276 protein-coding genes and 11 pseudogenes (1 of these 287 cut by a window edge) are annotated in these 390,132 nt (G+C 71.4%); 152 read left to right on the plus strand and 135 right to left on the minus strand.

Annotated features, from left to right (window positions below):
* Window positions 1-2,071, minus strand: partial view of an nSTAND1 domain-containing NTPase gene (locus A6A06_RS32080; RefSeq protein WP_073766178.1) — the 5' portion only. The gene continues 1,610 nt to the left of window position 1, outside the view; only the first 2,071 of its 3,681 coding nucleotides appear in the window; it begins with the start codon at window positions 2,069-2,071; the stop codon falls past the left edge of the window.
* 798 nt (window positions 2,072-2,869) lie between these two features.
* Here A6A06_RS32080 and A6A06_RS32085 point away from each other — a divergent pair.
* On the plus strand, window positions 2,870-3,388 hold the full coding sequence (locus A6A06_RS32085; protein ID WP_079194494.1) for an RICIN domain-containing protein: 519 nt from the start codon (window positions 2,870-2,872) through the stop codon (window positions 3,386-3,388).
* Window positions 3,389-3,543: 155 nt separating this feature from the next.
* Window positions 3,544-4,059, plus strand: coding sequence for a 2,4'-dihydroxyacetophenone dioxygenase family protein (locus A6A06_RS32090; RefSeq protein WP_073766182.1), 516 nt, complete (start codon window positions 3,544-3,546; stop codon window positions 4,057-4,059).
* Window positions 4,060-4,110: 51 nt separating this feature from the next.
* Here the strand turns inward: A6A06_RS32090 and A6A06_RS32095 are convergent, their stop codons facing one another.
* Together A6A06_RS32095 and A6A06_RS32100 are read right to left on the minus strand one after the other, a co-directional pair.
* Window positions 4,111-5,307 carry a serine hydrolase domain-containing protein gene (locus A6A06_RS32095; protein ID WP_073766184.1) on the minus strand — a complete coding sequence of 399 codons (1,197 nt, stop codon included), beginning with the start codon at window positions 5,305-5,307 and terminating at the stop codon, window positions 4,111-4,113.
* Between the two features lie 228 nt (window positions 5,308-5,535).
* Window positions 5,536-6,291 carry a TetR/AcrR family transcriptional regulator gene (locus tag A6A06_RS32100; protein ID WP_338015972.1) on the minus strand — a complete coding sequence of 252 codons (756 nt, stop codon included), beginning with the start codon at window positions 6,289-6,291 and terminating at the stop codon, window positions 5,536-5,538.
* A 97-nt stretch (window positions 6,292-6,388) separates the two neighbouring features.
* Here A6A06_RS32100 and A6A06_RS32105 point away from each other — a divergent pair, with 97 nt between their 5' ends.
* Together A6A06_RS32105 and A6A06_RS32110 are read left to right on the plus strand one after the other, a co-directional pair.
* Window positions 6,389-7,609, plus strand: coding sequence for a cytochrome P450 (locus A6A06_RS32105; RefSeq protein ID WP_073766188.1), 1,221 nt, complete (start codon window positions 6,389-6,391; stop codon window positions 7,607-7,609).
* 31 nt (window positions 7,610-7,640) lie between these two features.
* Window positions 7,641-7,835, plus strand: a complete 195-nt coding sequence (locus A6A06_RS32110; RefSeq protein WP_073767108.1) for a ferredoxin — start codon at window positions 7,641-7,643, stop codon at window positions 7,833-7,835.
* A gap of 180 nt (window positions 7,836-8,015) precedes the next feature.
* Here A6A06_RS32110 and A6A06_RS32115 read toward each other — a convergent pair whose 3' ends face one another.
* The 5 genes from A6A06_RS32115 to A6A06_RS32135 form a co-directional block, all read right to left on the minus strand.
* Entirely contained in the window at window positions 8,016-9,311 is a 1,296-nt protein-coding gene (locus A6A06_RS32115) for a sensor histidine kinase (protein ID WP_073766190.1), read from the minus strand.
* 360 nt (window positions 9,312-9,671) lie between these two features.
* Window positions 9,672-10,502 (minus strand): DUF6042 family protein, encoded by an 831-nt coding sequence (locus A6A06_RS32120; RefSeq protein ID WP_073766192.1) that lies wholly within the window; start codon window positions 10,500-10,502, stop codon window positions 9,672-9,674.
* A gap of 214 nt (window positions 10,503-10,716) precedes the next feature.
* Complete coding sequence (locus A6A06_RS32125) at window positions 10,717-11,997, minus strand: FUSC family protein (protein ID WP_079194496.1); 1,281 nt, start codon at window positions 11,995-11,997, stop codon at window positions 10,717-10,719.
* Between the two features lie 324 nt (window positions 11,998-12,321).
* Entirely contained in the window at window positions 12,322-13,248 is a 927-nt protein-coding gene (locus A6A06_RS32130) for an aminoglycoside phosphotransferase family protein (protein ID WP_073766194.1), read from the minus strand.
* Window positions 13,249-13,485: 237 nt separating this feature from the next.
* Window positions 13,486-14,835 (minus strand): cytochrome P450, encoded by a 1,350-nt coding sequence (locus A6A06_RS32135; RefSeq protein ID WP_242441063.1) that lies wholly within the window; start codon window positions 14,833-14,835, stop codon window positions 13,486-13,488.
* A 389-nt stretch (window positions 14,836-15,224) separates the two neighbouring features.
* On the opposite strand from A6A06_RS32135, the gene A6A06_RS32140 reads away from it, so the two are divergent.
* On the plus strand, window positions 15,225-16,601 hold the full coding sequence (locus A6A06_RS32140; protein ID WP_073766198.1) for a cytochrome P450: 1,377 nt from the start codon (window positions 15,225-15,227) through the stop codon (window positions 16,599-16,601).
* A gap of 80 nt (window positions 16,602-16,681) precedes the next feature.
* Here A6A06_RS32140 and A6A06_RS32145 read toward each other — a convergent pair whose 3' ends face one another.
* The gene (locus A6A06_RS32145; RefSeq protein ID WP_073766200.1) at window positions 16,682-18,022 is read right to left on the minus strand and encodes a cytochrome P450 family protein; all 1,341 of its coding nucleotides are present in this window, start codon (window positions 18,020-18,022) and stop codon (window positions 16,682-16,684) included.
* 613 nt (window positions 18,023-18,635) lie between these two features.
* Between A6A06_RS32145 and A6A06_RS32150 the strand changes: the two genes are divergently transcribed.
* The gene (locus tag A6A06_RS32150; protein ID WP_073766202.1) at window positions 18,636-18,977 is read left to right on the plus strand and encodes a hypothetical protein; all 342 of its coding nucleotides are present in this window, start codon (window positions 18,636-18,638) and stop codon (window positions 18,975-18,977) included.
* A 188-nt stretch (window positions 18,978-19,165) separates the two neighbouring features.
* On the opposite strand, the gene A6A06_RS32160 is transcribed toward A6A06_RS32150, so the two are convergent.
* The gene (locus tag A6A06_RS32160) at window positions 19,166-20,254 is read right to left on the minus strand and encodes a helix-turn-helix transcriptional regulator (RefSeq protein ID WP_073766204.1); all 1,089 of its coding nucleotides are present in this window, start codon (window positions 20,252-20,254) and stop codon (window positions 19,166-19,168) included.
* Between the two features lie 62 nt (window positions 20,255-20,316).
* Here A6A06_RS32160 and A6A06_RS32165 point away from each other — a divergent pair, with 62 nt between their 5' ends.
* Window positions 20,317-21,888, plus strand: a complete 1,572-nt coding sequence (locus tag A6A06_RS32165; RefSeq protein ID WP_079194564.1) for an MFS transporter — start codon at window positions 20,317-20,319, stop codon at window positions 21,886-21,888.
* 404 nt (window positions 21,889-22,292) lie between these two features.
* Entirely contained in the window at window positions 22,293-22,469 is a 177-nt protein-coding gene (locus A6A06_RS42310) for a hypothetical protein (protein WP_199931320.1), read from the plus strand.
* Between the two features lie 223 nt (window positions 22,470-22,692).
* Here the strand turns inward: A6A06_RS42310 and A6A06_RS32175 are convergent, their stop codons facing one another.
* The gene (locus A6A06_RS32175; RefSeq protein WP_242441064.1) at window positions 22,693-23,331 is read right to left on the minus strand and encodes a nucleotidyltransferase domain-containing protein; all 639 of its coding nucleotides are present in this window, start codon (window positions 23,329-23,331) and stop codon (window positions 22,693-22,695) included.
* 175 nt (window positions 23,332-23,506) lie between these two features.
* On the opposite strand from A6A06_RS32175, the gene A6A06_RS32180 reads away from it, so the two are divergent.
* The gene (locus A6A06_RS32180) at window positions 23,507-23,908 is read left to right on the plus strand and encodes an STAS domain-containing protein (protein ID WP_073766208.1); all 402 of its coding nucleotides are present in this window, start codon (window positions 23,507-23,509) and stop codon (window positions 23,906-23,908) included.
* 74 nt (window positions 23,909-23,982) lie between these two features.
* Here A6A06_RS32180 and A6A06_RS32185 read toward each other — a convergent pair whose 3' ends face one another.
* From A6A06_RS32185 to A6A06_RS32195, 3 genes are read right to left on the minus strand one after another with little or no spacing between them, the layout of a single operon-like run.
* Window positions 23,983-24,621 carry a 2OG-Fe(II) oxygenase gene (locus A6A06_RS32185; protein WP_073766210.1) on the minus strand — a complete coding sequence of 213 codons (639 nt, stop codon included), beginning with the start codon at window positions 24,619-24,621 and terminating at the stop codon, window positions 23,983-23,985.
* A complete protein-coding gene (locus tag A6A06_RS44045) occupies window positions 24,618-25,088 on the minus strand; it encodes a zinc finger domain-containing protein (protein ID WP_443333809.1) in 471 nt (156 codons plus the stop codon). The genes A6A06_RS32185 and A6A06_RS44045 overlap by 4 nt, the downstream gene beginning before the upstream one ends.
* Window positions 25,089-25,094: 6 nt before the next feature.
* On the minus strand, window positions 25,095-25,682 hold the full coding sequence (locus A6A06_RS32195) for a dihydrofolate reductase family protein (protein WP_073766214.1): 588 nt from the start codon (window positions 25,680-25,682) through the stop codon (window positions 25,095-25,097).
* 70 nt (window positions 25,683-25,752) lie between these two features.
* Between A6A06_RS32195 and A6A06_RS32200 the strand changes: the two genes are divergently transcribed.
* Window positions 25,753-26,328, plus strand: a complete 576-nt coding sequence (locus A6A06_RS32200) for a TetR/AcrR family transcriptional regulator (protein WP_073766216.1) — start codon at window positions 25,753-25,755, stop codon at window positions 26,326-26,328.
* A gap of 131 nt (window positions 26,329-26,459) precedes the next feature.
* Here A6A06_RS32200 and A6A06_RS32205 read toward each other — a convergent pair whose 3' ends face one another.
* Window positions 26,460-27,518, minus strand: a complete 1,059-nt coding sequence (locus A6A06_RS32205) for an SDR family NAD(P)-dependent oxidoreductase (protein WP_079194497.1) — start codon at window positions 27,516-27,518, stop codon at window positions 26,460-26,462.
* Between the two features lie 193 nt (window positions 27,519-27,711).
* Between A6A06_RS32205 and A6A06_RS32210 the strand changes: the two genes are divergently transcribed.
* From A6A06_RS32210 to A6A06_RS32225, 4 genes are all read left to right on the plus strand, one after another.
* On the plus strand, window positions 27,712-28,518 hold the full coding sequence (locus A6A06_RS32210; RefSeq protein WP_073766218.1) for an alpha/beta fold hydrolase: 807 nt from the start codon (window positions 27,712-27,714) through the stop codon (window positions 28,516-28,518).
* Window positions 28,515-29,789, plus strand: a complete 1,275-nt coding sequence (locus tag A6A06_RS32215; protein WP_073766220.1) for a PP2C family protein-serine/threonine phosphatase — start codon at window positions 28,515-28,517, stop codon at window positions 29,787-29,789. The genes A6A06_RS32210 and A6A06_RS32215 overlap by 4 nt, the downstream gene beginning before the upstream one ends.
* A gap of 40 nt (window positions 29,790-29,829) precedes the next feature.
* Window positions 29,830-30,174 carry an STAS domain-containing protein gene (locus A6A06_RS32220; RefSeq protein ID WP_073766222.1) on the plus strand — a complete coding sequence of 115 codons (345 nt, stop codon included), beginning with the start codon at window positions 29,830-29,832 and terminating at the stop codon, window positions 30,172-30,174.
* 145 nt (window positions 30,175-30,319) lie between these two features.
* Entirely contained in the window at window positions 30,320-32,275 is a 1,956-nt protein-coding gene (locus A6A06_RS32225) for a hypothetical protein (protein ID WP_073766224.1), read from the plus strand.
* A gap of 88 nt (window positions 32,276-32,363) precedes the next feature.
* Here the strand turns inward: A6A06_RS32225 and A6A06_RS32230 are convergent, their stop codons facing one another.
* Both A6A06_RS32230 and A6A06_RS32235 read right to left on the minus strand, forming a co-directional pair.
* Entirely contained in the window at window positions 32,364-32,981 is a 618-nt protein-coding gene (locus tag A6A06_RS32230; RefSeq protein ID WP_079194498.1) for a GNAT family N-acetyltransferase, read from the minus strand.
* A 121-nt stretch (window positions 32,982-33,102) separates the two neighbouring features.
* Window positions 33,103-33,519 carry an ATP-binding protein gene (locus tag A6A06_RS32235; protein ID WP_079194499.1) on the minus strand — a complete coding sequence of 139 codons (417 nt, stop codon included), beginning with the start codon at window positions 33,517-33,519 and terminating at the stop codon, window positions 33,103-33,105.
* 420 nt (window positions 33,520-33,939) lie between these two features.
* Here A6A06_RS32235 and A6A06_RS32240 point away from each other — a divergent pair, with 420 nt between their 5' ends.
* Complete coding sequence (locus tag A6A06_RS32240) at window positions 33,940-34,509, plus strand: STAS domain-containing protein (protein ID WP_073766226.1); 570 nt, start codon at window positions 33,940-33,942, stop codon at window positions 34,507-34,509.
* A gap of 221 nt (window positions 34,510-34,730) precedes the next feature.
* Window positions 34,731-35,144: an STAS domain-containing protein gene (locus A6A06_RS32245; protein ID WP_073766228.1), complete on the plus strand. Its 414-nt coding sequence runs from the start codon at window positions 34,731-34,733 to the stop codon at window positions 35,142-35,144.
* A 20-nt stretch (window positions 35,145-35,164) separates the two neighbouring features.
* Here A6A06_RS32245 and A6A06_RS32250 read toward each other — a convergent pair whose 3' ends face one another.
* From A6A06_RS32250 to A6A06_RS32275, 6 genes are all read right to left on the minus strand, one after another.
* Window positions 35,165-35,530, minus strand: coding sequence for an STAS domain-containing protein (locus A6A06_RS32250; RefSeq protein ID WP_073766230.1), 366 nt, complete (start codon window positions 35,528-35,530; stop codon window positions 35,165-35,167).
* Window positions 35,531-35,866: 336 nt separating this feature from the next.
* A complete protein-coding gene (locus A6A06_RS32255; RefSeq protein ID WP_073766232.1) occupies window positions 35,867-36,463 on the minus strand; it encodes a dihydrofolate reductase family protein in 597 nt (198 codons plus the stop codon).
* A 184-nt stretch (window positions 36,464-36,647) separates the two neighbouring features.
* The gene (locus tag A6A06_RS32260) at window positions 36,648-37,037 is read right to left on the minus strand and encodes a hypothetical protein (protein ID WP_073766234.1); all 390 of its coding nucleotides are present in this window, start codon (window positions 37,035-37,037) and stop codon (window positions 36,648-36,650) included.
* 256 nt (window positions 37,038-37,293) lie between these two features.
* Window positions 37,294-39,027 (minus strand): acyl-CoA dehydrogenase family protein, encoded by a 1,734-nt coding sequence (locus A6A06_RS32265; RefSeq protein WP_073766236.1) that lies wholly within the window; start codon window positions 39,025-39,027, stop codon window positions 37,294-37,296.
* A 128-nt stretch (window positions 39,028-39,155) separates the two neighbouring features.
* Window positions 39,156-39,713 carry a PadR family transcriptional regulator gene (locus A6A06_RS32270; protein WP_073766238.1) on the minus strand — a complete coding sequence of 186 codons (558 nt, stop codon included), beginning with the start codon at window positions 39,711-39,713 and terminating at the stop codon, window positions 39,156-39,158.
* A gap of 87 nt (window positions 39,714-39,800) precedes the next feature.
* Window positions 39,801-41,021 (minus strand): PP2C family protein-serine/threonine phosphatase, encoded by a 1,221-nt coding sequence (locus A6A06_RS32275; protein ID WP_073766240.1) that lies wholly within the window; start codon window positions 41,019-41,021, stop codon window positions 39,801-39,803.
* 427 nt (window positions 41,022-41,448) lie between these two features.
* Here A6A06_RS32275 and A6A06_RS32280 point away from each other — a divergent pair, with 427 nt between their 5' ends.
* From A6A06_RS32280 to A6A06_RS32295, 4 genes and pseudogenes are all read left to right on the plus strand, one after another.
* Window positions 41,449-42,210 (plus strand): hypothetical protein, encoded by a 762-nt coding sequence (locus A6A06_RS32280; protein WP_199931321.1) that lies wholly within the window; start codon window positions 41,449-41,451, stop codon window positions 42,208-42,210.
* A gap of 98 nt (window positions 42,211-42,308) precedes the next feature.
* Window positions 42,309-42,491, plus strand: a pseudogene (locus tag A6A06_RS32285) (MarR family winged helix-turn-helix transcriptional regulator); the annotation flags it as partial.
* Window positions 42,472-42,702 (plus strand): hypothetical protein, encoded by a 231-nt coding sequence (locus A6A06_RS32290; protein ID WP_073766244.1) that lies wholly within the window; start codon window positions 42,472-42,474, stop codon window positions 42,700-42,702. The pseudogene A6A06_RS32285 and the gene A6A06_RS32290, both read left to right, overlap by 20 nt.
* Before the next feature lie 383 nt (window positions 42,703-43,085).
* Entirely contained in the window at window positions 43,086-44,267 is a 1,182-nt protein-coding gene (locus A6A06_RS32295; RefSeq protein WP_073766246.1) for a cytochrome P450, read from the plus strand.
* Here the strand turns inward: A6A06_RS32295 and A6A06_RS32300 are convergent.
* Window positions 44,257-46,557 carry an ATP-binding cassette domain-containing protein gene (locus A6A06_RS32300; protein WP_073766248.1) on the minus strand — a complete coding sequence of 767 codons (2,301 nt, stop codon included), beginning with the start codon at window positions 46,555-46,557 and terminating at the stop codon, window positions 44,257-44,259. The genes A6A06_RS32295 and A6A06_RS32300 overlap by 11 nt on opposite strands.
* 242 nt (window positions 46,558-46,799) lie before the next feature.
* On the opposite strand from A6A06_RS32300, the gene A6A06_RS32305 reads away from it, so the two are divergent.
* From A6A06_RS32305 to A6A06_RS32315, 3 genes are all read left to right on the plus strand, one after another.
* Window positions 46,800-47,396, plus strand: a complete 597-nt coding sequence (locus A6A06_RS32305) for a TetR/AcrR family transcriptional regulator C-terminal domain-containing protein (protein ID WP_338015967.1) — start codon at window positions 46,800-46,802, stop codon at window positions 47,394-47,396.
* A gap of 25 nt (window positions 47,397-47,421) precedes the next feature.
* Window positions 47,422-48,201, plus strand: a complete 780-nt coding sequence (locus tag A6A06_RS32310; protein ID WP_073766250.1) for an SDR family NAD(P)-dependent oxidoreductase — start codon at window positions 47,422-47,424, stop codon at window positions 48,199-48,201.
* A gap of 204 nt (window positions 48,202-48,405) precedes the next feature.
* Window positions 48,406-48,822 (plus strand): DUF779 domain-containing protein, encoded by a 417-nt coding sequence (locus tag A6A06_RS32315; protein ID WP_073767122.1) that lies wholly within the window; start codon window positions 48,406-48,408, stop codon window positions 48,820-48,822.
* Between the two features lie 189 nt (window positions 48,823-49,011).
* Here the strand turns inward: A6A06_RS32315 and A6A06_RS32320 are convergent, their stop codons facing one another.
* Window positions 49,012-49,959, minus strand: coding sequence for a hypothetical protein (locus A6A06_RS32320; RefSeq protein WP_073766252.1), 948 nt, complete (start codon window positions 49,957-49,959; stop codon window positions 49,012-49,014).
* A gap of 479 nt (window positions 49,960-50,438) precedes the next feature.
* Here A6A06_RS32320 and A6A06_RS32325 point away from each other — a divergent pair, with 479 nt between their 5' ends.
* Together A6A06_RS32325 and A6A06_RS32330 are read left to right on the plus strand one after the other, a co-directional pair.
* Window positions 50,439-50,969 carry a methylated-DNA--[protein]-cysteine S-methyltransferase gene (locus A6A06_RS32325; protein ID WP_073766254.1) on the plus strand — a complete coding sequence of 177 codons (531 nt, stop codon included), beginning with the start codon at window positions 50,439-50,441 and terminating at the stop codon, window positions 50,967-50,969.
* A gap of 530 nt (window positions 50,970-51,499) precedes the next feature.
* Window positions 51,500-51,967 (plus strand): RICIN domain-containing protein, encoded by a 468-nt coding sequence (locus A6A06_RS32330; RefSeq protein ID WP_073766256.1) that lies wholly within the window; start codon window positions 51,500-51,502, stop codon window positions 51,965-51,967.
* A gap of 110 nt (window positions 51,968-52,077) precedes the next feature.
* Here the strand turns inward: A6A06_RS32330 and A6A06_RS32335 are convergent, their stop codons facing one another.
* Entirely contained in the window at window positions 52,078-53,184 is a 1,107-nt protein-coding gene (locus A6A06_RS32335; protein ID WP_073766258.1) for a Gfo/Idh/MocA family protein, read from the minus strand.
* A 133-nt stretch (window positions 53,185-53,317) separates the two neighbouring features.
* Here A6A06_RS32335 and A6A06_RS32340 point away from each other — a divergent pair, with 133 nt between their 5' ends.
* The 6 genes from A6A06_RS32340 to A6A06_RS32365 all read left to right on the plus strand — a co-directional run bounded on the left by A6A06_RS32340 (window position 53,318) and on the right by A6A06_RS32365 (window position 59,739).
* Entirely contained in the window at window positions 53,318-53,665 is a 348-nt protein-coding gene (locus A6A06_RS32340) for an ArsR/SmtB family transcription factor (protein WP_073766260.1), read from the plus strand.
* 125 nt (window positions 53,666-53,790) lie between these two features.
* Complete coding sequence (locus A6A06_RS32345; RefSeq protein WP_073766262.1) at window positions 53,791-54,798, plus strand: NADP-dependent oxidoreductase; 1,008 nt, start codon at window positions 53,791-53,793, stop codon at window positions 54,796-54,798.
* Between the two features lie 1,096 nt (window positions 54,799-55,894).
* Window positions 55,895-57,214 (plus strand): aminotransferase class I/II-fold pyridoxal phosphate-dependent enzyme, encoded by a 1,320-nt coding sequence (locus tag A6A06_RS32350; protein WP_073766264.1) that lies wholly within the window; start codon window positions 55,895-55,897, stop codon window positions 57,212-57,214.
* Window positions 57,215-57,413: 199 nt separating this feature from the next.
* Window positions 57,414-57,911 (plus strand): hypothetical protein, encoded by a 498-nt coding sequence (locus A6A06_RS32355; RefSeq protein WP_073766266.1) that lies wholly within the window; start codon window positions 57,414-57,416, stop codon window positions 57,909-57,911.
* A gap of 95 nt (window positions 57,912-58,006) precedes the next feature.
* The gene (locus A6A06_RS32360) at window positions 58,007-58,804 is read left to right on the plus strand and encodes an aldolase (RefSeq protein WP_073766268.1); all 798 of its coding nucleotides are present in this window, start codon (window positions 58,007-58,009) and stop codon (window positions 58,802-58,804) included.
* Complete coding sequence (locus A6A06_RS32365; protein ID WP_073766270.1) at window positions 58,804-59,739, plus strand: dihydrodipicolinate synthase family protein; 936 nt, start codon at window positions 58,804-58,806, stop codon at window positions 59,737-59,739. The genes A6A06_RS32360 and A6A06_RS32365 overlap by 1 nt, the downstream gene beginning before the upstream one ends.
* 528 nt (window positions 59,740-60,267) lie before the next feature.
* Here A6A06_RS32365 and A6A06_RS32370 read toward each other — a convergent pair.
* Both A6A06_RS32370 and A6A06_RS32375 read right to left on the minus strand, forming a co-directional pair.
* Window positions 60,268-60,924 (minus strand): response regulator, encoded by a 657-nt coding sequence (locus tag A6A06_RS32370; protein ID WP_073766272.1) that lies wholly within the window; start codon window positions 60,922-60,924, stop codon window positions 60,268-60,270.
* Window positions 60,921-62,063, minus strand: coding sequence for a sensor histidine kinase (locus tag A6A06_RS32375; RefSeq protein WP_073766274.1), 1,143 nt, complete (start codon window positions 62,061-62,063; stop codon window positions 60,921-60,923). The genes A6A06_RS32370 and A6A06_RS32375 overlap by 4 nt, the downstream gene beginning before the upstream one ends.
* Before the next feature lie 162 nt (window positions 62,064-62,225).
* Between A6A06_RS32375 and A6A06_RS32380 the strand changes: the two genes are divergently transcribed.
* The 4 genes and pseudogenes from A6A06_RS32380 (at window position 62,226) to A6A06_RS32395 (ending at window position 65,056) form a co-directional block, all read left to right on the plus strand.
* Entirely contained in the window at window positions 62,226-62,690 is a 465-nt protein-coding gene (locus tag A6A06_RS32380) for a DUF6326 family protein (RefSeq protein WP_073767124.1), read from the plus strand.
* A 358-nt stretch (window positions 62,691-63,048) separates the two neighbouring features.
* Window positions 63,049-63,237, plus strand: a pseudogene (locus A6A06_RS43240) (ABC transporter ATP-binding protein); the annotation flags it as partial.
* Between the two features lie 199 nt (window positions 63,238-63,436).
* Window positions 63,437-63,757, plus strand: a pseudogene (locus A6A06_RS44050) (transposase family protein); the annotation flags it as partial.
* Window positions 63,758-64,657: 900 nt separating this feature from the next.
* The gene (locus tag A6A06_RS32395; RefSeq protein WP_073766278.1) at window positions 64,658-65,056 is read left to right on the plus strand and encodes a hypothetical protein; all 399 of its coding nucleotides are present in this window, start codon (window positions 64,658-64,660) and stop codon (window positions 65,054-65,056) included.
* A gap of 70 nt (window positions 65,057-65,126) precedes the next feature.
* On the opposite strand, the gene A6A06_RS32400 is transcribed toward A6A06_RS32395, so the two are convergent.
* A complete protein-coding gene (locus tag A6A06_RS32400) occupies window positions 65,127-68,000 on the minus strand; it encodes an AfsR/SARP family transcriptional regulator (RefSeq protein WP_073766280.1) in 2,874 nt (957 codons plus the stop codon).
* 877 nt (window positions 68,001-68,877) lie between these two features.
* Here A6A06_RS32400 and A6A06_RS32405 point away from each other — a divergent pair.
* From A6A06_RS32405 to ispG, 7 genes are all read left to right on the plus strand, one after another.
* Window positions 68,878-70,302 (plus strand): family 2B encapsulin nanocompartment shell protein, encoded by a 1,425-nt coding sequence (locus A6A06_RS32405; RefSeq protein ID WP_073766282.1) that lies wholly within the window; start codon window positions 68,878-68,880, stop codon window positions 70,300-70,302.
* A 62-nt stretch (window positions 70,303-70,364) separates the two neighbouring features.
* Window positions 70,365-72,809: a terpene synthase family protein gene (locus tag A6A06_RS32410; protein WP_073766284.1), complete on the plus strand. Its 2,445-nt coding sequence runs from the start codon at window positions 70,365-70,367 to the stop codon at window positions 72,807-72,809.
* A gap of 29 nt (window positions 72,810-72,838) precedes the next feature.
* Window positions 72,839-73,726, plus strand: coding sequence for an SAM-dependent methyltransferase (locus A6A06_RS32415; protein WP_242441066.1), 888 nt, complete (start codon window positions 72,839-72,841; stop codon window positions 73,724-73,726).
* A 56-nt stretch (window positions 73,727-73,782) separates the two neighbouring features.
* Complete coding sequence (locus A6A06_RS32420; RefSeq protein WP_073766286.1) at window positions 73,783-75,051, plus strand: cytochrome P450 family protein; 1,269 nt, start codon at window positions 73,783-73,785, stop codon at window positions 75,049-75,051.
* A gap of 155 nt (window positions 75,052-75,206) precedes the next feature.
* The gene (locus A6A06_RS32425; RefSeq protein WP_073766288.1) at window positions 75,207-76,343 is read left to right on the plus strand and encodes a family 2 encapsulin nanocompartment cargo protein polyprenyl transferase; all 1,137 of its coding nucleotides are present in this window, start codon (window positions 75,207-75,209) and stop codon (window positions 76,341-76,343) included.
* Entirely contained in the window at window positions 76,343-78,265 is a 1,923-nt protein-coding gene (locus A6A06_RS32430; protein WP_079194506.1) for a 1-deoxy-D-xylulose-5-phosphate synthase, read from the plus strand. The genes A6A06_RS32425 and A6A06_RS32430 overlap by 1 nt, the downstream gene beginning before the upstream one ends.
* A 14-nt stretch (window positions 78,266-78,279) precedes the next feature.
* On the plus strand, window positions 78,280-79,449 hold the full coding sequence (ispG, locus tag A6A06_RS32435) for a flavodoxin-dependent (E)-4-hydroxy-3-methylbut-2-enyl-diphosphate synthase (RefSeq protein WP_073766290.1): 1,170 nt from the start codon (window positions 78,280-78,282) through the stop codon (window positions 79,447-79,449).
* Window positions 79,450-79,515: 66 nt separating this feature from the next.
* On the opposite strand, the gene A6A06_RS32440 is transcribed toward ispG, so the two are convergent.
* A complete protein-coding gene (locus A6A06_RS32440; RefSeq protein WP_073766292.1) occupies window positions 79,516-79,935 on the minus strand; it encodes a MarR family winged helix-turn-helix transcriptional regulator in 420 nt (139 codons plus the stop codon).
* A gap of 56 nt (window positions 79,936-79,991) precedes the next feature.
* Here A6A06_RS32440 and A6A06_RS32445 point away from each other — a divergent pair, with 56 nt between their 5' ends.
* Window positions 79,992-80,516, plus strand: a complete 525-nt coding sequence (locus A6A06_RS32445; protein WP_073766294.1) for a DUF6790 family protein — start codon at window positions 79,992-79,994, stop codon at window positions 80,514-80,516.
* Window positions 80,517-80,543: 27 nt separating this feature from the next.
* Here the strand turns inward: A6A06_RS32445 and A6A06_RS32450 are convergent, their stop codons facing one another.
* The 10 genes from A6A06_RS32450 to A6A06_RS32495 form a co-directional block, all read right to left on the minus strand.
* Complete coding sequence (locus A6A06_RS32450) at window positions 80,544-81,026, minus strand: nitroreductase family deazaflavin-dependent oxidoreductase (protein ID WP_073766296.1); 483 nt, start codon at window positions 81,024-81,026, stop codon at window positions 80,544-80,546.
* 198 nt (window positions 81,027-81,224) lie between these two features.
* Window positions 81,225-82,130, minus strand: a complete 906-nt coding sequence (locus tag A6A06_RS32455; RefSeq protein WP_073766298.1) for an RNA polymerase sigma factor SigF — start codon at window positions 82,128-82,130, stop codon at window positions 81,225-81,227.
* Window positions 82,131-82,336: 206 nt separating this feature from the next.
* Complete coding sequence (locus A6A06_RS32460; RefSeq protein WP_242441067.1) at window positions 82,337-82,750, minus strand: DUF3662 domain-containing protein; 414 nt, start codon at window positions 82,748-82,750, stop codon at window positions 82,337-82,339.
* 501 nt (window positions 82,751-83,251) lie between these two features.
* Complete coding sequence (locus A6A06_RS32465; RefSeq protein ID WP_073766300.1) at window positions 83,252-84,088, minus strand: ABC transporter permease; 837 nt, start codon at window positions 84,086-84,088, stop codon at window positions 83,252-83,254.
* Window positions 84,085-85,038 (minus strand): ABC transporter ATP-binding protein, encoded by a 954-nt coding sequence (locus A6A06_RS32470; RefSeq protein WP_073766302.1) that lies wholly within the window; start codon window positions 85,036-85,038, stop codon window positions 84,085-84,087. The genes A6A06_RS32465 and A6A06_RS32470 overlap by 4 nt, the downstream gene beginning before the upstream one ends.
* 56 nt (window positions 85,039-85,094) lie before the next feature.
* Entirely contained in the window at window positions 85,095-89,525 is a 4,431-nt protein-coding gene (locus A6A06_RS32475) for a non-ribosomal peptide synthetase (protein ID WP_073766304.1), read from the minus strand.
* Window positions 89,510-97,060 (minus strand): non-ribosomal peptide synthetase, encoded by a 7,551-nt coding sequence (locus A6A06_RS32480; RefSeq protein WP_079194507.1) that lies wholly within the window; start codon window positions 97,058-97,060, stop codon window positions 89,510-89,512. Before A6A06_RS32480 ends, A6A06_RS32475 begins: the two co-directional genes overlap by 16 nt.
* A complete protein-coding gene (locus A6A06_RS32485) occupies window positions 97,048-108,024 on the minus strand; it encodes a non-ribosomal peptide synthetase (RefSeq protein WP_079194508.1) in 10,977 nt (3,658 codons plus the stop codon). The genes A6A06_RS32480 and A6A06_RS32485 overlap by 13 nt, the downstream gene beginning before the upstream one ends.
* A 213-nt stretch (window positions 108,025-108,237) precedes the next feature.
* Window positions 108,238-109,401, minus strand: a complete 1,164-nt coding sequence (locus tag A6A06_RS32490) for a sensor histidine kinase (RefSeq protein WP_073766311.1) — start codon at window positions 109,399-109,401, stop codon at window positions 108,238-108,240.
* Between the two features lie 100 nt (window positions 109,402-109,501).
* On the minus strand, window positions 109,502-110,155 hold the full coding sequence (locus tag A6A06_RS32495; protein ID WP_073766313.1) for a response regulator transcription factor: 654 nt from the start codon (window positions 110,153-110,155) through the stop codon (window positions 109,502-109,504).
* A gap of 169 nt (window positions 110,156-110,324) precedes the next feature.
* Here A6A06_RS32495 and A6A06_RS32500 point away from each other — a divergent pair, with 169 nt between their 5' ends.
* Together A6A06_RS32500 and A6A06_RS32505 are read left to right on the plus strand one after the other, a co-directional pair.
* Window positions 110,325-110,849, plus strand: coding sequence for a hypothetical protein (locus A6A06_RS32500; protein ID WP_073766315.1), 525 nt, complete (start codon window positions 110,325-110,327; stop codon window positions 110,847-110,849).
* A gap of 455 nt (window positions 110,850-111,304) precedes the next feature.
* A complete protein-coding gene (locus A6A06_RS32505; RefSeq protein WP_073766317.1) occupies window positions 111,305-113,350 on the plus strand; it encodes a transglycosylase domain-containing protein in 2,046 nt (681 codons plus the stop codon).
* Window positions 113,351-113,477: 127 nt separating this feature from the next.
* Here the strand turns inward: A6A06_RS32505 and A6A06_RS32510 are convergent, their stop codons facing one another.
* Window positions 113,478-114,752, minus strand: a complete 1,275-nt coding sequence (locus tag A6A06_RS32510) for a hypothetical protein (RefSeq protein WP_073766319.1) — start codon at window positions 114,750-114,752, stop codon at window positions 113,478-113,480.
* A 149-nt stretch (window positions 114,753-114,901) separates the two neighbouring features.
* On the minus strand, window positions 114,902-116,035 hold the full coding sequence (locus A6A06_RS32515) for an amidase domain-containing protein (protein ID WP_242441068.1): 1,134 nt from the start codon (window positions 116,033-116,035) through the stop codon (window positions 114,902-114,904).
* Window positions 116,036-116,321: 286 nt separating this feature from the next.
* Between A6A06_RS32515 and A6A06_RS32520 the strand changes: the two genes are divergently transcribed.
* Window positions 116,322-118,712 (plus strand): ATP-binding cassette domain-containing protein, encoded by a 2,391-nt coding sequence (locus A6A06_RS32520; RefSeq protein WP_073766323.1) that lies wholly within the window; start codon window positions 116,322-116,324, stop codon window positions 118,710-118,712.
* Window positions 118,713-118,797: 85 nt separating this feature from the next.
* Here A6A06_RS32520 and A6A06_RS32525 read toward each other — a convergent pair whose 3' ends face one another.
* Window positions 118,798-119,901 (minus strand): NHL domain-containing protein, encoded by a 1,104-nt coding sequence (locus A6A06_RS32525; RefSeq protein WP_073766325.1) that lies wholly within the window; start codon window positions 119,899-119,901, stop codon window positions 118,798-118,800.
* Window positions 119,902-120,110: 209 nt separating this feature from the next.
* Window positions 120,111-121,796, minus strand: coding sequence for a glycoside hydrolase family 13 protein (locus tag A6A06_RS32530; RefSeq protein ID WP_073766327.1), 1,686 nt, complete (start codon window positions 121,794-121,796; stop codon window positions 120,111-120,113).
* A gap of 262 nt (window positions 121,797-122,058) precedes the next feature.
* Here A6A06_RS32530 and A6A06_RS32535 point away from each other — a divergent pair, with 262 nt between their 5' ends.
* On the plus strand, window positions 122,059-122,523 hold the full coding sequence (locus tag A6A06_RS32535; protein ID WP_073766329.1) for a cupin domain-containing protein: 465 nt from the start codon (window positions 122,059-122,061) through the stop codon (window positions 122,521-122,523).
* 84 nt (window positions 122,524-122,607) lie between these two features.
* On the plus strand, window positions 122,608-123,177 hold the full coding sequence (locus A6A06_RS32540; RefSeq protein WP_073766331.1) for a DinB family protein: 570 nt from the start codon (window positions 122,608-122,610) through the stop codon (window positions 123,175-123,177).
* A 30-nt stretch (window positions 123,178-123,207) separates the two neighbouring features.
* On the opposite strand, the gene A6A06_RS32545 is transcribed toward A6A06_RS32540, so the two are convergent.
* From A6A06_RS32545 to A6A06_RS32555, 3 genes are all read right to left on the minus strand, one after another.
* A complete protein-coding gene (locus A6A06_RS32545; RefSeq protein ID WP_073766333.1) occupies window positions 123,208-124,425 on the minus strand; it encodes an RNA polymerase sigma factor in 1,218 nt (405 codons plus the stop codon).
* Between the two features lie 8 nt (window positions 124,426-124,433).
* Complete coding sequence (locus A6A06_RS32550; protein ID WP_073766335.1) at window positions 124,434-124,841, minus strand: YciI family protein; 408 nt, start codon at window positions 124,839-124,841, stop codon at window positions 124,434-124,436.
* A gap of 240 nt (window positions 124,842-125,081) precedes the next feature.
* Window positions 125,082-125,699, minus strand: coding sequence for an HAD family hydrolase (locus tag A6A06_RS32555; RefSeq protein WP_073767132.1), 618 nt, complete (start codon window positions 125,697-125,699; stop codon window positions 125,082-125,084).
* Window positions 125,700-125,908: 209 nt separating this feature from the next.
* Between A6A06_RS32555 and A6A06_RS32560 the strand changes: the two genes are divergently transcribed.
* The 3 genes from A6A06_RS32560 (at window position 125,909) to car (ending at window position 131,559) form a co-directional block, all read left to right on the plus strand.
* Entirely contained in the window at window positions 125,909-126,619 is a 711-nt protein-coding gene (locus tag A6A06_RS32560; RefSeq protein ID WP_073766337.1) for a FadR/GntR family transcriptional regulator, read from the plus strand.
* Window positions 126,620-126,699: 80 nt separating this feature from the next.
* A complete protein-coding gene (locus tag A6A06_RS32565; RefSeq protein ID WP_242441069.1) occupies window positions 126,700-127,863 on the plus strand; it encodes a CynX/NimT family MFS transporter in 1,164 nt (387 codons plus the stop codon).
* 123 nt (window positions 127,864-127,986) lie between these two features.
* Complete coding sequence (gene car, locus A6A06_RS32570; RefSeq protein ID WP_073766368.1) at window positions 127,987-131,559, plus strand: carboxylic acid reductase; 3,573 nt, start codon at window positions 127,987-127,989, stop codon at window positions 131,557-131,559.
* Between the two features lie 94 nt (window positions 131,560-131,653).
* Here car and A6A06_RS32575 read toward each other — a convergent pair whose 3' ends face one another.
* Complete coding sequence (locus tag A6A06_RS32575) at window positions 131,654-132,343, minus strand: phosphoribosyltransferase (protein ID WP_073766370.1); 690 nt, start codon at window positions 132,341-132,343, stop codon at window positions 131,654-131,656.
* 310 nt (window positions 132,344-132,653) lie between these two features.
* Here A6A06_RS32575 and A6A06_RS32580 point away from each other — a divergent pair, with 310 nt between their 5' ends.
* Window positions 132,654-133,646 (plus strand): GlxA family transcriptional regulator, encoded by a 993-nt coding sequence (locus A6A06_RS32580; RefSeq protein ID WP_073766372.1) that lies wholly within the window; start codon window positions 132,654-132,656, stop codon window positions 133,644-133,646.
* Between the two features lie 95 nt (window positions 133,647-133,741).
* Entirely contained in the window at window positions 133,742-134,365 is a 624-nt protein-coding gene (locus A6A06_RS32585) for a cysteine hydrolase family protein (RefSeq protein ID WP_073766374.1), read from the plus strand.
* A 47-nt stretch (window positions 134,366-134,412) separates the two neighbouring features.
* Here A6A06_RS32585 and A6A06_RS32590 read toward each other — a convergent pair whose 3' ends face one another.
* Both A6A06_RS32590 and A6A06_RS32595 read right to left on the minus strand, forming a co-directional pair.
* Window positions 134,413-134,931, minus strand: a complete 519-nt coding sequence (locus A6A06_RS32590; protein WP_199931323.1) for a hypothetical protein — start codon at window positions 134,929-134,931, stop codon at window positions 134,413-134,415.
* 51 nt (window positions 134,932-134,982) lie between these two features.
* Window positions 134,983-135,555: a class I SAM-dependent methyltransferase gene (locus A6A06_RS32595; RefSeq protein ID WP_079194511.1), complete on the minus strand. Its 573-nt coding sequence runs from the start codon at window positions 135,553-135,555 to the stop codon at window positions 134,983-134,985.
* Window positions 135,556-135,609: 54 nt separating this feature from the next.
* On the opposite strand from A6A06_RS32595, the gene A6A06_RS32600 reads away from it, so the two are divergent.
* Entirely contained in the window at window positions 135,610-136,374 is a 765-nt protein-coding gene (locus tag A6A06_RS32600; RefSeq protein ID WP_073766378.1) for an AraC family transcriptional regulator, read from the plus strand.
* Window positions 136,375-136,415: 41 nt separating this feature from the next.
* Here A6A06_RS32600 and A6A06_RS32605 read toward each other — a convergent pair whose 3' ends face one another.
* Window positions 136,416-139,052 (minus strand): SpoIIE family protein phosphatase, encoded by a 2,637-nt coding sequence (locus A6A06_RS32605; protein WP_073766380.1) that lies wholly within the window; start codon window positions 139,050-139,052, stop codon window positions 136,416-136,418.
* Window positions 139,053-139,254: 202 nt separating this feature from the next.
* Window positions 139,255-140,031: an ANTAR domain-containing protein gene (locus tag A6A06_RS32610; protein ID WP_073766382.1), complete on the minus strand. Its 777-nt coding sequence runs from the start codon at window positions 140,029-140,031 to the stop codon at window positions 139,255-139,257.
* Between the two features lie 136 nt (window positions 140,032-140,167).
* Here A6A06_RS32610 and A6A06_RS32615 point away from each other — a divergent pair, with 136 nt between their 5' ends.
* Window positions 140,168-140,536 (plus strand): helix-turn-helix transcriptional regulator, encoded by a 369-nt coding sequence (locus A6A06_RS32615; protein ID WP_073766384.1) that lies wholly within the window; start codon window positions 140,168-140,170, stop codon window positions 140,534-140,536.
* A gap of 63 nt (window positions 140,537-140,599) precedes the next feature.
* On the opposite strand, the gene A6A06_RS32620 is transcribed toward A6A06_RS32615, so the two are convergent.
* From A6A06_RS32620 to A6A06_RS32650, 7 genes are all read right to left on the minus strand, one after another.
* Window positions 140,600-141,199: a TetR/AcrR family transcriptional regulator gene (locus A6A06_RS32620; protein ID WP_073766386.1), complete on the minus strand. Its 600-nt coding sequence runs from the start codon at window positions 141,197-141,199 to the stop codon at window positions 140,600-140,602.
* Between the two features lie 279 nt (window positions 141,200-141,478).
* On the minus strand, window positions 141,479-145,318 hold the full coding sequence (locus tag A6A06_RS32625; protein WP_079194513.1) for a type I polyketide synthase: 3,840 nt from the start codon (window positions 145,316-145,318) through the stop codon (window positions 141,479-141,481).
* Entirely contained in the window at window positions 145,311-150,893 is a 5,583-nt protein-coding gene (locus tag A6A06_RS32630; protein ID WP_073766390.1) for a type I polyketide synthase, read from the minus strand. Before A6A06_RS32630 ends, A6A06_RS32625 begins: the two co-directional genes overlap by 8 nt.
* A gap of 27 nt (window positions 150,894-150,920) precedes the next feature.
* Window positions 150,921-152,183: a cytochrome P450 gene (locus A6A06_RS32635; RefSeq protein ID WP_073766392.1), complete on the minus strand. Its 1,263-nt coding sequence runs from the start codon at window positions 152,181-152,183 to the stop codon at window positions 150,921-150,923.
* Window positions 152,184-152,186: 3 nt separating this feature from the next.
* A complete protein-coding gene (locus A6A06_RS32640; RefSeq protein WP_443333810.1) occupies window positions 152,187-161,765 on the minus strand; it encodes an SDR family NAD(P)-dependent oxidoreductase in 9,579 nt (3,192 codons plus the stop codon).
* 346 nt (window positions 161,766-162,111) lie between these two features.
* On the minus strand, window positions 162,112-163,278 hold the full coding sequence (locus A6A06_RS32645) for a cytochrome P450 (protein WP_199931325.1): 1,167 nt from the start codon (window positions 163,276-163,278) through the stop codon (window positions 162,112-162,114).
* Between the two features lie 323 nt (window positions 163,279-163,601).
* The gene (locus A6A06_RS32650) at window positions 163,602-164,564 is read right to left on the minus strand and encodes a quinone oxidoreductase family protein (RefSeq protein ID WP_073766396.1); all 963 of its coding nucleotides are present in this window, start codon (window positions 164,562-164,564) and stop codon (window positions 163,602-163,604) included.
* Between the two features lie 484 nt (window positions 164,565-165,048).
* Here A6A06_RS32650 and abc-f point away from each other — a divergent pair, with 484 nt between their 5' ends.
* The 3 genes from abc-f (at window position 165,049) to A6A06_RS32665 (ending at window position 169,222) form a co-directional block, all read left to right on the plus strand.
* Window positions 165,049-166,683 carry a ribosomal protection-like ABC-F family protein gene (abc-f, locus tag A6A06_RS32655; protein ID WP_073766398.1) on the plus strand — a complete coding sequence of 545 codons (1,635 nt, stop codon included), beginning with the start codon at window positions 165,049-165,051 and terminating at the stop codon, window positions 166,681-166,683.
* Between the two features lie 81 nt (window positions 166,684-166,764).
* On the plus strand, window positions 166,765-168,594 hold the full coding sequence (locus tag A6A06_RS32660) for an ABC-F family ATP-binding cassette domain-containing protein (RefSeq protein WP_073766400.1): 1,830 nt from the start codon (window positions 166,765-166,767) through the stop codon (window positions 168,592-168,594).
* Between the two features lie 43 nt (window positions 168,595-168,637).
* Entirely contained in the window at window positions 168,638-169,222 is a 585-nt protein-coding gene (locus A6A06_RS32665; RefSeq protein ID WP_073766401.1) for a CGNR zinc finger domain-containing protein, read from the plus strand.
* Here A6A06_RS32665 and A6A06_RS44055 read toward each other — a convergent pair.
* Both A6A06_RS44055 and A6A06_RS32675 read right to left on the minus strand, forming a co-directional pair.
* Entirely contained in the window at window positions 169,156-170,097 is a 942-nt protein-coding gene (locus A6A06_RS44055; RefSeq protein WP_443333811.1) for a methyltransferase domain-containing protein, read from the minus strand. The two genes, A6A06_RS32665 and A6A06_RS44055, sit on opposite strands and share 67 nt — an antisense overlap.
* Window positions 170,040-170,756, minus strand: a complete 717-nt coding sequence (locus tag A6A06_RS32675; protein ID WP_073766403.1) for a hypothetical protein — start codon at window positions 170,754-170,756, stop codon at window positions 170,040-170,042. Before A6A06_RS32675 ends, A6A06_RS44055 begins: the two co-directional genes overlap by 58 nt.
* 31 nt (window positions 170,757-170,787) lie before the next feature.
* Between A6A06_RS32675 and A6A06_RS32680 the strand changes: the two genes are divergently transcribed.
* Window positions 170,788-171,276, plus strand: a complete 489-nt coding sequence (locus A6A06_RS32680; protein WP_073766404.1) for a cytochrome P450 — start codon at window positions 170,788-170,790, stop codon at window positions 171,274-171,276.
* 292 nt (window positions 171,277-171,568) lie between these two features.
* Window positions 171,569-171,775: a hypothetical protein gene (locus A6A06_RS32685; RefSeq protein WP_073766405.1), complete on the plus strand. Its 207-nt coding sequence runs from the start codon at window positions 171,569-171,571 to the stop codon at window positions 171,773-171,775.
* A gap of 54 nt (window positions 171,776-171,829) precedes the next feature.
* On the opposite strand, the gene A6A06_RS32690 is transcribed toward A6A06_RS32685, so the two are convergent.
* The 6 genes from A6A06_RS32690 to A6A06_RS32715 form a co-directional block, all read right to left on the minus strand.
* Window positions 171,830-172,678: a hypothetical protein gene (locus tag A6A06_RS32690; protein ID WP_073766406.1), complete on the minus strand. Its 849-nt coding sequence runs from the start codon at window positions 172,676-172,678 to the stop codon at window positions 171,830-171,832.
* Window positions 172,675-173,484 carry a MerR family transcriptional regulator gene (locus A6A06_RS32695; RefSeq protein WP_073766407.1) on the minus strand — a complete coding sequence of 270 codons (810 nt, stop codon included), beginning with the start codon at window positions 173,482-173,484 and terminating at the stop codon, window positions 172,675-172,677. Before A6A06_RS32695 ends, A6A06_RS32690 begins: the two co-directional genes overlap by 4 nt.
* A gap of 85 nt (window positions 173,485-173,569) precedes the next feature.
* The gene (locus A6A06_RS32700) at window positions 173,570-174,139 is read right to left on the minus strand and encodes a 2'-5' RNA ligase family protein (RefSeq protein ID WP_073766408.1); all 570 of its coding nucleotides are present in this window, start codon (window positions 174,137-174,139) and stop codon (window positions 173,570-173,572) included.
* On the minus strand, window positions 174,139-174,936 hold the full coding sequence (locus A6A06_RS32705; protein ID WP_073767137.1) for an aminoglycoside adenylyltransferase family protein: 798 nt from the start codon (window positions 174,934-174,936) through the stop codon (window positions 174,139-174,141). Before A6A06_RS32705 ends, A6A06_RS32700 begins: the two co-directional genes overlap by 1 nt.
* 79 nt (window positions 174,937-175,015) lie before the next feature.
* Window positions 175,016-176,251 (minus strand): multidrug effflux MFS transporter, encoded by a 1,236-nt coding sequence (locus A6A06_RS32710; protein WP_073766409.1) that lies wholly within the window; start codon window positions 176,249-176,251, stop codon window positions 175,016-175,018.
* 127 nt (window positions 176,252-176,378) lie between these two features.
* Window positions 176,379-177,401, minus strand: a complete 1,023-nt coding sequence (locus A6A06_RS32715) for a helix-turn-helix transcriptional regulator (RefSeq protein WP_073766410.1) — start codon at window positions 177,399-177,401, stop codon at window positions 176,379-176,381.
* A gap of 151 nt (window positions 177,402-177,552) precedes the next feature.
* Between A6A06_RS32715 and A6A06_RS32720 the strand changes: the two genes are divergently transcribed.
* On the plus strand, window positions 177,553-177,978 hold the full coding sequence (locus A6A06_RS32720; protein WP_073766411.1) for a hypothetical protein: 426 nt from the start codon (window positions 177,553-177,555) through the stop codon (window positions 177,976-177,978).
* Window positions 177,975-180,368, plus strand: coding sequence for an ATP-binding protein (locus A6A06_RS32725; protein ID WP_073766412.1), 2,394 nt, complete (start codon window positions 177,975-177,977; stop codon window positions 180,366-180,368). The genes A6A06_RS32720 and A6A06_RS32725 overlap by 4 nt, the downstream gene beginning before the upstream one ends.
* Window positions 180,369-180,456: 88 nt before the next feature.
* Here A6A06_RS32725 and A6A06_RS32730 read toward each other — a convergent pair whose 3' ends face one another.
* The 5 genes from A6A06_RS32730 to A6A06_RS32750 all read right to left on the minus strand — a co-directional run bounded on the left by A6A06_RS32730 (window position 180,457) and on the right by A6A06_RS32750 (window position 185,793).
* Window positions 180,457-181,461, minus strand: a complete 1,005-nt coding sequence (locus tag A6A06_RS32730) for a zinc-dependent alcohol dehydrogenase family protein (protein WP_073766413.1) — start codon at window positions 181,459-181,461, stop codon at window positions 180,457-180,459.
* Window positions 181,462-181,472: 11 nt separating this feature from the next.
* Entirely contained in the window at window positions 181,473-182,273 is an 801-nt protein-coding gene (locus A6A06_RS32735) for a HisA/HisF-related TIM barrel protein (RefSeq protein ID WP_073766414.1), read from the minus strand.
* Window positions 182,270-183,532, minus strand: coding sequence for an FAD-dependent oxidoreductase (locus A6A06_RS32740; protein WP_073766415.1), 1,263 nt, complete (start codon window positions 183,530-183,532; stop codon window positions 182,270-182,272). Before A6A06_RS32740 ends, A6A06_RS32735 begins: the two co-directional genes overlap by 4 nt.
* A 56-nt stretch (window positions 183,533-183,588) precedes the next feature.
* Entirely contained in the window at window positions 183,589-184,254 is a 666-nt protein-coding gene (locus tag A6A06_RS32745) for a hypothetical protein (protein WP_073766416.1), read from the minus strand.
* A gap of 1,098 nt (window positions 184,255-185,352) precedes the next feature.
* Window positions 185,353-185,793, minus strand: a complete 441-nt coding sequence (locus A6A06_RS32750; protein ID WP_073766417.1) for an SRPBCC family protein — start codon at window positions 185,791-185,793, stop codon at window positions 185,353-185,355.
* Between the two features lie 261 nt (window positions 185,794-186,054).
* On the opposite strand from A6A06_RS32750, the gene A6A06_RS32755 reads away from it, so the two are divergent.
* From A6A06_RS32755 to A6A06_RS32765, 4 genes are all read left to right on the plus strand, one after another.
* Window positions 186,055-186,915, plus strand: a complete 861-nt coding sequence (locus A6A06_RS32755; protein ID WP_073766418.1) for a helix-turn-helix domain-containing protein — start codon at window positions 186,055-186,057, stop codon at window positions 186,913-186,915.
* A 374-nt stretch (window positions 186,916-187,289) separates the two neighbouring features.
* Window positions 187,290-188,087, plus strand: a complete 798-nt coding sequence (locus A6A06_RS32760; protein ID WP_073766419.1) for an alpha/beta fold hydrolase — start codon at window positions 187,290-187,292, stop codon at window positions 188,085-188,087.
* A gap of 224 nt (window positions 188,088-188,311) precedes the next feature.
* Window positions 188,312-188,602, plus strand: coding sequence for a hypothetical protein (locus A6A06_RS44060; RefSeq protein WP_079194518.1), 291 nt, complete (start codon window positions 188,312-188,314; stop codon window positions 188,600-188,602).
* Window positions 188,603-188,929: 327 nt separating this feature from the next.
* The gene (locus A6A06_RS32765) at window positions 188,930-190,948 is read left to right on the plus strand and encodes an ATP-binding cassette domain-containing protein (protein ID WP_073766420.1); all 2,019 of its coding nucleotides are present in this window, start codon (window positions 188,930-188,932) and stop codon (window positions 190,946-190,948) included.
* 633 nt (window positions 190,949-191,581) lie between these two features.
* Here A6A06_RS32765 and A6A06_RS32775 read toward each other — a convergent pair.
* On the minus strand, window positions 191,582-193,690 hold the full coding sequence (locus A6A06_RS32775; protein ID WP_079194519.1) for a Gfo/Idh/MocA family protein: 2,109 nt from the start codon (window positions 193,688-193,690) through the stop codon (window positions 191,582-191,584).
* Window positions 193,691-193,814: 124 nt separating this feature from the next.
* On the opposite strand from A6A06_RS32775, the gene A6A06_RS32780 reads away from it, so the two are divergent.
* Window positions 193,815-194,507 carry a class I SAM-dependent methyltransferase gene (locus A6A06_RS32780; protein WP_073766423.1) on the plus strand — a complete coding sequence of 231 codons (693 nt, stop codon included), beginning with the start codon at window positions 193,815-193,817 and terminating at the stop codon, window positions 194,505-194,507.
* Window positions 194,508-194,518: 11 nt separating this feature from the next.
* On the opposite strand, the gene A6A06_RS32785 is transcribed toward A6A06_RS32780, so the two are convergent.
* Genes A6A06_RS32785 through A6A06_RS32800 form a run of 4 tightly spaced genes read right to left on the minus strand, consistent with a single transcriptional unit; the run spans window position 194,519 to window position 198,854 of the window.
* Window positions 194,519-195,418 (minus strand): hypothetical protein, encoded by a 900-nt coding sequence (locus tag A6A06_RS32785; protein WP_073766424.1) that lies wholly within the window; start codon window positions 195,416-195,418, stop codon window positions 194,519-194,521.
* A 15-nt stretch (window positions 195,419-195,433) separates the two neighbouring features.
* Complete coding sequence (locus A6A06_RS32790) at window positions 195,434-196,417, minus strand: TauD/TfdA dioxygenase family protein (protein WP_073766425.1); 984 nt, start codon at window positions 196,415-196,417, stop codon at window positions 195,434-195,436.
* A gap of 33 nt (window positions 196,418-196,450) precedes the next feature.
* Window positions 196,451-197,710, minus strand: coding sequence for a hypothetical protein (locus A6A06_RS32795; RefSeq protein WP_073766427.1), 1,260 nt, complete (start codon window positions 197,708-197,710; stop codon window positions 196,451-196,453).
* A 10-nt stretch (window positions 197,711-197,720) separates the two neighbouring features.
* Complete coding sequence (locus A6A06_RS32800; protein WP_073766429.1) at window positions 197,721-198,854, minus strand: amidohydrolase family protein; 1,134 nt, start codon at window positions 198,852-198,854, stop codon at window positions 197,721-197,723.
* Window positions 198,855-199,120: 266 nt separating this feature from the next.
* Here A6A06_RS32800 and A6A06_RS32805 point away from each other — a divergent pair, with 266 nt between their 5' ends.
* On the plus strand, window positions 199,121-201,103 hold the full coding sequence (locus A6A06_RS32805) for a B12-binding domain-containing radical SAM protein (RefSeq protein ID WP_073766431.1): 1,983 nt from the start codon (window positions 199,121-199,123) through the stop codon (window positions 201,101-201,103).
* Between the two features lie 16 nt (window positions 201,104-201,119).
* Here A6A06_RS32805 and A6A06_RS32810 read toward each other — a convergent pair whose 3' ends face one another.
* The 3 genes from A6A06_RS32810 to A6A06_RS32820 all read right to left on the minus strand — a co-directional run bounded on the left by A6A06_RS32810 (window position 201,120) and on the right by A6A06_RS32820 (window position 204,177).
* Complete coding sequence (locus A6A06_RS32810; RefSeq protein ID WP_242441070.1) at window positions 201,120-202,268, minus strand: amidinotransferase; 1,149 nt, start codon at window positions 202,266-202,268, stop codon at window positions 201,120-201,122.
* A gap of 104 nt (window positions 202,269-202,372) precedes the next feature.
* The gene (locus tag A6A06_RS32815) at window positions 202,373-203,131 is read right to left on the minus strand and encodes an SDR family NAD(P)-dependent oxidoreductase (RefSeq protein WP_073766435.1); all 759 of its coding nucleotides are present in this window, start codon (window positions 203,129-203,131) and stop codon (window positions 202,373-202,375) included.
* A gap of 32 nt (window positions 203,132-203,163) precedes the next feature.
* Window positions 203,164-204,177 carry a cupin-like domain-containing protein gene (locus A6A06_RS32820; protein WP_242441071.1) on the minus strand — a complete coding sequence of 338 codons (1,014 nt, stop codon included), beginning with the start codon at window positions 204,175-204,177 and terminating at the stop codon, window positions 203,164-203,166.
* Window positions 204,178-204,671: 494 nt separating this feature from the next.
* Here A6A06_RS32820 and A6A06_RS32825 point away from each other — a divergent pair, with 494 nt between their 5' ends.
* From A6A06_RS32825 to A6A06_RS32835, 3 genes are all read left to right on the plus strand, one after another.
* A complete protein-coding gene (locus A6A06_RS32825) occupies window positions 204,672-205,538 on the plus strand; it encodes a hypothetical protein (RefSeq protein WP_073766437.1) in 867 nt (288 codons plus the stop codon).
* 75 nt (window positions 205,539-205,613) lie between these two features.
* Complete coding sequence (locus tag A6A06_RS32830; protein WP_073766439.1) at window positions 205,614-206,756, plus strand: glycosyltransferase family 4 protein; 1,143 nt, start codon at window positions 205,614-205,616, stop codon at window positions 206,754-206,756.
* Window positions 206,756-207,685 carry an NAD-dependent epimerase/dehydratase family protein gene (locus A6A06_RS32835; protein WP_073766441.1) on the plus strand — a complete coding sequence of 310 codons (930 nt, stop codon included), beginning with the start codon at window positions 206,756-206,758 and terminating at the stop codon, window positions 207,683-207,685. The genes A6A06_RS32830 and A6A06_RS32835 overlap by 1 nt, the downstream gene beginning before the upstream one ends.
* 19 nt (window positions 207,686-207,704) lie before the next feature.
* Here the strand turns inward: A6A06_RS32835 and A6A06_RS32840 are convergent, their stop codons facing one another.
* Window positions 207,705-208,706 (minus strand): TauD/TfdA dioxygenase family protein, encoded by a 1,002-nt coding sequence (locus tag A6A06_RS32840; RefSeq protein ID WP_073766443.1) that lies wholly within the window; start codon window positions 208,704-208,706, stop codon window positions 207,705-207,707.
* Between the two features lie 273 nt (window positions 208,707-208,979).
* Here A6A06_RS32840 and A6A06_RS32845 point away from each other — a divergent pair, with 273 nt between their 5' ends.
* From A6A06_RS32845 to A6A06_RS32915, 15 genes are all read left to right on the plus strand, one after another.
* The gene (locus tag A6A06_RS32845; protein ID WP_073766445.1) at window positions 208,980-209,906 is read left to right on the plus strand and encodes an aldo/keto reductase; all 927 of its coding nucleotides are present in this window, start codon (window positions 208,980-208,982) and stop codon (window positions 209,904-209,906) included.
* Between the two features lie 488 nt (window positions 209,907-210,394).
* Entirely contained in the window at window positions 210,395-211,360 is a 966-nt protein-coding gene (locus A6A06_RS32850) for an NAD-dependent epimerase/dehydratase family protein (RefSeq protein WP_199931326.1), read from the plus strand.
* On the plus strand, window positions 211,360-212,376 hold the full coding sequence (locus A6A06_RS32855) for a radical SAM protein (protein ID WP_073766447.1): 1,017 nt from the start codon (window positions 211,360-211,362) through the stop codon (window positions 212,374-212,376). The genes A6A06_RS32850 and A6A06_RS32855 overlap by 1 nt, the downstream gene beginning before the upstream one ends.
* A 3-nt stretch (window positions 212,377-212,379) precedes the next feature.
* A complete protein-coding gene (locus tag A6A06_RS32860) occupies window positions 212,380-213,336 on the plus strand; it encodes a GNAT family N-acetyltransferase (RefSeq protein WP_073766449.1) in 957 nt (318 codons plus the stop codon).
* Window positions 213,336-214,754, plus strand: coding sequence for a glycosyltransferase family 4 protein (locus tag A6A06_RS32865; RefSeq protein ID WP_079194521.1), 1,419 nt, complete (start codon window positions 213,336-213,338; stop codon window positions 214,752-214,754). The genes A6A06_RS32860 and A6A06_RS32865 overlap by 1 nt, the downstream gene beginning before the upstream one ends.
* Window positions 214,751-215,455 carry a PIG-L deacetylase family protein gene (locus A6A06_RS32870; protein WP_073766451.1) on the plus strand — a complete coding sequence of 235 codons (705 nt, stop codon included), beginning with the start codon at window positions 214,751-214,753 and terminating at the stop codon, window positions 215,453-215,455. The genes A6A06_RS32865 and A6A06_RS32870 overlap by 4 nt, the downstream gene beginning before the upstream one ends.
* Window positions 215,452-216,435 carry a UDP-glucose 4-epimerase GalE gene (gene galE, locus A6A06_RS32875; RefSeq protein ID WP_073766453.1) on the plus strand — a complete coding sequence of 328 codons (984 nt, stop codon included), beginning with the start codon at window positions 215,452-215,454 and terminating at the stop codon, window positions 216,433-216,435. Before A6A06_RS32870 ends, galE begins: the two co-directional genes overlap by 4 nt.
* Before the next feature lies 1 nt (window position 216,436).
* Window positions 216,437-217,063, plus strand: a complete 627-nt coding sequence (locus A6A06_RS32880; protein ID WP_073766455.1) for a histidine phosphatase family protein — start codon at window positions 216,437-216,439, stop codon at window positions 217,061-217,063.
* Window positions 217,060-218,610: an alkaline phosphatase family protein gene (locus A6A06_RS32885; RefSeq protein WP_242441072.1), complete on the plus strand. Its 1,551-nt coding sequence runs from the start codon at window positions 217,060-217,062 to the stop codon at window positions 218,608-218,610. The genes A6A06_RS32880 and A6A06_RS32885 overlap by 4 nt, the downstream gene beginning before the upstream one ends.
* Window positions 218,611-218,612: 2 nt before the next feature.
* Window positions 218,613-219,527, plus strand: a complete 915-nt coding sequence (locus A6A06_RS32890; RefSeq protein ID WP_073766459.1) for an ABC transporter ATP-binding protein — start codon at window positions 218,613-218,615, stop codon at window positions 219,525-219,527.
* Complete coding sequence (locus A6A06_RS32895) at window positions 219,511-220,341, plus strand: ABC transporter permease (RefSeq protein ID WP_073766461.1); 831 nt, start codon at window positions 219,511-219,513, stop codon at window positions 220,339-220,341. The genes A6A06_RS32890 and A6A06_RS32895 overlap by 17 nt, the downstream gene beginning before the upstream one ends.
* Window positions 220,338-220,583 (plus strand): acyl carrier protein, encoded by a 246-nt coding sequence (locus A6A06_RS32900; protein ID WP_073766463.1) that lies wholly within the window; start codon window positions 220,338-220,340, stop codon window positions 220,581-220,583. The genes A6A06_RS32895 and A6A06_RS32900 overlap by 4 nt, the downstream gene beginning before the upstream one ends.
* Window positions 220,580-221,266 (plus strand): phosphatase PAP2 family protein, encoded by a 687-nt coding sequence (locus A6A06_RS32905; RefSeq protein WP_073766465.1) that lies wholly within the window; start codon window positions 220,580-220,582, stop codon window positions 221,264-221,266. The genes A6A06_RS32900 and A6A06_RS32905 overlap by 4 nt, the downstream gene beginning before the upstream one ends.
* 7 nt (window positions 221,267-221,273) lie before the next feature.
* On the plus strand, window positions 221,274-221,960 hold the full coding sequence (locus A6A06_RS32910) for a class I SAM-dependent methyltransferase (RefSeq protein ID WP_073766467.1): 687 nt from the start codon (window positions 221,274-221,276) through the stop codon (window positions 221,958-221,960).
* A complete protein-coding gene (locus A6A06_RS32915) occupies window positions 221,957-222,439 on the plus strand; it encodes an NUDIX hydrolase (RefSeq protein ID WP_242441073.1) in 483 nt (160 codons plus the stop codon). The genes A6A06_RS32910 and A6A06_RS32915 overlap by 4 nt, the downstream gene beginning before the upstream one ends.
* A gap of 44 nt (window positions 222,440-222,483) precedes the next feature.
* On the opposite strand, the gene A6A06_RS32920 is transcribed toward A6A06_RS32915, so the two are convergent.
* Entirely contained in the window at window positions 222,484-223,287 is an 804-nt protein-coding gene (locus A6A06_RS32920; RefSeq protein ID WP_199931327.1) for an RICIN domain-containing protein, read from the minus strand.
* Window positions 223,288-223,385: 98 nt separating this feature from the next.
* The gene (locus A6A06_RS42325; protein ID WP_199931328.1) at window positions 223,386-223,856 is read right to left on the minus strand and encodes a hypothetical protein; all 471 of its coding nucleotides are present in this window, start codon (window positions 223,854-223,856) and stop codon (window positions 223,386-223,388) included.
* Between the two features lie 227 nt (window positions 223,857-224,083).
* Between A6A06_RS42325 and A6A06_RS32930 the strand changes: the two genes are divergently transcribed.
* Window positions 224,084-224,608 (plus strand): YceI family protein, encoded by a 525-nt coding sequence (locus A6A06_RS32930; protein ID WP_073766473.1) that lies wholly within the window; start codon window positions 224,084-224,086, stop codon window positions 224,606-224,608.
* A 264-nt stretch (window positions 224,609-224,872) separates the two neighbouring features.
* On the opposite strand, the gene A6A06_RS32935 is transcribed toward A6A06_RS32930, so the two are convergent.
* On the minus strand, window positions 224,873-225,724 hold the full coding sequence (locus tag A6A06_RS32935; RefSeq protein WP_073766475.1) for a calcium-binding protein: 852 nt from the start codon (window positions 225,722-225,724) through the stop codon (window positions 224,873-224,875).
* Window positions 225,725-225,975: 251 nt separating this feature from the next.
* Between A6A06_RS32935 and A6A06_RS43250 the strand changes: the two are divergent.
* Together A6A06_RS43250 and A6A06_RS32945 are read left to right on the plus strand one after the other, a co-directional pair.
* Window positions 225,976-226,175: pseudogene (locus A6A06_RS43250) on the plus strand (ISAzo13 family transposase); the annotation flags it as partial.
* A 222-nt stretch (window positions 226,176-226,397) separates the two neighbouring features.
* On the plus strand, window positions 226,398-228,272 hold the full coding sequence (locus A6A06_RS32945) for a serine/threonine-protein kinase (RefSeq protein ID WP_199931329.1): 1,875 nt from the start codon (window positions 226,398-226,400) through the stop codon (window positions 228,270-228,272).
* A 7-nt stretch (window positions 228,273-228,279) separates the two neighbouring features.
* Here the strand turns inward: A6A06_RS32945 and A6A06_RS32950 are convergent, their stop codons facing one another.
* Window positions 228,280-228,756, minus strand: coding sequence for a hypothetical protein (locus A6A06_RS32950; RefSeq protein WP_073766479.1), 477 nt, complete (start codon window positions 228,754-228,756; stop codon window positions 228,280-228,282).
* A 153-nt stretch (window positions 228,757-228,909) separates the two neighbouring features.
* On the opposite strand from A6A06_RS32950, the gene A6A06_RS32955 reads away from it, so the two are divergent.
* Window positions 228,910-229,740: an FHA domain-containing protein gene (locus A6A06_RS32955; protein ID WP_073766481.1), complete on the plus strand. Its 831-nt coding sequence runs from the start codon at window positions 228,910-228,912 to the stop codon at window positions 229,738-229,740.
* Window positions 229,741-230,653: 913 nt separating this feature from the next.
* On the opposite strand, the gene A6A06_RS32960 is transcribed toward A6A06_RS32955, so the two are convergent.
* Both A6A06_RS32960 and A6A06_RS32965 read right to left on the minus strand, forming a co-directional pair.
* Window positions 230,654-230,848, minus strand: coding sequence for a hypothetical protein (locus A6A06_RS32960; RefSeq protein ID WP_073766483.1), 195 nt, complete (start codon window positions 230,846-230,848; stop codon window positions 230,654-230,656).
* A gap of 61 nt (window positions 230,849-230,909) precedes the next feature.
* Window positions 230,910-232,172 carry an MFS transporter gene (locus tag A6A06_RS32965; protein WP_073767143.1) on the minus strand — a complete coding sequence of 421 codons (1,263 nt, stop codon included), beginning with the start codon at window positions 232,170-232,172 and terminating at the stop codon, window positions 230,910-230,912.
* A gap of 26 nt (window positions 232,173-232,198) precedes the next feature.
* Between A6A06_RS32965 and A6A06_RS32970 the strand changes: the two genes are divergently transcribed.
* On the plus strand, window positions 232,199-232,723 hold the full coding sequence (locus A6A06_RS32970; protein WP_073766485.1) for a CGNR zinc finger domain-containing protein: 525 nt from the start codon (window positions 232,199-232,201) through the stop codon (window positions 232,721-232,723).
* Between the two features lie 18 nt (window positions 232,724-232,741).
* Here the strand turns inward: A6A06_RS32970 and A6A06_RS42330 are convergent, their stop codons facing one another.
* Window positions 232,742-232,891, minus strand: a complete 150-nt coding sequence (locus A6A06_RS42330) for a hypothetical protein (protein ID WP_199931330.1) — start codon at window positions 232,889-232,891, stop codon at window positions 232,742-232,744.
* Between the two features lie 281 nt (window positions 232,892-233,172).
* On the opposite strand from A6A06_RS42330, the pseudogene A6A06_RS43255 reads away from it, so the two are divergent.
* A pseudogene (locus A6A06_RS43255) lies at window positions 233,173-233,468 on the plus strand (helix-turn-helix domain-containing protein); the annotation flags it as partial.
* 614 nt (window positions 233,469-234,082) lie between these two features.
* Here the strand turns inward: A6A06_RS43255 and A6A06_RS32980 are convergent.
* The 3 genes from A6A06_RS32980 to A6A06_RS32990 all read right to left on the minus strand — a co-directional run bounded on the left by A6A06_RS32980 (window position 234,083) and on the right by A6A06_RS32990 (window position 237,355).
* A complete protein-coding gene (locus tag A6A06_RS32980) occupies window positions 234,083-234,754 on the minus strand; it encodes an HAD family hydrolase (protein WP_073766487.1) in 672 nt (223 codons plus the stop codon).
* The gene (locus A6A06_RS32985) at window positions 234,751-236,250 is read right to left on the minus strand and encodes an MFS transporter (RefSeq protein WP_199931331.1); all 1,500 of its coding nucleotides are present in this window, start codon (window positions 236,248-236,250) and stop codon (window positions 234,751-234,753) included. The genes A6A06_RS32980 and A6A06_RS32985 overlap by 4 nt, the downstream gene beginning before the upstream one ends.
* Before the next feature lie 202 nt (window positions 236,251-236,452).
* The gene (locus tag A6A06_RS32990; RefSeq protein WP_242441074.1) at window positions 236,453-237,355 is read right to left on the minus strand and encodes an alpha/beta fold hydrolase; all 903 of its coding nucleotides are present in this window, start codon (window positions 237,353-237,355) and stop codon (window positions 236,453-236,455) included.
* 7 nt (window positions 237,356-237,362) lie between these two features.
* On the opposite strand from A6A06_RS32990, the gene A6A06_RS32995 reads away from it, so the two are divergent.
* Entirely contained in the window at window positions 237,363-238,313 is a 951-nt protein-coding gene (locus A6A06_RS32995) for a GlxA family transcriptional regulator (RefSeq protein ID WP_073766489.1), read from the plus strand.
* Window positions 238,314-238,466: 153 nt separating this feature from the next.
* Here the strand turns inward: A6A06_RS32995 and A6A06_RS33000 are convergent, their stop codons facing one another.
* Window positions 238,467-239,741, minus strand: coding sequence for an MFS transporter (locus A6A06_RS33000; RefSeq protein ID WP_073767149.1), 1,275 nt, complete (start codon window positions 239,739-239,741; stop codon window positions 238,467-238,469).
* Between the two features lie 100 nt (window positions 239,742-239,841).
* On the opposite strand from A6A06_RS33000, the gene A6A06_RS33005 reads away from it, so the two are divergent.
* The 4 genes from A6A06_RS33005 to A6A06_RS33020 all read left to right on the plus strand — a co-directional run bounded on the left by A6A06_RS33005 (window position 239,842) and on the right by A6A06_RS33020 (window position 242,720).
* Window positions 239,842-240,825, plus strand: a complete 984-nt coding sequence (locus A6A06_RS33005) for a DUF5937 family protein (protein WP_073766491.1) — start codon at window positions 239,842-239,844, stop codon at window positions 240,823-240,825.
* 528 nt (window positions 240,826-241,353) lie between these two features.
* On the plus strand, window positions 241,354-241,629 hold the full coding sequence (locus A6A06_RS33010) for a hypothetical protein (RefSeq protein ID WP_242441075.1): 276 nt from the start codon (window positions 241,354-241,356) through the stop codon (window positions 241,627-241,629).
* 310 nt (window positions 241,630-241,939) lie between these two features.
* A complete protein-coding gene (locus A6A06_RS33015; protein ID WP_073766493.1) occupies window positions 241,940-242,383 on the plus strand; it encodes a glycosyltransferase in 444 nt (147 codons plus the stop codon).
* Between the two features lie 64 nt (window positions 242,384-242,447).
* A complete protein-coding gene (locus A6A06_RS33020; RefSeq protein WP_199931332.1) occupies window positions 242,448-242,720 on the plus strand; it encodes a hypothetical protein in 273 nt (90 codons plus the stop codon).
* A 315-nt stretch (window positions 242,721-243,035) separates the two neighbouring features.
* On the opposite strand, the gene A6A06_RS42340 is transcribed toward A6A06_RS33020, so the two are convergent.
* On the minus strand, window positions 243,036-244,103 hold the full coding sequence (locus A6A06_RS42340) for a hypothetical protein (RefSeq protein WP_199931333.1): 1,068 nt from the start codon (window positions 244,101-244,103) through the stop codon (window positions 243,036-243,038).
* 856 nt (window positions 244,104-244,959) lie between these two features.
* On the minus strand, window positions 244,960-245,607 hold the full coding sequence (locus A6A06_RS33030; RefSeq protein WP_073766497.1) for a TetR/AcrR family transcriptional regulator: 648 nt from the start codon (window positions 245,605-245,607) through the stop codon (window positions 244,960-244,962).
* A gap of 150 nt (window positions 245,608-245,757) precedes the next feature.
* On the opposite strand from A6A06_RS33030, the gene A6A06_RS33035 reads away from it, so the two are divergent.
* Window positions 245,758-246,516, plus strand: a complete 759-nt coding sequence (locus A6A06_RS33035) for an SDR family NAD(P)-dependent oxidoreductase (protein ID WP_073766499.1) — start codon at window positions 245,758-245,760, stop codon at window positions 246,514-246,516.
* Window positions 246,517-246,575: 59 nt separating this feature from the next.
* Complete coding sequence (locus A6A06_RS33040; RefSeq protein WP_073766501.1) at window positions 246,576-247,718, plus strand: DUF317 domain-containing protein; 1,143 nt, start codon at window positions 246,576-246,578, stop codon at window positions 247,716-247,718.
* Between the two features lie 33 nt (window positions 247,719-247,751).
* On the opposite strand, the gene A6A06_RS33045 is transcribed toward A6A06_RS33040, so the two are convergent.
* From A6A06_RS33045 to A6A06_RS33055, 3 genes are all read right to left on the minus strand, one after another.
* Window positions 247,752-248,627 (minus strand): hypothetical protein, encoded by an 876-nt coding sequence (locus tag A6A06_RS33045; protein WP_079194526.1) that lies wholly within the window; start codon window positions 248,625-248,627, stop codon window positions 247,752-247,754.
* Between the two features lie 104 nt (window positions 248,628-248,731).
* Window positions 248,732-249,142 carry a peptidase inhibitor family I36 protein gene (locus A6A06_RS33050; protein ID WP_073766503.1) on the minus strand — a complete coding sequence of 137 codons (411 nt, stop codon included), beginning with the start codon at window positions 249,140-249,142 and terminating at the stop codon, window positions 248,732-248,734.
* Window positions 249,143-249,618: 476 nt separating this feature from the next.
* Window positions 249,619-250,599: a helix-turn-helix domain-containing protein gene (locus tag A6A06_RS33055; protein ID WP_073766505.1), complete on the minus strand. Its 981-nt coding sequence runs from the start codon at window positions 250,597-250,599 to the stop codon at window positions 249,619-249,621.
* Between the two features lie 617 nt (window positions 250,600-251,216).
* Here A6A06_RS33055 and A6A06_RS33060 point away from each other — a divergent pair.
* On the plus strand, window positions 251,217-251,843 hold the full coding sequence (locus tag A6A06_RS33060) for a hypothetical protein (protein WP_073766507.1): 627 nt from the start codon (window positions 251,217-251,219) through the stop codon (window positions 251,841-251,843).
* 200 nt (window positions 251,844-252,043) lie between these two features.
* Here A6A06_RS33060 and A6A06_RS33065 read toward each other — a convergent pair whose 3' ends face one another.
* Window positions 252,044-252,808: an ATP-dependent DNA ligase gene (locus A6A06_RS33065; protein WP_199931334.1), complete on the minus strand. Its 765-nt coding sequence runs from the start codon at window positions 252,806-252,808 to the stop codon at window positions 252,044-252,046.
* A 351-nt stretch (window positions 252,809-253,159) separates the two neighbouring features.
* Between A6A06_RS33065 and A6A06_RS43835 the strand changes: the two are divergent.
* A pseudogene (locus tag A6A06_RS43835) lies at window positions 253,160-253,297 on the plus strand (ScbR family autoregulator-binding transcription factor); the annotation flags it as partial.
* A gap of 262 nt (window positions 253,298-253,559) precedes the next feature.
* Window positions 253,560-253,796 carry a hypothetical protein gene (locus A6A06_RS43840; RefSeq protein ID WP_443333817.1) on the plus strand — a complete coding sequence of 79 codons (237 nt, stop codon included), beginning with the start codon at window positions 253,560-253,562 and terminating at the stop codon, window positions 253,794-253,796.
* 228 nt (window positions 253,797-254,024) lie between these two features.
* On the opposite strand, the gene A6A06_RS33075 is transcribed toward A6A06_RS43840, so the two are convergent.
* The 3 genes from A6A06_RS33075 to A6A06_RS33085 form a co-directional block, all read right to left on the minus strand.
* Window positions 254,025-255,224 (minus strand): cytochrome P450, encoded by a 1,200-nt coding sequence (locus A6A06_RS33075; protein WP_073766509.1) that lies wholly within the window; start codon window positions 255,222-255,224, stop codon window positions 254,025-254,027.
* Between the two features lie 168 nt (window positions 255,225-255,392).
* Window positions 255,393-255,611 carry an MbtH family protein gene (locus tag A6A06_RS33080; protein ID WP_073766511.1) on the minus strand — a complete coding sequence of 73 codons (219 nt, stop codon included), beginning with the start codon at window positions 255,609-255,611 and terminating at the stop codon, window positions 255,393-255,395.
* 4 nt (window positions 255,612-255,615) lie between these two features.
* Window positions 255,616-280,821, minus strand: a complete 25,206-nt coding sequence (locus tag A6A06_RS33085) for a non-ribosomal peptide synthase/polyketide synthase (protein WP_242441076.1) — start codon at window positions 280,819-280,821, stop codon at window positions 255,616-255,618.
* A gap of 486 nt (window positions 280,822-281,307) precedes the next feature.
* Here A6A06_RS33085 and A6A06_RS44065 point away from each other — a divergent pair.
* The 3 genes and pseudogenes from A6A06_RS44065 to A6A06_RS33095 form a co-directional block, all read left to right on the plus strand.
* Window positions 281,308-281,493 (plus strand): annotated as a pseudogene (locus A6A06_RS44065) (hypothetical protein); the annotation flags it as partial.
* Window positions 281,494-281,540: 47 nt separating this feature from the next.
* Window positions 281,541-281,723 (plus strand): hypothetical protein, encoded by a 183-nt coding sequence (locus A6A06_RS43845; protein ID WP_073766516.1) that lies wholly within the window; start codon window positions 281,541-281,543, stop codon window positions 281,721-281,723.
* A 249-nt stretch (window positions 281,724-281,972) separates the two neighbouring features.
* Window positions 281,973-283,214 (plus strand): hypothetical protein, encoded by a 1,242-nt coding sequence (locus A6A06_RS33095; RefSeq protein WP_199931335.1) that lies wholly within the window; start codon window positions 281,973-281,975, stop codon window positions 283,212-283,214.
* A gap of 63 nt (window positions 283,215-283,277) precedes the next feature.
* Here A6A06_RS33095 and A6A06_RS33100 read toward each other — a convergent pair whose 3' ends face one another.
* Entirely contained in the window at window positions 283,278-283,484 is a 207-nt protein-coding gene (locus A6A06_RS33100) for a hypothetical protein (protein ID WP_073766520.1), read from the minus strand.
* 120 nt (window positions 283,485-283,604) lie between these two features.
* Between A6A06_RS33100 and A6A06_RS33105 the strand changes: the two genes are divergently transcribed.
* From A6A06_RS33105 to A6A06_RS33115, 3 genes are all read left to right on the plus strand, one after another.
* Window positions 283,605-286,445 (plus strand): tetratricopeptide repeat protein, encoded by a 2,841-nt coding sequence (locus A6A06_RS33105; RefSeq protein WP_073766522.1) that lies wholly within the window; start codon window positions 283,605-283,607, stop codon window positions 286,443-286,445.
* 1,077 nt (window positions 286,446-287,522) lie between these two features.
* Window positions 287,523-288,257: a TetR/AcrR family transcriptional regulator gene (locus A6A06_RS33110; protein WP_242441077.1), complete on the plus strand. Its 735-nt coding sequence runs from the start codon at window positions 287,523-287,525 to the stop codon at window positions 288,255-288,257.
* Window positions 288,258-288,451: 194 nt separating this feature from the next.
* Window positions 288,452-289,834, plus strand: a complete 1,383-nt coding sequence (locus A6A06_RS33115) for an FAD-dependent oxidoreductase (RefSeq protein WP_073766524.1) — start codon at window positions 288,452-288,454, stop codon at window positions 289,832-289,834.
* Window positions 289,835-289,920: 86 nt separating this feature from the next.
* On the opposite strand, the gene A6A06_RS33120 is transcribed toward A6A06_RS33115, so the two are convergent.
* Window positions 289,921-290,292, minus strand: coding sequence for an ArsR/SmtB family transcription factor (locus A6A06_RS33120; RefSeq protein ID WP_073766526.1), 372 nt, complete (start codon window positions 290,290-290,292; stop codon window positions 289,921-289,923).
* 448 nt (window positions 290,293-290,740) lie between these two features.
* Between A6A06_RS33120 and A6A06_RS33125 the strand changes: the two genes are divergently transcribed.
* Window positions 290,741-291,628, plus strand: coding sequence for a hypothetical protein (locus A6A06_RS33125; RefSeq protein ID WP_199931336.1), 888 nt, complete (start codon window positions 290,741-290,743; stop codon window positions 291,626-291,628).
* A gap of 10 nt (window positions 291,629-291,638) precedes the next feature.
* Entirely contained in the window at window positions 291,639-291,968 is a 330-nt protein-coding gene (locus tag A6A06_RS42350; RefSeq protein ID WP_073766530.1) for a DUF6233 domain-containing protein, read from the plus strand.
* Window positions 291,969-292,016: 48 nt separating this feature from the next.
* On the opposite strand, the gene A6A06_RS33135 is transcribed toward A6A06_RS42350, so the two are convergent.
* Window positions 292,017-293,462 carry a cytochrome P450 gene (locus tag A6A06_RS33135; RefSeq protein ID WP_073767153.1) on the minus strand — a complete coding sequence of 482 codons (1,446 nt, stop codon included), beginning with the start codon at window positions 293,460-293,462 and terminating at the stop codon, window positions 292,017-292,019.
* 80 nt (window positions 293,463-293,542) lie between these two features.
* A complete protein-coding gene (locus tag A6A06_RS33140) occupies window positions 293,543-294,367 on the minus strand; it encodes an SDR family oxidoreductase (protein WP_073766532.1) in 825 nt (274 codons plus the stop codon).
* A gap of 98 nt (window positions 294,368-294,465) precedes the next feature.
* On the opposite strand from A6A06_RS33140, the gene A6A06_RS33145 reads away from it, so the two are divergent.
* Both A6A06_RS33145 and A6A06_RS33150 read left to right on the plus strand, forming a co-directional pair.
* A complete protein-coding gene (locus A6A06_RS33145) occupies window positions 294,466-294,831 on the plus strand; it encodes a hypothetical protein (RefSeq protein ID WP_199931337.1) in 366 nt (121 codons plus the stop codon).
* Between the two features lie 71 nt (window positions 294,832-294,902).
* Window positions 294,903-295,232, plus strand: coding sequence for a hypothetical protein (locus tag A6A06_RS33150; protein ID WP_073766536.1), 330 nt, complete (start codon window positions 294,903-294,905; stop codon window positions 295,230-295,232).
* 364 nt (window positions 295,233-295,596) lie between these two features.
* Here A6A06_RS33150 and A6A06_RS33155 read toward each other — a convergent pair whose 3' ends face one another.
* The 3 genes from A6A06_RS33155 to A6A06_RS33165 all read right to left on the minus strand — a co-directional run bounded on the left by A6A06_RS33155 (window position 295,597) and on the right by A6A06_RS33165 (window position 297,378).
* Window positions 295,597-295,806 (minus strand): DUF6479 family protein, encoded by a 210-nt coding sequence (locus A6A06_RS33155; RefSeq protein WP_073766539.1) that lies wholly within the window; start codon window positions 295,804-295,806, stop codon window positions 295,597-295,599.
* 76 nt (window positions 295,807-295,882) lie between these two features.
* A complete protein-coding gene (locus A6A06_RS33160; RefSeq protein WP_073766541.1) occupies window positions 295,883-296,365 on the minus strand; it encodes a VOC family protein in 483 nt (160 codons plus the stop codon).
* 191 nt (window positions 296,366-296,556) lie between these two features.
* Window positions 296,557-297,378, minus strand: a complete 822-nt coding sequence (locus A6A06_RS33165) for a SigB/SigF/SigG family RNA polymerase sigma factor (protein WP_073766543.1) — start codon at window positions 297,376-297,378, stop codon at window positions 296,557-296,559.
* Between the two features lie 332 nt (window positions 297,379-297,710).
* Here A6A06_RS33165 and A6A06_RS43630 point away from each other — a divergent pair, with 332 nt between their 5' ends.
* Entirely contained in the window at window positions 297,711-299,990 is a 2,280-nt protein-coding gene (locus A6A06_RS43630) for a GMC oxidoreductase (protein WP_073766545.1), read from the plus strand.
* A 6-nt stretch (window positions 299,991-299,996) separates the two neighbouring features.
* Here A6A06_RS43630 and A6A06_RS33175 read toward each other — a convergent pair whose 3' ends face one another.
* On the minus strand, window positions 299,997-301,142 hold the full coding sequence (locus tag A6A06_RS33175; protein ID WP_073766547.1) for an alpha/beta hydrolase: 1,146 nt from the start codon (window positions 301,140-301,142) through the stop codon (window positions 299,997-299,999).
* 147 nt (window positions 301,143-301,289) lie between these two features.
* Between A6A06_RS33175 and A6A06_RS33180 the strand changes: the two genes are divergently transcribed.
* Window positions 301,290-304,253 (plus strand): helix-turn-helix transcriptional regulator, encoded by a 2,964-nt coding sequence (locus tag A6A06_RS33180; RefSeq protein WP_073766549.1) that lies wholly within the window; start codon window positions 301,290-301,292, stop codon window positions 304,251-304,253.
* A 90-nt stretch (window positions 304,254-304,343) separates the two neighbouring features.
* Here the strand turns inward: A6A06_RS33180 and A6A06_RS33185 are convergent, their stop codons facing one another.
* Window positions 304,344-304,727 (minus strand): winged helix-turn-helix transcriptional regulator, encoded by a 384-nt coding sequence (locus A6A06_RS33185; protein WP_073766551.1) that lies wholly within the window; start codon window positions 304,725-304,727, stop codon window positions 304,344-304,346.
* A 100-nt stretch (window positions 304,728-304,827) separates the two neighbouring features.
* Here A6A06_RS33185 and A6A06_RS33190 point away from each other — a divergent pair, with 100 nt between their 5' ends.
* The gene (locus A6A06_RS33190; RefSeq protein WP_073766553.1) at window positions 304,828-305,229 is read left to right on the plus strand and encodes a Rid family hydrolase; all 402 of its coding nucleotides are present in this window, start codon (window positions 304,828-304,830) and stop codon (window positions 305,227-305,229) included.
* Window positions 305,230-305,308: 79 nt separating this feature from the next.
* Here A6A06_RS33190 and A6A06_RS33195 read toward each other — a convergent pair whose 3' ends face one another.
* Together A6A06_RS33195 and A6A06_RS33200 are read right to left on the minus strand one after the other, a co-directional pair.
* Window positions 305,309-306,187 (minus strand): SAM-dependent methyltransferase, encoded by an 879-nt coding sequence (locus tag A6A06_RS33195; protein ID WP_073766555.1) that lies wholly within the window; start codon window positions 306,185-306,187, stop codon window positions 305,309-305,311.
* Between the two features lie 388 nt (window positions 306,188-306,575).
* A complete protein-coding gene (locus tag A6A06_RS33200; protein WP_073766557.1) occupies window positions 306,576-308,099 on the minus strand; it encodes a chitinase in 1,524 nt (507 codons plus the stop codon).
* Between the two features lie 394 nt (window positions 308,100-308,493).
* On the opposite strand from A6A06_RS33200, the gene A6A06_RS33205 reads away from it, so the two are divergent.
* The 9 genes from A6A06_RS33205 to A6A06_RS33245 all read left to right on the plus strand — a co-directional run bounded on the left by A6A06_RS33205 (window position 308,494) and on the right by A6A06_RS33245 (window position 321,305).
* The gene (locus A6A06_RS33205; protein ID WP_079194530.1) at window positions 308,494-310,542 is read left to right on the plus strand and encodes a multicopper oxidase family protein; all 2,049 of its coding nucleotides are present in this window, start codon (window positions 308,494-308,496) and stop codon (window positions 310,540-310,542) included.
* Window positions 310,539-311,885 carry a 3-deoxy-7-phosphoheptulonate synthase gene (locus tag A6A06_RS33210; protein ID WP_242441079.1) on the plus strand — a complete coding sequence of 449 codons (1,347 nt, stop codon included), beginning with the start codon at window positions 310,539-310,541 and terminating at the stop codon, window positions 311,883-311,885. Before A6A06_RS33205 ends, A6A06_RS33210 begins: the two co-directional genes overlap by 4 nt.
* A gap of 2 nt (window positions 311,886-311,887) precedes the next feature.
* A complete protein-coding gene (locus tag A6A06_RS33215; RefSeq protein ID WP_073766559.1) occupies window positions 311,888-313,354 on the plus strand; it encodes a 3-deoxy-7-phosphoheptulonate synthase in 1,467 nt (488 codons plus the stop codon).
* Between the two features lie 116 nt (window positions 313,355-313,470).
* Window positions 313,471-314,862 (plus strand): class I adenylate-forming enzyme family protein, encoded by a 1,392-nt coding sequence (locus A6A06_RS33220; protein ID WP_073766561.1) that lies wholly within the window; start codon window positions 313,471-313,473, stop codon window positions 314,860-314,862.
* Window positions 314,863-314,871: 9 nt separating this feature from the next.
* A complete protein-coding gene (locus tag A6A06_RS33225; protein ID WP_073766563.1) occupies window positions 314,872-316,044 on the plus strand; it encodes an FAD-dependent monooxygenase in 1,173 nt (390 codons plus the stop codon).
* 165 nt (window positions 316,045-316,209) lie between these two features.
* Window positions 316,210-318,243: an ATP-binding protein gene (locus A6A06_RS33230; RefSeq protein WP_199931338.1), complete on the plus strand. Its 2,034-nt coding sequence runs from the start codon at window positions 316,210-316,212 to the stop codon at window positions 318,241-318,243.
* A 7-nt stretch (window positions 318,244-318,250) separates the two neighbouring features.
* On the plus strand, window positions 318,251-319,762 hold the full coding sequence (locus tag A6A06_RS33235) for an ABC transporter substrate-binding protein (protein WP_073766567.1): 1,512 nt from the start codon (window positions 318,251-318,253) through the stop codon (window positions 319,760-319,762).
* Window positions 319,763-320,031: 269 nt separating this feature from the next.
* Window positions 320,032-320,430: a cyclic nucleotide-binding domain-containing protein gene (locus A6A06_RS33240; RefSeq protein ID WP_079194570.1), complete on the plus strand. Its 399-nt coding sequence runs from the start codon at window positions 320,032-320,034 to the stop codon at window positions 320,428-320,430.
* A gap of 203 nt (window positions 320,431-320,633) precedes the next feature.
* Window positions 320,634-321,305 carry a CBS domain-containing protein gene (locus tag A6A06_RS33245; protein ID WP_073766570.1) on the plus strand — a complete coding sequence of 224 codons (672 nt, stop codon included), beginning with the start codon at window positions 320,634-320,636 and terminating at the stop codon, window positions 321,303-321,305.
* 365 nt (window positions 321,306-321,670) lie between these two features.
* Here the strand turns inward: A6A06_RS33245 and A6A06_RS33250 are convergent, their stop codons facing one another.
* Entirely contained in the window at window positions 321,671-322,162 is a 492-nt protein-coding gene (locus A6A06_RS33250; protein ID WP_073766572.1) for a MarR family winged helix-turn-helix transcriptional regulator, read from the minus strand.
* 108 nt (window positions 322,163-322,270) lie between these two features.
* Here A6A06_RS33250 and A6A06_RS33255 point away from each other — a divergent pair, with 108 nt between their 5' ends.
* Both A6A06_RS33255 and A6A06_RS33260 read left to right on the plus strand, forming a co-directional pair.
* Window positions 322,271-323,023, plus strand: coding sequence for a dienelactone hydrolase family protein (locus tag A6A06_RS33255; protein ID WP_073766574.1), 753 nt, complete (start codon window positions 322,271-322,273; stop codon window positions 323,021-323,023).
* Between the two features lie 171 nt (window positions 323,024-323,194).
* Complete coding sequence (locus tag A6A06_RS33260) at window positions 323,195-324,757, plus strand: AMP-binding protein (RefSeq protein WP_073766576.1); 1,563 nt, start codon at window positions 323,195-323,197, stop codon at window positions 324,755-324,757.
* A 13-nt stretch (window positions 324,758-324,770) separates the two neighbouring features.
* On the opposite strand, the gene A6A06_RS33265 is transcribed toward A6A06_RS33260, so the two are convergent.
* Window positions 324,771-325,637, minus strand: coding sequence for an alpha/beta fold hydrolase (locus tag A6A06_RS33265; protein WP_079194532.1), 867 nt, complete (start codon window positions 325,635-325,637; stop codon window positions 324,771-324,773).
* Between the two features lie 214 nt (window positions 325,638-325,851).
* Between A6A06_RS33265 and A6A06_RS33270 the strand changes: the two genes are divergently transcribed.
* Together A6A06_RS33270 and A6A06_RS33275 are read left to right on the plus strand one after the other, a co-directional pair.
* The gene (locus A6A06_RS33270) at window positions 325,852-326,472 is read left to right on the plus strand and encodes a class I SAM-dependent methyltransferase (RefSeq protein WP_073766578.1); all 621 of its coding nucleotides are present in this window, start codon (window positions 325,852-325,854) and stop codon (window positions 326,470-326,472) included.
* A 171-nt stretch (window positions 326,473-326,643) separates the two neighbouring features.
* Entirely contained in the window at window positions 326,644-327,720 is a 1,077-nt protein-coding gene (locus A6A06_RS33275) for a glutamate--cysteine ligase 2 (RefSeq protein ID WP_073766580.1), read from the plus strand.
* A 107-nt stretch (window positions 327,721-327,827) separates the two neighbouring features.
* Here the strand turns inward: A6A06_RS33275 and A6A06_RS33280 are convergent, their stop codons facing one another.
* Entirely contained in the window at window positions 327,828-328,331 is a 504-nt protein-coding gene (locus A6A06_RS33280; protein WP_073766582.1) for a GNAT family N-acetyltransferase, read from the minus strand.
* Between the two features lie 270 nt (window positions 328,332-328,601).
* Between A6A06_RS33280 and A6A06_RS33285 the strand changes: the two are divergent.
* Window positions 328,602-329,287 (plus strand): annotated as a pseudogene (locus A6A06_RS33285) (RraA family protein).
* Window positions 329,288-329,317: 30 nt separating this feature from the next.
* Here the strand turns inward: A6A06_RS33285 and A6A06_RS33290 are convergent.
* The 3 genes from A6A06_RS33290 to A6A06_RS33300 form a co-directional block, all read right to left on the minus strand.
* Window positions 329,318-330,553: a cytochrome P450 gene (locus A6A06_RS33290; protein ID WP_073766584.1), complete on the minus strand. Its 1,236-nt coding sequence runs from the start codon at window positions 330,551-330,553 to the stop codon at window positions 329,318-329,320.
* Between the two features lie 76 nt (window positions 330,554-330,629).
* Window positions 330,630-331,199, minus strand: a complete 570-nt coding sequence (locus A6A06_RS33295; RefSeq protein ID WP_242441080.1) for a TIGR00730 family Rossman fold protein — start codon at window positions 331,197-331,199, stop codon at window positions 330,630-330,632.
* Between the two features lie 140 nt (window positions 331,200-331,339).
* On the minus strand, window positions 331,340-332,911 hold the full coding sequence (locus tag A6A06_RS33300) for an adenylosuccinate synthetase (protein WP_073766586.1): 1,572 nt from the start codon (window positions 332,909-332,911) through the stop codon (window positions 331,340-331,342).
* A gap of 741 nt (window positions 332,912-333,652) precedes the next feature.
* Here A6A06_RS33300 and A6A06_RS33305 point away from each other — a divergent pair.
* The 3 genes and pseudogenes from A6A06_RS33305 to A6A06_RS33315 all read left to right on the plus strand — a co-directional run.
* Window positions 333,653-334,099, plus strand: coding sequence for a pyridoxamine 5'-phosphate oxidase family protein (locus A6A06_RS33305; protein WP_073766588.1), 447 nt, complete (start codon window positions 333,653-333,655; stop codon window positions 334,097-334,099).
* 89 nt (window positions 334,100-334,188) lie between these two features.
* On the plus strand, window positions 334,189-337,476 hold the full coding sequence (locus A6A06_RS43280) for an amino acid adenylation domain-containing protein (RefSeq protein WP_079194572.1): 3,288 nt from the start codon (window positions 334,189-334,191) through the stop codon (window positions 337,474-337,476).
* A gap of 10 nt (window positions 337,477-337,486) precedes the next feature.
* Window positions 337,487-338,359, plus strand: a pseudogene (locus A6A06_RS33315) (adenylosuccinate lyase); the annotation flags it as partial.
* A gap of 91 nt (window positions 338,360-338,450) precedes the next feature.
* Here A6A06_RS33315 and A6A06_RS33320 read toward each other — a convergent pair.
* Window positions 338,451-338,741 carry an acyl carrier protein gene (locus A6A06_RS33320; RefSeq protein ID WP_073766592.1) on the minus strand — a complete coding sequence of 97 codons (291 nt, stop codon included), beginning with the start codon at window positions 338,739-338,741 and terminating at the stop codon, window positions 338,451-338,453.
* Between the two features lie 1,061 nt (window positions 338,742-339,802).
* Between A6A06_RS33320 and A6A06_RS33325 the strand changes: the two genes are divergently transcribed.
* Both A6A06_RS33325 and A6A06_RS33330 read left to right on the plus strand, forming a co-directional pair.
* Window positions 339,803-343,333: a BTAD domain-containing putative transcriptional regulator gene (locus A6A06_RS33325; protein ID WP_073767163.1), complete on the plus strand. Its 3,531-nt coding sequence runs from the start codon at window positions 339,803-339,805 to the stop codon at window positions 343,331-343,333.
* Between the two features lie 355 nt (window positions 343,334-343,688).
* A complete protein-coding gene (locus A6A06_RS33330; RefSeq protein WP_073766594.1) occupies window positions 343,689-344,111 on the plus strand; it encodes a hypothetical protein in 423 nt (140 codons plus the stop codon).
* Window positions 344,112-344,185: 74 nt separating this feature from the next.
* On the opposite strand, the gene A6A06_RS33335 is transcribed toward A6A06_RS33330, so the two are convergent.
* Window positions 344,186-344,827 (minus strand): helix-turn-helix domain-containing protein, encoded by a 642-nt coding sequence (locus A6A06_RS33335; RefSeq protein ID WP_199931339.1) that lies wholly within the window; start codon window positions 344,825-344,827, stop codon window positions 344,186-344,188.
* A gap of 143 nt (window positions 344,828-344,970) precedes the next feature.
* Here A6A06_RS33335 and A6A06_RS33340 point away from each other — a divergent pair, with 143 nt between their 5' ends.
* From A6A06_RS33340 to A6A06_RS33370, 8 genes and pseudogenes are all read left to right on the plus strand, one after another.
* On the plus strand, window positions 344,971-345,957 hold the full coding sequence (locus tag A6A06_RS33340) for an alpha/beta hydrolase (protein WP_073766596.1): 987 nt from the start codon (window positions 344,971-344,973) through the stop codon (window positions 345,955-345,957).
* A gap of 45 nt (window positions 345,958-346,002) precedes the next feature.
* Window positions 346,003-347,013 (plus strand): LacI family DNA-binding transcriptional regulator, encoded by a 1,011-nt coding sequence (locus A6A06_RS33345; protein WP_073766598.1) that lies wholly within the window; start codon window positions 346,003-346,005, stop codon window positions 347,011-347,013.
* Window positions 347,014-347,146: 133 nt separating this feature from the next.
* Entirely contained in the window at window positions 347,147-348,523 is a 1,377-nt protein-coding gene (locus A6A06_RS33350; protein ID WP_073766600.1) for an ABC transporter substrate-binding protein, read from the plus strand.
* Window positions 348,523-349,473, plus strand: a complete 951-nt coding sequence (locus A6A06_RS33355; protein ID WP_073766602.1) for a carbohydrate ABC transporter permease — start codon at window positions 348,523-348,525, stop codon at window positions 349,471-349,473. Before A6A06_RS33350 ends, A6A06_RS33355 begins: the two co-directional genes overlap by 1 nt.
* A complete protein-coding gene (locus A6A06_RS33360) occupies window positions 349,473-350,354 on the plus strand; it encodes a carbohydrate ABC transporter permease (RefSeq protein WP_073766604.1) in 882 nt (293 codons plus the stop codon). Before A6A06_RS33355 ends, A6A06_RS33360 begins: the two co-directional genes overlap by 1 nt.
* A 105-nt stretch (window positions 350,355-350,459) precedes the next feature.
* On the plus strand, window positions 350,460-352,040 hold the full coding sequence (locus tag A6A06_RS33365; protein ID WP_073766606.1) for a glycoside hydrolase family 13 protein: 1,581 nt from the start codon (window positions 350,460-350,462) through the stop codon (window positions 352,038-352,040).
* A 230-nt stretch (window positions 352,041-352,270) separates the two neighbouring features.
* Window positions 352,271-352,534, plus strand: a pseudogene (locus A6A06_RS44070) (discoidin domain-containing protein); the annotation flags it as partial.
* A 399-nt stretch (window positions 352,535-352,933) separates the two neighbouring features.
* Window positions 352,934-354,607 (plus strand): annotated as a pseudogene (locus tag A6A06_RS33370) (glycosyl hydrolase); the annotation flags it as partial.
* Here the strand turns inward: A6A06_RS33370 and A6A06_RS33375 are convergent.
* A complete protein-coding gene (locus tag A6A06_RS33375) occupies window positions 354,594-355,838 on the minus strand; it encodes an MFS transporter (RefSeq protein ID WP_073766608.1) in 1,245 nt (414 codons plus the stop codon). The pseudogene A6A06_RS33370 and the gene A6A06_RS33375 sit on opposite strands and share 14 nt — an antisense overlap.
* A gap of 30 nt (window positions 355,839-355,868) precedes the next feature.
* On the minus strand, window positions 355,869-357,533 hold the full coding sequence (locus A6A06_RS33380) for a hypothetical protein (RefSeq protein WP_073766610.1): 1,665 nt from the start codon (window positions 357,531-357,533) through the stop codon (window positions 355,869-355,871).
* 554 nt (window positions 357,534-358,087) lie between these two features.
* On the opposite strand from A6A06_RS33380, the gene A6A06_RS33385 reads away from it, so the two are divergent.
* Window positions 358,088-361,222 carry an NACHT domain-containing protein gene (locus A6A06_RS33385; RefSeq protein WP_073766612.1) on the plus strand — a complete coding sequence of 1,045 codons (3,135 nt, stop codon included), beginning with the start codon at window positions 358,088-358,090 and terminating at the stop codon, window positions 361,220-361,222.
* A 9-nt stretch (window positions 361,223-361,231) separates the two neighbouring features.
* Here A6A06_RS33385 and A6A06_RS33390 read toward each other — a convergent pair whose 3' ends face one another.
* Window positions 361,232-362,722, minus strand: coding sequence for an MFS transporter (locus tag A6A06_RS33390; RefSeq protein WP_073766614.1), 1,491 nt, complete (start codon window positions 362,720-362,722; stop codon window positions 361,232-361,234).
* Between the two features lie 125 nt (window positions 362,723-362,847).
* Here A6A06_RS33390 and A6A06_RS33395 point away from each other — a divergent pair, with 125 nt between their 5' ends.
* The 3 genes from A6A06_RS33395 (at window position 362,848) to A6A06_RS33405 (ending at window position 366,869) form a co-directional block, all read left to right on the plus strand.
* Entirely contained in the window at window positions 362,848-363,324 is a 477-nt protein-coding gene (locus A6A06_RS33395) for a MarR family transcriptional regulator (protein WP_199931368.1), read from the plus strand.
* 320 nt (window positions 363,325-363,644) lie between these two features.
* Window positions 363,645-366,377 (plus strand): M4 family metallopeptidase, encoded by a 2,733-nt coding sequence (locus A6A06_RS33400; protein WP_073766618.1) that lies wholly within the window; start codon window positions 363,645-363,647, stop codon window positions 366,375-366,377.
* A gap of 252 nt (window positions 366,378-366,629) precedes the next feature.
* A complete protein-coding gene (locus tag A6A06_RS33405) occupies window positions 366,630-366,869 on the plus strand; it encodes a chaplin (protein WP_073766620.1) in 240 nt (79 codons plus the stop codon).
* A gap of 159 nt (window positions 366,870-367,028) precedes the next feature.
* On the opposite strand, the gene A6A06_RS33410 is transcribed toward A6A06_RS33405, so the two are convergent.
* From A6A06_RS33410 to A6A06_RS33440, 7 genes are all read right to left on the minus strand, one after another.
* A complete protein-coding gene (locus tag A6A06_RS33410; protein WP_274535908.1) occupies window positions 367,029-367,493 on the minus strand; it encodes an SDR family NAD(P)-dependent oxidoreductase in 465 nt (154 codons plus the stop codon).
* 144 nt (window positions 367,494-367,637) lie between these two features.
* Window positions 367,638-368,729, minus strand: a complete 1,092-nt coding sequence (locus A6A06_RS33415; protein ID WP_073766624.1) for a glutamate--cysteine ligase — start codon at window positions 368,727-368,729, stop codon at window positions 367,638-367,640.
* A gap of 146 nt (window positions 368,730-368,875) precedes the next feature.
* Window positions 368,876-369,862, minus strand: coding sequence for a 2,3-diaminopropionate biosynthesis protein SbnA (sbnA, locus tag A6A06_RS33420; protein WP_073766626.1), 987 nt, complete (start codon window positions 369,860-369,862; stop codon window positions 368,876-368,878).
* Between the two features lie 79 nt (window positions 369,863-369,941).
* A complete protein-coding gene (gene sbnB, locus A6A06_RS33425; RefSeq protein WP_073766628.1) occupies window positions 369,942-371,060 on the minus strand; it encodes a 2,3-diaminopropionate biosynthesis protein SbnB in 1,119 nt (372 codons plus the stop codon).
* The gene (locus tag A6A06_RS33430; protein WP_073766630.1) at window positions 371,057-372,061 is read right to left on the minus strand and encodes a TauD/TfdA family dioxygenase; all 1,005 of its coding nucleotides are present in this window, start codon (window positions 372,059-372,061) and stop codon (window positions 371,057-371,059) included. Before A6A06_RS33430 ends, sbnB begins: the two co-directional genes overlap by 4 nt.
* Window positions 372,062-372,232: 171 nt before the next feature.
* Entirely contained in the window at window positions 372,233-375,424 is a 3,192-nt protein-coding gene (locus tag A6A06_RS33435; protein WP_073766632.1) for a non-ribosomal peptide synthetase, read from the minus strand.
* Between the two features lie 16 nt (window positions 375,425-375,440).
* A complete protein-coding gene (locus A6A06_RS33440) occupies window positions 375,441-378,053 on the minus strand; it encodes a Pls/PosA family non-ribosomal peptide synthetase (RefSeq protein WP_079194536.1) in 2,613 nt (870 codons plus the stop codon).
* 420 nt (window positions 378,054-378,473) lie between these two features.
* Between A6A06_RS33440 and A6A06_RS43635 the strand changes: the two genes are divergently transcribed.
* From A6A06_RS43635 to A6A06_RS42365, 3 genes are all read left to right on the plus strand, one after another.
* Window positions 378,474-381,197 (plus strand): ATP-binding protein, encoded by a 2,724-nt coding sequence (locus A6A06_RS43635; RefSeq protein WP_073766635.1) that lies wholly within the window; start codon window positions 378,474-378,476, stop codon window positions 381,195-381,197.
* A gap of 353 nt (window positions 381,198-381,550) precedes the next feature.
* Window positions 381,551-382,093, plus strand: a complete 543-nt coding sequence (locus tag A6A06_RS33450; protein WP_073767171.1) for an MSMEG_1061 family FMN-dependent PPOX-type flavoprotein — start codon at window positions 381,551-381,553, stop codon at window positions 382,091-382,093.
* A 606-nt stretch (window positions 382,094-382,699) separates the two neighbouring features.
* Complete coding sequence (locus A6A06_RS42365) at window positions 382,700-382,858, plus strand: hypothetical protein (RefSeq protein ID WP_206780373.1); 159 nt, start codon at window positions 382,700-382,702, stop codon at window positions 382,856-382,858.
* A gap of 90 nt (window positions 382,859-382,948) precedes the next feature.
* On the opposite strand, the gene A6A06_RS33455 is transcribed toward A6A06_RS42365, so the two are convergent.
* The 4 genes from A6A06_RS33455 to A6A06_RS33470 all read right to left on the minus strand — a co-directional run bounded on the left by A6A06_RS33455 (window position 382,949) and on the right by A6A06_RS33470 (window position 386,390).
* A complete protein-coding gene (locus tag A6A06_RS33455; protein WP_073766637.1) occupies window positions 382,949-384,403 on the minus strand; it encodes a glyceraldehyde-3-phosphate dehydrogenase in 1,455 nt (484 codons plus the stop codon).
* Entirely contained in the window at window positions 384,400-384,699 is a 300-nt protein-coding gene (locus A6A06_RS43640; protein ID WP_073766639.1) for a LuxR C-terminal-related transcriptional regulator, read from the minus strand. The genes A6A06_RS33455 and A6A06_RS43640 overlap by 4 nt, the downstream gene beginning before the upstream one ends.
* Before the next feature lie 218 nt (window positions 384,700-384,917).
* Complete coding sequence (locus A6A06_RS33465; RefSeq protein ID WP_073766641.1) at window positions 384,918-385,337, minus strand: SRPBCC family protein; 420 nt, start codon at window positions 385,335-385,337, stop codon at window positions 384,918-384,920.
* Window positions 385,338-385,379: 42 nt separating this feature from the next.
* Window positions 385,380-386,390 carry an aldo/keto reductase gene (locus A6A06_RS33470; protein WP_073766643.1) on the minus strand — a complete coding sequence of 337 codons (1,011 nt, stop codon included), beginning with the start codon at window positions 386,388-386,390 and terminating at the stop codon, window positions 385,380-385,382.
* A gap of 143 nt (window positions 386,391-386,533) precedes the next feature.
* On the opposite strand from A6A06_RS33470, the gene A6A06_RS33475 reads away from it, so the two are divergent.
* A complete protein-coding gene (locus tag A6A06_RS33475; RefSeq protein WP_073766645.1) occupies window positions 386,534-387,448 on the plus strand; it encodes a LysR substrate-binding domain-containing protein in 915 nt (304 codons plus the stop codon).
* A 620-nt stretch (window positions 387,449-388,068) separates the two neighbouring features.
* Complete coding sequence (locus tag A6A06_RS33480; RefSeq protein WP_073766647.1) at window positions 388,069-389,061, plus strand: aldo/keto reductase; 993 nt, start codon at window positions 388,069-388,071, stop codon at window positions 389,059-389,061.
* A 29-nt stretch (window positions 389,062-389,090) separates the two neighbouring features.
* On the opposite strand, the gene A6A06_RS33485 is transcribed toward A6A06_RS33480, so the two are convergent.
* Window positions 389,091-389,498 carry a response regulator gene (locus A6A06_RS33485; protein WP_073766649.1) on the minus strand — a complete coding sequence of 136 codons (408 nt, stop codon included), beginning with the start codon at window positions 389,496-389,498 and terminating at the stop codon, window positions 389,091-389,093.
* A gap of 188 nt (window positions 389,499-389,686) precedes the next feature.
* Here A6A06_RS33485 and A6A06_RS42370 point away from each other — a divergent pair.
* Window positions 389,687-390,132 (plus strand): class I SAM-dependent methyltransferase (locus A6A06_RS42370; protein ID WP_199931341.1); only part of this gene is annotated, 446 nt, incomplete at its 3' end.

Genomic DNA, 390,132 nt, shown 5'->3' on the forward strand with positions numbered 1-390,132 from the left:
TGGCCCGTACCGTGCCGGTGGCGGTGTCCCGCAGTCGTACGGTGCCGTCGCCGCCGGCCGTGGCCAGGATGCGGCCGTCGGGGCTGAAGGCCACCGTGTTCACGCCGGTGTGGTCGCCGGCGGTGGAGGCGGCGAAGACGGTACGGGGACGGCCGGTGTCCGCGTCCCACAGCCGTACGGTGTCGTCGTCACCGCCGGAGGCCATGATGCGGCCGTCGGGACTGAACGCCACTGTCTTCACGTCCTGGGTGTGGCCGTTGAGGCGGCGGCGCGCGGGCAGGGCGGCCGCGGCGAAGACGCTGGCGGCGGCCTCGGCGGTGGGGCGGATGCGGTAGGCGTGGACGGCCAGGAGGGAGGCCAGGTCGGGGTGGTCACTGAGCAGCGTGGCCGACCGGGCGGCCAGTTGCTGCGACAGCGCCGTACGACGCTGGTCCTCGCTGCTGCGGTACTGCACGAAAGCGACCGTGCCCGCGACCAGGGCGAGGACCAGCAGCACGGCCAGCGAAGCGGCCGCCTGGCGCAGACGGCGGGTGGTGCGGGTCGCCGCGCGCTGCTCCTCTTGGTGAGCGGTGATGGCGGCGGTCAGGAACTCCTCTTCCAGCGGGGCGAGATCGCCGTGGGCGCTGGAGGTGGCGAACGCCTCGCGGGCCGTGGCCAGACGGGTTCCGCGGTACAGCGCCCCCGGGTCACGGTCCAAAGCGGTCCACGCGGCGGCGGCCTCGGTCAGGTGGCGGTGTGCGAGCAGGCGTTCGCGGTGATCGTCGACCCACTTCTGCAGCCGGGGCCACGAGGTGATCAGCGCCTCGTGGGACAGGTGGACGCTGCCCTCCTCCGTGGTCACCAGGCGGGCGCCGGCCAAGCGCTCCAGTACCCGGGCGGTGGTGGGGCCATCGGCGTCCAGCTCCGCGCGGGACGCGGGACGGCGGGTGTCCGGGCGCCCCTGCCCCGGGGCGATGAGGCGCAGGAGGATACGGCGGGCCGCACGGGCCTGCACGGGAGTCAGGCCCGTGTAGAAATTCTCGGCACTCTGGGCGACGGCACCGCGGATGCCGCCGGCGGCCTCGTATGCCTCAAGCGTCAGGGTACGACCGCGTCGGCGCCGCCATGTCTCCAGCAGGGCGTGCGAAAGCAGCGGCAGACCGCCCGGCTCCTGGCCCACCTCCTGGATCAGGCGGGCGGTCAGCGGGCGCTCGACGAACAGACCGGCGGCCGCGGCGGGTTTGACGATCACCTGGCGCAGCTCGGCCGGGCTCATCGGAGCGACCGCCACGGTGGACCCGGCCACGGCGGCGGCCAGCTCGGGCAGCTCCAGCAGGCGTCCGTAGAAATCGGCCCGCATGCCCAGCACCACGCGCAGCTTGCTGTCCGCCGACCGGGCGGCCAGCAGCAGGGCGAGGAATCCGGCCCGCTGGCGCGGGTCGTGGCAGAGCGTGAAAAGTTCCTCGAACTGGTCCACGATCAGCCACGTCTCCCCCGGCCCGTCCTCCCCGGCGGCCGGAACGCAGCGGGCACGGTGAGTGTGCAACGGCCGGGGCCCCGGGGTCAGCAGGCGCAGCGCCGCGGGCCGGCCGGCCGGGTCGTCGAGGTGCTGCAGCCGGGGCACCAGACCGGCCCGCAGCAGCGAGGACTTGCCGCTGCCGGACGGGCCCGTCACCATCGTCACGCGGTGCGCGAGCGCGGCGTCCACCAGCGTGGCCACAAGGGCCTGTCGGCCGAAGAACCGTTCCTCGTCGGCTGTCTCGAACCGGGCCAGCCCTCGGTACGGCGGCTCGCCCTCCTCCTGCGCCTGCTCCAGAGGAACGGCCGCCGCCTCGCGCGCGGCCCGCCGCCAGCGCTCCTCCCACTCCCCCTCTTCTCCGCCACAGGCCCGGACATACGCCAGGATCGTGGGCAGCGAGGCGAGTTGCTCGCCGGACGCGGCCCGCGACAGCGTGGGAGCCGAGCATTCGGTCCGCTGCGCCATCGCCCGGTAGGTGATTCCCCCGGCCTCCCGGCGCAGCGTGCGCAGTTCGTGGGCGAAGCGCTGCACCGGGCCCGCCGCCGGATCCAGGGGAAGTTCCCGGCGTCCCATCCGTGCCTGCCCTTCCTCCGCGATCACTGTCCGCCCACCCCAGCACGGGCCGCTCGTTGCACAGAAGACGCCCGTCAGCCAACTGCGGTTTCCGCTCAAGCGCCGTGCGTTTTTGATTCATCGCAGGTGGCGGTCCTGCGCATCAAAGTCGGGCCGCGAGAACCTGGAGACGCGACGCGGCCGGTGGGCCCGGCACGGGTTGCGGCACAGCGCCGGAGGTGTGGAGCGGCACGGGGGTGCGGCACAACGATGGGGGTGTGACGCAACGCGGGCACAGCCCGCCGGCCCGGCGCAACGCGGGGCACGGCCCGCCGACTCGCGGCCGCGCACGGCGGGCAGGGGTGTCCGGCGGTTTGCGTCACCCGGCTGCGGTCGAAGCGGCACTGCGTCAGCGCTGAGACCGACATCCGGTCTCGCACCCGGTCTCGCACCCGGACACAGGCCCTCAGTCGGGCCGCTTCTTCGTACGTCCGGCCCTCGTCCGGCCCTCGTCCAGCCCTCCGCCAGGTCATCACCTGCCGCCCTGCCCGTCCCGTCCGCAGTTGCCAGCGCCCAGGCCGGTCAACGTCGCGCGGCGCCAGCCGACCGTACGCGCGTTTCTGGTCTCTCACTGGACGCCCCGCCTCGTGGCAGCGCGACGCGCTCCCCCATTCATCGTCCGACTGGATCCGACCAGACGATGCATTCAGAGTCACCCATACCGGTGGTAATACTGCGAGGCTCTGGTGTTGATCCAGAATCCTGCATTCTGCTGGTAGCGACTCCAGTCCTGGGGACCATTCAGAAGGAGGGGCAGTTATGCGCCGGATGACGAACTCTTCGACTCTGCGACGCTCGGGGCAAGGTGCCGCAGCTCGCAGTGTTTTCGCTTCTCTGGTTGCGCTGGGCATGGGGTTCATGGGCCCGGTCACGCGCGCGGAAGCTGATTCCCTGGAGGGCGTCACCGTCATGATCAGGAGTAAGGACACCGGCCGATGTCTCTACATGGACAAATCCCATGTAGCCACAGCCGGATGCAACTGGTCGGCCCCGAATCAAAGGTGGCGGATTTTGGACGGGCACAAAGGCCGGTACCACATCAAAAACGTTGACCGTGGAGACTGCCTGGGCGGGTTCCCCTTGAACAACAACGAGGTCTTCGTGGGGTACTGCGACGACCACAACAAATGGTTCATCAACGGGAAGGTGATGGAAGCGTCGATCTTCATGCAGAGCTCATTCTTGAGGGCTTGTTTGGACGGCACCTCGGATGGCTCGGCCTTCACCTGGGCGTGCCACGACACCGATCGTCAGCGATGGGCGCTACTCAAGGTGTAGCGCGTCAAGGACCTGCGGCAACGAGGTGCGCTCCGAGGTGAGCGCGGCGACGAACGAGTACTTGGTCCTGGAAGTCACTGTTGCGACGGGGCGGGCGGAGTCGAACATGGCTGTGCCTGTGCGCCCGCCCCATCACCGCAGGAGGGACATCAGCCATGACGATCAGCTCGGAGCCGAGTGCGGACAGTCTGGCCGCGATCGAAGCGAGGATCGACCAGCGCCGGGACCAGTACGCGCTGCCCGAAGGGCATATCGCGGAGGCGGCCTCACCGTGGCTCCCCTTCGCCCCCCAGGTGATGATCAAACATCTGACGTTCGACGTCCGCGGCAGCTCGGCCGCGAACGTCCTGTGGGTGCAGGCCGGCGGAGCCCTGGGGCGCCACCGCCACCGCGGCCCCGTCTCGGGCTATGTGCTCGACGGCAGCTGGCGCTACCTGGAGTACGACTGGGTCGGCCGGCCCGGCGACTTCATCCGGGAAAGTCCGGGGCGCACCCACACCCTGGTCTCCGACGAGGGCATGAAGACCGTCTTCTGGCTGAACGGCCCGGTGGAGTTCCTGGACGAGCAGGGCAGGGTGACGGAGGTGATCGATGTCTTCTGGTTCATCGACCACTACGAGCGCGGCTGCCAGGAGCAGGGCATCCCGGTCAACCGGGCGCTCTATCTGTGACCCCGGCCCCAAGCGCGGTACGGACGCCCGGCCGCGGCTTCGGAGTTCCGGTCAGCGAACGCCCGCGAAGGCGGAGTTGGCGACGGCCATGACGTAGGGCCGTACGGAGGAGGCGGGGGCGGATGCGGTGTCGGTGGGGTTGAGGGAGTAGACCAGGCGGCGCTTCAGGTCGCGGGTGGCGAAGACGCCGTTGGTCCACCCGGGCAGGGAGCCGGTCTTGCCCCATACGGTGACGCCGCTGTCGAGGGTGAACCGCATCAGGCCACCGGCGCTGAAGCAGCTCGTTCCGCCAACGCAGTTGGTGTTGGTCGGCGCGCTGGGCACATCGGGCACGGCGAACACCAGCTTCTGCTGCGCGGGCCGGAGGAGCCGGCCGCGGAACAGGGCGGTCATGAACCGGTCCAGATCGGCGGCGGTAGAGATCATTCCGCCCTCGGCCCAGGCCCAGGGACTCTGCTCGGTCACCTCGTCGGCGCCGACGTACACACGAGCGCGCGGCGCGGGAACGGACATGTCGTCCCGCGAGGGGAGGCTGGTGTTCCGCAGTCCCAGCGGCCGGATGATGCGGCGGGTGAGTTCGTCCTCGAAGGTTCGGCCGGTCACCTTTTCGACCAGCAGGCCGACCACGAAGGTGTTGACGCCGTTGTACTGCTGGACCGTGCCGGGCGCGGGTGGCGTGCCCGCTCCCTGGTTCCTGGCGGCCGCCGCGAAGGCGTTGCGTACCACCTCGTACGGCGAAAGGCTCTTCCGCCACCAGCCGGGCCCGTCAGCAGGTCCGGGCGTGCCGGCCGGAGCCGGCAGGCCGCTGGTGTGGTCCAGGAGCTGGCGCACGGTGACGGCGCCGTACGCGGCCGGGACGAGGCGGGGCAGGTAGCGCCGGACGGGCGTGTCGACGCCGAGCCGCTGCTCGGCGGCCAACTGGAGCACGACCGTGCTGGTGAACGCCTTCGTCACGCTGCCGATACGGAAGTGAGCGTCACGGGGCACCTGCCCAGCGGTTCCGGTCCACGGCATCCCCTGGCCATGCCCCGTCACCCTGACCAGGGCCCCGGCGACAGCGGGGTCGGGCAGGCGGGCGAGCAGCTTCCGCGTGGGTGCAGGGTCGAACGGGGCAGCAGGGGACGCCTGTGGAACTGGAACCACGGTAGGTGCGGACGCAGCGGGCGCGCCCGCACCGGCTGTGATCGCGGCGAGGAGCACGCCGGTCACGGTCAGGCTGCGTACGCGTAAGGAAGGAAGGTGACGCATCGGGCTGCTCCCAGAGGTGGTGGCCACAGAGCCAGGAAACGGTGAACCGCCCGTAACTCTCCCTGCCGCGGCACCGGATGCCATCCGTGATCACCATGAGCGGTCCCCGAGACACCTCCGAGTCACCCCTGAGAAGCCCCCCTACGCGCACCGCACAGCGCCCGTCCCCCACCTGCGCCTGCCCGCGGGCTTAACCGAGCGCCTCGGCCCGGTACGGCTTCGGGCCCGTTACGCGTCACCGGCGGCGGCACCGGAGCGCGGCACCGTCCTCGAAGCCGAAGCTGGAGCCGGGGCCGGGCCCGAAGCTGGAGCCGGGCCCGAAGCAGGAGCCCAAGCCGGAGCCACGACCAGCGGCAGATATACGTCATCGATGATCTCGATGATGGTCTCGTCCTCGACGGGAGCCCCGAACAGCAGGAACTCGTTGCGCAGCAGGTCGGTGGCGACGGAGGCCCGCCGCGAGCCCGGCACCCACTCCTCGATCTCGCCGCGCTCGACGGCCCGCCGCAGGATGGACCGGCCCACCACCGGGCCGACGGTGTGCAGGCGCTCGCGGATCAGCCTGGCGAACTCCGGGTCGCGGGTCATCTCCGCGAGCAGGCCGCGCAGGATGCCGCCCATCGGTGTGGCCATCTTGGCGGACATCTGCCGCAGCAGGGCGATCATGTCGCCGCGCAGCGTGCCGGTGTCGGGCACGTCCATCTCGGAGATACCGCGCATTTTGCAGGCGTCCAGGACCAGTTCGGCACGGCCGGTCCATCGGCGGTAGAGGGCGGCCTTGCTCGTACGGGCGCGGGCGGCGACGCGTTCCATGGTCAGCGCGGCGTAGCCCACCTCGGCCAGTTCGTCCAACGCCGCGTCCAGGATGGCGTTTTCCAGCTCCTCGCCGCGGCGCCGCGGCCCTTTGCGGTGGTCGGCGGCCGGTGGGGAGGTCCGGTCGTCGGTGTTCGGTGACAGCGTGACTCCTCGAAGTGGGAACAGTATGCCGAGAGAACGTTGCGTTCCCTAAAGGGACACTCTAGCCTGCCAGTTAGAGAACTGACCGTTCTTTAAGAGGCTGTCAGAACCTTCGAGGGGACCGATGACCGAGACCACCGCAATGCTCCCCACCACCGACGCCCCCGCCTTCCCCAGCAACCGCACCTGCCCGTACCAATTGCCCGACTCCTACAAGCGGCTGCGCGACGAGCAGGACGCGCTGCGGCCGGTCACCCTTTACGACGGCCGCCAGGCCTGGGTGGTGACCACCCACGAGACCGCCCGCAAGCTGCTCGCCGACCCCCGGCTGTCCTCCGACCGCACCCACCCGGGGTTTCCGGCCACCTCCCCCCGCCTGGAAGCGCTGCGCGACCGCCGTCCCGCCTTCATCGGCATGGATCCGCCCGAGCACGGCACTCAACGCCGGATGACGATCAGCGAGTTCACCGTCAAACGCATCAAGGGGATGCGCCCCGACATCGAGCGCATCGTCCACGGCTTCCTCGACGAGATGCTCGCCGCGGGCCCGCCCGCCGACCTGGTCAGCCAGTTCGCGCTGCCGGTGCCCTCCATGGTGATCTGCCGGCTGCTGGGCGTCCCGTACGCCGATCACGACTTCTTCCAGAGCGCCAGCGGGCGTCTGGTGCAGTCCACGGACGTGGCGGAAACGACCGGAGCACGCGACGAACTGGAGCGCTACTTCGACGAACTGATCACCGGTCTGGAGGCCGATCCCGGAACCGGACTGCTCGGCGCCCTGGTCAGCCGGCAGCTCGCACAGCGCACGACCGACCGCGAAGAACTGATCTCCAACGCGATGCTCCTGCTCGTCGCCGGCCACGAGACCACCGCGTCGATGACCTCCCTCAGCGTCATCACCCTGCTCGAACACCCCGAGCAGCACGCCGCCCTGCGCGCTGATCCGAGCCTCGTCCCCGGCGCCGTCGAAGAACTGCTGCGCTACCTCGCCATCGCCGACATCGCGGGCGGCCGCGTCGCCACCGCCGACATCGAGATCGGCGGGCAGCTCATCCGGGCCGGTGAGGGCGTGATCGTCATGAACTCCATCGCCAACCGTGACGCGGACGTCTTCGAGGACCCCGACACCTTCGACATCCGTCGCTCGGCCCGGCGCCACCTCGCCTTCGGCTACGGCGTCCACCAATGCCTGGGCCAGAACCTCGCCCGTCTCGAACTCGAAATCATCCTGACCGCGTTGTTCGAGCGCATTCCCACCCTGCGGCTGGCCACCCCGGTCGAGCGCCTGGACCTGCGCCCCGGCACCACCATCCAGGGCGTCAACGAACTCCCCGTCACCTGGTGACCCCGGCGTGACCCCGGCGGAGGAGGAAACCATGAAGGTAACCGCCGACCGAACGGTCTGCGTCGGCGCCGGCATGTGCGCACTGTCCGCGCCCGCCGTCTTCGACCAGGACGAGGACGGCCTGGTCACGGTACTCGTCACCGAGCCCCCCGACGAAGGCGGCCGGGCCGCTGCCCTCGAAGCCAAACTCCTGTGTCCGTCCGGCGCCGTGAAAGTGGAGAGGTGATCCGGTAGGCCCGCCAGGAGTCGCGGACCGGGGCGGTCATCCGCCCCGGCTCCAGGCACCGGGAGGACACGATCGGGGTGGTGCTGACACCACCCCGATCAGTCGCGCGTCACGAGCACTCACAACGGATCACGGCGGATCACATCGGACCACGGCGGGCCACAACCGGATCACAACGGATCACAACGGCAGAACGACCCGTACGGTCAGGCCGCCGCCCTCGCGGGGCTGGGCGGTGGTGGTCCCGTCGTGGGCCCGTACCGCCGACCGCACGATGGTCAGACCGAGGCCGACGCCCTTGTCGCTGCCGGTGCGTTCGGTACGCAGGCGCCTGAAGGGCTCAAAGAGGTTTTCCACCTCGTAGGCCGGGACCGCCGGACCGGTGTTGGAGACCACCAGCACCGCACAGCCCTGCTGCAGCTCGGTGGTCACCTCCACCCAGCCCACCCGTCGCCCGCCGCCACCCTCCGCCGGAAGCGCTTCGCGCTGCCCCTCTTGCGGCACGTTGTAGCGCACCGCGTTCTGTACGAGGTTGAGCGCGATGCGTTCCAGCAGGACGCCGTTGCCCTGGACGAACGCCTGCTGGCGTGCGCCGCGGATCTCCACGCCCTTGGCCTGGGCCTCGGTACGGGTCTGCTCGACGGCCTGCGAGGCCACCTCGGCCAAATCGACCGGCTTCTTGTCGACGATCTTGTTCTCGCTGCGGGCGAGCAGCAGCAGGCCCTCCACCAGCCGCTCGCTGCGCTCATTGGTCGCCAGCAGCGTCTTGCCCAGCTGCGTCAGCTCCGCCGAGGCTCCGGGGTCGGCCAGCTGGACCTCCAGCAGCGTGCGGTTGATCGCCAGCGGCGTGCGCAGCTCGTGCGAGGCGTTGGCGACGAAGCGGCGCTGCGACTCGAAGGCCCGGTCCAGCCGGTCGAGCATCTCGTCGAAGGTGTCGGCCAGCTCCTTCAGCTCATCGTCCGGACCGCCCAGCTCGATACGCCGGTGCAGGTCCGAACCGGCCACCCGCTGCGCGGTCCGGGTGATACGGCCCAGCGGCGACAGGACCCGGCCGGCCATCGCATACCCGAAGGCGAACGCGACGACGGTCAGCCCGAGCAGCGCCAGCAGGGAACGGTTGAGGAAGGTCCGCAGCACCGAGGCGCGCTGGTCGCGGAGGCAGTTGCTGAGGGCCGCGTTGACATCGTCGATCGTGACGACCGACGACAGGTCCCGGCAGTTGACGTTGCCCAGGCTGATGGACGTACCGAAGACCCTGATCTCCGGGGTGCTCTCCTTGAGGGTGTTGGCCGCGAACATGTAGATGATCGCGAGCAGCACGACACCGGCCATCAGGAACATGCCGCCGTACAGCAGCGTCAGCCGTATCCGGATGGTCGGCCGGAACCATCGCACCGGTCTGAGCGCGGCTTCGGGACTCGTGGACGGCTTCGGGGGCAGGGTCACCGGCAGGTGCGGCTCGGCGGGGGCAGCCACGGCGGTCAGCCCCGGCGGCCCGGTGAAGCGGGCACGACGACCGGTACCGCGACAGGGAACGAGCCCACTGATGATCCTTCCTCAGGTGCCGCGCAGTGCGCGCCGGATGACAAATCCTGTTCATCCTGCACGCAGGTGTGGTAAATCGGCCGTAAGGGTGGGTGGGCTTCCCGGCTTCTTGGCCGGAACCGGCCTCTCCCCACAGGTCGCCGGTGAGGCTTCGGGGAGCCGGCGGCACCGGGCGGTGAAGGGTTCGCGCGCTACTGATCGACCGGCGGACCGGCGCGGCCCGCGGCAGGTGATGAGCCGGGAACGCGCTCGATACGCACGCCGCACCTGCCTCCTCGCAGGCGCCGGACGTCAGTCGACGTGTACCACCGGGCTGCGGGCCTCATCGATACCGGCCCAGTCCAGGGTGATCTGGAAGCGGCTGTGCACCGTCAGGTCCTTCGCCGCGATGACGGCGGGAGGCTGTCCGCGGTGCAGCTGGATCTCGCCGTCGCGGGAGACCAGGTGGTCCAGGGCGGCCCGCAGTTCGTCCGCGTCGAAGCCGGTGGCACGCTCCAGCCGTTGCAACGACGTGGAGAACTGCGCGGGGCTGCCCAGCGTGTGCGTGGCGTAGTCCAGCAGGGCGCGCTCGACCGGGTCGACGGCCTGGAACTTCCGGAGCCCGAGCAGGCTGTCGGCGATCTCGCCCGACAGCGGCAGCACGTCCTCCGGCCGGGGAAACCGATCGGGCATCGACCAGTACCCGCCACTGCGGTGCGTGATGCCCAGGCGCTCCATGACGGCTGCCAGCTCCCGCACCGTGGCCGGTACCGGGAACCCGGCAGCCCGCAGCGACTCCTCGCACCGCCGGCGGTGGACGCGGGCATCCTCCGTGATCTCCGCCGCTTCCTCCTGGCTGCCCGCGGCTTCGAGGCTCTCCTCGTCCAGCCACGCCACCGGGGACTCCAGCCCCTGGTCGCCGAGTCCGCGCGGGGTACGTCCGGGGTCGTCGCCGAAGACCTGCACGGCGATGGTGTCCAGGTCCCCCTCCAGCTGCCGGACCGTCGCGGTGCTGAACAGCATGGCCATCCACATGGCCTGGTGGGATGGCAGAACGTGCGGCCAGCCACTCTCGAACCAGTCGTTGTGCATGCACAGGTCACCCTCGCCTGGCTGTGGCGGGGCGGTGGTTCCAGCAGACATGTCGCTCTCCTTGTCGGTTCGCTCTCCTTGCCGGTCTGACAAGACCAACGACGGTGGGAGCCGCACGGTGCTGTACCGAAGACGAGGGGCCGGCGTGCGCGTCGGCCGTACGCGCCCTCTCCGGCCGACGCCGAAGATCACCCGGACAGGTCCGCACCTGGGGGAACCGAGGGCGGCCGACGGTCGGTGGGACGCCGGGCACCGGCCGCCGCCGTCACTGGTCGACCTGCCGCTGGAGTACGTCACAGGTGTGCTGGAACTCGTCCATCAGCCGGGTCGCCTCCACCACGAGCACTCCGTAGGGGTAGGCGGGGGCGGTCAGGGGCAGCCCGTCCTGCTCGGCCTGCTCGGTCACCTGGCGGCAGCACTGCTGCGCCTGGTCCGCGAGCCCGCACAGTTCACCGGCCTGGTCGGACAGCGATTCCTCGCTCAGCTCCCCCAGGACCTGGGCGATCCGGGAGATGGATTCCAGGAAGTCGGCGTAGCCGCGCAGGAACCGCCGGTCCCGCTCGCTGCCGTCCTGGCGCCACTGGTCGAGGCTGCGGGTGAGCGAAGCCATCTGGTACATGGTCCGCTCCAGCGCCTCCAGCACCGCGCCGTACCCTTCGAAGCCGGTACGGCCCCGGTGGCGGCCCAGACGGTTGCGCGGGTTGTACCAGAGGCTCTCCCGCGCCGTCCGCAGCCCGTTCTCGGCCTGGGTGATCAGCCCGCCGGTCTGCTCCGCCCGGCTGCGCCAGTGGCTGATGCGCTCCTCCCCCGTCTCGCCCTCCCGCATCGCCGGGTACATGTCGCTGACCAGGTCGCACAGGGCGCGGGCGAGCGTGTGGATGCCGTGTTCGGCGCTGCGGTAGCGCAGCGGCGGCACCAGCGCGACATTGACGACGACGCCGACGCCGCACCCGATGAGGACCAGCAGGATGATCTGTCCGAGGTGAGTGATCTTGCCCAGGCCGGCCGGCGCCGAGACGTAGGTGGAGAAGGCGAAGAACGCCGCCGTCGCCACCTGGGACCCTTGCGACCCCAGGGCGGGCCACCGGCCGATGGTGAGAGCCACCACCGCCACGAGCGCGAAGGTGAGCAGGTCCGGGCCGGCCAGGTAGCCCAGGGCCGCCTGTACGGCGACCCCGGTCGCCACGGCACCCACGTAACGCAGCGACTGCAGCAGGGACTGGTACACCGTCACCTGCATGATCAGAACGGCGGAGAACGGTGCGAAGGCCGGGGACTCCGCGTCGAGCAGGTTGTAGGAGCACACCCAGGCGATGGTCGCCGCCAGCGTGCTCTTGCCGATCAGCAGCAGCGTGTGGCGTTCGTGCCCCGCCGAGCCCCAGGCCCGGCTCCACCACTGCTGCACACGGGCGATGCGCCCCTGCGCCGCGGGCCGCTCGCGGTGCCCGCCGGAGGCCCACCGTTTCCCGGATCGGGCCCCGCGTTCGTCCGTCCGATGGTTCCGCTTGCGCGCCGGAAGCTCCTGCTTCCGCGTCTGACCGGCCATGCACGCTCCGTTCCTCATCCGGTCCGCTTCTGTCGGTGGACCGTACGCTGCTCTCACTCGGTACCCCGTCGGCGCGGCCACACCTCATGCCTCGTCTCATGCTTCGTCAGGGGTGAGGGCCCGAAGGCAGGCCGGAGGCCGGTCCGGATGACGGTCGACAAACGCCTCGGCCGCATAAGGGAAGGGGGCCTACGGTTCCGAAGAACTGACGCCCGTGTGTCCCGGCCGTGGGTCCTTACACCCGGCATTCCGGCGATGCCGCTATGGCGTGAGTCACGGAACGCAGCGGGACGAGAGAGGGCGGAATGGAGCCGAGCAGGCCCGCTACCGGAGCAGCAGAGCTTCCGCGACGGCGATCTGGGACGGGGCGAGCGCCGTCTCCCCGTCCTCGATGTCCCACAGGGAGTTCTGCAGCAGCCGGCCCAGCGTCCAGCCGACCGCCCGCTCGCGGTCCAGGCCGAGCGCATCGGTCAGCAGGTCGAACCGGCGCCGCACCACGCGGTGCGCCTCGCCCGGCGCGGCGATGTCCCACCGGCTGTCCAGAGCGGGCCACAGGTCGAATCCGGGGTCCCCGGCCAGCGGTTCCGGGTCGATGGCGAGCCATGGCTCGCGTTCCCCGGCCAGTACGTTGTCGTAGTGCAGGTCCCAGTGCAGCAGCCGGTCCCCGGGCTCGCCGGACAGGTCGGCCACCGCGGACGCCCAGGTCCGCAGGTGCTGCTGGTCGGCGGGGTCGGACAGGGTGGTCACCGCCGAGGGCACCTGCTCCAGCATCCCGGCGGCGATGTCACCGAGCCCGCGCAGGCCCTCCGGGGCGGGCACGGAGACGAGGCGCCGCAGCAGTCCGGCCAGGACGGTCATCGCGGCGTCGTCGTCCGCTACGGACGCGAGCGACGCGAGGGTACGGGACGCGTCCAGCCGTTCCAGCAGCATGACGCCGCTCGCCCGGTCGTGTGCGATCAGCTGTACGACTCCGTCGCCGTTCCAGGTGCGCAGTCCGACGAGCGCGGCGTCGGTCTCCTCCTTGGGCAGCTGGAACCGCAGTACGGCGCGCGTCCCGTCCGTGCGCAGGACCGGCAGTACGAGCGACGCCATCCCCGATCCGGCTTCGCCGTCCCGCCTCAGCTCCCAGCGGTCGAGGAACTCCGAGACCTGGGCGGGCAGAGCGGCGAGCCACGCCCGTCCGGCGTCGTCCCTGCCGTACGTCGCGGTGAGTGTGTCCGGGACGGCGATGCGTTCCGGTGTGCTCTTCACGGGGCTGTCCTTCGCCGGGGCCGGGGCCGGGTTCCGCGGCGCCGGACTCCACGGGGCCGGGTTCCGCGCCGCGAACCTACCGAACTTCTTCGCGGCGCGATCACATATGACGGCTTTCCGGCCATCGGCGCCCCGGACACAGCACTCCCCGCCTCGGCACTCCCCGCCACGGCTCCCTTCCCCACCCCGGTGCAGCTCGCCGGGCGCACCGGCGAGCTGCCCATGTCCCTGCCCCCGTCAGGGGCGGCGCGCGGTGACGGTCATGGGGATGCGGTCGGCCGCCGCCACCGCCGAGGCGATCTCCTTCGGGGTGTGACCGGGTACGGGGACCAGCTTCCACCGCGGGAGCCAGGTCGCCAGGGCGATGGTCGCCTCGGTGTAGATGAACTGGTCGCCGATGCACTTGCGGTTGCCGGCGCCGAAGGGGATGTACGCCTCGCGTGCCAGGTTGGCTTCCCGCTGCCGTTCGGGCAGCCACCGGTCGGGGTCGAAGCGTTCCGCGTCGGCGTAGACGTTCGGGTCGCGGTGCAGGGCGTAGAGGCTGAAGGCGACCTCGGTTCCGGCGGGCAGGCGCACCCCGCCCAGGACCACCGGCTCGGTGGCCCGGCGCATCAGGAACGTGACGCCGTGCAGGCGGATCACCTCGTCCAGGACCCGGCGGACGGTCTGCAGGCGGGGCACGTCCTCGATGGTCACCGGGCGGTCGCCGACGACCTCCTCGATCTCCGCCACCACCTGCTCCTCCACTTCGGGCCGACCGGCCAGTTCGTGGAAGGCCCAGGCGAGCGTGCCCGCCGTGGTCTCGGCACCGGCGAAGAGGATGGTGCTCAGCTCGTCCCGTACCTCGGTGTCGGTCAGCCCGTCGCCCTCCGCGAGCAGCAGCGACAGCAGGTCGTCGTGGCCGGTGTGCTGTTCGGCGCGCGCGGTTCTGATGACGTCGTCGATGACCTCGCGCAGCTCCCCGACCGCGGCGTCGAACTCGCGGTTGGGCCGGATCGGCACCCGGTCCAGGAATTTCGGGGACGCCGCGCGGACCAGCAGGTTCCGCAGGGCGATCGGCAGGTTTCTGCGGATGGCCTCGACCGCGGGCCGGCCGATGTCCGAGGAGAACATCGTGGAGGCGAGCGTCTCGATGCTGAAGGCGGCCATCTCGTGGGCCACGTCCAGTTCCTGACCCGGCGTCCACCGGTCGGCGACGGCGCGGGCGTTGCGGCTCATCGTGTCGGAGTAGGCCACGATGCGGTCCTTGGCGAACATCGGCTGGATGAGCCGCCGGTGCTTGCGGTGCAGTTCGCCGTTGGCGTTCGCCAGTCCGTTGCCCGCGAGGGGCCGCAGCCGGTCGAAGAATCGTCCCTTCTCGAAGGACCGGGCCTGGCGCACCGTCACCTCGTGGACCAGTTCGGCCGACGTCGCGACGTATATGGGCATCGTGCCGAGTTTCAGGCGTACGAGCTCGCCGTGCGCCCGTAGGGACGTCAGGAAACCGAACGGGTCACGCCACAGACTCACCGCGTGCCCGAGCAGCGGCACCGCCCCGGGCGCGCGCGGGACCGACTCCGAACCGACCGACTGCACCGCTACTGCCACGACTCATCCTTTGCTCAGGCGGAGCGCCGCACCGGGAGGCGCGGCGCGCGTCGGCGGACCGGGGTGGAGGACGCCGTGTCAGGGGTGGTGCGGGCCCGCGGCGTTGTGCCGCGCGTCCCCGCTGCTCCGTTCCCTGCGCCGCTGGCGCCCTGCGTTCCGGTTCGGCCGGCCACCCATCATGATCAATTGTCGGGCAGGTGCCGTAAAGGGGGCGACCCGGGCCGCTTACCGCTCCGTACGGTCCGTTCATCCGCTCCTTCCGTGTCCTTTCCGGCCCGTTCCGCTTGGCCCTCCGGCGCCCCGGCCACCGGGCGCGCGGGCTGGGTTCGGGGGCGCCGCGTCCCGGCGATATGCTGCGCGTTGCCCCGCCGTTGCTTCTCGGAGGACCTGTGACCAGCCCCTTTCCCGGCTCCCCCAGCACCCCGTCCCTGCCGTCCCCGCCCGCGCAGTGCCCCGCTCACGCGCTGGGAACCGGCGGACTGCGGCGGCTGTACGGGCCCGAGGCGGAACGCGCACCGCACGATCTGTACGAGAGGCTCCGCCAGGAGCACGGGACGGTGGCGCCCGTACTGCTGCCCGGCGACATACGGGCGTGGCTCGTCCTGGGACACCAGGAGAACCTGGAAGTCCTGCGCAACCCGCTGCTGTTCTCCGCGGACTCCCGCCGCTGGAACGTCCGCCTCGCGCCCGACTCGCCGCTGCTGCCCATCACCGCGTACCAGCCGGTGATCGCCTTCGCCGACGGCGACGCGCACGCGCGGCTGCGCAGCGCGATCACCGACAGCCTGGCGCGCATCAACCGGCACGGCAACCGCCGCTACGTGGTGCGCTACACCGACCGCCTGCTGCACGCGTTCGCCGCGGCCGGCCAGGCCGACCTGGTGACCGACTTCGCGGAGAAGCTGCCGATCCTGGTGCTGAGCCGGCAGTTCGGCATCGCCGAGCAGGACGCGCTGGCGCTCGGCGAGGCGGTACGCGACCTGGTCCGGCCCACCGAGACCGCCCTGAAGAGCAACCAGACCGTCGTCGAGACCATGCAGGAGCTGATCCAGCGCAAGAAGGCCTCGCCCGGCGACGACCTCGCCAGCTGGCTGCTCCGCCACGAGGCCGGTCTGAGCGAGGACGAGGTGCTGCAGCATCTGCGCCACGCCCTGGTCGCCGCGAACGAGAACACCGCCAACCTGGTGGCGAACACCCTGCGGATGGTGCTCACCGACCGCCGCTTCCGCGGACACCTGGCGGGCGGCCAGATGACCCTGCCGGACGCGCTGGACCAGGTGATGTGGGACCAGCCGCCGCTCGCGCTCATCCCGAACCGCTGGGCCACCGGCGACACGGTGCTCGGCGGCCGGCAGATCAACGGCGGCGACATGGTGATGCTCGGCCTGTCCGCCGGCAACCGCGACCCCGTCGTACGGCCGGACCTGTCCACGCCCGTGCACGGCAACCGTTCGCACCTGGCCTTCGGCAAGGGCCCGCACGAGTGCCCCGGCATGGACATCGGGCGGGCCATCGCCGACACGGCCATCGACACGCTGCTGGCGCGGCTGCCCGACATTCAACTGTCGGTTCCGGAGAGCGAGTTGTCGGTCACCACCTCGCTGGTGTCCAGCCGCCTGAACACGTTGCCCGTGCACTTCACCCCGCAGCGGTCCCGGCAGGAGGCTCCCGCGGGGGCCCAGCCGCAGCCCCTCACCGAGTCCCCGATCACGGCTGCCGCGGAGCCGTCCCGTGCGTCGTGGCGCAAGCGGGTGCTGCCGCGCTAGCCGGGTGACCAAGGCGGGCTGGGGACCGGGGGCCGCGTCACGCCCCCGACCGGTCGTGTCCGCGGCCCCCGGGCGCTCCGTCAGCCGCTCTGCCGGTCCGCCGCGGCGTTCAGGTAGACGGGCAGAGCGGCGACGCCCTGTACGGAGATGGACGCCAGCCGCTCCGGTTCGGCGGCAGCTTCCAGGCCGGGGTAGCGGGTGAAGAGGGCCTTCAGCGCGATCCCGGCCTCCAGGCGCGCCAGACGCGCCCCCAGGCAGTAGTGCGCGCCGTGACCGAACGCCAGGTGGTCACGGCGCGTGGGGCGGGTCAGGTCGAAGGTGTCGGGGTCCGTGTGGCGGCCCGGGTCCCGGCCCGCCGCGTACAGGCCGGCGAGGACGGGTTCGCCGCGGGCCACCCGTACACCGGCAATGTCGACGTCTTTGACGGCGTAGCGCATCAGGGCGTGCCGCACCGGCGAGGAGAACCGCAGCGTCTCGTCGACGAGGGCCGTCCAGATATCGGCGTCCGCCGGGTCCCCGGTGGTCGCGTCCCCGGTGCTGCCGTCCCCGGCGTACGCGTCGGGAGGCGTTCCCTGGGCGTGGGGGCAGGTGCCCGCGCCACCGCCTTCGAGGGCCGCGTCGCGGACGGCCGCCAGCATGCCGGGGTGGTGCAGCAGCGCGTGGACGGCGTTGGTGATGAGGTTGACCGTGGTCTCGTGCCCGGCGATGAGGATCAGGAACAGCGTTTCGACCAGTTCCTCCTCGCTGAGCTGGTCGCCGTCGTCCCGCGCCTGGATCAGGGCGCTGGTCAGGTCGTCGCCCGGCTCCGCCCGTTTCGCGGCGATCAGCGCGGTCAGGGACCGGTGGATCTCCGCCTGCGCGAGGCGGATGTCGTCCGCGCCGTCCTCCTGCGGGGTGACCAGGCGCTCGAAGGCGGCGCGCAGCCCGGCCACCGCGGTGTCCGGCACGCCCAGTACCTCGCATATGACCCGTACCGGCAGCCGGTGGGCGAACCGCTCGCGCAGGTCGACCGGCCCCGGTCCCGCCGCCGCCAGGTCGTCGAGCAGTTGCCCGGCGATCTCGGTGATACGGCCTTCCAGCGCCGCGATCGGCGCCCGGGTGAACGCGCTGCTCGCCAGCTTCCGCAGCCGCCGGTGATCGTCGCCGCCCGCGTGCAGCATGCCGGCGCCGCGGATGACGGCGATCAGTTCCCAGTGGTCGGGGACGCGGCCGGAGACCAGGTCCGGCCAGTACGCGGCGTCCTTGGTCAGTTCCGGGTGACCGAGGACCAGCTGGGCGGTGGTGTGGTCCACAGCCGCCCAGGCCGCCACGTCACCCGGCAGTCTCACCGGTATCAGGCCGCCCTCCGTGTGCAGCCGTCTCGCCTCCTCCGCCGGTTCGGCTTGTGGGACCAACGGGAACAGCGGACAGTGCGTCAGCATCACGACAACTCCATACATTTGAATCATTACGGGCACAGGTGGCGGAACCCGGATCACGAGCCCCACACCACCATCTGCCCACACAATCCCCTGTACAAATCCACCGCGCCAGGAGCCGCCGGACGGCCCCGCGGGCCGGGCGAAGCCGGGCCCGCGCTGCCGTGTCCTCGGTACGGCATCGACGCGGCGCATTCAGTCGGCCCTCCCAAAGCGCGCCGGACACACCGGACACGCCAGATCCGGCCCACAGGGACGGGAGTCGACTGGCCGGAGCCCGACGCTCGTACGTGCTCCCGGGGACCCGGGGGCGCTCCGGTGCGGACGGAATTCCGCCAGTCCGTCCCGCTCCCCAGCGCCGCAACCGGCACAGCGGGCCCCCGCCTCCGACGCAGCGGGCCTCCTCCTCCGGCGCAGCGGCCCCTCTCCTCACACCGGGACCCTTCCCGCGCAAGAAGGCGGCGGAACGCGCCCGGAACCGGCGGGTGGCCGCATCTCCGGCCCGCGCGCCGAGCGATTCAGTCGGCGCGATTGCCCCTGCGGCGCCCGCACCCCGCAGGGCTACGTTGACTGACGGCCCGGGGAGCGGCCCCGCGGCACGGACCGAGGGGACGACATGGCGAACGCGGACTTCCAACCCAGGACGCTGATCCGCCGGAACCAGGCCTGGACATCCGGTGACGGCAACACCCTTCTGCGCCTCCAGGAGGACGGCAACTTCGTCGTCTACCGCAGCGGCAAAGCGGCCTGGCAGGCCGAGAACGTCTACCCGAACGGCGAAACGGCCGCCTTCGAGATGGACGGCGACCTCGTCGTCTACGACTCCGCCGGCCGGCGCATCTGGCACTCCGACACCGCCGGGAACCACGGCGCCACGTTCTCCGTGCAGGACGACGGCAACGTCGTCATCTACAACTCCAACGGCCGCCCGATCTGGCAGACCAACACCGCGGGCTGACCCACGGACGGATACGGAGAGCCGCACCGGAGGCGCACCGTCCCGGACGCGACCCGCCCCAGCCGGCCCGGCACCACCCGGTCCGGCATCTGCGGTCAGGCGCTGGTGCGGAATGGCGTCGATCATTCGCCGTTCGATGGCGTAGACGGCGCCGCGGGCCGCGTCGAGACGGTCGCGGCCCTCTTCGGTCAGATGCACGGGAGGGGCGCGGCCGTGGTCGGTGGTGCGGGGCCGTTCGGCAGACCCGCCGCCGCGGCGTACCGGTGGGCCAGTTCCTCGCACGCCGCGGTGAGTTCCGGTGGGCCGATCACCTCGATATCGCAGCCGAACGTGCCGATCAGGGCTGCCAGCCCCGGCCACGACCACGCGCCGAGGGCGAGCCGGCAGCGGTTCGGGGGGACTTCCGCCACCACGGCGCCGCCGGGCGCCCAGCGGGCGACGACCGCGGCGGGAGCGTCCAGGATCACCTCACCGTGACAGGCCCACTGGCCAGGGGTGTCACCGCGGTCGAACTGGCCGACGACGAAGGCCGTGACGTCCTCGCCGGGCAGCTCCTTCGGTATGAAGCGGTGCCCGGTGGACGTGTGCCGCGTGATCCGGTCGACCCGGAAGGTGCGCCAGCCGCAGCGCGCCAGGTCCCACGCGACCAGGTACCAGCGGCCCGACCACATGACGAGGTGGTGCGGCTCCACACGTAGCGACAGCTCCGGGTCCGCCGCCGTACCGCCGGGCCCGGGACCGTTTATGGCACGGCCGGGTCCGGAGCCGTCGGCCTGACCGGGCCCGTGGCTGCTCGCGTAGTCGCATCGCAGCACCTCGCGGTGGCGGACGGCGCTGCCCACGGCGAGCAGCAGCTGGGAGTCGACCGGCGGCGCCGCGAGGTCCCAGACGTTGTCGATCGACGTCACCCGTACCGCGTCGACCCGTTGTTGCAGCCGCTGCGGCATGACCTGGCGGACGGTGGTCAGTGCGCGTGCGGCCGCTTCCCCGAGACCGGCCACGGTGGAGGGGGCGGTCTGCAGCGCCACGGCGACCGCGATGGCCTGCTCGTCGTCGAACAGCAGGGGCGGGATCTTCGCTCCGGCGTCTAGGCGGTACGCGCTGCCGGGCCCCTTCGTGACGCTTACGGGGTAGCCCAGTTCCCGTAACCGGCCGATGTCCCGGCGCACGGTGCGCGGACTCACCTCCAGGCGCTCCGCCAGTACCGTCCCCGGCCATTGCCGTCTCGACTGGAACAGGGAGAGCAGGAGGAGAAGGCGCGCGGAGGTCTCTGCCATGGCTCAACCGTGTCAGGAACAGCGGCCATCATGTGGCCGGTACTCCTGTGACGCTCGTCTTCATGACCATTCCTTCCGAAGTGGGCGACGGCACGGCGGCCGCCGCCCCGGCCGATCCGCCGACGTCTTCACGTACCCCGCATCCGGCACGCAGTCGGCAGCAGACCGCGCGCAGCCCGCAGCAGAAGGGCGCACCGGCGGTGGTCGCCCTCGTCGTGGTGCTGGTCGCCTCGTTCATGGAACTCCTCGACGCGACGATCGTCACGGTCGCCGCCCCGGCGATTGCCGACGGGCTCGGGGCCGGTGAGGCCACCCTGCAATGGACGGTCGCCGGATACACCCTCGCGCTCGGCGCCGGGCTGATCACCGGTGGACGCGTCGGCGACCAGTTCGGACGGCGGCGCGTCTTCCTGATCGGTCTGGCGGCGTTCGCGGTCGCCTCGGCGGCCTGCGCGCTCGCGCCGGATCCGGCGGCACTCGTCGCCACCCGCGTCGCCCAGGGGCTGGCGGGCGGCCTGATGGTCCCGCAGGTGTTCGGCATCATCCGGTCGTCCTTCGCGCCGGCCGCACGGGCGAAGGCGTTCGGCGCGTACGGTGCGGTGCTCGGCCTCGCCTCCGTCGCGGGCCCGCTGCTCGGCGGCCTGCTCGTCGACGCGGACGCGTTCGGCCTGGGCTGGCGGACGATCTTCTGGGTGAACGTTCCGGTCGCGGCCGTCGGATTCGTGCTCGGCGTGCGGTTCCTGCCCGAATCGAACGCGGCCGGGCGGACCCGGCTGGACCTGCCCGGCGCGGCGCTCGCCGCGGCGGCCGCGGTGTGCGTCCTCCTCCCCCTGGTCCAGGGGCACGAGTGGGGCTGGCCTTGGTGGGGCTTCGTCCTCCTGGCCCTGTCCGTACCGGTCACGGCGCTCTTCCTCAGGAGGGAACGCCGCCTGGTCGCGCGCGGCGATCAGCCCGTCCTCGATCCCGGGCTGCTGCGCGTACGGGCCTTCAGCAGCGGCCTGGCCGCATCCGCGCTGTTCTTCGGCGCCATCGGCTCGTTCTTCCTTCTGCTGTCGCTCTACCTCCAGTACGGCACCGGACGCTCGGCCCTGGAAGCCGGGGCGGTCATCCTCCCGTACGCGGTCGGCTCGACCCTCACGTCCGGAATCGGCGTACAACTGGCCGCGCGCGTCGGCCGCCTGCTGCTCGTCACCGGTTCGCTCGTCCTCGCCGCCTCGCAGCTCCTCCTGCTGTTCGCCGTACGGGGCGGGACCGAACCCGCTTACTGGCACCTGGCGTTGCCGCTGTTCATCGGCGGGCTCGGGCTGGGCCTGACCTCGCCGTCGCTGGTCAACGTCGTCCTCGCCGGAGTCCCCGCGCGGGACGCCGGGGCCGCCGGCGGCGTGCTCACCACCGTCGGCCAGGTCGGCAACGCGATCGGGGTGGCCGTCCTGGGGGTGGGGTTCTTCGCCGCACTGGACGCGTCCTCCTCGGCGGGGGCTCCCCCGCTCACGGCGTACGCGGACGCGTTCTCCTCCGTCCTGCCCTGGCAGATCGCGTTCTACGTCGCGGCGGCAGCGCTGATGCTGCTGCTCCCGAAGCACACGGAGGCCCTGGGAGGTGACCGGGCGACGACGACGGTGCCGGAGAAGTGAAGCGCCGCGGGCGAAGTGCCGCGCCGCGGCGGGAGTTCCGCTGCGCGAGTTGAGCGGTGATGGCCGGGTTCCGGGGGTTCCGGGTGGAGGGAGCGTCCGGAGCCCGGCCGTATGACGGCTTCTGGGACTCCGGACCAGGGGCGGGGTGCGCCGTCGATGATTCCTGCGCCCCCTGGTGAGCACCCGTGCTCCGGTGCGCGCATCGTGCGCCGTCCCCGCGCGTCCATGGCTTCGGCGTAACCGTTCCTAGGGGGTTTTGTGATGTTTTTATAGGCGCACTCTGTCCTTGGGAGAGTCATGGACTTCGGGGGCCAGGGGGAGGGCATCATGTGTGACAGCCGATGCGGCGCCCAGGTCATCCAAGGGCCCGACGGCAGATGGTCATGCAACTGCGGAGCATCCGGATGACAGAAAAGCATCGTGTCCCGACGGAGGAAAGTGCACGGGCGGGCGATCCGCTGCCGGTGTACTTCACCTCCGCCACATGCCCGGAGTGCCAGAGCGCGAACGACGGCCTCAACGGCCGTTTCGCCTGCGGCGCCTGCGGCACCACATACGCCCTGGAGCCGCCGACGCTGTGATTCCCGGCTCCGGTCCTCCCGGAGTACACCGCGCACGCAGGCGTCCTCGGGGAAGCGCATTCCCCTTATCGGGAAGTCGCCACGCCACGCCACAGCTCGGCAGTGAGGCCGAAACCGCCGGGCAGTATGCCGGGGAAGCCGGGCAGCAGACCGTTCATGTGCTGCGGGCCCTCCAGCCCGACGCTCCGGACCACCGCCCGGACGGTCGGGCGTGGCACGCGGGTCAGGACCGCAGACGCCCGGTCCATGGATGAGGTCCGTACGTATCCGTGATCGCGTCGGCGAGCCACCGCCGCTGCCGCTGTGTGAGCACCGGCAGCGCCGCACCGAAGTCCGCTTCGTCCTTGGGACGCGGTGCACCCGCCTTGTAGAAGAGCTGTACCTCCGGCGTCAGGAAGGGAATTCCGTCGGCGGAGGTGTCGCCCAGGGCGCCGATCGGTCTGCGTACGCGGGGGTTCCGGCGCGACACCCATTCCCGGCCCCGGGACTCGTCGAGCATGACCTGGATGCGCCAGGGCGCGTCGGGGCCGGGCCGGCACCAGATGTCGTCCACGCCTGCCGACAGGACCTCACCCGGCGCCCACGGGCGCAGGCTGCCCGGCGGATCGGCCGCCCACCATTGCCAGCCGGCCAGCGCCTCCTGGACCACGAGCTGATCGCGCCGCAGGAGCAGCACGTCGATGTCGTCGTGACTCCGGATGTGCCGGCCCACCGCGAGTTCGATCGCGAAGCCGCCGGCCACCCACCATGCGGAATCCACCCGCGAGAACCGGGCGGCGACTTCGGTCAGTGGGGCGGGGTCCCATCCGCCGAGGAAATCCCCGGCGCTTGCCGTGTTCGTCATCATCTCCTTCGTCGTCATCTTCGCCATCGTGGCGCGCGCTCCCCCGGCCGCCGGTGCGGTCGGCCGTCTCGCGGCGCCACAATGGGAACTAACTTTTGCCTACGTCGGCGGGGGCGTAAAGCGGGCGTTGCCGGAGAACCCGGGAATTCGCGCGACCTACCTCCCGAACCGTTCCGACGAAAGGTGGCCGGCCATGACCTCGCCAGCCGCGGGATCCCACTACCATCTGCTCGCCCTCACCGGACACGCCCCGACGGCCGTGGCACACCTGACCAGGACCGTCCGGTACGGGGCGACGACCCCGACGGTCCTGGTGGACGTGACCGCCGCCGACGAACTGGATGTCGAGGCACTGGGCACGCTGGCCCGCCTGTCGATGCTGCTGCGCTCGACCGGGGGCGGTGTGGTGCTGATCGGCGCCAGTGCCACGGCGCGCCAGCTGACCGCCCGCACCGGCACCGCCTGGCTGCTGCCCGCCCACGGCGACGTCGAGGCCGCGGTGGCCTTTCTGCCCCCGTCCGGACAACCGTGGACGGTCACCGAACTGGCTCCGGGCAGCGGCAGTGCCTTACCCGAGACCGCGGAGGGGGGTTGAGCGGCGGCGGAGGAGACCGGGCCGCGGATCGATGCTCAGCCGGAGGACGGCCGGTGTCCTCGCGTCTCGGATACTCAGCTCTCCCGCAGCCAGAACTCCAGGAGCACGGTGAGCCGGGTGACCTCGTCGGTGTCGACCTTGGACACCGCGTGCCACGACGTGTCACCCGGCGGGAACGCCAGGAGCTGCCCGCCGAGGGGCGGTACGGACTCCACCGGCTTGTCCGTGGACCTGGCCGAGCCGCGGACCTCGAAGTGGCCTCCGCCGTCGACGGGCCACCGCTCGTTGAGGTAGAGGATGGCCGTCAGGGCTTTGGTCGGCTTGTCCCTGTGCGGCGAGACGTAGTCGCCCTTGGTGTAGGTGTAGACGCCGATTTCGGTCGGCAGGCCGTGCAGGCAGATGCCGGTGGCCCGGCTCATCCAGTCGAGGAACCCGTCGCTTTCCAGGTCGTCGAGAAGCGCCTTCCAGCGGGGCGAAAGGCTGTCGGTGGCCGCGGTGCGGATGTTCTGGTCCACCAGCGTCAGCACGTTCATCCTGTAGTGCTTTTCGCGGCGGACCCCCTCGACCACCGCACGCCGGCCGGTGTCCATGGCCGGCCGTTCGCGTTCCAGGTCATTCAACTGTTCCGCGGTCAGCAGGTCGGCGGCGAGGTGCCAGGTGAAGGGCTCGTGGAAGTGCCGTACATCGGGGGTTCGCTTGAGTGTCGTCCTCACAGTTCACTCCTACCCTCACCATCCCACCGGGCATCCGCTATTTCAGGATCCATACCTGACCTCCGCACGGGCGCCGACGGCAGGTGATCTCCGATGCGGCGGCACTGGCGCAAGCCGTGGCCATGGGCCAACTCGCTGATCGCGCTCTCGATGTGCTTCGCCGCGGCCAGAGCAGTGATCACAGCCGCATCAGAAAGCGCTTCTTCCATGCGAGGAACCCGAACAGCAGGCGTCCCGGAGCGCTGGGGTCGTACCTCCCCTGGAGGGGCCCGGCAAGCATGTGCAGGACCAGGCCGTGGGCGGTGAGGTGGTCGGCGAGCGCGGTCGGCTCTGCCGGTGTGGTACGTCCCGGCAACCGCACCGGAGCGCGAGCGGCCGGGTGAACCTGGCGGGGCGTTACAGCGCGGGCAAGGGTGGCGCCCGACGCCGTCCGCTTCGGACGTGAGTGTGGTGTGAGGGCCCGTCACGACGCGTCAACGCCGAGCGAACCACGTGATCGTGACGTCGTTGGCGAACGAGGTGCGATCGGCCACCTTGAAGAGAGTGGGGTCGAACTCCCCGTCGAACACCGGGATCCCGGCTCCCGCGACCACGGGATAGCTCTTGATGATCAGCTCGTCGATCTCCGGCAGCAGTGCGCCGGCGAGACGTCCGCCCCCGCAGAGCCAGATGTCCCGGCCCTCCTCCCGCTTGAGGTCGCGGACCAGGGCGAGCGGGTCTTCGCCGACCACGGTGACCGCCGGGTCGGTGTCGGGTGCGAGCGTGCTCGACACGACGTACTGACGCAGGTGGGCGTAGGGGCTGGTGAAGCCTGCCCGCAGGCCGGGGCGATAGGTGCCGAGTCCCATCAGGACGGTGTCGAAGCGCCGGTTGGGGGTGTCCGACAGGCCGTGGGCGGCGCGCATCGAGGTGGGCACCGTCTCGGGGTAGCGGGCATTGGCCCACTCGGCATACGCGGCGGACTGCTGCTCGTCGCCTTGAGGGTAGAAGTCGAACTCTCCGCCGGGGCCGGCGATGTAGCCGTCGATGGTGACAGCGACGTAGTACACGAGCTTCCGCATCTGGATAACTCCGACCGTAGTACTCTGCTTGAAGTGGTGTGAAAGTAGTACTACGAATGGAGTGGTGTCAATGGTGCGCCGGAACGACGAGCGAAGGGCCGCCCTCGTTGATGCGGCGATCGAGGTGCTGGCCAAGGAGGGAGCGCGAGGCCTGACCTTCCGGGCTGTGGACACTGAGGCCGCCGTGCCCGCCGGCACGGCCTCCAACTACTTCGCCAGCCGCGATGACCTGCTCACCCAAGCGGGCGCTCGGGTCTACGAACGGCTCCAGCCCGACCAGGCGACGATCGCACGACAGCGGGCGAACACACCGGACCGGACGACCTACGCGATCCTGATGCACGAGCTGGTCGGCCGGATCAGCGCTTTCCGCACCGGCTATCTGGCACTGCTCGAACTGCGCCTCGAAGCCACCCGGCGCCCCGAGCTGCGCGCGGTGCTGACCGAGCGTGTCCGCGCCGACGTCGACGCCAATGTGGCCCACCACGAGGAGTCCGGCCTGCCCGGCGACGCGACCGCGGTCCGGCTGCTGTATCTCGCGTTCAACTGGCTCATCGTCGAACAGCTCACCCTGCCCGGGGTGTTCTCGGAGGCCGAGCGCGAACAACTCGTCGAGGCCGCGGTCGAACGCATCGTGACGCCGTAACCCGTCCCGCGAAACGGTCCTGCTCGCTCTGCGGGGTGCGCGGGTCAACCAGGTCCTGCGTACGGGGAAGCCGCAGCCGGCCGCCCGCGCCGCCACTCGGCAGCTGCCGCCGTGACCACCCCCGCCGCCACTCACTCGAAGCCGAGTCCCGGCTCCATTCCGACCAGCTCGCAGCTCGCGTCCCACAGCCGTGCCGCGACACCGGTGTCCTTCAGGTGGTCCCAGACCGGCTCGGTACGGGGTTCCCCGCGCAGCCCGAAGACCCGCGGGCCCCACAGTTCGCCGCCCGTCGCCCCCGGGTCGAGCACCGCCCGCACCACGGGCCACGCGCCGGCGTCCTTGCCCTGGACGAGGAGACCGGCGGGCAGGGCGCGCAGCCGCTCGCCGGAGGTCCGTACGTGCACCGGCGGGCGCGCGGGCGTGAGGGAGTCGAGTGCGCCGCCGGGGTGCGCCACCAGGCTGCGGACGGGGCTGCCGAGGGCGCGCAGGCGGCGGTCGAGGGTGAGGCCGAAGTACATCTGTGCCAGCTTCGACCGGCCGTAGGTCCGCTTCGGCCGGTAGTCGTCCCCGGCGGACTGCAGATCGTCGAGGTCCAGCCACTCCGACTTCGCCGCGAAGCTGCCGACGGTCACGACGCGTGCGGCCGGTGCGGCCGCGAGCAGCGGCGCGAGCCACCGGGTCAGGGCGAAGTGGCCGAGGTGGTTGGTCCCGAACATCAGCTCGTGGCCGTCCTTGGTCACGCGGCGGGGCGGGTCGTCGAGCGCCACCCCGGCGTTGTGGACCACCGCGTCGAGGTGGCCGAGTGCGAGGGTGTCCACCGCTGCTCCGAGGGACGGCAGGTCGGCCAGGTCCAGCCGGATGTGGCGTACGCGGGCGTCAGGGACGCGGGAGCGGATGCAGGCCGCGGCGGCCTCCGCCTTCGTGTGGTCGCGGCTGCCGAGGACGACGGTGGCCCCGGTTCCGGCGAGCTGTTCCGCGACGAAGTAGCCGATGCCCGCGTTACCGCCGGTGACCAGGAAGGACCTGCCTTCGGCGGACGGCAGCCGGTGCACGTCCCACGGGCCGGACGACGGCCGGTGCCGGGTGGGGGACGTGGGCTGGTGCCGGGTCGGGGACGAGCGCCGGGACTCGTGCCGGGGCCGGTGGCGGGCCGGTCGCTGGTCTGTCGGTCGCTGGTCTTCGGAAGGCATGGTGACTCCTCGGTCGCGTGGGGAAGCCGTGGCGGCGGCGGGTGCCCGGCCTGCCGCTCGGCGCCGGGCCATTCCCGTACACCAAGATCGCAGCGACTGCCGACACCCCGCCGACACGGCCCCTACACGCCTCCGGCACCCCGTCGGCGTCTGCTCTCCGGGCCGGTCGCGGCGGAGTGCGAGGATGGGCCGTATGGACATCCTGCGCAGGAACAACGTCACCGTCACCGGTAATCCGGAGGGACCGGCGGTGGTGCTGGCACACGGCTTCGGCTGTGACCAGAACATGTGGCGCCTGACGGTGCCCGCCCTGGCCGATGTCTACCGGGTGGTGCTGTTCGACTACGTCGGCTGCGGCCGCTCCGACCTGTCGGCGTTCCGGGAGGACCGTTACGCCTCCCTCGCCGGCTACGCCCAGGACGTGGTGGAGGTGGCCGAGGCCCTCGATCTGCGCGACGCCGTCTTCGTCGGGCACTCGGTCAGCGCCATGACCGGCGTACTCGCCGCCCGGCGGGCCCCGGAGCGCATCGGTGCCCTGGTGATGATCGCCCCGTCCCCGCGGTACACCGACGACGAGGGCTACCGCGGCGGCTTCACGGCCGAGGACATCGACGAGCTGCTGACCTCGCTGGACTCCAACTATCTGGGCTGGTCGGCCGCCATGGCACCGGCGATCATGGGTAATCCGGACCGGCCCGAGCTGGGCGAGGAGCTGACCAACAGCTTCTGCGCCACCGACCCCGACATGGCCCGGGTCTTCGCCCGTACCACCTTCCTGTCCGACTCCCGCGACGACCTGAAGACGGTCGGGGTGCCGACGCTGGTGCTGGAGTGCGCCCAGGACGTGATCGCCCCGCGCGAGGTCGGCGCGTACGTGCACGCGCAGGTGCCCGGCTCGACGCTGGTCACCCTGGACGCCACCGGCCACTGCCCGCACCTGTCCGCCCCCGGGCCCACCAACGAGGCGATCACCGGCTTCCTGGCGGGGCTGCGGTCATGAGCCGCCCCACCGGACAGGAGGAACCCGACCCGTACGGGACCCGCGGCGCGAGCACCACGGACGTCGCGTTCGCGGCCCTGCTGGAGGACAGCGCCGAAGAGCTCTACGACTCTGCCCCTTGCGGATACGTCTCGACGCTGATGGACGGCACCATCGCGAAGATCAACGCGACGCTGCTGGACTGGCTGGGCCTGGCCCGTGCGGCGGTGGTGGGGCAGCGGCGGTTCACCGACCTGCTCACCGTGGGCGGGAAGCTGTACCACGAGACGCACTTCGCGCCGCTGCTGCGGATGCAGGGCGAGATCAACGGCATCGCGCTGGAGGTCAGGCGTGCCGACGGCACACGGATACCGGTGCTGGTCTCCTCGACCGTCAAGTACGGCAGCGAGGGCGAGCCGCTGCTGATCCGTACCACCCTCTTCGACGCGCGGGACCGCCGTGCGTACGAGGAGGAGCTGCTGCGGCGCCGGCAGGAGGCGGAGGCGGCCCGCAAACGGGCGGAGGCCGACCGGGCCCGGCTGCAGGAGGCGCTCGCCGTCCTCCAGCAGAGCCTGCTGCCCGCCGTGCTGCCCGTCATACCCGGCCTCGAAGTGGCCTCGTACTACCACACCGCCTCTCCCGACCGGCTCGGCGGCGACTTCTACGACCTGTTCCCCCTGGACGGCAAACGCTGGGCGTTCTTCCTCGGGGACGTGAGCGGCAAGGGGCCACGGGCCGCCGCCCTGACGTCGCTGACCCGCTACACCCTGCGCGCCGCCGCCCTGCACGACCCCGATCCGGTGGCCACCCTGGCCACCTTGAACACAGTTCTGCACGAGCAGTACAGCGGCGGCGATCCGCGGTACTGCACCGCCATATGCGGCGTTCTGGAGCCCGACGGGGACAGCGGAGCGGTGACCGTGCGGCTCGCGTCCGGCGGCCACCCTCCGGCGCTGATCCTGCGCGCGGACGGCACGTGCGACTTCCTGCCCACCCCGGGCGGACTGCTCGTCGGCATCCTGCCCGACGCGCGCTTCACCACCGCCACCACCACGCTCACGCCGGGCGACAGTCTGCTGCTCTACACCGACGGCATCACCGAGGCCCGCACCGGCCCCGACCGGGCCCTGTACGGGGACGACGCGCTGCGTACGTTCGCCACCGGCCACACCGGATCGCCGCCGCAGACCGTGATCCAGGAGCTGACCGGACTGCTGGACAGTTTCGGTGACGGCCTGGACGACGACACCGCCCTGCTCGCCCTCGGGGTCCCGGCCGACCCCCGGCCCTGAGCCCCCGCCTCGCCCCTGTTCCTCCGACCCCACCTCCGAGATGACGTCGCTGAAGATAACCCCCCGAGACGCCGCGACCGGTCCCGTACTGGAGATCGTCGGTGACCTCGACTACGACCATGCCGACGGGCTGCGCGCCGTCGTCGCCGACCTCGCCCTGGAGCCGGGCCAGCGCCTGGTCCTCGACCTGGGGGCGATGGAGTTCTGCGATTCCAGCGGCATCACCGCCCTGCTGGCGGCCCGCAACCGCGCGCTCGGCGCCCGGGCGGAGGTCGCCCTGGCCGCCGTACCCCCCAACACGCTGCGGGTCCTGCACTACGTCGGTCTCGACCAGGTCTTCACCTGCCACCCCGACAGCGAGGCCGCGACCGCCCCCGGTATCTGACGGCTGCCCTCCGCCTTCCCGGCCGACGCCTCGCCGCACCGGGCCTGTGACGGGTGTGCGAGCGCGCGGTGACCGCATCGGCGTTCACTCGTTTGATGGAGGTAAGTACCCGGCAGTCGTCAGCCTTTAGGAGGCGCCCCGTTCCATGGTCACGTCGCAGCGCCGTTCTCCGGGCGGCCGTGAACGGATGACGCTCGACGAGGCGGAGGCCGGCCTCGTCGAGCACTACACCGGTCTGGTCCGTCTCGCCTACCTCACGCTCCCGCTCTCGCTCGGCAGGCACCGCAGAGTACTGACCGCCCACGGCCTGGTGCAGTGCGCGCTGCCCGGCTTCCGGCTGCGGAAGGCCACCCTCCGGGTACCGGCCCAGCGGCCGGGGCCGGAGCGGCAAGGGGCGGCGTGGGTACGGGAGCGTGTGCTGCGCGCCGCGCTGGCGTACGAGCGGCGCCCGCGCATGTGGCCGGCGAGTCTGCCGCCGCCGCGGGCGCTGCGGCCCATGCTGCCGGTGGTATGGGGACTGCGGCTGTTCCCGCGCGCGGGCGGGCGGGAGGAGATCGCGCTGGGGCAGGCGCTCTCCGGACTGTCCGCCGACGTCCGCGCGGCCTTCGTGCTCTCCCGCGCGGACCAGCTCCCCGACGCCCAGGTGCGGGCGCTGCTCGGCGCCGCGGGCGTCGGCCACCCGGACCGGGCCCTGCGGGTCGCCCGGCAGCTCGACGCACCGGCCGTCTCCGCCGCGCAGACCCTCTTGCGGTCGGCGGAGTTCACCGCGTGCTCGGTGCAGGCCCGCCCCACGGACCTGCTGCGGCGTCGGCAGCGGTTCCGCCTCGCCTGGGCCGTGACCGCCGTGGTGGCGGTCGGTGCCGTGGTGCTGACCGCCACCGGTTCGACGACGGGCCCGCGGCCCCCGCGCCCGGCCGCCGTCGCCGGGCCGGTCACCGCCGCGAACCTGGTGCGGGCTCCCCTCTCGGAATGGGCCGACACCGCGCGGGTCGACTTCACCGCCTGGCCGCCCCGCGGCGGCCGGACCGAAGACCGGGGTCTGCTCGCCCGCGCCCTCGCCACCTGGGCGAAGCCGCCGCGCGGCACACGCGTCAGCCGTACACCCGGCACCTTCACCGGCCCTCCCCCGCACGGCACGCAGTTGCTGTACGCGGGAGAGGTGGACGGCGATGCCGTGGTCCTCCTCCACGACGGTCTGCGTACCGTCCGCTACAGCGAGCCCCTCTCCCCCGGTGGCCACGCCGCCCTCGGCTTCGCCCGTACGGACGGCAGCGACGTGACGACGGCGGCCGCGCTCGTCGTCAGCCGGGCGCATGGCGCGGCCCGTTACCTGACCGCTCCGTGGATCGCCGGTGCCCAGGTGCGTGACCTGCTGCGTCCCGGCGTACCCGCGCGGCCGGTGCGGGTCTCGGCGGATGGCGTCACCGAGCCCCTGAGCGGTCCCGCCGCGCAGGGTGCCTGTGATTCCTGGCCCGCGCTGCAACTGCGCTCCTCGGCCCGCATCGTCGAGAAGCACGCCTTCGTCGTCGCCGATCTCGGCGGCCTCGTGCCCGCCCACCTCACCTACACGCCCCTGCCCGGCCGCGGCGTCCCGGCGCGGCAGCCTCGCGAAGCCACCGGTACGGCGGCGCTGGTGAGTTGGGCCCGCACGGCCTGCCACCTCGCGGAACTGCCCGTCGGCGTACGCGAGGTCAACGTGTGGGATTTCGCCGAGCAGGCGCTGCCCGAGGACGGCGGCCGGGCCGTGTGGTCCTGTGTACGGGCCGACACCTGGCGCGGCCCGGGTGAGGCCGGTGTGCGGTTCGCTGCGCCCGGCGCGGCGGCGCGGGCGGTGGCCCGCGAGCGGTCGACCGCGGCATGCAGCCGCTTCGGTCAGCACGTCGTCGCGAGCGCCGGGTGGCGGGCGAAGTCCGGGCACGCCTATCTCCTGGCCGCGGGCAGCCGGGCGGTCACCGGGATCGAGGCGTCGGGGGCGGTGCGGGCCTCGAAGAAGGGGCGGTTCCTCGCGGTACGGACTCCCGCGAACGTGCGGGCCCAGGTGGACGCGCGCCTGGCGGGCGGCGGACGGCTGGCCGAGGTCGGCCGCTCGACGGACGACTGACGGCCGGTCGCCTGGCGGGGACGCGGGGTCCGGGGCGGGACACGGGGTCCGGGGCGGCAGCCGTGGCGACCTGCGGACGGACGGCCCCTCAGACGCTGCCCGGGGTGCGGGGATCGCGCCGCATGGCCCACAGCACCGGTCCGCCGCCCGGGAGTTGCTGTTCTCCGAGCACGGTGAAGCCGAAGTGTCCGTACACGGGGAGGTTGGACGGCTTGGAGGACTCCAGGTAGACGGGCAAGCCCGCCGCGTCGGCGCGGGCGAGGCCCGAGCGCAGCAGGGCGGCCCCGTGCCCCTGGCCCTGGGCGGCCGGGTCGGCGCCGATCACCGCGAGGTACCAGTGGGGTTCCCGCGGCGCGTGCTCGGCCGCCGCCTCGACGGCGTCGCGGAACAGCGCGGCCCGTTCGCCGAGGATGTCCTGGAGTTCCTGGACGGTCTCCGCGTCGGGAACGGCCTTCTCCTGTCCCTCCGGCGGTACCCAGAAGGCTGCCGCCGCGCCGGTGCTCTCGCACACGCCGTGGCGGGCGTACTGCCGGGTGAAGAGCGTGGAGAAGTAGCGGCCGAGCCCTGCCTGGCGGGAGGAGTCGTCGGGGAAGAACCAGCGCATCATCGGGTCGTCGTCGAAGGCGCGGGCCAGGGTACGGCTGACCGGTCGGGCGTCGTCGGCCCGTGCCCTCTTCGGGGCGTTCGTTATCGGCACATCGGTCATTCTGTACCCGTGGTGATCTTCGTCCGTCGGCGGGTGGTCCGTTCGCGGAGGCCCGGCCCGGCGAAGGAGCCGTCCGGCCCGTGAGCAGGACGCGGCCGGGGCGGGTGCCCGGCCGTCGCCTTCAGCCACCGCTCAGAGTGGCCCGGATCGTCTTGCCGCCCGCCGGGCCGTCGAGGACGTCGAGGGTGTGCGCGAGGGCGTGGACGATCAGCAGCCCGCGCCCGCTCTCCTGGCCCTCACCGGCCGGGCGGAGCCGGGGGCGGTCCGGGCTGTCGTCGCTCACCTCGACCGTCAGGGTGCCGTCCTGGGCGCACAGGCTCAGCCGGCAGCTGCTGCGGGTGTGGCGGGTGACGTTGGCGACCAGTTCGGTGACGACCAGGGAGGCATCCCCCGGGTCGGCGGCGCAGGACCCGGCGGTACCGTCCCGGGTCAGGAAGGCGGCGGTCAGCCGACGGGCCCAGAAGACGGTTTCGTGGGCGTGGGGTAAGAGGTATTCCGCCCGCGTCGTCCGGACGCGGGCACGACGACGGGTACGCAACGTTCGGCTCACTCCCCCCAAGGGCCAGCCGGCCCCCTCGGGTTACGCCTCGGTGGCCGGATCGCGCGGTTGGTCTGTACCACCCATGCCCCGTACGGGTGAGGGCCACGCACGGTCCGGTCGTGGCGCGGGTCGTACAGCGGTGTGAGATGGCCTACACGAGCGCCGGAGAGCGGCCGGTGACCGGCCTCGTACCGTGACGGGGCGGCCGTCCAGGTGTCCGGGAGCCGCGTGCCTCCGGTGGGACTTCCCCGCACGGCGTGCTTGTCCGTGCGGAATCGGGGGCATCACACCGGATGAGGCCGGCGGACGGGGCCGAGGGACGCCCTGGACAGCATCGGACCGCCCACCGCGTCCGGCCTCGACTGCCCGGCCACCTCCCTTCGGGCCGGGCGCCGTCCACCAACGGAGGAGACGCCCGTGTCCGGTCTCTGCTCACGCTGCTTCCGTGGCCGCGGCGCCACCCGCCGCCTCGTCCGTTCCGGCGCCCGCTGGTGGCGGCACGACGGCGGGCCGCGCAGGCGGCCGTCCAGCTCGTATCCCACGGACGACGGCCCGTGCTGGCGTGCGCGGCGGGACGGGGAGACGCTGGTGCTGTCGGTGTGCGGCGACCTGGACCTGGAGCTCGCCCGGCGTCTGGGCCCCGCCCTGTCCCAGGTGTCCGCGCCGTCCGTACGCGCGGTGGTGCTGGATCTGAGCCGGGTCACCTTCTTCGACTGCAGCGGGCTGCAGTGGCTGTGCGAGGTACGGGCCCGTGCCGCCGCACACGGCGGTGAAACCTATCTGCGCCAGCCGCCCCGCTGCGTGTACCGCCTGTTGCAACTCGTGCCACTGTCACGGCCGTTCGTGCTGCTGCCCGCCGCCGGGGCCGACTCGGGCCGCCTGCCGGGGACAGCGGGAAGCGGCCGCTCGGCGGGAAAAGGTTCCCGCCGCCTCGTGGCACGCCGCCGGAAGGCCGGGTACGGAGCCACGCGGCCGCACGGCAGCTGACGCCTCCTCGGCGGGCGCGCTCCCGGCCGGTGGGCGCGCTCCCGGCCGGTGGGCGCGCTCCCGGCCGGTGGGCGGACCGCGCCCGGCAGCAGGCCCTCCTCCCCGAGGTGGCGCAAGTCGCCGCCTCCGGACCGGGCATGCCTGGCCCCCGTGCCCGCGTACGGATAGCGTGGTCGGCCCGGCTCATGGGTGGTGGGTGCGAACGCACTCGGAGGTGCGACATGCCGCACGCTGACGGGTTGCGGGTCAACATGATCGCCGACTGCGACGCCTGCGCGGTGGTACGCGTCAGCGGAGCTCTCGACCACGCCGGGGAGCAGTTCTTCCGTACGACGATGGGCGGCCACGTCGACGCCGGTTACCGCTATGTGGTCCTGGACTGCTCCGCGCTGGTCTACTGCAACTCCCGGGGCCTGAACTGCCTGCTCGGGCTGCACTGGCTGCTCAGCCGTCGCCGCGGCCGCCTCCTGCTGGCCTGTGTGGGCCGCCGTGTGCTGTGGATGCTGGAGCACACCGGCAGCAAGGAGGTGCTGGCCGTCTTTCCGACCGTGACCCGGGCGCTGGCCAGCCTGCCCGTGGCCCACCGCCCCACCTGGCCGCCCCCGCACCCGGTGAGCGCCGGCCCCGGCGCCTGACCCGGGCGCCGGGCGCACCTTCACCGGCTCAGCAATTCGCCGGAGTCCACGGGGTGGCCGCGCCAGGCGTCCTCGACGCCGGTGTAGCGCGGGAAGTCCTCCGCGTACCCGCTCAGCCGGATCAGCAGGTGGATGGCCTCGTGGTCGTAGACCAGGCGCACCCAGCCGCCGACCGCCTCGCAGCGCGCCTGGGCGGTGCGCAGTTCCTGCAGCCCGCTGCTGTCGATGAAGGTCACGCCCCGGAGGTCGACGACCACGCAGCCCGGAAGTGCAGCATCGTTCCCTCTGAGCTGGTCGCGGAACGCCGGGGCCGTCGCCAGATCGATCTCGCCCACCGGGCAGACCACCCGGCAGCCCTCCCTCAGCTCGGGACACCGGGTATTCATGGCGGCCAACTCCTCGGGGACTGCGCGGCGCGGCCCGCACGACCGGGTCTGCGGCGGGCTGCTGGCAGCTTACGGACACCACACGCGCCGGCGAAGCAGAAGGTTCATGAATCAATGAAACCTTCACGAAAGACTTTTACTGATCGCCCAGAGATCGCCGCCGCTTGCCCGAGGCCGTAATTCGATCAGAAACTCTGAGCCGATCATCCAATAATCCGCGCACCGGTTCGAGAGGCGATACGGGAGGCGGCCCGGACACCGTGGCCGACGCGCGCCGGCCCGCCCCGGCCCGCCCCAGCCCGCCCCAGCCCGCCTCCTTCGAGCGCGCGGCCGGGCTCACCCCGCGGCGGCCACCCGGTAGGTACACACGTTCACGCCCGTACCGCTGGTGACCGTGGAGACCAGTTCGAGCGGGCGCTTCCCGCCGTCGGCGGGGAAGACCGACTTCCCGCCGCCGAGCAGTACGGGCATGATCATCAGCCGCAGCTCGTCGGCCAGGCCCTCGGCCAGAAGCGTCCTCGCGAGCGTCGGGCTCCCCATCACCAGCAGGTCACCCCCCTCCGCGGCGCGCAGCTCCCGGATCCGGGCGACCGCTTCGCCGCCCGGGATGCGGATGCTGTTGCCCCAGGTCAGCCCGTCGTCCTTCAGCGTCCCGGAGACGACGTACTTCTTGATGGAGTTCATCCGGTCGGCGAACGGCTCACCGCCTCTGCCGGGCCAGGCCGCTGCCATCGTCTGCCACGTGCGCCGCCCGAACAGCAGGGCGTCGGCCGCGCCCAGTGCCTGGTCGAAGGCACCGCCCACGACCTCCGGATCGAAGAAGGCCTGCGACCAGCCACCGTGCGCGAACCCGCCGTCGGTGTCCTCCGCGGGACCGCCGGGCGCCTGCACGACACCGTCCAGGCTCATGAACTCGTTGATCGCGATGCGCATGGAATCCGCTCCTCGTGCTCGGTCCGGACGTCCGGGGCCCCGCTCAGCCCGCAGGAGCGGGCCCGTGATGGCGGTGGGCCCGCTCCTGAGGTCGTGCAGCCGACGCGTCAGGTCAGCTTTTATTGTCCGCTCGGCACATGTTGTCCGCTCAGCGCTTGTTGTTCAGTCAGCACTTGTTGTCCGCTCAGCACTTGTTGTCCGGCTTATCGGAACCGCCGTCGTCAAGGTTCTTGTTGTAGACCCAGCCGGTGACCTCAAGGCCGTCGATCCGTACGTGCGTCCACCGGTTGCCCGCGGAGTTCTTCACCCAGCAGTGGTAGAACAGCACGCGGTCGGTTCCGACCGTGGCGACTGCCGGGCACCCCTTGTTCGGGCCGGTGCGAAGCGCGACGGAGCTGCCCTTCGCGGTGCCCTTGCCGGAGGACTTGTTCGACCAGCCGGGGTGGGTACACGCGTCCGCGCTGGTAGGCGCGGCGCTGGCGGCCGGCGCCGCGACGGTGAGCGTGGCTCCTGACAGCAGGAGCGGTGCGGCGATGGCCACGGCGACTCTCGCGCGCCTCTTCAGTGTGCTCATGGACTTCCCCCTTGCTCGGTGGGCCCCCCGTGCGGCCGGCCCGATTGCCCATGAGAATGGCGTGCCGGAGCATGATATGTGAGACGCAAGAGCCATTTGTTCAAAAGTCGCACTGGAGGGACCAGTTCCTGGTTATTCCCGGTGTTCCGCCCATCGCGCCCGCATCCCGCGCCCACATCCCCCGGCCACGGCAGAGCGGCCCCACTCCCCGTCCGGTAGCCGGCGCGGGAGTGAGGCCGCCTTCGTCCACCAGCTGTTACGGCGCCATCTCGTACGCCCCGGAGAGGGCCTCGACACGCTCCCAGACGCGCGCGGAGCGGGCCTCGTCGACGACCGGACGGCGGAGCGCGGACAGGGCCCAGCCCTGCTGGGCCTCGGTGGCGGAGTCCTTGCCGTGCAGTTCGACGGCGTGCGCGGAGAAGTCGCGTACCAGGACGGCGAACAGCTCGTCGAGGACGTCCGTGTCGAGGTCCGTCAGACGTGCCTGCTCAAGGATGAGCTGGCCGTGGACGACCAGCGCGAACAGCTGGCCGACGGCGAGCAGCAGGTCGAGGTCGCGGCTCTGCTCCTCGTCGGGGGCGGCGGTGGCGACGAACTCGCACAGGGCGTCCGCCTGCTCCCGGAAGCGGCGGACGTTGGACACCTCGGCGTACGCGTCGTAGGCGGCGCGCCAGTCGTGGAACCGTACCGATCCCAGGCCGCGGGCCGGTCCCTGGCGGAAGAGGAAGGCGTCGTCGGCCGCGTCGAGGCGGGTCGGCACGGGCGCGTACTCGGCCGGGTTCAGCAGGTGGTTGCCCATGAACTTGAGGATCAGCGCGAGGTTGACGTGGACCGTGCCCTCCAGCTTCGGCAGGCCGCGGATCTCGGTGGCGGCCTGGGCGAAGTAGGTGTCCTTCTCGAAGCCCTTGGCCGCGATGACGTCCCACATCAGGTCGATGACCTTCTCGCCCTCGGTGGTCACCTTCATCTTCGTCATCGGGTTGAAGAGCAGGTAGCGGCGGTCGTCGGGCCCGGCGGAACGGAAGTAGTCGACGGCGCGGTCGCTGAACAGCTTCATGCCGACGAGGCGCACGTAGGCGTCGGTCAGCTCCCGGCGCACGTGCGGGAAGGCGGTGACGGGGCGGCCGTACAGGATGCGGTTGCGGGCGTGGGTGACGGCCTCGTACATCGCGTGCTCGCAGATGCCGATCGAGGCGGTGCAGAGGTTGAACTTGCCGACGTTGACGGTGTTGAGCGCGGCGTCGAAGGCGGCACGGCCGGTGTGCAGGACGTCGTCCGGTCCGACCGGGTAGTTCTCCAGGCGGAACTCGCTGACGTACTTCGAGGAGTCGACGACGTTCTTCACCAGGTGGTACGCCGGGTGGCGGCTGTCGGCCGCGAAGAAGACGTACCCTTCGGGGCCCTCGATGTCGCTGCGGCGGCCGAAGACGGAGACGAGTCCGGCGGCGTTGCCGTTGCCGATGTAGTACTTGGCGCCGCTGGCGAGGAAACCGCCGTTGCCGTCGGGCTCCAGCAGCATGTCGGTGTTGTAGATGTCGGCGCCGTGCGTCTTCTCGGACAGGCCGAAGGCGAACACCTCGCCCTCCGCGAGGAGTTCCGCCGCGCGGGCGCGGGCGGCGGCGTTGTCGCTCTGCCAGACCGGGCCCAAGCCGAGGATGGTGACCTGCCACGCGTACCAGTAGTCGAGCCCGTAGAAGCCGAAGATCTCGTTGAGGGCGGCGATCCGGGCGGTGTCCCAGCGCTTGTCCGGCCGGTCGCCGTCCTGCTCGCCCGCGGCGGAGGCCGGGGTGAGGAAGGTGGCGAACAGCCCCTCCTTGGCCGCGAACGCGAGGAAGTCCGCCAGCCAGGCGCGGGAGCGGTAGTCCTCGATCAGCCGGCGCTTGCCGCGGTCCTCGAACCAGTCGACGGTGGCACGCAGCAGCCTGCGGGTCTCCGGGTCGAAGTGCGCCGGGTCGTAGGTGCGCGGGTTGAAGAGCAGCGGGTCGGCCATGAGGTCCGCCTTTCGGGTTCGGGTGGCTGTGGGAGGTAGCGGGTGAGGGGTGAGGGGAGGTGGGAGGTCCGCGGGGTACGTCGACGGGCGCGCCGCGGAGGGCGGGAGAAGGCCGGAGAGGAGGGCCCTCACCCTGCGGTTTCGAGGCCGTGGAGTGTGGCCAGCACGTCCTCCAGCCAGGCGATCGTCATGCGCTCGTACGCGATGCCGCCGCGCAGTACGACGTGCTGGAGCTGCTGCCCGGCATCGAGGGCGGCGGGCGCTTCGGGGCCGGTGAAGTCGCGCCGCTCTCCCGCCAGGTAGTGCGCGAGCCGGTCGGTGTGCACCTGGTGGTGCCGTTCGACCTCGCGGATCAGCGCGGCCGGGTCGTCGAAGGCCGCGCCGCGGATCTTGACGGCGAGGTCGTGCCGTACGCTCTCGGGCTCGATCGGCTCGTGCAGCCAGGAGGAGAGGGCGGCCCGGCCGAGGGCGGCGACGGAGTACTCCTTCTTGTCCGGCCGCGCCTGCTGCGGCACCTCGCGGACGTCGACCCAGCCGTCGGACTCCATGCGCTTGAGGACGCGGTAGATCTGCTGGTGGGTGGCGGTCCAGAAGTAGCCGATGGACCGCTCGAACCGCCGGGCCAGCTCATAGCCGGAGCCCGGCTTCTCCAGCAGGGAGACGAGGATCGCGTGTTCGAGCGCCATGCCCCGATCCTTCTATGCAACGAGTTGCATAGACAAGCGGCACCGGGCAGGTGAGACACGGGTCACCCGTCCGGCGTTCCGGGCCCCTCAAGGACCGGGAGGACGAGGACCGGGAGGACCGGTCCGGGCGCCCGGCCCCGGCAGCCGCGGGTCACGCCGCTCCCGGCGAAAGAGGCGGAAGGGGTCGTACGAGGCGTTCGCCGCGCCGGCCGCCGGGACGGAGCGCCCCCGCGCGCCCGGCCCGCTCCGGACATCCTGCGAAGGCACCGCCGGACAGGACTCGACCAGGATGAACGCGACATCGTCGGCGAGGGCGCCGTCCGTGTGCCGGAGCAGGGCCTCCTGGACGGCGTCGGCGGCCTCGTCGAGCGCCGCCCGTGAGCAGGCGGACCGCAGGTCGGCGAGGTCGACCATGACGCCCTGGGGGCTGCGGGCCTCGGCCAGTCCGTCGGTGTAGAACAGCATGCGGTCGCCGGGCCCCAGGGCGACATCCTGGACGAGCGGTGTGGGGCGCAGGCCCAGCGGGGTGGTCGGTTCGGCCGGGGCGAGCAGGCGGGGCGGGGCGCCGGCGGGCAGGAGCAGGGGCGGGTGGTGGCCGCAGTTGGCCAGGCGGACCCGGGTGGCATCGGGCTGGGCGGCCGCGGCGAACTCGGCGGCCAGGGCGGTGACGAAATCCTCCGGGCCGAGCAGGGGCACCAGGCGCCGGTCGGTGGCGTCCAGGACGGCGGGCAGATCGGGGTGGGTGTAGGCGCTGTCCCGGAAGAAGGTGATCGCGGCGGCCGACAGGCGCACGGCTTGCAGGCCCTTGCCGCGCACGTCACCGATCAGCAGGCGCAGGCCGGCGGCGGTGTGCGCGAACGCGTACAGGTCTCCGCCGATCAGGGCCTGCGGTGAGGCCGAGTGGTAGCGGGCGCACACCGCCACGCCGCCGAGCCGGAAGGAGGCGGGCTGGAGGATGGCGCGCTGGGCGACCGACGACGTCTCGGTCAGCTCGCCTTCGCGGGACACGCGCTGGGCCGCGCTCCAGGTGGCGTACGCGCCACCCAGCACGAGCACGGTCAGGCGCACCAGCACGTCCCGTTCGCCGAGATCGCCCTCCCACACCGCGACACCGGCGGCCAGCAGCACCACGTAGAGGGCGACGGATCCGGTACGGGGGCCGTCGAGCCGGGTGGCGGCCAGCAGCGTGCAGATCAGCAGCAGTCCGACCAGGCTGTGCGCCGCGCCCAGGGCGAGGTCGCCGGCCGCGATGGGAACGCCTGCGAACAGCGCGAACAGCAGCCATCCGCGGTCGCGGTCCAGGCGCATACGCCCTCCTCGTGCCTCGCGGTGCGGACGGTCACCGTGGGCAGTCGCGCCACCACCCGCACCGCCCGGCCCAGGCGACGGCAATCGAACAGAATCGACGGACACGGATCAGGTGAGGGGCACTACCGACCGGCCTTGACCTCTTCTGCACCCTGCGCAGGAGATATGCCCGCTGGCCAGTCCGCTTGCACATGACGTACGGAGGCACGTACGGACGTACGGAGGCGCGTGCAGGGGAACGTGCGGAGGTCCGACCGTGGGGACCAGCGGAACAGCCAGTAACGCTAAGCACTTGATCTTGGTCCTTTACGGCGGAGGTCCCTAGTGATCCGGCCGTGGGACCATCGGTACAGCCGTTGGCGCTAATCGGGCGGGGGGCCGGGCGCACACCGACCCCGTTCACCGGGTCTACCGGCTCGGAGGCAGAATGGCGGTTTCGACCATAGGGGGCCTGATGTCTCGTTTTCTGCGTACCGTGGTGGCTGCCGCGACGGTCACCGTCTGTCTGGCGGCCACTACATCCTGCGGTTCGGCGAAGTCTTCACGACCGCCGCAACCGCCGCATTCCGAGCCGCTGACCGAGACCGACCTGAAGTCGCTGATGCCGACCGGCAAAACCTTCCAGGGCTACGTCGCCGAGCCTGAGGAACCGTCCGAGACGGCAAGCCCGAACGCCGACGCGGACGATCCGCCCACGCCCTCGGAGCTCCTCTATGACAGCCACCCGGCCTGCGAGGCTCTGCTCGATATCAGAGTGGATCACCTACGGCACCGGCCCGTGGCGGAGGCGCGGACCCGCATCGAGCCGCAGTTCCGCAGGGGCGACGCCATCGACTTCACGAAGTTCCATTCGCTTAAACTGTTCAGTTACTCCGTCGAGGAGGCGAAGGCGGTGATGACGTCCGTCGAAGAGGCACTGCCGAAGTGCCACGAATTCTTCGCCTTCAAAGCCTCGTTCAGTTCCCCGGACTCGCGCTTCGTCACCGGGAAGTGGTCCGCACCGAAGGCCGGGGACGACGCCGTCGCCTTCACTTGGAAAACTATGGACATCGCGATGGAACAGACCATCCCCATGACTGTCATACGCACCGGCGGCGTAATCGCCGTCTACTCCGGCGCAGTCCGCGACGACATCCCGCAGCAGCAGCACCAGAAGATCCGGGATTACCTCTCCGGAACCGGCGGCTGACCGGGGGCCGGCCCGCCCCGCCGTTCCGCCGCCCTCCCATCCCTGCGCTTGCCGACACAGCAAACAAAGTTGTCACTCCGGCATCGGTGTCCCCACTCTGCTCGCCCGCCTCGGCCGGTGTGCTCACCCTGCTCGACCGGTACGGCGAGATGCGGATGAGCAGGCTGGGCGAACTGCTCGCGATCGACATGTCGGACACGAGCCGGCACGTGGCGCACATCGCCGAGCGCGGCTGGATCGAGCGGGAGCCCGATCCGCAGGATGCTGGTCCGCCGCTTCTTCCCGGCCCCGTTCGGCCCGTTCGGCCGTACTGCCGCGGACGCGTTCCTGGACGAGTCGCTGCGCCGGGCCGTCGGCGCCCGCCGTCCCTCCGCTCCCGTACGGGCCCTGGTCGAAAGCGGTATGCGGCTGCGCGCCCGCCGCAACCGGCGCGCCCATGCCGACCCCGGTTACCGGCCGGATCTGCCGCCCGTCGTCCGCGATCTCGCCTGAGAGCCTGCGGGCGCGGACAGGGCGCCGTCCAACGCGGGCAACCACCTGGTTGGACACCATATTTGCCCGCGTGCCCGTCCAACTGGTCGCGGTTGTCCCCGTTCACCGCGGAACGCAAGGTAGGGGCAATCGGCCCGCGAATTCCTGGAATCACCGGGCACCGCTCCGTACGGAACCGGGCACCGCTCCTCTCGGAACCGGTCACCGCTCCATGCGGAACCGGACACCGCCCCATGCGGAATCGCGCGATCCCCTGAAGCGAACGGCCGCCTCCCACCCGTCGCCGTTCCCGGGCGCGCCTCCCGCTGCCGCAGTCGGCGCCGGAGAGACGCCAGGGAGACGCCGGGGAGCCGACGGAGAGACGCCGGAGAAGGGATGTCAGGATGACCCCGCCCCACGAGATACCCGTGCACGTCCGCCGGGACCGCTTCGACCCGGTTCCCGAGCTCCTGCGGCAGACGCGGGAGTCGCCGCTGACCGAGGCGGACATCGACTTCGGGCCCTTCGGCCGGGTGAAGTGGCTCGCCACCGGGGAGGCCGAGGTGCGGGAGGTGCTGGGCGACCTGAAACGGTTCAGCTCCAGGCCCGCCGACACCGGCGAGGACGGTACCGGGACCCCGGCCCTGCCCGGGAACCTGTTGCAGTGCGATCCGCCCGACCACACGCGCCTGCGGAGGATGGTGGCTCCGGAGTTCACCGCGCGGCGGACGCGCAGGCTGGAGCCGCGCATCCACGAGGTCGTGGCGGAGTGCCTGGACACCATGGAGCGCGTCGGGCAGCCGGCCGACTTCATGCGGCAGTTCGCCTGGCCCATGGCGGGGCTGATCACCTGCGAGCTGCTGGGCATTCCTCGGGACGACCGGACCGAACTGTCGCGCTACCTGGATGTTTCCCAGAACGAGTCCGGGTCCCCGGAGCAGCGGGTGGCCATCGGAAAGGCGTACTGGGCGTACATGGTCAAGCTGGCGAAGCGGCAGCGCCGCAGCCCCGGGGACGGCCTGTTCGGCGCGGTGGTGCGCGAGCACGGCGCGGACATCACCGACGAGGAGCTGGCGGGCCTCGGCGCGACCTTCGTGTCCGACGGGTTCCTGCAGGTCTCCAGCATGCTGGGGCTGGGCACCCTGTTGCTGCTGGACCACCCCGGCCAGCTCGGCCTGCTCCGCGAACGGCCGGAGCTGATCGACCGGGCCGTGGAGGAACTGCTGCGCCAGGTCACCGTCATCCACACCGTCTCGCCGCGTACCGCCCTGGAGGACGTGCCCATCGGCGACCAGGTGATCAAGGCCGGTGAGATGGTGGCCTGTTCCCTGTTCGCCGTCAACCGCGCACAGGGCGGGCCCGACGCCTTCGACATCACCCGGGAGGCGGGCCCGCACATGGCCTTCGGGCACGGCATCCACCACTGTGTCGCGGCTCCGCTGGTCAAGATGGAGATGGCCGCCGCCTACCCGGCGCTGCTGCGCCGGTTCCCCGGACTGCGGCTCGCGGTGCCGCCGGACGAGGTCCGCTTCCGGCTCGCGCAGACGCGGCAGTTCAGCCTGGAGTCGCTGCCCGTCACCTGGTGAGGGGAGGCTGCCCGACGTACTCCCGCAGATGCCGTGCCGTCAGCGTGTCGCCACCGGCCACCAGCTCGGCGGGGGTGCCCGTGAAGACCACCTGCCCGCCGTCGTGTCCGGCGCCGGGGCCGAGGTCCACGATCCAGTCCGCGTGTGCCATCACGGCCTGGTGGTGCTCGATGACGATCACCGAGTTGCCGTCGTCCACCAGCCGGTCGAGCAGGGCGAGCAGCTGGTCGACATCGGCCATGTGGAGTCCGGTGGTGGGCTCGTCCAGGACGTACGTCGTGGCCTTCTCGTTCATGTGGATGGCCAGCTTGACGCGCTGCCGCTCGCCGCCGGAAAGGGTGTTGAGCGGCTGGCCCAGCCGCAGGTAGCCCAGCCCCACGTCGGCGAGCCGCCCGAGGACGGCGTGTGCCTGGCCGGAGGGGAAGAACGCGTGCGCCTCGGCCACGGACATCGCCAGCACCTCGCTGATGTCCTTGCCGCGCAGCTTGTACGTGAGCACCTTCGGCGTGAACCGTTTGCCCTCGCACTCTTCGCACACCGACGCCACCCCCGCCATCATCGCGAGGTCGGTGTAGACCAGCCCGATGCCGTTGCAGTGCGGGCAGGCGCCCTCCGAATTGGCGCTGAACAGCGACGCCTTGACGCCGTTGGCCTTGGCGAAGGCGGTACGGATCGGGCTCAGCAGCCCGGTGTAGGTGGCCGGGTTCGAGCGGCGCGAGCCGCGGATCGGCGACTGGTCGGCGACGGCGACCCCCTCGCGCCCCGCGACGTACCCGTGGATCAGCGAACTCTTGCCGGAGCCCGCGACCCCGGTGACGACGGTCAGCACGCCCAGCGGTATCTCCACCTTCACGTCGCGCAGGTTGTGCCGGTCCGCGCCCTCGATCGCCAGGGCGCCGCGGGGCGTGCGTACCGTCTCGCGCAGCCGGGCCCGGTGCTCCAGGTAGCGCCCGGTCAGCGTCCCGGAGGCGCGCAGTCCCGCCACGTCCCCGGAGTAGCAGATGCGCCCGCCGTCCGCGCCGGCGCCCGGACCGAGGTCCACGACATGGTCGGCGATCGTGATGACCTCCGGCTTGTGCTCGACGACGAGCACCGTGTTGCCCTTGTCGCGCAGACACAGCAGCAGATCGTTCATCCGCTGGATGTCGTGCGGGTGGAGCCCGACGGTGGGTTCGTCGAAGACGTATGTGACATCGCTGAGGCTGGACCCGAGGTGCCGCACCATCTTGACGCGCTGGGCCTCACCGCCGGAGAGGGTGCCTGCGGGCCGGTCCAGGCTCAGGTAGCCGAGGCCGATCTCCACCAGGGAGTCGAGCAGGTGCCGCAGGTTGGCGAGGAGCGGCGCCACCGACGGGTCCTCGACCGAGCGCAGGAACACGGCGAGGTCGCTGATCTGCATGGCCGAGCACTGCGCGATGGTGACGCCGTCGATGGTGGAGGACAGGGCCGCGGCGCTCAGCCGGGTGCCGTCGCAGTCGGGGCACCGGGCGAAGGCCACCGCACGGTCCACGAAGGCCCGGATGTGGGGTTGCAGCGCGTCGCGGTCCTTGGCCAGGAAGAGCCGCTGGACCTTGGTGACGAGCCCTTCGTACGTCGTGTTGAGCGCGGCGGCCTTCACCTTCGTCGCGGGCTTGTGGAGGAAGTCCTGCCATTCCCCCTCGGTGTAGTCCTTGAGCTTCTTGTCCGTCGGGAAGAAGCCGGAGCCCGCCATGACCTGCCAGTACCAGGAGCCGACGGCGAAGCCGGGCACCGTGATCGCGCCCTCGTCGAGGGAGAGTTCGCGGTCCACCAGCTGATCGGTGTCGATCGTCGACACCTGGCCGATGCCCTCGCACGCGGGGCACATGCCCTCGGCGCTGTTGAAGCTGAAGGCGCTGGAGGTGCCGATGTGCGGGATGCCGAGGCGGCTGAAGACGATGCGCAGCATGGTGTACGCGTCGGTGGCGGTGCCCACCGTGGAACGGGAGTTGGCGCCCATCCGCTCCTGGTCGACGATGATCGCCGCACTCAGGTTGCGCAGCGCGTCCACGTCCGGGCGGCCGAGGCTCGGCATGAACGACTGGATGAACGCGGTGTACGTCTCGTTGATCAGCCGCTGCGCCTCGGCGGCGATGGTCCCGAAGACGAGTGAGGACTTGCCCGACCCGGAGACCCCGGTGAAGACGGTGAGCCGCCGCTTGGGCAGGTCCAGCGACACATCGGTCAGGTTGTTCTCGCGCGCGCCGCGCACCTCGATGACGTGGTGCAGGTCCGCGGCGGCCGGCTGAGGGCTGGAGGGGGCAGCGGGCATGTCGGTTCCTTCTCCTCTGTACGGCGGGTACGGCGGTACGTGCGGCCGGGCGGTGGCGCCTCGAACGGCCGCGCAGCAGAGGGCGGGCAGCGGACCCGGACCCCCGTCGCGTCGCCGTACTCTCCCACACTTTCCGCGTACGGCGTACGGAGATAATGGCGGCGCCCCGGCCTGCGCCCTGCGCCTGCTGTGGCGAGAGTTGGGCCCCGGCGAGCCGCCCCGGCGGGCTGACCATGCGCGGCGTGGCCCGGCAGCTCGGCGTCACACCGATGACGCTCTACACGTACGTGCCGGGCAAGGCCGAGCTGCTCGACCTGATGCTGGACGCCGCGTACCTGCGGATGCCGCGCACCGCGCACGCGGGGGCGCCGTGGCGGGCGCGGCTGGAGACGGTCGCGCGGGAGAACCGCGAGCTGTACCGGCGCCATCCGTGGGTGGCGGCCCGGCCCGTCACCCACCCGCCGCCGGGTCCCGGGGTGATGGCCAAGTACGAGCACGAGCTGGCCGCGTTCGACGGCCTCGGCCTGGACGACGTGACCACGGACGCCGCACTCGCCTTCCTGCTCGGCTTCGTGGAGTCCGTCGCCCGCGCGGAGTTGCAGGCGCGCGCGGCCGAACGGGACGGCGCACCAACCGGCGAGCAGTGGTGGGCAGCCCACGCCCCCGTACTGGCCACGGTCTTCGCCCCCGGTCGCTACCCCCGCGCAGCCAGGATCGGCGGCAGCGCTGCCGCGGACCGCCGGAGTGCCCACGACACGGAGCGCGCGTTCACGTTCGGTCTCGGACGCGCCCTGGACGGCCTGGCCGTCCTTGTCGAACGAGCGCGGTCGGCGCCCTGATCCCCGCCCCGTCTAAGGTGCGGCAATGACGTCGAACACCTATCTCTCCGAACTCTTCTCCCTGGACGGACTGGTTGCCGTGGTGACCGGCGGCAGTTCCGGAATCGGCCGCGCCGTCAGCGGCGCCCTCGCCCGCGCCGGCGCGAGCGTCGTGATCGTCGCGCGCAAGGAGGCGGAACTCAGGGCCACGGCCGACGAGCTGACCGCCGACGGCTGCCGGGCAGCCTGGGTGAGCGCCGACCTCGGTACGCGCGGTGCCGTGCGCGAAGCGGCCGACCGGGCGGCCGGAGTGTTCGGCGAGCCCGACATCCTCGTCAACTCCGCCGGAGTCAATCTGCGGCCGCCCATGAACGAACTGGACGACGAGGTGTGGGACGCCACGATGGCGGTGAACCTGGAGGCGCCCTACCTCCTGGGGCAGCGCTTCGGCCCCGGCATGGCCGGGCGGGGCTTCGGGAGGATCATCCACATCACGTCCCAGCAGGCGCACCGGGCGTTCGTCCAGAGCGGCGCGTACGGCGTCTCCAAGGGCGCGCTGGAGTCGCTGGCCCGGTCCCAGGCCGAGGCGTGGTCACCGCACGGCGTCACCTGCAACACACTCGTGCCGGGCTTCGTCATGACGCCACTGAACGCCCGCCTGTCGTCCGACCCCGAGAAGGTCGCCGCGCTGGCCGCCCGCACCATGACCGGGCGCAACGGTCTCGCCGGGGACTTCGCGGGTGCCGCGGTCTTCCTCGCGAGCCGCGCCTCGGCGTATGTCACGGGGCAGTCGCTGTTCGTGGACGGTGGTCTCTCCGTCCACTGAGCCGTCCACTGAGCCGTCCACCGAGCCGCCGCCGGCCGTCAGCCGGAGGGCGGCCTGCCCCCGACTACACTTTCGGCAGCACCGCACCTGATCCGGACGAACGGCGAAGGAGTGGCACATGAACCGCTACAGGCCCGAGAACCCGGGAATTCTCCGGTGGACGGGGACGGGGATGCCGACGGGGACGTGGACGTCGACAGGGACATGGCCGTGGACGTGGACGCCATGAGCGCCGGAGCGGAACACCTCACCGAACGCATCGCCCTGACCCCGGCCGCCCAGGAGCTGATCCAGCGGCTGAGCGCGACGCACGGACCGCTGATGTTCCACCAGTCCGGTGGATGCTGCGACGGCAGCTCCCCGATGTGCTACCCGGCGAGCGAGTTCCGTACGGGCGCGGCGGACGTGCTGCTGGGGCGGCTGACCGTACCGGGCGTCGCCGAGGCGGTGGACTTCTGGATGGCGGCGGACCAGTTCGCCCGCTGGCGGCACACCCATCTGACCGTGGACGTCGTGCCGGGGCGCGGCGGGGGCTTTTCCCTCGAAGCTCCGGAGGGAGTGCGTTTCCTCATCCGCTCACGGCTGTTCAGCGAGGAGGAGCGGGCGCGGCTCGGCGACTGAGGCGGGCCGCCCGGAGGGCCTGGGCATGGACATGAGCCTGAGTCTGGGCATGAACATGGTGAGGCCCCGCGCACGGGGGATGACGCGGGGCCTCACCTTATTGAACGAGCGAACCGGGTCCGGGGTTCCCCTCGGTGCCCATTTCATGAAAAGTTTTCGCCTGCCCCGGGTCCCGGCAGGCCGCCGTGCTCACGCCTCGTCCTGCACCAGCCGCTCCAGCATGTCCTGGAAGTCGACGTCCACGACCACCCGCAGCCCGTCCCCGTCCAGCTCGCTCAGCCGCGTCATCACCCCGCGCCGCCACCAGAACACATGCGGGCTGATCGCCCCCGCCGCGTCCTCGTGGCCCGCCACGGCGAACTGCGCCATGGCCTGGAGCGCCGGCACGACCTGCGCGTCATGGATGGGGTGGAAGGCCAGCTGGTGGCGGAAGGGCATCGCGACCAGCGCGCCGTCCCCGGTCAGCGGCGTCCCCATGACCCGCTGCACCAGGTCCTCCAGGACGAGCACCCGGCTGGCGGTGAAGAACGAGTCGCCCAGCACCACCTCGAAGGCCGAACCGTCGCCGCGCCGGACCGTCTCGTGCCCCTCGACCGGCAGTGCGCGCAGGTTGTTCAGGGCCCTGATGCGCAGCTCGGGCACCTCGCCGAGATCGGTCAGCGAGTCCTCGCTGAGCATCTGCACGGCTTCGGGCAGGTCCAGGGCCAGCACCTCGCGCAGCCCGGGGGCCGGCGCGCGTCCGTACCGGAAGGAGTCCGCGGGCGGCAGCGTGTCCTCGGCGACCACCCGCGGGAAGAGCCGGGCCCGGATCTCGTCCTCCGACAGGGTCTCCATCGGCTGCGGCCCGTCCATGGTGCGCAGCACCTTGCCGACGTGGTCGCGGATCATCAGGGGCCACACCCGCTCGCCGCGCCGGTCGCGGTGGCAGACCGCGGCGAGGTTGCCCAGGCCGAACTGGCGGCCGCCGGCGTCGGCGACCACACCCGCGTATACCGTGATCTCCAGGCCCCGTTCGGCGAACGCCTGCCGGACCTGCGACCGGAAGACGCAGCCCTCGCGCTCCGAGAAGAAGGAGAACTCCCCGTCGCGCGGGGCTTCGCGCGGATCCCGCTTCGGTCCACGGCGGAACAGGCCCATCTCTTCCTCCCGGCGACGGCCACGATGCCGCCGATCGTAACGGGTGCGCCGGAGCCCTACGACCCGGTCCCCGGCCCGGTCGCGCCCCGGCTCCCCCGCCTCGGCGCCGTACGGCCGGCCGGGGTCCTACGGGGTCATCCTGCCCAGGAACGGGGCTGGTCATGGCGCCCGCGAGCAGCAGAAACGGCCGACGGGCGGACGGGCGCGGGCAGGTACCGGCCGCACCGCGATACGCTGCGGGGCCCGCAGGGCGGAGCGACCGGCCCGCGGCAGCGCCCACGGCGTCCTCCCGGGCCCCGGACGCTCCCGATACCGGTGCGCAGGACGTCGCCCCCGTCGCCGCGGCCCGGCCGTCACCGGCGGTGACGCGACGTCCGAATCCCGCCAGCCGCCGCACCCTCGCCACGGCACAGTGGAGGAGACGGACGAGCCGGAGAACGGCACGAGAGCACAGAGAAAACAGAGAAAGGGGCCGGACGATGACGGCCACGACGGTGTACACGACGCTCGGCAGCCCGCTGGGCGATCTGCTGCTGGTGGGCGTGCCGTCCGCCACCGCGCCGGGCGGCACGGCGCTGGTCTCGCTGTCCGTACCCGACCAGAAGGGCGGCGCCACGGTCCACGGGACCTGGACCCGCGACCCCGCGGCCTTCTCGGAGATCGCGGCCCAGCTCACGGCCTACTTCGAGGGCCGCCGCACCCGCTTCGGGATCGAGTACGCGCGCGGGGGCACCCCCTTCCAGGGGCGCGTCTGGGAGGCCCTGGACGCCATCCCGTACGGCGAGACGTTCACCTACGGCGACATCGCCACCCGCATCGGCGCCCCGCGCGCCGCGGTGCGCGCGGTCGGCACCGCAATCGGCCGGAATCCGCTGCTGATCGTCCGGCCCTGCCACCGGGTCATCGGCGCCAACGGCACCCTCACCGGTTACGCGGGCGGCCTGCGCCGCAAGGAACAGCTTCTTCGCCTCGAAGGCGCGGCGTGCGTGACAGGGACTCTCCCGGCCTGAGGCCCCACGGGCACGGCCACCCGGAACGGCCTGAGGGCCCACGGACACAATCGCCCGGAACAACCTCAGGCCCCACGGACACAGCCGCCGGGAACAACCTGATGCTCCACAAGCACGGCCGCCCGGAAAAAGAGGAACGGCGCCAAGCCCCCCAGCCCCGGCGCCGTTCCACCCGCCGCTCCTCCCTTCCCCCCACCACCCGCGAACGCGGGCCGGGAGGAGCGGCCGGGCAGTGGCTGAACCCGAGTCGGGCGATCCCCCGCATCACCCAACCCAGGCAGCCCCGACCGGAGCCCGTCCGCGGCGGGACGGGCGTCCGAAGCCCTGCCGAGTATATTGGCTCCGGGCCAGTCAACGCAGCGGCTGCACCATGACCATTTTCGAGCGCCCTCCTCCGCAGGCCCGCCGATCATGAACCGGACCGCCTCACGCGCGCCCTTCCGGCGCGGTGACCACGGCAGCCTCACCCATATTCGTACACTTGAGCGACTCGGCGGCGGTGGGCCGCGACAACGGAAAAAGGGGCGGACGTGAGTGGTGCCGGGAGTCTTGCGGCGGTCGGCGAGGGGGCGTATGTGCTGCGCAATGTGGGCAGCGGCCTGCTGCTGGAGGTCGAGGACGGCCGCAAGGGCAGCGGGGCGAACGTACGGCAGGGCGAGGAGGACGGGTCACCGGCCCAGCTGTGGCGGGTCACCGAGGTCCATCCCGGCAGCGGGCTGCGGCACCTGACCAACGCGGGCAGCGGCAAGCGCCTGGACGTCACCGGGGCCTCCACCGAGAACGGCGCCAACGTCCAGCAGTGGAAGGCCAACAACTACGGCGCGCAGGAGTGGCTGCTGGAGCAGGACACCGCCGCGCCCGGCACGTTCACACTGACCAACTACGCCAGCGGGCTGCTGCTGGAGGTCGCCGACGACAGTACGGAGCCGGGGGCCAACGTCCAGCAGTGGGAGGACCGGGACCGGCCGGGCCAGTGGTGGAGGCTGGAGAGCCGCTGACGTCGCCGACGTACACAGCCGGGTCCGGATCCGTGGCAACCGGCTCCGGATCCGTGGCAGCGGGGTGCGGATCCGTGGCAGCCGGCCCGGCCCCCGGAGTCCCCGTCCACTCAGAAACCGGCGGCGCGCTCGATGCGGTCGAGCAGGCGGTGGCGGCGTACGGCGTGGGCGAAGTCCGGGGCGTGGTGGGTGCCGGCCGTGAGGTCGGCGCGTATCTGCTGGTAGGCGTGGGCCACGGTGTACGCCTCCTCCGTGGTCCGGCCGGCGAGCGCGGGCAGCGTCGAGTACGCGCCGGGGACCGGCAGTTCCGCGAGCGCCGCGTCCTCGCCGCGCGAGCCGTACACGGTGACCTGGCCGAACTGCAGATGCCCCGAGTCGCCGGTGAGCAGCAGGTCGCCGGCGGCGCCGTTGATCTCCCAGTGGAAGTTGGTGGCCCGGGACAGGCCGCCGCGGAAGTGCACCGAGGCCACCGCGCCGCCTTCGAGTACGCCGCTGACGGCGATCTGGTCCGGCACGTCCATCCGCGCCGGCTCACCGGTCGTCTCGTTGTGCACCTTCGGGCGGCGGGTCGCCATGGTGGCGCCGAGGTCGGTGAATTCGCCGAGAGCCATGGTGACGGCGTCGATGGTGTGGCCGAAGGGAATGGTGAGCAGGGAGGCGCCATTGCTCCGGTCCAGGAGGTAGGCGCCGCCCTGATCGAACTCCGCCCCCCAGCGGCGCCCCGAGGCGATGAGGCTGGTGGACAGGACTTCTCCCACGTACCCGTCGGCGATCAGGTCCCGTACGTAGCGGACCGGCGGCGCGGAGCGGGCCTGCAGCCCGACGAAGGTACGGATGCCCCTGGCCTCGGCGACGGCGGCCAGTTCCTCGGTCTCCGCGAGGCCGTTGCCCAGCGGCCACTCGCTGAGCACCATCTTCCCGGCTTCCAGGGCGGCCAGGGCCAGTTCACGGTGGTGCGGGACCTTCACGGCGACGACCACGAGATCGACCTCGTCGCGCCGTACGAGTTCTTCGGCGCTGCCGAAGGCCAGCGGAACGCCGTACTTCTCCCCCGCGGCCCGCGCGGATCGCGGGGTACTGGCGGACAGGGCGCGGACCTCGAACCCGGGTACGGCGGAGAGCGCGGGCAGGTGGGCGCGGGCGGCCCAGCCGCCGGAGGCGCTGAGGCCGATGATGCCGACGCCGACCGTGTCGGCGGAGGGGGTGTGCGCGGGCATGGCGGATTCCTTTCACCGGACATGCGGTGGTGCGCTCGGTCGAGCGGTGATCACGACCGTAAACCATGTTCGCTATAAAGCGAACATAAGTGATGACGGACGCACCTGCGGGGCAGTGGGGGATACTGAGGACATGGCCAGCCGTACGTCCTCCCCCCTGCTCCATCCCGACGAGCGGGACTTCGACCTGTTCGCCGTCATGAGCGCGCTCACCGACCCGGTCCGCCTGAGCATCGTCCTCACCCTCGCCACCGAGTCGGCGGTGCCCTGCGGCACCTTCGACCTGCCCATCGCCAAGTCCGCGCTCAGCCGTCACCTGCGCGTACTACGCGAGGCGGGCGTCATCAGCCAGCGCGACGAAGGCACCCGCCGGGTCAACTCGCTGCGCGCGCAGGAGCTGGACCGCCGCTTCCCCGGCCTGCTCACCCTCGTACTGAAGGAAGGCGCCGAGCGCGCCGCACCGCAGCCCGCGGCCGGCTGAACGCGGCGCCGAAGGCCCGGCAGAGCCGCCCGCCGGGAATGCGGGCGCCCCTCCCGTCGCTGTTCCGGTCGCGGGCACCGCATCCGGCGCCCGCAGGCGCACCCGGCTCGCGAGGGGAACGGCACATGCCGACCACGGCACAGGAATGGCAGCTGGCCGCACGGCCCGTAGGGCGCCCGGCGCGCGGGGACTTCAGGCTGGTGGAACGGGAGTTACCCCTGCCCGCCGAGGGGGAAGTCCTGGTGCGCAACCGATTCCTCTCGGTCGATCCGTACATGCGGGCCCTGATGGGTACGGAGCACTCCGGCGCCCTGGCCTACGGACTGAACCGGCCGATGAGCGGCGGCGCCGTCGGCGAGGTGGTGGAGTCCCGGTCGTCGCGCTTCGCTCCGGGGGACCTGGTGCTCAGCGGCCTCGGCTGGCGCACGGCCGCCGTCGCGTCCGCCGCGCACTTCACGAAGCGGGAACGGATCGCGGACGTACCCGACTCCGCATACCTCGGGGTGCTCGGCATGCCGGGGCTCAGCGCGTACGTCGGCCTCACCGAGATCGCCGGACTGCGGCCGGGCGACACCGTGTTCGTCTCCGGCGCGGCCGGCGCGGTGGGCGGCCTGGCCGGACAGATCGCCCGGCTGCGCGGCGCGAAGGCGGTGCTCGGCAGCGCCGGATCACCGGAAAAGGTCGCGTACCTGACGGACACACTCGGCTTCACCGCCGCCTTCGACTACAAGAACGGCGACGTACGCGGCCAGCTCGCGCGGATCGCGCCGGACGGCATCGACGTCTACTTCGACAACGTCGGCGGCGACCACCTGGAGGCCGCCATCGCCCTGCTGAACCGCGACGGCCGAGCGGCACTGTGCGGCGCCATCTCCGAATACAACGCAACCACAACACCCCACGGCCCACGCAACATGACCGAACTCGTCAAAAAGCGCCTCACGCTGCGCGGCTTCGAAGTCGCCGACCACGCCGCGCTGCGCCCCCGCTTCGAACGCGAGGCGGGCCGGTGGCTGGCCTCCGGACAACTCACGTTCCGGGAGACGGTCGAGAACGGCATCGACCGGGCGGTGGAGGCGTTCCTGGGGATGATGGACGGGCGCAATACGGGGAAGATGCTGGTACGGCTGTGAGTGGGGGCCTGGTCGGCCGCAAGTCCCGTTCCATCCCGGCGCGCGGCCGGGAGAGCATGCAGGGTCTCGACGGCCTTGAGGGCCGGGCCGACCTCCGCCCAGAGGGCGGCCGCAGTACGGGCCCGGCTTCGCCGCCCAACCCCCTCCCCGCGCACGGCAGTTTCCAGCAACTCCTGGCAGAAACTCGTAGCGGCGTGCCGCCCGGTTGTCCCAGCCGTCTCCCAGTTGATCACGGCGAACCGCCTCCGAACCGCCCCTCGCGGCAACGGCCCTGACGGCCCTGAACCACCGTTGGAGCACGCGGTGCGGTACCGCCGGAGCTGAACCTCTCTCAGTCGCGGGGAACAGTCGGCCTTCAGAAGAGCACGAAGGAGCTCAGCGCCTCGAAAGGGACGACCTCTTGCTCGGCTTCTGACGGGCGACACGGGAGAACGGCACTTCCCGAAATCCCTCAGTTCGTCTGCTGGCAGATCAACACGCCACCACCGGTCGCGCAGCAACAGCCGCCCCAGGCCCTGGTGGCTGATACCAAGGGCCGGAGCATGCGCGGACCAACGCTCTCCCAGCGTCCGTAACACCCACCAATGCCGCAGGCCAGCACCGTCGTGAGCGTTGTACCACCAGCAGACGGAGTATCTGTTGGTGTCGTATTCGCCGAAGGCTCCCGGGCTCTTCCGAGCTCACAGGAAAAGGTGCCTGACCTGGTCTTTTGCCTGTCAGGTGCCTTCTTCTCATCCCACTCGGCACGAGGCCCGTTTTGTGTGGTGCTCCCAGTTTCTCCCACCGCTACACCCCTCCTGACGGGTCGCTACGGCTCCGCCGTCCGCCGCGCGAGGGGCTGCGGTTCTTGCGCGACCCAGCAGTCGTCCGTCTCGACGAGGGCGACGGCGACGCGGTGTAGCAGCGCACCGGGTGACTGCCTTGCCCTTGCCTCATCGGACCTCCGGATGCCGTTGCCGGTGAGACAAGGGGGGAGCATGTGCTGGGAGATGCGGGGTCTGGGGTTTCAGGTCGGTGCAGCACAGGGCTTTTTGGCCTAGGACATATTTTCTACGTCCTAGGACTAATGCTATGGTCGGGTCTGGAGGTGGACGACATGCCGATCAGCGGGACGACCGCGGCAGAGATCGCCGGGAGTGTGCGGGACCTGATCGCGTCGGGTGAGCTGGCGCCGCAGGACCTGCTGCCGCCGGTGCGCGCGCTCGCGGAGGAGCTGGGCGTGAACCGCAACACGGTCGCCTCGGCCTACCGGCAGCTGGTGGCCGCAGCTGAGGCCGTGACGCGTGGACGCGGCGGGACAGCGGTGGCGGGGGTGCCGCAACTGGCCAGCGAGGGGGCGTGGTTCGGCGGTCGGCTGACCGATCTGGCCAGCGGCAACCCCGACCCGCAGCTGTTGCCCGACGCGCTCCAGGCTCTGCGCGGCGGCGGGTACCAGCCGGCGTTGTACGGCTCACCGCCGGTCGACGAGCGGCTGGCCGGGTGGGCCGTGCGGCAGTACGCACCGGACATCGGTGACAGCGGCTTCCGTGTCGTAGTCACGCACGGCGCGGTCGACGCGACGGAGCGGCTGCTGAACGCCTACCTGACCCGGGGGGACGCGGTGGCGGTCGAGGACCCGTGCTTCCTGGCGAGCATCGGCACACTGCGGCTGAACGGCTTCCGGACGGTGGCGGTGGCGGTCGACGGGCAGGGGATGCGTCCGGACGCCCTGCGTGCGGCTCTGGAGAGCGGGGTGCGGGCGGTGGTGTGTACGCCGCGCGCGCACAACCCGACCGGCGTGAGCATCACCGGGGAGCGTGCCGCCGAACTCCGGGAGGTCCTCGCGGGTCATCCTCAGGTCCAGGTCATCGAGGACGACCATTTCTGGGCGGTCTCCCGCTCCTCCTATCACCGGATCACGCCTCCGGGCCTCTCGCGGTGGGCGCTGGTACGGTCGGCGTCGAAGTTCCTCGGCCCGGACCTGCGTCTGGCGCTGGTCGCCTGCGACCAGGAGACCGCGAGCCGCCTCGGCACCCGGCTCAACACCGGGGCGACGTGGGTCAGCGGCCTGCTCCAGCACGCCGCTCACGTTCTCCTCACCGACCCCGATGTCATCGCCCTCACCGCGCGGGCGCGCGAGACCTACGTACGACGCGGTGACCGGCTCCTGGCACGGCTCGGCGAACACGGAATCAGGGTCCCGGACGGCTACCGGCCGGACGGCCTGAACGTCTGGGTCCCGCTGCCGTCCCCCGCGCGTCCGGTCGCGGACGCCCTCGCGCGGCGCGGCTGGGCCGTACAGCCCGGCGGCCTGTTCACCTCGGGACCGTCCGAAGCCCAGGCCCTGCGGGTGACGACCTCCACGCTCACCGACGAGCAGGCCACGCAGTTCACCGCCGACCTCGCCGACGTCCTGAACCTCCCCGGTCGCCCCTGACCGACCTGCGGGGCCCTCGCCTACGCAGCCCTGTGCCACCGATGGCGCACTCTCCGCCTCCCTGCGCCACCGACGTCTCTGTCCCCGTCCCCCTTTTCCGTCTTCGTCTCCTGTCCCCGGCCGGGTGCGGCGTGTGCTGCGTGGCGCCGGACCACAACCACAGCGCGCACCCCCGCCTTGCAGAGAGGCAGGCTTCGCCATGCGTACACACTTCGTCGTCCACGAGTCGTTCGAGGCCCCGGGAGCCTACGAGGACTGGGCCCGCGCCCTGCGCTACGAGATCGGCTACTCCCGCGTCTCCGACGGCGACGCCCTGCCCGGGAGCGCGGACGGCATCGACCTGCTGATCGTGCTGGGCGGCCCCCAGCGGCCCAGCACGACCACCAAGGAATGCGGCCACTGGCACAACGACATGCCGGGACTGACCGACGACACCACCGTGCCGGCCACCAGCGAGGGCTGCCCCCGCCAGATCGTCGCCTACAGCCGGTACGTGTACGGCTTCCAGCGCCACCTGGAGTTCACCCCGGACTGCATCGAGGCCCTGATCGCACACGACGAGAAGGAACTGGCCGCGATCACCGACCGCCCCTACGTCCAGCAGCCCGACCAGCTGCGGGCCAACGACTACACCGAGATGAACGCCAAGCTCATGACGTTCCTCGACCGGCTCGCCGCGGACCACGCCGGCTGCTGATCCGAACCGGGCGCCGCCCGGCACCTTCTCCCCACAGACCCCGGACACAGAGCCCGCCGACCCCGGCCGGCCCTGGGAACTGGAGCAGTGAGCACATGGCAACCACCCTGCACGACTCCAAGGACGTCCTTGTCGGACGTGCCGAACAGCAGATGCGCGAGCACTTCGCCGACTCGGAACTGACCGTACGGCAGAAGCTGGCCCTCACCTGCCGCATCGCCTTCGACGGCGGCCACGACTCGGGACTCGCCGGCCAGATCAGCGCGCGCGGCCAGGCGGCCGGCACCTACTACACCCAGCGCCTGGGCCTCGGCTTCGACGAGATCGACGAGGACAACCTCCTCCTCGTCGACGAGGACCTGACGGTCCTGGAGGGCCGCGGCATGCCCAACCCCGCCAACCGCTTCCACTCCTGGATCTACCGGGAACGCGAAGACGTCAACTGCATCATCCACACCCACTCGCTGCACACCGCGGCCCTCGCCATGCTCGAAGTCCCCCTGATGGTCTCCCACATGGACACCACTCCCCTCTACGAGGACTGCGCCTTCCTCAAGGAATGGCCCGGCGTCCCCGTCGGCAACGAGGAAGGCGAGATCATCTCGGCCGCCCTCGGCGACAAGCGCGCCATCCTCCTCGCCCATCACGGCCAGCTCGTCACCGGCGCCACCATCGAAGAGGCATGCACCCTGGCGATGCTCATCGAACGCGCCGCCCGCCTCCAACTGCTCGCCATGGCCGCCGGGACCATCCAGCCGCTCGACCCCGGCCTCGCCCGCGAGGCCCACGACTGGACCTCCACCGACCGTCGCAGCAAGGCCAACTTCGCGTACTACGCCCGCAGGGCCCTGCGCAACCACCCCGACTGCCTCACCAGCGAGGTGGACCTCTGATGTCCCAGCAGCCCCTCAAGGGAATCATCGCCTACCCCGTCACCCCCTTCGACCCGGGCACCGGCGCAGTCGACCACAACGCGCTGCGCCGGCTCACCGACCGCCTGGTGACCACGGGCAGCCACGCCGTCGCCCCGCTGGGCAGCACCGGTGAGAGCGCCTACCTGGGCGAAGCCGAGTGGGACGCCGTCTGCGAAACCGTCCTGAACACCGTGAACGGACGCGTCCCGACCCTGGTCGGCGTCGCGCACCTGACCACCGAGGGCACCGTCCGCCGCGCCCGGGTCGCCGCCCGGCTCGGGGCCGGCGCCGTCATGGTGCTCCCGCAGGTGTACTGGAAGCTGACCGAGGCCGAACTCGCCCGGCACTACGCCGAGGTGGCAGCTGCCACCGACCTGCCGGTCATGCTCTACAACAACCCCGGCACCAGCGGAACCGACCTCCTGCCCGAGACCATCGTCAAACTCGCCCGGGAAGTCCCCAACCTCACCATGGTCAAGGAGAGTTCCGGCGACGTCGCCCGCTTCACCGCACTGCGGGAACTGTCCGAGGGCACCTTGTCGGTCTACAACGGCAACAACCCCGTCGCCCTCGACGCCTTCCGCGCCGGTGCCGCGGGCTGGTGCACCGCCGCCCCCTGCCTTGTCCCCGACTGGACACTCCAGCTCTACACCGCCGCGATCCGCGGACAGGACGAACGGGCCGACGCGATCCTGGCCGAACTCCTGCCGTTCCTGCGGTTCATCGTCGGCCACGGCCTGCCCCGCACCATCAAGGCAGGACTCCAGCTCCATAACCGTCCCGCCGGACCGCCCCGAGCACCCCTGCTGCCCCTGCCCGACAAAGAGACCCAGCAACTCCAGGACCTCCTGGACCGGCTCGGACCCCACCCCTACCTCGACAGCGACGTACTGCCAGGGCCGACCACGCCCTGACCCAGCCGACAGGGAAGAGTTCCGTGCAGGAAGAGGCATCCGCACAGGAGCTGGGCAACGCCCCGCCTCTGTGAGCGCCGTCCGGGAGGCTGCCTACCTCCCGGACGGCACGTGCGCGCGCCCCGAAAGGGCAAGCACTGCGGTCGGCTTCAGGTCATCACCGAGGACATGCTGCACACCGCGCCCCCGCCGAATCGCCTTCCAGGAAACTGTCGCTGTCGCGGTAAATGCCGGATTTACCGCGGTGGCCCCCCTACCGTGATCATCACGACCTGCGGCGGGGCATTCCGGCCGCCAGGCGAGGTGTACGCATTTACTGCGGCAGCGCGAGGAGGACGGGGCAGGCGTGACGATCGAACCAGTGACCGAACTCGGGAGCGGGAGCGGCTCATGCGGCGGCCAGTCGTTGGCTGGTCGACTCCAGGTTCGTCGCCTGAGCTCACCGCCGGCACCAGGGACGACTGCAGGCCGTCGCGCCGCAGCCACCCGGCCGGAAATCAGTCGTCGTGCATGCACGTCAGGTTGGGTTCAGTGCTCCACCCGGCCGGTGTCGTACGCCCACATCGCGATCTCGACCCTGTTTCGAGCGCCGATCTTGGTCAGCAGGCTGGCGACGTGGGTCTTGGCGGTCGTCAAGCCGATGAATAGCTCGTCGGCGATCTCGGCGTTCGTGCGGCCACGGGCGACCAGCGTCAGCACCTCCTCCTCGCGTTCGGTGAGCGGCTCGACCGGTTGGGTCCGTCGGCTCGATGGTTCCCTGGCGGCGAGGGTGGCCAGCAGCCGCCGGGTGATGTTCGGCGCGATCAGCGCATCGCCGACGGCGGCGGCATGGACGGCCTGGACGAGCAGCTCCGGCCCGGCGTCCTTGAGCAGAAAGCCTCGGGCGCCGGCCCGGAGCGCGCCGTGGACGTACTCGTCGAGGTCGAATGTCGTGATCACCACTACCGCGATCGGGTCCGGGACGCCCCGCCCTGCGAGGAGCCGGGTCACCTCGATGCCGTCGAGCCCGGGCATCTGGATGTCGACCAGGCACACGTCGGGGCGGAGCCGATGCGCCAGCTCGACGGCGGCGTGGCCGTCGGCGGCCTGGCCGACGACCTCGATGTCGGGCTGCGCGTCAAGGATCATCGACAGGCCGGTGCGCACCAGATCTTGGTCGTCGGCCACCAGCACGCGCACCGTCATCGGCGTACCTTCGTCGGCAGTTCGGCGTCGACCGTCCACCCGCCCTCGGGCGCCGGCCCGGCACGCAGCGTGCCGCCGAGCAGCTGCACACGCTCGGTCATCCCCAGCAGCCCGAAGCCGTGGTTCACCGACCGTGCCGGGTCGATCTGTCCGTCGTCGGTCACGCGTAATCGAAGCCTTCCCGCGCCCTCTACGACCCGGATCATCACACGCGAGGCGTTGCGGGCGTGCCGCAGGGCGTTGGTCAGCGCCTCTTGCGCCAGCCGGTAGACCGCCGCGTCGACCTGGGGCGGAAGTTCATCCAGGTCATCTGGCAACTCCACGTCGACGGTCGGGACCGGGGCGCGTCGGGCGAGGGACATCAGGTCGGCAATGCCGGGCCGGGGGGCGTACTCCGTCGGCGCTCCGTCGCGCAGCACCCGAACCATCGCCCGCATCTCCGCGAGCGTCCGCGACGCTTCCCCTTCGATGACCGCCAGCGTCTCGAGCGCCGCTTCAGGTCGCTGCCCGGCGATCGCCCGGCCCGCCTGCGCCTGCACAGCGATCGCCGAGACGTGGTGGGCGATCATGTCGTGCAGCTCGCGCGCGAGGCCGACCCGCTCCTGGCTGCGGATCTGGTCCACCGCCCGGCGCCGGCTCTCGGCGCGGTAGCGGAACGCCGCTCCGCCCGCCGCCGCCGCCGCCAGCACGGCGAGCCCGCCGAAGAGCTCGGTCGGCCCGGTGTAGTCGGTCACCATGCCGAATACCGCAGCAACCGCCACCACCGCCATCCCGATCACGATCTCGCGTCCTGAGTCCCAGCGGACCAGCGCGTAGACGAACACCAGGATGTAGGTCATCGTGTTCAGGCCCACGCTCTGGGCCCCGCCCAGCAGGTTCGCCAGTCCCAACGCCGTCGCGGTGCCGAAGGCCACCACGACACAGGCCAACGGGTGGGTACGCCGCCACAGCAGCACCGGTGCAATTCCGACCGCCACGATCGTCGCGAACGGCCGCCAGGCGACGTCGTCCCGGAGGACTCCCTCCAGCAGCGCCGTCACCATCAACACCCCGACCAGCACCCAGTCGCGCGACACCCGTTCGGGAGCGTCCGTGGCGCGGGGCTCGGCCCACAGCGAGCTCAGGGCGTTGGTAAGCACCCACCCAGCCTAGGGACCGCGGAGGCGTCGGGGACCGATCGAAAGAACGAGACGCCGCTCCTCCCGACGGCCGAGGCGGGTCCGGCCTCGACGCCGAGGTGTCCGCCGCCGGGCTCAGCGATCGTGGACCTACCGATCCTCACCACAACAACGGAGCCCATGATGAGAACGCGTCAACCCGCCACCACACTGGATGACCAGCGGATCTCGGTGAGGGCCAAGCTCGCCGCAGCGTGGACAAGCTTCATGTTCCTGTACGCCTACGTGGACATTCTCGCCTTCTTCAAGCCCGGTGTCGTCGATGGCATCCTGGTCGGCGACATCTGGGAGTTCGACATCAGCCAGACGTTGTTGACCGTCTTCCTCGCGCTCATCGCGATCCCGATCCTCATGGTCGTGCTGTCGATGACGCTGCCCGCCCGGGCGAACCGCATCACGAACCTCATCGTGGCCTCGGTACAGGTCCCCTACGCGGCATTCAACGCGGTGGGCGAGTCCTGGACGTACTTCTACGGCCTTGGCGTCGCACTGGAAGTGATCATTCTCGCCCTCATCCTGCGGTACGCCTGGACCTGGCCCCGCACCGTCGGCGACCACGGCGACCATGGCCACCAGCCCGGATCGTGAAACCGTTCGCGGTCAGTAGCAAGCGTGAACCCAAGCTCAGTCCCCGTCCTGTTCGGAGCCGTCTGCCTCGGTGCCGCGGTGTGGGCCTGCTGGCGGTGGGACACCGACTACCACTGGGACGTCGCGTAGGGGCCTTCCAAGGCCCCTACCGGCAGGTCACATCATCGGATGCGCACACGGGCCCACCGCATCGTCGACACCGACCCCAAGCGCGGCAACGTCGTCGTCCGCGGCACTGGCACCCGCCACGACGAGCCGACGTATCAGGTCCGCCAGTCCCCACGAACACCCAGGAGGCCCCGGTCATGATCCAGGCACACCAGCTCACCAAGCACTACGGCGACAAGACCGCCGTGCCCCCGGCCGCAGCGCCCGCCCGCACCTGCGTGCGATGGCCGCCACCCGACAACATCAAGACTTCCCGCGTCAGCGGGTCATCGAGATGCCCAGTCTCGCCGGGGCCGCGACCAAGCGCGTCGGCGGGTTCTCCCTCGGCATGAGCCAACGCCTGGGCATCGCCGCCGCACTCCTGGGTGACCCCCGAACGCCGACGATGGTCTCTGCCCAGTCCAGGCTGAGAACACGTCAACGTCCGCTTCTCGGCATGAGAAGACACCAGCGGCGCCGGCTCACGGGCGTCGCCCGAAGGGTGATTGTTTCGAACGAGGATGCTGGGCACGTCCATCGGATCTTGAAAGATGTCCGTGACGGGGCGACAGTGGGTCACTTCGGTGTCACCGTCATCCGTGTGTGCTGACCTGCTCGGGATCGTATTTCCGCACCTGGATGCGGTGTTGGTGGAACGGGTGTGGGTGGAGAGTGGCACGGTGCGTGTTGCCGCCCGTACCCGTGACGGGGTTGGGCTGGCCCGTCCGGACTGCGGGGAGGTCTCCGCGCGGGTGCACAGCCGGTACGGGCGGGTGGTGGCTGATCTTGCAGTCGGCAGCCGGCCGGTGGAGATCGAGCTCACGGTGCGGCGGTTCTTCTGCGACCGGCCGGATTGCGGTCGCCGGACGTTCGCCGAGCAGGTCGAGGACCTGACCGTGCGCACTGGGCGTCGACGAGTTCGCGCTCAGGCGCGGCCACCGGTATGCGACGCTCCTTCTCGGCCTGGAGGCCCGGCGTCCGGTGGACGGCATCGACCGGGCGGTGGAGGCGTTCCTGGGGATGATGGACGGGCGCAATACGGGGAAGATGCTGGTACGGCTGCGAGCTGGGGGCGGCCACCGTACGAGCCCGGCGTCGCCGCCAAACGCCCGTACACACATGACGTTTTCTCGCTGCTTCAGGGGACTTGCCGTCGTGGTCCCCGCACATGCGGGGCTGATCCCCCGGCCAGCCCGCCGAGGACACCGCGCAGTCCGTGGTCCCCGCACACGCGGGGGCCCGGCCCGCAGATTGAGCTGGGGGTAGCTCTCCTTCGGGGCCTCCTCAACGGGCAGAGTGATTCGATGGGTTCCAACGTTTCCTCCGGGGCGGCGATAGAGGAATGTGCTCCGTTCCGAGAGCCAGGCGATCAGGGTGTCGGGTCTGCCGTCCGTGGCGGGCCGCTTCTTCCCGTAGTGCCTTGCCGAGACCGTGGTCGCGGTGCTCCGGGCAGACATGGTGCGCCGTCCACTCGGTGCACTCGCCCATGAAGAATTCCTCCCCTTGGGGCCAGCGGAGAGCGATGCCGGGGGCTCCGCTTCCGGCGCGGGCTCGGATATCGGGGTGCGGACGGAGTCGGCCTGCCGCGCCACCAGTGACGACGCGTCGTGAAGGGATGATGGTCAAGGGGCTCTTCTCTCTACGGCCGGAAGTGCCGACAACCAGTACCGCCAGGAGAAGAGCCCCACCGTGGAACGCTATGTCCGTGGCCCGGCTTTTCCCAAGGGGGTTGCGTCACCGTCGGCCGGTCGGAAAACATGTGCGGACCGTCGGCGTGAGCAGACCGGCGGAGGTATTTTTCTGATCGACCCAGGGGAAACGTGCGCAAGAAGATCATTCTGCTGGCCACTGCCGCCTTCGCAGCCTCTAGCCTCATCACCGCTCCTGCCGCCTCCGCCACGCCGCGGGGCTGCGGCGATATGGCCAACGGCCAGCTCTGTATCAAGCAGCCCGCCGGTAACCACTACGGCGGGTACTACACGACCGACTATTTCAAGCACAGCGGCAAGGCCGCCAAGGTCAAACTCGGCTATCGGGCCAGGACTCCGAACGGCAAGGACAACGGGATCGTCTGGGACTCGAAGTGGCTTAACGTGAAGGCCGGCAAACCCGTCCAGAAGAAGCGGTACCTCACCATGGACCGCGGATGGTGTATCCGCGGCTACATGAAGTCCGGTGGCAAGACCTACCAGACCAAGTACCTCTGCTGGAAGCCGTAGTAAGCCGGGGTAAGCCGTAGTAAGCTGGCGTGTTCCGTAGTAAGCCGGGGTCGAAAGCGGCGAGGACCCTTTACGTGTCCGCGGCGTTCACCGGTGTCGGCCTGCTTGTGGACAGCAGTCTCCGTACGGTGGGCGCCTCCGGGGAGTCCAGTGCTTCGTACGTCTCCAGGGCTTTCTGCCAGCAGACGCGGCCGCGGTCGGCGTGCCCGGTCCGCCGGAGGGCGTGTCCGAGGACGGTGAGAGCGTTGGCGCGGGCCCACTGGCCACTGGGGCCGTGCAGGATGGCGAGGGCCTCTTCGGCCAGCCCCGCGGCCTGCGCCGGCCGGCCCGCGGCGAGTTGGGATTCCGCCATCCGCCAGTACGCCATCGCCTCCCACAGGCACTGCCTGTTGTCCTGGTAGATGGGTACGGCTTGTTCGAGTTGCCGCAAGGCGTCCTCCGGGCGCCCGGCCTGCGTCAGGGCCACGCCGAGTACGTAGTAGCCGGTGGCCAGCCGTATCGTCGCGCCGATTTCCTGGTACAGGGCCAGGCACTGCTCGGCCAGGTGGACCCCTTCGGCGATGCGGCCGGTGTCCTGGTAGGTACGAGCGAGGTTGGCCAGCACGCTGGCCACACTGTTCTGGTTTCCGTAGCTGCGATAGGCGGCGAGCGCCTGCGTCAGAAGTGCCTCCGCGTCTTCGTGGCGGCCCTGCTGGCTCGCGATGATGCCGCTTTCGTTGAGGGCGTGGGAGGAGAGGACGGGATCGGCGCAGTGGCGCCGGAGCGCCATGGCTGCCTGCGCCTCCCAGTCCGCCTCGGTGAGACGGCCGGCCATGATGTGGACGTGGATCATGAGCAGGCGCAGCCGCCCCTCGGCATGGGGGTCCTGTGCTTCCAGCGCGGCCGTCAGCAGGCGAACGACCGTCTGCTCGTACTGCCGGGCGCCGGTACCCGCATCGGCCAGGTCCTTGATCACCAGCACGAGGTCCGCCGCGCGGCGCAGCGTGGGTCCGCCGGTCGAGCCGCGGGCGCACGCCAGCAGGTTCCCGGCCTCCGCGTACAGCCACTCCAGCGCGCTTTCCCGGTCATCGAAGGCCAGGCCCGGACAGCGGGTGGGCTCAAGGTGGTCCAGCAGGGGGTCTCCGGGCCGGTTCATGGTGTACGCGCGGGCGGCCGTGGCCAGGTAGTGGTCCAGCAACCGTGACCGTGCCGCCTCGCACTGCTCCGGGGCTTCGTCACGTTCGGCACAGGCACGGGCGTAGAGGCGTACGAGGTCGTGGTAGCGGTAGCGGTCCGGCGCGGGGGATTCCAGCAGCGAGGTGTCCACCAGAAACTCCAGCGTCTTTCTGGCCTCTTCGGTGTCCAGGCCGAGTACGGCCGCGGCGGCGCCCAGGGAGATGTCCGGCCCGCACGGCAGAGCCACCAGCCGGAAAGCGCGTGCCTGGCGGGCAGCGAGCTGCCCGTATCCCAGCTCGAAGGTGGCCTCGATCCCGAGATCCCCGGCTTGGAGTTCCTGCAGCCGACGACGTTCGTCAGCCAGTTTGCGTACGAGGTCGGCGGCGGTCCAGGCGCGGCGTGCCACCAGGCGGGCGGCGGCGATCCGGATGGCCAGCGGCAGACCGCCGCACACCGCGACCACCGCCTGGGCGTCCTCCCCTCCTTCACCGGTGATGCGGGCGAACAGGGCAAGCGCCTCCCGTGGCCGCATGACGTCCAGGGCCACCACATGTGTGCCCGCCAGGTGGGCCAGCCGGTTGCGGCCGGTGACCAGGGCGGCACAGCCGTCCGTGCCCGGCAGCAGGGGGCGGACCTGGGCGGCGTCACGGGCGTTGTCCAGCAGGACCAGGACGCGGCGGCCGTCGAGTACGGACCGGTAGAGCGCGGCGCGCTCGCTCACCCCCTCGGGGATGGCACAGTCCGATACCCCCAGAGCCCGCAGGAAGGCCCCCAGTACGGTCTCCGGCTCGACCGGACGCGGTCCGCAGCCCTGAAGATCGACGTACAGCTGCCCGCCCGGGAAGAACGGCCGGACGGCGTGCGCGACATGCACCGCCAAGGCGGTCTTGCCGACGCCGCCGGTCCCTCCGACCATGCACAGGGGCACCCCGCTCCCCTTGCGCGCACCGAGGTGCGCGATCAGTTCCTCGACCAGCGCGGACCGTCCGGTGAAATCCCGGATGTCGAGGGGGAGCTGAGCCGGTCGGCCCCGGGCCGCGCCCGCACCCGCCCCCGCCCGCGCGCCCGCGCCCACTCCCGCGCCCGCGTAGCTCGGGCGCCCCCCTACGGGGGAGGGCAGTTCGAGGGCGGGCAGGCGGGGGACGGCCCGCAGGGTACGTCGATGCGGTTCGGAGAGCCCTGCCGAGGGGGCCACGCCCCGAGCCCCGGCTGTCAGCGCCGTCATTTCCGCCACCACCTCCGCTTGTTGCCCCGCCTCCAGCTCCAGGGCGAGACAGGTTTCCACCAGGCTGAGGCGGCGTTCTGCCAGGCGGGTGCGCCAGGTCGCACCGTACGGGCCCGGCACACCGGTCAGTGGCTCATCGGTCCACAGTTCCAGGGCCCGGACCAGCAGTTCGCGGGCGCGGGCCGGGTCACCTGAACGACGCGCCTGCTCGGCCTCGGCCGCGAGCCGTTCGGCGCGTGCCAGGTCGAGCGCGCCCTCACCGACGCGTAACGCATAGCCATCGGCCCCGCTTACCAGTATGCCGGCGTCCGGCCCCAAGACTCTGCGGAGCCGACACGCGTACTCGTGCAGGTCGGCCATCGCGGTGGGCAGCGGGTTCTCCCCCCACAGGGCACGGATCAACTCCACTGTCGAGATGCCACGCCCGTCCTGCATCAACAGAACGGCGAGCAGAGCCCGCTGTTGCGGCGAACCGGCATCGAGCTGTCGTGGCCCGCGCCAGACCCCGACCGGTCCCAGCACCGTGAACCGCAACTTCCGCCCGTCCCCCGCAGCGCCGGCCATGGACGTCTCACATCCCGCACTTGGTGTTCCGGCCTGCCAGTCTTCCACGCATGCACCCGGAAGGCCACGCAAGGACAGCCAATGCAAGCGGAGCGTGATGAACGGTCCGAGGCATTCGGGCAGGAATGCCGCCGTGCCGTGGTGGGCCGTGAAAGCAGACGTTCGCGTTGCTGTCCGGCCCTATTCGCAGGCGGCGAGGCCGAGTTGCACACGGCTGCTCCCGTTTCCGCACGGCCGGTGCTCTCCTGCGGAGAATCTCGCCTGTGTGAGTAGTGGGGATTTCCAATTTTCAACCACACCCGCGGCGAGCACAGTCCAGTGCCCCCCTTGTTGCTGCCGTGTGGCGGACAGTCTCCTGTACGAGGTGGTGCCTGCGCCGCCGGAGAGGGAGCCGGGCATTCGCGATGTGCGGCGTGACAGCCGCGCACCGAGCGCCGGTTGATTCGAACCGCAGTCGGTATGTGTTCCGGTCGACTTGGCGCCGGAGGCGTCGCATACCGCTCGCCGGTCCGTCCGCCCAGGTGAGCGGCCGTCTTGGGCCAAAGGTTTGTCATGCTCAGAGTTGCGTCCCGGGCTGTCTTCCCGGCGTCACGCGGGAATATCCGCCCGTCGATTCCGCCGGGTCTGTAGACCGGGCGAGCCGGATTGGAGCGCCCAGGTGGCGCCCTCCGCGTGAGCCGGCGCGACTGCGACGCGCCGGCTGCCTCCGGCGGCCATGCTGAGCCAGGGAGACAACTGCGGGACGTAAGTGATTTATGGCTCGAAAGCAATTCATCGTCTTACATACTGGGATTTGCCGCCCCGAGGGTCCTGACGCTCCCCCCGCCCCGTCGCTAGCGTGCGCCGCACAGCCCAGCCCGATGATGGGGAGAGTCGTATGTCGACAGAGACAGGTCACACGGGTTCTGAGGGCACGTCGGAGCAGGTCGCGGCACAGACCGCGCTGAGCACAGCGGCAGCCAGGAATCTGGCGACGACCACGAAGACGCCCCCGCAGATGCAGGGCATCACCTCGCGATGGCTGCTGCGTGTCCTTCCCTGGGCGCAGGTCTCGGGAGGCACCTACCGGGTGAACCGGAGGCTCAGTTACACCGTCGGCCACGGGCGGGTGAGCTTCGTCCAGACCGGCGCGGAAGCACGGCTGGTGCCGCCGAGCCTGGGCGAACTGCCCGTGCTGCGCGGCCTGGACGACCAGGAGCTGCTCGCCGAGCTGGCCGGCCGGTTCACCCAGCGGGACGTCGAGCAGGGAGAGGTGGTCGTCGAACGGGGAGCCGCCGTCGACCAGGTCTTCGTCGTCGCGCACGGCAAGCTCAACCGGATCGGCGAAGGGCCCTTCGGGGACGCCGAGCTGGTACTCGGCGTGCTGGCGGACGGCGACCACTTCGGTGACGAGGCGCTCACCGAGACGGAGAGCACCTGGCCGTACGCGGTGAAGGCGGCCACGGCCGCCACCCTGCTGGCACTGCCCCGGCAGGCGTTCGTCAGCCTGCGCGAGCGCTCCACGGCGCTCCAGGAGCAGGTCGAGCGGTACCTCGCCGACGCCGCGCAGCCGCAGAACAGGAAGGGCGAGGCGGACATCGATCTGGTGGCGGGCCATGTGGGCGAGCCCGCGCTGCCCGGCACCTACGTGGAGTACGAGCTTCGGCCGCGCGAGTACGAGCTGAGCGTCGCGCAGACCGTACTGAAGATCCACACCCGGGTCGCCGACCTCTACAACCAGCCCATGAACCAGACCGAGCAGCAGCTGCGGCTGACCATCGAGGCGCTGCGCGAGCGCCAGGAGCACGAACTCGTCAACAACCGCGAATTCGGGCTGCTGCACAACGCCGACTACGACCAGCGCATCAGCACCCTCACCGGGCCGCCCACGCCGGACGACCTGGACGAGCTGCTCTCCCGGCGCCGCCGGACCAAGGTGCTGCTGGCCCACCCGCGTGCCATCTCCGCCTTCTTCCGGGAGTGCAACCGGCGCGGTGTCTATCCGTCCAACGCCGAGCTGAACGGCCGCTCCGTGGCCGCCTGGCGCGGGGTGCCGCTGCTGCCGTGCAACAAGATCCCGGTCAGCGACGCCGGAACCAGCTCCGTCTTCGCGATGCGTACCGGCGAGGAGGACCAGGGTGTCGTCGGGCTGCACCAGACCGGCATCCCCGACGAGTACGAGCCCGGCCTGTCCGTGCGGTTCATGGGGATCGACGACAAGGCCGTCATCAGGTACCTGGTCAGCGCGTACTACTCGGCTGCCGTGCTGGTGCCCGACGCGCTGGGTGTGCTGGAGAACGTCGAGGTCGCGCGCCACGACTGACCGGTGAGCGGCGAGCGGTCGCCGCTGCGTCGAAGAGCCCACCGCGAGGTACGGAGACAGCGATGGACGATCAAACGGACGCCGGCCCCGGGCCGAAGCCTCCGGAGTTCTACCTGCCGGGCCCGGCGCGGCTCAACCCGCATGTGGAGGAGGCGCGCAGCCACTGCCGGGCCTGGGCCGCGCGCATGGGAATCCTGCGGTCCGACGCGCGCGGCGACGGCGCGGCGGGGGCGGGGCCCGGGGCGCCGGACGGGGCCCCGCCCGAACAGCCTGCGACCGAGGGTGCCGAGGGCGCTGCGGGGCCACCCGCAGACGAGAGCACTGCGGGGCGATCCGCTGACGAGGGCGTGCAGGGCTGGGACGAGGATGCCTTCGCGGCGGCGGACTACGGTCTGCTGGCCGCGCTGGGCCACCCGGACGCCCCGGCCGAACAGCTCGGCCTGCTCGCGGACTGGTACGCCTGGCGGTACTACTTCGCGGACCGCTTCACGGCCGACCATCTGCTCGGGCGGAACACGGAGGCCGCGGCCGTATACGCCGCCCGGCTCCGTGAGCTCGTCACCGAAGCGGCCGGAAGCGGTCACGGGGGTGGCGAGGGCGACGGCGAGGAAGACGGAGACGGCGAAGGAGACGGGGCGCGGGCCGCCGGGGCCGAACCGTCCGAGAGCGACCCGGTGGAGCGCGCCCTGGCCGATCTCTGGGCGCGTACGTCGCGCGACCACGGGACCGAGTGGCGCGAGCGGTTCGCCGAGGCGGTCCTCGGTCTCGTCGACGGCGCCCGCTGGGAGCTGGCCAACCTCGACGCCGGACGGGTGCCCAACCCCCTCGACTACGTCGCGGGCCGGCGCGGCGCGGGCGGCGGACCGTGGTCGGCCCACCTGGTCGAGCACGTCACGGCGTTCGAGCTGCCCCGCAGGGTTCTGCGCACCCGGCCGACGAGGGTGCTGGGGGACGGTTTCGCCGACGCGGCAGGGTTACGTGCCGACATCGTCTCCTACCTCGGCGGGCAGTGGGCCGCGGAGGCGCCGAGCAACGGTGTCCAGGTGGTACAGCACTTCTTGGAGTGCGAGCCACAGCAGGCCGTCGAGGCGGCCAACCGACAACTCACCTCCCGCTTACGACAGTTCGAGCGCACAGAGGTGACGGAACTGCCGTTCCTGTTCGGTGAGCACGGGCTGCTCGTCACAGAGCGCGCCACCGTCCTCCACTACGTGTCCGGGCTGCGCGACTGGCAGGCGGGCTTCCACGAGTGGCTGACACGGACGGCGGATGCCCCGCGTACGGCGCCGGGCGGGCGCGCGGGCGAAGGGTGGCCGCCGCCACCGGGCGGCGCGCGGGGATTCGGCGCCGCCGCCGGGCGGCTGTCCTCGGTACGTGCCGCGGAGCCGGGACCACGGAGCCGGGCAACCGATGACACCGAGGCGGTCCCGCAGCTTCCGGTCTACCGCGTGCCGTTCCGGACAACGGTCAATCCGTACGTGGACGCCGTGCGTGCCCACTCCGCTCAGTGGGCACGCGAGATGGGAATGGTGCGCGACCCCGAAGGCTCCGGTGCCGGGCTGCCGCGTCCGTACGCGACTTTCGACGAGGCGTACCTGGCGGCGGCCGACGTTCCCCTTGTATCCGCGCTGTCGTTCCCCACGGCCTCGCAGGCGCGCCTGGAGCTCGCTGTCGACTGTTCGGTGTGGGGAACGCACGTGGGCGACTACCTCGACAGGTTCAAGCGGGCAAAGGACCTGGCCGGAGCGAGGATCCTGACCGAACGGCTGAAAGGTTTCACCCCGGATACGCCGGCCGCGATCCCCCTCCCGGTCAATCCGGCCGAGCGCGGGCTGGCGGACCTCTGGCGGCGTCTGCTGCCGACCGTGTCCGCACAGCAGCGTCAGCGCTGGCGCGACGACTTCGCCGCGTTCGGTGACGCTCTGCTGTGGCAGGTCGGCAATGCCGTCATGGAACGGCTGCCCGACCCGGTCGACTACCTCGAAATGCGCCGCGCGTCCTTCGGCGGGCTGCTGAACGTCGACAAGGTCGAGTACTGCCTGGAGCTGGAGATCCCGGACGACCTCTGGAACGCCGCCCCCGTCGCCACCCTCCGGGACATCACCAATGACGTCCTCGTCGTGAACAACGACGCGGCCTCGTACGCCAAGGAGATGGCGGCGGAGGGCGCCGTCAACAACATCGTCTCGATCATCCGGGACTTCCTGGGCGGCGGCGACCCGGTCGCGGCCGCCCGGGTCGCCGCCGACCTGCTGGACGCCCGGGTCGGCGAGTTCCGGAGGGTCTCCGACGCACCGCTCACGGCACTCCTGGACCAGCGCCGCTCACCGGATCCGGAAAGGCAGGCCCTCCAGTCCTTCGTGACCGGTCTGAAGTCCCTGATGGCGGGCGTACACCAGTGGGTCGACGACTCCGGCCGCTACGGGAATCCGTCGTCGTCGGGCCGGGGAGCCCGTCCACAGACCGGGGCCGGCCTCCGTCCGGCCGGACACTCCGTTCCCCGGTGAGGAGCGGGCCGAGCATGCCAGGAGGAACCGTGTCCACTCAGCTGACCGCCGAAGAGATCACCGGGTCCGGTGAGGTATTCGACTATTACGCGAAGAAAATGGCCGACGTCATGCGCAAGTACGGCCCGGGACCGCGGGTACATTTCCACCTCGGGCTCTTCCCGGCCGACGCCGTACCCAATACGTCGGTGCCGAGGGAAACGCTGCGCCAACGGCTCGTCGAGGCGCAGGAGAACATGCTCGACTTCGCCGCCGACGTGTGGGGAGTGGCCGCGTCCCCGCCGCGGCGCATTCTCGACGTGGGCTGCGGCCTGGGCGGTGGATCGATCTACTGGGCCCAGCGCTTCGGGTCCGCCGTGACCGCGGTGACGAACATGCCGGGGGATGTGCCGCTGGTCAAGGAACTCGTCGCCAGGGCCGAGATGTCGCATCTGGTGGAACCGCTGCTCATGGACGCCCACGACATGGACCTCCCGATGCGGCACAACGCGGCCGTCGCGTTCGAGAGCGTCTGCCACATGGACCGGCGGCGGGTGTTCCCCGCCGTGGCGCGGGCGCTGGAGCGCGGCGGCTGGTTCGCGCTGGAGGATCATTTCCTGCTCCGCGGCGAATGGGCCGGCACGATCGACGGCTACTACCGGACGAATCTCGGAAGCGTACAGGAATACCAGGACATCGCCGCCTCCTGCGGATTCGTCCTCGAACACAACACGGATATCACCGACCAGGTCGTGGAATTCTGGGTGCAGAGCATGGCGTGGACCGCATCCGAACTCGACCACGCGTATGCGACGCAGCAGTGGTCACTGCCGGAGCGACGGCTGACGGACTCCGCTGTCGCGCACGGCAGGTTTTTCCGCGCCTGGCGTGACAGGGCGGTCGAAACACGACTGCTGCTCTTCCGTCTCCGCGGCTGACCTCCCCTCCCTCCGCACCGGTCCGCCCCGCGATCAACCGAACGACAGAGGACGCGATGAGCCCAGCAGATGCCCCCGTGGACCGCCCGCCGATGGTCGACGACCCGCACTTTCCCGCCGACCCCTATCCGACGTACGCCTGGCTGCGCACACACCGTCCCACCCACCGCATCCCGCTGTCACGCGGCGGACACGGCTGGCTGCTGACCCGGTACGCCGATGTGCTGGCGGCGATGTCCGACGAGCGCCTCAGCAAGAACAACCACTACATCAGCCACGGAGTCAGCGACCCGTACGCGGAGTCCCGGCTCAGTGCCAACCTGCTCTCCCTGGACCCGCCCGACCACACCCGGCTGCGCCGCCTGGTGTCCCGGGCCTTCACCCCCCGGCGCATGGAGCGCATCCGGCTGCGGGTGCACGACATCGCCCGGGAGCTGATCGGGACGCTGCCCTGCGCCGAGCCCGTCGACCTGATCTCCTCCTACGCCCTGCCGCTGCCCTTCCGCGTCATCTGCGAACTGCTGGGTGTGCACGGGCTGATCGACCGGGACGAGTTCCACGCGTGCGTCCTGAGGGTCTTCGCGCCGCCCGCGGGCACCCCGGCCGGCCACCTCACCGGGCATGTCACCCGGCTGGAGCAGTACTTCGCGCACCTGATCGACGCCAAGCGCCACCGGCCGGGAGACGATCTGCTCAGTGCGCTGATCTCGGCCCACGACGCCGAGGACGGCTCCCTGACCGAGGACGAACTGCTCTCCATGACCATGCTGATGCTGGTCGCCGGCTACGCCAACACCGTCAACCTGATCGGCAACAGCGTTCACACCCTGCTCACCGCTCGGCACGCCACGGCCGAACTGCGGGCCGACGCCGCACTGATCCCCGGGGCGGTCGAGGAGATGCTGCGCTACGAGTCGCCCATCGAGCGCGTACCGACCCTCGTGACGCGCGAACCCGTCGTCTACAGCGGGGTACGGATCGACCCGGGCGAAGTGATCTACGCGTGTGTGGCCAGCGCCAACCGCGATCCGGAGCGGTTCGCCGACCCGGACCGCTTCGACCCGCACCGCCGCGACATCGGTCACCACCTCGGCTTCGGCCAGGGCATCCACTACTGCCTGGGCGCGTCACTCGCCCGTATCGAGGGCGAGGTCGCGCTGGCCGAACTGCTGGACGCCTTCGACGACATGACGCAGGCGGTGCCGGAGGCGGAGCTGAACTGGCGCTCCACCTTCCTCTTCCGCAGCCTGGCCGAACTGCCCGTCGCGCTCACACCGAGCCGGACACCGGCGGGGGCCGGGCCCGGCGCGCACACCGGTCCATGAGACCGCGGCCCGGGAGGGGGTCCGGGCCCGGGAGCCGCCGCCGCGCAGGCCGTCCGGTGGCCTGCCGCCGGCCGTCCGGTGGCTTCCGCAGACTGCCCGATGGCTTCCGCAGGCCGTGCAGTGGCTTTCCCTGACATCGACGCTGGGGGACGTTCATGCAGACCAGAGCAGCGAATCAGGACCAGGACACGCCCCGGGCGGCCGAAGTGCTGGCCCGTACCCGCGCGCAGGTGGATCCCGTGCTACGCGCCGCAGTCGGCACCCTGCCGACGCGGATGCGGCACATCGCGGGCTACCACCTGGGCTGGTGGGATGTCCACGGCACCCCCTGTCACGGCGGGAGCGGCAAGGCACTCCGCCCGGCTCTGGTGCTGGCGGCGGCCCGGGCCACGGGCGCGGACGGCCGGGCCGGACGGAACAGAACCGGATCGAACGGGACGGGACCGAACGGGGCCGGACCGACCGAGGCCGGGCTGAGCGGGACCGAACCGCACGGGGCCGGGCTGAGCGCGGCGGCGGCCGTGGAACTCGTACACAACTTCACGCTGCTGCACGACGACGTGATGGACGGCGACCAGCTGCGCCGTCACCGGCCCACCGCCTGGTCCGCCTTCGGCACCCCGGACGCGATCCTGGCCGGGGACGCCCTCCAGGCGCTGGCCCTGCGGCTGCTGGCCCGCGATGCCGGCCGGGAGGCGCAGGCCGCGGGGGCGCGGCTGGCCTGGTGTGTGATCGAGCTGTGCGAAGGGCAGCACGCGGACTGCTCCTTCGAAGAGCGCGCCGATGTCGGCATGGCGGAATGCCTGGCCATGGCGGAGGCCAAGACCGGTTCTCTGCTGGGCTGTGCCTGTGCGCTCGGCGCCCTGTCCGCGGGGGCCGACGAAGAGGTCGTCGACGCCATGGACGCCTTCGGACGCTGCCTGGGGATCGCGTTCCAGCTCATCGACGACCTCCTGGGCATCTGGGGTGATCCCCGGGTCACCGGCAAGCCCGCCGGTTCGGACCTGACCGCCCTGAAGAAGTCCCTGCCCGTGGTGGCGGCCCTGGCCTCCGGCACCGAGGCGGGCCGCGAGCTGGCCGACGTCTACGCTTCCGGCACTCCGCTTTCCGACGTCCAGCTCCCGCACGTGGCAGACCTCGTGGAGCGGGCGGGAGGCCGCGCATGGGCTCAGGGGCGCGCGGACGAGTTCACTCGCCGGGCGCGGGACGGCCTGGCGGAGGCGGTCCCCGATCCGGACGCCGCCGGGGAACTCCTGAGCCTCGCCCGGCTCATCACCCGAAGGGACCGCTGATGACCACCACGCCGCGTTCCCCCGCGTACCCGTCCTCTCCGCTCCCCTCCGCTTCACCCCCGTCCCCCGCGCCCTCGTCCTCTGCGCTCTCCTCCGCCTCACCGGCCCGCTGGCCCCTGCTGGATCGGATCGAAGGCCCCGCCGACCTGCGTGCCCTCCCCCACCACGGGCTCGGGCAGCTCGCCGCGGAGATACGGGACTTCCTGGTGACCAAAGTCTGCGCCACCGGCGGGCATCTGGGCGTGAACCTGGGCGTGGTGGAACTCACCCTCGCCCTGCACCGGGTCTTCGACTCGCCCCGCGACGTACTCCTCTTCGACACCGGCCACCAGACGTACGTACACAAACTCCTCACCGGACGGCAGACCGGTTTCGACCGGCTCCGCCGCGCCGGCGGCCTGTCCGGCTATCCCGCCCGGACCGAATCGGCACACGACTGGATCGAGAGCTCGCACGCCTCGACCGCTCTGTCCTACGCCGACGGCCTGGCCAAGGCCCTCGGCCTGCGCGGCGAGACCGGCCGCCGGGTGGTGGCGGTCATCGGCGACGGGGCGCTGACCGGCGGCCTGGCCTGGGAGGGCCTGAACAACCTGGCCGCCTCCGCACACGCCGGGCCGGTCATCATCGTCCTCAACGACAACGGCCGTTCCTACGCGCCCACCGTCGGCGGCCTCGCCCGCCATCTGGACCGCCTGCGCGGGCACGGCCCGGACGCAGGTGTCGCGGACCCTGCCCCCACCGCCGGGACCCTCTTCGAGCACCTGGGCCTCACCTACCTCGGGCCGGTCGACGGCCACGACACCCGTGCCGTGGAAGCTGCCCTGCGCCACGCCCGTTCGCTCAACGGTCCGGTGCTGGTGCACTGCGTCACGGCCAAGGGCAAGGGGTACGCCCCCGCCGAAGCCGACGAGGCCGACCGGATGCACGGCATCGGCATCCTGGACCCCGTCACCGGGCGGCCGCCCGCCGCCGCCCGGGGCAAGGAGTCGTGGACCTCGGTGTTCGCCGCGGAGATCACCGCGCTCGCCGCCCGGCATCCCGACCTGGTCGCCGTCACGGCGGCGATGCTCCGGCCCGTCGGCCTGCACCGGCTCGCCGAAGCGTTCCCCGGCCGGGTCTTCGACTGCGGCATCGCCGAACAGCACGCGCTGTGCTCGGCGGCCGGCCTGGCGATGGCCGGGCTGCACCCGGTCGTATGCCTGTACGCGACCTTCCTGAACCGGGCCTTCGACCAACTGCTCATGGACGTGGCCCTGCACCGCCTCCCGGTCACCCTTGTCCTGGACCGGGCAGGCGTCACCGGCCCGGACGGCGCCAGCCACCACGGCATGTGGGACACCGCGCTGCTCTCCGCGGTACCCGGCATCCGGCTCGCCGCGCCCCGCGACCCCGCCACCCTGCGCGAACTGCTGCGCGAGGCCGTCGAGTACGCCGACGGACCCACGGCGCTGCGCTTCCCGAAAGCCACCGCCGGACCCGGCATCCGTGCCCTCGGCGCCATGGACGGCATCGACGTACTGCGCCGCAGCCCCCACCGCCCCTTGGACGTCCTGCTGGTCAGCGCCGGAGTCATGGCCACTCCGTGTCTGGAGGCCGCCGCCGCACTGGAGCGGGACGGCCACGGGGTCACCGTCGTCGACCCCCGCTGGACCCACCCCGTCCCCGACGCCCTGCCCGGCCTGGTGGCCCGGCATCGGCTGGCCGTCACCGTGGAGGACGCCCTCGCCGACGGCGGCATCGGCAGCGCCCTGCGCACCGCCTGCGCGGAACGGCACATCACGACACCCGTACGTGCACTGGGCCTGCCCCTGACCTTCATCACCCACGGCGAACGCCCCGAACTCCTGGCCCGCGCGGGACTGGACGCGCAGGGCATCACCCGCACCGTCACCCAGTCCCTCACCCCCCGCTCCACCCCCTGATTCCAGGAGCGCCCATGGCCGCCACCGACCTCGGCATCCCCAGCCCACGCACGCCCGGCGTGTCGGGCTCACCCGGCGCGGCCGCCGACAACAGCGTCCGGCCCCGGCGGCGTCCCTGCCGACGGATCTCCGTGGGCGATGTGGCCATCGGCGACGGCGCCCCCGTGTCCGTCCAGTCCATGACCACCACCCCCACCACCGACATCGACGCCACCCTGCAGCAGATCGCCGAACTCACCGCCGCCGGCTGCCAGATCGTACGCGTCGCCGTCCCCACCCAGGACGACGCCGACGCCCTGCCCGGCATCGTCCGCAAATCCCCGATCCCGGTCATCGCCGACATCCACTTCCAGCCCCGCTACGTCTTCGCCGCCATCGACGCCGGCTGCGCGGCCGTACGTGTCAACCCCGGCAACATCAAGGCGTTCGACGACAAGGTCCGCGACATCGCCCGAGCCGCCGCCGACGCCGCCACCCCCATCCGGATCGGCGTCAACGCCGGGTCCCTCGACGCACGCCTGCGCGCCAAGCACCGGGCGGCCACCCCCGAAGCCCTCGTGGAATCGGCGCTGTGGGAGTGCTCCCTGTTCGAGGAACACGGCTTCACCGACCTCAAGATCTCCGTCAAGCACCACGACCCCCTCGTCATGATCGACGCCTACCGGCGGCTGGCCGACGCCTGCGACTACCCGCTCCACCTCGGCGTCACAGAAGCAGGCCCACCGCCGCAGGGCACGATCAAGTCGGCCGTCGCCTTCGGCGTGCTGCTCGCCGAAGGCATCGGCGACACCATCCGGGTCTCCCTCACCGCACCGCCGGTGGAGGAGGTCAAGGCGGGACAGCAGATCCTCGCAAGCCTGGGCCTGCGGCAACGCACCCTGGAAATCGTCTCCTGCCCCTCGTGCGGACGCGCCCAGGTCGACGTCTACGCCCTCACCGCCCGGGTCCAGGCCGCCTTCGACGGCTTCCCCCACCCCCTGCGTATCGCGGTCATGGGCTGCGTCGTCAACGGACCGGGCGAGGCCCGCGAAGCCGACCTCGGAGTCGCCTCCGGCAACGGCAAGGGACAGATCTTCGTCCACGGCCGGGTCGTCGCCACCGTCCCCGAACACCGCATCGTCGACACCCTCCTGGAACACGCCCTGCTCCTGACCGAAGCCCCGCCGCCCGCCTCCCCGGGCTGACGGTGATCCAGCCGGAACTCTGATCCGGTGGTGAGGGTCGGGCAGGACAGCGGCGCGGTCGAGTTCTCAGGTGGGTTTGAGGAGTTCGGCCAGGCGGAGGGTGTCGTCGAGGTAGCGGTCGTAGGGGAAGCCGGCTTCGAGGAGTTTGGTGCGGAACTCGTCGTAGAGGGGTTTTCCGGCGACCTGGAAGGCTTTGCGGCCGGCGTCGGTGAGTGTGACCAGGCGCCGCCGCGCGTGTGCGGGGTCGATGGTGATCTGCACCAGGCCGTCCGCTTCGAGTGGCCGCAGGGCCCGGCTGACCGCCGGGTCGGACACCGACAGGGCTTGTGCCAGCTGGTGCTGTGTCGCCGGTTCGATGTCTTCCAGTGTTCCCAGCAGTCGTATCTGGCTGTAGGTCAGGCCGTCCCGGTCGTCGGTGCGCTGCCGGGTCGCCTCGCCCAGCAGCATGACCACACGGTGCAGCAGGTCTGCGAGTCCTTCGTCCACGACATCAGCATAGCAGAGTGTTGACGGGTTAATGTTAACGAGGTAAGACTGATGGTATGGACAACGTCAGTTATCTCGCCCGGTCAGCCTTCCCCGTCGTCTGGATCCTGGTCCCCGCCCTCGGCGCCCTCGTGCGGGCCCGCCGTGCCACGTCACCCCGAGAACGGCTGGAGATCTGGCAGCGCTGGTGGGCCATCGGCGCCTTCGGTATCGGCAGCCTGTGGATGACGGTCGCGTTCCTGGCCTTCCCGGACGTCATGGCCACCGCGATCGGCTTCGACCGGACGCCCTTCATGTTCGAGATCGCCTTCGCCAACCTCGGGCTGGCCGTCCTGGGCTTCCGCGCCGCCTCGGCCTCGCCGCGTGAGCGCATCACCATCGGGCTCGGCGGCGGCATGTTCCTGTGGGGAGCCGCCGCCGGCCACGTCTACCAGTGGTTCGCCAACGGCGACCACGCTCCCGGGAACACCGGCGGAGTCCTCGTCAACGACCTCCTGATCCCGGCAGTCATGATCATCCTGGCCGTACGGTCCCGGCGCCTGGCCGCCACGCCCCGCCCGGCCGGCTCACTCGCCGCCTGACACCGCTCGGCGACCGGCAGCCGAAGCTCAGTGCCCCGTCGGCGCCGGGGCATTCGCCGGCCCGGCCAGGTGCTCGGGTTCGAGTACGAAGACGGGGATCACGCGGTCGGCCTTCTCCTGGTATTCGGCGTACGGCGGATACGCGGCGACCGCGCGCTGCCACCACTGGGCCTTCTCTTCCCCAATGACCTCACGGGCCGTCATGCTCCGGCGTTCGGGGCCGTCCTGGAGATCCACCTGCGGGTCGGCCTTGAGGTTGAAGTACCAGACCGGGTGGCGCGGGAAGCCGCCCTTCGAGGCCACCGCCGCGTACCGCCCCTCGTGCTCCACGCGCATCAGCGGAATCTTGCGGATCCTGCCGCTCCTCGCGCCGCGCATCGTGACGATGACGACCGGCAGGCCCGTGTCCCAGAGCGTTGTGCCCTGTGTGCCACCCGAACTCTCGTACAGCTCGACCTGCTCGCGTATCCACTGCGCCGGACTCGGGTCGTACTCGCCCTCAAGAGGCATCGCATGCACCCCCATTGCCGTGTACGGACTATGTCAGGACAGTCCAGCACAAGCCTCGCGTGAACGGGAGGAGACCGCCGTTCCCGTTCTGCCGACGGCAGCAAGCGAGCCCCCTCCCGGTGACATTCCGGGAGGGGGCTCGTAAGCACTCACGGAGGGGGCTCGCAAGCGCTCACGCCATGGTGTTCCGGCAGTCCCTCAGGCTTCGACGCACAGGCCCGTGCGGAGCTTGCCGAGGGTGCGGGCCAGGAGGCGGGACACATGCATCTGGGAGATGCCGAGCACCTCCCCTATCTTGGACTGGGTCAGTTCCTGGCCGAACCGCATCTCGATGATCTGGCGTTCCCGGTCGTCCAGTTCCTGCAGCAGCGGGGCGAGGGCGTGCAGGTTCTCGACCGTCTCGATGGCGGGGTCGGTCTCGCCCATGGTGTCGGCCACCGTGCGGGCCTTGCCGCTCGCCGGGCCGTCGTCCGACTGGTCGTTGGGCGAGTCCAGGGAGCCGGCGGCGTAACCGTTGGCGGCGACGAGGCCGTCCAGCACCTCTTCCTCGGTGATCTTCAGATGGGTGGCCAGGTCCTTGACCGTGGGGTCGCGGTCGAGCGCGCCGGCGAGCTGCTCCTTGGCCTTGGCTATCTCCACCCGCAGCTCCTGGAGGCGGCGCGGGACGTGCACCGCCCAGCTGGTGTCGCGGAAGAAGCGCTTGATCTCACCGACGATGTACGGCACCGCGAAGGAGGTGAACTCCACCTCGCGCGACAGGTCGAACCGGTCGATCGCCTTGATCAGGCCGATCGTGCCGACCTGGATGATGTCCTCCATCTCGCCGCTGCCGCGGTTGCGGAACCGGCTCGCGGCGAAGCGCACCAGGGACAGGTTCATCTCGATGAGGGTGTTGCGCGCGTACTGGTATTCGTGTGTGCCTTCTTCGAGGTGGAGAAGCTCTTCGAAGAAGAGCTTCGACAGCTCCCGCGCGTCCTTGGGAGCGACCTTCCCCGCGTCCTCGACCCACGGCAGTCCCTCGGCAACGCCCCGTGTTTCGCTCGACGGCCGGTCCGTACCGGTCGTCTGCCCGAGCTCCACAGTCTGCACTGCTGCCGTTGTCATGACTCGCCCTTTCCTGCGTCGACGACGATGTGAGGGATCGGGTTCCCAGATCCACAGCGCTCATTCCTCACAGATCAAAAACAGTCGACGCAGGTCGTGCCATCAGTAGCGCAATACAGACCAACAGACGGGGCAATGCTGCCTATTAGCCGCATATGCCGCAATCAGGGCAAGAGCCGCACATCGCGGCAGCGCAGAGGTCCGCGTCAGGGGGAGGAGGTCGTCGGCCGGGGCACCTCCGGCGGCGTTTCGCTGAACGCGTCCGCCGGAATGTTGGGCATGGCCTGGCTGGATATGCGGTAGCGCCCCGCGAGGGGCTCCTCGGCACCGGTCACGTGGACGGTGAGCGGCCCGGCCCACTCGTAGTCGTGCTCCGCCGCGTGCCGGGCCAGTACGTCGGTCAGTTCCCGGCCGATCTGTCCGTCGCGCCCGCCGAGCTGCTCGTGGACGGAGGCGGCGAGTTCGACCTTGTAGGCGTTGGGGACGAGCACCCGGCGCCTGCCGCACACCACGGCGTGGCTGTCGCATTCGCGCCGCAGGTCGTCGCAGAGCTCGACCGGGTCGTTGCCGAGCACCTTGTCGACCAGGGCGCTCTCCCAGTGCTCCACCGTCTTTTCCATGCGCGTGAGCATTCCCATGCCCTGGCGGGTGCCCGGTTCGCGGTATCCCATTCAGCGCGGCGGACGACGGTGACGGCCCGTCGGCTACGGGTGCCGGATCTCCGGCGGAGCCGGGGGCGTGGGTGCGGGCGGGGCCGCGAACGGCGGCGGTTCCTCGGCCGTACGCGACTTCGGGCGGGCGGGCTGCGGCGCTACCGGCGCCGGGGGCGGGGCCGGTGCGACCGGCGCGGGCGGCCTGGGCGGAGCCGGGATCCGGACCTCGGGTTCCGCGTTCTCGCGCGATGTGGACATGGCATTTCCCCTTCCGGGAGTCTTCCAGGAGTTCAACTGGAATCGCTGGGATCGGCGGCATCGCCGGGATTGCTGGAATTGCTGGAATTGCTGGAACGGGGTGAGCTCGATGGCTGGAATCCAGGTGCGTTCGCGTTCATCCTGCCCTCGCCCGCGGGGCCGGACAAGCGTGTCCAGAGGCACGCCTGCCGGGCGTTCCGCCGGGGTGCGCTACTGCATGACACGGCGGGCGAACGAACGCATGGCCAGCCACACGAATCCCGCCGCGCCCACGAGGAGGGCCAGCAGGAAGGCCCAGGACGGCATGTGGTCGATCTGGGGTGTGAGGGCGGCGCGCAGCCCCTCGTTCATGTAGACCATCGGGTTGAGGAGCACGGCGGTCTGCAGCCAGGGTGTGCCGTCCAGTGCCGTCCAGGGGAAGTAGACGCAGCCGAGCATCATCGCGGGGAACATCACCAGGGTGAAGAGGACCTGGATCTGGCGCGGGTCGATACGGGTGGCCAGGTACATGCCGATCGACGCGGCCAGCACCGCGCCCGCCAGCAGCACGAAGACGAGCATCGGCCAGTCGGCGACGTGCACGGCGGGCCCCTGGCCCTGTGCGTGCACCAGCAGGACGACGGGGAAGACCAGGATGCCGGCGACGAGGCCCTCGACGACGGCGGAGAGGATCTTCTGTAGTCCGAGCACGCGGACGGACACCGGCGCGAGCGCCCGGTCCTCGATGGCGCCGGGCCCGGACAACTCCATGACCAGCGGGAACGTCACGGCGGCCATGGCCTGCAGGACCATGGAGGAGCCCACCAGCCCCGGCACCATGATCGTGGAGAAGGACTCTCCCCCGGGTCCGGCACCGCCCCCGCCGACCTTCGGCAGCACATAGGCGAAGACGAAGACGAACAGCAGCGGCTGGATGATGATGCGGACGGCGCTCATCACGAAGTTGCGCCGCAGCACTCTGACGTCGCGCGCCATCATGGCCGCGAAGGTGTGCAGGGCGCGGCTCCTGGCGGCGGCCGGTGCCTTCGTCAGCACGGTGGTGGTCATTCGCGGAACTCCCGTCCGGTGAGCGTCAGGAACACGGTTTCGAGGCTGGGGCTGATCTGGGACGCGTCGACGACGGTGAGCCCGGCCTTGGCGGCCAGCGCGACCAGGTCGCTGAGCACGCCGTCGGCGTCCTTGGCGAAGACCCGTACCTGTCCGTCCGCCGCCTCCACCCGGTCGGCCCGCGCCATCGCGCGGACCGCGGCCAGGTCGAAGGTGCCGCCCTCGTAGACGAGCGTGACGACGGTCTCGGCGCCGATCGATTCGCGCAGGGCCTTGACGCTGTCGCAGGCCAGGACCCGGCCGTGGTCGATCACGGCGAGCCGGTCGCACAGCGTCTCGGCCTCTTCCATGTAGTGCGTGGTGAGCAGGATCGTCTGCCCCTCGGACTGCAGCCCGCGCAGGATGTCCCAGAGATGGATACGGGACTGCGGGTCGAGCCCGGCCGTCGGTTCGTCGAGGAAGAGCACGTCCGGGGCGTGTACGAGGGCCCGTGCGATCATGACGCGTTTGAGCTGCCCGCCGGAGAGTTCGAAGACCCGCGCGCGGGCGCGGTCGGTGAGCCCGAAGAGGCCGAGCAGCGCCTGCGACCTGGCGCGGGCGTCCCGGCGGCCGAGGCCGAAGTACCGGCCGCGGAACTCCAGGTTCTCGGCCACGGTCAGCTCGATGTCGAGCGTGTTGTCCTGCGCCACCACGCCGATACGCCGCTTGACCGCCACCGCGTCGGCGGCCACGTCCAGTCCGCAGACCTCCGCGCGGCCCGCCGTGGGCCGGACCATCGTCGTCAGCATCCCGATGGTCGTGGACTTGCCGGCGCCGTTCGGCCCGAGCAGTCCGAAGAACTCGCCTTTCTCCACGCTCAGCCCGAGGCCGCGTACGGCCTCCACCTCGCCGCCCGGCCCTGCGTAACTCTTGCGCAGGCCGTCGGCGTGGATCGCCAGATTGCCGGACATCCGGGCACCTTCCTGTTGTCGCCGCCCTGTCGAAGAGGGCGTTGTCGCGGTTCGGGTCATGTCCTGTCACTCACGTCCTGGTGGAGGGCGCCGGGCGCCGTGGTGGTGCCGAGCGCCGTGGTGGCGCCGGGCGGGCCGGTCCGGAGCCGGCCGATGCGCACCGCGGGTTCCGCGGCGACCTGCCGCAGTACGGCGGTCAGCTGGGCGGCGAGCGCCTCGACGGTCCGCCGCTCGTACACGTCGGCGCTGTACCAGACGACTCCTTCGACGCCGGCCGGGCCGCTTCCGGGGGCCCGCAGTTCCCGCAGGGTGACGGCCAGTTCGCTGCGGGCCGCGCCCCGGTTGCGGTGGGCGGGCTGCAGCGGCTCCGTGGTCAGTCCCGGCAGCTCCCAGGGCGGTTCGGGCAGGTTCTCCATGCCGGTGATCATCTGGAACGGCCGGTATCCCAGGCGTTCCTCGACGAGCTGGGACGGCAGGTCCTGATGGGCGTAGGCGGCGAGGTCGGCGGTGCGTACCCGGCGTACGAGTTCGGCGAAGGTCGGGTCGCCGCCCGCGTCGGCGCGGAGCACCAGGTGGTCGGCGAACAGGCCGACGACATCGCTCGTCGCGTGGTCGGCGCGGCCGGCGGAGACCGTGCCCATCGGTACGTTCTCGGCGCCCCGCCGCGCCCACAGGGCCGCGACGGCGGCGCGCAGCACCATGAACAGGGTCGCCCGCTCGCGCCTGGCGGTCTCCAGCAGCGCCCGGTGCGCGGCCTCGTCGACGGCGAAGGTGACGTTGCCGCCCAGGCCGGTGGGTTCCGCCGGCGGTGTCCGGTCCCACGGGAGCAGCGGCTGCTCCGGCAGGTCGGCGAGGACGCCGGTCCAGTACGCGAGGCGGCGTCCGAACGGGCTGTCCGGCTCGTCCAGGAGCGCGGTCCGTTCGTGCAGGCGGACGGCGAAGTCGGCGTACTGGACGGGCAGCGGGGCCCACCGGGGTGCGCCGCCCGCCGCCCGCGCGGTGTACGCCGTGGACAGGTCGCGGGCGATCAGCCCGGTCGACCAGCCGTCCGCGGCGATGTGGTGCACCACGATCTGGAGGACGTGGTCGCCGGGTGCGAGGGTGAAGAGGGTGGCCCGGATCGGCGGGCCGGTGGCCAGGTCGAAGGGCCGGGCGTGGGCCGCCTCCAGCGCCGCGGGCAGTTCGTCCTCGGTGACGGGGACGGCGGTCAGCGGCGACCGGGCGGCGGCGGTGACCTGCTGTCCGCCGGTCTCCGGGAAGCGGGTGCGCAGGGCTTCGTGGCGGGCCACCACGTCGCACCAGGCCGCTTCCAGTGCCTCGGCGCGCAGGGGGCCGCCGAGGCGGACCGTCAGCGGGATGTTGTACCGGGGCTCGCCGGAGACCATGGACCGCTGGCCGGGTGTCAGCGGGATGACGTCGGGGCGCGGTCCGGCGGTGAGTCCGTGCTGGTCGCCGGTGCCGGCCAGCCGTGCGGCCAGGGCGGCCGGGGAGGGCGCCTCGAAGAGCACCCGCACTTCGAGGTCCTTGCCGAGGACGGCCTGGACGCGGCCCGCCAGGCGGGTCGCCAGCAGCGAGTCGCCGCCGAGGTCGAAGAACCCTTCTTCGGCGCCGACCCGGGACAGGCCCAGGACTTCGGCGAAGAGGGAGCAGAGCATCTCCTCGACGGGCGAGTTGGGGCCGCGTCCGCTGTATCCCGCCGGGTGGTCGGGGGCGGGCAGGGCGGTCCGGTCGACCTTGCCGTTGGCGGTCAGCGGCAGCTCGTCCAGGACCACCGTCGCCGACGGCACCATGTAGTCGGGCAGCCGCTCGGCCGCGAAGTCCCGCAGGCCCGCCCCGTCCCCGACGACGTACGCGACGAGCCGCTTGTCGCCGGGGCGGTCCTCGCGCGCCAGCACCGCGGCCTGCTCCACCCCCGGGCACTGCCCGAGTACGGCCTCGACCTCGGCCGGCTCGATCCGGAAGCCCCGGATCTTCACCTGGTCGTCGGCCCGGCCGAGGAAGACCAGGTCGCCGTCGTGGTTCCAGCGGACCAGGTCGCCGGTCCGGTACATCCGGCCGCCGCCGTACGGGCACGCCACGAACCGCTCGGCGGTCGCCGCCGGACGGCCGAGGTAGCCGCGGGCGACCCCCTGTCCGGCGATGTACAGCTCGCCGGTGACCGCGGGCGGGACCGGCCGGAGCGCGGCGTCCAGTACGTATACCCGCACCGCGTCGCGCGGTCCGCCGATCGGCAGGACGGCAGGAGTCGGCGTGCCGGGGCCGACGACGAAGGTCGTGGCGCAGAGCGTGGTCTCGGTCGGCCCGTACAGGTGGCCGACGGTGATGTCCGGGCAGGCGTCGCGGACGGCGGCGACGGCCTCGGCCGGTACCGCGTCCCCGCCCGTCAGGACGTGCCGGAGGCCCGCGAAGCACTCCGGGGTCTCCTGCGCGAGGACGCGGAAGAGTCCGGCCGTCAGGTGCACGGCCGTCAGCCCGTGGTCGGTGACCAGGCGGGCCAGTGCCTTCGCGGTGATGTCGGCCGGGGGCGCGATCACCACCCGGCCGCCGTTGAGGAGCGGGACCCACAGTTCGAGGGTGGAGGCGTCGAAGGTGTGCCGGGCGTGGAAGAGGACGCGCCCGGTGGCGATGCCGTCCCAGCAGGTGTCGCGGGCGAGGGCGGCGATGTTGCCGTGGGTGGCGACGACGCCCTTGGGCGTCCCGGTCGAGCCGGAGGTGTACATCACGTACAGGCCGGAGTCCGGTGTCACGGGGGCCGTGAGCGGGGCGTCGGAGCGGTGGCGCAGGGCGTCCTCGACGTCGGCCTGCGTCAGGACGGCGGCGGGCGCGGCGTCGTCGAGGAGGTCCCGTACCCGCTTGGCGGGCTGTGCGGTGTCCACCGGCACGGCCACGCAGCCAGCCTTGGCGATGCCCAGCAGTGCCGCGACGAGTTCCGGCGAGCGGGCGAGCGTGACGACAACCCGGTCCCCCGACCGGGCGTCGGACGCGTGCAGGTGCCGGGCGATCCGGTTGGCCCGCGCGTCGAGGTCGCCGTACGTCAGGGCCGTCTCCCCGGAGACGACCGCGACCTCGTGCCGGTGCTTTCGTACGGCCCGTTCGAAGAGGCCGGTGACGGTCGTCGGCGGGGCTCCCGGGGCACCGGTGTTCACGCCGCGCAGCAGCCGGTCCCGTTCGCCGGGTACGAGGACGCCGATGTCACCGGCGCGCACGTCCGGGTCGGCCACCAGCTGTTCCAGGATGCCGGTGAACCGGGCGGCGAGGAGCTCCGCGCTCCGGGCGCTGATCAGTTCCGGGCGGTGCGTCAGGAGGAAGAGCAGCTCGGGTCCCGGGAAGACGGCCAGGCTGACCGGGTAGTGGCTGACGTTGTGTCCGCGTACGGGGGTGAGCTTCAGCGGCGGTCCGCCCTCCTCGGCCAGCGCGCCGCGCGGGAAGCTCTCGTAGACCAGCAGGCTGTCGAACTCGGCGCCGGGGCCGCCGGCCCGCTGGATCTCGCTGAGTCCGAGGTACTGGTGGGACATCAGGGCGCCCTGCCGGGTCTGCACGTCGGCGAGCAGCTCGGACACCGGGCGGGAGGCCGTCAGGGGCACGCGGACCGGAACGGTGTTGATGAAGAGCCCGAGCATGGACTCGACGCCGCGCAGTTCGGCGGGCCGGGCCGCCACGGTCGCGCCGAACACCACCTCGTCCCGGCCCAGCAGGCGGCCGAGGAGCAGGGCCCAGGCGCCCTGGACGAAGGTGTTGGGGGTCAGGCCGTGGCGGCGGGCGAGTTCGGTGAGCGCCTCGGTGGCGGGGCGGTCCAGTTTCGCGTGGACCTGGCCGTGTCCGGCGGCGGTCGGCGGGCGTCCGGTGACCGGGGCCAGCAGGGTCGGCTCGCGCAGCCCGGCGAGGTCGGCCCGCCAGGCGGCGCGCGCCGCGTCCTTGTCCTGGGCGTTCAGCCAGCCGAGGTAGTCGCGGTAGGGCGTGACGGGCGGCAGGCCGGAGGGGTCGCCGCCCGCCTCGTAGAGGGTCCACAGTTCGTGCTGGAGGGTGGGCAGCGACCAGCCGTCCATCAGGATGTGGTGGTTGGTGAGGATCAGCCGGTGCCGGTCAGGGCCGAGGCGGAGCAGGACGAGCCGGAGCAGCGGCGGTACGGCGAGGTCGAAGCGCCGGGCGCGTTCCTCGTCCGCGAGGCGTGCCGCCTCGGCGAGAGCGTCCCGGGGCGGCCTGCCGGTCAGGTCGACGTTCCGCCAGGGCAGCGTCACGCCGGCGGGGATGACCTGTACGGGGTGTTCCAGGCCCGGTGGCTGGCGGAAGCAGGCCCGCAGGGTGGCGTGCCGGGCCACCAGGGCCTGCCAGGATGTCCGGAGCGCGGCCGCGTCGAGGTCTCCTTCGATGTCCAGGACGTCCTGGACCACGTAGGTGTCCTCGGCCGATTCGTCGTACAGGGAGTGGAACAGCAGTCCCTCCTGTAACGGTGTCAGCGGCCACACGTCTTCTATGCGGCGTTCCACGGCATGCCTCCTTCACCGGGTGCTTCGTTGAAGTCGTCCTCCAGCGCCTCCAGCTGACCCAGTGTCAGGTCGACCAGTGGCAGGTCGGAGGGGGTCAGGCCGCCCGCGTCCGGTGCCTCGGCGAGTGCGGCCAGTCCGGTCAGCAGACCGGTCCAGCGGTCGGCCAGCCGGCCGGCGCCGTCCTCGGAGAGGGCACCCTCCAGCCACGACACCAGCAGCACCAGTTCCGGGCCGCCGTCGCCGTCGCGGACCAGGCCGCCGAATTCCAGTGCGTGCAGGGCGGGCAGTTCCGGGTCGGCGTCGGCGCCCATGGAGCGGGGGCCGGCCGGCTGCCAGTCGCCCGTGCCAGGGCCCGCGACGGAGAACCGGCCCAGGTAGTTGAAGCCGGCCGTGGGCGCGGGCAGGCCGTCCCCGTAGGGCTGGGCGGCCTGCTCCTTGACCCGTTTGAGCAGCCGGTCCGCGGCCGGGCCGCCCGCGCGCACCTCGTCGAAGTCGGTGACGCCGGCGTCCAGCCGGACCGGCCGCAGGGTGGTGAACCAGCCCACCGTGCGCGACAGGTCCAGATCCCCGTCGCGGCCGTGCCCTTCGATGTCCAGGACGAGCGGGCCCGGCCGTTCCTCTGTGAGGGCCGCGGTGAGCGCGGCGAGCAGGACGTCGCCCGTCGTGGCGTGGAAGGCCGCGGGGACGGCGGTCAGCACGGCGGACGCCGTCCGGGCGGGCACGGTGAACGTCCGCTGCCGCATCTGCCCTTCGGTGCCCTGTACCGGGCCGGTGGCCCGCGGCGGCCGTGCCGTCGCCAGCTGCCGGGCGTAGGTGCGGAACGAGGAGGCGACCGGGGCCAGTTGTCCGTCGGGGTCCGCCCAGGCCGCGGCGAGGTCCGGCAGCAGGATGCGCCAGGACACCGCGTCGAAGACCAGGTGGTGGACGACGACGGCGAGCCGTCCGGGCCGCCCGCTCCCCCGGTCGAACCAGACCGCCTGCAAGGTGGTGCCGGTCCGCGGGTCGAGGCGGCCGGACGCCGCCCGCGCCTCGGCGTCGATCAGCTCCTCGAACGCCTGCTCCGTCAGTTCCCCGGCGTCGACGCGCCGGACCCGGTCCGGTACGGGCGCGGCGTCGCCGACTTCGAGGTACGGTTCCGCGTCGCCCGGGACGACCAGGCGGGCCCGCAGCATCGCGTGGTGGGCCACCACCTTCTCGACGGCCCGGGTCAGCCGGTCCTGCCCGGCGTGGGCGGGGACGCGTACCACGGTCCACTGCGCGAACCGGGCGGCCAGCGTGGCCGGGCCGCCGCGTGCGGTCAGCTCCCGCATGATCGGGGTGAGGGGGACGGTTCCGTGGCCGTCCTCGTGGTGGGCGTCGGCCTCCGTGACGGGCCGGGCGACGAGGGCGAGGGCCTCCGGCGTCTTGTGCTGGAAGACGTCCGACGCGGTGACGCGGTATCCGGCCTTGGCCGCGCGGGCGACGAGCAGGAGGGAGACGATGCTGTCGCCGCCGAGTTCGAAGAAACCGGCGTCCGCGGCGACCGCGGGGCCCGGTTCCTCCCGCGTTCCGGCTTCCGCTTCCGGTGCCGCGAGGCCCAGCAGTTCCGCGAAGAGGCGGCAGAACAGCGCTTCGAGCGGGGTGCGGGGCGCGCGTCCCGCGGACGCCGCCGTGTAGTCGGGTGCGGGCAGCGCGGCCCGGTCGACCTTGGCGTTGGCGGTCAGCGGCAGCTCGTCCAGGACCACCGTCGCCGACGGCACCATGTAGTCGGGCAGCCGCTCGGCCGCGAAGTCCCGTACGGCGTCGGCGTTCCCGACGACGTACGCGACGAGCCGCTTGTCGCCGGGGCGGTCCTCCCGCGCCAGCACCGCGATCTGCTCCACCCCCGGGCACTGTCCGAGCACGGCCTCGACCTCGGCGGTCTCGATGCGGAAGCCCCGTACCTTGACCTGGTCGTCGGCCCGGCCCAGGAAGACCAGGTTGCCGTCGCGGTCCCAGCGCACCAGGTCGCCGGTCCGGTACATCCGGCCGCCGTACGGGCACGCCACGAACCGTTCCGCGGTCAGCGCCGCGCGCCCGAGGTAGCCGCGGGCGACCCCCTGCCCGGCGATGTACAGCTCGCCGGGCACGCCCACCGGAACGGGGCGCAGGAAGCGGTCCAGCGCGAAGACCCGGACGCCGTCGCGCGGGCGGCCGATCGGCAGGACGGGCGGTGCTTGCGTACCGGGTGCGACGGTGTGGGTGGTGGCGCACAGGGTCGTCTCCGTCGGCCCGTACAGGTGATGCACCGAGGCGTGCGGGCAGGCGTCGGTGACGCGGGCGACGGCTTCGGCGGGCACCACGTCGCCGCCGGTCAGCACGTGCCGCAGGCCCGCGAAGCACGCGGGAGTCTCCTGGGCCAGCGCCCGGAACAGCCCGGCCGTGACGTGTACGGCCGTCAGCTCGTGCGCCGCGACGAGCCCGGCGAGCGTTCCGCCGTCCAGGTCCACCGCGGGCGCGACCACGACGCAGCCGCCGTTCAGCAGCGGCACCCACAGTTCGAAGGCGGACGCGTCGAAGGCGTGCGGCGCGTGGAACAGCACCCGGCCCGTTCCGATGCCGCCCCAGCACGCGTCGTGCGCGAGGGCCGCCGCGCCGCCGTGGGTGACCAGCACTCCCTTGGGCGTCCCCGTCGAACCGGAGGTGTACATCACGTACAGGCCGGACTCCGGCGACACGTGCGCGGGAGGCGGAGTCGCGGGGAAGCCTTCGAGCGCTTCTTGCGCCGCGGCCTCCGTGACCACCAGCGCGGGCTCGGAGTCCTCCAGCAGGAACCGCACCCGCTCGGCCGGATAGGCGGTGTCGACGGGGACGAACACGGCGCCCGCCTTGGCGATGCCGAGCAGTACGGGCACGAGTTCGGCGGTCCGCGGCAGCATCACCGCTACCCGGTCCCCCGCGCCGACGCCCTGCGCGTGCAGGTGGTGAGCGAACCGGTTCGCCCGCGTGTCCAGTTCCCGGTAGGTCAGGGTCAGCGCGCCGGACACGACGGCCGGCGCGTCCGGGCGGCGGGCCGCGACCTCTTCGAACACGGCGGGAATCGTCCGGCCCGCGGCGCCGGTGCCGGGCGCCCCGATGTTCACCCCGGACACGAGCCGCTCACGCTCCCCGTCCAGCAGGACGTCCAGATCCCCCACCCGGGTCCGGGCGTCGCCGGCGAGCCGGCCGAACACCTCCACCAGCCGCGTGGCCAGGGCCTGCGCGGTGGCCGGGTCGAACAGGTCGGTGGCGAACTCCAGCAGGCCGTCGAGGCCGCCGCCGTCCGGGCGTTCCCGCAGCACCACCGACAGGTCGAACTTCGAGGAGGCCAGCCCCACCGGGACGGCCCCGGCGTCCAGGCCGGGCGCGGCGAAGTCCGTGTCCGGCGTGTTCTGGAGGGCGAAGGCGACCTGGAACAGCGGGTGCCGGGCCAGGGAGCGGACCGGGTTCAGTACGTCCACGAGGTGCTCGAAGGGGAGGTCCTGGTGGGCGTACGCGGCGAGGTCGGTCTCCCGTACCCGGCCGACGAGTTCGGTGAAGGAGGGGTTGCCGCTGACGTCGGTACGCAGCACCAGGGTGTTGAGGAAGTTGCCGACGAGGCCGTCGAGGGTCTCGTCGGTGCGCCCGGCGATGGGCGTGCCGAGCGGTACGTCCTCGGCTCCGCCGAGCCGCGACAGCAGCGCCGCCACGGCGGCCTGCGTGACCATGAACAGCGTGGCGTCGCATTCCCTGGCGATCTCCTGGAACCGTCGGTGCACGGCGGCGTCCACGGTGAACGGGAGCATCGCGCCCCGGTGGCTCGCCGTCGCGGGGCGGGACCGGTCGAAGGGCAGCTCCAGCTGTTCGGGGAGGTCCGCGAGAGTGCGGGTCCAGAAGTCGAGCTGGCGGCCGAACAGGCCGCCCTCGGTGTCCTGGGTGAGCAGGTCACGCTGCCAGACGGTGAAGTCGGCGTACTGGACGGGCAGCGGCGCCCAGCCGGGTGCGCGGCCGTCGGACCGTGCCGCGTACGCCGTCGACAGGTCCCGCATCAGGATGCCCATGGACCAGCCGTCGGCGGCGATGTGGTGCACCACGACCAGCAGGACGTGATCGTCGGGCGACACCTCGAACAGTCCTATTCTCCAGGGCATTTCTGTCGCGAGGCGGAATCCCCGGGCGGCCTCGGCGGCCAGGGATTCGTCCACCGTTTCCTCGGTGACGGCGGTCACGGGTATCCGGACCGGTACGGCTGCCAGGATTTCCTGGCGGGCAGTTCCGCTGTCCTCGGGATAGCGGGTGCACAGTGTTTCGTGGCGGGTGACGACGTCACCCCAGGCCGCCTCCAGCGCCCCCACATCCAGCGCACCGGTCAGCCGGACCGCCAGCGGAATATTGTTCGTCGCACTCGGCCCCTCCAAACTGTGCAGGAACCACATCCGCTGCTGCCCGAACGACAACGGCAACGGAACAGGCCGCTCCACCGGCACCAACACCGGCCGCACCGCCACGAACTCATCCAACCGACCCGCCAGCCCCGCAACCGTCGGCGCCTCGAACAACGCCCGCACCGAAATCTCCACACCCAAAGCACCCTTGACCCGACTCGCCAACCGCGTCGCCAACAACGAATCCCCACCCAGAGCAAAGAACCCGTCATCAATACCGACCTGCCCCAACCCCAGAACCTCGGCGAACAAACGGCACAGAATCTGCTCCTGCGGAGACCGCGGCCCCCGAACCGACACACCCGCCCCAAAATCAGGCGCAGGCAGCACAGCCCGGTCGACCTTCCCATGCACCGTCAACGGCAAAACGTCCAAAGCGACAACCGCCGCCGGAACCATGTAATCCGGCAACACCCCCGCCGCGAACTCCCGCACCCCCGCCGCATTCCCCACCACATACGCCACCAGACGCTTGTCACCCGGCTGATCCTCCCGCGCCACCACCGCAACCTGCTCCACACCCGGGCACCGCCCCAACACCCCCTCCACCTCAGCCAACTCAATACGGAAACCCCGCACCTTCACCTGATCATCCGCCCGCCCCAAAAACACCAACTGCCCATCCCGGTCCCAGCGCACCAGATCACCCGTCCGGTACATCCGCCCACCACCGAACGGACACGCCACAAACCGCTCCGCCGTCAACGCCCCACGGCCCAAATACCCACGCGCCACACCACGCCCCGCCACATACAACTCCCCCGCCACACCCACCGGAACCGGACGCAGATAGCCGTCCAGAACGAACACCCGTACACCGTCACGAGGTCCGCCGATGGGGAGCGCCGAGGGTGCCTTCGCCCCGGGGTCGATGGCGAGCGTGGTCGCGCACAGCGTGGTCTCCGTGGGGCCGTACAGGTGGCGCACCGCCACTCCCGGGCAGGCGTCCATGACGCTCGCCACGGCTTCGGCGGGCACCACGTCGCCGCCGGTCAGCACGTGCTGAAGATCGGCGAAGCAGGCGGGTGTCTCCTGGGCCAGCACCCGGAACAAACCGGCTGTGACATGGACGGCCGTCAGCGCGTACTCGCCGACCAGACGGGACAACGTCCCCCCGTCCAGATCCACCTCCGGCGCGACCACCACACACCCGCCGTTCAGCAACGGCACCCACAACTCGAACGTCGAAGCATCGAAGGCGTACGGAGCATGGAACAGCACCCGCCCCGTCCCGATGTCACCCCAGCACGAGTCCGACGCCAGCGCGGCGACACCACCGTGCGTGGCCACCACACCCTTCGGCACCCCCGTCGAACCGGAGGTATACATCACGTAGAGCGCCGAATCCGGGGACACCTCCGCCCTCAGCGGAGCGGCCGAGAAGGTCTCCAATGCCTCGTCGACCTCGGATCCGCTCACCACCAGTACCGGGGCGGAGTCCTCCAGCAGGTACCGGACCCGCTCCGCCGGATAGGACGTGTCCACCGGCACGAAGACGGCCCCCGCCTTCGCGATGCCCAGCAGCGCGGTCACCAGGGCGGCGGAACGCGGCAGTGCCACACCCACCCGGTCCCCCGGTGTCACACCACGCGCACGCAGCGCGCGGGCGAATCGATTCGCCTGTGCGTCCAGCTCCTCGTAGGTCAGGGAGCCCTCTTCGGACACCACCGCCACTTCGTGTGCGTGGTGCCGCACGGTCCGCTCGAAGAGGCCGGTGACGGTCGCCGGCGGGGCCCCCGGGGCGCCGGTGTTCACGCCGTGCAGCAGCCGGTCCCGTTCGCCGTCGACGAGTACGTCGATGTCGCCGATCCGGGTGGCCGGTCCGGCGGCCAGCTGTCCGAGGATGCCGACGACGCGGTCGGCCAGGAGCTGCGCGTCGGCGCGGGTGAACAGGTCGGGGCGGTAGGTCAGCCGGAACCGTTCGGGCATCGCGGTGAACGTCAGCGGGTAGTGCGCGGCGTCCCGGCCGCCGACGCTCGCCAGGTTCAGGTCCCCGGTCACCGACCGTGCGGTGGTCCCGGTCAGGTCGAGGAGGTCGACGGGGTAGTTCTGGAAGACGGTCAGGGTGTCGAACAGGGTCCGGGTCCCGGCGATGCCCTGGACCTCGGACAGGCTCAGGTGTTCGTGCGGCAGCAGCGCCGCCTGCGCGTCCTGGAGCCGGGTGAGCAGCTCGGCGACGGTGTCGGTGGCCGACCAGCGGGCCCGTACCGGCAGTGTGTTGATGAACAGGCCGACGGTGGTGTCGATGCCCGGGATCTCCGGCGGGCGCCCGGCCGTGGTCCCCCCGAAGACCACGTCGTCGCGTCCGGTCAGGGTGCCGAGCAGCACGGCCCACGCGCCGCGCATGACCGTGCTCATGGTCACGCCGTTGCGGCGGGCCAGGCTCGCGAGCTCCGTCACCAGCGGGGCGGGCAGTTCGACCCGTATCTCGTCGGGGTCGACCGGTGCGCGGTTGTCCGTCTCCGGTGCGACGAGGGTGGGCTGTGCCCCGTGGAGCGCCTGCCGCCAGGCCTCGGTTGCGGCCGCGCCGTCGCGGCGGGCCAGCCAGGCGAGGTAGCTGCGGTACGGGGTGACCGGGGGCAGGGCGCGTTCGTCGCCGCCGTTGCGGTACAGCTCGACCAGTTCGTTCGCGATGATCGAGGTCGACCAGCCGTCGCAGAGGATGTGGTGGACGGTCAGCACGACGCGGGTGCGGGTGTCACCCACACGGATGGCGGTCAGCCGCAGCAGGGGCGGGGCCGCGAGGTCGAAGCGGCGGGTCCACTCGGCGCGTACCGCCTCGTCCAGGGCGTCCTCGCGCCGGTCGGCGGGGACCGGGCGCAGGTCCAGTTCCTGCCACGGGAGGTCCGACTGCTGCGGGATGACCTGCACCGTCTCGCCGGACTTCAGGGTGCGGAACCCTGCCCTGAGGGTCGGGTGCCGGCGCAGCAGCGCGTGTCCCGCCGACCTCAGGGCGTCCGTGTCGAGTGGGCCGTCCAGATCCAGGACCACCTGGCCCCGGTAGATGTCCGTGGCTTCGGTGTCGTACAGGGCGTGGAACAACATGCCCTTCTGCATCGGCGCGAGCGGCCATATGTCGGCCAGTCCGGGCTTGCTCACGGCTACTTTCCCCATTCCGTTTCGAGCTGGTCGATGTCGTCCTGAGTCAGGGAGACGAGGTCGAGATCCGACGGAGTGCGACCGCCCGCGTCCGCCTGCACGGCGCACGCCACCAGGGTTTCGGCGGCCCGGAACCACGCGTGGCCGAGCCGTCGCAGGTCGGCCTCGGAGAGCAGCGCCGGGTCCCAGGCCCAGTGCGCCGTCAGCCGGGGGCCGTCGTCGGTGTCCACCGTGAGGGCGTCGAGGTCGACCGGGTGGGTACGGACGCCTTCGGGTGGGTGGGCGTCGCCGGTGGCGGTCCACGCGGTGGCCGCCCGGCGCTGGTCCGCGGCGGGGACGCGGCCGAGATAGTTGAAGAGGAGTGGTGGTTCGGCGAGTTCGGCCAGGGCCCCGGACGTCCGCGCGTTCAGGTGGCGCAGCAGTCCGTGGCCGATGCCGTGTCCGGGCAGTTCCCTGATCTGCTCCTTGACGCGTTTGAGTACGGCCCCCGGGTCGGGGTCGCCGGTCCGGGCGCCGGGTTCGGCGCCGCCCGGGTCGAGCCGGACCGGGTGGACGCTGGTGAACCAGCCGACCGTACGGGACAGGTCGGTGCCGGGTGCGAGGCCGCTCTCGCGGCCGTGCCGTTCGAGGTCGACCAGGACGGCGCCGGGCCGGCCGCGCCACTCGGCGACCGCGAGGACGAGCGCGGCGAGGAGTACCTCGGTGATGTCGGCGTGGAAGGCCGCGGGCACGGTGGTGAGCAGGGCCGCCGAGGTTTCGGGGTCCAGGGTCATGCTCAGCGCCCCGGAGCCGCCCGGTCCGTTGCGTGCCGTCGGCAGCAGCGGGCCGGCGGGCGCGCCGATGCGTTGCCAGAGGGGCAGTTCGGCGGTCCGGGCGGGGTCGTGGGCGGCTTGCCGCAGCAGTTCGGCCCAGCGGCGGAAGGACGTACGCACCGGAGGCAGGGCCGGTTCGGTGCCCGCCTTGGCCGCTTCGCAGGCGAAGGCGAGGTCGTCGAGGAGGATGCGCCAGGAGGCGCCGTCCACGCAGAGGTGGTGTGCGGCGAGGAAGAGCCGGCCGGGCCGGTGCGCGCCCGCGTCGAACCACACGGCTTGCAGTACGGCGCCGGAGCGCGGGTCGAGGCGGCCGGTCGCGGCGGCGCACTGCTCGCGGACGATCGTCGCCGTGATCTGTTCGGCCGGTCCGGGCAGCCGTACCGTCCGCAGCAGGTCCGCTGCTTGCACGGCGCCCGGCGGGCGGATGTGCAGCGTGTCGTCGGCGCGTCCGGGGGTTGCGGAGCCTTGGGCGCCGCCGGGGCTTCCGGGGCCTCCGGGGCTTTCAGGGCCGAGGCGGAGCCGCAGGGCGCCGTGGTGGTCGAGGACGGCCTGGAGAGCGGCGGTGAGTTCCGCGGCGGTGAGGCCGGTGGGTGTCCAGACCGTGACGGTCTGGTGCAGCGGTCCGGCCAGGGCCTGCCGGTCGGCGAGCTGCCGCATGACCGGGGTGAGGGGTACGGGGCCGTGGCCGTCGTCGTGCCGGGTCTCCTCGTCCGTGACGGGCCGGGCGGCGAGGGCGAGGGCCTCCGGGGTCTTGTGCTGGAAGACGTCCGTCGCGCTGATCCGGTATCCGGCCCTGGCCGCGCGGGCGACGAGTTGCAGGGAGATGATGCTGTCGCCGCCGAGTTCGAAGAAGTTCGCGTCCGCGCCGACCCCGATGGGCGGGTCCGGGACCTCGGGTGCCTCCGGGGCTTCCGGAGCGCCGGGGTGCGGGATGTCCGGGTGCGGAACATCCGGGCGCGGTACCACCGGTTCCGGGATGCCCGGACGCGGGACGGCCGTGGGTGGGCCGTCCGGACGCGGGGCAGCGGGATGCGGGACGTCCGGATGCGGTGCGGGCAAGTCGGGACTCGCGTCCGGAGCCACCAGGCCGAGGACCTCCGCGAAGAAGCGGCAGAACAGCGCTTCGAGCGGGGTGCGGGGCGCGCGTCCCGCGGACGCCGCCGTGTAGTCGGGTGCGGGCAGCGCGGCCCGGTCGACCTTGCCGTTGCCGGTGATGGGCAGGGCGTCGAGGGTGACGACGGTGCCGGGGATCATGTAGTCGGGCAGCCGGTCGGCCGCGAAGTCCCGTATGGCGTCGGCGTTTCCGACGACGTACGCGACGAGCCGCTTGTCGCCGGGGCGGTCCTCCCGTACGACGACGGCGGCCTGGTCCACGCCGGGGCACTGGCCGAGGACGGCTTCGATCTCGGCCGGTTCGATGCGGAAGCCCCGTACCTTGACCTGGTCGTCCGCCCGGCCCAGGAACACGAGCTGTCCGTCCCGGTCCCAGCGCACCAGGTCGCCGGTCCGGTACATCCGGCCGCCGCCGTACGGGCACGCCACGAACCGCTCGGCGGTCAGCGCCGCGCGCCCGAGGTACCCGTGCGCGACACCGCGTCCGGCCACGTACAGCTCCCCCGCCACGTCCGTGGGGACCGGGCGCAGGAGCGTGTCCAGGACGAAGACCCGGACACCCTCGCGCGGGCGGCCGATCGGCAGGACGGACGGTGCTTGCGTACCGGGTGCGACGGTGTGGGTGGTGGCGCACAGGGTCGTCTCCGTCGGCCCGTACAAGTGGTGTACGGCGGCGCCGGGGCACGCGTCGGTGACACGGGCGACGGCTTCGGCGGGCACCACGTCGCCGCCGGTCAGCACGTGTTTCAGACCGGCGAAGCAGGCGGGCGTCTCCTGGGCCAGCACCCGGAACAGCCCGGCTGTGACATGGACGGCCGTCAGCGCGTGCTCGCCGACCAGCCGGGCCACCGTCTCCCCGTCCAGGTCCAGCGGCGGCGCGACGACCACGCATCCGCCGTTGAGCAGCGGCACCCACAGTTCCAGGGTGGACGCGTCGAAGGTGTGCGGGGCGTGGAAGAGCGTCCGGCCGGTGCCGATGCCGTCCCAGCAGGGGGCGAGGGCGAGCGCGGTGACGTTCGCGTGCGTCGCGAGGACGCCTTTGGGCGTGCCGGTCGAGCCGGAGGTGTACATCACGTACAGGCCGGACTCCGGTGCCACTGCGGCAGGCAGTGGGACGACCGGGAAGTGCCGCAGGGCTTCCGTCACTTCGGAGCGTGTCATCACCAGTACGGGCGCGGAGTCCGCCAGCAGGAACCGCACCCGCTCGACCGGGTACGCCGTGTCCACCGGCACGGCCACCGCGCCCGCCTTGGCGATGCCGAGCAGCACGGCGATCAGCTCCGCCGAGCGGTCCAGCATCACCGCGACCCGGTCGCCGGGGGTGACGCCCTTGGCGTGCAGGTACCAGGCGCACCGGTTGGCCCGCGCGTCCAGCTCCCGGTAGGTCAGTGTGCCGTCGGCGGACTCCACCGCCGCCGCGTCGCCGTGCCGCGCGACGGCCCGTTCGAAGCACCGGGGCACGGTCTCGCCCCGCGTGTCCGCCCGATCCGGCGCCACCGCCGACGTGACCCGCGTCCGCTCGTCCTCGCCGAGGACGTCCACCGCTCCGGCCCGTACGGCGGGATCCGCGGTGACCTGGTCGAGCACCCGCAGCAGTCGGGCCACCAGGCGCTCGGCGGTACCGCGCTCGAAGAGGTCGGTGGCGTACTCCAGGTAGCACTCCAGGCCCGCGGCGGCGCCGTCGGTGTCCCGGCGTTCCCACATCAGGACCGACAGGTCGAACTTCGAGGTGGACATCTCCACCGGTATCAGCCGGGATTCCAGCCCGGGGGCGTCGAAGTGCGTCTCGGGTGCGTTCTGGAGGGCGAAGGCGACCTGGAACAGCGGGTGCCGGGCCAGCGAGCGGACCGGGTTCAGCACCTCCACGAGGTGCTCGAAGGGGAGGTCCTGGTGGGCGTACGCGGCGAGGTCGGTCTCCCGTACCCGGCCGACCAGGTCGGTGAAGGAGGGGTTGCCGCCGACGTCGGTACGCAGCACCAGCGTGTTGAGGAAGTTGCCGACGAGGTTGTCCACGGCCTCGTCCGTACGGCCCGCGATGGGCGTGCCGAGCGGGATGTCCTCCCCGGCGCCGAGCCGCGACAGCAGCACCGCGACAGCCGCCTGCGCGACCATGAACAGCGTCGCGTCGCTCTCGCGCGCGATCTCCGCCAGGCGCCGGTGGGTCCCGGCGTCCACCGAGAACGGCAGGAACGCTCCCCGGTGGGTCGCCACCGGCGGGCGGGGCCGGTCGAAGGGCAGCTTCAGGTGTTCCGGCAGCCCGGCGAGGGCTTGTGACCAGAACGCGGCCTGCCGGCCGAACAGGCCGTCCTCGGCGTTCTGGGTGAGCAGGTCGCGCTGCCAGAGGGTGAAGTCGGCGTACTGGACGGGCAGCGGCGCCCAGCCGGGCGCGCGGCCGTCGGACCGTGCCGCGTACGCCGTCGCCAGGTCGTCGGCCAGGACGCCCATGGACCAGCCGTCGGCGGCGATGTGGTGCACCACGACCAGCAGGACGTGATCGTCGGGCGACACCTCGAACAGCGTGATACGCCAAGGCAGTTCGTGCTCGATCCGGAAGCCCTGCTCGACGCCGTCGGCCAGCGCCCGCGCCACGTCGTCCGCCCCGATGCGGGCGGTGGTGAGGTGTACGGTCACCTCTGCCGCGTCCATGATGTCCTGGCGGGCGCTGCCTCCGTGCTCCAGGTAGCGGGTGCGCAGTGTTTCGTGGCGGGTGACGACGTCACCCCAGGCCGCCTCCAGCGCCGCCACATCCAGCGCACCGGTCAGCCGGACCGCCAGCGGAATATTGTTCGTCGCACTCGGCCCCTCCAAACTGTGCAAGAACCACATCCGCTGCTGCCCGAACGACAACGGCAACGGAACCGGCCGCTCCACCGGCACCAACACCGGCCGCACCGCCACGAACTCATCCAACCGCCCCGCCAACCCCGCAACCGTCGGCGCCTCGAACAACGCCCGCACCGAAATCTCCACACCCAAAGCACCCTTGACCCGACTCGCCAACCGCGTCGCCAACAACGAATCCCCACCCAGAGCAAAGAATCCGTCATCAATACCCACACCGTCCCGCTCCAGCCCCAGAACCTCGGCGAACAAACGGCACAGAATCTGCTCCTGCGGAGACCGCGGCCCCCGATCCGAAACAACCGCCCCAAAATCAGGCGCAGGCAGCACAGCCCGGTCGACCTTCCCATGCACCGTCAACGGCAAAACGTCCAAAGCGACAACCGCCGCCGGAACCATGTAATCCGGCAACACCCCCGCCGCGAACTCCCGCACCCCCGCCGCATTCCCCACGACATACGCCACCAGACGCTTGTCACCGGGCTGATCCTCCCGCGCCACCACCGCAACCTGCTCCACACCCGGGCACCGCCCCAACACCCCCTCCACCTCAGCCAGCTCAATACGGAAACCCCGCACCTTCACCTGATCATCCGCCCGCCCCAGAAACACCAGATTGCCGTCCCGGTCCCAGCGCACCAGATCACCCGTCCGGTACATCCGCCCACCACCGAACGGACACGCCACAAACCGCTCCGCCGTCAACGCCCCACGGCCCAAATACCCCCACCCCACACCACGCCCGGCCACATACAACTCCCCCGCCACACCCACCGGAACCGGACGCAGAAAACCGTCCAGAACGAACACCCGCAGGCCATCCCTGGGCGAGCCGATCGGCAGGACCGGCGGGACCTTCGCCCCCGGATCGGTGACGAACGTGGTGGCGCACAGCGTGGTCTCGGTCGGCCCGTACAGGTGGCGGATCACGGTGCCGGAGCACGCATCGGCGACACGGGCAACGGCTTCGGCGGGCACCACGTCGCCGCCGGTCAGCACATGCTGAAGATCGGCGCAGCAGGCAGGTGTCTCCTGGGCCAGCACCCGGAACAGACCGGCGGTCAAATGCACCGCCGTCAGCGCGTGCTCACCGACCAGACGGGACAGCGTCCCCCCGTCCAGATCCACCTCCGGCGCGACCACCACACACCCGCCGTTCAACAACGGCACCCACAACTCGAATGTCGATGCATCGAAGGCGTACGGAGCGTGGAACAGCACCCGCCCCGTCCCGATGTCGCCCCAGCACGAGTCCGACGCCAGCCCCGCCACACCACCGTGCGTGGCCACCACACCCTTCGGCACCCCCGTCGAACCGGAGGTGTACATCACATACAGCGCCGAATCCGGCGACACCTCCACCCGCAGCGGAGCGGCCGGGAAGCCTTCGCGGGCGGCTTCGCGCACTTCGGCCTCGCCCACCACCAGTACCGGGGCGGAGTCCTCCAGCAGGTACCGGACCCGCTCCGCCGGATAGGACGTGTCCACCGGCACGAAGACGGCCCCCGCCTTCGCGATGCCCAGGAGTACGACGACGAGTGCCGCCGACCGGGGGAGCGTGACGCCCACCCGGTCGCCGGGGGTCACGCCCCTGGAGTGCAGGTAGCGGGCGAAGCGGTTGGCCCGCGCGTCCAGTTCGCCGTAGGTCAGCGACATGTCGTCCGCCGTCACGGCGGTGGTGGCCCGGGACCGCGGCACGGTCGCGTCGAACAGGTCGAGCAGCGTGCGGTCCCCGGCGTCCGCCGCTCCGGTGTTGATGCCGGTGACGAGCCGTTGCCGCTCCGCGGGAGCGAGCAGTTCGACCTCGCCCACCCGCAGGTCCGGATCGCCGGCGACCTGGTCGAGCACCGCGAGCAGCCGGGTGACCAGGCTCCGGGCGCCGTCCGGGTCGAAGAGGTCGGTGGCGAACTCCAGGTAGCCGTCGAGGCCGGTGTCCCCGGTCCGCTCGCCCAGGCCGAAGACCAGGTCGAACTCGACCGTCGCGGGGGCCACCGGGACCGGTGCCGCGCCGAGGCCGGGCAGGTCCCATGCGGGGTTCAGCTCGTCCTCCATCACCAGCAGGACCTGGAACAGCGGGTGCCGGGCGGTCGAGCGGGCGGGCTTCAGCGCTTCCACGAGGTGCTCGAACGGGAGGTCCTGGTGGGCGTACGCGGCCAGGTCGGCGTCCCGGGCACGCGCCACCAGTTCGGTGAAGGTCGGATCGCCCCCGGCGTCGGTCCGCAGCACCAGGGTGTTGAGGAAGAACCCGACGACACCGTCCAGGGACTCGTCGGAGCGATCCGTGACGGGGGTGCCGAGCGCGATGTCGTCGCCCGCGCCGAGCCGGGACAGCAGCAGGACGACCGCGGCCTGCGCGACCGTGAACAGGGTGGTGTCGCAGGCGCGGGCGACGGCGCTCAGCCGCTGGTGCACCCGGGCGTCGACGGTGAACGGCAGCACGGCGCCCCGGTGGCTCGCCGTGGCCGGGCGCGGCCGGTCGGTGGGCAGCTCGATCTGGTCCGGCAGGCCGGCGAGGGCCTGGGTCCAGTGCGCGAGCTGCGCGTCGAGCAGGCCGTCGCGGCTGTCGAGGAGTGCGTGCTGCCAGAGGGTGAAGTCGGCGTACTGGACGGGCAGCGGCGCCCAGCCGGGCGCGCGGTCCGCGCCGCGCGCCGTGTACGCCGTCGAGAGGTCGCGCGCGAGGACGCCCATCGACCAGCCGTCGGCGGCGATGTGGTGCACGACCACCAGGAGTACGTGGGCGTCGGCGGACAGCTCGAACAGGGTCGCCCGCCGGGGCGGTGCCGTGTCGAGCGCGAACCGGCGGCCGATGTGCTCGGACAGCGCGGCGTCGAGCGCTTCCTCGGCGACGGGAACGACGCACAGCTCCGCGGTGCCATCCGACGGTGTGCTGTCCAGCACCAGTTGGCGCGGTACGCCGTCGCGCTCGGGGAAGACCGTGCGCAGCGGCTCGTGGCGGGCGATCACGTCCGCCCAGGCGGCGCGCAGCGCGGGCAGGTCGAGGCGGCCGGTGAGCCGGACGGCCATGGCCATGTTGTAGGCGCCGCTGGTGTCCTCCAGCCGGTTCGCGAACCACATGCGCTGCTGTCCGAACGACAGCGGCAGGGTCTCCGGCCGCCGCGCCGCGACCACGGGCGGGCGGCCGGCGCCCAGTTCGTTCAGCCGCGCAGCCAGTCCCGCGACCGTGGGCGACTCGAACATCACGGTGATCGGGATCTCGACGCCCAGGGCGGTGCGGGCCCGGCTGGTGAGCCGCATGGCCAGGAGGGAGTCGCCGCCCAGGTCGAAGAACCCGTCGTCGACGCCGGTCCGGTCCAGGCCGAGGACCTCGGCGAACAGCCGGCAGAGCAGCTGTTCCTGCGGCGTGCGGGGCAGGCGGTACGTGGCGGCCGCCGTGCGGTCGGGGGCGGGCAGCGCGGCCCGGTCGACCTTGCCGTTGGCCGTCAGCGGCAGTGCGTCCAGGGTGATGACCGTGCCGGGGATCATGTGGTCCGGCAGCCGTTCGGCGGCGAAGTCCCGTACCTCCGACGCGTCACCGACGACATAGGCGACGAGGCGTTTGTCGCCGGGCCGGTCCTCCCGTACGACGACGGCGGCCTGGTCCACGCCGGGGGCCCGGCCGAGGACGGCGGCGACCTCCGCCGGCTCGATCCGGAAACCTCGGACCTTTACCTGGTCGTCGGCGCGGCCGACGAAGACCAGGCTGCCGTGGCGGTCCCACCGGACGAGGTCGCCGGTGCGGTACATCCGCCCGCCGCCGTACGGGCAGGCGACGAAGCGCTCGGCGGTCAGCGCGGGGCGGTTCAGGTAGCCGGGGGCGACGCCCCGGCCCGCGACGTACAGCTCGCCGGTGACGCCGGCCGGGACCGGGCGCAGGCCGGCGTCCAGGACGAAGACCCGTACGCCGTCGCGCGGCCCGCCGATGGGGAGCACCGCCGGTGCCTGCGCGCCCGGGGGGACGGCGTAGGTGGTGGCGCAGAGGGTGATCTCCGTCGGTCCGTACAGGTGGTGCAGCGTGGCGTCCGGGCACGCTGCGGTGACGCGGGCGACGGCTTCGGCGGGGACCACGTCGCCGCCGGTGAGGATGTGCCGCAGGCCCGTGAAGCAGGCGGGCGTCTCCTGGGCCAGCATCCGGAACAGGCCGGCCGTGACGTGGACGGCCGTCAGCTCGTGCTCGCGGGCCAGCCGGGCCAGGGCCGCACCGCCCAGCTCCGCTTCCGGCGCCACCACCACGCACCCGCCGTTCAGCAGCGGCACCCACAGTTCGAACGTCGAAGCGTCGAAGGCGTGCGGTGCGTGGAAGAGGACGCGCCCGGTGCCGATGTCGCCCCAGCACGTGTCGCGCGCGAGGGCCGCGACGCTGCCGTGGGTGGCCGTCACGCCCTTGGGCACGCCCGTCGAACCGGAGGTGTACATCACGTACAGGCCCGACTCCGGCGATGTCCGTACCGGCAGCGGCGCGGCCGAGAACTCCCGCAGGGCGGCCTCCCGCGCGGCTTCCTCGCCGCTCACGACCAGGGTCGGGGCGGAGTCCTCCAGCAGGTGGCGCACCCGCTCGGCCGGGTAGGACGGGTCCACCGGTACGGCCACCGCGCCGGCCTTGGCGATGCCCAGCAGGGTGACGACCAGGTCCGCGGAGCGGGGCAGGACGACGCCGACGCGGTCTGCCGGTGCCACTCCCCCGGCGTGCAGGTACCGGGCGAACCGGTTCGCCCGTGCGTCGAGTTCCGCGTACGTGAGGGTGTCCGCGCCGGAGACGACCGCGTCCGCGTCCGGGAAGCGGGCGGCCACCTCCGCGAACCGTGCGGGGACGGTCGTGTCCGGCGCGGCGGCCCGGCCGGTGTTCACCTCGGTGAGCAGCCGCTCCGTTTCGCCGCCGAGCAGCACCGCGACCTCGCTCACCCGCAGCTCCGGGTCCGCGGTCACCTGGGCGAGGACCGCGGTGAGCCGGTCGGCCAGGGTGACGGCCGTGTCCCGGTCGAAGAGTTCCGCGTTGTGCCAGAGCCCGCCGTCGATGCCGCGGGGCCGTCCGGCGGTGTCGTGGCGTTCGGTCAGGCTGAGGTAGAGGTCGAAGAGGCCGAACGTCAGGTCGTCGCGTGCGGCGTCGATGCCGACCCGCTCCGGTACGGCGGTCAGGCCGGGCAGGTCCCAGGCGGAGCCGGGCGAGTCCTCCATCACCAGCAGCACCTGGAACAGCGGGTGCCGGGCCAGCGAGCGGTCCGGGTTCAGCATCCCGACGAGGTGTTCGAACGGCAGGTCCTGGTGGGCCTCGGCGGCGAGGCCCGTGGTGCGGACCCGCCGCACCAGGTCGGTGAAGGAGGGGTCGTGGGAGAGGTCGGTGCGCAGGACGAGGGTGTTGGCCACGAAGCCGACGAGCCCGTCGAGGGTCGCGTCGGTGCGTCCGTCGACCGGGGAGCCGATGGGGATGTCGTCGCCCGCGCCCAGGCGGGAGAGCAGTACGGCGAAGGCGGCCCGCACCACCATGCGCGGGGTGGCGTCGCAGTCGCTCGCGATCTTCAGGAGCGTCCGGTGGACGTGCGGCGGGATGCGGACCGGCACCGAGCTGCCCTCGTGCCGGGGTTCGGCGGGGCGCGGCCGGTCGAAGGGCAGGTCAAGCTGGTCCGGCAGCCCCGCAAGGGCCTGGCGCCAGTAGGTGAGCTGCCGCCCGTACACGCTCTGCGGGTCCTGCTCCTCGCCGAGGAGTTCCTGCTGCCGCCGGGCGAAGCCGGTGTACGCGACGGGCAGGGGCGGCCAGTCCGGTGCCCGGCCCTGCGACCGGGCGGCGTAGGCCCGTGACAGGTCCCGGGCCAGTACCTCCAGGGACCGGCCGTCCACGGCGATGTGGTGCACCACCAGCAGCAGGACGTGCTCGCGCGGGGACAGGGCGTACAGCGTCGCCCGGCACGGCGGTTCGGTCCGCAGGTCGAATTCCCGGCCCGCTTCGGCGGCGAGGGCCTCGGCGAGGTCCTCTTCGGCGATGCCGCGTCCCCCGAGCCCGGCCGGCGGCTCGTCCCGTACCTGCTGCCAGGTCTCCCCGTCCGCCTCGGAGAAGACCGTACGCAGCGCCTCGTGGCGCTCGACGACGTCGGCCCACGCGGCCTCCAGGGCCGGCCGGTCCGGCTCGCCGACGAGCCGGACCGCCATGGCCATCGTGTACGCGGTGCCCGCGTTCTCCAGCCTGTTGACGAACCACATCCGCTGCTGACCGAACGACAACGGAATGCCCGTCGGTTCCGTCCGATCACCGCGGTAATTCCGGTTTCCGCGCACGCCGAGCTCCCCCCGTGAATTACAACGCCGCGCGGCCACACCGTTTTCCGGGGCGCGCGGCGGCAGCTCTTGCGGCGAACATACCCGGACCGCGGCGGGCCCGCGCAGTGTCCAGACAGCGGGATTTTGACGTCCAGAAGTGAGGAATTCTGGTCGGTTTCAGGGTGCGACGGGTGGGAAATTGACGCGGATTTCGAGGCCGCCTTCCGGCAGCGCCTCGGCGTGCAGATCGGCGTCGTGGGCGGCCGCGATGGCGGCGACGATCGACAGGCCGATGCCCTGGCCGTCGTGGCCGCCGAGCCGGGTCGCCCGCAGCCGCTGGAACGGCTGGAAGATCAGCTCCAGTTGGGACGGGAGGACCGCGGGCCCGGTGTTGCGCACGCTCAGCGCGGGCCGGCCCTCGTGCAGGCCCGTCCACACCCGTACCCGTCCGTCGGGCACGTTGTGCCGGACGGCGTTGTCGACGAGGTTGATGATCAGCCGCTCGACCAGCGGCGGGTCGCCCAGCACGGCGGCCGGGGCCAGGTCACTGCCGATCCGCACCCCCGGCGGGCCGTCGGCGTCGTGCGGCCGCCCCAGGTGCTCGGCGGCCAGCCCCGCCAGGTCCACCGGCACCCGCCGGTCCAGTCCGCGCTGGCTGCGGGCCAGCGTCAGCAGCGCCTCGATCAGCTTCTCCTGCCGGGCGTTGCTGCCCAGCACGCGGACACAGGTCTCCCGCAGTTCGGCCGCGCTCGCGTCCGGGTCGGCGAGCGTGATCTCCAGGAGGCTGCGTTCGAAGGTGAGCGGGGTACGCAGCTCGTGGGAGGCGTTGGCGACGAACCGGCGCTGCGCCTCGAACGCGCCCTCCAGGTGGTCGAGCAGCGCGTCGAACGTGTCGGCAAGATCCTTGATCTCGTCGGACGGGCCGGGCGCGCCGAGGCGCCGGTGCAGGTCGTTGGCCGAGATCGCCTTCGCGGTGTCGGCCATGGTCCGCAGGGGCCGCAGGGCCCGGCCGGCCATCAGCCAGCCCAGCCACACCGACAGCAGGGTCAGCAGTGCCAGCGCGATCCCGGACGAGGTGAGCAGCTTTTCGAGGTAGTCGCTGCGCTGCTGTTGCAGCTGCCGCTCCAGATCCACCGACGGAGCCGGTACGTCGAGGGCGGCGCCGAGGCCGCTCGGTGTGACGGTCGCAGCGGGCGGCGAGGGCGGTTCGACGCCGGCCCACGGCGGCCGGCCGGCCACCAGGAGGTAGACCACGGTGAGCAGCAGCACCCCGGTGAGCAGGAAGAGCGCCCCGTACAGCAGGGTCAGCCGCAGCCGGATCGTCCACCGGACCCTGGGCAAGGGGCCGGAGGCGGGACGGCGGGGCCCGCGGCGTCCGGACGCGGGGCGGCCGGGCGTGCGGCGGACCGGACGGCGTAGGCGGCGCATCCCCGGCCGCCCCTCAGATCCGGTATCCGGCCTGGGCGACGGTCTCGATGAGCGGCGGGTCGCCCAGCTTGCGCCGGAGCCGGCTCACGGTGACCTTGACGGTGTTGGTGAACGGGTCGGCGGCCTCGTCCCAGGCCCGCTCCAGCAGCTCTTCGGCGGAGACGACCCGCCCGCCCGCCGCCAGCAGCAGTTCGAGGACCGCGAACTCCTTGGGGCTCAGGTCGAGCCGCGTGCCGGCCCGGTGCGCGGTGCGCTTGCCGGGGTCGAGTTTGAGGTCGGCGTGGCACAGGACCGGGGGCAGCGCGGGCTGGCTGCGGCGTCCCAGGGCGCGGATGCGGGCGACCAGTTCGGCGAAGGCGAAGGGTTTGGGCAGGTAGTCGTCGGCGCCGCTGGTCAGGCCCTCGACCCGGTCCTCGATCGTCGCGGCGGCCGTCAGCATCAGCACCCGCGCCGGGTAGCCCTCGGTGATCAGCGTCTGGCACACCTCGTCGCCGTGCAGGCCGGGCAGGTCACGGTCGAGGACGACGACCTCGTACCGGTTGACCGAGGTGCGTTCCAGCGCGGCCTTGCCGTCCAGGACGACGTCGACCGCCATGCCTTCCCGGCGCAGGCCCGCGGCCAGCGTCTCCGCGAGATCGCGATGATCCTCCACCACCAGAATCCGCATGGCCCCCACCGTCGGTTCGGCACCGTTGACTGCGATCTTTCTCAGCGGGCGGTTACAGCGGCGTAAGGCCCGGTCGGGGTTACAGGCGCTTAACACCCGATGTTCCGTCGCGGTAACCACCCGGTTGGTGAACTGGCTTCCAGACGTCCAGCGTCCCAGAGGAGTTCACATGTCAACACCGTCCGAAGAGGAAACACCCCGTAAGAAGCGCAGGCTGTTCGCCGTCCCGCTGCTCGTCGCGGCGCTGGCGGCCGGCGGAACCGTCCTGGTGCTCCAGACCTCGTCGTCCGCGGCACCGGCCGCTTCGTCGTCGCAGTCCGTCGCCCGCGCGGCGCAGGCCTCGTCCTCGACGTCCGCTTCGAGCGGTACGGGCAAGGCCGCCGGGGACTCCGCGACACGGGAGCGCCAGGCCGAGGCGTTCACGCAGTGCATGAAGGACAACGGGGTCAAGGACTTCCCGGGGATCACCATCAAGGAGAACGGTCAGCTCCAGCTGAAGTCGGGTGGCAACATCAACCCGGTCTCCAAGGCGTACCGGTCGGCGGCCAAGGCCTGCGCGTCGAAGCTGCCGGCGGACAGCAGCCTGCCCAAGGAGCCTTCGGCCGTTACCCCCGAAACACCGGCGCTCGGTTTCACCTGCACCGAGGACTGCCCTACGGCGCCCAAGGCGCCGAGTCTGCCTTCCGAGTTCTGACCTTCCCGCACCACGTCCAACCGCCCTCATTGGGCGGTTGGACATTCTCGGCCTGCTCTCATTCCGGTGAATCGGGCCTGTAACCGCGACGTAACCGCAGGCCCGTCATCATGGAAGTTTCGCAGTCCATCCATGTATTGCGGCCACTGTTCGAATAGCAGACTCAATTCGGCAACGGGCGTGCCCGTGGCCGAATTCGGCGACCTCCCCCCAGGGCCGCCGGAGACCGCGCGGCCCGCCCGGCCGTCCCCCGTGCGCACGACAACCGGCCGGGCGCCGCACTCCGGTCTCCGGCGGTCCGCACCTCGCGCGGCCGCCCTGCCGCCGGACCCTGCCGCCGACCCCTGCCGCCGGGAGGCTCCGTCGCCGGCCCGTCGGCCCACGGCCCCGGAAACGTAACGTTTTCGTGGCAGAGCAGAACATTCGTACGGGGAGTAATCCCATAGGGTCGAGCAGTGATCGAACGTCGAAAAGGGGCACACGCCCGCGCCACCGCCTCCGCCGCGGGCGGCCGTTGGTCCGTCCTCGGCCGGTGGTGGGCCGCGAACCGCCGCAGACTCCGGCTCCGCCGCCCGGCCTATCCACGCCCGGGACGCACGGGCTTCCGGCGCTGGGTGCCGTCCTGGCGCCAGTCGCTGGGGCTGGCCGGCTCCTGTTCCGGCGTGCTGGTCTGCCTCCTGGCGATCATGTACGCGCGTACCGAGATACCCGCCGACCTCAACGCCTTCGCCACCCAGCAGGACAACGTCTACTACTGGGCCGACGGCACCGAGATGGCCCGTACCGGCGACATCAACCGGCAGGACATGCCCCTCGACACCGTCCCCGAACCCGTCCGCTGGGCCGCGCTCGCCGCCGAGAACGAGACGTTCTACTCCGACAGCGGCATCTCCCCCAGCGGCATGGTGCGGGCCGTGACCCGGATGGTGACCGGCGGCAGCACCCAGGGCGGCTCCACCATCACCCAGCAGTACGTGAAAAACGCCTATCTCAATCAAGACCAGACCTTCACCCGCAAGCTCAGCGAGATGTTCATCGCGATCAAACTCGACAACAAGATGACCAAGGACGAGATCCTTGAGCGCTACCTGAACACCAGTTGGTACGGACGCGGCACCTACGGCGTTCAACGCGCCGCACACGCCTACTACGGCAAGGACGCCGCACAACTGAACGTGAGCGAAGGCGCGTTCCTCGCCTCGCTCCTCAAGGGCGCCGCGCTCTACGACCCGGCCCTCGGTGCCGAGCACCGCGAGCGCGCGGTCGAGCGCTGGAACTGGGTGCTGGACCGGATGGTGGCCATCGGCAAGCTCTCCGCGGAGGAACGGGCGGGTTACACCCGCTTCCCCGAGCCGCAGGCCCCGCCCAAGCCCGCCGGGCTGACCGGCCAGAACGGCTATCTCGTGGAGACGGCCCGCGCCTACGTCGGCGCCCACACCGACATCTCCGAGAAGGACTTCGCCCTCGGCGGCTACCAGGTCCACACCACCTTCGAGAAGCCCCGGATGGCGGCGCTGTCCCAGGCCGTCGGGGCCGTACGGACCAAGCTGGACCCGGGCGCCCGCACGGCCGACCGCGACGTACGCATCGGCGCGGCCTCGGTGACCACGGACGGGCGGATCGTGGCCCTGTACGGCGGCCCCGACTACCTCCGGCAGGGCTTCAACGACGCCAACTCCACGGTGGTGCCTGCGGGCAGCGCCTTCGCCCCGTTCGTGTACGCGGCGGCGCTGCGCGACGGCGTCGAGCGCGAGCGCGGCAAGCCCCGTACCCCCGTCACCCCGGCCACGGTCTACGACGGCGACAACAAGATCACCCTGCGCACGCCGGAAGGCCCGTACTGGGACCGGGCGGGAAAGATCGCCAAGGCGGAGAACGACGGCGGGAAGTCCTGGGGCAGGATTCCCCTGAAGAGCGCGGTCGCGCAGTCCGTCAACAGCGCGGTCATGCAACTGGGCACGGACGTGGGCCTGGAGCGGGTCGGCAAGGTGGGCGTGCAGACCGGGCTGCTGGAGAGCAGCCTCGGCGAGAAACTGCCGTCCTTCGCCCTGGGCACCGCCACGCCGAGCGCGATCCGCATGGCCGACGCGTACGCCACGTTCGCGGGCCGGGGCAAGCACACCGAGCCGTACTCGGTCGGCAAGCTCATGCGCAACGGCAGCAACGTGCCGGTCGGCAAGCCGGCCGCCCAGCAGGTCCTGCCCGGGGAGGTGGCGGACGCCGTGGACGACGCCCTGCGCGAGGCCGTCCGCCGCGGCACGGCCACCGCGGCGAAGGCGGCCGGTCCGGATGCGGCCGGAAAGACGGGCACCGAACAGGACAACAAGTCCGCCTGGTTCGTCGGCTACCGCGGCACCCTGTCGACCGCCGTCTCACTCGCCCGCATCGACCCCAAGAGCCAGGAGCTGCTGCCCCTGGACGGCATCGGCGGCCGGGCGAAGGGAGCGGCCGGCAGCCCGTATCCGATCGACATCTGGACGCGGTACATGACCGCCCGGTAGGGGCGCGTACCGCGAAGGGGCCGGGAGCCGGAGAAAGCCCCCGGCCCCCGCCCTGGTTCAGGGTTCGCGGGCCGGGGGCTCTCTTGGGCTCCCGGCCCCCGCCGACCCGTTCGGGCGGGGGCCGGGGCTACTTCACCACCGTCGCCCAGTCCGTGATCTGCGCCGGGTCCAGCCCGCGCATCCGCTCCAGGACCGCGGGGTCCTGGGCGTCCAGCCAGTCGGCGAGCTGCTTGAAGGAAACGCAGCGCACCCCGTCCCGTTTGCAGACCGACTTCACGACGTCCTCGATGGCCTTCATGTAGATGCCGCCGTTCCAGTCCTCGAAGTGGTTGCCGACGAACAGCGGCGCCCGGCTCCCGTGGTAGACGCGGTTGAATCCGTTGAGATAACCGTCCCGGGTCAGCTTCCGCCACTGCTCGTACTTCGCCGGGTCGCCCTTGGTGTTGTCACCGGACTGGTTGTAGAGGAAGTTGAAGTCCATGGACAGGACCTGTTTCTCGCTCTGGGGGTAAGGCAGCAGTTGCAGCGGGAAGTTCCATATGCCGTTCTTCTTCGACGGCCATATCTGGAAGTCGCCGGGCGAGCTGGCGTCGTAGCGCCAGTTGAAGGCCTTGGCCGCGGTGAGCAGGTTCTCCTGTCCCTCCAGGCACGGCGCACGCCCTCCCACCAGCTCCTTCTTGTAGTCGAAGGGCAGCGGGGGCAGGCTGCTGTAGCCGGTGTTCGTCTTCCAGTTCTGGACGAAGGAATACGCCTGCTCGATCTCGCTCTTCCACTCCGCGACGCTCCAGTCACCGCCGCCCTTGGCCCCGCAGAAGTGGCCGTTGAAGTGGGTGCCGATCTCGTTGCCGTCCAGCCACGCGCCCCGGACCTGCCGCAGCGTGTCCTTGATGTGCTCGTTCGTCGCGTACGAGATCGCCGAAGCGCCCGGCTTGTGCTGCGGCGGCTTGTACATCGACGCCTTCGTTTTCGGCAGGAGATACGTGCCGGTGAGGAAGAACGTCATCTTGGCGTTGTTCTGCTCGGCCACTTCCCGGAAATGCGAGAACAGGTGGTCGTCGCCCTCCAGCGCGCCGTCCCAGGAGAACACCACGAACTGCGGCGGCTTCTCACCGGGTTTGAGTCTCACGGGCTTGGGCTGCTTGGGCTGCGGTCCGGTGTAGGACGTCGAACCGTCCCCGAGCACCTTGACCTTGCCGTCCCACTTCTCCTCCGGTTTCGGCGTCCCCCCGCCCTTGCCCGCACCGCCGTCCGGCGGGGCCGGCCGCGGCTGGGTGGCGTCCTGCGACGGCGCCGCCGCCTTTCCGTCCCCGCCCTGGTCGTCGGAGCCGCAGGCCGTCAGACCGAGGGCGAGCGCCGCCACGGTGACCAGTGCCGGCGCGCCGAGCGCGCTCCTCTTCGACATTTCCCTACCCCCTGGCACCAAAACACGTGTTCTGGCCCAAGTATCACAGAGGTGTCATGCCGCTCATCAACCCCTGGCGCCCCCATATTGCGTCACACCGGGGCCCGTCGGCGGCCGGGCGGCGCACGGTGCCCCGCCCGGCCCTGCCGTCAGGTGCGGTAGGCGTAGTAGACCGAGTCCGGGTAGGACGCGATGATGCTCGCCACCGACTTCCGGTAGGTGTTGGTCGAGTGGTACGTCAGGTACGGCACGCCGTAGCTGCTGCGGTACGTCGTCATCATGGAGTGGTCCTTGGACCCGTCGCCGTCGAAGTCCATCTGCATGACGTCACCGACGTCCATCTGGTAGACGTTCGACAGGCTGGTCACGCGCCGGGAGTTCAGCGCGTACCAGGACCACTCGTTGGCCCCCACCCAGCTGTCGGACTGGTAGTCGGTGTCGTACCACCACTTGCGGTAGTCCGAGGCGCTCCCGCCCTCCGACTTCCAGCCGCCCGCCTTCAGGGCCTGGCTCAGGAAGTTCGTGCAGTCGCCGCCGGCCGCGTTGAACTTCCGGTACTGGGGGTTGTAGTTGCGCCAGTACTTCTCCGAGTACGCGGCCATGGCGGCGTAGTCGTAACCGCCGGTCAGCTGCTTGCCGGGCGACGGGCGCGCGGGCCGCGACGTGCTCGCCGCAGGCGCGTTGGGCATCGTGTTCCCGTCGTCCGCGACCGCCGCCGCCCGCAGCGTCGGGGCGTTGATCGCGCCGGGTCCCTCGTCCCGGGACCGGATTCCCGTCAGCTCCCACGTGCCGCCCGCGACGGCGGTGAAGTCCATCTCGTGGCGGGCCTTGAAGCCGGTCGCGGCCGGCTCGTCGCCGCGGATCTTCTTGTACGTGAGCGTGGTGCTCTCGGTGACCTGCACCGTGGCGTGCCGGCCGGTGAGCCGGGTGCCGTCCACGGTGACGTGGGTGTCGGCGGCGGTGTACGCCTCCCCCAGGGCGGCGAGCCGCTGCTTGCGGGCCCGCAGCGAGGACACCCCGGTGTCCTCCGCCCGCGCCAGACGGGCCGACAGGCGCACCTGGTCGCGGGGCAGCGAGGCTATTCGGCCCGACCGGTTGTCGAGCAGCGCCGCCGTGCGCTGCGTCAGCAGGGCGTCGGCGGTACGGCTGAAGGTCTGTGTCGTCGCCTGGTCCACACCGGCGGTCCGCGGCGCCGCGGCGGCGGACGAGGCGGGCAGGCACACGGCCGCCGCGGCCACGGCGAGCACCGTGCCGACAGCGGACCTGAGGATCGTTGATTTCACGAATTTTCCCCTTGTCACCCCGGCCCACCCGGGCCGGGCAGCGAATCTTTACACAAAATACGCAAGAGTGGATCACTGTGCCGAAGGCACGGCAGACGTCACCGCCTGTCCGGGGACTCGCGCGGTCGGCCGAACCGATCAGGAATCGAGAAGCCCCGGCTCCCGGACCGCGGCTAGCGTCATGGCCACGGAGCAGAATCGGCCGTACCGCTCGAAGCTGTCGGATCGAGCCGGGCGACGCCGAGGGTGGCCGCGCGGGCGGCCCCGTTCGACAGAGGGAGACACCATGAGCAAGGCCGTGAGACCGGACCCGCAGTCGCCTGCGCCGCACGTCGCCGACAGCCACGACCTGATCCGGGTGCACGGCGCGCGGGAGAACAACCTCAAGGACGTCAGCATCGAACTCCCGAAGCGCCGTCTGACGGTGTTCACCGGTGTCTCCGGCTCGGGCAAGAGCTCGCTGGTGTTCCACACCATCGCCGCGGAGTCACAGCGGATGATCAACGAGACCTACAGCGCCTTCGTCCAGGGCTTCATGCCGACGCTGACGCGGCCCGCGGTCGACGTGCTGGAAGGGCTGACCACCGCGATCATCGTCGACCAGCAGCGGATGGGCTCCGACCCCCGCTCCACGGTCGGCACGGCCACCGACGCCAACGCGATGCTGCGCATCCTCTTCAGCCGGCTCGGGCAGCCGCACATCGGCCCGCCCGGCGCGTTCGCCTTCAACGTGCCGTCGGTCCGGGCGAGCGGTGCGATCACCGTCGAGCGCGGCAACAAGAAGGCGGTGAAGGCGACCTTCAGCCGTACCGGCGGCATGTGTCCGCGCTGCGAGGGCCGGGGCGCGGTCTCCGACATCGACCTGACCCAGCTGTACGACGACTCCAAGTCGCTCGCCGAGGGCGCGTTCACCATCCCCGGCTGGAAGTCGGACAGCTTCTGGACCGTACGGGTCTACGCGGAGTCGGGCCTCCTCGACCCGCACAAGCCGATCCGCGAGTTCACCGACCAGGAGATGCGGGACTTCCTCCGCCGGGAGCCGACCAAGGTCAAGGTCGAGGGCGTGAACCTCACCTACGAGGGACTCATCCCGAAGATCCAGAAGTCGTTCCTGTCCAAGGACCGGGAGGCACTGCAGCCGCACATCCGGGAGTTCGTTGACCGGGCCGTCACCTTCACCACCTGTCCCGCCTGCGACGGGACCCGGCTCAGCGAGGCGGCCAGGTCGTCGCGGATCGGCGGGACCGGCATCGCCGACGCCTGCGCGATGCAGATCAGCGACCTGGCCACCTGGGTACGCGGCATCGACGCGCCCTCGGTGGCGCCGCTGCTCGGCACGCTCCGGCACACGCTCGACTCGTTCGTGGAGATCGGCCTCGGCTACCTCTCGCTGGACCGGCCGTCGGGCACGCTGTCCGGCGGCGAGGCCCAGCGCGTCAAGATGATCCGCCACCTCGGCTCCCCCCTCACCGACACCACCTACGTCTTCGACGAGCCCACGACGGGCCTGCACCCCCACGACATCCGGCGGATGAACGACCTGCTGCTGCGGCTGCGGAACAAGGGCAACACGGTGCTCGTCGTGGAGCACAAGCCGGAGACGATCGCCATCGCCGACCACGTCGTCGACCTCGGGCCCGGCGCCGGTACGGCGGGCGGCACCGTCTGCTTCGAGGGCACCGTCGAGGGGCTGCGGGCCGCGGGCACCGTCACCGGCCGCCACTTCGACGACCGGGCCGCCCTGAAGAAGGCGGTACGCGAGCCCACGGGCACGCTGGAGATCCGCGGCGCGACGGCGCACAACCTGCGGGACGTCGACGTCGACATCCCGCTCGGGGTGCTCTGCGTGGTCACCGGTGTGGCGGGCTCCGGCAAGAGTTCGCTCGTACACGGATCGATCCCGGCCCGCGAGGGGGTGGTGTCGGTCGACCAGGCGCCGATCCGCGGCTCGCGGCGCAGCAACCCGGCGACGTACACCGGGCTGCTCGACCCGGTCCGCAAGGCGTTCGCCAAGGCCAACGGTGTGAAGCCGGCGCTGTTCAGCGCCAACTCCGAAGGCGCCTGCCCGCACTGCAACGGCACCGGCGTCCTCTACACCGACCTGGCGATGATGGCCGGGGTCTCCACCCTCTGCGAGGAGTGCGAGGGCAAGCGGTTCCAGCCCTCAGTGCTCGAATACCGGCTCGGCGGCCGCGACATCAGCGAGGTGCTCGCGATGCCGGTGGCCGAGGCCGAGGAGTTCTTCGGCGCGGGTGAGGCGCGCACCCCGGCCGCGCACCGCGTCCTCGGCCGCCTCGCGGACGTCGGGCTCGGCTACCTCAGCCTGGGCCAGCCGCTCACCACGCTGTCCGGTGGCGAGCGGCAGCGGCTCAAACTGGCCACCCATATGGCCGACAAGGGCGGCGTCTACCTTCTCGACGAGCCGACCGCCGGTCTTCATCTCGCCGACGTCGAGCAGTTGCTGGGCCTGCTCGACCGGCTGGTCGACTCCGGCAAGTCGGTCATCGTCGTCGAGCACCACCAAGCGGTGATGGCGCACGCCGACTGGATCATCGACCTCGGTCCCGGCGCGGGCCACGACGGCGGCCGGATCGTCTTCGAAGGCACTCCCGCCGACCTCGTCGCCGACCGTTCCACCCTCACCGGCGAGCATCTCGCGGACTACGTCGGCGCCTGAGGCGCCTGAGCGCCCGCCCCGGGCCCGCACGCGGCGGCAGGGCCGCGAAGGGCCGGCCCCCGTCCTCCTCTCCCGGTCCTGCCGCTCATCCGTTTCCGCCGCTCACCTTCCGCACCCGGTGGTTGCCGAAGTCCGCGATGTACAGGGCGCCGGCGGCGTCCAGCGTGATACCGAGGGGCTGGTCGAGGGCGGCGGACACGGCAGGGCCGCCGTCGCCGCCGAATCCTTTGGTGCCGCTGCCGGCGACCGTGGTGATGCACCCGTCGGCCGTGACCTTCCGCACCCGTTCGTTCCCGTAGTCCGTGACGTAGAGGGTGCCGTCGTCGCCGACCGCGACGCACTGCGGCAAGTGGAGCGCGGCCCGGGTCGCCGCTCCGCCGTCGCCGCTGAAACCGGCGCGTCCCGCACCCGCGACGGTGGTGATCACTCCGTCCGGCGCCACTTCCCGCACCCGGTGGTTGTAGCGGTCCGCGATGTACAGTTGCCCGGACCGGCCGACGGCCACGGCGTGGGGGAAATTCAGGGACGCCCCGGTGGCGGGCCCGCCGTCGCCGCCGAAGCCCTCGGTGCCGTCACCGGCGACGGTGGTGATGATCCCGTCCGGTGTCACCTTCCGTATCCGGTGGTTGTAATCGTCGGCGATGTAGAGGCTGCCGTCCCGGCCGACGCTCAGGGCATGGGGGAAGTTGAGCGAAGCGGCGGTGGCGGGCCCGCCGTCACCGCCGAACCCCGCCGTGCCGTTCCCCGCGACGGTGGTCACCACCCCGTCCCGGCCCACTTTCCGTATCCGCTGGTTGGAACGGTCCGCGACGAAGAGACGGCCCGCGCCGTCCAGGGCCACTCCGGCCGGGTCACGGAACGCGGCAGCGACAGCAGGACCGCCGTCGCCGCCGTACCCCTTCTTCCCGCTGCCGGCCACGGTGACGACGACGCCGTCCGCACGTACCTTCCGTACCCGGTGATTCTGGTAGTCGGCGATGTACAGGCTTCCCGTGGCGGCGGCCACCAGGCCGAAAGGGCAATGGAGTTGCGCCGCGGTCGCGGCCCCGCCGTCGCCGCCGGAACCGGCCGTGCCACCACCGGCCACCGTGACGATGACACCGGAACCGGTCCTCCCGGGCGCGGCGACCGGCCCCCCGGCCACCGCGACACCCGGCTCCGTACCCGTCACATCCAACACCAGCGTCACTCACCCTCGGTAGACCGGACCACGTCACTGCACGGCGGGCGTCGCCCGCGGGCGGCGAAACTATCTTCGGCGCCCCTCCCCCACAAGAAGCCCCGGCCGGGCACGTGGCCTGTTCCCGTGGCCCTCTCCGGTGTACGTTCCCGTAGCCCTCTCCCGTGTGCGTTCCCGTAGCCCTCTCCAATGTCCGGCCGTGCGTCCGCCGCTCCGGCTCAGTCCGTGGCCGTACGGACCCAGGCCGTCGTCCACGGCGGCAGCCGGTCACCGGTGACGGGCGCGGAGGACAGCAGCACCGTGCCGCCGGGCAGCGCCTGCGGGGTGTCCGACAGGTTCGTCAGGCAGTACCAGCCGCCCGAGCGGCGGAAGTGCAGCAACCCCTCGGCGACCGCTTCGGGCCCGCCGACCCACTCCAGTGCCTCGTCGGCGAGCAGTTCACGGCGCAGGCGCAGTGCCGCGCGGTACAGCTCCAGGGGTGCCGCGGCGTCCCCTTCCTGTGCCTCGGCGGACAGTTCTCCCCAGTACGGCGGCTGCGGCAGCCAGGACCCGCCACTGCCGAATCCGTATGAGCTGCCGCCGCGCCGCCAGGGCAGCGGCACCCGGCAGCCGTCCCGGCCCTTCGAACGGCCCTGGCTGCGGCTCCACACCGGGTCCCGCAGGGCGGCGCGGCCGAGGTCGGCGACCTCGGGCAGGCCCAGTTCCTCGCCCTGGTAGACGTAGGCGGCGCCGGGCAGCGCCAGCATCAGCAGGGTGGCGGCGAGCGCCCTGCGCAGCCCGTACTCCCGGTCCAGGGCGGGCCGCAGGCCGTCGGACAGCAGCCACGCCTCCGCGTCGCAGCCGTCCGGCAGGCCGTGCCGGGAGGCGTGCCGGATCACGTCGTGGTTGGAGAGCACCCAGGTCGCGGTGGCCCCGGCCGCACGGGCGTCGGCGAGCGCGGTGTCGATGGAGGCGCGCAGTCCGCCCGCGTGCGGTGTCGCCTGCAGGAAGTCGAAGTTGAAGGCCTGGCCGAGTTCCTGCGGGGTGGCGTACGCGGTGCGGCGGGAGTTGCGTACCCATGCCTCGGCGACCGCGATACGCGGCGGGTCGTACGCGTTGAAGACCTTCCGCCAGTCGCGGAAGATCTCGTGCACCTCGTCGCGGTCCCAGAAGGGGTGGCTGCCGTCCTCGGGCAGGTCCTCCGGTGCGTAGGCCCCGTCGCCGCCGACGTCGCGGAGCGGCTCGGCGAGGTCCTTGGCCAGACCGTGCGCCACGTCGACGCGGAAACCGTCCGCCCCGCGGTCGGACCAGAAGCGCAGCGTCGTACGGAACTCGGCGCGGACCTCGGGGTGGTCCCAGTTGAAGTCGGGCTGCTCCCGCGCGAAGAGATGGAGGTACCACCAGCCGTCGGGCAGCCGGGTCCAGGCGGGGCCGCCGAAGCAGGAGACCCAGTCGGTGGGCGGAAGTTCGCCGTGCTCCCCCTTGCCCGCACGGAAGACGTACCGCTCGCGCGCGGCGGACCCGGGCGCGGAGCGCAGCGCCTCCTGGAACCAGACGTGCTGGTCCGAGGAGTGGTTGGGCACGATGTCGACCAGCACTTTCAGGCCCAGCCGGTGGGCCTCGCCGACCAGCGCGCCGAAGTCGTCGAGGGTGCCCAGGCGCGGGTCGACGTCGCGGTGGTCGGCGACGTCGTAGCCGCCGTCGGCGAGCGGGGACGGGTAGAAGGGGCTGAGCCAGACGGCGTCCACGCCCAGGCGGGCGAGGTGGCCGAGCCGGGAGGTCACGCCGGGCAGGTCGCCGATGCCGTCGCCGTCGGAGTCCGCGAAGCTGCGCGGGTACACCTGGTAGACGACGGCCTGGCGCCACCAGTCGCCGGTGTCGCGGCCTGCCGTGCCGGAATCTGTGACGAGGTGCTGTGCGGTCACATGACGTCCTTTCGGTGTGCGGTACGGAGGTGAAGCGGCCGCTGGTACAGGGCCGTCGGCCGTTGCCGCCACGGCCCCCGCGAACAGCGTCCCGTACGGAACCGGGTACCGGCTCGTGAACACGGCGATGACCGGAACAAGCCAAGTCGTCCCGGCCTGTGGTGCGGGCCCGCAGCCCCAGCAATGATTAAATCCTCAACCAATATGGCTCCGTCGAACCGGCCGCCGACCGGGTGGCCGCGCGTCGGGAGGGGGACCTCACATGAGCATCGGCCTCGTACGGAACCCAGGCGACGGCCCGGATTTCCGCTACTACGGAAACGTGATCGAGCAGGTCGTGACAAGCGCCGAGACGAACGGGACCGTCACCGTCATGCGTCTCACCGTGGGCCGCACGGACGCACCGCCCCTGCACAGCCACAGCCGGGAGGACGAGAGCTGGGTGGTGCTGTCCGGCCGCGTCCGGTTCTGGGTCGGCTCGGCCACACTCGACGCGTGCGACGTGCACGACGCCGTGCCGGGCGCCTACGTCTACGGGCCCCGGTCGGTCCCCCACACGTTCCAGACCATCACGCCGACCGCGGAGCTCCTCGTCATCAACAACCCCGGCGCCATCGAAGGCTACTTCCACGCCATCGGCCCCGCCGACGCGCGCAGCGACGCCGAACACACCGACATCCTGCGGCAGTACGGAGTGGCGCTCCTCGACAACCCGCCCCCTGCCTGAAGCACTTGCGGACGCGCCGACCCCGGCGGCCGGTGGCTCCTCATGGGCCTGCGTCCTGGCGGGCCCGCACCCTCCCGGACGAACATGGGACGCATGAGTGACCAACCCGCACGATGGAGCCGGGCCACCGTCTACCCCGACATGTGGGCCGACCCGGACGACGACCCCCGCGACCTCGAAGGAGCGGGCCCGGACGGCGAGCAGGCGACGCTGCTGGACTTCCTGACGAACTACCGCTTGACGCTGCGCATGAAATGCGAGGGTCTGGACGCGGAGCAGCTGGCCCGCCGGTCGGTTCCGCCGTCGACGATGTCGCTGCTCGGCCTGGTCCGGCACCTCGCCGAGGTGGAACGGGACTGGCGCAACTGGATCGGCGACGGTGACCCCCTGCCGAAGCTGTACGGCGGGCGCGACGCGGACTTCGACGGAGCCCTCGCCGAACAGGCCGAGGTCGACGCCGCGTACGCCGATCTGGAACGCGAACAGGCCGCGACCGACGCCGCGCTGGCCCGGCACCCGGACCTGGGCGAGCGCCTGGGCAAGGACGGGACCTCCGTCCGGGAGCTGATGGTGCACCGGGTCGAGGAGTACGCCCGCCACTGCGGGCACGCCGACCTGTTGCGCGAGCGCATCGACGGGAGGGTGGGGCAGTGACGCGGGCCGCGGGGTGCCGGGCGCGCCCCGTCAGCGAGGCCGCCGGGCGTTGAGCCGGGCGGCCTGGCGCGTCAGGTGGTCGCGCTCGGCGAGGTTGGACGCCTGCCGGGCCGCCTCGGCGTACAGCCGTGCCGCTGTCGCCAGGTCGCCGTCGCGCTCGTGGAGGTATGCCGCCACCGCGGCGCGGCGCGGGACGGGGTGTCCCCCGCTCGAAGAGTTCGGGGAGGAGTCGTCCAGCGCCGCGAGCGCCGCCAGGCCGGCCCGCGGCCCGTCCGCCTCGCCGACGGCCACCGCGCGGTTGAGCCGGACGACCGGGCTGTCGGTCAGGCGCGTGAGTTCGTCGTACCACTCGACGATCTGCACCCAGTCGGTCTCCTCGGCGGTGCGGGCGTCGGCGTGGAGTGCGGCGATGGCGGCCTGGGCCTGGAACTCGCCCAGGCGGTCGCGGGCGAGGGCCGCCTGCAGGATGCCGACGCCCGCGGCGATCGACTCCGTGTCCCACCGGCCGCGGTCCTGCTCGGCGAGCGGCACCAGGCTGCCGTCGGGCGCGGTCCGGGCGGCGCGCCGGGCGTGGTGGAGCAGCATGAGGGCGAGCAGTCCGGCCACCTCGGGGTGGTCGATCGCGGCCGCGAGCTGCCGGGTGAGCCGGATGGCCTCGGCGGCCAGGTCGACGTCGCCGGAGTAGCCCTCGTTGAAGACCAGGTAGAGGACGCGCAGCACGGTGGCGACGTCGCCGGGCCGGTCGAACCGTCCGCAAGCTCCCGGCTTCTCCCCCGGGGCGGGGGACACTCCGACGCCGGAGACGGTGCGTTTGGCGCGGCTGATCCGCTGCGCCATGGTCGCCTCGGGCACCAGGTAGGCCTGGGCGATCTGGCGGGTGGTCAGCCCGCCGACGGCGCGCAGGGTGAGCGCGACCGCGGACGACGGCGTCAGCGACGGGTGGGCGCACAGGAAGTAGAGGTGGAGGGTGTCGTCCACGGCGGGCGCGGGCCCCGGCGTGGGCTCCTCGTCGGCACGGTCCTCCCGCCGACGGCGGGCGGTGTCCGCGCGGGTCGCGTCGAGGAACCGGCGCCAGGCCACGGTCACCAGCCAGCCCTTCGGGTCCCGCGGCGTGTCGGCGGGCCAGACGCGGACCGCCTCGACCAGCGCGTCCTGCACGGCGTCCTCGGCCGCCGCGAAGTCGGCTCCGCGGCGGACGAGGACACCGAGGACGCTCGGGATGAGGCTCCGGAGCAGGGCCTCGTTCATCCGGGAGGTCACTCCGTGATGGTGGGCGGCGCGGCCAGGAACGGGCGCACCTCCAGCCACTCGTGAATCGGCTTGCCGCCCGCGCCGGGGGCGGCCGACAGCTCCCCGGCCAGCTCGACGGCGCGCTCGTGGCTGTCGACGTCGATCACCATCCACCCGGCGATGACGTCCTTGGTCTCGGCGAACGGTCCGTCGGTGACCGGCGGGCGGCCCTCGCCGTCGTACCGGACGAACATCCCCTCGGGGGCGAGCGCCTGGCTGTCGACGAACTCGCCGGTGCCCTCCAGCCGGGCCGCGAAGTCCTGCATGTACTGGACGTGGGCGGAGATCTCCTCCGGCGTCCACTGGCTCATGGGCACGTCGTTCACCGAAGCCGGGGCGCCGCGGTAGTGCTTGAGGAGCAGGTACTTGGCCATCTCGGGTCTCCTAAGGTGCTGGTGCGGCCCATTGTGGGCGCATTCACCACGGGGACGGAGCCGGTCACGGGTTCTCGACATCGCCGCCCGAAATTCTTTTACGCCGGGCTCGCTCGCCGGGCGGGTACGGGCGGAGTGGCCCGGCCACTCGGACCGGCCGACAGGCGGACGCCGCTCGAACCGGCCGATGGGGGCAGCGCTCGAACCGGCCGGCCGGGGGGCAGCGCTCGAACCGGCCCCTCAGCCGAGCAGCGGAGCCACTGCCTCCCGCAGCTGGCCGATGTGCTGATAGTGCAGGCCCGTCATGCCTGCCGCCCTGGCCGCGGCGACATGACCGGCGGTGTCGTCGACGAACAGGCACCGCCGCTCGTCGGCTCCGGCCCGCCGGGCGGCTGCCCTGAAGAGGCGCGGGTCCGGTTTGGCCGCCCCGACCCGGGCGCTGTTGACCACCGCGTCGAACGCGTCCGTCAGCCCCGCCTCGGCCAGGTACGCCTCCAGCCGGGTGGTGGCGTTGGAGACCAGGACCACCGGCACCTTGCCGCGCAGTGCGGCCAGGAGTTCCACGACGTCGGTGTCGACCCGCCCCGTGAGCGCGCTCCACGCGGCGACCAGGTCCCGGGCCCGCTCGGGCGAACCGCAGACCGGCGCCAGGATCTCCGCGACGCGGTGCCGCCACTGCTCGTCACTGAGGTGACCGGTGACGGCCGCCGACAGCAGCGCGTCCTCGAACGCGGTCCCGGCCAGGGTTCCTTCGGGCAGCCCCCAGGACCGGTCCAGTGCGGACATCCCGTCGGGGTCCCACAGGTGTACGACCCCGTCGAAGTCGCACAGCACGGCGTCGAATAACAGTGTGTCCATGGTGTCGATCATGTCATCCGCCTGCCGGGCCACCCGCTTCCCGGTTCCGCGGCCGGAAGGACACGCCGTACGCCGCCGGGCGAACGCGCCGCGTTTCAGGCCGCGTTGGCGCGGAAGGCGGAGCGGCAGGACTGCGGCGTGACACCGACGACGATCCGGGCCAGCCATACGATGTTCAAATGTCTGATGTTTGTATGTATGCTGTTTCCATGAAACCCATCAGTACACCGCGGCGGGCGGCCAGCCTGTCCGCGCAGCTCGTCGACAGTCTGCGCTCGCACATCGAGGCAGGTGGCTGGCCGGTGGGCACGCGCATCCCGCCGGAGCAGGCCCTCATGGAGGAGCTCGGGGTCGGGCGCAGCACGCTGCGCGAGGCCATCGGCGCGCTGGTGCACCTGGGTCTGCTGGAAGCCCGGAAAGGCGACGGCACCTACGTCCGCGCGTCGAGTGAGCTCCAGTCGGTCATGGTGCGGCGGGCGAGTTCCGCGCAGCGGGACAACGTTCTCGAACTGCGCACCGTCCTGGAGGAGTACGCCTCGGGGGCCGCCGCCCTGCGCCGTACCGAGGACCAGCTGCACCAGCTCAAGGAGCTGCTGGCCGACGCCGACGCGGCCTGCGCCGGTGCGGACATGTCCGCGGCCGGGAGTGTCGACGCGCTGTTCCACCGGGCCGTCGTCCGGGCGAGCGGAAACGACCTCCTGGTCGAGGTGTACGACTACCTCGGTACGGCTCTCACCTCCTCCCTCGGAGGTCTGCCCTGGGATGCCGCCGGTGCCGGGGAACACGCCCGTCTGCACAGGCGGCTCGTCGACGCGATCGAGGCCCGGGACGAGAACGGCGCACGCGAAGCGGCGGCCGCGATCGTCCAGCTCACCCGCGCCCACCAGGCCGAAGCCCCACGGACGGCGGAGGGACGGTGAGTCCGCGGTCACCTTCGCCGTCCCGGTCCGGTCAGCGCTCCGCCTCCGGGGCGCCGGCCCCCGGCCTCACCCGGCCCGCCGTGTCCATCGGGCTCGTCTTCGCGATCTGCCTGGTGGCGGCGAACCTGCGTACCGGTCTCACCGGTGTCGGTACGCTGCTCCCGGCGATCGAGCACGGCAGCGGCCTGACATCGAGCTGGGGCGGGCTGCTGAGCACCCTCCCCCTGCTGACGTTCGCCGCGACGTCGCCCCTGGTGGCCCGGACCTCCCACCGGTTCGGTACCGCGCGCCTGCTGGTGGCGGCCCTGGGCGCGCTGGCCGTCGGAACCGTGATCTGGTCGCTTCCCTCGGTGATCTGCCTGTTCGCCGGGACCGTGATCCTCTCCGCCGCCATCGCGTTCGGCAATGTGCTGCTGCCCGCACTGATCAGGCGGAGCGTTCCCGCACACCGCATCCAGGGCATCAGCGCTCTCTACGTCACCGTCATGGGCGTCACGGCCGCGGTCTCCTCCGGGATCTCCGCGCCGCTCTCCCACACCCTGCCGGGTTCCTGGCACACCGCTCTCGCCTGGGGTATCGCCTTCACCGTCGCGGCGTTCCTCGCCTGGCTGCCCCGGATGCGGGGCGACCGGCCCCAGTCCGCCACCGGCGTGACCCGCAGCGCTGTGCCCTGGCGGTCGCGACTGGCATGGCAGGTCAGCATCTTCATGGGCCTGCAGTCCCTGGCCTTCTACACCGCCGTCGCGTGGCTGCCCAGCATTCTGATCCAGCGCGGCACGTCCAGCACCACGGCCGGCTGGATGCTCTTCTACTACCAGATGATCGGCCTGGCGGCGAGCAGTCTCCTGCCCTTGCTCACCCGGGGCCGTCACGACCAACGCTGGACCGCGGCCGGGGCCTCGGTCCTGGTGGCCGGTGGCTTCGCCGTGCTGGTGTCCGCCCCCGCGCTGTCCGTTCTGGCGTGCACCCTGCTCGGGCTGGGCGCCGGCGTGTGCCTCGTCCTCGCGCTGACCTTCCAGAGCGAACGCGCTGGCAGCTCCGGCGAAGCTGCCGCGCTGGCAGGTATGGCGCAGTCCGTCGGCTATCTCGTGGCGGCGGCCGGTCCCCTCCTCCTCGGCATCCTGCACGACGCCACGAGCAGCTGGACACCTCCGCTCGTGGTCCTGGCCGTCCTCGGCATTGCCATGGCAGGTGCCGGATACGGCGCGGGGCGGAACCGCCAAGTGCGTTGTGCCGCCCGCTGAGTTCTTTTCCCGGCTTCCCCTGACCTACCTCCTGACTTTCCCTGCCGTCCCTCCGCTCCCCCTGCCCGAAAGTGAAGATCCCTCCAGATGAACGGGCCCTTAAGGCCACAGAGGAGACCACTCATGCCCGGTTCGAAGCCCCCGACCGACGAGTTCAGCGCACGTACCGCTCAGCGCAGTGCTCACCTGTACGCGGCTGATCCGCAGTTCCGCGACGCCGCGCCCCTGGAAGCCGTCAGCGAGGCGATCCGGCGGCCGGGGCTGCCGCTCGCCGAACTCGTGGCCACGGTGATGGAGGGGTACGCGGACCGCCCCGCCCTGGGCGAGCGTGCCACGGAGCCGGTCACCGACCCGGACACGGGCCGCACCACGCCGCGCCTCCTGGAGCGGTTCGACACGATCACCTACGGCGAACTGTGGGAGCGCGTCGGCGCGGTGGCCTCCGAGTGGCGGCACCATCCCGGCCACGCCGTGGGCCCGGGTGACTTCGTCGCGGTTCTCGGTCCCCCGAGCGCCGAGTACACCGTGGTGGATCTGGCGTGCGTCCGTTCCGGCGCGGTGAGCGTTCCGCTCCAGGCCGGTGCCTCGGTGGAGCAGCTGGCCCCCATCGTCGCGCAGACCGGACCGCGGCTGCTCGTGGTGGACGTGGCGCACCTCGACGTCGCGATCCACGTCGCGGCGGACGCCCCGTCGCTGGGCAGGATCGTCGTTCTCGGCCACCGTCCCGGGATCACCGCTCACCGGGAGAGGCTGGACTCCGCGCGTGGTCAACTCGCGGCGCAGGGCCGGGGCGTCGCCCTGGACACCCTGGCGTCCGTCATCGAGCGGGGACGGACCCTGCCACCGGCACCCCGTATTCCTGAGGGGTCGTCAGCCGATGCGCTCAGCGCGTTGATCTACACCTCGGGGAGTACGGGCACCCCCAAGGGCGCCATGTACACCGAGCGCCTCGTCAGGCAGTTCTGGGTCGGCTTCGTGCCCGGGGAAGAGGTGCAGCCGTCCATCGTGCTCAACTACATGCCTCTGAGCCACATGATGGGACGGGGTGTGCTGTTCGGCACGCTCGCCAAGGGGGGCATCGCCCACTTCGTGGCGTCGAGCGACCTGTCGACCCTTTTCGAGGACCTCTCCCTGGTCCGCCCCACCGAGTTCATCATGGTGCCCCGCATCTCCGACATGCTCTTCCAGCGCTATCAGAGCGAGTTGTCCCGCCGGACCGGCGTGGGGGCGGGGGCGGGGGCGGGGGGCGATGCGGCCGAGCAGGCGGACCGCGTGAAGCAGGAGCTGCGGGAGAAGACCCTGGGCGGCCGCCTCCTGTGGACCGTCAGCGCCTCGGCTCCGCTCAGCGCGGAGATGACGGCGTTCGTCGAGAGCTGCTTGCACGTCAGGATGCTCGACGGCTACGGGTCGACGGAAGCCGGGATCGTGTCGCTCGACGGCCGGGTGCTGCGCCCGCCGGTGACCGACCACAAACTGGTGGACGTTCCCGAGCTGGGTTACTTCCGTACCGACTCGCCGCACCCCAGGGGCGAACTGCTGGTCAAGTCCGAACGGCTCGTTCCCGGCTACTACCGGCGACCGGATGCCACCGCCCAGGTCTTCGACGAGGACGGCTTTTACCACACGGGCGACATCGTGGCCCTCGTCGGCCCCGACGAGTTGGCGTACGTCGACCGCCGTTCCGCCGTCCTCAAGCTGTCACAGGGCGAGTTCGTGGCCACCTCCCGGCTGGAAGCCCTCTTCGCCGGCAGCCCGGTCGTCCGGCAGGTCTTCGTGTACGGCAACAGTGCCCGTGCCTACCTGCTCGCGGTCATCGTGCCCACACAGGACGCTCTCGACCGCGCCGGCGGGGACACCCGTCGCCTCGCGTCGGTCCTGCGCGAGTCCCTGCAACGCCTGGCCACCGAGGCGGGCCTGAACTCGTACGAGATACCACGGGACTTCCTCATCGAGACCGAGCCGTTCAGCCAGCAGAACGGACTGCTCTCCGGAGTGCGCAAGCTGCTGCGCCCCGCGTTGACGAAGCGCTACGGCGAGCGCCTCGAAGCGCTGTACGCCGAGCTGACCGGGCGCGAGTCCGACGAACTCCGGGCACTGCGCCGGGACGGCTCGTCCCGGCCGGTGGGGGAAACCGTGCTCCGGGCCGCCGGAGCGCTTCTCGAACACCACCAGGGTGATGTGCGGCCCGGCACGCACTTCACCGAACTCGGCGGTGACAGTCTCTCCGCGCTGTCGTTCTCCCAGCTGCTGAAGGAGATCTTCCACGTCGGCGTCCCTGTCGGCGTCATCATCAACCCGGTCAACACCCTCCGGCAGGTGGCCGATCACATCGAGAAGGCTTTGGCGCCGGGGCACCGGCGCCCGACCGCAGACAGCGTCCACGGACCGGGCGCGACGCGGCTCGCGGCGGGCGACCTGACGCTGGACGCGTTCCTCGACCCGGAGACCATGGCGAAGACCGGCAGGCCGGACGGCCCGCTGCCCGCCGCCCGGACCGTCCTGCTGACCGGCGCCAACGGCTACCTGGGCCGCTTCCTGTGCCTCGAATGGCTGGAGCGCGTCGCGGAGCGCGGCGGCACGCTGGTGTGTGTGGTCCGCGGCAGCACCGACGAGCTGGCGCGGGCACGGCTCGACGCGGCCTTCGACAGCGGTGACCCGGAACTCCTGCGGCACTACCACGACCTGGCCGCCGAGCACCTGGAGGTGGTCGCCGGCGACATCGGGGAGACCGGCCTCGGGCTCGGCGAGGAGACCTGGCAGCGGCTGGCCGACACCGTCGACCTGATCGTTCACCCGGCGGCACTCGTCAACCATGTCCTGCCGTACGACCAGATGTTCGGCCCCAACGTGCTGGGTACGGCCGAACTGATCAGGCTCGCGGTCACCTCCCGGATCAAGCAGTTCACCTACCTGTCGACGGTCGCCGTCGTCTTCAGGGCCGAGGCCGCGGCCGACGAGACCGCGGACATCCGTACGGCCTGCGGGACGCGCGATCTCGACAGCGGCTACGCGAACGGTTACGGGGCCGCCAAGTGGGCGGGCGAGGTGCTGCTGCGCGAGGCGCACGACACGTTCGGCCTGCCGGTCGCCGTGTTCCGCTCCAGCATGATCCTCGCGCACCGGCGCCACCGGGGCCAGCTGAACCTCCCGGACGTGTTCACCCGCCTCGTGCTGAGTCTGCTGGCGACAGGAGTCGCCCCGGGCAGTTTCTACGCCCGGGGCACCGGCGACGGCAGCGGTGACGGCACCGGTGTCGGCAGCGGGCACTACGACGGGCTCCCCGTGGACTTCACCGCGCAGGCCATCGCCGCGCTGGGCGACGACGCGCGGGAGGGGTACCGGACCTTCAACGTCGTGAACCCGCACGAGGACGGCATCTCACTCGACACGTTCGTCGACTGGCTGGTGGCAGCCGGCCACCCCCTGGCGCGGATCCACGACTACGACGAGTGGCTCGACCGCTTCGAGACCGCGCTGCGCGGCCTGCCCGACCGCCAGCGGCAGCATTCGCTGCTCCCCCTGCTGCACGCCTTCACGAAGCCGGAGGAGCCCCTGCCCGGGTCCGCTCTCCCGGCGGGCCGATTCCGCGCGGCAGTGCGGGCCGCCGCCCTCGGCAAGGAGAGCGACATCCCCCATCTGTCGCCGGACCTGATCGGCAAGTACGTGGCCGACCTCCGGTCGCAGCGCCTGCTGTGACCGGGCCCACGCGGACGATCACCGCACAGGACGACGCCGCACAGGACGCCGCCTCCGGCCGGCCGCGATGCGTTCGCCGACGCGCGTAACGAGGTCACGCCGCGGAGGAAGCGGCGCGCAGCACGGCGAGCACCTCCTCGTCACCGACCTGGCTGAAGTCGTCGTACCACTCACCGACCGCCCGGAAGTGGTCGGGCCGGTGCAGTACCAGCACCCGGTCGGCCTCCTCGGACAGTTCCGCGATGGCGTTGCGGGAACCGACCGGTGCGGCCAGCACCAGGTGCGCGGGCTGCCTGCGGCGCAGGTGGCGCAGCGCTGCGAGGGCGGTCAGGCCGGTGGCGAGGCCGTCGTCGACGAGGAGGACGGCCCGCCCGCTGATACGGGGTTCGGGCCGCCCCTCGCGGTAGAGGTCCTCCCGCCGGTGCAGTTCGGTGCGCTCGCGTGCCACGGAGGGGGCGAGCCGGTCCTCGGCCAGGCCCAGGGCCTCCAGGGCCCGGTGGTCGAAGACGGGCTGTTCCTCGTCGACGATGGCGCCGATGCCCGTTTCCGGTGAGCCGGGTACGCCGATCTTGCGGGCCACCAGTACGTCGAGGGGCGCCCGGAACTCCTGGGCGATCTCCGCGGCCACGGGGACGCCACCGCGCGGCAGGGCGAGTACGAGCGGGTCGGCCGCGCCGTACGGCCACGTCGCGGCGTCGAGCGCCCCGGCCGCGTCGTCGTCGGCCGGGGCGCGCAGCCACCGGGCCAGGGCGCGGCCTGCGTGCCGCCGGTCGGTGAAACGCATGGCTGCTCCTTGGCCTCGGCCGTCGCGAGGGGCGCTGAGGGGGACCTGGCGGGGGGGACAGGGGGCGCCACACCCCGACCGATCGGGGCACGGCAGCCCCGTCCCTCACCGTACGCGCGTCACATCGTGGCCGGACGTACCACTTGCCACTCGGGTCGGTGTGTCGCCTTGTCCGCCGGGCAGCCCGCCGGGCCCCGTCGTCCACCAGGCGCGGAGCGCCCCTGTCTGGCGCCCGGCTGCGCCGATACGTGTCCGGATGTGACAGGTAATCGTCATTGCGGTCACCGACGGCAGCGGTGAGGATCGGTTCATGCCCACTGCACACCGTGTCGTCATCGCGGTCTTCCCCGATGTCGACCTCCTCGACGTCACCGGTCCGGCCGAGGTCTTCGCCCTGGCCAACCGGGAGACCGCGGGCCGTGCCGGCTACCGGGTCCGCCTCGCCGGGCCGACGGCCGGCGCGGTCCGCACGTCGGCGGGCGTACAGCTGCTCGCCGACACGGCCTTCGGCGACGTCGGCGATCAGGTGGACACCCTGCTGGTGCCGGGCGCGGTCGACATGACCGCGGACGGTCCCCGCGCCCGTACCGACCCCGCCGTCGTGGCGTGGGTCAAGGAGACCGCACCGCACGCCCGGCGGGTCGCCTCGGTGTGCGTGGGCGCGCACGTGCTGGCCGCGGCGGGCCTGCTGGACGGGAAGACGGCGACCACCCACTGGTCGACCTCCGCCCAGCTCGCCGCCGACCACCCGCAGATCACGGTCGACCCGGACCCGATCTTCGTCCGCTCCGCCTGCGGGCGGCTGTGGACCGGGGCCGGGATCAGTGCCTGCCTGGACCTCGCGCTGGCGCTGGTGGCCGAGGACCTGGGCGAGCAGACCGCTCTGACGGTGGCCCGGCAGCTGGTGCTGTACCTCAAACGGCAGGGCGGCCAGAGCCAGTTCTCCGTACCGCTCAGCCGCCCTGCCGCCGGGCGCCGGGACATCGACGAGCTACGGCTGTGGATTTCCGAGCACCTCGACGAGGACCTGTCCGCGCAGACCCTGGCCGACCGGATGTGCCTCAGCGAACGGCACTTCGCCCGCGTCTTCAAGCAGGAGACGGGCAGCAGTCCCGCCGCGTACGTCGAAGCGGCCCGCGTCGAGACGGCCCGGCGCCTGCTGGAGACCACCGACTGCCCGCTCGACCAGGTCGCGGCCGCCGCCGGGCTCGGCTCGGCGGAGACCTTGCACCGGGCGTTCAGGCGGCAGCTCGCCACCACCCCGGCGGCCTACCGCCGCCGCTTCCGCACCCGGTCCGCCTGACCCACCCGGCACCGGACCTCCTTCCCTTCCCGCATCCACACACATCGCGAGGCGACAGACCTCGAACCTCGCCATGCCCTGACGAAAGGTTTCCGATGAACGCCATCACCCCGTCCACTCCCCTGCGCGACGTGCTCGGACTGGACGCCCGGCCGCCACGGCTGAGCGAATCCGCCCTGCTCCTGATCGACTTCCAGAACACCTACCGCACCGGCGTCATGGCCCTGGACGGCGCCGATGAAGCCCTCACCGCCGCCGCCCGCCTGCTGGAGCGGGCCCGCGCCGCGGGGAGCCCGGTCGTCCACATCGTCAACGACGGCGGCGAGAACACCCCGTACGACATCCGGGCCCATATCGGCGCCATCAGCGACCAGGTGGCCCCCGTGGGTGAGGAGCCGGTCGTCGTCAAGCAGTTCCCCGACGCCTTCCACGCCACCGAGTTGGAGAAGACCCTGAGCGGCCTGGGCTTCGGGCCGGGCAGCGGCAAGGACCTCGTGCTGGCGGGTTTCATGACCCACATGTGCGTCACCTTCACCGCGCAGGGCGCCTTCAACCTCGGCTACCGGCCCACCGTCGTCGCCGACACCACCGCCACCCGCGCCCTCGCCGCCCCGGACGGCACCGTCCTCCCCGCCACCGCGCTCCGGGCCGCCGCCCTGACCACCATCACCGACCTGTTCGGCCTCGTCGTCCCCACCGCCGACAGCCTGCGCACCTGAACCACCCACCGGGCGCCGCCAGTCGGTTTGCGCGCAAGGGCGGGTCCTCACTCAGATGCGTCGGCCGCCAGGATCCGCTCGACGTCCCAGGCGTGGTGGTGGCCGTCATGAGCGTTGTTGCGCGCGACGTCCTCGGCGCGCTGCGCTCCCCGGGTGGCGTGCTGGAGTACGACTCCGCTGTCGAGCGCGGCCGTCGCCGAATCCACCCAGGCGTCGACCGCGCGCTCCAGGGACCACAGGGCCGCCGCGGGGGCGATCTCGTTGTAGTGGCGGGCCTGCCCGGCGAGGTCCGGGTCGTAGCCCGGCACCTCCACGACCCCGGACAGCCGGGCGCCGGCGAGCCGTTCCGCCCAGTTCCGCAGGTTGTCGGTGACGTGGCTGACGTACGCCGCGGACGTCCACGCCAGGTCGGGGTGCCGCTCGTATCCCGTACGCCCGGCGAGAAGTCCGCCGAAGCGGGACGGCAGCCCCTGCACGGCGCGAACCGCCTCTCGCGGGGTCAGCGACCACGTGAAACCGCAGTCGCGACACGGGTCTCCGTACAGTGTTGCGCCCCAGATCTCCATGGGCTTCGATCCTACCCAGGCGTTGATCTTGGCTCAAGCGTCCGGGATGCCTCACGCCCGTGCGGCACGGAAACGGAACCTTCCCTTTCCCAGCGTGACCTCGGCCGGGCCGAACCCGGCGGCGCGCAGCCGCCGCGGCAGGGTCTCCGGCGGTACGGGAACGTAGGTGTCGCCCAGGTGCAGCAGGCGGAACGCCGTACCCGCACAGCCGTCGCAGCCGGCGAAGACGCCGCCGGGGCGCAGGACGCGCCGGGCCTCGGCGAACAGGCGGTCCTGCCGCTCCGGGGACGGCACGTGGTGCAGCATGGTGAAGCACACGACGGCGTCGAAGCCGCCGTCGGGGAACGGCATCGACGTCCCGTCGCCGTGCACGACGTCGACCTGCCCCGCGTACGCGTCCTGAAGTTTCTTGGCGTACTCCGCGTCGACTTCGAGGACACTGAGGTGACCCGGCGCCCGGCGTGCGAGGACGCGCGTGGTGGCGCCGTAGCCGGGGCCGATCTCCAGGGTCTCGGCACCGAGTTCGACTCCGTCGAGGGCCCAGGGCAGCAGGTTCTGCTCAACCCCTCGTGCCCACCTGTCGGAACTGCAGATCCACTGGTGTATGCGATTCATGGAGGCCATGAGGCGATGCTAAAAAACGGGGGAGATGTCCACCACGAGGTGGGGGGACACATCTTGTCGCGATACGGACATCTGGTACCGGGGAACGGGGTTCCGGACGCGGCGGTGGTCGTGGCCAGCTTCGAGGTCGACGACGGCCAGTGGTACGGACGCCACTGGCACGCGACGCACCAACTGGCCTGGGCGGAGAAGGGAGTCATCGCCGTACGCGCCCGGGGCAACACCTGGGTACTGCCGCCGACCATGGCCCTGTGGATACCGGCCGGCACCGAGCACGCGACGGGCGCGTCCGGCCCCGTCACGGGCCGGAGCCTGTACTACCTGCCCGACCGCTGCCCGGTGCGCTGGTCGGCTCCCACCGTCGTGGGCGTCTCACCCCTGCTGCGCGAGCTGATCGCGTACCTGGCGGACGAGGGCCTGTCGGCGAACGCCCGGGAGCGCGCGGAAGCGGTCGTGCTCGACCAGTTGCGCCCGGTGTCGGTGGCGACGGTGCTGGCGCCGCTGCCCCGCGACGACCGGGCGCGCCACGTCGCCCGCGCGCTCCGCGCGCGTCCGGCGGACGACAGGACGCTGGCGCAGTGGGGCGCGGAGGTGGGGGCGAGCGCGCGGACGCTCGCCCGCGCGTTCGCCGCGGAGACGGGGATGCCGTTCGGGCAGTGGCGCACCCGCCTGCGCCTCCAGACCGCGATGCCGCTGCTGGCGGGCGGCGCGACGGTGGCGGCGGTGGCCGTCCGGGTCGGGTACGCGTCACCGAGCGCGTTCGTGGCGGCGTTCAGGCGGGTGGTCGGCGTGCCGCCCGGGGCGTACTTCTCACCGTGAGTGCATGCCGCTCCGCCGGTCCGCGCCGCCCGGTGCCCCGGTCAGTTCCGCGGCACCGGGCGGAAGGCGAGCAGGGCGATGTCGTCGGCGCTGTCGGCGCTCAGCGCGATGAGCAGTTCGTCGCAGAAGACGTCGAGGGGTTCGCCCGCCAGGGTGGCGGTGTGCCGGCGGAGCCGGTCCATGGCGTGGTCGAGGTTCTCGTCGCGGCGTTCGATGAGGCCGTCGGTGTAGAGCAGGACGGTCGCGTGGGCCGGAATCGGGTCGGTGGCTCCCGGGCGGGGCATGCCGGGTTCCATGCCCAGCAACAGGCCGGACCCCGCTTCGAGATAGCGCGTTTCGCCCTCCTTGGTCGTCAGCAGCGGCGGCAGGTGCCCGGCCGAGGAGTGGTTCAGCTCCCAGGGCCCGCTCGCGGGGCCGGTGACCAGGCCGTAGATGCAGGTGGCGGTGGCCTCCTGGGACAAGCTGTGGCTCGCGATGTCCAGGCGGCGCACGACCTCTTCGGGCGGTTCCTGACGGTCGATGGCGATGCCGCGCAGCATGCTGCGCAGCTGGCTCATGGCGACGGCGGCCTCCAGGTCGTGTCCGGTGACGTCACCGATGACCACGGCGGTCCGGCCGCCGGGGACGACGAAGCTGTCGTACCAGTCGCCGCCGATCTGCGCGGTGGTGGAGGAGGGCGCATAGCGGGCGGCCATCTGGAGGTGCTCGATGTCGGGCAGTACGGGCAGCAGGGAACGCTGGAGGCGCTCCGCGATGTGCCGGGTCTCCTGGTACAGGCGGGCGTGCTCGACGCCCAGGGCGAGGCTGCGGACCAGGTCGCCGATCAGGGGCAGCGATTCCTCGGTGAACGGCCGTTCCTTGCCGGTACGGATCAGGGTCAGGGCGCCGAAGACGGCTCCGCGGGTCCGGAGCGGAGCGATGACCGCGCTGTTCGCCCCCACCCGTTCGAACAGCTCGCGGTCGTGGACGTCGAGCGGACTCTCGATCCGGCTCCGCGACGGGCCCTCGGTGAGCAGCAGCGGGCCGGCTCCGCGCAGCACCCTGGCGAGCGGCCCCCGCGCGGCCCCGGTCACCGGTGGAAGCCTGCCCGCGTACGCCTCGGCGGGCAGTTCCGTGGAGCTGTGGTGCGCGACGCAGAACCGCTCCAGCAGTTCGCCTTCGACGAGCAGGTCCACCACGCACCAGTCGGCGAGCCGCTGGGTCAGGATCCTGCACACCCGCTGCAAGCCCTCGTCCAGGTTCGCGGTGCTGCTCAGCGACTCCCCGATATCGGCCAGCAGCCGGCGTTCTCTGCCCGGCCCGTCGGGCTCGTCGGAGTCCGCACCTGTGACGCGCTCCGGGTCGTCGGGCAGCTCCGGTCCGCCGGGCGGCTGCGGTGAGATGGCCTGACTCTCTCCCGGGGGAAGGGGCGCGGGCACGGGAGGGGCGGTCCTGGGGGCGAGCTGGGCGACGAAGACAGTACGGCCTTCAGCCGTCACCTGGGTCTGGATGAACAGCCGGACGGGCACCAGCCTGCCGTCCCGGTGCAGCGCCGGAAGCGGTACGGAGCGGCCCAGGATGTGGGGCCGGCCGGTGAGCTGAAGCCGGGAGAAGGCCGTCACGTGGCGTTCCCGCAGGTGCTCGGGGATCAGTACGGTGAGCCGCTGCCCGACGAGTTCGCCCTCCTGCCAGCCGAGCATGTCCGCGGCCGACCCGTTCGCCACGATGATCCGGTTCTCGTCGTCGGCCGCGATGGTGGGCACCCTGCTGGCCCATACGTGGCTGGCGTCCCAGGGCACCAGCTCCGAGGGGCTGGCGCTCGGCTCGCGGGGGACCATCGTCCACGCGGCGGGGCGCCCGCCGGTGAGCTGGCCGGTGATCTGGTCGAGCAGCCACCGGCGGAAGACGCGGTTCTGGGGAAGCGACGGCCAGGTCAGGAGGCGCTCGTCCCGGGCGGCCTCCTCGGCCGCGTCGAGTACGCGGCCCAGGGTCCGTACCGCCCGTACGGCGCCCGCCGGGAGGGACACGCTCAGGGAGTGGACATGGGCCGCCGAAGGCTGCCCTCCCAGCGCTGCCGACACTCCGGCGCCGATCACGTTGTGCACGTCGTGCGCGGCGGTGAGGTCTTCGGGACGTACGCCGGCGGCCTGCCCGGCGAATGCCGCGAGGGTCAGCTCCCGCAGCAGTGCGTGCTGGTGCTGCTGGGACGCCAGGTACAGCGTGCCGGGAAGGTCGACCAGCGTCACCGTCCGGGTCGGGCCGCAGGCCGGTGCGGCGGTCTGCCATGCGGAGGCCGGTGCCGGCCGCCCGTCCCGCCACAGTTCGAACCACACCGTCTTGCGCTCGTCGCCGGTGTCGACGCCGTACCGGGAGGCCAGTTGCTCGACGACGGCGAGCCCCTGCCCCGGACCGGCGTACGCGACGGATTCCCGCGGCACCGGCCGACGGCACGGCCGGCGGTCGCTGACCCGTACGTGGACCTCGTCGCCGAGCATCCGCGCCGACACCTCGGCCTCCGTACGCGCATGGAGCACCACATTGGTCACCAGCTCGCTGACCAGGAGTTCAGCGACGTCCACTACATCCGGTGCACCGTCGGCCAGGGCGGTCCGCACAAAACGCCGGGCCTGCGCCACACTCTCCGGCCGCGGCGGAAACCTCTGCGAGGGCGCTGTCACCGGCTGACTGATGTGGTCCATGCCGTCAGTGTGCGGCACGCGCCTTGCCCCGGCGCCGCGCTGACGAGGTGTCTCGTCGACGCGCCCGCCGGAATCCGTCAACCGGGTGAGGCGGTGCGCCGTGGAGGGCTGGTGGTCCACCGGGCGGACGCTCTTCCCCAACGGGAGCTCCACCACCCGCCGACACGACCAGCCGACACCGGCCACTGACACCGACCGGGCGCTACTCGACGGTGGCCGTACTCGGCTGCGCCCGGGGCGCGGGCACCGGAGCCGCCTTCGCCTTGGCGACCGCGGCCCCCAGCTGTCCCTGCACCACTTCGGGCAGCGCGGCTCCCTGGACGCTGTTCACCAGGTCCTGGGCAAGAAGGTGCAGCTTGATGTTGGTGTTCTGGGAAGCGCTGACCAGTACGGCCCAGGCAGCCTCCGGACTCAGGGTGAAGGTGGCCATCAGGATGCCGCGGGCCAGGTCGATGGCCGGCCGGGTCTCCATGGCACGGCGGAGCTGGGCGACTTCCGCGGGCAGGTCCGGAAGGCCGCTTTCGTGCGGGCCGGGGGCGGGGTCGGGCATGCAGTCGGAGTTGTGGTTCGGGTTCGGGTTCGGGTTCGGCGAGACGAACAGTTCGCGGGCCTCGGACAACTCCAGCAGCCGATCGACTGCGCGGCTGCTGGAGCGGATGACGACAGACTTGCCCTGCGCGACAGCCCTCAGGCGCAGACGCAGCAGCATGTTGAGACCGGCACAGTCACAGAACGGCACTGCGTCGAGGTGGAGGTCGATCCCCTTGGACGAGCAACTCAGAGCCGCGTACAGATCGCGCTCGATCTGCACGCAGGCATCCAGATCCAACTCCCCCTGCACCGCCACTCCCGTCCGGTCGCCGCCCCGGAGGCCGTCGATCCGGGACAGAACCGGCGGGAACGCGGCCGGTGCGCCGCCGCTCCCCTTGCCTTCGGCGGGGTCCTCGGGGAGGCGCGCCCAGCGCGCAGCTTCCGGCATGGCCTTCCTCTCCCGTCTTCATCGGCGCGTCTGCCGCCCATCTCAGGCTCGCCCATCAACAGACACCCGTCAACTAATACACGAAAATCATTGCGTGTATCGAGACGCGTGAATGTTCGGTCGGTAGAGTTGGAGCATGGATGGACTGACCGAATCGAACAACGGGGTGCCCGAACCTCATACCGGCTGGACGTTCGTGACCAATCACGCCCGTGTGCTGGCGGCCATCGCCGACGATCGCAACGCCCGTATCCGCGACATCGCGGCGCGCTGCCGGCTGACCGAACGCGCTGTCCAGAAGATCATCTCCGACCTGGAGCGCGACGGTTACCTCTCCCACACCCGCGAGGGCCGGAGCAACACCTACCGGATCGCCCCCGGCAAGGTGCTGCGCCACCCGGCCGAAGCCGGCCTGACCGTGGCCTCCCTGCTCTCACTGCTCGTCCAGGACGAGGCGAACCGCACCTCGCTTCCCGACGACCGGCGCCAGCACAGCTCGGCCTGATCGCACCGGCTTCGCCGATACCCGGTCGCCGCCCCCGCCCGCACCGCCCCGGCCCGCGCGGCGCTACGCCTTCGCGGCCGAACGGCGCAGAGACTCGATCCCCTGGTCCAGAACCGCTTCCAGATGCTCAAGGCTGCCGGTCGTGATGTGGATCAGCACTCCCCCTTGGATGCCGGCCAGGAGGGCCCGCGCGCCGCGTTCGGCGTCCAGCTCGGCAGCGATCTCCCCCTGGCTCTGCATACTGCGGATACCGGCGGCCAGTTCGCCCTGCCACTGGGCGTAGAGCTCCGTCACCACGGCCCGTGCGCCCTCCGTCGTCGCGCCGAGCTGCCCCATGACCGCGTTGACCGGACAGGTGGAGCCCTGCTTGCGGTAGCGGTCGACGACCTTGTCACGCCATTCCAGCCAGGCAGGCCAAGAATGCAACGCGCCCAGCTCCGGCTGTTGGTCACTGATGACGCGGGACGCCTCGTACCGGGCCACGGCCAGCAGCAACTGGTCCTTTCCGTCGGGAAAATAATGGAAAAGCTGACTCTTGCTGGTCGCCGTACGCTGCATGACGTCGTCCAGCGTCAGCGAGAAAATCCCCGTCCGGCGCATCTCGGCTGCCGCGCCCTCGACGATGCGCTGCCTGGTGGCAGCCCCCTTACGGGTCAACGGCATGCCATTCTCACCTGTTTCCGGATCGACGACGCGGTGGGCGGACCCGCGAGAGGGGTGGGTGCTTCGGGGGCGGGCTCGATGCGTGCTCGGATCTTGGACAGGGGGCCGGGTGAACGGCTACGGGCACGACCGCCCATGATCACGTGATGCCACTCGCATGATCGTGAAGGCCGTGCCCGCATGTCATCCTGCCCGCCCCTGCCCGCCTCGCGCCAACTCACCGAGCAAAACGGCCTCTGCCTTGAGGAGGTGCGTACACCCGAGCGCCCCCGTCGATCGTCAGGCGGGACGCACCTCCGTCAGCCACTCGTGCAGGTTCGCTGAGATCAGGTCGGCGTGCTGGGACAGGATGGTGAAGTGATCGCCGGGCAGTGTGCGCACGCGGTGCGTCAGTTCGGCCGGGAACGGGTGGTCTTCCGAGCTGGTGGGCACGCCCGCGACGACCTCGCTGGCGAGCAGGTGCAGGATCGGCGCCTTCAGCGGGCCGGGCCGCCAGTTGCTGTAGATCCTGCTGTAGCCGCCCATCGCCGCGATCTGGCCGCTGGTGGTCACGGTCCGGTCCGGACGGTCGAGCGACATGCCCATGAGGTCACGTCGTCGGATCTGCTCACGCATGAACTCGCTGCGGGTCTCGGTCTGGTCCATCGCCTCCTCCGGCAGGTACGAGTCCAGCAGCAGCAGCGCGGTGACGGGGACGCCGGTCTGCTCCAGGTGCGTGGCCAGGTCGTGCGCCAGCCAGCCGCCCGAGGAGTAGCCCGCGATGATCAACGGGGTGCCGGCCAGCTCACGGCGCAGCGGTTTCGCCAGCATCCGCATCAGGGCGGCACGGTCGGCGGGCAGCGGCGCCTCGCCCGCGAATCCGGGCGACCACAGCGACCACACGTCGGACGCGGGGTCCAGCCCGGCGTGCAGGTAGGAGTAGGGCAGGTCCAGATTGGGGAAGATCGGCGGGGTGAGGCCGACGACCGTGGGGCCGCCCGCGCCCGCCCCCACCTTGCGCAGTTCGGCGAGATCGCGCGGATCGTCCTGGTCGAACGTGTCGCGCGTCTCCGAGGCCGCGCGGGCCAGGCGGAGAGCGACGTTGATCCGGCCGGTGCGGATCGCCCGGATGTAGAACGAGGCCAGGCTGCCGTCGCTTTCGTCGGCGTTCTCGGGCGCCGGGTCCACCGGCCCGGTGCCGGATGCGGGCACCTCGTTCCCGGACCGGGCGGTTCCCGCGATCTCGTCGAGCGTGCCCGCCTCGGCGCGGGCGGCCAGCTTTTCCAGCACGCGCTCGGTGAGGTCGACCACCGTGGGGTAGTTCAGCACGTCGGAGAGTTCGATCTCCACACCGGCACCGGTGGTGAGGCCGTCGCGCAGATCCTCCGCGCCCAGCGAGTCCATCCCGAGGTCGCGGAACGTGTCCTCGGCGTCGACCTGGTCGTCCGGTCCGTTGCCCAGCGCCTGGTCCAGGCACTCACGGACCAGCGTCTCGACGTGGCGCGTGCGCTCCTGTTCGGGCAGTGCCCACAGCAGAGCCGCGGGCGAGCGCCGATCGGGCTCGCGCGTCCCGGGGTCGTCGGAGATCAGCACCGGCATGGTCCACTCGCGCTCGATCCAGTACCGGCTGCGCTGGAAGGCGTAGCCGGGCAACGGGATACGCCGCGCACCGGCGCCGTCCAGGACGGCACGCCAGTCCACCGCCGCGCCCATCACGTACGCGCGGCCCAGCGCGCGCACGATCGCCGCTGAACCGGTCTCCGCGCTCTCCGTCTCTTCCGGCACGGCCAGTACGGCGGGACCGTCGGACAGTGCGGCGGCCATACCCGCGGTGTCCCCGCCGAACACGATCAGCAGTCGATGGCCGTCGGCCCGCAGCTCGCGGGCAGCCGAGCCGGATTCGGCAGTCGGCACCGTGCGGCAGTCGTCCTCGGCCGGACGGTCCCGCAGCCAACGGCCGGTGTCCCCGCACAGCACCGGAACGCCGGGCGCGGGGGGCGGGACATCCACGACGTCGGGTTCGACGCCTGCGGGGCATCCGGCCGCGATCCGCAGCGCCGAGGGCAGGGACAGCCACCCGACCGCCCAGGACGCGGCCAGCCGGCCGGATCCGTGTCCCGCCAACGCCGCCGGGCGCACTCCGGACGCGCACCACATGCGTGTCACGCCGGTCAGCACGGCCAGCGTGGCCGGGACCAACACATCCGGCCGGTCCAGTGGCGGCGCGTCCGGGTCACCGCGCAGCACATCCGTCAGAGACCAGCCGACCAGCCCGGCCAGCACTGCCGCACATGCGGAGAGGTGCTCGGCGAACGGCTCGGCCTCGGCGTACTGCGTGGCCAACGCGCGCACCACGGCCGGGGTGCACTCGTGTGGGTACAGGAACGCGGTGGTGCCGTTCCGTACGGCGGTGCCGGAGACCGCCACCGTGGTGCTCCCGGTGTCGTTCCGGCCCGTGCTCAGCGCGGTCAGGCCCGCGGCGAGGTCGGCCGGGCGGGAGCCGAACACCACCGCGCGGTGCGGCAGGTGCGCCCGGGTGGTGGCCAGCGACCACGACAGGTCCAGCAGATCCGGGCGCGCCCGGTCGAGGTACTCGTGCAGCGCGGCCGCCTGCGCGGACAGCGCCTGTTCGGTCCTGCCCGACAGGGTCCAGGCCAGCAGCGGCGGGACGGCCCGGTCGCCGGGCTCGATGTCCGGGTCGGGCCCCGGGTCCTCCAGGATCACGTGTGCGTTGGTGCCGCCGACTCCGAACGCGGACACGCCCGCCCGCCGGGGACGCCCGTCGCGCGGCCACGGGACCGCGCTGGTGAGCAGTTCGACGCCGCCCTGTGCCCAGTCGACCCGGGGGGTCACCGTGTCGAGGTGCAGGGTCCTGGGCAGCGTGCTGTGCCGCATGGCCAGCACCATCTTGACCACGCCGGCGACTCCGGCTGCGGCCTGGGTGTGGGCGAGGTTCGACTTCACCGCGCCGACCAGCAGCGGCGGCCGGTCGCCGCGGTGGCGGCCGTACCCGGCCAACAGTGCCTGCGCCTCGATCGGGTCGCCGAGCGCGGTGCCCGCGCCGTGCGCCTCCACCGCGTCGACGTCCGCGGGCGACAGACCGGCCGAAGCGAGCGCGTCGGCGATCACCTGCTGCTGCGCGGTTCCGTTCGGGGCGGTCAGCCCGGAGGAGGTGCCGTCGGAGTTGATCGCCGATCCGCGCAGCAGCGCGAGCACCGGGTGGTGGTTGCGGCGTGCGTCGGAGAGCTTCTCCAGCACCAGCATCCCGGCGCCCTCGCCCCACGCGGTGCCGTCGGCGGCCGAGGAGAAGGGCTTGCACCGCCCGTCCGGTGCCAAGGCGCGCTGCCGGGCGTAGTCGATGAACAGCAGCGGGCTGGACAGGACGGTCGCCCCGCCCGCGAGCGCCAGGGTGCACTCGCCCGCGCGCAGCGACTGCGCGGCGAGGTGGATACCGACCAGGGACGAGGAACAGGCGGTGTCCACCGTGAGTACGGGTCCCTGCAGGCCGAACACATAGGCCAGCCGACCGGAGGTCACGCTGGCCGCGTTGCCGATGGAGAGCTGGCCCAGCATGTCCTCGGGCATCTCGCGGACCGCCGTGACGTAGTCCGCGTTGGACAGTCCGAGGAACACGCCGGTGCGGCTGCCGCGCAGCCCGGCCGGATCGATACCGGCGGACTCCAGCGCCTGCCAGGCGACCTCCAGCGCGATCCGCTGCTGCGGGTCCATGCCGAGCGCCTCGCGCGGCGAGATGCCGAAGAACTCGGAGTCGAAGTCGGCCGCGTCGTCGAGGAAGGCACCGTGCCGGACGTAGGAGCGGCCCGGTGTGCCCGGCTCCGGGTGGTAGATCTGGTCTTCGGTCCAGCCTCGGTCGGCCGGGAACCCGGTGATCACGTCCTGCTCCGCGGCGAGCAGTTCCCACAGCTCCTCCGGCGAGCCGACCCCACCGCCGAACCGGCAGCCCATGCCGACCACGGCCACCGGGTCGTCGACGGGGTTCTCCAGCTCCCGCAACCGCTCCCGGGTGCGCTGGAGTTCCGCGGTGACCCGCTGGAAGTACTTGACGAGCTTCGGGTCCTCGCCCACAGCTTTCGATTCCTCTCCGGTCGGCCGGGCGGTCCCGGCTGCTGGCTCACGCATCGCCGAATTCCCGGTCCACGAAGGCGTAGAGCTGGTCCACGGAGGCCGAGCTCAGCTCGTCCACCCCGAGATCCGGCTCGCCGTCCAGCGCGCGCAGCGCCGCCCGCAGCCGTCCGCGCAGCGCGTCGCGCTGCGCGTGCTCGCCGGCCAGCGCCTCCTCGACCGCCTGCGCGAGTCCGGAGAGCTGGTCCGGGCCGCGTTCGGCGGGGCCGTCCGCCGGTTCCTCCGCGCCGGCGGCATCCGGGGCGACCTCCGTACCGAGGTGCGCCGCGAGGATGGCCGGAGTGGGGTGGTCGAACACCAAGGTGGCGGGCAGGTTCAGACCCGTGGCGGTGTTGAGCCGGTTGCGCAGCTCGACCGAACTCAGCGAGTCGAATCCGAGGTCTCCGAACGGGCCGTCCGCGGGCACCCCGTCCGTGGACGGGTGGCCGAGCACGGCCGCGATGTGCCCGAGCACCAGGTTGAGGAGCTGCCGGTCCCGTTCGGTGGGGCTCAGCCCGCCCAGCCTGCGGGCCAGGTCCGCCGGGGACTCGGCGGGCGCGGCGGACCGCGCGGAGCGCCTGCGGCGGGCCGGGCGGACCAGGTCGCGCAGCAACGGCGGAATGCCCTCCTCTCCCAGACCGGCCACGGTGACCGGGTCCAGCCCGATGGGCACCAGGTGGACCCGGTCCGAGCCGGTCGCGGTGTCCCAGAGCGCCAGGCCCTGCGCGACGGTCAGCGCGCGGATCCCGGTGCGGTCCATGCGGGCCCGGTCCGCGGCGGCCATCCCGCCGCCCATCCCGTCGGTCGTACCGGCCTCGCTGTCCGGCGCCCACAGGCCCCAGCCCAGCGAGCGGGCCGGGAGTCCGGCGGCGGCCCGCTGGTTCATGAGCGCGTCCAGGAAGGCGTTCGCCGCGGCGTACGCCCCCTGGCCCGCGGTGCCGAACACGCCGGCGGCGGAGGAGAAACACGTGAACCCGGCGAGATCGAGGTCCCGGGTCAGCTCATGCAGGTGCCAGGCTCCGTCGACCTTCGGCGCCAGTACGTTCTCCACTTGCCCGTCGGTCAGCGACTCCACCAGGCCGTCGTCCAGCACACCGGCCGCGTGGACCACGGCGGTGAGCGGGTGTGCCGCGGGCACTTCGGCCAGCACCCGGGCCACGTCGTCCCGCCGGGCGACGTCGCCGCGCGCCAGCTCGGCGTGCGCGCCGAGTTGTCCGAGTTCGGCGACCAGTTCCGCGGCGCCTGGGCTCTCCGCGCCACGGCGCGAGAGGAGCAGCAGCCTGCGGGCGCCCCGGCTTGCCAGATGCCGGGCCAGCGTGCGGCCCAGCGACCCGAGCCCACCGGTGATCAGTACGGTGCCGTCGGGATCGGGCGTGCGGGCGGCCGGGCCGCCGTCGCTCTCCGCCGGGCCGTCGTCGCGGTGCAGCCGGGGCACCAGCATCTCGCCCGCGCGGAGCGCCACCTGGGGCTCACGGGCCGCAGACGCGACGGCGACCGCGTCGCGCAACGCGGTGCCGGTCGGCTCGTCGGCGTCGACCAGCAGGAGGCGGCCCGGGTACTCGTTCTGTGCCGAGCGCGCCAGCCCGTGGGCCGCGGACAGTGCCAGGTCGGGTTCGTCGCCCGCCCGCACGCCGAGCGCGCGCTCGGTGCAGACCACCAGCACCGAACCGGCGAACCGCTGGTCGGTGAGCCACACTCGCAGGTACCCGGTCAGCTCGGTGAGCGCGGCGCGGACCCGTGCGGTGACGTCGTCCCCGGCGGGACGGGCCGGGCGTAGCACCACCACCGGCGGCACCGGGTCCTCCGCGTCCGCCAGCGCCGCGAGGTCGAGCCCGCCGGTCCCGGGGTCGTGCCATCCACCGGAATCGTCCACGGTGGAGGGCCTGCGTACGGGCACCCAGTCCTGTGCCAGCAGTTCCGCGCCGTCCTCGGCCGGTCCCAGCAGGTAGGACTCGTCGGCGGGCAGCGGCCGGAACACCAGGGAGTCCACCGTGGCCACGGTGGCACCGGTCTCGTCCGCCAGCGTGATCGCCACGTCGCCGTTCCCGCCGGTGGCGTGCACCCGCACCGTCGAGGCTCCGGCCCGGAACAGCGACAGCCCCGACCACGAGAACGGCATCGAGCCGCTGCCCTCGTCGATCCCGTCCAGCTGCGGGCCGAGACCGACCGCGTGCAGTGCCGCGTCCAGCAGCGCCGGGTGCAGGCTGTAGCGCTTCGCGTCCCCCGCCGCTTCGGCGGGCAGGGCGACCTCGGCGAACATCTCCGAGGTCCCGTCGGGGTGGTCGCGTTGCCAGAGGGTCCGCAGACCGCGGAACGCGCCCTCGTAGCGGAAGTGCCTGCCCTCCACCACCTCGTCGTAGACGTCCGCGACCGGGATCTCGCGCACGTCCCGCGGCGGCCAGTGCGCGAGGGTCGTGTCCGGCGTAGCGGTGTGGATACCCAGGTAGCCGAAGGCGTGTGACTGCCATGGGCCCGGCTCGGCCTGGCCCACGCCCTCCGGCCGGGAGTACACCCGCACCGGGCGGCGGCCGGTCTCCTCGGTGCTGCCCACCACCACCTGCACCGACACCCCGCCGTGCTCCGGCAGGACCAGCGGCGCCTCGACGGTCAGCTGTTCGAGCAGGTCGCAGCCGATCTGCTCGCCCGCGGCCAGCGCCAGTTCCACGAAGCCGGTGCCGGCCAGCAGGGGGATGCCGCGCGCCCGGTGGCCCCCCAGCCAGGAGTGCGACTGGAGGGACAGCCTGCTGGTGAGCAGCACGCCGTCGCCCTCGGCCGCGGACAGCATGGCGCCCAGCAGCGGGTGGCCCACCGGGAGCAGCCCGGTGGTACGCAGGTTCAGCCCGTTCCCGTCCGGCACCAGCCAGTACCTCTCGTGCTGGAACGCGTAGGCGGGCAGGTCCGCCGTCCTGGCGGGCGCGGCGGGCAGTACGGCGGGCCAGTCCACCTCCACGCCTTGCGTGTGCAGCGCGCCGAGGGCGAGCAGCACGTCCTTGGTCTCGTCACGATCGGCCCCGCGCAGGGTGGGCACCATCGCCTCGTCCGGCCCGGCGTCCCGCCCGGCCAGCGCGGAAAGCACCGCGCCCGGCCCCAGTTCGAGCAGGACGCGTGCGCCGGCCTCGCGTGCGGTGCGCAGCCCGTCGTGGAACCGCACCGCCTGCCGGACGTGCGCGGTCCAGTACTCCGGCGAGCGCAGCTGCTCCGCCGTGGCCATCTCGCCGGTGAGGTTGGAGATCACCGGGATTTCCGGATCGTGCGTCGTCAACCCGGCCACCACCGTGCCGAACTCGGCCAGCATCGGCTCCATCAGCGGCGAGTGGAACGCGTGGCTGACCCGCAGCCGCCGGGTCCGCCGTCCCCGGCCCGCCCAGTCGGCCTCCAGTTCCGTGATGTCTTCGTCCGCACCGGAGACCACCACCGTGTCCGAGGCGTTCACCGCCGCGACGGACACCCGCCGCGCGCGCCCCGCCAGCCAGGGGGCCAGGTCCTGCTCGGTGCCCTGTACGGACAGCATCGCGCCGCCTTCGGGCAGCGCGGCCATCAGGCGGCCTCTGGCGGCCACCAGCCGGACCGCGTCCGGCAGCGACCACACCCCGGCCACGTGCGCCGCGCTGATCTCCCCGATCGAATGTCCCAGCAGCAGGTCCGGGCGCACACCCCAGGACTGCATCAGCCGGAACAGCGCGACCTCCACCGCGAACAGGGCGGCCTGGGCGTAGTCGGTGCGGTCGAGCAGGTCCGCTTCGCCGTCGAGCGCGGTCCGCAGCGGACTCTCCAGCTCCCGGTCGAACAGCTCGCACACCTCGTCGAACGCCTCGGCGAACGCCGGAAAGGAGGCGGCGAGCTGCCGCCCCATGCCGGGCCGCTGCGCGCCCTGGCCGGTGAACAGCATGCACAGCCCGCCGCCGGCCGCGGCGCCCACCGCCACGTCGGAGGCCAGGCCGGTGTCGAGGTGGCCGCGCAGCGCGGCGGTGAGTTCGGCCCGGTTCCGGCCGGGCACTGCCAGCCGGTGGCGGAAGTGGGTGCGGCGGGTGGCCAATGCGTACGCCAGCCCCTCGGCGGAGGGGGCGTCGCCGGACTCGGCGAAGGCCAGCAGCCGGGCCGCCTGGGCGCGCAGCGCGTCCTCGGTCCGGCCCGACACCGTCCACAGCAGACCGGCGGACGGCACGCCGGGCTCCGGCGCCTCCGGCTCGACGTGCTGTTCCAGCACGACGTGGGCGTTGGTGCCGCTGATCCCGAAGGAGGAGACGGCGGCGCGGCGCGCTCGGCCGGTCTCCGGCCAGGGCATCGCGTCGGCGAGCACGCTGACCCCGTCCACTCCCCAGTCCACCTTCGGGGTGGGGCTGTCCACGTGCAGCGTCTTCGGCGCGAGACCGTGCCGCATCGCCATGATCATCTTGATGATGCCGGCCACACCGGCCGCGGCCTGCGTGTGCCCGATGTTGGACTTCAGCGAGCCCAGCAGCAGCGGCTGACCGGGCGGCCGGTTCCGGCCGTAGGCCGCCACCAGCGCGGTGCCCTCCACCGGGTCGCCGAGCGGGGTGCCGGTGCCGTGCGCCTCGACCACGTCGACGTCCTGGGCGGACAGTCCGGCGTCGGCGAGCGCGGTACGGATCACCTCCTGCTGGGCGGTGCCGTTGGGTGCGGAGAGCCCGTTGCTGGTGCCGTCGGAGTTGACCGCCGAGCCGCGCAGCACCGCGAGCACCTGATGGCCGTGCCGCCGCGCGTCGGACAGCCGCTCCAGTACCAGGAGACCCGCCCCCTCGGCCCAGATCGAGCCGTTCGCCCCGGCCGCGAACGCCTTGATCCGGGCGTCCCGGGAGGTGACACCCTGACCGCAGAACTCGACGAACGTCTCCGGGGTGCTCAGCACCGTCACACCGCCCGCCAGCGCGATCGGGCACTCGCCGGCGCGCAGGGCGCGCATCGCGAGGTGGGTGGCGACCAGGGAGGACGAGCAGGCGGTGTCCACGGTGAGGGCCGGGCCGTGCAAGCCCAAGGCGTAGCTGATCCGGCCCGAGATGACGCTCATGGTGTTGCCGGTGATGCCGTACTGGGAGAACTGGTCGGTGCCTTGCCAGAGCATCTCGTAGTCGTTGCTGGACGCGCCGACGAAAACCCCGGCCCGCTCGCCCACCAGCGAGTCCGGCAGGATGCCCGCGGACTCCAGTGCCTCCCAGGCCAGCTCCAGCACCAACCGCTGCTGCGGGTCCATCACCAGCGCCTCGCGCGGGGAGATGCCGAAGAACGCGGGGTCGAAGTCGCCCGCCCCGCCGAGGAAGCCGCCCTCGCGTACGTAGGACCGCCGTGCCCGCTGGGACTCCGGATCGGCGTCGTAGAGCTCCTCGATCGGCCAGTGCCGGTCCACGGGGAAAGGCGAAATGGCGTCCGTGCCCGCGGCCACCAGGTCCCACAGCTGGGCAGGCGAGGCCACGTCGCCGGGCAGCCGGCACGCCATGCCGACCACCGCGATCGGCTCGGCGGACTGCTCGGTCGCGTCACGCAACTGCTCCCGGGTGCGTAACAGATCGGTGGTGACCCTTTTCAGATAGTTCCGGAGCGTGCTGACTTCATCGGGGCTGACTTCATCGGGCATGGACGACTCCCTGCGACAAACGGCCGGTCAGAGTTGGAAGGTGATCCGCTCGGTTTCGAGGCCGCGGACGACCACGTGCCTGCGATAGCTCAGTGAGTCCTCGTGCACGTGGAAGCCGCGCAGCCGGCGAGCCAGCTCACCGAACACGATCTCCGCCTCCAGCCGGGCCAGGCTGCTGCCGAGGCAGAAGTGCGCGCCGGCGCCGAAGGCGAGGTTCATCACGCCCGCCTTGCGGTCCGCGATGAACCGGTCCGCCCTCGGGTGCACCCGCTCGTCCCGGTTGCCGGACGCGAGGACCAGGGTGACCACCGAGCCCTCGGGGATGTCGAGGCCGTTGATCCGGTCGGACCGCAGCGCGACACGGCCGGTCAGCATGATCGGGCAGTCGTAGCGCAGCGCCTCGCTGACCACGTCGCCGACGATCGCCGGGTCCTGCCGGAGCAGCTGGAACTGCTCCGGGTGGCGCGACATCGCGAGCAGGCCGTTGGTGATCAGGTTCGTGGTGGACTCGTGGGCCGCGGTGAACACGGTCACCACGACGTTCGTCACCTCACGCCGGCTCAGCCCGCGCCCGTCCTCCTGCGTGGAGAGCAGGCTGGAGATGAGGTCCTCACCGGGGTTGCGGCGGCGCTTGTGGATGAGGTCCGCGAAGTAGCCGTGCAGTTCCGTGATGGTGCGGACGATGCGGACGAGTTCCTCGCTGTCGAACATCGCGCTGGAGTGGAAGCTGGCCACCAGCGTGGGCAGCTCCGTGGACAGCGCCATGTCGCTGGACCACTCCCGCAGCATCGGGATGTCCTCGCCCGGGATGCCCAGGAGAGTCGCGATGACCCGCAGCGAGAGCACCGCGGCCAGGTCCTGCACGCCGTCGAACTCGCCGTCGGCCAGGCAGTCTCGGAGCAGTTCGTCCACGATCTCGCGAATCCACGGCTCGAAGCTCGCGGTGATCCGTGGCGTGAACGCCTTGCTGACCAGGTTCCGCTGCCGCCCGTGTCCGGGACCGTCCATGAAGAAGATCGAGTTGAGCACCGGCTCGTCGCCGCGGTCGCCGAAGAGTTCCCGCATCCCCGGCGCGTTGAACGTGTCACTGCCCATGGTCGTGTGGCTCTTGAGCACCGCCGTGCAGGAGGCGTGATCGCTCAGCAGCAGGGAACCGTCCGACGTCCACATCGGACCTTGCTCCCGCCACCGCTCGAACAACGGGTAGGGGTTAGTGAGCACCTCCCGGTCGAGCAGGGCGTGCAGCGGGTTGTCAGGCACGGTGACCGGTGGGCGGATTGGCACCGACATGGGCTAGCTCCTCTCCGTGGCACGGCCGGCAGTGCGACCGGTGTCCGATGTCGCGTCGTCGAGCACTCCGTCGATCAGCGTGAACATCTCGTCGTCCGTGGCGCCGCTCAGGTCGGGCACCGCGGCCCGCTCCTCGGCGGTGCCGTCTTCCTGGCTCCGCAGCAGTCGCCGCAGAGTCGTGGTGATCTCCTCGGGGACGGGCGCGGACGGAGGCCGCCGGAGCAGGGCCGCCTCCAGCTCCCGCAGGCGGTCCAGCACGACCCGCTCGGCCGGGTCGCCCTCGTCGACACCGAGCGCGTCGCCGAGGTACCGGGCCAGCGCGGCGGCGGTGGGATGGTCGTAGACCGCGGAGGCCGCCAGCGGCACTCCGGTGTCCGCGCCGAGCAGGTTGCGCAGCCGGACCCCGGCCAGCGAGTCCAGGCCCAGCTCCTTGAACGGCCGGTGCGCGTCCAGGTCTCCGGCCGGGCGGCCCGAAACGACGGCGACCCGGGCGGTGACCAGCTCCAGCAGCACCGAGGACCGCCGCTCCGGCGCGGTGGCCGCCAGTTGTTCCCGCAACGCGCTCGCGGGTTCGGGCCCGGTGTCCGCGCCCACACCCGGCAGTCCGGAGCACAGGTGCCCTGGCCGTGCGGCGGCGAACCGCGGCCAGTCCACGGCACCGGCCACGTACTGCGCCGCACCGCCGGACAGTGCCCGCTCCAGCGCGTCCAGCGCCCGGTCGGCGGGCATCGGTGTGGCGCCGCTGTCCGACTGCGGGCCGGCGGGCCAGGACGTGGTCATCCCGGTGTCCAGCCAGGGGCCCCAGGCCAGGCTCGTCGCGGGCAGGCCGGCGGCCTGTCGGTGGGCTGCCAGCGCTTCCACCACGGCGTTGGCCGCGGCGTAGTTGCCCTGCCCCGGCGAGCCCGCGGTACCGGCCAGCGAGGAGCACAGCACGAAGAAGCGCAGCGGATGGCTGGCGGTCAGCTCGTGCAGGAACCGCGCGCCATCCGCCTTCGCCACGAACACACGCGCCAGCCGGGCCTCGGACAGCGCCTCCAGCACCCCGTCGTCGAGCACCCCGGCGGCGTGCACCACACCGGTGAGCGACCGCCCGGCGAGCAGCCCGGCCAGCGCCTCGTGGTCCGCCACGTCGCAGTCGGCGATGTCGACCTCGGTGCCCAGCGCGGTGAGTTCGGCGCGCAGTTCCGTCGCGCCAGGGGTGTCCACGCCCCGGCGGCCGACCAGCAGCAGGCGGTCCGCGCCCCGGGCCGCCAGCCGGCGGGCGACGTGCGCGCCGATGCCGCCCAGTCCCCCGGTGATCAGCACGGTGCCGATGGGCTCCGTCGTGGCGGGTTCGGTGCGGGGCACCGGGACCAGTCGCCTGGCGTGCAGCCGCCCGTCCCGGATCGCGATCTCGTCTCTGGCAGCCAGCGCGGCGGGCAGCGCGGCCAGGTCCTCCACGGCCGGTCGCGGCGGCAGGTCCACCAGGCCGCCGTGCAGCCGGGGCGCTTCCATGCCCGCGACCCTGACCAGCCCGCACACGGCGGCCTGCTCCGGATTCGGCACGGTGTCCGCCGTGTCGGCCCGCACGGCGCCGCTGGTGATCGACCACAGGGGCGTATCCGCGCCTCTGGACAGCAGCGCCCGCAGCAGCGCCAGGGTGGCGGCCAGGCCGGTCGGCACCCGCGGGGTGTCCGGGCCCTCGGCCATCGCCAGGAGGGATACGATGCCGCCGCCCGGCAGGTCGGGCAGCAGCCGGTCCCAGTGCTCGCCGTCCACGGCGTCGCCGCGCACGGTGCGGGTCCCTTCGCCCAGCACGCGCGCCACGTCCTCGGTGAGCCGGTCCCAGTCCGCGCCCGGCGGGGCCACCACCAGCCACGGCCCCGGCGCGTCGGCGACCGGGCCGGGGACGGGCAGCAGCGGCCACTCGACACCGTGCAGCAGAGGGTCGGCGGGAGCCCCGTCGTCGTCGGGCAGCCAGAACCGTTGCCGGGTGAACGCGTAGCCGGGCAGTGGCACCGCCCGCCCGCCTGCGCACCAGGCCGCCCAGTCCACGTCGACCCCTCGGGTGTACGCGGTCGCCAGCGCCGTCAGCAGGCCGTGCACCTCGTCGGCGTCCTGCCGTAGCACCGGCAGGAAACCGTCCCCGCCCAGCGCCTCCTGGCCGAGCGCGCTGAGCGTCGCGCCCGGTCCCAGCTCCAGGTAGGTGCTGGTGCCCGCCGTGTCCAGAGCGCGCAGGCAGTCGTGGAAGCGCACCGGTTCCCGCGCATGCCGGACCCAGTACTCCGGGTCACGAAGCTCTTCGGTGACCCGTGCGCCGGTCACGGAGGACACGAACGGAATCGCCGGTGTCCGGAAGTCCAGTTTGGCCAGCACCTCCCGGAAGGGGTCCAGGACCGGGTCCATGTGGTGGGAGTGGAACGCGTGCCGCACCGTCAGGCGGTGCGCGTGGGTCACCCGCTGCGAGATCTCCCGCACCGCGTCCGCGTCCCCGGCGAGCACCACGGAGGCGGGCCCGTTCACCGCGGCCAGCGCCACCCGGTCCTCGCGGCCGCGCAGCAGTTCCGGCACGTCGGCTTCCGGTATCTGGACCGCCACCATCGCGCCCTCGCCGCCGAGTTCGTGCATCAGCCGCCCGCGCGCGGCCACCAGTGCGCAGGCGTCGGCCAGCGAGAACACGCCCGCGGCGTGCGCTGCGGCGAGTTCGCCGACCGAGTGCCCGGCCACCGCGTCCGGCCGCACCCCCAGCGTGGTGAGCAGCCGGAACACCGCCACCTGAACCGCGAACACCGCGGCCTGCGCATGGTCGGTGCGTTCGCCGGGGCCGTCCCGGAGGATCTCGGCGAGCGGCCGGTCCAGCAGCGGGTCCAGCTCGGCGGCGATCTCCTGGAGGGCCGCCGCGAACACCGGTACCCGGTCGCTGAGCGACGTGGCCATGGCCGCGTACTGCACGCCCTGGCCGGGGAACAGGAACGCGGTCGCGCCGTCGGCCGTCACTCCGGTACTGCCGGTCCCGGCTCGCAGCGCGGCGGTCAGCTCGCCGGTGTCCGTGCCGAGCACGACGGTACGGGCACGCAGCCGGGCCCGCGTGGTGGCCAGCGAGTACGCCACGTCCAGCGCGGACGGCGAGCCGTTCCCGTCCTCGTCGGTCAGCCGGCGGAGCAGGGCCTCGGCCTGCGCGGGCAGCGCCTCCGGGGTGGCCGCGGAGAGCACCCACGGGATCAGCGGCGGAGCCGCGGCGGCCGTCGGCTCCGGTTCGGGCTCGGGCTCGGGTTCCTCCAGGATCACGTGCGCGTTGGTGCCGCTGAGGCTGAACGAGGACACCGCCGCCCGGCGCGGACGGCCCACGCGCGGCCAGTCCATCGGCTCGTCCAGCAACCGCACCGCGCCGTCGTCCCAGTTCACGTGCGGGCTCGGGGCATTCAAGTGCAGGGTCTGGGGCAACCGGCCGTGGCGCATGGCCAGCACCATCTTGAGCACACCCGCCACGCCCGCCGCGGCCTGGGTGTGCCCGAGGTTGGACTTCGCGGACCCGACCAGCACGGGCCGCGCCCGGTCCTGCCCGTAGGTCGCCAGCAGCGCGGTGGCCTCGATCGGGTCGCCGAGCGGGGTGCCGGTGCCGTGCGCCTCCACCGCGTCCACCTCGTCGGGCGCCAGGCCCGCGACGGCCAGCGCGTCCCGGATCACCCGCTGCTGGGCCGATCCGCTCGGCGCGGTCAGCCCGTTGGACGCGCCGTCGGAGTTGAGTGCCGAGCCGCGCAGCACGGCGAGCACCCGGTGGCCCCGTTCACGCGCGGTGGAAAGCCGCTCCATCACCAGCAGGCCGGCGCCCTCGCTCCACGCGGTGCCCTCCGCGGCCGCGTCGAACGGTTTGCACCGGCCGTCCGGAGCGAGCACCCCCACCTGGGAGAACTCCACGAACAGCGTCGGCGTGGTGAGCACCGTGATGCCACCCGCCAGCGCGACCGTGCACTCACCGGCCCGCAGCGCCTGCGCGGCCTGGTGCATCGCCACCAGCGCGGAGGAACACGCCGTGTCCACCGTGATCGCCGGGCCGTGGAAGCCGAACGTGTAGGCCAGCCGCCCCGATGCGACGCTGCCCGCGTTGCCGATCGACACGTCGCCGGTGAGGTCCTCGGGCGTCCGGTGCGCGTGGCGCGCGTAGTCGTTGCCCATCAGCCCGAGGTAGACACCGGTGCGGGTGCCCCGTAACGCGGTCGGGTCGATCCCGGCGTCTTCCAGCGCGTGCCAGGCCAGTTCCAGCAGGATGCGCTGCTGCGGGTCCATCGAGACCGCCTCGGCCGGGGCGACGCCGAAGAAGCCGTTGTCGAACTCGGCGATCCCGTCCAGGAAGCCGCCGTGCCGTACGTAGCTGCGCCCGCCGCGGCCCGGCTCCGGGTGGTAGATCTCGTCCAGGTTCCAGCCGCGGTCTGCCGGGAATTCGGTGATCGCGTCCCGCCCGGCGGCCAGCAGCGCCCACAGCTCGTCCGTGGTGGACACCCCGCCGGGAAGGCGGCAGCTCGCGCCGACCAGCACCACCGGGTCGTCCATGTCGTACGTGCCGGGCCCGGCGGCCGGTGTCCGGCCGCCGGGTGACGCGGTGGGGAGCTGCCCGGACAGGTACCCGGCCAGGGCCGTGGGGGTGGGGTGGTCGAACACCGCGGTCGCGGAGAGCCGCACCCCGGTCGCGGCGGTGAGCCGGTTACGCAGCTCCACCCCGGACAGCGAGTCGAAGCCGATGTCGCGGAACGCCCGCGCCGGGTCCACCCGGCGCTCCACGCCGAGCACGGAGCCCACCGTGGCCAGCACGAGATCGAGCACCGGCCGCTCGCCACCGGAGACGAACACGGGCGCCGCGGCCACGGCGGCCGGCCGGGCCGCGCTCCGCCGGACGCCGAGCAGCCCGGCCCACACCGGTGCCCGCTCCGGGCCTGCCGCACGCACGCCGGCCAGGTCGAAACGGGCGGGCACGGTGCACGCCAGGCCGGTGCCCAGTGCCGCGTCGAACAGTGCGAGCCCGTGTTCGCGGGACATCGGCACGAGCCCGGTGCGCCGCAGCCGGGCCCGGTCGGTGTCGCCCAGCCGCCCGGTCATGCCGGTGTCCTGCGCCCAAAGTCCCCACGCCATCGACGAAGCGGGCAGTCCCCGCGAGCGGCGGTGCTGCGCCAGCCCGTCCAGCCACGCGTTGGCGGCCGCGTAATTCGCCTGCCCCGGCGTGCCGAGGACACCGGCTACGGAGGAGAACAGCACGAACGCGGCGAGGTCGAGGTGTGCGGTCAGTTCGTGCAGGTTGCGCGCACCTTCGACTTTCGGTCGCAGCACCGCGTGCAGCCGTTCGGCGGTGAGGGAGCGCACCGTGCCGTCGTCCAGCACCCCGGCGGCGTGGATCACCGCGGTCAGCGGGTGCTGCGCGGGGATCGCCGCGAGCAGTTCGGCGAGGGCGGCCCGGTCGGCGACGTCGCATGCGACGACCGTGATCTCGGCGGTGCCGGTCAGGTCCTCAAGACCGAGCGCCGCCGTGCCGCCCCGCCGCCCCGCCAGCACCAGGTGCCGCACCCCGTGCTCGGTGACCAGGTGCCGGGCCAGCTCCCGGCCGAGTACGCCGGTCCCGCCGGTGATCAGCACCGTGCCTCCGGCGAGGGCGGGCCGGTCCCCCGTCCGCGTCACCCTGGCCAGTCGCGGCGCGAACGCCTGCCCGCCCCGGATGGCGATCTCCGGCTCACCGGTGCCCAACGCCTGCTCCAGGGCGGAGCCGTCCTCCTCGGAGCCGTCCTCCTCGGGGTCGCCGGGGCGCTCCAGGTCGACCAGCACGAACCGGCCGGGATGTTCGGTGCGTGCCGTGCGGACCAGGCCCCAGACCGCCGCGGCGTCGGGGTCCTGGTCCTCCTCCGGGGTGATCGCGACCGCGCCACGGGTCCGCACGATCAGGGGCCCGCCCGTCGCCGTCTCGTCGTCGGTGTCCAAGAACTCGCGGACCCGCGCCAGTGCTTCCTCGGGCCCGGCCGCGTCCACGATCGGCGCGTCCACGATCGCCGGGGCGGGCCGCCGCGCGACCGGCACCCAGTCCAGCCGGTGCAGCGCCCGGTCCACGCCCGCCGTCCCCGGCCGTACGGGCCCCACGGGCCGGAGCGTGAGCGCGCTGACCGTGGCCACCGCTTCCCCCGCCGCGTCGGCGAGCGCCACGGCGTACGAGTCGTTGCCCTGCGGAGTCAGCCGCACCCGCAATGCCGTGGCCCCGACCGCGTGGAGTGCGACCCCGCTCCAGGAGAACGGCAGCCTCACCGGCTCGTCCCCCGCATCCAGCAGCAGCGGGTGCAACGCGGCGTCGAGCAGGGCCGGGTGCAGGCCGAACCGCCCGGGATCGACCGGCAGCTCGACCTCGGCCCAGCGCTCCGCGCCGAGCCGCCAGGCCCGCCGCAGCCCCTGGAAGGCCGGCCCGTACTCGTAACCCCGCTCGTCGAGCTGTGCGTACGCGCCGTCGAGGTCGATCTCCTCGGCACCGGCCGGCGGCCACTCCGTCAGGGGCGCGCCGCCGGGCCCCGCGGCCCGGAGCGTCCCGGTCGCGTACCGGGTCCACGGCGCGTCCGGCGCGGACCGGCCGTACATCGCCAGCGTGCCCGGATCCGTCTCGCCGATCGCGATCTGCAACTCGGTCTCGCCCCGCTCGGACAGCACCAGCGGGCTCTCCAGCACCAGTTCGTCCAGCATCGGCAGCCCCGCCCGCTCACCCGCGTGCAGCGCCAGTTCGACGAACGCGGCCCCGGGCAGCAGCACGGTGCCGCGCACCTCGTGCTCGGCCAGCCAGGGGTGCCGGGTGAGGGAGAGCCGGCAGGTGGCGACCAGGCCACCGCCCGCGAGCTGGACCACCGAGTCCAGCATCGGATGCCCGGCGACGGGCCCGGAGGCGGCGGTGGGCAGCATCCAGTACCGCTGCTCGCGGAACGGGTAGGTCGGCAGTTCCACACGCCGGGCGCCGTCGAACAGCCCGTTCCAGTGCACGTCCACACCGTGTACGGCTGCCTCGGCCACCGCCAGCAGGAAGCGGTCGGCACCACCGTCGTCCCGCTTCAGGGTCTCCAGCGCCACGCCGGCCCCGTCGTGGTCCTCCTCGTGGTCACCGAGGATCTGCCGCACGCCGCCGGCGAGCACCGGATGCGGGCTCGACTCCAGGAACGTGGTGTGCCCGGCGGCGACCAGCCCGCGCACCGTCGCCTCGAACTCGACCGTGGCGCGCAGGTTGCGGTACCAGTAGTCCGCGTCCAGCCCGGTGGTGTCCACCGGACCGCCGGTCACGGTCGAGTGGAAGGGAACCTCGGCCGCCATCGGAGTCACCGGCGCCAGCAGTTCGCGCAGCTCCGCACGCAGCAGTTCGACCTGCGCCGAATGCGAGGCGTAGTCCACCGGCAGCAGGCTCGCCCGGATGTCCTCGGCGACCAGCGCGGCGGCGAACTGCTCGACCGCCTCGACGGCGCCCGAAACCACCGTCGCGCGCGGCCCGTTGACCGCGGCCACCGAGAGATCCTCGCCCCAGGGGGCCATCGACTCCTCGACCGCCGCTCTCGGCAGCCCCACCGACAGCATCCGGCCCGTGCCGGAGAGCGCCCGCAAGGCCCGGCTGCGCAGCGTGACGATCCGCGCCCCGTCGTCCAGGGACAGCGCTCCGGCCACGGTCGCGGCCGCGATCTCGCCCTGGGAGTGGCCCACCACCGCGGCCGGCCGCACCCCGTGTGCCCGCCAGAGTCCGGCCAGCGACACCATGACCGCCCACAGCGCGGGCTGCACCACGTCCACCCGGAGCAGCGCGTCCGCGTCGGTGAGCACGTCGCCCAGGTTCCAGTCCACGTACGGCGCCATCGCGTCCTGACAGGCCGCCATGTGCCCGGCGAAGACCGGGCTGGACTCCAGCAGTTCCGTGGCCATCCCGGTCCACTGCGTGCCCTGGCCGGGGAACAGCAGCACCGGACGGGCGTCCCGGCAGGGGGACCCGACGACCGTGCCCGGTGCCGAACCGCCCTCGGCGAGCGCGTCCAGTCCGTGCACCAACGAGCCCCGGTCCCGGCCGAGGACGGCGGCCCGGTGCTCGAACCCCGCCCGGCCGGTCGCCAGCGTGAATCCGGCGTCCAGCAGGCCGACCCGGTCCGGGCGGAGCCGCTCGGCCAGCCGGCCGGCCTGCTCCCGCAGTGCCTCCGCCGTCCGTGCGGACAGCAGCAGCGGCACCGCGGACGCCGGTCGCGGCGCCGCGGCGGGCGCGGGTTCCGGCGCCTGTTCCAGGATCACGTGGGCATTGGTGCCGCTGATGCCGAACGAGGACACCCCGGCCCGGCGCGGGAGTCCGGTCTCCGGCCACGGCGTGTCCTCCGCGAGCGGGGTGACCCTGCCGGTCTCCCAGTCCACGTGCGGGCTGGGCTCGGTCAGGTGCAGGATGCGCGGCAGCACGCCGTCGCGCATGGCGTGCACCATCTTCAGGATGCCCGCCGCCCCGGCGGCGGCCTGCGTGTGCCCGATGTTCGACTTGACCGACCCCACCAGCAGCGAGCGCGCCCGCTGCGGGCCGTGCACCGCCAGCAGCGCCCGTGCCTCGATCGGGTCGCCGAGCGCGGTGCCCGTGCCGTGCGCCTCCACCGCGTCGACGTCCGCCCCGGACAGTCCGGCGTCGGCCAGCGCCGCCCGCAGCACCCGTTCCTGAGCCGGCCCGCTGGGTGCGGAGAGCCCGTTGGAGGCCCCGTCCGAGTTGACCGCGGTGCCACGCACCAGCGCGTGTACGGTGTGCCCGTGGCGCAGGGCGTCGGAGAGCCGTTCCAGTACCAGCATTCCGACGCCCTCGGACCAGGCCGTACCGTCCGCCGTCGCGGAGAACGGCTTGCACCGGCCGTCCGGGGCGAGGCCCCGCAGCCGCGAGAACTCCACGAACATCTCCGGGGTCGCCATCACCGTCACCCCGCCGGACAGAGCCAGGTCACACTCGCCGAGACGCAGCGACTGCACCGCGAGATGCGTGGTCACAAGCGACGAGGAGCAGCCGGTGTCCACCGTGACCGCGGGGCCGGTGAGGCCGAGTACGTAGGCCACTCGGCCGGACACCACGCTGGCGGTGTTCCCGGTGATCAGGTACCCCTCCAGCCCGTCCGGGACGGTGTGCACCCGGGGCGCGTAGTCGTGCATCATCGAGCCGGCGAACACGGCCGTGCGGCTGCCCCGCAGCGAGGTGGGATCGATGGCCGCGTTCTCCAGGGCCTCCCACGCCGTCGTGAGCAGGAGGCGCTGCTGCGGATCGGTGGTCAACGCCTCGCGGGCGGAGAGCCCGAAGAACTCGGCGTCGAAATGGCCGGCGTCGTAGAGGAATCCGCCGTGCCGGACGTAGGAGGTACCGGGCCGGTCCGGGTCGGGGTCGTAGAGGGCCGCCAGGTCCCAGCCCCGGTCGTCCGGTAACTCGCCGATCGCGTCGACCCCGTCCCTGGCCACCTGCCAGAGCCCTTCCGGGGCGGCTATTCCGCCAGGGTAGCGGCACGCCATTCCCACAATCGCAATCGGTTCGCCCGGCATCCGACGCCCTCCCAGAGCAGTTTGGACTGTGTCGGCCACCATGGACGCAAAATCATTCACCGAACTCGCGACCATCCGACCAAACGCCGATAAATCGAGGTGCCGCAACATGATTAACGCCCGGACTCATTCCACACAACACCTCCAGCCGACCAAAACCTAGGGCTTTCACCAGAAATTTCGGCCCGCCGTCGAGCATTCTCACCACTACCGTGACGCATAGCAGATCCCGCCGAATTCCACTACCCGTCAAAAACGAGACACCCACCCCATCGAGAACCGCAAGTCTTCATTCCGGAAAACGCGGCGCGGCCCACCCCCGTGCCCAATTCTGACGACTCCAAACGAACCACCTCTGCCACAACTCGGTAAACGCATGACTGGCGGCCGGCGCTTTTCGTCTCCGTCACCAGGTGACCGGGAGTGCCGATACCGAGAACCCGGAGCCGTTGACGAAGCGCAGTTCATCGCGTGGCGTGGCCAGGCGGAGCGTGGGGATGCGCCGGAACAGCGTGTCGAGGACGATGCGCAGCTCCAGCCGGGCCAGATTCTTGCCGAGGCATTGGTGCGGTCCCCAGCCGAAAGCCAGGTGCCTGCGGTTGTCCCTGGTGACATCGAGCGTGTCCGGATCGGCGAAGGCCGCAGGGTCACGGTTGGCGGCGGCGGACAGGGCGGCGACGCCCTCACCCCTCCGTACCAGAGTGCCGCCGATCTCGACGTCCGCCGTGGCGCGGCGCATCAGGGACAGCTCGGCGACGGAGAAGAACCTCAGCAGTTCGTCCACCGCCGACGGGGTCAGGCCCGGGTCGGCGGTGAGGAAGGCGAGTTGGTCGGGGTGTTCGAGGAGAGCCAGGATCCCGAGTGCGGTCATCGTGGCGGTGGTCTCCAGGCCCGCGACGACCAGGAGGATGCACAGTTCGACCATGGTCCAGCGGCTCTCGTCACCGCTGAAGAGCTGGTGGCCCGCCAGCCTGCCCAGCAGGTCCTCGGGCCGCTCGGTCATCTTGGTGGCGCACAGCGCGTCGAAATACGCGGTCAGAGAGCGGAAGGACTCGGCGCGATCCGCTTCGGCGGAGTCGTGGGCTATCAGCACCGTGGTGTTGGTGGTGAACTCCTGCCGGTCACCGGTCGGGATGCCGAGCAGCTCGCACAGCACCAGACCGGCCATCGGCACGGCCAGCGCGGACACCAGGTCGGCGGGCCCGGCGCCGGCCAGCACATCGTCGAGCAGACCGTCGACGATGCACTGGACCTTGGGGCGCAGTTCCCGCATGCGGCGGATGGTGAACTCGCCGGCGACCGCACGACGGGCGGGGCCGTGCTCGGGCGGGTCCATCTCGATCAGCGAGGGCCGGAAGCCGGGGAACACGATCTCGCCGACGCGCATCCACGGGAAGTCCGGGTGCGAACGGTCGGAGCTGAACCGGGCGTCGCCGAGCACAGCGCGGACGTCTTCATGGCGTGCGGCAACGAACACGGTGCGTCCGCTCGGGCCCGTCAGCCTGGGCAGGCCGGGGTGCTCGCGCAGACCTGCGTAGTCCGGCGGCGGGGAGAACGGGCAGGTCCGAGGCATCGGCCAAGTCTCGGCTTGTAACGGGCCCTGGTCGTGCATGGTCACCACCTCGACTCTTTCGGAAGTCAAGGACGACCGTATGACTGGCGATACCCGTTTTTCCCTAGAATCCCATTGAGACCGGAACCCAGCATTCCGTCCGTATTACCCGGGGAAGCCGTGACTGTACCGATAGTGATCCTTCCGGGGGAGGCGGGAGGATCAGGCTTGATGGGTGCTCGGATCTTGGGCAGGGGGCCGGCCCAGCACTTCGTGAGAGACGTGACCTTCGGCGAGGACGCCAGCCTCACCGGACGAGCGCGCATCAAGCCTGACTTCGGGGGTCAGGGTACGAGCAGGAGCTTGCCTGTGGTCCTGCGGGATTCGATGTCGGCGTGGGCCTGTGCGGCGTCCCGCAGCGCGTAGCGTCCTCCGATGCGCGGCGAGAGCTGCCCCTTGCGGACCATGGTGAAGACCTCCGCACTGCGTTCGACCAGGGCCTCGCGCGTGGGCACATGGTGGTGGACCACGGGGTACGTCAGAAAGATGCTGTGCGGGAGGTCGGTCGGGGCGATGGACGGCACGCCCATGAAGGGTCCGTAGTAGGCGTGGACTCCGTGCGGGCGCAGGGCCTGCTGCGAGGAGCGGAACGTCGAGGTGCCGCCCCCGTCGTACACCACGTGGGCGCCCTCACCTCCCGTCAACTCCTTGACCTGGTCCTCGAATCCGGCTCCGCTGGAGACCAGCACATGATCCGCTCCGGCTTCCCGCGCCGGAGCGGCCTTCTCCTCCTGGGACACCAGTCCGATCACCCGGCCGCCGCGGGCTTTGACCATATGCGTCAGCAGCAGACCGACGCCGCCGGCCGCGGCGTGCACGACAGCGGTGTCACCCGGCTTGATGGCGTACGTCTCGGTGGTGAAGTGGTTGGCCGTCAGGCCCTGCATCATCACCGCGGCCGCGGTTTCGTCGGACACCTCGTCAGGAATCCTGACGAGCGAGCGCGCGGGTATGGAGAGCAGTTCGGCATAGCTGCCGGGGTGGTAGAACCAGGCGACGCGGTCACCCGGGGAGAAATCCTCCACGCCGTCACCGAGGGCGGTCACGTACCCCATTCCCTCGACTCCGAGAACCGTCGGAGCGGACCAGCCGGGACCACCGGCCGTCCGGGCCCCGACATCCATGAAGTTCACTCCCGCGACGGCGAGCCGTACGAGCACCTCACCTGTTCCAGGAGTCGGGTCAGGGAATTCGGTCCAGTTCATCACTTCGGGGCCGCCGTGCCGGTCGATGTGAATCGCGCGCATGAGATATGCCTTTCTTGGCGATGGGCAACGGGTGGCGGGGATCAGATATCAGCTATCAGGTAGCAGATATCGGGTAGCGGGTAGCGGGTAGCGGAGGGATTCACCGCGGATACCGGTTGCCCGCAGCGTAGGACGGCAAAAATGGACCCACAAGTCCACTTTCATGGGCCGGGCGGGCCGGGCGAGCCGGGTGGACCGGGTGGACCGGGCAGGTCGGCTGGACCCGACGGACTCGGCAGACCCGGCGGACGAGTGGCGAACCACGGCAACCAGGAACGGGTGTTAGCCTGACGGTGACCTGATCTCGGATCGAGGAGACGCAGCTGTGGCGGGTGACGACGACATCTCCGGGTGATACCCGGAGCTGACGGCCGCCGGCCGGTGCATGGACGCACCGCCGTGGTGGCTGCCTTGTCGTGCCCTCCCACCCGTTCTCCGGGCACCGGTGTCTGCCGGGCCCGCGGTGTTTCTCCGAGGTATCACCATGTCCGACGCTTCCGTCGTCTGCTCGAACCTGTCCTTCACCTGGCCCGACGACACCCCTGTCTTCCGGGACCTGTCCTTCACCGTGGGCTCCGGCCGCACGGGCCTGGTGGCGCCCAACGGCTCCGGCAAGAGCACCCTGCTCAAGCTGATCGCCGGTGAACTGCGGCCCGCCGCCGGGGCCGTGTCCGTATCCGGTCTGCTCGGCTACCTGCCGCAGAGCCTGCCGCTCACCGCCGGCCTCACCGTGGCCGAGGTGCTGGGCGTCGCCGAGGTGATCCGCGCGCTGGACGCCGTGGAGTCCGGTGACGTGAGCGAGGCGCACTTCGCGACGATCGGTGACGACTGGGACATCGAGGAGCGCACGCGGGCGCAGCTCGACCGGCTCGGTCTCACGGAGCTGACGCTCGACCGCGGGCTGAGCACGCTCAGCGGCGGCCAGATCGTCTCGCTCGGCCTGGCCGCGCAGTTGCTCAAGCGGCCTGACGTCCTGCTGCTCGACGAGCCGACGAACAACCTGGACCTCGACGCCCGCCACAAGCTCTACGACGCGCTGGAGGACTGGCACGGCTGTCTGCTCCTGGTCAGTCACGACCGTGCGCTGCTCGACCGCATGGACCGCATCGCCGAACTCGACCCGGGCGCCCTGCGGCTGTACGGCGGCAACTTCACCGCGTACGAGGAAGCCGTACAGGCGGAGCAGGAGGCGGCCGAGAAGAACGTCCGCAACGCCGAGCAGGAACTCAAGCGTGAGAAGCGGGAGTTGCAGCAGGCCCGCGAGCGCGCCGACCGCCGCGCGAGCAATGCCTCCCGCAACCTCAAGAACGCGGGTCTCCCCCGCATCTTCGCCGGGAACATGAAGCGCGGGGCCCAGGAGTCGGCCGGGCGGGCCGGGCAGATGCACGCCTCCCGGGTCGGCGAGGCCAAGGCCCGCCTGGACGAGGCGGGGCGTGCCGTGCGCGACGAGCAGCGCATCACGCTGGACCTGCCCGACACCGACGTGCCGGCGGGGCGCAACCTGTTCCTCGGCGAGGGCCTGCACGTCAGCCACGGCGGGCGGCCCCTGTTCGCCGCCGACGGAGTCGACCTGACGGTCCGGGGCCCCGAGCGCATCGCGCTGACCGGCCCCAACGGCTCCGGCAAGACCACGCTGCTGCGTCTGCTCCACGGTGAACTCGAACCCGACGCGGGGCAGATCAAGCGGGCCGACAGCCGGATCGCCTACCTGTCGCAGCGCCTCGACGTGCTCGATCTCGACCGGACCGTGGCCGAGAACTTCGCCGCGTCCGCTCCGCACCGTACGGAGGCGGAACGGATGAACCTGCTCGCCCGTTTCCTCTTCCGGGGTCCCCGGGCGCACCTGCCGGTGCATGTGCTGTCCGGCGGCGAGCGGCTGCGCGCCACGCTGGCGTGTGTGCTGTGCGCCGAACCGGCGCCGCAGCTTTTGCTCCTGGACGAGCCGACGAACAACCTCGACCTGGTCAGCGCCGGGCAGCTGGAGAGTGCGCTGGCCTCGTACCGGGGGGCGTTCGTCGTGGTCAGCCATGACGAACGCTTCCTCGCCCGGATCGGGGTCGACCGGTGGCTGCGGCTGGCCGACGGCGAGCTGAGGGAGACGGCGGCCCCCGAGGTGTGAGACGCCGGAACACGGTCTGGCCCGCGTCCGAGGCAGGTGTCCCGGCGGGCCGCGTACAGCGCTCACACCAGGTGGACCACCATGACCCGACCTGCTCTGCTCGCCCATGACCTCGTTCGTACGCTGGGGACCCGACGGGTCCTCGACGGCGTCTCCCTCACCGTCTCCCCCGGCCGGCGCGTCGGCCTGATCGGTGAGAACGGCGTCGGCAAGTCGACACTGCTGCGCCTGCTCGCCGGAGTGGACGAACCCGACTCCGGCCAGGTCACCCGCCCGTACGAACTCGGCTTTCTGCAACAGGAGATGCCGTTCGACAGTGCCACGACCATCGGCCGGGTGCTGGACGACGCCCTCCGGGAGGCCCGCGCCGACCTGGCCGAACTCGACCGGCTCACCCGGCTGCTCGCCGACACCCCGGACGACCGGCCGGAGCACGCCGGCCTCCTGGACGCATACGGGCAGCAGCTCGAACAGGCCCAGGAACGCGAGGCCTGGGACGCCGACCGGCGGGCCGCGATCGTCCTCGGCGGACTCGGCCTCGGCGGCTTCCCGTACGCACGGACGCTCGGTTCGCTGTCCGGTGGGCAGCGCGGCCGGCTGGCCCTGGCCGCGCTGCTCGTCCGCCGGCCCGCCGCGCTCCTGCTGGACGAACCGACCAACCATCTCGACGACGAAGCGGCCGCCTTCGTGGAGGGCCGGATCCGGGAGCTGCCCGGGGTCGTCGTGGCGGCCAGCCACGACCGGGCGTTCCTCGACGCCGTCTGCACGGATCTGATCGACCTCGACCCGGCCGTGGAGGGTCTTGTGCGCTTCGGCGGCAACTACAGCGCCTACCAGGCCGAGAAGCGGGCAGAGCGGGAGCGCTGGGAACGGAAGTACACGGAGGAGCAGGAGGAACTGGAGGCGCTGCGCCGCTCGGCCGGGGTGACCGCGCGTCGTGTCGCCCCGGACCGCGGGCCACGGGACAACGAGAAGATGGGCTACGGCCACCGGGCCGGCCGGGTACAGCAGCAGGTCTCCCGGCGGGTGCGCAACGCCACCCGCAGGCTCGCCGAACTGGAGCGGTCCCAGGTCGGCGCACCGCCCAGGCCCTTGCGACTGCACGCCACCGCGCTCGCCGCCGCATCCACGGAGGAGTCCGCGCAGGCCCGGGACGGCGGACCGGTGGACAGTGGCCGGGGGAACAGTGACCGGGTGAACGACGGTCCGGTGGACAACGGTTCGCTGGACAGCGGTCCGGTGCACGGCGGTCCGGTGCGCAGCGCTCTCGTCGCACTGCGCGACGTACGGGTACCCGGTCGGCTGTGCCTCGCGCACCTGGAGATCCCGCCAGGCGACCGGCTCCTGATCACGGGAGAGAACGGGGCAGGGAAGTCGACGCTGCTGTCCCTGCTGGCCGGGCGGCTCGACGCCGAGAGCGAGGGCGAGGGCGAGGTCCGCAGGCGGCCGGACCTGTCCGTGGGGCTGCTCACCCAGGACACCGTCTTCGAGCGCCCGGACCGCGCGGTGCACGACACCTACACCCATGTGCTGGGTGCCGAGCGCGCGGAAGCGGTACCGCTGAGTTCGCTGGGGCTGCTGGGCGCCACGGATCTCGGCAAGCCGGTGGGACAGCTGTCGGTCGGCCAGCGCCGTCGGCTCGCGCTCGCTCTCCTGGTGGCCTGCCCGCCGCAACTCCTGCTGCTCGACGAGCCCACGAACCATCTGTCCCCGCGCCTGTGCGACGAACTGGAGGATGCCCTCGGCAGCGGGCCGGGCGCGATCGTCGTGGCCAGCCATGACCGGTGGCTGCGCAGCCGGTGGACCGGCCGCCGACTGCACCTGAGCCGCGGCCGGGCGCGTACGGATGGGCCTACTGGACAGCCACGGTCCGGGCCCGGGACGGCGGCGCATCCGCCCTCCCCCGGGTGACGTGCCTTGCCGCTCGTCAGAGTCACCCGTCAGAATGGTGACTGTGAATCCCGACCACGCCTTCGTCTGCGGAGCTCCCGCCCTCGACTTCGCCGCGACGCTCCGCGCCCGGCGCTCCGTGCGCTTCGAGATGTTCGCGGCGCCGGAGCGGCTGGACGCGTGGTATCTGGAGTCCGGGATCGTGGACTCCGTGACGCCCGCCCGGCCGTCCGACGTCGAGCGCGCGAAGGCGGTACGGGAAGCGGTCTACGAGCTGATCACGGCGCGTCGCCTCGGTGCGGCGTTCGGCGCTCGCGCCTTGGACGTACTCAACGAAGCTGCCCGCAGGCCCGCGGCGGCCCCGCAGCTCACGCGCGACGGGCGCCGGACCGACGCCACCTCCGGGGAAGCGCTGGCCGCCGTGGCCCGCCAGGCGGTGGAGCTGCTGAGCGGACCGGACGTACCGCTGCTCAAGGAATGCGAAAACCCCGAATGCACCCGGGTCTACATCGACCGCTCCCGGGGCGCGCGGCGGCACTGGTGCGGCATGGAGTCCTGCGGCAACAAGATCAAGGCTGCCGCCTACCGCGCACGCAAGAAGAACGCCCCCCGGCTGCCGAACGAGGCGTGCGCTCCGGGCGAGGGCTGACGTCGGCCACGTACCGACTCGGCGAAAACCGCAGCAGACAGGCCGCGCTGAATGCCTGTCGGTGTCGGTTCACCCTCCAAGGGAATCGGGGGCGGCGGACTCCAGTTCATACAGGTGGTGTTCGATGTCGTCGTCCGGTTCCCCCTGGCCGCGGTCCGTGATACGGGCCCGGAAGCCGTGTGTTGCGGCGATGGTGTGCAGTGCGTCTCCGTCCGAGATGCTTCCCAGCCCCAGGAACAGCCGGCCGCGGGCGCCCGCGAGGTAGTGAGGTCGAACGGGCCGTCCCGCGGACCGAGGGCGCCGAAGACATCGCCGGCCTTGGCCCGTAGCTGCGGTGCGTCGTGCCGTCGGGCGTTGCGCAACGTGGTGGCGACCGCCTGCGGTTCCACGTCCACCGCCAGCACGTCCGCGCATCCGGCCCGCGCCGCGTGCACGGCCGTGACGCCCGTACCGCAGCCCACTTCGAGGAAAGCGCCATTGCGGGGAAAGGGGAGACGCCGGGAGAAGAGGGCGGGGCCGTGAGTGGTACTGGGCAGGAATACCTCCCCGGGCCGCAGGCGGGCGAATTGGTCCGAGCGCGTAAACCATGCGTTCTGATGAACGCGCCGCGGAAAACAGCTGCGCTGGAACAGGCGGTGGCGTCGGGACAAAAGCGAGTGGGCGGGAGTGCGCTCGGTGTGCGGGAGCGGCAGTCGGGGCTTCCGCGCCGTCCTTCCCGGTGGTTTATGGAAAGGGCATCCGCCGGGGCGGGCAAAGGAAAAACGCGGCCGGAGCGTCGCACGTTCCGCGTCCGTCCCGGTCCGGCCTGGCCACCTGCTCATCGGGAGCCCGATATGCGTGAAAGAGAACTCGTGATGCCATGATGCGCTACCCATTCGCGGGCCACCGTGGCGACCGGCTGGCACCCGAACTGCACCAGCTGATCGGGCAGAAGCCAGTGTGCCCGGTGCGGACCAACAGCGGCCACCGGGCCTGGCTGGTCACCGGCTACGCCCCGACGCGCCAGATCCTGGAAGATCCCCGCCTCAGCCTGGTGCGCACCTCCCGCCCCGGGATTGCCCACCAGGACTTCCCCGGCATCCCCTCGTGGGTGACCGGTTTCCGCGGCCTGTGCCGACAGGCCGGCCTGCTGCCGGAACTGCTGCGGGCCCTGGGACCCACCCATACAGAAGTCACCGCCGCCTGGCTGCACACCACGGCCCGGGGCCTGTTGGCCGCCCTCATGCAGCGCGGCCCGCCCGCGGACCTGTGGTCGCACTTCGCCGTTCCGCTGGCCTCCCGCACCACCTGCCGCCTGCTGGGCATCCCCGAACAGGACGCCCCGTTCCTGGCCGACTGCGTGGAGCGTGACCTGGTCCTCAACACCCCCGCTGTCGGACGGCACCAGCCCGCCCAGGACGCCGTCAAGCAGGCCGCGGGGGACGTCAACGGCCTCTTGCTGCACCGTATGCGCCACCCCCGCACCGACCCGCTCGGGCTGCTGGCCCGCCTGACCCGCATCAACGACCAGCGGCAACGGCTGACCGAGTCCCACCTCGCCCTCGTCCTGAGCGTGCTGGTCGTGGGTGCCGTCGGCAACCCGATGGCCATTCTCGGCACCGCCGGCCTGGTGCTACTGCAACGCTCCGGCCTGGTCCGGCGCCTGCGCTCCGACCCCGGGCTGGTCCCCCGGGGTCGAGGAACTCCTGCGTCGCAGTGCGCTGGTCGGGGACGGCCTGGCGCGCGTCGCCCGCCACGCGACCACGATCGGCGGCGTGCCGGTGCGCCGCGACGAACTCGTCCTCGTCAACCCCGACACCGCCTGCTTCGACCCCGCGGCCTTCCCCGACCCCGACCGCATCGACCTGGACCGCCCCCCGGGGCCCCAGCCCAGCTTCGGACACGGGCCCAACCGCTGCCCCGGCACCCATCTGGCCCGGCTCCAGGCCCAAGCCGCCCTGCACGCCCTGCTTCCGCATCTGGAAACCCTGCGCCTGGCCGTGCCCGCCGACCGGATTCCCTGGACACGCGACAGCGCCGTACTCCGCCCCACAGCTCTGCCGGTCAGCTGGTGAACCGGCGCCGGGCCGGAGGGCGTTGACTCACGCCGTACCAGGCACTCCCGGCCCCGCTCCCCCAGCCACACCCCGCATGCGTCACCGCCTTGACTGGTGACGCCCGGCCTGTCAGAGTCATCGCACTGTCAGAGTCATCGCGCACTCGCCCGTGGCGACATGGCGGGCCCGTCGCCACGCCCGGCGATGGCGCCTCACGCCCGGCAATGGCGCCTCGTACCGCGACCGCCACACCGGCGCACACCAGCACCGCCCCCTGACCGACATCGGCCACAACCTGCGGAGGTTGACGGTGAATACCGAACAGGCGAATACCGAACACTCGACGGACGGCACGGCAGCGGCCCGGCACGCGAAGTTCGGCAAGCTGCCCGAGCGCGTCCCGTACGAGGACATGGTCACGGAGAAGGCTTCACCGGAGAGCCGCGCGCAGAACGCGTACTCCCCCGAAGGGTCGTGGAAGCACTTCTCGTGCCTGGCTCTGGATCTCGGCCTCTAGAAGCACCGACCGGCAGCTCCGCACGAGCGGCCACCGATCACCGGTCAGCGGTTGTCACCGGTCACCGGCCATGGCTCCGGCTCTCAGCGCGGCGACGGCGGGTGCCGGGTCGTCGGCGTAGAAGCGGAAGGCGCGGGCCTCGGCGGGCCGGCCCAGGGCGCGGACGTAGCGCACTGGCTCGGTCAGCTCGACGAGGACCGTCGTCTGACCGGCCACGGCCATGTCGGCGACGCCGTTCGCGTCGACGACCGCCAGCTTGCCGTCCGGGAATTTCCGGTCCAGGCGGACGGAGGCGATGCGGTCGGCGGGGATGCGGATGTCCAGCAGGGCGCCGTAGCGCAGGCGCAGCGAGCCGTCGGCTCCGATCACGTGCGGGCGCACCACGCAGGAGGCGTGCAGGGCGATGACGAAGTAGCAGCCCCAGATGTCGAGGACGAGAGTCACCAGGTGCACCACCGGCCACGGGATCAGGAAGGCGAAGCCCACGGTCTCGACGACGCAGACGAAGAGGAAGCCGTACATGGTGGCCGTCTGTCCCGGGGCGTACGGGACGGGGAGGTCGCCGTCGCGTACCCCGTGCGGAGGTCGTCGGGTCACCCAGCGCAGGAAGCTGGTGGAGAGGAAGATTTCGTGGGCGGTCAGCTTGCGTACGGGCGCCGGGACGGTGTCGGTGACCGCGGCGCGGAAGGCGGAGCGGCGGTCGAGTCCGTCGCGGCGGTGGTGGCGATGGGCCAGGGAGACCAGGGTTGCCGACGCGACCGCGAGCGCGAGCACGGCCGACTCCGTCGCCAGCCGGACGGCCGGGGGTATCCGTACCCCGCCGGCCACACACAGGAAGAGCACCAGCTCGCCGGGGAAGAGCACGGCGAAGGACCAGCGCACGGCCTTTCTCAGCGTCTTCACCCGGCACGCTCCCTGAGCAGTTCGATGGCGCGGCGCACGGCCGCGGCCTGGGCGGGGGTGAAGTCCGCGAAGAAGGCCTCCGCGAAACCTCCGCCCTCCACCGCGTCGGCGTCGCGGTCGGTGTCGTCGAGGAGCATCATCGTCTGCACCGCTTCGTCCGGGACGGCGGCGTCGATGGCGCGGGCGGTCCGCTCCACCCGCGGATCGGCCTCGGCCGCCTCGGCCAGTTCGTCCACCTGGGCATAGACCGCGTACGCACGCCGCATGGCCTCCGGGTCGGCCCGGAAGCTCTGCATCAGGGCGTCGAGCCATCCGCGGTCGCCGCCCGGCGAGCCGGTCTCCAGCAGGGCGAGCAGCTGCCGTTCCTTGGCCGCCATCACCGGCTCCGGGCCGGGTACCTGTGCCGAGGTGCGGGCCATGTCGTCGAAGAGGGCCGCGAGCTCGGGTGAGACGGGGGCCTCGTCCGGAAGCCGGCCGGTCCGCTCGGCCTGTTCGAAGAGCCGGGCCAGGCGGGCGCGGCGCTGCCGGATGGCTTCCTCCTGGCGTGCCAGGTCGGCGTCCAGTTCGGTGAGGATGTCGAGGAGGTCCTTGCCCGCGTCGTCCGCCAGTACGTCCTTGACCTCGTCCAGGCTCAGTCCCAGCTCGGTCAGTCGGCGGATCCGGGCCAGCTCGACGGCGTCACGGAGCGAGTACTCGCGGTAACCGTTGGGCTGCCGCGGCGGCTCGGGCAGCAGCCCGGTGCGGTGGTAGTGCCGTACGGCACGGGTGGTGATGCCGACGACGCCGGCGAGCTCTCCGATACGCATGGCTTCAGTAGAAACGTTGTCGCTGCGACAAGGTCAAGCGACACGGTGCGTCCGGCCGCGAGCGGGCGGACAGGCCGCCGCGTGCTCAGGAGCGCGGGGCCAGGCGGTACTCCGCCCGGTCCTGCCAGCGGCGGCCGTCCCAGACGATGAGCTGGACCGCGTCGACGTGGCAGCTCAGTGGCAGCGCGGGCGCCAGTTCGGCCTGCAACGCGCCGTACGCGGCATCCTGGGTGGCGGGGCCCTCGTCGTTCGCGACCGTCAGGTGTGGGGCGAGCCCCGCGCCGAATATTCCGCGGTAGGGCACCGCTTCCGGCCAGCGCCGGGTGAGGTCCTTGGTCAGCGCGGTGACCGGGGCGTGGGGCCAGGGGGCGAGGTAGAGCACGCCGGGGTAGCGGTCGAACGCGTCGAAGGCCAGGGTGAAGGCGTCGTGTCCGGCGAAGAGGCCGGTCAGTGCGTGGTGGGTCGCGGTGTCGATGCGGCTCTCGTGGAGGAACGGGTACAGGACGGTCACGTGAGCGGGGAATGCGGCGCGGACCAGCGGGTCGGCTTCGGGGACTCTGATGGTGAATGCGGTATCGCCCGGTATGTCCGGCCAGTCGGCTGCTGCCGGCTCTCCGCCGGATTCGCCTCCGCCGAGGTCGGTGTCTTCATTCATCACGCGTCATGATCGCATCGGTGGGACGCCGCGGGGCGACAGCCGTCCGATAGCCGTCCGATCTCGGCGAGCACGTGGTCCACGTGCGGGCGTACCAGCGTCCTCAGCTCGTCGTTCCAGGTCTCTTCGGAGTACCGGCGGTGGAGGTACAGCTCCCTGGCGTGGCGCAGGACGGGGCGGTGCCGGGGCGGGAGCCGGGCGAGGGCCCAGTCGGCGGCGGCGTCCTTCGACGTGATCCGGCCGGTGGCCAGGGTGGTCCAGACGCGCGCGAGGGTCAGTACGACATTGCGGGTGTCGTCGTCCACGTCGTCCAGCAGGCCGGGGATTCCCTCGACACTCGCCCGTACGAGGTCCGCCCACGGGACGGGGTCGAGGACCTGTGCCGGGGGCGGGCCCGCGAGCGGATGGTCGCCGGCCAGCGTCATGGTGACGAGCAGGGCCAGATCGGGCATCGGCTCCGGTTGAGGGGGCCCGCCGACGGCGTACGCGTCGCGCAGCCATTCGCCGTAGAGGAAGTCGCCGGTCGGCGGGTACCTCCACGGACGGATCTCGTCCTGGACGACGACGGTGAGTTCGACCGGGCGGGCTCCGTCCGTGAAACCGGAGAGGTCGCGCAGTCCTTCGAGGAGGGTGCGCCGTTCCTGGTCGTCCATGCGCCGCCGGGAGACCACGAGGACGTCCACATCGCTGGCGGGCCGGAGGCCGCCGAGCACGGAGGAGCCGTGGAGGTAGGCACCGATGGCCGCGGAACCGAGGACGTCGCCGACCAGTTGCACGATCCGCCGTCTCTGGTCCATGGCCCCAGTGTCCGCCGTCAGCCGCCCCGCCCGCATCAGGATTTCCGGCGGGGGCCCGGGGCCAGGGGCGTCGCGGGACTCACGGCTGTTCCTCCGGCTCGCCGTGGCCCTGCCACGGCCGGGCGAGGGTGATCAGGGCGACCGCGGACAGCAGGACGCAGCCCAGCACCACGACGGCCGTCGACATGGCCGTGGTGTTCCCCAGTACGCCGGGCAGCGGTGCGGCCGCGGCGCCCAGCACGAACTGGGCGCCGCCGAGCATTCCGGAAGCGGCGCCCGGCGCGTCGCTGCCGACCGCGAGGATGATGGTGATCGACGCGGGCAGCAGCAGCCCGAACCCGGTTGTCAGGCCGAACAGGCAGGCCCAGGTGGTGGGAAACGTACTGATGCCGACGGCCAGCAAGGTCACCAGCGTGCTCAGGGAAACCACGGTGATGGCCACACCGACGGCGAGCAGGGAGTTGAGACGTACGCGCCCGGCCAGCCGGCCGAAGACCGTCCCGGCCACCACGGTGCCGACGGCGTTCGCGGCGAAGACGAGGCTGTACCCGGTGGGCGACAGGCCGTAGGTGCCCTCGAAGACGAAGGGCGAGCCGGTGATGTAGGCGAACAGGGCGGCCAGCCCGCATCCCATGACCAGCAGATAGCCGACCAGTTCGCGACGGCGCAGCAGCCCTCCCATCGCGGCGAGCACGGCCCGCAGGCCGCCGGGCCGCCGCCGCTCGACGGGCAGCGACTCCGGAACCCACGCCCAGACCGCGGCCAGCAGCAACAGACCGGTCACCGCCAGCGCCACGAACACCAGGCGCCACGAGCCCACACCGAGCAGGAGGCCGCCGGCCACCGGCGCCAGCACCGGCGCGGTCGACCCGATCACACTCAGCGTGGTGAGCCGGCGGGCGGCGTGGGTGCCGGTGAACCGGTCGCTGACGACCGCCCGCCCGATGACGATCCCCGCGCCTCCGGCGGCTCCCTGCAGCAGCCGGGCCACGTCGAACACGGCGATGGACGGTGCGCACGCGCAGACCAGGGACAGCACGCTGAACATGCCCGTACCGGCCAGGAGCAGGCGCCGCCGCCCCACCGCGTCACTGACCGGGCCGAGCACGATCTGCCCGGCGGCGAGTCCGATGAGGCAGGCCGTCAGGGAGAGCTGGACGGCCGTTTTCGAGGTCCCGAACGAGGTGACGATCTCCGGGAAGCCGGGGGCGTACATGTCGATGGCGAACGGCGATACCGCCGAGAGTCCGCCGAGGACCATGATGAGAAGTCCGGTTCCGGTCCTGGGGGGCGCGGATTCGACGCTGACGGTCATCGGTCTCCATCCGAGGGTGCCTGCTTTCGGAACCCATCGTCGGCGCCGGGCGCGCGCCGCGGTGTGGAGCGCCGGTCCCGGGAATGTGGAGCGCGGTGCTTCCCGCCGGGGGTCTTCCCGCCTGCGGTCAGGAGTGCGCGCGCCGGAAGCGGGCGGGAGAGGTGCCGCGGTCGCGCCGGAACGCGTAGCCGAAATTGCCGGCCGAGGCGTAGCCGACCTCGTGAGCGATCCGGGCCACCGGCCAGTCGGTCTCGACGAGCAGCGCCGCGGCCCGGTCGAGGCAGTGGCGGCGGTGGTGTTCCATCACCGATGTCCCGTACAGGGCGCGGAAGCCGGTGGTCAGACGCCGGACCGACATCGACGACACGCGGGCCAGGTCGGCCAGCGTCGGCGGTGTGTGACGCTCCCGCCAGAGGAGTTCGGGCACCCGGTGCAACGCGGCCACCTCGTGCTCGTCCAACGCCGGGGCGGCGAGGTCCCGGGCGTCCGCGGACGGCACGGCGGCCGTGAGGCCGTCGACCAGCGCGGCCAGCGCCGCCACCAGCCGCGATTCCATGAACAGCAGGCGCCCCGGCGACGAGCGCCGGTGCGTGAAGATCTCCTCCAGGGGACCGGCCGCCGGGCGCAGTGCGGCGGACCGGCCCAGATACCGCTCGCGTGCGACGTCCTCCGGCCCGGTGGCCGGCAGGGCGCCCGCGCCGAGACCCGCGAGGTAGGACTCCAGCCCGGACCAGGACCCGGTGACCGACACCGCCCGGTACCGCTCGCCGGCACCGTGTACGACGACGCCGTCGATGGCGCCCCGGGGGCTCAGCGCCACCGACCGGGCGTGCAGGTCACCGGCACCGGCGGTGGCCTCGCTGATGTGCATGCGCCCGTCGACGCAGTGCTCCAGCTCGAAGTGGTCGCCGGGGAAGGTGAACCCGACCTGGTGCCCACCGGCGAACGCGACGTCGTAACGGACGATTTCGAACCCGCTCCGCAACGACGTCACCTCGATGGTGCCGTCACCGACCTCGGGGCGCAGCCGGTGCCGTACGGTGCCGTCGCGGCTCTCCTCGGCCTCGGCGATCGACGCGTAGTACGCCGCGGACGTCGTCTCCAACGCGGTCGAACCGGCCGCGCCGGCGAGCTGGTGCACCCTGGTCACAAGTCCGCAGGTTAGCTCTCCTCCGGCACCTTGGTCATGTCCGGGAGGACCGGGGCGCGGGCCGGGGCGGGCGGGCCGTCCGCAGCCGCGCCCTGTACGGGCAGGCGCCGTAAGCTGGTTGCCCGCCCCGGACTCCCGCAGGGGGTGTGCCATGGACCCGATCACACTGGCAGCCGCGAGTGCCCTGGTGGGAGCGATGGTCACCGACGGCTGGCAGCAGGCCCGCGACGCGACGCTGGCACTGTGGCACCGGATACGTCCCGAGCAGGACGAGACCATCGCCACCGCACTCCGTACGGCGCGGTCGACCGTCCTGACCGCCCGCGAACGAGGGGAAGCCGACCGCGAGCAGGCCCTCGTCGGCAGCTGGCGCCTGCGCCTGCAGGACCTGCTCGACCAGGACCCGGCTCTCGCCGGTGACCTGCGGCGGCTGGTGGACGAGCATCTCGCCCCGGCGCTGCCCGCGGCCGAACGGACCCGCGTGCGCACCCTCGTACAGAGCGCGCGGGCCGAAGGCCGCAGCCAGGTCAACCAGAGCGGCCGCGACCTGACGATCCATCAGGCTCCGCCCCCATGAGCGGTGAAGAGCCGCGTCCCGCCGTCGTCCGGCAGGACGCGCGTGCCGAGTTCGGCAGCGAGGTGAACCAGGCGGGCGGGGACCTCACCCAATACCGCACCACGTACGCCGGTGCTCCCCCCGACCCGCCGGCCGTCCTGCACACCTTGCCGCGGGACGTGGCCGGTTTCACCGGCCGCGACGCCGAACTGCAACGCCTCCTCGACGCCGCCGGGCCGGCCCGGGTGGTGGCCGTCCACACCGTGGACGGCATGCCGGGAGTGGGCAAGACCGCGCTGGTCACCCGGGCCGCGCACCTGCTCGCCGAGCGTTTTCCCGACGGGCAGCAGTTCGTCGACCTGCACGGCCATACGCCCGGTCAGCTCCCCGCCGACCCGTTCCACGTTCTCGACACGGTCCTGACGGACCTGGAGGTGCTGCCCCAGCACATGCCTCCGACCCTGGAGGGGCGCAGCCGTCTGTGGCGGGACCGGCTCAGCGGCAAGAAGCTGCTGCTGATCCTGGACGACGCCGCCGAATACGCGCAGATCGCGCCGCTGCTGCCCGGCAGCGGACCGTGTCTGACACTCGTCACCAGTCGCCGTCGGCTGATCGCCCTGGACGGGGCGCTGCCCCTGCCCCTCGACACCCTGCCGCCCGGCGAAGCCGCGCTGCTGTTCACCCGGCTCGCGCGGCGCACCGCCACCGGCGCGGAAGCAGCGGCGGTCGCCGAGATCACGCGGCTGTGCGGCTGCCTGCCCCTGGCCCTCGTCCTGCTCGCCGGCCGCCTCGCCCATCACCCCTCCTGGACCGTCACCCAGCTCGCCACGGACTTCGCGCTCGCGAGGGACCGGCTCGGCGAACTCGTCGCAGGTGACCGCGCCGTCACCGCCGCCTTCGCGATGTCCTACCAGGACCTGCCGCCCGACCGGCAGCGTCTCTTCCGCCGCCTGGGCCTGCACCCCGGCCTGGACGTCGACGCCCACGCCGCCGCTGCCCTCGATGCCGTCCCGCCGGCCGCGGCCCGGCGTGCGCTGGAAGCGCTGTACACGGACCATTTGATCGACGAGCCCTCCCCCGGCCGTTACCGCCTCCACGACCTCCTGCGCGCATTCGCCCGCGCCCTCGCCCGCGACGCCCCGGCCGACGACGAGGCGGGGTCCGTCGCACGGCTCCTGGACCACTACCAGGTCACCGTCGAGGCCGCCGACCGCCATCTGGCCCGCTTCACCCGCCCCAAGGGGCCGCTCTCCGGCCCGCTGCCCGCGACCGCACCCGTCCTGTCCTCGCGGGACGCCGCCGTGGCCTGGATGCGCACCGAGCGTGCCAACCTTCTCGCCTGCCTCGACCACGCCGCCGTCAACGGCCAGTGGCCGCGCGTCGTCCGCCTGACCGCCGCGCTGGCCGTCTTCCTCCGCCAGGACGGCCCGTGGCAGCAGGCCGCCCAGCTCCACCAGCGCGCCGCCGTCGCCGCTGAGCGCGGCGGCGACCGCCTCGGGCAGGCCGACGCCCTCCACGATCTGGGCTGGATACGGCAGGCGAGCGGTGACTACCGGACCGCGGCGGAACTGTACGAGCAGGCTCTGGCGCTCTTCCACGGCCTGGGCAACCGGCAGGGGGAAGCCAACGTCCTCGGAGACCTGGGCCGCGTGCGCTACATGACCGGGGACTACCCGGCAGCGGGCGAGCTGTACCAGCGGGCTCTGCCGCTGTTCCGCGGCCTGGGTGACCCCCAAGGGGAAGCCAACACCCTGAACGGGCTCGGCTGGGTACGGCAGACGACCGGCGGCTACCGGGCCGCGGCCTGGTTGCATCAGCGGGCGTCGGTCCTGTTCCGGGACCTCGGCAACCGCCGGGGGGAGGCGTACGCCCTCAACGGCCTCGGCCGCGTACGGAACATGACCGGCGACCACCGGGCAGCCGCCGAGCTCTACCGGCGCTCCCTGAGCCTGTTCCAGGACCTCGGCGACCGTCAGGGAGAGGCCAACGCCCGCAACGGCCTGGGCCGCGTACTCCAGGCGGCCGGGGACCACCGGGCCGCGGCCGGGCTGTTCCGGCAGGCCCTGCCCCTGTTCCACGACCTCGGCGACCGCCAAGGCGAAACCGAGGTGCTGACCAGCACGGGCGCGCTCCTGGCCGAGACCACCGGGCCACGGGAAGCACTCGCCGTGTACCAGCGGGCCCTGTGCCTCGCGCGCCAGGTGCGGCGCCCGCTGAACGAGGCGCGCGTGCTCGAAGGCACGGCCCGCTGCCAGACGCGCATCGGCGAACGCGAGACGGCGCTGGCCAACCTCCGGGAAGCGGTCGGTACGTACCAGCACATCGGAGCCGCCGAGGCGAAGCAGGCCGCCGCGTATCTGGCGGACCTGGAATCCGCCGGTTCCGGCGGCGCCGTGACCGCTCGGGAATGAACGGTCATGGTGACCGCTCAGGAATGACCGGTACCCCTCGCTCGCCATGCCCTTACGGCAGGGCGCCCTGCGGGCCGGGGGCTCCCCGTCAGCTGGTCAGCACGGCTTTCCCCGGGTGGCCGGGACGCAGGGCGCAGCGCACGGCGCTCGCCGCGTCGGCGAGGTCGAAGTGCTCGACGGCGGGTACGGTGAGCCGGCCGAGGAGCAGTTGCTCGGTGACGTCCCGCATCAGCCGGCCGGTGTGGGCGGCGGGCAGCCGGCCGAGGCGTTCGGGCAGCCAGAAGCCGGTCATGGTCAGGTTGCGGAAGAGCAGTTCCTCCGGTGCGACGGTGAGGGGCTCGCCGGACAGCAGGCCGTAACTGATGAACCGGCCGCCGTCGCGCAGGGACCGCAGGGCGTGCGTCCCGACGGGGCCGCCCACGGCATCGAGAACGGCTGCGATGCCCTGTCCCTCGGCGAGTGCGGCCAGTTGCTGCCCGAGGCGCTCCGTGTCCTGGACGAGTACCGCTTCCGCGCCCGCTGCCATCAGGGAGTGCCGGTGGCGCTTGTCGCGCACCACGCACAGACAGCGCAGGCCGCGCCGGGCGGCGAGCTGGATCACCATACGGGCGACGGTGGATGCGGCGGCGGTGAGCAGGATCAGCTCCCCCTCCGCCAGGCCCAGGTCGTCGAGGAGGAGGCGGGCGGTGACCGGGTTGATCGTCAGCTGGCAGGCCGCGGCGTCGGTGAGGCCGTCGGGCACCGGCAGGATGTCGTCCGCGTCCGTGGTGAGGTACTCGGACCAGGTGCCCAGCGCGGAAACCGCCACGCGGGTGCCTGCCGTGTACGGCGTGCCGGGGCCCGCGGCGTCGACCGTGCCCACCCCTTCGAAGCCCACCGGCGACGCCGGGGTGCTTCCGTCCGGGGGAAGGCCGGGAGACAAGGATGCGGGCCGCCCGTAACGCCCCTGCACCAGCAGCAGGTCGGAGGGGTTCACGGGGCTGGCTCGCATCCGTACGCGGACTTCTCCCGGCCCCGGCTCCGGCACCGGCCGCTGCCGGAGGAGCAGCACCTCGGCGGGATCGCCGTACCGGTCGAACACCACCTGGCGCATCGTCGCGGTCCTCATCGGTCCGTGGCGAAGGAGGAGTGGGCCAGCAGGTGGTCGCGGACCTCCTCCATGCTGTGCTGTCCCTTGTGCAGCATGTTGTTGACCAGGACGTACGTCGTGTCACCGGCGTTGAGGGCTTCGTGCAGGTGGTCGAGGTCGCCGCAGCCGCCGGAGGCGATGACCGGCAGCCGCGAGGCGGTGGCGATGGCGTGGAACAGGTCGAGGTCGAAGCCCCGGCCGGTGCCTTCGCGGTCGATGCTGTTGGCGAGGATGGCTCCGACGTCCAGGTCGGCCAGTTGCCGGGCCACGTCGACGGCGCCGGTACCGGCGTCCTCCTCGCCGTCGTGGGTGTAGGCGCCCCACTGCCCGGGGCCGGTCCGGCGGCAGTTGATGACGCCCATGAGCCGTTCGGCGCCGAACTCCCGGACGGCGGCTTCGACGGTGCCCGGCTCCTCGATCAGGCCGGTGCTCACGGACAGTACGTCCGCGCCGGCCTCGAAGAGGCCGCCGGCGTGCAGGAGGGACGGCAGCTGCCCGTGTCCGACGGACACCAGCAGGTGCACGCCGGTCTGTTTGAGCCTGCGCAGCAGCGCCGGGAGGTAGGCGTCGGCGGCGTCCCACGGGTCGAAGACGTCGAGGAACACCTTGCGGGCGGCGCCGTTCGCGTACGTCCCGACGACGGCCGCGACGTCGCCGGGGTCGTCGAGGCCCTTGATGCGGCTCGGTTCGGTGGTGCGTCCGGCGGCTACGTCCACGCACGGGATCACCAGGTCGGCGACGTGGGTGCGCTGGTCGTGGAAGACGGGCTCGTTCACTGCGCTTCCTTTCCGATGGGGTCTGCGAGGTGGGCCAGGCGCGGGCTGTGGGGCGCGAGTCGGCGGGCGACCGCGACGGCGGACGCCAGGACGCTGTCCAGGTCGTCGACCTGGGTGGTGAGGTGACCGGCGAAGTGCACGCCGCCGTCACCCTGGAGTGACAGCAGCTCGGCCTGGGCGGAGAGCATTTCCGGGGTCGGCTGCGGCGTCCGGAACGCCGTTGTGGCGAGGACGGTGCGCGGCAAGGTGTCGCGGTGGGTGAGCTGGCTGACGAACAGGTCTCCGTCGGGCCGGTCCCGCCACGTCGTGGTCTCCGCCCACGGGCCGTGCACCGTGACGGTCGACGGCGACCAGCGGTCCCGTTCGGCGGGCAGGTAGCAGGGATCTTCGTGCACGCCGTAGAGCAGGTCGTGGTAGGTGTACGCGCTCAGCAGCGCCTGGGTCCGGCCGGCCCCGCCGAGGGAGCCGAGCACGCACCGCGCCGCTTCGGCGGGCAGGGCCAGGACCACGGCGTCCACCGCGTGCCGCGCTCCGTGCGCGTCGATCATCTCCAGTCGGCCTGCCGTACGGCGTACCCGGCGCAAGGCGGTCCCGGGCAGCAGCCGGACCGACCGGCACCGGCGGGCCAACTGCCAGGCCAGCGCCTGCATTCCACCGCCGAGCCGGTACGTGCGGGCATCGGCGCCGTCCCCGGGATCGGCGTAGAACGCTCCGACGGCACGGGCGGACAGGCGCCGGGCGTCGTGCAGGGTGCAGCCGAACACGGAGGCCGGCAGGGCGTACACCGCCGTGTCCTTGACGTGCCGCGGCAGGTCCCAGGGTTCCACCACCTCCTCCAGCCGGACGGTCCAGGCAAGGCCGTCCCGCTGCCAGGAGGCGGCGTGCGCCGCCAGCAACTTCGCTGCCTGGGCCGATACTTCCCCGGTGGTGCGGCGCGCGACTCCTGTGCCGTCGGCGCGCCGTGGCCCGGCCGCTCCGTCGCAGACGATGGTGCGGTCGGCGGGCACCTCCGTCCACTGCGTACCGTCCAGGCCGATGGCATCGGCCAGCCGCCGCGTCAGGCCGGCGAGGTGCAGAGGGACCTCCTGCACGCCGAGGTCCAGAGCGGCGGGCGCCCCGGTGCGGCCGGGCGGGTGCACCGACCGCAGGTTTCCTCCGATGTCCTCGCGTGCCTCCAGCAGCAGTACGTCGTGGACTCCGTCCAGCAGCCAGGCGGTGGCCAGCCCGGCGGCTCCCGCTCCGGCGATGCCGACCCGCATGGTGCCTCCTTTTCGGTCGGTGGGTACGGTCGGTGCGTGCGGTCTTTGAACGCTCCTCAGCGGGGCCCGGCGGCCGCGCGCCAGAAGTCGCCGATGGACTCCTCCAGCAGCCGGGCGCAGAACACCGCGTCCTGCGGGTCGTCACCTCGGTCGAGCCCGTCCTGCACCACGTCCAGGGCCAGACGGGTCAGTTCCTCCGGCGCCTCGTCCTCGTAGTAGGTGAGGAATGCCTGCGGAACGTCGATGTCCGTCGCCCGTACGCGCCGGACCAGTTCGGCGCATCCGGGGAAATACACCTGCATGTCGGTGTGGACGGCCAGGGCGAACGCGGCCTGGCTGCCCTGCGCGGCCAGCCAGCTCAGGGTGCCGTTGAACGCGTAAGCGGTGCGCTCCGGCGGCCAGCGGCGGCCGTGCACGTCGGTGAGGCCGAGCGCCCGCGCGCACTCCTGGAGTTTGGGCTGCGCGTCGTACACCAGCCGGGCGAGCCGGATGAACAGGTCGGCCGCCGGGCTGCGCGGGAACCGGGCCAGCGCCGTTCCGTACGCGGCGAGTTCGGCCGTGTGCGCCTGGGCCTCCGTACCGACCAGGCGGTGGAACGCGTCGCCGGGCAGGCGGCCGTCGGCGGCGGCGTCCAGCAGCGCGTTGCCCACCGGCTCCTTCGCGCGTCGTGCCGCGAGTTCTTCGACGAGGTCCGAGGGCGTGACGGAGGGGGAATTGACCATGGCGAGTACGCTCCCTTCACGAAAACAGATGCTTCGTGCCGCTGTTCGGCAACGGCACGCATACTTCGGCGACTTTCCAAGGAGGACAGCAGTCGACGCCGAGGAAATTGGGGATGATCAGGCGATTCGCCTTCGGTATCCGAGACTAAGTGCGGCGCCCCGCCGAAGGCCAGGAACACCGCACCGGAATTCCACTTGTCCTTAAGAAGGCGCCACATCAGGCACAGCAAAACCCTGCTCTTCACGGAGTTCTCCGGCCTTCTCCAGTTGCGGCACGGCAGAGCTCCGTGCGACCGGATCGAGCCAGTCGGCCGAACGGACCTCGCGCGCCCGGCGGTGCGCGCGAGGGACCGTCTTTCGAATTCGACACACCGGAGGGGAGGATTTCGGCCAATTCACCGGCGGCCGTCACGGCCGGGCGCGGACGAGCGCGGTGCGCGGCGTGGTGGCGCTGTGGCATCGGCGCCCTGATCAGGGCCACGATGCCCGAAGCGCGGTGGCCGGCGGAGGACCGGAGGGCCGTACGGAGGCATGGTAATTGCCGCCGTCTCATAACAGGTGGGAGTTACCCCTCTCTTCGGCCGGGGCCGACGGGAAGAGCTGCGCCCACCGGGCGTCGAGTGACCCGGGTTCCCCGTGGTGAGCGAAACGAACTGGCCAACTTTGGGGCGTGTCAAAAATGCATTACATGGAAGGGCTTCCAGCCCACCTGGACAGCGGTCGAAATTTCTGAAGATGATGCGGGGCAGAGCCGGAGTCCCCGATTCCCGCTCCATTGGATTCGCCTCACGGTTCGTCCCGTGCGGGCGATGGCCGTGGTCGTGATGAACCGCGCGGCGCGTTCGCTGCGAAGAGCGCTGTATCGCACGGAAAACTGCGCACTCTGAACAGGCGTCGTTTGTCGACGGCTTCGGACGCCGCTGCGTACGCCGCATCTGTGATCGATGTCGGTGAGTTCGGGTTCTGGCTCAACTTCTGTGACGCTGTCGCTGCGTGTGACGGTCGATGAGCACCAAGGCCTTCGTGAGTGCCTCTGGGCGACCCGTGCATGTCCGTTAGCCGGAGCACCGTATTACGCCTGGTCAGTACCCTGCACGATCACAGCGTGCCACAGTGACCGGCCAGGCCGCGCAGTCCGGCTGTGAGGATGCCGGTCCGGAAGGTTTTCGTCAGCTCGTCGGTGTCGGATCGGTCGCAGTCGAAGTGCACCGACCAATCGACGAACGTCTCATCGGTGGCGGTAAGAGGCACAACCCGCATGACGGCCCGGTAGGAGTGCACAGGGTACGGAGAGCTGACGATGCCATAGGTCAGGGACCGCGCGTGGTCGTCCAGTGCCAGGAGGGACTCGACCACGGTCTCCCCGTCGGCCATGGACAGAGTGCGGACGCCTCCGACGCGGTCGGGTGCTTCCGGATCCGCCAGGACACAGCCTGCGACGGCCGGCTGCCAGATGGCCAGGCCCCCGAAGTCGCGGACCACGCGCCACACCGTGGTGACCCGGGCCGGGATGACAGCACTGGCGAATGCTTCGGGCATGAAAGAGCTCCGGTTCTGAGAGGGAGGGCCTGCGGACAGCCGCCGTGGCGGCTTCCTCGACCTGCCTGGGAGAGGACGGCGGGAAAGGGCACCGGTGTGCGGTCGGCGGCGCGGTGCCCGGTCGGGGCACCGACGCTACGGGGGCAGCCATAGGCGTGGGAGGGTGCGCTGCGGCTACCCGTGACTGCTGGGCTGACTGCCACACCAGGGGGGTGCAGCGCACCCACGCCCCGAGGCGTGCGAGAGCTTTAGTGTGACGGCATGGAAAGCGAGAACGAACTTGGTGACTACCTGCGCGCCCGTCGGGCGGCGGTCACGCCGGCGGATGTCGGACTGCCCGATGACGCGCCCCGCCGGGTGCCGGGGCTGCGGCGCGATGAGGTGGCGCTGCTGGCCGGGGTGAGCACCGATTACTACATCCGGCTGGAGCAGGGCCGTGAGCGGCACCCGTCCGAGCAGATGCTGCGGGCGATCGCCGCGGCACTGCGGCTGGACGGCGCGGCGACCACCCATCTCTTCCGGCTGGGCCGGTCGGTGTTCGGGACGGCGGCTGCCGTGACGACCGTCGCTCCGGAGTTGCTGAGACTGATGGACGGCATGCGCGAGGTTCCGGCTTTCGTGGTCGGGGCGGCGCAGGACGTGCTGGCGGCCAATGCGATGGCGACGGAGCTGTACAGCGGTTTCGCCCGGTACGACAACCTGCTGCGGATGATCTTCCTCGATCCCTTCGCGTGCGAGTTCTACGCCGACTGGGACCGCGCGGCGCGGATCGCGGTGGGCAACCTGCGGGCATCCTCCTCGCAGTTCCCGCGGGACGAGCGGATCGAGCGGGTCGTGGGCGAGCTGAGCGTACGCAGCCCCGCGTTCACGGGCCTGTGGGCACGCTACGAGGTCCGTCCCCGTACGCACGAGGACAAGCACTTCCGCCACCCGCAGGTGGGGGAGATACGTCTGCACTTCGAGGCTCTGGCCGTCACCAGCGCCCCCGGACAGCACCTGTCCGTCTACAGCGCGGAACCCGGCAGCGCCAGCGCCGACGCCCTGGCCCTGCTCGGCCCGCTGTCCGAGCGGGAAGCGGCCTCGCCGGAGCGGACCCCTGCCACCAGAGAATGTCAAGCATGACCGCGTCTTGGTACGACGCCGCCGGTACCTACGAGAGAGCCGGGGCGAGCTCGCCCGCCCCGGTGGACCGGTCGACCTGATCTCGGCCGCCCACCACGCCGCGCCGTCGCAGGTGGCGCCGGCCTGGCTGCTGGCCCGCTCCGAAGTCGTCATGCCCATCCCCGTACCTCCAAAGTCGCGCACCTGGAGGAGAACCTGACGGCGGCGACCCTGCGGCTGAGCGACGCGGAGACCGACGAACTGACCGCCACCGCGTGATAGCCGCCCCAGCCAGGCAGGCCTCCCGCTCCTTCGCACCGCCCTTCGCACCGTTAGCCAGCTGTTTTCCCGCTTCCGTCCCACACCCCTGTTCCTGTCGAAGAAAGATGCCTGCCATGTTGCTGCCCTTTGATGAGGCGGGCCGAGGCCGCCCCGTCGTCCTGCTGCACGCCCGTCCCACCGACCGCACCATGTGGGGCGCCCACCTTCCCCTGCTCGCCGATGCGGGCGTGCGGGCCATCGCCCTGGACCTGCCCGGCCACGGCGACGCGCTCGTGCCCGACGACCACGAGGCGGCTCCCTGGACGGATGTACTCGACACGCTCGACCACCTCGGGGCCGACCGCTTCGTCCTGGCCGGGAACTCCCTCGGCGCCCTGGTGGCGCTCCAGGCCGCCGTCACGGCACCCGAGCGGATCGAGGGTCTGGTGCTCGTCGGGTACCGGCCCCACGACCAGCCGGCCTCCCCACGTCTGCAAGCCGCCTGGGACGCCGAACGGACGGCGCTCGCCGCCGACGACCTGGACGCAGCCGTGACAGCCGGCGTCGAGGCGTGGACCTCGGCCAGGGCGACCGAGGAGGTACGCACCCACGCCGCCCGCATGCTCCGCCGCCAGCTGACCGAACAGCTCGCCCACGGCGAACCATCGCAGGCGGCGGATCCCCTCGGCACGGGCTCGGCGGCGCTGCGCACGCTCAGGGGCGTGCCTGCTCTGGTCGGCGTCGGCGAGCGCGACATGCCCGACTTCCACGAGGGCGGCGAGGGTCTGGTCCGCGACCTCGATGCGGGTCGGACCGTCGTCATCCCCGCCGCAGGACACCTCGCGCCGCTGGAACAGCCTGCTGCGTTCTGTGCCCTGCTGTTGGACTTCGTCCGCCGCCTCCCGCAGCGGTCGTCGCCCGCGCACAGGTAGGACCTGCCTCTGACTGCCGACGTCGCCTGCCGCCTTTGACCGGATGCCGCACCTCATCCGAGCGGTTCCAGACTGGGCTGCGCCCCGATGACCGCGGCGCTCCCTGCTGCACGCCGGGTCCGTGCCGGATCCGGGCTGGAGCAGGCGCGGTCAGCGCGCTGCAGCCGCCGAAATCGGCGGGCCTGGGGCAGGCCACCGGCTCTGCCGCCCGCAGCGGCGGCAACGTGATCCCCAGCCCCTCCCCCGCGACGCCGGCCGGGGGCGGCCGGCAGCGGCGAGGCCACGGTTCACGTCCGGGTGGACAGTCGCGCGAGTGCCGCGTCGTACCGTGCCTGGAGTCCCGCCTCGGCCGATACGCGCAGCAGAGCGCCGAGCGCCCGTACCCGCACTATCCCGACTTCGCCCAGGACGAGCGGGCCATCGGCATCGGCGTGCGGGCGATGGCCGGCTGGATCGCGGGGCGCACCCAGAGGGTGCAGCGTCTGCCGGGCAGATCCGGGGCCCGGGGCGACTGACTCCTGCTCTGGGGACCCGTGCCCCGGTTGCCGAAGGTTTCGCGGAACGCCGCTCCGGGCTCCCCCGCCCGTATTCGGCAGGAGGGTGCCGGGCCGGTCCCACCATGGCCCCTCACCGTGCGGGGGGACAGGTGGCCTTTTGCTCGCAAAACACCCGTAACGGACTCCTGGTGGCGGCCGTTCTCAGGGCGCCGGTACCCCCTGCGTCCGTCCGGAGGACACCGTGACCCCCTGCCTTCTTCCCGCATACGGCCCTGCCCCGGCCGAACCGCACGCCGCCGGCCCGAACCGCTCCTCACCGGCCACGCTCGCGCGCAGGCGCGCGGTATGAAGCCGGGGCGGAGGACAGCGGACCGGGCCTCGGCCGTCTCCGCCGCGGAACAGGAACTCTTCGGGGGACGGCTGCGCTTCGACGGGTCCGGCAGCAAGCACGAGCGCGCCCTGACACACATGGCTTTCGGGCAGATGGCCGCCGCGCTGCCACGCATGGTGGTCGTGGTGCTGCGGGCCGGGCGGGCCGCCGATCCACGGGCGCTGGCAGGCCTGGTCCTCGCGCAGGCCGGGCAGGGCGTGACGGGCGCGGTAGGGCTGGTGGCGGTCAACGGGGTGCTCAACGAGCTGTTCGCCACCGGCCCGACCGGAGACAAGCTGCGGCAGTCGCTGCCCGCGCTCCTGGTGCTGGCCCTCGTCTCGGCCGCAGCGGCTCTGTTGTCGGCGTGGTCGACGGCGATGGCCGGGCGGCTGGAGCCGCAGGTCGAACGGACCGTCTCGCTCCGGTACTACGCGTCGGTCACCCGGGTGGAGGTCGTGGCGACCGAGCGGCCGGAGGTGCAGCGGCACCTGGAGGCCGGGAAGTTCGGCACCGACTCGGCGCGGCGCATGCTCGGCCTGTCGGTGGGGGTGGCCAACGTACTGATCGGCATGGTGGCGTCGGCCGTCGTACTGGCCCTGCTGCACTGGGCGCTGCTGCCGATGCTGCTGACGATCGCCCTGCCCAAGGGCTGGGGGGCGGTGCAGTCGGCGCGCCGCGAACACACCTCACGGCGGCACTGGGTCGACCACCAGCGCGCGGTGGCCACGCTGCTGCAGTACCTGACGCAGCCGAGTGCCGCGGGAGAGATCCGGGCGCACGGCGCGGGCGCCCTGCTGCTGCGCGGATACCGGCAGATGTCCGGGCTGATGGAGTGCGAACAGCGGCGCCTGGCCCGCGCCCAGGCCCACACCGACCTGTTCGCCGGCTCCTTCTCCGGCCTGGCGTCGCTGGGCTGCTACGGCGTGCTGTGGTGGCTGCTGACCAGCGGCGGACTGCCGCTGGCCGTCGGCGGCACCGCGGTGGTCGCCATCCGCACCTCCACCGCCCGGCTCACCTCGCTGGTGCAGCAGATCAACCGCATGTACGCGGAGATACTGCGACTCGCCGACACCGAGGCCGCCACCGAACTGGCCGCCCGGCACGCCATTCCGCGGTCGGGTACGCCCCTGCCCGCACGGGTGCGGGCGATCGAGGTGCACGGCGTCTCCTTCACCTATCCGGGCGCGGCGGCGCCCTCGCTCAAGGGGGTGGACCTGTCGGTACGGCGTGGTGCGGTGACGGCGCTGGTCGGCGCGAACGGTTCGGGCAAGTCCACGCTGGCCAAGGTGCTGGCCGGGCTGCTGCTGCCCGGCAGCGGGACGGTGTGGTGGCACGGGGCCGGCGGGGAGCGGGTGGAGGTGAGCGAGGCCGACCGGGCGCAGGTCTTCCGGGCCATCGGGCTGCTGGCGCAGAACTTCCCCAACTGGGAGATGTCGGCCGCCACCAACGTCGCCATCGGAGCCGGTGATCTCCCCCGCGACATGACCTGCGTGAAAGAGGCGGCGCGGGCCGCCGACGTGGACCTCCTGATCGAGGGGCTGCCGCACGGGTGGGACTCCATCGTCGTGAAGGGGTACGAGCGCGGGGTCCAGCTCTCGGGCGGGCAGTGGCAGAAGCTGGGAAACGCGCGAAGCCGCTACCGCGGAGCCCCGTTCCTGCTGGTCGACGAGCCGACGTCGGCGCTCGATCCGCACGCGGAGATCACCGCCTTCGAGCAGTTGCGGACGCTGGCCGACAGCGGCACCGGAGTGGTGCTGATCACCCACCGGCTCGCCGCCACCGCCACGGCCGACCACATCTACGTCCTCGATGACGGGCGCATCGCCGAACACGGGCGCCACGCGGACCTCATGCGCCGCCCCGGTGGCCTGTACCGGGGGATGTTCGAAGCGCAGGCCGCCCAGTACGGCCTCACCCCGGTCGGCAGCTTCCCCGCCGCGCGGCACGACGCCGTACCGGCGCCGGGAGAAGGAGCCTGTCCGGACCTTCCCTAGACCGGCGGTCGAGGTGCTCGCTGAGCCGGACATGAGGCGGTACGGGACCTCCTGCCAGGCGGTGCCAGAGCCCCGGTGGCGTCGGCTGCCCCGGTGGCGCGGAGACGAGGTGGGCCAGCGCCCAGGAGACGAGGTGCGCCGGTGCCGTCCGCGGGTGCCCGCCGCGCCACGGGACGGACGTCACGCGTATCTCGCGCCGGTGCACGTCGTGGCAGGTGGCGACCGGGGTGGTCGGCTCCAGCGGGCGGACGGCGAGGATCACGTGGCCTCCCGTGCGTACCGTGCGCAGGGCCCGCGTGATCCCCGCGCCGGTCCCGGTGGTCTCCAGGACGACGTCGGGCGGAGCGTCCGGGAGCGCGCTGCGGAGCGGGAGCGCCCGCCGGATGAGTGCGGCGAGCGCCCCCTCGCCCACGACGGCCGCTGTTGCGCCTGCTTCGTACGCGGCCTGGGCTGCGGCGTGCGCGGTGGCAGCCCAGGCGTGTGCGGCGGTCTCGTCGGCGCAGGGTGCGGAGTAGCCACGTCCCCACGTCGCCGCCTCGGTGGTGCCTTCGACGAAGTACACCTCGTCCGGTTCCGCCTCGGCGGGCAGCGCGGGGGCGCCGTCCGGGCCGATGGTGATCCGCCACCATGCGTTCATGGCCCGCCTTCGGTGGTGGGGAGTACGGGGACGGTCGCCCGGCCGGACCGGGCCGAGGCGTACGCCGCTTCGACCACCGCCTGGGTCCGCAGCGCGTCGTGGAGGCTGACGTCGACGGGCGCTCCCTCGCGTACGGACCTCGCGAATCCGGTGAAGGCCCAGGCCCGCAGGTCGATGGCCGTCGGCTTCGCGGGGGCGGCCTCCGGCGGGGCGGGGTGCCTCCTCGCTCCCGGGGCCGGGGCGGCTTCCCGCCGCCGGTGGGTGACCGCGTACCGGGGCAGCACCTGAAGGTGCCCCTGGTCTCCCCAGACCCGGATGTGCTGCCCGTCCCCGCCGACCACGCGGGACGCACCGGTCAGCGTGGCGATCACCCGCCCGAACCGGATGACCAGCGTCACCGCGTCCTCGATGTCCGGGGCGTCGGCCAAGGGGGACGTCGCGGTCTCGGCGTACACCCGGTCGGCCTCGCGGCCGAGCAGCGCGCGGACCGTGTCGATCTGGTGGATCAGGTTCATGATCAGGAATCCGCCGCCGGAGCGTGCCTTCGACAGCCGCCATGTGGAGGGGGACCGTCCGCTGAGGCCGCCGCGGAAGTAGTCCGCGGACCTGTCCACGAGGTAGTGGGCCGATACGCCGAGCGGCACACCGATGGCTCCGGCCCCGATCGTCTCGCGGGCCCGCAGAAAGCGCGGATCCGTCCGCGTCGGGAACAGCACACCGGTCGTCAGGCCACCGGCACCGGCAGCGGCCGACGCCATCCGTCGTGCCGTGGTCAGGTCCTGTGCGAGGGGCTTTTCCAGCAGCACATGCTTACCGGCCGCGAGCGCGGCGGCGAGCAGCGGCTCGTGGGTGTCGTGCGGCGTGGCGATGATCACCGCGTCCACGTCCCGGCGCGCCATCAGCCGTCCGAGGGCCTGCTCGTGGGTGCCGCCGTACCGCGCCACCGTGTCCTCGGCCAGCTGCCGGACCGGATCGTGACACGCCGTGAGGCAGGCCCCCTCGGCATCCGCCAGGGCTCTGGCGTCCTCGATCCCGATGTCACCGCAGCCGATCAGCCCGAAACGCAGCGGGGACGGGACCGGAGTGCGCCGGGGAGATGCGGCGGTGGCCGGTGCCTGCCGCGGTACGGGGCCGCTCGGCCCGGACTCCGGCGCCGTACCGGTGGAAGCGGCGGAGGATCCGGGCGGCGGGTCAGGGCCCCAGCGCAGGGCGGCGCTGACCAGGGTGCGGTCGGTGGCCAGCCGTCGGTAGACCGCCGGGGCCTCCGTCGCCGGGTACTCGGCCAGTACGTCCCGCACGGTGAACAGGCCCCGCGCGAGCAGCTCGAAGAACACATTGCCGAGCCGGTTCTCCTCCTCCGTGCCCACGCGGGAGACATGTGCGCCGCGCAGGTCCAGCCGCCGGTCGTAGAGCTGCCGCAGCGGAACGTCGGCCAAGTCGCTCCGGGGCGAGCCGAGCAGGACCACCCGGCCGCCGTCCGCGGCAGCCGCGACGGCGGTGTGCAGCCCGGCGCCGCTGCCGGTCACGTCCAGGACGAGTGGGGTGCCGCCGCCGACCGTGCCGGTGGAGAGGAAGGTGGTGGCCGGCTCGGTCTCCGCGGCCCATGCCTTCGCCGCGGAACCGGCGACCGCCCGCACCTCCGGCGCTCCCCGGGCCGCCGCGAGCCTACGGGTGATCACGCCGAGCAGACCGCCTCCGATCACGGTGACCGGCTCTCCGGGGCACTGGGCTCCGCGTTCCAGGCCGTGCAGCGCGGTGAGGGCCAGTTGCCAGACGGCGGCGTCCAGCAGCGGCACGTGATCGGGCACGGCGCGTACGCAGGCGGCGGGTACGGCGGCGACGTCGCCGTGACGGGCCCGGCGCACCGCGACCCGCGTGCCGCCCGGCAGTGAGGACGGCGCCCGTACGGCGCCCGCGGCCATGTAGCCGGGGTATTCGGGGAACCGGGCGTCCGCGGTCGGCAGGTCCAGGAGGACGGCCCGCTCGGTTCCGGGACTGATCACACTCACGCTGATGTCGACCACGATCTCCCCCGGCCCGCCCGCCGGCTCGTCGCGCTCGATGACGTCGCACCTTCCGGCACCGGTCAGGACCACCGCTCTCATGTGCGCCTCCACAGGAATGGACCGATGAATGGGCGGACGGGGAACAATGGCTACGGCCCTCGATCCGCTGAACGCCTCATGACACCTCTGAACGCCTCATGACACCTCGGGAATCGGTGATCGCATGCTGGCCTGGACAGCGCGAAAACTGCTACGCGACCAGCGGACCGTGGCACTTGTCGGGCACGACATGATCCGGCTCCGGGCGCGCCTGGGCCAACGGTTCCGAAGGGTTCCCGCGCATTCCCGGAAACTGCATCTCGGCTGTGGCGACCGCCGCGTTCCGGGGTGGTTGAACTGCGATGTGTCGGGGTCGGAATGCGATATCGATCTGGCGGCGGGCCGACTGCCTTTCCCGGACAACTCGTCCGACGCCATCGTCATGCAGCACGTCGTGGAACACCTCGACCTGCGTGAGCAGTTGCTACCGCTCCTGCGGGACCTGCACCGGATCTGCGCCGACGGCGGCCGGGTGTGGCTGTCGTGCCCGGATCTGGCCAAGGTGTGCACGGCGTATCTGGACGACCGGGGGCGCGCGCTGATGGAAGACCGGCGGCAGCGGTGGCCGGATTACACCCTCGGCGGGGTGCCGGTCCAGCACTTCATCAACGACCTCTTCCAGGCCAGGGGCAGGCACCGGAATCTGTTCGACTTCGAGCTGCTGTCCTGGGCCCTCGGTCAGGCGGGTTTCGGGCCGGTGGAACGGATCGTCGAGGCGGATTTGCTCGCCGCGCATCCCGGATTCCCGCCCCGCCATGACGATCGGCAGTCGTTGTACGTCGTGGCGGGCAAGGCCGCCGCACCGCACGGGCATTGACCCGGCTCCCGTCAGGCTCTCCGGTTCTGTATCCGGCTCTGCATCTGGCTCGGTATCCGGCTCTGTGTCCGGCTCTGTGGTGCCGGGAGATTGCGGTAGTGCTGCCAGAGTTCGTACAGGGGGACGGCTCGCTTGTCCGGCTGGGTCGGCTTCACGGGCTCCGTCCAGTGGACCAGCAGCGTCGGCGGCGAGGCAGGTTCCACCACCTCGCCGTCGCGCGCGACGACGCCCGGCGTCCAGGCGTAGACCTCGCCGGGAATGCTCTGGTCCCCCGTCGTCGCTCTCAGGCGGCGCAGGCTCGTGTACGGCAGCCCTGACGTCACCATCAGATAGTTCAGCAGCGGCTGCTCGTACCCCAGCTTCATATGCGGGGCCAGTTCCCGCGCCGCGGGCAGGCTGTCGGCGATCCGGGAGAGCGTCAGCGCGCCCTTTCTCGATGCGACGAACCCCGTGTTCGCCGCGTACTCGAACTGTTCCGGCGTCAGCTTTCCGGCCTGTCCGATGCTGTCCTTCCAGGCGCGCCCCGGAACATGGGACGTGGCGACGACGAAGCCGAAGTCGTCGAGGTGGGTGAAGACGAAGTCGATATTCCGCAGGACGGCCGTGTCACTGTCGATGTAGACGAATTCCTCGTATGCGCCTTCCCATGCTGCCAGCTTACGGAAGTGCCCCTGGGGCCGGCCGTGGAACGCGAGGCTGAATTCGTCGCACCGCCGCAGCGGTTCGGGGTCCTGCCACACCGAGAAGTCGTACCGGAACCGCAGCGACGCGACGTCCTCGAAGTCGTCGTCGAACGGAATCAGGCAGAGCGCGATGTCCGGGTTGCTTCTTCTGAAGCTGTTGAGGAACACGATGACCAGCTCCCGGACGCGGTCATTGGCCAGGAAGTAGACGCCTCGCTGCACGGACATCGGTGTACGCCCCTCTCAGCGGGCAGGGCTTCCGGTGAAGGCGGTGAGCGGCTCGCCGTGCACCGCTTCGGAACGGAAGCCGTCCGGCCCGACGGGGCGGTCGCCCAGGACCGTGACCCGGTAGAGGGTCCGGCGGAATTCCGTGTGATCCAGGTCGGACGGCTGGAGGTGCGCCACGGCCCGGTTGTCCCACACGGCGACGTCACCGGCCGTCCAGCGCTGCCGCAGCGTGTACTCCGGGCGCGTGATGTGCTCGAAGAGCAGCCCCAGGATGCGGCGGCTCTCCCAGGGCAGCAGCCCGACGATGTGGGTCACCGACGCGGGCGGCGCGAACAGAGCCTTCTCGCCCGTCTCGGGATGGATGCGCACCAGTGGATGGACGGAGAGGAGCGGGTCCTCGGTGAGCTTGCGGATGATCTCGACGTCCTCGGTGTCGGACAGGAGCAACTGGCAGGCGGCGTAGAGGGTGTGCTCCGCCCGCAGTCCGGCGACCAGCTCCTGGAGCGGCCGGGAGAGGCCCTCGTGGGCCGCCACGAGGTTGGTCCACTGGGTGTCACCGCCGAACTCGGTCACCACCTCGGCCCGTAGGACGCAGATGGCCGGCGGATTGACGGCGGCGGCCAGGTCGGTGTGCCAGCCCGAGTCGTGCCGCAGCGACTTCGGCTTCAGCCGTTCCTCGAATCTCCGGCCGTGCCGGGTGTCGTCCACGTCCGGATCGACGGTGAGGATCTGCGGGAAGCCTTCCGGATGCGCTCCGTGTTTACGCCCCGGACGCCGGGTCAGCTCACCGAAACGCCGTCCGAACGCCACATGATCGGCGTGGCTCAGGTGCTGGCCCCGGAAGAAGATCACCTTGTGGCGCAGCAGCGCCGCGCGGATCTCGCCCATGGTTTCGGCGTCAACCGGCTCGGCAAGATGCACTCCTTCGATATCGGCCCCGATGCGCCCCGCGACGCGTCGTACGCCGATCCTGGTGAAGGCCTCGTCCGCTGCCGCCATGCCCCCTCCTGATTCCGGCTGCCTGTTCCCTGGTCAATAGGCGATGCTCAGCACGGTTTCCGCCGAGCCGTGGACCTTGCGGGACCGTTCCTGCATGACCATCACCCCGATCAGGCGCTCGGGGGTGTAGAAGGCACTGAACTTGGTGTACGCCTCGGCCTTCAGCTCCTCTCCCTCCCTCGTCACCGCGGTGGCCGGCTCAGGGTGCATCCGTGCCTCCTGCGCCACCCAGAGGTGCCCTGCCGCGCTGTCGGCGAGGATGCGGTCGAAGAGCTTCCGCAGGGCCACCCCCGTGAAGCTGCCGGAGAAGTACACGGCCCGGCTGCCCCAGTTGAGCGTCGGGTGGTGGCTGCCGAACTTCAGGTAGTACAGGCGTTTGCCCTGGCCCAGAGTGCAGTAGCCGTCCAGGCTGATCCAGGTTCCGTCGGGCATGCGGAAGCCGTCGGGGGTGATGATCTCGGTGTGGGGGAACAGCCCGCGGATCTCGTCCGGGTAATGCGCGCGGGTCTTGTCCCAGAAGGGCCACGCCATGGCCACCTTGGCGTCGTACAGAGGGGTCGGGGGATGGTCGAAGAAGAGGTCCCCCCTCTCGCACTTCTCCATCCATTGGTCGAAAAACCCGTTGTACCTCAGATCGTAGAACTCATGGGCTCGGACGAAATTGCAGTCCTTCCACTCGACCGGGTCCCAGCCGAAGTGCCGGATGCCCGCCTCGCGCAGCCGCTGCACGATGTAGTGGACCCCGTGCGGCCGGGAGGCGTTGTTGGTCAGGTGATGCACGACGGGCTCCGGCCCCAGCCGGTCGTGCATGGATACGGCGAGCCCGCCGATGAGCGAACCGAAGGGGTGGGCCGGAGCACCGAAGTCGGCGGGGAATTCCCGGTACAGGCTGTGCAGTTGCTCGGCAATCTCCCAGCCGGAGGCCATGCACTGGATTTCGGCAATCGCTCCGGGGGCGGCCTCGTCCGTGCGGAAGTAGACCGGCAGGGCGAGCTGGCGCCCGGTGAGGCCACGGTGATAGGCGATACCCCGCTCGGGCGGTTGACCGGTGAGCAAGGACGCGGCGACGGCGGGATCGGCTTCGCCGCGCACGCTCGCCATGAACAGGTCGCGGGTGATCCGCTGGTAAGTGCGGATCAGGGCATTGCGCTCGACGAACCCCTGAAGTGTCTTGGCGTCCAGCGCGTAGGGCCGGTCAGCGATCAGGTTGGTGAAGCCGATGGTTTCCCTCGTCCTGTTCTCGATGTCCTCGTCGATGAACCGGTACCAGGGGTGCGTGCTCCGCTCGCCCATGCGGGCTCCCTCATTCGGCTGTCGGCGATGCTGGATCGAGCCCGTAGAGTCGTGCGCAGTTCCCGTGCAGCACCTGGCGCCGGTCCTCGTCCGGAACGTCCCGGAAGGACCGCGCGACGAGATCCCGGGAATGCGGCCAACTACCCTCGTAGTGCGGGTAGTCACTCCCCCAGAGGAAATTGCCCGCGCCGAGCAGGCGCATCGTGGCGATGCCGATCTCGTCGTCGGTGAACGTGGTGTGGACCTGGCGGCGGAAGTACGCACTGGGCGGCATGGTGAGCGTGGTGTTCAGGACGGGGCCGAGCTTGTCGTGGATGCGGTCGGCGTGCAGCAGGTGGTAGCCGACCCAGCCGATGTCGTTTTCCGCGAGGACGAGCTGAAGGCGCGGAAAGCGTTCCAGTACGCCGGAGAAGATCACGTCGGTGAGCGAGTGCTGTATCTCCTCGGGGTACGCCATGTTCCGCTGTATCCGGCCCAGTGGTGTGCTGTAGTCGAACAGTTTGGGGCTGTCCCGGTACCCGGTCAGGCAGTGCAGGGAGACCGGTGTTCCCAGTTCCTGGGCCGCTCGCCAGAAGGGGTCGTTCGCCGCACCCGTGAAATCCCGTTCCGGTGCGGAAGACGCCCAGATCGCGGCCCCTTTCAGGCCCATGGCCCGGCACCGGTTCAGCTCCTTGACCGCTTCGCCGGCATCCCACAGCGAGATCAGCCCCAGGCCGACGAGCCGGTCGGGGGCATGCTGCACGAACTCGGCCAGCCAGTCGTTGTAGGCACGGAAACACGCACGCTGGAATACGGCGTCCCGCAGCCAGAACAGGCTCATGGCCAGGCTCGGATAGAGGACCTCGGCGGAAACCCCGTCCTGCGCCATGTCCTTCAGCCGGGCCACCGGATCATTGCCGCCGGGTCGGGCCGCTTCGATGCCCGACTCCAGGGTTCCGGCGAACTCTTCGGGCGACTTGTCCGTCGCGTAGAGGGAATTGATCAGCGCGGGCCGGAGTCCGTCGCACGAGAAGAACCACCCATGGCGTTCGGCGTCCCAGTGCACACGAGGTGCCCTGTCCCTGATGCCACGCCCGAGCCGGTCGCTCCACAGTCGCACAGGCTCCACGACATGCGAGTCCGCCGAGATGACAGGCGAGTCCATGCACCACTCCTGCGTCGGAAACAGAGTCGGAAACAGAGGGGGCGACGATGCGTACTCGACTCCATAGTGATGGCTCGCGGAGCCCCGTCAAGGACACTCCGCGAGCAGGGCGCGGTACGGAAACGCTCGGAGGCCGGGTGGTCACGGCAGGCGGACGCGCGGTACAGGTCCGGCCTCTTGTACGGGGTCGCGCGCTTTGGTACGCCTGGTATCCCCCGCGCGGTCATCGTGGCGGAGCCACCCCGCGTTTCGAAGGACGGCGACGTATGTCGGTCGGCGACCCGGCGACTGGACCGGGGAACACCACGGACGTGCTGCTCCTCAGCGCCTCGAACTATCCGGCGCTGCCCATCTACCCTTACGCCTTCGTGCAGGTCTCGGCGGTCGCCGCACGGCACGGCCTGACGACCGAGCGGCTCGATCTGCTGCACACGCCGAAGCACCGGTGGAGAGAGGTGCTGCGGCAGGCCCTGGACCGTACGCGGCCACGCGTCATCGGGATCCACCTGCGTCAAGTGGACTCCATCTTCATCTGGAACTACGCTGAGAGCGACCTGCCGGGAGCCCCGGACGTCGTACGCAACAGCTACTGGCCGGTGGACGACACCGAGGAACTCGTCGTCCTGCTACGTTCTTTGACGGATGTGCCGGTCATGGTGGGCGGATTCGGGTTCTCCACGCAGCCGCGAGCGCTGATGCGGCGGCTGCGCCCGGACTTCGGAGTGGTCGGCGAGCCGGATGAGGTCATGGCCCGTCTCGACGATGTCCTGGCACACCGGAATCCGGCGGACATCGCCAACCTCGTGTACCCCGTGGGCGACGATTGCGCGTTCGGCCCACGGGTATTTCAGCCGCCCGCGGATCACACCGAGTACTCCGATGCCGTACTGGACGATCTCTTCGCCTTCTACGGAAAGGACCGGCTCACCGGTCCGGAGGCCGCTCACGTACCGGTCGAGATCCAGCGCGGCTGCCCGTACCGCTGCTACTTCTGCACCGAGCCGGTGGTCAAAGGCCGACAGCACCGCATCAGGGACCTCGACGTGGTGATGTCCGACATCACCTTTCTGGCCGATCGCGGGGTGACCCGGATATGGCTGGTCTGCTCGGAAATCAACATCGGCAGCAATGCGCTGCTCTTCGCGATGGCCGAGCGGATGCGGAGGCTGAACCAGGGCCGGGACAAGCCCGTGGGCTGGACCTGCTACCTGCTGCCCAACCCGGCACTGGACCGCGACGAGATCCGGATGCTGCTGGAAGCGCATTTCGAGCCCAGCTGGAACCAGTTCGCCTCCTACCACGACGGCAATCTCAAGCAGACGCGCGTGCCTTACCGGGCCCGGCACGCCGTACAGGCCCAGCTGTACTGGCTGGAGGAGGAAGAGAAGTTCCGGCGCGACCGCGGACAGCCCGTACCGCCCCGGCGCCTCGACATGTTCCTGGGCAATTCCTATGCCACCGCCGAAACCGTCTCGACCACACTGCGTACGGTCAACGAACTGCGTCTCGGCGAACACTTCGACGACTCCCTCATCACGCGCGCGACCCGTCTGTTCGACCTCGGCGGCGGGGTGATCGGGGATTCCGGCGACTCCGCCTATTCCGTGGGCCCGCAGGGCCGGCTGGACGAGGTCGACCTGCTCTATCCCACTTTCGGCTATCCGCCGGCGCTGGTCGCGGAGCTGGGCGGCAACCAGGCCGTCGACGTGTTCTTCGCCTACATCGAGGAAACCTTCCTCTCCCGGGCCTACCGCGCGACGTGCGACTGGCCCGCCTTTGTGGCCCGCGCGCTGGACTCCGGCACGCTCGTACGGCCGTTCGCGGACGGCGTGGAGACGCTGCTCCGACGCATCCAGGCAGCACCCGCAGCAGTCACACCCGCAGCCGCCCCCGCATCCACACCCGCACCCGCGCCCGCACCCGCGCCCGCAGACACCACCGCTCTCGCAGACCTCACACGGTCGCTCGTCGACCTGGTGGTGAACACCCGCCTGAAGCGGACGCAGGAGATTTTCCGGGAGATCGGCCTGGCCGGGTACTGGAACGACCGTTCCCGCTGGAGCCCGTACGACGTCTGCTCCGCGCTGGCCCGCGGATTCGAATCGGTCGAGGACTTGTCGCGCACCGTGGAAGACCTGTCGGGCTCCGGGGAGGGATCGGCGGCCCCGCGGCTGGCCGTGGAGTACTGCGTGTACGACAACAATGTCCTGCTGCGTCCGGACTACACGCGCCTGCTGTTCTCCGACTGAGGCCGCCGGACCGCCCTCACGAGGCCAGATATTTGGCAGGCCCCCCGTCCCGTACCGTGTCGAGGGTCACGCAGTGAAACGATCCGCCGAAGCTGTAGACGTGCCGGAAATCCACCGGTATGCACCGGAAGCCCCAGGCGGTCAACGCGTCGATGAGCGGCCTTTCCTGCCGCTCCACGACGATGGTCTCCGGGTTGAGGGACAGCACGTTCATGCTCACCCACGGGCTGCAGAAGTACATCGGCCAGTCCGGCGGCAGCGTCGGGCCGGGCGCCGGAAGAATGTCCCAGCCTTCGAACAGCCGGTGGGGGACGTACCGTTCGGGGTTCACCAGCAGCTTGCCGGGGGCCAGCGGGGCGAAGGTGGCGTCGATGTGCATGGCGTGCGGGTCATCGGTCTCGACGACCGACACGGTGAACTCCGCTCCCAGGGCCCGCCGGACCCATGCGATGCCGAACTCATTGGTGACATGACTGCGTTGCACGACGACGTCCTCGCCGAACCGGAGGAAATCGGCGGCGTCGAAGACCGGCTCGAACTCCGTGACCGCCCATCGCTCCGCGGCGGGGGATTCCGCGCCGCCGGGGGTCCGGTAGAGCTCCTCGGTCAGTTGCGGGCGGGGTGCCGGCATCCAGCGGGCGCCCCGCCGGAACCAGGATTTGATCAGCGTACGGAAGGCGTCCGCTTCGTGGTACCGGCACCGCCAGGACATGGGCGCCTCGATCACGATGTCCCCCACGACCAGCAGCGCGTCCCGCGGCATCCCCGCGTACAGGCCGCCCGCGGACGCCCAGTGCGGAGTCCGGAACGGCCGCTGGTGGCTGACGGTGTCGGGCCGCACCACGGTGACGCCCTCGGCCTCCAGGACGTCCGCCAGCGTGTCCAGCTCCTCCTCGGCCGCCTTGAGGTGGGCGGCCGGGAGCGGCAGCCCGCCCTCCTCCCGGCACAGGCGCCAGGCCGCTTCCGGCACCGTGTACGCCATGGACTCCTGCCAGCCGGGAAACACCCCGCCCGAGAGGGATCCGACGACGACCTCACGCAGCGGTTCCCACTCGGTGTACGAGTTGAGCACCACGGCGGACGCGTCGGCCTCCCCACCGAGCGTGCCGTTCGCCCCTGCCGCTGGTCCCGCTGCTGCCCCGGTTCCTGCCCGTATCCGTTTCACCTGCTCCTCCGTACGTTTCCGCTGTTTTCCCGGGCGAAAGCCCGGCACCCGGTGCCCGGGAAGCCGTGCACGAAGGCGCCGCGCGGGGTGCGGCGCGACCGGTTTCAGCGGGCGCTGGCCAGTCCGCCCGCCGTCTCGCCACCGTCGATCACGAAGGACTGGCCGGTGACGAACGCCGCGTCGCGGGAGGCGAGATAGGCGACCAGGGAGGCGATCTCCGCGGGTTCGCCCAAGCGGCGCAGCGGTACCGCCTCGGCCTGTTCGGCGAGCTGCCGCTCGCTGTACTCGGCCCGCTGCATGGGAGTCAGCACATAGCCCGGACACACCGCGTTCACCCGGACGAGGGGAGCCAGCTCCAGGGCCATGGTTCTGGTGAGTTCGATGACGCCGGCCTTGCTCGCGTTGTAGGCGGCGTAACCGGGCATGCCCACCGTCCCGCTGGCCGACGCGGTGTTGACGATCACTCCGCCGGCCACGTCGACCATGCGGCGGGCCGCTTCCCGGGCCATCAGGAACACGCCGGTGAGGTTCACGCGGAGGGTGCGCTCCCACGCGTCGAGCGTGGTGTCGAGGAACGGGCTGCGGATGCTGATCCCGGCGTTGTTGCACAGCACGTCGAGTCCGCCCCACTCCTTGTCCACGGTGGCGAACGCCTCGGCCACCGCCGCGGCCTCCGACACGTCCGCGTGGAGCAGCAGCTCCACTCCGGGTCCGGTCCCGGCGAGCGCGGCCAGCGCGGCGCGGTCGCGGTCGATGACACCCAGCCGGTCTCCGTCCCGTGCGAAGCGCCGCGCAATCGAGGCGCCGATGCCCGAGGCTCCGCCGGTGACGAGCACGCGGCGCGGCTGTTCGCTGGCAGACATACGGGCTTCTCCCGCCTCTTCGCGTCTCTCGGCTACTGGGGGGCGCTGGGGTCGTTGTGCCGGGAGAAGTTCCCCGAGCGCAGCGCGTCGTACAGCCGCTTCCCGGTGGATGCCGGGCTGAAGAAGAACCGGGTCGGCTCCTGGCGGTGGAGCAGTCCATGGCCGACGAAGTCGCGGACGGTGCTCCTCCAGTAGGCAGGCCCGAGCACGGCCAGCAGCCGCAGGTACCGGGCGAGGCCCACGGGCTCTCCGAACCAGTGGTTGATGGAGATGGAAGGGGTGCGCGCGCGGACGTCGTGCCAGCAGCCGCGCGGCATGTACAGCAGGTCGCCCGGCCCCATCCGTACGTGCCAAAAGCGCACCCGGCCGAGTCGGGGGAACCGCTTCAGGTCCGGGGCGCCGAGGTCCACCTGGCTGTTCACCAGGTTGTCGGGGAAGGGGTACGCGGCCCGGCTGTCCCGCCACGCCAGCAGCGTGACGTCCTTCTCCCCCCAGACCTGGCAGAACAGGTTGTCCTTGAGGTCGGAGTGCAGCATCGAGCGCGTGCCGGCCGAGCCGATCCACACCCTGGTGTCCGTGTGGTGCCGTCCGTCGTGCGGGACGAGAGCGGCGAAATCGTAGTCGGCGGGGTCGAAGATCTCGTGGGCCCGCCGGTAGGCGAGATAGCAGGGTGCGGCGACCGTGGTCGTGAGCATGGTGTCCACGAACTCGGTGAAGGTGAGCTCCTTCTCGTAGAACCGCTGGTCCCTGGGCAGGAGTACGCCCGTATCGGGCAGTCCGACCAGGGCGGTCACGCGTCGCGCACCGTGGCGGCTACGGAGCTCGGCCGGGCTCCAGGTGGCCAGTGCGCCCCAGCCGTCCGTCAGCCCGGTGCAGAGCACGGGCCCGGAACGGTCGGCGACGGTCCGGCGCAGGGCGTCCACGTCGCCGGAGGCGATGCGTCGTACCGGCAGCACGGTCAGTCCGGCCGCTCGCATCCGTTCCCCGGGGGCCTGCCCGTCGTCGCGTGCCGCCGGACCGTCACCCGTTTGCTGAAGTCGACCCATGAGGCGCCACCATTCACGCGTGTTCGATACGGGTCTCTCTGCCCGGGTCCGGCAACCGGACATCTCCTGTCTCCGCCAATGGCTCTCCGACGGGCGCGCTTCCTCACTTGGTAAACGACAGTCCCCGTGCTGCATAGGGCCGGGGTCGATTCGGTGACGGCGGCCATCCGATTCCGAGCCGACGCCGCCCGCTCCGACACCACGTTCAACTCGACGTTCGTTCCATACCGCGCCGACCATTCACGCACGGGGCGCCCAGGTGAAATCCCGCACCACACCGGCCTCTTGAGCCGCGCGCCCGCCCGTGGGCGCCCGCACGCCGAATTCGGTCAGCGGCGGTACACTGCCCCGGCAGCCTCTTGGTGGTGGTGTCCGGCAGCCGGCCGGCCGAATCCTCGCCGACGGCCCGGGACCGGGCACCTCTGGATCGTGCGGGAGACCAGGACATACCCCCAACCGGATCCATGAAGCGATTCATGAAAGCGAGAGGCCCGATGACCGAGAGCACGGAATCCGGTGCCGTCGCCACACTGCACGGGACCGTCCACCCCGACGCGTACTTCCGCTTCGAAGAGAGAAAAGCACTCGACTGGAACCTGTGGTCCGACGTCCTCCGCGGCGACATCACCGGGGCCATCTTCCGCGGCGTACTGAGTGCCCCGGTGTGCGAGCGGATCTGCCGGAACTTCTGGTCCAGCCCGGTCCTGAAACGCCGTGCCGACGGTTTGCCGTCCCACGGCAGAGGATTCGTCGGCGCGTCCATCGTCTCCCTGGACCTGGACACGTACCTGGACGAGTCCGAGCGGATCCGCGCCGATGTCGGCGCGCTCTTCGACGGCACCGAGGACGCCCTCGCGTCTCTGCTGGACGACTACGGCGACCACCTCGCCGCCCGCGGCTGCCGGCTCCGCCTCGCGGAACACCGGGGCAGGCGGGCCCAGATGTTCAAGATGCGCTCCTGGCGGAACACCGGGCCCTTCGTTCTCGTACCGCACGATGACGCCAGTGTGATGCGATCCCCGCACCTCGCGGGATTCGAGGCCGGTGAGGTCGCGCGGGTGGTCGGGGTCGCCGCCTGTGTGGAGAACGGGGCCGGCGGTGAACTCCATTACTGGAACATCACTCCCGACCGGGACTCCCGCGACTCCCTGGGTTTCCGGTACGACAGCGTCGGCTACCCCCTGGAATCCCTACGGGATTTCCGGAAGCTCACCGTGCCCGTCCAGGTGGGTGACGTCTACGTCTTCGACTCCTCCAAAGTGCACGCCGTCGGCCGCAAACTCGACGATACGGACAATCGCTCCACCGTTCTCTGGAGCATGGGATTCCTCGACGCGAACACCGTCCTGCACTGGGCCTGACCGCCCCTGCCCCACCGCTTGACGTCGACACGGCCGCCGAGCTCCGCGAGTACGAACTGACGGGGTGAAGTCCCCATGCGGATCGCCTATCTGCACGCGTGCGAAATTCCTTCGGTCTTCGCCAACGGAGTTCATGTGATGCGCATGTGTGACGCCTTCGCGGACGCGGGGCACGACATCACTCTCTACGCGGGGCCGGGAACCACGCCCGCCGAGGACGTCCATGCGTACTACGGCACCCGCAACCGCTTCCCGGTGCGCATCTTCGCCGCTCCCCGGATCCCGCTGCTCGGCCGCTGGCTCCGGGCCTGGCGGATCCGCCGGGCCGTGCGGCGCTCCGGTGGCGTCGATCTCCTCTACGGCAGGGACCTGTACGCGCTGCTCGGGTCGGCGGGCCTGGCGCCGCTCGTCTACGAAACCCACCTCCTCAGGCCCGGCAGGGGCCAACGCCTGGTCGAGCGGCTGCTGTTCCGGGTGCGAGGGCTGCGCCGCGTGGTGACCACCACCCAGGCGCTCGCCGATGACTACCGCCGCACCGTCCCCCGGCTGCGACGGCCCGGCGGGCCCGAGATGGTGACCGCCTCCGACTGCGCCGACCTCCCCCCGGACACCGGGCCGACGGCGACGCTGCCGGGGCGGCCGGACGCGCTGAAGGTGGGGTACGTCGGGCACCTCTACCCGGGCCGGGGCATCGACGTCATCCTCGCGCTGGCCGCCGCCCTGCCCGATGCCGACTTCCACCTCGTCGGCGGCACGGACGAGGACCTGGCCCACTGGCGGAGCCGACGCCTCCCGCCCCATGTGCACTTCCACGGCCACCGCCCGCCCTCCCAACTGCACCCCTACTACCGCGCGTTCGACCTCGTCCTCGCCCCCTACCAACGACGCGTCGCCTGCGCCGGCGGCGTCGGGGACATCAGCCGCTGGGTCTCGCCGATGAAGCTGTTCGAGTACATGTCGCACGGCAAGGCGATCATCGCCTCCGACCTGCCGGTGCTCAAGGAGATCCTGACGGACGGCGTCAACTGTGTGCTCTGCCCGCCCGACGACGTCGCGGCCTGGACGGCGGCTCTCAAGCGCCTGGCCGACACCCCCGGCGAGCGTGCGTCCTTGGGCCGGACGGCCGAACGGCAACTGCGCAGGGATTACACCTGGCGGGCCCGCGTGGACCGCGTCCTGCCCCGCCCGGACAGCGCTCCCGTACGCGGGAGCAGCTGATGCGGGCGGTCGTGACCGGCGCGGCCGGCTTCATCGGCTCGCACCTGTGCGACCACCTGCTGGCCGCCGGAGACACCGTCATCGGCATCGACGCGCTCACCGACTACTACGACCCGACGCGCAAGCAGCGCAATCTGGCCGATGCGCGCCGCTCCCCGGCCTTCTCCTTCCACCCCGTCGATGTGCTGGGCCCGCAGCTCGACGCCCTGCTCGACGACGTGGACGCCGTCTACCACCTGGCCGGGCAGCCGGGTGTACGGCCCTCCTGGGGGCAGGAGTTCGCGCTCTACACCAGCCGCAATGTGCTGGCCACGCAGCGCCTGCTGGAGGCCGTACGCGACCGTCCGCTCCGCAAGTTCGTCCACGCCTCCAGCTCTTCGGTCTACGGTGATGCCCACCGCTTCCCGACACCGGAGACCGCCTGCCCGCGCCCGGTGTCACCGTACGGCGTGACCAAACTCGCCGCCGATCACCTGTGCGAGCTGTACCGCACGACGTACGGCGTGCCCACGGCGTCCCTGCGGCTGTTCTCCGTCTACGGCCCACGCCAGCGCCCCGACATGGCCTTCGCCCGCCTCTTCGCCGCCGCGTCCGGGGGGCCGCCGTTCCCCCTCTACGGCGACGGCGGGCAGACCCGCGACTTCACCTACGTACAGGATGTCGTCTCGGCCATGCGGGACGCCGCCTGTTCCCGCTTCACCGGGATCGCCAACCTCGGCTGCGGGCGGCCGGTGTCCATGCGGCAGGCGATCACCATCGTCGAGCGGATCGCCGGGCCGGTCGTCCTCGACCGGCGGCCCGCCCCGCCCGGCGACGCCCGGCACACCGGCGCGGACATCACCGTCGCCGCCCGCGGGTTCGGCTTCCGGCCCCGCACCCGGCTGGAGAACGGGCTGGCGGCGATGGTCGCCGAATTGGTGAGACCGTGAAGCCGTGGCTGATCCGGCACTAGGTACCGGGACCGGTTTCGGTTTCGGTCCCGTCTCCGGTGAAAGGCTTGAGCGGTTCGCCCCGCACCGATGTGGACACGAATCCGTCCGGCCCGACCGGGCGGTCCCCCAGGACCAGTACCCGGTACATCCTGCGCCGGTAGTCGGTGTGGTGGAGATCGGCGGGCTGGAGGTGGGCCACCGCGCGGTTGTCCCAGACGGCGACATCACCGGGCTCCCAGTGGTGCCGCACGGTGTATTCGGGACGGCTGACGTGGGCGAAGAGCAGTCCGAGAATGCCGTCGCTCTCCCAGGGGAGCACTCCGTCGACGTGGGATACGGATGCCGGCGGCAGGAAGAGCGCCTTCTGCTTCGTCTCCGGGTGCACGCGCACCACCGGATGGAGGGTCAGCAGCGTCTGGCTGAGCCGTTTTCGGATGATCTCAAGGTCTTCTTCATCGGAGAACAGCAGCCGTACTCCGGCATGCAAGGCATGTTCGGCTCTCAGGTTGTCAGCCAGCTGCTGAAGGGGTCGGGACAGCCCTTCATAAGCGGCGACGAGATTGGTCCACTGGGTGTCGCCGCCGTACTCGGTCGCCACTTCACACCTGAGCACCGATATCGCGGGCGGATTGACGGCTGAGGCGATGTCCACATGCCAACCGGAGTCGTGGCGGAGCGACTTGCGGTACAGCCGCTCCTCGAATCTCAGGCCGAGCCGGGCGCCTTTCGCGTCGGGATCGACGATGAGGATCTCCGGGAAACCTTCCGGGTGCGTGCCGTGCTGCGAGCCGGGCAGGCGGGTCACCTCGCCGAAACGACGCGCGAAAGCCACATGGGTGGCGTGACTCAAACGCTGTCGGCGAAAGAAAATCACCTTGTACCGGAGCAGGGTGGCACGGATCTCCCGCATCGTGCCGGGCTCGTGTTCATCCATGGCCGTCAGATCCACACCGCGAATGTCCGCCCCGATTTTCCCCGCGACGCAGCGCACCTCGATCCCGGAAGGCCTCTTGGTCATGCTACGCCCCTCCCTCCCCCAACCGGTCGCGCACGAGAGGAATTCAGCAGGCAGCCGGCAATCAACCCATTCGATTATCGGCAGCCATGAGGGGCCGTCAAGGATCCGCGACGTCTCAGCTTGCCGATCCGGCCAGGTTCCGGACCGAAAACCGTCGGCCCCCTGGCCTCTCGCGTCACCACTCCCCCTCGCGTCCGGCCCAGCAGGCACTTCACGCGCCTCAAGGGCGGCCTCCCCTTGAACGGGCGCCAAGTCGCCGTACACTGGGAAACCATGCGCTATATCCCACTGGGCACTTCGGGGTTACACGTCTCGGCGGTCGGCTTGGGATGCAGTGAATTGGGGAGGTCCGTCGGGCTGGATCAGGCGCGTACGGTGGTGAGCGCCGCGCTGGACGCCGGGATCACGCTGTTCGATACGGCTGATGTCTACGGAAACTCCGAATCCGTGCTCGGTGAATGCCTTCGGAGGCAGCGGCAGGATGTTGTCCTGGCGACCAAGTTCGGGCATCACACCATGGGAATGGGGTATGGTCCGGCCGCCGGCGCCAAGGGCGGGCGTGCTTACATTCGCCGCGCCGTCGAGTCCTCCCTCCGAAGGCTCCGTACGGACCATATCGACCTCTATCAGGTCCATACGCCCGACCCGCACACTCCCGTGGAGGAGACGCTCACCGCTCTGACCGAGCTGGTCCGGGAGGGCAAGGTCCGTTACATCGGGAACTCCAATTTCGCGGGCTGGCAGATCGCCGAAGCCGCGTGCACCGCCCGTTCCGGAGGGCTTGAGCCGTTCATCTCCGCGCAGAACCACTGGTCGCTGCTCAACCGTGACATCGAGCGGGAAGTCGTCCCGGCCGCACGCCGATTCGGGCTCGGCGTCATACCGTACTTCCCGCTGGCGCACGGACTGCTGACGGGCAAGGTGCGGCGCGGCAAGGCCATCCCGGCAGGGACCCGCATCGCGGAGAGCGCCTACCAGGTGACGGAGGCACGACTCGACACCGTGGAGGCCTTGATTTCCTGGGGGCAGAAGAACGGCCGCAGTCTCCTGGAGATCGCCATCGGCGGCCTCGCCGCCTTCCCGGGCTGCAGTTCGGTGATAGCGGGAGCCAAGAAGCCGGAACAGGTGAGGGCCAACGCGGCGGCCGGGCAGTGGGTTCCCACCGCCCGTGACCTGAGGGAGATCCTGGAACTGCTGTAGCAGCCCCTGGACGTATGGATCACGAGCGTTGTCAACGGTACGGCGAGCCGACGCGCCGGGTACCGGCCACTCCCCCGGATCACCCGCACCGTGATCGGGCCCCGCCCCGCGGTTCTGACGGACCGTCACGAGGCCCTCGCCACAAGGCTGGACATGAATTCTTCGTTAAGGATGATCCTTACTCGTCGGTACCGACAACTGTCGCATACGACCAGCCACCCGACGGCGGGTTCACGTCAGAGTGGACACTTTCCACCACCTCCACCGATGTGGAACATGGACATCCGAATGAAGCCGCTTTCAGCGATGTCCAGCCCGGACTCCACCCCGTGCGGCGCTCAAACGTGAAACGGATCACATGTCGATGGTGACTTTCACGGCTTAAGGTACCGATGTCGAACATGGGTCCAGTGAGGTTTTCCGACACTCCTGCTCCCCACGATCCTCCACCACGCGTTGACCCACTACGGGGATTCCGAGGTATTGGCGTGCAGAAAAAATCTTCGAGCGACCGAATTCTCATCACTGGCGGCGCCGGCTTCATCGGCGGCCACCTCGCCCGCGCGCTGACGGCCTCCGGGGAGGAGGTCACGGTCCTGGACGACCTGCGGGTACCTCCGATGGTCCCGCCGGAAGGCACCGGAAAGTTCCTGGAGAAACCTGTCCTGGCACTGGAGGACAGGGACCTCGCGGATGTACGGCTCGTGTACCACCTGGCGTCGTACAAGAGCGTCCCGCGCTCGTTCAAGCAGCCGCTCGACTATCTGGACAACGTCGACTCCGGCCGGCACCTGCTGTCCCTGTGCACGGATGTCGGCGTCCCCAAAGTGATCGTGGGCAGCACCTGCGAGGTCTACGGCGAGGCGGGCACGCTGCCGACACCCGAGACCGGCCCGCTGTCGCCCCGCTCGCCCTATGCGGCGAGCAAGGTCGGCCTGGAGATGGTGGCCAGGGCCCATCAGCGCGCCGCGGGCGCTCCCGAGGTGGGCGTCGTCCGTTTCTTCAACGTCTACGGTCCCGGCGAGCGGCCCGACGCCCTGGTGCCGCGGCTCTGCGGAACCCTCTTGTCCAGGAACGAACTGCCCGTGGAGGGCGACGGCGAGCAGCGCCGCGACTTCACCTACATCACGGATGTCGTGGACCGTCTCATCGCGCTCGCGGACCGCCCGCTCGCTCCGGTCGTCAACCTCGGTTCGGGCCGGTCCTCTTCCGTCAACGACGTCGTACGGATTTTGCGGGAGGGTTCCCCGGGCGCCGAGGTGACCCGGAACGCCTCCAGGCCGAACGAGATCAGGGAGTTCCGGGCGGACACCACCCTGCAGGACCGGCTCCTCGGGTCGCGGCCGGCCGGTGTGGCCATCGAGGAGGGAGTCCTGCGGACCCTGGAGTGGTGGCAGTCGCGGGACCCGGACGACATACGCCAGCGTATCTTCCAAGAGGAAGGGGCCGACTGATGCCCGGCTACACCGCGCCCGTACGGGCCAGTCTGGACGTCACCTACGCATGCGACCTGCGCTGCATCCACTGCCGTACGAACACCGGTGAGATCCCCGTCCACATCCGCCGCAAGATGCTGTCCATCGAGCAACTCCAGGACATCATGCTGCAGTTGGACCGGATGGGTACGTTCGAGATCACCCTCACCGGCGGTGAGCCGACGATCCGCAAGGGCTTCTGGCAGCTGCTGGACGTCGTACCGAAGCTGCGCCACTCGACCGTCACCCTGATCACGAACGCGGCGGCGCACACCCGGGAGCAGCTCGACCGCATCGTGGACAGCGGTATCTCGTCCGTGCGGGTGAGCATGGACGGTACGCGCAAGACCTTCGCCGATGTCCGGCTCATGGACGTGTTCGACACGGTCGTGGAGAACTCGGTCTATCTGCGGGACCGCGTGCGCAGTTTCAAGGTGCTGACCACGGTGATGAAGACCAATCAGCACAACGTGTTCGACCTGGCGCACTACCTGCGGGCCCACGGCTTCCGGCGTCAGGACCTCATCCTGGTGCGGGCGCACGGCCGCGGAGGCCGCAACCGGCTGCTCCTGACGGAGGAAGAGACCATGGCGGTCCACCGCCGGGTGGCCGTATTCAAGCAGGAGGTGCCGGCCACCGACTTCGACCTGAATCTCAACGCGCCCTACCTCGTGCCGGGTGAGAAACTCCGCCCCTTCCAGGACGTCGTCATGTTCCCCTATCTGGTGCGCGACAGCAGCGTCGCGATCTCCGCCACGGGAGACGTGACCATGAGCCGCCTGTACAGCGCCGCCCCCCTGGGGAACACCAAGAACGCCTCCGTGCAGGAGATCTGGGAACAGGGCCAGCTCCAACTCGTGCAGGAACAGGAGGAGTTCACGGAGGACAAGCTGCGGGAGATCTTCTGGGACTTCGCGTCCGGCGACGCGTCCGAAGCACCGGTGTTCACCTCCCTGCTGGACCGGCAGATCTTCGAAGGCGCGGAGGTGAGGTAGCCGATGGCCAAGGAGGCGCTGATCCGCCTGTATGACGTCACCCCGTCCCGGCCCCGGCTCGACGCGCTGGGTTCCGGCGGCTCGTCGCGGGACGCCGCTCCTGTCGTACCGCGGTTCAGGCCGTCCGCGGGCCCCCGGGCCGAGTCCTTCGTGGAACTGCGCCGGGGAGACGACGTTCTGGGGCGGTGCGGCCTCAACGTCCAGGGGCCGGGCACGGTGGGTGCCTGCGAGACGACGGCCGCGGTCCCCCCGGCGGACCGTGCGGACGTGCACTGGCTCCTTGTCCACGTGGCGCTGGAGCGGCTCCAGTGGCTCGGGTACGCCTATGCGCTGGTGGACGTCGCCGACCACGCGGACCGCTTCCCGCCGGAACTGCGGCGGGCGGCGTGGTGGATCCCCGACTCCACCGAGTACAGGAGCGCGGTGCGCCGGGACGACAGGAGCCTGGAGTGGGCCGATCTCTTCGTCGACTTCCGGACCTGGGTGCCGAGTTCCGCTCCCACGTCCTTGACGGTCAACGGCCGGGACCTGTGGATTCGGCGCCCGGAGGCCAGCGAGGAGCTGCTGCTCATCGACTGGGTCAAGGACACCTTCGGCGGTGGCTGGGCGAGCGAGCTCCACCGCTCGTTCTCCCGGGACCCGATCTCGTCCGTGATCGTGGTCGACCGGGACAAGGAGCGTCCGCCCAAGGACCGGCTGCTCGGCTTCCTCGCCTATGACACCGCGCGGCTGGGGATGCTGTCGACGATCGCGCTGGTGCCCGAGGCGCGGGGGCAGGATCTGTCGCTGGCGACCACGCTCATCGAGGAGTGTCTGCGCGAAGCGCGGGCCAGCGGTATGACCTACGCCGTGCTCGGAGGTGTGGGCACGGCCCGCCTCGCCGCTCTGCGCGCGTTCAGCGCCTTGTGGACCATCCCCGGCTCGTGCCCGGGAATCTTCGGAAGGGGTGTCCGGAACTGATGGAAATTTTCCTCACCGTCTCCGACCAGGTCTGGGGCGGCAAGCATCGCTACATGTACGACACGGCGCTGGGACTGGCACAGGCCGGTCACGCGGTCACCGTCGTCGCGGAGGAAGGCGGCGCCATGCTCCAGCGGTGCCGCACCGCAGGCGTGGCGACCGTGGGCGTGCCGGGGTTCGCCGGGGGCGACGCGGTCGACGGGGTCCGGAGCGCGCTGCGGCGCGAGCGTCCCCACGTCGTGTGCGTCTCCGGCCGGGCGGACGCCGCCGCCGTCCACCAAGCCCGGTCACAGGACTCCGCCGAGGCGGCCGTGTGCCTCTTCCGCCACTCGGCCTTTCCGCTGGGAACCACCGACGAAGTGCGTGACCTGTTCAGCGGCGTCGACCTGGTCCTCGCCACGTCCCGGGAGCAGCGGCAGCGCCAGTTCGAGCCGCTGATCACCGCGGGCGTCCTCAAGGAGGACCAGGTCGAGGTGCTCACCAGCGGTGTCGGTGAGTCTCTGCTCAAGGCTCTGGACGCGGCGGACCGCGACGCGGGACGCCATGAACTGGGCGCTGGTGCCGACCAGTTCGTCTTCCTCGTGCTGGCCCGTCTGGAGTGGGAGAAGGGCATCGACCGGGTGATCGACGCCTTCGCCGATCTCGAACTGCCGCCGGAGGTGACGCCGCCGCTGCTGGTGATCGCCGGTGGCGGGCCGCTGGAGGCGGAGTTGACGGACCAGGCCGCCGAACGGGGAGTCGCCGACCGGGTCCGTTTCCTCGGCCACCAGGACGAGGTCGCCTCGCTGCTCGCGGCCGGTGACGCCGTCGTGCTGGCCAGTACGGTGCCGGAGACGGGTCCGCTCGCCCTGAAGGAGGCCATGGCCGCCGGCCGGCCGGTCATCGCCTCCGTACAAGGGGGCATCCCGGAGTTCGTGACGGACGAGCGGCACGGTCTGCTGGTCATGGACGACGAGGACCTGCGGCAGGCGATGCAGCGGCTCCTGGGCGACCGTGCCGAGGCCGAGGCGATGGGCGCCGCCGGACGCGAGTCCGTACGCGGCGGACATCGCTCGGCCCGGCGCGTGGAATACCTCGTCCACCGGCTGGATCTGCTGGCGCTGGAGCGCCTCGGCCCGGAGGCGCTCGTCGACGAGCTGGTCTGGGACGACGTGCGGGTGCGCGACGAGACGGACGGCGGCTTCGTCTTCGTGCCGCGTACCTCGCACATCATGGAACTGGACGGCGACACCCATGCGGTGGTCCGTGCGTCTCTCGAAGCAGGCGATCCGCGTCAGCTGCTCAAGCCCACCCGGCTGACGCCCGCTGTGCTCACCCACCGGCTCTACGCCATGGGCGCGCTGGTCCGCCCGGGTGTCCTGCCAGTGCCGACGGCTTCCGCCGCGGACACCGGGCGCCCGGCTCCGGAGCACGTGTGAAGGCCCTCGTCATCGCCGCGCACCCGGACGACGAAACGCTCGGTGCCGGGGCCACCGCGTCGGCGCTGAGCCGGCAGGGGGCGCAGGTGCACATCCACATCCTCGCCGAGGGGGTGTCCCTGCGGCACACGGGGACGACGCTCGACCTGGCGCGGGAACGATGTCAGGCAGCGGCCAAGGAACTGGGGGCCGCCGACATCTCGTTCGGCGGCCTGGCAGCCGACGGCCGGCTGCCGGCGGATCTTCCGCAGAGCCAGGTCGTCGGCGCGATCGGCCGGGTGCTGCGCGAGGTGGCGCCCGAAGTGGTCTTCACCCACCACCCGGGCGACATCCACGCGGACCACCGCAGCGTCGCCCACGCCGTGCAGTACGGCACGCGGATCCTCGGCGCGGGCCCGGTCCGGCAGGTGCTCCACTTCGAGGTCCTGTCCTCGACGGAACAGCAGACGGGCCTGGTGGCCCCCTTCACCCCTGATGTGTTCTACGACGTGACCGGGCACGTCGAGGCCAAGTGCCGGGCTCTGGCCGCCTACCCCGACGAGGTCTACGACCCGCCGCACCCCCGCTCGTTGGCGGCCGTGCGGACGCTGGCCGCCTACCGGGGGACGCAGGTGGGCGTGGAAGCGGCCGAAGCGTTCATGACCGGACGGGAACTGCGCACACCCATGGCCACCGGACCGAGCGGAGTTGATGTGGGATGAGAGTGCTCGTCACCGGGGGTGCCGGATATGTGGGCTCCTTCACCGTCCGCCGTCTCCTGGCGGCCGGCCACGAGGTCGTGGTGGTCGACAACCTCAGCACGGGCCGTCGCGAGGCCGTCCGGGGCTGCCCCCTGCGGATGGCGGACATCCGCGACCCGGCGGGCATGGGTCCGGTCTTCGAGGAGTTCCGCCCGGAGGCCGTAATCCACTTCGCGGCCCTGAAGTCCTCGGAGGAGTCGCTGCGCGACATCGGCACGTACTTCGGCGTCAATGTGACGGGCACGCAGAACGTGCTCGACCTGTGTGCGCGCACAGGCGTGGAGCGGTTCGTGTTCTCCTCCTCGTGCGCCGTGTACGGCACGCCGCAGATCTGCCCGGTCGACGAGACCGCCCCGGTGCGTCCGGAGAGTCCGTACGGAGAGACGAAGTACCTGTCCGAGCGGATGATCGCCTCCTACGGACAGGCCACCGGGCTGCGCTACGCCAACCTGCGGTACTTCAACGCGGCGGGCGCGGCCGACGACGCTTCTCTGGGCGAGTACGCGGGTCCGGCGGCGACCCAGCTCCTTCCCGTGGCGGTACGGGCCACCCTGGGCCTGGCTCCCGCGCTGCGGATCTTCGGCGACGACTATCCGACTCCGGACGGCACGGCTCTGCGCGACTACATCCACGTCGAGGACCTCGCGCAGGCGCATGTGCGGGTACTGGAGGGCCTGGACACGGACGAACGGTGCGGGCCGGTGAACCTCGGCCGCGGGCAACCCGTCAGCGTACGCGAGCTGATCGACGCCCTGCGTCACGTCTCGGAGAAGGACACCACCGTGACGACCGCGCCGCGCAGGCCCGGCGACCCCGGTCTGTCCTGGGCCGATCCGGATCTGGCGCTGAGCCGTTTCGGCTGGCGGGCAGAGCGCGACCTCGACCACATCGTCCGTACGGCGTGGGACTGGCACACCGGTACACCCGCCTCGCTGGAGTGACATGCACCTTTACCTGCTGCGCCACGCCGAAGACCGCGCCGGAACGCACGATCCGCACCGTCCCTTCCTGACCGGGCACGGGCGCCTCCAGGCGCAGGCCGCCGCGCGCTGGCTGGCCGACCGGCACCCCACCGCATTGCGTACCAGTACGCTGCCCCGCGCCCGGCAGACCGCCGATATCGTGGCGCGGCACACCGCCCTCGACGTGCGGGAGGATCCGCGTCTCAACGAGATCGTCTGGGCGTCGTCCGACGCGGCGGGACCGCTGCCGAACCCGCGGGAGGACCGGCGCTGCCCTCCGTCACCGGGAGCGGAGACCTGGCACGTGTTCATGACCCGGGTCGCCACCTGCGTGAGCGAGCTGTGCCACCGGGCCGGGGCGGACCAGCGCATCGTGCTGGTCACCCACAGCGGCTTCTTCGACGCCGTCAACGAACTGCTGTGCGGCGGGTCCGGCCGGGTCGAACTGTCCGTGGCGCACGCGGGGATCACCCACTGGCAGTACCGCCCCGGCGACTCCGGCGGCGCGTGGCTGCTGCACCAGCACAACGTCACCTTCCACCCGGCGTCGGACCCGGCCGGTGACGGGGCCGGGGACGGCGCGACGGCGATGGAGCCGACCTCGTGAGCGGGCGGCGCCGACGCATGATCGTCATCTGTGTCGACGGCGGTCTGCCCGGGATCATCCGCGAGCACGACTTCTTCGACCTGACCCGGGCCCTGCCGGCCGTGCCGGGCACCGCCGTCCACGAGCTGCGCAGCATCTTCCCCTCCTCGACGGCGCCGTCCCACGCGTCCTTCCTCACCGGTACGCACCCCGAAGGGCACGGCATCGTGGGGAACCGTTTCTGGGAGCGGGAGAGCGCCGCGGAGATCCGGCAGCGCGCGGACGACCCCCTGTCCGCTTTCCACCCCTACGAGGAAGACTCGCTGACCGCTCCCAGCCTTCTCGACTGGTTCGCCCGGCAAGGGGCGTCAGCCGCCGCCGTGCACTTCCCGCAGACCTTCTCCCGTGGCGCCCGGCAGGCGATCCCCAGCTGCTACAGCTTGTACGCACCCGCCCGCGATCTCGTCGTCCCGCTCGCGCCGGGCGGCGACGGGACCGCCGACGCCCGGGTGACGCTCTCCTACCTGGGGCACGAACTGCCCCTGTATGTGCATCTGGACCAGCGGACGGACACCATCACGGTCGGCAGCGACAGGGAGAACGCCGTCCTGGCCGACGGCTCCCGCCCCGTACGGCTGGACATCCCGGTGACCTCCGGCGCCGTCTCCGTCGCGGCCTCCTGCACGCTGCTCGACCCCGGCCGGATACGGGTACGCCTGGGAACCGCCGTGATCACCATGGGCTTCGGCGGCCTCGATCCCGTACCGCTCCGCGGCGGTGACGGCCCCGCGTCCCTGCACGTCGAGTACACCGCCAACCCGCACCACACCTTCCATGAGGCGCCCCGCGCCGAGTGGGTGGAACAGACCGCCCTCGACGTCCTCGAAAAGCACGACCCCGACGTCCTGTTCGTACGCTTCAACCAGGCCGATCACGCTCAGGAGTTCCTGTACTGGCACGCGGTGCGCGGCAGCGCCCGCGAGCGGGACCCGGCGTGGCAGCAGATCCTGGACGTCTACGCCCGGATCGACGCCTGCGTGGGGCGGCTCGCCGAAGCCGTCGGCGAGCACGCGGAGTTCCTGTTGTTCTCCGACCACGGGATCGACTACGTCGAGACGCACCTTCGCCCCAACCATGTGCTGGCGGACCTGGGCCTCGCCGACCGCATGGTGTTCCAGGGCGACAGCAACTGCGCCTACCTGTACGCGGACGCCCCCCTGCCGGCCGCGGAGGAAGAGCGCCTCGGCCGTGCGCTGCGCGCGCTCGATCCGTCCGTCGGCCTGCTCACCCCGCCCGAACGGAAGCGTCTGAAGCTGCCGGTGAGCAGCCCGCGGGTGGGCCGCCTGACCGTGACCTGCGGCCGGCACATCGAATTCCAGTACGGCGACGTCGCGGCCCGGGAGAGCGTGGCGTCCGCGTCCCACGGCTACCTGCCCAGCGACCCGGCCATGAGCGGCTTCTACCGCTCTTTCGGACGCACGGCGGTGCAGCCGGCTCCCCCCGGCGACATCACGGGGGCCGCGGCCGTGGTCCGCTGGATCTGGCGCCACGCGGCACAGGGGAGGTGAGCATGCCCGACAGCGCACCGTACGCATATGAGGTGGCGGACCTGCACAAGCAGTACGACGGAACCTCCCGCCCGGCCAATACGGACATGTCCTTCCGTATCCGGCAGGGCGAGTTCTTCGGGCTGCTGGGCAGCAACGGCGCCGGGAAGACGACCCTGGTCAAGCAGATGATCGGCCTGGTGCGGCCGGACGGCGGAACGGTACGGCTCCTCGGACGCGACGTCTTCGCCCACCCCCGTTTCACCACGGCCACGGTCGGCTACATGCCGCAGACCGCCTTCGCCCTGAACAGCCTGACCGTCAAGGAGGCCGTCTACTTCAGCGCCCACCTGCGCGGCGTCGCCGCCAGGACCGCCCGGCGGGAACGCGACGCCGTACTGGAACTGCTCGGCCTGACCCACCTCGCCGGCAAGGTCGCCCGGCAGCTCTCCGGAGGAGAACGCCGGCTGCTCCAGATCGCGGTGACCCTGACCGGGTCACCGCCCGTACTCATCCTGGACGAGCCGACCAACGAGCTGGACCCGTCACGACGCCGCCAGGTGTGGCAACTGCTCAGGGACCTCAACCAGCGCGACGGCCGCACGATCATCCTCATCACCCACAACGCGATCGAAGCGGAACAGGTCATCGAGCGGGTCGGCATCCTCAAGGACGGGCGGCTCGCCGCGCTGGGCGCCCCGGCCGAGCTCAAGGCCGCCCTCCACTCCCAGGTCCGCCTCTCGATCACCCTGGGCGACGCGGAGACGCACGGGCTGCCCGACTACGTCCGGGTGCAGTCACAGCACCGCGGCAAGGTCGTGGCCCTGGTCGACTCCGCCGACCTGCCGCACCTGACCAAGGATGTGGATCTCAGCCGGTTCCCCGAGTTCACGATGCACACCGCGACCCTGGAAGACGTCTATGTCAACTACGCGTGACGAAAGGCTCGGCCTGAGCTTCCCGCAACAGGCCTGGGACCTGTTCCGGATCCAGCTCACCAACTGGCGCTGGTCCTGGCCCCAGATGGTGCTCACCGGCATGCTCGCCCCCCTGGTCAGCATCGCCGCCCTGGGCCTGTTCGCCCGGTCCTCCGGTCCCGCGGCCACCGAATACGTCCTGACCGGCAGCGTCACCATGGCGATCCTGTTCGAGACCCAGAACCGGATCGCCAGCAACTTCGCGTTCATGCGCGGCAACGGCGCCTTCGAGTACTACGCCGCGCTGCCCGTACGCCGGGAGGCGCTCATCCTCGCCACGCTCGCGGCGTTCTCCCTCCTGTCGCTGCCCGCCGTCGCGGTCACCCTGTTCCTCGGATCGGCCCTGCTCGACGTCCCGCTGACCCCGTCGCCGCTCGCTCCCCTGTGCCTCCTGCTCGCCCTCCTGCCCTCGGCCGGGCTCGGAGCCCTCATCGGCAGCAGATCCGGCACCATCGAACAGGCGTCCTCACTCAGCCTGGCCACCACGCTCCTCATGATGGCCGCAGGCCCGGTGGCCGTCCCGCCCGGCCTCCTCCCCGATGCCCTGGTCTGGATCGGCCACCTCAACCCCGCGGTGTACGCGGCCGACAGCCTGCGCCACTCCCTCACCACCCCCGCCGCCCTCAGCGCCCTCGCCGACATGGCGGTCCTCGCCACGTTCGCGGGTGCCGTCTGGGGCCTGACCAGCACGCGTATGCACTGGCGTGCCCGCTACGGGCGCCGCACCACGTCACCAGCCGCGGACCCATCATCACAAAAGGGAGCACCGTCATGACCGAGCAGGAGTTCATCGCCGTTCTCGCGCCGCTGGCGGAGGAGATCACCGGGACGGCCGTATCGCAGGACCAGCTCGACGCCTCCTTCGGGGACCTGGACATCGATTCCCTCAACCAGGTCGAGATCATCAGCCGTGTCGAGGACGAGTTCGACTGCCGGATCGAGGACAGCGTTCTGCGGACGATCCGTACCCCCCGCGGACTGATGGAGCACATATCGAAGGCCACTGCCACCGCATGAACCGGCGCCACCCCGTGGGCCGGGCCCGGCCCCTGCCATGGTTCGGATGGTGGGCGGCGGCCCACGCCTGCCTGCTGCTCCTCCTCGTCGCGTTCCGCTGGGACGGGCGGCTGAGCGGAGCTCTCTGCTCCTGGGGAAGCGGCGGAGCGGTGCGCACCCACCTTCTCCAGGCGCTGACGTCCTGGGGCAACCCCTGGCCGGTGACGGTCATGGCCGCCGGATCCGCGTGCGTAGCGCTGATCCGGCGGGACGTCATCGCCGCCGCCGTACTCCTGGTCGTGCCGTACGCCGCCACGGTGAGCAGCAACGTACTCAAGGGGTGGGTCGAACGGCAGCGCCCCACGCTGGAATGCGCCTCCCTCCACGCCGACGGATTCGGATTCCCCAGCGGACACGCGGTGGGCGTGACCACCGGATTCCTGCTTGCCGCGCTGTACCTCGCCACCCTCATACCCCGGGCAGCGCCGGCATTGCTCCTTCTGGCAGCGCTGTGCGCCGAACTCGTCGCGTGGAGCAGGGTTTTCCTCGGTGTGCACTTCGGCTTCGACGTACTCGCCGGGCAACTCCTCGGCGCGGGCTGGCTGGCCGTCGCCGCCTTCCTGTTGCACTGGCGGCCGGCCCGCCGCTTGCCGAGCGAGACAGGCGAAGGGGCGGCCACCACCGCGGATGAGCCCGTGCCATGATGACGTCGTGCCGTTCAATCACAACGATCACTATCACGAACTCCTGCTCCGCGAGCTTCCCGCAACCTGCCACCAAGCCCTCGACGTGGGCTGCGGAACCGGATCGCTCGCTCGGAAACTGGCGTCCCGCGGTATCGACGTGGACGCTGTCGACGCGGACGGCGACGTCATCGCCGCCGCACAGAAGCAATCCTCCGCGATCGAACTCCCCGGGCATATCCGCTTCGAACAAGCCGATATCACCGAACTGACCCTGCCACCCGGCACATACGACTACATCGTGTGCGTGGCCAGCATTCACCACGTCCCCTTCGACACGGTACGAAAACTTCGCGCAGCGCTGACCGCGAACGGCGTCCTGGTGATTCTCGGCTGCTACCGGGCAGCCACGCTCCGGGACCACGCCGTAGGCCTTCTGGCCGTGCCGGTGAACGCCGTCTTGCGCACCGCGGTGTTCCTCCGGGAAAAACTCTCCAAGGACCGCACGGTTATGGGCACCTCGACCACGGACGCCTCAGCTACCGGCACCCCGGGGGGCCATATCACTACCGCGCCCGTCGCGCCCCCTTCCATGTCTTTCGCCGAGGTCCGGGAATCCGCTGCCACCGACCTGCCACGGAGCCGGATGCGGCAGCTCCTGTTCTGGAGGTACCTCCTGGTGTTCCGTAACACCGAGCGTGAGGCGGGGCAGTGACCGGGCGCCAGGACCAGCAGGCTCCCCCGCCTCCCGCGGGCTACGTCCTCGGAGCGACATGCGTCGCGTTCAACGACATGGGGCACGTCCTCATCGCACGCCGCCGCTCCCCGGAGCGCTGGGAGCTGCCCGGCGGCCTCGTCGATCCACTTGAGTCATTCGGCGATGCCGCCGCTCGCGAGACGCTGGAAGAGACCGGGGTCCTCGTCGAGGTCCACGGCCTGGTGGGCGTCTACCAGCACCCGAGCCGGGGCATCCTCGCAGGCATCTTCATCGCCACAGCCCTCTCCGGAGAACCACACCCGACGGCCGAATCCAGCGCCGCCGAGTGGACGGAGGCGGCAGACGCACTCAAGCGACTGCACCCCCTCTACCGCCCCCGACTGGAAGACGCCCTCGCCGCCAGGGAATCCGTGACCTTCCGCGTCCACGAGGGCACGGAGGTCCTCTCCCTCCTCAAGGCCACGGGCGTCGTCTGAAGACGGCTCGGCCTCTGGGTCGGCCTCGGCCTCTAGGTCGGCCTCTAGCTCGCCCCACCGCCTCTCCAGAGCTGCTTCCGGTCGTCGCTGTTACAGGTGGTCACCATCACCAAGGTGCCGCTGAAAGGCGGCGAGTCGATCTTCAGGCAGTGGTCGGTTTCGGCGCTCTTCAGGGTCTGGCCTGCCGCGGACGTGGTGTCGACGCGCCAGTGGATGTTGCCGGAACTGCAGTTGGTGAGGCTGACCTGGTAGTCGTTGCCCGGGGGCGCCGTCAGACAGGAGCCGCTGGCGCGGTTGACCAGCTCGAAGGTGTTGCCTCCGGTGGAGCGCAGCGTCCAGGTGTAGGCATAGCTGGCACTACAGGTACCGACGGACGGAAAGGTGCCGTCCCCGGCAGCGCACTGTCCGGCCTGGACGTTCTCCAGGTGGGAGCGGGAGCCCGGGGAGAGCCCCGCCGGATTGGGGCGCCCGTGCGCGCCGCCCCCAGTGGTGGGAATCGGCGTCGTCGGCGCGGGCCGCTGCGGCAGCGTCCGCGCCCGGCCGCCGGAGCTGTGCGGGCCCGGCGCGGGCGCGGCGGGCGAAGCAGACGAGGCGGACGGCGCTACGGGGGCCCGGGACGTCGCAGAGGCCGAAGGGGACGGAGAGGGTGACGCGAAGGAGGACGGCGTCCCCTGCGCCTGCGCCGGCGGCTGGTCTTCGGGGGCGGACTGGTGCGGCGCGAGCGTGATGGCCAAGACCGCTCCGCCCGTCGCGACGACGGGCACCACGACCAGCAGGACACGCGCGCGGCGTAGCTTGCGCACGTAGGAGACCTGGTCGGCGTGCCCGACCGCCACTCCCCCGTTCACGGCGTGGGTGACGTTCCCGCCGGGAATGTACGGGTACGCGGCCTGTGCGGCCTCGGGAGCCGGCGCGGCCCAGGTGGCTCGGGGGACGCCGGGCGCGCTCAGCCGTGCTGCGGGCCCGGCTGCGGAGGGTTTCCCATCGTCACGTTCCCCATGGTCACGGCGGCTGCGCCCCCGGTCTCGGCGCTGACGTTCACCGAGCCGTGGACGGCTACGCCTCCGGCGCCCTCCGCCGATGCCCGGCCGGCCGTGCGGTCCCGGGCGTCCTGCACCTGTTGGACGGCGCGTTCCACCGCCGCGGCAAAGCCCGCGTCGCCCTCGGCCGCGTCCGCCAGCGCGCGCTGCATGCGCTGCCGGACCGGATCACTGGGCACGGCAGCCTCGCCCGTCCCGGCACCCTCGTCCATCTCAGCTGCCTCGGCCTGCTCTTCAGCCTCGGCGGTCAGCTCCAGTAGCGCGGGCTGCTCGCCCAGCCTCGTGCTCACCAGGCCATGGAGTTCGTCCATCGCCGCGTCCAGCGCCCGGTCGACCTCCGCATCGGCCCGCCCGGCCACACGCCTGGCCTTCTGCACCGCCCAAGCGAAGAGAATCCCGACAGCTACCTCAATACCCGTCATCTCAACTCCCCCATCATGCCCAGTTGCTGACGCAGACAGTATCCACGTCCGTCCACTACGAGAAGCCGACACGAGGAAGGGCTCCGGGGCGAGTCCGGCCGCGCGAGGGGACTGGTGCAGCCACCACCGCGTGCGAGAGGCTGATCCGTCCAAGAGGTTCGGCACGCGGAGGCGACGCGCTCATGGCGATACCAGGCACAGCCGGGCAGTCCCTACCGGAAGCAGGCACCTACGACATCGACCCAGCGGCATCCACGGTCCGTTTCGGCACGCGTGCGATGTTCGGACTGCTCCCGGTCCGGGGGACGTTCGCTGTCAGCCATGGCCGGATCACGGTAGCCGAGTTGCCGGACGAGTCGTCGGCAGAAGCCGTGATGGACGCCGCCAGCTTCGAATCCGGCAATCAGCAGCGTGACGACCACATAAGGTCCTCCGACTACTTGGACGTGGCACGACATCCCGAGATCGCCTTCCGAAGCCGGCGTCTGGAAAGGTCCGCCCAGGACGCCTCACTGCGGGGAGAATTAACCGTCTGCGGAGTAACGCAGCCAGTCCTCATCACGCTCAGTTCGATTACCTGCGAAGACAGGCGGATCACGGCCAACGGCACCGCCACGATAGACAGATACGCCTTCGGCATCACCAAAGCCAAGGGCATGACCGGGCGCCGTACAAAAATCACCCTGGAAGTGGTCGCAAACCGCTGAGGGAAGCCTGCCTCCGGCACAGCGCAAATCAGGAAAGCGCCCGGAAAGGGTGGGGGGGGGCGGGCCTGGGTTACGAGTCTTCAGGGTGTTACACGAACATGCCGGGTCCGGCGACCGCGACATCGATCGGCGGCCGCCCCGTCAACGAGATCCTCGCCGTCGCCCTCGGCTCCGCCCAGGGCGGTCGCTTACCGGGCTTCGGAGGGCGCCCGCCCCTCAACCCCGATGCACCTCAACTCCGATGCACCTCAATCCTGCTGCCCGTCAGTCCTGATGCACCTCATTGCGGCCAGGACCGCCGGAGAGTTTGTCCGTGCCGGGGCCTCCCCACAGGACGTCGTCACCGCTGTTGCCCCACAGCGTGTCGTTGCCTGCCTCGCCGTAGAGCTTGTCGTTGCCCTTCCCGCCGTAGAGGACGTCGGCCCCGCCCTTACCGTGCAGGACGTCGTCCCCGTCGTCGCCGTGCAGGTTGTTCTCCTCGTCGGTACCGGTCAGGGAGTCGTTCCCCGCTTCGCCGTAGCAGTCCTGCCCGCAGTGGGTGAGGGTGTCGTTGCCCGGACCGCCGTAGGAGCCGAAGCCGAACGGGCCACCGCCGCCGTCGAGGCGGTCGTCGCCGTCGTCGCCGTGGATCATGGCGGACGCGGACGCCTTGATCACGTCGTTGCCCTTGCCGCCGTGGACCCGGGCCCATGCCTGACTGTCGGGTTCGAGGGTCACGGTGTCGTCCTGGTCGCCGGTGTCGATGGCGTAGGTGTCGGAGTCGTCCGAGTTCTCCGGGATCTTGACCGCGCAGCGTACGGCGGTGCGGTCCCCGGGCGTGGGGTACACACACTCGTCCGCGTCCGCCGCCTTCGGGTCGATGGCGATCTCGTACCGGTCGTGGAAGGTGAGGACGAAGTACGACTCGAACTCGCCGCGCCGCTCGATCTTCTCGTCCACGGACAGCTTGTTCTGCTGGCCGGGGGCAGCCCTGTAGAGCAGTTCCTTGCCGTCCTCATGGGCGACGGCGGCGGTGGACGCTGCCTGGGCGGCCGGCGCCGACGTCGCGAGGGCGGCGGCGCCGAGAACGAGAGTGAAGGCGGTGGCAGCAGCGGCGATGGGACGGTGAGTACGCATACGGAAGTGCCCCTTCGGGACGTCAGTGTGCCGTGGTGCTCGTGGTCACCCGGTTGGACCAGGGCGCCGAGCAGGGAGTTGTGCCATCGCGGATGAACAGCGGCGGGCGGGGCAGTGACCGGGACGTGGCTCGTTCGAGCCGCTGGTTCGGCCTCGATCGCCCCGTACCGGCGCGCCACCGAAGGGCGAGAACGCAGGCTGCGATGCGGCCCGTTGCGCATCAGGCAGGAACGGAACGGCCAGGTCAGAGCCACCTGCGAGTCGCCCTGACTGCGGAATTCCTCGCGGTGCTGTTCGACAGCAGTCGGACCGCCATGGACCGCACCCTGCTGAAGATCAGGAAACCGCTCAAGGCACACGGCATCGTCATCCCATCAGCAGCCACCCCGCCCTCCGGGCGCGGGTTCGAGCCCGGAGCGACGACCCCGGCATGATCAAGGCACCGAGTTGATGATCTGCAAGTCCTCAGTACAGTCTGGCGCACGGCATGCAGCGTGTCCGCCCGTTCCTTCGCGTCCATGAGATCTCATGGCGGGTATCCCCCCCCCGTATTGGGACAGTCGAGGCTGTGGCACTGCCCGTGCCACCCCGCGCCGACCATGGGGCACCGATGATGAGTGAACGGCCCGTGAAAACGCTGGCGACGCCGGCACTGCTGCGGCACGGTGGGGTCGTGCGAGTGCGAGTGAGGACGCGGGTCGCGGGGCGATACCGGCTGGCGAAGGGACCCCTCCTCGGCGGGATGGGCGAGGTCTGGCTGGCGTACGACGAAGAGCTGGGGCGGGACGTGGCGCTCAAGCGCGAGCCGCCCGGGAGCCTCGGCGCGGCGGCCGTCGACCGGCTCGGCGCCGAGGCCCGCGCGGTGGCCCGCTTCCGTCACCCGCACGTCGTCACCCTCTACGACCGCATCCGTCTCCGACGGCTGGGCAGGACGGAGTCGTGGCTGGTCATGGAGTACGTGCCGGGCGGCAACCTGGCCGACCGGCCGCCGCTGCCGGTGGCGCTCGCCGCACACGTCGGCGCCCAGCTCGCCGACGCGCTGGGTGCCCTGCATGCCGAAGGCATCGTGCACTGTGACGTCAAGCCGGGCAATGTGGTCGTCTCCGGCGACCACGTGGTCAAGCTGACCGACTTCGGTGCCGCTTACCGGCTGGGTACGCAGGAGACCGTCACGTCCAACAGCGGCGTCGGCTTCACCCCCGGCTATGCCGCGCCGGAGGTGGCCGCCGGACGGCCACCGCTGCCCGCCTCGGACGTCTACTCGCTCGGCGCCACGGTGTACGCGCTGGTCACCCAAAGACCGGTCAGTCCCCGAGCGGACGTGTCCCTGGACGATGAGCTGCTGGCCGCCGGACCGTCTACGAGGCCGCTGGGAGAGCTGCTGCGGGCGCTGTTGCGGGCGGACCCCGGGCAGCGGCCCGGCGTCGCCGAGGCGCGCGAGCGGCTGTGGGAGTTGGCCGGGCCACCGGAGGAACTGCCGCCCTTTCCCGCCCGGGAGCCGGAGACCACGCTGCCCGCGTCGTACAACGAGCGCCGCCACGCGCGGCAGCGGGTGCCGGTACCCGCCCTCGTCGGAGCGGCGCTGCTGGCGGTAACCGCGCTGGTGGCCTGGGGCCTGGCGGGCTGGCTGGCCGGCAGGCCGGCCGACGGCCGCGGCCCGGCTTCGCATTCTTCCGCCACGGGGTCTTCTCCGGGCCTCGCCCGGCTGATCGGCGACCCGCGCACGCTCAACCCTTGCGCGCTCACCTCGGCGCCCGCCTTTACCCGTTGGGGTGATGCCCACCTCAGCTCCGACTACGGAAACTTCGACCGCTGCGACGTCCTGCTGTCGTCGGGCGACGACGACACCGTGGACGTAGAGGTCCAGCTCACCACCGCCCCGTCACCGGCCTCCCCCCGCCCGGCCGGCACGTCCGGACGGGTCGGCGTCGCAGACGGGTCCGCCGACAGTGGTGCTTGCGGTCGCACGCTCACCCTGACCGGCCTGCCCCGCGTCGGCGTGAACATCGTGGCCAAGGCACTGGACGGCGCCCGCCACCCGCTGTGCGCCATCGCCGACACCGCCACCGATCTCGCAGTCGCCCGGCTCGACCGGGACAGCGGCCCGCTGCCGCGCCGTCCCGGCGTCGCGTCCGGCTCACTCGTCGGCCGCGACGCCTGCACTCTGCTGCCCGCCGCCGCGCTGCGCACCGTCACCGGTGCCGACGGCACCGAGGCGCGGCCGGGCTTCGGCAACTGGAGCTGCTCCTGGCGGGCCGCCACGGGCAGCGACTACGTCAGACTGCGTTTCGACCGGCCGCAGCTCGTGGGCGCCGACAACGCCCGCCCCACGCGGATCGGCGGCCGACAAGCGGTGGTGCTCCCGCAGGACGACGGCCCGGACAGTTGCAGTGCCGATATCGCAGGGCCGCCCTACACCAGCCAGGACGGCCGTCACGCGACGGAAACCGTGCTCGTCACGGTCGGCGGCGCCGACTCCGAGGCCCGTGCCTGCGCCCTCGCCACCAAACTGGCCACCGCGCTCGCCCCACACCTGCCACCTGCATGACGGCACGTCAGCGAACGGTGAGAACCAGGGTGGCGGTGTGCCCGGTCACGGACCTGACCTGGATGTTGAGGCTGTTGAGCAGCGAGCTCCGGCCAGGCGGGACGGTCGACGACAGGTGGATGCCCGGCCCGGCCGCCTCCACACTCACCGCGTCGCGGGAGATGCCCACCGCCTTGAGCCGGTCGAAGCCGAACCTGCCGACGTCCATGGCAAGAGTCTCGCCTTGAGCAACGGTGACGGTGCAGTGGCCCTCGCGGCAGCCGGGCCCGGACGGGGCCGGAACCGAAGACGTAGCGGTACGGGTCGCGCCGGCCGGTGAGTCGGTCGGCGTGGTGGATCGCGCGGACCACGCCGCCGTACCGCCGCCGGTCGCCGAGTACGAGCCTGCCGCACCCGCGCCGTGCCCCGCCGCCCCACAGCCGCCGAGCACCACCACGCCCAGCACGGCAGCAGCCACCACCGCCCTGCTCCGGAACGTGTTCATCCGCTGCCTCCTCGGGGGTACTTCCGGTTCCGCCGGTGTACCCCCGCCGTTCCGGGACGGGTCCCGGCCCGCCAGAGCACAGTGGTGCACGGGTGTGCGGCCGAGGGATCCGCACACCCCCCGTACGGCAGGCTCGTCAAGGGAGGCCGACAGATGACAGACCCCCACAGTCACCGCCCTGGTATCAGCGCTCCCCGAGACACCCTCGCCAGAGGAGCGGCGCCCGCGGCGCCCGGCACGCTCCACCTGCGCTCGATGTCCGGCCACCTCAGCGTGGCCCCCCGCCCCGGCACCGTGGTCGCCTTCGGCCGCGGCGAGCCGCCACAGGCCGACCTCCCCGTCGGCGAGGACGACATGCGGGTCAGCCGGCGGCACGGCGAGCTGACGTACCGCCGGAGCCGTTGGTGGCTGCGCAACACCGGCCAGCAGCTGGTCCGGCTGCCCGAGGGCCGGCTGATGCACGCCACCACCGACCCGGTGCCGCTCGCCCCCGGCTACACCCCCGTATTCATCCGAGGCTCCGGCCACCGCGAACACCTCGTCGAGCTCTTCGTCAACGGCCACGACGAGCCGTCACAGGCACAGCGCCGTAAGACCGCCACCCTGCGGCCCCGGACGTGGCCGCTGGACGACAACGAGCGGCTGCTGCTGGTCGCCCTCGGTCAGCACTACCTGCTCTACGAGGCCGGGCCGCGCCCGCTGACCTACCGTCAGGCTGCCGAGCTGGTGGAATGCCTGCGGCCCGGCGAGCAGTGGACGCCGCGTCGGGTCGAGGCCCGCGTCGAAGCGGTGCGCCGACGTCTTCACCAACGCGGCTTCCCCTACCCGCTGCTGCACGACAAGGACTCCGGTTCGGTGCCCAGCGACAACATCCTGCTGCACAATCTGCTGCGTGGGCTGGTGGAGTCCACCACCCTCGTACCACCCGATCTCGCCCTGCTGGACGAGCCCCCGGAGGCGTCCGACTTCGTGGATCGAACGTGATCTGTCGTCCGCGTCGAGCGCGTCTCGAATGGGCGCGGATCCTCTGAAGCGGCTGTCGGGATCGAGCGGTGAGACTGTAGCCCTGCTGGTCAAGGCGGGGTATGGGGCTGCGTCGCGGGCAGCGGGAAGCTGTTCGGCTGCTGCCTCACCGAGGGCTCGCGGTACGGCAGCGCGGCTCTCACTCGGCCAGGTGAGGCGGCGGGCAGCAACGTAAGGAACCCGGTATCACGCGGTCTGCACGCGTTCGCCGGGCCGGGACCTCGCGGCTCGGTCCATCATCGCGCTCATGGCCAAAAGGACGCCGTCCGCACGAGACACTCAATGGCGCCGCCCCGTCTACTACGGTAGGCCGGACTGGGCGGGGGGGGCCAGGCTACAGTTATGGCGGGCGTAGTGCTTGCCGCCCGCGTCATCCTCGTCTCCACGATTCGCGAAGAACTCGAAGTTTCCGCGACCACCGATCAGCGTCTCAACTCGCGTTTGCCGCCAGCACAGAGCCGACGGCAAAGCGGGCCTGGTCTCAATGGCGGCAGTTGATTGGATGAATCCACCAGTGCCAGTTGCCGGACCAGTACCTCCTCGATGCCGGCCCGGCAGCTGTTGGTTCTGCAAACGGAGCGAATCGTCCGCGCTGTCCTAGCTGGTCTTGGACCGCATCACACGAGCAGGTGCTCTGCGGGACGCCATGGGGGCCGTGCGGCAACTCATCGGCGGAATGCCCGGAATTGGTCACGGCCGCCTCATGGGCATGTGGCCGGAGCACAGAGGTTGGGGGGAAATCTAGACCTGATACGCGTTCATCAGGCTTCCCCTCAAGGCCGGGCCGTTCGGCGTTCGCATTGTCAGATTTCCTCGCCCATCAGGCGAGTCTGCCCAAGTCACCGGCCAGCCGACGAATTGCCGGGCGGCGAGGTCAGCAGTTTCGGATGGACCACACCGGATCCCGGTTGTCATCGCGTTTCGCCGCATCAGGCGTGAAGAAATTCAGCACATTACCGTTCTTCCCGTAGAAGTACGACCTGACGCCACCGGTCTGACTGTCGACGTGAAACCCGCCGCCGTGCCAGTAGGACAGCCCGTACTTGTTGCACTGGTACAGGTTGAACACTCGCCACTTGTGGCTCACCGGAAGTCGTCCAGCGCCTCGGGGCTGCGCGTGAGGTGAAGGGTCAATGCTCGGAGACGCGTCGGCGGGTGGGGAGTTCCGCCTGGGCCGTGACTGCCAGGGCGACGACGGTCAAAAGGGACAGCAGCGCCCAGGCCGGGGTGAAGCTGCTGGTGAGATCGACCAGCAGGCCGAGCACGGGCGGCACCGTGACGACGGCGATCTGGTTGACGGACATGGCCAGCCCCAGGGCGAAGCCGGTCTTGCCCGGTGGGGCCGCTTCGGTGACGTAGGCGACCCACGGGCCGTACCAGCCGAAGCCGAAGAAGCCGAGCCAGACGAAGACGCCGGAAGCGACGACTGGTGCCCGCCCGGCCGGTGTCATCAGCACACCTAGCCCGGCGATCACGGCGACCATGCAGACCAGCACGATGGCATAGCGCCCGGACCTGCTCCGGTCGCTCCAGGCCGCCAGGCAGATCCGGCCCGCAACGCCCGCCCCCTGGGAGGCCACCAGGACCAGGGCCGCCTTCCCGGCGCCGACCGATGACGCCTGGTGGAGGTGGAGCACCGTCAGGATGCCCACGCCGTACTGCACCGAGATCAGGCTGGTTCCCGACAGCATGATCTTCACCGTGGACGGTTCACGGAGCATGCGCAGCCGGGCGCGGAGCTGTGCCGCGAGCGGGTCCGATGGTTCCTTGTCCTGCGGGGCGGGCCGTGCGGGTGGCCGACGGTGGCATCCCATGAAGAGGCCGGCTCCGAGCAGCGCGATGAAGCCGCCGGTCAGCAGTGTCGCCCGCCAGCCGAACTCCTCGGCGACGAGTGGGAGTACGGCCGAGGCGAGCGCCGCCCCCAGCGGCAGCCCGGCCTGCCGGATACCCATCGCGAAGCCGCGCTGTGACGCGTCGAACCAGGACGCCACCGACTTGCTCCCACCCGGCTGGACGGTGCTGTATCCCATGCCGACCACCAACAGGGCGACCAGCAGCGCCGCGTATCCCGGCGCCAGGCTCCCCGCGCCCAGAGCCAGCCCGACCGCCCCGGCCCCGATTCCGACCACCCAGCGCTCGCTGTAACGGTCCAGCAGCTCGCCGGCCACCAGCAGCCCGGCCAAGGGCATGAGCTGGGCCGCCGAGACCAGCAGACCCAGCTGCGCCGTGCTCAGGTCCAGGGCGCGCTGAAGGTGGACTCCGAGCGCTCCGAGGCCGCCCACGAAGAAGCCGGACGCGGCCTGGGTGAAGGTGGCAATGCCCAGCACGATCCAGCGATAGCGCCACGGATCGCGAACCTGGGACCCGGCGCAACCGGCGGTTTGTTGTGTCACGCCGACCACACTGTTGTAATGGACTTATGCTACTCAACCCTTACGGCGAGGATGCGGTGAACCTGGCCGCCAAGCTGGCCGATCGCCGGCCTGAGAGCGCGGATGAGCTGGCAGAGAGCTGCCGTGACGCCGGGCTCATGCTGGAGCGCCCGGTAACAGCGGATGATCTCGGCCGCGCCCATGCCGCACTCGACGCCTGGGAGAGGGTCGTCGACGCCGCCGGGGAGCAGGAGCGCGCCGATCTGCTGAACCGGATGCTGGCCGAGGCCGCCGCCTACCCGCGGCTGACCTCCCACCCCGGTGCCGACTGGCATCTGCACTACCGGGACGCGGAACAGCCGCTCGGCTCCGTACTGTTCACGCTGTTCGCGGTCGGTACCGCATTCCATCTGGCGGGACGGGGCATGCACCGGCTACGGCGCTGCGAAACGGCTGAATGTGACACGGCCTTCGCCGACACCTCGCGCACCGGACGACAGCGCTACTGCTCCCAGCGCTGCGCCAACCGCGACGCCGTCCGCAGACACCGGGCGCGAGCCGCGATCACCTGACCAGTTGGCGACCCGCGTCTACGGTCGATGCAGGGAGCGGATCGCCGGGCTCGCGGCGACGATGCCGACGCACGCCAGGATGGCGCTGCCGCAGACCAGGAACAGCGTCGTCGTGCCGTACGGGAGCAGGGCGCCGGCAATCACGTAGGAGAACGGGTCGAACGCCACCGTGGCTAGGGTGTTTCTGATGGATCTCCGTGGGGGACGGAGCGGCGTTCGGCGCGTGCTCTCGGCGTGCGGTGTGAAGGGTCATGTGGCGGAGCCACCTGTCCCTTTGCGCCGTGCGGCGAGTGGGGGTCCCCCCTGCTCGAAGAGCTTGGGGGAGTGCCGGGCGTCGCGATGCCGCGGAGATCCGTCAGAAGCGCCCTAGTGCTGTGACCGGGAAGGTTTGCCGGTTTGTCCGTGGTGCCAATCGGAGGTGAGGACGCCGATTGGTGTGGGAGGCGGATATGGCTTTACCGGTCAGGGTTCGCGGGCTGAGCAAGCAGGAAGGGCAGAAGCTGCAGCAGACCGTTCGGCGGGGCAGCACGAACTCGGTACGGTTTCCCGGGCGATGAAGCTGCCGGCCTCGGCCGGCGGCAGCACGGTCCCGGTCATCGCCCGGCTGGTCCAGGCGGACGAAAACACCGTCCGTGATGTGATCCACCGCTTCAACGAGACCGGGCTCGCATGTCTCACCCCTCGCCGGGCTGGAGGCCGCCCCCGCCTGCCGATCCGTGACCAGGAGGATTTCGCCGTCCAGACCAGAGCCCTGCACACCTACCTGCGCCGGCGCAACCAGCACACCCGTCACCCCGACGTCCTCACCGCCCAACGACGCGAACGCGCCCGCATCCGCATCCGCAGTGAGAAAGGCATCCCCTGGGGCCGGCCAACCAGCAAACCACCACCCACCGTGGCCTGACCCACCACCCCGGCAAACCTTCCCGGTCACAGCACTAGCAGGTCGGCGGACTCGGAGACGCTCAACGCCGCACCTCCGCTGGTGCGCCGGATAGGTGCTATGCGTGGGCTGGGGTGTCTGTCCAAGGCCGCATGCCGCCCTTGTGGTCGAGGGTGATGCCGTAGCGCTCGATGCCGGGCCGGCCGTGCTGCCGCCCCGCCAGGGAGCGCTTTCGATGCCGTCGTAGACCGCCCTGAGAGCGGCCTCGGGGATCATCGGTACGGCGGGCCCGCGGCGAAAAGGATCATGACTCGGCGGGACCCCCGAAACCGAGGCGGTGCACTCGACGTGCCATGTGCCGGGCCGTCGCCCTCCGACTGCGCGCAGCGCTACGGGGATGGAGAAGCACCTGGATCCGGGCGTGCCCAATACCCCGATGCGCTGCGAGTGCCGTCCGCCGCTGCCCGCCCCTGCCCTCACCGGATGACAGGCCAGGTCACGCCGGTGAGGTCGGGGACGACGAGGTTCGCGTCGGCGAGCGTCTCGGCGGGCTGGGTGATCGTGACGGCCACGCAGAACGCCCCGGCCTTTCGCGCCGCGGTGATGCCGGCCGGGGCGTCCTCGAAGACCACCGCGTTTTCGGGGCGGGCGCCGAGGAGGGTGCAGGCGCGCAGGTAGCCCTCGGGGTCGGGCTTGCCCCGCTCGACGTCATCGGCGGTGACCAGCGCGTCGAGGTGGTCCAGTACGCCCAGTGCCGCCAGTTCCCCGCGTGCGTACTCCCTGGTGCCGGAGGTGACCACGGCGGTCGGTACGCCCGCGTCGCGCAGCCGGGTGATCAGGGCGACGGCGCCCGGAACGGGGCTGGCGTGCGGCATGTCGGGACGGGTGGAGTAGGCCAGCGCCTCGGTGTAGAGCTCCTGCGCCGTGTGGCCGGGGAAGGCGGCCAGATGTGCGCCTATGGCCTCCTTGCCGGGGCGCCCGGCGAAGGCGTCGAGGGCGTGCGGCTCGACCGGTACCCCGTGCGCCGCGAACAGCATGGCCCAGGCGGCGCGGCTTCTCGGCTCGGTGTCCACGAGGGTGCCGTCCAGGTCGAACAGCGCGACCTCTTTCACCGTCGTCGTGGCTGTCGGGTGCGTCTCTGTCGTCATGTCGTCTCTCCCATGGTTGCTGTTCGTACGTCATTTCCGTCGGCGGCCGTGGCCGTCGCGCGCGAGGCGGCCACGGTGGCGCAGAGCGCCAGCGCGGTGAAGCCCGCCACCAGCCATCCGAGGGCGTGTACCGCCGCGGCGGGACCGCCGGTCGCCAGCGCGAGGTACCAACTGCCCAGCGCGGCCACCCCCAGCGCCCCGCTGAGCTGTCCGACGGTGCTGATCACCCCGGACAGGTCGGCGGCGTGCCGGGCGGGAACCGCGGAGGTCAGGTGCGCGATCAGCGCGTTGTTGCCGAGCCCGAGTCCCAGCCCGCCCGGCGCCAGCAGCGCGAAGAGCAGCGGTCCGGCGCGCTGCCCGGTGGCGAGATAGGCCCACACCCCGGCGTAACCGGCCGCGAGCAGCAGGCAGCCGACGACCGGCACGGCGCGCCGCAGGTGCTCCGGTACGCGCGGCAGCACCGGTCCGGCGAGCCCGAACGCGGCCACCCAGGTCAGCATGGCCATGCCGGAGTACTCAGGACTCTTGCCCAGGCCCTGCTGGAGGTAGAGCGCGAGGACGAAGAGCAGTGCGAAGTACGTCGAGACGGTCAGCCCGAAAGCCACCAGGCCCCAGCGGACCGCACGGGTCGCCAGCACGGCGGGCGCGACCAGCGGACGGCCGCCCCGTTCGGCCAGCTGCCGCTGATGCCGGGCGAATCCGGCGAGGACCGGCCCCCCTGCTCCCAGACAGGACCACGCCCACCACGGCCATCCCGAATCGCCGCCGAGCACCAGCGGAACGATCACCAGCAGGACGCCGGCCGACAGCAGTGCCGCGCCGCGCAGGTCCAGTTCGCCCTGCCGGTGCTCGTCCGCTGCCCGCGCGTCCCGGGGCATCCACCGCAGGGCGGCCAGGACGAGTAGCAGCCCGAGCGGCACGTTGATCAGGAAGATCGGACGCCAGCCGCTGCCCCACAGGTCGGCCGAGATCAGCACACCGCCGAGGAGCTGTCCCGCCACGGCGCCACCGGAGAGGGCGAGCGCGTAGTAGCCCAGCGCGCGGGCGCGCTGGCGGGGGCCGGTGAAGTGCGTCTGGATGCCGCTGAGTACCTGGGGCACCATCAGGGCGGCTCCCGCGCCCTGGACGACCCGGGCGACGACGAGCGCCGTGGGCGCCGTCGCCACCCCGCAAGCGAGGGAGGCGGCGGTGAAGAGGCCGAGCCCCCACAGGAAGATCCGGCGCTGTCCGTGCAGGGCGCCCAGCCGGGCGCCGGGGATCAGCAGGACGGCGAACGCGATCACGTAGCCGGAGACGACGAGCGCGACCTGCGCGTCGCTCGCCCCGAGCCGTTCGTGGATGGAGGGTGCGGCCGTATTGACGATCGCGACGTCGACGTTGGCCATGAACTGGCCGCAGAGCAGCACCCCCAGCAGGGCCCAGCGCCCAGCGGAGACGCGTACCTCCGGACGGCGCGTCGCAGCAGCCCGCCCTCCCTGAAGGATGATCTTCGGCATGTTTTCCACCGTGCCGGGTGCGGGGGAGCAAGACCGGCGGTATTCAGACGTCGCATTGGCGGGCGGGGCCGGCAGCAGCTTGATGCCGGGTGGCCATTTCGGCTTCTTCGAAGTCGTCAGCACAACCAGTGCTGGGACAACTGGGTCCAGGCCCCCGCCTGTTGTCCGTGTCTGGCGTACTTCGGCTCCGGCTGCCCTCCCCCTAAGCCAGGAAGAAGTCACCAAGCGCGTGGGCGATCCGGCCGGGTGCGTTTTCCATGGGGATGTGGTGCGCTTCCGGGATTCGGATGAGTGTGGTGTGCGGGATTTCCGAGACCAACCTCTCGGCGTATACCACCTTCTGGAAGCTGTCGTCCTCGCCCCAGATCAGCAATTTGGGCGCCTGCGACCGCTGCAGCGCGGGAACCAGGCTGAGGGTGTAGCGGCTGTCGGCTGCGCCCGCCAGGGACATCCAGGAGCGGCGGACCCGCGGATCGGTCAACGGATCCAGATAGTCCGCGATCCGCCGCCCGGTGGTGGCACCGGCCAGCGCCGTTTCCACAGCCTGACGGCGGGCGGCGAGAAAATCTTCGGCGGTGGTTGTCGCGGCGATCTCCGGGTCCCGGTACCGGGCCACGCCGGGCACCGGCCAGGAATCGTAGGTGACCGAGTTGACCAGGGCCAGCCGCGGCACCTCCAGCCGGTCGTGGACGAGAAGATGCTGGGCGATGGCGCCGCCGATGTCGTGGCCCGCCACGGCGATCGGCCCGGAGAGCTTCAGCGCGGACGCGAACCGCGCCACCCAGTCCGCAAGGGCGGGGACCGCGGCCGTCTCCAGGGTGAGCTCGCCTCCCGAACGCCCCAGCCCGGGGAGGTCGACCGCAAGGGGCCGCAGTCCCGCCCCCGCAAGGCCGTCCAGTACCGGGAGCCAGGCCCGGCTCCAGTACGTGCCGTGCAGCAGCAGCACCGGCGGGCCGTCCTGCTCCACGGTCAGGTAGCTGGCCTCCTCGCCATCGACCTGGACGGTGGTCCTCAATACTCGCGTTTCGCAGATATTGCTCATGAGGCCATCGTCGTTCCGGGGTGGCCTCATGGCGCGAGTCTGGAAAGACATCATCAGGTACATTCTCGCCATGTCCTTTCATCGAGTGGTGGCTCTGCTCGCCCCGCCTCAGTCGCCCTTCGAACTCGGCTGTGCCGCCGAAGTCTTCGGTGCCGACTCGCAGGATGTGCCGTCCCGCTACCGCTTCCGGGTCTGCGCCGAGCAGCCCGGCCGTCTGTCGACCACCGCAGGCTTCGCGATGTTCGTCGAGGAGGGGCTGACGGCCTTGCAGGACGCGGATACCGTCGTCATTCCCGGCTGGCGCCGGCACGGCATGGCAGTGCCGGCGACCGTCATCGAGGCGCTGCGGGCTGCTCACCGGCGCGGGACGAGGATCGTCGCGATCTGTACGGGCGCTTTCGTCCTCGCTCAGGCCGGGCTGCTCGACGGCCGACGCGCCACCACCCACTGGCGCGACGCCTCCCGACTTGCCGCCGCTTTCCCCGAGGTCCAGGTGGACGCGGACGTGCTCTTCGTGGACCACGGCGACGTGGCGACCAGCGCCGGATCCGGCGCCGGAATCGATCTGTGCCTGCACCTGGTGCGGTCCGATCACGGCGCGGCCTACGCCGCTCAGATCGCCCGGAACATGGTCCTGCCGCCGCACCGGGAGGGCGGCCAGCACCAGTACGCCGCCCAGCCCGCCCCGGTGAAGGCGGACGAGTCCCTGGCACCGCTGCTGGAGTGGGCCACCTCCCGCCTCGGCACTCCACTGACCCTCGACCGGCTCGCCGAACACGCCGGGCTGTCCGGCCGGACCCTTGCCCGGCGCTTCACCGAACAGCTCGGCACCAGCCCGGGACAGTGGCTGCTCCGCCAACGCCTCGACGCTGCGCGGATACTGCTGGAGCAGACCGACCTGCCGGTCGAGGCTGTCGCCGTCCGCGTCGGGCTCACCTCGGCAGTCAATCTGCGCCGCCGTTTCCGAACGTATCTGGGCACCACGCCCGGCGCCTACCGGCGCGCCTTCAGCCAAACCTGATGCCCGAGCAGCCCAGGGCAGAGGCCGCGGTGGTGGAACCGGTGGAACGGACGCTGGCCAGTCCGGCTCGGTGCCGCACAGCTGCTGCACCCGCAAGGCAGGGCAGGGCGCGGCACGGTAAGGGGCGCGTCCAGCTCGCCGGACCAGCGGCGATCAGCGCGCTCGCAAGTCTGCTTGTCCTCGGGGCCGGCAACCGCCGAGCCGCGCCCCTTTGAGCCGTGTTCCTCCGACCTCCTCGGTGGCTATGGCGGAGGCGGACAGGAGCGTCGCGGCCGTGAGGCTGCCCCAGAGGGCGACGGGGCCGAGTGGTGCGAGAGCGGTGATGACGGCCGGGGAGACGGCGAGGCCGAGGCCCGTGGAGAGCTGGAAGCGGGCGAGGGCTCGTCCCAGGGCGCGGGCCGGGGCGAGTGTGGTGACCAGCGCGGTGGCGCTGCCGGCGTAGATGATCTCGCCGATCGTGCAGACCACGGACACCGCGGCGACGGCCGGGGCAGCCCAGCCGTGCCCCAGTGAGGCGGCAGCGAGGAAGCCGAGGTAGGACGTGGCCAGCACCACGCCGGAGAGCGCCAGCACGGTCCGCCTGGTGAAGCGGGACATCAGGACGGTGACCGGCACCTGCAGGGTGACGACCAGCACCGTGTTGGCCACGAAGACGGCCGCCGGCCACACCGGGGATGCGTGCAACTGTGTCACCAGGACCAAAGGGAGCGCGATCTCGGGGACGTTGAAGCAGAAGGCGTAGACCACGTTGGCGGCCAGCAGCCCGAGCATCCGGGGCGCGCTCTCCCCGTCTTCGTCTCCGTCCTTGGCCGGGGCGGCTCCCGCCGGATGTGCGTGTACGTGGACCGACCATGCCAGGGCAGCCGCGGCAAGGTAGGCGAGCGCGGTGACCGCTGCCAGCGCCCGCAGCGCGGTGGTGCCGCCTGCCAGACATACGGTGGCCAGGAGGGCTCCGACGCCCAGGGCGGCGTTGCGCAGGGCGTGGGCCGCTGCCAGGGCGGTATCGCGTTCCCGGCCGCGGGCAACTGTGACTACGAGCGCGGCGTGGGCGGCCGGCCATGCCTGGTTGCCGACGCCGAGCAGGAGTGCCGCCGTCGCGAAGAGCCAGATGTGCCCCGCCGGAGCGGCCAGCAGCAGCGCCACGCCCAGCACCCGCACCAGCATCGACGCCGCCACGACCGTGCTGCGCGCGCCGCGGTCCAGCCATCGGCCGACCGCGGGCATACACACCAGGCCGACAGCCATGCCGGCGGCCATGGCAGTGCCGGTGGCCGGCGCGGACAGACTCAGTACCGTCACGCCGTAGAGCAGCAGAAAGGGCCGCAGCAGGCCGGTGCCCAGTGCGTCCACGGCCAGGGCGACAGCGTAGCGGGGGCCTCCTGAGGCGCGGACGAGGGTGCGGGGCCGGATTCGAGTGAGAGGAGCCATGGCGCACACGCTGCGGTCGGCCGCCGGGGCAAGCACGTCGGTTGATGCACATCGTCAATCGACGCCGCCGCCAGGTGGTCCGGGCGGTGATGATGGGGGGATGACGCTGAGGATCGACATCAGCGGTCTGCCGTCCGAACGAGTGCGGTTCGCCGCCTCCCCGCTGGCCGAGCGGCTCGGTCAGGCGGAGTTCCTCTGGCGTGCCTCACAGGCCGACTTCCTGATCCCCGCGCGGCCCCGGCCGACCCTCGCCGAGGAACTGGACGACGTGGACCGGATCGACGACGAGAGGTATGTGACCGCCGCGCTCGTCACCACGTGCGGCAGCAACCGGGCCCAGGTCCCCGGAGCGTCGCCGCTCACCGACACGACCGCGCGCGAGCAGGCCCTGGAGGTGGCCCAGGCCCGCGGCGCACGGCAGGAAGCCTTCGCCCGACGGCTGCTCGCGGACCCGGCCGCGGTGCGGGTGTGGGTGCGCCGCACCCTCGAAGAATGCGCCGAGCCCTTCTTCGACGATGCCTGGACGGGCATCGCGGTGCAGCTCGCCACCGATCTGCGCCTTAAGAACGAACTGCTCAGGCGCCACGGCATCGGGGCAGCACTCGCCTCGGTCTCCGGCGCCGTGACCCTGGCACCGGACGGCGACTGCATCATCGTGGACAAGGTGCAGGACAAGGCCACCGCCGCCCGCGACGCCGGGGTCACCTTCATCCCCAGTGTCTTCGGCCGCCCCCACCTGGTGGCGGTCCACACCCCCGAGTGGCATCCGGTACTGCAGTACCCGGTCGCCGAGCCGGGCCCGGCGGAGCCGGTCTCCCTGGAGACGGTCACCCTCCGGCTGGAGGCGCTCGCGCATCCGGTACGACTGCGGCTGCTGCGCACCCTGGCCCGCGGCTCGCACACCACCGGCGAGCTGGCCCACGTCTGGGACCTGTCGACCCCGGAGGTCTCCCGCCACCTCGCCGTGCTGCGCCGCGCGGGCCTGCTCACGGCCCGGCGGCAGGGACGTTACATCCGGTACACCCTCAATCTGCCCGACCTGGCAGAGCTGGGCACCGACCTGCTGGCAGTCGTACTGCGCTGAGCAGCTCCCGTCCCTCGAACGCGGGCAGCCATCGTCTTTGCGGACATCCGATGGCAGACCGCCGGACAGTTCCAGCGTGACCGCAGGCCGACAGCACCCGCGTCAGACCACCGATGAAGGAGAAAACCGAGCCGGGTGCTGGACGTGGAGTTACGGCGAGGTGGTCCACCCCGATTCGGACCGGCGCCGAGAAGCAGCCCCGTCCGGCCTGTCGGAGGCGGACACAGGTCTCCGCCCGGCATTCTCGGCGTGTACGAGGTCGGCACCTCGCCTTCATCAGGGTTGGTGGGCCCGATGGGACGATCGGTTGTGGCGGGTAGGCCGGGTGTGGGGGCTGGGAGGGCTGCCCCGGCCGGTGCCACCGCGCCCGAGGGACCGGAATGCCGTCACTACCATGCCCACTGTGAATCTTCAGGAGTTGTTGATAGCACAGACGAGTTTTCGCGATGTCCCGGCGGTAGTGGTGGGTTCGTCGGTGGCGGGTGCACGCACGACGGCGACCCGGGGGACGATCGAGGTGACGGCGCCATGTCGGCCCACGCAGCATCGCAATTCGCGGAGTCCGCAGAGGCCGCCCTCGGCCTGCCGCGCTCCTCCAACCCATCCGGCCAGCACTACTTGAAGAACCGCATGGTCATCGACCACGCCACGGCCCGCTCCTGCCTACACCGCACATCGGAATCCCTGCGCGACGCGGTCAAGGAACTCAACGGTCACCTCGACTTCCACCGCTTGTTCCCCGCACCCTCCCTCCGGGAGAACCCTGTGCCACCACCGCCCGGGCCGAGCGGTCGCCACCGCTGAACCCGAGCCAGCCCCCTTCGCGGAGTCCCCTGAACCGCCCCTCACGGCGTCAACTGGCCGATAGTGGCTCACCGGCGCCCCTGGCCCCGGCCGGCACGCCCCTTCCCGCGCGGGGCCCCCACGGCACCGCGTACAACCCCCGCACCTTCCAGAACCGGCGGAGTGAACGACCGCCTTCTGCCGTCAGGGCGCCACCGTTGCCCCGCCTCGGCAGGAACCGGGCATTGGGCGGCCCAGGGCATCCGAAGCTCCCGGCCGTGTCGCTCATGCCGCTACGCCCCGTACCGCTCTGCCCGCCCCAAGGAAGCCCTTGCCTCCTCACCAGTACGACTTCGAACCGTACGACAACGCCGTACGCAATAACCAGATCAGCGCTGACGAGCTGCACCGCTGGGCCGAGCGGAGCGCTCGGGAGTTCACCGACCGCCTCGCTGTGGCGGACGCCGGCAACGGGCCGAAGGCGGACCCCGATCTCATACCGTGCGTGATCACCAAGGACCGCCGGGTCACTGTAGTCGCCCGACCCCGGCCCAGCCCGGCCCCTGCCCGCAACACGGCGCTGAACTACGTGCGAGCTCCGCGCGTTACGTTTATCAACGATGATGATCGGATTCCGCCGCAGAGTTTGGCCGTTCGCAACGAGCGCGCCATCGACACCGAGTCCCGGCTGGATCGCAGGGCTCTCGGCCGACTGGTATCCCGAGTCCGGGAGGCTGTCGACGTGGGTGTGCCCGACGCCGGTGGGTCGGCATGAGGCCGGTGATGTGTGGACCTACTGTCCAGATCCCCAGGCGAGTAAGCCGCCGTTGGGCCACTGCATGCTGCTGACCGACACGCGGCTCGCTCAGGCGGTCGGACATGGCGGTCTCAACACGGGCGAGGACTACAGCTTCCTGATTGGCGTATGTGCACGCTCGGCCGGCGAACTGCTTTCCGACGTTGTCTATCACCGAAGGGTGCATTCCGGGCAGTGGACGGCTGAGGACACGTACCGTGACCAGGTCGAGTTTGACGCGCGGATGCATTCGTGGCTCAAGGGGCGGGCGGAGCGTGAGTTGCGGTCTGAGTCGCCGTGGTCGCGTGCGGCATGAGTGACGGAAGTAGCTAAGGCGGACCGGGGCGGGACCATCGGGACCTGATGGCCTCCCGCCCCGGAGTAGGTGTGACCGCAAACCGCGGCTCCGGCCACCTCACCTCCGAGGAGATCGAGCGGCGCAAGCGGCCGCACCGTGCACGCCCCGTGTCCAGCGCGGTGTCCCGTCGTCTTTCCTGCCGCGCAGGTTCGGGGCCGGAATTGGCTGCTTCGTGATCTTCCCGGGCCGAGGCGGGGTCGTCACCCGACAGAGTCAAGATCATGTGGCTGAAGCGCGTCACCTCAACCACATGATCCGAACCCCGAACAGCTCCTAGCAGGAGGTGCCGTTTCGGATACTGAAGGCTCCGGTCACGGTTGAGTCGTTGCCTTCACCGGCGCGTCCGCACGGCCTGCCCACGCCTCCGTTCCCTCCGGTCAGGGTGTTGCCGCCAGCGGCATAAATCCCGGTGACGCGGATGCTTCGGTTTGTGCCGTCCCCGCCGTCGCCTCCGTCTGAGCCGTTCGCGCCTGCGTTCCCGCCGTTGCCTCCGGTGGATTGCACGTTTGCGAACACAGTGATGGAGGCGTCGTTTCCGTCCCCGCCACGGCCTCCCTCGCCCGCTGAGGCAGGATCTGCGTATCCCCCGTTGCCGCCGAAGAGGCGAAGGAGGTTGCCTTCTCCGGCCCGGAACCTGATCGTCCTGTTGTTGCCGTCGCCTCCCCGGCCGCCGTCTGCGTCGTTGGTCGTGGGGTTGAAGACCGCCCTCCCGGGGCCGCCGGCTCCTCCATATGCGGTGATCGTTCCAGCAGCGGTGACGGTCCCGTCGTTGCCGTAGCCCCCGGCCCCACCGTCGATCCCGTCGTTTCTGCCGCCTTCCGCTCCGTTGCCTCCTCGTACCGTGATGTCGTCCCTTCCACCTCCTCCCTCGATCGTTGCGTTGTTTCCGTCTCCGCCCGACTTCGTGATGGCGTATGCCCCATCGCCGCCCCGCGCGGTGACGCTGTCGTCACCCTCGCCTGCGTTGATGAGACCGTTATTGCCGTCTCCCCCGCAGGCCGCGCTCACCAGGATGCGATCGTTCCCAGGGCCACCGTTGATGCTCCCTGCGTTCGCATCGCCGCAACTCTGCGGCCGGGCGGTGATCTCGTCATTCCCGCCCAGCCCGTTGACCGTCACTCCGGCGGGGATACGTCCGCAACTGATGACGTCGCTGCCTGCTGTTCCGGAGACCACGGTGGCGTTCATCGGGACGCCGTTGACCGTGCAGGCCGCTACGGCCGCATCTGCCGGTGAAGCGGGTGCGACCAGTACCGCGCCACAAGCGCCCATGACGGTGGCTGCGGCACCGATGTGCCGCAGCCAGCCCTTCCGGCTCGCCGTAACGTAGATCATTCCCATTGAGTGCAGCCTCTCCGCTTTCCTGATTTCACCCTCAGGCAAGTCAATACCCGTTGCGGATTAATCGGATTCTTCCTGGAGGGCAAGAGGAACGGCCGCGATACAAGTACGACTATCGGAAGTATTATTGGAGATTCAGAATGCAGGCGCTCCGGTGCACGATAATCTTCTGCAAGCGGTCGTCGGCAAGCTCCCCTCCGTTATGGTTTTTGCGGTCCTGCGAGGTCCTCTGGTCTCTGGGCCCGACATGGCTGTTGTCCTCTGTCGAAGGCGTGACCTGGAGAATGGTGTCACCGGGGCGGGTAGGTGCCGTCGGAGACGCTGATGAGGTGTCCGACCGCCACCCAGTTCGGCGCAATGCCGGACAGCTCGCGGAGGGCAGGTCTGCATCGGCCGACGCGGATGCGTTCCATGACCGGGATGAGCTGTGGGCATCGCCCCGCTCAGCACCTGCGTCTGGTGGGTGTTCGAGCGCCAGGCCAGCAGCAGGCGGTCGGCGCGCCCGGCCCCGGTCCGGCCAACCACCGAGGGCCAGGAGCCGGCCGCGGTCTGCGGGCCGTACAGGACATCGCGGTGGTTCCACGGTGTGCCGTCGGGAGAGGGGCACAGGCGGATCGTGCGGTCGCGGCCTGCGTCGGTGAAGGTCAGTCACACGCTGCTGGTGGGGGGCACTGGGGCGGGAGGAGGTCATGGGCCAGTCGTTCGTCTTTCCCTCCCGGCCCCGGCGGCGGCACGGCCGCCGGCGGGTCGCCGTGGATGGCGCTTCCCTGCCACCCTTGCACTGACCGGTAGCCTCCCGCGGCGTTCCGGGGGACCAGGGCGGGCGCCGCTCGCACCCGCAGCGGCGCCGGAGTCCTCAGGATTGCCGCGGGTCGCCGGTGCTGCGGCCGTAGCGGGCGAGCATCGTCGTGACCGCCTCGTCGACGGCGTGGCCGACGTCGGCAGGTGCGGGGCTCCAGTCGGCGAGCAGCATCCGCGGCCACAGGACGTAGTTGGCGATCATGCCGAGGAACTGGTTGGTGGCGCTCTCCGCGTCGGGTACCACCGCAGTGCCCGCGGCGTGCTGGGCCTCCAGGTAGTGCTGGACGGAGATGAAGTAGGGCAGCTTGCCCAGCTCGAACTGAGCCCGTCCCAGTTCCGGGAAGCGCGGCAGTTCGGCGATGACGATACGGAAGAGGGCCGCCATCGCGGGCCGGCCGATCAGGTCGGCGTACTGGCGGCCGATCGAGCTCAGGCCGGCGCGCAGGTCACCGGGCTGCGTCGCGAGTGCCGCCGGGTCCGGCCCGCCCTTCCAGTACTCGGTGACGATGGCCTCGAAGAGCGCCGCCTTGGTGGGGAACTGCTTGAACAGCGTGGACTTCGAGACGACCGCTTCCTGCGCGATCTTCGCCAGCGAGGTCCCGTCATAGCCCCGCTCCAGGAACAGCTTCGTGGCCGCGGCGGTGATCGCCTCGCGCTTGCGCTGAGCGAGTTGTTGATGGTGCGCGGAGAGTCCTGCGGTCATGGGCCCAGTATGCCCCATCGCGAGGCGAGTCACTTGACTCGCCACTGTGCGGGTGTTTACGTGGACAGGGATGCGAGTCGCTCGACTCGCATGCGGTCGGCGGCAGTAACTCCCGGCCGGCGTCGTTCCGTTCCTGAAGGAGAAGCACTCATGGAGTCAGGCAAGATCGCATTGGTGACCGGCGGCAATCGCGGGCTGGGCCGGGCAACGGCCCGGGCGTTGGCCCGGCACGGGCTGCGCGTCATCGTCACCTACCGCGGCGACGCACAGGAGGCCGAGGAGACGGTCAGGATCGTTCAGGAAACCGGCGCCACGGCTGCCGCACTGCGGCTGGACATCAGCGACGTGACCTCGTTTCCCGCCTTCGTCTCCCACTTGGCCGCGCAACTGGAGCGCTGGGACGCGACCCGGCTGGACGTCCTGGTCAACAATGCCGGGATCGGGCTGTTCGGACCGCTGGAAGCGGTCACGGTCGACGACTACGACACGGTGATGGACACCAACGTACGCGGCACGTTCTTCCTCATCCAGGCGCTTGCGCCCGTGCTGGCCGACGGGGGGCGGATCATCAACGTCTCCTCCTCTCTCAGCCGCCACACCAGTGCCGGCACCTCGGTGTACTCGGCCTCCAAGGTGGCGGTCGAGGTCCTCAGCCGGACCTTGGCCGTGGAGCTGGGAGCGCGCAAGATCCGCGTCAACGCCATCGCGCCGGGGCCGACCGCCACCGACTTCAACGGCGGCGCCATGCGGGACGACGCGCACATGCGCGAGGGCCTGGGCGCGCAGACCGCGCTCGGCCGCGTCGGTGAACCGCAGGAGATCGGCGACGCCATCGCCGCGCTCGCCTCCGATGACCTGCGCTGGGTCACCGCCCAGCGGCTCGAAGTGTCCGGCGGCGCCATGCTGTAGGAACCCCCGCCCACACCGTGTGCACCGCCCCTCACCTGGCAGAACCGGGAGATGTATCAGTGGGCCGTGCAGATCTGAGCGGGACCGTCGTGTTCCCGGGCTCGCAGGACATGAAGGAACCCGCCGCGTTCTGGGACGAGCCGCGCCGCACGGTGTGCCTCACCGGCTCCCCGCCCGCCACCGCCGGAGCTCTGCTGAGCGTGCACGGCTTCCGCCCCACCGGCGAGCACAGCCTGGTCCTGGCCCGCATCGACCACGAGGAACCCCACTACGCCCAGCAGGCCGCCCTTGCCCTGCGCGCGGCGGGCATCACCGTCGACATCACCCCTGCTCTTCAAGAAGGCATCGACACCGAGTGGACCTGGGCCAGCTACCCCCTGCACTGGCTGAACCGCGACGAGATCCGCGAGGTCTTGGACCTGGCCCAAACGATCCACGACGACCTCGTTGCCGGACAGCTGACCATCCACCTGCACGCCCATGACGGCTGGACCACGGTCGCCGTCGGCACCTACCGCGACGGCCACAGCGTCCACCTGCACGGCGAAGACCACCTGCGGCAAATCGCCCTTGACTTCACCAGCCCGGCCGAAGCCATCACCGACTTCGAGCGCCACTACGGCGCCGCGGTCCGTCCCGGCCCGACTCCCGCCACCGACGCCGAACAGGCCGCCGCTCACATCCTGGCCGCACCCAGCACCACCCCCGCGGGCCCAGCGGAAGCCGAGACACCGCAGCCGAAGACCGAGCCCGCCCCGGTGCACGCCGCCGGCTCTGGCGCCCACGAAGCGATGCTGACCGATTTCCTGGAGTCGCACGGGGACTGGGAAAAGTACCGTACCTGGAGCGACGAGACGACCCTCGCCAGCCACGAATCCCTCACCCTGCGCGCCGAGTTCGTCCACGAGGCCGACCCCGACGACACGGCCTGGACGATCGCCGGTTACGACTCCCCGGCCGGCGACCGCCTCTGGTACGCCACCGCCACCGCCCGCACCCCCACCGCGACCATCCGCACCTTCCTCGACGCGACGCCGTCGCCGCCGAGGAGACTCGGGCTACCGGGCCCGAAGTCCCTGTACAAGCCGTCTCCCCGGCGGCTGACGCCCATCCGTCTTCACGCGGAACAACAGATCAGCGGCCAGGCCCGGGCCGATGCCGGGCATTGCTCCGGCCGCCCGGGCACGCAGGACGGACAGTGATTCACTGGCAGCCATTGGCCAGGCCGCCGACCCCTACTTCCCACTGAGGACCGCGCGGGCGCTTGCCAGCCAGCGTGCGGATCCCGTCTTCAACGCTTCCAGAGCTGCGGCGTGTCGGTCGAGTGCGGCTCGTTGCATACGCGCTTCCGCAGCAGCCCAGGTGGAGACGAGGCGGGTCTCCTGCTTGCAGCGTACGTCCGCGTCGGCCACCTTGATCTCGCGGGCGGTGACGCGTGGGAACTTGTTCCAGCCGGGGGCGTCGGAGGCCTGCGCGGGGGTGGCGTAGTGCAATCCCGCGCGTGCCATGCAGGCGCTCCACGCCCGGACGGCCCGGATGACGCCGGCGTCACGTTGTGACCTGTCGAAGAGGCGCAGGTTGAGGTCGTTGAACAGGGATTCGGCGGATTCCGGTATGCGCTGTTCCAGGCGGTCGTGTGACTCCTTCCAGCAGCCGCCCACACCGTCGGTGCCGTAAGCGGCTCGCCGTTCCCGGGGGGCGAGCGCTGCGTCTCGCGCCTTCTCGTCGGCCTCGTGCTGCGCCGATGCCGGAGGGTCGGGCGGCGGGTGGTATCCGTAGCGGTGGGCGACCTCGGGTTCGATGACCCCGTAGCGGCGGCGGTTCGGTGGATCCGCGTCCTCGCCGGAGGCACGGGGCAGCGTCTTCCACGTCATGCCCCGGGCGCGCATACAGTCGCCCATGAGCACGTCCTCGGCGGAGGAGATGGTGAGCAGGTCGGCGTCTGACTGGGCGTAGGAGTCGAAAGGCAGGATCAGGTTCCTGGCTTCCGCGCCGACGGCGGGGCCCGCCGTCGGTCGGGGAGCGGCGGGCCGCGCCTGTGCTCCCGCGCAGCCGGTGGCCGCGAGAAGGAGCAGCAGGGCGACGGCCCTCGGGCGGACGGAGACGGTCACGGCGGCCTCTTCTCGGGTACGGTCACGGCGGCCTCTTCTCGTGGGAAAGCGGTACGGGGTGGTGCCGACGGCTCGGTCGGCACCACCCCGCGCTCCTCGCTCGGTTACTTGACGCTGCTCGCGGCGTCGTTGCCCACACTGGTGGACCGCAGGTTGAAGAGCTGGTGGTCCGGGAGGATCTTCGTGCTCGGCCCGTGGTAACCGGCGTTCTTGTACAGCCTCCACGCCTTGGAGGAACGGTTCTTCACCGAGCTGACGCGGTCGTTGAGGCTCTTTCCGTTGTCGAAGTAGTTGTTCTTGAAGTTCGCGTCCTTGCTCGTGATCTTCTTCTTTCCGCCCTTGTAGTGGCTGTTCTGGTACAGCCACAGAGCCCCCCCGGCCAGATCGCCGGAGTCGGAGTGGGCGGTCTGAGAAGCCGGGGCGGCGGGAGTGGCCCCGGCCGCCGGAGAGAAGCCGATCAGGCTGGCGCCGGCTATCGAGGCGACGCCCATGGAAAGTGCGATCTTGCGCTTCATGTGATCCATCCTTGTCATCATGCTGGTTGCTGGTTGCTGGTTGCTGTCGAGTTTCCTGCGCTGTCACCGAGGCGCCGGACGCAGACTCCGGACCACCACCGCTCGTGGAAAGCGACGGTTCCGGCTGTGCCTTTGCGAATTCAGTGGCCGCAGAGTTGCTCGGCTGTCTGTTCCCGTACGGGATTCGACTCGTCCTGTGGCCCTAGGCGCGGGCCGGGACGGCACCGAAGAGCACCGAGGCCGTCACGTAGGACAGCGCAGCACATGAGATACGTGAGGCGCACATGTACCCTCCCTGAGATCGGCTCCCGTTGCGCACTGTTGAGCGTGCGTCCTGCGTTCCCGTTCGCTTCCGGCGGCGCCGGATACTCTCCGCGCCCGGAATTCCACCCCGTATCAGGTGGATGTCTCACAGGATGCAGGGGCTGTCTCTGTGAAGTCCTTAGCAAGGAGTGCGCAGCGCTTAGCGGTGCGTCTCAGTTCGGGAAACCGAGTGCTGCGCGCCGGTAGTCACTGGGTGGCATTCCGTAGCGGGTACGGAAGGCGCGGGTGAAGTCGGCGGCGCGAGTGTAACCCCAGCGGGTGGCTATCTGATGGATGGTGTGGTGGCGCAGGGCGGGATCGGCGATCTCGCGGCGGGATCGTTCCAGGCGTTGGTGGCGGATCCAGGCGGCCACGGTGGTGTTCTCTTCCCGGAAGAGGCGGTGCAGGTGGCTGAGGGAGATGTGGTGCGCGGCGGCGACCGCGCGGGGGGTGAGCTGAGGATCGGCCAGGTTCCGCTGGATGAAGGAGCGGATGCGCAGGACCAGCGACCGGCGGCGGGTTTCCGGGGTGAGGGCGGCCTCGGCGCGGAGTTCGTGGGCGAACAGCGCGGAGAGCAGGTCCAGCATGATGGTCCCCAGCTGGGGGCCCGCGGAGGGCTGGAAGGAGGTGGTGTCCGTCGTGATGCGGGTGAGGAACTGCGTCAGCAGGGCACCGAACCCCTCCTGGCCCGGTATCCGGCGCCCGAGCAGCTCGTTGGTCCCTTTCCCGGCCACGGCCAGCATCTTCTTGGGGACTTCGACGCCCACCCCTTTCACCGGGCCCCGGTCGTTGACCGCGTGGCAGTCGTAGGTCCGCGAGGAGTCGACTACGTACAAGTCGCCGGGGCCGTGTGCGGTCTGCTTCCCGGATTGGTCGATGCCCAGGTTCCCCTGCACGACGAAGGTCATGTGGAACAACTCGGGATCGGACTGCCGGATCAGTTTGGAGGTCCGCTGAAAGCGCATCGATGGCAAGGTCGTCGGCCAGACGTCCACGGGCCCGAGTTTCAGCAGACGCATGGATGCGATGAAGTCGTCCGCGTGGTCGCTGCTCATTTCCAGCGGCGCGACCGTCTGGTTCATCAGCTCGCGCCAGAAATCGAACCGGTCCACGGCCGGCACGTCCTGGCTGCGGAACTGCTTCTCGCCTAGCATGTGTTGATCCGTAACAACTGACGCATACTCATCAATCCCCCGTGTGGTTCGAGCGTGACGTGCATGGCAGATTGTCAACTTGCGGGGCGTCGGTGTGACAGGGGCATTTCCGCCGTAGCCGCAGAGGAGTCGGCCGACCGCCGTCGGTCACCACGGTGTCGATTATCCGGACCCACGACCCACCCTCACGATCAACGCTGCGCCGCCTGACTCCGGGCCCTCAAGAGCATCGATCCGCTGATCCGACCCACCTCCACCACTCGCGAACAGACCCGATGCGGCTACTGGTCTCCTGGGCCGGCCGGGTTTCTCTTCCAACTCGGGGCGAGGGCCTGGCTCGACATCGCAGCCATGGGCCTCGGAGGCCGAGGTGTTCGGGAGGTGGCCCGTATCCGCCTCCGCGCCGTCGACTGGAACCTGGTCGCATCGCCTGTCGTCAGGCGCGATCGGGACCGATGCCACGGTGAGCGTCTCGCCGACCGGTACGCGTGCGTGCCCGGCGGCGCAGACCGGCACACAGGTGAGCCAGCCGTATGCGCTCCGCTCTTCGTCTGTGACGTCGACGGGTCGGGCAAGGGCAAGGGCACTACGAGACGGCCTGGGCCGAGCTGGCGGCGGTGCTCGGGCAGTCGGCACCGTACTGCTTCAAAGCCCTCCAGGTCGGCAAGGTCGGCGAAGAAGGCGGCGAGGCCATGCACCAGCTGCACGGCCTCAAAGGGCTCACCACCGGCGACTGCCCGGAGCACGACTCCCCCACCGGCGACCGCCTCTGGTACGCCACCGCCACCGCCCGCTCCCCCGCCGCGATCATCCGCACCTTCCTCGACGCCGTCGCCGCCGAGGAGACTCGGGCTACCGGGCCCGAGGTCCCTGTACAAGCCGTCTCCGCGGCGGCCTCCGCGTTACTGGAAGCGGGTTGGCGGCAAGCAGACTGCGCCTGGGGGCTCCAGTGGTCGGCGCCCGACGCCGACGCCATCGGCTTGTGGTACGACGCTCGCGCAGTCGGGGCCGACAGCTGGCCGGCCTGGACTGCCTGGGGCGGCTCCAGCATCGACCAGCCCACCTGGTCCTTCTGCATCTCCCTTCACGCCCCCGCCGCCGCCCTGCAAGACCTCGGCCACGAACTCGCCCGGCAGGCAGCCCGTCGGCCGTCCCCCGCAGCGTCGCCTCGACCAGCCCGCCAAGCCACATCGGCACATGCACTACCGCCCCAGTCCGCACCCCGCTCCGCCCGCGCACACTGACCGGCCCACGAGCCGGACCAAGGGCTGGGTATGAGCACCCGGGCTCCGGCCACCGCCAGGCCGCGGCTACTTATCCGGCGGAAGGCTGATTCGCTGCGCCGAACGGCGGCACATCCATCGGTTGCAACTCCGCCCGGATACGCAGCACCCGCACTGGGTGTCGCCATCGGCCCGCGTCAACGGCCGTGTCCCCGCTCACCTCAGCCAACCTGTGCGGCCAGGTCCTGACTGAGGCGATGTGTCAACGGGGTGCTGCGACCCACGAAACGCATCTGCCGGCGCTCGTCGAGCCGGGCGAGCAGCACGCTGTCCGGACGGGCCAAAGTTCCGGTGACAGCAGCGATGATGGCTTCCGTCGTATGCCGGGTGCGGACCTTTCGCCACCCTCTGGCACCCGTTTTGTAAGGTCGCCGCAAGTTCTTGGCCACAATGCCTTCGATTCCGACGGCGGCCCACTCCTGCATCCAACGCTGGGTCTCCTCCCGGTCGACGACCATGGGACAAAGAGCCCACGGTGGCGCAAGGCCCCATTCCTCGAAGAGGCTTTCGAGCCGATTTCTACGTTGCTCGTAGGCAAGCTCAGCCAGGTCTTCACCGGCACGGCACAGAAGATCGAAGGCTACGTAGTGGGCCGGGCTTTGTACGATTTCGTGCCCTACCGTTACCGCCTTACGGTTCAGCAGACGTTGCAGCCGACCAAAATCAAGTCGACCGTCATGCCAGATGACGAGTTCGCCGTCAAAGAGAACTTCCTCGGGAAGGTCGTGTTCCGCAACCGCAGCGATGTCACCGAACGCCGCAGTCAGCGAAGTCCCCCGACACGAATGCAGGTACACCAACCCGCCGGCCGTCCGGCTCAGTAGGCAGCAGAAGCCGTCCCACTTGGCCTCGAATCCGTAAGCACCGATCGCCGGCAGCTCGGCGACAGGCTCGGCCAGCATCGGAGCGACATCGGGCATCGGCATACCCGGACACCTATCACCAGCCCAAGGGAAACAGTGCGGCTCCATGCCGAGTCGACCTCAACTTCACCCGCTCTTCCAGCAGGTCAGGACGCTCCGCACCAAACAGGAACCCGCGCCGTGGAGAGCAGCCGTACCATCACCGCATATGTGCTCTAGACGCCGTCAGGCACGCCTGGGCACTTTCCTTGGGAGAACGACGTTCGCTTACCCTTGACTCACTACCCGGGAGTTGCACCGAATCGACACACTGGTCCCATTTGGACACCCCTAGGCGACGCTGTGATATGCGCCTCAATTTCCGCAAGCCTACGCTGGACCGCAATACGCACGCCTTCCGTACTATGCCCAGGGATGACGAAAGAGACAGTGCAGCCAGTGCAGGAGCGAGCAGTCAAGACGTGCGAGAGGATCCTTCGGTCGGCTTCCGAAGTGTTCGACGAATACGGCTACAGCGGCGCGAGCATCAGCAAGATCATGACCCGGGCCGAAGTCACCCCTGGTGCGCTGTACTTCCATTTTCCCGCGAAGGAATCCCTGGCCCATGCGGTCATGAACGAGCAAGGTGACGGGCTGGAGCTGCCGCCCGGCGAGGACGGCCTGCAACGCCTGGTCGACTTCACCCTCTACCTCGCGGGCGAACTGCAGGCCAACTCGCAGCTCCGCGCCGGAGTGCGGCTAGCCGTCGACGGGAGGAATCGGCGCCCCGGACGACACCCCGTACCAATATTGGGTCGACCACTTCGCCGCGCAACTGCTCGCCGCCAGGGAAAAGGGCGAACTGCTGCCGGATGTGGACATACGCGAACTGGCCTGGATGCTGGTCAGCTCCTATTCCGGTACGCAGCTTCTCTCCCAGATCGCCGCCGGCCGCGCCGACCTGCACACTCGCCTGGTCGCACTGTGGCGCTACCTGCTGCCCGGCATCGCTGATCCCGGCGCAGCATCGCGCGTGACCTTCAGCAGGCAGTGGGACTGCCCAGCGGCGTAAAGGCACCACGCCGGCAAGCTACCGTCAGCACCCTGGACGCTACGGCCGCAGACCGTGCGCCTGGAGTCGATTGAACACGTCAGAGGCCCGACCACCGTCCGGTCCGACGCAATGCCGGGGAGTTCGCGGACGGCAGGCCGGCAACCAACTGACCGCGGTGCCGTCCTCGGCGCCGGCGCATCCTCACCTCACCTCTTCAGCCGCACCCGCAACTTGACAGCGCCGCCGCTAGGGTCGCCCCGCCCGGAGCGGCAATGCCCTGAGGCCGGTCATGTCCGGCGACGGCAGGAAGACCGGTGGATCGTCCGGGAGTGTGCGCAGCTCGGGAAACCGGTCCAGCAGGATGTTCAGCGCGATCCGGCCTTCCAGCCGGGCCAGCGTTGCGCCCAGGCAGAAGTGGATACCGCGGCCGAGCGCGAGGTGCGGATTGGGGTGCCGGGCCGGGTCGAACACTTCGGGGTCGGCGAACTGGCGCTGGTCCCTGTTCGCCGCCGCGGCCCACACCGCGAGCATGCGGTTCGCGGGAATCCGCTGTCCGGCGATCTCCACCTCGGTGGTGGTGACCCGGTAGATCAGTGCGGTCGGGGTCAAGAACCGGAGCGATTCCTCGATCGCGGTCGGCACCATCGAACGGTCGGCGCGCACCCGAGCCGCCTGGTCCGGGTAGCGGTCCAGGCACAGCATCGTGTTGCCGAGCATCATGGTGATGGTGTGGTATCCGGCGATCAGCAGGATGCTCGCGAAGTTCATCACCTGGATGTCGGTGAGCCGTTCGCCGTCGACCTTGGCCTCGACGATCTTGGTCAGCAGGTCCTGCCGCGGCTTCCGCCTGCGTTCGGCGGCGTGTTCGTGGATGTAGTCGTTCAGAACTCGGTTCTGTTCCATCTGGGCCTGGAGGTTGCGTTCCTGCTCCTCCCTGCGGCTGATCAGCGAGAACTGGTGCATGGTCTCGAAGAGCTTGTCCACCCACTCCTTGAACATCGCGCGGTCACTGCTCGGTACGCCCAGCAGCTCGGCGATGACGGTCACCGGCAGCGGATACGCGAGATCGGCAATCAACTCGATGCGGTCCTGGCCCGCCACCGCATCGAGCAGCTCGTGAGTGAGCCTGTCGATCCGCGGCGCGAGGTCGGCGACGGACTTCGGGGTGAACGCGTGGCTGACGATTTTGCGTAGTTTGCCGTGCAGCGGCGGATCCGTCTGCACCATGTTGCCCTCGATGACCGACTCATCGATCTCGACGGGAAACAGCCGTGCGGTATCGGACGAGAAGGTCTTCGGATCGCTGAGGACTTCGAGCGCCTCTGGATAACCGTAGACCTGCCACGTGCCCAGTCGCTCGTCGTAATGTACCGGCTGTTCCGGTCGGTGTCCGCGCAGCCAGACATGTTGCGGATGGATGCCCCACTGGTCAGCAAGGATGGACATCGGACTTCCCCTTCCGTGCGGATGATGCGGTGACGCCACTACGGCGCCGATGATGTGGAGGTGGTCCTCGGCGCGACGGACGGCTGTACAGCGGCAGGCGGCGGTGTCGCTGCCGTGGGCGATGCCGGGGGCGGCGACTGCCTCCCGCCCGGCCGCCCGGGGTCCCGCTCAGTGCGGTGGGTTGTCCATGGCGTCGATCAGGCTCTTGGGGCGCAGATCGGTCCAGTGCTCGTCGATGTAGTGCAGGCATGCTGGGCGGGTGTCGGCGGGATGGGCGACGGTCCACCCGGCGGGCACTTCGATGAAGGCCGGCCACAGGGAGTGCTGGCCTTCGTCGTTGACCAGGACGAGGTAGGTGCCGTCTTCGTCTTCGAAGGGGTTGGTCATGGTCTCAGCTCCCTGGGGTGGGACGGTGCCGGTTGGTGCGGTCGAGTGCGGCGGTCAGGATGGGCCCGAGCTGGGCCAGCGCCTCGGGCCGCATCATGCGTTCGTGCCTGCTGGCGACGGTGTGGAGGGTGATCCTGCCGTCGACGTACGGCTGCCACAGCTGCGGCGTCAGGCGGACGCCGGGCGGGGCGCTGGGGGACGGCTGGGTGGCGCCGAACAGCAGCAGGTCGCCGTCGAACCGGCCAGGGGTGAATCCCCGCTGCAGCCGGATGTTGTTGTTGACAACGGCGGTGAGAGCCGCCAGGGTCCGCTCTTCCAGGAGTTCCGTCGGTACGGCGCCCTCGCGGCGCAGGATTTCCACCATGCGATCGAGGTCCAGCTCTTGCGCGGGCAGGGTTTCCCCGCCGTAGCCGGCGATGTCGAGGAAGGCGGCGAGGATGTTCCGCTCGCTGAGCGAGGGCATCTCCTCGCCGGATTCCAGGCCGGGTGGGTAGGCGTCCAGCAGGGTCAGCAGGGCGACCTCCTCGCCCTCGTCTCGGAGCCGGGTGGCCAGGGCATGGGCCGCGACACCGCCGAAGGACCAGCCGAGCAGGTGGTAGGGCCCGGACGGCTGGACCGTGCGGATCTGCTCCAGGTAGTCGGCGGCCATCTCTTCCAGCGAGGCCGGGAGAGCTTCCGGACCGGCCAGCCCCCGTGCCTGGAGCCCGTAGAGCGGATGCTCCGGGCCGAGATGACGCATCAGCCCGGCGTAGGGCCAGCTGATCCCCCCGGCCGGATGGACGCAGAACAGCACCGGTCGGCTGCCATGGGGGCGTAGCGGCAGCAGGACCTCCAGCCCTCGTCCGGACGGGCTGGTGTCCATCGCCTGGGCCAGGCCCGCCGGAGTGGGGGTCTGGAAGAGGGCGCGGACCGGCAACTCGACGCCGAAGGCCGCCCGTACACGGGCGATCAGGCGGGTGGCCAACAGGGAGTGCCCGCCCAGCTCGAAGAACCCGTCGTCGACACTCACCGCGGGCAGGCCCAGCACCTCGGCGAAGAACTCGGCGAGCAGCTGCTCCTGTGGTGACCTCGGCGCTCGGCCGGTCCCGGCGGAGCGCGGTGCCGGAGCCGGCAGCGCGTTGCGGTCCAGTTTTCCGTTGGCGGTCAACGGCAATGCGTCGAGCTTGATGAACGCCGATGGCACAAGGTAGTCGGGCAGCCGCTCGCGGAGGTAGTCGCGCAACTCGTCGATCAGCGCGCTGCTTTCGCGGAGGGCTGTCGGGTTGTTCGTCCACGATGACAGTGACGTGCCGGCGGTGACGCGTGGCTGGTACAGGTCGAGGGGAATGGCTGACGGTGTCGGTGCGGTGTCGGCGAAGACGATGTCCACGGTGTCCTCGGAGGCAGCGGACCAGGTGATGCCCGCCCAGTAGCCGCTTTGCCGCGCGAGGTCGTGGAACGCTTCGGGGTCGACGAGACCGTCGTCGTGCGGGGCGTGCAGCCGATCCAGCAGTTCCGCGAGCGGAGTACCGCCCGCCTGCAGGGCCTGCGCCAGGCAGGTTTCGCGTACGACGCGGCTGTTCGGCACTCCCGTGATCCGAAGCCGGTTCGGACGCTGCACGGTCAGCACGTCACGTAGCGCGGGCAGCCCGTCGATCTGCCGGCCCCAGCTGAGCTCGGTCGCCGCGTCGAGTGGCAGCGGGGTGATGGGGTGTTTGTGCAGGGTGATGTCGTAGCGGTAGCGGGTCAGTTCGTTGTGGTGCTTGCCGCGTTTGGTCTGGAGGGTGACTCCGGCGATGTCGTCGGCCTGGTCCTGGAGCGTGGCGAAGAACTCCGGGTCGATGAGGAGTTCTTTTTCGCTGAGGAGGGCTTGCTCGACGGCGCGGTGCAGGGTCGGCAGGTCGGTGGTGGGGTCGGCTTTGTGGAGCTGTACTGCGGTGACCAGTGTCCTGAGGAGTCGGAGATTGCGTACGTCGCCGATGAAGACCGTTCCGCCGGGGGCGAGCAGTCGTAGGGCCTGGGTGAGTACGTCGACGAGATAGCCGGTGGTGGGGAAGTACTGGACGACGGAATTGAGGATGACGGTGTCGAACGTGCCGTGGGGCAGGCCGTCGGTGTGATGTGCGGGTCGGGTGTGCAGTACGACGCGTTCGGCGAGTTCGGGGTCCTGGCTTACCCGGCCGGCCAGCGCGTTGATCGCTGGGGCGGAGAAGTCGGTGGCCCAATAGGTTTCACAGTGCGGCGCGATCCGGGACAGCAGCAGTCCACTGCCGACGCCGACTTCCAGGACCCGTCGAGGGTCCAGTGCCAGAATCCTTGTCACGGTCTCGTCGCGCCATTCGCGCATGTGCTCGACGGGGATCGGATGTCCGTCGTAGCTGCTGTTCCATCCGGCGAAGTCCTCACCGAAGGCCGCTGGGTCGGATGCGGCGGGAAGTGACTCGTAGGTCTCCCGCCACTCAGTGACATGTTCTTGTTCCAGCTCCACGTCCCGAACCTGTCGGGAGTCTCCCTTGGCGACCACCACGTAGGCGGTGAGCCGTGTGTCGTCGTCCCGGTCCTGGCGGGCGACGACTGCCGTCTGGGCGATGTCGGGACGGGTGGCCAGTACCGCCTCGATCTCTCCCGGTTCGATGCGGAAACCGCGCACCTTGATCTGGTCGTCCACCCGCCCGACGAACTCCAGCTCCCCGTCCGCGCGCCAGCGCACCAGGTCGCCCGTGCGATACATCCGGGACCCCGTCCGCCCGTACGGGTCGGCCACGAACCGCTGCCCGGTCAAGCCGGGCTGGTTCAGATAGCCGCGCGCCAACCCCGCACCCGCGATATACAGCTCCCCTGCCGCACCGGCGGGTACGGGTTGGAGTCCCGGGTCGAGCACGTAGACCCGGCTGTTGGTGATGGGCCGGCCGATCGGTGGCGTCTGGAGCGAGGGGGACAGCGGATCGCTCATCGTGGCACACACCGTGGTCTCGGTCGGACCGTAGGCGTTGAACATCCGGCGGCCCGATGACCACCTGGAGACCAACTCCGGTGTGCACGCCTCACCCGCCACCACGAGCGTCGACACCGACGGCGACAGCCCGTCCTGCCCCAGCGCCGCCAAGACCGACGGTGGCAACGTCACATGTGTCACGCCCTGCCCCGGGTCGGCCAACGCCGTCAGCGGAGATCCGCAGGGCGCCAACACCAGCGTCGCGCCGGACAACAACGCCATGCACAGCTCCCAGAATGATGCGTCGAAACTGGGCGAAGCGAACTGGAGAATCCGGCTGCCGGCCTCGATCCGCAACCGTTCGGCCTGCGCGGCAGCGAGGCTGGCGATGCCGCCATGGCTGACCAGCACCCCCTTGGGTCGCCCGGTGGAACCCGAGGTGTAGATCAGGTAGGCCAGATGCTGCGGTGTCACGGGGACGACGGGGGCGGTATCCGGGTACCGGTCCGTCGCCATGACGGTCTCAGGATCATCGACCAGCAGCGCGGGCCGCGCGTCTTCGAGAGTGAACGCGATCCGGGCCTCCGGATACTCCGGATTCACCAGCAGATACGCCGCTCCCGCCTTCAGCACCCCAAGGATCGCCACCACCAGCTCAGGTGAACGAGGCAACATCAACGCGACCGTCTGCTCCGGACCCACACCCTGGGCGATCAAGGCGTGCGCCATCCGGTTCGCCCGTGTGCGGAGTTCCTTGTAGGTGACCGCGGTGTCCCCGCACACCACTGCTACCGCGTCCGGATGGGCTCGCACCTGAGCCTCGAACAACGTCGGCAGAGTGGCGACGGGAACCGGGGCCGCGGTGTCGTTCCGGTCGACCAGCAGTCGGTGACGCTCGTCGGCGGAGAGCACGTCGATGGCGCCGAGCGGCCGGTCAGGGTCGGCTGCTACGGCTTCCAGCAGTCGTGTCCAGCGGGCGATGAGGGTTTCGACGGTGGAGGGGTCGAACAGGTCGGTGGCGTATTCGACGATCCCGGAGATGCCATGAGGTGTGCCATCCGGGTTGTGCCGTCCGAAGAGGCTGAAGCCCAAGTCGAATTTGGCGGTACTGGTGGGTGCCGCCAGGACGGACACGTGGAGGCCGGGCAGTTCGAAGGTGCCTGTGGGCGCGTTCTGCAAGGCCAGCATGGACTGGAACAAGGGGTGGTGGGCCAGGGAGCGGGTGGGGTTGAGGGCCTCGACGAGGCGCTCGAAGGGGATGTCCTGATGGGCGTAGGCGGCGAGGGAGTTCTCCCGTACCCGGGTGAGCAGTTCGGTGAAGGACGGGTCGCCCGAGGTGTCGGTGCGCAGGACGAAGGTGTTGACGAAGAAGCCGACGAGATCGTCCAGGGCCTGGTCCGCGCGTCCGGCGATCGGACTGCCGATCGGGATGTCCGTCCCCGCGCCGAGTCGGGTGAACAGCGCCGCAAGTCCCGCCTGGAGCACCATGAACAGACTGGCGCCTGCCTGGCGTGCCAGGCCGGCCAGCCCGGCGTGGAGCTCGGGAGTCAGCTCGACGGTGAGGTGGTCGCCACGGTAGGACGCCACCGCCGGACGCGGCCGGTCGGTCGGCAACGAGAGTTGGCCGGGCAGGCCGGACAACGCATCGGTCCAGTACGCGAGTTGCGCGGCCATCAGGCTGTCGGGGTCGTTCTGGTCGCCGAGGAGGTCACGTTGCCAGAGCGTGTAGTCGGCGTACTGCACCGCCAGCGGGGCCCAGTCAGGTTCCTCGGCGTGGCACCGGGCGGCGTACGCGGTGGTGAGATCGCGTGACAACGGGCCCATGGACCAGCCGTCACCGGCGATGTGGTGCACCACGACCAGCAGGACGTGCTCATCCGGCGCGAGCGTCAACAACTGCGCCCACACCGGCGGCTCAACGGTGAGATCGAACGGGTGCCGGGCAGCCGCGGCCAGAGCCGCTTCCAGCTCGTCCCGGCTGATCGTGACCGTCTCCAGTGGTGGACGGGCGTCGTCCGGGTGGAGCACTTGCTGGCGTGGCACTCCCGCGGTGTCGGGGAATACGGTGCGCAGGCTTTCGTGGCGTCCAACGACGTCGCTCAGTGCGGTCCGCAGGGCCAGCACGTCCAGTTCACCGGTCAACCGCATGGCCAGGGGGATGTTGTAGGTGGGGGAAGGGCCTTCCAGGTGATGGAGGAACCAGAGGCGTCGTTGGGCGAAGGACAGCGGCAACGTTCGGGGCCGGGGTGCTGGCGCCAGGGCCGGCCGTGCCGCCGCGGCGCCTTCCAGCTTTCGGGCCAGTCCGGCCGGCGTGGGGGCGTGGAAGAGGGTGCGTACTTGAAGTTCGACGTTGAAGACGGTGCGGGTCCGGGCGACGAGGCGGGTGGCGAGGAGGGAGTGTCCGCCCAGGTCGAAGAAGTTGTCGTCGGCCCCGACGGTGGGCAGCTCCAAAACCTGGGCGAACAGACCGCACAGCACGTCCTCGGCCGCTGTACGGGGCCCTCGCGAGGACAAGGCCGCGCCGACGTCCGGAGCGGGCAGGGCACTGCGGTCGAGTTTGCCGTTGGCTGTCAGGGGCAGGGCGTCCAGGGCCACCACGGCCGCGGGCACCATGTACTGCGGAAGCCGTTCGGCGGTGAACGCCCGTACCTCGACCGGGTTCAGCGCGACCCCGTTGGCGGGCACGACGTAGCCGATGAGGCGTTTGTCGCCGGGGGATTCCTCCCGCACCACTACCGCTGCCTGGGCCGCCTGCGGGTGGGCGGCCAGGACGGCCTGGACCTCACCCGGCTCGATGCGGAATCCGCGGATCTTGACCTGGTCGTCGGCCCGTCCGAGGAATTCCAGCTGTCCGTCCGCGCGCCGGCGCGCGAGGTCGCCCGTGCGGTACATGCGAGCCCCGGCCGGGCCGAACGGGTCGGCGACGAACCGCTGACCGGTCAGAGCGGGCCGGTTCAGGTAACCATGCGCCAGCCCCGCCCCAGCGATATACAGCTCCCCCGCGATACCCGGAGGCACCGCTCGCAGGGCCGCGTCCAGCACATGGACACGGGTATGTGCAACCGGCCGGCCGATAGGCGGCGCACCGGTCTGCCCGTCGAGGTCCGCCACGGTCGACCAGATGGTGGTCTCCGTCGGGCCGTACAGGTTGGTCACGTGTCCTGCGACCTGCTGCAGCTCCGCCGACAGGCCGGCCGGCAACGCTTCCCCGCCGACGAGCAGCCGCACACCGCGTACGGCCTCGCTGTCGGCTGCCAGTAGTGCCTGCCACAGGCTCGGCGTGGCCTGCATGATGGTGGCTCCGGCCGCCGCGACCAGTTCGGCCAAGGCCGGGGGGTCCTGTACCGACTCCCGTGCGGCGATCACCACGCACGCACCGCTGATCAGCGGCAGATACAGCTCCAGGGCGGCGATGTCGAACGCTACGGTCGTCACCGCCACCAGCCGGTCGCCTTCTCCCATCGGGAAGTGCTCCCGCATCGCGGCCAGGAAATTCGTCAGGCCCGCGTGCGGCACGACAACGCCTTTGGGGGTGCCGGTGGAGCCGGAGGTGTAGATCACGTAGGCGGGGTGTGCCGGAGTGGGGAGAGGGGTGCGGCCGAGGTCGGCCGGGGCGGTTTCGGGGCAGGCAGCCAGCGCTTCGACGGTGGTGGGGGCATCCAGGACCAGGAGGGGAACGGTGGTTCGTGGGAGCCCGCCGGCGATCTCACCGGTGGTGATCAGCAGGGCAGGAGCGGCGTCATGGAGCAGGAACGCCAGGCGTTCGTCGGGGTGGGACGGGTCGAGGGGCAGGTAGGCAGCCCCGGCTTTGAGGACGGCCAGCAGCGCGGTGATCAGTTGCGCCGAGCGGGGCAGCGCCAGCGCCACGACACGTTCCGGCCCTGCTCCGGTGGCGATGAGCCGCTGGGCCAGACGGTTCGCAAGGGCATCCAACTGCGCGTAAGTCACCCGCTCTTCGCCTGCCCGCACGGCTACCGCGTCCGGAGTACGGGCCACCTGGGCTTCGAAGAGCTGCGGCAGAGCGGCTGCCGGGATTTCCGGGGCAGTGGTGTTCCAGTCGGCCGGCAGTTGGTGACGTTCTGTGGGGGTGCGGAGATCGATCCGGCCGATGGGTTGGTGCGGTGTGGTGGCAACGGCGGTCAGGAGGCGTTCCAGCCGGTCGAGGACGGTCTCGATGGTAGTCCGGTCGAAGATCTCGGGTCGGTGGTCCAGACGCAGATGCAGGTGTGGCCCCGGCACGGCGGTGAGGCTGAGGGGGTAGTGGGTGGCGTCGTGGCCCCGGATGCCGGTGACGTGCAGGCCGGTGTCGGCCGGCTGGAGGGCAGTGGCGTCGAGGGGGTAGTTCTCGAAGACGAGGAGAGTGTCGAACAGTTCGGGGTGGCCAGTCAGGCGGTGGAGGTCGGTCAGGCCGAGATGCTGGTGGGCGATCAGTTGGGACTGTTCGTCCTGGAGGCGGGTCAGGAGTGCGGTCAGGGGTTCGGCCGGGTGGAGGCGTACGCGCACCGGCACCGTGTTGATCAGCAGACCGACCATGGTCTCCACGCCGGGGATCTGCGGATCGCGTCCCGACACGGTGACGCCGAAGACCACGTCATTGTGGCCGGTCAGGTGGCTGAGCAGGACGGCCCAGGCGCCCTGGAGAAGGGTGTTGAGTGTGAGGCCGTAGGTGCGGGCGGTGGTCTGGAGAGCAGCGGTGAGTTCGGCGGGCAGCTCGCGGACCATCCGCTGGGGTGGTTGTGAGGTGCGGGCGAGGTCGGCTGCCGGGGCGATGAGGGTGGGTCCGTCCAGGTCCGCCAGCGCCTGCCGCCAGGCGGCTTCGGCGGCTGTCCGGTCCTGCCCGGCCCGCCAGGCCAGGAAATCCCGGTATCGGGGAGCCGGGCCCAGCCCGGCACCATTTCCACCAGCAGCATGGAGGGCGAACAGCTCCCGCAGGAGTACCGGCGTCGACCAGCCGTCCAGCAACAAGTGGTGGTTGGTGAGGAGTAGTCGGTGACGGCGGGGGGCCAGGCGGATGAGCGTCATACGGAGCAGCGGACCGGCGACCAGATCGAACCGGCGGGCCCGGTCGGCGCCCTCCAGCTCGGCCAGTTCGACTCGCTGGGCGGCCGGGTCCAGCCCGCCCAGGTCGTGCTCCTGCCACGGCAGGGTGGCGCGGCCGGGGATGGTCTGTACCGGCCGGCCCAGTCCCTGGTGGTGGAAACCGGCCCGCAGGTTGGGGTGCCGCTCCAGCACCCCCTGACCGGCCGCCCGCAACGCCGCCGCGTCCAACGGCCCCTCCAGCTCCAGGACCAGCTGCACGGCGTACACGTCCGTGGCCTGCGTGTCGTAGAGGGCGTGGAAGAGCAGCCCCTCCTGCAGCGGAGTCAGCGGCCAGATGTCGGCCAGCCCCGACCCGGCAGCCTGCGGTTGCCCGTCGTGCTGGGTGCGGGGCGCCTCCAGGTGCTCGATCTGGTCCTGGGTCAGTTGCACCAACGGCACATCCGAGGGAGTCAGCCCGCCCGCGCCATTGTCGACGCACGTGATGATGGCCTCCAGCACGGCGAACCACGCCTGCGCCAGCTCGGCGACTTCCTGCTCCTCCAGCAGGGCACTCGCCCAGGACCAGGTGGTCATCAGCTGCGGGCCGGCGGGGCCGTCGTGGGTAAGTGCGTTGACCTCCAGTGGGTGGGGCAGCGGCATTCCCGTATCCCCGTCCTCACCTACTACCGCACCCGTCTCGTCGGCCACTGGCGTCCACAGCCTCTGGTCCCCGGGTGTGCCCAGGCGGCCGAGGTAGTTGAATCCCACTTGCGCGGCAGGCAGGTCGGCCAGCTGAGCTGCGGTCTCGGGGTTGAGGTAGCGCAGCAGCCCGTAGCCCAGGCCATCGCCGGGCACCGCGCGCAGTTGTTCCTTTACGCGTTTGACCGCCCGTCCCAGCGCAGCCCTGTCGGCCTTCATCTGCTGCGGGGTCAGCTCCCCGGCTTCCAGCCGGACCGGGTAGCTACTGGTGAGCCAGCCCACCGTGCGGGAGAGGTCCACGCCTGCGGCCAGGTGTTCGTGCCGGCCGTGGCTCTCCACATCCACCACCGTCCCGCCCTTCTGACTGCCGTGGCGTCGCCACTGCCCCAGTGCCACGGCGAGAGCGGCCAGCAGCACGTCCTGGACGCCGGCGTGGAAGGCGGTCGGCACCCGGGTCAGCAGCGCAGCGGTCGGTTCGGTCGGCAGGGTGAGCGTCAGCTGTGCGGCGGTGCCGGTCACGTTCCGCCCGGTTCCTGGGGCCTGGCCGGAAAACAGAGGCTCGGCGTCTTGCAGGATTCGCCTCCATGCCGGCAGTTCGGCTGCCCGTTCAGGGCGGTGGGCCTCGGTGGTGAGCAGGTCGGCCCAGCGGCGTACCGAGGTGCCCACCGGGTGCAGGGGTGCGGGCCGGCCGGCTGACGCTCCGTGCCAGGCGGCTTGCAGGTCGGGAAGCAGAATCCGCCAGGAGACTCCGTCAACCACCAGATGGTGGATCACCAGCAGCAATCGGCCAGGCCGGGCCGGCCCCGCATCGCACCACACGGCCTGGAGCATGACCCCCGCCTGCGGGGCCAGCCTCGCACGGGCCTCCGTGAACTGTTCGGCCATCACCGCCCGGAGACTGTCGTCGTCCGGTGTGGCCGTCTGCACACGGCGAATCCACCCTTCGGCGGGGGTTGCTCCGGGGGGAGGTACTTCCAGGGCCCAGCTTCCCTGCGGCCCGATGTTCAGCCGGGACCTGAGCATGTCGTGGTGATCGACCAGGGCCTGCACCGCCCCGGCGAGCCGCTCCAGGCCCGCCCCTGCCGGCACCTCCACCAGCATCGCCTGGCAGAACCCGTCGACCGGGCCGCCCCACTGCCGCCACCACTCCGCAATCGGCGTCGGCGCGATGTCACCGATTCCCACATCCGCGGCTGTCGGAGTCTCGTTGTGGTCCTGTTGCGTAGCCACCGCGGCCAGACCGGCCACCGTCTTGTGGGCGAAGACATCCCGCGGGGTGATCACCATGCCTGCCGCTCGTGCCCGCGCCACCACTTGAATCGCCAGGATGCTGTCCCCGCCCAGATCGAAGAAACCCTCCTCGGCCCCGACCGCGGGCAGGCCCAGAACCTCGGCGAACATGTCGGCGAGCAGTTGTTCCTGTGACGTCCTTGGTGCTCGGCTGGTCCCGGCGGCACCCCGTTCCGGAGCCGGGAGTGCGCTGCGGTCGAGTTTTCCGTTGGGGGTCAACGGCAACGCGTCCAGGCGGACGAACGTGGCGGGCATCATGTAGTCGGGGAGCCGTGTCCGCAGGTGGTCGTGCAACTCGTTGATCAGCGCGCTGGTTTCGCGGAGACCCGTCGGGTTGTTCGTCAGCGATGACAACAGCGTCCCGGTGGTACCACCGGGTGGTGGGCACAGGTCGGTGAGGATGGCTGACGGCATCCGCGTCGTGTCGCCGAGCACGATGTCCACCGTGTCTTCGGTGGTGGAAGACCAGGTGATGCCGGCCCAGTAGCCGCATTGCTGCGCGAGGCCGTGGAATGCCTCGGGATCGATGAGGTTCTCGTGATCGTCGTTCGTGGCGTGCAGCTGGGCCAGCAGGTCCGCGACCGGGGTGTCGTCGGCCAGTACTGCCTTTGCCAGAGCGGTTTCTCGTACGACGCGGTGGTTCGGCACTCCGGTGATCCGCAGTCGAGCTGGACGTCGCGTCGTGAGGAACTCACTCAACTCGCTCAGCCCCTCGACGTGCCGTCCCCAGACAAGCTTGTCCGGTTCCTTGAGAGGAAGCGGAGTGATCGGGTGTTTGTGCAGGGTGACGTCGTAGCGGTATCGGGAGAGTTCGTTGCGGTGTTTACCGCGTTTGGTCTGGATGGAGACGCCGGCGACGTCGTCACAGTGGGCTTGCAGCGTGGTGAAGAACTCCGGGGCGATCAGGAGTTCCCTTTCGGACAGGAGGGCCTGCTCCACTGTGCGGCGCAAGGTCGGCAAGTTGGTGGCGGGATCGGCTTTGTGCAGCTGCACGGCGGTGGTCAGGGCCCGCTGCAGCCGTAGGTTGCGTACGTCACCGATGAACAGGGTGCCGCCAGGGGCGAGTAGCCGGAGTGTCCGGGTGAGTACGTCGACGAGGTAGTCGGTGGTGGGGAAATACTGGACGACCGAGTTCAGGATGACGGTGTCGAACATGCCGGCCGGCAGTCCGTTGGTGTCGTGTGCGGGTTGTGTGCGCAGCACGACCCGTTCGGCCAGTTCGGAGTGCTGGTCCACCTGGTCGGCCAAGGTGTTGACGGCCGTGGCAGAGAAATCGGTGGCCCAGTAGGTTGCGCAGTGCGGTGCGATCCGGGAGAGCAGCAGTCCGCTGCCGACGCCGACTTCCAGTACGTGGTGGGGGCGCAGTGCCAGGATGCGTGCCACGGCCCCGTCGCGCCATTCCCGCATGTGCTCGACCGGAATCGGGCTGCCGTCGTAACTACTGTTCCATCCGGAGAAATTCTCGCCGAAATCCGCCTGGTTCCAGGTAGCTGGAAGTGTGTCGTAGATATCCCGCCACTCTCGGACGTGGTCTTGCTCCAGCCGGTTGTCGCGGTGGCGACGGGTGCCGTTCCCGGTCACGAAGTAGGCGACCAGGCGCTTGTCGTCCGGCCGATCCGGCTGGTCCTGCCGGGCGATCACCGCGACCCGGGTGATTTCGGGGTGGTCGGTGAGCACTGCTTCGATCTCGCCGGGTTCGATGCGGAATCCGCGTACTTTCACCTGGTCGTCGGTCCGGCCGAGAAACTCCAGCTGTCCGTCCGCCCGTCGGCGCACCAGATCTCCAGTGCGGTACATACGCGACCCCGACGGGCCATAAGGGTCAGCGACGAACCGCTGACCGGTCACACCCGGCCGATTCAGATAACCACGCGCCAACCCCGCCCCCGCCACATACAACTCCCCCGCCACACCCGAAGGCACCAACCGCAAACCCCCGTCCAAAACATACGCACGGGCATGCGCCACCGGCCGACCAATCGGCGGCACCCGCAGCGACGGAGACAACGGACCACTCATCGTCGCGCACACCGTGAACTCCGTCGGACCATAAGCATTGATCATCCGCCGACCCGACGACCACCTGGACACCAACTCCGGCGAACAGGCATCTCCCCCCACGACCAATGTCACCGAAGGCGGCACGCCGTCCTCCGGCAAGGCCGCCAGCACAGAGGACGGCAACATCGCGTGCGTCACGCCCGAATCCGGGTCGGCCAATGCCGTCAGCGGAGATCCGGACGGCACCAACATCAGTGTGGCGCCCGACAACAGTGCCGTACACAATTCCGAGAACGATACGTCGAAACTGGGGGAGACGAATTGGAGAACGCGGCTGTCGCAGTTGACCCCAAGCCGTTCGACGTGTGCCGCGACCAGGCCGGCGATTCCCGTGTGGCTCACGACCACCCCCTTGGGGGTGCCGGTGGAACCAGAGGTGTAGATCACGTACGCCGGATGCTGCGAACTCAACGCAACACCTGGGTTCGTCTGCGGGCCGGCTTCCTCGTTCCTGACGTTCTCCAGTCGGTCAACTACCAGTACCGGTCGAGCGTCGCCGAGCATGAACGCGATCCGGGCAGCCGGATAATCCGGGTCCACCGGCAGATACGCTGCCCCTGCCTTCAACACCCCAAGGATCGCCGCCACCAGCTCAGGTGAACGAGGCAGCTGCAACGCGACAATCTGCTCCGGACCGACACCTTGAGCGATCAAGGCATGCGCGAACTGATTGGCCCAGGCATTCAGCTCGCAATAGGACCAGACGTCACCTGCGGACATCAGCGCTACCGCATCGGGCGTTTCCGCCACCTGAGCTTCAAACAATGCAGGCAAGGTGGTGACGGGGACCGGGGCCGCGGTGTTGTCGCAGTTCTCCAGCAGTTGGTGACGTTCGTCGATGGAGAGCAGATTGATTACGCTGATAGGCCGGTCGGGATCGGCGACCACAGCTTCGAGCAGGCGCGTCCAGCGGGCGAGAAGGGTTTCGACGGTGGAGGGGTCGAACAGGTCGGTGGCGTATTCGATGATCCCGAAGATGCCCTGAGGAGTGCCGTCCGGGTTGTGTCGTTCGGACAGGCCGAAGCCGAGGTCGAACTTGGCGGTACGGGTCGGTGCCGGCAGGACGGACAGGTGAAGGCCGGGCAGTTCGAAGGTGCCCGCGGGGGCGTTCTGCAACGCCAGCATGGTTTGGAACAAGGGGTGGTGCGACAGTGAGCGGGTCGGGTTGAGGACATCGACAAGATGCTCGAAGGGGATGTCCTGATGGGCGTAGGCGGCCAGCGAGCCCTCCCGCGCACGGATGAGCAACTCGGTGAAGGTCGGGTCGCCCGAGGTGTCGGTGCGCAGGACGAAGGTGTTGACGAAGAAGCCGACGAGATCATCCAGCGCCTGGTCGGTGCGCCCGGCGATCGGACTGCCGATCGGGATGTCGGTGCCCGCACCCAACCGGGTGAACAATGCCGCAAGCCCCGCCTGTAGCACCATGAACAGACTGGCCCCCGACCGACGCGCTACAGCAGTCAGCCCGGCGTGCAACTCCGCAGTCAGCTCGACCGGGATGTGGTCGCCGCGGTAGGACGCCACCGCGGGACGTGGCCGATCGGTCGGCAGGACGATGCACTCGGGCAGCCCTGCCAAGGTCCTCTTCCAGTAGGCAAGCTGTGTGGCGATCAGGTTGTTGCTGTCGCCCTCGTCGCCGAGGAGGTCGTGCTGCCACAGGGTGTAGTCGGCATACTGCACCGGCAACGGCACCCAGTCAGGATCCTCGCCTCGGCATCGTGCGGCGTAAGCGGTGGTGAGGTCGCGCGACAACGGCCTCATCGACCAGCCGTCACCGGCGATGTGATGCACCACGACCAACAGCACATGCTCGTCCGGCGCCAGTGCGAACAACCGTGCCCAAACCGGTGGTTCGGCTGTCAGGTCGAACTGGTGGCGAGCCGCCACGGTCAACCGATCTGACAGGTCGGCCTCGCGGCTTTCCACGACCGCCATCCGGGGGCGGGCCACGTTCGCGTCAAGCACCAGCTGGCACGGCACGCCGGCGGTATCGGGGAAGGTGGTGCGCAACGCCTCGTGCCGCTCGACCACGTCCCCCAGCGCGTTCCGCAGGGCCTCCACCTCCAACCCGCCGGACAACCGCATCGCCAGGGGGATGTTGTAGGTGGGAGAGGGTCCTTCCAGGTGGTGCAGGAACCACAGTCGCCGTTGGGCGAAGGACAGCGGCAGTGTTTCCGGCCGGGGCACCGGGACCAGGGCGGGCCGTGCTACCCCGGCGCCCTCCACTTCCCGGGCCAGGCCGCCCGGGGTGGGCGTCTGGAAGAGGGTGCGCACCTGCAACTCGACACCGAAGGCCACCCGTACGCGGGCGATCAGACGGGTGGCCAACAACGAATGCCCGCCCAGCTCGAAGAAGCTGTCCTCGACCTCCACCGTGGGCAGGCCCAGGACCTGGGCGAACAGGCCGCACAGAATCTCTTCGGCCGCTGTGCGCGGCCCCTGCGGGACCGAGGCCGCACCGTATTCCGGGGCGGGCAGGGCGTGGCGGTCCAGCTTGCCGTTGGCCGTCAGCGGCAGTGCATTCAGGGGCACTACCGCCGCAGGCACCATGTACTGCGGCAAACGCCCGGCGACAAAGGCGCGGACCACGGCCGGCTCCAGCACCGCCCCTTCCGTGGGGACCACATAGCCGACCAGTCGTTTGCCACCAGGACGGTCCTCGCGCACCACCACGGCTGCCCGGCCCACCTGCGGATGCGCTGCCAGGGCGGTGGCCACCTCGCCGGGTTCGATGCGGAATCCGCGTACTTTCACCTGGTCGTCGGTCCGGCCGAGAAACTCCAGCTGTCCGTCCGCCCGCCGACGCACCAGATCTCCAGTGCGGTACATACGGGACCCCGACGGGCCATAAGGGTCGGCGACGAACCGCTGACCGGTCACACCCGGCTGCTTCAGATAACCACGCGCCAACCCCGCACCCGCCACATACAACTCCCCCGCCACACCCGAAGGCACCAACCGCAACCCCCCGTCCAGAACATACGCACGGGCATACGCGACCGGCCGACCAATCGGCGGCACCCGCAGCGACGGAGACAACGGACCACTCATCGTCGCGCACACCGTGAACTCCGTCGGACCATAAGCATTGATCATCCGCCGACCCGACGACCACCTGGACACCAACTCCGGCGAACACGCCTCACCCGCCACCACGAGCGTCGACACCGACGGCGACAGCCCGTCGTCCTCCAACGCCGCCAACACCGACGCCGGCAGCGTCACATGGGTCACGCCCACATCTGGGTCGGCCAACGCCGCGAGCAGGGTCGCGGACGGCGCCAGCACCAACGCAGCGCCTGACAGCAGTGCCGTACACAACTCCGAGACCGACGCGTCGAAACTGGGTGAGGCGAACTGAAGAATCCGGCTGTCGGCCTCGATCCGGAACCGTTCGATCTGCGCGGCGGCAAGGCCGGCGATGCCGCCATGACGGACCAGCACCCCCTTGGGCCGCCCGGTGGAACCCGAGGTGTAGATCAGGTAGGCGGGGTGCGCCGAGGTGAGGGGGCCGGCGCGGTCGTCATCGTCCGGTGCGGAGTCCGGGCAGGCGGTCAGGGCTTCGGCGGTGGCCGGGTCGTCCAGGATCAGGTGGGGAACGGTGGTCCGGGGCAGCCTGTCGGCGGTCTCATCGAGGGTGACCAGCAGGGTGGGGGTGGCCTCGCGCAGCATGAACGCGATGCGTTCCGGTGGGTAGTCAGGGTCGACGGGCAGGAAGGCAGCGCCGGTCTTCAGGACGGCCAGCGTGGAGGTGATCAGGTGCGCCGAGCGGGGCAGTACCAGCGCCACGATGTGCTCCGGCCCCGCCCCATGAGCGATCAGCAGGTGGGCCAGGCGGTTGGCCCGGGAGTCCAGTTGCGTGTAGGTGAGCTGTTCGTCCGTTGCCCGGATGGCGATCGCGTCAGGGGTGCGCGCGGCCTGGGCCTCGAACAACTGAGGCAGCGTGGTCGCGGGCAGTTCGTGGGCGGTGGTGTTCCCCTCAGTCAGGAGTTGGTGGCGCTCGACGGGGGTGAGCAGGTCGATGTCACCGATTCGTTGCTCAGGAGCCGCAGCGAATGCCGTCAGCAGTCGGTGCAGGCGGTCGAGGACGGTCTCGATGGTCGCCCGGTCGAACAGGTCGGTGTTGTACGCGATCGTGCCCTCGATGCCGGCCGGTGTCCCATCAGGGGCGGGGCGCTCGGACAGGGAAAAGGCCAGGTCCATCTGGGCGGTGCCGGTCGCCACCGGCACCGTGCGGGACTGCAGGCCGGGCAGTTCCAGCCCGGTGCTCCCGATGTTCTGCCAGGCGAGCATGGTCTGGATCAGCGGGTGGTGGGCGAGTGAGCGGGGCAGGTCGAGGGCCTCGATGAGGTGCTCGAAGGGGACGTCCTGGTGGGCATAGGCGTCCAGGCTTCGCTCACGTACTCGCGCGACGAGCTCCCGGACGGTGGGGCGGCCGGAGGTGTCCACACGCAGCACCAGGGTGTTGACGAAGAAGCCGACGAGGTCGTCCAGCGCCTGGTCGGTGCGCCCGGCGATCGGAACGCCGATGGGGATATCGGCGCCTGCCCCCAGGCGGCTCAGCAGCGCAGCCAGCCCGGCGTGCACCACCATGAACACGCTCGCCCGACAGGCCCGAGCCAGCCCGGTCAGTCCGGCGTGCAGCTCTGGTTCCCACTGAAACGTGAGGTTTTCCCCGTGGTGGGACGCCTGCGGTGGGTGGGGCCGGTCGACCGGCAAGGAGATGCGCTCGGGCACTCCCGCCAGTGCCTGTTTCCAGTACGTGAGCTGGGTGGCGAGCAGGCTGTCCGGGGCGTCCGGGGCACCGAGGAGTTGGTGCTGCCACAGGGTGTAGTCGACGTAGTGCGCCGGCAGCGGATGCCAGGCGGGGGCTTCCCCGAGGCACCTGGCCGCGTACGCGGTGGTGAGATCACGGGACAACGGGCCCATCGACCATCCGTCGGCAGCGATGTGGTGCACCACCACCAGCAGCACGTGTTCGTCGGGGCCGAGCGCGAGCAACTGTGCCCGCAAGGGCGGCTCGGCCGCCAGGTCGAACGGGCGCCGCGCCATTGCCGTCAGCTCCGCCTCCAGGCCGCCCTCGCCGACGCTGACCACCTCCAGCGACGGCCGGGCGCAGCAGGCGTCGAGCAGCTGCTGGCGCGGTACTCCGGCGGTGTCGGGGAAGAGGGTGCGCAGACTCTCGTGGCGTTCGGTCACGTCCGCCAGTGCGTTCTGGAGCGCCTCCCTGTTCAGCTGACCGGTCAGGCGCACTGCCAGAGGGATGTTGTAGGTGGGGGAAGGCCCTTCCAGGCGGTGCAGGAACCACAGTCGTTGCTGGGCGAAGGACAAGGGGAGTGTGTCGGGCCGGGAGACAGGCGCCAGGGCCGGTCGCGCTGCCCCGGCCCCTGGGAGTTCCTGGGTGAGTCCGGCTGGAGTGGGAGCCTGGAAGAAGGTACGGACCTGGAGCTCGACGCCGAAGGTGGTGCGTACTCGGGCGATGAGACGGGTGGCGAGGAGGGAGTGTCCGCCCCGGTCGAAGAAGTTGTCCTCGGCCCCGATGGCGGGCAGGCCCAGGACCTCGGCGAACAGGCCGCACAGGATTTCCTCGGCCGCTGTGCGCGGACCTCGTGATACGGAAGCCGCGTCGTAGTCGGGAGCGGGCAGGGCGCGGCGGTCGAGTTTCCCGTTGACCGTCAGCGGCAGGCTGTCCAGGGGCACTACCGTCGCGGGCACCATGTACTGCGGCAGCCGCTCACCGACGAAGGCCCGTAGGGCGGATGACTCCAGCTCAGTGACATCGGTGGTGTCAGTGGGGACGACATAGCCGATCAGGCGTTGGTCACCGGGACGGTCCTCGCGCACCACCACTGCCGCGTGGGTGACCCGGGTATGCGCGGCAAGCGCGGCCTCGATCTCGCCCAGCTCGATCCGGAAGCCACGGATCTTGACCTGCTCATCCACGCGTCCCAGAAACTCCAGCTGCCCGTCCGCCCGCCGACATGCCACATCCCCGGTCCGGTACATCCGCCCGCCGGGCGGTCCGAAGGGATCAGCCACAAACCGCTGCGCGGTCAGGCCGGGCCGGTTCAGATACCCGCGGGCCAACTGCGTGCCCGCCACGTACAGCTCGCCGGGAGCACCCACCGGCACCGGTCGCAGCCCCGCGTCCAACACGTACACCCGGGTGTTCCACACCGGGCTGCCGATAGGTACCGCTCCGGTGTGACGAGCCGGAAGGACGGTGGAGGCGGTGACGTCGATGGTGGTCTCGGTGGGGCCGTAGAGGTTGTACAGATGCGCGTCGAGGGTGGCGCCCACGCGTGTCACAAGGTCCGGTGCCAACTCTTCGCCGCTGGTGACGACCAGGCGGATGCTCTCGCACCGTGCGGCACTCGCTTCGTCGATGAACACCCGCAGCATCGACGGGACGAAGTGCAGGGCGGTGACGGAGGTGGCTCGGACGAGTTCAGCGAGGTACTTCGGGTCCTCGTGCCCATGGGGGCGGGCTACGACGAGTGTGGCGCCGACGGACAGGGGCCAGAAGAACTCCCAGACGGAGACGTCGAACGTCGCCGGCGTCTTCTGGAGCACACGGTCGTGCTCGGAGAGCGCGTACGTACTCTGCATCCACAGCAAGCGGTTCACCAGGGAGGCGTGCTCGATGGTGACGCCTTTGGGGGTTCCGGTGGAACCGGAGGTGTAGATCACATAGGCGGGATGACGGGGATGGATGGGCCGGTTCCGGTCGGTGTCGGTGATGGCGGAGGCCGGGATATCGGCCAGGTCCCCGGTAGCGGGAAGGCACACGGGCACCCCAGCGTCTGGGAGGGCCGGCACGGTTTCCGCATCAGCCAGGACGCAGAGCGGCTGAGAGTCCTCCAGCATGTGCGTGGTGCGTGCTGGAGGGTGGTCGGGGTCGAGGGGGAGGTAGGCGGCGCCGGTTTTGAGGACGGCCAGCAGCGCGGTGATGAGTTGCGCCGAGCGGGGCAGTGCCAGCGCCACGATGCGTTCCGGTCCCGCACCTCGTGCGATCAGCCATCGGGCCAGCCGGTTGGCCCGGGCCTCCAGCTGCGCGTAGCTGAGTTCCTCTTCGCCGCAGATCACCGCGGCGGCCGCGGGCGTGCGGGCGGCTTGGGTCTCGAAAAGCTGCGGCACCGTGGTGCGGGGAAGCTCGTGGGCGGTGTCGTTCCAGCCGTTCACGAGTTGGCTGCGCTCGGCGGGGGTGAGGAGATCGATCTGCCCGATGGATTGGTCCGGGTCGGCTGCGAAGGCGGTCAGAAGACGTTGGAACCGGTCGAGCAGGGTATCGATGGCAACCCGGTCGAAGGTGTCGGGGCGGTAGTCCAGTCGCAGATGGAGGCGTGGTCCGGGGACAGCGATGAGGCTGAGGGGGTAGTGGGTGGTGTCGCGGCTCTGGATGCCGGTGACGTGCAGGCCGGTGCCGGCCGGCTGGAGGGCGGCGGTGTCCAGGGGGTAGTTCTCGAAGACGAGGAGGGTGTCGAACAGTTCGGGGTGGCCGCTCAGGCGGTGGAGGTCGGTCAGGCCGAGATGCTGGTGGGCGATCAGCTGGGACTGTTCATCCTGGAGGCGGGTCAGGAGTGCGGTCAGGGGTTCGGCCGGGTGGAGGCGTACGCGTACCGGCACCGTGTTGATCAGCAGACCGACCATGGTCTCCACGCCGGGAATCTGCGGATCGCGTCCAGACACGGTGGTACCGAAGACGACATCGGTGCGGCCGGTCAGGTGACCGAGCAGGACGGCCCAGGCGCCCTGGAGGAGCGTGTTGGCTGTCAGGCCATGGGCGCGGGCGGCGACCTGGAGTGTGGTGGTGAGTTCGGCGGGCAGCTCACGGATGACACGCCGGGGCTGCTGCGGGACATGGGCAGGGCCGGCTGCGGAGGCGATGCGGGTGGGGCCGTCCAGACCGGCGAGCACCTCTTGCCAGGCGGCCTTGGCGGCTGCTTGGTCCTGTCCGGCTCGCCAGGCCAGGAACTCCCGGTAGCGGGGAGCCGGGCCCAGCCCGGCCCCCTCTCCACCAGCGGCGTAGAGGGCGAACAGCTCCCGCAGGAGTACGGGCGTCGACCAGCCGTCCAGCAACAGGTGGTGATTGGTCAGGAGCAATCGAAAGCGACCGGGAGCCAAGCAGACAAGCGTCATGCGCAGCAGCGGACCGGCGACCAGATCGAACCGGCGGGGCCGGTCGGCGCCCTCCAGCTCAGCCAGTTCGGCTTGCTGGGCGGCCGGCTCCAGCCCGCTCAGGTCATGCTCCTGCCATGGCAGGGCGACGCGGCGGGGGATGGCCTGCACCGGCCGTTCCAGCCCCTCGTGGTGGAAACCGGCCCGCAGAGTGGCATGCCGCTCCAGCAACCCCTGACCAGCCACCCGCAACGTCGCCGCATCCAACGGCCCCTCCAGATCCAAGGCCAGCTGGACGTTGTAGACGTCCGCGACATCGGTGTCGTAGAGAGCGTGGAAGAGCAGCCCCTCCTGCAACGGAGTCAACGGCCAGACGTCGGCCAGCCCCGGCCCGGCAGCCTGCGGTTGCCCGTCGTGCTGGGTGCGGGGCGCCTCCAGGTGCTCGATCTGGTTCTGGGTCAGTTGCACCAGCGGCGTGTCCGAGGGGGTCAGCCCGCCTGCGCCGTTGTCGACGCACGTGATGATCGCCTCCAGCACGGCGAACCACGCCTGCGCCAGCTCGGCGACTTCCTGCTCCTCCAGCAGGGCACTCGCCCAAGCCCATTCCGCCACCAACCGCGGTCCGGCAGGCCTCTCACGGGTGTGCGCATTGACCTCCAGAGCATGCGGCAAGGGCATCCCCGAATCCCCGCCCCCGCCCAGCACCGCGCCCAGCTCGTCGGCCACCGGCGCCCAGAATTCCCCACCACCGGGTGCGCCCAGGCGGCCCAGGTAGTTGAACCCCACCTGCGGGACGGGCAGATCGGCCAACCGGGGAGCGGTCTCGGGATTCAGATGACGCAGCAGCCCGAATCCCAGACCGTCACCGGGCACCGCACGCAACTGCTCCTTGACCCGCTTGACCGCCCGCCCCAGGGCAGCCCCACCCGCCTCCACCTGCTCCCCGCTCAGCTCTCCCGCATCCAGCCGGACCGGATACAGGCTCGTGAACCAGCCCACCGTGCGCGACAGGTCCACACCCGCAGCCAGTCCCTCATGCCGGCCGTGGCTCTCCACATCCACTACCACCGCACCGGCCGATTCACCACGGCGCCGCCGCCAGTCCCCCATGGCGACAGCGAGGGCGGCCAGCAGCACGTCCTGGACACCCGCGTGGAAGGCGGCCGGCACCCGAGTCAGCACCGCAGCAGTCGACTCGGCCGACATGGTGAAGGTCAGACGCCCGGTCCTGTCGGCCCCATCCTGCTCCGCCTCCACCCCCCGTTCCGGCAGCAGCGCCCCGGCGTCCCGCAGGATCTCTCGCCACACCGGCAGCTCGTCCACCCGCCGCGCACTGCGTGCCTCGGCCGCCAGCAGACCCGCCCAGCACCGCACCGAAGAACCCACCGGCGCCAGCACCACCGGCCCATCAGCCATCACCGCATCCCACGCGGCCTGCAGGTCCGGCAGCAGAATCCGCCAGGACACTCCGTCGACCACCAGATGGTGAATGACCAGCAGCAGTCGCCCCGCCCGAGCCGGCCCCGGGTCGAACCACACCGCCCGCAGCATCACCCCCGTCCGCGGCTCCAACCCCGCCCGAGCCGTCGCGAACTCCTCAGCCACCACCTCCCGCAGATGCTCGTCGTCCCACCCGGCCGTCTCCACCCGGCGCACCCACGCACCGGCCCCGGCCGTCCCCGGCGGGGCGACCATCAGCGACCAGCCCCCCTCCGGCCGGACCACCAGCCGGGACCTCAGCGCGTCGTGGTGATCGACCAGGGCCTGCACCGCCCCGGCGAGCCGCTCCAGACCCGCCCCTGCCGGCACCCCGACCAGCATCGCCTGACAGAACCCGTCGACCGGACCGCCCCACTGCCGCCACCACTCCGCAATCGGCGTCGGCCCGACCTCGCCAACCCCCTCATCCCCCACCGGCACCCCGCCCCGGCCCGGGGCATCCCCCACCACAGACACCGCGGCGACGGCCGTCAGCCCAGCCACCGTCTGATGGGCAAAAACATCCCGCGGCGTGATCACCAGCCCCGCCGACCGCGCCCGCGCCACCAGCTGAATCGCCAGAATGCTGTCCCCGCCCAGATCGAAGAAGCCCTCCTCGGCCCCGACCGCGGGCAGGCCCAGCACCTGGGCGAACAGACCGCACAGCACCTCTTCGGCCGGGGTACGCGGCCCCCGCGACGCCACGGAGAGGGCGAGGCCCGGGGCGGGCAGGGCGCGGCGGTCCAGCTTGCCGTTGGCCGTCAGCGGCAACGCTTCAAGGGGCACCACTGCCGCAGGCATCATGTACTGCGGCAATCGCCCGGCGATGAAGGACCGCACCGCGGCCGGATCGACGCCGGCCTCTCCATCGGGCACGACGTAGCCGACGAGCCGCTTGTCGCCGGGGCGGTCCTCGCGTACCACCACCGCCGCCCGGCCCACCTGCGGGTGGGCCACCAGAGCGGCGATCACCTCACCCGGCTCGATACGGAAACCACGGACCTTGACCTGGTCGTCGGCCCGGCCGAGGAACTCCAGCCGGCCGTCCGCCCGCCGACGCACCACATCCCCCGTGTGATACATCCGCGCCCCCGCCGGCCCGTACGGATCAGCCACGAACCGCTGCCCGGTCAGACCGGGCCGGTTCAGATAACCACGCGCCAGCCCCGCACCCGCCACATACAACTGACCGGGCACGCCCACCGGCACCGGCTGCAACCCCGCGTCCAGCACATAGGCACGCAGATCCGCCAGAGCGGTGCCGATGAGGCTGCCCGCCCCCGCGACCGCATCGTGACGCTCCAGCGTGACGTGGGTGACATGCACCGTGGTCTCGGTGATGCCGTACATGTTGACCAGCGTGGGAGCCTCGTCGGGGTGACGCGCATACCAGGCAGCCAGGCGGCCGAGCTCCAGGGCTTCACCGCCGAAGACCACCGTGCGCAAGGCCAACGCCCTTCCCAGCGCCGGGTGATCCAGGTCGGCCTGCATCAGTGCGGAGAACGCCGACGGCGTCTGGCTGAGCACCGTGACCCGCTCAGCGGCCAGCAGCCGCAGAAACTCCAGCGACGACCGGCTCACCGCATAGGGCACCACCACCAGACGGCCACCGTGCAGCAGCGCCCCCCACATTTCCCACACCGAGAAGTCGAACGCATACGAATGAAACAGCGTCCAGGTGTCCTCCGTACCGAAGCGGAACTCTTCCTTGGTGGCACCGAACAACCGCACCACGTTCTGATGCGTGACCAGCACGCCTTTGGGGGTGCCGGTGGAGCCGGAGGTGTAGATCACGTAGGCGGGGTGAGCTGGGGTGAGGGGGTGGGTGCGGTCGGCGTCGGCCAGGACGGTACCGGGACGGGCGGCCAGGGCCTGGGCGGTGTTGGGGTCGTCGAGGACGAGGTGGGGAACGGCGGTCGGGGGCAGCCCGCCGACGGTCTCACCGACCGTGACCAGCAGCGCGGGGGCGGCGTCACCCAGCATGAACGCCAGGCGTTCGGCCGGGTAGTCCGGGTCGAGGGGGAGGTAGGCGGCGCCGGCTTTGAGGACGGCCAGCACCGCGGTGACCATCTGCACCGAGCGGGGCAGCGCCAGCGCCACCCTGCACTCCGCCCCCGCACCGCGGGCGATCAGCAGACGGGCCAGCCGGTTGGCCCGCGCCTCCAACTGTGCGTAGGTGAGCTGCTCCTCGCCTGCCCGCACGGCCACCGCGTCCGGAGTGCGTGCCACCTGGGCTTCGAACAGCTGGGGCAGCGTGGCTGCGGGCACCCGACAGGCGGTGTCGTGCGGGGCGGACAGCAGCCGGACGCGCTCATCCGGGGCGAGCAGGTCGATGCCGCCGATCAGCTGGTCCGGATCCGCGGCGAAAGCCTCCAACAGGAGGGAGAGACGCCGGTGGTGGGCGGCCAGGTCGTCCGCGCTGTACAGGGTGGGGTTCGCCTCCAGGTCGATCCGCACTCCCCCGCCCGCGGACCAGTCGTACACAGTGATCGAAAGGTCTTCGACCGAGCCGTTGAACAGGTTGTGTGCCGTGGCGCGATGTCCGGCGAAGCGCAGGACGTAGTCGAAGGACAGGAAGTTGATCCGCGGACCCAGGAAATCTCTGATGCCGCCGGGCAGGCCGAGGTCCCGAAGCAGGTCCTCACCCCGGTAGCGCTGGTGCCGCAACAACTGGCGGACCTCTTGCGATACCTGCCGTACCAGCTCGGACACGGGCGTCTGTGCGCGCACCTCCACTCGCAGCGGCAACACATTGGAGATCATGCCCGGGAGGCTGCGCAGCGCGGCGTCGGTTCGGGCCGTCACCGGCAGGCCGAGGAGGACGTCCTGAGCCCCGGTCAGGCGGTGCAGGTAGGCGGCCGTCGCCGCGATCACCACGGCGGAGGGGCGCACGTCGGCCCGGCGCGCCGTACCCCGCAGCCGTTCTGCCGCTGTCGGTGACAGAACGACGGTGTGGCGCAGCACCCGCTGCGGTGGCTGGGCCGGCCGGCCGGCGAGCCTGGCTGGTTCGGGCAGGTCGGCCAAACGCTGTGCCCAGTAGTGCCGGTCCGCTGCGCACTCGCCGGAGGCGCGGTAGTGCGCGTCCCGCTCCAGCAGCAGTTGCAGGGAGCCGAAGCCGCACGGTCCGGCGGGCAGCCCGGCGGCTTGTGCGGTGTACAGCTCGGCCACCCTCCGCGCGAACAGTGCCCAGCCGAAGCCGTCCAGCACGATGTGGTGGTAGCCCTGATACCAGATGAACGACTCCGGTCCCAGCCGGAACAGGGCATAGGAGAACAGCGGGCCGCGCGCCGGGTCCATCGGCCGGGCCAGCTCTGCCCGCATCCAGACTTCGGCAGCCGAGCGCGGGTCCGCCTCGTCACTGGTGTCCAGCACCGGGAAGGCCCAGCCGGAGACCGGCTCAAGGACCTGCCCCAGGACGCCGTCGGCCTCAAGGAACCGCGCGTGCAGCGGTTCGGCCTCCGCGACGGCCTGCCGCAGCGCCGCTTCGAACGCCACCGGATCGACCGGCCCGCCGATTTCCACGTACTCGCCGACCCGGTAGAGCGCGCTTTCCGGGTCCAGCCGCTGAGCCAGCCAGATCTCGCGCTGGGCAGCCGACACCGGCAGGCGCACACCATGTACGTCAGACACCATCGCTCCTCAACCCCTCCGAAGAATTCGGCGCCACCCGCCAGGAAGCTCGTCAAATAAAAATTTGAACAATTCCGCATTGTCCCTGCGTGGAATGGTGGATGTAAATAGCACACACACGTCACGAAGGCAGCAAAAAGAGCTACTCGGCGGCACGAGCGAAGCGCACGCCGGAGCGTACGCAGGAACACGAACCCCCTCATTCGAAAAGAGCGAACGTCCGACAATCCTCTAATGGTTTTGAACGCCATGCGGGCTCTTCGCGAGAAAAGTCATTCATGGACTCGCCAGCCCTCCTGGCAAAGGTGCGGACGGTGACGTTTTGACGAAGAGAGGGGGAGCAAGCGGCGAGGATTTCCCCGTACTTCGAGTGCGCAATCACCCGCTCCACGGCGGCGCGGAGCTTGCCGACGCCCTGGCGCGTCTTGAACCGCGAGCAAACACGCCATATGCGTCAACGCGTGCGCCGACCACGGCGAAACAGCCTTGCGCCCGCTGCAAGAAGGACGGGCGGACCCCTGGGGCTCGGAGCGCCGCCCCGTCCCCCGAGCCGGCCCGCCCGTTCACCGGGCGACTGGCCCCGCACGAGGCCGCGACCATCCGCACCATGGTCCGGCGCCGCCTCAACTGCCCCGCGCCTCCAGCGCCGGCCGCCTCTTCGACGCCGCGGCCGCCCTCCTCGGGCTCGCCCGCGACATCTCCTACGAGGGCAGGCCGCTGTGGCCCTGGAGAACGCCGCCGGCACCGCGCGCCGCCCCGCCCTGTCCTGGCGCCTGGTACGTGACGACGGCCTGTGGAACTACGACCCGGCGCCACCCCTGGCCGTCTTGCTCGACCAGCTCGGAGGCGCACGCCCGTACCGCTGCTGGCTGCCGCCTTCCACACGACGATCGCCGAGGTGACCACCACCCTCACCGAGCGGGCCGTGGCCGGGGCGCCCCGCGCACCATCTGCCTGGCAGGCGGATACTTCGTCAACCGCCGCCCGCCGAAGAACACACCGAGGAGACTCGCGCCCCACCGCTTTCATCACATGGTCCCCATGGCCATCGTGCTGGCGGCCATGTGTCTGGCCTGGTACGTCAACTCACCCCAGAGCGGAGGGGACTGTTTTCCTGGCAGACTGTCAGTGGCTGCACATAACCTGCCGACATGCCCTCGACTCTCGGTGAGCTCCGCCAAGTCATGCTCGGTTCGATCTTCAAGCCCGAGGTTCCCCTGGGGCCGACCCGGGACATCCTCATCACCTGCCACGCCTCTGCAACGGGTAAAGGCAAGCTCCACGGAAGCCCCGAGTGCCGCATACTGCGGTCAGCCTCTTCTGTGAACCAGATCGACACCCCATTCGGCGAAGCCATCGAGCGGCTCTGCGCGAACTGCCGGTGGCCTCTGCCCACGGACAGCCCCATCCTGGCGCTCGGCGCAGCGGTGAGCGATGTGGATTCTCTCACCATCTGGCTCGACAGGGATCCCGAAGACGCGGAGGACGTCGAGGCCGAGCATGACGCCGCCATCGCCCTCTCCACTGGCGACTACCCACCCCACACCAATGACGTCGGCGCGGAAGATGAAGACGACGAGACTGGGCATGACGAGGAATGGGAGCGCTACGACCGCGCCCGTAACTTCCGCTCCGGACGCCACTCACACTGGCGCCGACTGCACTCCTACCTGACACGCAGCAACGAAGCAGTAGCCGACTACCCGTTCCTCGCTCCATGGGCCGACGGGCTGCAGAGTCGCCTCACCGCCGTCCTCGATGCCGAGCGTCGTGCCTTCGCGGCCCTCGTCCAGCCTGCCCATCTACTCGAGGCTGCGGCCGTACGCGTCCTACCCACGCCACAGTTCTCCGGCGATCCCGGCTTCGCCGGATTGGGAGCGGAGGCAGAGAAGACCTTCCGGCGAGCGTGGTACGAGTGGAGTCACCGAGCCACCTGGTCCTGGCAACGCCTGGAAGATCAGGACTTCTCGGTGTACACCGTCGTCAGCGACGCCTTCGGGCGCCGCCGCAAGGGGAAGCCCGAGGCCCACGCCGCCTTCCGTCAGCTCACCGCCGACTGGATCCGCCAGGCACGCGAAGAAGCCGACCGCCCCGCCACCGCGCCCTGGCAGTTGGTGGCAGTCAAGGCACCCGCCCTCCCCCGAACCCGCCACAGCGAGCCGGAACGCGACCCCCTCACCCCATGGGAGGCATCCGTCATCGCCACCTACCAGGTGGCCTTCAACCGAAAGGCCGGCACCGCAGCCCTGCTCGTTCCCCGCCTCGTCGCCGAGCAACTGCTCGCATGCGCCTCCCACGACATGCCAGTCCAGCGCCTAGCCCCCGACGGCAGCGCGCTGCCCGCGGAGGCGCTGTTGGAGCAGTGGGACCACGAGAGCCTCACCCGCACATGACCTCGCGCTTTCAGGTCACTAGTCGATCACCGACTGCGACGATCTAGGGAGAAACCGCGCGATTCACAGCCCCGAGGTTACTGCGGTGAGGGCCGCGGTGAAGGCGGTGGCGAGGGTGAGAGTAGCCGCGAAGACGATCCCAGCGCGAGTGAGAGCGGCGGGATAGGTGGCGCCGTCGAGACGCGCCGGCTTCCCCGCTACTGCGGCGGCCAAGACCGCGACGACGACCACCAAGGCGGTAACGAGCAGGATGAGGGCGAGCGTGGGCACGGTGTTCTCCTTCGGTCACGAGCAGCGGGTGCTGTCGCGGCCCCAAGGTCTCGAAAATGATGGTCGCTGGGGTTCGGCCGGACGATGATGAACACCGACGAACACTGAGGGGGCGGGAGCATGGCGGGCGAGGACACCGGCGACCGGGAGGAGGCGCTCACAAAACTGCGGGAGCTGCTGGCCGATGAACTGGCCAATGCCCGTCTGGCCAAAGCTCAGCTCGCGATCCGAGCGAGTTTGGGGCGTACTACGGTCTCCGAGGCATACCAGGTGGGCGGGCCGGTGCCGTCGGCGGTCACCGTGGCGGCGCTGGCGCGTGCTCTCAAGCTCCCGAACCAAAAGCGGGACTTGCTGCTGGCGCTGCGGCGCCGTGCTGCCGGCGAAGGCGGTGACGGTCCGATCGTGCGTGGCGGGCCGGGAAGGCCGGTCGAGGAGTGGGATCCCCACGACCTTGAAGTGCATCCCGCCGGCACCGAGCCCGGGGCCGGAGTACGGGCGACGCGCGCTTTGTCGGGGTATGCGCGACGCAGGCACGACGAGGTGCTCGGCGAGGTGGTGAGCACCGCAGTGGCCGGGCGTAGTGGGATGGTGGTGTTGGTCGGGTCATCGTCGACGGGGAAGACACGGGCGTGTTGGGAGGCGATACAAGCGCTGGCCGGGACGGGGTGGCGGCTGTGGCATCCCTTCGAACCGACCCGCGCGGACGCCGCACTCGCGCATCTGGAGAAGGTCGGGCCTCGGACGGTGGTGTGGCTGAACGAAGCTCAGCACTACCTCGGCGACCCCAACACCGGCGAGCGTGTCGCCGCCGCCCTGCACTCGTTGCTGACTGCCCCGGAGCGGGCGCCGGTGGTGGTGTTTGGGACACTATGGCCGGAGTACGTCGAGAAGTACACCGCCTTGCCGCCGCCCGGTGCGCCGGACACCCATAGCCGGCTCCGGGAATTGCTGAGCGGGCGGACCGTGATCGTCCCGGAAGCGTTCGACGAGGCAGCCCTGGATACCGCACGGGACCTCGCTGCCGCTGGTGACGAGCTGCTGAGGGACGCGCTCGGCCGCGTAGAAGGGCACGGTCGGCTCGCGCAGGATCTCGCCGGTGGCCCAGAGCTCCTGCGGCGGTATCAGCAAGGCACGCCCTCGGCACGAGCCCTGTTGGAAGCGGCTATGGACGCCCGCCGGCTCGGCGTCGGCCTCCACCTCCCCCAAGCCTTCCTCATCGACGCCGCCGAGGACTACTTCACCGACCACGACTACAACTACCGCAGCCCCGACTGGGCCGAAGCCGCCTTCGCCGCCCTCGCCGAACCCGTCCACGGCAAACAAGCACCCCTCACCCAAACTGCCACTCGACCCGCACGGCGCCCTCCGGGCGGGCCGGTACCCGCCGAAGTGGCGGCGTCGGTGGGTAGGGGCACAGTGTTCCGGCTGGCGGACTACCTCGAACAACACGGCCGCGCGGAACGCTGGTACCTGTGTCCCCCGGCATCGTTCTGGCACGCGGCCCATACCCACCTCACCCACGCCGAAGACCTCACCAACCTCTCCCTCGCCGCGCAACAACGGTGGCGTCGGCAATGGGCCCACCATCTCCGCCAGAGAGCCCTCGCAACCGACACCTCCAACAGCGGACCCCGCCTGATCCGCATGGCGGAGGTGTGGGAGGAGAGCGGGGACAGGGAGATCGCCGAGGCCCTCGCCCGCGAAGCCGCCGCGGATGGAAGCCCGTACTACCTGACCTCCTTGGCGAAGGCACGGGCGAAGGCCGGGGATCGCAAGGGCGCCGAAGCCCTCCTCCTCGAAGCCTCCGCAGCCGGGGACTTCGACTCCCTGACATTCTTGCTGGATCTGTGGGAGAAGGGTGAAGGCCCCGGCAGAGCCGAGACCTTCCTCCGCGAGGTGGCCGACGCAGGCAACGCCGACGCCCTGATTCACCTGGCTTCCCTTCGGGAAAGGGCCGGGGACCTCGAGGCCGCTGAGGCCTTCCTTCGCGAAGCCGCCGACGCCGGAAGAACCCACGCCCTGCTCCGCTTGTCGTACCTGCGGATGGAGGTCGGAGACCACGAGGGAGCCGAAACCCTCGCCCACCAAGCAGCCGCTGCCGGCGACTCCATGGCACTGAGCCTCTTGGCCGAGCTGCGGGAAGCGGCCGGGGACCGTGAGGGAGCCGAAGCCCTCGCCCGCGAAGCAGCCGCTGCCGGCGACTCAACGGCTGCGTCTCGGGTTGTGGAGCGGCGAGAGAACGCAGGCGCCCACGAAGAAGCCGAAACCCTCGCCCTCAGAACAGCCAACGCGGGTAGCCCAGAAGCCCTAGACCTCCTGCTGGAACTGCGGGAAGAGGCTGGAAACCGCGAGGGAGCCGAAACCCTCGCCTTCAGAGCAGCTGGCGCCGGGCATGCTTGGGCCCTGCACCTCCTTGCGGAGATCCGGCATTCTGAGGGGGACCACAAGGGAGCCGAACTCCTCGCACGCGAAGCCGCCGATGCCAACGACCCCTTCGCCTTGGCCATGCTGGCCCAGATACGGGAGGACACGGGCGATTACGAAGAAGCCGAAACGCTCGCCTTCAGAGCGGCTGGCGCCGGAAACGTCTTCGCGCTGCCTCGCCTGGGGCTGCAGCGGGAGCGATCTGGCAACCATGAGGGCGCAGATGCCTTCGCTCGTAAAGTGTCCGACGCCGGGTACACCATGCTCTTGGCCAGCCTGGCCCAGATGCGAGCACAGGCTGGGGACCGCGAAAGCGCCGAAATCCTCGCCCACGAGGCGGCCAGCGCCAGAGACCCAGACGCTCTGGTCCTTCTTGGGGAACTATGCGAGGAAGCGGGTAACCACGAGCGAGCTGAGGTCCTCTTCCGAGCAGCCGCAAACACGGGGGAAGCCAAGTCGCTCAGAGCCTTCGCACGGTGGCCGCACGGCCTGGAACCGGACGGTTCACCGACGCCGCCCTGGTTTAGGGATCTCTGAGCCGGGCCTCCCGGCCGACGGTGACGGCCCAGGAGACCTCGCCGTCCCGGTCGTCGGTCCCTGGAGAGGCCAGTCCCGAGCGACTAGGACAACCCACTGCAGCCGCAGCATGACGCGAACCAGCGCCAGCACACCAAGATCCGGACCATTTCCGGACCAGCCCACGCCAAGCGTCCCTGCCAACTCCCGTTTCCGCTGATCAGTATGGGGGCGACTGCTGTACCACCAGCAGACGAAGAATCTGCAAGTAGGTTTGCCCTCTTTCGCCCGGCCCAGCCACGTCACTCAGCGTACTCACCAGAAGCCTCCGGAAGGACTACCCACCCGCGCTTCCGTCCCTCACGGCTAATACCCGCCTGGAGAGAATCTGGGGAGTATGGAGGTCGCTGGGGAGCGGCTGGGGAGAATCGGCCACATAACGCGGCTCGACCCTGAAAGACACTGAAAGCCCCATTGACGCAGGTCAGAGACGCGCATCACCACATACTTGCAGGTCAGTCCGGTGCAGTAGACGACTTCATGACGTACGTACCGAGATCGTCTGCCTTGACGATCCCCGGAAGCGCCCCTCATTCATGCAGAGCCCACGGCATTGCGGTTCCGCAGCCGAGCGTGCGCCTGCCTACCGACGCGTGAAGGTCGGCAAGCGGGTGCAAGGAACTCGTGAGCGGTCGGCAGTCAATTCCATCGGATCGCGACTGAGGGAGTCATCCAGGGAGCCGCTTTCGCCCCGCTGACGTCCCCAGACCTAGCTCGAGCCCCCTCGCGACCGACACGGAGCGTAACCAGTTTTCATCTGACACCCCATCAGGAAAACCAGCATTGAGTCAGCATCAGTACGACCAAGAGTGACCAGAGATGATCGAACTTGCACGCCCGCCCCGACCCACACCCCCTGTGACCTGCAAAAATGCAGGTCACAGGGGGGATGATCGACATCACGCACACCTGAGTCGGACGATCCCCCGCGTCGCCCGACTCAGGCAGCTCGGCCGGAGTCCTGGCCGCGTCGGGGCGGACATCCGGAGACCTGCTGAGTATATTGGCTCTCAGCCAGTCAACGCAGGAGTTAACAGCATGTCCCCCCGCAGCCCCTCGGTCAATGAAGAGTTGCGGCGGCGTTCCCGGGAGCGCTTGTTGCAGGCGACCGTCGAGCTGGTGGACGAGCGCGGGTACGAGGCGACGACGCTCGGGGACATCGCCTGCCGTGCCGGGTCGGCGCGTGGGCTGATCTCGTACTACTTCCCCGGGAAGCGGCAGCTGCTCCAGTCGGCCGTGCACCGGCTGATGCACCACTCCTTGCAGGCGGCGCTCGAACGGGAGCCGGTGCCGGCGGGTGCGGACGCGGGCCGGGAGCGGCTGGCGCGGGCGATCGACGCGATTCTGGGGCTGGCGCAGGAACGTCCGCTGCTGATGCGTACGCACATGGCCGGAATCCTGACGGCGGAAGGTTTCATCCAGTGTCCTGAGCAGCAGCGACTGGCGTTCTTGCTGCGTGACACGGTGGAGCGGTACGGCACCGAGGACGCGGATACGGACTACCGGCTGTTGCGGGCGTTGCTGATGGGATCGGTGGTGGCGGTCCTGCTGCCGGGGGCGCCGATGCCTGCCGCGCGGCTGCGGGCCGAACTGTTCCAGCGGTACGGGCTGGACTGGGGGCTGGGCACTCCGCCCAGCGAAGGGCCGGAGCCTCCGCTGGAGGGCCCGCCTCCGCTGCTGGATCCGTCGCCGGTGCAGGAGCCCTCGGCGCAGGAGCCGCCGGTGCACGAGCCTCCGGTGCTGGGGCGGGAAGGCGCTGCGGCGGAGGGGTAGGGGCAGAGGGGTAGGGCAGAAAGCAGGCGCAGGGGCGCGGTGAAATTCGCCCGTGTGGGTGAATGCCGGTTCGTGCGCGACGTTCACCCTTGTCGGCCCGCCGGGGCCGTTCCGTCGGACAACCGCAGCAGCGCACCTCCCGCGCGCCCCACAGCAGTGCGATTCTGGTAGGACTCCGCGGAAAGGGGCCTTCCGTGCTTCGTGTCGCAGTGATCGGTTCGGGACCCAGTGGCGTCTATACCGCTCAGGCGCTGGTCGGGCAGGAAGCCGTACCGGATGTCGAGGTGTATGTGCTCGACCGGTTGCCGTGCCCGTACGGGCTGGTCCGCTACGGCGTCGCGCCCGACCACGAGAAGATCAAGTCGCTGCAGCACAACCTCCGTACGGTGCTGGAGCACCCGCGCGTGCACTTCCTCGGCAACGTCGACGTGGGGGCCGGTGGCCTCGGTCCGCGGGAGCTGCGGCGCATGTTCCACGCGGTGGTGTACTGCGTGGGGGCCGCCACCGACCGCCACCTGGGCATCCCCGGCGAAGAACTGCCCGGCAGCCACTCCGCCACCGACTTCGTCTCCTGGTACAGCGCGCATCCGGACGCGGCGGACGGCCGCTTTCCGCTGGCCGCGCGGTCGGCGGTGGTGATCGGCGTGGGCAATGTCGCGGTGGACGTGGCGCGGGTCCTCGCCCGCGGGGCGGACGAGCTGGCGAGCACGGACGTACCGCAGGCGGCGCTTGGCGCGCTCGCGGAGAGCCGGGTGGAGGACGTGTGGCTGGTGGGGCGGCGGGGGCCGTCACAGGCGAAGTTCACCACCAAAGAGCTGCGCGAGCTGGGTGCGCTGCCTGGCGCCGACGTGGCCGTACGGCCTGAGGAGCTGGCGCTGGATCCGGCGTACGGCGATCCCGCGGGGCTGCCTGCGGTGAACCGGCGCAATGTGCAGGTACTTCGCGGCTGGGCCGAGGGCGGTGAGGGGGGTGAGGGGGAAGGAGACGGCGGCGCGCGTCGTGGGCGGCGGCGGATTCACCTGCGGTTCTTCCTCCGGCCGGTCGAGGTGGTCGGTGACGCGAAGTCGGGGGTGCGCGGGGTGCGGTTCGAGCGGACGGTGCCGGACGGGCTGGGCGGGGCCACGGGCACCGGGCGGTACGAGGAGATTCCGGCGCAGTTGGTTCTGCGTTCGGTCGGCTACAAGGGGACGCCGCAGCCGGGCCTGCCGTTCGACGCGGCGACCGGGACAGTGCCGCACGTGGAGGGGCGGGTACTGCGGGAGGGTGTGCCCTGTCCCGGCGAGTACGTGGCGGGGTGGATCAAGCGGGGGCCGACCGGGGTGATCGGCACGAACCGGCCGTGTGCGAAGCAGACCGCGGCCGCGTTGCTGGCGGACGCGGGCGCGCTGGCGCGCGAGCCGGTGCCGGACGACCCGGTGGAGGCGCTGCGGCGGGCCGGGCAGCGGCCGGTCCGCTGGCAGGGCTGGCTGGGCATCGAGGCGGCGGAGGCCGCGCTCGGCCGGGGGCTGGGGCGGACGACCGTGAAGATCGCCGACTGGCCGGAGCTACTGGCGGCGGCCGGGGAGGGGGACCGCTGAGGGATCGGGGCGGGGGGCGGGGGCTGCCGATAGGCGGGAGTCCGGGGCCCGTCCGCCCTGGGGTGTGGTGCGCCCGGGAGCGCGGTTCAGCCGTCGAGGCGTTCGTCCTGGAGGTCCGCCGCTTCCAGGACCCGTTCGATCAGGCCGGGGAACAGTGCGTCGAGGTCCGCGCGGCGCAGCACGTTCATCTTGGCCGTGCCGCGGTAGATCTGGCTGATGACGCCGTGTTCGCGCAGGACCCGGTAGTGGTGCGTGCAGGTGGACTTGCTGACGGGCAGCTCGATGACCGTACAGGACAGTTCTCCCTGGGCGGCCGCGAGACGGCGTACGATCCGCAGCCGCATCGGGTCGGCGAGTGCGTGCAGTACGTCTTCGAGGCGGATCTCCGCAGGGTCCGGGTGGTCCAGGACGCGGGCACCGGGCCGGTCGGCTGATGTCGTCGTGGTGGTGGTCGTCATGGCGGCTCCTGGAAGTCGGCTCCGGGCGGTCGGTTCCAGCCGGGGATCATCATTGTACGAGGAACGTCGTAGTTTGACATCCCCGCAGGACGGAGCCGGTCCGCAGGACCACGGCCCGTCGCGCAGGACCACGGCCCGCCCTCGCCCCGGAGCCGGCGAGACCGACGCCACCTCGGCCACCGGGTCGCTGACATGCACTCAGCCCACCGGGGAACCCGCGACGACGGGGACGGAGTGGCGAAGTGGCGGAGTGGCGGAGTGGCGGAGTGGCGAATGAGTGAACCGGATCCGACCGGCGAGCCGTGGGAGTCGTGTCGGGAACGAGCGAGGTACGTGTGAGGTACAAGTGACGAGTGACGTACGCGTGAGGAACGACTGATCACGATCGCCGGACCGCGACCCGGTCGCCGGTTCGTGCCGGAGGCGCGATGAAGAACTGGACCGGCCCGTGACCGGCGCATGGCGGCCCCTCCCGCGCCGGGAGCGCGACCTGCCGGGCCCGGAGCGGCGCCTCCCCCGACCCGAGCAGCGCTTCTCCCGCTCGGAGCAGCGCCTCCCCCGCTCCGAGCGATGCCTCCCCCACCCCGAGCGACATCCGCCGGGTCCGGGCCGCTCGGTCGGCGCTCCTCAGGAGTACGTGCCCGGCCTGTCGACACGCACCGGGCAGGCTCTCCTGGCGCAGTGGCACCGTGTCGCCGGGCCGACGTGGGCCGCGCTGTGCCGTCGCCGCCTGGCCGCGGTACCGCTGACAGCGGTCTCCGTGGTCCTCGTGATCGCCTTCCACGCCCTCGCGCTGACGGACGCGGGCGAGCGGTTCGTCTGGTCGCTCGCCGGGGTGCGGGCCGACGTACCGCCCTGGCTGGTGCTGCTGCGGCTGCCGCTGTCGCTGTTCGCGCGGGCGCCGGGCCTCCCGTGGTGGGGTGCCCTCGCCCAGGTGATCGTGATCTTCGGGGCGGCCGAGTGCGTCCTGGGGACGGTACGTACGGCGACGGTGTCCCTGACCGTCACGGCCGCGGCGACGTTCTTCGCCCGCTTCCTGCTCGCCCTCGGCCCCGGCCATCCGCTGGCGGTCCCACCGGCCGAGGCGACGCTGGCCGACACCGGTCCGTCCGCGGCCGTGGTCGGGCTGCTGATCTGTACCGGATGGGCCTGCCGGGTTCCCGTACTGGTCGTGGGGACGGCGCTGGCCTTCTCCTTGGAGTGCGTCCTGACCTCCACCCTCTCCAGCCGCGCCCATCTGGGCGGCATCGCGGCCGCGCTGCTGTGCGCCGCGGTGGTCTGCCGGCCCCAGGTCCGTACCGCTCCCCTGTCCCCCGTGGCGTCTCCGGAGGGCTAGACTCGAACATGTGAGCGAACTGCCCCCGGACCTGCCGCGCCTCCGCATCCTGGAGACGTGGCTGCGCCTGCAGCTCACCGCCGTCCGGGCCCGTATCCAGCACCTCGAACAGCAGGAGCGCGACCGCCCCGTACCGGTCCGGCCGCCCCGGCCCGACTGGCTGCTGGAGACCGAACGACGCGGGGGCCGCGACGGGCGCCCCGTCCGCGTCCACGTCGGCGGGTGCGGCCAGGCCCGCGGCCGGGCCATCAGCCGTGGACAGGCGGTCGACGCCCTGGGGCAGGGCGTCGAGGCGTGCTACGGCTGCCGTCCGGACACCGAACTGGGCATCCTCGGCTGAGGAGCCGCGACAGCGCGATCCTCTGGCCGGTCGCGGTCACCGTCACAGTCACGACCGCGGGCGTACGCGTACGGTCCCCACCAGGGGCACAGCGGGCTGGATGAGTATGCCGATCTGGTGGGGCGCTTCCTCCGGCGTGACCTCCAGGTGGAAGCGCTGCGCCAGGGTGGCCAGCAGCAGTACCGCCTCCACCTGCGCGAACCGGGCGCCGATACAGGCGCGCGAGCCGCCGCCGAACGGGAACCAGGCGTGGTCGGGGATGGCGTCCGGCGCGTCGGCGTCCCAGCGTTCGGGGCGGAACGCCGTCGGGTCGGGGAACCAGCGCGGGTCCCGGTGGGCCGTCCACTGGCTGCACCACACCGCCGTGCCCGCCGGAACGACGGTGCCGCCCAGGACGGCGCCCTCCCGGGCCACAGCGGCGATCACCCAGGCCGGTGGATAGATCCGCAGGGCCTCCTTGACGATCTGCCGGGTCCAGTGGAGCTGTTCGTGGTCGTCGACGGTGGGCGGCCGCCCGCCCAGGACGCGGTCCAGCTCGTCGTCCAGCCGCGCCCGCACCTCCGGCGACCGCGACAGCAGGCACCAGATCCACGTCAACGCGGTGGAGGTCGTCTCGTGACCGGCCGCCCAGAGCGTCACCGCCTCGTCGCGGACCTCCTTGGCGGACAGTGGACGCTGTTCCTCGTCGGCGGCTTCGAGGAGCCGCGTCAGCAGATCGTCGTCCCGGCCGCCCTCGCCGTCCTCACCGGCCCCGTCGGTACGGGGTTCGATACGGCCTTCGGTACGGCCTTCGGTCCACCGCCGGCCGTCGGCGCCCTCGGCTCCTGCCCCGTCCCGCCGCGCGCCGATCAGCCGGTGCACCTCGGCGTCGATGGTGGCGACGGCGTCGAGCAGGCGCCGCCGGGACGGCGTGCGCACCCAGCCCGGCAAGAAGAGGCCGATGCCGCGCAGCTCGGCACCGACCACGTGCTCCGCCACCGCCATCGCCTCGCCGAGCGCCTGCGCCCGGTCCCCGAGATCGTTGCCGAACAGCGTACGGAGCACGACGCACTGGGTGAGGAGCGTCATCTCCCGCCGTACGTCGACCTGTTCGCCCTCGCGCCAGCGGTCGGCCGTCGCGAGCGCGCTGCCGACCATGGTCCGGGCGTAACGGCGCACCTGGCGCGGGCGGACGGCCGGCTGGACCAGGCCACGCTTGCGGCGCCAGTCGGCGCCCGTGCTGCGGATGACGCTCTCGCCGGTGATCTGCTGGAACGCCCAGCCGACGTCCAGGAGGTCGTAGGCGTGCTCCCGGGAGGCGAGGAATTCGGCGATGTGCTGCGGGTGGGAGAGGAAGAGGCTGCGCCGCGGGCCGAGGGACCACGTCACGGCGTCCCCGTACTCGTCCCGCAGCCGGGCCATGAAGACGAGCGGGTCCTTGCCGAAGGCGGGCAGGTTGCCGAGCCACGGCAGGCCACGGGGGCCGGGGACGGGGCGGAGCGGGACGGTCTGCACGGAACCGGGAACGGGAACAGGATCGGGATCGGGATCGGGATCGGGATCGGGAACGGAACCGGAATCGGCGGCGGTCCGGTTCACTGCCGGAGATCCCAGATCGCGGCCTGCTGCCGCTTCACCTCTTCGACGCGGTCCGCCGGGAGGAAATTGCGGAAAAGGCCGGAGTCCTCCTCGGCGACCTTCACGAAGAGTTCGACGATCTCCTCGGGGTCCTTCTGGCTCTCCCCGGTCATCTCGCCGTAATCGTCGGCGAGCCGGACCTCGACGCCGAGATCCGTGGTGAAGTGCTCGGCGCTGAAGGACTTTCCCGCATCGAACCAGACGCGCAGCGCATCGCCCATCCGATCGTTGAAGCCCGTCCGGTACGGGCCCGGGTTGATGGTGCACACCTGGACGCCCAGCGGTTTGAGTTCGTCGTGCATGGCCTGGGCGATCGACTCGACGGCGTATTTGGAGGCGCAGTACGGACCGAGATACGGATTGGTCGTCAGACCCGCGATGGACGACAGCCAGACGATGCGGCCGCTGCCGCGCTCCGCCATCTGCCGGGCGAATCCCTGGGCCAGCGCGAGATGCCCGAACACGTTCACCTCGAAAACCCGCCGGAACAATTCCAGGGGGATTTCCGACAGCGGGCCCATTTCTCCGACGGCGGCGTTGTTGAACAGTACGTCCACGTCCCAGGTGTGCGCCTGCCGACGATGCAGCGCGTCGGTGACGTCCAGGTTCTCGACCTGGAGGACGACGCCGTGCCGGTCCGCCTCGTCCATCAGCGCGGTCATCTGCGGGCGGTTCTCGGCCGCCGCGATGACGTGGTGCCCGCGTCCGGCGAGGCGCAGGGCGGCGTCGCGGCCGAAGCCGGAACCCGCGCCGGTGATGAGAATACGCTTGCCGCCTGCCATGGCAGCTCCTTTCCGCGGGCGAGGGCCGGCTTCAGCGGCGCTAAACTCACCCGTTCGACGACATGCGCAGACAGTAGCCGAATAGCTACTCTTTGCGCATGAACCGAGGGGGCTGCCAGATCCACCGGTCCGTGGCACGGACCGGTGTTCTGGTGCTGATCGCGGTGCTGATCGCCCTGTGCGGTTCGGCGCCCGCGGCCCTCGAACCGGCCGCGGGGCCTTCCGAGGTCGCCGCCGCCATGTCGGGCGAACCGGCGGCCGACGACAGCTTCACCCAGGTTGCCGCGTCCCGGGCGCCCCGGGCGGGGCGGATTGACCGCTCCCCCACGGCGCAGGCCGTCACGCCGTCGTTGCCCTGCCGCACCGGCCGCCTCAGCCGTCTCCTCGCCCGCTGGGCCGACCTCCGGCCGGGTGTACGCAACGCCGCCGGCGACCGCGCGCGCCACACCGTCCTGCGCTGCTGACCGGGCCCGCGCTCCCGCACCTGCGGGGCGCTCCCGCATCAGGCAGCAGCGATCAGCAGGAGAGGTGCGTCATGCCCATCGATCCCCAACGCGCGCTGGCAGGCTATCTGCGCGCCCTGAGCTACTCCTCGCACGAGCCCGCCCACGAGCCCACCCCCGAAGCCGCACAGTCCAAGGGGCCCGAAGCCGCACACTCCGAGGACTTCGAACCCACGGACTCCAAGGGACCCGAATCCGCGCGGCCCCAGCCCCCCACTCCCGCCTACACTCCGGCCCCCGTTCCCGCTCCCACCGCGGCACCGGAGCCTGCCGCCGCGGGCCGGCCCCGCCTTCTCTACCGGCTGCGGCTGCTGTCCCTGCGCCGCGGCCCGGCGACCGCCGAGGAGGCGCACCGGCTCTGAGCCGCAGCGGCACCGGCGACCCGGCCGCCGCTGGTGCCAGGCTGTCGGGTGCCGGGCAGCGGTCGCGCGCCGGCCCGGTGTGCGCGTGCTTCCCGGTACGTGTCGGCTACGTGTCGACGTGCCCGCCGCGCTCTCCGGCGCGGGCCGGAACGCCGGAACCGGTGCGTGCCGCAACGCCGGTACGGGTACGGGTACAGCACCGGGTCAGCGCCGGTTTCGGCGCAGGCGCCGGTGACCGTGCAGGTACTGACGCCCGTGCCGGTACCGGTGCCCCTACAGGTACCTGTGCCCGTGCCGGTAGTGATGCCCGGACTGATGCCCGTACAGGTGCCTTCCCTCGTCGGAACGTCATGGGCGGCGGCCTTCAGCCGTTCCCGGCCGTCTCCCTCGTAGTCCGGGCCTGTGCGCGGCGCCGGTGGCCGTACACCACGGCGCCGGTCAGCAGGAGCACGACGATCACGCCCGCGATGAGCGGGCCGATGCCGATGGCCAGGTGGAAGGCGGCCATCGGCGCTTCGACCGGCAGGGGCGCGGCCGTCAGAGGCACGGCCGTCAGGGGCGCGTCGGGAGACATGGGGGCTGACTACCCGTTGGCCCCGGTTTGCCACCAAAGGCGCCTCCGAACGAGTGGAGGGGCCGCCGCCCGCGCCTCACTGCTCCGCGGCGTGTGCCGTGCGGACCGCGGCGAGGTCGATCTTCTTCATGCGGTACATCGCCTCGGTGGCCCGTTTCGCCGCCTCCGGGTCGGAGTCGGTGACCAGTTGGAGGAGTTCCGTGGGGAAGACCTGCCAGGACACGCCGTACTTGTCCTTCAGCCAGCCGCAGGGGCCTTCCTCGCCCCCGTCCACGAGCTTGTCCCAGTAGTAGTCCACTTCTTCCTGGTCGGCGCAGCGGACCTGGAACGACACGGCTTCGCTGAACGTGAACTGCGGGCCTCCGTTGAGCCCCATGAACTTCTGGCCGTTGAGGACGAACTCGACCGCCATCACCTCGCCGGGCGTCCCCGGCCCGGCCTCGTTGTAGCGGGCGATGGCGCCGAGCTGGGAGTTCTTGAAGATGGACAGGTAGTGGTGCGCCGCTTCCTCGGCCTGTCCGTCGAACCACAGGCATGTCGTGAAACCGTCGATGGTCATCGGGTGCCTCCCGTCGTCTGGGTCCGTGTATACCGGCCCGGCCGGGGACACGCCATAACCGAACCCAAGTTCGAAGCGGGGTTCACGGAGTATTACGGCTGTGCGCCCACGCCTCGTACACCATCGTGCCTACGGTCCGGCGCTGCCCGCAGTCCGTCGGCGGGAGGGGCCGGCTGCCGCCGCGTCGCGGATCAGGCCGCGGCGCGGACGTCGTCGGCCGCTGCCGGGGCGACCTCGGCGCGGATGCGGGCCAGGGACCGGCTGAGCAGCCGGGAGACGTGCATCTGGGACAGGCCGGTCTCGGCCGCGATGGCGCTCTGTGTCATGTCGTCGAAGAACCGCAGGTAGAGGATGTGGCGTTCGCGTTCCGGCAGGCGGGCCAGCGCGGGTTTGACCGCCTCGCGCCGGTCGATCCGCGCGAAGCCGGTCTCGGTGCTGCCCAGGATGTCCTTGAGGGTGTGGTCGTCGCTGTCGCCGTCCGGGCCGAGCGCCGCGTCCAGCGACAGGGAGCGGTAGGTCTCCAGGGCGTCCAGCCCGAGCAGGACGTCCTCCTGGCCCAGCCCGGTGCGCTCGGCCAGCTGGGCGACGGTCGGCGAGCGGCCGTCGAGGGTGGTGCTCAGTTCCCGTACGGCCGTACGGACCTTGGTGCGTGCCTCCTGGGCGCGGCGCGGCACATGGACGTCCCAGGTGCAGTCGCGGAAGTGCTTCTTCAGCTCCCCGGTGATGGTGGGGACGGCGAAGGCCTCGAAGGCGTCGGCGCGTCGGGGGTCGTAGCGGTCGACGGCCTTGACCAGGCCGAGAGCGGCGACCTGCCGCAGGTCGTCGAGGCTCTCGCCGCGGTCGCGCAGCCGGTGCGCGAGGCGGTGGGCCATCGGCAGCCAGGTGGCGATCACCCGCCGTCGCACGCGGGTCCGGCGCGCTCCGTCGGGCAGTCCGGCCAGGAGGCGGAGGTCCTCGGCGGTGTCCGGGTCGGTGTGACGGCGCTTGCGGCGTGCGGGTGCGGTGGTGGCCATGGCGGGCCCTCCTCAAAACGCTGTGGTGCGTTCGAACGGCTCGCGAGGGCACGCGGCGGAAAACGGCAGACGGGTGGCCCCTCGCGGGTGCCTGCGTTTCCGAAGCACTGATGGGGTTCTCCTGTCCACCCGGTGGTGTTCCACACCTCCCGGCACAGGTCTTTCCGGCCCGGACCCTGTCGTCGGATTCCCGCCTGCCGCAAGGCGTCCGGCACGCGCGCCCGCGCCGAGTTCGGGGTGTGCGGGCGGCGGACCGTTGATCTACTGGAGGGCATGGGGAGATCCGGCCGCCGCGGGTCCGCGCGGCCGTTCGCCGAGTTGGAGGACGGATCGTGGCCGAGGCGTCGCCGAGGAGCGGGGCGGGGCGTCCCGCGCGGGTCGGGGCGCTGGTCGTCGGGTCCGGTTTCGGCGGCTCGGTGGCGGCGTACCGGCTGGCGGAGGCGGGGCTGTCCGTCGTCGTCCTGGAGCGCGGACGGGCGTATCCGCCGGGGAGTTTCCCCCGTACTCCGGCGGAGCTGGGGCGGGCTCTCTGGGACCCGAGCGAGGGGCTGTACGGACTGTTCGACGTCTGGCGGTTCCGGGGCTGCGACTCCCTCGTCTCCAGCGGGCTGGGCGGCGGTTCGCTGATCTACGCCAACGTGCTGCTCCGCAAGGAGGCGCACTGGTTCGTGACACGGGAGGAACTGCCCGGCGGCGGCCACGAGTCCTGGCCGCTGACTCGGGCCGACCTCGATCCGCACTACGACGCGGTCGAGTCGGTCCTGCGCCCGGTCCCCTACCCGGTGGACGCCGAACCGTACGCCCGTACCCCGAAGACGCGGGCCCTGCGGGAGGCGGCCGGGCGGGCGGGGCTGCCCTGGTCACCGGCGCCGCTCGCGGTCAGCTTCGCCCCCCGCCCCGGCGCGCCGCCCGCCCCCGGCCTGCCGCTCGCGGACGAGCCGTACGGCAATCTCCACGGCGTGCCGCGCGGCACCTGCGCGCTCACCGGTGAATGCGATCTGGGCTGCAACAACGGCGCGAAGAACACCCTCGACCACACCTACCTGTCCGCCGCGCGCCACCGCGGCGCCGATCTGCGGACCGGGCACCAGGCCGTGACGGTGGAGCCGCTGGACAGCGGCTATCGCGTCGGTTACGTCGTGCACGACACGGACGGCGCCGGGCAGCCTGCGCGCACCGCCGATCTGCCGCGGCAGTACATCGACTGCGACCGCCTGGTGCTGGCGGCGGGCGCGTACGGCACGGTGCACCTGCTGCTGGCCAACCGGGCGCGGCTGCCCGGCCTGGGCCCGGCGCTGGGCACCCGCTTCTGCGGCAACGGCGACCTGCTGACCTTCCTGTACGGCCGGCGGGGTACGCCGGTGCCGCGTCCCGACCGGGGGCCGGTGATCACCGGTGTGGTCGGCGAGGCGGACGGTGGTTCCGGGCGTGGGCACATCGTCCAGGACGGCGGCTACCCCGGCTTCCTGAACTGGCTCGCGGAGGGCGTACGGCTCGCCGGGGGCGCCGGGCGGCTGGCCGCGGTCGCCGCCGGCCTCGCGATGGACCACGCCCGCGGTTCACCGGACAGCAACCTCTCCGGCGAGATCGCCGCCCTGCTCGGACCCGGCAGGGGTTTCCCCGGGGTGCTGCCGCTGCTGGGCGTGGGCCGGGACGTACCCGACGGGGTCATGGGGCTGCGCGACGGCCGGCTGGACATCCGGTGGACCACCGCCACGAGCCGGGCGTACTACGAAGGCGTCCGCACCACGATGCGGCAGCTCGCCGACGCGATGGGGACCGGGTGCCTGGACAACCCGGCCTGGTGGTGGCGGCGGGTCGTCACCGTCCACCCGGTGGGCGGCGCGCCCCTCGGCGACCGCCCGGAGGAAGCCGTCTGCGATCCGTACGGCGAGGTGTTCGGCCACCCGCGCCTGTACGTGGCGGACGCGGCGGCGCTGCCGGGGCCGGTCGGGGTGAACCCGTCGCTGACGATCGCGGCGCTGGCGGACCGGATGTGCACCCGGCTGCTGGAGGACCGGCCGCCCCGGCGGGCGTACCGCCCGGCCCCGGCGCCCTCCACCGCGCTGACGTTCGCCGAGGTCATGCGCGGCGCGCTGGCCGACGGGCCGGGGCTCGCCCTGCGCCTGACCATCACCCTCGACGACGTGGACGCCTTCATCGACTCGCCGGACCACCGGGCCGCCGTGCGCGGTGCGGTGGACTGCGACCCGCTGGGCGGCAGGCTGCCCGTACGGGAGGGCTGGTTCAACCTGTTCGTGCCGAGCGGGCTGCCGGGGCGCCGGCGGATGCTCTACCTCCTCCACCTGGACGGGCCGCAGGGCCGCCCGCTGACGCTCACCGGCCGCAAGGAGGTGGGTGACGATCCGGGGCCCGACCTGTGGGCGGACACGACCACCCTGGCGGTCGAGTTCCACCACGGCCGGCACGCCCCGGGTGAGGAGCCCGCGTCGGCGCCGCTCTGTTCCGGCGTGGTGCGCGTGGGGCGGCTGGACTTCGTCCGGCAGCTGGCCTCCATGCGCGCGACGGGCGCCGCGCCGCTCGCCGCGCTCGCCCGGTTCGGGCGGTTCTTCGCCGGGGAGCTGTGGGGCGTGTACGGGCCGGGGCGGTAGCGCGTCTCAGTGCGCGTGCGTGTCCAGGAACGCGGTCAGGTGCGGGAAGACGTCCCGCGCGCTGTCCTTGCCCATGAAGACGTCCTGGTGGCCGTAGCCCGGGAAGAGGTGCAGCCGGGACACTCCGGGCGCGCGGGCCGCGAGTTCGCGCTGGCAGGCGGGGTTGGAGTCGGCCATGACGCGGTTGTGGTCGCCGGTGGTCAGCAGGAGCGGGGTGGTCAGGCCGGCCGCCGCCTCCAGGTAGTCGTCGGGCAGTTCGCGGTACGCCGGGTCGCCGGGCCGGTACTTGACGGCCCGCCCGGCCCGTACGATCGCCCGGATGTGCCGGTAGTAGTGCACGCCGGTGGCTCCGAACAGGTCCGCGACGCGGTCGTGGGTGACGGGTGACATCAGCGCGTGGTCGTACAGCGCGGGCCGCCCGGAGCCCCACATCGCGCTCACCATGTGGCAGGCGGGGACGCGGCATTCGGGGTGGAAGAGCGAGACCAGGCGGGCGATCATGCGGCCGCGGGTGAAGGCGGCGTCCTGCGGCCAGGCGGGGTTGAGGTAGGGCAGACCGAGCACGTACTCGGTCAGGCCGGGGACGACGGAGAGCTTGCAGCGGGACCAGCGGGGCGGCCGCAGGACTAGGGCGGAGCTGTTGACGACCGCGCTGGTGACACCGGTGACGACACCGGCGGCCAGGCTCATGGCGAAGGCCACCCCGCCCAGGCAGTGTGCGATCACGTGCAGCCGGGCCGCCGGGCCGATGTGGGCCCGGATCTCGGCGAACGCGGCGGGGAAGTCGTGCAGGGCGACGTCGTCGAGGGTGAAGCGGTGCGCGGCCAGGTCGTACGGGAAGCGGTTGCTCATCCGGTGGTCGAGGGCCCAGACGTCGGGGTAGCCGTGGTCGAGCAGGTAGGTGGTGAGGTCGTCGTGCTCGGGCATGACGAACATGTCGCTCGACGTGGTGAGGCCGTGCACGAGCAGCACGGCGTCGGCGGGCGCGGGGCGGTCGGCTGCGGGAGCGGCGGCAGGCGCGGGACGGGCGGCCGGTGCGCGGCGGTAGCGGGTCAGGGTCAGGCCCAGGCCGTCGCCCGCGGCGAAGGGGTGCACGGTGACCTCGGCGTCGCGGACGCCTTCAGTGGTGAACAGGGGGATGCGGCGTTGCATACGGCACTGGCCCTCCTCGGCCCCCGCCACCCCGATAAATTGCCCGAATAGTCTCTATAGACCAAAATATTCCATTGGGGCGTCCTCCGCCGTTCACCCGTTCACCCGTACGTCCGTCCGCCCACCCGACCGAAACCGGCCCGCCCGATGCCCGACAGCTCCGCACCGCTCCACGGCAACCGCGCGCTCGTCGGCCGTACGGAGGTCGTACGGCTCCTCGGCAAGGAAGCGGAGCGGGCCGCGGCGGGCGAGTTCCGGCTCGTCGAACTGACCGGGGACCCGGGGGCGGGCAAGACCAGACTGCTCGGCGAGACCGCCGGCGCCGCCCTGCGGCACGGACTGACCGTGCTGCGCGGGCGGGGCACCGAGTACGAGAACGACGTTCCCCTCTCGCTGGCCGTGGACGCCCTGGACGACCAGGTGGAGAGCCGCGCCGAGCAGGTGCGCGCGGCTCTCGACGCGGAGAGCGCGCGGCTGCTCGCCGACGTCTTCCCCGCCCTGTCGGCGGACCGGCCGGGGCCGGACCCCGCGGCGGCCCCGAGCACCGGCCTCAACCGCTACCGCGTGCACCGCGCCGTACGCCTCCTGCTGGAGGCCCTCGCGACTCCCGGCGGCCTCGCGGTCCTGCTGGACGACGTGCACTGGGCCGACGAGGGTTCGGTGGAACTGCTCTCCCACCTCGCCCGGCACCCGCCGCGCGGTCCCCTCCTGCTCGCCGTCACCTACCGCACCCGCCAGGCGGGGCCCCGGCTCACCGCCGCCCTCGCCGACGCCGCACCGGGCCTGCGTACCCGGATCGAGGTCGCGCCGCTCACCCTCCGGGAGGCCGGGGAGTTCCTCGGCCCGTCCGTCGGTGCCCGGCGCCGCCGCGCGCTGTACGAGGCCAGCGGCGGCAATCCGCTGTATTTGGAGGCGCTGGCCCGCTCCGCACCGGCCGCCGCCGCACCCGCCGGGCACCCCGCCGAGAGCGCCGCCCCGGCCGACGACGACGGCCTGCTGCCGCACGCGGTACGCGAAGCGCTGGCCGCCGAACTGGCCGCGCTCCCCGACGGCGCGCGGCTGGCCGCCCAGGCCGCCGCCACGCTCGGCGACGAGTTCGAACCGGGCATGGTGGCCGTGGCAGCGCTGACGACCGAGGCGGAGGCGCTGGCGGCGCTCGACGAGCTGGCGGTACGGGACGTGGTGCGCTGCGCGCCGGCCCCGGGGCGCTTCCGCTTCCGCCACCCCGTCGTCCGGCACCTCGCGTACGCCTCCTCCGGCGCGGGCTGGCGGGTCGCCGCGCACGCGCGCGTGGCCGCCGCCCTGGACGAGCGCGACGCGCCCACCGTCACCCGCGCCCGCCACATCGCCCGCTCGGCGCGTTTCGGAGACCTGCTGTCCGTCGGCGTGCTCGTCGAGGCGGCCCGCGCGACCGCGTACCAGTCCCCCGCGACCGCCGCCCAGTGGCTGCGCACCGCCCTGGACCTGCTCCCCGAGAAACCCGGCGGCACGGCGGCCGGGCCCGCGCCCGACCGGCTCTCGCTGCTCGTCGAACTGGCCCGGCTCCAGGGCGTCGGGGGGCGGCTCGTCCAGGGCCGCGACACCGCGCTGGAAGTGCTGCGGCTGCTGCCGCCGGACGCCTGGGCGCAGCGGGCCGGCGCCGCCCGGTTCTGCGCGATCCTGGAGCGGCTGCTCAACCGGCAGGCGCAGGGCCGGGCCCTGCTCCGCTCCGAGCTGGGCCGGGTCCCGGCGGAGCACGCGGCGGACGCGGTCCCGCTGCACCTCCAGCTGATCGGCGACAGCCTCATCCGCGCCGACTTCCCGGCCGCCGCCGAGCAGTTGGACCGGCTGACCGCCGTGCTGTCCCGGCCCGGCGGCGGGGCCGAGGCGGCCGGCGGCGCGCCCGACGACTGGGTGCCGCTGGTGACGCTCCGGCTCGGATGCACGTACGGCGCGGGCGCCCTGGACACCGCGCACGACCTCGCCGCCAAGGCCGAGCGGCTGACGGAAGAGGCCACCGACGCGGAGCTGGCCCCCTGGCTGGAGTCGCTGTCCTTCCTGTGCTGGATCGACGCGATGATGGGCCGGCTGCCGCAGGCCGCCCGTATGGTCGAGCGCAGCCTGGCCATCGCCAACGCCACCGGGCAGAGCTATCTGTCGCCCTGGATCCTCACCGCGCAGGCCTTCACGTACGGGCGGACGGGACGGCTCGCGGAGGCCGTGGACCGGGCCGAGGACGCGGTGGACGCCGCGCGGCTGCTCGGCTCCGACGAGTGCGTGGCCCTGGCGCTGGCCGTGAAGTCGCTCATGGTCCGCTGGACGGGCGATCACACCGCGGCGCTGGCGCTCGCCGACGAGGCGATCCGGCACGCGGACGGCCGCCGGGAATGGTGGGCGCGACTCGGCGCCGTCGGCCGCGGCCTGGCCCTGGTGGGGCTGCAGGAGGTGGACGCGGGCGCGGCTCAGGTGCTGGCCGCCTGCGACGGGTTCGTCTCCCCGCTGCTGGAGCGCAGCTGCCTGCTGGTGTGCTGCGAGGCGATGGCCGACGCGGAGGCCGAACGGGGGCGGCCGGAAGCGGCGGCGCGCTGGGCGGACCGGACCGAGGCGGTCCCGGGCGGCGGTGCGGGGTCGGGGCACGGGGCGCTGGCGCGGGCGCACGCGGAGCAGGAGAGCGACCCGGCAGCGGCGGCGCAGGGCGCGGTGCGGGCCGCGGAGCTGTTCGAGGCGGCGGGCGAGCGGCTGTTCGCCGCGCGGGCCTGGCTGCGGGCCGGGACCGCGCACGCCCGCTGCGGGCAGAAGTCCGCGGCACGTACGGAACTGGCGCGGGCGGCGGAGGTGTTCGGCACGTGCGGAGCCCTGGAGTTGCACGCCCGCACCGTACGCGAGCAGCGGAAGCTGGGCGTACGGGCCAGGCGGGCGGCGGCGCAGCCGGACGGACGGCTCTCGCGGCGGGAGGCCGAAGTGGCCGAGCTGGTCCGGCAGGGCTTCAGCAACCAGCGGATCGCGGAACGGCTGTTCCTGAGCCCGCGGACGGTCGAGACACATGTCGCGCACGTCTTCGCGAAACTGGGGGTGTCGTCACGGGCGGCGGTGGCGGGGAAGCTGGCGGGGGCGCGGGGGCCGGAGTCCTGAGCGTCTACAGAAGGTGACCGTAACGGACGGCGCATCAGTCTTGAGACCGATGAAGGAAGCGCGCCGCGAGAGTGGGGCGCCGCGCGCCCGTCAGGCGTCGAAGCGGCTGCGTGCGTCCTCGATGTGACCGAGGTACTGGTGGGTCCAGCCGCACATGGCGTCGACCGTGGCGCGCAGGGCCCGGCCCGGCTCGGTGAGGGTGTACTCGACCCGTGGCGGCACGGTGGGGTGCACCTTCCGCACGGCCAACCCGTTGCGCTCCAGCATGCGCAGGTTCTGGGTGAGCATCTTGTGGCTGATGCCCTCGACCTCGTTGCGCAGCTCGCTGAAGCGCAGGGTGCGCTCGCCGAGCGCCTCGATGATCAGGAACGCCCACTTGTTGGCGACGTCCGAGAAGATCTCCCGCGCCAGGGAGTCCGCGCGCCGCAGGTCGGCGTCCGCGGGCAGGCCCTTGAGCACATGCTTGGTCACCATCAGGTCCCCCCGTCACCGAAAAGTGCGTACTTCCAGTTCAGCGGTCACTCTCCTACAGTTCCCGAGTAACCACAAGAGAGCAGGCGGAAAGGCGAGCACCATGACCGTCATCGATGTCTTCCACCACGGCGTGCCGGCCGAGAGCGACTTCGGTTACGCGCAGGCGATCAAGTCCGGCGAGCTGATCCACGTCTCCGGACAGCTCTCGCTCGACGCGGCGGGCGAGTTCCTCCACGCGGACGACTTCGCCGCCCAGCTCACGCGGACCCACGCCGACGTGGACCAGGTCCTGGACCACTACGGAGCCACCCGGAAGCAGGTCGTCTCGCAGGTCCTGTACGTGGTGGACCTGCGGCGGAACGCCGCGGCGACGGCGGAGGGCAACCTGGCGTACTTCGGCGGCCACCGCCCGGCCAGCACGGTTCTCGGCGTCACGGAACTGACCTTCCCCGGCCAGGTCATCGAAATCAGCTGCGTCGTCGACACGAAACTGCCCGCCTGAACCCGCCCGTCATACCCAAGGTGCGCAGGATCGACCGGTCGCCGGAGTTCCTGGACCTCGATCGACGTTCCAGCTCGGCTCAGGCGGCCGGGGTGGCTTCCTGGTACGTCTGCTGCTCCTCGACACGGCGGAAGGCGAGATGGGCCACGGTGAGCCGGCCCGCACGGCACATCTCACCTTCCAGTGCGAGATGGCGGATCGTCGCGTCGTGGGCCTGTGCTCCCCAGCGGGCGCTGATGGCCGCACGGGCATCGGTCGCCCGGGAGCGCCACGCCTCCAGTGTCCGTCCCCAGTCCTGCCGGTGGGCTCGCACCGACAACGGTTCCCACAGCCCCTGCGCGGCAGTGAGGAGATTCGGCAGGGCGGGCGGCATACCGGGAGGCTGCTGCGCCGCCTCCAGCATGTCTTTTCCCTCCTGCCATGTCGCGGTGTCCAGCCCTTTCGGACCGGTGACGACCGCTTCCAGCGCGAGACCCGCGCCGGGTTTCGTCCACTGATGCACCCGCCGGAAGAAGTCCTTCAGGGCACCGATTTCCTCGTCCTGTCCGGGCGACCAGGAGCCGGTGGCGTACTCGATTGCGCTGATGCTGATGACCGCGTCGAACCGGCGAGCCGGCCGGAAGGCCGCGAAGGGCAGACAGTCGACACTGACACCAGGGGTCGCGCGCCGGCGGATTTCACGGCACGGATATGCACCGGGTTCAAGGCCGTGGGCGGTTCGTGCCCCGCTGTGCTGGACCAGGTGGTCGAGCATTCCCCCGAAACCGCAGCCCACGTCCAGGACGTCCATGCCAGGCCGCACACCCGCCAGTTCGGCGATCCGCCGGAGCTTGCGCCCCTGCGCCTCCTCCAGATCGGCAGCGCCGTCCCACAGAGCGCAGCTGAGGGTGGGCCGGCTGTCGGCCCAGGCGCGGAGGTAGTCGACATCTTCGTGTGGCGGTGAGGCGGCCTGAGGCATCGGAACTCCTTACGGCCTGGCAGGTGCTGGCCCTTCCAGTCTTTCCGCACGCCGACCACATACCCGCCGCCCACAGTTTCCCTATCGTCCTATCGCCGGTGTTCCGGCACCCGGCGCCGAAATCCGGCACCGCATCTCCGGATGCGTGAACAGGTCAAAGCCGGCTTGTCATGCCGGGGCAGGGGCATGGTCGCGCGAGTCCGATCGCGAGGCGTCGGGTCACGGCAGGAGCGCAGCCGTGAACGGACGCCCTCCGGACGGGACCACCGTCTGCCGGTCGGTGCCGGGCGCCGCGCCGCCCGCCCGGTCCGTGGTTCGGGAACGGGCGGGCGGGAGCGGGCGGTTGGGAACGGGCAGTCAGGCAGACGGGGGTCCATGCGGGAGCTGATCAGCAGGTGCCGAGGTCCTGCCAGACGCCCCACTCGCCGGTGGTGCCGGGCTCCTCGCCCGTCGTCCACCACTTGGCCTTCCAGGTGTGGCCCTTGTGCGAGGCCTGCTGGCCGGCGGTGTAGACCGTGCCGGTGGTCCAGGGGGCGGCTGTGCACTGGCCGCCGCTGCCGCCGGTGACGGTCAGGGTGTAGGACGCCGTGTGGCTGCCGGAGGGGCCGGTGCCGGTGACGGTGATGCGGTGGGTGCCGGACGGCGTCGCCGCGGTCGTGGAGAGGGTCAGGGTGGAGGAGCCGCCCGCCGTGACGGAGTCCGGGCTGAGTGAGGCGGTGACGCCCGCGGGGGCGCCGCTGACGCTCAGGGCCACCTTCTGGGCCTCGCCCGCGGTCACCGCGGTCTTCACCGTGGTGGTGGCCGTGCCGCCGGCGGTCACCGATCCGGCGGCGGGCGCGGCCGTCACCGAGAAGTCGTTCTGCGGGGTCGTGGAACCGCTGGTGAAAGGAGCGAAGATACGGGTGAAGTCCCAGGTCTGCTGCTCGATGCCGGAGCAGTTGTCCGCGGCCGGGCCGCCGGGGCAACTGCCGTTGTCGCGCTGGAGCGCCCAGAACGACAGGGTGTTGATCTTCTTGGCGGTGGCCCAGTTGTAGACCTGGCGGGCGTTGGCCAGGGTGAAGGTCTCGGCCGGGCCGAAGTCGTCGACGCCGGGCATCTCGGTGACGCCGATCATGCTCCAGAGCTGGGCGTCGCTCTTGTCCGGGTAGAGCCGCGCGAGCTGGTCGCGCAGCCCCTGGGCGGCGGTCTCGGTGTCGTCCGCCATGTTGTGGGTGGCGTTGTCGTAGTAGTCGAACGTCATGAGGTTGACCACGTCGACCCGGGTGCCGTTGCTCACCGCGTTGCGCAGCAGCGCGACTCCGTTGGCGGCGGGGCCGCGGGTGGTCGTCGGCAGGGTGTAGGAGATCTCGATCTTACGGCCGTTGGCCGCGGCCCAGTCCTGGACGAGTTTGATGGCCTTGTTGCGCCGGTCGATGCCCGCGGTGTTGTCCAGCGAGTCGACCTCGATGTCCATGTCGAGCCGGCTGATGTCGTAGGTCGTGATGACCTTCTCGTACGCGGCGGCGATCTGCTTGACGTCGGTGCAGCTGTCGGCGATCTCGGTGCCGGTGGTGTCCGCGGTGTAACCGCCGAACGAGGGGATGACGTCGCCGCCCCTGGCCTGGATGGTCTTGATGTCGGCGCCGAAGGTGGCCGGGGAGATCGGCATGCTCGTACTGCCGTTCCACAGCGGTGTGCAGGAGCCTTTGGAAGCCGTCTGGATGAACGCCATCGTCAGGTGCTTGGCGCCCGATTCGGCGGCCTTCGCGGCGGGGCTCTCGCCGGTCCATGACTCGAAGTAGGGGGCGAAGACGTGGGCCGGCAAGGGTGTCGCGGCCGACGCGCTGCCCGTGGCGGTCGCCGTGAGGCCGAGCGCGGCGACCGCGGTGACGGCGGCGGTCAGGGCCGCGCGCAGGGAGGGGATGCGTCTCATGTCTGTTCCGTCCAGCCGATGAGGGGGATGTCCACCAAGTCCCGTACGTGACACGGGGGACGGAAAGAAATTCCCCCAAGGACAGGGGCATGTCAATGGCCTGGACCAAAACAGGACTAGACCAATTACCATGATCGTCCCGGCGGCGAACCGGACCGGCGGCCCGAATAGCCGGTCGCCCCTCCGGGCCGGCTCGTCCGAAGGTCCACGTCGGGAGTCCGGGCATACGCACTCGGTCAGGTACCCGCACTCAGTAGCGCGGGCCTCCGGGTCCGTAACGGTTCAGTAGTCGGGTTCAGTAGTCGGGCCCGTGTTTTCCCCGATGTGGCGAGGGGCCGCCGGGGCGCACGGTGAGGGAGTCAACCTTCCCGCCGTCCGGAAAAGAGCCCCCGAGATGCCTGAGCTGATCGAGACCCCCACCCAGGCGGTCACCGCCACCGAGCCGGCCGCCCTGACCGGTCCGGCCCCCGCGGCCACCGCCCCGCCGGTCCCGGAGACCACTTCGATCCCGGAAATCACTTCGACACCGGAAACACCGCTGGCCCCGGAGACACCTTCGACACCTTTGGTCCCGGAGACCCCGGTGATCCCGCAGACCCCGGTCGCCCCCGCGGCCCCGGCCCTGGAACCGTTCCTGGACCCGTTGCGGATTCCGCCGGTCCTGCGGCCGGAGCCCGACCCGGAGACCGGCCGCGCCGAGCTAACCGTACGGACCCGGACCGTCACCGTTCCGTTGCACTCGCAACTTCCTCCGTCACCGATGTGGGCGTACGAGGGCCAGGTCCCCGGACCCACGATCGAGGTGGAGCGCGGCACCCGGCTGCGGGTGTCCTGGGCCAATGGGCTGAGCGACCCTTACCCACTGATCAAGGTGGAGACGCGGGTCCCGGCGAACACCATGCGCCCCGGCTACGACCCTGCGGCGGACACCTTCGACCGCAAGGTGGCCGCGCTGCCGCCCTGGACGGTGGTGCACCTGCACGGCGCGCGTACCGGCGGCGTCAACGACGGCTGGACCGACAACGCCGTACCGCCGGGCGAGACCCAGCTCTCCGAATACCTCAACGACCAGGCGTCCTGCACCCTCTGGTACCACGACCACGCCATGAACATCACCGCGCTGAACGTGATGACGGGCCTGGCCGGCATGTACTGGATCCGGGACGAGGAGGAGGCGGCGCTCGGCCTGCCGGACGGCGCCCGCGAGATCCCGCTCATCCTGTGCGACCGCAACGTGGACACCGACTGGAAGGGCCGCCCGACCGGCGTGCTGATGCACAAGGTCCTGCGGGACGCCCAGGACGTGCCCCGGCCGTTCTTCGGCCCGTACAACGTCGTCAACGGCGTCGTCCAGCCGCACCTGGAGGTGGCGGCCCGCTGGTACCGCTTCCGGATGGTCAACGGCTCCAACGCGCGGTTCTACACCTTGCGCCTGTGCCACGAGGACGGGACACCGGTGGACCGGGAGCTGGTCTCCCGGGCCTTCCACCAGATCGGTACGGACAGCGGCCTGCTGCCCGAGCCGGAGCCGCTGCCGGAGCAGGGCCTGACCCTGGCACCCGCGGAACGCGCCGACATCCTGGCCGACTTCTCCGTGCTGCGGGGGATGCGCGTCCACTGGGCCGACACCGCCACCAACCCGCCCGGCCCGGCGCCCTCGTCCGAGGTGCTGCAGTTCCGGGTCGCGGACGAGGCGGCGGACGACCCGTTCACGCTGCCCGGCCGCATCAGCCCGTCCTACGTACGGCTGAGCCACGCCACGGCCCCCGACCACGAGCACCGGTGGATCGTGCTGACCCCGCCCGCCGCGACCGGGATGCCGATGATGTGGGAGATGGAGACCGTCGGGGACGCCTCGTCGGTGGAGATCCCCAGCGACGGCATCGTGCAGGTGCAGCGGCCGGGACAGCCCCTGCTGACGCTGCGCCGGGTCGCCGAGATGTTCAACGACGCCACCACGATCATGGCGCGCGAAGGCAGCTGGGAGCAGTGGAACGTCCTGAACCTCGGCGGTCCCGTGCACCCCTTCCACATCCACCTGATCCGCTTCCAGGAGACCCGGCGGCAGAACTACGACGCCCGCGGTTTCCAGCGGCTGTACAGCGGCGACGGCACGGTGCGCGGACACGGCACCGTCACCCCCGTCACCTTCACGGGGGAGCTGCCCGTCACCGGCGCCGACCTCGGCTGGAAGGACACCGTACGGGTCGGCGACACCACGCCGGCGCCCGCCGGGTCCGGCCAGCTGGTGTCCGTACTGGGGCAGTTCGACGGCGGCTCGGGCCGCTACATGTACCACTGCCACATCCTCGAACACGAGGACGAGTCGATGATGCGCCCGTTCACCGTCATGCCCGGTCCGGTGATGGACATGCACCCCGGGATGCACGGCGGCGGCCACGGCACCGGAGGCCACGGGGGCCACGGAGGCCACACGTCATGACTCCCCGGACCCCCTCCCAGCAGGACACCGTCCCGCAGCACACCGCCCCGCAGGACACCGTCCCACAGCACACCGCCCCGCAGGACACCGCCCGCCCCGCCCCGAAGGAGCGAACCACCATGACCACCCCGACAGAGATCCCGACAGACACCCCGGCACAGACCCCGACAGACACCCCGACCACTCCCCGCATCCGCCACCGCGACGGACGCCGGGTCCGCCCCACCGGCGGCCAGACCCGCGTCCTCCCGGTGGAGAACCCGGCGCAGCTGTCCGAACGGCTGCCGCTGACCTACCACGCGGCACACACCGTCATGACCGCCCGGCACGACGTCGTACGGGTCCTCGACGGCCGGGACGACCGGCTGCTCGTCATCGTCGGGCCGTGCTCCGTGCACGACCGGGCGGCCGCCCTCGACTACGCGTCCCGGCTGCGGGACGCGGCGGCCGGGCTGGCGGACGACCTGCTCGTCGTGATGCGGGTCTACGTCGAGAAGCCGCGCTCCTGCCTCGGCTGGCCCGGCCTGGTCGGCGACCCCGGCCTGGACGGCGGCGCCGACCTCGGCCGCGGCCTGGCCGAAGCCCGCTCCCTGATGCTCGACATCGCCGAGTCCGGGCTGCCGGTGGGCTGCGAATGGGTCAACCCGGCCACCCCGGCGTACCTGTCCGACGTCGTCGCGTGGGGCTCCATCGGGGCCCGTACGGCGGCGAGCCAGGTGCACCGGGACATGGCCAGCGGCCTGCCGATGCCCGTCGGAATCAAGAACGGCACGGACGGCTCGGTCCAGGTCGCGGTCGACGCCGTACGGGCCGCGGCCGCACCGCACACCTTCCTCGGCGCGTCCGGCGCCGGGCCGGTGTCCCTGCTGCGCACCAGCGGCAACCCGGACTGCCACGTCGTCCTGCGCGGCGGCGCCGAAGGCCCCAACTTCGGTGCCGCACACGTCCGCCGGGCCGCGGAGCTGCTCGCCAATGCCGGACTGCCGCCCCGCGTCCTCGTGGACGCCAGCCACGGCAACAGCGGCAAGCAGCACGAGCGGCAGCACGCGGTCGCCGAAGACCTCGCGGTACGGATCGCCGACGGTGACACCACCCTGCGCGGTGTGCTCCTGGAGAGCTTCCTCGTGCCCGGCCGCCAGGACCCCGGCCCCGGCCGTCAGCTGGTCTTCGGACAGAGCGTCACCGACGCGTGCATCGGCTGGAGCGGCACCGCCCAGCTGCTGCGGGAGCTGGCCGGCGCGGCACGTGCCCGCCGCCGCACCTCCTGCCCCCACCCCCGCCGGGAAGCGGCGGACCCCGCGTCCGCCGCCCTCGGCACCGTCCCCCTCATGGAGAGGACCTGACCGTGTTCACCCCACTGCGCTATCCCAGTACCGACCGCCACCTGCCGGACGGCTGTGCCGGCGCCGATGGCCGGTCCCCGGACCGGCCGGCCCCGCGGCCCTTCGACCTCGGTGACGTCGCCCGGTTCGCCAGCCCGCTGACGCGGATGCTGCTCGCCAGCGACGGCCTGACCACCACGCTGCTGGAGTCCGCGCTCGCCACGCCGCTGCGGCTGCGCGTGCTGCACCAGGGCACCGCGCCCGCCGCCGCGCAGGACGCGCTGGCCCGCCGCTGCCTGAGCCTGGGCCGCGACGAACAGGTCCTGGTACGGCGCTCCGCGCTGGCCGACGCCGCGCTGACCCCCGTATCGCTCAACACCGTCGTGGGGCTCGTCCCCGACGACCCGGCGCTGGCCGCGTGTCTCACCAGCGGCCGTACGCCGATCGGTTACGGCCTGCGGGCCGCCGGGGCCATGCGCGGCCGGCGGCTGGTGGAGGTCGGCGTGGCCGGGTGGGAACAGGACGGCCGTATCCGGCCGGCGGTGTTCAAGTCGTACGTGGTGCTCGACGGCGACCGGCCCTGGCTGTTCATCCGTGAGCTGTTCAACCCGCGGCTGGTGCCCGCCGGCCTGGAGAGCGACGGGCGCGAGAACCCGGCGCCCGGCGGCGGTCCGGCTCCGGTCCGGCCACCGCAGGCCGTCGTCCCGGCGCCGCCGTCGCGACAGCGTCTGCTGGGCCGTCCGCGTCCGCTCACCGAGGAGATCGGGCGCGCCGGGCCCGCCGTACCGGACGCCCATCCGGCGCTGGCCCCGACGGTGGGCGGCGAGGCGTTCCTGCTGCACCTCGGGCGTCATGCGACCGGAGCGCTGACGACGGCCGCTTCCGGGCTGGTCCAGCATGTGGCCGGCGTGCCCGTCACCGTCGTCACCGGCGGGCACCCCGCGCCGGGCGTGCTGCCGCGGGAAGCGCGGTGGATCGCCGAGGAGTACCGGGCGGCGGCCCGCTCCCACGCCTGGCTGGGCGACTTCCCGCAGCTGATGACGTTCCTCGACGCCTGCCCGCCGGTCGTCGCGGGCCAGGTCCGGTGGACGGCCGACGGTGACCGTGTGCCGCGGCCCGGCGCCGTGGTCGGGCTGTGTCCCCGGCCGGGCTGCCATCCCCGCGAGGTCGCCGCGCGGTGTGCGGCGCTCAACCCGGGGCGCGTGCCCGGACGGCTCGTGCTGGCCGTACGGCTCGCCCCTGAGCGGATCGTGGCCGAGATGCCCGCGCTGGTCGAGGCCGTGGCCTCCACCGGCACCCCGGTGACCTGGGTCTGTGCGCCCCGGCCCGGCGGTGCGACGGCGACGGCCGAGGTCGGGACGTTCTTCGACACCCACTACTCGGTGGGCAGCCGGCCCGGTGGTCTGCTGCTCGACGAGAGCGGCAGCACCGCGGCCGAGGTACTGCGCACGGTCCACGCCGCGGCGGCCGCCTGGCGGCCCGCGACCTGATCCGCATGGCCCTCTTCCCTCGTTCACCTTCCGTACGCCCCACTTCGTACGCCCCACTTCGTACGTCCACCTTCCGTACGTCCACCTTCCGTACGCATGACGAAAGCGAGCCCCTCATGTCCCGCCGCCCCCACCCCGACATCGCCCTCATCGACGAGCGGGGTCCCCTCACCCGCCGCGCCCTGCGCGCCTCGGTCACCGACCGGGCCGCCGAGCTGGCCGCGGCGGGGCTGCGCCCCGGCGACCGTGCGGTGCTCTGCCGCCCCAACGGCCGCCAGTGGGTCGTCGACCACCTCGCCCTGGCGGAACTGGGCGCCGTGGGCGTCCCGCTGAACGCCGCATCGGCACCGGACGAGATCCGTCACGCGGCCGCCGACAGCGGCGCCGCGCTCATCCTCACGGCTGACGGGGCCGGCACCGCCCGAGGGCCCGGCCCGCCACCGCCACCGCCACCGCCAGGCTCCCGGACTCCGCCCCTCTCCCCCGCCGCCGGTCTCTCCCCCACCCCCGACCTCTCCGGCATCGCGACCATCGCCTACACCTCCGGCACCACCGGACGCCCCAAAGGAGCGCTCCAGTCCCGGTGCGCGGTGCGGCTCGGCGGCGAGAACATCGCCCTGCGTCTCGCGCTGGAGCCCGGCGACACGGTGCTCAGTCCGCTGCCGCTGGCCCATACGTACGGCACCAACGTCCTGAACGCCGCACTGTCCGCCGGGGCCTCCCTCGTCCTCCTCACCCGCTTCACCGAGGAGGCGGTGGCCGAGGCGCTGCGCCGCCACCGCCCCACCGTGCTGGCGGGGGTTCCGACGATGTACCGGCGGCTGCTGGCCTGCGCGGGGCTGCCGCTGGAGTCGGTGCGCTGTTCGCTCTCCGCGGGCCAGCCCGCCGGGGAACAGCTCGCCCGCGCCTGGCAGGAACGGTCCGGCGCCGTCTTCGCCGAGGGCTGGGGCATGACCGAACTGGCCGGCCTGGCCTCGCTCACGCCCGCCGACGACCCCCACCACCCGGGCACCGCGGGCCCGCCCGTGCCGGACGCCGGAGTCCGTACGGGCGAGGACGGTGAACTGCTGGTACGCGGCCCCTTCGTCACCCCCGGCTACCTCGGCGCCCCCGAAGCCACCGCGCGGGTCCTGACGCCCGGCGGCGAACTGCGCACCGGAGACGTCGGACGGGTGGCGGACGACGGGGGCGTCACCGTCCTGGACCGCCTCAAGGACGTGATCCTGTGCGGTGGTTACACCGTCTATCCCGCCGAGGTGGAGCGGGTGATCGCCGCCCATCCGTCGGTGGCCGCGGTCGCCGTCACCGCCATGCCGGACGCGGTGCGCGGCGAGTCCCCGCAGGCCTGGATCGCCGTCGTCGAAGGCCGGGCGGCCGACGAGGCGGCGGTCCTCGCCCACTGCCGGGCGCACCTGGCCCCGTACAAGATCCCCCGTCGTACGACGTTCCTGCCCGAACTCCCCACCACCGCGGGCGGCAAGGTCGCGCGCGGCCGGCTGCCCCGTTAGGAGGCCGTCATGGACACCACTGCCGCACCACACGTCCTCGTCGCGGGGGCGGGCCCGGTCGGGCTGGCCACCGCCCTGCTGCTGCGTGCCCGCGGCGCGTCCGTCACCGTCCTGGAGGCGGCGGCGGAGGGCGCACCGCGGCCCGGCAGCCGGGCGATCTTCCTGCACCGGCAGTCGCTGGCCACACTCGCCGCCGCCGACCCGGCCCTCGGCGCCGAGCTGGTCGACAACGGGCTGGTCTGGGGCGCGAGATGCACCTCGTTCGCGGGCCGTGAGGTCCACCGCCGTTCGTACGACCCGCCCCCGGCGGACCGTGCGCCGTTCTCCAGCCTCCCGCAGCCGGTCATGGAGGACCTGCTGCGCGCGGCCTGCCGCCGCGCCGGAGCGGACATCCGCTGGGACACCCCGGTCACCGGCGTCGTTTCCGCGCCCGACGGCGTGCTGGTGAGCACTCCGGAGGCCGAGCACCAGGCCGGGTACGCCGTCGGCTGCGACGGGGCCAGGTCGGCCGTGCGCCGGGCCATCGGCGTACGGCTGCGCGGGCCGCGCTCCCCGCACGCGTTCCTCGTGCTCGACGTGGCCGACGACCCCGGGCACCCGCTGCCGCGCGAGCGGGCGTTCCACTACCTCGATCCGCGGATGGCCGGGCGCAACGTGCTGACCGTGCCGTTCCGCGGCGGGCTGCGGGTGGACGTCCAGTGCCGGCCGGACGACGATCCGGAGGCGCTGGCCGGGGCCTCGGCGGACTGGCTGCCCGGCCTGCTGCCGGACGGGCACGCCTGCGCCGTCACCTGGTCCTCGCACTACCGGTTCCAGCAGGTGGTCGCCGACGCCCTCGCCGACGCGCGGGGCCGTGTGCTGCTCGCCGGGGAGGCGGGGCACCTCTTCGCCCCCTTCGGGGCGCGGGGCCTGAACTCGGGCATCGCCGACGCCGCGGCGGCCGCGGCCGCCGTGACCACCGGCGACGTGGACGGCTACGCGGCCGCCCGCCACCGGGCCGCCCTGCTCAACCGCCGGGCGGCCGGGTGCGCCCTGACCCACCTCACCGCGCCCGCCCCCTGGCACCGCGCCGCCCAGCGTCTGGCCGCCGCCGCGGCGCCCCGCTCGCGCCGCGCCGGACGCTGGCTGGACTCCGCCCCGTACGGCCCGCGCGACGCCGGCATTCCCGGGAGTCGCTACTGAGTACCGGTGCCGCACATTCCTCTCATGTGCGGCGCGGACCGAAGGCGCTGCCGAACATCACCTGCCTCATGCTGCACAGCGGTTTCCTCTGGTCCCGAACCGTCTTGCGCACGCCGCCGATTACTGCATTCTGGTCACTCGCGACGGTGACCACGAGGGGGCACGGTGCAGTCCCGACGTGATCTGATGATCCGGAAGTTCGTCGGTCAGCGGCTCCTCCGGGCGCACGGTGAGCACACCCGGCACCCGGTCCTGCTGCTGCTCGGCCCCCGCGGCAGCGGCAAGACCGCACTGTCGGGCCGCCTGGAGAACTGGGGACGCCGGGCGCCGATGGCCGCGCTGGACCTCGCGGCGCTCGACGACGGGGTGCATCACCCCGTCGACGTACTGGCCCGCATCGCCTTCCAGCTCAACGCCCGCCGCCCGGACTTCCCGCCGCTGGCCCTGCCCTCCTTCGCCGTACTGCTGATGGCGCTGTCCACCGAGGCCGACCCGGAGAGCCGGGACGCCGCGCTGGGCCAGATGCGTGAGGCGCTGCGGACGGGCCGCGCGGAGGACCATTCCCTGGCGGTGCTGCGGGAACTGGTGACCTCGGTCGGCGTGCCGATGGGGCTGCCCGGCTGGTCGGCGGCGGCCGTGCCGCTGATACAGGGATGGCAGCGGGCCCGGGTGTGGTGGGGCGTGCACCGGCGGCTGGGCCGGGTACCGCGGGGCGGCTCCCGGCCCCAGGTGCCGGCGGACGCCCTCGTCGAGCTGAACCAGCACTTCCGGCACGGCACGGCGGCACAACGGGAGCGCGCCGAGTCGGTACTGCTACAGGCGTTCCTCGCCGACCTCCAGGGCGCCTACACCAAGCGCGGCGGTGACCGCATCCGCACCCTGCGCTGCCTGGTGCTGCTGGACAACGCCGACAGCGAGCTGGGCGACGCGTTCCTCCAGGCCCTGGTCGAGGCGCGGGCCGCCGGGTCCGGACTCCCCGACCCGCTGGTGGTCGTGGCGAGTGCGCGCCGCGCGCCGGACGTACTGCGGCAACTGGAACAAGGGCCCCGGCAGCTCGGCAACTACCTGTCGTGCTGGCAGCAGCCGGAGCAGGAGGACGGGCCGGAGCTGTTCGTACCGCGGATGGTCGCCCGGCCCGGCGGCGGTGCCCGGCTGGAGGTGGCGCAGTTGCGTCCGCTGGACCGGGCCGAGGTGCAGGAGCGGGCCGGCCCGTACACGAAGCGGATGCCGCAGGCGGCGCTGGCGGGCATCACGCATCCGGTGGCCTGGCTGGGCCGTACGGTCCACGAGCTGACGCGCGGCCACCCGGCCGCGACCGCCGCGGTGCTGGACGCGCTGGAGGACTTCGCGCCGGAGGTGCCCTGCGGCCGGCGGCTGCGCATGGTGATGGCGCCCGAAGGGCCGCATTCCGTCGCGGACGAGCTGCTGGAGCTGCTGCTCCAGGACCTGCCGCGGGAACTGGCCGACCGGGCCCTGCCGCGCGCGGCCGCCGCCGTCACCCTCGGGCAGGCGGCGAGCGCCACCGGCCTGTGGCCGCAGGCCGACGCCCCCGCGCGGTTCCTGCGCGCTCTGGCCCACGACGACCGGCACGCCGAGCGGGTCGCTTTCGACGGGCAGCAGCACAGCGCGCTGCCGGACATCGTCCGCAGACTGCTGCTGGGCAGGCTGTCGCTGGCCCCGGCGCCCTCCGGCGCCGTCCCGCCGTGGGACCTCACGCACGAACTCCTCCGGGACACCGCGGAGTCGGGCCGCGCCCGCGCCTATCACCGGCTGGCGGGCGGTGACATCCAGGGCACCGCGGCCTATCTGCACGGCCGTTTCCTCGGCGTGTGCGAGGGAGACGTCCCGGCGCAGACGTGGTGCGAGGAGCTGTCCTGGGTCCAGCGCGCGCCGCACCGCTGGGAGGCGGACGCCCTGGGGCGTTCCGCGGGCGCGGAGTTCCAGCACCGGATCGCGCGGGCGCAGAGCCCGCCCGACCAGCTGACGGTCACCCGCCTGCTGGTCGCCGGGTGGATCACCACCCACCCGGCGGCCGACCCGTACGCGGCGCTGTGGTCCGACCCGCTGGGGGATCCGGCGGCCGAGCTGTACCCGAAGATCGCCGATGCACTGCAGACCCTGAGCGGCCGGCTGAACGACGAAACGGACCACGACGTGCTGTGGCAGCGGGCGGCCGCCTACGAGAGGAAACCCTGGTGACCGCCGGATGAGTGACGAGGACCAGCTCACAGCCCCGCGGCCGCGGCCCCGCGCCTGGCTGCGGGCCGCCGTCGCGGTGGCCGCGGCGGGCGCCCTGGGCGTCGGCGGGTACCTGGCGTACGAAGCGGTGTTCGTACGGTGTGCCGACGGGGTGTACGCGGAGGGGCCGCGCGGCGAGTGCGTGGGCGTCACCGACGGCTCGTACGTCTTCGACGCGGCACTTCGGGACATCTCCCGGCAGATCCTCGACGAGAACCGCCGGGTGGCGAAGTCCGGCAAGCCCTGGGTCTCGGTGGCCTACTTCCAGCCGATGACGCCGGGCACCGGTGACCGGGGGCGCGACAGCATACGGCGGGAACTGGAGGGGGCCTACCTGGCCCAGCGGGAGCTGAACGATCCGGGGCGCGGCGGGCGCGGCGACTCACCGCAGATCAAGCTCCTGCTGGCGAACAGCGGCGCCGGGTCGCAGCAGTGGCAGCCGGTGGTCGACCAGCTCAAGGAGATGAAGGACGGGGACCGGCACCTGGTCGCCGTGGCGGGCCTGGGGCAGAGCCGCCGGACCACCCAGCAGGCGATCGACGCCCTGCGGGAGGCCCGGATTCCCATGATGGGCTCGACCGTGACGGCCGACGGCATCAACCCGCCCGGACAGACCGGCTTCTGGCGGGTCGCGGCGACCAACTCCGACCAGGCATCGGCCGCGGTGCGCCACCTGCGGACCCTGCAAAACCGCCCGGGGCGGCAGCGCCCCTACCGTGTGACGACCATCAGGGACCGCAGCGAACAGGACACCTACAGCACGTCCCTGTACCGGAGTTTCACCGCGGCCGCCGCACGCCACGGCCTGAAGGTCACCGACCTCGGGCTGGCCTACAGTTCGGCCGACCCCGCCACCGCCAACGCCTTCTCCTCGCTCGCCGACCGGGTGTGCGCCGATCCGCCGGACGCCCTGTACTTCGCGGGCCGGGGGCGCGCGCTGCGCGTCTTCATCGAGGCGATGTCCGCCGCCGGCCGGCGCTGCCCGACCACGGTGGTCACCGGTGACGACGTGATCGGCGTCTTCGACGTACCGGAGAGCTACGAGGCGCGCCGGACGTTCCGGAAGGTGTGGGAACTCAGCCGCCTCACCGTGCACCACACCGTACTGGCCCACCCCGACCAGTGGACGGACGCGTACCCCGGCTCCGACAACCCGCTGCCGCAGTTCCGCGACCACTACCGGCAGGACATCCGCCGCCTGGACACCGAACTGGCCGACGGCCAGGCCATGATGGGCCACGACGCGCTGCTCACCCTGGGCGTGGCCATCCGCGACGGCGCGGGCCGGCAGGGCAACAGCCCGGTCTCCACCGGCAGCACCCGCCAGATGCTGTTACAGATCAGCGGCAGCAAACCGGTGTACGGCGTGAGCGGGCCGATCCGTTTCGACGACCGCGGCGACCCGGTGGGCAAGCCGCTCGCGCTGGTGGAATTGGAGCCGGACGGCTCGTACGACTTCCGCAAGGTGGTGTGGCCGTAGGCACGGCAGCACGGCACCGCGCCCCTCGCTCCGACGGCGTGACGGCCCTGCCGGAGAGGGCTGTTCGGCCTGGAGGAAGGGCTGTTCGGCCCGTGCCCCGGCGTTCGCGGCCGGCGGACCCTGGGGGTGTGACCCCGGCCTCGGGGAGGCGCCGGTGGCCCGGCCGGCACGGCCGCGGGCGCCGGTGCCGCGCAGGAAGCGGAGGTGGAGCGGTGAGGACGACGACCGGACGGCTCGGTGCGCTGCCGGCGGAGCACCGTGAGCGGCTGATGGCGCGGGCCCGGGAGGTCTCCTTCCCGGCCGGGACGCGGATCTTCGAGGAGGACCGGAAGGCCGACCGCTTCTGGATCATCCGTACCGGAGCGGTCCAGCTCGACGTCCGGGTGCCGGGCCGCCGGGCCGCGGTGGTCGGGACGCTGCACCCGGGCGACCTGCTGGGCTGGTCGTGGCTGTTCCCGCCGTACAGCTGGCATCTGGGGGCGGAGACCCTGAGCCCCGTGCGTGCCTGGGAGTTCGACGCGCAGGACGTACGGGAACTGTGCCGCGAGGACCCCGCGCTGGGGCACGCGCTGGTGCTCCGGTACGCCGAGGTGATCGGGGACCGGCTGCAGTGCGAGCGCACCCGGCTGCTCGACCTCTACGGGCCGTACGGGCGCGGCGTGCACTGACCACCTGTGTCCGGGCTCCGGCCGGGCGCCCGGAGTCCGGGCACAGGTTCAGGGCGCCGGGGCCGGCGAATCCTCCTCACGCCGCCGGCCCCGGCTCCGGGCAAAGTCCCGGCTCCGGCTCCGGGCACGATGGACGGGTGTGTGGTGCACGGGCCCGCGATGCACAACCCTGGGAGAAGGAGCCCGCGCTGAAGGAGTCCGTGATGCAGGAGCCCGTGACGCAGGGGAACAGCCCTCGCACCGTCGGCGACGTGATGACCCGCACCGTGATCAGTATCGGCCGTGCCGCCCCGTTCAAGGAGATCGTCCGCACGATGGAGCAGTGGAAGGTCAGCGCCCTGCCCGTCGTCGAGGGAGAGGGGCGGGTGGTCGGTGTGGTGTCCGAGGCCGATCTGCTGCCCAAGGAGGAGTTCCGCGACCACACGCCCTCGCGCATCGAGCAGATGCGCGTACTGGACGCCCTGATCAAGTCCGGTGGTGTCACGGCCGACGAGCTGATGACGGCGCCCGCCGTCACCGTGCACGCGGACGCCACCCTCGCGCAGGCCGCGCGCACCATGGCCTGGTACCGGATCAAACGGATGCCGGTGGTGGACGCCCTCGGCAGGCTCGAAGGCGTCGTCAGCCGCAGCGACCTCCTCAAGGTCTTCCTGCGCGAGGACGAGGACATCGCCGAGGAGGTCCGGCGGACGGTCGTCGGCCAGCTCTTCGCATCCCGGAGGAATCACCTGACCGTCGAGGTCTCCCAGGGCATCGTGACCCTCGCCGGCACCATCGGCGACACCTCGCTCATACCGGTGGCGGCGCGCCTGGCACGGGCCGTCGAAGGCGTGGTCGACGTCGACATGCAGCTCAGGGGCGGCGGCCGCCCCTGAGGGCCGGGGGCGGCCGATGACGGCCGGCCGCCCCTTCCGGCCGCCGGGGTGACGCACGCCCCGGCGGCCGGGACCCGGCCGCCGTCGTACACGCTGAACCCCAGCCGGACGACCGCGGTCAGGGTGGCATGGCCGGGCGCAGTCACCAGACAGTCGACCGTGCCTTCGGAGGTGTAGGTGATGCGGATGTCGGCGTCCTCCAGGTACGGCAGGCGGAATGCGGCGGCCCCGGTGACGCCCGCCCGGCACATCACCCCGAAGCAGCAACTGCCCATGAGCCGACGGTCGTACAGCAGCGGTGAGCGTGCGCCCGGAGGCTGATCCGGTGCGGCGCGGGCGTCGGCCGTCGTGAGACGGGGTCGGTGCTATGCCGGTTCGGGGGCCTGGGTGTGGTGGTCCAGCAGACGGGTGAGCAGGTGCACGAACTGGTCGCGTTCGGCCGGGTTCAGCGGTGCGAGCAGGTCGTCGTGCAGGTCGTCCAGGAGCTTGTCGAGGTGGTGCAGGTGACGGCGGCCCCGGGCGGAGATCGTGATGATGTTGCGGCGCCGGTCCGCGGGGTCCGGTGCCCGCTCGACGAGGTCACGCTCGGCGAGTTCGTTGAGGACGCCGACCATGTCGCTGCGGTGGATGCCGGAGCGCTTGCTCAGCTCCGCCTGGCTGCCCGGCCCGTACTCCTGGAGGGAGGCGAGCACGGCGTAGTGCCATTTGCGGGCGTCGGCCCGGGCCAGGCCCTCGGTGATCAGGCGGTCCGACCGCATGGTCAGCTGCGACAACAGCCGGCTCGCCCGCCGACGCAGCCGGTGGGGGGTCCTGGGCGCGCTGCCGTCGGGCAGGTCCGCGGCTTCGGCTCCGGTCATGCGTCCATCCTACCCATTGCGTTAGACGGACCAACGATGTACGTTCACTCGCGCCGAAAACGTTAGTACGACAAACGTTGTTCGGGTGAACTCCGAGGAAGGAAGACCTTGCCCACCAAGAACCTGCAGATTCCCACCGCGGACGGCCGGGCCGACGCCTTCGCCGCTTTTCCCGACGGCGGCGGTCGGCACCCAGGGGTGCTGATGTACGCGGACGCCTTCGGCATCCGTCCCGTGGTGCGGGAGTTGGCCCGCGAACTCGCCGGGCACGGCTACTACGTACTCGTCCCCAACGTCTTCTACCGGCACGGCCCGACACCGCTGACCGAACTTCCCGAGCACATCGGGGAAGACGTCCGGCCCGCGCTCATCGCCCGGCTGATGCCCCTGATCGAGGCGCACACCGCCGAACCCGAACGCATCCTGGGCGACGCCGACGCCTACCTCCGATTCCTCACCGCACAGCCCGAGGTCGGCGCCGGGCCGGTCGGGGTGACCGGCTACTGCATAGGCGGCCTGCTGGCGATGCGCACCGCCTCGGCCCACCCCGGCCAGGTGGCCGCCGTCGCCGGATTCCACGGCCCCGTGGGCGCCGACGGGCCCGACAGCCTGCGCCGCCTCCTCTCCACCCTCACCGCCCGGGTCCACCTCGGTCACGCCGAGACCGACATGACGCCCGCGGCCCTCGACGAGCTCAACCAGGCCCTGGACGCCGCGGGCATCGACCACACCTCGGAGATCTACCCCGGCAGCATCCACGGCTTCACGATGTCCGACACCGACGCCTTCAGCGCCGAGGCACTGCAGCAGCACTGGGACCGCCTGCTGCCCCTCCTCGACCGCACGCTGGGCGTCAGCTGAGGCCTCCGGTTCCGGCGAGCACAGCGGCCTCGCCAGGCATAAGCAAGCGTGACGCGCCAGACACTTTTCAGACATCACACGCTGTTCATCGGCACGACACCTTCATACGGCAACCAGTTGTTAGCTTACCGAGAAGTAGTAATCGCCTACATAAGTAGGGAGGCATACTTCATGACCGCTGACATCACTGCCGCAGAGGTGAATTCACCTGCAAGCGGCTTCTGCACCTATGTCGAATCCGTCCTCGCGGTGCTGTCGGAAACTCCGGACCGCCCCGTCATCACCACGGCAGGCGGCCGGCAGGTCACCGCCGGGGCATTCCGCGACAGCGTGTACCGCATCGCGCGGGAACTGTCCGGCTGGGGCGTCGGGCGCGGCAGCACCGTCTCCCTGCTCTCCGGAAACCGGCCCGAGGCCCTTTCCGCGCGGTACGCCGCCAACCTGCTCGGCGCTCGGGCCGTCTTCCTGTACCAGGGCATGGCCCCCGAGACGCTCGCCCACATCGCGGAGAGCGTGGACACCGCGGTGCTGCTGATCGACCCGGATCTGCCGGACGCCGCCGAGAGCCTGCTGGCCCGCACGCGGCCCCCGTACGTCCTCTCCTTCGGCCCCGGCCCGCACGGCCAGGACCTGCTGGCGCGCGCCGCGCGGCACGACCCGCTCCCCGTACGGAGCGCGGCGCGCCCCGAGGACGACTGGTGCATTCGCCACACCGGCGGCACCACCGGCGTCCCCAAGGGCGTCCGCATGTCCCACGGCCCCTACAAGGACATGCTCGCCTTCGGCTCCATCGGCGCCGGCGAACCGCCCCGCTTCCTGGCCTGCACCACCCTCGCCCACGTGGCCGGCAACATCGCCGACGCCACCTTCCTGGCCGGCGGCTCCGTGGTCCTCCAGCACTCCTTCGACCCCGGCGAGGTGCTCGCCGCCGTCGAACGCGAGCGGATCACCCACCTGTGGCTGCTGCCGCCGCTCATCTACCGTCTGCTCGACCACCCGGGCCTGGCCGCCACCGACCTGTCCAGCGTCCACCGGATCACCTACGGCGGGTGCGCCGCCTCGCCGACACGGCTGCGACAGGCGCACGAGACCTTCGGCGCGGTCCTGTTCGGCGGCTACGGCCAGTCCGAGGCGGGCCACATCACCGTCATCGGCCCGGACGAGCACCGGAACATGCCCCGGGAGGGACAGGCCACGGTCGGCCGGGTGATCCCCGGCGTCGAGGTCGCCATCCACGACGCGCAGGGCGATCCCGTACCCCTCGGAGGGGTGGGCGAGATCCGGGTACGTTCCGGCCAGGCCATGACCGGCTACTGGAAGCAGCCCGAGCTCACCGCCGAGGTCCTGCGCGACGGGTGGGTGCACACCGGGGACATGGGCTACCTCGACCACGAGGGCTACCTGTACATCGTCGACCGGCTCAAGGACATGATCATCGTGGTGGGCGGCCATGTGTACACCAGCGAGCTGGAGGACCTGCTCCTCACCCACCCGGCCGTCGCCCACTGCGCGGCGTTCGGCATGCGCGGCGCGGACGCCGGCGAGGAGGTGCACGTCGCCGTCGTCCCCGCGCCGGACCGCCCGCTGGAGCTGGAGCAGCTGCGGGACTTCGTCACCCGGCACAAGGGCGAGATGTACGCGCCCACCGGGCTGCACCTGGTCACCGAGATTCCGCTGACTCCCGTGGGCAAGCCCGACAAGAAGCGCATCCGGGCCACGCTGGGGCACTTCTGACGGAGCCCACCACTCACCGCTCCGGATCCGGCTCCGGATCCGGCTCCGGCTCCGGCTCCGGCTCCGGCTCCGGCTCCGGCTCCGCGAGGAATTCGATGATCGCGGAATTCACCGGGCCGGGATTTTCCAGATACCCGAAATGGCCGCATCCGGAGATCTCCGTGTACCTGCTGCCGGGAATGCACCCGGCCACTTCCGCGGCCAGGTGCGGGAGAGCGACCCGGTCGTCGGCGAATCCGATGACGAGACACGGACACCGGATACTCCGGTAAGCGGAACGCCGGTCCGGGATCACCTGGAGCCCCAATTGCCCGCGCAGTCCGGCCATTCCGTTGTCCGCCGTCATCTCGAAAACGTCCAGCCAGCCCTGGAGCCGCTCCGGATCGCCGAGCGTCTCCCCCGACAGGTATTGCAGGGCCTGGACGTAGGCCGCGTACCGGGGCGGTAGCGCGACGCCGCTGTCGCACAGGTCGATCTCGGCCGCGGCCATGGCGCGGACCAGCGTGTCCGACCGGCCGATGGGCGCCATCAGCACGGCCCTGCGGACGAGTCCGGGGTGGGCCACGAGCAGTTCCTGTACGACGACCGAGCCCAGCGAGAAACCCACCACGCGGCAGGGCTCCGGGCTGACGTGGGCGATGAGGCCCGCGAGGTCGGCCGCCATGTCGTCGAGGGTGAAGGGTTCCCCGGAACGGCCGTTCGGCGGGAGGCCTCGGTTGTCGAACGTGATCACCCGGTATCCGGCCGCGGTCAGGGCGGGCACCTGGTGCGCGCGCCACACCCGCCCCGGCGCTCCGGTGCCCGTGACCATCACGACCGGCTCCCCGGCCCCGTACTCCTCGTACGCGAGACTGATTCCGTTGGTCCGCACCACCGGCATGGGCCCGCCCCTCGTCCGTCTCGTGACGCCTCATGACGCCTCATGACGCCTCCATGAGAGCAGTTCCGGGCGCGGGCGCGCCGATGTCCAACCGTCGTCCAACCGCCTCGGCGGCGGCGCGTGGACGATATGGCCGCCCTCCCCGGTTCTCCCCTGCCCCCGCCCTCCGTCCCCCGCCCGACGACTTCACCGGCGTCAGCACTACGATGCGCCGATGCGCCCGACGGATCCCGACCCCTACTGGAACACCAACGTCGCCCGGCACCCGGGCATCCTCCGGTCCGTTCCGGAGGGGTGCGGCGACGCGCTCGACGTCGGATGCGGGGACGGTCTGCTCGCGCGGAAGCTGGCCGGGCGGGCGAAGCGCGTCACCGGCATCGACCCCTCGCACCGGATGATCGCCCTGGCTCACGGGCACCGGCCCGGCTCCGGCCCCGGCGCCACCACCTTCGTCGAGGGTGACTTCCTCACCGCCGAACTACCCTCTTCTGGCTACGACTTCATCTGCTCTGTCGCCACCGTTCACCACATGGACTTCGAGGCCGCCCTCGTGCGGATGCGCGAGCTGCTGCGTCCCGGCGGCGCCCTGGTGATGGTCGGCCTGGCCCGCGACGGGACCGCGGCGGAGCGCGCGGTGACTCTCGCGGCCGCCCCGGTCGTCCGCATCACGAAGGTGCTGCGCCGGGCGCGCGGTCCTGTGGGCATGCCGACTGCCGACCCACTGATGACCTACGGTCAGGTACGGTCCGTGGCGCAGCGGCTGCTGCCCGGCGTGCGCTACCGTCGGCACGTACTCCGCCGCTACGTACTCACCTGGGCAAAGCCCGCCCGCTGAGGGCCTGGTGGGGCGCCGGAGGCACCGCCCCGCACTCCTGCCGTTCCCCGTTCTCATCACGCCACTCCGTGGCCGCCTGACCCCTTGTGCCGTGCCGCGCAAGCGTCTCCTATGTCAGCAGACACGAAAAAGCCGTCCTGCTGACCGTCGCCGGTCGAGAGAGGCTGTCGTATGCGGAGCGTGGGTGTGGAAGAAGAGCTTCTCCTGGTGGACCCGCACTCAGGACAGCCGCGAGCTGCCTCCGGGGCCGTGCTGGCCTCGGCTCCGGACGATTCCACCCTGGACAAGGAACTGCACCGCGAGCAGCTGGAGATCGCCACCCGCCCCCGGCTGCTGATCGAGGACCTGGCCGAGGAGGTCGGGCGCTGGCGCGGTGAGGCGGCGCGACAGGCCCGCCGGGCCGGTACGGAGCTGGTGGCCCTGGCCACCTCTCCCCTGCCCGTCGTGCCGTCCCTCAACTTCCACGAGCGCTACCAGCGGCTGGAGGAGGAGTTCGGCCGGACCGCGCAGGAGCAGCTCGCGTGCGGCTGCCACATCCATGTGTCCGTCGAGTCGGACGACGAGGGCGTGGCCGTGCTCGACCGCATCCGCCCGTGGCTTCCGACGCTGCTGGCCCTGAGCGCCAACTCGCCCTTCTGGCAGGGCGAGGACACCCGGTACAGCAGCTACCGGAGCCGGGTGTGGGGCCGTTGGCCGTCCTCCGGGCCCGTGGAGCTCTTCGGCAGTGCGGAGAACTACCACCGGCGGGTGCAGGAGATGCTCGCGACCGGCACCCTGATCGACGAAGGCATGATCTACTTCGACGCCCGGCTGTCGCGGCACTACCCCACCGTCGAGATCCGGGTGGCCGATGTCTGCCTTCAGTCGGACGACACGGTGCTGCTCGCCGCGCTGACCCGCGGGCTGGTGGAGACGGCCGCCCGTGCCTGGCGGGCGGGTGAGCCACCGGACCCCGCCGGGATCGGTCTGCTGCGGCTGGCGACCTGGCGGGCCGGCCGGTCCGGGCTGTCCGGCCGCCTCATCCATCCGCTCACCTGGACACCGGCGCCCGCCGAGGCCGTGGTCCGTGCCCTGCTCGACCATGTCAGCGAGGCGCTGGAGGACACCGGTGACCTGCGGCTCGCCAAGGAGCGCCTCGACACCCTGATGGACCGCGGCAACGGGGCGCACATCCAGCGCGAGCGGCTGCACCGTACGGGGAGCCTGCGGTCGGTCGTCGAGGAGTGTGTACGGCGTACGACGCTGTGACGTGCACCGTACGGCCGGGGGCGCGGGCTCGGCCGTCCCACGGTGCCCTTGCGTCCCCCGCCGTCCCCTGCGTCCCCCGCGTCCCTCTCGTCCCCTGGTCCCGGCGGTCAGGGAGCGGAATAGTGCTCCCGGTCCAAGGCGTAGACGGTGCACGGGCGGTCGAGGACGGTGTCCTCGCGCAAGGGCGTGAAGCCGAGGCGCCGGGCGACGGCGGACGAACCGGTGTTGTCGGGGTGGACCATGGCGGTGATCCGCTGCAGCCCCAGGGTGCCGAAGCCCCACGCGAGGACGGCGAGGGCCGCTTCCGTGGCGTATCCCCGCCCCCAGTGCGCACGGGCGAAGGTCCAGCCGATCTCGGTCTCGCCGTACTCCTCCCACCAGTTCAGTCCGCTGCGGCCGATCGTCTCGCCGGTGCCGCGCAGTTCCACGGCGCACAGCCCGTGGCCGCGCTCGGCCCACTGCTGCGCTATGCCGCGCAGGCGCGCCGCTGCCTGCTGGTGGGTGTAACCGCCGACGAACCGGCTGACCTCTTCGTCGGCGTGCAGCCGTACCCACCAGTCGGTGTCGGCGTCGGTGAGCGGGCGCAGGCGGAGGCGTTCCGTGGTGATCATCGTGGTGTGGTCCTCGCGGTTTCGGTTTGCGCGGTCTCAGTTGGGCGGGCAGGGCCGGGTTCGGGTTGTACGGCAGCGGGGGCCCGCCGGGAGACCGGCGTCGCCGGGCGGGACACGCGCCCGTGCGGACCTGCGTCGTCGTCCGTCGGTACGCCCCTGGTTCCCAGGTCACGGGGACGTACGGGGGTACCGCGGCCACCAGCATAAATGGCCTCTGTGCCGTGTCCACCGGGCAGCAGGCGGGCGGTTCGGCCGGCGTCGCGGCAGTCGGTGTCGTCAGCACGCCACGGTTTCAGCACCCGGTTCTGGCAGCCTCGCGCCGGGCGGCCGGGCGGAGGATCCCGTACGGCCGTCAAAGACCGGCAAAGGGGTACCGGAAGCCTGGACGCCGGAATCCGCCCGCTGTGGTCCCCGGTCCCGCGCGTCGCCGGGCCCGCGTTCACCGTGCGGTGCCCGCCGGGCGACAACCTCATGCTGCACGCGGCCGTCCACCGCGCGGAGCCCGGTGCGGTCATCGTCGTCGAGTCGGGCGACATGGATTACGCCCTGGCCGGAGGAAACGTTTGTGCCGTCGCGCGGCGCCGTGGGGTCGCGGGGTCGCGGGGTCGTGGGGTCGCGGGCATCGTCGCCGACGGCTGATCCGTGACCTCGCCGAGGTGCGGGAGGCGGGCTTCCCCGTCTTCGCGCGCGGCGTCATTCCCGTTCCGGGGGCCAAGGCGGCCGTCGCGCCCCTCAACGGCCCGGTGCGCTGCGGTGGCGTGACCGTACGCGCCGGCGACGTCGTGGTGGCCGACGAGGAAGGCGTCGTGGTCGCCCCCGGGGACCGCCGTGAGCGGATACTCCGCGACGCCGAGGAAAAGCTGGCCGGGGAGGCCCGCGAAACCCCCGGCGCCTGGGAGACCGCCCACCGCGCCCGGATCGACAGGATCTTGCGCGACGGGGGCTTCACGGGCTGACGGAACGGCGCACCCGGGACCGCGGACCCGTCACGTCCCCCCGGCACCGGGCAGATGCCCGGCAGCCGCGCCGCGGGCCGTCCAGTGGACCGGCACCGACACGGGCAGCGTGACGGCGTAATAGCGGTGCCATGCGATGGCGTCGGCGGGCACGGCCAGGCGCAGGTCGTCGGTCCGCCCCAGCAGCACGCGCAGCGTCTCGGCGGCCTGCATCCGGGCGACCGGGCCGCCCGGACAGCGGTGCCGGCCGTCACTGAACCGCAGGTGCGGGCCGGGAGGCCGGTCGATGTCCAGGCGGTGCGGGTCGGGAAAGACCCGCGGGTCCTGGTTGGCCGCGTCGGTGGACACCAGGACGAGGTCGCCCTCCTGGACGAGGACGCCGTCGAGGAGCACGTCCTCGCGGGCGATACGGGGCAGCGCGTCGCCGAGGAAGACCGTCCAGCGCAGCAGTTCGTCGACCGCCTGCGGCAGCAGCCCGGGGTCCGCCCGCAGTCGGCCCATCACCTCCGGGTGGCGCATCAGGCCCACGCTCGCCGCGCCGAGGAAGGTGGCCGGGTTGCCGAACTGGGAGATGAGGAGGAAGACGAAGAGGTCGGCGACCTCCTCGTCGTTCAGCACGCCGGACGCGTCGCTGAGGGCGATGAGCCGGCCCAGCAGGCCGTCGCCGCCCGCGCGCAGCCCGGCAAGGCGCCCCTTCATCCACGCGTGGGCCAGCAGCCAGCTCTCCGGCACCGCGTCCTGGCTCTCCGGCCCGGTACGGAAGGTCATGAAGATGGTGGCGTTGTCCGGGCAGCCCTCCGGGTCCAGCCCCAGCAGCTCCATGCTGAGCGCGCGGGAGAGCGGCAGGATGAACCCGTCGACCAGGTCGCCCGGTTGCTCCCCGGCCAGGAAAGTGCCGAGCAGGCCGGTGGCGATCTCCCGGACGCGTGCGGGCGTCAGATACTGCTGGTGGGGGCCCACGCCCCGGAAGAGTTCCTGGAGGAGCCCGGCGTCCTCGCAGTGGGTGCGGATGTCGGTGACCGTGAGCGGCGGGATGAGCGGATCCTGCCGGGGCATCCAGGGGTCGGAGGTCAGGGTGAGGCTGAAGCGGCGGTCCCGGAGCACCGAGCGCACCTGCTCGTGGCCGGTGACCAGCCAGGCGTCGGTGCCGGTGTTGGTGCGTACGCGCCGGATCGGGCGGTGTGCCACCGACTCGGCCAGTTCGGGTGCGAGCTGGTCGCCCCGGAAGGAGAAGGGATAGCGAGGGGGTCTTCCGTCGTCCGGCATGGGGTGCTGCTCCTTGTCTCGGCCTGGGGGGAGGGAGCGGGAGGCGCGGGGTGGCGGGGTGGCGCATCGGCGCGCGTCAGGTCTGTGCGGGGCCGACCGCCGGGGACTCCGCGGACGGGCCCGGCGGCAGGGCGGCCAGACGCAGTGCGTCGTCCACGGACTTGGCGTGCTGGACGAGCTGCCGGTCGGCGTCGGAGAGGAACCCTTCGTCGCGGGCGTGGTCCAGCATCCGGCTGAGGGGGTTGAAGAAGCCGCCGTCGTCCAGCAGCACGATGCGCTTGTGGTGCAGGCGCAGTTGGGCCCAGGCGGTGATTTCGAAGAGTTCCTCCAGCGTGCCGTAGCCGCCGGGGAGGGCGAGGAAGGCGCCGCTCAGGGAGTGCATCAGGGCCTTGCGTTCGTGCATCGAGCCGACGATCCGCAGCTCGGTCAGGTCGTGCCGTCCGTACTCCCGGTCCATCAGGGCCTGCGGGATCACCCCGGTGATGCTGCCGCCCTCGGCGAGGACGGCGTCGGACAGCGCGCCCATCACGCCGACGCCGCCCGCACCGTAGACGACGCGGATACCGCGCCGGGCGCAGGCTTGCCCCACCCGTGCGGCGAGTTGGACATGCGTGGGCCGCACCCCCGCCCCGGCGCCGCAGAACACGCACAGACTCTTCAGCGCGGGCCCGGCGGGTCCGCCCTCCGGTCCGGCCCCGGCCGGATACGCCGTGGCCGCACGTGCGGCCGGCCCGTGACCGTGACCCTGACTGTGACTGTGACTGTGTCCGTGGCCGATGTCCGGTGTCATGGCGCCGTCCTCTTCTCTCGTCCGGTACGGACCGCCCGCAGCAGTCCCGCCGCCGCGGGCGGGGGCAGCAGGCCGGCCAGGCGTGCGGCGGGGTCGACGATCAGGTCCCCGTCGGCCGGGCCGATGCCGGCCGCGGCCACTTCGACGCCCAGGAAGTCGGCGATGTAGCGCAGGAAGCCGAGGGCTTCGGGCGGGAGCTGGTCGTAGCGGGCCAGGCCGCGGGTGCGGCGGCGCCAGCCGGGCAGCCAGCAGTACAGCGGGCGGCACCGCTCCAGGTACGCGTGGTCCGGCACGAAGTCGCCGTACTCCCCGTTCGGCAGGAGGTATCCCACGCACACGCCGATACGGTCGAAGTCGTCCAGGATGTCCAGCTTGGTCACCACCACGCTCGTGTAGCGGTTGAAGCCGGCCGCCCACCGTGCGTGCGCGAGGTCCAGCCAGCCGCAGCGCCGGGAGCGTCCCGTGGTGGTGCCGAACTCCTCCCCGGACCGGCGCAGCCGGTCACCGAGTTCGCCGGCGTCCTCCGTGACGAAGGGGCCGTTGCCGACCATGGTCTGGTACGCCTTCAGCACGCCGACCCGGTGGCCGACCAGCGAGCCGTCCAGACCGGTGCCGCTGGTGACGGAGTAGAAGGCGGTGGGCGAGGTCGTCACGTACGGGTACGTGCCGTGCTCCACGTCGAGCACCGGCCCCTGTGCGCCCTCCATCAGGACCGAGTACCCGCCGTCGGCCGCGGCGCCGAGCAGTGCGACCGTGTCCGCCGCCAGGGACAGCAGCGGTTCGCGGTAGGTCTCCAGCCAGGTCAGATCGGCGTCGGCGTGACCGGACGGCAGGCCGAAGAAGCGCACGTTCTGCTCGATCCGGCGCCGCAGCAGGTCCGGGTCCCGCAGGTCGCGTACCCGGATGCCGATGCGGTTGGCCTTGCTGACGTTGGCCGGGCCGATGCCCCGCCGGGTGGTGCCGATCACGTCCGAGCAGCGGCCGCCGCCGCTCTCCTGGCGGCCGTCGACGAGCCGGTGCAGCGGCAGGACGAGATGGGCCCGGTCGCTGACCACGAGCCGCCGGTGCAGTCCCGGTACGCGCGCGGCGAACGACGCGATCTCGTCGGCGAGGGTCTGCGGGTTGACCAGGACCCCGTTGGCGATGACGCCGAGCACGCCGGGGTGGCGCAGACCGGACGGCAGCAGGTGGTTCTTGAGGGTGTGCACCTCGTCCGCCGCGTTCCGGAAGACCGTGGTGTGCCCGGCGTTGTCACCGCCCTGCACGCGGACGGCGATCTGGTGGGCGGGCGCCAGCCGGTCCGTCATGGCGCCCTTGCCGCCGTCGCCCTGCTGGAGGTCTCCCACCCAGGTGATGTGCTGCTGCTGCGGGGGCGGGCCCGCGGTCCGCGCCAGCGGGGCCAGCAGCGCGCCGCGCCGGGCCTGCCGTGACGTGCCGAGCGCGGGCCACAGTGCGCGCGGGTCACGGGGCGACGGTGGACGTTCGTTCGCGTCGTCGGGCGGCCGGGCAGGGCGGCCGACCGGCGGCGGGCCGGGACGCTGTGGTCCCGTCGTCTCCTCATCAGGCATACGGACCTCCACGGAGCAGTACGGGGCGGCACGAAGCAGTACGGGGCGGTACGGGGCGGTACGGGGCGGGGGTCGCGAGGGGCTCGGCGGAGCGGGCATGGGGACGCTCCGGGACCGGGGCCGAGCGCAGGAGTCCCGGGGCGGGACAGCGGAGGCCCGTACCGGCCCCGTACCGGCCCCGTACCGGCCCGTACCGCGAGCGACTCCCGTTCCGTACACGGTGCGGGCGGTGCGGGCGGTGTGGATACGGGTGCCGACGCCGGGCGTGCAGCGGCGGGCGCGCCGCCGGTCGGTGCTCGGAGGGCCACTGTCGGCCGGTCCTCCGCACATGGACACGTTCGCCACGATTTCTGCGCATCCGGGGCCGTCCGCAAACTCCTCGCCGGGGCCGCTTCACCCCCGCCGCGGGGCGCACGGCTGCGCGGGCGGTGGTACACCGCTCATGACCGGCTCGTGTTTGCTCACCGGAACGTTCCGTATCATCCGCACGAGTGAACAGCGGGAACGGTTTGCTGGGTAACTGCCTAGTGCACCCGATTTTTTCCGGGTGGCATGGAGGTCACGCGGCGCGCGGGGGCGGGCCGGCCGTCCCCTCGGCGGGGCACCCCGCCGCGCGTACCGGCCCGGATGTTCCCTCCCGGGCTCTCCCCGGGCCCTTGCCGGGCCCTCCCCCCGCGTACCTCTTCCGTTTCTCCTGCATTTCTCCTGCATTTCTCCGGCGCACGATGGGGTTGATCAGGCATGTCCCTCGCGATGAGTGTGGCCGCCCGGGAGGCGTTCCTCGCCGGCGCGCACGTGGCCGTACTGGGAGTCGGCACCCCGGACGGGACGCCGCTGCTCGTACCCGTCTGGTACGCCTACCGGCCGGGCGGCGAGGTCGTCGTCCTCACCGGCCGGGAGTCCGTCAAGGCGCGGCTGGTCCGCGCGTCGGGCCGGCTCGGCCTCTGCGTGCAGCGGGAGGCGGCGCCGTACCGGTACGTCAGCGTCGAGGGCCCGGTGGTCGCCTTCGAGGACCGGGTGGACGCGGCCGAGCGGTCGGCGCTGGCCCACCGGTACCTGCCGCCGCAGACCGCCCGCGCCTACCTGGCCGCCACGGCCGGCCAGCTCACCACCGACGTGACCGTCCGGATGCGGCCCGAGCGGTGGCGCACCGCCGATTTCACCTCCTTCGCCGCGGCGTTCAGCTGACCCGGGCGGCCGGTTCCGCCGGAACCGGCCGCCCGGCCCCCCTGGTGCCCCGGCTTCCCGGGCACTTCGACCGTTCCGAGGTACTGACCATGCTGCGACCCTCCCAGGCGTCCGGACCGCCGGACCGGCCCGCGCGGTGGAACGACACGGCGACGGCGTACCCGCGCGACCGCTGCCTGCACGAACTGTTCGAGGAGCGGGCGCTGGCCGCGCCCGGCGCGCCCGCCGTCCGGCACGGTGACCGCACCCTGACCTACGGCGAGCTGAGCCGGCACTCCGACGCGCTCGCCCGGCGGCTGCTGACCGCCGGTGTCCGTCCCGGCAGCGCCGTGGGGGTGCTCGGCGGCCGGTGCCCCGAGGCACTGGTGGCCTTCTTGGCCGTCGTCAAGTGCGGTGCGGCGTACGTGCCGTTGGACGACGCGTACCCGCCCGCGCGGTTGCGTGCCATGGCCGAGGAGGCCGAGGTGCGGGTCGCCGTCGCCCTGCCGGGCAGTACGAGCCGGGTGCGCAGGCTGCGTGCCTGCATCGAGGGCGGCCTCGCCGCGCCGGCTCCGGAATCCGGTGCGGGCGGGCCTCCCGAGCCGCCGGGTGTCGTCGTCGCCCCGGAGGACTGCGCCTACGTCATGTTCACTTCCGGGTCGGCCGGCCGTCCGAAACCGGTGGCGGTCCCGCACCGAGGCGTCGTGCGCCTGGCGGCCTCCGCCTCCTGGCTGTCGCCTCCCGCTGCCGGGGAGCGGGTGCTGCACGCGTACAGCTGCTCCTCCGACGCCTCGACGATCGAGATCTGGACGGCGCTGCTGGCCGGGGCCTGCCTCGTCGTCGCGGAGCGGGAGCAACTGCTGTCCGTGGACGCGCTGGAGCGGCTGTTGCGCGAGGAGGGCGTGGCGGTGGCCTTCCTGACCGCGGGGGTGCTGCACCACGTGGCCCGCAACCGGCCGGCGGCTTTGCGCAGCCTGCGGTTCGTCTCGGCGGGCGGTGAGGCGCTCGACCCCCGGCTGTGCCGCCGGGTGCTGTCCGCCTGCCCCGGGATCACGCTCGTCAACTTCTACGGGCCCACCGAGAACAGCGTCGTCTCCAGCGCGTACGTCGTGGGCGACCTGCCCTCCGACGCGGCCACCGTGCCCATCGGGCGCCCCTTTCCCAACTCGACCTGCTACGTGCTCCGTGACGACGGCACGCCTGCCGGGCCCGGCGAGGAGGGCGAACTGCTCGTCGGCGGCGACGGCGTGGCCATCGGGTACCTCAACGACCCGGCCCTGACCGCCGAGTGCTTCCTCGACGACCCGTTCGGCGCGCGGCCCGGCGGCCGCCTGTACCGCACGGGCGACCGCGCCCGGTGGCGGCCGGACGGCTTCCTGGAGTACCGGGGACGCCGCGACCGGCAGGTCAAACTGCGCGGCTTCCGCGTGGAGCTGGACGAGATCGAGGCGCGGCTGCGCTCGCACGAAGCCGTCGCGGAGGCGGTCGTCGAGGTCGGCGGGGAGGGGATGCGCGCCCAGCCGGTGGCCTTCGTGACACCGGCGCGGCCCGGCGGGCGGGTCCCGGTGGAGCAGGTGCGCGCGTACGTGGCGTCCTGGCTGCCCCCGCCCGCCGTACCGGCGCGCATCCACGTCCTGGACCGGTTCCCCGTCACCGGTGCGGGCAAGGTCGACCGCCACGCCCTGGTCGCGCGGACGATGGTGCCGGCCGCTCGCGACGGGTCCCCCGCGCACGGTGTGGCGGGCGCCGGGCCCCGGCGGGACGGCACCGCCCCGTACCCGGCCGAGCGCTCCGGCTCCATGGATGCGATCGGGAACGGCGACGCGAACGCAAACGGGCAACAGTGCGTGAGCGAGCGGGGTTCGCGGGGCGGGAGCGGCGCGGACGGAGACCGGGACGGCGCCGGTCTGCTGAGCGTGCTCGCCGACATCTGGGAGCACATCCTGCGCGTCCGCCCCACGCCCGCCGACAGCTTCTTCGACCTCGGCGGCGACTCACTGCTCACCGCCGAAGTGACCACCAGGACGCTGACCGCGCTGCACATGGACGCGGCGCACGGCACCTCCCTCGTCCGCAGCCTGCTGCGGGCACCGACACTCGGCGCCTACGCGGCGGCGGTGGACCGGGCGCTGCGGACCGGCCGCGCCGGTCGCCGGACCGGCTCGGCGCCTGCCTCGGATGCGGACTTCCGGTGCGAGGCGCGTCTCGGACTGCGGCTGCCGCCGGCGGACGGGCCCGTCCCCCGCTGGCGTGACCCGGAGCGCGTCCTGGTCACCGGAGCCACCGGTTTCGTGGGCGCTTTCCTGCTCGACCGGCTGGCCCGGGTCACCCGCGCCGAGCTGCTGTGCCCCGTACGGGCCCGGGACGCGGCGCACGCGCGGCGCCGGGTGTGCTCCAACGCCGCCCGCTACGGCCTCGACACCACTCCGTACGAGCAGCGCCTGACCTGTTTCCCGGCCGATCTGACGGCCCCGCGCCTGGGTCTGACCGAGGAGCGGTTCGGGCGGCTGGGCGAGACCGCCGACCTGGTCCTGCACGCCGGGGCGCACGTCAACTTCCTCTATCCGTACGCCGCGCTGCGTCCGGCCAACGTCCACGGCACCCGGGAACTGGTGCGGCTGGCCGCCGTGCGACGCGTGCCCCTGCACTTCCTGTCCACCATCGCGGTGCTGGCGGGCTTCGGCACCGCCGGGGTGCGGCAGGTGGCGGAGGACACCCCGCTGGCCCACGCCGACCACCTGACCATGGGGTACGCGGAGAGCAAGTGGGTGGCCGAGCGGATGCTCCAGGAGGCCGCGGAGGCGGGGCTGCCGGTGACGGTGCACCGGCCGTACGAAGTCACCGGCGAGCAGGCCACCGGGATCTGCAACACGGAGACGGCCATCAGCTCGCTGTTCCGTGTCATCGCGGAGACCGGCATGGCGCCGGATGTGCCGCTGCCGCTGGACTTCGTGCCGGTCGACCACCTGGCCGCGGCCGTGGTGCACCTGGCCACCCATGAGCCGGCCGACGGCCGCACCTACCACCTCACCAACCCCCGGCCGGCCCGCCTCGCCGACATGCTGGCCCGTATGCGGGCGGCGGGCTACGGCATCCGCGAACTGCCGTACGACGCCTGGGTGGCGGAGCTGGTACGGCACGTGGCGCAGCACCCCAGCAGCCCCACGGCCCCGTTCGTGTCGCTCTGCGTGGACCGCAGCAACAAGTCGGACATCAGCGTGAAGGAGATGTACCTCGATGACGTCTTCCCACGGCTCGGACGCGCGAACACCGACCGGGGCCTCGCGGGCAGCGGACTGCGCTGCCCGCCCACCGACGCCGCCCTCCTCGACCGCTACCTCGCCTTCTTCCGGTCCAGCGGCTTCCTCCCGCCGCCGCTCCCCCGCGACAACGGCTGAACCACCGGGCTTGCACGGCGGCCTGCCGGACGACGTCCTGGCCCGTGACTGGGCTTCCCCCGCGCTGGTGGACCTCTGGTCGGCCGAGCGCAAGGTGGTGCTGGAGCGGCACCTGTGGCTGGCCGTGCTGCGTGCGCAGGCCGCGGAAGGGGTGCCGGTGCCGTCCGGCGCGGCAGCCGCCTACGCGCGGGTGGTGGACCGGGTGGACCTGGCGTCCATCGCGGAGCGGGAGCGCCGCACACGGCACGACCTCAAGGCCCGCGTCGAGGAGTTCAACGCGCTCGCCGGCCACCAGCACATCCACAAAGGCCTGACATCCTGTGACATCACCGACAACATCGCGCAGATGCGGGTACGGCGGTCGCTGGAGCATTTGTACGGCCGGGCCGGGACCGTCGCGGAACTGCTGCACCGACACGGCCGCGCCGCACCCGCCGCGCACGGGCTGCGCGGGGCCGCCCTGCACCTGCGGGCACTGGCCGCCGGTTACCCGCTGCGCGGCATCAAGGGTCCGGTCGGCACCGCCCAGGACATGCTCGACCTGCTCGGCGGCGACCGGGCAGCGCTGACCCGCGTCGAACGGCGCGTCGCACGTCACCTCGGCTTCGCCCGCGTCGTCGGCTGCGTCGGGCAGGTCTATCCGCGCTCCCTCGATTACGAGGTGCTGACCGCCCTGCCCGGCCTGGCGGCGGCGGCCGCCCGGGGTGGGGACCGGCGCACCCGGCCGTGGTCCGGCGTGCAGGAACTGGCCGTACTGCTGCGGGGGTACACCGTCATGGCGGCGGCGGTGACCGGCGAACAGTGGCAGGAAGGCGACGTGTCCTGCTCGGTCGTACGACGGGTCGCCCTGCCCGGCGCGTTCTTCGCCGCCGACGGCGTGCTGTCCGCACTGGAGGCCTGGTGCCGCGACGGCACGCCGACGCCGGTGGCCCCGCCGCCCGTCCGGGCATGAACGTGGCGGGTGGCGGACCCGGCTAGTCAGCACACGGTACACCTCCGCCCTCGGATCCCGCCCAGGCGTGATTTTCGGCCACCCCGGCCACGAAGGTGTCGAAATCCACGAGCGAGACGAAGACGTTGGCGAGCAGGTCGTCGTCCGTGACCTCCAGCGCGAACCGCTCCTCCAGATAGGAAATGAGCTGGATGTAGCCGAACGAGTCGATGACACCCGCCTCGAAGAGGTCGGTCTCGGCCGTCACCTCGCCGCCGAATTCGACGAGGAAGCGCTCTTCGATGAACTGCTGGATCTGCTGTGTCCTGTCCATGTCTCAGGTCCTTGTTCCGTGGGGGTCCGTGGAGGCCCGTGGAGGCGTGGGGGTTCGTGATGGGAGTTCGTGGTGGGAATTGGGGAGAGAGGGACGCGGCGCGGACCTTTTCCACCGTGCGCGGCGCTGAATTCCCGCCCGCTTCCTCGCGCTCCATGGCGGAATGGGCGGAACCGTCGCCCCGTGACCCGCATGTGAGGAGGTGGCGGACGCCGTCCGTCCGGCGGGCCGGTCCGGCCCGCCGCGCGCCCGGAATTCCCCCGTCGGGCGCCGCGGCCGTGAGTTCGCCGTGCTTCTTTACGCGTCCGTGTTCCGTCTCGTAATCGGACGCACCCGCCGCCGGAAGAACGCTGTCCGCGCAGAGACCGGGTGCGGGGAAGCAGTCGGCCGCCCCCCGTACCGCGTACGTCCGGAGGTGTGCGGCGCGTTCGCGGTACCGGGCGCGGGCCGGGTATATCGCGTCTGCGAAAGCAAACCGGCCCGGTTGTCGCGGCACGGCGCGATGAGGACGTATTCCAGAGGTCCGCAAGCGAATTGAGAGCGTCAGGGATAACGCCCGAAGGCTTCCGCCCCCGTGCCGCGGGGGCGTGACCCCTGGCCGGGGAAGCGGACGGTAAGGCACCCGGCACCCCTCAACCGGCCACATCCATACGGCCGGCCGGTGGCCCGGCACTGTCCTTGCCGCGGCCCGCCGGGCGGCGGAGGGCGCTGCTGTCGTGGCCTTCTGAGTGCATGTCGTCCCTGTTCGCGAGGTGTTTACCGGTCCGGTGCGACGCACCCGCCCGGGCTCGGCGACAGTCGTCGGCGGTGCCGGTGGGCGGCTTGCGGCCATCGTGGGACAGCCCCCTTGCGGCCCCCTGGTCCGGACGCTGACGCACGCTTGCCGGCCAACCTGCCGTGGCTTTCCGCTTCCTTGTCGTTTCGCTTGCCGAAGGCTTGCCGATGGCTGATTGCCGATCTTTGCTCGTCTCGCCACATATGCCATGATCACTTTCTGGATGGAACCGGTTACCATCCGGCATTTCCTTCTGCACAGCCGCCGGCGTGAGAATGGGACCGACATGTGCACACCTCACACCCCGCCCCCCGCACCCCTGCCGGACCTCACCGGCCCTTCCCAGCCCGGACCGGGCACCGCCGAGCCCGTACTGCGTGTCCTCGGCCCGATGTCGGCACAGCTCGACAGTGAGGATCTCCCCCTCGGCCCGCCACGGCGGCGGGCCCTGCTGGCCCTGCTCCTCATACGACTGGGCAGAGTCGTCCCCACCGAACTGCTCATCGAGGAGCTCTGGGGCGACGAGCCACCACGGCACCCCGTCGCCACGCTCCAGAGCCACCTCTCCCACCTGCGCCGGGTACTGGCCCCGGCGGCGGGCCAGGGCACCTCGTCCGTGCTGCGCTACCAAGCGCCCGGGTACGTGCTCCAGCTCGCCCCGGAGCAGGTCGACGCGTTCCGCTTCGAGCGGATGGTCACCGACGGGCGGCAGCTCCTGGAACAGCGCGACCTGCGCGGCGCCCGCAACCTGCTCTCCGACGCCCTGGAACTGTGGCGCGGCGCGCCCTACACGGAGTTCGGCGCCGAACCGCCGCTCTCCGACGAGACCGCCCGCCTGGCACAGGTCCGGCTCACCGCGCTGGAGGCCGGCGCGGAGGCCGGGCTCGCCCTCGGGGCGGCCGAGGAGGTCGCGGCCGAACTGGGCCTGGAGGTACGCCACCACCCGACCCGTGAACGCCTGGTCGGCCATCTGATGACGGCGCTGTCCCGCCTGGGACGGCAGGCGGAGGCCCTGGAGGTGTACGAGCGGACGCGCTCCCACCTGGAGGAGGAGTTCGGTGTGGACACCGCCGTCGAACTCCAGCGGGTGCACACCGGCATCCTCCGCCAGGAGCTGGACGACGGCGGCCCGGCAGCCCGCCCCGCACCCGCCGCCCCTGCGGCCGCTCTTTTCCCGCCCGACCCGCTCTACTCCCCCGGCCCGACCGGATCACCAGACTCCTCCGTCTCCCCCGACTCCCCCGGTTCGCCTGACTCGCCCTGGACGGCGAGCCTTCCGGCGCAGCGCCGCCCTGCCGCGGACACGGCCGGTCATCCCCTGGAGACCACGGCGGCACCAGGCCGTCCCACGCGGACTTCGGACCGGAGTACGGCGGGTACCGGACCGGCCCGGGGCACGCGCGAAGCGGCGGGTCCGCGGCCCGTGCACGACGCCGGACGGACACCGCCTGCCCGGCCGGCTCCCGCGGACCACCTCCAGGGCCCCGGAGAAGCGGCGCCCTGGCCGTTCATCGGGCGGGACCAGGAACTGCACCGCCTGGTCACCGCGTCGGCCGGCGCCGTGACCGGCCACGGGCACGTGGCCTGCGTACTCGGCCCCGCCGGAGTCGGCAAGACACGCCTGCTGATGGAGCTCGCACCGGCGCTGGAGGCCGCCGACGACTCGCTCGACGTGGTCTGGAGCCACTGCTTCCCCGGCGAGGGCGTACCGCCCTACTGGCTGTGGACGCAGGTGCTGCGCCATCTCTCCACCACCCGGCCGGACGCCTTCCGCACCGCGACCGCGCCCTTCGACACGCTCCTCGCCCCCGTGATGCCCGAGCGGTCGGCCGGGCCGGGCGGCGGGCAGGGGCACGAGGACGACTGGGCCCAGGCGCGTTTCCTGACCCACGACGCGGTCTGCGAAGTACTGCTCGCGCTGGCCGCCGAACGCCCGCTCGTCCTGCTCCTGGAGGACCTGCACTGGGCCGACGCCGCCTCCCTCGATCTGCTGCGGCTGCTCGGCACGCGCCGTCAGGGGCACCGGATCAGCATCGTGCTGACGGCCCGTGACTTCGAGGCCGACTCCGACGCGACGATCCGCCGGATGCTGGCCGACATCCTCCGGGGCCCCAGGTCCGAGACGCTGCGGCTCTGCGGGCTGCCCCGCAACGCCGTCGCGGCTCTGGTGGAGGCGCAGGCCGGGAGCGGGGTGGGTGCGGACGTCGTCGAGGCGCTGCACCAGCGCAGCAAGGGCAACCCGTACTTCGTCATGCAACTCCTGTCGCTGCTCGGCGACGTGCGGCGCCTGCACGACACGGACGCCACCGACGTGCTGCTGGCGCAGGTGCCGACCGGGGTGCGTGAAGCGCTGCGACAACGGTTCGCCACCCTGCCGGAGCAGGCCCTGCGGGTGCTGCGGCTGTGCGCCGTCATCGGCACCGAGATCGATACGGATCTGCTGCACCACACCGCCACCGAGGACGAACCGGTCGCCCCCGCCCTGGAATCGGCGATCCGGGCGGGCCTGCTCGGCGAGGACCCGCACCATCCGGGGCGGCTGCACTTCGTGCACGCGCTGGTCCGCGAGACGCTCGTCGACGTACTCGCACGCGAGGAACGCCACCGGCTGCACGCCCGGGTGGCCGAGTCGCTGTGCGCGCGCGGCGTCGGGCAGGTGGGCGACGAGGAGTGCGAGCGCCTCGCCCACCACACCTGGCACGCTCAGGACGCACTGCCCGCCAGGCAGGCTCTGCCCCGTCTGCTGCGCGCCGCCGAGCAGGCCGAGCACCACCTGGCGTACGAGAAGGTCGAGACGTGGCTGCGCCGGGCCGTGCACCTGGCCGGTCTGCTGCCCCGTGACGACACGTCGGCCCGCGCGCTGGAGCAGCGCCTGTACATCCAGCTCGGGCAGCTGCTGGCCACGGTCCGCGGCTACGGTGACGCCGAGGCGGAAGCGGCGCTCAGCCGGGGCCGCGCTCTCGGTGCGATCACCCGCGCGCCGGAGGACCCGTCGGTGCTGTGGGCGCTGTGCTCGGCGTTCCTGGTCACCGGCCGCTACGACGAGTCCGGGCAGTTCTCCCGGCTGTTGCGGGACATCGGGAGCCGTACGCGCCACCCGGTGGCGCTGCTCGGCGCGGCGTACGGCAAGGGCGTGGCGCTGCACGTACGTGGCCGGCTGCCGGAGGCGCTCGCGGAGCTGGAGCGCAGCGTCGGGCTGGCGGACCGTTTCGCCCGCGAGGGCCACACCCTGGCCCGTACGTTCCAGCACGACCCGCGTGTCTCCTGCCGCTCCTACGACACCTTCACCCACTGGATCCTGGGCGACCGTGACACGGCCACCTCGCGCCGCCGCCAGCTGCAGAGCCTGACGGCGTACGAGAGCAGGCCCTCCGACCGGGCCTTCGCCCTGTATGTGGACGCGGTCCTCGCCACCTGGGAGGACGACGCCGACACGGCGCTCTCCTCCGCCACCGAGGGGGCACGGGTGGCGGAGGAGCACGGGCTCCTGTACTGGAAGGCGATGCTGCGCCTGACCGAGGGCTGGGCCCTGACCCGGCTGGGCCGCAACGACGCGGGCCTGACCCTGATGCACGCCTCCCTCGCCGAACTCCGTCCCTCCCGCTCCCACTTGCGGCTCCCGCTCCACCTCGGCCTGCTCGCCCAGGCCCAGCACCACGCCGGCCGCCGCGACGACGCCACGGCCACCCTCCGCAAGATGCTCGCCGTCATCGAGCACCGCCGCGAGCACGTCTATCTCCACCCCGCCCTCCCCACCACCGCTCTCCTGCACGACCTCATCGGCCGGCACGTGACGGACACCGCCCTCTCGGGCTGACCAGCCCCGCCCCGCCCCTGCGCCTGCCCGCGAGGCCACCGGATCCGCCCCCTCCGGAGGCCGTCCGGCCAGGTGCGGGGGCCGCTGGGCGTGGGCGGCACCGGCCGACTGCAACCGTGGAAGCGCGCCGTCCGTTCCGCGCCAAACACGCCGCTCATATCCGCGACTTCAGGACATCTGCGCCCATTGGGGGTTGTGAGGCTGCCGAGGTCCGTGGCATCCATGTGCACGGGAGCGCTTCGTGGGCTGCCGCCTGAAGTCCGCGCACCGGTGACCCGAGCGCACCGTCGACGGCGGCCCGTCGCCCACTCCCTGCCGTCACACACCACCGCACGAACTCGGATGAGGAGAAATCATGCGCGCATCCAGACGCTGGAAGACGATGATCTGCGGCGTGGCCGCCGCCACCGGCATCGTCCTCGGCACGGGAACGGCCCAGGCCGTGCCGATCGGCCAGACCCTGACCGGCAAGATGGACTTCTACGAGAAGGTCGGCTTCGGCGCCTGCGGTACGTGGCTCAACACCGGCGCAGGGGACTTCGCCGCCGTCTCCCCCTCCCTGTGGACCGCGGCCGACGCGAAGAAGGACGAACTCTGCGGCCTCAAGGTCACCGTCATGTACAACGGCACGATCATCAGCGTATGGGTCCAGGACAAGTGCACCTCCTGCGGTCCGAACGACCTGGTTCTCAGTGAGAACGCCTTCCGCAAGATCGTGCCCTGGGGCACCGACAAGGTCGACAAGATCGATTGGGAGTTCTTCCGCCCCCAGCAGTGACCGCACCCACCAGAGCGGAAACGGCCTGACATCCCGGGCACATCCGGGACGTCAGGCCGTTCGCTTCCTGCTTGCTACCGGGGCGGCGGGCCGGGGGCGGGCGGTGTGCGCGGCCGCAGGCGCTCCCCCTGGGGCCCGAACATGATCAGGTATTCGACCGGCCCGTCGGCTCCGGCGTTCGCGACGCCGTGTGGCGTGCGGGTGTCGAACTCGGCCACGTCCCCGGCGGCCAGGACGAGGTCCCGGTCACCGAGTGCGAGCCACAGCCGCCCGTACAGGACGCACAGCCACTCGTAGCCGCCATGGGAGACCTGGCGCGGCCGCGCGGACGGCTCCTCGGCTGCGGGCAGGACGTGCTTGTGGGCGTGCAGGCCGCCGACGTAGCGGGTCAGCGGCAGCACCAGCTTGTCGTCGCCGAACCGCTGGAGCGCGGAGGTGCGGGGCTCGGAAGTGTGGGACTCGGAGGTGCGGGACTCGGCGGCGGGAGCGGGTGCGGTGCCGGCCAGTTCGTCCAGGGAGACGCCGTACTCCTTCGCCAGGTGTAACACCACCTCCAGGGTGGGCTTGCGGCGGCCGGTCTCGATCCGTGACAGCGTGCTCGGCGAGATGCCGGTCGCACAGCTGACGCCGGTAAGCGTGGCGCCGCGATGTTCGCGTGCGGCCCGTAGCCGGGGGCCCATCGCCGCCAGCGTCTCGGCCACGTCGTCGCCCGTCACTCTCCCTGCCCCTTCCGCACTTGTGCCGCTCCACCCGTCCAGTCCTGCAAGTTTGCCAGACTGGCAAGGCCGATCGCGTCGGACGGGTGCCGCGCCGCATGATCGACGGGTACCCGCGACCGCCGCGAACCGAGGAGAAGCCCATGCAGTCCGAGCCGTCCGCCGAACTCCGGCACCGCACAGTCGAGGCCCCCGCCGGCCGCCTGCACCTGGTCGAGCAGGGCGCCGGACCCCTGGTCCTGCTCGTGCACGGCTTCCCCGAGTCCTGGTACTCCTGGCGCCGCCAGCTCCCGGCCCTCGCCGCGGCCGGCTACCGGGCGGTGGCGATCGACGTACGCGGCTACGGCCGTTCCTCCAGGCCCGCGGCGGCCGACGCCTACCGGATGCTCGGCCTGGTGGAGGACAACGTCGCCGTCGTACGCGCCCTCGGCGAGGAGAACGCGGTGGTCGTCGGCCACGACTGGGGCTCCAACATCGCGGCTGCCTCCGCCCTGCTCCACCCCGAGGTCTTCGGCGCCGTCGCCCTGCTGAGCGTCCCGTACGCGCCGCCCGGCGGTCCCCGCCCCACCGACGTCTTCGGCCGGATCGGCGGCCCCGAGCAGGAGTTCTACGTCTCCTACTTCCAGGAACCCGGCCGCGCCGAGGCGGAGATCGAGCCCGACGTCCGGGGCTGGCTCGCCGGCTTCTACGCCGCCCTGTCCGCCGACACCATGCCCGCCCGGGGTGAACCCGACCCGCACTTCGTCGCCCGCGGCGGCCTGCTGCGCGACCGCTTTCCCGCCGGCGCCCTCCCGGCCTGGCTGACCGAGGACGATCTCGACTTCTACGCCGCGGAGTTCGAGCGCACCGGCATGACCGGTGCACTCAACCGCTACCGCAACATGGACCGCGACTGGGAGGACCTCGCCCCGTACCGCGGCGCCCCGGTCACGCAGCCGTCCCTGTTCATCGGCGGCGCCCTGGACGCCTCCACCACCTGGATGTCCGACGCCATCGACGCCTTCCCCACCACCCTCCCCGGTCTGTCCGCCTCACATCTCCTGGACGGCTGCGGCCACTGGATCCAGCAGGAGCACCCCGAGGAGATCAACCGTCTGCTGACCGGCTGGCTCACCACCCTCACGAACTGAACCGCAACGCAAGCCGCTTGCACTACTTGCGCTAATGTTGCGTATATGACGCGACGACTTGCGCAGGTGGCGAAGAAGGTGGGCGTCTCCGAGGCGACCGTCAGCCGGGTGCTCAACGGCAAGCCCGGCGTCTCGGAGGGCACCCGGCAGGCGGTGCTCACCGCGCTGGACGTGCTCGGCTACGAGCGGCCGACCCAACTGCGCGGGGAGCGCGGCCAGCTCATCGGGCTGGTGCTGCCCGAGCTGTCGAACCCGATCTTCCCCGCCTTCGCCGAGGTCGTCGGCGGCGCGCTCGCCCGGCGCGGCCTGACCCCCGTGCTCTGCACCCAGACGCCCGGCGGCATCCAGGAGACCGACTACGTGGACCTCCTGCTCCAGCAGCAGGTCTCCGGCGTGGTGTTCGCGGGCGGGCTGTACGCCCAGGCCGACGCGCCGCACGACCACTACCGGCTGCTGCACGCCAGGAATCTGCCGGTGGTGCTGGTCAACGCGCCGATACCGGGGCTGGACTTCCCCTGCGTCTCCACCGACGACGCGGTCGCGGTGGAGCAGGCGTGGCGTCACCTCGCCTCGCTCGGCCACGAGCGGATCGGCATGGCGCTCGGCCCGTCCGACCACGTGCCGTCGCGGCGCAAGCTGGCCGCCGGGCGGGCCGTGGCACGGGCCGCGGGCGCGGAGCTGCCGGAGGAGTACGTGGTGCGGGGGATGTACTCGATGGAGGGGGGCCACGCGGCGGCGTCCCGCCTGCTGGACGCCGGGGTGACCGGCATCGTCTGCGCCAGCGACATCATCGCGCTGGGCGCGGTGCGCGCCGCGCGCCGGCGTGGGCTGCGGGTCCCGCAGGACGTGTCGGTGGTGGGGTACGACGACTCGCCCCTGATGACCGTCACGGAGCCGCCGCTGTCGACCGTCCGGCAGCCGATCGACGCGATGGGCCGTACCGCCGTCCAGTTGCTGACGGCGCAGATCGACGGCAGGGAGGTGGTCCGCGACGAGATCCTCTTCGAGCCGGAGCTCGTCGTACGCGGTTCCACCGGCCCCCGCATCTCGCGGTAGGAGCCGTCGGCGAAGCCGCGTACTTCGTTGTCAATCTTTTGCAGATTATGCACGGGATATTGCGCCCCTCTGAGGGCGGTGCTTGAGTGTGCGCCACCGCTCGCCGCACCGCTCACGCCAGAGGGGTCCACCGATGTCCTCCACGAGAAGCCGCTGCCTCGCGATCGTCTGCGCCACCGCCGTGTCCCTGACCGCGCTCGCCGCCTGCGGCACCAGCAGCTCCGGCACCGACGACGGCGACCGCGCGCCGGACGGCAGGGTGCGGCTCACCGTCAACGGCCGGCCGCCGACGACGCAGGTCTTCGAGCGCAAGCTCTTCGACCAGCACGTGCAGCAGTTCGAGAAGGCCCACCCCGGCATCGACATCGTCCCGCACGAAGGCTTCATGGACCCGAAGACCTTCAACGCCAAGCTGGCGGGCGGCAAGTTGGAGGACGTCTTCTACGTCTACTTCACCGACACCCGCGGCCTGATCGACCGGCACCAGGCGGCCGACATCACCGACCACGTCAAGGACATGCCGCACCGCGGCGACGTCCAGGACGAGCTGATGAAGGTGTTCCAGGACGAACAGGGCCGCCAGTACGGCCTGCCGACCGCCAACTACTCGATGGGCCTGCTCTACCACCGCGTGCTGTTCGAGAAGGCCGGCCTCGACCCGGACAAGCCGCCACGGACCTGGGCGGACGTACGTGCCGCGGCGCGGCGGATCGCGAAGCTGGGCGGCAACACCGCCGGCTACGCCGACTTCTCCAAGAACAACCAGGGCGGCTGGCACTTCACCGCCGAGCTGTACTCGCGCGGCGGCCGGGTGGCCACCGAGCGGAACGGCAGGTGGAAGGCCGCGTTCAACTCGGCGGCGGGCAGGGCCACCCTCCAGGATCTGCACGACATGCGCTGGAAGGACGACTCGATGGGCAGCAAGCAGCTGCTCCAGGCCGAGGACGTGCAGCGGATGATGGGCAGCGGCACCCTCGGGATGTACATCGCCGCGGCCGACAACATCACCGTCATCGCCAAGCAGTTCGGCGGTGCCTACCGGGACTACGGCCTCGCGCCCGTCCCCGACGCCAGGTCGACCCTGATCGGCGGCGAGGGCTACATGGTCAACCCCAGGGCGTCACGGGAAAAGATCAAGGCCGCGGTCACCTGGCTCCAGTGGAAGTTCCTCGACCCGGACCTCGTCGAGCAGAGCATCCGGGACAACCTCGCCGCGAAACTGCCCGTCGGGCTGCCCATGCCGCCCACCCCGGACATCTGGAAGGGTGCCGTCCGCGACCGGGTGGAGCAGGCCAAACGGAAGTACGCCAACATCCCCGTCGGCAACTACCGGACCTACATGGACGCGGCACCCCGCGTACCCGGCGTGATCGAGCCCCCGGAGGCGCAGCGGGTCTACTCCGTGCTCGACAACGTGATGCAGGCGGTCCTCACCGACCGGGACGCCGACATCGACGCGCTTCTCGCCACCGCCGAGAAGAAGGCCGACCAGATCTACGGCGCGTCCTGATGGCCACCGCTCCCCCGCTGGAGAAGCCGATGCCCCCGCCGCCGGACACCGCGGAGCGCGGGCCGCGCGCCGCCCGCCTGCGCCGTTCGCTGCGCGAGCAACTGACCGCGTACGGGTTCCTGTGCGCCGCCGTGGTGGTCTTCGCGCTGTTCTCCTGGTGGCCGATCGTCCGCAACGTGGTCCTGGGCTTCCAGCACGTCAACTTCGCCACCGGGAACACCTGGGCGGGCCTGGCCAACTTCGAACGGCTCTTCCACGATCCGCTGCTGGCCACGGCGTGGCGCAACACCGCGCTGTTCACCGTGTACGCGGTGGTGCTGGGCTTCTTCGTGCCGTTCCTGACCGCGGTGCTGCTCAACGAGTTCCGGCACGCCCGCGCCTACTTCCGCGTCCTGGTCCACCTGCCGGTGATGCTGCCGCCGGTGGTCGTGGCGCTGATGTGGAAGTGGTTCTACGACCCGGGTCCGGGGCTGCTCAACGAGGTCCTGCGCACCCTCCATCTGCCGACCTCCGCCTGGCTCGACTCCTCCGCCACCTCACTGGTCTCCCTGGTGATCGTCTCCACCTGGGCCAACATGGGCACCGCCACGCTGATCTACCTCGCGGCGCTCCAGACCATCCCCGGCGAGCTGTACGAGGCGGCGGAGCTGGACGGCGCGAACCTGTGGCAGCGGCTGCGCCACGTCACGGTCCCGCAGACCCGGTTCGTCCTGCTGGTCCTCCTCCTGCTCCAGATCGTCGCGACGATGCAGGTGTTCACCGAGCCGTACGTGATGACCGGCGGCGGACCGGACGACTCCACGGTCACCGTGATGTTCCTGATCTACCGCTACGCCTTCGTCTACAACGACTTCGGCACCGCGAGCGCCCTCAGCCTGCTGCTGCTCCTCGTACTCGCCGCGTTCTCCGCCCTCTACCTGCGCGTGACGCGCGGCGCCAAGGAGGACTGATGGCCGCCTCGGCCCGCACACTGGTCCGCCCCGCCGTGCTGCGCACCCGCAAGGGGAAGCTGGTCTACTGGTCGGTGCTGGCCGTGGCGCTGGTGCTGTTCACCGTCGCCTTCCTCGTGCCGCTGTACTGGGCCGTGACGGGCGCGATGAAATCCCCGGCCGAGCTGGCGCAGAGCCCGCCCACCCCGGTCCCCGCGGACTGGCACCCGGAGAACTACGCCCGCGCCTGGCGCGAGATGGGCCTGACCCGCTACTTCCTCAACACGGTGCTGCTGGCGGGCGGGGCCTGGCTGGTCCAGCTCGCGGTACAGGTGCCGGCCGCGTACGCGCTGTCCAAGCTGCGGCCCCGGTTCGGGAACGTGGTGCTGGGGCTGATGCTGGTCACCCTGATGATGCCCGCCACCGCGCTGCTGGTGCCCGTCTACCTCACGGTCGTCGACGTCCCGCTGTTCCACCGGAACCTGATCGACAGCCCGAGCGCGGTCTGGCTGCCCGCCGCCGCCAACGCCTTCGGCATCTACATCCTGAAGAGCTTCTTCGACCGCGTCCCCGACGAGCTGCTGGACGCCGCCCGGATCGACGGCGCGGGCCCGGTGAGCACCATGGGGCGGATCGTGCTGCCGCTGTCCCGGCCGATCCTCGCCGTGGTGTCGATCCTTTCGGTCGTCGCCGCGTGGAAGGACTTCCTCTGGCCACTGCTGGTGCTGCCGGACCCGGCGAAGCAGCCGCTGAGCGTCTTCCTCCAGCGCGTCGCCCAGGACACCCCGCTCAACAGTCTGATGGCGGGCCTGGTGATGGCTTCGCTGCCGCTGATCGCGCTGTTCCTGGTCTTCCAGCGGCAGATCATCGCCGGTCTGGGCGCGGGCGGCCTCAAGGGCTGACCGCCCCGGGCCCGCCCCGGGCGGGCCGTCCCTGACCGCCCCGGGCCGCCCCGGCCGCCCCCGTCTCCCCGTCTCCCCGTACGCCTCGTACGAAAGGACTCCCCTTTGTCCCGCACGGACTGGTGGCGCAGCGCTGCCATCTACCAGGTGTACGTCCGCTCCTTCGCCGACGGGAACGGCGACGGCACCGGCGATCTGGCCGGGGTCCGCGCCCGGCTGCCGTACCTGGCCGAACTCGGCGTGGACGCGCTGTGGTTCAGCCCCTGGTACCTCTCGCCGTTCGCCGACGGCGGTTACGACGTCGCCGACTACCGCACCGTCCACCCGGACTTCGGCACCCTCGCCGAAGCGGAGAAGCTCCTCGCGGAGGCGCGCGGGCTGGGGCTGCGCACCCTCGTGGACATCGTGCCGAACCACGTCTCGGACCGGCACCCGTGGTTCAGGGCGGCGCTCGCCGCCGGTCCCGGATCGCCGGAGCAGGAACGTTTCCACTTCCGGCCGCCCTCCCCCGGGCCGCCGAACGACTGGGTGAGCGAGTTCGGCGGCGTGCCCTGGTCGCGTACGGAGAGCGGCCAGTGGTACCTCCACCTGTTCAGCCCCGAGCAGCCGGACCTCGACTGGAGCCACCCCGCGGTGCGCCAGGAGCACGAGGACGTGCTGCGCTTCTGGTTCGAACGCGGCGCCGCGGGGGTGCGCATCGACTCCGCCGCGCTGCTCGCCAAGGCCGACGGGCTGCCCGACATGCCCGCCGATGGAGGCCCGCACCCCTTCCACGACCGGCCGGAACTGCACGGCATCTACCGCTCCTGGCGGCGGCTGGCCGAGGAGTACGGGGCCGTGCTGACCGGGGAGATCTGGCTGCCGGACGCCGAGCGCTTCGCCCGCTACCTGCGACCCGACGAGCTGCACACCGCCTTCAACTTCGATTTCCTGGCCCGCCCCTGGGACGCGGCCGAGCTGCGCGCGTCCATCGATCTCACGCTGGCCGCGCACGCCCCCGTCGGCGCCCCCGCCACATGGGTGCTGGCCAATCACGACGTGACCCGTACGGTCACCCGCTACGGGCGGGCCGAGGACACCGGATTCGCCTTCGGCCGCAAGCGCTTCGGGACCCCCACCGACCTCGCTCTGGGCACCCGCAGGGCGCGTGCCGCCGCGCTGCTCACCCTGGCCCTGCCCGGCTCCGTCTACCTCTACCAGGGAGAGGAACTGGGCCTGCCGGAGGCGGAGATCCCCCGTGCGCTGATCCAGGACCCGATGCACGCGCGTTCCGGTGGTGCGGACCCGGGCCGGGACGGCTGCCGGGTGCCGCTGCCCTGGGGCGCCGACGGCGACGGCCCCGGCTGGCTGCCGTGCCCGGCGGACTGGGCGCACTACGCGGTCGAACGGCAGGCCACCGACCCGGACTCGATGCTGACGCTGTACCGGACCGCGCTGCGGCTGCGCCGTCCCTTTAAGGACGCGGGCCCGCTGCGCTGGCTTCCTACGGACGCGCCACACGCGCTGTCCTTCGCCCGTGCCCTTGCGGACGGCGACAACGGCGACGGCAGCGCCGTGCTGTGCGTGGTCAACTTCGGCCCACGGGACATGGCGCTCCCCGCGCACCGCGAACTCCTCTTAGCGAGCGGCCCCTTGACTCCAGGGGGCGCGCTGCCGCAGGACACAGCGGTCTGGCTGCGGGCCTGACCGGGCTCGGCCGCCGCTCCCTCCCCACAGAAGGGAAAGTCATGGGCACCACACAACGCACCTCCCCACCGCTCAGAGGGGCCTGGCGGCCGGTACTGGCCGCCGTGCTCAGCACCGGACTGCTGGCGACCAGTTGGCAGACGTCCACCGCCGAAGCAGCACCAGCCGAAGCCGCGCAAGCCGAAGCCGCACCAGTACAAGCCGCACCGGCCGGAGCCGGTCCTCTGGCGATGCGTCTCAGCGGCGACGGCGCAGCCCGCGCGCACGACGGCGACCCGGACACCTACGCGCAGGGCAGCGCCTCCCACTGGATACAGGCCGATCTCGGCGCGACCCGCCGCCTGGACCGGGTCGAGTTCCAGCTGCCCGGCGAGGCGCAGCAGGTCCAGCTCCAGGGCTCCGTCAACGGGCGCGACTTCGTCGACCTGTCCGACGTCCGGGCCCGCAAGGGAAAGATCACGCTGCCCCTGGGCGGCACGCCGTTGCGTTACGTCCGCGCCGTCGGCGCACACCGGGTCGGTGAACTCGCGGTCTACGGGGCGGCGTCCGGCGACGCCACTCCCCCGCGTACGCCGCGCGGCATCCAGCTGCACGGCACGACGCTGAGCTGGGAGGGCACCCCCGACGCGGCCGGGTACGACGTCTACGCGGACGGCCGGCTGCGCGCCGGGCTGCCCGCGACGGCGACGCAGTGGCAGGACACCACGGCGCCCGGCGGCACTCGGCGGAAGACCGACTACACCGTGCGGGCACGGGACGCAGCGGGCAACCAGTCCCCCGACAGCCGGACGGCCACCCGTACCGTCGCGCCAGGCGGCGGCTCCCCACGCGCCGCATTCGCCGTGCCCGGCGGAAAGCCCCGGCCCCGCCCCCAGAACGCCAAGGCCGCGACCGGCGCCACCATGCCGTACACGACCGTGGAGGCGGAGTCCGGCGCCACCGGCGGCGGCGCCCGGGTGGTCGGGCCCAACCGCAGGATCGGCGACCTGGCGGGCGAGGCGTCGGGGCGTAAGGCCGTGACGCTGAAGGAGACCGGCCAGTACGTGGAGTTCACCACCCCGGTGGAGACCAACACCCTGGTCACCCGCTTCTCCATCCCCGACGCGCCCGGTGGCGGCGGGACGGACGCGACGCTGAACGTCTACGTGGACGGCCAGAAGGCCAAGTCCCTCGGCCTGACGTCCAAGTACGCCTGGCTGTACGGCCCCGAGGCGGGCCCGGTGAACGATCCGGGCGCGGGCCCGGCCCGGCACATCTACGACGAGGCGCATCTGGACCTCGGCCGTACCGTGCCGGCGGGCAGCAGGATCCGGCTCCAGAAGGACCCCGAGAACTCCTCCTCGTACGCGATCGACTTCGTCGACTTCGAGAAGGTGTCCGCGGCGCCCAACCCGGACCCGCAGGCGTTCGTGCAACCGGCCGGGTTCGGTCATCAGGATGTGCAGAACGCGCTCGACCGGGCCCGGATGGACACCACCGGGAAGATCCAGGGCGTCTATCTGCCGCCGGGCGACTACGAGACGTCGAGCAAGTTCCAGGTCTACCTCAAGCCGGTGAAGGTGCTCGGCGCCGGCCCGTGGTTCACCCGCTTCCACGCCCCCGCCGGGCAGCAGAACACCGACGTCGGCTTCCGCGCGGACAACGGCGCCAACGGCTCGGTCTTCTCCGGCTTCGCGTACTTCGGCAACTACACCTCGCGGATCGACGGGCCCGGCAAGGTCTTCGACTTCCAGCGCGTCTCCGGCATCACCATCGCGAACATCTGGGCCGAGCACCTGGTCTGTCTCTACTGGGGTGCCGACACCGACCGGATGACGCTCCGCGACAACCGCATCCGCGACACCTTCGCCGACGGCCTGAACATGACCAACGGCTCCTCCGACAACCTGGTGACCAACAACGAGGCCCGGTCCACCGGCGACGACTCCTTCGCGCTGTTCTCCGCACTCGACTCCGGCGGCGGCGAGCAGACGAACAACGTCTACGAGAACCTCACCTCCAAGCTCACCTGGCGGGCCGCGGGCCTGGCCGTCTACGGCGGCCAGCTCAACACCTTCCGCAACATCCGCGTCGCGGACACCCTGGTCTACGCGGGAGTGACCATCTCCTCACTGGACTTCGGCTTCCCGATGAACGGCTTCGGCCCCGGACGGACCTCGTTCGAGAACCTCGGCATCGAGCGCGCGGGCGGCCACTTCTGGAACGGGCAGACCTTCCCCGGCATCTGGCTGTTCTCCGCGTCGAAGCCCTTCCGGGCGATCCGGGTGCAGGGCGCCGAGATCACCGACCCGACGTACCACGGGATCATGTTCCAGACGAACTACGTCGGCCAGCGGCCGCAGAACCCGGTCGAGGACACGGAGCTGACGGACGTGACCGTCTCCGGTGCGCGGAAGAGCGGCGACGAGTACGACGCGCGGTCCGGCTTCGGGATCTGGGCCAACGAGATGCCCGAGCCGGGACAGGGCCCGGCCGTGGGGCGGGCGACGTTCCGCGGGCTGACCCTGCGGGACAACGCGGAGAACATCCGTAACACCACCTCCACATTCAAGATCAACGTCGGGTGACGGACACGTCCTCGGCCCCGGGCCGCCGCACGCCGTGCGGCGGCTCCGGGTCCGGCTCCGGGTCCAGCTCCGGGTCCGGTCGTACGGCGCCGGAGCGGCGGACCCACACCAGCGCGGCCAGGCAGGCAGGGACCGCCGACACACCGAAGCCCGCCACCGCGACGACCATGCCCGTACGGTCCGCGACCGCGCCCACCGCGAGCACGGGGACGGCCAGGGCGAGATAGCCCACCGCGTACGTCACCGACAGCACCGCACCGCGCTGCCGCGCCGGAAGGGCCGCGGTCAGGCCGGTGAGCGCGCCGGTGAAACCGAGGCCCTGGCCCGCGCCCGACGCGACGGCGGCGACGGCCAGCAGCGGCAGGCTCCGCGTCCAGCAGGCCAGTACGAGCAGGACCAGCCCGGCCGCCAGCACGCCGAGGCCCGCCGCCTGCCCGGCTCCCGGGACGAGCCGCCCGGCGCACGGCTGTGCGAGGGCCGAGCACAGCAGCATCAGCGCGACGGTCGCGCCGCCCACCACGGTGCCCGCGCCCGGGTTCAGGGCCGCCGCCACCGCCGGTACCAGGGCGAGGAAGACGCCGAGCAGGCTCCAGGCGAAGACGGTCGTGACGGCGGCCGTCGCGAAGGTCCGCCGCACCGCCCGGGGCACCCCGGGCCGCCGCGGGCGCCACGGGCCCGGCGCCCGGGGCGCGGCCTGCGGCCAGCGCAACAGCAACACGAGCAGCAGGAGGAGGAGATGGACCAGGTACGGCGCGGCCAGCGGCGCGGGAGCGACCGCGGCGAGCGTCCCGGAGAGCAGCGGCCCGCTCGCGCTGCCGACGGAGATGGCCAGTGAGGCGAGGGAGACGACGCTGCCCCGGGGCCGGGCACCGCCGCCTTCGTGCGCCGCGTCGGCCAGCGCGGCCGTCGCCGCGCCGGAGGTGAGACCCGCTGCCGCGCCTTGCAGCATCCGCCCCGCGAACAGGGCGCACGGTGCCTGCGCGGACGCCAGCACCGCCGACCCCAGCGCCGCCAGCGCGATACCCGCATACGCCACACGCCGGCGCCCCCAGCGGTCCGACAGGCCCCCGCCCCACAGCACCGTGGGAATCAGTACGGCCACATAGACCGCGAACAGCCCGGTGACCGCGAACGGGGAAAGGGCGAAATGGCGCCCGTACTCCACGTAGAGCGACGTGGGCATACTGGAACCGGCGCAGATCACCGTGATGGTGCAGGCCGGTCCCGCCACGGAAGAAGGGTGCCGCCATGTCATGGCCGGTCACAGAGACGCGCAGAGGGCGTCGAGCTGCCGCCGCTCCGCCTCCTCGTCCTCGTCCTTGCCGCCGAGCATGTAGCCGCCGAATTTCATGTGGCCGCGCTCTTCCCCGAGCGAGATCACGCCCCGGCCGACCTCGGCGATTGCCGCTTCGACGTCCGCGAGTTCGACGTCGGTGTGCTCGCGGACGTACCGCTCGGTCAGCTGCCGCGCCGGAATGATTTCACCGTGCACGGCGCGCACCTTCGCGTCGGAACGGAAGGATTCCCAGTACATCCGGGAGCCGGGAATCACTCCCGGCGCCGCCACCGAAACGGTGGTGATCGCGTCACGGTACGTCTCGGCCAGCGAGAGCCAGTGGTCCACCTCGCTGCGCAACAGCTCTTTGGTCGTGCCGGGCAGTCCCATGATTCCCGAGACGTACAGCTTGTAGTCGAGCGTCCGCGCCAGTTCCAGCGCCTCGTACACCCGGTCCGGCCCTTTGTTGATTCCCTTGGAGTCGCCCTTCAGCAATGTGGGGTCGAATGCCTCCAGACCGACGTTCCAGGTGCGTACGAAACCCTTGCACAGCTCCGCCGACTGCAGGAACTCGAAGACGAGCCCGTACGCGAGCATGAAGCGGTGGTCGCGCAGTACGGGCGAAGCCGCGCACGCCGCGGACAGGTCGTCCAGATAGCCGATCTCCCCGGACCACTGATCGCGGGAGAAACCCAGCGTGGAGTCCCCCGCGGCGTAGACGTTCGCGCCGAGTGTGCCCACCACGTCCTCCAGCACCGGAACGATGGCGGGAACGCTGGTGGTTTTCGGTGTGAGGCCCTGTATCGAGCAGTGCTTGCACCGTCGGCCCGGCCGTTTGCCCCAGGTGCATCCGGCGTCCAGCGGCAGCGTCACCATGCGTTTGAGGTCGTAGTGCTGCGCGTACCAGACCTCGAATGCCTTGTCGTAATACCGTGCCAACTGGTCCTCGATCAGGTGGTAGTCGGGCAGCAGGCGCCGGTCGATCGGGTACGAGGGCGCGGGCTGGCTGACCACCTCGCCGTTCCGGCGGTAGGCGAGCGAGGGCACCCGCGCCAGGTCGAGCTGCCCGCGCAGCGCGTACAGCAGCCCCATCATCGTGAACGGGCCGTTGTTTCCGGTACTGATGAAATCGACCAGCCGGCTGCCGTACCGTCCGGTGAGTATCTCGCGGTACAGGATTCCGGCGTGGTCGTTGCCGAACACCACGACCGCGTGCGGATTGGCCCGCTTGATCTCGGCGGCCACGATGAACGCCCACAGCGCGGTCGAGGTGTAGACCGTCAGCGCCGCGACGTCGGGAGGGTCGGCGTGGATGGCCGCCCGTACCTCCGGCCACTCCAGGTGGCTCAGGTCCAGGTACCGCCGGTCGATCTCCGGAAAACAGCGTTCGTGATACGTCAGCATCTCGACCAGCGCGGCATGCGGATAGACCGAACCCTCGTTGCTGTACCGGTCCTGGCCGCCGACTCCGGGAATCTCCGCGCCACCACCGGAATGCCCGCCGCGGTGGGCGGAGGTCAGGGGCAGCGCGAAATACCAGACCGAGCGGATTCGCCTGGCGGGCGCGGGCGCCGCGGGCAGCGGGAGCGCCCATTGGTACCGGCCGTCCACCGCGATGGTTTCCTCGCTGGGCCGCAGGCTCATCTCCATCAGATTTCCTTCCCCCATCGCCCGGCCCCGCGGTCCCGTGGAAAGGCCGCACGGGCCAGGAGCCACCCTGACCTGTCCTGGTACACGCGCACCCGCACTCGCTGTGCGGGGCAGCCGCGCCACGCCGGGCGCGATCACCACCAGGGGCCTGTTACGGCCCGCTCCCGTGTACGGCGTCTCAGGCCGGGCCATTCACCCGTGCGCGGATCGCGGCCGCGCGGGAATTCTCCGTTCCGTGCCCTGTGACCCATCTCCCGTTGACACCGGTCACGGCTCACGGAATGCCGCACGCCTCCGCAGGCTTGCTTCGCCCCGCTCCCTGTGGGCCCATCCGCAGGAAGTACCTGGCTCGGAGTACGTACGGCCGTCCGCACAGCGCGATTCGGCTGCGCTACTTAGTACAAAATGCAACGACAGCGCGGCAGAGCACGAGCGCACGTGAACGACGGCTGCCTACCGCCCCTGCACCTGCCGCCCCGCCCCCGCGCTCCGCCATGATGGCGGTACTGGCCTGTCCACACACGGCGACGCCGGGGGGTCCTGTGCCCAGGGGGATGAGTTACGCGGACGCGGTACGGCTGCTGGGTGGCACGGACCACCCGGCCGTGGCGGTCCTCGACCGGCTGACCGGCGGCGCCCTCCTCGTGGCGACCGGCGGCGGGTCCGAGCTGGCGGTCAGCCTGTTCGACGCCAAGGGCGAGCTGACACAGCTCAGCCGGTCCCTGGTGTCCGGGCTGGCGGAACGGGCCCGCGGGCTGGGCCGGTTCGACCGTACGCAGCGGCTGGCCGCGGCACACGCCATCGTCGTGCTGGCGGCGTACTTCGACACGGTCAAGGAGCTGGACCTCCCCTTCGACCGGCGGGAACTGACCGCGACCCGGGCAGAGGCGGTGCTACTGGCCACGGGCAGCGCGCCGGGCACCGGCCGGCTCGCGTCGCTGGCGGACGAACTGCTGCGCGCCGAGGTGCCGGTGCCCGCGCCGCAGCGCCCGTACGAGAGCGAGCTGCTGGCGCTGGAGGGGTTCTACCGGGCCCTCTCCGACCGGCTCCTGGAGTGCGTGTCCGGCTGCGCGGCGTGGAGCGACGCACCGGAACGGGACCGGGAACGGGTGACGGCAGGTCTGCTGGAGACGACGCCCCCGCGGGCGGTGTCCGCCTACGAGATCATGTACCGGCGCCTGGCGGCGCAGTTCCCCGAGGTCGCCGTGTGGGTGAACCTGGTCGACCACCAGGCGACCCGCCACGAGATCCGGGACCTGGGCCGTACGCTGCGCCAGCTGGAGGAAGCCGTGGTCCGGGCGGCCGACGAGCAGGCCGCCGCACGCTACCTGGCGCTGAACCGCGCCTCCCGGGCGGCCATGGACACGCCGCTGCTGGCCCTGGAGGACCTCCCGGAGGGCCTGACGGTTCCCACGCTCGGCGAGGGCTACCTCACCCCGGACTTCAAGATGGCCGCCTTCGGTCCCGGCGACCGGCTGTCCGACGAGCACTGGTGGGACGACCGGCCCGTCCACCACGACCTGCAAGGTGCCCTCGCGGGCCTGCTCACCGCACCGCAGACCGTGCAGGCCCCGCTCCTCCTGCTGGGACAGCCGGGCTCGGGCAAGTCCGTGCTGACCCAGGTCCTGGCGGCCCGGCTGCCCGCGGAGGAGTTCCTCGTGGTCCGGGTGCCGCTGTCCGCCGTACCCGCCGACGCTTCGGTCCAGGACCAGATCGAGACGGCGGTCCGCGACGCCACCGGGGAGCCGGTCTCCTGGCCCGAGGCGGTGCGCACCGCGCCGCGGGCGCTGCCCGTGGTCCTGCTCGACGGCTTCGACGAACTCCTTCAGGCCACCGGCGTGCACCAGTCCGACTACGTGCAGCGGGTGGCCGCGTTCCAGCGTCGCGAGGCCACGCACGGGCGCCCGCTGGCCGTGGTGGTCACCAGCCGTACCGCCGTCGCCGACCGGGCCCGGCTGTCGCCCGGCGGTGTCGCCGTACGGCTGGAGCCGTTCAGCGAAGCGCAGGTGACGCGGTGGCTCGGCCTGTGGAACCGTACGAACGCGGCGCACTTCCGCCGCCGCTCCTTGCGGCCCCTGCCACCCGGCCGGGTGCTCGCGCAGCCCGAACTGGGCAGCCAGCCACTGCTGTTGCTGATGCTCGCCCTGTACGACGCCGAGGACAACGCCTTCCAGGTCGAGGACACCGACCTGGCCGGCTTCGACCTCTACGACCGGCTGCTGGCCCGCTTCGCCGCGCGCGAGGTCCTCAAGCACGAGCCGGCGCTCGCGGACGAGCAGTTCACCCGCGCCGTGGAGTCCGAGCTGCTGTGCCTGTCCGTGACGGCCTTCGCCATGCTCAACCGCAACCGTCAGTGGATCACCGAGGCGGAGCTGACGGCGGACCTGGAAGTGCTGCTGCCGCAACGCACGGGCCCCGTCCGCCCCGCCGACCTGCGGGCCGCGCTGACGCCGGGCCAGGTCGTCGTCGGGCGGTTCTTCTTCATCCACCGCGCGGAGGCGACGCGGGACGGCGTACGGCTGCGGTCCTTCGAGTTCCTGCACTCCACCTTCGGCGAGTTCCTGGTGGCGCGCCTGGTGCTGCGCGAGCTCCAGGACCTCGTCGGCGCCGCCCGTGCCGGCGTCTCCCGCGCCCGCCCGGCCGCCCCCGACGACGCCTTCCTCCACGCGCTGCTCTCGTGCGAAGCGCTGTCCGTCCGCGCCGCGACCCTCGCCTTCCTCGGCCAGGCGCTGGGCCGGCTGCCGGCCGAGCAGCGCACGACGCTGCGCCCGCTGCTGCTCCAGCTCTTCCAGTCCGCCCTGCTCGCCCGCCAGGAGCACACCTTCGACGGCTACCGGCCCGCGTCGCTCCCCGTACCGGCCCGGCACGCCGTCTGGGCCGGCAACCTCCTGCTGCTCCTGGTCCTGCTCGGCGGGGCGGTCCAGGGCCGTGAACTGTTCCCGGAAGGGGAACCGGCACACCACTGGAACCGGCTGATGACCCTGCTCAAATCGCAGCTCACGGCCGAGGGCTGGGACACGTTCGGGCGCGCCCTCTCCCTGGAACGCACCTGGCTGGAGGACCTCAAGGACATCCGCGTCCGCTGGTCCCTCCCGGACTACGAGGCGGCACACGTCCCGGCGCCCGCGGTCGACCCGTACTGGACCTACGGCATGGCGCCCCTCAGCGAGCAGCGGGGCCACCTGTCCTGGATGCGCGGCGGGCACGAGCCCCTGCGCCAGGAGACGTTCCTGCTGTGCGACACGGACCGCGACGTCCTCCAGCACGCCCTGGAGCCGCTGTGTGAGGCCGGACTGGGCTACAGCATCACCGACTTCACCGGCTACTGGGAGAGCCACTGCCTCTCGGCGGCGAACGCCCTGCTCGCACTCTGGACCGCCCAGCACGAGGACGCCGACGCACCCCAGCCCTCGGACCTGCACCGGACGGCCGTCACCATCGCCCTGCACAGCCTGCCCGGCGCGGAACCCGAATTCCAGGACTTCATCGAACGCTATCTGCGCACCGTGCTCCACCAGTGGCGGGCGATGGGCCGGTATCCGAGCGAGGAGTGGGTGGAACGGACGATGGCGCTCATCCGCACCAACTACTCCGGCAACACCGCGGGCCAGGAGCTCGAACGCCAGGCGCGGGTGCTCTTCGCCCCCGAGGAGCACCCGGAACCGCCCTCCGGCTCCCGGCCCGGGTGACGCCGGGAGTCATACGGCGGCGTGCTGTACGTCGGAGGGCGCATCGCCGGTGACGCCGTGCTGCTCGTCCTCCGGACGGCCCTTCCTGGGGAGCAGGAAGGTGACGGCGAGGAACGCGACCAGCAGGCACGCCTGAGCGATGAGCGCGTGCTGGAAGCCACGGGTGAAGTCACCGGCCGCGGCGCGGGCGAAAAACACGGACCCGAAGACCGCGACGCCGACGGAGCCGCCGATGGACTGCACCGCGGACAGTACGCCGGAGGCGGAGCCGATCTCGCGGTCGTCGACCGCGGCGAGGATGAAGCTGAACAGAGGGGCGATCACCATGCCCGCGCCGACACCGGAGACCGCCACGCCCGGGGTAACGGACCAGACCGAGAACGACGCCGAGGAGAGACCGTCGAGCTCGAACCAGAGCAGCGCCGCACCGGCGAGCTGGACCAGCGGGCCGATCTGCAGGACCGCACGGCCGATCCGGTCCGCGAGGACCGCGCCGCTCACCGCGCCGCCGATCGCCGTACCCACCGCGAGCGGCAGGTTGCCCAGCCCCGCGTCGCCGGCGGTGAAGTGCCGGCCGATCTGGAGGAAGAGCGTCAGGACGAGCTGGGTGCCGACGAGGCCGCCGAAGAACAGGGCGATGCCGCCGAGCCCGACGGTGAAGGCGGGCTTGCGCAGCAGGCCCGGGGTGAGCAGCGGCTCCCGGCCCGCCGCGGCCGTACGGCGCTGCTGCAATGCGAACAGCGCGAAACCGACGGCCGAGGCGGCCATGCTCAGCCACGTCCACAGCGGCCAGCCGTCCTCCTGGCCCTGGTTCAGCGGCAGCACCAGCAGCGCGCAGGACGCCGCGACCAGCCCCGCGCCGGCCAGGTCGACCCGCACCGTGCGGTCGCCCGCCTTCTTCGGCACGAACTTCGCGGCGACGGCCAGTGCGGCGATGCCGACGGGCAGGTTGACCAGGAACACCGACCGCCAGCCGAGGCCGAAGAGGTCGCCTTCGACGAGGAAGCCGCCGAGGACCGGGCCGATGATGCCGCCCAGGCCGAGGACGGGACCGAAGATGCCGAAGACCTTGGTGAGCTCGGATCCGGCGAAGTTCTCCCGCAGCAGGCCCAGCCCCTGCGGGAGCAGCATCGCCCCGGCGGTGCCCTGGAGCAGCCGGAAGACGATCAGCGACCCGGTGTCCGGGGCCAGTGCGCACAGCAGTGAACCGGCCGTGAAGGCGGTCAGGCCGGTCAGGAACATCCGGCGGCGTCCGTAGCGGTCACCGAGCCGTCCGCCGAGTACCAGACCGGCTCCCAGGGCGAGGGCATAGCCGCCGATCACCCATTGCAGGCCCACGGTGCCCATGCCCAGGGACTCCTCCAGGGCGGGGCCGGCGACGTTGACGATCGAGGCGTCCAGGAGGTCCATGACTTCGGCGGCGAGCATCACCACCAGGATCAGCCATCGCCACCGGTAGGGCTCGGTGGCCTCGTCGTGGGTGGGGGACGGGTCGCGCATCCTCAATACCTCCATCATGAAGTAATTCCACGATGAAGGTAAAGTGGGGGCGATAGGTTGTCAAAGAGAGCCGCCGCGGACCACGTGGCAGGAGAGAAAGGTGGCGAGCCTCCGTGGAAGACGCGATGCGCGAGACCATGGCGGCGCGGCGTGCGCGGCTGATGGAAGGGCTGCGGAGCTACGGCGGCCACTACGCCGAACTCAGCCGGCGCTTCGCCGCCTGGCTGGGCCTGCACTCCACCGACGCGACCGCGGTCCTGGAGATCGCCGCCGCCGAGGAGCGGGGCACCCCGCTCTCACCAGCCCGTCTGAGCGAACGCATCGGACTGTCCACGGGCGCCACCACCGCGCTCCTGAACCGCCTCGAAGCGGCCGGGCACATCACCCGCACCCGCGAACACTCCGACCGGCGCGTCGTCACCCTGCGCGGTGGCGCGCACATCCAGGAACGCGCGGACGAGTTCTTCGGCCCGCTCGCCCACCGCCTGGACGCCGCGATGTCCCCCTACCCGCCGGAGCTCCTGGAGCGTTTCGAGTCCTTCCTCACCGACCTGAACGCCGCCATGAGCACCCACCTCGCCGAGCGGGACACGGACGCCTGACCGCCCGGGACACGAGGGCCCGACCGCCCGGGGCACGAGAGCCCGACCTCCCGGCCGCCGTCACGCCGTCACGCGTCCGGAAGTCGTCCACCGACTTGCCGGATTCGTTGTCGGGGTGAACGGGGGGCCGCTTGCATGTCCCTGTCCACAACAGTGACGGCTGCCGGGCACGGGGGCAGACGGCGAGAGGGGTCACCTTGCGTGAGCGCAGAGCACGTGACGGACGGGCGGAGCCGGAGAGACCGGACGGTCCGGGAGGGTTACGCGGGCCGCGTGGAGCGGCCGGGACACGGAAGGGTTTCGCCGGTGCGGCGGCGCTGATGGGCGCCGCCGCACTGCTGATTCCGGCGGTGCCCGCAGGAGCGGCGCCCGCGGCACGGCCGGCCGCCCCCGGTGAGGTGGTGCCGGGACAGCGCACCGCCACGCCCGCGCTGGTGGACGGCATCCGGGAAGCGGCCGAGGCCACGGGCAGCCCGGCCGACGCGGCGCGCGGACACCTCGCGGCGCGGGAGGGCCGATACCACATCGGCGATCCGGGTCGCGACCTGCGGACCGTACAGACCGTGGACGCGGGCGGCCACGAGATCGTGCGGCTTCAGCAGAAGCACCGGGGCGTGGACGTCCTGGGCGGGCAGTACGTGGTGCGCATGGAGCACCAGGGCGGCGAGCGGGTCGTCACCGGCACCTCCGGGAAGTACTTCACCGGGCTGCGGACCGGCGTCGAACCCGCGGTGGACGGGGCCCTGGCCGTCGAGCGGGCCGTCGACGCGGCCACGGACCAGCTCCTGAACCACCGGCTGCCCCGGCCCGACGCGCAGCCGCTGACCGGCACCGACCGCGGGCTGGTCGTCCTCCCCCGGGGCGCGGGCGTGCTCACCCGGCACGTGACCGTACGCGGCACCCACCCCGTCACCGGCGTTCCGGTGCTGCACGAGGTCTACGTCGACGCGCAGGCCGGGTACCCGGTGCTCCAGTACAGCGGGATCAAGACGTTCCGTCCCCCGGAGACCGGCACGGCGGCCCCCGCGCCGCAGGGCAGGCGCGCCGGAGCGAGCGCCCTCCGCGCCGAGGAGCCGGGTGTCAAGGGCTCCGGAGTCAAGTACGACGGCAAGACCGTCGAACTCCCCGTCGCCTACGAGGAGTCGCGCACGGCGTACGTACTGCGGGACCACACCCGGATGGCGGGCACCAGCAAGAACACCCTGTCCACGTGGGACGCGCGCGGCAAGGACGTCGGCGACGTCTCCGGGCCGTGGCCGTACGACATCCTGGAGTTCGCCTCCCCGACCCCGGCCTTCGGACCGGAAGCCACCGAAGCGGGCGCGGTCGACGCGCACTGGGCCGCCGGCAAGGTCTACGACTACTACCGGGACCGGCACGGCCGCGACAGCCTGGACGGCCGGGGCATGGCCGTCAACTCGCTGGTGGGCGTGACGCAGTCCGGGCAGCCGTACATCAACGCCTTCTGGGACGGCTCCAAGATGGTCTACGGCGCCGGTGACGCGGAGTACCGCACGCTCTCCGCCGGTCTGGACGTCGTCGGGCACGAGATGACCCACGGCGTCGTGGAGCACTCCGCCAACCTCGTCTACGCGGGCCAGTCCGGCGCCCTGAACGAGGCCGTCGCCGACTACTTCGGCAACGCCATCGAGACGGACACCTACGGCATCCCCATGGACAGCCCCGACTCCGGGCTGCTGGGCGAGACGCTGTGCCGGACCAAGCCCCCGGGCACCTGCGCGACCCGCGACCTCAACGACGGCCGGACCACCTCGAAGTCCTTCCTCGGAGTGTCGCTGGCCACCGACAACGGCGGCGTCCACCTCAACTCCACGATCTTCGCGGGCGCCCTGTGGGATCTGCGCGAGGACCTCGGCCAAACCCTCGCCGACAAGATCGTCTACAAGGCGCTGACCGAGTACCTGACGCCGCTGGACGGCTTCACCGAGGGCCGCGCCGCGGTGCTCGCCGCCGCCCGCGACCTCCACGCGACGGAAGCGCAACTGCGCACCGCCGAGCGGGCGTTCAGCGCCCACGGCGTCGTACCGGGCTGGGAACTGGCGATGGGCGTCGACTCCGACCCGCTCCTGGGCCGGATCAACACGGACGGCTCCTCGACCGGTGCGGGCGGCGGCTGGTGGGCGGCGTCCAAGTCCAACGAGGTCGGCACCGAACCGTACTCGGTGTGGGCCGGGCGGGCCGACGGCACCGGAGCGCTCAAGCTGATGAGCCCCAACGACGGGCGCTACCACGTGCACCCGGCCACCGACGGCAGAACGGTGGTGTGGCTGGCGTACCACCGCAGGTCCATGGACATCCTCGCCCGGCCGATCGCGGGCGGGCCGGTCAAGACGCTGTGGTCGGGCCGGCGGGGCGCCTCCGACCTGCGGGTCGAAGGCGACGTGGTGGTGTTCGAGACGCGGCCCCGGCCGGTCGGCGAGAGCGTACGGTACGTACGGCTGAGCGACCCGACCGCGGTGAAGGTGAACGACGAGCCCGGCCTGCGCACCGTGCATCCGTCCATCGCGCACGGCCGGATCGCCTACGGCACCATCCGCCGGGACGGCCCCACCCGCATCTACGGCGTGGAGACACTGGACCTGAAGACGGGCAAGCGCACGCAGATGGGGCAGCTCGGCACCCCCGCCCGCATCGGGCAGACCGCGATCACCGGCAAGCATGTGTTCTGGCTGGTCCCCACGGACGACGACTCGGGCCGTACGGCACTGCGCCGCGCCGGTCTGGACGGTACGGCGGTGACGGACCTCAGCCCCGGCGACGGCCCGGACGCCCTGCGCGCCTCCGAACTCGTCGGCACGGACGAGGCGGTGACCGTCACCGCGTCGACGCCCGACACCGTGTACCGCAACGAGACGCTGTCCAAGCTGTGGCAGTTCTCGGCCGACAGCGGTCAGCGGTCCCGGGTGTCCTGCAACCGCGGCGAACAGGCATGGCCCGCCATGCCGGGCGGCCGTCAGGTGGTGTGGGTGGACGGCACGGCCGGCTACACCGACCTGGTCACACGGACCCGTCCGGCCGGACGCTGCGGCTGACACCGGGTGAACGGGGCGGGCAGCCGGTGCTTCGCCGGCTGCCCGCCACGACGACCGCGGGGGCCGACGCAGACAATTAATACGCTGATTCGATTCACCCTAAATAGAGTGAACACCTTCCGTTTTCAGCGACAAACGACGCCGCATCGGGTTGATTAGGGGGCGGCGGCCCACCAGCCGCGGCGGCGGGCACCGTGCGCTCTCCGCCAGGCCGCCTGTCCTTTTTTCTCAATGTACGAGGAGCAACATTCCATGTCGCGTGTCATCAAGACTGCCGTCGCCGCCGCGGGAACCTGCGCCATCCTCCTGGGCGGCGCGAGCCTCGCGACTGCCGACTCCGGGGCCCAGGGCGCGGCGCTGAACTCGCCGGGCGTACTGTCCGGCAACACCGTGCAGGTCCCGGTCCACGTGCCGGTCAACGCCTGCGGCAACACCATCAACGTCGTCGGCCTGCTCAACCCGACCTTCGGCAACACCTGCGTCAACTCCTGACGTTGACCATCTGACGCGCCCCGCCACCGAGCGACACGGCGCGCAAATCCCCGGTGCGGGGCGGCTGGATGGCCGCCCCGCATCTTTTTTCTGCCCGGACGGTTCCGGGCCCCCTGCGTGATGCGCCTGCGGCGCCCCGCGCTTACCCCGACTCCCGAATCACGTACCCGGCGGCGGCAGTCGTGTGGGGTTTTCGTTGGTGAGTATGCAGTCCATCCGGTGTTTGATGTGTTCCTTGTATTCGGGGTGGGTCAGGACGTAGAAACGTTCCTCGTGAATGGCGCGTACCACCTCGTTGCCGATGGTGCGGGGTCGGGTGCCGAACTTCTGGAAGGAGTGGCGTGCCTCGTCGGCCGACCAGCCGGGCGGAATCGTGCCGGCGTCGGAGAGGCGGGCCGGGCGGTTGCGCTGGGAGAGGTAGATCTTCGTGTCGACGAGGCCTGGGCACAGTACGGATATCCGTGGCTTGCGGCCGCCCTCGACGAGTTCGAGGTGGACCGTCTCCGACAGGGAGACGACGGCTGTCTTCGTCGCCCCGTAGAGCGAGCCGCCCGTCAGCAGGCCTGCCAGGGACGCGGTGTTGACGATGTGCGCTTCCTCGTTCTGCTCGATCATGAGCGGCAGGAAGGTGTCCGATTCCGCTCGCGGCGCCGGTGACGACGGCGGTCTTGTCCCTCAGATCGTCCATGTCCCCTCCGATCATGGCCGAGCCGCATCGGCCCCGAGACCGGAGTCCGTCCGGCGCCAGGCCGTCGGCCGTCGCCCCCGTCAGTCGAGCGTGCGGCGTACGCACTCGGTGACCACGCTCCGCAGGCTGCCGGTGCTGCGCAGCAGTTCCCGCTGGACGCGGGCGCCGTTGCCGGTTTTCAGCAGGGTGGCCAGTGCCTCCTGGGCGGGCACGAGGTCGCCGCTGTCGTCCAGGGCGTCGCGTACGTGGTCGAACAGTGCCCGTACGACGGTCTCGGCCGGGGCCGGACGCATCGTGACGGGGTGGATGAGCTCGTCTTCCAGCCCCGACCGGGCGGCCCGCCAGGTCGCCAGGCGCAGCATCGCGACGGTGTGGCGCGCGGGCGGGACGCCGTCGTGCCACTGGCGTACCGCGGTCTCCACCAGGCCACGGATCAGGGTGGCCAGCAGCACGGTGGTGGACGGGTCCAGGCACACGTCGGCGACCCGGGTCTCGACGGTGGGGTACGAGCGGGACAGGCGCGCGTCGAAGTAGACCATGCCGTCGTCTTTCAGTACGCCGCTGGCCGTCATCTCGCCGATCTGCTCGTGGTACCGGTCGGCCGAGCCGAACACCTCGACCGGTCCGGCCGAGGGCCACCGCCCCCAGACCCGGTTGCGGTAGCTGCTGTACCGGCTGTCCTCGCCCTGCCAGAACGGCGAGTTCGCGCTCATCGCCAGGAGTACGGACAGCCAGGGCCGCATCCGGTCGAGCGCGGCCACGCCCTCGTCGTCGGAGTCCACGGAGACGTGGATGTGGCAGCCGCACGTCAGCTGTTCCTGGGCCGTGAGGCCGAAGTGTTCCGCGAGCCACTGGTGGCGCTCGCCGCTGCCGATGGTCGGGCTCACCTCCAGCGGGGAGGTGGCCAGGGCGGCCACCGACGCCTGGACGCCCTCGGCGTGGCGCGCGGCCTCCGCGCGCCACCGCCGGATCTCCTTGGCCAGGCCGCCCATGTCCGTCTGCGGCCGGGTGGCGAACTCCAGCTGCTGACGGTGCAGCTCGCTCTCGAAGACCTCCTCGTTGCCCAGCGGGTCCCGCGAGGCCGCGGCGAGGACCGCCGCCGACAGGGCACGTGGCTCCCCGGTCCGCGCGTCCACCAGCAGCAGCTCCTCCTCCACGCCCACACTGCGCACGCCGTCCGCCCTTCCTCCGCCTCCGGGATGCCGCTCGCGTACCCCGGCCCCGGCCGCTCACGCCCCGTGGCTTTCCGGGTGCCGGTCAGCCTATGGCCGGGGCGCTGGACGGCGGCGGAGGCGGAGGGCGATACGGCGTACGCGGGTCACGCCGACCGTGCGCCGGTCAGCCCGTCGGCGGTGAGCAGGTCCTCACCGTAGAGGTCCTGCAGCCAGTTGGACTGGTAGACGGTGTCGAGGTAGCGCTCACCGAGGTCGGGCGCTATGGCGACGGCGGTGAGACGGTGCGGGCGGCGGTGGCGGCTGAGCCAGTTGGCGGCGCCGCTGACGACCGTGCCGGTGGAGCCGCCGAAGAGGAATCCGCGTCCGGCCAGGCGGTGGCAGGTGCGGATGGTGTCCGTCTCCTCGACCCGGATGACCTCGTCGACGAAGGACGCGTCGAGCAGGTGCGGCGGGACGCTGGTGCCCAGGCCGGGGATCATCCGGCGGCCCGGTGCTCCCCCGAAGGAGACCGATCCGACAGTGTCCACCGCGATGACGCGCACCGGGCGGTGCCAGTCGCGGAAGTAGCGGGCGCAGCCCATGAGCGTTCCGGTGGTGCCGGCGCCGACGAACAGGACGTCCAGGTGCGGGAACTGGCGGGCGATGGCCGGTGCCGTCCTGCGGTAGTGGGCCCGCCAGTTGTCGGGGTTGGTGAACTGGTTGAGCCAGACGTAGCGGTCGTCCGAGGCGGTCAGGTTGCGTACGTAGTCGATGCGCGCGCCGAGGAAGCCCTTGCTGGCGTCCGGCTCGGTGACGACGTGCACCTGGCTGCCCAGCGCCTCCATCATGCGGCGGGCCGACAGGTTGCAGCGGGCGTCCGTCACGCACAGGAACCCGTATCCCTTGCTCGCCGCGATGATGCTCAGTGCCACGCCCAGGTTCCCGGACGAGGACTCGACCAGGGTGGCTCCCGGTGTGAGCACGCCGTTGCGTTCCGCGGCCGCCACCATCTCCGTCGCGGCCTTCAGCTTGATCGATCCAGCGAAGTTGAAACCCTCGCACTTCAGGAAGAGCGGGTGCCCGAACGTCGCCCGCAGGTCGACGTAGAGGTCCTCCTCGTTGAAGTCCAGGGGTAAGGATATGACTGGCACTTTGTTCCCCCTCGTTCTGCAGTGCACGCAGTCGTTCATCCGGTCCGGCGCGGCCGGTTCCTCTGTACCGGCGCCGCGTTCATCCGTACCGGCGCAATTCGTGGAAGAAGTCGTCGATGACGTGCAGGCCGCCGGAGCGCGCGACTTCGTCGTGGACGAAGGCGCCGACGGCCAGGTCGAGCACCCCCAGGCCGAAGGGCGAGAAGACCACCGTCCGGTCAGCGGGCACGCGTACCCGGCCTGCCAGCACGTCCGCCAGGGTCCCGTCGAGGAAGCCGCGGTGGCCGGTGAGCTGTTCGGCCAGGTGGGGCGAGGTGTCCGCTTTCAGGCAGTGGTCCACGTCGTCGACGATGTTGGCCGCGGCGAGCAGGATCTCGGGGGCCAGGTCGCGCAGGGATATGTGCAGCACCAGCGGGTGGTGCGCGAACCACGACGGGTCGCTGACGTGCGGCCGGGAGGCGACGGTGGCGAAGACGACGAGGTCGCTCGTACGGATCAGCTGTGCGGGGTCGGTGTGGACGGTGACCTGGGCGGGAGCGGGAGCGGGGTCGGTCGCGGAGGCCGGTGACGGTTCCGGGGGCGCCTCCCGCGACGATTCCAGGTACGTACGGAAGCCCGCCGCGCTGTCGGGCGACACGTCGTACACCCCGATCGCGTCGAACTGCCAGCCGGTCGCGGCCAGGAAGGTGTGGATGTAGCGGGCGATCAGGCCGGTGCCGAAGAAGCCGACGCGCCGCGGACGCGGCCGGCCGCGGCTGAGCCGGTCGGCTGCCGCCGCCGCCGAGGCCGCCGTCCTGGTGGCGCTGATGATCGAGCTCTCCAGGCAGGCGTACGGGTACCCGGTGGCGTGGTCGTTGAGGATCAGTACGGCCGAGGCCCTGGGCAGGCCCGTGGCCACGTTCCGCGGGAAGCTGGAGATCCACTTCAGGCCGTCCACCGGTGCGCGCCCGCCGATCGAGGCGGGCAGGGCGATGATCCGGGAGTCCGGACGGTCGGGAAAGCGCAGGAAGTAGGACGGCGGGTTAACCGTGCCGCCGGCGCCGTGCAGCCGGTAGGTGTCTTCGACCAGCTGGACGATCTGCCGTTCGCGGCCTCGCAGGGCGTGGTGGACCTGGGTGCCGGAGATCACCGCGAAGGGCGGCACGGTGTGCGCCTCGTCCGGTCCGGCGGGCGCGCCGGTGGGCCGGGTGACGGTCATGACGCGACCGCCCGGGTTTCGGGTACGCGGGCGGCCAGGTGCACCGCGTCGGTCATCGCCACGAGCACCTCGCGGGGCCCTTCGTAGGGCTCCCTGCTGTGGGCCGTACGGACGTTGTCGACGAGCATCAGGTCACCCGCCTGCCACGGCTCGTGTGCGGAGTGGGCCGCGTAGACGGTGTTGAGCAGTTGCACGACGTCCTCGCCGATCGGGTCGCCGCCGCCGTAACGGGTGTTGAACGGCAGCGCGTCGGCGCCGTACACGTCCTTCAGGTACTCGCGCACTTCGTGCTCCATCGTCCATTCGTTGAGGAAGGCGATCTGGTTGAACCAGCAGCGGCGGCCGGTGACGGGGTGGCGCAGCACGGCGCTGCGCCGCTGCCGGGTGCGCAGGCTGCCGTCCGGCTGCCAGGCGAAGTCGATGGCGTGGCCGCGGCAGTAGCGTTCGACGGCGCGGCGGTCGTCGGTGCCGAACGCCTCGGTGAGGGAGGCGCCGATCTCGTCGTTGTAGCTTCGGGTGAGCAGCCAGCCCTCGCGTGCGAAGCGGTCGGTCAGCTCGGCGGGCAGCGCGTCCAGGACGGCCGAGGCGTCGGCGACCGCGGTGGCGCCTCCGCTGTCCGGGGCGGTGAGGCAGGCGAAGAGCAGCAGGCCGGGGGCCGTGAGGGTGTAGCTGAGTTCGTGGTGCATACACATCGGCTGGTAGGGCGGCCACTTCGCGGAGGAGTACACGCCGTCGGAGTACTCCCGCCGCGGCGCGAAGGCTTCCCGCTCCGTCAGCAGGCCGGTGGCCAGGTGCCGGAAGACGGCACCGGTCTGGTCGGCGTCGCGCAGCCCGAGACCGCGTACCAGGACGGCCCCGTGCTCGACGGCGAGGGTGCGCAGGACGTCCCGGTATCCGGCGGCCCAGCTCGCCGCGTCGCCGGTGGGTTCGGCCAGGAGGACCGGGGGCGTGCCCGGGAGCAGGTTCACGTCGAGTGGTGGGGTGGGAGACGAGTGGGGCATCGGAGGCCCTTTCGGTTGTGGTGGCGGGCGGCCGCCGGGCCGTGGGGCCTGGCGGGCGTCTCTTCGGAGGCCTGACGGAGGCCCGTCGGGTGCCTGGCGGGTGCCTGGCGGGTGCCTGGTGGATGCCTGGTGGATGCCTGGTGGATGCCTGGTGGCGGCTTTCGGAGTTGTTCAGGACGAGGGGAGGAGTTCGGTGGCGCGCAGAACCGCGCGCGCCGTACCGTCCGGCCGGGTACGCGGGAAGCAGTGGCCGCCGGTCGTGAGGACGTACAGGTCGACGTGCTCGGCCAGCAGCCTCCAGTCGCGGTACCGCCTCCGGAAGCCCGCTGTCCGCGGGTCGTCGGCGGCGATGACGACGGTGACCGGCGTGGACAGCCGGGCCACGGGTGGAGCGGCCGCGGCGGAGTCGGCTTCGCGCTGCCCCGGCGGTTCGCCGCCGGTGGCGCGCCCGTCGTGATCGTCACCGGGCAACCGCGCGCCGATGAACAGCCGTCGGACATCCGTGCCGCGCTCCTCCAGCTGCCTGGCCGCCTCCACGGCGTACGCGGCTCCCGACGAGTGGCCCCACAGCAGCAGCCCGGCCGGACCGAGCCGGACGATGTCGGCGACGATCGGTTCGACGGCTTGCTCGACGAGCCGGGCCGGTGACACGTCCGGGCCGGTCGGCGCTGCCGCGCCGGGTCCGGGCAGCTCGGCTCCGTAGACGGCCCGCCCGCTCCCGCGCAGCGCGTCGGCCAGCGGCTGGAAGGCCGCCGCTCCGGCGCCCGCCCAGGGGAAGCACACCAGGACTTCGTCGTGTGCGCCGTCCGGTCCGGTCAGCGGCCGCAGGAGTTCCGTACGCGACCGGGACCTGGTGTCGAGTACCTCCGCCAGGTCGGCGAGGACCGGGTGCCGGGTGACGTCCTTGAGGGTGACCGCGCGGTCCAGGAGGATCGCCAGCTTCACCGCGGCCAGCGAGGTGCCGCCCCGGTCGAAGAAGTGGTCCCGGCGGCCCACCCGGGTCTGCGGGATGCCGAGGGTCGCGGCCCATGCGGTGGCGAGCCGCCGCTCGGTCGGCGTCTCGGGCGTGTGGCGGTGGCCGCCGTCCGCGTCGTCGAGTTCGCCGGCGAGCGCGGCGAGGGCCTTGCGGTCGGTCTTGCTGTTGGCGGTCAGGGGCAGTGCGCCGCCACGCCAGTGGAAGGCGGAGGGCACCATGTACGCGGGCAGCGACCGTGCCAGCCGGCTGCGCAGCGCGTCCGCGCCGAGGGACCGCGGGCCGCAGTAGAAGGCCACCAGGCGCGCCCCCTGGCCTGCCCGTTCGGTGACGACCACGGCGCCGTCGCGGACACCGGGCACGCGCAGCAGGGCGTTCTCGACCTCGCCGGTCTCGATCCGGAAGCCCCGGACCTTGACCTGGGCGTCCCGGCGGCCGAGGAACTCCAGCTTGCCGTCGGGCCGCCAGCGCCCGAAGTCCCCGCCCTGGTAGAGGCGTTGGCCCGGTCGGTGGGGGTCGGTGCCGAAGCAGGCGCGGGTGCGTTCGGGGTCGTTGACGTACCCGCGGCCGACGCAGACGCCGGAGAAGACGATCGCGCCGGGGGCGCCGAGCGGGACGGGGGCGAGGTGCTCGTCGACGACGTACAGGCGTACGTTGCCGACGGGCGGGCCGAGCGGGACCCGCGTCCCGTCCGGCGCGCGGCGCATCACCTCGTGGTTGGTGTCGTCCGAGGTCTCGGTCAGTCCGTACGCGTTGACCAGGGCGATGCCGGGCTGGGCGGCGAACCAGCGCTGCGCCAGTTCCGTCTTCAGCGCCTCGCCGGTCGCGGACACGTACCGCAGGTCGGGCAGTTCGCGGGGGTGCTGCTCCAGGTAGGACAGGACGGCTTCCAGGTATGACGGTACGACCTGGAGGACGCTCACCCGGCCCTCGGTGATCCGGTCGACGAACCGGGGGACGTCCAGGATCGCGTCCTGGTCGACCAGCAGGGTGCGGCCGCCGACGAGGAGGGCGGCGATCAGCTGCCACAGCGAGATGTCGAAGCACTGGGGTGCGGTCTGGGCGACGGTCCGTCCCGCGCCGATCTCCAGGTCGTCGATCTTGGCGTAGAGGTGGTTGAGGAGGCCCGCGTGCTCGCACATGGCGCCCTTCGGCTCGCCGGTGGAGCCGGAGGTGAAGTAGATGTAGGCGAGTTGGCCGGCCGTGACACCGGTGCCCAGGTTGCTCTCGGCGTCGGCGTGGTGCTCGGCGTAGGCCGTGTCGACGTCCAGGCGCCGGACCGCGGGCAGCGCCTTCAGCGCCTGGTCGAGAGTGGTGGTGCTGCCGCGTTCGGTCAGGACGAGGGCGCAGTCGGCCCGGGAGAGGACGGTGGCGATGCGGTCGGCGGGGAAGTGCGGCTCGATGGGCAGGTAGACGCCGCCCGCCTTGAAGACGGCGAGGACGGCGGCCATCCAGTCGAGGTTCCGCTCGGTGACCACCGCGACGACCCCTTCGCGGCGCAGGCCCCGGGCCAGCAGGGCCCGGCCGAGCTGGTTGGCGCGTGCGTTGAGCTGCCCGTACGTCCAGCTCCGGTCGCCCTGGACGGCCGCCACGGCCGCCGGGTGTGCCGCGGCCCGCTGTTCGAAGAGTTCGTGTGCCCGCAGGTCGGGCAGTTCCCTGCGGGGTCCGGCGAGTTCTTCGAGCTGGTGGTGGAGTTCGGCGGCGGAGAGCAGGCTCTGCCGGGTGTGCTCGGCGTGCGGGTCGGCGGCGATCAGTTCGAGGGCGGTGAGGTGGTATCCGCTGATCCTGGCGGCACATGCCGCGTCGAGCACGTCGGTACGGTGGCGCAGCCGCAGGGTGAGACGGCCGTGACGCAGGGCGGCACCTGCCGACAGGACGACGCCCGTGGGGAGTTCACAGGTCGGCGGGACGGCCCCTGCGGCAGGTTCGTGATCGGCATCGTGCGGATCGAATACCGTCTCGAACAGCGGCTCCGCCGAGCCCAGTTGACGCGCCAGTTCGTCGACCCGGAAACCCTGGTGCGCCAGCAGCCGCGACTCGGCCCGGCGGGTGTGCAGCACCAGGGCCCGCCACGAGCCGGGGCCAACCGTCAGCCGGCAGGGCAGCGGCCGCCCGTCCGCCGTCGCGGCGTAACCGGTCGTGACCTCCGGCTCGCCGGTCAGCACGGAGAGGACCTTGGCGTGCGCTGCCAGCAGTACGGTACGGAGCGGCACCTCCAGGTCGTCCGCGACGCCCTGCAAGGCCGTGACGAGTCCGGCCGGGACCACGGTCCGGTGCTCGGCGCGGCCCGGTACGGGGTGGTCTGTCCACCGGGGGACGGCGGTGAAACCGCCGCCGTCGAGCACGCCGCGCCAGTACTCGCGGTCGGCTTCCTCTGCTGACCGTGCCATCGGCCTTCCTCCGCTCTCAGTCCGTACGCTCTGGGTGGTGTGCTGCCGGTGCGCCGCCCGGCCGGGCCGGTGCGCCGCCCGGCCGGGCGAGTGCGGCGGCCTCGGACGGAAGCCGGGCGGGCCGGGGGCGCCCGGCGGGCATCTCCCTGGCGGGATTGCCGCCCCAGCACGCGTTCACGGGCACCTCCTCGCCCTTCATGAGGAAGGAGTCGGGCGCGAGTTCGGCGCCGTCGCCCACCGTGACGCCGTAGTGGACGAGGGCCCCGATGCCGAGGGTGCAGCCGTCTCCGAGGGCGGTGCGGTCGGCCTTGAAGGTTCCGTCCTCCTGGGAGTGGCACTGGATGGCGCTGCCCGCGTTGAGGGTGCAGTGGTCGCCGATCGTGACGAGGGAACGTTCCGACATGCCGCAGCCGTCGTCGTACAGCCGCCGTCCGAGCCGTACGCCCAGCGCCCGCCAGAACAGGCTCTTGAACGGAGTGCCGTTCAGGAAGCGCAGGGGCATCGCGTGGAGCTTCCAGAAACGTTCGTGCCGCCAGAAGTACGGCGTGTAGATCGAGCAGTACCGCGGCGTCTGCCGCCGGAACCCGTTGACGGCGCGTTCGACGCCCACGGAGTACGTGACGGAGAAGAGCAGCGCGAGGACGGACGCCGACGCGACCGCCACGGCACCGAACGTGTGGTAGAGGTCGGCTGCGGCCCAGGCGATCAGGGTGAGGACGTACACCTGCACCCACCGGACCAGCAGGTACAGGCCCATCGAGCGCAGGTTGTAGACGTTCTTGGCGGCCAGGTGGCGCCGCAGCGCGTCCCCGTTCCGCAGGTGGTCGAACGCGGCGTCGCGCTCGACGGACCGTGGGATCTCGAAGCAGGGCGAGCCGAGGAGGCCGACGCCTTCCCGGACGGGCCCGTCGAGCGGGACCGCGACCTTCGTCGCGAGGAGGCAGTTGTCGCCGGTCCGGCCCCGCGGCGGGTAGAAGACGGCGTTGCCGAGGAAGTTGTGCGGTCCGATCGCGACGTGCGAGAGCCGGAAGGAGGTCCGGGAGTAGTCCGCGTTCATCAGCGACAGGCCGTCGGCGATCATCGTGCCGGTGCCGACCGAGCTGAGGTACGGGGATTCGTGCTTCACGCCCGTACCGAAGTTCGACCCCGTCTGCTCGACGTGGGACAGGTCGTACCCGAGGCGGCTGAGGTAGCCGACGATGTAGGAACTGTCCCCGAAGAGCGTCGTGAAGAACTTGACGTTGGTCATCCGCGCGATCGTGCGGTGCAGCGAGTAGTGGAGGCCGTACATCCGGTAGGCCCGGCCCGGTTCGATGACGAGGTGGAGCAGCCGGGGCACCGTGACCACCACGAGCAGACCGGCGGCCAGCGCGCCGAAGAAGAGCGCGGACGACGCCGCCAGGGCCTCGCCGTAGAACGACCAGCTCGTCAGGGCCAGCGGGCCCGAGTCCAGGAGCGCGGCGAGCCGCGGTACTTCGGCGAGCACCATGCCCACCCCGCCGAAGGCCAGCGGGAGATAGACGAGCAGGGTGCTCAGCAGTTGGAGGACGGCGTAGGCGGCGCGCGGTGTGCGGAGGCCGGGCTCGTCGAGCGTCCGGTAGTCGAGGTCCGTGCGCTGCGCGGGCGAGCCGTGCCAGTGTTCCCCGGCGGGCACGGCCTGGCCCGTGTGGAGGGACGAGGCATGGCCCAGCTGGGCCCCGTCGCCCAGCGACGTACCGATGTCGAGCACCGTCGCCTCGCTGACGAGCACGTTCTCGCCGAGGACGACCGTGCCGGTCCGGATCAGGCCCGCGTGGGCCCGGTAGCAGGTGAGGTACGCGTCCTTGCGGATGACCGTGCCCTCTCCGATGGTCAGCAGGTCGGTGCAGACGGGCACGTGTTTGGACAGGATGGTGACGTCCCGTCCGATCGTCGCGCCGAGTGCCCTGAGGTAGCCGACGTAGAGCGGCGAGCCGGCGAAGAGGACCAGCGGATTCGACTGGACCAGCGTCCTGACGACCCAGAAACGGAAGTACGCCGGGCTCCAGACCCGTAGCTCGCGCGGCGTCCACCGCCCGACGAGCACCCACTTGGCCAGGACCGGGAAGGCGCACAGCCCGAGGAAGACCGCGGCGCCGAAGAGGGCCGCCCGCACGTAGATGCCGCCCACGCCCGACGCGGCGGACAGCCAGTCGTAGCCGCGGACGGAGACGACGGCGGCGATGTAGGAGTAGCCGAGGAACGTCAGGAGTTGCAGGGTTCCGCACAGGACGTACGCGGGTGTGCCGACGGGGCGCGGGGGCGGCGGCTCGGACGCGGCTGCCGGGGGCGGCGGCGAGGTGGCGGAGGTCCCGTCCGGGGCCGGGGGCGGCGTGCTGTCGATGAGCGCCGCCGCCAGACCGTTGATCGTCGGGTGGCGGTAGATGTCCCTCATCGACACCGACGGGAGGCCGGCGCGTTTCCTGACCCGGGCGCAGAAGTGGGCCATGACCAGGGAGTCGGCGCCCAGGTCGGTGAAGAAGTGGGCGTCGGCCGGGACGCGGTCGACGCGCAGGACGTCGGCCAGCACGTCGGCCAGCACCGCGGCGGGGGCGGCGGCGCCGACTGCTCCCTGTGCTCCCGATGTTTCGGCTGATGCTGCTGATTCCATTGATGGTGCCTCGACGGATTTTCCCACCACGTGAGCTCCTCGGAGTAGCGGCGTAGCGGACTTCCGGGACCCGGCGGGTCGGACCCCTCGCCGATGCGGGCGTGAACGGGAAGGGAACACCGTGAAAATTCACGTAACACCCGGAAGGACTACCGCGGACCGTTCCGTGCGAAGGGGGCCGTAGGCCGTAGCGGCGGTACGACCCGGTGCCCGTACCGCCGCTCCCGGCTCCGGCTCCCCGGCGGCACCGGAACCCTCACCCGCCACCGGGCGGCCCGTCACCGCCGTACGCAACCCGCAGGTCAGCCTCGTTACGGGCAAGGAACGACATCGCTTTCGCTTGTTTCGCCACCGGGCGCGAACCTATTCTCGCGAGCGGGGGGTGGCGCCTCGATGCGCCGCTGGGTTGGAGCGTCGAAGATGGTGTCAGCCGGAGGACCGAAGGATCTGCCCGCGCCGCTGACGACCTTCGTCGGCCGTCGGCGGGAAGCCGCCGGGGTCTGCGCGCGTCTGGAATGGAACCGGCTGGTCACCCTGACCGGAGCCGGTGGCGCCGGCAAGAGCCGGCTGGCCATCGAGGTGGCCACGAGCCTCACGTCCCGCTATCGCGACGGGGCGCGTTTCGTGGAACTGGCGGGACTGAGCGAGCCGCTGCTGCTCGCCCACGCCGTCGCCGCAGGTCTCGACGTACAGGAACAGGCGGGCAGAACGCTGCCGGACGTCCTGGCGGAGCGGCTTCGCGACAAGGTCATGCTGCTGGTGCTGGACTGCTGCGAGCACCTCGTGGACGCGGTCGCGCAGCTCGTCCTGCCCCTGCTCTCCGCCTGCCGCAACCTCCGCGTGATGGCGACGAGCAGGGAGCGCCTCGGCATCCCCGGGGAGGCCCTCTGGCCGGTCGCGGGGCTCGCCACTCCCCCCGCGCACGTCGTCGGGGCCGACGTCATGGAGTACGACGCGGTACGCCTGTTCGCGGACCGGGCCGCGGCGGTCGAGCCGGGGTTCGCGGTCACCGAGGCGAACGCGGCCGCGGTGACCGAGATCTGCCGGAAGCTGGACGGCCTGCCGCTGGCCATCGAGCTGGCCGCGGCGCGCACCAACGCGCTCGACGCCGCCCAGCTCAGCAGGTGGCTGGACGACCGGTTCCGGCTCCTGGCGTGGGAGACCCGGGCTCCGCTGCGCCGCCACCGGACCCTGGACAGCGTCGTCGAGTGGAGCTACGACCTGCTCAGCGAGCCCGAACGGGCCCTGTTCGAACGGCTGTCGGTGTTCGCGGGCACCTTCACCCTGGACGCCGTCGAGGCGGTGGCCGCGGAGGAGTCCGGTACCGGCCCCCTCGGGGACCTGCTCCTGCGGCTCGTCGACAAGTCGCTGGTGACCGTCGTCCCCCGGCGCTCTCCGGCCCGGTACCGGCTGCTGGAGACGCTCCGCGCGTACGGGCTGGCCCGGCTGCGGCAGCGGGGCGAGCTGGCCCCGCTGTCCGCGCAGCACGCCGCGTACTTCCACGACCTCGCCGAACAGGCCTGGGAACGGTTCCGGGGACCGCACCAGGCGGTGTGGCTGGACCGGCTCAAGGCCGAGCACGACGACCTGCGGGCCGCCCTCGAATGGCTCATGGCCTCCCACGACATCGACGGCGCGGTACGCATGGCCGGGGCCCTCGCGTCCTTCTGGGACCTCCAGGGGCGCTACGCGGAGGGACGCGTCTGGCTCGAACGGGCGCTGGGCGCCGATCACGGCGCCGCCGCGAAGGGCCGCGTACGGGCACTGAACGGGCTGGGGCTCCTCGCGGTGATCCAGGGGGACCTGGAACGTGCCTGGCTCTCGTGTTCCGAGGCCGAGCACCTGTCGCGGCGCAACGGCGATCTGCCGGGGCTCGTGTGCGCCCTGCAATACCTCGGGTTCGGCGCGCTGCTGGTCGGCAATCCGGACAGCGCGGTGGAGACGCTGGGCGAGTCGCTGGAGACCGCCCTGAAGACCGACGAGCCGTGGCTGGTGGGCTGGTCGTACCTCTTCATCGCCATGGTGGAGGTCACCCGGAGCGATTTCGCGCAGGCGAAACACCACGGCAGGACCGCGTTCCGCCTGCTGTGCGAGGCCGGCGAACCGAAGAGCATCGCCTGGGCCGAACTCACCCTCGCCACCGCTTCCTGGGGGCTGGGAGACGTCCACGACGCCCGCGTCCGTACGGGAGAGGCCCTGCGCCTGTTCCACAAGCTGGACGCTCCGTGGGGCCTGGCCGAGGTATTCCAGATCACGGCCATGCTGGCCATGTCCCACCAGCACTACGAGAAGGCCGCCGCGCTGTTCGGAGCGGCGGACACGGCCCGGAAGAAGTCCGGCGCCGCCCTGCTGACCTTCCTCAAGGGCTGGCGGGCCGCCGGTCTCGCCAAGACCCGTACGGAGATGGGCGACCAGCGCTTCGAGGAGGCACGCGACCACGGCCGGCAGTGGACGCTGGAGACCGCCGTACTGGCCACCGCGACGGAACTCGGTACGGCCCCGCCGCTCCCGCCGCCCGCCCCGGCAGCGCCGCCCGGTGCCCACGCCCCGTCCGCACCACCACCGCAGCAGGCCTCGCTGCGCAGAAGAGGCGACTACTGGGCCCTCGCCCACGACGGCCACGTCATCCACCTCAAGCACACGGTGGGCCTGGGCTACCTGGCCCGGCTGCTCGCCGAACCCGACCGGGAGTTCCTGGCACGCGAACTGGCCGCGGCCGACCGGAGCCCGGCCCGCGGCGGCCCGGTCGCACCGGAGGAGCCGCTGTCCCCGGGTACGGGCGACGCCGGCCCGGTCCTGGACGCACGGGCGAAGGCCGCCTACCGCAGGCGCCTGCGCGAGCTGGCCGAGGAACTGGACGAGGCCGAACGCTTCCACGACACCGGCCGCGCCGAGCAGGCCCGCATCGAGCTCGACGCCATCACCGAACAGCTCGTCGGCGCCGTCGGCCTCGGCGGCCGCGACCGCCGGGCGGCGTCCGACAGCGAGCGGGCCCGGCTGAGCGTCACGAAGGCCCTGAAGGCGGCGGTGAAACGCATCTCCGTGCACCACCCCGTCCTGGGGCTGCATCTGGAGCGCAGCGTACGGACGGGCGCGTACTGCTCGTACGCACCGGATCCCGCTACACGGATCGCCTGGGAGTAGGGGCGGGCGCGGCGGGCGCATACCGGCTGCCTCGCGGCGCTTGTCTTCCGCTCTTCCGCAGGTTCACGGGCGGCGACGATGCCCGGACCGGCATCCGTACCGGGATACGTACCGGGATCCGTGCCCGAACCCGTGCCGCAGCTGGTGCCGCAACTCATGCCGCACCATGTGCCACACGGAACCCACCCGGCACTCAAGTAAGGTGACCCTAACGCCACCGTTCCGCGGAGCCGCCGGAAAACGGGAGCAATGCTTCCATCCCGCGCCCGCCCCTTTCAGGAGCCTCCTTGCCGACCACCACCCATGACCAGCCGCCCACCCGTTCCGGCGCACCCGGCTCCCCCGCCGGCCACATGGACGACGCGGACCACACGGGCCACGCAGGCCACGTCGAGCTCCGCTCCGCCGAACGCCTCCGCGAACTGCTCGGGCAGCCGCACCAGCTGGTCATCGACAAGGTCACGCAGCGGCTGACGCAGGACGACATCGACCTGCTCGACCGGTCGCCGTTCTGCCTGCTGTCCACCTCCGACGCACAGGGCAACTGCGACGTCTCCCCCAAGGGCGACGGGCCGGGCTTCACCCACGTCCTGGACGAGACGACGCTGGCCCTGCCGGACCGCCCCGGAAACCGGCGGGCCGACAGCTTCCACAACATCCTGGAGAACCCGCACGCCGGACTGCTCTACCTCATACCCGGCAGCTCGGACATACTTCGCATCAACGGCAAGGCCCGCATCCTCACCGACGCACCGTTCTTCGACACCATGACCGTCAAGGGACAGCGCCCCGCCCTCGCCCTGCTCCTCGACATCGAGGAGATCTACCGCCACTGCCCCGCGTCCCTGCGCCGCGCCGGCCTGTGGCAACCGGAAACCTGGACGCCCTCCGACTGACGGCGCGTGCACTGCGGCCCCTCACCTGCCGGTGAGGGGCCGCAGGCGGTTGTGCGCCCCTTCAGGTCGTCCGGCATGGCTGAAAAAGGTGCAACCGGCCAAGGATCGGGGGCCTTTTTGAGCCTCTCTCAGGGGCAGCCGGTACCGCGGCGGGCTCCAGGGGATGGTGCGGCACCCCTCCCCCATGACGCCACGCCGATTCCGGACATTCTGTGAATTACGGCGTGGCGATGTTGAGATAGGTGTACTCGGTCTGAGCGCGGGGTGGTGTGGTGCGGGCCGAGGAGCCGTCATGTATTGCAGCCGGTGTGGTGCTCAGGTAATTCAGGGACCGGATGGCGGGTGGTCGTGCAACTGTGGAGCGTCCGGATGACAGAAGCCGAACCAGGATCGGACAGTACCCGAGCCGGAAGCACGTCCGGGCGGTGGCCGGAGTACTTCACCACCGCCCCGTGCCCGCGCTGCCAGACGGCCAACGACGGACTCAACGGCCGCTTCGCCTGTGACGCGTGCGGCCATGCGTACTCCTTCCAGCTGCCACCGTGATCGCCGGACGACTGCGCGAAAGTTCGTTGCAGCGCCGCGGGCGCCGGGTAGGAGATGTATGTGGAATATGTGGTGGTGTTGCTGCTCGCCTCGGTGCTCATCGGCGGGCTCGTACTCTTCGTCATAGAAGCGGGCGTGCGGCGCACGCGGTCCATGGCCGCTCGCGACGAGCAGGAGATCAATGAGTTGCGCCGACGCTACGGCGAGGGACGGTGGTAGCACGACGAACGCTGCCCGCGCTCCGTCCGCCCACGCATGGGCGGCGGAACACGGGCAGCGCAGGTCGAACGCAGTCCGGTCGCGCCGGGATCAGAGCACCGGTGCCGGGTACGTCGGGTACTCCACCCCGGAGACGTACTGGACGACGCGGATGACCTGGCAGGAGTAGCCGAACTCGTTGTCGTACCACAGGTAGAGGATCGCGCTGTCGCCGTCGACCTTGGTGGCGCCGGCGTCGACGATCGAGGCGTGGCGCGAGCCGATGAAGTCGTTCGAGACCGCGTCGGGGGCGCTGGTGAAGTCGATCTGGCGCTTGAGCGGCGAGGTCAGCGACACGTTGCGGAGGTAGTCGAGGACCTCCTCGCGGGTGGCCTCCCGGCCGAGCCGCAGGCTGAGGATCGCGATCGAGACGTCCGGCACCGGGACGCGGATGGAGCTGCCGGTGATCGGCGCCTTGAGGTCGGGCAGCGCCTTGGCGACGGCGGAGGCGGCGCCGGTCTCGGTGATGACCATGTTGAGCGGCGCGGAACGGCCGCGGCGGTCGGCCTTGTGGTAATTGTCCAGCAGGTTCTGGTCATTGGTGAACGAGTGGACGGTCTCCACGTGACCGCGCACGACGCCGTACTCGTCCGCCATCGCCTTCAGCGGCGGCACGATCGCGTTGGTGGTGCAGGAGGCGCAGGACAGGATCTGCTCGTCCGGCTTGATCGTGTCGTGGTTGACGCCGTGCACGATGTTCGGGACGTCGCCCTTGCCCGGCGCGGTCAGGACGACCTTGTCGATACCGGGGCGCAGGTGCTGGGAGAGGCCCTCGCGGTCACGCCACTTGCCGGTGTTGTCGACGAGGATGGCGTCCTTGATGCCGTACGCCGTGTAGTCGACCTCGGAGGGGTCGTTGGCGTAGATCACCTTGATCTCGTTGCCGTTGGCGATGATCGTGCTGTTCGCCTCGTCGACGGTGATCGTGCCCTGGAACTGACCGTGGATGGAGTCGCGCCGCAGCAGTGAGGCGCGCTTCACGAGGTCCTCGGCGGCCCGACCGCCGCCCCCGCGGACGACCACGGCCCGCAGGCGCAGGCCGTTGCCGGACCCGGCCTTCTCTATGAGCAGGCGGGCGACGAGGCGGCCGATGCGGCCGAACCCGTAGAGGACGACATCGCGCGGGGCGCGCCGCTCGATCTTGTCCTCACCCGTGGCGCCGGCGACGGCCCCGGCGGTGAACTCCGCCACCGACAGACCGCGGTCGTCGGCCTTGTACGTCGCGGCGAGCATGCCGATGTCGATCTGGGAAGGGCCGAGATCGAGCGCGGCGAGGGCCTGGAGGAACGGCAGCGTCTCGGTGACCGAGAGCTCCTCACCGGCGATCTGCCGGGCGAATCGGTGGGTCTTGAGGATGCTGACCACCGACTTGTTCACCAAGGAGCGGCTGTGAAGCAGGACCGTGACGTCCCGCTCCCGGTGCAGCTTCCCGATGATCGGGATCATCGACTCCGCGATCTCCTCGCGGTTCTTCCAGTTTGTGAACGAGTCCTCGTTGACAGTCACAGGTCCATCTTTCGAGCTAGGCGGTGCTCAGATGCTAACCCCCCGCCTTTTTCGCCGCTCACACGGTGCCGCCCGAACCGAGCGCGTCCAGCGAGAGCCGGGAGAGGTATGCCCTGATTTGGCCGTAGCCCGGCACTCCGGTCGCGCCGCCGGGCCCTGTAGCCGCACTTCCCGCACCTCTCCACGGACGGTTCTGTGACGGCAAGCACATCGGCGATGGGACGGTTCGAGTGACCCTGGGCCATCGGGTCGAGAACCTCGCGCTCCCGGGCGGCCAACCGGTCGAAGCGGCGCACACCGCCGCGGAACAGGCGGCGGACAATGTCCGGGGCGAACGCGCCCTCGCCCGCCGTTCACGGCTCCCGTGGGGCTCGGCATGGGTTCACGATCCGGCTGCCGCCCGGGGTGCGCAATGCGTGTCCCGGTCTCGGCGAGGGCGGGGTGACACCACGGCCCGGACCTGCGTGAAGCGGGTCCGGGCCGTGCGGTTCGGCGGTGTCCTGGCCGCCGGAGGTCAGGCGGCCAGGGCCTGGTGCAGGGCGTCGAGGCCGTCCGCGTATATCCCGGCGAACAGCTCCTCGGCCTCGGTGTCGCTGACACCGTCAGGGGTGAAGCGTCCGGACCACTGGACCTCGGCGAGGTCGTCCCGGTCATCGACCGAGTGGACGCGCAGGGTGGAGAGGTAGCCGGTGACGGGGAAGGGGGCTTCGAGGATGGCGTAGGTGTAGTGGCGCTCGGCCTCGTCGAAGCCGACCAGCCGCTCGATGACCACGTCGCCGTCCAGGTTGGCCAACTTGCGGACGCGGCCGCCTTCGAGCGCGGTGCTCTCGGGGATGTAGGGGAGCCAGTCGGGCAGGGCGTCGAAGCCGCCGATGAGGTCCCACACCTTCTGTGGGGAGGCGGGCAGGACGCGGCTGACGGACGTGGAAGCCATGATGTTTCTCCTGAGGATGGTGCTGCGTGGGGGGGGTGAGGGTCAGGCGTTGCCGGGGAGCGGGGCGGCAGAGCTGACCAGTCCGGCGGCCCGCAGGTCGGTCCAGAACGCGGCCGGGATGTTCTCGGCCAGCGCGGCGGTGTCCTCGGCGATGCGGCTGGGGCGGGTGGCGCCGGGGATGACGGCGGCGGTCACCGGGTGGGCCAGGGAGAACTGCAGGGCGGCGGCCTTGATGCTCACGCCGTGCCTGTCGCTGAGGGCCTTGAGCTTCCCGACGCGCTCGATGATCTCCGGCGGTGCCTGCTGGTACTCGAAGTGGGTGCCACCGGCGAGGATGCCGGAGCTGTAGGGGCCGCCGACGACCATGTCGACGCCCTGCTCCTGGGCCATGGGCAGCAGGCGCCCGAGAGCGTGGGCGTGGTCCAGGAGGGTGTAGCGGCCGGCCAGCAGGAATCCGTCGGGGCGGGGTTCGTCGAGGGCGAGGGCCAGCTCGATGGGCTCGGTCTTGTTGACGCCCAGGCCCCAGGCCTTGATGACGCCCTCGTCGCGCAGCCGGGACAGCACGCGGAACGCGCCGGTGCGGGCCTCCTCGAACTTGCTCAGCCACATATCGCCGTGGAAGTCCTGGGCGATGTCGTGGACCCAGACGATGTCGAGCCGGTCGGTGCCCAGGCGCTTGAGGCTGTCCTCGATGGAGCGCTCGGTGGCGTCGGCGGTCCACTCGTGGACGACCTTGTTGGGGTTGCCGTGCTCGAACAGGCCACCCTTCTCGCCGAAGTCCGGGGTGGCGGTCTCGTGCTCGTCGAGGATGACCCGCCCGACCTTGGTGGACAGGACGTAGGAGTCGCGGGGCTTGGCGGAGAGCACCTCGCCCAGCCGCGACTCGGCCAGACCCGCGCCGTAGAAGGGGGCGGTGTCGTAGTAGCGGATGCCGTGGTCCCAGGCGGCCTCGACGGTGGCGTGGGCCTCGTCGTCGGGGATCGCGCGGAACATGTTGCCGAGCGGGGCGGTGCCGAAGCCGAGCTGCCCGGGGAGAAGGGACGTGATGCCCATGGGGAAAATCCTTGTCTCGATGACGATACGCGGCATTGAGGAGGTTTCTCCTGGTCCGCGCCTCTTACTCCACCGAGGTTAGGATCGTGTGGTCAGACTGTCCAAGACTTGCTTGGACACACTTGAGTCCCCCGAGGTCTTACATGCTTGACCTGCGACAACTCCGCTATTTCGTGACCGTGGCCGAAGAGGAGCACGTCGGGCGGGCCGCCGAGCGCCTGCACATCTCGCAGTCCCCGCTCAGCCGGCAGATCGCCCAGCTGGAGAAGAACCTGGGTCTGACGCTCTTCGAGCGCGGCCAGCAGCGCATCCGGCTCACCTCCGACGGCCGCGTCTTCCTCGCCGAGGCCACGGCCCTGCTGCGGCACGCGGGCCGCCTGGAAAACCTGGGCCGGCGCCTCGGCCGCGGCGACGAGGGCGGCCTGTGCATCGGATACGTGGGCGACGCCATGCACACCGGCCTGCTGCCGCGGGCCCTGCGCACCCTGAACGAGGAGCGCCCCGGCATTCACGTCGCCCTCTACGACCTCACCGCCACCCAGCAGTTCGAGGGCCTGCGCCAGCGAAGCCTGGACATCGCCCTGGTCCCCGAGGCCCCGCCCGAGTCGGATCCGGATCTGCGCAGCACACTGCTGCTGAAGGACCCCCTGCTGCTGACCATGCCCAGCGGCCACCCGCTCGCCGACGCGGCCGAGATCCGGCCCGCGGACCTCGACAGCCAGCCGTGGATCGCCGTCCAGGACAGCCAGGACCATGTCTGGCGGGACGACTTCGTCGCGGCATGCGCCGCCGCCGGCTTCACCCCCGACATCCGCTTCGAGGCGCCGGAACCCCTCACCGCACTGGGCCTCGTGGCGTCCGGGCTCGGCAACGCCTTCGTGCAGAAGAGCATGCTGCACGGCGACCTCTCGGGCGTGGCCGTCCGGGAACTGCCCTGGTTCCAGGAGTCGGTTCCCCTGTGGGCCGCATGGCACCAAACCGATCTGCGCCCGGTCGTCGCCTCGTTCCGTACGACGGTCCTGGCCACCGGAGCCGAGGACACCGGAACCCACGGCTGAGCCAGGAGGTATGACGAGGCGTCAGCCTCATGCCGAAGCCCACCATGCCGAGCTCTGACTACAAGGCCCCGGCCACCCGACGGTCCGAGGTCGTGGATCGTGGATCGTGGATCGTGGATCGTGGATCGTGGATCGTGGATCGTGGATCGTGGATCGTGCAGAAGCGTGCGTCGCCTCCGCCCTGTCGTCAAAGGAACGAATGAAGACAGGCGCAGCAGGCGTCCGGTGAACCCGGACTTCCCGGGGCCCGACGGCCGCGCCGATCCCAGGAAGGCCGGTCCATCGGCGCCCTCTCCCGCGACCACGGCGTCAGCCGCGGCGCCATCCGCACCGCCGTCGCCGACCTCATGCCCGAGCACAACGCCACCGACCACACCGGCCCAAGCGCTCGCGAACAGGCTCTGATTCGGGATGAAACAACGGGAGGAAACGCCCTCTTACCTGTTCCGCTTGCTTGGAGTGCACTCCAAGACCATAGCGTTGAGGGCATTCCTGATCACTAGGGTCTCGCCGGCACCCCGGAAGGCTGCCTAACTTCTATACCGGCTCCCGGCTCCCGGCTCCCGGCTGAACACGAAATAAGCGGGAACCAGACGACCGATATCCCAGGAGCATCTCTCATGCAACAACGCAAACTAGGGCAGGACCTCGAAGTCTCGGCTCTCGGGCTCGGCTGCATGGGCATGAGTTTCTTCTACGGTCAGCCACAGGACACAGCCGAGATGACGAAGCTGCTGCGGGCGGCCGTCGACCACGGCGTAACCTTCTTCGACACCGCCGAAGTCTACGGCCCGTTCACCAATGAGAATCTGGTCGGTCAGGCGCTGGCACCGGTCCGCGACCAGGTGGTGATCGCCACCAAGTTCGGAATCAAGCACGGCGAGCACGGGCCGACCCCGATGTCCGGGGTCGACAGCAGGCCCGAGCAGATCCGCCGAGTGACCGAGGCCTCGCTCAAGCGTCTGCAAACCGAAAGCATCGACCTGCTCTACCAACACCGCGTCGACCCCAACGTGCCCATTGAAGACGTGGCCGGCACGGTCAAGGAGCTGATCGCCGAAGGCAAGGTGAAGCACTTCGGCTTGTCCGAGGCCGGTGCCGCGACGATTCGTCGCGCCCACGCCGTGCAGCCAGTAACGGCATTGCAAAGCGAGTACTCGCTCTGGATGCGCGAGCACGAAATCGAAATCATTCCGACCTTGGAGGAACTGGGCATCGGTCTGGTGCCCTACAGCCCGCTCGGCAAAGGATTTTTGACCGGCAAGATCGATTCCAGCACGTCGCTGGCCGACAACGACCTCCGCCGCCTGCTTCCCCGCTTCAGCCCTGAAGCACGGCAAGCCAACCAGGTGCTGGTCGACCTACTGCAGCAGATCGCCGACGACAAAGGAGCCACGCCGGCCCAGATCGCCCTCGCCTGGGTGCTCGCGCAGAAGCCGTGGTTCGTGCCGATCCCCGGCACCACCAAGCCGCACCGCCTGGAAGAGAACCTGGGCGCACTCGATGTCGAGCTGACCACCGGCGACCTGCATCGGATCGAAGAGGCCGCGGCCGACATCCGGATCCAGGGCGAACGTCTGCCTGAGCAGTTGCAGTCACGGTTCGGCCACTGAAAGCCTGCTCTGACTCCTGAAACCGCAGGTCACCGCACCGATGGCGGGCAGGAGGCCCCAACGCTGCCGTTCGTGGAGCCGTCTCGGAGACGGTTCCACGAACGGCAGCGTCCTCTTCCTGATTGTGGAGCACTCCCGGGAGGACCGGAGAGCAGACGGGCCGCACAACCCGGTTCGGCGTGCTGCGAGAAGACGAGAATGCCCACATTGGGCTGTTCGGCCCGGAGCCGGACCGCCGCTCTGAAGCCCTCGTCGGTAAAGGTGGGCAGCATCCGGATATCGACGATGCCGCCATCCGGCAGGTGCGAGGCAACCGCTCCAATCGGTTCGTCCGCGTCACCGGCGGTCGCCAGAACCTCGCAGCCGCGGGTGGTGAGCGATTCCACCATGCCCTCACGCAGAATGACCGAATCCTCCGCGGTGACGACCCGCACCATGACGCAGACCGCCAACGACTAGGCCCGAACGTCCTGGCGACGGGCACAGCCGAGGAAATCGAGTACGCCCTCGCCTCGCCGGGTTCCCGCTGTCACTGTTCGGCTCGCCCGCGAACTCACGGGGATCACCGTCGCGCAACAGCGCGTACGCACCCTCGAATGGGACCGCAGCACGACGGTACGACGTCATGGACCACGTCATGGACCACGTGGTGCGGAACGTTCCCGCCGAACTATCCGCCGACAGGTGGACGTTTACCCAAGGTGACGTCCGAGGGCAACTCGCGACGATACCCGCGCGGACCGGTTACCTGTTCGTCGACGCCGACCACGGAGCCCGGTTCGCACGGTGGTACACGGAGAATCTTTTCCCGCTGATGCCGCAGGGCACCCCGGTCAGCGTGCACGACGTCTTTCACGGCCGCCGCCCGAAGCGTTTCCACGAGAGTGCGGTCATCATCAAATGGCTTGCCGCACACCGCACTCCGTATGTCACTCCGTCGGCGGCGAGGGCTCCGGAAGTCATTGCCCAGCTGCGCCAGGTGAAGTGGGAACTGGGAACTGGGGCTCGACGAACCGGTTCGCGGCAACCCGACGAACCCGATGATCTTCTTCACGCTCCGGTGGCCGCGCC

The sequence above is a fragment of the Streptomyces sp. CB02923 genome, assembly GCF_001905005.1.
GTDB lineage: Bacteria > Actinomycetota > Actinomycetes > Streptomycetales > Streptomycetaceae > Streptomyces.

What these genes read in the sequence shown, in the direction of transcription:
- A6A06_RS32085 (WP_079194494.1), top strand. Translation starts at nt 2,870, where the DNA reads ATGCGCCGGATGACGAACTCTTCGACTCTGCGACGCTCGGGGCAAGGT.
- A6A06_RS32090 (WP_073766182.1), top strand. Translation starts at nt 3,544, where the DNA reads ATGACGATCAGCTCGGAGCCGAGTGCGGACAGTCTGGCCGCGATCGAA.
- A6A06_RS32095 (WP_073766184.1), bottom strand. Translation starts at nt 5,307, where the DNA reads ATGCGTCACCTTCCTTCCTTACGCGTACGCAGCCTGACCGTGACCGGC.
- A6A06_RS32105 (WP_073766188.1), top strand. Translation starts at nt 6,389, where the DNA reads ATGACCGAGACCACCGCAATGCTCCCCACCACCGACGCCCCCGCCTTC.
- A6A06_RS32110 (WP_073767108.1), top strand. Translation starts at nt 7,641, where the DNA reads ATGAAGGTAACCGCCGACCGAACGGTCTGCGTCGGCGCCGGCATGTGC.
- A6A06_RS32120 (WP_073766192.1), bottom strand. Translation starts at nt 10,502, where the DNA reads ATGTCTGCTGGAACCACCGCCCCGCCACAGCCAGGCGAGGGTGACCTG.
- A6A06_RS32125 (WP_079194496.1), bottom strand. Translation starts at nt 11,997, where the DNA reads ATGGCCGGTCAGACGCGGAAGCAGGAGCTTCCGGCGCGCAAGCGGAAC.
- A6A06_RS32145 (WP_073766200.1), bottom strand. Translation starts at nt 18,022, where the DNA reads ATGCTGACGCACTGTCCGCTGTTCCCGTTGGTCCCACAAGCCGAACCG.
- A6A06_RS32150 (WP_073766202.1), top strand. Translation starts at nt 18,636, where the DNA reads ATGGCGAACGCGGACTTCCAACCCAGGACGCTGATCCGCCGGAACCAG.
- A6A06_RS32160 (WP_073766204.1), bottom strand. Translation starts at nt 20,254, where the DNA reads ATGGCAGAGACCTCCGCGCGCCTTCTCCTCCTGCTCTCCCTGTTCCAG.
- A6A06_RS32165 (WP_079194564.1), top strand. Translation starts at nt 20,317, where the DNA reads ATGACCATTCCTTCCGAAGTGGGCGACGGCACGGCGGCCGCCGCCCCG.
- A6A06_RS42310 (WP_199931320.1), top strand. Translation starts at nt 22,293, where the DNA reads ATGACAGAAAAGCATCGTGTCCCGACGGAGGAAAGTGCACGGGCGGGC.
- A6A06_RS32175 (WP_242441064.1), bottom strand. Translation starts at nt 23,331, where the DNA reads ATGACGACGAAGGAGATGATGACGAACACGGCAAGCGCCGGGGATTTC.
- A6A06_RS32180 (WP_073766208.1), top strand. Translation starts at nt 23,507, where the DNA reads ATGACCTCGCCAGCCGCGGGATCCCACTACCATCTGCTCGCCCTCACC.
- A6A06_RS32195 (WP_073766214.1), bottom strand. Translation starts at nt 25,682, where the DNA reads ATGCGGAAGCTCGTGTACTACGTCGCTGTCACCATCGACGGCTACATC.
- A6A06_RS32200 (WP_073766216.1), top strand. Translation starts at nt 25,753, where the DNA reads ATGGTGCGCCGGAACGACGAGCGAAGGGCCGCCCTCGTTGATGCGGCG.
- A6A06_RS32205 (WP_079194497.1), bottom strand. Translation starts at nt 27,518, where the DNA reads ATGCCTTCCGAAGACCAGCGACCGACAGACCAGCGACCGGCCCGCCAC.
- A6A06_RS32210 (WP_073766218.1), top strand. Translation starts at nt 27,712, where the DNA reads ATGGACATCCTGCGCAGGAACAACGTCACCGTCACCGGTAATCCGGAG.
- A6A06_RS32215 (WP_073766220.1), top strand. Translation starts at nt 28,515, where the DNA reads ATGAGCCGCCCCACCGGACAGGAGGAACCCGACCCGTACGGGACCCGC.
- A6A06_RS32220 (WP_073766222.1), top strand. Translation starts at nt 29,830, where the DNA reads ATGACGTCGCTGAAGATAACCCCCCGAGACGCCGCGACCGGTCCCGTA.
- A6A06_RS32225 (WP_073766224.1), top strand. Translation starts at nt 30,320, where the DNA reads ATGGTCACGTCGCAGCGCCGTTCTCCGGGCGGCCGTGAACGGATGACG.
- A6A06_RS32230 (WP_079194498.1), bottom strand. Translation starts at nt 32,981, where the DNA reads ATGACCGATGTGCCGATAACGAACGCCCCGAAGAGGGCACGGGCCGAC.
- A6A06_RS32245 (WP_073766228.1), top strand. Translation starts at nt 34,731, where the DNA reads ATGCCGCACGCTGACGGGTTGCGGGTCAACATGATCGCCGACTGCGAC.
- A6A06_RS32250 (WP_073766230.1), bottom strand. Translation starts at nt 35,530, where the DNA reads ATGAATACCCGGTGTCCCGAGCTGAGGGAGGGCTGCCGGGTGGTCTGC.
- A6A06_RS32255 (WP_073766232.1), bottom strand. Translation starts at nt 36,463, where the DNA reads ATGCGCATCGCGATCAACGAGTTCATGAGCCTGGACGGTGTCGTGCAG.
- A6A06_RS32260 (WP_073766234.1), bottom strand. Translation starts at nt 37,037, where the DNA reads ATGAGCACACTGAAGAGGCGCGCGAGAGTCGCCGTGGCCATCGCCGCA.
- A6A06_RS32265 (WP_073766236.1), bottom strand. Translation starts at nt 39,027, where the DNA reads ATGGCCGACCCGCTGCTCTTCAACCCGCGCACCTACGACCCGGCGCAC.
- A6A06_RS32270 (WP_073766238.1), bottom strand. Translation starts at nt 39,713, where the DNA reads ATGGCGCTCGAACACGCGATCCTCGTCTCCCTGCTGGAGAAGCCGGGC.
- A6A06_RS32275 (WP_073766240.1), bottom strand. Translation starts at nt 41,021, where the DNA reads ATGCGCCTGGACCGCGACCGCGGATGGCTGCTGTTCGCGCTGTTCGCA.
- A6A06_RS32280 (WP_199931321.1), top strand. Translation starts at nt 41,449, where the DNA reads ATGGCGGTTTCGACCATAGGGGGCCTGATGTCTCGTTTTCTGCGTACC.
- A6A06_RS32290 (WP_073766244.1), top strand. Translation starts at nt 42,472, where the DNA reads ATGCTGGTCCGCCGCTTCTTCCCGGCCCCGTTCGGCCCGTTCGGCCGT.
- A6A06_RS32295 (WP_073766246.1), top strand. Translation starts at nt 43,086, where the DNA reads ATGACCCCGCCCCACGAGATACCCGTGCACGTCCGCCGGGACCGCTTC.
- A6A06_RS32300 (WP_073766248.1), bottom strand. Translation starts at nt 46,557, where the DNA reads ATGCCCGCTGCCCCCTCCAGCCCTCAGCCGGCCGCCGCGGACCTGCAC.
- A6A06_RS32310 (WP_073766250.1), top strand. Translation starts at nt 47,422, where the DNA reads ATGACGTCGAACACCTATCTCTCCGAACTCTTCTCCCTGGACGGACTG.
- A6A06_RS32315 (WP_073767122.1), top strand. Translation starts at nt 48,406, where the DNA reads ATGGCCGTGGACGTGGACGCCATGAGCGCCGGAGCGGAACACCTCACC.
- A6A06_RS32320 (WP_073766252.1), bottom strand. Translation starts at nt 49,959, where the DNA reads ATGGGCCTGTTCCGCCGTGGACCGAAGCGGGATCCGCGCGAAGCCCCG.
- A6A06_RS32325 (WP_073766254.1), top strand. Translation starts at nt 50,439, where the DNA reads ATGACGGCCACGACGGTGTACACGACGCTCGGCAGCCCGCTGGGCGAT.
- A6A06_RS32335 (WP_073766258.1), bottom strand. Translation starts at nt 53,184, where the DNA reads ATGCCCGCGCACACCCCCTCCGCCGACACGGTCGGCGTCGGCATCATC.
- A6A06_RS32340 (WP_073766260.1), top strand. Translation starts at nt 53,318, where the DNA reads ATGGCCAGCCGTACGTCCTCCCCCCTGCTCCATCCCGACGAGCGGGAC.
- A6A06_RS32345 (WP_073766262.1), top strand. Translation starts at nt 53,791, where the DNA reads ATGCCGACCACGGCACAGGAATGGCAGCTGGCCGCACGGCCCGTAGGG.
- A6A06_RS32350 (WP_073766264.1), top strand. Translation starts at nt 55,895, where the DNA reads ATGCCGATCAGCGGGACGACCGCGGCAGAGATCGCCGGGAGTGTGCGG.
- A6A06_RS32355 (WP_073766266.1), top strand. Translation starts at nt 57,414, where the DNA reads ATGCGTACACACTTCGTCGTCCACGAGTCGTTCGAGGCCCCGGGAGCC.
- A6A06_RS32360 (WP_073766268.1), top strand. Translation starts at nt 58,007, where the DNA reads ATGGCAACCACCCTGCACGACTCCAAGGACGTCCTTGTCGGACGTGCC.
- A6A06_RS32365 (WP_073766270.1), top strand. Translation starts at nt 58,804, where the DNA reads ATGTCCCAGCAGCCCCTCAAGGGAATCATCGCCTACCCCGTCACCCCC.
- A6A06_RS32370 (WP_073766272.1), bottom strand. Translation starts at nt 60,924, where the DNA reads ATGACGGTGCGCGTGCTGGTGGCCGACGACCAAGATCTGGTGCGCACC.
- A6A06_RS32380 (WP_073767124.1), top strand. Translation starts at nt 62,226, where the DNA reads ATGAGAACGCGTCAACCCGCCACCACACTGGATGACCAGCGGATCTCG.
- A6A06_RS32400 (WP_073766280.1), bottom strand. Translation starts at nt 68,000, where the DNA reads ATGGCCGGCGCTGCGGGGGACGGGCGGAAGTTGCGGTTCACGGTGCTG.
- A6A06_RS32405 (WP_073766282.1), top strand. Translation starts at nt 68,878, where the DNA reads ATGTCGACAGAGACAGGTCACACGGGTTCTGAGGGCACGTCGGAGCAG.
- A6A06_RS32410 (WP_073766284.1), top strand. Translation starts at nt 70,365, where the DNA reads ATGGACGATCAAACGGACGCCGGCCCCGGGCCGAAGCCTCCGGAGTTC.
- A6A06_RS32420 (WP_073766286.1), top strand. Translation starts at nt 73,783, where the DNA reads ATGAGCCCAGCAGATGCCCCCGTGGACCGCCCGCCGATGGTCGACGAC.
- A6A06_RS32425 (WP_073766288.1), top strand. Translation starts at nt 75,207, where the DNA reads ATGCAGACCAGAGCAGCGAATCAGGACCAGGACACGCCCCGGGCGGCC.
- A6A06_RS32430 (WP_079194506.1), top strand. Translation starts at nt 76,343, where the DNA reads ATGACCACCACGCCGCGTTCCCCCGCGTACCCGTCCTCTCCGCTCCCC.
- ispG (WP_073766290.1), top strand. Translation starts at nt 78,280, where the DNA reads ATGGCCGCCACCGACCTCGGCATCCCCAGCCCACGCACGCCCGGCGTG.
- A6A06_RS32445 (WP_073766294.1), top strand. Translation starts at nt 79,992, where the DNA reads ATGGACAACGTCAGTTATCTCGCCCGGTCAGCCTTCCCCGTCGTCTGG.
- A6A06_RS32450 (WP_073766296.1), bottom strand. Translation starts at nt 81,026, where the DNA reads ATGCCTCTTGAGGGCGAGTACGACCCGAGTCCGGCGCAGTGGATACGC.
- A6A06_RS32455 (WP_073766298.1), bottom strand. Translation starts at nt 82,130, where the DNA reads ATGACAACGGCAGCAGTGCAGACTGTGGAGCTCGGGCAGACGACCGGT.
- A6A06_RS32460 (WP_242441067.1), bottom strand. Translation starts at nt 82,750, where the DNA reads ATGGAAAAGACGGTGGAGCACTGGGAGAGCGCCCTGGTCGACAAGGTG.
- A6A06_RS32465 (WP_073766300.1), bottom strand. Translation starts at nt 84,088, where the DNA reads ATGACCACCACCGTGCTGACGAAGGCACCGGCCGCCGCCAGGAGCCGC.
- A6A06_RS32470 (WP_073766302.1), bottom strand. Translation starts at nt 85,038, where the DNA reads ATGTCCGGCAATCTGGCGATCCACGCCGACGGCCTGCGCAAGAGTTAC.
- A6A06_RS32480 (WP_079194507.1), bottom strand. Translation starts at nt 97,060, where the DNA reads ATGGGGAAAGTAGCCGTGAGCAAGCCCGGACTGGCCGACATATGGCCG.
- A6A06_RS32495 (WP_073766313.1), bottom strand. Translation starts at nt 110,155, where the DNA reads ATGCGGATTCTGGTGGTGGAGGATCATCGCGATCTCGCGGAGACGCTG.
- A6A06_RS32500 (WP_073766315.1), top strand. Translation starts at nt 110,325, where the DNA reads ATGTCAACACCGTCCGAAGAGGAAACACCCCGTAAGAAGCGCAGGCTG.
- A6A06_RS32510 (WP_073766319.1), bottom strand. Translation starts at nt 114,752, where the DNA reads ATGTCGAAGAGGAGCGCGCTCGGCGCGCCGGCACTGGTCACCGTGGCG.
- A6A06_RS32520 (WP_073766323.1), top strand. Translation starts at nt 116,322, where the DNA reads ATGAGCAAGGCCGTGAGACCGGACCCGCAGTCGCCTGCGCCGCACGTC.
- A6A06_RS32535 (WP_073766329.1), top strand. Translation starts at nt 122,059, where the DNA reads ATGAGCATCGGCCTCGTACGGAACCCAGGCGACGGCCCGGATTTCCGC.
- A6A06_RS32540 (WP_073766331.1), top strand. Translation starts at nt 122,608, where the DNA reads ATGGGACGCATGAGTGACCAACCCGCACGATGGAGCCGGGCCACCGTC.
- A6A06_RS32545 (WP_073766333.1), bottom strand. Translation starts at nt 124,425, where the DNA reads ATGAACGAGGCCCTGCTCCGGAGCCTCATCCCGAGCGTCCTCGGTGTC.
- A6A06_RS32550 (WP_073766335.1), bottom strand. Translation starts at nt 124,841, where the DNA reads ATGGCCAAGTACCTGCTCCTCAAGCACTACCGCGGCGCCCCGGCTTCG.
- A6A06_RS32555 (WP_073767132.1), bottom strand. Translation starts at nt 125,699, where the DNA reads ATGGACACACTGTTATTCGACGCCGTGCTGTGCGACTTCGACGGGGTC.
- A6A06_RS32560 (WP_073766337.1), top strand. Translation starts at nt 125,909, where the DNA reads ATGAAACCCATCAGTACACCGCGGCGGGCGGCCAGCCTGTCCGCGCAG.
- car (WP_073766368.1), top strand. Translation starts at nt 127,987, where the DNA reads ATGCCCGGTTCGAAGCCCCCGACCGACGAGTTCAGCGCACGTACCGCT.
- A6A06_RS32575 (WP_073766370.1), bottom strand. Translation starts at nt 132,343, where the DNA reads ATGCGTTTCACCGACCGGCGGCACGCAGGCCGCGCCCTGGCCCGGTGG.
- A6A06_RS32580 (WP_073766372.1), top strand. Translation starts at nt 132,654, where the DNA reads ATGCCCACTGCACACCGTGTCGTCATCGCGGTCTTCCCCGATGTCGAC.
- A6A06_RS32585 (WP_073766374.1), top strand. Translation starts at nt 133,742, where the DNA reads ATGAACGCCATCACCCCGTCCACTCCCCTGCGCGACGTGCTCGGACTG.
- A6A06_RS32590 (WP_199931323.1), bottom strand. Translation starts at nt 134,931, where the DNA reads ATGGAGATCTGGGGCGCAACACTGTACGGAGACCCGTGTCGCGACTGC.
- A6A06_RS32595 (WP_079194511.1), bottom strand. Translation starts at nt 135,555, where the DNA reads ATGGCCTCCATGAATCGCATACACCAGTGGATCTGCAGTTCCGACAGG.
- A6A06_RS32605 (WP_073766380.1), bottom strand. Translation starts at nt 139,052, where the DNA reads ATGGACCACATCAGTCAGCCGGTGACAGCGCCCTCGCAGAGGTTTCCG.
- A6A06_RS32610 (WP_073766382.1), bottom strand. Translation starts at nt 140,031, where the DNA reads ATGCCGGAAGCTGCGCGCTGGGCGCGCCTCCCCGAGGACCCCGCCGAA.
- A6A06_RS32615 (WP_073766384.1), top strand. Translation starts at nt 140,168, where the DNA reads ATGGATGGACTGACCGAATCGAACAACGGGGTGCCCGAACCTCATACC.
- A6A06_RS32620 (WP_073766386.1), bottom strand. Translation starts at nt 141,199, where the DNA reads ATGCCGTTGACCCGTAAGGGGGCTGCCACCAGGCAGCGCATCGTCGAG.
- A6A06_RS32625 (WP_079194513.1), bottom strand. Translation starts at nt 145,318, where the DNA reads ATGCGTGAGCCAGCAGCCGGGACCGCCCGGCCGACCGGAGAGGAATCG.
- A6A06_RS32630 (WP_073766390.1), bottom strand. Translation starts at nt 150,893, where the DNA reads ATGCCCGATGAAGTCAGCCCCGATGAAGTCAGCACGCTCCGGAACTAT.
- A6A06_RS32635 (WP_073766392.1), bottom strand. Translation starts at nt 152,183, where the DNA reads ATGTCGGTGCCAATCCGCCCACCGGTCACCGTGCCTGACAACCCGCTG.
- A6A06_RS32645 (WP_199931325.1), bottom strand. Translation starts at nt 163,278, where the DNA reads ATGCCTCGGACCTGCCCGTTCTCCCCGCCGCCGGACTACGCAGGTCTG.
- A6A06_RS32650 (WP_073766396.1), bottom strand. Translation starts at nt 164,564, where the DNA reads ATGCGCGCGATTCACATCGACCGGCACGGCGGCCCCGAAGTGATGAAC.
- abc-f (WP_073766398.1), top strand. Translation starts at nt 165,049, where the DNA reads ATGTCCGACGCTTCCGTCGTCTGCTCGAACCTGTCCTTCACCTGGCCC.
- A6A06_RS32660 (WP_073766400.1), top strand. Translation starts at nt 166,765, where the DNA reads ATGACCCGACCTGCTCTGCTCGCCCATGACCTCGTTCGTACGCTGGGG.
- A6A06_RS44055 (WP_443333811.1), bottom strand. Translation starts at nt 170,097, where the DNA reads ATGGGTAGCGCATCATGGCATCACGAGTTCTCTTTCACGCATATCGGG.
- A6A06_RS32695 (WP_073766407.1), bottom strand. Translation starts at nt 173,484, where the DNA reads ATGCGTATCGGAGAGCTCGCCGGCGTCGTCGGCATCACCACCCGTGCC.
- A6A06_RS32700 (WP_073766408.1), bottom strand. Translation starts at nt 174,139, where the DNA reads ATGAATGAAGACACCGACCTCGGCGGAGGCGAATCCGGCGGAGAGCCG.
- A6A06_RS32705 (WP_073767137.1), bottom strand. Translation starts at nt 174,936, where the DNA reads ATGGACCAGAGACGGCGGATCGTGCAACTGGTCGGCGACGTCCTCGGT.
- A6A06_RS32710 (WP_073766409.1), bottom strand. Translation starts at nt 176,251, where the DNA reads ATGACCGTCAGCGTCGAATCCGCGCCCCCCAGGACCGGAACCGGACTT.
- A6A06_RS32720 (WP_073766411.1), top strand. Translation starts at nt 177,553, where the DNA reads ATGGACCCGATCACACTGGCAGCCGCGAGTGCCCTGGTGGGAGCGATG.
- A6A06_RS32725 (WP_073766412.1), top strand. Translation starts at nt 177,975, where the DNA reads ATGAGCGGTGAAGAGCCGCGTCCCGCCGTCGTCCGGCAGGACGCGCGT.
- A6A06_RS32730 (WP_073766413.1), bottom strand. Translation starts at nt 181,461, where the DNA reads ATGCGCCAGGTGGTGTTCGACCGGTACGGCGATCCCGCCGAGGTGCTG.
- A6A06_RS32740 (WP_073766415.1), bottom strand. Translation starts at nt 183,532, where the DNA reads ATGCGGGTCGGCATCGCCGGAGCGGGAGCCGCCGGGCTGGCCACCGCC.
- A6A06_RS32745 (WP_073766416.1), bottom strand. Translation starts at nt 184,254, where the DNA reads ATGGTCAATTCCCCCTCCGTCACGCCCTCGGACCTCGTCGAAGAACTC.
- A6A06_RS32750 (WP_073766417.1), bottom strand. Translation starts at nt 185,793, where the DNA reads ATGCCCGAAGCATTCGCCAGTGCTGTCATCCCGGCCCGGGTCACCACG.
- A6A06_RS32755 (WP_073766418.1), top strand. Translation starts at nt 186,055, where the DNA reads ATGGAAAGCGAGAACGAACTTGGTGACTACCTGCGCGCCCGTCGGGCG.
- A6A06_RS32760 (WP_073766419.1), top strand. Translation starts at nt 187,290, where the DNA reads ATGTTGCTGCCCTTTGATGAGGCGGGCCGAGGCCGCCCCGTCGTCCTG.
- A6A06_RS32765 (WP_073766420.1), top strand. Translation starts at nt 188,930, where the DNA reads ATGAAGCCGGGGCGGAGGACAGCGGACCGGGCCTCGGCCGTCTCCGCC.
- A6A06_RS32775 (WP_079194519.1), bottom strand. Translation starts at nt 193,690, where the DNA reads ATGAGAGCGGTGGTCCTGACCGGTGCCGGAAGGTGCGACGTCATCGAG.
- A6A06_RS32780 (WP_073766423.1), top strand. Translation starts at nt 193,815, where the DNA reads ATGCTGGCCTGGACAGCGCGAAAACTGCTACGCGACCAGCGGACCGTG.
- A6A06_RS32785 (WP_073766424.1), bottom strand. Translation starts at nt 195,418, where the DNA reads ATGTCCGTGCAGCGAGGCGTCTACTTCCTGGCCAATGACCGCGTCCGG.
- A6A06_RS32790 (WP_073766425.1), bottom strand. Translation starts at nt 196,417, where the DNA reads ATGGCGGCAGCGGACGAGGCCTTCACCAGGATCGGCGTACGACGCGTC.
- A6A06_RS32795 (WP_073766427.1), bottom strand. Translation starts at nt 197,710, where the DNA reads ATGGGCGAGCGGAGCACGCACCCCTGGTACCGGTTCATCGACGAGGAC.
- A6A06_RS32800 (WP_073766429.1), bottom strand. Translation starts at nt 198,854, where the DNA reads ATGGACTCGCCTGTCATCTCGGCGGACTCGCATGTCGTGGAGCCTGTG.
- A6A06_RS32805 (WP_073766431.1), top strand. Translation starts at nt 199,121, where the DNA reads ATGTCGGTCGGCGACCCGGCGACTGGACCGGGGAACACCACGGACGTG.
- A6A06_RS32815 (WP_073766435.1), bottom strand. Translation starts at nt 203,131, where the DNA reads ATGTCTGCCAGCGAACAGCCGCGCCGCGTGCTCGTCACCGGCGGAGCC.
- A6A06_RS32820 (WP_242441071.1), bottom strand. Translation starts at nt 204,177, where the DNA reads ATGGGTCGACTTCAGCAAACGGGTGACGGTCCGGCGGCACGCGACGAC.
- A6A06_RS32825 (WP_073766437.1), top strand. Translation starts at nt 204,672, where the DNA reads ATGACCGAGAGCACGGAATCCGGTGCCGTCGCCACACTGCACGGGACC.
- A6A06_RS32830 (WP_073766439.1), top strand. Translation starts at nt 205,614, where the DNA reads ATGCGGATCGCCTATCTGCACGCGTGCGAAATTCCTTCGGTCTTCGCC.
- A6A06_RS32835 (WP_073766441.1), top strand. Translation starts at nt 206,756, where the DNA reads ATGCGGGCGGTCGTGACCGGCGCGGCCGGCTTCATCGGCTCGCACCTG.
- A6A06_RS32840 (WP_073766443.1), bottom strand. Translation starts at nt 208,706, where the DNA reads ATGACCAAGAGGCCTTCCGGGATCGAGGTGCGCTGCGTCGCGGGGAAA.
- A6A06_RS32845 (WP_073766445.1), top strand. Translation starts at nt 208,980, where the DNA reads ATGCGCTATATCCCACTGGGCACTTCGGGGTTACACGTCTCGGCGGTC.
- A6A06_RS32855 (WP_073766447.1), top strand. Translation starts at nt 211,360, where the DNA reads ATGCCCGGCTACACCGCGCCCGTACGGGCCAGTCTGGACGTCACCTAC.
- A6A06_RS32860 (WP_073766449.1), top strand. Translation starts at nt 212,380, where the DNA reads ATGGCCAAGGAGGCGCTGATCCGCCTGTATGACGTCACCCCGTCCCGG.
- A6A06_RS32865 (WP_079194521.1), top strand. Translation starts at nt 213,336, where the DNA reads ATGGAAATTTTCCTCACCGTCTCCGACCAGGTCTGGGGCGGCAAGCAT.
- galE (WP_073766453.1), top strand. Translation starts at nt 215,452, where the DNA reads ATGAGAGTGCTCGTCACCGGGGGTGCCGGATATGTGGGCTCCTTCACC.
- A6A06_RS32880 (WP_073766455.1), top strand. Translation starts at nt 216,437, where the DNA reads ATGCACCTTTACCTGCTGCGCCACGCCGAAGACCGCGCCGGAACGCAC.
- A6A06_RS32890 (WP_073766459.1), top strand. Translation starts at nt 218,613, where the DNA reads ATGCCCGACAGCGCACCGTACGCATATGAGGTGGCGGACCTGCACAAG.
- A6A06_RS32895 (WP_073766461.1), top strand. Translation starts at nt 219,511, where the DNA reads ATGTCAACTACGCGTGACGAAAGGCTCGGCCTGAGCTTCCCGCAACAG.
- A6A06_RS32900 (WP_073766463.1), top strand. Translation starts at nt 220,338, where the DNA reads ATGACCGAGCAGGAGTTCATCGCCGTTCTCGCGCCGCTGGCGGAGGAG.
- A6A06_RS32905 (WP_073766465.1), top strand. Translation starts at nt 220,580, where the DNA reads ATGAACCGGCGCCACCCCGTGGGCCGGGCCCGGCCCCTGCCATGGTTC.
- A6A06_RS32930 (WP_073766473.1), top strand. Translation starts at nt 224,084, where the DNA reads ATGGCGATACCAGGCACAGCCGGGCAGTCCCTACCGGAAGCAGGCACC.
- A6A06_RS32935 (WP_073766475.1), bottom strand. Translation starts at nt 225,724, where the DNA reads ATGCGTACTCACCGTCCCATCGCCGCTGCTGCCACCGCCTTCACTCTC.
- A6A06_RS32950 (WP_073766479.1), bottom strand. Translation starts at nt 228,756, where the DNA reads ATGAACACGTTCCGGAGCAGGGCGGTGGTGGCTGCTGCCGTGCTGGGC.
- A6A06_RS32955 (WP_073766481.1), top strand. Translation starts at nt 228,910, where the DNA reads ATGACAGACCCCCACAGTCACCGCCCTGGTATCAGCGCTCCCCGAGAC.
- A6A06_RS32970 (WP_073766485.1), top strand. Translation starts at nt 232,199, where the DNA reads ATGCTACTCAACCCTTACGGCGAGGATGCGGTGAACCTGGCCGCCAAG.
- A6A06_RS32980 (WP_073766487.1), bottom strand. Translation starts at nt 234,754, where the DNA reads ATGACGACAGAGACGCACCCGACAGCCACGACGACGGTGAAAGAGGTC.
- A6A06_RS32985 (WP_199931331.1), bottom strand. Translation starts at nt 236,250, where the DNA reads ATGCCGAAGATCATCCTTCAGGGAGGGCGGGCTGCTGCGACGCGCCGT.
- A6A06_RS32990 (WP_242441074.1), bottom strand. Translation starts at nt 237,355, where the DNA reads ATGTACCTGATGATGTCTTTCCAGACTCGCGCCATGAGGCCACCCCGG.
- A6A06_RS32995 (WP_073766489.1), top strand. Translation starts at nt 237,363, where the DNA reads ATGTCCTTTCATCGAGTGGTGGCTCTGCTCGCCCCGCCTCAGTCGCCC.
- A6A06_RS33000 (WP_073767149.1), bottom strand. Translation starts at nt 239,741, where the DNA reads ATGGCTCCTCTCACTCGAATCCGGCCCCGCACCCTCGTCCGCGCCTCA.
- A6A06_RS33005 (WP_073766491.1), top strand. Translation starts at nt 239,842, where the DNA reads ATGACGCTGAGGATCGACATCAGCGGTCTGCCGTCCGAACGAGTGCGG.
- A6A06_RS33010 (WP_242441075.1), top strand. Translation starts at nt 241,354, where the DNA reads ATGTCGGCCCACGCAGCATCGCAATTCGCGGAGTCCGCAGAGGCCGCC.
- A6A06_RS33020 (WP_199931332.1), top strand. Translation starts at nt 242,448, where the DNA reads ATGCTGCTGACCGACACGCGGCTCGCTCAGGCGGTCGGACATGGCGGT.
- A6A06_RS42340 (WP_199931333.1), bottom strand. Translation starts at nt 244,103, where the DNA reads ATGGGAATGATCTACGTTACGGCGAGCCGGAAGGGCTGGCTGCGGCAC.
- A6A06_RS33030 (WP_073766497.1), bottom strand. Translation starts at nt 245,607, where the DNA reads ATGACCGCAGGACTCTCCGCGCACCATCAACAACTCGCTCAGCGCAAG.
- A6A06_RS33035 (WP_073766499.1), top strand. Translation starts at nt 245,758, where the DNA reads ATGGAGTCAGGCAAGATCGCATTGGTGACCGGCGGCAATCGCGGGCTG.
- A6A06_RS33050 (WP_073766503.1), bottom strand. Translation starts at nt 249,142, where the DNA reads ATGAAGCGCAAGATCGCACTTTCCATGGGCGTCGCCTCGATAGCCGGC.
- A6A06_RS33055 (WP_073766505.1), bottom strand. Translation starts at nt 250,599, where the DNA reads ATGCTAGGCGAGAAGCAGTTCCGCAGCCAGGACGTGCCGGCCGTGGAC.
- A6A06_RS33065 (WP_199931334.1), bottom strand. Translation starts at nt 252,808, where the DNA reads ATGCCGATGCCCGATGTCGCTCCGATGCTGGCCGAGCCTGTCGCCGAG.
- A6A06_RS33075 (WP_073766509.1), bottom strand. Translation starts at nt 255,224, where the DNA reads ATGTCCATCCTTGCTGACCAGTGGGGCATCCATCCGCAACATGTCTGG.
- A6A06_RS33080 (WP_073766511.1), bottom strand. Translation starts at nt 255,611, where the DNA reads ATGACCAACCCCTTCGAAGACGAAGACGGCACCTACCTCGTCCTGGTC.
- A6A06_RS33095 (WP_199931335.1), top strand. Translation starts at nt 281,973, where the DNA reads ATGCCCTCGACTCTCGGTGAGCTCCGCCAAGTCATGCTCGGTTCGATC.
- A6A06_RS33105 (WP_073766522.1), top strand. Translation starts at nt 283,605, where the DNA reads ATGGCGGGCGAGGACACCGGCGACCGGGAGGAGGCGCTCACAAAACTG.
- A6A06_RS33110 (WP_242441077.1), top strand. Translation starts at nt 287,523, where the DNA reads ATGTCCCCCCGCAGCCCCTCGGTCAATGAAGAGTTGCGGCGGCGTTCC.
- A6A06_RS33120 (WP_073766526.1), bottom strand. Translation starts at nt 290,292, where the DNA reads ATGACGACCACCACCACGACGACATCAGCCGACCGGCCCGGTGCCCGC.
- A6A06_RS33140 (WP_073766532.1), bottom strand. Translation starts at nt 294,367, where the DNA reads ATGGCAGGCGGCAAGCGTATTCTCATCACCGGCGCGGGTTCCGGCTTC.
- A6A06_RS33145 (WP_199931337.1), top strand. Translation starts at nt 294,466, where the DNA reads ATGAACCGAGGGGGCTGCCAGATCCACCGGTCCGTGGCACGGACCGGT.
- A6A06_RS33150 (WP_073766536.1), top strand. Translation starts at nt 294,903, where the DNA reads ATGCCCATCGATCCCCAACGCGCGCTGGCAGGCTATCTGCGCGCCCTG.
- A6A06_RS33155 (WP_073766539.1), bottom strand. Translation starts at nt 295,806, where the DNA reads ATGTCTCCCGACGCGCCCCTGACGGCCGTGCCTCTGACGGCCGCGCCC.
- A6A06_RS33160 (WP_073766541.1), bottom strand. Translation starts at nt 296,365, where the DNA reads ATGACCATCGACGGTTTCACGACATGCCTGTGGTTCGACGGACAGGCC.
- A6A06_RS33165 (WP_073766543.1), bottom strand. Translation starts at nt 297,378, where the DNA reads ATGGCCACCACCGCACCCGCACGCCGCAAGCGCCGTCACACCGACCCG.
- A6A06_RS33175 (WP_073766547.1), bottom strand. Translation starts at nt 301,142, where the DNA reads ATGCAACGCCGCATCCCCCTGTTCACCACTGAAGGCGTCCGCGACGCC.
- A6A06_RS33180 (WP_073766549.1), top strand. Translation starts at nt 301,290, where the DNA reads ATGCCCGACAGCTCCGCACCGCTCCACGGCAACCGCGCGCTCGTCGGC.
- A6A06_RS33185 (WP_073766551.1), bottom strand. Translation starts at nt 304,727, where the DNA reads ATGGTGACCAAGCATGTGCTCAAGGGCCTGCCCGCGGACGCCGACCTG.
- A6A06_RS33190 (WP_073766553.1), top strand. Translation starts at nt 304,828, where the DNA reads ATGACCGTCATCGATGTCTTCCACCACGGCGTGCCGGCCGAGAGCGAC.
- A6A06_RS33195 (WP_073766555.1), bottom strand. Translation starts at nt 306,187, where the DNA reads ATGCCTCAGGCCGCCTCACCGCCACACGAAGATGTCGACTACCTCCGC.
- A6A06_RS33200 (WP_073766557.1), bottom strand. Translation starts at nt 308,099, where the DNA reads ATGAGACGCATCCCCTCCCTGCGCGCGGCCCTGACCGCCGCCGTCACC.
- A6A06_RS33205 (WP_079194530.1), top strand. Translation starts at nt 308,494, where the DNA reads ATGCCTGAGCTGATCGAGACCCCCACCCAGGCGGTCACCGCCACCGAG.
- A6A06_RS33210 (WP_242441079.1), top strand. Translation starts at nt 310,539, where the DNA reads ATGACTCCCCGGACCCCCTCCCAGCAGGACACCGTCCCGCAGCACACC.
- A6A06_RS33220 (WP_073766561.1), top strand. Translation starts at nt 313,471, where the DNA reads ATGTCCCGCCGCCCCCACCCCGACATCGCCCTCATCGACGAGCGGGGT.
- A6A06_RS33225 (WP_073766563.1), top strand. Translation starts at nt 314,872, where the DNA reads ATGGACACCACTGCCGCACCACACGTCCTCGTCGCGGGGGCGGGCCCG.
- A6A06_RS33235 (WP_073766567.1), top strand. Translation starts at nt 318,251, where the DNA reads ATGAGTGACGAGGACCAGCTCACAGCCCCGCGGCCGCGGCCCCGCGCC.
- A6A06_RS33240 (WP_079194570.1), top strand. Translation starts at nt 320,032, where the DNA reads ATGGCGCGGGCCCGGGAGGTCTCCTTCCCGGCCGGGACGCGGATCTTC.
- A6A06_RS33245 (WP_073766570.1), top strand. Translation starts at nt 320,634, where the DNA reads ATGCAGGAGCCCGTGACGCAGGGGAACAGCCCTCGCACCGTCGGCGAC.
- A6A06_RS33250 (WP_073766572.1), bottom strand. Translation starts at nt 322,162, where the DNA reads ATGACCGGAGCCGAAGCCGCGGACCTGCCCGACGGCAGCGCGCCCAGG.
- A6A06_RS33260 (WP_073766576.1), top strand. Translation starts at nt 323,195, where the DNA reads ATGACCGCTGACATCACTGCCGCAGAGGTGAATTCACCTGCAAGCGGC.
- A6A06_RS33265 (WP_079194532.1), bottom strand. Translation starts at nt 325,637, where the DNA reads ATGCCGGTGGTGCGGACCAACGGAATCAGTCTCGCGTACGAGGAGTAC.
- A6A06_RS33270 (WP_073766578.1), top strand. Translation starts at nt 325,852, where the DNA reads ATGCGCCCGACGGATCCCGACCCCTACTGGAACACCAACGTCGCCCGG.
- A6A06_RS33275 (WP_073766580.1), top strand. Translation starts at nt 326,644, where the DNA reads ATGCGGAGCGTGGGTGTGGAAGAAGAGCTTCTCCTGGTGGACCCGCAC.
- A6A06_RS33280 (WP_073766582.1), bottom strand. Translation starts at nt 328,331, where the DNA reads ATGATCACCACGGAACGCCTCCGCCTGCGCCCGCTCACCGACGCCGAC.
- A6A06_RS33290 (WP_073766584.1), bottom strand. Translation starts at nt 330,553, where the DNA reads ATGCCGGACGACGGAAGACCCCCTCGCTATCCCTTCTCCTTCCGGGGC.
- A6A06_RS33300 (WP_073766586.1), bottom strand. Translation starts at nt 332,911, where the DNA reads ATGCCTGATGAGGAGACGACGGGACCACAGCGTCCCGGCCCGCCGCCG.
- A6A06_RS33305 (WP_073766588.1), top strand. Translation starts at nt 333,653, where the DNA reads ATGTCCCTCGCGATGAGTGTGGCCGCCCGGGAGGCGTTCCTCGCCGGC.
- A6A06_RS43280 (WP_079194572.1), top strand. Translation starts at nt 334,189, where the DNA reads ATGCTGCGACCCTCCCAGGCGTCCGGACCGCCGGACCGGCCCGCGCGG.
- A6A06_RS33320 (WP_073766592.1), bottom strand. Translation starts at nt 338,741, where the DNA reads ATGGACAGGACACAGCAGATCCAGCAGTTCATCGAAGAGCGCTTCCTC.
- A6A06_RS33325 (WP_073767163.1), top strand. Translation starts at nt 339,803, where the DNA reads ATGTGCACACCTCACACCCCGCCCCCCGCACCCCTGCCGGACCTCACC.
- A6A06_RS33330 (WP_073766594.1), top strand. Translation starts at nt 343,689, where the DNA reads ATGCGCGCATCCAGACGCTGGAAGACGATGATCTGCGGCGTGGCCGCC.
- A6A06_RS33340 (WP_073766596.1), top strand. Translation starts at nt 344,971, where the DNA reads ATGCAGTCCGAGCCGTCCGCCGAACTCCGGCACCGCACAGTCGAGGCC.
- A6A06_RS33345 (WP_073766598.1), top strand. Translation starts at nt 346,003, where the DNA reads ATGACGCGACGACTTGCGCAGGTGGCGAAGAAGGTGGGCGTCTCCGAG.
- A6A06_RS33350 (WP_073766600.1), top strand. Translation starts at nt 347,147, where the DNA reads ATGTCCTCCACGAGAAGCCGCTGCCTCGCGATCGTCTGCGCCACCGCC.
- A6A06_RS33355 (WP_073766602.1), top strand. Translation starts at nt 348,523, where the DNA reads ATGGCCACCGCTCCCCCGCTGGAGAAGCCGATGCCCCCGCCGCCGGAC.
- A6A06_RS33360 (WP_073766604.1), top strand. Translation starts at nt 349,473, where the DNA reads ATGGCCGCCTCGGCCCGCACACTGGTCCGCCCCGCCGTGCTGCGCACC.
- A6A06_RS33380 (WP_073766610.1), bottom strand. Translation starts at nt 357,533, where the DNA reads ATGGAGATGAGCCTGCGGCCCAGCGAGGAAACCATCGCGGTGGACGGC.
- A6A06_RS33385 (WP_073766612.1), top strand. Translation starts at nt 358,088, where the DNA reads ATGAGTTACGCGGACGCGGTACGGCTGCTGGGTGGCACGGACCACCCG.
- A6A06_RS33390 (WP_073766614.1), bottom strand. Translation starts at nt 362,722, where the DNA reads ATGCGCGACCCGTCCCCCACCCACGACGAGGCCACCGAGCCCTACCGG.
- A6A06_RS33395 (WP_199931368.1), top strand. Translation starts at nt 362,848, where the DNA reads ATGCGCGAGACCATGGCGGCGCGGCGTGCGCGGCTGATGGAAGGGCTG.
- A6A06_RS33400 (WP_073766618.1), top strand. Translation starts at nt 363,645, where the DNA reads ATGGGCGCCGCCGCACTGCTGATTCCGGCGGTGCCCGCAGGAGCGGCG.
- A6A06_RS33405 (WP_073766620.1), top strand. Translation starts at nt 366,630, where the DNA reads ATGTCGCGTGTCATCAAGACTGCCGTCGCCGCCGCGGGAACCTGCGCC.
- sbnB (WP_073766628.1), bottom strand. Translation starts at nt 371,060, where the DNA reads ATGACCGTCACCCGGCCCACCGGCGCGCCCGCCGGACCGGACGAGGCG.
- A6A06_RS33430 (WP_073766630.1), bottom strand. Translation starts at nt 372,061, where the DNA reads ATGCCCCACTCGTCTCCCACCCCACCACTCGACGTGAACCTGCTCCCG.
- A6A06_RS33435 (WP_073766632.1), bottom strand. Translation starts at nt 375,424, where the DNA reads ATGGCACGGTCAGCAGAGGAAGCCGACCGCGAGTACTGGCGCGGCGTG.
- A6A06_RS33440 (WP_079194536.1), bottom strand. Translation starts at nt 378,053, where the DNA reads ATGGAATCAGCAGCATCAGCCGAAACATCGGGAGCACAGGGAGCAGTC.
- A6A06_RS43635 (WP_073766635.1), top strand. Translation starts at nt 378,474, where the DNA reads ATGGTGTCAGCCGGAGGACCGAAGGATCTGCCCGCGCCGCTGACGACC.
- A6A06_RS33450 (WP_073767171.1), top strand. Translation starts at nt 381,551, where the DNA reads ATGGACGACGCGGACCACACGGGCCACGCAGGCCACGTCGAGCTCCGC.
- A6A06_RS33465 (WP_073766641.1), bottom strand. Translation starts at nt 385,337, where the DNA reads ATGGCTTCCACGTCCGTCAGCCGCGTCCTGCCCGCCTCCCCACAGAAG.
- A6A06_RS33470 (WP_073766643.1), bottom strand. Translation starts at nt 386,390, where the DNA reads ATGGGCATCACGTCCCTTCTCCCCGGGCAGCTCGGCTTCGGCACCGCC.
- A6A06_RS33475 (WP_073766645.1), top strand. Translation starts at nt 386,534, where the DNA reads ATGCTTGACCTGCGACAACTCCGCTATTTCGTGACCGTGGCCGAAGAG.
- A6A06_RS33480 (WP_073766647.1), top strand. Translation starts at nt 388,069, where the DNA reads ATGCAACAACGCAAACTAGGGCAGGACCTCGAAGTCTCGGCTCTCGGG.
- A6A06_RS33485 (WP_073766649.1), bottom strand. Translation starts at nt 389,498, where the DNA reads ATGGTGCGGGTCGTCACCGCGGAGGATTCGGTCATTCTGCGTGAGGGC.